The 461373-nt window shown below is 63.3% G+C and carries 428 protein-coding genes, 2 tRNA genes, 1 other RNA gene, 2 pseudogenes and 1 riboswitch (2 of these 434 running past the window's edge); of the genes and pseudogenes, 196 read left to right on the top strand and 237 right to left on the bottom strand.

The features are described from left to right. The 4 genes from H0241_RS07340 to H0241_RS07325 all read left to right on the top strand — a co-directional run. Window positions 1-688, top strand: the 3' portion of a protein-coding gene (locus H0241_RS07340; RefSeq protein WP_181056723.1) for an MBL fold metallo-hydrolase. It extends 47 nt beyond the left edge of the window; 688 of the gene's 735 nt are visible here — the last part of the coding sequence; its start codon lies beyond the left edge, outside the window; the stop codon is at window positions 686-688. Window positions 689-899: 211 nt separating this feature from the next. Next, the gene (locus tag H0241_RS07335; RefSeq protein WP_181056722.1) at window positions 900-2432 is read left to right on the top strand and encodes a DegQ family serine endoprotease; all 1533 of its coding nucleotides are present in this window, start codon (window positions 900-902) and stop codon (window positions 2430-2432) included. Window positions 2433-2565: 133 nt separating this feature from the next. After that, window positions 2566-3177: a molybdopterin-dependent oxidoreductase gene (locus tag H0241_RS07330; RefSeq protein ID WP_181056721.1), complete on the top strand. Its 612-nt coding sequence runs from the start codon at window positions 2566-2568 to the stop codon at window positions 3175-3177. Beyond that, on the top strand, window positions 3174-3914 hold the full coding sequence (locus H0241_RS07325) for an FAD-binding oxidoreductase (protein WP_181056720.1): 741 nt from the start codon (window positions 3174-3176) through the stop codon (window positions 3912-3914). The genes H0241_RS07330 and H0241_RS07325 overlap by 4 nt, the downstream gene beginning before the upstream one ends. Before the next feature lie 90 nt (window positions 3915-4004). On the opposite strand, the gene H0241_RS07320 is transcribed toward H0241_RS07325, so the two are convergent. The 4 genes from H0241_RS07320 to H0241_RS07305 form a co-directional block, all read right to left on the bottom strand. Continuing rightward, window positions 4005-5474 (bottom strand): nucleotidyltransferase family protein, encoded by a 1470-nt coding sequence (locus H0241_RS07320; protein ID WP_181056719.1) that lies wholly within the window; start codon window positions 5472-5474, stop codon window positions 4005-4007. Next, on the bottom strand, window positions 5474-5626 hold the full coding sequence (locus H0241_RS07315; RefSeq protein WP_181056718.1) for a hypothetical protein: 153 nt from the start codon (window positions 5624-5626) through the stop codon (window positions 5474-5476). Before H0241_RS07315 ends, H0241_RS07320 begins: the two co-directional genes overlap by 1 nt. Before the next feature lie 166 nt (window positions 5627-5792). Beyond that, window positions 5793-6893 carry a hybrid-cluster NAD(P)-dependent oxidoreductase gene (locus tag H0241_RS07310; RefSeq protein WP_181056717.1) on the bottom strand — a complete coding sequence of 367 codons (1101 nt, stop codon included), beginning with the start codon at window positions 6891-6893 and terminating at the stop codon, window positions 5793-5795. A gap of 37 nt (window positions 6894-6930) precedes the next feature. Next, window positions 6931-8178 carry an aromatic ring-hydroxylating oxygenase subunit alpha gene (locus tag H0241_RS07305; RefSeq protein ID WP_181056716.1) on the bottom strand — a complete coding sequence of 416 codons (1248 nt, stop codon included), beginning with the start codon at window positions 8176-8178 and terminating at the stop codon, window positions 6931-6933. 117 nt (window positions 8179-8295) lie between these two features. Continuing rightward, window positions 8296-8497: riboswitch (cobalamin riboswitch) on the bottom strand. A 500-nt stretch (window positions 8498-8997) separates the two neighbouring features. Here H0241_RS07305 and H0241_RS07300 point away from each other — a divergent pair. After that, complete coding sequence (locus tag H0241_RS07300) at window positions 8998-9207, top strand: DUF680 domain-containing protein (RefSeq protein ID WP_181056715.1); 210 nt, start codon at window positions 8998-9000, stop codon at window positions 9205-9207. A 121-nt stretch (window positions 9208-9328) separates the two neighbouring features. Next, window positions 9329-9568, top strand: a complete 240-nt coding sequence (locus H0241_RS07295; protein ID WP_181056714.1) for a DUF680 domain-containing protein — start codon at window positions 9329-9331, stop codon at window positions 9566-9568. 75 nt (window positions 9569-9643) lie between these two features. On the opposite strand, the gene H0241_RS07290 is transcribed toward H0241_RS07295, so the two are convergent. The 5 genes from H0241_RS07290 to H0241_RS07270 form a co-directional block, all read right to left on the bottom strand. Continuing rightward, entirely contained in the window at window positions 9644-10756 is a 1113-nt protein-coding gene (locus H0241_RS07290) for an ABC transporter ATP-binding protein (RefSeq protein ID WP_181056713.1), read from the bottom strand. 58 nt (window positions 10757-10814) lie between these two features. Beyond that, window positions 10815-12479 carry a beta-galactosidase BglA gene (gene bglA, locus H0241_RS07285; RefSeq protein WP_181056712.1) on the bottom strand — a complete coding sequence of 555 codons (1665 nt, stop codon included), beginning with the start codon at window positions 12477-12479 and terminating at the stop codon, window positions 10815-10817. A 5-nt stretch (window positions 12480-12484) separates the two neighbouring features. Further along, entirely contained in the window at window positions 12485-13639 is a 1155-nt protein-coding gene (locus tag H0241_RS07280; RefSeq protein WP_181056711.1) for a carbohydrate ABC transporter permease, read from the bottom strand. 1 nt (window position 13640) lies between these two features. After that, on the bottom strand, window positions 13641-14654 hold the full coding sequence (locus H0241_RS07275; protein WP_181056710.1) for a carbohydrate ABC transporter permease: 1014 nt from the start codon (window positions 14652-14654) through the stop codon (window positions 13641-13643). A 220-nt stretch (window positions 14655-14874) separates the two neighbouring features. Beyond that, window positions 14875-16230 carry an ABC transporter substrate-binding protein gene (locus H0241_RS07270; protein WP_181056709.1) on the bottom strand — a complete coding sequence of 452 codons (1356 nt, stop codon included), beginning with the start codon at window positions 16228-16230 and terminating at the stop codon, window positions 14875-14877. Between the two features lie 363 nt (window positions 16231-16593). Here H0241_RS07270 and H0241_RS07265 point away from each other — a divergent pair, with 363 nt between their 5' ends. From H0241_RS07265 to H0241_RS07235, 7 genes and pseudogenes are all read left to right on the top strand, one after another. Beyond that, a complete protein-coding gene (locus H0241_RS07265; protein ID WP_181056708.1) occupies window positions 16594-17616 on the top strand; it encodes a substrate-binding domain-containing protein in 1023 nt (340 codons plus the stop codon). Between the two features lie 266 nt (window positions 17617-17882). After that, the gene (locus H0241_RS07260) at window positions 17883-18545 is read left to right on the top strand and encodes a GntR family transcriptional regulator (RefSeq protein WP_328824637.1); all 663 of its coding nucleotides are present in this window, start codon (window positions 17883-17885) and stop codon (window positions 18543-18545) included. A gap of 91 nt (window positions 18546-18636) precedes the next feature. Continuing rightward, window positions 18637-19167 carry a flavin reductase family protein gene (locus H0241_RS07255; RefSeq protein ID WP_181056706.1) on the top strand — a complete coding sequence of 177 codons (531 nt, stop codon included), beginning with the start codon at window positions 18637-18639 and terminating at the stop codon, window positions 19165-19167. A 31-nt stretch (window positions 19168-19198) separates the two neighbouring features. Beyond that, window positions 19199-20686: a 4-hydroxyphenylacetate 3-hydroxylase family protein gene (locus H0241_RS07250; protein ID WP_181056705.1), complete on the top strand. Its 1488-nt coding sequence runs from the start codon at window positions 19199-19201 to the stop codon at window positions 20684-20686. Next, window positions 20664-21074: a cupin domain-containing protein gene (locus tag H0241_RS07245; RefSeq protein ID WP_235984082.1), complete on the top strand. Its 411-nt coding sequence runs from the start codon at window positions 20664-20666 to the stop codon at window positions 21072-21074. The genes H0241_RS07250 and H0241_RS07245 overlap by 23 nt, the downstream gene beginning before the upstream one ends. 115 nt (window positions 21075-21189) lie before the next feature. Further along, a pseudogene (locus H0241_RS07240) lies at window positions 21190-21402 on the top strand (transcriptional regulator); the annotation flags it as partial. A 128-nt stretch (window positions 21403-21530) separates the two neighbouring features. Then, window positions 21531-22877: an NAD(P)/FAD-dependent oxidoreductase gene (locus H0241_RS07235; RefSeq protein ID WP_181056869.1), complete on the top strand. Its 1347-nt coding sequence runs from the start codon at window positions 21531-21533 to the stop codon at window positions 22875-22877. 3 nt (window positions 22878-22880) lie between these two features. Here the strand turns inward: H0241_RS07235 and H0241_RS07230 are convergent, their stop codons facing one another. Beyond that, window positions 22881-23234 carry a VOC family protein gene (locus tag H0241_RS07230; RefSeq protein ID WP_181056704.1) on the bottom strand — a complete coding sequence of 118 codons (354 nt, stop codon included), beginning with the start codon at window positions 23232-23234 and terminating at the stop codon, window positions 22881-22883. Between the two features lie 120 nt (window positions 23235-23354). Further along, a complete protein-coding gene (locus H0241_RS07225; RefSeq protein ID WP_181056703.1) occupies window positions 23355-24263 on the bottom strand; it encodes a LysR family transcriptional regulator in 909 nt (302 codons plus the stop codon). A gap of 95 nt (window positions 24264-24358) precedes the next feature. Between H0241_RS07225 and H0241_RS07220 the strand changes: the two genes are divergently transcribed. Next, window positions 24359-25177 (top strand): class I SAM-dependent methyltransferase, encoded by an 819-nt coding sequence (locus tag H0241_RS07220; RefSeq protein WP_181056702.1) that lies wholly within the window; start codon window positions 24359-24361, stop codon window positions 25175-25177. 23 nt (window positions 25178-25200) lie between these two features. After that, window positions 25201-25695 carry a hypothetical protein gene (locus H0241_RS07215; RefSeq protein WP_181056701.1) on the top strand — a complete coding sequence of 165 codons (495 nt, stop codon included), beginning with the start codon at window positions 25201-25203 and terminating at the stop codon, window positions 25693-25695. 10 nt (window positions 25696-25705) lie between these two features. Here H0241_RS07215 and H0241_RS07210 read toward each other — a convergent pair whose 3' ends face one another. The 13 genes from H0241_RS07210 to puuE form a co-directional block, all read right to left on the bottom strand. Further along, a complete protein-coding gene (locus H0241_RS07210) occupies window positions 25706-27136 on the bottom strand; it encodes a S8 family serine peptidase (protein WP_181056700.1) in 1431 nt (476 codons plus the stop codon). Further along, window positions 27126-27794 carry an anti-sigma factor gene (locus H0241_RS07205; protein ID WP_181056699.1) on the bottom strand — a complete coding sequence of 223 codons (669 nt, stop codon included), beginning with the start codon at window positions 27792-27794 and terminating at the stop codon, window positions 27126-27128. The genes H0241_RS07210 and H0241_RS07205 overlap by 11 nt, the downstream gene beginning before the upstream one ends. Further along, on the bottom strand, window positions 27791-28357 hold the full coding sequence (locus H0241_RS07200; protein WP_181056698.1) for a sigma-70 family RNA polymerase sigma factor: 567 nt from the start codon (window positions 28355-28357) through the stop codon (window positions 27791-27793). The genes H0241_RS07205 and H0241_RS07200 overlap by 4 nt, the downstream gene beginning before the upstream one ends. Window positions 28358-28652: 295 nt before the next feature. Next, window positions 28653-29492 (bottom strand): alkaline phosphatase family protein, encoded by an 840-nt coding sequence (locus tag H0241_RS07195; protein WP_181056697.1) that lies wholly within the window; start codon window positions 29490-29492, stop codon window positions 28653-28655. 178 nt (window positions 29493-29670) lie between these two features. Continuing rightward, window positions 29671-31323, bottom strand: a complete 1653-nt coding sequence (locus tag H0241_RS07190; RefSeq protein WP_181056696.1) for an ABC transporter ATP-binding protein — start codon at window positions 31321-31323, stop codon at window positions 29671-29673. Beyond that, on the bottom strand, window positions 31323-32147 hold the full coding sequence (locus H0241_RS07185) for an ABC transporter permease (RefSeq protein WP_181056695.1): 825 nt from the start codon (window positions 32145-32147) through the stop codon (window positions 31323-31325). The genes H0241_RS07190 and H0241_RS07185 overlap by 1 nt, the downstream gene beginning before the upstream one ends. A 9-nt stretch (window positions 32148-32156) precedes the next feature. Continuing rightward, window positions 32157-33116, bottom strand: coding sequence for an ABC transporter permease (locus H0241_RS07180; RefSeq protein ID WP_181056694.1), 960 nt, complete (start codon window positions 33114-33116; stop codon window positions 32157-32159). A gap of 15 nt (window positions 33117-33131) precedes the next feature. Next, window positions 33132-34721: an ABC transporter substrate-binding protein gene (locus H0241_RS07175; RefSeq protein WP_181056693.1), complete on the bottom strand. Its 1590-nt coding sequence runs from the start codon at window positions 34719-34721 to the stop codon at window positions 33132-33134. Window positions 34722-34876: 155 nt separating this feature from the next. Further along, window positions 34877-36862, bottom strand: coding sequence for a CocE/NonD family hydrolase (locus H0241_RS07170; protein WP_181056692.1), 1986 nt, complete (start codon window positions 36860-36862; stop codon window positions 34877-34879). A gap of 96 nt (window positions 36863-36958) precedes the next feature. Continuing rightward, on the bottom strand, window positions 36959-37552 hold the full coding sequence (locus H0241_RS07165) for a nucleoside deaminase (protein ID WP_181056691.1): 594 nt from the start codon (window positions 37550-37552) through the stop codon (window positions 36959-36961). Between the two features lie 5 nt (window positions 37553-37557). Then, window positions 37558-38058, bottom strand: coding sequence for an ureidoglycolate lyase (locus H0241_RS07160; RefSeq protein WP_181056690.1), 501 nt, complete (start codon window positions 38056-38058; stop codon window positions 37558-37560). Then, complete coding sequence (locus tag H0241_RS07155; RefSeq protein ID WP_407941726.1) at window positions 38055-38912, bottom strand: bifunctional allantoicase/(S)-ureidoglycine aminohydrolase; 858 nt, start codon at window positions 38910-38912, stop codon at window positions 38055-38057. The genes H0241_RS07160 and H0241_RS07155 overlap by 4 nt, the downstream gene beginning before the upstream one ends. 25 nt (window positions 38913-38937) lie before the next feature. Beyond that, a complete protein-coding gene (gene puuE / locus H0241_RS07150; RefSeq protein WP_181056688.1) occupies window positions 38938-40356 on the bottom strand; it encodes an allantoinase PuuE in 1419 nt (472 codons plus the stop codon). A 182-nt stretch (window positions 40357-40538) separates the two neighbouring features. On the opposite strand from puuE, the gene uraH reads away from it, so the two are divergent. The 5 genes from uraH (at window position 40539) to H0241_RS07125 (ending at window position 46208) form a co-directional block, all read left to right on the top strand. Then, window positions 40539-40913 carry a hydroxyisourate hydrolase gene (gene uraH, locus H0241_RS07145; protein ID WP_181056687.1) on the top strand — a complete coding sequence of 125 codons (375 nt, stop codon included), beginning with the start codon at window positions 40539-40541 and terminating at the stop codon, window positions 40911-40913. A 3-nt stretch (window positions 40914-40916) separates the two neighbouring features. Continuing rightward, window positions 40917-42398, top strand: a complete 1482-nt coding sequence (gene xdhA, locus H0241_RS07140; RefSeq protein WP_181056686.1) for a xanthine dehydrogenase small subunit — start codon at window positions 40917-40919, stop codon at window positions 42396-42398. Next, a complete protein-coding gene (gene xdhB, locus H0241_RS07135) occupies window positions 42398-44758 on the top strand; it encodes a xanthine dehydrogenase molybdopterin binding subunit (protein WP_181056685.1) in 2361 nt (786 codons plus the stop codon). The genes xdhA and xdhB overlap by 1 nt, the downstream gene beginning before the upstream one ends. A 62-nt stretch (window positions 44759-44820) precedes the next feature. Beyond that, complete coding sequence (gene xdhC / locus H0241_RS07130) at window positions 44821-45714, top strand: xanthine dehydrogenase accessory protein XdhC (RefSeq protein ID WP_181056684.1); 894 nt, start codon at window positions 44821-44823, stop codon at window positions 45712-45714. Further along, a complete protein-coding gene (locus tag H0241_RS07125) occupies window positions 45711-46208 on the top strand; it encodes a hypothetical protein (RefSeq protein ID WP_181056683.1) in 498 nt (165 codons plus the stop codon). The genes xdhC and H0241_RS07125 overlap by 4 nt, the downstream gene beginning before the upstream one ends. 63 nt (window positions 46209-46271) lie before the next feature. On the opposite strand, the gene H0241_RS07120 is transcribed toward H0241_RS07125, so the two are convergent. From H0241_RS07120 to H0241_RS07110, 3 genes are all read right to left on the bottom strand, one after another. Continuing rightward, window positions 46272-47522 (bottom strand): LLM class flavin-dependent oxidoreductase, encoded by a 1251-nt coding sequence (locus H0241_RS07120; protein WP_181056682.1) that lies wholly within the window; start codon window positions 47520-47522, stop codon window positions 46272-46274. Beyond that, window positions 47519-48454, bottom strand: a complete 936-nt coding sequence (locus H0241_RS07115; RefSeq protein WP_181056681.1) for an LLM class flavin-dependent oxidoreductase — start codon at window positions 48452-48454, stop codon at window positions 47519-47521. Before H0241_RS07115 ends, H0241_RS07120 begins: the two co-directional genes overlap by 4 nt. A 125-nt stretch (window positions 48455-48579) precedes the next feature. Next, window positions 48580-49500, bottom strand: coding sequence for a LysR family transcriptional regulator (locus tag H0241_RS07110; protein WP_142880180.1), 921 nt, complete (start codon window positions 49498-49500; stop codon window positions 48580-48582). Window positions 49501-49640: 140 nt separating this feature from the next. On the opposite strand from H0241_RS07110, the gene H0241_RS07105 reads away from it, so the two are divergent. The 4 genes from H0241_RS07105 (at window position 49641) to H0241_RS07090 (ending at window position 54178) form a co-directional block, all read left to right on the top strand. Beyond that, on the top strand, window positions 49641-50858 hold the full coding sequence (locus H0241_RS07105; RefSeq protein ID WP_181056680.1) for a urate hydroxylase PuuD: 1218 nt from the start codon (window positions 49641-49643) through the stop codon (window positions 50856-50858). A 2-nt stretch (window positions 50859-50860) separates the two neighbouring features. Then, window positions 50861-52177, top strand: a complete 1317-nt coding sequence (gene guaD, locus H0241_RS07100) for a guanine deaminase (protein ID WP_181056679.1) — start codon at window positions 50861-50863, stop codon at window positions 52175-52177. Between the two features lie 222 nt (window positions 52178-52399). Beyond that, window positions 52400-52906, top strand: a complete 507-nt coding sequence (locus H0241_RS07095; protein WP_181056678.1) for a heme-degrading domain-containing protein — start codon at window positions 52400-52402, stop codon at window positions 52904-52906. A 9-nt stretch (window positions 52907-52915) separates the two neighbouring features. Then, window positions 52916-54178 carry a glycerate kinase type-2 family protein gene (locus tag H0241_RS07090; RefSeq protein WP_181056677.1) on the top strand — a complete coding sequence of 421 codons (1263 nt, stop codon included), beginning with the start codon at window positions 52916-52918 and terminating at the stop codon, window positions 54176-54178. Window positions 54179-54187: 9 nt separating this feature from the next. Here H0241_RS07090 and H0241_RS07085 read toward each other — a convergent pair whose 3' ends face one another. The 3 genes from H0241_RS07085 to H0241_RS07075 all read right to left on the bottom strand — a co-directional run bounded on the left by H0241_RS07085 (window position 54188) and on the right by H0241_RS07075 (window position 57756). Next, window positions 54188-54832, bottom strand: coding sequence for a UdgX family uracil-DNA binding protein (locus H0241_RS07085; protein ID WP_181056676.1), 645 nt, complete (start codon window positions 54830-54832; stop codon window positions 54188-54190). Between the two features lie 93 nt (window positions 54833-54925). Next, window positions 54926-56311, bottom strand: a complete 1386-nt coding sequence (locus H0241_RS07080) for a glutamine synthetase family protein (protein WP_181056675.1) — start codon at window positions 56309-56311, stop codon at window positions 54926-54928. A 62-nt stretch (window positions 56312-56373) separates the two neighbouring features. Next, window positions 56374-57756 carry an aspartate aminotransferase family protein gene (locus H0241_RS07075; protein ID WP_181056674.1) on the bottom strand — a complete coding sequence of 461 codons (1383 nt, stop codon included), beginning with the start codon at window positions 57754-57756 and terminating at the stop codon, window positions 56374-56376. A gap of 157 nt (window positions 57757-57913) precedes the next feature. Between H0241_RS07075 and H0241_RS07070 the strand changes: the two genes are divergently transcribed. Further along, window positions 57914-58366, top strand: coding sequence for a hypothetical protein (locus H0241_RS07070; RefSeq protein WP_181056673.1), 453 nt, complete (start codon window positions 57914-57916; stop codon window positions 58364-58366). Between the two features lies 1 nt (window position 58367). On the opposite strand, the gene H0241_RS07065 is transcribed toward H0241_RS07070, so the two are convergent. Together H0241_RS07065 and H0241_RS07060 are read right to left on the bottom strand one after the other, a co-directional pair. Next, window positions 58368-59342 carry a WD40 repeat domain-containing protein gene (locus tag H0241_RS07065; RefSeq protein WP_181056672.1) on the bottom strand — a complete coding sequence of 325 codons (975 nt, stop codon included), beginning with the start codon at window positions 59340-59342 and terminating at the stop codon, window positions 58368-58370. 247 nt (window positions 59343-59589) lie between these two features. Next, complete coding sequence (locus H0241_RS07060; protein ID WP_181056671.1) at window positions 59590-60648, bottom strand: CobW family GTP-binding protein; 1059 nt, start codon at window positions 60646-60648, stop codon at window positions 59590-59592. 423 nt (window positions 60649-61071) lie between these two features. Here H0241_RS07060 and H0241_RS07055 point away from each other — a divergent pair, with 423 nt between their 5' ends. Beyond that, window positions 61072-61542, top strand: coding sequence for a MarR family winged helix-turn-helix transcriptional regulator (locus H0241_RS07055; RefSeq protein WP_023694717.1), 471 nt, complete (start codon window positions 61072-61074; stop codon window positions 61540-61542). Between the two features lie 15 nt (window positions 61543-61557). Here H0241_RS07055 and H0241_RS07050 read toward each other — a convergent pair whose 3' ends face one another. After that, the gene (locus H0241_RS07050) at window positions 61558-62433 is read right to left on the bottom strand and encodes an AraC family transcriptional regulator (protein ID WP_181056670.1); all 876 of its coding nucleotides are present in this window, start codon (window positions 62431-62433) and stop codon (window positions 61558-61560) included. A gap of 47 nt (window positions 62434-62480) precedes the next feature. Between H0241_RS07050 and H0241_RS07045 the strand changes: the two genes are divergently transcribed. From H0241_RS07045 to H0241_RS07025, 5 genes are all read left to right on the top strand, one after another. Next, on the top strand, window positions 62481-62888 hold the full coding sequence (locus H0241_RS07045; protein WP_181056669.1) for a DUF2000 family protein: 408 nt from the start codon (window positions 62481-62483) through the stop codon (window positions 62886-62888). Window positions 62889-63073: 185 nt separating this feature from the next. Continuing rightward, the gene (locus H0241_RS07040) at window positions 63074-63958 is read left to right on the top strand and encodes a DMT family transporter (protein WP_181056668.1); all 885 of its coding nucleotides are present in this window, start codon (window positions 63074-63076) and stop codon (window positions 63956-63958) included. Window positions 63959-64023: 65 nt separating this feature from the next. Next, window positions 64024-65046: a LacI family DNA-binding transcriptional regulator gene (locus H0241_RS07035; protein ID WP_181056868.1), complete on the top strand. Its 1023-nt coding sequence runs from the start codon at window positions 64024-64026 to the stop codon at window positions 65044-65046. Beyond that, window positions 65043-66026, top strand: a complete 984-nt coding sequence (locus H0241_RS07030; protein ID WP_181056667.1) for a 2-hydroxyacid dehydrogenase — start codon at window positions 65043-65045, stop codon at window positions 66024-66026. The genes H0241_RS07035 and H0241_RS07030 overlap by 4 nt, the downstream gene beginning before the upstream one ends. Window positions 66027-66116: 90 nt before the next feature. Further along, window positions 66117-66527 carry a hypothetical protein gene (locus H0241_RS07025; protein WP_181056666.1) on the top strand — a complete coding sequence of 137 codons (411 nt, stop codon included), beginning with the start codon at window positions 66117-66119 and terminating at the stop codon, window positions 66525-66527. Window positions 66528-66537: 10 nt separating this feature from the next. Here H0241_RS07025 and H0241_RS07020 read toward each other — a convergent pair whose 3' ends face one another. Beyond that, window positions 66538-67311, bottom strand: a complete 774-nt coding sequence (locus tag H0241_RS07020; protein ID WP_181056665.1) for a gamma-glutamyl-gamma-aminobutyrate hydrolase family protein — start codon at window positions 67309-67311, stop codon at window positions 66538-66540. A gap of 295 nt (window positions 67312-67606) precedes the next feature. Here H0241_RS07020 and H0241_RS07015 point away from each other — a divergent pair, with 295 nt between their 5' ends. Beyond that, on the top strand, window positions 67607-68716 hold the full coding sequence (locus H0241_RS07015) for a TRAP transporter substrate-binding protein (RefSeq protein WP_181056664.1): 1110 nt from the start codon (window positions 67607-67609) through the stop codon (window positions 68714-68716). 81 nt (window positions 68717-68797) lie between these two features. On the opposite strand, the gene H0241_RS07010 is transcribed toward H0241_RS07015, so the two are convergent. The 4 genes from H0241_RS07010 to H0241_RS06995 all read right to left on the bottom strand — a co-directional run bounded on the left by H0241_RS07010 (window position 68798) and on the right by H0241_RS06995 (window position 73345). Then, on the bottom strand, window positions 68798-69826 hold the full coding sequence (locus tag H0241_RS07010; protein WP_181056663.1) for a zinc-dependent alcohol dehydrogenase family protein: 1029 nt from the start codon (window positions 69824-69826) through the stop codon (window positions 68798-68800). Between the two features lie 33 nt (window positions 69827-69859). Beyond that, on the bottom strand, window positions 69860-71638 hold the full coding sequence (locus H0241_RS07005) for a TRAP transporter large permease (protein WP_181056662.1): 1779 nt from the start codon (window positions 71636-71638) through the stop codon (window positions 69860-69862). Then, entirely contained in the window at window positions 71635-72240 is a 606-nt protein-coding gene (locus H0241_RS07000) for a TRAP transporter small permease subunit (RefSeq protein WP_181056661.1), read from the bottom strand. The genes H0241_RS07005 and H0241_RS07000 overlap by 4 nt, the downstream gene beginning before the upstream one ends. A 199-nt stretch (window positions 72241-72439) precedes the next feature. Continuing rightward, window positions 72440-73345 (bottom strand): branched-chain amino acid ABC transporter permease, encoded by a 906-nt coding sequence (locus tag H0241_RS06995; protein WP_181056660.1) that lies wholly within the window; start codon window positions 73343-73345, stop codon window positions 72440-72442. Between the two features lie 151 nt (window positions 73346-73496). Between H0241_RS06995 and H0241_RS06990 the strand changes: the two genes are divergently transcribed. From H0241_RS06990 to H0241_RS06930, 13 genes are all read left to right on the top strand, one after another. Next, window positions 73497-74108 (top strand): CGNR zinc finger domain-containing protein, encoded by a 612-nt coding sequence (locus H0241_RS06990; RefSeq protein ID WP_181056659.1) that lies wholly within the window; start codon window positions 73497-73499, stop codon window positions 74106-74108. Next, window positions 74101-74631 carry a hypothetical protein gene (locus H0241_RS06985; protein WP_181056658.1) on the top strand — a complete coding sequence of 177 codons (531 nt, stop codon included), beginning with the start codon at window positions 74101-74103 and terminating at the stop codon, window positions 74629-74631. The genes H0241_RS06990 and H0241_RS06985 overlap by 8 nt, the downstream gene beginning before the upstream one ends. A 221-nt stretch (window positions 74632-74852) precedes the next feature. Then, window positions 74853-78323: an indolepyruvate ferredoxin oxidoreductase family protein gene (locus H0241_RS06980; protein WP_181056657.1), complete on the top strand. Its 3471-nt coding sequence runs from the start codon at window positions 74853-74855 to the stop codon at window positions 78321-78323. Between the two features lie 136 nt (window positions 78324-78459). After that, window positions 78460-80772, top strand: a complete 2313-nt coding sequence (locus H0241_RS06975; protein ID WP_181056867.1) for a putative bifunctional diguanylate cyclase/phosphodiesterase — start codon at window positions 78460-78462, stop codon at window positions 80770-80772. 171 nt (window positions 80773-80943) lie between these two features. Continuing rightward, window positions 80944-81711, top strand: a complete 768-nt coding sequence (locus tag H0241_RS06970; protein ID WP_181056656.1) for an N-acyl amino acid synthase FeeM domain-containing protein — start codon at window positions 80944-80946, stop codon at window positions 81709-81711. A gap of 100 nt (window positions 81712-81811) precedes the next feature. Beyond that, on the top strand, window positions 81812-81961 hold the full coding sequence (locus H0241_RS06965; protein ID WP_181056655.1) for a DUF3096 domain-containing protein: 150 nt from the start codon (window positions 81812-81814) through the stop codon (window positions 81959-81961). Window positions 81962-82149: 188 nt separating this feature from the next. After that, the gene (locus tag H0241_RS06960) at window positions 82150-83121 is read left to right on the top strand and encodes a calcium/sodium antiporter (protein WP_181056654.1); all 972 of its coding nucleotides are present in this window, start codon (window positions 82150-82152) and stop codon (window positions 83119-83121) included. Window positions 83122-83253: 132 nt separating this feature from the next. Continuing rightward, window positions 83254-83478 (top strand): aa3-type cytochrome c oxidase subunit IV, encoded by a 225-nt coding sequence (locus H0241_RS06955; RefSeq protein ID WP_112563740.1) that lies wholly within the window; start codon window positions 83254-83256, stop codon window positions 83476-83478. A gap of 81 nt (window positions 83479-83559) precedes the next feature. Further along, on the top strand, window positions 83560-84837 hold the full coding sequence (locus H0241_RS06950) for a Re/Si-specific NAD(P)(+) transhydrogenase subunit alpha (protein ID WP_181056653.1): 1278 nt from the start codon (window positions 83560-83562) through the stop codon (window positions 84835-84837). Continuing rightward, window positions 84837-85268, top strand: coding sequence for a proton-translocating transhydrogenase family protein (locus H0241_RS06945; protein WP_210284778.1), 432 nt, complete (start codon window positions 84837-84839; stop codon window positions 85266-85268). The genes H0241_RS06950 and H0241_RS06945 overlap by 1 nt, the downstream gene beginning before the upstream one ends. Before the next feature lie 38 nt (window positions 85269-85306). Then, window positions 85307-85825: a hypothetical protein gene (locus tag H0241_RS06940; protein WP_181056651.1), complete on the top strand. Its 519-nt coding sequence runs from the start codon at window positions 85307-85309 to the stop codon at window positions 85823-85825. Window position 85826: 1 nt separating this feature from the next. Beyond that, complete coding sequence (locus tag H0241_RS06935; RefSeq protein WP_181056650.1) at window positions 85827-87224, top strand: NAD(P)(+) transhydrogenase (Re/Si-specific) subunit beta; 1398 nt, start codon at window positions 85827-85829, stop codon at window positions 87222-87224. Between the two features lie 131 nt (window positions 87225-87355). After that, window positions 87356-88810: a hypothetical protein gene (locus tag H0241_RS06930; RefSeq protein ID WP_181056649.1), complete on the top strand. Its 1455-nt coding sequence runs from the start codon at window positions 87356-87358 to the stop codon at window positions 88808-88810. A 37-nt stretch (window positions 88811-88847) separates the two neighbouring features. On the opposite strand, the gene gyrB is transcribed toward H0241_RS06930, so the two are convergent. From gyrB to H0241_RS06900, 6 genes are all read right to left on the bottom strand, one after another. Next, complete coding sequence (gene gyrB, locus H0241_RS06925) at window positions 88848-91319, bottom strand: DNA topoisomerase (ATP-hydrolyzing) subunit B (protein ID WP_181056648.1); 2472 nt, start codon at window positions 91317-91319, stop codon at window positions 88848-88850. A 145-nt stretch (window positions 91320-91464) separates the two neighbouring features. After that, window positions 91465-94095, bottom strand: coding sequence for a caspase family protein (locus H0241_RS06920; protein ID WP_235984078.1), 2631 nt, complete (start codon window positions 94093-94095; stop codon window positions 91465-91467). Between the two features lie 122 nt (window positions 94096-94217). Then, complete coding sequence (locus H0241_RS06915; RefSeq protein ID WP_181056647.1) at window positions 94218-94412, bottom strand: hypothetical protein; 195 nt, start codon at window positions 94410-94412, stop codon at window positions 94218-94220. Window positions 94413-94481: 69 nt separating this feature from the next. Further along, the gene (locus H0241_RS06910; protein ID WP_181056646.1) at window positions 94482-96485 is read right to left on the bottom strand and encodes a caspase family protein; all 2004 of its coding nucleotides are present in this window, start codon (window positions 96483-96485) and stop codon (window positions 94482-94484) included. A gap of 15 nt (window positions 96486-96500) precedes the next feature. Next, the gene (locus tag H0241_RS06905; protein WP_181056645.1) at window positions 96501-97646 is read right to left on the bottom strand and encodes a trypsin-like serine peptidase; all 1146 of its coding nucleotides are present in this window, start codon (window positions 97644-97646) and stop codon (window positions 96501-96503) included. Window positions 97647-97777: 131 nt separating this feature from the next. Next, complete coding sequence (locus H0241_RS06900) at window positions 97778-98347, bottom strand: NADPH-dependent FMN reductase (protein ID WP_181056644.1); 570 nt, start codon at window positions 98345-98347, stop codon at window positions 97778-97780. A 218-nt stretch (window positions 98348-98565) separates the two neighbouring features. Between H0241_RS06900 and H0241_RS06895 the strand changes: the two genes are divergently transcribed. Next, on the top strand, window positions 98566-99936 hold the full coding sequence (locus H0241_RS06895; protein ID WP_181056643.1) for a cytochrome P450: 1371 nt from the start codon (window positions 98566-98568) through the stop codon (window positions 99934-99936). Window positions 99937-99945: 9 nt separating this feature from the next. Here the strand turns inward: H0241_RS06895 and H0241_RS06890 are convergent, their stop codons facing one another. The 7 genes from H0241_RS06890 to H0241_RS06860 form a co-directional block, all read right to left on the bottom strand. Then, the gene (locus H0241_RS06890; protein ID WP_181056642.1) at window positions 99946-100929 is read right to left on the bottom strand and encodes a complex I NDUFA9 subunit family protein; all 984 of its coding nucleotides are present in this window, start codon (window positions 100927-100929) and stop codon (window positions 99946-99948) included. A 163-nt stretch (window positions 100930-101092) separates the two neighbouring features. Then, window positions 101093-101545, bottom strand: a complete 453-nt coding sequence (locus H0241_RS06885) for a DoxX family protein (RefSeq protein WP_181056641.1) — start codon at window positions 101543-101545, stop codon at window positions 101093-101095. A 325-nt stretch (window positions 101546-101870) separates the two neighbouring features. Further along, the gene (locus H0241_RS06880) at window positions 101871-102872 is read right to left on the bottom strand and encodes an Ldh family oxidoreductase (RefSeq protein WP_181056865.1); all 1002 of its coding nucleotides are present in this window, start codon (window positions 102870-102872) and stop codon (window positions 101871-101873) included. Between the two features lie 147 nt (window positions 102873-103019). Then, window positions 103020-103829: an ABC transporter permease gene (locus H0241_RS06875; RefSeq protein WP_181056640.1), complete on the bottom strand. Its 810-nt coding sequence runs from the start codon at window positions 103827-103829 to the stop codon at window positions 103020-103022. Next, window positions 103829-104542 carry an ABC transporter permease gene (locus H0241_RS06870; RefSeq protein ID WP_328824639.1) on the bottom strand — a complete coding sequence of 238 codons (714 nt, stop codon included), beginning with the start codon at window positions 104540-104542 and terminating at the stop codon, window positions 103829-103831. Before H0241_RS06870 ends, H0241_RS06875 begins: the two co-directional genes overlap by 1 nt. A 157-nt stretch (window positions 104543-104699) precedes the next feature. Beyond that, window positions 104700-105497, bottom strand: coding sequence for a transporter substrate-binding domain-containing protein (locus tag H0241_RS06865; RefSeq protein ID WP_181056639.1), 798 nt, complete (start codon window positions 105495-105497; stop codon window positions 104700-104702). 54 nt (window positions 105498-105551) lie between these two features. Continuing rightward, window positions 105552-106367, bottom strand: a complete 816-nt coding sequence (locus H0241_RS06860; protein WP_328824635.1) for an ABC transporter ATP-binding protein — start codon at window positions 106365-106367, stop codon at window positions 105552-105554. 214 nt (window positions 106368-106581) lie between these two features. On the opposite strand from H0241_RS06860, the gene H0241_RS06855 reads away from it, so the two are divergent. From H0241_RS06855 to H0241_RS06840, 4 genes are all read left to right on the top strand, one after another. Next, window positions 106582-107454 (top strand): dimethylarginine dimethylaminohydrolase family protein, encoded by an 873-nt coding sequence (locus tag H0241_RS06855; RefSeq protein WP_181056638.1) that lies wholly within the window; start codon window positions 106582-106584, stop codon window positions 107452-107454. After that, the gene (locus H0241_RS06850) at window positions 107424-108092 is read left to right on the top strand and encodes a TetR family transcriptional regulator C-terminal domain-containing protein (RefSeq protein ID WP_181056637.1); all 669 of its coding nucleotides are present in this window, start codon (window positions 107424-107426) and stop codon (window positions 108090-108092) included. Before H0241_RS06855 ends, H0241_RS06850 begins: the two co-directional genes overlap by 31 nt. Further along, the gene (locus tag H0241_RS06845; protein ID WP_181056636.1) at window positions 108089-109669 is read left to right on the top strand and encodes a 5-guanidino-2-oxopentanoate decarboxylase; all 1581 of its coding nucleotides are present in this window, start codon (window positions 108089-108091) and stop codon (window positions 109667-109669) included. The genes H0241_RS06850 and H0241_RS06845 overlap by 4 nt, the downstream gene beginning before the upstream one ends. A 185-nt stretch (window positions 109670-109854) precedes the next feature. Continuing rightward, complete coding sequence (locus H0241_RS06840) at window positions 109855-110562, top strand: SDR family NAD(P)-dependent oxidoreductase (RefSeq protein ID WP_181056635.1); 708 nt, start codon at window positions 109855-109857, stop codon at window positions 110560-110562. Window positions 110563-110583: 21 nt separating this feature from the next. On the opposite strand, the gene H0241_RS06835 is transcribed toward H0241_RS06840, so the two are convergent. The 5 genes from H0241_RS06835 to aroA form a co-directional block, all read right to left on the bottom strand. Further along, the gene (locus H0241_RS06835; protein ID WP_181056634.1) at window positions 110584-110883 is read right to left on the bottom strand and encodes a hypothetical protein; all 300 of its coding nucleotides are present in this window, start codon (window positions 110881-110883) and stop codon (window positions 110584-110586) included. A 93-nt stretch (window positions 110884-110976) separates the two neighbouring features. Continuing rightward, window positions 110977-111798: an MOSC domain-containing protein gene (locus H0241_RS06830; RefSeq protein ID WP_181056633.1), complete on the bottom strand. Its 822-nt coding sequence runs from the start codon at window positions 111796-111798 to the stop codon at window positions 110977-110979. A 213-nt stretch (window positions 111799-112011) separates the two neighbouring features. Then, window positions 112012-113709, bottom strand: coding sequence for a 30S ribosomal protein S1 (rpsA, locus tag H0241_RS06825; RefSeq protein WP_112563700.1), 1698 nt, complete (start codon window positions 113707-113709; stop codon window positions 112012-112014). A 206-nt stretch (window positions 113710-113915) separates the two neighbouring features. Beyond that, window positions 113916-114566, bottom strand: coding sequence for a (d)CMP kinase (gene cmk, locus H0241_RS06820; RefSeq protein WP_181056862.1), 651 nt, complete (start codon window positions 114564-114566; stop codon window positions 113916-113918). Window positions 114567-114800: 234 nt separating this feature from the next. Then, window positions 114801-116159, bottom strand: a complete 1359-nt coding sequence (gene aroA, locus H0241_RS06815; RefSeq protein WP_181056632.1) for a 3-phosphoshikimate 1-carboxyvinyltransferase — start codon at window positions 116157-116159, stop codon at window positions 114801-114803. Between the two features lie 206 nt (window positions 116160-116365). Between aroA and H0241_RS06810 the strand changes: the two genes are divergently transcribed. From H0241_RS06810 to H0241_RS06800, 4 genes are all read left to right on the top strand, one after another. Continuing rightward, complete coding sequence (locus tag H0241_RS06810) at window positions 116366-116758, top strand: TIGR02300 family protein (protein WP_181056631.1); 393 nt, start codon at window positions 116366-116368, stop codon at window positions 116756-116758. Window positions 116759-116931: 173 nt separating this feature from the next. Then, a tRNA-Ala gene (locus H0241_RS06805) sits at window positions 116932-117007 on the top strand. 122 nt (window positions 117008-117129) lie between these two features. Further along, window positions 117130-117324: a hypothetical protein gene (locus tag H0241_RS36345; protein ID WP_407941725.1), complete on the top strand. Its 195-nt coding sequence runs from the start codon at window positions 117130-117132 to the stop codon at window positions 117322-117324. 79 nt (window positions 117325-117403) lie between these two features. After that, on the top strand, window positions 117404-118201 hold the full coding sequence (locus H0241_RS06800; protein ID WP_181056630.1) for an N-acyl homoserine lactonase family protein: 798 nt from the start codon (window positions 117404-117406) through the stop codon (window positions 118199-118201). 55 nt (window positions 118202-118256) lie between these two features. Here the strand turns inward: H0241_RS06800 and H0241_RS06795 are convergent, their stop codons facing one another. Next, the gene (locus H0241_RS06795; protein WP_181056629.1) at window positions 118257-118484 is read right to left on the bottom strand and encodes a hypothetical protein; all 228 of its coding nucleotides are present in this window, start codon (window positions 118482-118484) and stop codon (window positions 118257-118259) included. A gap of 8 nt (window positions 118485-118492) precedes the next feature. After that, a complete protein-coding gene (locus H0241_RS06790; protein ID WP_181056628.1) occupies window positions 118493-118738 on the bottom strand; it encodes a hypothetical protein in 246 nt (81 codons plus the stop codon). Between H0241_RS06790 and H0241_RS35570 the strand changes: the two genes are divergently transcribed. Then, on the top strand, window positions 118731-119495 hold the full coding sequence (locus H0241_RS35570) for a hypothetical protein (RefSeq protein ID WP_235984057.1): 765 nt from the start codon (window positions 118731-118733) through the stop codon (window positions 119493-119495). The genes H0241_RS06790 and H0241_RS35570 overlap by 8 nt on opposite strands. A 20-nt stretch (window positions 119496-119515) precedes the next feature. Here H0241_RS35570 and msuE read toward each other — a convergent pair whose 3' ends face one another. Then, window positions 119516-120073, bottom strand: coding sequence for an FMN reductase (msuE, locus tag H0241_RS06780; RefSeq protein ID WP_181056627.1), 558 nt, complete (start codon window positions 120071-120073; stop codon window positions 119516-119518). A gap of 59 nt (window positions 120074-120132) precedes the next feature. Here msuE and H0241_RS06775 point away from each other — a divergent pair, with 59 nt between their 5' ends. Together H0241_RS06775 and H0241_RS06770 are read left to right on the top strand one after the other, a co-directional pair. Then, window positions 120133-120357 carry a hypothetical protein gene (locus H0241_RS06775; protein WP_181056626.1) on the top strand — a complete coding sequence of 75 codons (225 nt, stop codon included), beginning with the start codon at window positions 120133-120135 and terminating at the stop codon, window positions 120355-120357. A gap of 52 nt (window positions 120358-120409) precedes the next feature. Continuing rightward, the gene (locus H0241_RS06770; protein WP_181056625.1) at window positions 120410-121429 is read left to right on the top strand and encodes an LLM class flavin-dependent oxidoreductase; all 1020 of its coding nucleotides are present in this window, start codon (window positions 120410-120412) and stop codon (window positions 121427-121429) included. A gap of 45 nt (window positions 121430-121474) precedes the next feature. Here the strand turns inward: H0241_RS06770 and H0241_RS06765 are convergent, their stop codons facing one another. Further along, on the bottom strand, window positions 121475-121882 hold the full coding sequence (locus H0241_RS06765; protein WP_181056860.1) for a MucR family transcriptional regulator: 408 nt from the start codon (window positions 121880-121882) through the stop codon (window positions 121475-121477). 337 nt (window positions 121883-122219) lie between these two features. Between H0241_RS06765 and H0241_RS06760 the strand changes: the two genes are divergently transcribed. Together H0241_RS06760 and H0241_RS06755 are read left to right on the top strand one after the other, a co-directional pair. Beyond that, on the top strand, window positions 122220-123089 hold the full coding sequence (locus H0241_RS06760) for a DUF6502 family protein (protein WP_235984055.1): 870 nt from the start codon (window positions 122220-122222) through the stop codon (window positions 123087-123089). Further along, entirely contained in the window at window positions 123086-124204 is a 1119-nt protein-coding gene (locus tag H0241_RS06755; RefSeq protein WP_181056624.1) for a DUF5666 domain-containing protein, read from the top strand. The genes H0241_RS06760 and H0241_RS06755 overlap by 4 nt, the downstream gene beginning before the upstream one ends. Window positions 124205-124252: 48 nt before the next feature. Here the strand turns inward: H0241_RS06755 and H0241_RS06750 are convergent, their stop codons facing one another. The 5 genes from H0241_RS06750 to H0241_RS06730 all read right to left on the bottom strand — a co-directional run bounded on the left by H0241_RS06750 (window position 124253) and on the right by H0241_RS06730 (window position 130730). Continuing rightward, window positions 124253-125098, bottom strand: a complete 846-nt coding sequence (locus H0241_RS06750) for a fumarylacetoacetate hydrolase family protein (protein ID WP_181056623.1) — start codon at window positions 125096-125098, stop codon at window positions 124253-124255. A gap of 76 nt (window positions 125099-125174) precedes the next feature. After that, the gene (locus H0241_RS06745; protein ID WP_181056622.1) at window positions 125175-125906 is read right to left on the bottom strand and encodes an SDR family oxidoreductase; all 732 of its coding nucleotides are present in this window, start codon (window positions 125904-125906) and stop codon (window positions 125175-125177) included. A gap of 286 nt (window positions 125907-126192) precedes the next feature. Continuing rightward, window positions 126193-128565 carry an aldehyde dehydrogenase family protein gene (locus H0241_RS06740; protein ID WP_181056621.1) on the bottom strand — a complete coding sequence of 791 codons (2373 nt, stop codon included), beginning with the start codon at window positions 128563-128565 and terminating at the stop codon, window positions 126193-126195. Between the two features lie 67 nt (window positions 128566-128632). Continuing rightward, the gene (deoC, locus tag H0241_RS06735) at window positions 128633-129682 is read right to left on the bottom strand and encodes a deoxyribose-phosphate aldolase (RefSeq protein WP_181056620.1); all 1050 of its coding nucleotides are present in this window, start codon (window positions 129680-129682) and stop codon (window positions 128633-128635) included. A 220-nt stretch (window positions 129683-129902) separates the two neighbouring features. Continuing rightward, window positions 129903-130730 (bottom strand): ferredoxin--NADP reductase, encoded by an 828-nt coding sequence (locus H0241_RS06730; protein ID WP_181056619.1) that lies wholly within the window; start codon window positions 130728-130730, stop codon window positions 129903-129905. A 240-nt stretch (window positions 130731-130970) separates the two neighbouring features. Here H0241_RS06730 and H0241_RS06725 point away from each other — a divergent pair, with 240 nt between their 5' ends. Beyond that, window positions 130971-133055, top strand: coding sequence for a hydantoinase/oxoprolinase family protein (locus H0241_RS06725; RefSeq protein WP_181056618.1), 2085 nt, complete (start codon window positions 130971-130973; stop codon window positions 133053-133055). Window position 133056: 1 nt separating this feature from the next. Further along, window positions 133057-134742, top strand: a complete 1686-nt coding sequence (locus tag H0241_RS06720; protein WP_181056617.1) for a hydantoinase B/oxoprolinase family protein — start codon at window positions 133057-133059, stop codon at window positions 134740-134742. Between the two features lie 41 nt (window positions 134743-134783). Here the strand turns inward: H0241_RS06720 and H0241_RS06715 are convergent, their stop codons facing one another. Continuing rightward, on the bottom strand, window positions 134784-135674 hold the full coding sequence (locus H0241_RS06715; protein ID WP_181056616.1) for an SGNH/GDSL hydrolase family protein: 891 nt from the start codon (window positions 135672-135674) through the stop codon (window positions 134784-134786). A 254-nt stretch (window positions 135675-135928) separates the two neighbouring features. Here H0241_RS06715 and H0241_RS06710 point away from each other — a divergent pair, with 254 nt between their 5' ends. Then, on the top strand, window positions 135929-136699 hold the full coding sequence (locus H0241_RS06710) for an ABC transporter substrate-binding protein (RefSeq protein WP_181056615.1): 771 nt from the start codon (window positions 135929-135931) through the stop codon (window positions 136697-136699). 71 nt (window positions 136700-136770) lie between these two features. Next, window positions 136771-137886, top strand: a complete 1116-nt coding sequence (locus H0241_RS06705) for an aminomethyltransferase family protein (RefSeq protein WP_181056614.1) — start codon at window positions 136771-136773, stop codon at window positions 137884-137886. Between the two features lie 84 nt (window positions 137887-137970). On the opposite strand, the gene H0241_RS06700 is transcribed toward H0241_RS06705, so the two are convergent. The 6 genes from H0241_RS06700 to H0241_RS06675 are packed head-to-tail and all read right to left on the bottom strand — an operon-like array spanning window position 137971 to window position 145089. Next, entirely contained in the window at window positions 137971-138432 is a 462-nt protein-coding gene (locus H0241_RS06700) for a MarR family winged helix-turn-helix transcriptional regulator (RefSeq protein WP_181056613.1), read from the bottom strand. After that, on the bottom strand, window positions 138429-139013 hold the full coding sequence (locus H0241_RS06695; RefSeq protein ID WP_023806235.1) for an amino acid synthesis family protein: 585 nt from the start codon (window positions 139011-139013) through the stop codon (window positions 138429-138431). Before H0241_RS06695 ends, H0241_RS06700 begins: the two co-directional genes overlap by 4 nt. Continuing rightward, window positions 139006-139890, bottom strand: a complete 885-nt coding sequence (locus H0241_RS06690) for a UPF0280 family protein (RefSeq protein WP_181056612.1) — start codon at window positions 139888-139890, stop codon at window positions 139006-139008. The genes H0241_RS06695 and H0241_RS06690 overlap by 8 nt, the downstream gene beginning before the upstream one ends. Continuing rightward, a complete protein-coding gene (locus H0241_RS06685; RefSeq protein ID WP_181056611.1) occupies window positions 139890-141431 on the bottom strand; it encodes a 6-hydroxynicotinate reductase in 1542 nt (513 codons plus the stop codon). Before H0241_RS06685 ends, H0241_RS06690 begins: the two co-directional genes overlap by 1 nt. Beyond that, window positions 141428-144214: a molybdopterin-dependent oxidoreductase gene (locus H0241_RS06680; RefSeq protein ID WP_407941729.1), complete on the bottom strand. Its 2787-nt coding sequence runs from the start codon at window positions 144212-144214 to the stop codon at window positions 141428-141430. Before H0241_RS06680 ends, H0241_RS06685 begins: the two co-directional genes overlap by 4 nt. An 11-nt stretch (window positions 144215-144225) precedes the next feature. After that, window positions 144226-145089, bottom strand: coding sequence for an FAD binding domain-containing protein (locus H0241_RS06675; protein ID WP_181056609.1), 864 nt, complete (start codon window positions 145087-145089; stop codon window positions 144226-144228). A 300-nt stretch (window positions 145090-145389) separates the two neighbouring features. Between H0241_RS06675 and pncA the strand changes: the two genes are divergently transcribed. Next, a complete protein-coding gene (pncA, locus tag H0241_RS06670; RefSeq protein ID WP_181056608.1) occupies window positions 145390-146004 on the top strand; it encodes a bifunctional nicotinamidase/pyrazinamidase in 615 nt (204 codons plus the stop codon). A gap of 22 nt (window positions 146005-146026) precedes the next feature. Here the strand turns inward: pncA and H0241_RS06665 are convergent, their stop codons facing one another. After that, complete coding sequence (locus tag H0241_RS06665; protein ID WP_181056607.1) at window positions 146027-146710, bottom strand: hypothetical protein; 684 nt, start codon at window positions 146708-146710, stop codon at window positions 146027-146029. 258 nt (window positions 146711-146968) lie between these two features. Here H0241_RS06665 and H0241_RS06660 point away from each other — a divergent pair, with 258 nt between their 5' ends. Continuing rightward, window positions 146969-148399 (top strand): sodium:proton antiporter, encoded by a 1431-nt coding sequence (locus tag H0241_RS06660; RefSeq protein ID WP_235984054.1) that lies wholly within the window; start codon window positions 146969-146971, stop codon window positions 148397-148399. Window positions 148400-148523: 124 nt separating this feature from the next. Here H0241_RS06660 and H0241_RS06655 read toward each other — a convergent pair whose 3' ends face one another. The 8 genes from H0241_RS06655 to gcvA all read right to left on the bottom strand — a co-directional run bounded on the left by H0241_RS06655 (window position 148524) and on the right by gcvA (window position 157545). Beyond that, the gene (locus H0241_RS06655; RefSeq protein WP_181056606.1) at window positions 148524-149246 is read right to left on the bottom strand and encodes an ABC transporter ATP-binding protein; all 723 of its coding nucleotides are present in this window, start codon (window positions 149244-149246) and stop codon (window positions 148524-148526) included. Then, window positions 149243-149968, bottom strand: a complete 726-nt coding sequence (locus H0241_RS06650; RefSeq protein WP_181056605.1) for an ABC transporter ATP-binding protein — start codon at window positions 149966-149968, stop codon at window positions 149243-149245. The genes H0241_RS06655 and H0241_RS06650 overlap by 4 nt, the downstream gene beginning before the upstream one ends. Continuing rightward, window positions 149965-150927, bottom strand: a complete 963-nt coding sequence (locus H0241_RS06645) for a branched-chain amino acid ABC transporter permease (RefSeq protein ID WP_181056604.1) — start codon at window positions 150925-150927, stop codon at window positions 149965-149967. The genes H0241_RS06650 and H0241_RS06645 overlap by 4 nt, the downstream gene beginning before the upstream one ends. Continuing rightward, on the bottom strand, window positions 150924-151805 hold the full coding sequence (locus H0241_RS06640; protein ID WP_181056603.1) for a branched-chain amino acid ABC transporter permease: 882 nt from the start codon (window positions 151803-151805) through the stop codon (window positions 150924-150926). The genes H0241_RS06645 and H0241_RS06640 overlap by 4 nt, the downstream gene beginning before the upstream one ends. Before the next feature lie 160 nt (window positions 151806-151965). Beyond that, a complete protein-coding gene (locus tag H0241_RS06635; protein ID WP_181056602.1) occupies window positions 151966-153270 on the bottom strand; it encodes an ABC transporter substrate-binding protein in 1305 nt (434 codons plus the stop codon). A gap of 152 nt (window positions 153271-153422) precedes the next feature. Next, window positions 153423-154865, bottom strand: a complete 1443-nt coding sequence (locus H0241_RS06630) for a hypothetical protein (RefSeq protein ID WP_181056857.1) — start codon at window positions 154863-154865, stop codon at window positions 153423-153425. Between the two features lie 233 nt (window positions 154866-155098). After that, a complete protein-coding gene (gene pncB, locus H0241_RS06625; protein ID WP_181056601.1) occupies window positions 155099-156403 on the bottom strand; it encodes a nicotinate phosphoribosyltransferase in 1305 nt (434 codons plus the stop codon). Between the two features lie 173 nt (window positions 156404-156576). After that, window positions 156577-157545, bottom strand: coding sequence for a transcriptional regulator GcvA (gene gcvA, locus H0241_RS06620; protein ID WP_181056600.1), 969 nt, complete (start codon window positions 157543-157545; stop codon window positions 156577-156579). 212 nt (window positions 157546-157757) lie between these two features. Between gcvA and speB the strand changes: the two genes are divergently transcribed. From speB to H0241_RS06580, 8 genes are all read left to right on the top strand, one after another. Beyond that, the gene (gene speB, locus H0241_RS06615) at window positions 157758-158819 is read left to right on the top strand and encodes an agmatinase (RefSeq protein ID WP_181056599.1); all 1062 of its coding nucleotides are present in this window, start codon (window positions 157758-157760) and stop codon (window positions 158817-158819) included. 93 nt (window positions 158820-158912) lie between these two features. Beyond that, on the top strand, window positions 158913-159695 hold the full coding sequence (locus H0241_RS06610; protein ID WP_407941724.1) for a transporter substrate-binding domain-containing protein: 783 nt from the start codon (window positions 158913-158915) through the stop codon (window positions 159693-159695). 6 nt (window positions 159696-159701) lie between these two features. Continuing rightward, the gene (locus H0241_RS06605) at window positions 159702-160358 is read left to right on the top strand and encodes an amino acid ABC transporter permease (RefSeq protein ID WP_181056597.1); all 657 of its coding nucleotides are present in this window, start codon (window positions 159702-159704) and stop codon (window positions 160356-160358) included. Continuing rightward, complete coding sequence (locus H0241_RS06600; RefSeq protein ID WP_181056596.1) at window positions 160355-161002, top strand: amino acid ABC transporter permease; 648 nt, start codon at window positions 160355-160357, stop codon at window positions 161000-161002. The genes H0241_RS06605 and H0241_RS06600 overlap by 4 nt, the downstream gene beginning before the upstream one ends. 68 nt (window positions 161003-161070) lie before the next feature. Then, window positions 161071-162159 (top strand): ABC transporter substrate-binding protein, encoded by a 1089-nt coding sequence (locus H0241_RS06595; RefSeq protein WP_407941723.1) that lies wholly within the window; start codon window positions 161071-161073, stop codon window positions 162157-162159. A gap of 138 nt (window positions 162160-162297) precedes the next feature. Then, a complete protein-coding gene (locus tag H0241_RS06590; RefSeq protein ID WP_181056595.1) occupies window positions 162298-163335 on the top strand; it encodes an ABC transporter ATP-binding protein in 1038 nt (345 codons plus the stop codon). Continuing rightward, window positions 163332-164186 (top strand): ABC transporter permease, encoded by an 855-nt coding sequence (locus H0241_RS06585; protein ID WP_181056594.1) that lies wholly within the window; start codon window positions 163332-163334, stop codon window positions 164184-164186. Before H0241_RS06590 ends, H0241_RS06585 begins: the two co-directional genes overlap by 4 nt. Continuing rightward, entirely contained in the window at window positions 164183-164986 is an 804-nt protein-coding gene (locus tag H0241_RS06580; protein ID WP_181056593.1) for an ABC transporter permease, read from the top strand. The genes H0241_RS06585 and H0241_RS06580 overlap by 4 nt, the downstream gene beginning before the upstream one ends. Window positions 164987-165039: 53 nt before the next feature. Here H0241_RS06580 and H0241_RS06575 read toward each other — a convergent pair. Next, window positions 165040-165243 (bottom strand): annotated as a pseudogene (locus H0241_RS06575) (MATE family efflux transporter); the annotation flags it as partial. Window positions 165244-165676: 433 nt separating this feature from the next. On the opposite strand from H0241_RS06575, the gene H0241_RS06570 reads away from it, so the two are divergent. Both H0241_RS06570 and H0241_RS06565 read left to right on the top strand, forming a co-directional pair. After that, the gene (locus tag H0241_RS06570; protein ID WP_235984052.1) at window positions 165677-166534 is read left to right on the top strand and encodes a glycosyltransferase family 2 protein; all 858 of its coding nucleotides are present in this window, start codon (window positions 165677-165679) and stop codon (window positions 166532-166534) included. Next, a complete protein-coding gene (locus tag H0241_RS06565; RefSeq protein ID WP_181056591.1) occupies window positions 166498-167520 on the top strand; it encodes a glycosyltransferase family 4 protein in 1023 nt (340 codons plus the stop codon). The genes H0241_RS06570 and H0241_RS06565 overlap by 37 nt, the downstream gene beginning before the upstream one ends. Window positions 167521-167804: 284 nt before the next feature. Here H0241_RS06565 and H0241_RS06560 read toward each other — a convergent pair whose 3' ends face one another. From H0241_RS06560 to H0241_RS06535, 6 genes are all read right to left on the bottom strand, one after another. Continuing rightward, entirely contained in the window at window positions 167805-169208 is a 1404-nt protein-coding gene (locus tag H0241_RS06560) for an MATE family efflux transporter (protein WP_181056590.1), read from the bottom strand. A gap of 196 nt (window positions 169209-169404) precedes the next feature. After that, a complete protein-coding gene (locus tag H0241_RS06555; RefSeq protein WP_181056855.1) occupies window positions 169405-170166 on the bottom strand; it encodes an SDR family NAD(P)-dependent oxidoreductase in 762 nt (253 codons plus the stop codon). 11 nt (window positions 170167-170177) lie between these two features. Beyond that, a complete protein-coding gene (locus H0241_RS06550) occupies window positions 170178-170990 on the bottom strand; it encodes an ABC transporter permease (protein WP_181056589.1) in 813 nt (270 codons plus the stop codon). Further along, on the bottom strand, window positions 170990-171853 hold the full coding sequence (locus tag H0241_RS06545; protein WP_235984050.1) for an ABC transporter permease: 864 nt from the start codon (window positions 171851-171853) through the stop codon (window positions 170990-170992). The genes H0241_RS06550 and H0241_RS06545 overlap by 1 nt, the downstream gene beginning before the upstream one ends. Before the next feature lie 62 nt (window positions 171854-171915). Beyond that, entirely contained in the window at window positions 171916-173079 is a 1164-nt protein-coding gene (locus H0241_RS06540; RefSeq protein ID WP_181056587.1) for an ABC transporter substrate-binding protein, read from the bottom strand. Next, window positions 173060-174196, bottom strand: coding sequence for an ABC transporter ATP-binding protein (locus tag H0241_RS06535; protein ID WP_181056586.1), 1137 nt, complete (start codon window positions 174194-174196; stop codon window positions 173060-173062). Before H0241_RS06535 ends, H0241_RS06540 begins: the two co-directional genes overlap by 20 nt. A gap of 113 nt (window positions 174197-174309) precedes the next feature. Here H0241_RS06535 and H0241_RS06530 point away from each other — a divergent pair, with 113 nt between their 5' ends. Next, the gene (locus H0241_RS06530; protein ID WP_235984048.1) at window positions 174310-175116 is read left to right on the top strand and encodes a helix-turn-helix transcriptional regulator; all 807 of its coding nucleotides are present in this window, start codon (window positions 174310-174312) and stop codon (window positions 175114-175116) included. Window positions 175117-175156: 40 nt separating this feature from the next. On the opposite strand, the gene H0241_RS06525 is transcribed toward H0241_RS06530, so the two are convergent. The 10 genes from H0241_RS06525 to H0241_RS06480 form a co-directional block, all read right to left on the bottom strand. Next, complete coding sequence (locus H0241_RS06525; RefSeq protein ID WP_181056584.1) at window positions 175157-176743, bottom strand: FGGY-family carbohydrate kinase; 1587 nt, start codon at window positions 176741-176743, stop codon at window positions 175157-175159. After that, window positions 176740-177423 (bottom strand): HAD family hydrolase, encoded by a 684-nt coding sequence (locus H0241_RS06520; protein ID WP_181056583.1) that lies wholly within the window; start codon window positions 177421-177423, stop codon window positions 176740-176742. The genes H0241_RS06525 and H0241_RS06520 overlap by 4 nt, the downstream gene beginning before the upstream one ends. Window positions 177424-177434: 11 nt before the next feature. Then, a complete protein-coding gene (locus H0241_RS06515; RefSeq protein ID WP_181056582.1) occupies window positions 177435-178913 on the bottom strand; it encodes a mannitol dehydrogenase family protein in 1479 nt (492 codons plus the stop codon). A 174-nt stretch (window positions 178914-179087) separates the two neighbouring features. Beyond that, window positions 179088-179858 carry an L-iditol 2-dehydrogenase gene (locus tag H0241_RS06510; protein ID WP_181056581.1) on the bottom strand — a complete coding sequence of 257 codons (771 nt, stop codon included), beginning with the start codon at window positions 179856-179858 and terminating at the stop codon, window positions 179088-179090. Continuing rightward, on the bottom strand, window positions 179855-180859 hold the full coding sequence (locus H0241_RS06505; protein WP_181056580.1) for an ABC transporter ATP-binding protein: 1005 nt from the start codon (window positions 180857-180859) through the stop codon (window positions 179855-179857). The genes H0241_RS06510 and H0241_RS06505 overlap by 4 nt, the downstream gene beginning before the upstream one ends. Before the next feature lie 50 nt (window positions 180860-180909). Then, complete coding sequence (locus tag H0241_RS06500) at window positions 180910-181734, bottom strand: carbohydrate ABC transporter permease (RefSeq protein WP_181056579.1); 825 nt, start codon at window positions 181732-181734, stop codon at window positions 180910-180912. An 11-nt stretch (window positions 181735-181745) separates the two neighbouring features. Beyond that, on the bottom strand, window positions 181746-182618 hold the full coding sequence (locus H0241_RS06495; protein WP_181056578.1) for a carbohydrate ABC transporter permease: 873 nt from the start codon (window positions 182616-182618) through the stop codon (window positions 181746-181748). A 119-nt stretch (window positions 182619-182737) separates the two neighbouring features. Further along, on the bottom strand, window positions 182738-184048 hold the full coding sequence (locus H0241_RS06490) for an ABC transporter substrate-binding protein (RefSeq protein WP_181056577.1): 1311 nt from the start codon (window positions 184046-184048) through the stop codon (window positions 182738-182740). A 222-nt stretch (window positions 184049-184270) separates the two neighbouring features. Then, on the bottom strand, window positions 184271-184501 hold the full coding sequence (locus H0241_RS06485; RefSeq protein WP_181056576.1) for a hypothetical protein: 231 nt from the start codon (window positions 184499-184501) through the stop codon (window positions 184271-184273). A 170-nt stretch (window positions 184502-184671) separates the two neighbouring features. After that, window positions 184672-185580 carry a LysR substrate-binding domain-containing protein gene (locus H0241_RS06480; RefSeq protein WP_181056575.1) on the bottom strand — a complete coding sequence of 303 codons (909 nt, stop codon included), beginning with the start codon at window positions 185578-185580 and terminating at the stop codon, window positions 184672-184674. Window positions 185581-185690: 110 nt separating this feature from the next. Here H0241_RS06480 and H0241_RS06475 point away from each other — a divergent pair, with 110 nt between their 5' ends. After that, window positions 185691-185876 carry a hypothetical protein gene (locus H0241_RS06475; RefSeq protein ID WP_181056574.1) on the top strand — a complete coding sequence of 62 codons (186 nt, stop codon included), beginning with the start codon at window positions 185691-185693 and terminating at the stop codon, window positions 185874-185876. A 22-nt stretch (window positions 185877-185898) separates the two neighbouring features. Here H0241_RS06475 and H0241_RS06470 read toward each other — a convergent pair whose 3' ends face one another. Beyond that, complete coding sequence (locus tag H0241_RS06470; protein ID WP_181056573.1) at window positions 185899-186855, bottom strand: sugar-binding transcriptional regulator; 957 nt, start codon at window positions 186853-186855, stop codon at window positions 185899-185901. 211 nt (window positions 186856-187066) lie between these two features. Between H0241_RS06470 and H0241_RS06465 the strand changes: the two genes are divergently transcribed. Further along, window positions 187067-187699 (top strand): HAD family hydrolase, encoded by a 633-nt coding sequence (locus tag H0241_RS06465; protein ID WP_181056572.1) that lies wholly within the window; start codon window positions 187067-187069, stop codon window positions 187697-187699. A 3-nt stretch (window positions 187700-187702) separates the two neighbouring features. Here the strand turns inward: H0241_RS06465 and H0241_RS06460 are convergent, their stop codons facing one another. From H0241_RS06460 to ureC, 8 genes are all read right to left on the bottom strand, one after another. Then, window positions 187703-188470, bottom strand: a complete 768-nt coding sequence (locus H0241_RS06460; protein ID WP_181056571.1) for a class II aldolase and adducin N-terminal domain-containing protein — start codon at window positions 188468-188470, stop codon at window positions 187703-187705. 80 nt (window positions 188471-188550) lie between these two features. Then, window positions 188551-189183 carry an urease accessory protein UreG gene (gene ureG, locus H0241_RS06455; protein ID WP_181056570.1) on the bottom strand — a complete coding sequence of 211 codons (633 nt, stop codon included), beginning with the start codon at window positions 189181-189183 and terminating at the stop codon, window positions 188551-188553. After that, window positions 189180-189620: a DUF3995 domain-containing protein gene (locus H0241_RS06450; protein ID WP_023695872.1), complete on the bottom strand. Its 441-nt coding sequence runs from the start codon at window positions 189618-189620 to the stop codon at window positions 189180-189182. The genes ureG and H0241_RS06450 overlap by 4 nt, the downstream gene beginning before the upstream one ends. Beyond that, window positions 189617-190288, bottom strand: a complete 672-nt coding sequence (locus H0241_RS06445) for an urease accessory protein UreF (RefSeq protein ID WP_181056854.1) — start codon at window positions 190286-190288, stop codon at window positions 189617-189619. The genes H0241_RS06450 and H0241_RS06445 overlap by 4 nt, the downstream gene beginning before the upstream one ends. Next, window positions 190281-190880, bottom strand: a complete 600-nt coding sequence (locus tag H0241_RS06440; RefSeq protein WP_181056569.1) for an urease accessory protein UreE — start codon at window positions 190878-190880, stop codon at window positions 190281-190283. Before H0241_RS06440 ends, H0241_RS06445 begins: the two co-directional genes overlap by 8 nt. Next, on the bottom strand, window positions 190877-191482 hold the full coding sequence (locus H0241_RS06435; protein ID WP_181056568.1) for a glutathione S-transferase family protein: 606 nt from the start codon (window positions 191480-191482) through the stop codon (window positions 190877-190879). Before H0241_RS06435 ends, H0241_RS06440 begins: the two co-directional genes overlap by 4 nt. Before the next feature lie 43 nt (window positions 191483-191525). Continuing rightward, a complete protein-coding gene (locus H0241_RS06430) occupies window positions 191526-192119 on the bottom strand; it encodes a hypothetical protein (protein WP_181056567.1) in 594 nt (197 codons plus the stop codon). 92 nt (window positions 192120-192211) lie between these two features. Further along, window positions 192212-193924, bottom strand: coding sequence for an urease subunit alpha (gene ureC, locus H0241_RS06425; protein ID WP_407941722.1), 1713 nt, complete (start codon window positions 193922-193924; stop codon window positions 192212-192214). Between the two features lie 179 nt (window positions 193925-194103). On the opposite strand from ureC, the gene H0241_RS06420 reads away from it, so the two are divergent. Further along, window positions 194104-194466 carry a hypothetical protein gene (locus H0241_RS06420; protein ID WP_181056566.1) on the top strand — a complete coding sequence of 121 codons (363 nt, stop codon included), beginning with the start codon at window positions 194104-194106 and terminating at the stop codon, window positions 194464-194466. A 129-nt stretch (window positions 194467-194595) separates the two neighbouring features. Next, window positions 194596-195081 (top strand): hypothetical protein, encoded by a 486-nt coding sequence (locus H0241_RS06415; RefSeq protein WP_181056565.1) that lies wholly within the window; start codon window positions 194596-194598, stop codon window positions 195079-195081. 26 nt (window positions 195082-195107) lie between these two features. On the opposite strand, the gene H0241_RS06410 is transcribed toward H0241_RS06415, so the two are convergent. From H0241_RS06410 to H0241_RS06390, 5 genes are read right to left on the bottom strand one after another with little or no spacing between them, the layout of a single operon-like run. Continuing rightward, entirely contained in the window at window positions 195108-195413 is a 306-nt protein-coding gene (locus H0241_RS06410) for an urease subunit beta (protein ID WP_181056564.1), read from the bottom strand. Window positions 195414-195422: 9 nt separating this feature from the next. Continuing rightward, window positions 195423-196016 carry a HupE/UreJ family protein gene (locus H0241_RS06405; protein ID WP_181056563.1) on the bottom strand — a complete coding sequence of 198 codons (594 nt, stop codon included), beginning with the start codon at window positions 196014-196016 and terminating at the stop codon, window positions 195423-195425. Window positions 196017-196045: 29 nt separating this feature from the next. Further along, window positions 196046-196300 (bottom strand): DUF1272 domain-containing protein, encoded by a 255-nt coding sequence (locus H0241_RS06400; RefSeq protein WP_181056562.1) that lies wholly within the window; start codon window positions 196298-196300, stop codon window positions 196046-196048. Between the two features lie 10 nt (window positions 196301-196310). Then, complete coding sequence (locus H0241_RS06395; protein WP_023693076.1) at window positions 196311-196613, bottom strand: urease subunit gamma; 303 nt, start codon at window positions 196611-196613, stop codon at window positions 196311-196313. Window positions 196614-196643: 30 nt separating this feature from the next. After that, complete coding sequence (locus H0241_RS06390) at window positions 196644-197486, bottom strand: urease accessory protein UreD (RefSeq protein WP_181056561.1); 843 nt, start codon at window positions 197484-197486, stop codon at window positions 196644-196646. 215 nt (window positions 197487-197701) lie between these two features. On the opposite strand from H0241_RS06390, the gene H0241_RS06385 reads away from it, so the two are divergent. The 3 genes from H0241_RS06385 to H0241_RS06375 all read left to right on the top strand — a co-directional run bounded on the left by H0241_RS06385 (window position 197702) and on the right by H0241_RS06375 (window position 200015). Next, entirely contained in the window at window positions 197702-197956 is a 255-nt protein-coding gene (locus tag H0241_RS06385) for an acyl carrier protein (RefSeq protein ID WP_023671226.1), read from the top strand. Between the two features lie 5 nt (window positions 197957-197961). Next, window positions 197962-199170: a beta-ketoacyl-[acyl-carrier-protein] synthase family protein gene (locus tag H0241_RS06380; RefSeq protein ID WP_181056560.1), complete on the top strand. Its 1209-nt coding sequence runs from the start codon at window positions 197962-197964 to the stop codon at window positions 199168-199170. 140 nt (window positions 199171-199310) lie between these two features. After that, a complete protein-coding gene (locus H0241_RS06375; protein ID WP_181056559.1) occupies window positions 199311-200015 on the top strand; it encodes a glutathione S-transferase family protein in 705 nt (234 codons plus the stop codon). Window positions 200016-200051: 36 nt separating this feature from the next. Here the strand turns inward: H0241_RS06375 and H0241_RS06370 are convergent, their stop codons facing one another. The 4 genes from H0241_RS06370 to H0241_RS06355 all read right to left on the bottom strand — a co-directional run bounded on the left by H0241_RS06370 (window position 200052) and on the right by H0241_RS06355 (window position 204352). Further along, window positions 200052-200393, bottom strand: a complete 342-nt coding sequence (locus H0241_RS06370) for a hypothetical protein (RefSeq protein ID WP_181056558.1) — start codon at window positions 200391-200393, stop codon at window positions 200052-200054. Between the two features lie 148 nt (window positions 200394-200541). Next, a complete protein-coding gene (locus tag H0241_RS06365; RefSeq protein WP_181056557.1) occupies window positions 200542-201162 on the bottom strand; it encodes a nucleoside triphosphate hydrolase in 621 nt (206 codons plus the stop codon). Between the two features lie 182 nt (window positions 201163-201344). Then, window positions 201345-202424 (bottom strand): hypothetical protein, encoded by a 1080-nt coding sequence (locus H0241_RS06360; RefSeq protein WP_181056556.1) that lies wholly within the window; start codon window positions 202422-202424, stop codon window positions 201345-201347. 116 nt (window positions 202425-202540) lie between these two features. Continuing rightward, window positions 202541-204352: a methyl-accepting chemotaxis domain-containing protein gene (locus tag H0241_RS06355; RefSeq protein WP_181056555.1), complete on the bottom strand. Its 1812-nt coding sequence runs from the start codon at window positions 204350-204352 to the stop codon at window positions 202541-202543. 175 nt (window positions 204353-204527) lie between these two features. Between H0241_RS06355 and H0241_RS06350 the strand changes: the two genes are divergently transcribed. After that, window positions 204528-205481: a D-alanyl-D-alanine carboxypeptidase family protein gene (locus tag H0241_RS06350; RefSeq protein ID WP_181056554.1), complete on the top strand. Its 954-nt coding sequence runs from the start codon at window positions 204528-204530 to the stop codon at window positions 205479-205481. Between the two features lie 19 nt (window positions 205482-205500). Here H0241_RS06350 and H0241_RS06345 read toward each other — a convergent pair whose 3' ends face one another. Beyond that, window positions 205501-205950: a universal stress protein gene (locus H0241_RS06345; RefSeq protein WP_181056553.1), complete on the bottom strand. Its 450-nt coding sequence runs from the start codon at window positions 205948-205950 to the stop codon at window positions 205501-205503. A 328-nt stretch (window positions 205951-206278) separates the two neighbouring features. Here H0241_RS06345 and rpe point away from each other — a divergent pair, with 328 nt between their 5' ends. From rpe to H0241_RS06330, 3 genes are all read left to right on the top strand, one after another. Continuing rightward, the gene (rpe, locus tag H0241_RS06340; protein WP_181056552.1) at window positions 206279-206956 is read left to right on the top strand and encodes a ribulose-phosphate 3-epimerase; all 678 of its coding nucleotides are present in this window, start codon (window positions 206279-206281) and stop codon (window positions 206954-206956) included. 471 nt (window positions 206957-207427) lie between these two features. Beyond that, window positions 207428-208159, top strand: a complete 732-nt coding sequence (locus H0241_RS06335; protein WP_181056551.1) for a GntR family transcriptional regulator — start codon at window positions 207428-207430, stop codon at window positions 208157-208159. Between the two features lie 89 nt (window positions 208160-208248). Next, window positions 208249-209760: a malonate--CoA ligase gene (locus H0241_RS06330; RefSeq protein WP_181056550.1), complete on the top strand. Its 1512-nt coding sequence runs from the start codon at window positions 208249-208251 to the stop codon at window positions 209758-209760. Between the two features lie 49 nt (window positions 209761-209809). Here the strand turns inward: H0241_RS06330 and H0241_RS06325 are convergent, their stop codons facing one another. Genes H0241_RS06325 through H0241_RS06300 form a run of 6 tightly spaced genes read right to left on the bottom strand, consistent with a single transcriptional unit; the run spans window position 209810 to window position 216949 of the window. Then, complete coding sequence (locus H0241_RS06325; protein ID WP_181056549.1) at window positions 209810-211867, bottom strand: ABC transporter ATP-binding protein/permease; 2058 nt, start codon at window positions 211865-211867, stop codon at window positions 209810-209812. Between the two features lie 60 nt (window positions 211868-211927). Beyond that, window positions 211928-213040: an NAD(P)/FAD-dependent oxidoreductase gene (locus tag H0241_RS06320; protein ID WP_181056548.1), complete on the bottom strand. Its 1113-nt coding sequence runs from the start codon at window positions 213038-213040 to the stop codon at window positions 211928-211930. Between the two features lie 51 nt (window positions 213041-213091). Continuing rightward, window positions 213092-214267 (bottom strand): N-acetylglucosamine-6-phosphate deacetylase, encoded by a 1176-nt coding sequence (gene nagA / locus H0241_RS06315; RefSeq protein WP_181056547.1) that lies wholly within the window; start codon window positions 214265-214267, stop codon window positions 213092-213094. Beyond that, window positions 214264-215295 carry an SIS domain-containing protein gene (locus tag H0241_RS06310; RefSeq protein ID WP_181056546.1) on the bottom strand — a complete coding sequence of 344 codons (1032 nt, stop codon included), beginning with the start codon at window positions 215293-215295 and terminating at the stop codon, window positions 214264-214266. The genes nagA and H0241_RS06310 overlap by 4 nt, the downstream gene beginning before the upstream one ends. After that, complete coding sequence (locus tag H0241_RS06305; protein ID WP_181056545.1) at window positions 215292-216074, bottom strand: GntR family transcriptional regulator; 783 nt, start codon at window positions 216072-216074, stop codon at window positions 215292-215294. The genes H0241_RS06310 and H0241_RS06305 overlap by 4 nt, the downstream gene beginning before the upstream one ends. Next, entirely contained in the window at window positions 216071-216949 is an 879-nt protein-coding gene (locus tag H0241_RS06300; protein WP_181056544.1) for a BadF/BadG/BcrA/BcrD ATPase family protein, read from the bottom strand. Before H0241_RS06300 ends, H0241_RS06305 begins: the two co-directional genes overlap by 4 nt. Before the next feature lie 199 nt (window positions 216950-217148). Here H0241_RS06300 and H0241_RS06295 point away from each other — a divergent pair, with 199 nt between their 5' ends. The 7 genes from H0241_RS06295 (at window position 217149) to H0241_RS06265 (ending at window position 224338) form a co-directional block, all read left to right on the top strand. Then, a complete protein-coding gene (locus tag H0241_RS06295) occupies window positions 217149-218105 on the top strand; it encodes an N-acetylmuramic acid 6-phosphate etherase (protein ID WP_181056543.1) in 957 nt (318 codons plus the stop codon). A 1-nt stretch (window position 218106) separates the two neighbouring features. After that, the gene (locus H0241_RS06290) at window positions 218107-219366 is read left to right on the top strand and encodes an ABC transporter substrate-binding protein (RefSeq protein WP_181056542.1); all 1260 of its coding nucleotides are present in this window, start codon (window positions 218107-218109) and stop codon (window positions 219364-219366) included. A gap of 229 nt (window positions 219367-219595) precedes the next feature. Continuing rightward, complete coding sequence (locus tag H0241_RS06285; RefSeq protein WP_181056541.1) at window positions 219596-220525, top strand: carbohydrate ABC transporter permease; 930 nt, start codon at window positions 219596-219598, stop codon at window positions 220523-220525. Between the two features lie 227 nt (window positions 220526-220752). Then, window positions 220753-221592 (top strand): carbohydrate ABC transporter permease, encoded by an 840-nt coding sequence (locus tag H0241_RS06280; protein WP_181056540.1) that lies wholly within the window; start codon window positions 220753-220755, stop codon window positions 221590-221592. Further along, on the top strand, window positions 221589-222056 hold the full coding sequence (locus H0241_RS06275) for a DUF4304 domain-containing protein (protein WP_181056539.1): 468 nt from the start codon (window positions 221589-221591) through the stop codon (window positions 222054-222056). The genes H0241_RS06280 and H0241_RS06275 overlap by 4 nt, the downstream gene beginning before the upstream one ends. A gap of 1 nt (window position 222057) precedes the next feature. After that, window positions 222058-223113, top strand: a complete 1056-nt coding sequence (locus H0241_RS06270) for a Gfo/Idh/MocA family protein (protein ID WP_181056538.1) — start codon at window positions 222058-222060, stop codon at window positions 223111-223113. 226 nt (window positions 223114-223339) lie between these two features. Further along, window positions 223340-224338 (top strand): ABC transporter ATP-binding protein, encoded by a 999-nt coding sequence (locus tag H0241_RS06265; RefSeq protein ID WP_181056537.1) that lies wholly within the window; start codon window positions 223340-223342, stop codon window positions 224336-224338. A gap of 24 nt (window positions 224339-224362) precedes the next feature. On the opposite strand, the gene H0241_RS06260 is transcribed toward H0241_RS06265, so the two are convergent. Genes H0241_RS06260 through H0241_RS06240 form a run of 5 tightly spaced genes read right to left on the bottom strand, consistent with a single transcriptional unit; the run spans window position 224363 to window position 229218 of the window. Beyond that, window positions 224363-225256 carry an ROK family protein gene (locus H0241_RS06260; RefSeq protein WP_181056536.1) on the bottom strand — a complete coding sequence of 298 codons (894 nt, stop codon included), beginning with the start codon at window positions 225254-225256 and terminating at the stop codon, window positions 224363-224365. Beyond that, window positions 225253-226056: an alpha/beta fold hydrolase gene (locus H0241_RS06255; protein ID WP_181056535.1), complete on the bottom strand. Its 804-nt coding sequence runs from the start codon at window positions 226054-226056 to the stop codon at window positions 225253-225255. The genes H0241_RS06260 and H0241_RS06255 overlap by 4 nt, the downstream gene beginning before the upstream one ends. Continuing rightward, complete coding sequence (locus H0241_RS06250) at window positions 226053-226889, bottom strand: sugar phosphate isomerase/epimerase family protein (RefSeq protein WP_181056534.1); 837 nt, start codon at window positions 226887-226889, stop codon at window positions 226053-226055. The genes H0241_RS06255 and H0241_RS06250 overlap by 4 nt, the downstream gene beginning before the upstream one ends. Then, a complete protein-coding gene (locus tag H0241_RS06245; RefSeq protein WP_181056533.1) occupies window positions 226889-227968 on the bottom strand; it encodes a Gfo/Idh/MocA family protein in 1080 nt (359 codons plus the stop codon). The genes H0241_RS06250 and H0241_RS06245 overlap by 1 nt, the downstream gene beginning before the upstream one ends. Window positions 227969-227982: 14 nt before the next feature. Further along, window positions 227983-229218 (bottom strand): ROK family transcriptional regulator, encoded by a 1236-nt coding sequence (locus H0241_RS06240; protein ID WP_181056532.1) that lies wholly within the window; start codon window positions 229216-229218, stop codon window positions 227983-227985. Window positions 229219-229358: 140 nt separating this feature from the next. Between H0241_RS06240 and H0241_RS06235 the strand changes: the two genes are divergently transcribed. The 3 genes from H0241_RS06235 (at window position 229359) to H0241_RS06225 (ending at window position 232244) form a co-directional block, all read left to right on the top strand. Further along, entirely contained in the window at window positions 229359-230102 is a 744-nt protein-coding gene (locus H0241_RS06235) for an ATP-binding cassette domain-containing protein (protein WP_181056531.1), read from the top strand. 52 nt (window positions 230103-230154) lie between these two features. Beyond that, a complete protein-coding gene (locus H0241_RS06230; RefSeq protein ID WP_181056852.1) occupies window positions 230155-231135 on the top strand; it encodes an ABC transporter permease in 981 nt (326 codons plus the stop codon). Window positions 231136-231233: 98 nt separating this feature from the next. Further along, window positions 231234-232244 carry a sugar-binding protein gene (locus H0241_RS06225; protein ID WP_181056530.1) on the top strand — a complete coding sequence of 337 codons (1011 nt, stop codon included), beginning with the start codon at window positions 231234-231236 and terminating at the stop codon, window positions 232242-232244. A 90-nt stretch (window positions 232245-232334) separates the two neighbouring features. Here the strand turns inward: H0241_RS06225 and H0241_RS06220 are convergent, their stop codons facing one another. Continuing rightward, window positions 232335-234137: a dipeptide ABC transporter ATP-binding protein gene (locus tag H0241_RS06220; protein ID WP_181056529.1), complete on the bottom strand. Its 1803-nt coding sequence runs from the start codon at window positions 234135-234137 to the stop codon at window positions 232335-232337. A 192-nt stretch (window positions 234138-234329) separates the two neighbouring features. On the opposite strand from H0241_RS06220, the gene H0241_RS06215 reads away from it, so the two are divergent. From H0241_RS06215 to H0241_RS06180, 8 genes are all read left to right on the top strand, one after another. Then, a complete protein-coding gene (locus H0241_RS06215; protein ID WP_181056528.1) occupies window positions 234330-235688 on the top strand; it encodes an LLM class flavin-dependent oxidoreductase in 1359 nt (452 codons plus the stop codon). Between the two features lie 15 nt (window positions 235689-235703). Next, complete coding sequence (locus H0241_RS06210) at window positions 235704-236480, top strand: DUF427 domain-containing protein (RefSeq protein WP_181056527.1); 777 nt, start codon at window positions 235704-235706, stop codon at window positions 236478-236480. A 34-nt stretch (window positions 236481-236514) separates the two neighbouring features. After that, window positions 236515-238158 carry an ABC transporter substrate-binding protein gene (locus H0241_RS06205; RefSeq protein WP_181056526.1) on the top strand — a complete coding sequence of 548 codons (1644 nt, stop codon included), beginning with the start codon at window positions 236515-236517 and terminating at the stop codon, window positions 238156-238158. Between the two features lie 38 nt (window positions 238159-238196). Further along, window positions 238197-239156, top strand: a complete 960-nt coding sequence (locus H0241_RS06200) for an ABC transporter permease (protein WP_181056525.1) — start codon at window positions 238197-238199, stop codon at window positions 239154-239156. An 8-nt stretch (window positions 239157-239164) separates the two neighbouring features. Next, window positions 239165-240034: an ABC transporter permease gene (locus tag H0241_RS06195; RefSeq protein ID WP_235984043.1), complete on the top strand. Its 870-nt coding sequence runs from the start codon at window positions 239165-239167 to the stop codon at window positions 240032-240034. Window positions 240035-240134: 100 nt separating this feature from the next. Beyond that, complete coding sequence (locus H0241_RS06190) at window positions 240135-240620, top strand: hypothetical protein (RefSeq protein ID WP_181056523.1); 486 nt, start codon at window positions 240135-240137, stop codon at window positions 240618-240620. Window positions 240621-240784: 164 nt separating this feature from the next. Beyond that, the gene (locus H0241_RS06185) at window positions 240785-242224 is read left to right on the top strand and encodes an aldehyde dehydrogenase family protein (RefSeq protein ID WP_181056522.1); all 1440 of its coding nucleotides are present in this window, start codon (window positions 240785-240787) and stop codon (window positions 242222-242224) included. A 14-nt stretch (window positions 242225-242238) separates the two neighbouring features. After that, window positions 242239-242820, top strand: coding sequence for a DUF1349 domain-containing protein (locus H0241_RS06180; protein ID WP_181056521.1), 582 nt, complete (start codon window positions 242239-242241; stop codon window positions 242818-242820). A 64-nt stretch (window positions 242821-242884) separates the two neighbouring features. Here H0241_RS06180 and H0241_RS06175 read toward each other — a convergent pair whose 3' ends face one another. After that, window positions 242885-243277: a nuclear transport factor 2 family protein gene (locus H0241_RS06175; RefSeq protein ID WP_181056520.1), complete on the bottom strand. Its 393-nt coding sequence runs from the start codon at window positions 243275-243277 to the stop codon at window positions 242885-242887. Between the two features lie 113 nt (window positions 243278-243390). On the opposite strand from H0241_RS06175, the gene H0241_RS06170 reads away from it, so the two are divergent. Continuing rightward, window positions 243391-244323 carry a LysR family transcriptional regulator gene (locus H0241_RS06170; RefSeq protein ID WP_181056519.1) on the top strand — a complete coding sequence of 311 codons (933 nt, stop codon included), beginning with the start codon at window positions 243391-243393 and terminating at the stop codon, window positions 244321-244323. Here H0241_RS06170 and H0241_RS06165 read toward each other — a convergent pair. Beyond that, a complete protein-coding gene (locus H0241_RS06165; protein ID WP_181056518.1) occupies window positions 244320-245102 on the bottom strand; it encodes a helix-turn-helix transcriptional regulator in 783 nt (260 codons plus the stop codon). The genes H0241_RS06170 and H0241_RS06165 overlap by 4 nt on opposite strands. Before the next feature lie 111 nt (window positions 245103-245213). Here H0241_RS06165 and H0241_RS06160 point away from each other — a divergent pair, with 111 nt between their 5' ends. The 5 genes from H0241_RS06160 (at window position 245214) to H0241_RS06140 (ending at window position 252587) form a co-directional block, all read left to right on the top strand. Beyond that, complete coding sequence (locus tag H0241_RS06160; RefSeq protein ID WP_181056517.1) at window positions 245214-247373, top strand: hydantoinase/oxoprolinase family protein; 2160 nt, start codon at window positions 245214-245216, stop codon at window positions 247371-247373. Window positions 247374-247385: 12 nt separating this feature from the next. Beyond that, entirely contained in the window at window positions 247386-249590 is a 2205-nt protein-coding gene (locus H0241_RS06155) for a hydantoinase B/oxoprolinase family protein (protein WP_181056516.1), read from the top strand. Then, on the top strand, window positions 249587-250072 hold the full coding sequence (locus H0241_RS06150) for an acetone carboxylase subunit gamma (RefSeq protein ID WP_181056515.1): 486 nt from the start codon (window positions 249587-249589) through the stop codon (window positions 250070-250072). The genes H0241_RS06155 and H0241_RS06150 overlap by 4 nt, the downstream gene beginning before the upstream one ends. 96 nt (window positions 250073-250168) lie before the next feature. After that, window positions 250169-250996, top strand: coding sequence for an SDR family NAD(P)-dependent oxidoreductase (locus tag H0241_RS06145; protein ID WP_181056514.1), 828 nt, complete (start codon window positions 250169-250171; stop codon window positions 250994-250996). A 307-nt stretch (window positions 250997-251303) separates the two neighbouring features. Beyond that, on the top strand, window positions 251304-252587 hold the full coding sequence (locus H0241_RS06140) for an O-antigen ligase family protein (RefSeq protein WP_181056851.1): 1284 nt from the start codon (window positions 251304-251306) through the stop codon (window positions 252585-252587). A gap of 6 nt (window positions 252588-252593) precedes the next feature. On the opposite strand, the gene H0241_RS06135 is transcribed toward H0241_RS06140, so the two are convergent. The 3 genes from H0241_RS06135 to H0241_RS06125 form a co-directional block, all read right to left on the bottom strand. Then, complete coding sequence (locus H0241_RS06135; protein ID WP_181056513.1) at window positions 252594-253685, bottom strand: acyltransferase family protein; 1092 nt, start codon at window positions 253683-253685, stop codon at window positions 252594-252596. Between the two features lie 213 nt (window positions 253686-253898). After that, window positions 253899-255122 carry a polysaccharide biosynthesis/export family protein gene (locus H0241_RS06130; protein WP_181056850.1) on the bottom strand — a complete coding sequence of 408 codons (1224 nt, stop codon included), beginning with the start codon at window positions 255120-255122 and terminating at the stop codon, window positions 253899-253901. Window positions 255123-255327: 205 nt separating this feature from the next. Continuing rightward, on the bottom strand, window positions 255328-256005 hold the full coding sequence (locus H0241_RS06125; protein ID WP_181056512.1) for a sugar transferase: 678 nt from the start codon (window positions 256003-256005) through the stop codon (window positions 255328-255330). Between the two features lie 606 nt (window positions 256006-256611). Here H0241_RS06125 and H0241_RS06120 point away from each other — a divergent pair. Then, window positions 256612-256884, top strand: a complete 273-nt coding sequence (locus H0241_RS06120) for an exopolysaccharide production repressor exox (RefSeq protein ID WP_181056511.1) — start codon at window positions 256612-256614, stop codon at window positions 256882-256884. 47 nt (window positions 256885-256931) lie between these two features. Here the strand turns inward: H0241_RS06120 and H0241_RS06115 are convergent, their stop codons facing one another. The 6 genes from H0241_RS06115 to H0241_RS06090 form a co-directional block, all read right to left on the bottom strand. Continuing rightward, complete coding sequence (locus tag H0241_RS06115) at window positions 256932-258767, bottom strand: ABC transporter ATP-binding protein (RefSeq protein ID WP_181056510.1); 1836 nt, start codon at window positions 258765-258767, stop codon at window positions 256932-256934. Window positions 258768-258774: 7 nt separating this feature from the next. Next, window positions 258775-259749, bottom strand: coding sequence for a phosphoenolpyruvate carboxykinase (ATP) (locus H0241_RS06110; protein WP_181056509.1), 975 nt, complete (start codon window positions 259747-259749; stop codon window positions 258775-258777). Then, complete coding sequence (locus tag H0241_RS06105; RefSeq protein ID WP_181056508.1) at window positions 259746-261665, bottom strand: lasso peptide isopeptide bond-forming cyclase; 1920 nt, start codon at window positions 261663-261665, stop codon at window positions 259746-259748. Before H0241_RS06105 ends, H0241_RS06110 begins: the two co-directional genes overlap by 4 nt. A 3-nt stretch (window positions 261666-261668) precedes the next feature. Next, window positions 261669-262043 carry a lasso peptide biosynthesis B2 protein gene (locus tag H0241_RS06100; protein WP_235984041.1) on the bottom strand — a complete coding sequence of 125 codons (375 nt, stop codon included), beginning with the start codon at window positions 262041-262043 and terminating at the stop codon, window positions 261669-261671. 127 nt (window positions 262044-262170) lie between these two features. Further along, complete coding sequence (locus H0241_RS06095) at window positions 262171-262440, bottom strand: PqqD family protein (RefSeq protein ID WP_328824631.1); 270 nt, start codon at window positions 262438-262440, stop codon at window positions 262171-262173. A 181-nt stretch (window positions 262441-262621) separates the two neighbouring features. Continuing rightward, a complete protein-coding gene (locus H0241_RS06090; RefSeq protein ID WP_023684233.1) occupies window positions 262622-262774 on the bottom strand; it encodes a lasso RiPP family leader peptide-containing protein in 153 nt (50 codons plus the stop codon). 498 nt (window positions 262775-263272) lie between these two features. Here H0241_RS06090 and H0241_RS06085 point away from each other — a divergent pair, with 498 nt between their 5' ends. The 8 genes from H0241_RS06085 to H0241_RS06050 all read left to right on the top strand — a co-directional run bounded on the left by H0241_RS06085 (window position 263273) and on the right by H0241_RS06050 (window position 271620). Then, window positions 263273-264400, top strand: coding sequence for a nucleotidyltransferase family protein (locus tag H0241_RS06085; RefSeq protein ID WP_181056505.1), 1128 nt, complete (start codon window positions 263273-263275; stop codon window positions 264398-264400). A 142-nt stretch (window positions 264401-264542) separates the two neighbouring features. Continuing rightward, window positions 264543-265559, top strand: a complete 1017-nt coding sequence (locus H0241_RS06080; protein WP_181056504.1) for a glycosyltransferase family 2 protein — start codon at window positions 264543-264545, stop codon at window positions 265557-265559. Between the two features lie 126 nt (window positions 265560-265685). Further along, window positions 265686-266081 carry a hypothetical protein gene (locus H0241_RS06075; RefSeq protein WP_181056503.1) on the top strand — a complete coding sequence of 132 codons (396 nt, stop codon included), beginning with the start codon at window positions 265686-265688 and terminating at the stop codon, window positions 266079-266081. Window positions 266082-266202: 121 nt separating this feature from the next. Further along, a complete protein-coding gene (exoK, locus tag H0241_RS06070) occupies window positions 266203-267084 on the top strand; it encodes an endo-1,3-1,4-beta-glycanase ExoK (RefSeq protein WP_235984023.1) in 882 nt (293 codons plus the stop codon). A gap of 55 nt (window positions 267085-267139) precedes the next feature. Further along, window positions 267140-268471 carry a UDP-glucose dehydrogenase family protein gene (locus H0241_RS06065; RefSeq protein ID WP_181056502.1) on the top strand — a complete coding sequence of 444 codons (1332 nt, stop codon included), beginning with the start codon at window positions 267140-267142 and terminating at the stop codon, window positions 268469-268471. A gap of 100 nt (window positions 268472-268571) precedes the next feature. Beyond that, window positions 268572-270020: a GMC oxidoreductase gene (locus H0241_RS06060; RefSeq protein WP_181056501.1), complete on the top strand. Its 1449-nt coding sequence runs from the start codon at window positions 268572-268574 to the stop codon at window positions 270018-270020. A gap of 14 nt (window positions 270021-270034) precedes the next feature. Then, the gene (locus H0241_RS06055) at window positions 270035-270484 is read left to right on the top strand and encodes a hypothetical protein (protein ID WP_181056500.1); all 450 of its coding nucleotides are present in this window, start codon (window positions 270035-270037) and stop codon (window positions 270482-270484) included. A 56-nt stretch (window positions 270485-270540) separates the two neighbouring features. After that, complete coding sequence (locus tag H0241_RS06050) at window positions 270541-271620, top strand: glycosyltransferase (RefSeq protein WP_181056499.1); 1080 nt, start codon at window positions 270541-270543, stop codon at window positions 271618-271620. Between the two features lie 19 nt (window positions 271621-271639). Here H0241_RS06050 and H0241_RS06045 read toward each other — a convergent pair whose 3' ends face one another. Beyond that, a complete protein-coding gene (locus tag H0241_RS06045; protein WP_181056498.1) occupies window positions 271640-272662 on the bottom strand; it encodes a phosphoribosyltransferase in 1023 nt (340 codons plus the stop codon). A 36-nt stretch (window positions 272663-272698) separates the two neighbouring features. Next, entirely contained in the window at window positions 272699-274195 is a 1497-nt protein-coding gene (locus H0241_RS06040) for a lipopolysaccharide biosynthesis protein (protein ID WP_181056497.1), read from the bottom strand. 194 nt (window positions 274196-274389) lie between these two features. Between H0241_RS06040 and H0241_RS06035 the strand changes: the two genes are divergently transcribed. The 6 genes from H0241_RS06035 to H0241_RS06010 all read left to right on the top strand — a co-directional run bounded on the left by H0241_RS06035 (window position 274390) and on the right by H0241_RS06010 (window position 282022). Next, window positions 274390-275562, top strand: coding sequence for a glycosyltransferase (locus H0241_RS06035; protein ID WP_181056496.1), 1173 nt, complete (start codon window positions 274390-274392; stop codon window positions 275560-275562). 44 nt (window positions 275563-275606) lie between these two features. Continuing rightward, window positions 275607-276602: a glycosyltransferase family 2 protein gene (locus H0241_RS06030; protein WP_181056495.1), complete on the top strand. Its 996-nt coding sequence runs from the start codon at window positions 275607-275609 to the stop codon at window positions 276600-276602. Then, window positions 276602-277549 (top strand): glycosyltransferase, encoded by a 948-nt coding sequence (locus H0241_RS06025; RefSeq protein WP_407941721.1) that lies wholly within the window; start codon window positions 276602-276604, stop codon window positions 277547-277549. Before H0241_RS06030 ends, H0241_RS06025 begins: the two co-directional genes overlap by 1 nt. Further along, complete coding sequence (locus tag H0241_RS06020; protein WP_328824629.1) at window positions 277539-278489, top strand: glycosyltransferase family 2 protein; 951 nt, start codon at window positions 277539-277541, stop codon at window positions 278487-278489. Before H0241_RS06025 ends, H0241_RS06020 begins: the two co-directional genes overlap by 11 nt. A gap of 66 nt (window positions 278490-278555) precedes the next feature. Continuing rightward, on the top strand, window positions 278556-279452 hold the full coding sequence (gene galU / locus H0241_RS06015; protein WP_181056493.1) for a UTP--glucose-1-phosphate uridylyltransferase GalU: 897 nt from the start codon (window positions 278556-278558) through the stop codon (window positions 279450-279452). A gap of 191 nt (window positions 279453-279643) precedes the next feature. Then, window positions 279644-282022, top strand: coding sequence for a polysaccharide biosynthesis tyrosine autokinase (locus H0241_RS06010; protein ID WP_181056492.1), 2379 nt, complete (start codon window positions 279644-279646; stop codon window positions 282020-282022). Window positions 282023-282055: 33 nt separating this feature from the next. Here H0241_RS06010 and H0241_RS06005 read toward each other — a convergent pair whose 3' ends face one another. From H0241_RS06005 to H0241_RS05990, 4 genes are all read right to left on the bottom strand, one after another. Continuing rightward, window positions 282056-282391: a type 1 glutamine amidotransferase family protein gene (locus H0241_RS06005; protein WP_235984021.1), complete on the bottom strand. Its 336-nt coding sequence runs from the start codon at window positions 282389-282391 to the stop codon at window positions 282056-282058. Between the two features lie 72 nt (window positions 282392-282463). Further along, window positions 282464-283171, bottom strand: coding sequence for a metallophosphoesterase family protein (locus H0241_RS06000; protein WP_235984020.1), 708 nt, complete (start codon window positions 283169-283171; stop codon window positions 282464-282466). 200 nt (window positions 283172-283371) lie between these two features. Continuing rightward, entirely contained in the window at window positions 283372-284451 is a 1080-nt protein-coding gene (locus H0241_RS05995; protein ID WP_181056490.1) for an acyltransferase family protein, read from the bottom strand. Between the two features lie 130 nt (window positions 284452-284581). Continuing rightward, window positions 284582-286489, bottom strand: a complete 1908-nt coding sequence (locus tag H0241_RS05990; protein WP_181056489.1) for a propionyl-CoA synthetase — start codon at window positions 286487-286489, stop codon at window positions 284582-284584. A 170-nt stretch (window positions 286490-286659) separates the two neighbouring features. On the opposite strand from H0241_RS05990, the gene H0241_RS05985 reads away from it, so the two are divergent. From H0241_RS05985 to H0241_RS05970, 4 genes are all read left to right on the top strand, one after another. Further along, window positions 286660-287499, top strand: a complete 840-nt coding sequence (locus H0241_RS05985; RefSeq protein WP_181056488.1) for a DUF2259 domain-containing protein — start codon at window positions 286660-286662, stop codon at window positions 287497-287499. A 536-nt stretch (window positions 287500-288035) separates the two neighbouring features. Further along, entirely contained in the window at window positions 288036-288323 is a 288-nt protein-coding gene (locus tag H0241_RS05980) for a PqqD family protein (protein WP_181056487.1), read from the top strand. Beyond that, window positions 288323-288757, top strand: coding sequence for a lasso peptide biosynthesis B2 protein (locus tag H0241_RS05975; protein WP_181056847.1), 435 nt, complete (start codon window positions 288323-288325; stop codon window positions 288755-288757). The genes H0241_RS05980 and H0241_RS05975 overlap by 1 nt, the downstream gene beginning before the upstream one ends. Then, complete coding sequence (locus tag H0241_RS05970; RefSeq protein WP_181056486.1) at window positions 288754-289743, top strand: phosphoenolpyruvate carboxykinase (ATP); 990 nt, start codon at window positions 288754-288756, stop codon at window positions 289741-289743. Before H0241_RS05975 ends, H0241_RS05970 begins: the two co-directional genes overlap by 4 nt. Window positions 289744-289750: 7 nt before the next feature. Here H0241_RS05970 and H0241_RS05965 read toward each other — a convergent pair whose 3' ends face one another. Together H0241_RS05965 and H0241_RS05960 are read right to left on the bottom strand one after the other, a co-directional pair. Next, entirely contained in the window at window positions 289751-290740 is a 990-nt protein-coding gene (locus H0241_RS05965; RefSeq protein WP_181056485.1) for a methionyl-tRNA formyltransferase, read from the bottom strand. Between the two features lie 7 nt (window positions 290741-290747). Further along, a complete protein-coding gene (locus H0241_RS05960) occupies window positions 290748-291773 on the bottom strand; it encodes a nucleotidyltransferase family protein (RefSeq protein WP_181056484.1) in 1026 nt (341 codons plus the stop codon). Between the two features lie 444 nt (window positions 291774-292217). Here H0241_RS05960 and H0241_RS05955 point away from each other — a divergent pair, with 444 nt between their 5' ends. Continuing rightward, window positions 292218-292322: a putative RiPP precursor gene (locus H0241_RS05955; RefSeq protein ID WP_181056483.1), complete on the top strand. Its 105-nt coding sequence runs from the start codon at window positions 292218-292220 to the stop codon at window positions 292320-292322. 172 nt (window positions 292323-292494) lie between these two features. On the opposite strand, the gene dhaK is transcribed toward H0241_RS05955, so the two are convergent. The 14 genes from dhaK to H0241_RS05885 form a co-directional block, all read right to left on the bottom strand. Continuing rightward, on the bottom strand, window positions 292495-293481 hold the full coding sequence (gene dhaK, locus H0241_RS05950; protein ID WP_181056482.1) for a dihydroxyacetone kinase subunit DhaK: 987 nt from the start codon (window positions 293479-293481) through the stop codon (window positions 292495-292497). Between the two features lie 27 nt (window positions 293482-293508). Beyond that, window positions 293509-293934 carry a hypothetical protein gene (locus tag H0241_RS05945; protein ID WP_181056481.1) on the bottom strand — a complete coding sequence of 142 codons (426 nt, stop codon included), beginning with the start codon at window positions 293932-293934 and terminating at the stop codon, window positions 293509-293511. 11 nt (window positions 293935-293945) lie between these two features. Continuing rightward, window positions 293946-295547 (bottom strand): phosphoenolpyruvate--protein phosphotransferase, encoded by a 1602-nt coding sequence (gene ptsP / locus H0241_RS05940; RefSeq protein ID WP_181056480.1) that lies wholly within the window; start codon window positions 295545-295547, stop codon window positions 293946-293948. Further along, window positions 295531-295833, bottom strand: a complete 303-nt coding sequence (locus H0241_RS05935) for an HPr family phosphocarrier protein (protein WP_181056479.1) — start codon at window positions 295831-295833, stop codon at window positions 295531-295533. Before H0241_RS05935 ends, ptsP begins: the two co-directional genes overlap by 17 nt. Window positions 295834-295854: 21 nt before the next feature. Then, on the bottom strand, window positions 295855-296244 hold the full coding sequence (gene dhaM / locus H0241_RS05930) for a dihydroxyacetone kinase phosphoryl donor subunit DhaM (RefSeq protein ID WP_006206912.1): 390 nt from the start codon (window positions 296242-296244) through the stop codon (window positions 295855-295857). Then, entirely contained in the window at window positions 296241-296843 is a 603-nt protein-coding gene (gene dhaL / locus H0241_RS05925; protein ID WP_181056478.1) for a dihydroxyacetone kinase subunit DhaL, read from the bottom strand. Before dhaL ends, dhaM begins: the two co-directional genes overlap by 4 nt. A 70-nt stretch (window positions 296844-296913) precedes the next feature. Beyond that, window positions 296914-298557, bottom strand: coding sequence for a dihydroxyacetone kinase subunit DhaK (locus H0241_RS05920; protein WP_181056477.1), 1644 nt, complete (start codon window positions 298555-298557; stop codon window positions 296914-296916). 79 nt (window positions 298558-298636) lie between these two features. Then, window positions 298637-299650 (bottom strand): ABC transporter ATP-binding protein, encoded by a 1014-nt coding sequence (locus H0241_RS05915; protein ID WP_181056476.1) that lies wholly within the window; start codon window positions 299648-299650, stop codon window positions 298637-298639. After that, window positions 299643-300755, bottom strand: a complete 1113-nt coding sequence (locus H0241_RS05910; RefSeq protein ID WP_181056475.1) for an ABC transporter ATP-binding protein — start codon at window positions 300753-300755, stop codon at window positions 299643-299645. Before H0241_RS05910 ends, H0241_RS05915 begins: the two co-directional genes overlap by 8 nt. Before the next feature lie 2 nt (window positions 300756-300757). Then, window positions 300758-300964 (bottom strand): hypothetical protein, encoded by a 207-nt coding sequence (locus tag H0241_RS05905; RefSeq protein ID WP_181056474.1) that lies wholly within the window; start codon window positions 300962-300964, stop codon window positions 300758-300760. Further along, window positions 300961-301911: a carbohydrate ABC transporter permease gene (locus H0241_RS05900; RefSeq protein ID WP_112560588.1), complete on the bottom strand. Its 951-nt coding sequence runs from the start codon at window positions 301909-301911 to the stop codon at window positions 300961-300963. The genes H0241_RS05905 and H0241_RS05900 overlap by 4 nt, the downstream gene beginning before the upstream one ends. Then, window positions 301908-302855, bottom strand: coding sequence for a carbohydrate ABC transporter permease (locus tag H0241_RS05895; protein ID WP_031198535.1), 948 nt, complete (start codon window positions 302853-302855; stop codon window positions 301908-301910). Before H0241_RS05895 ends, H0241_RS05900 begins: the two co-directional genes overlap by 4 nt. Window positions 302856-302964: 109 nt before the next feature. Beyond that, window positions 302965-304296 (bottom strand): ABC transporter substrate-binding protein, encoded by a 1332-nt coding sequence (locus tag H0241_RS05890; RefSeq protein ID WP_181056473.1) that lies wholly within the window; start codon window positions 304294-304296, stop codon window positions 302965-302967. 234 nt (window positions 304297-304530) lie between these two features. Further along, window positions 304531-305229: a PIG-L deacetylase family protein gene (locus H0241_RS05885; protein WP_181056472.1), complete on the bottom strand. Its 699-nt coding sequence runs from the start codon at window positions 305227-305229 to the stop codon at window positions 304531-304533. 26 nt (window positions 305230-305255) lie between these two features. Here H0241_RS05885 and H0241_RS05880 point away from each other — a divergent pair, with 26 nt between their 5' ends. The 5 genes from H0241_RS05880 to nhaA all read left to right on the top strand — a co-directional run bounded on the left by H0241_RS05880 (window position 305256) and on the right by nhaA (window position 312288). Next, complete coding sequence (locus H0241_RS05880) at window positions 305256-306146, top strand: DMT family transporter (RefSeq protein ID WP_181056471.1); 891 nt, start codon at window positions 305256-305258, stop codon at window positions 306144-306146. Between the two features lie 47 nt (window positions 306147-306193). Beyond that, window positions 306194-308773, top strand: coding sequence for an ATP-dependent helicase HrpB (hrpB, locus tag H0241_RS05875; RefSeq protein ID WP_181056470.1), 2580 nt, complete (start codon window positions 306194-306196; stop codon window positions 308771-308773). A gap of 89 nt (window positions 308774-308862) precedes the next feature. Beyond that, window positions 308863-310188, top strand: coding sequence for an ActS/PrrB/RegB family redox-sensitive histidine kinase (locus tag H0241_RS05870; RefSeq protein ID WP_181056469.1), 1326 nt, complete (start codon window positions 308863-308865; stop codon window positions 310186-310188). An 86-nt stretch (window positions 310189-310274) separates the two neighbouring features. Then, entirely contained in the window at window positions 310275-310838 is a 564-nt protein-coding gene (locus H0241_RS05865) for an ActR/PrrA/RegA family redox response regulator transcription factor (protein WP_181056468.1), read from the top strand. A gap of 262 nt (window positions 310839-311100) precedes the next feature. Continuing rightward, a complete protein-coding gene (gene nhaA, locus H0241_RS05860; protein WP_181056467.1) occupies window positions 311101-312288 on the top strand; it encodes a Na+/H+ antiporter NhaA in 1188 nt (395 codons plus the stop codon). Here nhaA and H0241_RS05855 read toward each other — a convergent pair. The 6 genes from H0241_RS05855 to H0241_RS05830 all read right to left on the bottom strand — a co-directional run bounded on the left by H0241_RS05855 (window position 312285) and on the right by H0241_RS05830 (window position 315892). Next, window positions 312285-313316, bottom strand: coding sequence for an RNA polymerase subunit sigma-70 (locus H0241_RS05855; protein ID WP_181056466.1), 1032 nt, complete (start codon window positions 313314-313316; stop codon window positions 312285-312287). The genes nhaA and H0241_RS05855 overlap by 4 nt on opposite strands. A 42-nt stretch (window positions 313317-313358) precedes the next feature. Continuing rightward, window positions 313359-314009 carry an SDR family oxidoreductase gene (locus H0241_RS05850; protein WP_328824625.1) on the bottom strand — a complete coding sequence of 217 codons (651 nt, stop codon included), beginning with the start codon at window positions 314007-314009 and terminating at the stop codon, window positions 313359-313361. Between the two features lie 284 nt (window positions 314010-314293). After that, window positions 314294-314794 carry an MmcB family DNA repair protein gene (locus H0241_RS05845; protein WP_181056465.1) on the bottom strand — a complete coding sequence of 167 codons (501 nt, stop codon included), beginning with the start codon at window positions 314792-314794 and terminating at the stop codon, window positions 314294-314296. Window positions 314795-314906: 112 nt separating this feature from the next. Next, complete coding sequence (locus H0241_RS05840; protein WP_181056464.1) at window positions 314907-315206, bottom strand: hypothetical protein; 300 nt, start codon at window positions 315204-315206, stop codon at window positions 314907-314909. Window positions 315207-315254: 48 nt separating this feature from the next. Further along, entirely contained in the window at window positions 315255-315641 is a 387-nt protein-coding gene (locus H0241_RS05835) for a hypothetical protein (protein ID WP_181056463.1), read from the bottom strand. A gap of 62 nt (window positions 315642-315703) precedes the next feature. Further along, window positions 315704-315892, bottom strand: coding sequence for a hypothetical protein (locus tag H0241_RS05830; RefSeq protein WP_181056462.1), 189 nt, complete (start codon window positions 315890-315892; stop codon window positions 315704-315706). A 68-nt stretch (window positions 315893-315960) separates the two neighbouring features. Here H0241_RS05830 and H0241_RS05825 point away from each other — a divergent pair, with 68 nt between their 5' ends. After that, window positions 315961-316173, top strand: coding sequence for a hypothetical protein (locus H0241_RS05825; protein ID WP_181056461.1), 213 nt, complete (start codon window positions 315961-315963; stop codon window positions 316171-316173). 674 nt (window positions 316174-316847) lie between these two features. Here H0241_RS05825 and cueR read toward each other — a convergent pair. Next, window positions 316848-317264: a Cu(I)-responsive transcriptional regulator gene (gene cueR, locus H0241_RS05820; RefSeq protein ID WP_181056460.1), complete on the bottom strand. Its 417-nt coding sequence runs from the start codon at window positions 317262-317264 to the stop codon at window positions 316848-316850. 225 nt (window positions 317265-317489) lie between these two features. On the opposite strand from cueR, the gene H0241_RS05815 reads away from it, so the two are divergent. After that, window positions 317490-318107: a L,D-transpeptidase gene (locus H0241_RS05815; RefSeq protein WP_181056846.1), complete on the top strand. Its 618-nt coding sequence runs from the start codon at window positions 317490-317492 to the stop codon at window positions 318105-318107. A gap of 104 nt (window positions 318108-318211) precedes the next feature. Here the strand turns inward: H0241_RS05815 and H0241_RS05810 are convergent, their stop codons facing one another. From H0241_RS05810 to H0241_RS05785, 6 genes are all read right to left on the bottom strand, one after another. Continuing rightward, window positions 318212-318781 carry a NifU family protein gene (locus tag H0241_RS05810; RefSeq protein ID WP_142867561.1) on the bottom strand — a complete coding sequence of 190 codons (570 nt, stop codon included), beginning with the start codon at window positions 318779-318781 and terminating at the stop codon, window positions 318212-318214. Window positions 318782-318985: 204 nt separating this feature from the next. Beyond that, entirely contained in the window at window positions 318986-319477 is a 492-nt protein-coding gene (locus H0241_RS05805; protein WP_181056459.1) for a universal stress protein, read from the bottom strand. A gap of 268 nt (window positions 319478-319745) precedes the next feature. Next, entirely contained in the window at window positions 319746-320813 is a 1068-nt protein-coding gene (gene trpS / locus H0241_RS05800; RefSeq protein ID WP_181056458.1) for a tryptophan--tRNA ligase, read from the bottom strand. 174 nt (window positions 320814-320987) lie between these two features. Continuing rightward, entirely contained in the window at window positions 320988-322595 is a 1608-nt protein-coding gene (gene murJ, locus H0241_RS05795) for a murein biosynthesis integral membrane protein MurJ (RefSeq protein ID WP_181056457.1), read from the bottom strand. A 40-nt stretch (window positions 322596-322635) separates the two neighbouring features. After that, window positions 322636-325431 carry a [protein-PII] uridylyltransferase gene (locus tag H0241_RS05790; RefSeq protein ID WP_181056456.1) on the bottom strand — a complete coding sequence of 932 codons (2796 nt, stop codon included), beginning with the start codon at window positions 325429-325431 and terminating at the stop codon, window positions 322636-322638. A 33-nt stretch (window positions 325432-325464) separates the two neighbouring features. Then, window positions 325465-326307: a glycosyltransferase family 25 protein gene (locus tag H0241_RS05785; protein ID WP_181056455.1), complete on the bottom strand. Its 843-nt coding sequence runs from the start codon at window positions 326305-326307 to the stop codon at window positions 325465-325467. A 187-nt stretch (window positions 326308-326494) separates the two neighbouring features. Between H0241_RS05785 and H0241_RS05780 the strand changes: the two genes are divergently transcribed. From H0241_RS05780 to H0241_RS05760, 5 genes are all read left to right on the top strand, one after another. Then, the gene (locus H0241_RS05780; protein WP_181056454.1) at window positions 326495-329008 is read left to right on the top strand and encodes a heavy metal translocating P-type ATPase; all 2514 of its coding nucleotides are present in this window, start codon (window positions 326495-326497) and stop codon (window positions 329006-329008) included. A 43-nt stretch (window positions 329009-329051) separates the two neighbouring features. Next, window positions 329052-329444 (top strand): CopM family metallochaperone, encoded by a 393-nt coding sequence (copM, locus tag H0241_RS05775; protein ID WP_181056453.1) that lies wholly within the window; start codon window positions 329052-329054, stop codon window positions 329442-329444. A gap of 122 nt (window positions 329445-329566) precedes the next feature. After that, window positions 329567-330178: a hypothetical protein gene (locus H0241_RS05770; protein WP_181056452.1), complete on the top strand. Its 612-nt coding sequence runs from the start codon at window positions 329567-329569 to the stop codon at window positions 330176-330178. A 267-nt stretch (window positions 330179-330445) separates the two neighbouring features. Then, a complete protein-coding gene (locus tag H0241_RS05765; RefSeq protein WP_181056451.1) occupies window positions 330446-331291 on the top strand; it encodes an aldo/keto reductase in 846 nt (281 codons plus the stop codon). 95 nt (window positions 331292-331386) lie between these two features. Continuing rightward, the gene (locus H0241_RS05760) at window positions 331387-332145 is read left to right on the top strand and encodes an MBL fold metallo-hydrolase (RefSeq protein ID WP_181056450.1); all 759 of its coding nucleotides are present in this window, start codon (window positions 331387-331389) and stop codon (window positions 332143-332145) included. A gap of 4 nt (window positions 332146-332149) precedes the next feature. Here the strand turns inward: H0241_RS05760 and H0241_RS05755 are convergent, their stop codons facing one another. The 3 genes from H0241_RS05755 to mutS all read right to left on the bottom strand — a co-directional run bounded on the left by H0241_RS05755 (window position 332150) and on the right by mutS (window position 336040). Continuing rightward, window positions 332150-332704, bottom strand: coding sequence for a TetR/AcrR family transcriptional regulator (locus H0241_RS05755; RefSeq protein WP_181056449.1), 555 nt, complete (start codon window positions 332702-332704; stop codon window positions 332150-332152). Window positions 332705-332771: 67 nt separating this feature from the next. Beyond that, window positions 332772-333236, bottom strand: coding sequence for a nuclear transport factor 2 family protein (locus H0241_RS05750; RefSeq protein ID WP_181056448.1), 465 nt, complete (start codon window positions 333234-333236; stop codon window positions 332772-332774). 74 nt (window positions 333237-333310) lie between these two features. Beyond that, complete coding sequence (mutS, locus tag H0241_RS05745; RefSeq protein WP_181056447.1) at window positions 333311-336040, bottom strand: DNA mismatch repair protein MutS; 2730 nt, start codon at window positions 336038-336040, stop codon at window positions 333311-333313. A gap of 286 nt (window positions 336041-336326) precedes the next feature. Here mutS and H0241_RS05740 point away from each other — a divergent pair, with 286 nt between their 5' ends. Both H0241_RS05740 and H0241_RS05735 read left to right on the top strand, forming a co-directional pair. Next, a complete protein-coding gene (locus H0241_RS05740) occupies window positions 336327-338606 on the top strand; it encodes an NADP-dependent malic enzyme (protein ID WP_181056446.1) in 2280 nt (759 codons plus the stop codon). A 246-nt stretch (window positions 338607-338852) separates the two neighbouring features. Next, window positions 338853-339926, top strand: coding sequence for a sensor domain-containing diguanylate cyclase (locus tag H0241_RS05735; protein ID WP_181056445.1), 1074 nt, complete (start codon window positions 338853-338855; stop codon window positions 339924-339926). 98 nt (window positions 339927-340024) lie between these two features. On the opposite strand, the gene H0241_RS05730 is transcribed toward H0241_RS05735, so the two are convergent. The 3 genes from H0241_RS05730 to H0241_RS05720 all read right to left on the bottom strand — a co-directional run bounded on the left by H0241_RS05730 (window position 340025) and on the right by H0241_RS05720 (window position 343540). Next, the gene (locus tag H0241_RS05730; RefSeq protein ID WP_181056444.1) at window positions 340025-341194 is read right to left on the bottom strand and encodes a porin; all 1170 of its coding nucleotides are present in this window, start codon (window positions 341192-341194) and stop codon (window positions 340025-340027) included. A 380-nt stretch (window positions 341195-341574) separates the two neighbouring features. After that, window positions 341575-342288, bottom strand: a complete 714-nt coding sequence (locus H0241_RS05725; RefSeq protein ID WP_181056443.1) for an antitoxin Xre/MbcA/ParS-like domain-containing protein — start codon at window positions 342286-342288, stop codon at window positions 341575-341577. Window positions 342289-342547: 259 nt separating this feature from the next. Next, on the bottom strand, window positions 342548-343540 hold the full coding sequence (locus tag H0241_RS05720) for an adenosine kinase (protein ID WP_181056442.1): 993 nt from the start codon (window positions 343538-343540) through the stop codon (window positions 342548-342550). Window positions 343541-343816: 276 nt separating this feature from the next. On the opposite strand from H0241_RS05720, the gene H0241_RS05715 reads away from it, so the two are divergent. Together H0241_RS05715 and H0241_RS05710 are read left to right on the top strand one after the other, a co-directional pair. Next, on the top strand, window positions 343817-344719 hold the full coding sequence (locus H0241_RS05715) for a DMT family transporter (RefSeq protein WP_181056441.1): 903 nt from the start codon (window positions 343817-343819) through the stop codon (window positions 344717-344719). 198 nt (window positions 344720-344917) lie between these two features. Continuing rightward, window positions 344918-345619, top strand: coding sequence for a sulfate transporter family protein (locus tag H0241_RS05710; RefSeq protein ID WP_181056440.1), 702 nt, complete (start codon window positions 344918-344920; stop codon window positions 345617-345619). Between the two features lie 5 nt (window positions 345620-345624). On the opposite strand, the gene H0241_RS05705 is transcribed toward H0241_RS05710, so the two are convergent. The 6 genes from H0241_RS05705 to H0241_RS05680 all read right to left on the bottom strand — a co-directional run bounded on the left by H0241_RS05705 (window position 345625) and on the right by H0241_RS05680 (window position 350426). Next, window positions 345625-346623, bottom strand: coding sequence for a proline racemase family protein (locus H0241_RS05705; protein ID WP_181056439.1), 999 nt, complete (start codon window positions 346621-346623; stop codon window positions 345625-345627). Window positions 346624-346635: 12 nt separating this feature from the next. Then, a complete protein-coding gene (locus tag H0241_RS05700; RefSeq protein ID WP_181056438.1) occupies window positions 346636-347439 on the bottom strand; it encodes an isocitrate lyase/PEP mutase family protein in 804 nt (267 codons plus the stop codon). Between the two features lie 77 nt (window positions 347440-347516). Beyond that, a complete protein-coding gene (locus tag H0241_RS05695) occupies window positions 347517-348248 on the bottom strand; it encodes a hypothetical protein (protein ID WP_235984018.1) in 732 nt (243 codons plus the stop codon). Between the two features lie 203 nt (window positions 348249-348451). Continuing rightward, complete coding sequence (locus tag H0241_RS05690; RefSeq protein ID WP_181056437.1) at window positions 348452-349111, bottom strand: HAD family hydrolase; 660 nt, start codon at window positions 349109-349111, stop codon at window positions 348452-348454. Next, complete coding sequence (dut, locus tag H0241_RS05685) at window positions 349112-349597, bottom strand: dUTP diphosphatase (RefSeq protein ID WP_181056436.1); 486 nt, start codon at window positions 349595-349597, stop codon at window positions 349112-349114. Between the two features lie 358 nt (window positions 349598-349955). Further along, on the bottom strand, window positions 349956-350426 hold the full coding sequence (locus H0241_RS05680; protein ID WP_181056435.1) for an Lrp/AsnC family transcriptional regulator: 471 nt from the start codon (window positions 350424-350426) through the stop codon (window positions 349956-349958). A gap of 115 nt (window positions 350427-350541) precedes the next feature. On the opposite strand from H0241_RS05680, the gene H0241_RS05675 reads away from it, so the two are divergent. The 3 genes from H0241_RS05675 (at window position 350542) to H0241_RS05665 (ending at window position 353298) form a co-directional block, all read left to right on the top strand. Continuing rightward, complete coding sequence (locus tag H0241_RS05675; RefSeq protein ID WP_181056434.1) at window positions 350542-350796, top strand: DUF6356 family protein; 255 nt, start codon at window positions 350542-350544, stop codon at window positions 350794-350796. Between the two features lie 15 nt (window positions 350797-350811). Beyond that, entirely contained in the window at window positions 350812-351606 is a 795-nt protein-coding gene (locus H0241_RS05670; RefSeq protein WP_181056433.1) for a class II glutamine amidotransferase, read from the top strand. Window positions 351607-351924: 318 nt separating this feature from the next. Next, on the top strand, window positions 351925-353298 hold the full coding sequence (locus tag H0241_RS05665) for an amidase (protein ID WP_181056432.1): 1374 nt from the start codon (window positions 351925-351927) through the stop codon (window positions 353296-353298). Here H0241_RS05665 and H0241_RS05660 read toward each other — a convergent pair. After that, entirely contained in the window at window positions 353292-354365 is a 1074-nt protein-coding gene (locus H0241_RS05660; RefSeq protein WP_181056431.1) for an NAD(P)/FAD-dependent oxidoreductase, read from the bottom strand. The two genes, H0241_RS05665 and H0241_RS05660, sit on opposite strands and share 7 nt — an antisense overlap. A gap of 140 nt (window positions 354366-354505) precedes the next feature. Here H0241_RS05660 and H0241_RS05655 point away from each other — a divergent pair, with 140 nt between their 5' ends. After that, the gene (locus H0241_RS05655; protein ID WP_181056430.1) at window positions 354506-356098 is read left to right on the top strand and encodes a peptide chain release factor 3; all 1593 of its coding nucleotides are present in this window, start codon (window positions 354506-354508) and stop codon (window positions 356096-356098) included. An 88-nt stretch (window positions 356099-356186) separates the two neighbouring features. Here the strand turns inward: H0241_RS05655 and H0241_RS05650 are convergent, their stop codons facing one another. From H0241_RS05650 to H0241_RS05640, 3 genes are all read right to left on the bottom strand, one after another. After that, the gene (locus tag H0241_RS05650) at window positions 356187-356657 is read right to left on the bottom strand and encodes a VOC family protein (protein ID WP_181056429.1); all 471 of its coding nucleotides are present in this window, start codon (window positions 356655-356657) and stop codon (window positions 356187-356189) included. Window positions 356658-356695: 38 nt separating this feature from the next. Then, window positions 356696-357223, bottom strand: coding sequence for an SRPBCC family protein (locus H0241_RS05645; protein WP_328824623.1), 528 nt, complete (start codon window positions 357221-357223; stop codon window positions 356696-356698). A gap of 82 nt (window positions 357224-357305) precedes the next feature. Continuing rightward, window positions 357306-357650, bottom strand: a complete 345-nt coding sequence (locus tag H0241_RS05640) for an ArsR/SmtB family transcription factor (protein ID WP_181056428.1) — start codon at window positions 357648-357650, stop codon at window positions 357306-357308. A gap of 199 nt (window positions 357651-357849) precedes the next feature. On the opposite strand from H0241_RS05640, the gene ilvD reads away from it, so the two are divergent. Further along, window positions 357850-359694 carry a dihydroxy-acid dehydratase gene (ilvD, locus tag H0241_RS05635; protein ID WP_181056427.1) on the top strand — a complete coding sequence of 615 codons (1845 nt, stop codon included), beginning with the start codon at window positions 357850-357852 and terminating at the stop codon, window positions 359692-359694. Window positions 359695-359704: 10 nt separating this feature from the next. Here the strand turns inward: ilvD and H0241_RS05630 are convergent, their stop codons facing one another. Beyond that, window positions 359705-360175: a hypothetical protein gene (locus H0241_RS05630; RefSeq protein WP_181056426.1), complete on the bottom strand. Its 471-nt coding sequence runs from the start codon at window positions 360173-360175 to the stop codon at window positions 359705-359707. Window positions 360176-360229: 54 nt separating this feature from the next. Further along, a complete protein-coding gene (locus H0241_RS05625; RefSeq protein ID WP_181056425.1) occupies window positions 360230-361984 on the bottom strand; it encodes an ABC transporter ATP-binding protein in 1755 nt (584 codons plus the stop codon). Between the two features lie 155 nt (window positions 361985-362139). Here H0241_RS05625 and H0241_RS05620 point away from each other — a divergent pair, with 155 nt between their 5' ends. After that, a complete protein-coding gene (locus H0241_RS05620) occupies window positions 362140-363420 on the top strand; it encodes an amidohydrolase family protein (protein WP_181056424.1) in 1281 nt (426 codons plus the stop codon). A gap of 73 nt (window positions 363421-363493) precedes the next feature. After that, a complete protein-coding gene (locus H0241_RS05615) occupies window positions 363494-364417 on the top strand; it encodes a DMT family transporter (protein ID WP_181056423.1) in 924 nt (307 codons plus the stop codon). A gap of 18 nt (window positions 364418-364435) precedes the next feature. Here the strand turns inward: H0241_RS05615 and H0241_RS05610 are convergent, their stop codons facing one another. The 4 genes from H0241_RS05610 to H0241_RS05595 are packed head-to-tail and all read right to left on the bottom strand — an operon-like array spanning window position 364436 to window position 371104. Next, window positions 364436-365344, bottom strand: coding sequence for a phosphotransferase family protein (locus H0241_RS05610; RefSeq protein ID WP_181056422.1), 909 nt, complete (start codon window positions 365342-365344; stop codon window positions 364436-364438). Then, entirely contained in the window at window positions 365341-367758 is a 2418-nt protein-coding gene (locus H0241_RS05605) for a GcvT family protein (RefSeq protein WP_181056421.1), read from the bottom strand. The genes H0241_RS05610 and H0241_RS05605 overlap by 4 nt, the downstream gene beginning before the upstream one ends. Window positions 367759-367769: 11 nt before the next feature. Next, window positions 367770-370223 carry a GcvT family protein gene (locus tag H0241_RS05600; RefSeq protein WP_181056420.1) on the bottom strand — a complete coding sequence of 818 codons (2454 nt, stop codon included), beginning with the start codon at window positions 370221-370223 and terminating at the stop codon, window positions 367770-367772. Continuing rightward, on the bottom strand, window positions 370220-371104 hold the full coding sequence (locus tag H0241_RS05595; protein ID WP_181056419.1) for a phosphotransferase: 885 nt from the start codon (window positions 371102-371104) through the stop codon (window positions 370220-370222). The genes H0241_RS05600 and H0241_RS05595 overlap by 4 nt, the downstream gene beginning before the upstream one ends. Window positions 371105-371528: 424 nt before the next feature. Between H0241_RS05595 and H0241_RS05590 the strand changes: the two genes are divergently transcribed. The 11 genes from H0241_RS05590 to H0241_RS05540 all read left to right on the top strand — a co-directional run bounded on the left by H0241_RS05590 (window position 371529) and on the right by H0241_RS05540 (window position 381730). After that, window positions 371529-372293: a DeoR/GlpR family DNA-binding transcription regulator gene (locus H0241_RS05590; protein WP_181056418.1), complete on the top strand. Its 765-nt coding sequence runs from the start codon at window positions 371529-371531 to the stop codon at window positions 372291-372293. A gap of 42 nt (window positions 372294-372335) precedes the next feature. Continuing rightward, window positions 372336-372596, top strand: coding sequence for a hypothetical protein (locus H0241_RS05585; RefSeq protein ID WP_181056417.1), 261 nt, complete (start codon window positions 372336-372338; stop codon window positions 372594-372596). After that, complete coding sequence (locus tag H0241_RS05580) at window positions 372593-373204, top strand: DedA family protein (RefSeq protein WP_181056416.1); 612 nt, start codon at window positions 372593-372595, stop codon at window positions 373202-373204. Before H0241_RS05585 ends, H0241_RS05580 begins: the two co-directional genes overlap by 4 nt. 79 nt (window positions 373205-373283) lie before the next feature. Next, window positions 373284-374195, top strand: coding sequence for a LysR substrate-binding domain-containing protein (locus tag H0241_RS05575; RefSeq protein ID WP_181056415.1), 912 nt, complete (start codon window positions 373284-373286; stop codon window positions 374193-374195). Window positions 374196-374460: 265 nt separating this feature from the next. After that, window positions 374461-375615, top strand: coding sequence for an ABC transporter substrate-binding protein (locus H0241_RS05570; RefSeq protein WP_181056414.1), 1155 nt, complete (start codon window positions 374461-374463; stop codon window positions 375613-375615). Between the two features lie 173 nt (window positions 375616-375788). Continuing rightward, complete coding sequence (locus H0241_RS05565) at window positions 375789-376787, top strand: ABC transporter ATP-binding protein (RefSeq protein WP_181056413.1); 999 nt, start codon at window positions 375789-375791, stop codon at window positions 376785-376787. 220 nt (window positions 376788-377007) lie between these two features. After that, the gene (locus H0241_RS05560) at window positions 377008-377973 is read left to right on the top strand and encodes an ABC transporter permease (RefSeq protein ID WP_181056412.1); all 966 of its coding nucleotides are present in this window, start codon (window positions 377008-377010) and stop codon (window positions 377971-377973) included. Next, window positions 377963-378778, top strand: coding sequence for an ABC transporter permease (locus H0241_RS05555; RefSeq protein WP_181056411.1), 816 nt, complete (start codon window positions 377963-377965; stop codon window positions 378776-378778). Before H0241_RS05560 ends, H0241_RS05555 begins: the two co-directional genes overlap by 11 nt. A gap of 103 nt (window positions 378779-378881) precedes the next feature. After that, window positions 378882-380309, top strand: a complete 1428-nt coding sequence (locus H0241_RS05550; RefSeq protein ID WP_181056410.1) for a gamma-aminobutyraldehyde dehydrogenase — start codon at window positions 378882-378884, stop codon at window positions 380307-380309. A 47-nt stretch (window positions 380310-380356) separates the two neighbouring features. Beyond that, entirely contained in the window at window positions 380357-380842 is a 486-nt protein-coding gene (locus tag H0241_RS05545) for an ester cyclase (protein WP_181056409.1), read from the top strand. 189 nt (window positions 380843-381031) lie between these two features. Continuing rightward, window positions 381032-381730, top strand: coding sequence for a hypothetical protein (locus H0241_RS05540; protein ID WP_181056408.1), 699 nt, complete (start codon window positions 381032-381034; stop codon window positions 381728-381730). Window positions 381731-381833: 103 nt separating this feature from the next. On the opposite strand, the gene H0241_RS05535 is transcribed toward H0241_RS05540, so the two are convergent. From H0241_RS05535 to H0241_RS05485, 11 genes are all read right to left on the bottom strand, one after another. Continuing rightward, on the bottom strand, window positions 381834-382148 hold the full coding sequence (locus H0241_RS05535; protein ID WP_181056407.1) for a hypothetical protein: 315 nt from the start codon (window positions 382146-382148) through the stop codon (window positions 381834-381836). Window positions 382149-382203: 55 nt separating this feature from the next. Further along, complete coding sequence (locus tag H0241_RS05530) at window positions 382204-382566, bottom strand: nuclear transport factor 2 family protein (protein WP_181056406.1); 363 nt, start codon at window positions 382564-382566, stop codon at window positions 382204-382206. A 77-nt stretch (window positions 382567-382643) separates the two neighbouring features. Next, window positions 382644-383120 carry a carboxymuconolactone decarboxylase family protein gene (locus H0241_RS05525; protein ID WP_181056405.1) on the bottom strand — a complete coding sequence of 159 codons (477 nt, stop codon included), beginning with the start codon at window positions 383118-383120 and terminating at the stop codon, window positions 382644-382646. Window positions 383121-383229: 109 nt separating this feature from the next. Then, window positions 383230-384783: an alpha/beta fold hydrolase gene (locus tag H0241_RS05520; RefSeq protein ID WP_181056404.1), complete on the bottom strand. Its 1554-nt coding sequence runs from the start codon at window positions 384781-384783 to the stop codon at window positions 383230-383232. Window positions 384784-384938: 155 nt separating this feature from the next. Then, window positions 384939-385253 carry a formate dehydrogenase subunit delta gene (locus H0241_RS05515; protein ID WP_181056403.1) on the bottom strand — a complete coding sequence of 105 codons (315 nt, stop codon included), beginning with the start codon at window positions 385251-385253 and terminating at the stop codon, window positions 384939-384941. Continuing rightward, on the bottom strand, window positions 385243-386073 hold the full coding sequence (fdhD, locus tag H0241_RS05510) for a formate dehydrogenase accessory sulfurtransferase FdhD (RefSeq protein ID WP_181056402.1): 831 nt from the start codon (window positions 386071-386073) through the stop codon (window positions 385243-385245). Before fdhD ends, H0241_RS05515 begins: the two co-directional genes overlap by 11 nt. A 2-nt stretch (window positions 386074-386075) precedes the next feature. Next, the gene (fdhF, locus tag H0241_RS05505; protein ID WP_181056401.1) at window positions 386076-388988 is read right to left on the bottom strand and encodes a formate dehydrogenase subunit alpha; all 2913 of its coding nucleotides are present in this window, start codon (window positions 388986-388988) and stop codon (window positions 386076-386078) included. A gap of 10 nt (window positions 388989-388998) precedes the next feature. Next, entirely contained in the window at window positions 388999-390555 is a 1557-nt protein-coding gene (locus H0241_RS05500) for a formate dehydrogenase beta subunit (protein ID WP_181056400.1), read from the bottom strand. Continuing rightward, the gene (locus H0241_RS05495; RefSeq protein ID WP_181056399.1) at window positions 390552-391031 is read right to left on the bottom strand and encodes a formate dehydrogenase subunit gamma; all 480 of its coding nucleotides are present in this window, start codon (window positions 391029-391031) and stop codon (window positions 390552-390554) included. Before H0241_RS05495 ends, H0241_RS05500 begins: the two co-directional genes overlap by 4 nt. Before the next feature lie 134 nt (window positions 391032-391165). Then, on the bottom strand, window positions 391166-392065 hold the full coding sequence (locus H0241_RS05490) for a LysR family transcriptional regulator (protein ID WP_181056398.1): 900 nt from the start codon (window positions 392063-392065) through the stop codon (window positions 391166-391168). Window positions 392066-392125: 60 nt separating this feature from the next. Next, window positions 392126-392503 (bottom strand): VOC family protein, encoded by a 378-nt coding sequence (locus H0241_RS05485; RefSeq protein WP_181056397.1) that lies wholly within the window; start codon window positions 392501-392503, stop codon window positions 392126-392128. A gap of 195 nt (window positions 392504-392698) precedes the next feature. On the opposite strand from H0241_RS05485, the gene H0241_RS05480 reads away from it, so the two are divergent. Then, complete coding sequence (locus tag H0241_RS05480; RefSeq protein ID WP_235984150.1) at window positions 392699-393877, top strand: Mrp/NBP35 family ATP-binding protein; 1179 nt, start codon at window positions 392699-392701, stop codon at window positions 393875-393877. Between the two features lie 190 nt (window positions 393878-394067). On the opposite strand, the gene H0241_RS05475 is transcribed toward H0241_RS05480, so the two are convergent. Continuing rightward, window positions 394068-394517: an SRPBCC family protein gene (locus H0241_RS05475; RefSeq protein ID WP_181056395.1), complete on the bottom strand. Its 450-nt coding sequence runs from the start codon at window positions 394515-394517 to the stop codon at window positions 394068-394070. A 146-nt stretch (window positions 394518-394663) separates the two neighbouring features. Here H0241_RS05475 and H0241_RS05470 point away from each other — a divergent pair, with 146 nt between their 5' ends. Together H0241_RS05470 and H0241_RS05465 are read left to right on the top strand one after the other, a co-directional pair. After that, entirely contained in the window at window positions 394664-396469 is a 1806-nt protein-coding gene (locus tag H0241_RS05470) for an IlvD/Edd family dehydratase (RefSeq protein ID WP_181056394.1), read from the top strand. Window positions 396470-396607: 138 nt separating this feature from the next. Beyond that, window positions 396608-397006 (top strand): hypothetical protein, encoded by a 399-nt coding sequence (locus tag H0241_RS05465; protein ID WP_181056393.1) that lies wholly within the window; start codon window positions 396608-396610, stop codon window positions 397004-397006. A gap of 16 nt (window positions 397007-397022) precedes the next feature. Here H0241_RS05465 and H0241_RS05460 read toward each other — a convergent pair whose 3' ends face one another. Both H0241_RS05460 and pdxR read right to left on the bottom strand, forming a co-directional pair. Beyond that, window positions 397023-398627, bottom strand: coding sequence for a trimethylamine methyltransferase family protein (locus H0241_RS05460; protein WP_181056392.1), 1605 nt, complete (start codon window positions 398625-398627; stop codon window positions 397023-397025). 208 nt (window positions 398628-398835) lie between these two features. Further along, window positions 398836-400329 carry a MocR-like pyridoxine biosynthesis transcription factor PdxR gene (pdxR, locus tag H0241_RS05455; RefSeq protein ID WP_181056391.1) on the bottom strand — a complete coding sequence of 498 codons (1494 nt, stop codon included), beginning with the start codon at window positions 400327-400329 and terminating at the stop codon, window positions 398836-398838. Between the two features lie 400 nt (window positions 400330-400729). Here pdxR and pgi point away from each other — a divergent pair, with 400 nt between their 5' ends. Beyond that, entirely contained in the window at window positions 400730-402373 is a 1644-nt protein-coding gene (pgi, locus tag H0241_RS05450) for a glucose-6-phosphate isomerase (RefSeq protein ID WP_181056844.1), read from the top strand. Then, window positions 402370-403101, top strand: coding sequence for an HAD family hydrolase (locus tag H0241_RS05445; RefSeq protein ID WP_181056390.1), 732 nt, complete (start codon window positions 402370-402372; stop codon window positions 403099-403101). The genes pgi and H0241_RS05445 overlap by 4 nt, the downstream gene beginning before the upstream one ends. A gap of 16 nt (window positions 403102-403117) precedes the next feature. Here H0241_RS05445 and H0241_RS05440 read toward each other — a convergent pair whose 3' ends face one another. Continuing rightward, window positions 403118-403351: a hypothetical protein gene (locus tag H0241_RS05440; protein WP_181056389.1), complete on the bottom strand. Its 234-nt coding sequence runs from the start codon at window positions 403349-403351 to the stop codon at window positions 403118-403120. 449 nt (window positions 403352-403800) lie between these two features. On the opposite strand from H0241_RS05440, the gene H0241_RS05435 reads away from it, so the two are divergent. Further along, complete coding sequence (locus H0241_RS05435) at window positions 403801-405663, top strand: TPR end-of-group domain-containing protein (protein WP_407941719.1); 1863 nt, start codon at window positions 403801-403803, stop codon at window positions 405661-405663. A gap of 122 nt (window positions 405664-405785) precedes the next feature. Here H0241_RS05435 and H0241_RS05430 read toward each other — a convergent pair whose 3' ends face one another. Continuing rightward, a complete protein-coding gene (locus H0241_RS05430) occupies window positions 405786-406442 on the bottom strand; it encodes a class I SAM-dependent methyltransferase (RefSeq protein ID WP_181056843.1) in 657 nt (218 codons plus the stop codon). 74 nt (window positions 406443-406516) lie between these two features. Further along, window positions 406517-408499, bottom strand: a complete 1983-nt coding sequence (locus H0241_RS05425) for a long-chain fatty acid--CoA ligase (RefSeq protein WP_181056387.1) — start codon at window positions 408497-408499, stop codon at window positions 406517-406519. A 478-nt stretch (window positions 408500-408977) separates the two neighbouring features. Here H0241_RS05425 and H0241_RS05420 point away from each other — a divergent pair, with 478 nt between their 5' ends. The 5 genes from H0241_RS05420 to H0241_RS05400 are packed head-to-tail and all read left to right on the top strand — an operon-like array spanning window position 408978 to window position 414217. Next, a complete protein-coding gene (locus tag H0241_RS05420) occupies window positions 408978-410576 on the top strand; it encodes an ABC transporter substrate-binding protein (protein WP_181056386.1) in 1599 nt (532 codons plus the stop codon). Window positions 410577-410623: 47 nt separating this feature from the next. After that, window positions 410624-411631 carry an ABC transporter permease subunit gene (locus tag H0241_RS05415; RefSeq protein ID WP_181056385.1) on the top strand — a complete coding sequence of 336 codons (1008 nt, stop codon included), beginning with the start codon at window positions 410624-410626 and terminating at the stop codon, window positions 411629-411631. A gap of 26 nt (window positions 411632-411657) precedes the next feature. After that, window positions 411658-412542 (top strand): ABC transporter permease subunit, encoded by an 885-nt coding sequence (locus H0241_RS05410; RefSeq protein WP_235984149.1) that lies wholly within the window; start codon window positions 411658-411660, stop codon window positions 412540-412542. Continuing rightward, window positions 412542-413387, top strand: a complete 846-nt coding sequence (locus H0241_RS05405; protein ID WP_181056383.1) for an ABC transporter ATP-binding protein — start codon at window positions 412542-412544, stop codon at window positions 413385-413387. Before H0241_RS05410 ends, H0241_RS05405 begins: the two co-directional genes overlap by 1 nt. Next, on the top strand, window positions 413387-414217 hold the full coding sequence (locus H0241_RS05400; protein ID WP_181056381.1) for a dipeptide ABC transporter ATP-binding protein: 831 nt from the start codon (window positions 413387-413389) through the stop codon (window positions 414215-414217). The genes H0241_RS05405 and H0241_RS05400 overlap by 1 nt, the downstream gene beginning before the upstream one ends. Window positions 414218-414341: 124 nt before the next feature. On the opposite strand, the gene H0241_RS05395 is transcribed toward H0241_RS05400, so the two are convergent. The 5 genes from H0241_RS05395 to H0241_RS05375 all read right to left on the bottom strand — a co-directional run bounded on the left by H0241_RS05395 (window position 414342) and on the right by H0241_RS05375 (window position 420296). Then, complete coding sequence (locus tag H0241_RS05395) at window positions 414342-416138, bottom strand: ABC transporter ATP-binding protein (RefSeq protein ID WP_181056380.1); 1797 nt, start codon at window positions 416136-416138, stop codon at window positions 414342-414344. Next, on the bottom strand, window positions 416138-417184 hold the full coding sequence (locus H0241_RS05390; RefSeq protein ID WP_181056379.1) for a glycosyltransferase family 2 protein: 1047 nt from the start codon (window positions 417182-417184) through the stop codon (window positions 416138-416140). Before H0241_RS05390 ends, H0241_RS05395 begins: the two co-directional genes overlap by 1 nt. Further along, entirely contained in the window at window positions 417181-418293 is a 1113-nt protein-coding gene (locus H0241_RS05385; protein WP_181056378.1) for a glycosyltransferase family 2 protein, read from the bottom strand. Before H0241_RS05385 ends, H0241_RS05390 begins: the two co-directional genes overlap by 4 nt. After that, window positions 418290-419471, bottom strand: coding sequence for an acyltransferase family protein (locus tag H0241_RS05380; protein WP_181056376.1), 1182 nt, complete (start codon window positions 419469-419471; stop codon window positions 418290-418292). Before H0241_RS05380 ends, H0241_RS05385 begins: the two co-directional genes overlap by 4 nt. 749 nt (window positions 419472-420220) lie before the next feature. Further along, window positions 420221-420296 (bottom strand) — tRNA-Thr (locus H0241_RS05375). A gap of 353 nt (window positions 420297-420649) precedes the next feature. Here H0241_RS05375 and H0241_RS05370 point away from each other — a divergent pair. Continuing rightward, window positions 420650-421861 (top strand): hypothetical protein, encoded by a 1212-nt coding sequence (locus H0241_RS05370; protein WP_181056375.1) that lies wholly within the window; start codon window positions 420650-420652, stop codon window positions 421859-421861. A 38-nt stretch (window positions 421862-421899) separates the two neighbouring features. On the opposite strand, the gene H0241_RS05365 is transcribed toward H0241_RS05370, so the two are convergent. Continuing rightward, window positions 421900-423498 carry a cisplatin damage response ATP-dependent DNA ligase gene (locus tag H0241_RS05365; protein ID WP_181056373.1) on the bottom strand — a complete coding sequence of 533 codons (1599 nt, stop codon included), beginning with the start codon at window positions 423496-423498 and terminating at the stop codon, window positions 421900-421902. Between the two features lie 220 nt (window positions 423499-423718). Further along, window positions 423719-424732, bottom strand: a complete 1014-nt coding sequence (locus tag H0241_RS05360; protein ID WP_181056842.1) for a ligase-associated DNA damage response exonuclease — start codon at window positions 424730-424732, stop codon at window positions 423719-423721. A gap of 105 nt (window positions 424733-424837) precedes the next feature. On the opposite strand from H0241_RS05360, the gene H0241_RS05355 reads away from it, so the two are divergent. After that, window positions 424838-425767 carry a methyltransferase domain-containing protein gene (locus H0241_RS05355; RefSeq protein WP_181056371.1) on the top strand — a complete coding sequence of 310 codons (930 nt, stop codon included), beginning with the start codon at window positions 424838-424840 and terminating at the stop codon, window positions 425765-425767. Window positions 425768-425875: 108 nt separating this feature from the next. Next, window positions 425876-426235 carry a hypothetical protein gene (locus tag H0241_RS05350; RefSeq protein ID WP_181056370.1) on the top strand — a complete coding sequence of 120 codons (360 nt, stop codon included), beginning with the start codon at window positions 425876-425878 and terminating at the stop codon, window positions 426233-426235. A 14-nt stretch (window positions 426236-426249) separates the two neighbouring features. On the opposite strand, the gene H0241_RS05345 is transcribed toward H0241_RS05350, so the two are convergent. The 7 genes from H0241_RS05345 to H0241_RS05315 form a co-directional block, all read right to left on the bottom strand. Further along, window positions 426250-427191 (bottom strand): 2-hydroxyacid dehydrogenase, encoded by a 942-nt coding sequence (locus tag H0241_RS05345; RefSeq protein ID WP_181056369.1) that lies wholly within the window; start codon window positions 427189-427191, stop codon window positions 426250-426252. A gap of 19 nt (window positions 427192-427210) precedes the next feature. Next, on the bottom strand, window positions 427211-428839 hold the full coding sequence (locus H0241_RS05340) for an ABC transporter ATP-binding protein (protein WP_181056368.1): 1629 nt from the start codon (window positions 428837-428839) through the stop codon (window positions 427211-427213). Further along, the gene (locus tag H0241_RS05335) at window positions 428836-429975 is read right to left on the bottom strand and encodes an ABC transporter permease (protein ID WP_181056367.1); all 1140 of its coding nucleotides are present in this window, start codon (window positions 429973-429975) and stop codon (window positions 428836-428838) included. The genes H0241_RS05340 and H0241_RS05335 overlap by 4 nt, the downstream gene beginning before the upstream one ends. Then, window positions 429975-431072, bottom strand: coding sequence for a microcin C ABC transporter permease YejB (locus H0241_RS05330; protein WP_181056365.1), 1098 nt, complete (start codon window positions 431070-431072; stop codon window positions 429975-429977). Before H0241_RS05330 ends, H0241_RS05335 begins: the two co-directional genes overlap by 1 nt. Window positions 431073-431102: 30 nt before the next feature. Continuing rightward, complete coding sequence (locus H0241_RS05325; protein ID WP_181056364.1) at window positions 431103-432971, bottom strand: extracellular solute-binding protein; 1869 nt, start codon at window positions 432969-432971, stop codon at window positions 431103-431105. Continuing rightward, on the bottom strand, window positions 432971-434848 hold the full coding sequence (locus H0241_RS05320) for an extracellular solute-binding protein (protein ID WP_181056363.1): 1878 nt from the start codon (window positions 434846-434848) through the stop codon (window positions 432971-432973). The genes H0241_RS05325 and H0241_RS05320 overlap by 1 nt, the downstream gene beginning before the upstream one ends. 152 nt (window positions 434849-435000) lie before the next feature. Beyond that, window positions 435001-435657, bottom strand: a complete 657-nt coding sequence (locus H0241_RS05315; protein WP_181056361.1) for a c-type cytochrome — start codon at window positions 435655-435657, stop codon at window positions 435001-435003. Between the two features lie 191 nt (window positions 435658-435848). Here H0241_RS05315 and H0241_RS05310 point away from each other — a divergent pair, with 191 nt between their 5' ends. Continuing rightward, window positions 435849-436574, top strand: coding sequence for a 3-deoxy-manno-octulosonate cytidylyltransferase (locus H0241_RS05310; protein WP_181056360.1), 726 nt, complete (start codon window positions 435849-435851; stop codon window positions 436572-436574). A 32-nt stretch (window positions 436575-436606) separates the two neighbouring features. Beyond that, complete coding sequence (locus H0241_RS05305) at window positions 436607-437470, top strand: prephenate dehydratase (protein ID WP_181056359.1); 864 nt, start codon at window positions 436607-436609, stop codon at window positions 437468-437470. Window positions 437471-437484: 14 nt separating this feature from the next. On the opposite strand, the gene H0241_RS05300 is transcribed toward H0241_RS05305, so the two are convergent. From H0241_RS05300 to H0241_RS05290, 3 genes are all read right to left on the bottom strand, one after another. Beyond that, window positions 437485-437790 carry a Dabb family protein gene (locus H0241_RS05300; protein WP_181056358.1) on the bottom strand — a complete coding sequence of 102 codons (306 nt, stop codon included), beginning with the start codon at window positions 437788-437790 and terminating at the stop codon, window positions 437485-437487. Between the two features lie 22 nt (window positions 437791-437812). Then, entirely contained in the window at window positions 437813-438754 is a 942-nt protein-coding gene (gene nudC, locus H0241_RS05295; protein ID WP_181056357.1) for an NAD(+) diphosphatase, read from the bottom strand. Between the two features lie 148 nt (window positions 438755-438902). Next, window positions 438903-439322 (bottom strand): HIT domain-containing protein, encoded by a 420-nt coding sequence (locus H0241_RS05290; RefSeq protein ID WP_181056356.1) that lies wholly within the window; start codon window positions 439320-439322, stop codon window positions 438903-438905. Between the two features lie 158 nt (window positions 439323-439480). On the opposite strand from H0241_RS05290, the gene ffs reads away from it, so the two are divergent. From ffs to H0241_RS05225, 13 genes are all read left to right on the top strand, one after another. Further along, an RNA gene (gene ffs, locus H0241_RS05285) (signal recognition particle sRNA small type) lies at window positions 439481-439577 on the top strand. A 105-nt stretch (window positions 439578-439682) separates the two neighbouring features. Then, the gene (locus H0241_RS05280; RefSeq protein ID WP_181056355.1) at window positions 439683-441515 is read left to right on the top strand and encodes a DNA polymerase III subunit gamma/tau; all 1833 of its coding nucleotides are present in this window, start codon (window positions 439683-439685) and stop codon (window positions 441513-441515) included. A 30-nt stretch (window positions 441516-441545) separates the two neighbouring features. Then, window positions 441546-441869, top strand: a complete 324-nt coding sequence (locus H0241_RS05275; protein ID WP_181056354.1) for a YbaB/EbfC family nucleoid-associated protein — start codon at window positions 441546-441548, stop codon at window positions 441867-441869. A gap of 218 nt (window positions 441870-442087) precedes the next feature. Beyond that, window positions 442088-443071 (top strand): cell wall hydrolase, encoded by a 984-nt coding sequence (locus H0241_RS05270; RefSeq protein WP_181056353.1) that lies wholly within the window; start codon window positions 442088-442090, stop codon window positions 443069-443071. A 159-nt stretch (window positions 443072-443230) separates the two neighbouring features. Then, window positions 443231-443836: a recombination mediator RecR gene (gene recR / locus H0241_RS05265; protein WP_181056352.1), complete on the top strand. Its 606-nt coding sequence runs from the start codon at window positions 443231-443233 to the stop codon at window positions 443834-443836. A 197-nt stretch (window positions 443837-444033) separates the two neighbouring features. Continuing rightward, window positions 444034-445308, top strand: coding sequence for a lytic murein transglycosylase (locus tag H0241_RS05260; protein WP_181056351.1), 1275 nt, complete (start codon window positions 444034-444036; stop codon window positions 445306-445308). Window positions 445309-445568: 260 nt separating this feature from the next. Beyond that, window positions 445569-447206 carry an ABC transporter substrate-binding protein gene (locus H0241_RS05255; RefSeq protein ID WP_181056350.1) on the top strand — a complete coding sequence of 546 codons (1638 nt, stop codon included), beginning with the start codon at window positions 445569-445571 and terminating at the stop codon, window positions 447204-447206. 18 nt (window positions 447207-447224) lie between these two features. Beyond that, window positions 447225-448286 (top strand): ABC transporter permease, encoded by a 1062-nt coding sequence (locus tag H0241_RS05250; protein WP_181056349.1) that lies wholly within the window; start codon window positions 447225-447227, stop codon window positions 448284-448286. A 196-nt stretch (window positions 448287-448482) separates the two neighbouring features. Next, window positions 448483-449409 (top strand): nickel transporter permease, encoded by a 927-nt coding sequence (nikC, locus tag H0241_RS05245; RefSeq protein ID WP_181056348.1) that lies wholly within the window; start codon window positions 448483-448485, stop codon window positions 449407-449409. Continuing rightward, complete coding sequence (locus H0241_RS05240; RefSeq protein WP_181056347.1) at window positions 449406-450242, top strand: ABC transporter ATP-binding protein; 837 nt, start codon at window positions 449406-449408, stop codon at window positions 450240-450242. Before nikC ends, H0241_RS05240 begins: the two co-directional genes overlap by 4 nt. Then, window positions 450239-450988, top strand: a complete 750-nt coding sequence (locus H0241_RS05235; RefSeq protein WP_181056346.1) for an ABC transporter ATP-binding protein — start codon at window positions 450239-450241, stop codon at window positions 450986-450988. Before H0241_RS05240 ends, H0241_RS05235 begins: the two co-directional genes overlap by 4 nt. 29 nt (window positions 450989-451017) lie before the next feature. Continuing rightward, window positions 451018-451332: a hypothetical protein gene (locus H0241_RS05230; RefSeq protein WP_181056345.1), complete on the top strand. Its 315-nt coding sequence runs from the start codon at window positions 451018-451020 to the stop codon at window positions 451330-451332. A 107-nt stretch (window positions 451333-451439) separates the two neighbouring features. Further along, window positions 451440-451754, top strand: a complete 315-nt coding sequence (locus tag H0241_RS05225) for a hypothetical protein (RefSeq protein ID WP_181056344.1) — start codon at window positions 451440-451442, stop codon at window positions 451752-451754. Window positions 451755-451766: 12 nt separating this feature from the next. Here H0241_RS05225 and H0241_RS05220 read toward each other — a convergent pair whose 3' ends face one another. Genes H0241_RS05220 through H0241_RS05210 form a run of 3 tightly spaced genes read right to left on the bottom strand, consistent with a single transcriptional unit; the run spans window position 451767 to window position 456987 of the window. After that, window positions 451767-454862 (bottom strand): efflux RND transporter permease subunit, encoded by a 3096-nt coding sequence (locus H0241_RS05220; RefSeq protein ID WP_181056343.1) that lies wholly within the window; start codon window positions 454860-454862, stop codon window positions 451767-451769. Further along, on the bottom strand, window positions 454859-455944 hold the full coding sequence (locus H0241_RS05215) for an efflux RND transporter periplasmic adaptor subunit (protein WP_181056342.1): 1086 nt from the start codon (window positions 455942-455944) through the stop codon (window positions 454859-454861). The genes H0241_RS05220 and H0241_RS05215 overlap by 4 nt, the downstream gene beginning before the upstream one ends. After that, window positions 455941-456987 (bottom strand): efflux RND transporter periplasmic adaptor subunit, encoded by a 1047-nt coding sequence (locus H0241_RS05210; protein ID WP_407941728.1) that lies wholly within the window; start codon window positions 456985-456987, stop codon window positions 455941-455943. Before H0241_RS05210 ends, H0241_RS05215 begins: the two co-directional genes overlap by 4 nt. A 344-nt stretch (window positions 456988-457331) precedes the next feature. On the opposite strand from H0241_RS05210, the gene H0241_RS05205 reads away from it, so the two are divergent. Continuing rightward, a complete protein-coding gene (locus H0241_RS05205) occupies window positions 457332-458609 on the top strand; it encodes a 4-aminobutyrate--2-oxoglutarate transaminase (RefSeq protein ID WP_181056340.1) in 1278 nt (425 codons plus the stop codon). Window positions 458610-458653: 44 nt separating this feature from the next. On the opposite strand, the gene H0241_RS05200 is transcribed toward H0241_RS05205, so the two are convergent. From H0241_RS05200 to H0241_RS05190, 3 genes are read right to left on the bottom strand one after another with little or no spacing between them, the layout of a single operon-like run. Continuing rightward, window positions 458654-458980, bottom strand: coding sequence for a type II toxin-antitoxin system RelE/ParE family toxin (locus H0241_RS05200; RefSeq protein ID WP_181056339.1), 327 nt, complete (start codon window positions 458978-458980; stop codon window positions 458654-458656). A 5-nt stretch (window positions 458981-458985) separates the two neighbouring features. Then, window positions 458986-459216, bottom strand: a complete 231-nt coding sequence (locus H0241_RS05195) for a type II toxin-antitoxin system ParD family antitoxin (protein ID WP_181056338.1) — start codon at window positions 459214-459216, stop codon at window positions 458986-458988. A gap of 37 nt (window positions 459217-459253) precedes the next feature. Continuing rightward, window positions 459254-460507, bottom strand: a complete 1254-nt coding sequence (locus H0241_RS05190) for an NAD(P)/FAD-dependent oxidoreductase (RefSeq protein WP_181056337.1) — start codon at window positions 460505-460507, stop codon at window positions 459254-459256. A gap of 513 nt (window positions 460508-461020) precedes the next feature. Here H0241_RS05190 and H0241_RS05185 point away from each other — a divergent pair. Continuing rightward, window positions 461021-461373, top strand: partial view of an imelysin family protein gene (locus H0241_RS05185; protein ID WP_181056336.1) — the beginning only. 940 nt of this gene lie beyond the right edge of the window; only the first 353 of its 1293 coding nucleotides appear in the window; it begins with the start codon at window positions 461021-461023; the stop codon falls past the right edge of the window.

The raw sequence follows: 461373 nt of genomic DNA, 5'->3' as shown, positions 1-461373 counted from the left end.
TGCCAGTACAACGATGCTGACCGAGCCGTTCGTGCACGATTTCGTGCGCGCCAATATATGGCATTTCAGGGGCCGCGACGCCGACCTGCTGGTCGACACCGGCATGGGCATCTGCCCGCTGGCGCCGCAGATCGACACGCCGGTGGACAAGCCGCTCATCGTCGTGGCCACCCATATCCATCTCGATCATGTCGGCTCGCTGCACGAATTCCCGCTGCGGGCCGGGCCGCGGCACAGCGCCGAACATTTCGAGACCATGAACGAGGCGGTGACCTACGCCTACATGTTCAACAATCTCGACGGCGCCGTCTCGAAATTGCCGGCGCCGGGCTGGACGGCGGCCGACTACAAGATCCCGCCGGCGCCGCTGACGCGCACGCTGGACGAGGGCGACATCGTCGATCTCGGCGACCGGCAGTTCCGCGTGCTGCATCTTCCCGGACATTCGCCGGACTCGATCGCGCTGTTCGATGAGGCCGATGGCCTGTTCTTTGCCGGCGACGCCATCTACGATTCCATGCTGATCGACGACCTGCCGGACTCGTCGCGCCCCGACTATCGCCACACCATGCGCAGGCTGCTCGATCTGCCCGTTCGCCTCGGCCATGGCGGCCATGGGCCGAGCTTCGACGGCAACCGGATGCGCGAGATCGCCACCGCCTATCTCAGGCGGACCGGTGGGGTTTGATCTTGGCCAGGCGCAGCCCCGGATATTAAATCTTCGTAAGATAGCGCAAAAACCCTAAATCGGGCCGATCTCTGCCCTAGATGCAGGGCTGTCGATCCGGTCCGCTGCCATGCCAGGCGAGACGGGCAACCGCGACCGTCGACACGCCGGATGGCTGATTTCCCCGCGAACGGCCACGGCGCCGGATCACCTCTCGCCCGGACAAACGACCATGTCAGACATCCTTCGCAGACATCGCGTCGCGGCCTTGCTGGGCGCTGCGCTGATCATATCCCCCTTCGTCGTGTCTTTCGCCGAAAGTGCCAGCAACGCCGTTGCGACGACCCAGACCCCTGTTGCCGGCATAACGGCGCCCAACGGCTCGTTCGCTCCGATCGTGGCGACCGACAAGCCGGCGGTAGTGACGGTCACCACGGTGATGAAGGCACAGCCGCAAACCATGGGCGAGGAGTCTCCCTTCGACGGCGGCGGCTCGCCTTTCGACGAACAATTCCGCCAGTTTTTTGGTGATCAGGGCATACCCATGCCGAAAACGCCGCCGCAGCAACAGGCACAGCGCACTGAGGCCCTCGGCTCCGGCTTCATCGTCGGCGCCGACGGCACCATCGTGACCAACAACCATGTCGTCGACGGCGCCACGTCGATCAAGGTAACGCTCGACGACGGCACCGAGCTTCCCGCCACGTTGGTCGGCCGAGACGCCAAGAACGACCTCGCGGTGCTCAAGGTCAAGTCCGGCAAGCCTTTGCCGACCGTCAAATGGGGCGATTCCGATAAACTCATGCCGGGCGACCAGATACTCGCCTTCGGCAACCCGTTCGGCATCGGCACCACGGTCACAGCAGGCATCGTTTCGGCACGCGGCCGCGACCTCGACAGCGGGCCTTTCGATGATTTCATCCAGATCGACGCGCCGATCAACCACGGCAATTCCGGCGGCCCGCTGGTCGATGTCAGCGGCAATGTCGTCGGCATCAACACGGCGATCTTTTCACCGAACGGCGGCAGCGTCGGCGTCGGCTTCGCCATTCCGTCGGACCAGGCGCAGAAGGTCGTTGCCAAGCTGATGAAGGGCGGCAACATCGAGTATGGCTATCTCGGCGTCCAGATCCAGCCGGTGACACCGGATGTGGCCGGCGCCGTCGGCCTCGACCATCCCGGCGGCGCGCTGGTTTCCGAGGTCACTGAGGGATCGCCGGCAGCAAAGGCCGGCATCAAGACCGGCGATGTCATCACCAGCTTCGCCGGAGAGCCGATCAAGGATCCCAAGGACCTGTCGCGCGCCGTCGCCGATGTCGCGCCCGGCGCCAAGGAAACGCTCGATGTCTGGCGCGGCGGCAAGACGGTGCAGATCTCCGCCGATGTCGGCCGCAACAGTGACGATGTGAAGACCGCCTCGACCGAGGGCGACAATCAAAAGCCCTCGGCCGGCCAGGCGCTGCGCGTGCCCTCGCTCGGCCTCGGCCTGACCGACCTCACGCCCGATATCCGCGAGGAGTTGAACCTCGCCGCCAACCAGCGTGGCGCCGTGGTCGAGCGCGTCAATCCGGACAAGGCGGGCTCCAATGCCGGCCTGCAGCCAGGCGACGTCATCGTCGCCGTCGACCAGTTGCCGGTGCGCAACGCACGGCAAGCCAACCAGGCGATCGCCGAGGCCGGCAAGTCAGGTCGCAAATCTGTGCTGCTTCTGGTCGACCGCGGCGACGCGCAGATCTTCGTCGCCGTACCTTTCGCCGCCGGCTGAGGCACATGATGCGGCAGGCTCGCCGGGACCGCCGGCAAGCCTGCCGCATCGCTCCGCCAAAATTCCTGTTGCCCGCCGAGATATCTTCGAGAACACTGCGGCAGCTCGGCTCGCAGCAAACGGACAAGTCCCGATGGCCACTCGCGGTTTTTTCTCTAGTCGAAAGCCTCCAACCGAGACCGATGCGCGCATCCCGCCCGGGCAGTATCTGGAACAGGGTTTTCCGGTGCTGTCGGCGGGGCCGACGCCGCGCGTGCGTACCAAGGACTGGTCATTCACTCTCAAGCACGGGCCGCGCCCGATCAAGAAATGGAACTGGGCCGAGTTCAACGCGCTGCCTCTGACCAAGATGACGCGCGACATCCATTGCGTCACCGCCTGGACCAAGTTCGACACGGCATGGCAAGGCGTGCTGGTCGACGACATTCTCGCCGATGCCGGTATCGAAGCGCCGACCGGCTTCCTGCTGGCACACGGGTATGATGGCTACACCACCAACGTACCGGCCAAGGATCTCACCACCGGCAAGGCGATGGTGGCGTTGCTTCATGATGGCAAACCGATCACGCCGGACCATGGCGGCCCGGCGCGGCTTCTGGTGCCGCATCTCTATTTCTGGAAGTCTGCCAAATGGCTGAACGGGCTGCAATTCACCGAACGTGACGAGCCGGGCTTCTGGGAATTGCGCGGCTATCACATCTATGGCGATCCGTGGCGCGAGCAGCGCTACACCAGCGATCCATGAGCGAAGCGCCGCAATCTCCCTGGCAGACGGCGAAAATCACCCGGATCGAAAAGCGCACGCCACGCGTCACTAGTTTCTTCTTCGCGCTGTCGCGGCCTTTTGCCTATCGCGCCGGACAGCATGTCGATGTCAGGCTGACGGCGCCTGACGGCTATCAGGCGCGCCGCTCCTATTCCATCGCCTCGGCGCCGGAGAGCGGCGCCACGATCGAGTTGGCGATCGAAAAACTCGACGATGGCGAGGTCTCGCCCTTCTTCCACGAGGTGGCGGCGGTCGGCGATGAAATCGAACTGCGCGGACCGCTTGGCGGGCATTTCGTCTGGTCCGACAGCGATGGCGGGCCACTGCTTCTGGTCGGCGGCGGTTCCGGCGTGGTGCCGCTGATGGCGATGGTGCGTCACCGGACCTTTCGCAAATCGGCGGTGCCGGTCGCTCTGATGTTTTCGGTGCGGGTCTGGGATGAGGTGATCTTCCGTGACGAGCTGATCGGTCTCGACGACCGTCGCGACGGTTTCGACCTGGTGCTGACGCTGACGCGCGAGGCGACACGGCGTCCGTCCGACTATTCGAGGCGCATCGACACGGCAATGGTGATGCAGGCGCTGGCGCGGCTGCCGCAACCGCCGACGCTCGCCTACGTCTGCGGCTCGAACGCCTTCGTCTCGGCGGCCGCCCAGGCGCTGATCGACGCCGGCATATCAGCGGAAATCATCCGCACCGAGCGCTACGGCGTCTGAGCAGATATGTCTTTGTTTTTACGCAATTCCCAAGGGAAAGCGCTCCGCGCTTTTCCCGGGAAAACCGCCCACACTTCTCCTGGAATTGCTCTAGCGGGTTGGTGAAAAACGTGCCGACAGCAATTGGAACGGCAATGCGCCATATGCGGCGATTTCGGCCTCATTGTCCCAGCTGCGGAACTGGCGCGACGGCCTGGCTTCGAGCATCAGCGCCCGGCCGGCCTCCCCATGGCTCACCCGGCCGCGAAAATGCAGCACCTTTTCCCCACCGGCACGGCTGATCACCAACGAGCGCAGGCGGGCGACATGCAGGCCGCCGGCATTGATCTCCATTTCGATGCGGCGGCGCACCGGCGGAACGACGATCCTGACGGTGACGTCCAGCATCATCTCGCCAGCCATGTTCGGAGACGGCAGAGCCTGCGAAAGCGCAAAGGCCGCCGGCGCCGGCTTTGCCCTGCGCAAGACCGGCTTGCCGCGCCAGACGGTAGCTGCCGGCTGCTGCAGGCGGCCTTTCTTGCGTTTCAGGCGCAGTTGCTTGGCAAAGCCGCGCGACAGCCAGACGAGGCCACCGAAATCGGTGCGTGGCTTGGCTTGCAAGACCGAGGACCAGCGCGACAGGCCGGCGCGATCGGCGCTCGCTACCGTTCGTGCGAGTTCGCCCGGTGGCACCGCAATGCCGATCTCCAGACTGAGATAGGACAGCGCCACCGCCGCAGCGACAGCCAGGTGGCGCCTGGCGACAATGTCGGCGAACACCTCCCAGTCGACCTCGCCACCCTGGATGGCGACCGTGCAGTCGACCAGCCAGTCGCTGTGGGTATGGGCATCGAGGCCGCCATGCGCGATGGCGAGCGTCATGCGGTCGGCAGGTGATGGAACGAGCAGGCGGACGCCGTTGAACTCGGCAAACCGCGCCCGCTGCCAGATCGCCAGATCATCTTCCGCGCTTTGCTGCGATCCGTCATAGGCCTGCTGGTGCAGGTCGATATCGCCGAAATTACCCTTGAAGAAATTCATCGATCGCAAGGACGCCAGCCTGGTGCGCAGGAACTGCGGGCTGACGCCGGTTGCGATCTGCCAGTCGCGCTGCGTCAGCACGTCGAAGGCGGCGAGCATGTCTTGCGGGCGCACCAATATGTCGATGTCGTGCGCCACCCTGCCGCGCTGCGCCGATGCGTTCACCGCGATGCGGCTGGCGCCCTTGATCAGCATGACCGCGCAGCCGGCACCGACCATGGCCTGAAGGGCAGGCTCGGCCTCACGCATCGCCAGCCGCGATTTGGTCCACAGCATCTTTTGCAGGCCGACAAGGCGTGGATGCGCCGGGTGGCCGGCGAGCTTGCGGCCGGACCTGTCCGAGATCGCCGCCAACAGCCGATGTTCGCGGAAGGAGACAGCGTCGATCTCGTTTTCATCGAGCCAACGCGCAGCGTGGCGGGCGGCCGCTTCGTCATCGGGCAGCAACGCGGCCTTTAGCAGCTGGTCGAGGCCGCCTGTGGGCCATGACCAGCCATAGTCCGGAAACCGGCGGCCGATGCGGCGAAGAGCCTTGGCCATCACTCGGTCTTCTTCCCTGCCCGCCTTTGCATGGCCAGCCTTACGACGTCGAGAGAGCGGCGCGGGGCCAGGACCTCGTCGAGCATGGTCGGCACAAAGCCCGCCTCGCGCGCCCGGGCGACAGCGACGATCGCGTAGACCCGCTGCTGCATCGCTCTATCCCCGTCTCGGACGCCCCTGAAGGGATCGCCCCCGGTTCACGGTCTGGCAGGCCCTTCCAAAGGTGCGTCTAGATCAGTTGGCCCTTGCTTGGCAAGACAAAGACCCGCGAGCGCCATGCCTGCGCCTCGTGACCAGTTGCGGCGATGTCGGCGCCGCTCAGGCCTCGATCTCGAGCGCGGATAGCGGTTTCGAGCAGCAGGCAAGAATGAAGCCGTCATCGATCTCGTGGTCGAGGATACCGCCATTGTGGCTCATCTCGACAGCGCCGGAGACCTTCTTCACCTTGCAGGTGCCGCACAGGCCGAACTCGCAGGCGGCGGGTATCCGAACGCCCGAGCTGCGCGCCGTCTGCAGCACGGTCTGGCCGGCGACGCAGTCGGCGTCGACCTCCGAAAGCGAGAAGCGGATCGGCGTCATGGCCTCGACAGGGACAGCCGTACCGTCTTCAGCGGGTGACGCAAACGGCGCTGGGATTTCCTCCACTGCAGGCGCGGCAAAGCTCTCCTGATGGTATTTCGTCATGTCGAAGCCGGCGGCATCCAGCATGCCGCGCACGGCGCGCATGAACGGATCGGGGCCGCAGCAGAAGATCTCGCGTTCGCGGAAGTCCGGCGCCAGCAGCGGCAGCCGGATCGCGTCGATACGGCCCATATGGCCGTACCAGCCCTCGCGGCTCGACCGCTCCTCGATCATGAAGCCGAGCGACAGGCCCGGCATATGGCCGCCGAGCAGTTCGAGCTCCTTGCGGAAGATGATCTCTTCCGCACGCCGCGCACAATTGACGAAGCCGACATCTGTCCATGGCGCGCAGTCGTTCAGCCAGCGCAGCATCGACATCATCGGCGTCACGCCGGAGCCGGCCGAAATAAACAGATATTTGGCCGCCGGATGGCTGTGCAGCGAAAAATCGCCGGCGGGCCCATAAGCCTTGACGTGCGAACCGGGCACCAGATGGTCGAACATCCAGCGCGTGCCGATGCTTCCGGCCTGCGCCTTCACCGTCACCGCGATCGAAAACGGCCGCGACGGCGACGACGACAGCGTGTAGGTGCGCATCAGCGGCCCTTCAGGTGTCGGCAGCTCCAGCGTCAAGAATTGGCCCGGCTTGTAGCGGAACCAGGTCTGGTTGTCGGAGCGAAAGGTGAAAGTCTTGACGTCAGGCGCCTCGTCGGCGACGCCGATTACTTCCAGCACCTGCAGCCTGTCGTTCCACGGCGCCATCTGGTCGAGATGGCGATAGAGGCCAAGATCCGTCATCGCATTCATCCTCTGGTCCTTCTTCGCCTGCTTGAGCTCACGCCACGCTGCGCAGCGCCGGCCGGCCGCCTTCGGCGAGGCGCGGACCGATGAAGGCTGCGTACCATTCGACGAACTGGATCACGCCGCCCTCATGCAGTTCCGAATAAGGGCCTGGCTCATAGGCCGGCGACAGGATGCCGAAGGCATTTTCCTCGACGATGCGGCGGTCCTGGTCGTTGGTCTCGGTCCAGACATGCGTGAGCTCTTCAAGGTTGTAATCGACGCCCTCGACCGCATCCTTGTGCACCAGCCACTTGGTCGTCACCGCGGTTTCGGTGGCGCTGATCGGCAACACGCGGAAGGTCACCGCATGATCGATCAGGATGTGGTTCCAGGTCGTCGGGTAGTGGTAGTGCATCAAGGTGCCGATGCGGTCGGCGGCAACGGTGTCGGACAGGTTTTTCGTCACCGCGCGCTTTCCCGTCATCGTATAGCTGACGGCATCGCGCAGCAGCGGCGCGCGGGTGGCGCGGTACTGCCCGGCCGGGTCGATGCGGAATTTGCTCGGCAGGCCCGCCGCCTCGCATTTCGCCCAGTGCGCCAGCATCTCGGGATCGCTGTCGGCGCCCTGCACTCCGGTCACCGTCGGCGCTTCCGGGAATGTCTTGCAGAGCTCGGGATGGTTGCCTGCGCAGTGATAGCACTCGCGGTTGTTTTCCCAGACCAGCTTCCAGTTGCCCTTCTCGACGATGGTCGATTCGAAAGCGACCTTGGCTTCATTCAGCTGATGCGGCTTGAGGTAGGGCTCGATCATGGCGCGCATCGGCGCGAAGTCGGCGGGTTCTTTCGCCAGGCAGATGAAGATGTAACCGCCGACGCTTTCGCAGGCGACCGGTTTAAGGCCGAACTGGCTCTTGTCGAAACCCTCGGCCATCTGGCGGGCGAACAAGAGCCGGCCATCCAACTCGTAGGTCCACTGATGATAGGGGCAGACGAGCTTTGCCGCCGTGCCTTTCTCGGTGTTGCAGACGCGGCTGCCGCGATGGCGGCAGGAATTGTGAAAGGCGTTGATGTTGCCCTTCTGGTCGCGGACCAGCACCACCGGATAGTCGCCGATCTGCACGGTGATGTAGCTGCCAGGCTTCGGCAGCTCGCAATCATGGCCGATGAACAGCCAGTCGCGATACCAGATCAGCTCCATGTCGAGCTTGAAATAGTCCGGGTCGGTGTAGAAGGGCTGTTCCAGCGAAAAGCCTTGCTTGCGGCCGTTCAAGAGCCTCAGCATATCGTTGCGCGCATCCATAGTTCTGTCCTCGTGGTTTAAGCACTGAACTTGGTGGTGATGGAGGAAGGATCGGCCGCAGGCCGGCAAGCCGCCGGACATGCGCTACCCACCTCTTGACCGCCCACCGCGATCAGTCGAGTTCAAGCATCTCGGGCTGGTTTCCGGGCTCTGGAGTTGTCCTTGCGGACCATCGCGACACCTTCCCAGGCTGTTGCCCAGTGGTCTCCCGTTGCGACTTGAACTCCACCACCGTTGCGGGGGCAGCGCCGGATTCTGACCGGCTTCCCAATTCTCCGCTGCGTCGTCACGAAGCGGCACCTGAGATGCGATCATCTAACCACGGCAGCGATCGTGACATCGGCATGAAAGCGACATCGTATCCATGCGGCGCGACACGCGCGGCATGCGCTTTAGCCGACGACTGAACGGCTGAGATCCTGTCTTGGGGAGCGATCCTCGCCGTTTCGAATCGCTTCGAATCCAGCCTCCTGCGCCGGCAAATAGGTTAACGGTATCGAAAAGTTACTATTAGCGATCTCTAAAATCGAACCGAACGGTTCGTTTCTGTTGACAATGCGTGCAGGACGGTGTGAACGACGGTCCGAAAGCCGACACCAGAGCGAACCACCCGGTTCGACGTAACTGCTTGAAAACAATATAATAAAGCACCATAAAGGAATTCTATGGCACAATTTCAAGGTGCAGAGTCATGGTCCACACGGAACAACTTCGTGATTGGAAACCAGCCTATGGCTTTCCCACATCGAGGCTGTCCGAACGACGCGAAATCCTCCCAGGACACGCCGCTAGACGGGCAGACAAACTGGAGTACTAAAAATGAAAAAGATCATCCTCACTGCCGCCGCCGTTTTGGCCATCACCGGCAGCGCCTTCGCTGGTAGCGACAATTACAGTTCCAATGGTGCGAACCAGCCTGCGGTTACGTCGACCGACAGCGGCCATACTGCCGCGATCGTGAAGTCGGATTCGTCGGCTGGTCAGGCGCCGGCCCCGGGTTCCGACCGTAACCTCTTCGGCAATCGCTAACAGGCGATTTAGGGTCTGATCCCCGAGTTTTTCGGAAAACGATCCAGGCCGATATTGAACAAAACGCAGAGCGGCGGATCACCAGCCGCTTTGCCGCATGATGAAACTCAGGAGACTTGAAATGAAGAAGATTGCTCTTGCTGCCGCTGCGCTTTTGATTGCCGCCGGCAGTGCTTATGCCCGCAACGACAATGTCGGCTCAAGCGCCGTCGACAACCAGGCGACTGTCAACGTCGACAACACCCGGACGTCGTCGGTACCGAACACCGGTTCGCCGGTCTACAAGCTGTTGAACTCGTCGGGCGACGTGCAGAAGTCCGCCCCGCAAGGCAGCAACCGGGACTTGTTCGGCAACCGCTAACAGCCGACGTTTCCAAAAAAGAGCGGCGGGCCAGGCCCGCCGCTCTTTTTTCATGCCGATACGACGAGCCGACTCTCAGGCCGCCTTCACTTCCAGGGGTTTGAGCGAGAAGGAGTGTCCGTCGGCGTCGAAGATGTGAAGGTCGCCGGCATCCGCGGTCAGCCGCAGCTTTGCCCCGCGCTTGACCTCGACATTGCCGGGCAGCTTGGTCACCAGAGGCAGGTCGGCGCGGCCGATATCGACATAGACAAGCTGGACCTCGCCGAGCTGCTCGACATAGTCCACCACCCCCTCGAACAGATATTCCGCGCCGGTGGCGACCGACAGATCCTCCGGCCGAACGCCGAAGCTGACCGCCGCACCCTTGGCGGACGCCGGCGTCGCGATCGGCACCGTCGCCTTGCGGCCGCCGACATGGCTGACGATGGTCGGATCGCCGGTCTTGTCGATCGTCGCCGGCAGGATGTTCATGGCCGGCGAGCCGATGAACTGGGCAACGAACAGATTGCCGGGCTTCTTGTAGAGGTCCATCGGCGTGCCGACCTGCTCGATATGGCCGTCCTTCAGCACGACGATGCGGTCGGCCAACGTCATCGCTTCGACCTGGTCGTGGGTGACGTAGATCATCGTCGTGTTGGGCATCGATTCCTTCAGCTTGGCGATCTCGATGCGGGTGGCGACGCGCAGCGCGGCGTCGAGGTTCGACAGCGGCTCGTCGAACAGGAACACTTTCGGGTTGCGCACGATGGCGCGGCCGATGGCGACGCGCTGGCGCTGGCCGCCCGACATCGCCTTGGGCAGACGGTCGAGATATTTGGTCAGCTGCAGGATCTCCGCTGCCTGCCGTACCCTTTTGTCGATCTCGGCCTTGCTTTCCTTGCCGATCTTCATCGAGAACGCCATGTTGTCGTAGACGGTCATGTGCGGATAGAGCGCGTAGGACTGGAACACCATGGCGATGCCGCGCTTCGAAGGCGGTACATCGTTGACCACCTCGCCGGCGATCTTCAGTTCGCCAAACGTGATTTCCTCAAGCCCGGCGATGGACCTCAGCAAGGTTGACTTGCCGCAGCCCGACGGACCGACAAAGACGATGAACTCGCCCGACGTTATGTCGAGGTCGATGCCGTGGAGAATGTGTAGATTGCCGTATGATTTCTTCACTTGTCTCAGCGTGACATCGGCCATGATTTCCTCCCAGTGATTTCCCTAGAGATTTCCTCAAGAAATTCAGTTTCGTCAAAACTCAGTCGGTACGCCCGAACCAGGCGCCGTAGCCGCCGAGGCGGATGGAGCCAGTGCCGGATTGTCCCGAAAAACCGTGCCCGGCCAAGGGCTGCAGCGCCTGGCCGCCGAGATTGACCTCGGCCGGCCTGCTGGCCAGATTGAAGACGCAGACGATCTGCTCATTGCCCTCACGGCGGGTGAAGGCGACGGTGTCGCCCTCGCTTTCGATGAACTCGATGTCGCCTTTGGCCAGCGCCGGATGCTGGCGGCGGAAGCCGAGAAAGCGCCGATAGTGCTCGAGCAGCGAGGCGGCGTCGCCCTGCTGAACATTGACCGCTTGCGACAAATGCTTGCCGGGCACCGGCAGCCAGGGCTTGGCCGTCGAAAAGCCGGCATTGCTGGCGGTGGCATCCCACACCATCGGCGTGCGGCAGCCGTCGCGGCCCTTGAATTCGGGCCAGAAGCGGATGCCGTACGGGTCCTGCAGATCCTCGAACTTAAGCTCGGCTTCGCCCAACCCAAGTTCCTCGCCCTGATAGAGGCAGACCGAGCCGCGCAGCGACATCAGCAGCGCCGAGATCACCTTGAGATAGGCGGCCGGATCGGTCTCATCGGCGGCCCAGCGCGAAGCCGGGCGCATCACGTCGTGGTTGGAGAAGGCCCAGCATGACCAGCCGTCGCTGGCGACCTTGCCGAAGGCTTCCAGCACCTGGCGCACCTTGGCGGCGCTGATCTTTTCCGGCGCCAGGAAATCGAAGGAATAGCACATGTGGACGCGCTTGCCGCCGGCCGTGTAGGCGGCGACCACTTCCAGCCCGCGCTGCGAATCGCCGACTTCGCCGACGGCGGCGGTCGCCGGATATTCGTCGAGCAGCGCCCGGAACCGTTCGAGGAAGGCAAGGTTCTCCGGGCGGCTCTTGTCGTAGATATGGTCCTGGTAGTTGTAGGGGTTGACGGCTGGTGCGGTCTGGTCGTTGCGCTCTTCCGGCGGCAGCGGCGGATTGTTCTCCAGGCCCTGGCTGTGGAAGTAGAAATTGATGGTGTCGAGGCGGAAGCCGTCGACGCCGCGCTCCAGCCAGAAGCGGGTGACGTCGAGCAGCGCGTCCTGGACTTCCAGATTGTGGAAGTTGAGGTCCGGCTGTTCGGACAGGAAATTGTGCAGATAATATTGCTGGCGGCTGGCGTCCCACTGCCAGGCCGAGCCGCCGAAAATAGACAGCCAGTTGTTGGGCGGCGTGCCGTCGGGCCGGGCGTCGGCCCAGACATACCAGTCGGCCTTCGGATTGCTGCGGTTGGCACGGCTCTCCTTGAACCATGGATGGATGTCGGCGGTGTGCGACAGCACCTCGTCGATCATCACCTTGAGGCCGAGGTGATGGGCCTCCGCCACCAGCGCATCGAAATCGGCAAGCGTGCCGAACATCGGGTCGACGTCGCAATAGTCCGAGACATCGTAGCCGAAATCCTTCATCGGCGACTTGAAGAAGGGCGAAATCCAGATGGCATCGACACCAAGCGAAGCGATGTAGGGCAGCCTGCGGATGATGCCCTTGAGGTCGCCGATGCCATCGCCATTGGAGTCCTGGTAGGAGCGCGGATAGATCTGATAGATCACCGCGCCCCGCCACCAGTCGCGATCGACGGCGAGATCGGGTTTCGAGGTCGCCTTCAAAGCGGATTGCATAAGTCTCAACCTCCTTTGACCGAGCCGGCCAGCAGCCCGCGGACGAAATAGCGCTGCAGCGAGAAGAACACGATCAGCGGCACGATGATGGTCACGAAGGCCGATGTCGTCAGGATCTCCCAGTCGCCGCCGCGCGAACCGAGCAGCGCATTGAGCTTGGCGGTCAGCACGATCTGATCGCCCTCGGTACCGAGGAAAACCATCGCCACCAACAAATCGTTCCACACCCACAGGAACTGGAAGATGGCGAAGGAAGCCAGCACCGGGAACGACAGCGGCAGCACGATCTTGACGAAGATCTCGAAATCGCTGGCGCCGTCGATACGCGCCGATTCCATGATCTCTCGCGGCAGGCCGGCAATGTAGCTGCGCAGGAGGTAGATGGCGAAGGGCAAGCCGAAGCCGGTATGCGCCAGCCAGATGCCGAGATAGGTTTTCGACGGAACGCCGAAGAAAGTGCCGACGCCGTTGTAGAGTTTGAGCAACGGGATCAGCGACATCTGCAGCGGCACGACCAGCAGGCCGATAATGACGGCGATCAGCAGCGCGCGGCCGGGAAAGCGCATCCAGGCCAGTGCATAGGCGGCGAAAGCCGCGATCAGGATCGGGATGACGGTCGCCGGAATGGTAACGGTCAGCGAGTTCATGAACGAGCGGCCGATGCCTTCCGAAAACAGCACGGTGTTGTAATTGTCGGTGGTAAATTTCGGCGGCGCCGACGAGGCATAATAGACGCGCTGGCCACGGTCGCCCTCAAAGGCTTTCGGCGACGACATGACGAAAGTCCCGTCGGCATTGAGCTGCAAGGTGATGCCGTCGCCGAGATCGGCCGTCGTGCCGGCCGGATATTGCGTCGGTGCCGCCGACTTGACGCCGAAGGCGCTGATGTTGCGGGCGGCAGCGTCGCCGAAGATGTTGCCGGCAAGCACGAACTTGCCGTCCTTCTCGACCTGCGCCGAGGCCGGCGGCAACCGGCCGGCTTCGGTCTGGGTGGAGCTGGAGAACGAGTTCCACCATCCCGAGGCGATGATCTGGTCCTTGTCGCGTAGCGACGAGACCAGGATGCCGAGCGTCGGCACGGTCCAGATGGCGACGAAGACGAGCACGGCGATGTGGACGCCGAAACGGCTGGCAAAGGATTTTCCGGTCGCGACGGCCATCTCAATGTCCTCCCGTCTCTTTGTTCGCCTGGCGAATGTTCCAGACCATGATCGGGATGACCGCGATCATGATGATGATGGCGATGGTCGCGCCGCGGCCGAAATCACCGCCGCCGCGGAACATCCAGTCAAACATCAGATTGGCCAGCACCTGACTGTTCCATTGGCCATTGGTCATGGTCAGCACGATGTCGAACACTTTCAGCACCAGGATGGTGATCGTCGTCCACACCACGGCAATCGTGCCCCAGATCTGCGGCACCATGATCTTCCAGAAGATCTGGAACGGATTGGCGCCGTCGATGACGGCGGCTTCGAGTGTCTCTTCAGGGATACCGCGCAGCGCCGAAGACAGGATGACCATGGCAAAGCCGGTCTGGATCCAGATCAGGATGATCATCAGGAAAAAACTGTTCCAGAACGGCAGCGATATCCAGACCTGCGGCTGGCCGCCGAAATACTGGATGATGGCGTTGAGCAGGCCGATCTGCGTCTGGCCCTCGCCGCGATATTCGTAGATGAATTTCCAGATCACGCTGGCGCCGACGAAGGAGATCGCCAGCGGCAGGAAAATCAGGCTCTTGGCGATCGTGCCCCACCAGATCTTGTCGGTGAGCACGGCGATGATCAGCCCGAGGAAGGTGCACGCTGCCGGCACCACCGCCAGCCAGATGATGTTGTTGAGGATCGAGCTGCGGAACTCGCGATCGCCGAACGCCCATTCATAGTTGGCGAAGCCGACAAAGTGCTGGCCACCGCGATCGAGGAAGGACAGCCAGAGCGTCGCCACCACCGGGTAGATCAGATAGACGGTGAGGATGATCATCGCCGGGCCGACGAACAGCCACGGACGCACCAGCCCTTGCCGGCGCAAATTGTCGATGGCCGCCGTGCCGGAAACCCCGCGCGACGGGAATATCAGGTCGACCAGCTTGTTGGCGCCCCAGAAATAGGCGACGCAGCCGCCGACGCCGATGATGATGACAAAAATGGCCGATAGAATCTGAGCAGCCATGGGTCCCTCTCCCTGCGCATGATCGGCCGGGCCTTGAACAGCCCTGGCGATGTGGCAATGCGCCGATTTAAGTTATTCGGAACGAACGAACGCAAATCGGTCCGGCATACGGCGCCGGTCGGATCCGGGCCAACAAGGCCCGGATCCAGTCTGTGGAGGACGTCCTAAAAACTGCAGCCTGAGCGGCTGCTGACTCGCCGCTGATTGCTTGGCCCGCTGATTACTTGATCGCGTCCCAGCTCTTCTGAATGTCGGTGGCGACATCCTGGGCCGACTTGCCGCCGACCAGATCGATCATGCCGGTCCAGAAGGCGCCGGCGCCGATCTTGCCCGGCATCAGGTCCGAGCCGTCGAAGCGGAAGGTCGAGGCGTTGGCCAGGATATCGCCCTGCTTGCGCAGCGCGTCACTGGCATAGGCATCCTTGTTGACCGACTTGAACGGCGTCACGAAGCCGCCCTGAGCCATCCAGATCTCATGCGCCAGCGGCATCTTCAGGAATTCGATGAAGGCGCGAGCGCCCTTCGAATCCTTGGTGATCATGGCGAGCGTACCAGCGCCGAGCACGGGCGTGCCAAGCTCGGGCTTCGAGGCATAGGGCGGGTAGTAGAAGAAGTCGGCGTCCTGACCCACCTTGGTGCCTTCCGGGAAGAAGGTCGGGATGAACGACGCCTGATGGTGCAGGTAGCATTTCGGCGGCACCGAGAAGAGGCCCTTCGGGCTGTCGCGGAAGTCGGTCGCGGCAACCGCCTTGGCGCCGCCGTCGACCATCTTGTCGTCGGTGGCGATCTTGCCGAAGATGTCGATGGCGTTGACCACCGCCGGATCGTTGAACGGAATCTCGTTCTTCACCCACTTGTCGTAGACGTCGGGCGCCTGGGTGCGCAGCATGATGTCTTCGACCCAGTCGGTCGCCGGCCAGCCGGTGGCGCCGCCCGAGCCGAGGCCAATGCACCACGGCGTGCCGCCGTCGGCGATGATCTTCTTCTCGAGATCGGCAAGCTCTTCCTGGGTCTTGGGAACCTTGTAGCCGGCTTCCTCGAAATTGTCCGGCGAATACCAGACCAGCGATTTCACGTCAGCCTTGTAGGGGAAGGCGAAGAAGCCCGGCTTGCCGTCCTTGTCCTTGAAGGTGCCGAGATCGACCCATGACTGGCCGGCGCCGTAATTGTCCTTGACCCATTTGGCGGTGTCGTCGCCCAGTGGCGTCAGCAGGCCCTTGGAGGCCAGGTCCTGGATCAGGCCCGGCTGCGGCAGCACGGCGATGTTGGGCGGGCTGCCGGCCTGGGTGTCGATGACGATCTGCTGTTCGTAATTCTCCGACGAGGAGTATTTGATCTCGGCGCCGGTGGCTTCCTGGAAATATTCGAGAACCGTGCGGATGAGGCCCTCGTCCTCGCCGCGCCATGGCCCGAAGATTGTCAGCGTCTCGCCCTTGAGATCGACCTTTTTCAGCTCTTCGTAGTTGGCCCAGTTGAAGCGCGGGTCCTCGCCCGGCTTGAACTTCAGTTCGGCTTGCGCCGGCAGGGTCAAGGCCAGCGTGGTAAACGCTGCGCCAAGCAGAAGCATCTTCTTCATCGGTATTCCTCCCAGTGGTCACATACACCCGGACGGAACCTCCATTCCGTCCGCCGACGCCGCAGGACTGTGACTCACTCGGAAAGGAACCGCAACCTTTCGAAAGAGTCTTCCAAAGCGCTTTGGTCCTTTTGATCTCGCCATTGAATCCAACGGAAGTCAAGAGGGTAGTAGGCTAATCGATTTAATTTCGTGCTGCAACACTTGATAAAGTGCATTGCAGCATAGTTTTTTGGCGGTGCAGCAGCATATTATGCTTCAAACTGGCCAGACCAGTGCGTATGGTCGATGGCTCGGCGGCGCCCGTCGTGGCGGCCGCGTGGATTCAAAATTAGAAGCGCTTTGAGGCTTGGAGGCCTCCCAGTGAACCTGAAGCAGCTCTCCCATATGCTGGCTCTGTCGCAGACAACGGTAAGCCGTGCGCTCAACGGCTATCCGGAGGTCAACGAGGAAACCCGCCGGCGCGTGGTGGATGCCGCCAAGCGCCACGGCTACCGGCCCAACCCGAGCGCGCGCCGGCTGGCGACCGGCAAGACCGGCATGATCGGCTATGTCCTGCCGACCGGCGCGTCGGTCGACATCGATCCGCATTTCGTCGAATTCCTCTCCGGTCTGGGCGACTATGCCCGCTCGCACGAACTCGACCTCGTTCTGTCGCCGGCAGATGCCGACGACCAGGAGACCACCTATCGCCGCATCGTCGCCAACCGACAGGTCGACGCGGTCTACATATCCTCGCCGCGGCCGGCCGACCGGCGGGTGGCGCTGGTCAACACGCTGGGCATTCCCTTCATCGTCCATGGCCGCAGCGACGGCTTCGATTTCGACTACCCGTTCACCGACATCGACAATGAGGGCGCCTTCCACGAGGCGGCCCGGCTGCTGGTCCAGCTCGGCCACCGGCGCCTCGCGCTCATCAATGGCGACGACCGCGAGACCTTCGCCATCCATCGTGAGCGCGGCATGCGCCGCGCGCTTGCCGCCAGCGGCCTGACGCTCGGCGAGCGCCATGTCTGCTCGGTGACGATGACCGAGGAGAACGGCTATCGCGCCGCCCGGCGCCTGCTCGAACAGAGCGAACCGCCAACCGCAATCGCCTGCTCCAGCCTGATCATGTCGCTCGGCGTCGTACGCGCGGTGCGCGACCTCGGCCTGACCATTCCGGGCGACCTGTCGCTGATTGCTCATGACGACGTCTTCCCATGGCTGAAGCCGGAGAATTTTTCCGTGCCCTTGTCGACGACGCGTTCGTCGATCCGCCTTGCCGGTGCCCGCGTCGCCGAGCGGCTGGCGGCGCGCATTTCTGGCCTGGAAGAGGGCGCCCGCGGCGAGGTCTGGCCGGTCGACCTGGTGGTCAGGGGCTCGGTGGCGGGCGCGCCGGTTTAGACCAAGACCAACAGCAGGTAGCGACCAAAGTTCGACCCAGGCGGCCGTCTGTCGTCCACTACGCGAGTGGCAGCTTTGCGCCAGACATCGCGGATGACCATGGTGCATGGTCGCGGTCGCGCCAATTCTTGACGTTGCGCTCGGCGCAGCCAGATCGAAAATTAGCTTGAAGATATCATAGACAACATGTATACATCCTGTGTATGACAAAACACCTTCAATCGCAACGCCCTGCCTTAGGCCAGCGCGCCGATGCTGCGCAGGACGTGGTCTACCGCTGGCTGAAGCAGCATGTGCTGACCTTGCCCAGCCGCGAGGGCACGTTCCTTACGGAGGCGGAGGTCTGCCGCGAGACAGGAACGTCGCGGACGCCGGTGCGCGAAGCACTATTGCGACTTGAGGCCGATGGCCTCCTGCAGATCGTGCCAAAGAAGGGCGCCTATGTTCCGCCCATCACCGAGGCGGAGATCGATGCGGTCATGCAGGCCCGCAGCTTGGTGGAGGAGTGGTGCGCAGGGCAAGCAACCGCCTTCGGCGACATGCTTGCGGCCGAACTCGACAGGCTGCTCGCCCGACAGGTAGAGGTGCGGAACGATCCCGTTGCATTCATCGAATGCGACCGGGAGTTTCATCGCGCGATCGTACGCGCCGCCGGCAATCCGGTGCTCGCCGACTTCTATGAGAGCCTGCGGGACCGCCAGTTGCGGATGGGCGTGCACGCCATCATGATGTCTGGCGGGCGCGGCGACAGCGTGCTCGCCGAGCATGCCGCGATCGTCGAGGGCATACGCCGCGGGCAGCCCGAGCAGGCGTCGGCAGCCGTCGCTGAGCATCTGGCGCGGACGCTCGTTGCCTTGCGGCTGCCGGTTGCGGGTAGCTGGAGTGCAGGCTTCGGCAGCCGCGGGCAGGTCGGCGGCCACAGGGGATAGAAACCAGTCGACAACGGACAGGGAAGTGCGGCCACGGATTGGGTGAATTGATTTCGACGACATAGCAGATCGGTGCCGAGAGGGGTCGGGCATGAACATCGAGACGGCTTTCGACATGCGCGCGTTCAGGCAGGCGCTTGGACAGTTTCCAACCGGCGTTTGCGTCGTCACCTGTGTGGCCGATGGCGAGCGGCTCGGTATGACGATGAGTTCGTTCAACTCGCTTTCTCTCGATCCACCACTCGTCCTGTTCAGCATCGACCGTCGTTCAGCCGGCTTACCGCTCTGGCAGAAGGCGGCCAGTTACACGGTCAACGTCCTCTCGGAAAACCAGAGGGACATTTCCAACCGCTTCGCCAGGCCGCTTTCCAACAAGTGGGAGGGGATGCGGTTCGAGCAAAGCCGCTCTGGCGCCCCGGAACTGCCCGGCGCGGCGGCGCTGTTCGACTGCGAGCCGTGGGCTACGCACGAAGCCGGCGACCACGTGCTGTTCATCGCCAAGGTGAAGCACTTTCGGTCCTTCGCCGACCGGCAACCGCTCGTTTTCGGCAAGGGCCGCTACGCGTCACTGCAGCCAACGGAGTTCGCGGCGCCGCTTTGGCCGCTCGACATTCACTACTGATTTCTTGGCACTACTGACCTTGGAGGGGAAGATGATCAAGACTGGGGCACAGCACATCGAGATGCTGAGAGATGGCCGGCAAGTCTATATCGATGGCCAGACGGCCGGCGACGTCACCGCGCATCCAGCCTTCCGCCGGACGATCCGGTCGGTCGGCACGCTCTACGACTTCCAGGCGAGGGCGGATAACCGGGCGTTGATGACCTTTGAAGTTCCCGAAAGCGGCGGGCAGCGGGCCAATCGCATCTGGCAGTTGCCGCGCAGCCATGCCGAGCTCGTCGAACGGCGCAAGGCGCTGGAGGCCTGGACGGAGCTTCATTACGGCTTTCTTGGCCGCGCCCCAGACCATGTCGCCTCCTGCATTTCCGGCATGTTCACGGGGATCGACGTCTTCGAGGCCTATGACAAGGCGCGAGCCTCAGCACTTGCCGATTATTACCGCTACGCCCGGGACAACGAACTCTATCTCACCTACGCCATCCTCAATCCGCAGGCCGACCGCTCGAAGTCCGCGGGTGAGCAGCAGGACCGCTTCCTCACCGCCGGCGTCGTCGACCAGGACGCAGCAGGCCTGACGATCCGCGGCGCCAAGATGCTGGCGACCGGCGGCATCATGGCAAACGAGGTGTTCGTCACCTGCATCCAGCCGCTCCGCGAAGGCGACGAGCCCTATGCTGTGTCCTTCGCCGTGCCGATGAATGTCGCCGGCCTGAAGATCCTGTCGCGCAAATCCTACGAGCAGAGCGCCGCCAGCGTCTTCGACAATCCACTCGCCAGCCGCTTTGATGAAAACGACGCGGTGCTCTACTTCGACGACGTAAAAGTTCCCTGGGAACGCATCTTCGTTCATCAGGATATCGCCATGTGCCAGCGGCAGTTCCATGCCACGCCGGCGCATGTCCTCCAGAATTACCAGGCGCAGGTCCGCCTGATGGTGAAGATGCGCTTCCTCGTCGGCATCGCCCGGCGTATCGCCGAGACCAACGGCGTTATCAACTTTCCGCAGGTGCGCGAGACGTTGGGCACGCTGGCTGCGCAGAACACCATGGTCGACGCGCTGGTGCACGCCATGGAGGTGAAGGGCCACATGCACGGCGCCTATTTCGTGCCCGACGCCCATACGCTCTATTCGGCCCAGGTGTTGACGCAGGAACTCTACGCCAAGGTGATACTCGCCTTGCGCGAGCTGGCGGGCGGTGGCCTGATTATGCTGCCGTCCTCCGTCCAGGATTTCGCCGATCCGGAGTTGCGCGGCATTATTGAAAGAACGCAGCAATCGCCGGTCTGTTCGTCGGAAGGCCGTGTGAAGTTCTTCAAGTTGGCCTGGGATGCGGTTGGCTCTGAATTCGCCTCGCGCCATTCGCAGTACGAGCTGTTCTATGCCGGCGCTAGCTTTGTGACAAAGGGGCACAGCTACCGCACGTTCGACTGGGACCGCTGTACACAGCTCGTCGACCACATGCTGGACAGCTATTCGCTGGAAGACGAGGTCGACCATGGCGCGCTCGTTGCGGCTTGAGGTTTCCATGCCGATCCGCAAGGAGCACAAGGAATTCCACACCATCGACATGACGGGCGAGAGCTGGCATGTGCCGCCGGGCTATCCGCCTGGCATCGAGCAGAAGATTCTTGCCGGCCGGCTCGACGAAGCAGGCAAGACGGGACACCGCACGCGACTGCTGCGGTTTGCGCCTGGCGCCTATACGACGGTGCCGTTCGTGCATGAGTACTGGGAAGAGGTCTATCTGGTATCGGGAGATCTCATTGTCGGCGGATATGCGGCGGATGAGCCATTACTGAGTTTTGCCCCCAACACCTACGCCTGCCGGCCGCCTGGCGTCTATCACGGTCCGTTCCGGTCGCATACCGGATGCCTGCTGCTCGAGCTTCACTACTACGAGACTTAGCTTTTCCCGATGAAATCTTCTGCGGATGCTCTCGCTTGCGCCAACGAGCCTTACAACATCCTGGCAATTGAGCGTCTCTGACGTTCCAAAAGTCTGCGCTGGTGAGGAGCGCCGGGTTGTGCGCGCCGTGCGCGACCTCGGCGTGACCATTCCTGGCGACCTGTCGCTGGTGCCGCCGTCGACGGCGCGTTCGTCCATCCGCCTTGCCGGCGCGCCCGTCGGCGAGCGGCTGGCGGCGCGCATTTCCGTCCTGGAAGAGGGCGCCCGCGGCGAGGTGTGGCCGGTCGACCTGGTCGTCAGGGGCTCGGTGGCGGGGGCGCCTGCATAGGCGGCCTTATGAAGGTTCAAAGCTTTGCCGTCGTGGGACAACGGTCTGCCTGCACCTGCCCTTGCTTTGGCTTTTGGAGGGTGGCAACCAGTCAGCCAGAGCCATCGACCAGCCCACAGGTGCGCCACTTGCCTACATTCCCGTTCTCCGAAGCGGATCCAATCCAGCATCCTGGCCCGCCGCCGAAGACTTCGGAGGTGGTGATCGTTGGCGGCGGTGTTATTGGCGTAACGACGGCGCTTTTCCTGGCGCAGCGCAACATTCCGGTGACGCTCTTGGAGAAAGGACGCGTTGCGGCCGAACAGTCCTCGCGAAACTGGGGCTGGATCAGAAAGCAGGGACGCGACGCCGACGAGTTGCCCATTGTCATCGAGGCTATTCACCTGTGGCGGCAACTGGCTGAGGAATGCGGCGAAGATATCGGGCTGAACCAGACAGGCGTGACCTACCTGGCGAGGTCCGACAAGGACATGGCCGGCTTCGAAGCGTTCATGAAGATCGCTGCCATCCATGCGCTCGACACGCGCCTCCTGGACAGTGGCGAAACGGCGAAACTCATCAAAGGCATGTCGCGCAAATTCAAGGGCGCGATGACGACGCCCTCCGACATGCGTGCGGAGCCTTGGCTGGCGGTGCCGGCGCTTGCCCGGCTTGCCGTCCGAAAAGGCGTCAAAATCGTAGAGAATTGCGCAGCGCGAACCCTCAAGATCTCGGCCGGCAGGGTCACAGGGGTGTGGACCGAGGCGGGGTATATCGAGGCCTCTAGCGTATTGGTTGCGGGCGGCGCCTGGTCATCCCTGTTCTTGCGCAGACACGGCGTCTCCATCCCCCAACTCAGCGTCAGGGTAACCGTAGCCGCAACGGAACCCCTGCCTGAAATCTATGCAGGTGCGGCGACTGACGAACGCATCGCTTTCAGGCGCCGGCAGGATGGCGGCTACACGCTCGCCGCGGGCGGTAGCCATCTGCATTACCTGGGACCTGACGCGTTCCGGCACGCCACCAAATATCTTGCCGCCCTCAGGGACAATCCGCTGGGAACACGCTATTTCCCGCTCGCGCCCTCAGGCTACCCCGATGCATGGTCGACGCCGCGCGATTGGGCACCGGATTCCATAAGTCCTTTCGAGAGAATGCGAGTGCTCAACCCGGCCCCTGAGCCGGCCCGTCTGCGTTCGATAGGACGCAATTTCAAACAGCTTTTTCCAAAGTTCGAAACCGTTCGCTTAAAAGTCGGCTGGGGTGGCATGATCGACGCCATGCCCGACGTCGTCCCCGTCGTGGATCAGGTACGGGCAATCGGCGGTCTTTTCGTCGCGACGGGAATGAGTGGTCACGGCTTCGGCATCGGGCCTGGCGTCGGCCGCGTGGTGGCCGACATGATCCAGGGAAATGAGACCGGGCACGACCTCAACCGCTTCCGGCTGTCGCGCTTCCATGATGGGAGCCCTGTTCGGTTAGGCCCGGCCCTCTGACGATCAGTGGAATCTACTTTGAGGAGGTTCCGCCAAGGTGATCAGGTTGCCATCGGGATCGTTAAGCTGTGCAATCTTCCCGAATTCGCCGGCCTTCTCGTCCCCAATCGACAAGCCCGCCCGTGCGAGTTCCTGCCGGGCAACGGACATTTGCGGAACGACAATAGTGCAGCGGCCGTGACCGGCGTTGGTCTCGTCGCGAAAGAGTTGAACGTTGGCCCCAGCAACGTCGCGCCATTGGATGAGATTGTCCATCGGACGATCGTCCGGCCCACGCCCGAACAGGATCGAATAAAACTGTTCAGCCCGTTTCATATCCTTGGTTGTCAGGGCCGCATAAACGCCTTGTATCTGCATTTCGCTCTCCTTCATTTAGAAGAAAAACTCAGCCTCTGGCGGTTTGGTTCCGTCCGTGATCTTCCCCGTCAGACTACTCACTTCTTCGCCGCTTCCGCCGCTTTCTACCCATTCATTGCCTCAACCCGCAGATTTGAGGTGATCGATGAAAGCGCGCAGTTTCGGCAGGACCTGGCGCTTGCCGGGATGATAGAGGAAGACGCCTGGCGTCGCGGCGGCCAAACCCTTCAGCACCGGCTTGAGTTTTCCCTCGGCGATCGAACCTTCAGCGACGGGTCGAGGCGTCTGCGCCAGCCCGACGCCCTGCATAGCGGCCCCCAGCAACGTCGGATAGTCGTGCGCGATCAGCGGGCCTGTGACCATCGCCTCGACCGCCTCGTTGCCGTCGGCGAAAGACCAGGGCGCAATGGCGCCGTTCGAGCGGCGCAAGCGCAAGCAGGCGTGGTGGCGCAAGTCGTCGACACGCTCGGGACAGCCGTGGCGCTCGAGATAGTCGGGGCTGCCGACAACTACAAACGAGAACGATGGCGTAAGTCGCACCGCGACCATGTCGGACGCGATGAACTGGCCCAAGCGAATGCCGGCATCGAAGCCGCCGGTCGCCAGATCGACCATCTCGTCGCTCGCGGCAATCTCCAGTTCGATCTCCGGGTAGGCCCGGCAGAACGACGCGATCATCGGCTCCAGGATCAAGGGCACGACGGAACGGGGCACCGATAGGCGCAGCAGCCCCGTCGGCCGTTGGCCGACGTCGCGCGCGGCCTCGCCGGCCGCGACGATCTCCTCGAAGGCAGGGCCGGCGCGGTCGAGGAAGCGCTGGCCGGCCTCGGTCAGACCGACGCTCCGCGTCGTGCGGGCGAACAGCGCCGCACCCATGCGGGCTTCCAGCGTGCGCACCGCCTGGCTCACCGCGGACGGCGTCACACCGAGATCGGCGGCGGCGCGGCGGAAGTTGCGGCGCCTGGCGACAGCCAGGAACACCTCCACGCCCTCCAGGGCGCCGTGCCGGATTGTGTAGTGCTGCTTCATAGGTTGTTCTGATTACAGCGGATGGTCGAATTATGGAAGCGGGCTTAGGTAAGAGCTGCAAGCTAGGAGACATCTTGCCCAGGAGATATATTGCAATGACCGATGAACTTGATGGCGTGCGCGACCATTATCGCGCGACTGGCCTGACCGAGCGGCTGAAGACGGTACTGGCTGCCCTCGGCCCGGAGGATCAGCTTCTCACGCCCCAGCAATTGGGTGCCGTCGACCAGTTTCACACCCGTGGACTTGCTGCCACCGCCGAGCTTGCCCAATTGGCGGGGATCGCGGCCGGCATGTCGGTTCTGGACGTCGGTTCGGGCGTCGGCGGGCCGGCGCGCTTTCTGGCTGCGACCCATGGCTGCTTGGTTACCGGCGTCGACCTCAGCGAGCCTTTCGTGGATGCCGCGCGCTATCTGACCGAGCGGACGGGACAGAGCGGGCAGCTGTCATTTCAGATTGCCAGCGCGCTGGGGCTACCATTCGATGATGGCCGTTTCGACGTCGTGCTGCTGCAGCATGTGGCGATGAACATTTCCGACCGGGCGCGGCTCTACAGCGAGATCCGGCGCGTGCTGAAGCCTGGCGGCAGGTTTGCCACCTTCGACGTCGTCTCGGTCATTGGTGAGCCGCACTATCCGCTGCCTTGGGCGCGAACGCCGGCGACGAGCTTCCTCCTCACAGCCGAAGCGACGGGCGAGACGATCGAACCGGCCGGCTTCCGCGTGCTGGCATGGCAAGATGACACCGAGACCGCCAAGGCCTGGTTCGCGCAACTGCGCGCATCCGGGCCGCCGCCTTCACCAAATCTCGGCGTGGTGATGGGGCCGGACTTCGCTGAGCTTTCGACCAACCTGGGACGAAATCTCATGCAAGGCCGGCTCGGCGTCCTGACCGCGGTGTTCGAGGCCGTGTGAACCAACTGTTGATGGGAGGCCAAATGTCGACGGAAGTCCTGTTCCAAATTCATCTCGTTCTAGGCTATGTCGCGTGGCTGCTTTGCCTCAGTGCGTACATTCTGCCGTGGCTCAGGTCGATGGACCGGGTCGCGGCGCATCGTGCCATTGCAACTTTACACAGCTTCCGCTTCTTCGGGCTGGTCTTCATCCTTCCGGGTGTCGTAAGTCCCAACTTGCCCGCCGGCTTCGCCGTGTTCGCCGCATACGGCGACTTCGCTACCGGCGTGCTGGCCATGCTGGCGCTTCTCACATTGAGAATAAGGCCGCTCTTCGGGCTGTTCGTCGTCGCCTTCAATCTCGTGGGAACTGTCGACATCGTCGTCGACTATTACCATGCCATACAGGTCGACCTTCCCGCGCACGCGGAGTGGCTGGGCGGCACCTACGCGATCCCGGTCATCTATGTACCGCTGCTGATGATCACGCACATCGTGGCAATCTATTTTCTGGTACGTCCTCGGCAAACCGAGACTTGAGCCAGCGCGGCTACTCCTTCGCAGCTTCCGCCGCCTTGGTGTCCAGCAGCCCATAGCCGAAATCATTGTCGCGCCCTTTCGGGCCGAGATCCCTGGCCGTCTCCGCCAGCGCCTTCCCGATGTCGTCGGCCGAGCGTTCGGGCGCGGCGTGGATCAGGTTGGCGATGGCGCCGCTGACGATCGCGGCGGCAAACGAGGTGCCGGTGACCACGTCCGAGCCGGCGCCGCTTGGCGCCACCATCTCGACGCCGGGCGCGGAGATGAAGACATAGGCGCCGCGATTGGCTTGCTGCATCAGCCCGTCCTTGGCGTCCGTGGCCGTGACCGCGATGACGCCGTCATAGGCGGCGGGGTAACCATATGGCGCCTTCGGCCCGTTGTTGCCGGCCGCCGCAACCAGAATGATGCCCAGCCCGCGCGCATTGCGGCAGGCGGTGGCGAGCAGCTCGTTCTTGGGGCCGACAAAGCTCATATTGATGATGCTGACATTCTGGTCCGCTGCCCAGTCGAGCGCCGACAGGATGACGTCCATGGTCGACCTGCCGTCCTCGAAGGCGCGGGCGTGATAGATCCGGGCGCCGGGCGCCATGCCTTCGAGCGCGCCGACGCCGGCGATCAGCCCGTCGACCGAGGTGCCGTGGTCGCGCTTTTCGATCGGCACGTTGGGCATGGCGTCGAACTGGTCGGCAATGACGCCGGCCAGCGCCGGATTGGTGTCGTCAATGCCGGTGTCGATGACGGCGATGCGCACGTTTTCGCCGCTGGCCTTTTTGTTGTCGAGCTGGATGCGCTCGAAGGCATAATTGACGATGCCGGCCGCCTGCTGCAGCGAATAGAGATGGTTGGGCTCGCGGCGCTGGGTGCGGCCGTCGGCGGCCAGTTGCGCCAGCACGGTGCCGACCGGGCGGCCGTCGGGAATGCCGAAGCGCACCAAAGTGGTGCCGAGCAGCCGCGACTGGCGCTGCGAGCGCACTTCAAGGCCGAAGGAGGCGGCGATCTGCTGGACGGCGCCGGCGTCGCCATCGACAGTCACCAGCACCTCGTCAGGCACGAAATCGCCGGCGACGGCGCGACGCGGTTCAGTCGCGACAAGATCGGTCGGCGAAACGATCGGCCCGCCGGCCGGTGGTCCGGCCTGCGTATCGGCAGGCGGCGCTGACGGCCGTGGCGTCGGCACGGGCGCCGCCGATGCAGGCGGATTGGGAAACAGATCGACGATCAAGGCCGGAAGGACAACGGCGCCCTGGCCACCGCCCGCTCCGCTATTTGCACCACTGTCGTCCTTGGGGCAGTCGGCAGCCGCCGCACCGGCCGCGTCTGTGCAGTCGACTTTTGTGCGGCCGGTATTGGGGTCGTTGGTCTGGGCGGACGCGGGCACGGCGGCGATTGTCATCGCCGCCGCAAGGAATGCCGCAAATCGAAGGACCGCCTTAGCCGCCATCAACCGGTTTCCTTCCCTCGATCACAGTCTCCGCGAAAGGCTGGGCGGCAATAAGGCCGACGAGCTTGGTGTAGTCTGCTCCGGTCTTGGCCGGGATGGCAATGCGGAAGACACCCGAGGCGGTCGGCCCACCGGCGATCTTCAATCCGTTCTGGTCGAGGAAGACGGCGATGTCGGACATCTTCGCGTCCGGCTTGAACTTGACCAGCGCGAACGGCAGTTTAGCCAGATCGTCCTCGGCCCCGGCAATCTCGAAATCATTGCCCTTGCCGCCGGTGTGCACATAGGACTGCACCACCACCAGCGCCAGCAAGACAGCGGCTGCCGCCCAGCCGACGGTGGCCGGCATCGCCGTGAAACGGCCGAGCGCCTGCGCCAGCCAGGAACGGCCCGCCGGCGCGCGCACCGGCCCGGCCTCGGCGTCGAGCGCCTTGGCAAAGCGGCTGAGCGCATCGGCCGGCGGCCGGATCGCCTCGTTGGCGGCAGTCGTGCCGGAGAATTCAGCCTCGGCCTCGCCAAGCGCGGCCATCGCGGCCGGATCGGTGGCCAGCCATTCCTCGACGGCTTCGAGGTCGGAGCCCTCCAGCGAGCCGTTCAGGTAGAACGGCAGCAGCGTTTCCATTTCGTCGCGGCGCGACATCTTGTCAGCGGCACTCATGGCCACCCCCTGTCGTAACCGGCGGCCTTGAGAGCTTCGCCGAGTTTCTTGCGGGCGTAGAACATTCGGGTCTTGACGGTGGCGACCGGGATGTTGAGCACCTCGCCGATCTCTGTCACCGACTGTCCATGGTAATAGGCAAGGTCGATCACTGAGCGGTGTTCTTCCGGCAAGGCATCGACGAAGCGGCGCAAGGCGGCGCCTTTGTCTTCCTTCATGGTGGCGACTTCCGGTGTGTCGGCGCTGTCGGGAACCTGCGCCGCATCGTCGTCGTCGATCCAGTCTTCCTTTTTTTTGCGCAGCATCGACAGCGCCTTGAAGCGGGCGATGCCGAGCAGCCATGTCGAGACTTCCGAGCGCCCTTCGAAGCCGGGCGCCTGGCGCCACAGCTCAAGAAAAACCTCGTTTGCGATATCGTCGGCCATCATTTCCGATCCCGTCTGGCGCACCACAAAGCGGTAGACCCGCGCGTGATGACGCATGAACAGCAGCCGAACAGCGGCACGGTCGCCCTTCGCGACCCGGTCGACAAGCGCGCGATCAGTCTCTGTCGCTGCCGTCATGGCCGGTCGAGCCGCCTGGCTCCTGTCTGCTCTGTCGCCGATCGGTCCAAAAAGGTTCATCCTTCCGCCAAGGAATTTTGGCGAAGCTAACCGAAGAAGGTGAGTGTTGCCAGTGGTGCGCCTTTTTCCCTTCTCCCCTTGTGGGAGAAGGTGGATCGGCGCGCAGCGCCGAGACGGATGAGGGGTGTTCCAGCGAAATGAGGCGTTGGCGTTCCCTGAAACACCCCTCATCCGACCTCGCTTCGCGAGGCCACCTTCTCCCACAAGGGGAGAAGGTAAGGGCTCTGCACTCACATCAATCCAAAAACGGCTTCGCCTTCATCGTCTCCGGCACCGCCACGCCCAGCCGCTTCAGCACCGTCGGGGCCAGCTGCAGCTGGTCGAGCGGCGTGTCGGCCTCCGGCCCTTTGCCTGACCCGAAATAATACAGTGCGAAATCCTGCATTTCGTCGTCGTGGCCGCCATGATGGCCACGGTCGGTCTGGCCGTGATCTGCGGTAACGATCACCTCATAGCCGGCTTGCCGCCAGACTGGCAGGAAGGCGGCCAGCATGCCGTCCATCGCGTAGACGGCATGGTCCATCTCGTGGCAGTCGTGGCCGAAACGGTGGCCCATCGAATCCAGCGTGCAGGTGTGCAGGATGCCGTAATCGATGCCGTGGCGCCTGGTCAGCATGGTCAGCGTCGCAAACAGGTCGACATCGCTCGGTGTCATCTGGTTGCGCAAATTGTAGCCGGTCATGGTGTGGAAGCGGCCATGCGTGATCGGCCCGTCCGGCTCATCGAACTCCATGTCCTCGACCAGGTCGAACGGATAGGAGCGGAAGAATTCCGACCAGTAGGAGTGCGTCACCGCGCCGGTCTTGCCGCCGGCCTTGCTGACCTCGGAGAAGATATCCGGTTGTGTGACAAGGAAGCGGTTCTCGTTTGAGAGAATGCCGTGCACTTGCGGCGAAACCCCGGTGTGGATCGAGGCATAGCAGCAGGCCGAGGTCGACGGCAGCACCGAGCGCATCTTCCATACCTGCGCCTCGCCCGACTGCACCCAGCCCTCGAGATTGCCCATCAGCCGGCGCCAGTTCCGGTAGGGCACGCCATCGAGGACGATGAGGAGAAGCTTGGTCTTGAGCGCCATGGCCGGCTCTATGAAGTTGGCAGTTTGAAATCAGGACGCCGTGTGCCGTTTCGGGCACGCGGCGTTTGTTAGCGTCAGCTGAATGCTAGGCGTTCAGCCGCGCGAGCCGTGTCCGCTCGCGCCGATCTTTTTCGTTCAGCATTGCAGCCGGATGACGGCGGCAGTGTTTATCCCCGGGCTAGTTGCCCGCGCTCGCCATGCGCCGTCCCTTGATCGCCTTCTCCAGCCAGCCGATCTCCATCTCCGGAACGGAGGACAGGAGCAGGTCGGTATAGGCGTCGAAGGGCGGTGTCAGCACCTTGCTCTTGGCGCCATAGCGCACCACCTCGCCGCGATACATCACCGCGATCGAATCGGCGATCGACTTCACGGTCGCCAGGTCATGGGTGATGAACAGATAGGCGACGTTTTCCTCCTTCTGCAGCTCGAGCAGCAGTTTGAGGATGCCGTTTGCCACCAGCGGGTCGAGCGCCGAGGTCACCTCGTCGCAGATGATCAGCTTCGGCTTGGCAGCGAGCGAGCGGGCGATGCAGACGCGCTGCTTCTGGCCGCCGGAGAGCTCGGCCGGGTAGCGGTCGGAAAAGCCCTTGCCCATCTCGATCTTGTCGAGCAGTTCGGCGACGCGCTTGTCACGTTCGCGGCCGCGTATGCCGAAATAGAATTCGAGCGGCCGGCCGATGATGGTGCCGACCGTCTGGCGCGGGTTCATCGCCACGTCGGCCATCTGGTAGATCATCTGCAACTGCCGCAGATCCTCCTTCGGCCGGTCGGCAAGCCGGTTGGCCAGCGGCCGCCCGTCGAAGGTGACGGTTCCCTCTTCGGGTGGCAAAAGCCCGGTGATGGCGCGCGCCAGCGTCGACTTGCCGGAGCCGGACTCGCCGACCACGGCCAGCGTCTGGCCCGGATAGATGTCGACGGAGACGTTCTTCAACACCTTGATATGGCTGCGGCCATAGGCGGCGGTGACGTTCTTGACCGACAGGAACGGGGTCGTGCCGGGCTTCTGCTCGTGGTGCTCGATCTCGTGCACCGACACCAGCGCATTGGTGTATTCCTGGCGTGGTTCCTTGATGATCTGGCGGGTGCCGCCCCATTCGACCAGCCGGCCATGGCGCAGCACCATGATCTCGTCCGACACCTGGGCAACGACGGCAAGGTCGTGGGTGATGTAGAGCGCCGCCACATGGGTATCGCGGATGGCGTCCTTGATCGCCGCCAGCACGTCGATCTGCGTCGTCACGTCGAGCGCCGTGGTCGGTTCGTCGAAAACGATCAGATCGGGTTCGGAACACAGCGCCATCGCCGTCATGACCCGCTGCAGCTGGCCGCCGGAGACCTGGTGCGGGAAGCGTTCGCCGATGGTTTCGGGGTTCGGCAGGCTGAGCTTCTTGAACAGCGCGACGGCGCGTTTTTCGGCCTCGGCCCGTGTCGCCGTGCCGTGCAGCAGCGTGGCTTCCACCACCTGGTCCATAAGCTTGTGCGCCGGGTTGAAGGCGGCAGCCGCCGATTGCGCGACATAGCAGACCTCGCGGCCGCGCAGCTTGCGGAAACCCTCCTTGCCGCCCTTGAGGATATCGCGGCCGTTGAGGATGACCTCGCCGCCGGTGATGCGCACGCCGCCGCGGCCATAGCCCATCGACGACAGGCCGATGGTCGACTTGCCGGCGCCGGACTCGCCGATCAGGCCGAGCACCTTGCCCTTTTCGAGCGTCAGCGACACGTCGTGGACGAGCACGATGTTCTTCGGCGGCTCGCCGGGCGGGTACACCGTTGCCTCGATACGCAGGTTGCGGATGTCGAGCAGCACGGATTTCTTCTGCTGGTCAGCCATCACCCGCGTCCTCCCTTCAGGCTTGTCGTGCGGTTGAGCACCCAGTCGGCGACCAGATTGACCGAAATCGCCAGCATCGCGATCGCCGCTGCCGGAATGAGGGCAGCACCAATACCGAAGACGATGCCATCCTTGTTTTCCTTGACCATGCCGCCCCAGTCGGCATCCGGCGGCTGCACGCCAAGGCCGAGGAAGGACAGCGTCGACAGGAACAGCACGGCATAGATGAAGCGCAGGCCGAGTTCGGAGACCAGCGGCGACAGGGCATTGGGCAGGATCTCGCGGAAGATGATCCAGCCGCTGCCTTCGCCGCGCAATTTGGCGGCCTCGACATAGTCCATGACGTTGATGTCGACGGCCACCGCTCGCGACAGGCGATAGACGCGGGTCGAGTCGAGAATGCCCATCACCAGGATCAGCGTCACCAGATTGGTCGGCAGCACCGAAAGCACGACGAGGCCCATGATCAGCGTCGGGATCGACATCAGGAGATCGACAAGCCGCGACAGCAGCGTGTCGTACCAGCCGCCGAAAACCGCCGCCGAAAAGCCGAGTATGGCGCCGAGCGAGAACGACAGCGCGGTGGCCAGCACGGCGATGAACAGCGTGATGCGGGCGCCGTAGATCATGCGCGACAGCAGGTCACGGCCGAGATTGTCGGTGCCGAGCCAATGTGCGGATGACATCGGTTCCCAGACGTCACCGATGATTTCGCCATTGCCGTGTGGCGCGATGAAGGGCGCGAAGATCGCCGCCAGCACGAACAGTGACGTCAGCACGATGCCGATCAGCGCGGGGATCGGGATGCGTTTGATATCGAGCATACCCGCCCCCTATTTCGGATGTCTGAGACGCGGATTGGCGACGATTGCCGCAATGTCCGCAATGATGTTCAGGCTGATGTAGACGGCGGCAAAGATCAGGCCGACCGCCTGCACGACGGGCACGTCGCGCTTGGTGACGTGGTCGACGAGATATTGCCCCATGCCCGGATAGACGAAGATCACTTCGACCACCACGACGCCGACGATCAGGTAGGCGAGGTTGAGCATGACGACGTTGATGATCGGCGCGATGGCGTTGGGAAAGGCATGCCTGCGAATGACATTGAACGCCGACAGGCCTTTCAGCTCCGCCGTCTCGACATAGGCCGACTGCATGACATTGAGGATCGCAGCGCGCGTCATGCGCATCATGTGGGCAAGCACCACCAGCGTCAGAGCCGTCGCCGGCAACGCGATCGCCTGCATGCGTTCGAGGAACGGCATCCCCTCATAGACGGTGGAGATGCCGGGAAAGATCTGCCACTTCACGGCGAAGAAATAGACGAGCACATAGCCGATGAAGAATTCGGGAAACGACGTCGAGGCGAGCGCCAGCCCCGAGATCAGCTTGTCGACCCAGCCATTGCGATAACGCACCGCGATCAGGCCGAGGATGATCGCCAGCGGCACGGCGACGACCGCCGCCCAGAAAGCGAGGAACAGCGTGTTCCACAACCGTCCGCTGATCGACGTTGCAATATCCTGGCCGCTCGACATCGCGGTGCCGAGATCGCCGGTCACGACGCCGCCGAGCCAGCGGAAATATCTGAGATAGGCCGGGTCGTTGAGACCCAGCTGCTCGCGCAGATTGGCGAGCGATACCGGCGTCGCAGATTGTCCGAGAATGGCTTGTGCAACATCGCCGGGCAGGATCTGGGTGCCGGCGAAGATCAGGACCGAAACGGCCAACAGGAGAACGATGCCCAGCGCAATGCGCTGGGCAATTAGTTTCAGGATGGGTGAGGACATATCCGCAAGGCCGGCTCAGGCTTCGAGCCAGCACTTGGCCAGAGCGTATCCGTTCATCAGCTCCTGATGCGGATCGTCCACCCAACCGGCGACCTTGGCGCCCGTCGCGTCGATGAACTGATTGAACATCGGCAGGATGAGACCGCCTTCGTCGCGGACGAGCATCGCCATGTCTCGATACATAGCTTTGCGCTTGGCCTCGTCGAGCTCGCCGCGTGCCGCCAGCACCATCTTGTCAAAATCCGGACGCAGGAAACGCGTGTCGTTCCACTCGGCCGTCGACAGATAGGCGGTCGAGTACATCTGGTCCTGCGTCGAGCGACCCCCCCAGTAGGAGGCGGAGAAGGGCTGCTTGTTCCAGACTTCCGACCAGTAGCCATCGCCGGGTTCGCGCTTGATCTCCAGCGTGATGCCGGCCTTGGCCGCGCTCTGCTGATAGAGCTGCGCCGCATCGACGGCGCCCGGGAAGGCGACGTCCGATGTGCGCAGCAGGATGGCGCCGTCATGGCCCGACTTCTTGAAGTGGAACTTGGCCTTGTCGGGATCGTATTTGCGCTGCTCGATATCGTCGGAAAACAACGGGTAGGCCGAATTGATCGGGAAATCGTTGCCGAGCGAACCATAGCCGCGCAGGATCTTGTCCAGCATCTCCTCGCGATCGATCGCCAGCTTCAGCGCCATGCGCAGATCGTTGTTGTCGAAGGGCGCCGTGTTGCAGTGCATGATGAAGACGTAGTGGCCGGGGCCGGCGTGGTTGCGGATGGTGACGCCGGGCAGACGCTTGATCAGGTCGACGATCTTCGGCTCGACGCGGTTGATCATGTTCACCTGGCCGCCCTGCAAGGCCGCCGTGCGCGCCGTCGCGTCGTTGATGACGATAACCTCGACCTGGTCAGCATGGCCCATCTTGTCGCCTTGCCAGTAGTTGGCGAAGCGCTCACCGCCATGGCGCACGCCCGGCTCGTTGGTGGTGATCTTGTAGGGGCCGGCCGAGATGCCGGCATCGGCCTTGTCTTTGCCGCCATTGGGCTGGACGATCAAATGATAGTCGCTGAGCAGGTAGGGAAGGTCGGCATTGGCTTCCTTCAGCGTCAGCACGACTTCCTTGCCGCTGGCCTTGATCGTCTCGATGCCCTTCATGTAGCCCAGCGCGCCGGACTTCGACTTCTCGTCCGAATGACGCTCGAGCGTGGCAGCCACGTCCTCGGCGGTCACCGTCTTGCCATTGTGGAACTCGACACCGTCACGGATTTTCAGTGTCCAGGTCTTGGCGTCATCCGACGCACCGATCTCCTCGGCAATGCGGTTCTCGAGTTTGCCTTCCGGAGAAAGCTCGACGATCATTTCGCCCCACATCTTGGCGAAGGCGAACGGCACCTGGGTCATCATCAGTGCCGGATCGAGGCTGTCAGTGGACTGGCCGCCGACCAGACCGGCCTTCAGCGTGCCGCCCTTGACCGGACCTGCCGCGCGCGCAGCGCTTGAGAGCAGTGAGTTGGCGAAGGGCGCGGCCACGCCGAGCGCTGCCGCCCGGCCGAGAAAATCGCGACGGCTCAGCTTGCCGGACGCAACGCGCCGGCTCAGATATTCGAGTTCGTTAGACATTTGAGTTCCTCACTCTGTTGGTTCGACCTTGTGGTCGTTTTTTTGTTTGTTGTTACCAAAGGGATATTGACCGGAAGGCAAAGCCGTAAGCAAGACCGAATGCGACATGCCGTGGCGTAAATCGCACGTCGCAACTGGACCAGTCGGATTTGCGCTCAGAGTAGCGCGCGCGGGATCGTCTCTTCGAAATCGCGCTCGAAAACCAGCGTTCCGCCCTCATAGGCTTCAATTCTGGCGTTGACGATGAAGTTTTGCGCATCGCAGCGCATTTCGGCCGATGTCTCGGTGCGCACCGACCATCCCTTTCGCGACAGGGTCTGCGTCCAGTGGGTTTTGCCCGAGGCCGACAGCGGGTCGTCGGGGTGGATCGCCCACGTCTCGCGGGCAATGCTGCCATTGGCCAGCCCATGCGCGAGGTCGCGCACCGCGCCGAAATCGTCCGTGATCGACAGCGTGACGATGCCGGTCTTCTCGTCGCGACCGACATGGCGCTCGGAATTCGCCGCCCGGACAGTCCCGGTTGCCCAGGGCGTAGCGCCTTCAGGGGCCTGGAATGAGACCTCGTTGCCTTTTGCCAATGGGCGCAACGGCAGCCTCAGCGTCGCCGCCGAAAGGTCGAGCCGCACCGGCTCGGGCGACGGCCAGATCATCGGCCAGTAGGCGTTGGACACTGCGATGCGCAGGCGGTGTCCGGCCGGAACGCGGTAGGCGCATTGGTCGAGGATAACGCGCGCCGAAACGGTCTCGTCGGGCACTAATGCTTCCGGGGATTCGTGCGAGTTGCGATGCGTCAGGTTGAGCACGCCGTAGGAGATCAGCTCCGAGGCGCCGTCGGGATGCACGTCGCACAGCCGTACCGCAATGTTTGCCTGTGGCCGATCCGACGATACCCGGATGAGAAGCTCCGGCGCGCCGACGATGTCGATGGCTTCAGCGAGCGGTGGCTGGTCGAAACAGACCGACAGTGCGTCGTCGGGGCGCTGGTCGCCCGGCAGTTCCGGACCAAAGGTGAAGGGAAAATATTCGCCGCCGGCGAGCCCGCAGCTTTGCGGCGAAGCGACGATCGCGGGCTGGGCGCCGGCAGCGATGAGTTCGATCGCCTCGACCTTGATGTTGGGTGACGGCCATTCCTGTTCGGCGACCCAGCGGCCCGGCCGCGCGGGGTGCCAGCGCGACGGCCGCACACTGTCCATCACATAGGCGCGGTAGTCCGGGTCGGCCTCGACGCCGGTGTCTACGCCCTTCAGCCAGCGGTCCCACCAGCGCAGCGCTTCCTGCAGGAAGCCGATGGCGGGTTTTGGTCCGGCATAGTGCGGGTATTTGTGGATCCACGGCCCGACAATGCCCTTCACCGGCGCCTGGATGTTGGTGACCAGGTGCGAGATCGTGTTGCGGTAGCCGTCATGCCAGCCGCCGATCGACAGCACTGCCGCTTTGACAGCGGAAAAATCCTCGCAGATCGAACCGCGTTTCCAGTAGGCGTCGCGATGCTGATGGCTGAGCCAGAGCGGCAAAAGGAAAGACTGGTTCTCCAGCCGTGTCAGCCACAGATCGCGCCAGCGGTTGTCGCCGGCAATCAGCGGATCCGGTGGCCGCGACGAGTAGGACAGCATGGTCGAAGCCCAGCCGAAATTCTCGGTCAGCAGGCAGCCGCCCTTGTAATGGATGTCGTCGGCATAGCGGTCGACGGTCGAACACAGGCTGATGACAGCCTTCAGCGCCGGCGGCTGTTTGGCCGCCACCTGCAGGCAGTTGAAGCCGCCCCAGGAGATGCCCATCATGCCGACGCTGCCGTTGCACCAAGGCTGGCTTGCCGCCCAGGCGATGACATCGCAGGCATCCTGCAATTCCTGCTCGGAATATTCGTCGTCCATCAGCCCTTCGGAATCGCCATTGCCGCGCATGTCGACGCGGATCGAGGCGTAGCCATGGCCGGCGAAATAGGGATGCGTCAGCTGATCGCGAAAGATGGTGCCGTCGCGCTTGCGGTAGGGCAGATGCTCGAGGATCGCCGGCACCGGATCATCGCCCGCATCCTCCGGCATCCACACCCGCGCCGACAGCCGGCAGCCATCCGGCATGACGATGCCCATGTCGGGGAATTCGACGACCTGGCGGGGAAATTCGGTGACGGTTTTCATGGGCTGGCATAACGCCCCGCCAGCCCGCGACTTTCAATCGCCATTCGCGACTGGAGCAGCGAAAAATGCGACCTGGCCAGTGCCTGCCTCACGACCTCAGTTCAGAGGGATATCGTTCTCGGCCTTGCTGTCCTGATAAGCGCCGGACAGTTCATCGTAGCGCGCCGAGATCTTACCGATGCGCGCCTCCAACCGGCCGCGCTCGGCCTCGGGCAAAGCCCGCACCAGCCTGCGTATGGAAAAACTCTTCCAATAGGCGTTCTCGGCATTGTAGCCGCCGGGGTCGAGGGTGAAGACCTCTTTCAGGATCTTCAGATCGTGCGGGATGGCAAAGCTGTCGCGCGAATCTTCGTGGCTGAAGAGGTAGTAGAAATTGTCGAAGCCGGTCCAGGTGATCGCCGACAGGCAGAGCGAGCAAGGCTCGTGCGTGGCGATGAAGATGGCATCCTTGGTGTCGACACGCGCGGCCCTGGGCATTTCATAAAAACGCTTCAGGCAGTGCACTTCGCCATGCCAGAGCGGGTTTTCCATCTCATTGTTGGTTTCGGCCAGTACCAGGGAATGGTCGCCCTTCCGCAGGATCGCGGCGCCGAACAGCTTGTTGCCATGGGCAACGCCGTCAGCCGTCTTCGGCACAATGTCGTGCTCGATAACGTCGAGCAGGCGGTCGATCAGCGATATGTCGGTCATTTTACTCAATTCTCGTCGGGGAGATGGATCTCGTAGGGGTGCGAAAAATGGAATTCTTCGAGGTTGGAGCCATCGCCGCCACGGTCGACAATGACGAAATCCTGGGCTTCGCCGAGCGGTGTCAGCACGCCGTGCCAGAGATTGCGCGGATAGTTGATGCCTTGGCCGGGCGCGGTGATGAACGCGTGCGGTTCGCCCGGACCATCCTTGCCGTCATGGCAGACGACGATCAGGAACGGCCGCGGCGACTGCGGGATGAAGGCCTGGCTGCCGAACGGATGGCGCTCGACCATGGTCAGCTTCAGCGGCAGTTCGTAAGGCGTGCCACGCACCATCGAGATCAGCACGCGGGCATTCGGTCCCGCGGCGTCAGCCGTGGCGAGATCGTGGTAGCGCTCTGCCTTGCCGCCATTGATCGGGTAGTGGTTGTCGCCGCCCATGTCGATAACATCGCCGAAGCCGGCAAAGCTTTCGCGGGTCAGCTTCTGTGCTGTGATGCGGATCACCGCCCGCGGCCGCCAATGCCCGCCCCGCCGAGCTTGGCGTGCCGGTTGACGTCCTTGTAGAGCAGATAGCGGAATTTGCCGGGGCCGCCGGCGTAGCAGGCCTGCGGGCAGAAGGCGCGCAGCCACATGAAATCACCGGCCTCGACCTCGACCCAGTCCTGGTTGAGACGGTAGACTGCCTTGCCCTCCAGCACATAGAGCCCGTGTTCCATCACATGCGTCTCGGCAAACGGGATGACGGCGCCGGGTTCGAGCGTGACAATGGTGACATGCATGTCATGGCGCATGTCGGCCGGATCGACGAAGCGCGTCGTCGCCCAGCGCCCCTCGGTGCCGGCCATCGGCGTCGGCGCCACTTGCTGGTCGCTGCTGAACAAGGCCTCCGGCGCGTCGATGCCGTCGACGGCCTCATAGGCCTTCCTGATCCAGTGGAAGCGCACGGCATCGCGACCTTCGTTGCGCACCGTCCAGCCGCTGGCCGGCGGCAGGAAGGCGAAGCCGCCGGCTTGAAGCGCGTGTTTCTTGCCGGCCAGCGAAACGGTCAACTCGCCCTCGACCACGAACAGCACGCCCTCGGCGCCGTCGTCCGGCTCCGGCCGGTCGCTGCCACCGCCAGGCAAAACCTCGACTATGTACTGTGAAAATGTCTCGGCAAAGCCCGACAGCGGCCTTGCGATAATCCAGGCCCTGGTCTTGTCCCAGAACGGCAGGGGGCTGGTGACGATGTCCTGCATCACCCCTTTGGGGATGACGGCATAGGCTTCGGTGAAGACCGCACGGCCGGTCAAAAGTTCGTTCTGGCCGGGATGGCCGCCATGCGGGGCATAATAGGTTTTCTGGTCAGTCTTGATCATATCCATTGGGTCCTGACCCTCAGTATTAGAGCGGGAGCATGTCTTTCAGGCGGAGCAGCGCGATGCGCTCGACCTGTTTGCAGGCGGTATCGAGTTCGACGCCACGGCTGTTGCCGATGCGTGCCTCGAACTCGGCGAGGATTTCCTCCTTGGCCTTGCCCCGCACCGCGATGATGAAGGGGAAGCCGAAAGTGGTGACGTAAGCGGCGTTGAGCTTGGAAAACAGCTCGCGCTCCTTGTCGGTCAGCGCATCGAGGCCGGCCGAGGCCTGCTCGCGGGTCGATTCCGCCGTCAGCCGCCGCGCCTTGGCCAGTTTGCCGGCGAGATCGGGATGGGCGTTGAGCACGCCGAGCCGTTCGCTCTCGCTGGCGGCGCGGAAGACGCGGCAGAGCGCATTGTGCAGGCCGCCAGCGCTGTCATGCGCAGGCCCGAGCTCCAGCTCATAGGCGCGCTCGGCAATCCAGGGCGAATGTTCGAACACGCCGCCGAATGTGTGGACGAAGGTCTCGAACTCCATCTTTGACGGCTTGAGCGCCGCCGGCTTGTAGGGATGGGTCTCCTGCCAGTGCCGGGCGATATCGATGCGCCGTGCCAGCCACACCTTATCGTGCGATTTGACATAGTCGACGAAGCGCTTCAGCGCCGCCACCCGGCCGGGACGTCCGACGAGGCGGCAATGCAGGCCGATATTCATCATGCGCGGCCGGCCCGCTTTGCCCTCGGCATAGAGCGTGTCGAAACTGTCCTTGAGGTAAGCAAAGAACTGGTCGCCCGAATTGAAGCCTTGCGGCGTGGCGAAGCGCATGTCGTTGGCGTCGAGCGTGTAGGGGATGACGAGTTGCGTGCCGCCACTGTGCTCGAACCAGTAGGGCAGTTCGTCGTCATAAGTGTCCGACACATAGTCGAAACCGCCTTCTTCGGCGACCAGCCGCACCGTGTTGACCGAGGTGCGGCCGGTGTACCAGCCGGTCGGGCGCTGCCCGGTCACCTCGTAATGCAGTTTGATCGCCGCTTCCAGGTCGCGGCGCTCATCCTCGGCGCTGTGGTCGCGGTAGTCGATCCATTTCAGGCCGTGCGAGGCCATTTCCCAGCCAGCCTCCTGCATCGCCGCGACCTGGTCGGGCGAACGGGCAAGGGCTGTGGCGACGCCGTAGCAGGTCACTGGCACATCGGCCTCGCTGAACAGGCGCAGCAGCCGCCAGAAGCCGGCCCGCGCGCCATATTCGTAGATCGATTCCATATTCCAGTGGCGCTGGCCGATCCAAGGCGCCGCGCCGACGATCTCCGACAGGAAGGCTTCCGAAGCCTTGTCGCCGTGCAGCACGCAGTTCTCGCCGCCTTCCTCGTAGTTGACGACGAATTGGACGGCTACATGCGCACCGCCCGGCCATTTCGGATCCGGCGGATTGGCTCCGTAGCCGCGCATGTCTCTAGAGTAACGCATTGCCCCTCCTGCCGGACGCTGCCGGAAGTTGTCATCAGGATAGTCGAAAGGACTGCCTGCGCATTCCCCCGAAATTTTTGAAAGTGTTTTTGTGCCGCTCCGCTCGACCGGGACTTATGCATCGCCTTTAATTGGCGCACAATTCATTGCTTTGTTCAATTGTACCGAGATGGGAGGCGCCGGTGGCAGAAACGTCGAAAGCCGATGGCGGACGTCTGACGACGCATGTGCTCGACACCGCGACCGGCAAGCCGGCGGCGGGCCTGTCGATCGCGCTTTATCACCTCGACGGCGAGGCTCGGACACATCTGAAGACCGTTGTTACGAATGCCGACGGACGCTGCGATGCGCCGCTGCTGGCAGGCGCGGAATTTCGCACCGGCGAGTACGAACTGATCTTCGCGGCCGGCGACTATCTGCGCGGCCAGGGAACAAACCTGCCGAAACCGGCCTTCCTCGATACCGTGCCGATCCGCTTCGGCATGGCTGCAACAGTGCACTATCATGTGCCACTGCTTATCTCTCCCTATGGCTACTCGACCTACAGGGGGAGCTGAAGCATGGCCAAGATCACCATACGCAACGAGATCCGTTTCATCCTCAATGGCAGGGATGTTGCGCTGCCATCGGTGGCGCCAGACGCGACCTTGCTCGACTGGCTGCGGCTCGACCGCTCGCTGCGCGGCACCAAGGAAGGCTGCGCCGAGGGCGATTGCGGCGCCTGCACCGTGCTGGTCGGCAAACTCTCGGCCGGCAAGCTGGTCTATGAAAGCGTCAATGCCTGCATCCGTTTCCTCGGCTCGCTCGACGGCACCCATGTCGTGACCGTCGAGCATCTGCGCGGCGCGCCCGGCCAGCTGCACCCGGTGCAGCAGGCGATGGTCGATTTCCACGGTTCGCAATGCGGCTTCTGCACGCCGGGCTTTGTCATGTCGCTTTACGGCCTGTGGATGAAGTCGCCGGACCCGTCGAATGCGGCGATCGAAAAGGCTCTGCAAGGCAATCTCTGCCGCTGCACCGGCTACGAGGCGATCATGCGCGCCGCGCGCGCCATCTCCAGCTACGGCAAGGCGGCAAAGGACCCGCTGGCGGCCGAGCGCAAGGCGATCACGGCAAGACTCGAAGCGATGCGTGATGGCTCCCGCGTGGAGATCGGCACGGGCAGGCAGCGGCTGGTGGTGCCGGCCAATGCCGACGATTTCGCTGCCGTGCTGGACAAGGAGCCGGGCACCACGGTCGTCGCCGGTTCGACCGATGTCGGCCTGTGGGTGACCAAGCACATGCGCGATATTTCGCCGGTGGTTTTCATCGGCAATCTCGACGGGCTGTGCGCGATTTCCGAAGACAATGACGTCATCACTATCGGCGCCGGCGTCACCTACACTGACGCCTTCGCGACGCTGGCCAAGCGTATCCCGGCACTGGGGCCGTTGTTCGACCGCATCGGCGGCGAACAGGTGCGCAACATGGGCACGATCGGCGGCAACATCGCCAATGGCTCGCCGATCGGCGACACACCGCCGCCTCTGATCGCACTCGGCGCGCAGCTGACGCTGCGCCGTGGCAAGAAGCGGCGCACCATCGCGCTCGAGGATTTCTTCATCGCCTATGGCAAGCAGGACCGGCAGCCGGGCGAATTCGTCGAGGCCGTGCATGTTCCTGTGCCGGCCAAGGGCACGAAGTTTGCCGTCTACAAGATCACCAAGCGCCGCGACGAGGACATCACTGCGGCCCTCGGCGCCTTTTTCCTCGACCTGGCCAAGGATGGCACGGTGGCTGACATATGCATCGCCTATGGCGGCATGGCAGCGACACCGAAGCGGGCTTTCGGCGTCGAAAAGGCGCTGCTCGGCAAGCCGTGGACGGAGGCGACGGTGGAAACGGCGATGTCTGAATATGCCGGGGATTTCACGCCGTTGACGGACATGCGGGCTTCGGCCGAATACCGGGCGCTGGCGGCCAAGAACCTGCTGCTGCGCTTCTTTGCCGAGACCAGCGGCAGCAAGGCGCCGTTCCAGGTGTCCCGCAACGAGGCAGCCTGATGAACAAGCACGCTTCCCCCAACCTCAAGGCGCAGAAGATTTCCGGCGGCGTTGCCACCGACCAGCGCCATGATTCCGCGCACAAGCATGTCAGCGGCACCGCCGTTTACATCGACGATCTGCCGGAACCGGCAGGCATGCTGCATGGCTGCCTCGGCCTGTCCACGGCGACGCATGCGACGATCACCAAAATGGACCTGTCGGCGGTGCGCGCCGCGCCGGGCGTCGTTGACGTGCTGACGGCCAAGGATGTTCCGGGCGAGAATGATATCTCACCGACCGGCCGCCACGACGAGCCGGTGCTGGCCGACGACAAGGTGCAGTTTTACGGCCAGCCGATCTTCTGCGTCATTGCCAGGACGCGCGAGGAGGCACGCCGCGCCACGCGACTGGCCAAGGTCGAATACAGCCAATTGCCGTTCGTCACCGATATTGGCGACCTCGACCCGCGCAAGGACAAGCTGGTCACGCCGCCGCTGACCTTGAAGCGCGGCGATGCCGCGGCCGCGATCAAAGCGGCGCCGCGCCGGCTGACGGGCAAGATGCGCATTGGCGGCCAGGAGCATTTTTATCTCGAGGGCCATATCGCGGTCGCCATTCCCGGTGAGGACCAGGACGTCACCATTTATTCCTCGACCCAGCATCCGAGCGAAGTGCAGCATATGGTCAGCCATGCGCTGGGCGTGCCGAGCAACGCTATCACGGTGGAAATCCGCCGCATGGGCGGTGGCTTTGGCGGCAAGGAGACGCAAGGCAACCAGTTTGCCGCCCTCGCCGCGATCGCCGCCAAGAAACACCATCGCGCGGTCAAAATCCGGCCCGACCGTGACGACGACATGATTGCCACCGGTAAGCGCCACGACTTCCTTGTCGACTACGAGGTCGGCTTCGACGACGACGGCAACATTCTTGGCGTCGACTTCATGTTCGCAGCGCGCTGCGGCTTTTCCTCGGACCTCTCAGGCCCGGTCACCGACCGCGCGCTGTTCCACTGCGACAACACCTATTTCTGGCCTGCTGTGCATGCGCAGTCGGCGCCGCTCTACACCAACACCGTCTCGAACACAGCCTTTCGTGGCTTCGGCGGACCGCAAGGCATGGTCGGCGCCGAACGCGTCATCGACGAGGTCGCCTTTGCCGTCGGCAAGGACCCGCTCGAGATCCGCAAGCAGAATTTCTATGGCACCAGTGGTGATAAAGAGGGGGGCCGCAACATCACGCCCTACCACCAGACGGTCGAGGACAACATCATCCATCGCATCGTCGCCGAACTGGAGGCGAGCGCGGACTATGCAAGTCGCCGCCGCATCATCGCTGCCTTCAACGCCAACAGCCGCTTCATCAAGCGCGGGCTGGCGCTAACGCCGGTCAAGTTCGGCATCTCGTTCACCGCCACCCACTACAATCAGGCCGGCGCTTTGGTCCATGTCTACACCGACGGTTCGGTGCATCTGAACCATGGCGGCACCGAGATGGGGCAAGGCCTTTACGTCAAGGTGGCGCAGGTGGTGGCGGAGGAGTTCCAGATCGACCTCGACCAGGTCAAGATCACCGCGACGACCACCGGCAAGGTGCCGAACACTTCGGCCACCGCGGCCTCGTCCGGCACCGACCTCAACGGCATGGCGGCGCAGAACGGCGCGCGCCAGATCAAGGACCGGCTGACCGATTTCGCCGCCGAAAAATACCAGGTGCCGCGCGACCAGGTGCTGTTCCTGCCCAACCGGGTGCGCATCGGCAATCAGGAGATCGCCTTCGCCGACCTCATCAAGCAAGCCTATATGGCGCGCATCCAGCTGTCGGCGGCGGGTTTTTACAAGACGCCGAAAATCCACTGGAACCGCGACAAGGGCGAGGGCCGCCCGTTCTACTATTTCGCCTATGGCGCCTCCTGTTCGGAAGTCTCGGTCGACACGCTGACCGGCGAGTATGTGGTCGAGCGCACCGATATCTTGCACGAAACCGGCCGTTCGTTGAACCGCGCCATCGACCTTGGCCAGATCGAGGGCGGCTTCATCCAGGGCATGGGCTGGCTGACGACGGAGGAGCTGTGGTGGGACGACAAGGGCCGGCTGCGCACCCACGCGCCGTCGACCTACAAGATCCCGCTCGCCTCCGACCGGCCGAAGATCTTCAACGTCACGCTGGCCGACTGGCCGGAGGCCAACGAGCCAACGGTGCACCGTTCCAAGGCGGTTGGCGAGCCGCCCTTCCCGCTCGGCATGTCGGTGCTGCATGCGCTGTCGGACGCGGTGGCCAGTGTGGCCGACCATACGATCTGTCCGCGCCTCGATGCGCCGGCGACGCCGGAACGAGTGCTGATGGCGATCGAGAGATTGAGGGCCGCAGGGCGGGCCTGATTGAGCCAGAACGTGCAAATCCGGCCTGAAAACGCTATATTTCCCATTCGGGAAGCTGGAACATGAACTCGAAAGTACAAAGCCTCAGAGCTTTTCTGGCCAGCGCCGGCCGGCTTGCTCTGGTCGAAGTGGCCGGCACCAAAGGCTCGACGCCGCGCGAGAAGGGCGCGTTCATGCTCGTCTCGCAGGCAGCGATTTTCGGCACCATCGGCGGCGGCCAGCTCGAGTACATGGCGATCGACAAGGCCCGGCAGATGCTTTTCTCCCCTCCCAAGGGGAAGGGTACCCGTATCGAGGTCGACGAAGTCTGCGCCACGCTCGACGTTCCGCTCGGGCCGGAGATCGGCCAGTGCTGTGGCGGGCGCGTCGAAGTCTTGATCCGTCTCGTCGATGCCGCGCTTGCAGCCGAACTGGTTACGGCGGCGGAAGCCGAAGAAGCCCATCTGCCGCATGTCTATATCTTCGGCGGCGGCCATGTCGGCCAGGCCCTGGCGTCGACCATCGCGCTGTTGCCCGTGCACGGCGTCGTTATCGAGACGCGAGCCGAAGCCTTGGAAGGCATGCCGGAAACCGTCGAAACCCGGCTGACGCCGATGCCCGAGGCCGAGATACGCAAAGCACCCGCCGGCACCGCCTTCGCCATCCTCACCCACGACCACGCGCTCGATTTCCTGATCGTCGCCGAAGCGCTGAAGCGTGACGACGCGGCCTATGTCGGCATGATCGGCTCGAAGACCAAGAAAGCGACGTTCAGGAACTGGTTCATGAAATCGGCGGATGGCTCAGAAGCAGAGTTTGCCCGCCTCGTCTCGCCGATCGGCGGCGATACCGTAAAAGACAAGCGCCCGCCCGTGATCGCGGCGCTTGCTGCTGCCGAGATCATGACGGCACTGGTCAAGGTTTCATCGTCGGTGAACCTCCACAATGTCTCCAGACATGAAGCGGCGGTCGGTTGAGACAGCTGGTCGTAGGCTTTGTAATTGCCTTGGCAGTTTCTGCGGCCGGGGCAATAGGATCACGAACACGTGCCGGACGAGAGGCCGGGGAGCGGACGCTGCGCGCCACATGGTTTACGCATGCCGCGACCATCTATTTTCTGGTGCTTTTTACGATTGTTGTGATTGCCGGGCGCAATGAGACGCGGAGCGAACAGCTCCCCTGGCTTTACGGATTGCTGATTGGCTTGGGTCTCGGCTCGAGTGGATGGATCTGGTACTTCTATGCGCGCGTTGTCTTCTGGACCGCCGAAGGCGTAGGAATTCGACGGCCATTCATGACGACGCGATTTATCCAGTGGGAAGACGTCGAATGGGCCGGCCGAAAATGGTCGGGAGATTTTCAGTTTCGATCCGGGACAACCAGAATAAGCTATACGTCATACGAGGGCGGGCATGACGAGCTAAACCGGCTTGCCCAGCGCAGATTTCCGAAGTTCGCCAAGAATTTCTGATCCTCTGTGCAATCATCCGCGTCGCGGCCACTTCGCGAACGATGACGTATACAGCTCTCGACCTCAGGCAGGCTGCTTCAGCCCCAGATGCTCGCGCAATGTGCTGCCGTGATATTCTCGACGGAACAGGCCGCGCCGCTGCAGTTCCGGCACCACGAGGTCGCAAAAGGCATCGAGTTCGCCGGGGAAATAAGACGGCATGATATTGAAACCGTCCGCGCCGCCGCCCTCGAACCGTGCCTGTAATTCGTCGGCGACCTGCGCCGGCGTGCCGACGATGCGCCAATGGCCGCGTGCGCCGGCGAAGTGGCGGGCGAGCTGGCGGATCGAAAGCCCATCGCGGCGCGATTGTTCGACAACCAGCGCCTGGCGGCTCTTCATGCCTTCAGTCTCCGGCAGTTCCGGCATCGGCCCGTCGATCGGGTAGCGCCAGAGGTCCGAAATGCTGAGATAGCTGGACAGCAGCGCGACGCCGACATCGTCGGGAATCAGCTCCTGCAATTCCTCATGTTTCTCCTGGGCTTCGGCCTCGGTTGCCGCCACCACGGGCGCGACGCCGGGCATGATCTTGATGTCGTCGGGCTCACGCCCATAGGCCGCCATGCGCCCCTTGAGATCGTGGTAGAAGGCTTTCGCTTCCTCGAAGGTTTGCGCGGCCGTGAACACGACATCGGCGGTGCGGGCGGCGAGGTCGCGGCCGACATCCGAGGCGCCGGCCTGGACCATGACCGGCGCACCCTGCGGCGAGCGCGGCAGGTCGAGCGGGTCGCGTACCGAAAAGCTCTGGCCGTCATGGCCGTGAAAGCTGCCGCCTTGCCAAAGTCCAGTGACCACTTCGGCGAACTCACGCGCCCGCTCATAGCGGTCGGCATGGGGCTTGAGGCCTGTCGCGCCGAAATTGGCGGCTTCGATGGGGCTCGCCGACGTGACCAGATTCCAGCCGGCGCGGCCGCCGCTCAACTGATCGAGCGACAGGAAGGTCCGCGCCAGGCCGTAGGGCTCGTTGTAGCTGGTCGAGGCCGTCGAGACGAGGCCGATGCGGCTGGTCCGGACGGCGAGTGCGGAAAGCAGGCTAATCGGCTCGAAGCCGATCGAGCGCGAGGTCTGGCTGGCGATGCCGACATTGGCTTCGCGCAGGCCGGCGGCGTCCTCGCAAAACACCATGTCGAACTTCGCCGCTTCCGCCGTGCGCGCCAGCCGGATGTAATGGTCGATATCGATGCCCGCCGTGACATGCGCCTTGGGATGGCGCCAGGCGGCGATGTGGTGGCCGGTCGCCCACAGGAAGGCGCCGAGTTTCATCTGGCGGGTCATCGGTCGCCTCCGGCAAGTCCGAGATGCGAGCGCAATGTCGTGCCATCCTGGCGGACAAGGCCTCGCCGTTGCAGATCCGGCAGCACCTGGCCGACGAAACCGTCAATCGCCGAAGGCAGTATTGCGATGTTGAACCCGTCGCAGCTTTGCGAACGGAACGACGCTTCGAGCGTGTCGGCAGCGATATCTGCGCCAACGTTCTGCAGCAGCTTGACCGCATCCGGATCGCGTCCGCAGGCGGCAACGCGGCGCTTGAGATCGTCGTGGCTCGCCTTGGCGTCCTTAACCTCATCCAGCAGGATGACATCGGCGGTGCGGGCGGCGATGTCCAGGTCGGCCTCCGACAGACCGGACAGCACCAGCACCGGCGTGTCCTGCGGCGAGCGCGCGACATTGAGCGGCCCGCGCACGGAGAAAAATGCGCCCTTGTGGTCGAGCAGATGCATCTTGTCGGGGTCATGGAAGCGGCCGCCGGCCTTGTCGAACAGCAGCGCATCCGCATCCCAGCCGTGCCACAAGCCCTGGACGATGCCGATATATTCTTCGGAACGGCGGCGGAAATCGGCGGCGGAAAAACCATCCGGCCGGCTGAAATTGGCGGCGTCGCGCGGCGCCTGCGCCATGGTCGCGTGCCAGCCGGCGCGGCCATGGCTGATGATGTCGAGCGAAGCAAAACGGCGCGCCAGATTGTAGGGCTGGTGGGCGACCGTCGATGCGGCGGCAACGAGGCCGATCCTGCTCGTCACCGTCGCCAGCGCCGCCAGCAACGTGGTCGCCTCGAAAGGGCTCTTCGATCCGGCGCTGTCCGGCGCGGAATCATCGAGGATAATCATGTCCAGCCCGGCAGCTTCCGCCTGCTTGGCAAAGCTAGCGAGGTCGCTGAACGCGAGCGGCTGCCCGGAAGCAATGTTGAGCGAAACGGCGAGATGCATTGTGGTTTGCTCGTCAGTCGGCGCGAGGCGGAGCATGCAAACCTAAGGTCGCCTGCGTGTAAGGCAACCCTTGCGACTGGGCCAACAGCCCATCACGTGCCGGCCAGCCTATTTGCCGGCCAGCCCTATTTGCCGGCCAGAAGGTCCTTGATCAGCCGCTGGCAGCGCTCGGCCATGAAGTCGAGCAGCAGCCGCACCTTCGGGTCCTGCAGCTTCTTGTGCGGATAGACGGCGGCGAACTGCACCGGCGTCGGCGGCGTGCTGGCCAGGATGACCTGCAGCCGCCGGTCGCGAATGAACGGTTCGACCTCGAAGCGCGGCTTGTTGATGATGCCGCGCCCCGACAGCGCCCAGCCGGTCAGCACGTCGCCATCGTCGGTGTCGTAGGGGCCATGCACCTCGAATTTCTGCGGGCCGGACGGCGTCTGCAGCGTCCAGACATATTCGCGCGCTCCGGAATAGCGCAGCATCAGGCAGTCATGCTTCTTGCCGATCAGTTCCTGCGGCTCCATCGGTTCGCCACGCGCTTCGAGATATTTCGGCGCCGCGACCAGCACGCGCTCGCATTCCATGATGCCGCGCATTCGCAAGCTGGAATCCTCGATGATGCCGAGCTTGAAGGCGACGTCGATGCCTTCCTTCATGATATCGATATTGTGATCCGAGAGCCTCAGCCGCACCTCGATGTCAGGGTATTTGTCGTGGAAATCCGGAATGCCCGAGGCCACCAGCCGGCGCCCGAGGCCAAGCGGCGCCGTCACCCGGATGGTGCCGCGCGGCTGGCCTGACAGCGCCGAGACCGCCGCTTCCGCTTCGGTGATCGCTTCCAGCACCTGCTTGGCGCCGGAATAGAAGACATTGCCATGCTCGGTCGGCATCAATTGCCTGGTTGTGCGGTTGAACAGCCGCACGCCGAGATGCTTTTCCAGTTCCTTGATGCGGTTGGAAGCGACCGCGGGCGAAATACGCATGTCGCGACCCGCCGCCGACAGATTGCCAAGCTCGACGACACGGACGAAGACGGCGATGTTGTCGAGATAGGCCATAAGATTTTCGTGGCTCTCAAACGGCTGCGTGGGATCAACCTAGTATTTTCCATTTTTTTTTGAAAGTCATCGTACACCGCGCCTCTTTTCGTTTGCGCCCCACACCGTAAAGTCAGCCGATCGGCAGGGACGATTTCAAAATGATGGATTTCGCGATTTTCTGGGACTGGCTGAGTTTCGCCGTGCGCTGGCTGCACGTCGTCACCGGCATCGCCTGGATCGGCTCGTCCTTCTATTTCGTCGCGCTCGATCTCGGCCTGCGCCAGCGCCCCGGCATGCCCGTCGGCGCCTTCGGCGAGGAATGGCAGGTGCATGGCGGCGGCTTCTACCACATCCAGAAATATCTGGTGGCCCCGGCCGAGATGCCCGAGCATCTGACCTGGTTCAAATGGGAATCCTACGCCACCTGGCTGTCCGGCTTCGCCATGCTGTGCGTGGTCTACTATGCCGGCGCCGACCTGTTCCTGATCGATCCCAACGTGCTGCCCATGTCGGTGCCGGTCGGCATCCTGCTGTCGATGGCCACAATCGGCGTCGGTTGGGTGGTCTATGATCTCCTCTGCCGCTCACCGCTCGGCAAGAGCGACACCGGCCTGATGCTGGTGCTCTACGGCGTGCTGGTGTTCATCGCCTGGGGTCTGACGCATCTGTTCACCGGCCGCGCCGCCTTCCTGCATCTGGGCGCCATCACCGCGACGATCATGTCGGCCAACGTCTTCATGGTGATTATTCCAAACCAGAAGATCGTCGTTGCCGACCTCATCGCCGGCCGCAAGCCCGATCCGAAATACGGCAAGATCGCCAAGCAGCGCTCGCTGCACAACAACTACCTGACGCTGCCCGTGCTGTTCCTGATGCTGTCGAACCACTATCCGCTGGCGTTCGCGACGCAGTTCAACTGGGTCATCGCCTCGCTGGTGTTCATCATCGGCGTCTTGATCCGGCACTATTTCAACACCGTACACAAGCGTGCCGGCAATCCGCATTGGACCTGGATGGCCGCCGCCGTGCTGTTCATGGTCATCATCTGGCTGTCGACGGCGCCGAAAGTGCTGACCGGCGAGCCCAAGGCGTCCGCCGCGGCGGAGGTCTACATCGCCTCGGCGCATTTCCCGGCCGTGCGCGACACCGTGCTTGGCCGCTGCTCGATGTGCCACGCGGCCGAGCCGGTCTATGAAGGCATCTACCATGCGCCGAAGGGCGTGATGCTCGACACCGATGCCGGCATCGCCGAGCATGCCCGCGAAATCTACCTGCAGGCCGGGCGCAGCCACGCCATGCCGCCGGCCAACATCACCCAGATCAGCGAAAAGGAGCGGGCGCTGCTGGTCGCCTGGTTCGAAGGCGCAGGGAAATAAGCATGACCTCCACACTTCTGCGCGGCCGCACGCTGAGCTTTTTGCGCTGGCCCGAAGCAATAGACGACCATACCGCCTGGCGCTACGAGGAGGATGGCGGCTTGTTGATCCGCGACGGCAAGATCGTCGCTGCCGGCGCCTATGCGCAAGTCGAGAAACAGGCCGGCGAGGGCGTAAGGAAAATTGACCACCGGCCGCATCTGCTGCTGCCAGGCTTCATCGACGCGCATGTGCATTTTCCGCAGATGCAGGTCATCGCTTCCTATGGCGCCGAACTGCTCGACTGGCTGAACACCTACACCTTTCCCGAAGAGACCAAGTTCGCCAACGCGCAGCATGGCCGCCGCATCGCGCGGCTGTTCCTGGACGAAATGGTGCGCCACGGCACGACGACGGTCGCCGCCTATTGTTCCGTGCACAAGGCCTCGGCTGAAGCCTTCTTCGCCGAGTCGCATGACCGCAACATGCTCAACATCGCCGGCAAGGTGATGATGGACCGAAATGCGCCGGCAGGCGTGCTCGACACGCCGCAATCCGGCTATGACGATACCAAGGCGCTGATCGCGGAATGGCACGGCAAGGGCCGACAGCTCTATGCGATCACGCCGCGCTTCGCCATTACCTCGTCGCCGGAGCAACTGGAAATGTCCGGCGCGCTCTGCCGCGAGCATCCCGATCTGCACATGCAGACGCATCTGTCGGAAAACCACGCCGAAATCGCGTTCACGCAACAGCTCTATCCGCAGGCGCGCGACTATACCGATGTCTACGAGCAGTACGGGCTGCTTGGCAAAAGGAGCCTGTTCGGCCACTGCATCCATCTCAGCGAACGCGAGGCGGATGCGCTGTCGGACTCAGGCTCGGTGGCGGTGTTCTGCCCGACCTCCAACCTGTTCCTCGGCTCCGGCCTGTTCGACTACCAGCGCTTTCGCCGCCGCGACAAGCCGCTCAGGATCGCCGCTGCGACGGACGTCGGCGGCGGCACCAATTATTCGATGCTGCGCACCATGGACGAAGGCTACAAGGTGATCGCGCTGAATGGCGAGAAGCTGAACCCGCTCCAGTCCTTCTGGCAGCTGACGCGCGGCAATGCCGAGGCGCTGTCGGTGGCGGAGAAGGTCGGCACGCTCGATGAATGCACCGACGCCGACATCACCGTGCTCGACGCCCGCGCCACGCCTGCGATGCGGCTACGGATGGAAACTGTGGAGACGTTGGCCGAAGAGCTGTTCCTGCTGCAGACGCTGGGTGACGATCGCGCGGTGCGCGAGGTCTATGTTGCGGGGCGGCCGGCCAAGAGCGATCTGATCGGGGGGTGAGCCCCCTCACCCGGATTGCCAACCGAATTGCGAAGGGCAATTCGGGACAATCCGACCTCTCCCCGAGGGGAGAAGAAGGTGCGCCGGCGTCGACGCTCGTCTCTTCTCCCCAACGGGGAGAAGGTGGCCGCGAAGCGGCCGGATGAGGGGGCCGCCGCGCCGGGAGCTTGACCGAGCGGAACTTGTCGTACACACGACGTGTGACGATTTCGGAGAAAGAAAATGGCCGCTGCGGACGACATCGCTCTGATCCAGAAACAGGAAGAGACGCTGGTCTTCCCGGCCTTCGACGAGGCTGTCGCCTTCAAGGTCGGCGCGGCGATCCGCGAGCGGGCGCTGACTGACAACCTGCCCATCATCGTCGACATCAGGTTGTGGGATCGGCCGCTGTTCTATGCCGCGATGCCCGGTTCGAACGCCTCCAATCCGGATTGGGCGCGGCGCAAGATCAATGTCGTCAAGCGTTACCTCAAAAGCACTTATCGCCTGGTGCTGGAACAGCAGCGCCCCGACCGTACCTTCAAGATCGGCGAAGGGCTGGACATCGTCGACTATGTGCTGGCCGGCGGCGGCTTTCCCATTACAGTCAAGGGCGCCGGTGTCATTGGCGCGATTACGGTCTCTGGTTTGCCCGAACGTGAGGATCACGGTGTCGTCGTGGCGGCGATATGCGAATGTCTTGGGTTCGAACGGTCCGATTTTGCTTTGCCGCCTGCTTCAGCGGAATAAAGACAAGCGATGGCACTCGACCCCAAATCCTTTCTCATCTCCATGTTCGACGCCGCCGTTGCCGCTGCCGATCCGGAAAGAACCATCCGGGATCATCTGCCGGCGAAGCCCAAAGGCCGCACCATCGTTATCGGCGCCGGCAAAGGCTCGGCGCAAATGGCTGCCGCCTTCGAGAAGGTATGGGACGGCCCGATCGAAGGGCTGGTCGTCACCCGCTATGGCTATGGCGCCAAATGCGAGCGCATCGAGATCATCGAAGCGGCGCATCCGGTGCCGGACGCCGCCGGACTTGAGGCCTCGCGGCGGCTGCTGGAAAAGGTGCAGGGGCTGACGGCTGACGATCTGGTCGTGGCGCTGATCTCCGGCGGCGGCTCGGCGCTGTTGCCATCGCCTGCCGCTGGCCTGACATTGGCCGACGAGATCGCCGTCAACGAGGCGCTGCTCGCTTCCGGCGCGCCGATCGCGGCCATGAACACCATTCGCAAGCATGTCTCGACCATCAAGGGCGGCCGGCTGGCCGCGGCCGCCTGGCCGGCCAAAGTGGTTTCTCTGGTCGTTTCCGATATCCCCGGCGACAATCCGGCCTTGGTCGCCTCCGGCCCGACCGTTCCCGACACCGGCAGCCGCGCCGACGCGCTGGCCTCGATAGCAGCCTATGGCATGAAATTGCCGGACGCCGTCATGGCCCACATCAATTCGTCGGCTGCCGATGCGCCGAACCCTGACGATCCGCGCTTTTCAGGCAATGAGGTGCACCTGATCGCCTCGGCTGGCGTGTCGTTGGAAGCGGCAGCCGCCGAAGCAAAGCGCCAGGGCATGGAAGCCATCATCCTCTCCGATTCCATCGAAGGCGAGGCGCGTGAGGTCGGCGGCGTGCATGCCGCCATTGCGCGCGAAGTGGCTACGCGCAACCGGCCGTTCCAGAAGCCTGTGCTGATCCTGTCCGGCGGCGAAACCACGGTAACGCTTCGGGCGAAAGGCAAGGGCGGTCGTAACAGCGAATTCCTGCTCGCCTTCGCCATCGCCATTGGCGGCGCGGACAATATCCATGCGCTGGCTGCCGACACGGACGGTATAGACGGCTCGGAAGACAATGCCGGCGCTTTTGCCGATGGCTCGACCGTGTCACGCATGCGCGCGGCCGGCGTCGACGCTAAGGCGATGCTGGCGGGGAACAATGCCTGGACGGCGTTCAATGCGATAGGCGACCTGTTCGTTCCCGGCCCGACCGGCACGAATGTCAACGATCTCAGGGCGATCCTGATCCGCTAGGCGAACCGTTCAGGCGGCCATCAGCCGCTTCACCTGTTTCATATCGGCCAGGAACCGTTCCCTTTCGGCCTCTTTCTCCGCCGGCTCATGAATGCGCAGGATGAAGGACGGATGGATGGTGATGAACACCCGAAGCCCATCCTCGCGCACGATTACCTGGCCGCGCATTTTCGTCACGGCAATAGCTTTGCCCAGTAGCGATAGCGCCGCTGTCGCGCCGAGCGCCACTGCAAGGTCCGGCTTGATCAGCTCCAGTTCTTTGCCGACCCACCAGCGGCAGGCCTGGACCTCGCCGGCATTTGGCTTGGAGTGAATGCGGCGCTTGCCACGCGGCTCGAACTTGAAGTGTTTGACCGCGTTGGTGACGTAGGCTTTTTGCCGGTCGACGCCGGCATCGTCCAGTATGGCATCGAACACTTTGCCGGCGGGACCGACAAAAGGTTTGCCGGCGAGATCCTCCTGGTCGCCCGGCTGTTCGCCGACGAAGACCACTTTAGCGTTGTCCGGCCCTTCGCCGAATACGGTCTGTGTCGCATCGCGCCACAGCGGGCAGCGGCGGCAGCCCTTCGCGGCTTCGCGCAGGTTCGCGATGGAGGCACTGTCTTCGCCCGGCACTGGTTCGACGCGCCGCGCGGAAATGCGTCTGGCGGGCATTTTTGCTTCACGTGGAAGGCCTGTGGTCGCCATGATCCTGCCTCGTCCATTCGAGATTGAAATGGATAAGGCCGATGATGGTTCCTGCTGCCATCACACCTCGTGCAGATAGAGGTGGTAGTCGAGCTCGCTCACCGTGCGGGCGACGCGCAGATATTCGGACTGCTTGATCGCCACGAAGGTGCGGTGCAGATCCTCGCCCAGCGCCTCTTTCAGGAAGCTCGATGCCCGCGCCGCCTCGATCGCGGCGCGCCAGTCGACCGGCATGGTCGTGCGCGTTACCGCCGCTTCATAGCCATTGCCGGTGGTCTCCGGACCGGGGTCCAGGCCTTCATCCAGTCCCTTGACGATGCCGGCCAGTACGGTTGCGGCGATCAAGTAGGGATTGGCGTCGACGCCCGACGGCCGGTGTTCGATGCGCCGGTTCCTGGCGTCGCCTGCCGGCACGCGCAGCGCCACGGAGCGGTTGTTGACGCCCCAGGTCGGCGCCACCGGCGCATAGGATTGCGAGACGAAGCGCCGCCACGAATTGGCGTGCGGCGCAAACACCAGCATCGATTCGGCCATGGTCTGGATCAGGCCACCAAGCCCCTGCAGCAGCGGCAGCGACCAGCTTTCGCCGCCGGCCTCGGCAAATACATTTCGGCCGTTTTTGTCCTGCAGCGAAACATGGAAATGCATGCCGGAGCCGGCGTACTTTTCGATCGGCTTGGCCATGAAGCAGGCGGTGACGCCATGGCGGCGCGCCTGCGCCCGCACCAGCCGCTTCAGCATGACCAGATCGTCGGCCGCCCGCATCACGTCCTTGCGGTAGTTCAGCGTCAATTCATACTGGCCGGGCGCATATTCGGAAATCACCGTTTCGGCCGGAATGCCTTGCGCCTTGGCCGCGGCATAGATGTCGGAAAACAGTGGCTCCATGCCATGCAGATGGTCGACCGAATAGACCTCGGTCTTGGCCGAGCGGCGGCCGTCGAGCACGGCGTCCGCCGGCTTCACCTTGCCGTCGGCGTCACGCTCATTGGCGAGCAGGAAAAATTCGAGTTCGAAAGCGCCGGCGGGGTAAAGACCCTTGGCGGCCAATATGTCGACCTGCCTGGCCAGCGCCAGCCGCGGGTCCGACGACATTGGCTGGCCCTCGAGGTGGTACATCGCCATGAGTAGCTGGCCACGCGGCGGGCTTGTGCCGTAGAGCGGCACCAGCGTGCCGGGGATCGGCCATGCCCTGAGGTCGCCGTCGCCAGTCGTCCAGATCAACCCGGTCTCGTGCACATCCTCGCCGGTGATGTCGAGGCCGAGGATCGAGATCGGCATGTGGCGGCCGCCCTCATAGATGCTTTTCAGCTCATGCCGACGCACGATCTTACCGCGGCCGACGCCGTTGGCGTCGGTCAAGACGATGTCGAAAGCTTCGATTTCAGGATGGGCGTCGAGAAAGGCTTGCGCCTCGGCGGGCGTCGAGCCCGAAGGTGAAGTCATGATTACTGTACTCAAGGTTTCCTTGGCGGTCCGTTCGGCAGCCGCCCGTTCAGTCGCTTGTCTCATGCCGTCAGCCTTGCCGCAACCGTGGCGAAGGCGGTGATCAGCCGGTTGACCTGGGCGCCGGTGGTGGCCGGCGAGATCAGCATCATGTTGTGGAAGGGCGCGATCAACACGCCCTGGTTGACCAGCGCGACATGAACAGCGGCTTCGAGCTCCGGCGCGTGTGCCGCTTCCGCCTCCGCGCCATCGCGCAACGGGTCGGGCGCGCAGATGAACTCGACGCGGGCGCCGACGCGGGCAACATGCCAGGGCAGATTGTAGCGGTCGATGACCCCGGTCAGCCCGGCGTCTAGCCGCAGCGCCAGACGGTCCATATGGGCGTAATTCTCTTGCGTCATCACCTCTTCGAGCGTGGCGCGCATCGCCGCGAATTGCAGCGGGTTGGCCGATAGCGTCGTGCCCATGCCGGAATAACCCGGCTCCTTGGTTCTGTTGTAGTCGGCGTAGCGGTTGGCGACCTCGTCGCTCATCCCCCACACGCTCGCCGGCACGCCGCCGGCGATCGGCTTGCCCAAAACAAAGAAGTCCGGGTCCAGTCCGAATTTCCTGGTGTAGCCGCCGGGACCGGTGGAGATGGTGTGCGTTTCGTCGATCAGAAGCAGCGTGCCGGCCGCGCGCGTCAGTTTGCGCAAGGCATCATGGAAACCCTGATCGGGCAGCACCATACAGGAATTGGTCAGCACCGGCTCGGCGATGACGCAGGCCACGTCCTTGTCCTTGAGCGCCGCTTCCAACGCGGCAACATCGTTGAACTCGATGACCTTCGCCGTCTTGGTCAGGTCGCGAAATTCGCCCGCCAGTCCCGGTCGGTTGACCGGTATGCCATCGACCAGCCGCACCATCGTCTCGTCGACCGAGCCGTGATAGCAGCCGTTGAAGACCAGTATTTTTTCGCGCCCCGTCACGGCCCGAGCGACGCGCAACGCGAACCGGTTGGCGTCGGTGGCGGTGGTGGCGATCTGCCAGAACGGCAGGCCGAAGCGCTCTTGCAGCAGCGGCCCGATGGCCAGCGCATCTTCCGAAGGCAGCATATAGGTCAGGCCACTCCCGGCCTGGCGGCGGATGGCGCGCGCCACCGGCGGCGGCGAATGGCCGAACATCGAGCCGGTGTCGCCGAGGCAGAAATCGTCGAGCCTGTTGCCGTCAATGTCGGTGATGGTGGCGCCTTTGGCGCTGTCGACCAGGATCGGGAACGGCGTCGGCCAGTCGTTCATCCAGTGCATCGGCACGCCGCCGAAAAAGCCGGGCAGGCCGTTGCCCACCTTGGCCGCCGATTTCGGCCGCGCCTTGCGGAACGTTTCGGCCTCGCTCTCGCGCAACTTGGCGATGCGGGCAGCGCTGATGCCGCTGATGGACGTCTTTGAACTGTCAGTGCTGTGCATGAAATCCCTCTCGACAGGCACACTAGCCAATTGGCGTCGGCTACCGCAATTGGCCGGGTCGATGCCCTGCATTGGCTCAGCGGCGAGTTCGGCAGGCTTGACCTTGCGGCGCAGTCAGGCGCCAATGCGGTCGGGTTTGTGGTTCTGGGGGGAGAAAATGCGGACGATCATCGGCACTATAGCGCTACTCTTGTCGGCCGATGCGGCTTCGGCATCCGGCGGTATCTGGTGCGACGTCGACGATGCGATGGTGAAATTCGATGTCGGCGCCGGCGTCACCAGAGGCATGGGCGGCCCGACCTTCAATTTTCGCGGCGATCTCGAGATACTCGGCCGGCCTGACGGCGACAGCCTGCGCAAGACCGTCTTCGAGGATTCCGACCTCACGCAATACTGGCTGGACGACAAGGAGTTGCGGCTGAACATCTACCATGAGCATCAGCTCGGAGATAAATTCAACTCTGTCGAACTGACGATCCTGACCAAGACGAGCGACGAGGGCGTCTATGACGGCCAGTACACGCTTGCTGTCTACGACAATGCTGCCGACACGGAACAGGACGGCAAGCCGAAAGAGCTGACCGGCAAGGTGTCGTGTGGGGCCGAATAGGTCAGGCGGAGATGTCGATGACGCCGCAATCGCCAGCGGCACTGCCGAAGGCGACGCGGCGCTCTTCCTTGTCCCACATCATCGCGGTGATCGCGCCCTTGCCCGGGCGGCGCAGCAGCACCTCTTTGGCGTCGGCAAAGCGCACCGCCATGACCATGCCGTCGTCGTAGCCAACGGCCACGACATCCTGGCTCGGATGGCAGGCGACAGATGTCACCATGGCGTTGCCGCGGGTGCCGAGTTCCAGCGGCGCCTTGCCCATCGGGCCATCCTTGCCCGAAAACGGCCAGACGATCGCCGCCGGCGCGCCGGAACTCGCCAGCCACTTGCCCTTCACGCTCCACGACAGGCTTTTGACCTTGCCTGGATAACCCGTCATGCGCATGTGCTTGCCGTCGGCGAGCTTCCAGCCATGCAGCGCATTTTCCTGCATGGTGGTGACGAGGAAGGCGCCGTCGGGCGAAAAGGTGATGCCGGTATGGGCGCCGGCCCAGTCCAGCTCGACCGGCTTGCCCTCGGCGGCAGGGAAATGCAGCGTCGCGCCATTATAGCGGGCGACGCCGAAGCGCATGCCCTTGGGCGAGAAGGCCAGCCCCTCGACCGAACGCGGATGGGCAAACTCTTTGGTCTTGCCGTCGGCGAAGCGCACGAAGGCGGTCTTGCCAGTGGCATAAGCGATGGCGCCTTGCGGCCCGGCGGAAACGCTGGTGATCCACTTCTTGCCGGCGCTCGCCAGCTCGTTGACGGTTCCGCCGGCGGCAACAGCAAAAATCTTGCCGTCTTCGCCGCCGGTGATCAGCCGGTCATTGGCGGCGTCATGGAAGGTGGAGAGCAGGCCATCATTGGCCTGAATTGTCTTGTGGCCATTGTCCAGCCGATGCACAGCGCCATCAGCCAGCGCAAAATGCGGCACATTGTCGAGGAAGACGGCGGCAAGGCAATGGCCGTCGAGGTCGAGGGGGGCAACTGTGGGCATCAGAACCATTCCAATGAGATTTGTCGCCACCCCCGAAAAGTCGCCAGCGCGGCCAGGTGGCGCCAACCTTCTCCCCTTGTGGGAGAAGGTGGATCGGCGCGTAGCGCCGAGACGGATGAGGGGTGTTGGAAGGATCGCCGTCCTGCCAAGCTGGAACACCCCTCATCCGACCTCGCTTCGCGAGGCCACCTTCTCCCACAAGGGGAGCAGGAAGAGCGGGCAGCGCTAGCGCCATAAAGTCCGGAAATCAAGCCGCCTGGCAGGCCTCGAAGCTCTTCTTCAGCCGCTCGGCGTCGAGTTCCCTGCCGATGAAGACCAGCCGGCTTTCATGTTTCTCGCCGTCCTTCCAGGCGCGCTGGTGGTCGCCTTCGATGATCATGTGCACGCCCTGGATGACATAGCGCTCGTCGTCGCCCTTGAGCGCGATAATGCCTTTCAGACGCAGGATATTGGGGCCCTCCATCTGGGTGATCTTCTCGATCCAGGGGAAGAACTTCTTCGGGTCCATCTCGCCACCGCGCAGCGACACCGACTGCACCGTCACGTCGTGAATGTCGGAAGCGTGCGCGTGATCGTGATGATGATGATCGTGGCCACCATGATCGTGGTGATCATGGTCGTGGTCATGGTGGTCGTGATCATGATCATGCGCTTCGAGGAAATGCGGGTCGTTTTCCAGCGCGCGCGACAGGTCGAAGGCGCCGCGGTCGAGCACTTCGGACAGTGCCACGCCGGCGCGCGTGGTGCGGTGGATCCTGGCCGCCGGGTTGATGGCGCGGATGGTCGCTTCGACCTTGGCGAGTTCCTCGGGCGTGACCAGATCGGTTTTGTTGAGCACGACGACATCGGCGAAGGCGATCTGGTCTTCGGCTTCCCTGGAATCCTTGAGCCTGAGCGGCAAATGCTTGGCGTCGACCAGCGCCACCACCGCGTCGAGCTTGGTCTTGGAACGCACGTCGTCGTCCATGAAGAAGGTCTGCGCCACCGGCACCGGGTCGGCGAGACCGGTGGTCTCGACGACGATGGCGTCGAAACGGCCGGGACGGCGCATCAGGCCTTCGACGACACGGATCAGGTCGCCGCGCACCGTGCAGCAGACGCAGCCATTGTTCATTTCGTAGATTTCCTCGTCGGATTCCACGATGAGTTCGTTATCGATGCCGATCTCGCCGAATTCATTGACGATGACGGCGTAACGCTTGCCGTGGTTTTCCGACAGGATGCGGTTGAGCAGGGTCGTCTTGCCGGCGCCGAGATAGCCGGTGAGAACGGTCACGGGGATCTGCGTCGTCTGTGCATCGCTCATGTCTTGCCTCAAAATGACTGGGCCACGAAATTCCGGGCCGCAGGAAGGGATTGTTGGCCTGATATAGGATGTGTGCCGGCCTTTTGCACGAGGCAAACCGCATGGGCGTTTGACCCAGGGGTGACAAGCGGATGGGTGGGCCGGAATATCACCCGTGCGAGGGGTGCGGACCGTCCAATACGTCGCCGGGAACGCTTCTTCGTTGACCCTGTGCAGAGCCGCTCCGCGTTAAACCACTGCAATCGCCTTGGCGGAAACTTGTTTGTCATCTAACTGAAATAAACATCTGGCATCACCACGGTCGGCACCACAAATGCTTGCCGGCAAAGCTGTTTCGAAAGCCGGAATCTTTTTGATCGTCGATTGCCAACCGACCGGCTGCGTCTATGCTGCACGCACCGGTTCGGCCGAAGAGGGATCACCATGGCCAAGGCGGACAAGACTGCAACGATGAGCCGGCTGCATTCGGCGGCAAGGCTGGCAAGGACCGCGCTGGCGGCGCGGCTTCTGGCGCATGGCTTCTATGCCGGCCAGGACCAGATCATGCTGACGCTCGACCGCGAGGACGGCCAGACGCCCGGCAATCTCGCCGGCCGCCTCGGCGTGCGTCCGCCGACCATCACCAAGACCATCAACCGGCTGCAGGCGCAGGGTTTTCTAGAAAAGCGCGCCTCCTCAGCGGATGCGCGCCAGGCGCATATTTTCCTCACCGACACCGGCCGTGAGATCATCCACGCCATCGAGAAATCGGTGAAGAAGACCGAAAAGCAGGCCTTGAAGGGCCTCGACAAGAAAGAGCAGAAGACGCTGTTCAAGCTGCTCGCCCGCATCGAAGCCAATCTGTCGAACGAAGAACTGGTGCTTGTCGACGACGATGCCGACATCGACGATTGATCGGCGCGTTTTGAGCTAGGCCGCCACGGAAGGTCCGCGCACCAGCATCGACCAGCGTCCGGGCGTCAGGCCGAATGCTTTCTTGAAATGTCTGTTGAAATGGCTCTGATCGCTGAAGCCGGCGCCAACAGCGATTTCGGCCAGAGGCTCGCCCACCTCGATCATCCGCCTTGCCCTTTGCAGCCGGCGCATCAACAGGAAACGATGCGGGCTGGTGGAATAGGTTGCGCGGAAATGACGTGACAGTGCATAGCGGTCGAGCCCGGTGATCGCTTCCAGCTCATCGGAACGGACGGGCCGCTCGGCATTCTCCTCGAGATAGTCGCGCGCCAGCGCCGCGGCGCGCCAGGCCGACTTTCCCATCGGCTTTGCCTTCTGTCCGGCATGGCGCCCCAGATGCTGCGCCAGCTCTGCAATGAAATCGGCGACGAACAGGTCGTCCAGTTCCTCGTCGAGCGGCAACAAGGCCGAAAGCAGCGTACCGCGCAAGGCGGCATCGCTCACCACCGCATCCCTGACGAAAGGCAGCGGCGCGCCGTCGAGGCAATCGAGCAGCAGTGACGGCTCCAGATAGAGGATCCGGTAGCGCAAGCCGTCCTCGGTGCCGGCGCCGCCATCGTGCACTTCGTCGGGATGCAGCACGATCACCTGGCCTGGCATGCTGTACTGGATTGCGCCGCGGTAGTGGAAACGCTGCACACCGGACAGCGTCACGCCGATGGCAAGCGTATCGTGGCGGTGCAGATCGAAGGCGTTGCCATGGAAATGCGCCTCGATGCGCTCGATCCCGGTGGTAACAGGCGCCGACACGATGCGGTCCCCAGGTGTGACCGAATCCGCGCACGAACGTTCAAGACCCTGTGCCGCCTCACCGTCTATACCGTGCGCCATCGCCTATCCCTGCCCTTCATGGGCGTGCCCTCGGAGTCCTAATCTTGGTGTTCGATACAAAATTTGCAATCGTGCTGCGGGACGATCTCCCCGTCTGGCAGAAGCTGAACGTCACCGCGTTCGTGACCAGCGGCATCGTCGCGCAATTCCCCGACATTATCGGCGAGCCTTACCGCGACCGCGCCGGCAACCTCTACAATCCGCTGTCTATCCAGCCGGTCATCGTGCTTTCGGCCGATGGACCGACACTCAATGCCATCCACCGCCGGGCGCTGGAGCGCGGGGTGACGACATCGGCCTATGTCGAGGAGATGTTTGCCACCGGCTTTGATGCGGCCAACCGCACCGTGTTCGCCGAATTCGCGCCCGATGACGCCAAGGTCGTCGGCATCGCGCTGCGTGCCGACAAGAAACTCGTCGACAAGATCACCAAAGGCGCCCGCATGCATGCCTAATTCTTAGGCAATGGGCGCGCAGTGCGCTGAGCCTGTCCTCGGCGCCTGTTGTGCCAGTCGCTTTTGGCTTGCCGGGCACAGGCGATTGCCGCAAAGGTTAAGCGTCGATCCTCCCTGCCGGCCTGACCTTGAACGTTCCCGCAAAATCAGACGAAAGCGCAACGCCGCCCGCGGCGATGCTGTTCATGCTTTCCACCTATGTCTTTTTCACCTTTCTCGACACGTCGAGCAAATATCTGGTGCTGGCCGGCGTCTCGGCGCTGATCGTCGCCTGGGCCCGATTCACCGTGCATGTCCTGCTCGTCGGCGTCTTTCTGCGTGGCTGGCGCGAGCCGTCGCGGTTCCGCGCCAACAATCTGCCGGCCCACATCCTGCGCGGCGGACTGCTGTTCGGTTCCACCATGTGCAACGTCATGGCGCTCAAAACCCTGCAACTGGCCGAAACCACCTCGATCTACTTCTTCGGTCCGATGGTGATCACCGCCCTTGCCGGCCCGCTGCTTGGCGAATGGGCCGGCTGGCGGCGCTGGCTGGCGATCCTGTCGGGCTTTGTCGGCGTGCTGGTCATCACAAGGCCGGGCGTCGGTGTCTTTGGCGTCGGCCATCTCTTTGCGCTCGGCTCGATGCTGTCGAACTCCTTTTACGTCATCATGACGCGACGCATGTCGGCCAGCGAAAGCTCGGAGAGCCTGATCCTGTTTTCGGCGCTGGCGCCGGCTCTGCTGCTTCTGCCGATGCTGCCGTTCTCACATCAGTTACCGCAGGATGGCTGGCACTGGTTTATCCTCGCGATGCTGGGCGTGTTCGGCGCCGGCGGCCACTGGCTGCTGGTGCAGGCCTACCGCCTGGCGACGACCACGGCGCTGGCGCCGTATCCGTATTCGCAAATGGTCTGGATGATCCTGTCCGGCTGGATCATCTTCCACCAATTCCCCGACCGCTGGACGCTGGTAGGTGCTGCCATCATCGTCGCCAGCGGCCTCTACATCATCCATCGCGAACACCGTCTGCGCCTGCGCAATCGCACGACTGTCGACGTCGAGGCGGAGGCGCTGGCGAAAAAACTTTGATTTGCTCCGAATCCGATGGCATAACGCCGCATTTAAAAAATTTAAAAAACTCGGGGAGCGAAGGGCTGGCACAGAAGATCAAGCTTTCGACGATCGCGGATGCGCTTGGCGTGTCCACGGCCACGGTCTCGCTTGCATTGCGCGACAGCCCGCTCGTCGCCGGCGCCACGCGCGACCGCATCAAGGAACACGCCCGCGCTATCGGCTATATCTACAACCGCCGCGCCGCCTCTCTGCGCACCTCGCGCTCGGGCATTGTCGGCGTCGTCGTCCATGACATCATGAACCCGTTCTTTGCCGAGATCCTGCGCTCGATCGAAAGCGAGCTCGACCGCAGCCGGCAGACCTTCATCCTGTCCAACCACTACGACCAGCTCGAAAAGCAGCGCACCTTCATCGACACACTGCTGCAGCTCGGCGCCGACGGCGTCATCATGTCTCCGGCCATCGGCACGCCGGCTTCCGACATCGTCATGGCCGAGGAAAACGGGCTGCCGGCGGTGCTGATCGCGCGCACCGTGGAAGGCGCGGACGTTCCGGTGTTTCGCGGCGACGATGCCTATGGCACCGCGCTTGCCACCAATCATTTGATCTCGCTTGGCCACAAGCGCATCGCCATGATCGGCGGCACCGACCAGACCTCGACCGGACGCGACCGCTACCAGGGCTATCTCAACGCCATGGAAGCGGCCGGGCTTGAGGTCAGGCCGTCCTGGCGCATTCCCGGGCCGCGCACCAAGCAGGGCGGATTCGAGGCGGCTGGACAGTTTTTGGCGCTGAAAGACAAGCCAACCGCCGCCTGCTGCTGGAATGATCTGGTTGCCATAGGACTGATGAACGGCATAGCCCGCGCCGGCCTGGTGCCGGGCGCCGACATCTCGGTCACCGGCTATGACGATCTCGAGGAGGCGGCAATCGCAACACCGGCGCTCACCACTGTCTGGAATGGCCAGCGCGAGGTCGGCCGCCGCGCCGCCAGCGCGCTGCTCGACAAGTTGAACGGACAGGCGGTACGGCCGTCGCAGGAACTGATCAAGCCGGAACTGCATGTGCGCCAGTCGACCGGCAAGCCGGTGGAGCGTGCATGACCAAGCCTGAGCAGTTGCACTCCGTCGCCGTTCTGGTGCCGGGGCATTTCAACGACCATGCGGTCGAACGCATCGACCGCACCTTCAGACGGGTCAAGATCGAACGCGCCGATCCGGCGCTGGTCACCGACGAAATGCGCCGTGACGTGCGCGCCATTGCGTCCTTCGCCGGCATCAGTGCGGCGATGATGGATGCCTTGCCCAACCTTGAACTCATCGCCTCGTTCGGCGTCGGCTATGATTCGGTCGATGCCGTTCATGCGGCCAAGAAAAACATCATGGTCACCAACACCCCCGATGTTTTGACCGAAGAGGTCGCCGACACCACGATCGGCCTTTTGCTCAACACCGTGCGTGAACTGTACACCGCCGAGAAATGGCTGCGCGACGGCAGCTGGGTGAAGAAGGGCGACTATCCGCTGAGCCGGCTGACCTTGCGCGGCCGGCATGTCGGCATTTTCGGCATGGGCCGCATCGGCCTCGCCATTGCGCGCAGGCTGGAAGCGTTCGGGCTGCCGGTCGCCTACCACAACCGGCGCAAGGTCGAAGGTCTCGCTCACCAATACCACCCGACGCTGAAAGGCCTTGCCGAAGCGGTCGACACGCTGATTTCCGTGGTGCCGGGCGGTGCTTCCACCGAAAAGGCGGTCAATGCCGAAATCCTGACCGCGCTTGGCGCCAATGGCGTGTTCGTAAACATCGGCCGCGGCAGCACGGTCGATGAGCCGGCTCTTGCGGCGGCGCTTGCCAGTGGCACCATCGCCGCCGCCGGGCTCGATGTCTTTGCCGACGAACCGAACGTGCCCAAGGCCTTGCTCGAAGCGCCCAACACCTCGCTGTTGCCGCATGTCGGTTCGGCTTCGCACCACACACGCCGCGCCATGGCGGATCTCTGCGTCGACAATCTGGTGTCCTGGTTCAGCGAGCGCCGGCCGCTGACCCCGGTGCCCGAGACGGTGAATGTGAAGGCGGCCGGTTAACGCCGGGGCACGACGGCCACATTTATTAACGTCAGCTTAACCCTTCGAAATGATTATTCATCCGGGGCGTATGCGTGGATGAATACCAGAATGAAAACACTTTCCGCATTGATCGCCGCCGCGGCGCTGTTTGGCGGCGTTCAGCTGTTTCACGGTGGCGCTGGCCAAAGCGCCGCCGACGAGGTCACGCCGTCCACCAGCTTCCGGCTGGTCGCCAATGGCGATGAAGGCGACTGCGCGGTGACCCGCGGCGCCGCGATCAACGACGGCCTGTCGCTGCTGACGGTGGCGCCGAATTGCCGCCGGCTGCTGCCTGGCATCGAGCGGGCGAAATTCTGGCGCGAGGGGCAGGACGGCACGGTCGCTTTCAGCGCCGACGGCATCGATCCGATCGTTACCTTCTCGGTCGCCGATGGCGATGGCTACGAATCCTACGCGCCGGCCACGCCGCTGCTGTCGCTGGCGACAACCGACGATCGGGATCGATCCGCCGGCAATTGATCGTCGGGATTTACTCGGCCGCCGCCCGCGCGCCGGCCTTCGCCGCCGCGTGCAGGCGCACGGCATCGCCGAAGGCGCGGAAAATCTTGGCCGAGTTGCTGTCCGACTTGACCCAGTATTCGGGGTGCCACTGCACGCCGACGGCGAAGGCGCGGGCATCCTTCACCGAAACCGCCTCGACCGTGCCGTCGGCGGCCACCGCTTCGACCTGCAGTTTCGAGCCGAGCCGGTCGATCCCCTGGCGGTGCAGCGAGTTGACCTTGATGTCGCCGGGGCCGAACACGCCGGCCAGGCAGCTGCCGGGCTTGATCGAAATGGTCTGGTGAATGGCGAAACGCTCGTCCTGGTTGTCGCTCACCGGCGCGCGGTGGTCGAGCGTGCCCTCGCGCTCCTGGATCTCGGTGCCCAGCGTGCCGCCCAGCGCCACGTTCAACTCCTGGATGCCGCGGCAGATGGCAAGCAGCGGCACGCCGCGCTCGATCGCCTTGCGGATCAACGGCAGCGTGGTGGAATCGCGCGCCGGATCGTAGGGGCCGTTGGCCTCGCTGGCGTCGCCGCCATAGAGCGAGGGATGCACGTTGGACTTTGAGCCGGTGACCATGACGCCGTCGACCGACGACAGCAGTTCGTCGAAATCGAGCCGGTCGCCGAAGGACGGCACCAGCAGCGGGAACACGCCGGCGCCGGCAAGTGCTGCCTCGATATATTGCTGCGGGGCGGCATGCCAGGTGTAGTTGTCGAACTGACGGACGTCGGTCGATATGGCGACGAGCGGCTGGTGCATTTTGGGTCCGGATTCTCTTTGACGCGAAGCGATAACCTATTGTGCCTGCAAAATAGGCGATCCGAAGGCGCTTTTCCATGGCAAGTTTCGTTGTCTCGCATGGGCCACGCTATAAACGTTAGACTATAGTTGCAGGCCGGGCGCCCGCCTCGCGGATTTGTCACCAGTGCCGCCGTCAAATCCCGCTGCCATGCTGGACTCGACCCCTTGCCCGTGTATTGTTTCGGGCAAACCGATACCGGGCGTGAGGAGATGTCCCTGATATCGGTTTGTTGGTCCAATAGGGAGGAACTGCATGGATCGTCGTTCATTCATCCGCAAGGCCGGGGTTACCGGCGTGGGCGCCGCGGCGGCTGCCGCCACGCTAGCCGCGCCGGCAATCGCCCAGTCCAATCCGAAAGTGACGTGGCGGCTGGCATCGTCCTTCCCGAAATCGCTCGATACGATCTATGGCGGCGCGGAAGTCTTCTCGAAAATGCTGTCGGAGGCGACCGACGGCAATTTCCAGGTCCAGGTCTTTGCCTCCGGCGAACTCGTGCCCGGCCTGCAGGCCGCCGACGCCACCACCGCCGGAACCGTCGAGGCCTGCCACACGGTGTCATACTATTATTGGGGCAAGGACCCGACATGGGCGCTGGGTGCGGCGGTGCCGTTCTCGCTCAATGCGCGCGGCATGAATGCCTGGCACTACCATGGCGGCGGTATCGACCTGTTCAACGAGTTTCTCGCCACGCAAGGTCTTTTCGGCCTGCCCGGCGGCAACACCGGCGTGCAGATGGGCGGCTGGTTCCGCAAGGAGATCAACACCGTCGCCGACCTTTCCGGCCTCAAGATGCGTATCGGCGGCTTTGCCGGCAAAGTTGTCTCGAAGCTCGGTGTCGTACCGCAGCAGATCGCCGGTGGCGACATCTATCCGGCGCTGGAAAAAGGCACGATCGACGCCGCCGAATGGGTCGGCCCCTATGACGACGAGAAGCTCGGCTTCTACAAGGTCGCGCCCTACTACTACTATCCCGGCTGGTGGGAAGGCGGCCCGACCGTCCATCTCTTGTTCAACAAGGCGAAATACGAAGAGCTTTCGCCGGCCTACAAGTCGCTGGTGCATACCGCCGCGCAGGCGGCCGACGCCAACATGCTGCAGAAATACGACTATCTCAATCCTGCAGCGGTGAAGCGGCTGGTGGCCGGCGGCGCGAAATTGCGCCCGTTCAGCCAGGACATCATGGCTGCCTGCTTCGAGAAGGCCAATGAGGTCTACACCGAAATGGAAGCCACCAACGCGCCGTTCAAGAAGATCTGGGACTCGATCAAGGGCTTCCGCAAGGAGCACTATCTCTGGGCCCAGGTGGCCGAATACAATTACGACACCTTCATGATGGTCCAGCAGCGCAACGGCAAGCTGTAGGCACACTGGCCACATTCAAAAGAAACCCCGGGCGGCTCGCCCGGGGTTTTTCTTTGCCTGCGTAGCCTGAGGCCGAGCGGCTCAGCTTCGTCCCGGCACCACCAGCACCTTGACCTCGCCTGGCGCTGCCGGGTTGGCGATCACCGAGGGGGCTTCCTCCAGGCCGACCTGTCTTGAGATGAGCTTGTCGATCTCGATTGCCCTGGACGCGACAAGGTCCGCTGCCCGCCTGTGGGTGAAAGGGTTGATGAACGAGCCGAGAACCTTCAGTTCGCGAAACAGCACATCGAACGGTTCGAAGGGCACCTTCACGCCTTGCGGCATCACGCCGACAATCACCACCGTGCCGCCAGGTTTCGCCAGCCGCATCGATTGCTCGACGGTGTCGGAGACACCAGCGCATTCAAGCACCACGTCGACCCCACCGGGCACAAGGCCGGCTGGCCCGGCGATCGCCTCAATCGGGTCGACGGCGCTTGGATCGACCGTCGCGGTTGCACCGAGCTCTTCGGCGAGCGCCCGGCGGGAGGCTTGCCGCGTCGACAGGATGATTGTCGCCGCGCCTGCGAGCCTGGCCAATTGCACGGTAAGCAGGCCGATGACGCCGCCACCAAGCACCACTACCGAAGCGCCGGGCCTGATGCCGGCGAGGTCGACAGCGTGCAGGCAGCAGGCCAGCGGCTCGCAGAAAGCGCCATGCGTTGGTTTGAGGTCCGCAGGCAGGAGGAAAGCCTGGCTCTGCGGCATCACGACAAAGTCGGCGAAGCCGCCGTCGCGATGGATGCCGATGGCCCTGAGATTGCTGCACAAATTGACGCGACCGGCCCGGCAATGGCTGCAGCGCCCGCAGAAGATGTTGGGATCTCCGGTGACGCGGTCGCCCACGGCGATGCCGGAAACCGCTTCTCCAACGGCCTCGACGATGCCGCAGAATTCGTGACCAAGTGTCACCGGCGGGCTCGACGGGAATTCGCCGTGGAGGAGGTGACGGTCGGTGCCGCAAACGCCGCAGGCTTCGATGCGCACGAGAACATCCTGCGGTCCCGCTACGGGCTTGTCGACTTCCCGCAGCCCAACGCTGCCCACCGCTTCCAGGCGCACCGCTCTCATGACGTCCTCACTCAGTTACCGGTACTTTGGGCATCAGTTGAAATTCGGCGGCTGCGACAGGTCGGTTGCAGGCGCCGCCGGCTTGGCGGGCGGCGTCTCGCCGAAGTTCGGTGGTTGCGACAGATCGTTCGAGGGTGGCGCCGCGGGTGACGCGCCGCCATCGGCTGGCGGTGGTGTGCCGAGAGGCGCAAGGCCCGGCATGTCCGGCAACTTGATCTCGATCGTGCCCGGGTCAACGGCCGCACCCTTGTAGCGCATGACCATTTGCGGGAAGGCGATGGTCAGCCCGATCATGATCACCTGGATGCAGACGAAGGGTACCGCGCCCCAATAGATTTGGCCGGTGGTCACCGGCGCGATCTGCTTGCCGGTGAGGCGGTCGAGATAGGGCACGCGGGCGGCGACCGAGCGCAGGTAGAACAGCGCAAAGCCAAAAGGCGGGTGCATGAAGGAGGTCTGCATGTTGACGCCCAAAAGCACGCCGAACCAGATCAGGTCGATGCCGAGCTTGTCGGCGGCCGGCGCCAAAAGCGGCACGATGATGAAGGCGAGCTCGAAGAAATCGAGGAAGAAGGCGAGTACGAAGACCAGGATGTTGACGCCGATCAGGAAGCCGACCTCGCCGCCGGGCAGCGACGTCAACAAATGCTCGACCCAGACGTGGCCGTTGACGCCGTAGAACGTCAGCGAGAATACCCGCGCGCCGATCAGGATGAACAGCACGAAGGACGACAGCCGCGTTGTCGAGGCCAGCGCCTGTTTGACCACGTCGAGCGACAGCCGCCCTTTCATCGCCGCCATCAACAGCGCGCCGACCGCGCCCATGGCGCCGCCTTCGGTCGGGGTGGCGATGCCGAGGAAGATGGTGCCGAGCACCAGGAAGATCAGCGCCAGCGGCGGGATCAGAACGATGATCACCTGCTGCGCCAGCCTGGACATCATGTTGATGTTCAGGCCCTTGTCGGCGATCGCCACGATGTAGATCAGGATCACGCCAACGCTGGCGCCCAGAATATCGGCATTGTCGCCATGCGCCGGCGCGAGATAACGGTAGGCGGCATAGGAGACGGCGACCGCCACCACCAGCGCCGCCAGCAGCGAGAGCACGCCGTGGCCGAGCGTGCGTGCCGCCAGCGGCAGCGCCGGCATCGAGTTCGGCCGGACGATCGACATGATCAGGATGTAGAGCGTGTAAAGGCCGGTCAGAACCAGTCCCGGGATCAGGGCGCCGGCATACATGTCGCCAACTGATTTGCCGAGCTGGTCGGCTAGCACGATCAGCACCAACGATGGCGGGATGATCTGCGCCAATGTGCCGGAGGCGGCGATGACGCCCGACGCCACCCGGCGGTCGTAACCGTAGCGCAGCATGATCGGCAGCGAGATCAGACCCATGGCGATGACCGACGCCGCCACCACGCCGGTCGTCGCCGCCAGCAGCGCGCCGACGAAGATCACGGCATAGGCAAGCCCACCGCGGACTGGCCCGAACAGCTGGCCGATCGTGTCGAGCAGGTCCTCGGCCATGCCGGATCGTTCGAGCACGATGCCCATGAAGGTGAAGAAGGGGATGGCCAGCAGCGTGTCGTTGGACATCACCCTGCTGCCGTAAAAATTGTCGGGCAGGGCGTGCAGCAGCGGCCAGGCGAGGTTGATCGAGCCGCCCGAATAGGGCGACAGCACGACGCCGATGAAGAAGAACATCAGGCCGTTGGCGGCGAGCGAGAAAGCAACGGGATAGCCGATCAGCAGGAAGATGACCAGCGAGGCGAACATGATCGGCGCCATGTTCTGGGCGATGAACTCGATCATGGACGCGTCTCCTGGGCGAGCGCCTTGGCTTCTTCGGCGAGTGCCTTCGCCTCGAGCTCGGCCTGTTCATGCGCCGAGATGAACGGGGTGGGATCGTCCATGTCGCCACGCATGATGGCGATCTTCTTGATGATCTCGGAAATGCCTTGCAGCGCCAGCAGGAAGAAGCCGACGAGCAGGATCGCCTTGGCCGGCCAGATGATCAGGCCGCCGGAATTGTTCGACATCTCGCCGTTGCGGAACGACAGCGACACATAAGGCACGAAATAGATCACCATCAGCGTCACGAACGGCATCAGGAAGAAGAGATGACCGAGCAGGTCGATCCAGTGCTGCACCCGGCGCGACCACATGCCGTAGACGATGTCGATGCGGATATGGTCGTTCTGCTTCAGCGTATAAGCGGCGGCCAGCATGAAGGCGGCGCCGAACAGGTACCACTGCAGTTCCAGCCAGGCGTTGGACGAGGTGTCGAAGACCTTGCGGATGATGGCGTTGGCGGCGCTGACCAGGATTGCCAGCAGGATCAGCCACGATATCCACCTGCCGATGAACTCGTTCACACGGTCAATCGTTCTGGATAGAGCGAGCAGCCCTGCCATGCATTCCTCCCTGATGTCGAAGGCGCGCCGGCTCCCCTTATTTTTCCGCCGCGCCGCTGTGGCCCAACGGTATGCCGCGCGTGGTTCGGCGGGTCAACATGGCATAGGCGCGATCAACGCCGTTGTGACGGGAGGCAGGCGATAAAGTGCCGACCGGCTGCTACGTCATGCAACCAAAGTCTGACACCGGATGCGGCGATCAGGCGATCTTCTGCTGGTCGCGGCCGGGACCGATCAGCACGAGTGCTGCGACCAGGAAAAGATACATCCAGCCATCGCGCCATTCGATCGGGAAATAGCCGGCCCATAACGACTCCGCCATGCCGAAGGCGGCCGCACCGAGCGCCGCCCGCGGTGGCGAGAGATAGCCGCCCACCGCCGTCACGAAGAGGATTTTCAGCCCGTAGACGAGGCCGGAGCCGAAGCTGACATTGCCGTAGTAGAGGCCGGCCATGACGCCGGCCAGCGCGGCGCAGAAACCGCCGAACAGCACCGCATGCCGGAACACCTTGCGCACATCGACACCGCACAAGGCTGCCGCGTGGGGATCGTCGGAGACGGCGCGCCAGCGGCGGCCGAAGCCCGAGCGGGCAAACGCCCATGCGGCGAGGATGATTGCCGCCAGAACTATCGCGCAGTCGATGAGCTGGATCAGCGTCAGCGTCGCCTTGAAACTGGCGTCTTGAGCAAAAACGATGGGTTGCGCCAACATCGGCGGCAGCCACCAGTCATGTGTGTCGGCGGCAATGCGGCTTGCTTCCGACAGCACTAGCAGAATGCCGAGCGTCGTCACCACGATCGCATTGGGCGTCCGGTCGGCCAACGGTTCGAAGACGCTGCGCGACAGTACATGGCTGATCAGCGCGGCATAGAGAAAAGCCGTGACGACGCCGAGCACCACTGCCGCCAGCAAGGTCAGCCACAGCACCTGATAGCTGAAGGCCACGGTCAGGATCATCGTCTGGCCGCAAAAGGCGAACAGCGCGCCATAGGCAAGGTTGGTCCGGTGCAGGATGCCGTTGGTCAGCACGTAGCCGAAGGCGAGCAGCGCATAGAGCGCGCCCGAATGCAGCCCGTTCAGCACCTGCTGGAAGAAATAGAGCATGGACAACCTTCAGAGCATGTCGCCCAAAAGTGCAACGCGGTTTTGGGGCGACGACATGCCTCAACAAAGTCCTGCGGAGGCCGCGCCCGGGTCAAGGTTTGCATTGTGGAATCTAACTTGTCAAACGCGATTTATCGGTTAGGTTTCTGATATGACGGTATCCTGGACCCCGCATCGCTTCACCGGCGGCATTCTTGCGCTCGACACGGCCAACACCGTGGTGCTGCGCAACGATCCGGAAAAAACCTTCGACCGCTTCGCCGATCCGGCCGAGATCGCGCGCTTCGCTGAAGCCGCAAGCGGCTTTCGCGGCACCGAGCTTGGCGGCAGACGGCTGGAGGCGGGCTCGCCGGACAGGATCGCGCCGGTGGTGCTGTCGATCCGCGAGACCACCGACCGGCTGTTTCGCGGCGCCGTGTCGAAAGGTGCGCTTGCCGCCGGCGATCTCGCCCCTTTTCTAAAAGCCTGCGCCAACGGCCTCGATCAGAGCCCGGCTGAGATCGGCGCCCCGGGCAGACCGTTCGGCGATCCGGCGACACCGATCGCCTTTGAGGCGGCGCTCGCGGTTTCAGCCTTGTCGCTGCTGCGCGACGATACGGTTTCCAGGCTCAGGATCTGTCCCAATTGCAGCTGGCTGTTCGTCGACAGAAGCCGCAATTCCAGCCGCCTCTGGTGCGACATGGCGGTGTGCGGCAACCGCCAGAAAGCAAGCCGTCACTATCGCCGCCGCCGCACGGCGGCTCACGAGGTCAAGAATGCCTAGGGGTTTTTTCCGTTCGATCCTTATCGGCGCAGCACTCACTGCCGCCGTTGCGCTCGGCGCCTGCCGCGACACCGGCGGCGATGGCAAGCTGTTCGAGGTTTCCGGCAAGGTCGTCGTCTTCAACTACCGTCTCGCCCGGGCGACCTATGTCGTGACGCTGCGGCCCCTGCAGCCGATGGGCGAGGGCCAGGTTGCGGTCGCCAGCTTTCAGAATCCGGCCGGTGGTCCTCCCCTGGTGGTCGAGCAGAAGGTCTGGCCGAAGCTCGACAAGGTCAGCCTGGAAAGCCCGGCGCTGACCTGTATCGTCAAGGATAAACCCTACGCGATTTCGATCAGCATCAGGGGTCCTGACGGCACGTTCCTGCAGAAGATCGACACCACGCTGATCTCGACGGAGGACCAGTCGATCCTGCCCGACCGGCCGCTGGTGGTCGACCAGCTCTATACGGCCAATCCTGACCTTGCCGGCCACCCCGACGGTAAGCTGCCCGGTGAGCCCAAGCCGGATTGCTCGAAGGGCTGACGCGTCTTTGCCCGGTGCGGCTCAGTAGAAATTTTCGGTCGCCGGACAACCGCCGCGGATAGGTTTCGTGCTGAAACGCAATGGCGGCAGACCGTTCATTGCGCTTTGCCTGGCGCTTTCGATTTCGTTTGACCTGCCTTGCAAGCGGAGAAAGACTGCGCCATCTCACTCCTACGTTGGCTGCGCCGCCCCCGCCGCCGCCTCCGCAGAGGAAATGCCTGATGACGCTGCACGACGTCGCGCTCGACGACAAGTTCGATCTTGGTAAGGAGCGCATCTTCCTGTCTGGCGCGCAGGCGGTCATCCGCATGCTGTTGATGCAGCGCGAGCGCGACCGCCGCGCCGGCCTCAACACGGCCGGCTTCGTTTCCGGCTACCGCGGCTCGCCGCTCGGCGGCCTCGACATGCAGCTGTGGCGGGCGAAGAAGCAGCTGGCGCAGGCCGACATCGTCTTCCAGCCTGGCCTCAACGAGGAGCTTGCCGCCACCGCCTGCTGGGGCTCGCAGCAAACGGAATTGCTGGGCGAGGGCACGCATGACGGGGTGTTTTCGGTCTGGTACGGCAAGGGGCCGGGCGTCGACCGTTCGGGCGATGTCTTCCGCCACGCCAACCTCGCCGGTTCGTCGAAGCATGGCGGTGTGCTCGCTTTGATGGGCGACGACCACATGGCCGAATCCTCGACCAACGCGCATGCCACCGAATTCCTGTTCGTCGACACCATGGTGCCGATCCTCAACCCGGCTGGTGTCCAGGAGATCATCGACTACGGGCTCTACGGCTTTGCCATGTCGCGTTTCGCCGGCACCTGGGCGGCGATCAAATGCGTCAAGGACAACATCGAATCGACCGCCTCCGTCGATGCCGCGCTCGAGCGGCTGAACATCGTCGTGCCGGAGTTCGACATGCCGCCCGGCGGCCTCAACATCCGCCATGAGATCGACATGCTCGGCCAGGAGGAGCGGCTGCATGAGCACAAGCGCGCCGCGGCGTCCGCCTTCATCCACGCCAACGGGCTGAACCGCATCGTCTATTCCGGCGGCCGCAGCCCGAAGCTCGGCATCATCACGCTGGGCAAGAGCTATCTCGACGTCCGACAGGCGCTGGAAGACATCGGCGTCGACGAGGCCGCCGCCAACCGCATCGGCATCCGCCTGTTCAAGGTCGGCTGCCCGTGGCCGCTCGACCTGCAGCATATCTCCGAATTCGCCCGCGGCCTCGACACCATCGTCGTCGTCGAGGAGAAGCGCTCGCTGATCGAGGTGCAGCTGCGCGAAAGCCTCTACGGCACCGCCACCCAGCCGGCCATTGTCGGCAAGAAGGACGAGCGCGGCGACTGGCTGTTTCCGGCCAAGGGCGCGCTCGACCCCAACGAGATCGCCATTGCGCTGGGCGAGCGGATTTTGCGCACCATCGGCCCCTCGGAAGAAATCGCCGCGAAGGTGGCAAAGCTGCGCCAGTTTCAGGCGATGCTTGCCGATACCAGCGATATCGGTTCGCGCACGCCGTTCTTCTGCTCCGGCTGCCCGCACAATTCCTCGACCAAGGTGCCCGACGGCTCGATCGCCGCCGCCGGCATCGGCTGCCATTTCATGGCGCTGTGGATGGATCGCAACACGGTCGGCTTCACCGCCATGGGCGGCGAAGGCGCGCAATGGGTTGGCCAGGCGCCGTTCTCCAAGCGCGAGCACATTTTCCAGAATCTCGGCGACGGCACCTACAACCACTCCGGTACGCTGGCGATCCGCTTCGCGCTGTCGACCGATGCCAACATCACCTACAAGATCCTCTACAATGACGCCGTCGCCATGACCGGCGGCCAGCCGCATGAGGGCGGCCTGACGGTCGACATGATCGCCAGGCAAGTGCGTGCCGAAGGCGTCGACCGCATCGCCATCGTCACCGACGAGCCGGACAAATATGCCGGGAAGGCCGAGTTCCCGGCCAGTGCCACCATCCATCATCGCGACGACCTCGATCTCGTCCAGCGCGAGCTGCGCGACGTCAAAGGCGTCTCGGTGCTGCTCTACGACCAGACCTGCGCGGCCGAAAAGCGCCGCCGCCGCAAGCGCGGCACCTTCCCGGATCCCGACAAGCGGGTGTTCATCAACGAACTGGTCTGCGAGGGCTGCGGCGATTGCGGCGTGCAGTCGAACTGCGTCTCGATCCAGCCGGTCGAGACCGAGTTCGGTCGCAAGCGCAAGATCGACCAGTCGAGCTGCAACAAGGATTTCTCCTGCGTCAACGGCTTTTGCCCCTCCTTCGTCACCGTCCACGGCGCCAAGATCCGCAAGGCTGAAGGCATTGCCGGGCGGACCGATCCGCTCGATGGCGTGCCGGTCCCGGCTGAATTCCCACTCGGCAGCGAGGGCTGGGCGGCGATCATCGACGGCGTCGGCGGCACCGGCGTCGTCACCATCGGCGCGGTGCTCGGCATGGCCGCCCATCTCGAGGACAAGGGCTGCGGCATGATCGACATGGCCGGCCTCGCCCAGAAGGGTGGTTCGGTGTTCACCCATGTCCGCATCGCCCGCACCCCCGACGATATCCATGCCATCCGCGTTTCGGCAGGCAAAGCCGACCTGGTGCTCGGCTGCGACCTCGTCGTGTCCGGCGCCAAGAAAGTGCTTGGCGCGGTGCGCGAAGGCCATACCATCTTCCTCGCCAACACCGCCGAGATCATGCCGGGCGAGTTCGCCCGCTCGGCGGATTTCTCGCTGCCTATCGAACGGCTGAAGAAGGCGATCCGCGCTGCTGCCGGCGACGACAAGGCGCATTTCTTCGACGCGACGCGCACCGCCACGCAATTGTTCGGCAATTCGCTCGGCGCCAACATGTTCATGCTCGGCTTCGCCTTCCAGCATGGCGGGCTGCCGCTCTCGGCCGAAGCCGTTGAAAAAGCTATCGAATTGAACGGCGAAGCGGTGGCGATGAACATCGCTGCGTTCCGCTGGGGCCGGCGCGCCGCGCATCAGCCAGAGTTTGTGCGCGGCCTCATTGCGCAGCCGGGCAAGGTCACGCCGATCGCCGAGACGCTGGACGATGTGATCGCCCGCCGCGTCGCTTTCCTCACCGCCTATCAGAACGCCGCTTATGGCAAGCGCTATGCTGGCAAGCTGACCGTTTTGCGTGCCGCTGAGGCAAAGGCCGTGCCGGGTTCGACCGCGGTCACCGAGGCTGCGGCCAAAAACCTGTTCAAGCTGATGGCGATCAAGGACGAATACGAGGTGGCGCGGCTCTACACCGACGGCTCCTTCGCCACGGAACTGTCAAAACAGTTCCAGAGCTACGAAAAGCTCGAATTTCATCTGGCGCCACCCATCATGGGCAGGCGCGGCACTGACGGCAAGCCGAGGAAATCGAGCTTCGGCCCGTGGATGATGAAGGGTTTTCGCCTGCTGGCGGCGCTGAAAGGCCTGCGCGGCACTGCTTTCGATCTGTTCGGCTACAGCGTCGAGCGGCGCATGGAGCGGCAGCTTCTGGCCCGCTATGAGGCCGATCTGGAGCTTATCGCGGCGGCTCTTGCACCGGGCAGGATCGAGGCCGCAGTCGCGCTAGCCTCGGTGCCGGCGCTCATTCGCGGCTATGGCCATGTCAGGCAGGCCAGCGCCGAAAAGGCCGATGGCGAACGAAAAAGACTTGTCGAGCGACTGGCCAACACGCCAGCGCGGCCTGAACTCCAGGCCGCAGAGTGACGCCTTGTTTACCTGAACAAGAATTTCCCCGGCTTACGGTGGGGTAGCCGACTTGACGACAGACGCCGAAACGGCATCTCTAAACCTTTCTTAAGGCGAATGTGCCATGACTGCGGTTCGTGCGACACCGCAGGCCATGCAAGAAAACAAAGCCGCAGAGATAGGTGAGGACGTCTATGCTGGGTTCGTGCGATCGTTGTTTAACGATCCCGGGATCCTGCTGATTGGCGCGTTTTGCCACGGCCTCATCGGTATTCTCGTTTATTTTACCTCAGGGCATCCGGCCTATCTTGCACTGGCTGCGCTTATGCTTGCGGCCGGCCTTTACCGTTATTACGGCATCCGCAAAGGCCTGCGCATAGGCAGTTTCGAGACCTATGAACAAGCCAAGAAGTGGGAACGCTACTACCTGGTTGGCGGCACCATCCAGGCCTTCTTCATGGGGTTTTTCTGCTTTACCTCGATCTATCTCATTCCCGACGTCTTCGGGGAAAGCGCTGCCATTGCCGTCATAATGGGCTCGACGGTGACCATTGTCGGCCGCAATTACGGCTCCAAGACCATGGTCGCGGTGCAGGCTTTCACGGTCGTCCTGCCGATCGCCGTCGGGCTGATGCTCAAGGGCCATGTCGGCGATTTCATCCTCGGCCTCTACATCGTGCCGTTCATCTTCATCATCACCCGGATGGCCAGCCACGTTCGCACCGTGCTGTTCAACGCCATATCGGAGCGCAAGACGGCGGCCAGGCTCGCCGAGCGCTTCAACCGCGCGCTCAACACCATGTCGCATGGCCTGGTCATGCTCGGTCCCGACGGCAAGGTCGTGGTCGGCAATGCCGAAGCCGCGCATCTGATGTCGCTGCGCTCGCCGGACCAGCTGCTCGGGCGATCGATCCATTCCCTGCTGCTGCGCGGCGTTGCCGGCGGCATGCTGGCGCCGAAGGACTGCCGCTATGTCGAGGCGCAGCTGACGCGCGCGCTGCGTGAAGGCCGTGACCGCAAGGTGCTGGTCTCCTTCTCCAACGGCCAGTACTTCGAGTTCTCTGCCCGCGAGGGCAATCAGGACCTCGGCGTCATTACCTTCGAGGACGTCACCGCCCGCGTCGAGGCCGAAGAAAAGATCCGCTTCATGGCGCGCTACGACAGCCTCACCGGCCTGCCGAACCGCGCCTATTTCCATGAGCTGGTCGGCGAAGCGATGGCGTCGGGCAGCCGCGACCGCCTGTGCGCGCTGGCGGTGATTGATCTCGACGATTTCAAGAGCGTCAACGACACGCTCGGCCATCCCGTCGGCGACGGGCTGATCTACGCCGTTGCCGAACGCCTGGCGGCCGTCGCCGGACAAGGTGTCAATGTCAGCCGCTTCGGCGGCGACGAGTTCATGATCTTCTTCGACCGCGTCGAGGATGAAAGCCATCTGACCGGCTTGCTCGACCAGATTTTCGCCGATCTGCAGGGCGAGGTCGATGTCGCCGGCCACGGCCTGCGCATCCAGGCCAGCGCCGGTGCTGTGCTGTCCAGGGTCGAGGACACCGATGTCGACGCCATGATCGTCAAGGCCGACCTGGCGCTCTACAAGGCCAAGGAACTCGGCAAGAACAACTGGCGGCTGTTCGAGGCCGCGATGGATGCGGCGTTCCGCAACCGCCAGCTGATGAAGGCGGATCTGCGCACCGCCGTTGAAGGCAAGGCGCTGCGGGTGGTCTATCAGCCGATCGTGGCGATGAGCACCATGCGCATCGCCAGCTGCGAGGCGCTGTGCCGCTGGGATCATCCCGATCTCGGGCCGGTTTCGCCCAGCGTCTTCATTCCGCTGGCCGAGGAAATGGGCATCATTTCCGAGATCAGCACTTTCGTGCTCGAGGCGGCCTGCGTCGAATGCGCCAAATGGCCCGGCCAGACCAGCGTCTCGGTCAATCTTTCGGCCAAGGATTTCCGCAACCGCGACGTCGTCCAGAAGGTTGCCGATGCGCTTGCTAAATCGGGGCTCGCCGCCGGCCGCCTCGAGATCGAAGTCACCGAAACCGCCCTGCTCGACGACAAGTCGCTGACACGCCAGTATATCGAGGAAATGAAGCAGCTTGGGGTGCGCATCGCGCTCGACGATTTCGGCACCGGCTATTCAAGCCTGAGCTATCTCCACAAGCTGCCGCTCGACAAGATCAAGATCGATCGTTCGTTCCTGATGGACGTGACCCAGAACAAGCGCTCGCTCGACCTGTTGAAAGGCATTGTCGACCTGACCCGCGTGCTCGGGCTGTCCGTCACCATCGAGGGGGTGGAAACCTTCGAGCAGCTGAAGGTCCTGGTGCATTCGGTGAAGCCGGATCTTGTCCAGGGCTTCCTGTTTGGCGCGGCACTCAGCGCCTCGGGCATCGAAACCATGTCTAATGTGACCTGGCCTTTCGCCGCGGAGCTGCGGCCGGTGGCAAAACTCGCCACGCCCTGACTTTACCGTGATTAATTTGCGCTTGAAAAGCCCGTCTAAAAGGCGTTGTATTGTCTAGGCGTTAACCGTTTGTTAAGGTTAACGTTCAGTAAACGCAGACGATTTAAGTTTCATCTTCTTGTTCCTGCGGTCGTCCGGTATTGTTCTCCTGCGGCGGTACGAGGGGAAGTAATGGACACGCATCAGTCAGGCCTGCCTTCGGGTGCGGCAGTCAAATCCGAGTCGATTTCGTTGTTCGCCCGCAATGTGCTCGACGTCCTGGAGCGCATCGAATACCGGCGCTGCGAAAGCGGCGAGGATCTCGAAGCGGTCTACCGGCTGCGCTACAAGGCTTTTCACACGCACGGGCTGCTTGACACCATCGTCGAACAGAAGCTCGCCGATCACCTTGATGAAGCGCGCAATTGCTACTGTTTCGGCGTCTTCATGGATGGCGAGTTGGTCAGCACCGTTAGGCTCCACCATTTGACCCGCGAGACCCCCGAAGCGCCGATCATGACGGTCTTCGGCGACCGGCTGCTGCTGCGGCTGGCGCGCGGCGAAACCTTCATCGACCCGAGCCGGCTGGCGATCGATCCGCAAATGTCGTCGGCCAACCGGGCCTTGCCCTATGTCACGCTGCGGCTAGCGGTCATCGCCAACACCTTCTTCAACGCCACCAGCTGCATTTCGATGATCCGCGAAGAGCACACGGCGTTCTACCATCGCATCTTCGGCTCGGTGCAGGTTGGCGAGCCGCGCCTCTATCCGCCTTTCACCATGCCGATCTTCTTCTATGAATCGATCTGCGAGCAGAACATGGCGCCGACGCTGCAGCGCTTCCCCTTCTTCCAGTCGACGGCGCTGGAGCGGCGCATGCTGTTTGCCAAGGCGCCGGCCGGCGAGCTGGCGCCGCTGACCATCCTGCCGACCGCCAAATATTTCCGCGAAGCAGCGTAACGCCGGCAAAGCCCACGAAATTTAGCACGTTGGTTCTGGAGCTTTCCCGCCGCTTCGGCGTTCTGGATGACGCCGACGCGTCCATCGAAAGGAAAACGACATGCATATTTCCACACTTACGCTCACCCCGCTGATCTCGCTGATCGCCGGCGTGCTGATCCTGGTGATGCCGCGGCTCCTCAACTACATCGTCGCCCTCTATCTGATCGTCGTCGGACTGCTCGGACTGTTCCCGCATCTGGCCGGCTGAAGCGGACACCGTTTCAAACTCTTCGTGGAATTGCTCAGAGCTAGCCCTAACTCTTTGTTTTGACGAATTTTCCAAGGGAAAGCGCTGCGCGCTTTTCACAGGAAAACCGTTTCAAATTGCTCTAGCATCCTGCTACCGGCCGGGCATTGATTCGAGTGCCTGCTCAACGGGGTGGGCAAGGGGCGCAGATGTATCTTTCCATTCTTGCCGGCCTGTTCCTGCTCATTGTAGGCGGCGAGCTTCTCGTGCGCGGTTCTGTCGGTGTGGCCGCCATGTTCGGCGTCTCGCCGCTGCTGATCGGCCTGACGCTCGTCGGTTTCGGCACCTCCGCTCCCGAACTCGTCACCTCCATCCAGGCCGCTCTTGCCGGCTCGCCCGGAATTGCCATCGGCAACATCGTCGGCTCCAATATCGCCAATTCCCTGCTGATTCTCGGCGTCACCGCCGTCGTTGCGCCAGTCGCCGTGCAGTCGCAGTTGCTCAAGCGCGACGGACTGGTGCTGATTGCGGTTACCGCCCTGTTCATTGTGATCGGCGCTACGGTCCCGCTTGGTCGGCTGGTCGGTCTGGTTTTCGTGGCGATGCTGTGCGCCTATGTCTATCTCGCCTATCGCCAGGAGCGCTCGCCCGCTGTCGACGGTCAAGGCGCGGCCGTTGGCCGGGGTCTTGCGGCGCAGCAGGCCGATCCTGGCTTTGTCCCGCCGGCAAACGAGAAATCGGTGTGGCTGCCGTTGATTCTGGCATTTGCCGGGCTGGGGATGATCCTGTTCGGCAGCGATTTCCTCGTCGATGGCGCCGTGAGGCTCGCTCACAGGTTCGGAATATCGGAAACAGTGGTCGGGCTGACCATCGTGGCGGTCGGCACCTCAATGCCAGAACTGGCCACCTCCGTCGTTGCCTCGCTGCGCGGACAGTCCGAACTCGCCCTCGGCAACGTCCTCGGCTCTTGCCTCTACAACATTCTGGGCATTGGTGGCGCAACGGCGATCGTTTCGCCGATCTCGGTGCCGAGCAGCATCGTCCATTTCGATTTCCCGGTCCTGTTTGTCGTGACCTTGCTGATCCTGGCCTTCGCCTGGAGCGGTCGTAGGATCGAGCGAAACGAGGGCCTCGTGCTGTTGGCCTGCTACGCGGCCTACATCGTCGTCCTGATATGGTAGCAAGGCTGGCTCTCTTCAGCAGTATCATGCTTTTCTTGACGCTCTTGTCGCAGCCGCAAGGGTAATCCTGCCATTGCTCTTGGCCCGGCTTTTCGCTATGTGCCTCAAAGATGTCTTCGAAGGGGTATTCCTATGGCTGATCACACGCCGACCGGTCCTGTCGAACTGGGCGCGAAGATGGACTATGCGGAACACGACCGCACCTATCACGGCTTTCTCGCACTGGCCAAATACGGCTCGCTGTTTTGCGGCGCCCTGCTCCTGGCCATGGCTTTCGGCTTCTTTGCAGGCGGCTTCTTCTCGGCGACCATCCTGTTCGTGCTGATCCTGGCCGTCGGCGCCTTCATTCTCCGATAGACTTTCAGACCCTTCGTCCGACGCCGCCGGACATCCGGCCGGTGACTTGCGCGAACAGGTTCCAGCCGAAAGGATCATGCGGTGGGACAGACGGTTTTCATCCCTCGTGAGCTCGACGCCAACGAGCCGCGTGTTGCCGCCTCGCCGGATACGGTGAAGCGACTTGCGGCGTTGGGGTTCGACGTGATCGTCGAGACCGGCGCCGGCACCAGGTCGCGCATTCCCGACGAGGAATTTGCCAAGACCGGTGCTGTGATAGGCAAGGCTTCGGATGCCGGCAAGGCCGACGTGGTGCTGAAAGTGCGCCGTCCCACCGATGCCGAGTTGAAAGGCTACAAATCGGGCGCGGCGATCATCGCTATCATGGATCCCTACGGCAACGACGCCGCGGTCGCAGCCCTTGCCAAGGCCGGCGTCACCGCCTTCTCGATGGAATTCATGCCGCGCATCACCCGCGCCCAGTCGATGGACGTGTTGTCGTCGCAGGCCAATCTCGCCGGCTACCAGGCGGTGATCGACGGCGCATCGGAATATGACCGGGCGCTGCCGATGATGATGACGGCGGCAGGTACCGTGCCGGCGGCAAAGATCTTCATCATGGGTGTCGGCGTCGCTGGGCTGCAGGCGATCGCCACGGCGCGCCGCCTCGGCGCCGTCGTCACCGCAACCGACGTTCGTCCCGCCGCCAAGGAACAGGTCGCCTCGCTCGGCGCAAAGTTCCTCGCCGTCGAGGACGAGGAGTTCAAGGCGGCCGAGACTGCCGGCGGCTACGCCAAGGAAATGTCGAAAGAATATCAGGCCAAGCAGGCTGCGCTCACCGCAGAGCACATAGCCAAGCAGGATATCGTCATCACCACGGCGCTGATCCCCGGCCGTCCGGCGCCGAAACTGGTGTCGGCGGCGATGGTCGCCTCGATGAAGCCGGGCTCGGTGCTCGTCGACCTTGCCGTCGAGCGCGGCGGCAATGTCGAAGGCGCCGTTCCAGGGCAGGTGGTCACCACGGCCAACAATGTGAAGATCGTCGGACACCTCAATGTGCCCGGCCGCGTCGCCGCGTCGGCTTCTCTGCTTTATGCCCGCAACCTGTTCGCTTTCGTGGAAACACTGGTCGACAAGACGACCAAGACGCTCGCCATCAATCGCGACGACGATCTGGTCAAGGCAACCATGCTGACCGACGGCGGCAAGATTGTGCATCCGGCCTTCGCCAAGGTGGCGGAACAGCCGCATGTCGAACCGCCGGCCATCCCGGCCAAGACCATGGTCGCTGATGCCGCGCCGAAGAAGGCTGCACCGAAAAAGGCGTCCGACAAAGCCACTGCCGGCAAGTCCGCCGCCAAGCCGAAGGGGATCGCGTGATGGATCAGACCTTGCAGAAAGCCCTCGACCAGCTCGACCAGGCAAGTGCCGCCGTCCGGCTGGCGGTGCAGAACCTCGCCAATGCGCCCGGTGGCGCCGATGCGGCGGGTGATGCCGCGCACGCCCTGTCCGGCGGCGCCATCGATCCTTTCGTCTTCCGCTTCGCCATTTTCATTCTGGCGATCTTCGTCGGCTACTACGTCGTCTGGTCGGTGACGCCGGCGCTCCACACGCCGCTGATGGCGGTCACCAACGCCATCTCCTCGGTCATCGTGGTCGGCGCGCTTTTGGCTGTCGGTATCTCGGCCTCCGGCATTGCCACCGGCTTCGGCTTCGTCGCGTTGATGTTGGTCTCGGTCAACATTTTCGGCGGCTTCCTCGTCACCCAGCGCATGCTGGCGATGTACAAGAAGAAAGAGAGCGCCAAGTAGGCGGCCGACACATGGGAGGGATCGCACGGCTCATCGTGGTGGCATTGGCGCTCGCTTTCGCGAGCGGCATAGTTGCCGCGCGCCCGCTGACGGATAGCGAACGCTCGGGCCTTGCCGATACGGTTGCCACGTTTGATGCCGCGATGCGCGGCGCTGACTATGCCGCGGTGTCCAAGACCATTCCGCCAAAGGTTCTCGGCTTTATCGCGAACAAGGGCGGGATGGACGTCGAGAAGTTGCGCGAAGTCGTCATAGAGCAGATGACGAAGGCACTGGCCGAGGTCAAGATCGAGGCGTTCAGCATGGATCTGGCCAATGCCGAGTACCGCGAGCTGCAAACCGGCGAACCCTATGTGTTGATCCCTACCGAGACGATCATTAACGCAGGCGACAAGGGCCGGTTCAAGGCGAAAGCGCAGACGCTGGCGCTTATCGATGAAGGCAAATGGTATCTGCTGCGTGTCAATGAGGACAAGCAGGTCACCATCATGCGTCAGGTTTATCCGCAATTTGTTGGCGTCGAATTCGACAGCGGTTCGGTGGAGGCTTTGAAGTAACATGAACGCCAACTTTGCGTCGTTTCTCTATCTGGTCTCCGGCGTCCTGTTCATCATGGCGCTGCGCGGCCTGTCGCATCCGACCACCAGCCGCCAGGGCAACATGTACGGCATGATCGGCATGGGTATCGCCATCGCCACCACGCTGGCGCTGGCCGTTCCTTCGGCCGGCGGCTTCGGCCTGATCGTGCTTGGCCTGGCCATTGGCGGCGGCGTTGGCGCCGTCACCGCGCGCCGCATCGCCATGACCTCGATGCCGCAGCTGGTCGCCGCCTTCCACTCTCTGGTCGGCCTCGCCGCCGTGATGGTGGCGGCTGCCGCTATCTACGCGCCGGAAAGTTTTGGCATCGGCACCAACGGCGACATCCACGCCCAGGCCCTGATCGAGATGAGCCTTGGCGTTGCCATCGGCGCCATCACCTTCACCGGCTCGGTCATCGCCTTCCTGAAGCTCGACGGCCGCATGTCCGGCAAGCCGATCATGATCGGCGGCCGCCACTTCATCAACGCTGCACTCGGCATCGCGCTGATCGTGCTGATCGTGCTGCTCGTCACCACCGAGGCCAAGCTGGTGTTCTGGCTGATCGTCGCGGCGTCGCTGGTGCTCGGCGTGCTGCTCATCATCCCGATCGGCGGCGCCGACATGCCGGTGGTCGTCTCGATGCTGAACTCCTATTCCGGCTGGGCCGCGGCCGCGCTCGGCTTCACGCTCGGCAATCTGGCGCTGATCATCACCGGCGCACTGGTCGGCTCGTCCGGCGCGATCCTGTCCTACATCATGTGCAAGGGCATGAACCGGTCGTTCATCTCGGTCATCCTCGGCGGCTTTGGCGGCGAGACCGCGGCAGCCGCCGATGACGGCATCGAGCGCACGGTCAAGCAGGGCTCGGCCGACGATGCCGCCTACCTCATGATGAACGCACAGAAGGTCATCATCGTGCCCGGCTACGGCATGGCGGTCGCCCAGGCGCAGCACGCGCTGCGTGAAATGGCCGACAAGTTGAAGGCCAACGGCGTCGATGTGAAATACGCCATCCACCCGGTTGCCGGCCGCATGCCCGGCCACATGAACGTGCTGCTCGCCGAGGCGAATGTTCCATATGACGAAGTGTTCGAACTTGAGGACATCAACTCCGAATTCGCGCAGGCCGACGTCGCTTACGTCATCGGCGCCAATGACGTCACCAATCCTTCGGCCCGTGACGACAAGTCATCGCCGATCTACGGCATGCCGATCCTCGACGTCGACAAGGCGCGCACCTGCCTGTTCGTCAAGCGCTCGCTCGGCTCCGGCTATGCCGGCATCGACAACACGCTGTTCTACAAGGACGGCACCATGATGCTGCTCGGCGACGCCAAGAAGATGACCGAAGAGATCGTCAAGGCGATGGATCACTGAGCCGGCGAGCGCCGCAACCCACAGGAAACGCCCGGCTCCATGTCGGGCTTTTTCTTGGCCAGACGGCGGTTTCAGCGTTACGATGATGCCTTCCCGTCCTGTCGGCGGGATTACCGTCAAGGGAGACGTTGGTGCCCAAAGCTGTCGCATCGCCGGCTTCCAAACAAGCCTCGCACAAGCCCAGCCAGGCGGTTGTGATCGTGCATGGCATGGGCGAGCAGCGGCCGATGGATACGCTGCGCGGCTTTGTTCAGGCGGTCTGGAGCGGTGACCCGACCCGCGCTCCGCCTTATGCCCAGATCCCTGATCCGGCTGCCCCCGGCACCACGATCAACCAGAGCTGGATCACGCCCGACAGCCGGACCAAGTCGCATGAGCTGCGCCGCATCACCACGCCTTACGATGTGGATGGACGCCGCACCGATTTCTACGAACTCTATTGGGCCGATATCACGCAAGGCACGACGCGCGGGCGGCTGGCTGCCTGGGTGACCAACCTGTTGTGGCGCAAACCCGCCGACATTCCGCCCGACGCCCGCAAGCTTTATGTCGCAACGCTTTTGATCGTCATCGTCATTCTCGGCGCGGCGCTGGTGCTGGCGACGTCGGTCTGGCAACACGCCGTCAGCTTGACCACCGGCCTTGTGATCACCGCTCTCGCCTCTTTTGTCATCTGGGCAGTCGACCAGTTCGCCCTTCCCTATTTCGGCGATGTCGCCGCTTATGTGCGCGCCGAAGCGGCGACGGTCGAGAAGCGCGCGTTGATCCGCGACCGCGGCCTGACGCTGCTCAAGACGCTCATGACGGACGACCGCTACGACCGCATCGTGCTGGTCTCGCACAGCCTGGGGTCGATCATCGCTTACGACCTGCTGCAGATCTTGTGGTCCGAGTTCCGGCCACGAAAACTGGAAGCCATCCGTGACAAGGCGAAACTGGAAGCGGTCGAGGCCAGCGACAAGGCAACGCTCGGTTCCGATGGCTCGACGTGGCCCGCGAGCCTTAGGGATCTCGCCGGTTTTCGACGCGGCCAGTGGGCGCTGTACCGGCAGCTTCGGACCAAAGACGCCGACCATCCACTGCCGTGGAAGATCAGCGATTTCGTCACGCTTGGCAGTCCGCTCTCCCACAGCGAGTTTCTGGTGACCTACAATCTCGCCGAATTCCGGCGCGGCCTTGCCGAGCGGCTGTTCTCGGCCTGCCCGCCGATTGCCGACGGCGGCCAGGCGGGCGGTACCGTGCTTTATCAGGAAGGACACAGCCCCGCCGGCAAGGCGCAGCGCGCGATGCATCATGGCGCGGTGTTTGCGGCGACGCGCTGGACCAATGTCTTCGACCGCGGCAATGGCTGGGCGACAGGCGATCCGATTTCGGGACCGATGACGGAAAATTTCGGCCCCGGCGTGGAGAACATCCAGGTCGAGCTGCGCAGCTCGCTCGGCCGCGTCTTTACCCACACGCTTTATTGGTCAACGACGGCAACCGGCGACGAGGTCGCCCCGTCGGCGGAAACCGCGCGACGCTCGCATCTGCAAGTGCTGCGCGACGCTGTCGACCTAGGCCGCAAGCTGGAGCCAAAAGCCTAACCCCCGGAGCTCTGCTCCTGCGGCAAGGCGCTCGGCGTCAAATATCCAGATTGGCCACCGACAGGGCATTGTCCTGGATGAATTCGCGTCGGGGTTCGACCTCGTCGCCCATCAGCCTCGAAAACAGCGAATCCGCATCGGTCGCATCATTGACCTTGACCTGCAGCAGCGAGCGCACATTCGGGTCCAGCGTGGTTTCCCACAGCTGCTCGGCATTCATCTCGCCAAGGCCCTTGTAGCGCTGCATGGTCAGGCCCTTGCGGCCGGTCGCAAACACCGCGTTGAGCAGCGCCAGCGGCCCGGAAATGGTTTCGGCGACATCCTTGCGGCGCAGCACCGGCGGCTCGCCATAGACCTCGGTGAGGCGCGGCGCGTAGCGGTCTAGCTGGCGTGCGTCGGCCGAATTGATCAGCCCGGCGTCAATCTGCGCGAATTCCTTGACGCTGCGCACCGTGCGCTCGAACACATAACCGCCGACGCCTTCATTGGAGGTCGACAGCCGGCCGGTCCAGCCGCGCTCGGTGTCCTCGGCGATGATGTCGAGGCGCTGGGCGACGCGTTCGGCCATGGCGTTGGCGCGGCCGAGGTCGTTCAGCACGTCGGCGTTGAGCGCGCCGGCGATCGCCGCCTGTTCGACCACGCCTCTGTTGTAGCGCGTGTGCAGCCCGTTGATGAGCTGGCGCACCGCTAGCGCATCGTCGATGGAGCCGCGCAGATCCTGTCCGGCCCGCGCTTCGCCGGAGGCAAGCGTGAGCGACGCCTCTTCCAGCCCCGAACCGATCAGGAACTCCTCGAAGGCGCTTTCGTCCTTGATGTATTGCGAGCTCTTGCCGCGCGTCACTTTGTAGAGCGGCGGCTGGGCGATGTAGAGATGGCCGCGCTCGATCAGCTCCGGCATCTGCCGGAAGAAGAAGGTGAGCAGCAAGGTCCTGATATGGGCGCCGTCGACGTCGGCGTCGGTCATCAGGATGATCTTGTGATAGCGCAATTTATCTGCGTTGAACTCGTCCTTGCCGATCGAGGTGCCGAGCGCAGTGATCAGCGTGCCGATCATCTCGGAGCCGAGCATGCGGTCGAAGCGGGCACGCTCGACATTGAGGATCTTGCCGCGCAGCGGCAGGATCGCCTGGTTCTGCCGCGAACGGCCGCCCTTGGCCGAGCCGCCGGCCGAGTCACCCTCGACGATGAAGATTTCGGATTTCGCCGGATCGCGTTCCTGGCAGTCGGCCAGCTTGCCGGGCAGCGAGGTGACGCCGAGCGAGCTCTTGCGGGTGATGTCGCGCGCCTTGCGCGCGGCTTCGCGCGCCGCAGCCGCCTGGATCACCTTGTCGATGACCACCTTGCCCTCGGTCGGGTGTTCTTCCAGCCAGGTGCCGAGCGCCTCGTTGACCAGGCCTTCGACCACAGGGCGAACTTCTGACGAGACCAGCTTGTCCTTGGTCTGCGAGGAGAATTTCGGGTCGGGAACCTTGACCGAAAGCACCGCCGTCAGGCCCTCGCGGCAATCGTCGCCGATCAGCGCCACCTTTTCCTTCTTGGTCAGACCCGACGACTCGCCATAGCCGGTGATCTGGCGCGTCAGCGCGCCGCGGAAGCCGGCCAGATGGGTGCCGCCGTCGCGCTGCGGGATGTTGTTGGTGAAGGCCAGCACGTTCTCGTGGTAGCTGTCGTTCCACCACATTGCGACTTCGACGGTGATGCCGTCGCGCTCGGCCTTGATGGCGATCGGCTTGTCGATCAGCGGTTTCTTGACCCGGTCGAGATATTTGACGAACTCCTCCAGGCCGCCATCATAGTGCAACTCGTGGCGCACGACGTCAGCATGGCGAGCATCGGTCAAAACGATGCGCACACCCGAATTCAGGAAGGCGAGTTCGCGCAACCGGTGCTCCAGCGTGCCGAAATCGAACTCGACCATGGTGAAGGTTTCTGACGACGGAAAGAAGGTGATCTCGGAGCCGCTGCGGCCTTCATAGGTGCCGGGCTGCTTGTCCTGCTCGTAGCTGCCGGTGGCCTTCAGCGGCGCATCGGAATTGCCATGCGTGAAGCTCATTTCAAAAATCTGGCCGTTGCGGCGGATCTTGAGCTTCAGCCAGGCCGACAGCGCATTGACCACCGAGACGCCGACGCCGTGCAGGCCGCCGGACACCTTGTAGGAATTCTGGTCGAATTTGCCGCCGGCATGCAGCTGCGTCATGATCACTTCGGCCGCCGAAATGCCTTCGCCGGTGTGGATATCGGTCGGAATGCCACGGCCATTGTCGATAACGGTGACAGAACCATCGGGATTGAGCGTCACTGTGACGAGGTCGGCATGACCGGCCAGCGCCTCGTCGATGGCGTTGTCGACCACCTCATAAACCATATGATGCAGGCCCGAGCCGTCATCGGTGTCGCCGATATACATGCCCGGCCGCTTGCGGACAGCGTCCAACCCCTTCAAAACCTTGATTGAATCGGCGCCGTATTCGGCTTCGACGCCGTTGGTGTTCTCGGTCTGGTCGCTCATGAAAACCTGTTGTCTAGATGCCGTTTGTACAGCGCGAAAAATCGGCCCCGAATCGCGCCTCTGATATGGCTTAGATATAGGCGCTAAAGGCGGTTTTTCCAAGGTTTGCGGGGATTTCGGGGCCGAATCCCCAGCCGGCAGCCGGCTATTTTTTCCGGGCGTTGGAATGAGCCAGAAGGTTGCGCAGATATTTGATCATGAATTTGTCTCCGGGCGCCAGCCGTCCCGTACGGTCAAGCTCCTGCGTCAGCTTGAGCGCCTTGGTCAGCGCCACCTTCGGATCCCTCGCCACATAGGCATAGGCGACGTAGGCGCGCGCCAGATCGGCTTGCCAGACCGCATTGTCCGGATCGGACTGGGCCAATTTCTGGGCAATGGCGAGGCTGGCTTCGAAGGCCGCCTTGGAACCCTCAAAGTGACGTCGGTCGGTTTCCAGATAGCCGATCTTCTGCAGGGTGATCGACATATCGCGTTGCCAGTTCGAATTGGCGGGATCGAGCTTGGCCAGCCGGTCGGCTATAGCAAGACTATCCTGATAGTTTTGCAGAGCACCGCCGGCATCGCCCTGCTGTCTAAGCACCTCGGCGACCTGTTCGAGACACACCGACAGGTCGCGCTGCCAGTCCGTGTTGCCGGAATCGATGGCGGCAAGGTCGCGCGCAGTGGCCAGCGCCTGCTGGAAGGCGTCCAGCGCGGGCGGCCAATCCTTCTGGTCGCTGTAAGCTTTGCCGATCTTGGCGTAACCGACCGACAGGTCGCGCTTCAAATCGGTGTCGTTTGAGTCGCGGCGCACAAGCGCTTCGGCGATCACCTGGCTCTTGTTGTAGGCGTCGAGCGCACCGGCAGCGTCGCCTCGCTCGCGCAGAACGTCGCCGATCCTGGTGTAGCTGACGGAGACAGCGCGCTGGTGCTTGGGGTCATCGGGGTTGTTCTGCGCCAGCGCCAGCCGAATTCTCAGGCTCTCTTCGAATGCCGTCTGGGCGCCATCCAGCTGGCCGGCGGTGCGGGCAAGGTCGCCGATTTCGTCATAGGTAATGGTCAGGTCGCGCAGCAAATAGACGCTGTTCGGCTCCGCATCGGCCAACTGCTGCTTGATCGACAGGCTTTGCTGATAGGCTTGGGCGGCCGCACCCACATCGCCTTGCGTGGCCAGCACATTGCCGATCTTGTCGTTCGCCATGGCCAGATCGCCGAGCCAGGTCTTTTTGTCTGGAACCCGTGCGGTCAGATCCTGCAGCATGTCCCTGGCCGCCTCATAGTTTTGCAGGGAGGCCGGCAGATTGCCTTGCGCCATCTTGATGTTGGCGAGCTTGATATGGCCGATGGCGAGATCACGTTTGACGCTCGGATCGGTTTCCTGACGCGACCGCTGCTCGAGGTTGGCCAGCAGTGCCGTAAAGGCGCGGCCAGCGGCTTCGACATTGCCGACCGTCGTGTAGAGGATGCCGAGTTCCTCCATCGTGCGGCTCTGGCGGTCGGCCTGTTCCAGGCTGAGCGAAGCCTGCCCGGCCTCACCGTAGAGCGACAGCACGGTTTCATAGTCCTTGATGGCGGTGGGATAGTCGAGCCCGGCACGCGCCGCGCCGCCTGACAGAAACCGCGTCGCGGCCTCGGAAAGGGTGCGGCTGACGAATTTGGATTTCAATGTGTTGCGCGAGACATTGTCGATGTCGGCGGCCTTGGCAAGGATCGCGCGTGCGCCATCGAAGGCGCCGAGCGACAACTGCTCCTCGGCCTGTCGACGCAGCTCCGTCACCGTCGGATCATCGGCGGCCAGGGTCTTCATGTCGTCGCGCACCTTGACGAAGGCGTCGGCGGCCTCGCGCAATTTGGCGTCCAGGCTTGCCCCCGAAAGATGGCTGGTGTCGGTGGTAATCAGCGCGCCATAAAGCGGCGCCAGCGGCATGTCGGCGTCGCTGGCGATCCGCTCGACCGCGCCACGCATTTCCGGCGTCACGTCGGCCATGGCGAGCAGCAGCCGCTCGCGCTCCGGCAATTGCTCCTTGGCGGCCGAGGCGAAGAACAGCTTCGGCAAGCCGTTTTCGACATAGGGCAATTGCTTGCCCCGCGACTGGTCGTAGACCTCCTGCTGCACCAGCGTCAGCACCGAGCGGATTTCGAGCCCGTCGGTGCCGAGATATTTGGTCAGCGCTGCTGTAAAGGGCGAATTCGCGCCGGTGCCGTCGGCCGCTGTCTCACCCGGTGCCGCCGAAAAGGCGAACAGGATGTTTTCCGCCTTGCCGACGCGTCCGAGGCCCGGCTTGACCTGATCCACCATATCCTTGATCAGCGATGTCGCGCTGCGTCCGTCTCCACTGCCGCCTGTGAACGGATCGCTGCGGCAGGCGTCGAGCACGATCAGCCCGACCTTCGCCGTGGCGGCAACCGCGTCGCGCACCTCCTCCAGCGGCAGACTGGTCTTCTCCAGCTGGTCGAGCGAGGAGGCGTCGGCGTCGACCGGCAACAGCCGGTTGTCGCCGGATATCTCGACACCATGGCCGGAAAAATAGACCAGCGCCACATCGGCGCCCTTGGCATCCTCGCGAAAATCATCGAGCGCGCGGCGCATGCGCCTGAGATCGCGGTTGGTTTCGAGAACGACCTCGAAGCCGAGCTTCTTCAGCGCCGCTTCCATTGCCTCGCCGTCATTGACGGGGTTGGCCAGCGGCCGCACCAGCCGGTAGTCGTCATCGGCAATGACCAACGCCACGCGCCGCTCCGCCGCCGCAGTGGCGCTGGTCGCAAGCATCAGCAGCAAGGCAAACAAAAAACGCAAGTCGAACCGCCCCCGGCTCAGTCACCAGGCGACCATTCCACCGGTTTGTGGCGAGGGCAAGTCCGGGCTGAAGCGGGCCGTCTACGCCGCCCGTACCGGCTTCAGCGTTTCGCTTCAGGGAACTATTCGTCCAGCATCAACCTAGCTTCAGGGACATATTCGCTGGGTCGGAAGGCGTCGAGCGGTTTCTTATGTGCCGGCAGGGCCACATCTTCGCGAATCGGCATCACTTTGACCAGCAGCAGCTTGATCGCTTCCGCCGCGCTCTGATGGCCTGAAACACTGCCGTAGCTGGCGATGGCGGCTGGCTTGTACATGTACCCGAAGGCTGCGTCATCCACTGTCAAAGATGGACTGGCGATTGGCTACGTACGGGAATCTAGTGTTCATTCGCCAGTAGGCACGCATATGTTGTCCTTGGCTAGTTGCAAGTAATTGACAAACATAGGATCAAGATTGGGAGACTTCGAGTAATCTATATAGAATCCAGACATTAAATGCTTGGTGTCGTAATAACACGGTTTGAAAAAGGATAATGTTCGCAAAGCATACAAAGAATGACTATAATCTTCTATATTAGATGTTCGTATTATGGATGTAGATATCTTTATTCTTGAATCATAATTCACAGTGTTATTAAAAAGGTCTACAATTTTATTGCTGTTGGGTATTTGATTATAAGTGAGAAGCCCTGCAATTAGCGTGGAAAGACCAATTTCATCTTGCTGATCGTCAGACATGCAGTTTTCATCTAGTATTTCACCAGTATTTTCTAATACTTCGGCGCCAGAAATCTTTGCACGCAAATTGTTGTCTTTCAAGAGCATGGATTTTATCGAATTCAATATGTTGTCGGCGAGAGGTTTGTCATCGCCGGTGTCTACCACCAAATTGTATGGGCCGGCCTTAGAGGATATGGTTAGGTCGACACGTTTGCCGATGATCCTGCGTATGCTTCGCGCATATCCGCGCGCCTTGCCGCAGTCGGATTCGTCAAACAGCAGCACACGCCATTTCCCAAGCACGAGATTTTCAATTGGTCCAATCTTTGGAGCGTCCGGAGGCGGGGCCGGCTCAGCTTTTTTCTGCTTCGTTTCAGGCCTGGCAAAAACCGCCAAACGGACAATATTCGCCATTGTCAAATCATAGTCACGCGGCTGGGCGGCGATATTCAGGAACACTAGCCCGAGATACACTAGAAGTGCCAGAACCAATATCACAATTCCAACCCGCTTCATCAAAGGTCGGGCTGCCTGCTTGTCGGCTTGCGAAATACTATTTTCCGTGACGGCCGGCGTATCCCGTTCGTCACCGGCTCTGGCCCTCTCCTCTTCCCTGCGGGTCGTTGACACACTTTGTTCAATTCTCACCTGATAGGCATCGAGAGCAGCTTTCAATTTCTCCCTGAGCTCAAAATCCCGCTCCTTGCCTAGAGGATCGTCTGTGTTTAACCGGTTGTCGAAGGCGGTTTGAACAAGGCCTGCCTTATAGGTGTCCTTCCCAACCAGAACCCGTGCCAGTTGCTCAATAGCGTAGCTGCGCTCGGCGAGGCTTTGGCTGACCAACTGGTCGAGCAGACGCTGATCCAGCGGCTTGCGCACATTCGGATTGCTGCACAGAACCAGGGTGTCGCTCTGGTTGAATACGGTCAGTTCTGGGGTCGTCTCCACGCTGCCCCGGTTTCTGTGTTCGCGAATATAATCGTGGATCTCTGAGACCGTGATATCCTTGCTGTCGGGGGCTGCGTCCCCCGTCCGGATGGCATCGACAATGAGGCTGGTGTAGATCGACTTTGCGGTCTTGGTTTCCGGATCGATCTCCTCGAATGCGCTTTGCCCCGATTGCGACGCCGCCAGAATGTAGGTGCCGGTGCCGCGAGGCAGGAAATTGCTGCGCACTAGGCCGGCGTCATAAGAGGCGCTGCGCGCGCGCAAGGTTCCGTCTTCGAACACGGCGCCGGCATGACAGCAATCGAGGATCAGCACTTTGCGCCGGGAGGCCGACCGGGACATCTCGTCGAGAATGAACTGAGCTGGCAAAGCGGTGGCGTTCAGCCGCTTGATCTGGGTTTTTTTGACCGCCAGATAGAGCCTGCCGTCATTGTCCCGGACACCGTGTCCGGCGAAATAGAGCAGCAGCAGGTCGTCTTTCTTGGCGTCGGCGAAAAGATTGCTGATGGCCAGCCTGAAGTCCTCGGCGCTGATGTCGAGTTGCGGCGGAGCGACATCGAACCCGCCGATCGCGGGGTCGGACAGCAGCGCGCCAAGTTTCTCGATATCGGTCCTGGGGGCCAGAAGCGGCGTGATGGCCGGATCGACATAAGCACTGTTGCCAACCAGCAGCGCCTTGCGGCTGGGGTGTGCGCCGTCTCCTCTTGCGCCTTGGCTCATGCGTCAGTGCTTTCCTCAGCTCTCCAGATATGACGCAAAGTCCGAAAGTAGAGTGCGGATCGCGGCTACCGAGTGGGCATAATTGCCGATCTTTGGATTGCCGCCGAAATGCAGGCCAATGACGCGCAGCCCGTCTTCCCCGAGGTCGACAATGGCCGAGCCCGAACTGCCGCCAAGTGTCGTGCAGTCATGGCTGAACACCGTTTGCCTGGGATCGGTGTCCAGATGCGCGTGCTCGATTTGCCCTGGCGAATAGCGTTTGACGCCGAACTTGAAGTCGAACATGGCTTTCAACAGGCTGAAGGGTTCCGCGCCCGGGCGCGGTTTTCCCGGAAAGCCTATCGCGTAGGTGTCGCGGCCCTCGATCACGTCGCTCTGTTGGCTTTCCAGGCTGAGCCGTTCTGGAAAGGCGCGGTCGCCGACCTCGCAGCGCAGAACGGCCAGATCGATCTTTCCAAAGTCGATTTTGGCAGGATCGATTGTGGCTGCTGTCGTCAGAACCAGCTCGGCCAGGGCGAATGGTTTTACCGGCACCGCCGCGTTCTCGCCGCCAAAGTCGATGCCCGCCTGTTCCTGCAGACGCCATTTGCCGTTCTCGTCCGCAACGGCGAGGTCCTGCAGCACATGCCGGTTGGTCAGCACCAGGCCGGGGCCGATGGCGAACCCAGTTCCGACATGGTTTCCTCCAAGGTTGATCCGGCCAACGGAACTGCAGACTTTCGAGATCGCACCGGCAAAGGCGGTGGTGGCATCACGCCAGATACCGAGCCGGGCGTCGGCGAAATCCAGGCCGCAATCGGTCAGCGCGAGCGAAGGGCGTTGACCGGTGGCGATGACGATAGCCTCCAGCCCGACGGTCTCGTCCGTGGTCAGGATGGCTGCGTCGCCGTCTTGTCCTAGTTTGCCGAGGCCCCTTTTGCCGTCGGCCAGAACTTTGGTCATGCCTTCGTTCTGGGGCAGGCTTTCCATGCCGGAAGACTCGACGGCAATGGAAAGGGCCTCGGTTGCCAGTCCAGCGATCTCGTCGGCGCGTCCCTGGTCCAGTGCCTTCACATCCGACCGGTCTTGCGGTGCGCGTATCGACCGCTCGGTGAATGTGCCGGCAGCATTGTTGCCAGCACCGAGAATACGTAGAAACCTTTCGGCAGCCCGACCAGTCATTTTGCCCCCCAGCAACATCGAGCTTAATGAGTTGAGGGGAAAATACAATATGTAGCTAGGAGTGCTACGGGATCTTCGGGTTTATTATCGAATATCTCAAGAACCGCGATGTCGCGCCACCTGCCAACACTTTACGCCACCCGCATCGGCTTCAGCGCCTCGCTCCAGCGCGACAGCTCGTCCAGCATGGTCTTGGTTCCACCCTGTACCTGCTCACTAGCCTGGAAGGAGCCGTCGCTCTCCAGCAGTTTCTGATACAGTGGCAGCGCGACACCTTCGGGGACCGGCATGATGCCGACCGAGGTCAGCAGCGGCTTCAGCGCTTGCGCGGCGCGCAGGCCGCCGGAGACGCCGCCATAGCTGAAGATGGCGGCTGGCTTGTATTTCCATTCGCGCAACAGGTAGTCGATGGCATTGACGATCGCCGGCGCGACGAAATAGTTGTACTCCGGCGCCACGAAGACGAAGGCGTCGGCGGCATCGATTGCCTTCGACCAGGCTTTGGTGTGATCGTTCTGGTAGTTGCCGAGCCTCGGGTGGTGCGGTTCGTCCAAAACCGGCAGCTGGAACGCGGCAATGTCGGTCAACACCGGCTCGAACTTGCCGTGCTCGCGGGCAAAACCCTCCAGCCAGTGGGCGAAGACCGGCCCGGCGCGGCCCGGCCGCGTGCTGCCGATGATGATGTTCAGCTGGTGCTTCAAGGCGGGCTCTCCTGGGCGATTGGCAGTATCTGTTGGTGACTGTCACCTACGGCAGAGTGTCCTATTGGACAAGGCGCAAGCGTTTCACAAGCGGTCACAATCCGATGAACACACTGTCCGCCGAAGCATGGCCGCGCCCCCGGCGTTCCGGTCTGCCCTTCGGTCACATGGACGCCCGGATTGCCAGCCACTACATTGAGACATCAGCGGAGTACCTCATGGACACGCAGCCCGTCCCCTTCGTGCCGCCGGCGCCCAAGCCGCGCACGACGCCGCCTTCGACGCTGGAGATGATGCGCATCGTCTACCGCAATCCGCTCGAATTGTGGGGCGAGCATACCTACAACGAACCCTGGATTTCGGCGAATGGCGTCGGCGGGCATCTGATCGTCGCCAACGATCCCAGCCTCATCCGCCACGTGCTGATCGACAACGCCAAGAACTACAAGATGGCGACGGTGCGCCAGATGATCCTGCGCCCGATCCTGCGAGACGGTCTGCTGACCGCCGAGGGCGAGGTGTGGAAGCGTTCGCGCAAGGCGATGGCGCCGGTGTTTACGCCGCGCCATATCTTCGGCTTTGCCGAGCCGATGCTGCGCCGCACGATGCAATTCGTCACCCGCTACGAGAATGGCGGCATGTCCGATATCGCCCATGACATGACGCTGCTTACCTACGATATTCTGGCCGAAACGCTGTTTTCCGGCGAGATTTCGGGCGAGCCCGGCAGTTTCGCGCAGGAGATCGATCGCCTGTTCGAAACCATGGGCCGCGTCGATCCGCTGGATCTGTTGCGCGCGCCCGAATGGCTGCCGCGGCTGACCCGCATCCGCGGCCGCAAGACCATGGCCTATTTCCGCAAGATCGTCACCGACACGGTCAAGATGCGCGAAGAGCGGCTGAAGCGCGACCCCGACACCGCGCCGCAGGATTTCCTGACGCTTTTGCTGCGGGCCGAAGGCCCGGAGGGGCTGACGCGCGCCGAAGTCGAGGACAACATCATCACATTCATCGGCGCCGGCCACGAAACGACCGCACGGGCGCTCGGCTGGACGCTCTACTGCCTCGCCGAAGCGCCGTGGGAGCGCGAAAGGATCGAGCACGAAATCGATGCCGTGCTGGCGCGAGAGCCCGACCCGACGAAATGGCTGGACGCCATGCCGTTCACCCGAGCCGCCTTCGAGGAGGCGCTGCGGCTCTATCCACCGGCGCCGTCGATCAACCGCGAGCCGATCGAGACGGAGACGTGGAACGATCTGGTGCTCCCCAAGCGCGCCGCGGTACTGGTGATGCCTTGGGTCGTGCATCGACACAGAAAACTGTGGGACAGGCCCGACGCCTTCATGCCCGAGCGCTTCCATCCGGGAAACCGCGAGAAGATAGATCGCTTCCAGTATCTGCCGTTCGGCGCCGGTCCGCGCATCTGCATCGGCGCCAGCTTCGCCATGCAGGAAGCGATCATCGCATTGGCCATCATGCTGTCGCGCTTCCGCTTCGATGCGACGGCGGAAACGAAGCCGTGGCCGGTGCAGAAGCTGACGACGCAGCCGCAGGGCGGCCTGCCGATGCAGGTGACCCGCCGCGTTTGACGCGACGCCTTAGTTAGCGATACCTGCGGGCTTGCGCTGGAACTGGCCGGCGGCGCGGAAGCGCCAGAGATAGCTGGGCAGGATGGCGCCGATCGATTGCGGCTGGATGTCGAGGCCGGCAAGGGTCCGGTTGGCCTTGTTGGCCTCCTCCGAGACGATGTTGTGCTCGCGCAGCTGCAGCACCTGGTCCTTGGTCAGCAGCGGATTGGGCAACAGGCCGAGGACCGAGGCCTGCAGATTGGCCACCCACCACGGCACCGGCACCAAGAGCCGCTTGCGCTCGATCACGGTCAGCAGCTCTTCCATGCATTGCTTGAAAGTGAGCACTTGCGGTCCGCCGAGCTCATAGATCTGGCCGCCCTTGATCTTGCCTTCGACCGAACGCGCCACCGCTTCGGCGACGTCGCCGACATAGACGGGCTGGAACTTGGTCTGGCCGCCGCCGATCAGCGGCAGGACGGGCGAATAACGCGCCATGTCGGCGAAGCGGTTGAAGAAGCTGTCCTCCGGTCCGAAATTGATCGACGGACGGAAGATGACGGCGTCAGGGATGGTTTCCAGCACGGCCTTTTCGCCGAGCGCCTTGGTGCGGGCATAGTCGGACTGGGCGTTAAGGTCGGCGCCCAGCGCCGAAATGTGAGTGAGACCTGCGCCGACCGAGCGCGCGGCTTCGGCGACGGCGCGGGAGCCGAACTCATGCACGGTGTTGAATTTCTGCCGGCCGCTCTCATGCAGGATGGCGACCAGATTGATGACGTGGTCGGCGCCCTGCACGGCGCGGTCGACCGACCAGCGCACGCGCACATTGGCCTGCACCGGCTGGATCTGGCCGACATTGCCGAGCGGCTGCAGATGTCCCGCGAGATCGGGCCGGCGCACCGGAACCCGGATACGGTAGCCGCGCTTGGCCAGCGCCCGCACGATGTGGCGGCCGACGAAGCCGGAGCCGCCGAAGACGACCACGAGCTTGGGGATTTGCAGGATTTCGGTCATGGCTGGCTCCGGCGCTCGAAAGCTTGGCTGAAGCCGTTTCATAGTCCGTTTTGGGCCAAAGGCAAAGGGTGACGCGTCGTCGCTGCCACCCCCTTTTCCAGAGCAATTCCAGGAAAAGTGTGAAGCGGTTTTCCGTCCGGAATTGCGGCAGGACAAAGCCTTGTCAGAACGCCTTGCCGATGCGCGCGTCGACCGACTGGCGGTTGCCTCCGCGGATGACGAAGAACAGCAGGATCGTCACCCACAACAGCGATTTTTCGGCGCCCGAAAAGCCCTGGCCGACAGTGATCCAGTGGAACCAGACGGTGACCAGAAGCACGACCATGCCGGCGAAGGCGGCAGGTCGGGTCAGCAGGCCGATGGCGATCAAAATGCCGCCGAAGAATTCGGTGCAGGACAAAAGCAGCGACCAGAACGCGCCGGGATAGAAACCGAGACCCTCGACCATCTCGGCGGCGCCGAAAGGGTTGGTGATCTTCTGCGAGCCGTGGATGGTGAGGAACCCTCCGGCGACGACGCGAAGCAGGGTTTCCACGCCGTCATGCAACGACGAATACAGGCGGCCAAACGCCGGGATGATCAGTCTGCCGCGGGAAGCGTCGGTGGTTACGGACATCGTAGCTCCTGTTGTTGTGATGACCCCTCGCAAACGCCCGATGGTCCGCATCGAGTCAAGTTAACAAAAGTTAACTTTCACCATCATGTTTAGCGCACGGAGCACGAAACGCAGAAAACCCCGCCGAAGCGGGGTTTTCCGGGTGACGCAACGGTCGAGACAGGGCTCGAGGCGGCTGACCTGAGACGGCATACGCCCGGCCGGCCCTAAACGCATCCGACAGAAGACACCGACCGGGCAAACCCGACCCGGCAGCTATGGGTCGCTGCGATCGGCAGAAAGGTTCAGCCAAGGCGCGGAAAAATCTGTTTCGAGCAGGACTGCTTCAGCCCGAATAGCGCTCGGCGAATTCGGAAATGCGCTGCACCACGGCCTTGGGGGCATTGATGCCGCGTGCCTGCGCCTTCTCCGCCGCTTCGGCGCGGGCACGGCCCGGCACGTGCACGCCGAAGCGCCGACGCAGCCGGTCGAGCTGGTCCTTCATGCGCTGCTCGAAATCGGGATCGAGCAGTTTTGGCTCAACGGCGAGCACGAACAGGCCGGTTCCCGGGCTGTCCGGTCCGCCGGTGAACCAGGGCGCGTCGAGCGACCAGTTGGCGCCCGACAGGCCGGCCGCCAGCACTTCGACCATCAGCGCGATGTTGGCGCCGCGCTGGCCACCAAAGGCCAGCATGGCGCCTTTCATGGCGGCCGCCGGATCGGTGGTCGGGTTGCCGCTGACGTCCAGCGCCCAGCCTTCCGGGATCTTCTTGCCGTCCTCGGCTGCCTTGCGGATGTTGACGAAGGCGGTGGCGCTCGACGACTGGTCGATGACCAGCGGCGCGCCATCGGCGGCGGGTGCGGCAAACGACATCGGATTGGTGCAATAGACCGGCTTGACCGAGCCCGAGCCGGCAAGCACCGCCGGCCCATTGGTGGCGGCGAAGGAGACCATTCCCAGCTGCGCCAGGCGCCCGGTGAAATAGCCAAGCGCGCCGCACGTATAGGCATTCTTCTGCGAGAAGATGGCGACGCCGAACAGCTTTGCCGCCTTGGCGAGATCGTCGATGGTGCGGTCGAAGCCGGTATGCGCCAGCCCACCGCGCGCATCGGAGAGATAGACAGCGAGCGCCGGCCTGGTGATCACCGGGTCGGCATTGCCGTCGATGCGGCCGGCTTCCAGCGCTTCGAGGTAATCGATGAAGTGGGTTAGCCCGACGGTCGACAACCCTTCCGCCTCGGCGGCTATGATCGATGCGGTGAGCGACTGCGCCGCCTCTTCATTGGCGCCGGCGCCAAGCGCTGCCATCCGGCAAAGCCCTGTTGCCTGGTCGAGACTGAGTTGCATCATGGCGGTCCTGCGATTGTGGAATCTGAATTTGTGTCAGATGGTCTAGCAGCACACGCGCGGGCGTTGGTGTTGAAAATCGTCCGCGACTGCAAGAAAAGCGGCTGATATCTCCGCGCTTGCGGTGTACCGATCAGCGTGGCGCCTCTAACCGACCTTGTTGGGAATCCGCGCCTCGATCTTGCTGAAGGCAAACACCAGTATGCCGGTGATGATCATGTAGATCAGCGCCAAGAGCAGCAGAGGTTCGTAGGTGAGGTAGGTGTCCTGCCGGACCTTGGACGAGACGGCGAAGATGTCGATGACGCTGATCGTCGCCACCAAAGGTGTCGATTTCAGCTGCAGCACGGTTTCGCCGGTCAGCGTCGGTAGCGCGCGGTAGATGGCTTGCGGCAGCCAGATGCGGCGGAAAATCTTCCAGCGGCTCATGCCGAAGGCGCGGGCGGCTTCGAGTTGACCTTTGGGCACGCCGGCAAAGGCGCCGCGCATCACTTCGCCCTCGTAACCGGCGAACGACAAGGTCAGCGCCAGCACGCCATAGGGCCAGGCCTGCCTGAGATACGGCCACATCCAGGATTCGCGGATCCACGGATATTGCGGAAACAGCGAACCCAGCCCGTAATAGAGCAGCCACAGCTGGATCAGCAGCGGCGTGCCCCTGATGACGGTGCAGAATGTCCTGGCGGGGGCGGAAAACCAGAACGAGCCGGCGGCCTGCGCCAGGCCGAGCGGCACGGCGAGCAGGAAGCCGAGAAAGCAGGTGACGGCCAGGATCCACAGCGAGCGCCAGATGCCGAGCAGTCCCATTTCATAATATTGCGGCAGCCAGTCCCAGCGCATGAAGAAGGCCGCACCGAAAACCAGCGCGAGCGCGATCAGGATCAGCACGATGCGATGCGGCTGCAGCCACAGCGACGTCCGCGCGGCGGCGTTGATGAGGGCCGCTTCACCGGCCATCAGCGCGCCTCCTTGAGTGAAGGCATGCCGCGCCGCGACCAGGCCTCGACGCGTCCGATGAGCAGGTTGGAAACCAGCGACAGGATGAGATAGAGCACGCCCGCGGCGAAAAAGAAGGTGAAATAGGCTTTGGTGACACCCGCCGCCTGTCGCGTCGCCAGCGCCAGCTCGTAGAAACCGACGACCGCCAGAAGGGCTGTGTCCTTGGTGGCGATCAGCCACAGATTGGCGAGGCCCGGTATGGCGAAGGGCAGCATTGCCGGCAGCGTTATGCGCCGCAGCATCAGGCCGGGCGACATCCCATAGGCGCGGGCAGCTTCGATCTGGCCCTGCGGTATCGCCAGGATCGCGCCGCGGATAACCTCGGTCGAATAAGCGCCCTGGACAAAGCCGAGCACGGCGATGCCGGCGGCAAGGCCGCTGATGTCGACGCGCTGGTAGCCCATCGCGGTCAACGCCTGGTTGATGAGGTCCGTCCCGGCATAATAGAGCAGCAGGATCAGCACCAGTTCGGGTACGGCGCGCACAACGGTCGTGTAAACCGCCAGCAGATCGCGCACGACCGGGCCGCCATAAAGCTTGCCAAAGGCGCCACCGGTGCCGATGAGGAGACCGAGGACCGTGGCGCCGAGCGCGATCTCGATCGAATGCAGCAGGCCAAGCAACAGCGTGCCGCCCCAGCCCGGCGGATAGGGCGAAAGAAGTTCGATGATGCCGGCCGCCGAGGCCGAAAGAAGTGCGTCGATCAGCGTCGCCCCCGGATTGCTGGCTCTAACCGCCGACGGCAGCGCCGGCGGCAAGCATGTCTGGGAAAGGTCGGGCAGGGAGGCATGGCGCTGGCGCCATGCATCCTAGCTCATGCGAGGATCGTCAGTTCGACTGCGCACCGCCGCCGCCGTAAATGTCGAAATCGAAGTATTTCTTCGAGATCTCGTCATATTTGCCGTTCGAGCGGATCGCCTTGATGCCGGCGTTGATCTTGCCCTTGAGCTCGGTGTCTTCCTTGCGCACCCCAGCGCCGACGCCCGGTCCGAGCACTTCATCGTCGGGAGCCACCATCCCCTTCAGGTCGCAGCAGGCCTTGCCCTGGTCCGACTTCAGGAATTCGCCGAGCGCGATCGAATCGGCCTGCACCGCGTCGAGACGGCCGGCGGCAAGATCGTTGTTGGCTTCATCCTGGGTCTGGTATTCCTTGATCTCGGAAGCCCCGGTGAAGTGCTTCTTGGCGTAGACGGCATGCACGGTGGACACCTGCACACCAACCACCTTGCCCTTGAGATCGTCCGGCGTGGCGCCGAATTTCTGGTCCTTCGGGCCGATGATGGCGGTCGGCGTGTTGTAGTACTTGTCCGAGAAGTCGATGGTCTTCTCGCGTTCGGCGGTGATCGACATCGAGGAGACGATGAGGTCGATCTTCTTGGTCGTCAGCGCCGGGATGATGCCGTCCCACGCGACAGGCGTGATGACGCAGTCGAGCTTCTCCTCGGCGCAGACGGCGTCGATGAACTCGATTTCCCAGCCGACCCATTTGCCGGAAGCGTCCGGCGAGGTGAAGGGCGGATAGGGCTCGGCGGCTACACCGATCTTGACCGGATCGGCCTTGGCCACGCCCATGGCAGCGACGCCGAGCAGCAGCGCTGCTGCGAATGTTTTCAGAACAGTCTTCATTTTCACGACTCCCAGTTTGTTGTTGGTTCCCGGTTTTCTTCCGTCCCGGCTTTCCTAGCCGATGTTGCGGATGAACTGCTTCAGCCTTTCGGATTTCGGTGCGCCGAAGATCTGCTCCGGCGGCCCCTCTTCCTCGACCAGCCCGTTGCAGAGGTAGACGACATGGGTCGCGACCTCGCGGGCGAACTTCATTTCATGCGTGACCAGCACCATGGTGCGCCCCTCGCGCGCCAGGTCGCCGATCACCTTCAGCACCTCGCCGACCAGTTCCGGGTCGAGCGCCGAGGTCGGCTCGTCGAACAGCATGACACGCGGATTGATGGCGAGCGCGCGGGCAATCGCCGCGCGCTGCTGCTGGCCGCCGGAGAGATATGCCGGATAGACGTCGCGCTTTTCGGCGAGACCGACGCGTGCCAAAAGCTTTTCGGCTTCCCTGATCGCGACGTCGCGCTTGACGCCCAGCACATGCACCGGGACCTCGATGACGTTTTCGATCAGCGTCATGTGGCTCCACAGGTTGAAGTTCTGGAACACCATACCGAGCTTGGAGCGGATGCGTTCGATCTGCCGGCGGTCGGCGGGAATGGTGTGGCCATGGCTGTCGGCCTTGAGTTTGATCTCTTCGCCATTGACGCGGATGATGCCGCTCGTCGGATTTTCCAGGCAGTTGATGCAGCGCAGCAGCGTCGATTTGCCGGAGCCCGAGCCGCCGATGATGGCGATCACCTCGCCGTCACGTGCCGACAGCGAAACGCCCTTCAGCACATGCAGCTGGCCGAATTTCTTGTGCAGGTTCTCGACATGGATGGCTTCGGCGGCGCTGTTCTGCGCCTCGCCGGATCGGACTGCGGCGGCTCCCACCGCGCTCACCGGGCGACCTCTACCACAGAGTCGACCGCAGATCGTCGAACGTCTATCCGGCTAATCAACATACGCTGTAATGCCCACTCCAGACTTCAGCATGGACCCAACAGCGCGAGCCCGTCAATCCCGCTCATTACGGCACTTGCAGCCTTATTGTGCAAGTGTATAAATAGCTTTCGATGAAATTTCTTCCATTTTTTTCACCTGGAAAAGGGCACTGATGAGCGCTTTCGGATCACAGTCCATGGCGGCGCCGTTGCGGCGTGTGCTGATGCGGTCGGCGGCCAATGCCATGCGCGGCGCCGACAGGGCTACCTGGCACTATGGCCCGGGTTTCGACCCGGCGAAAGCGGCGTCGCAGCACGCGGCCCTCGCTGAACTGGTGACGGCTTCCGGCGCCGACATCGAATGGATCGATGACAAGGCCGACGGGCTGTCGGATTCGGTATTCACCCACGACCCGTCGCTGATGACCAACCGCGGCGCGCTGATCCTGTCCATGGGCAAGCCATTGCGCGCCAGCGAGCCATCGCTGCATGAGGAGACCTACACGCGCCTGGGTATTCCTATCCTCGGCCGCGTCGAGGCTCCCGGCCAGGTCGAGGGCGGTGATTGCGTATGGTTGGATGCCCGCACTCTGATAATCGGGCGCGGTGTGCGCTCCAACCAGGAAGGTATCCAGCAGGTTTCCAACCTGCTGACGCCGCTGGGCATTTCCGTCTACGGCTTCGATCTGCCGCTGTGGCAGGGCGAAGAGGCATGCCTGCATCTGATGTCGGTGATCAGCCCGCTGGCCGACGACCTCGCTTTGGTCTATTCGCCGCTGTTGCCCGCGCCGTTCTACCAGTTGCTGAAGGCGCGCGGCATCCGGCTGGTCGAGGGCGACGCCGAAGAGTTCGCAGCGTCCAACGGACTCAGCCTGAACGTGCTGCCAACCAGCCCACACAAGGTCATTGCCGTCGCAGGCTTTCCCAAGACCAGGGCTTCGATGGAGGCAGCCGGCTGCACGGTTCAACTCTTCGAGGCGGATGCGCTCTGCATCGCCTGCGAAGGCGGGCCGACATGCCTGACGCGGCCCATCCTGCGCCAATGAATGAGCGCCGCAAGTTCCGCCGCGAGGGCGAGGAGCGGCGGCGGCAGGATTTGATCGACGCAACCCTGGACAGCGTGGCCGAACATGGGCTGGAGGGCGCCAGCCTGCGCACCATCGCATTGCGCGCGGGCGTCACCGCCGGGCTGATCCGGCACTATTTCCCAGGCAAGGAAGAATTGCTGCAGGAAGCCTACGCGGCGCTGATGGGCCGCATGACCGAGCAGGCGAAAGCGGCATTGGTCATGGAAGGCGCCTCGCCTCGCCAGCGCCTTGCGGCCTTCGTCACCGCCAACCTCAACGCGCCGATCATCGACGCGCGGGTGTTTTCGCTCTGGGCAACCTTCATCGGCCGCGCCGGCGCGGATCCGACGCTGGCTCGCGCCCATCGCGAAGGCTATCTCGGCTTTCGCAACGAGGTGGAAGCAGTCGTGGCCGAAGTGCTCGGCGCCGAACAACGCAGGCCGGACGCAAATGAACTGCGCCACCATGCCATTGCGATCAACGCGATCCTCGACGGGCTCTGGGTGGAAGGCTGCCTGGCTGGCGAGATGTTCTCGCCTGGCGAATTGGCGACGATTGGCGTCAAAGCCATAGAGGCCGAGCTCGGCCTCGCGCCGGAAAAGGGAGAAGACAAGTGACCACCATCGGCGAAGCCCTGATCACCCTGCTCGAAGCGCATGGCGTCGACACCGTCTTCGGCATTCCGGGCGTCCATACGGTCGAGCTCTATCGCGGGCTGGCGCGCTCGAAGATCCACCACGTCACGCCACGCCACGAACAGGGCGCCGGCTTCATGGCCGATGGCTATGCGCGCGCCAGCGGCCGACCGGGGGTCGCCTTCGTCATCACTGGGCCGGGGCTGACCAACACCATCACCGCCATGGGCCAGGCGCGCGCCGATTCGGTGCCGATGCTGGTGATTTCGGGCGTCAATGCGATGCCGACGCTGGGCAAGGGGCTGGGCTTCCTGCACGAGCTGCCGGACCAGCGCGGCATGATGGAAAAGGTGGCGCTGTTTTCGCAGCGCGTCACCGAGGCAAGCGAATTGCCCGGCGCGCTGGCGCAGGCTTTCGCCCTGTTTTCGTCCTCGCGCCCGGGGCCTGTGCATATCGAGATCCCGACCGACGTCATGGTCAAACCGGCCGACGGCATCACTGCTTCGCTTAGCAATGCAGCGCCGCCGACGCCCGATGGCGCGGCCATCGCCGAAGCCGTCAAGCTGATCGCAGCCGCGCGCCGGCCGCTGATCCTGGCCGGCGGCGGCGCCAAGCGCTCCGATGAGCCATTGCAGCGCCTGGCCGAGCGGCTGGGTGCGCCCGTCGTCCAGACCGCCAATGCGCGCGGCCTGCTGCACGCGCATCCGCTTTGCGTGCCCGCAAGCCCGAGCCTGAAAGCGGTGCGGGCGCTGATGGCCGATGCTGACCTGGTCATCGCCGCCGGCACCGAATTCGGCCCGACCGACTATGATGGTTACAGCGACGGTGGCTTTGTGCTGCCGACAAATCTGATCCGCATCGATATCGGCGCCGACCAGCTCGCCCGCCGCCCGGTGAGCGTCGCCATCCAGGCCGATTGCGCGGAGGCGATCGAAGCTTTGCTCGGTGCGATCGGCACTGGTCATGCCGCAGCGAGGGACGCCGAGGGGCGAGCCGCCACGGCTCGAGAGGCGGCTTTTGCCGAATTGAGCCCGGCCTATGCCGCGCAGGTGCATGCAGTGGAAACCATTCGCGACGCCTTGCCAGGCGCCATCATCGTCGGCGATTCCACACAGCCGATCTACGCCGCCAACCTCTATTACGACCATGACCGGCCGGGCGGCTGGTTCAACGCAGCCACCGGCTTCGGTGCGCTCGGCTACGGGCCGCCGGCGGCGATCGGTGCGGCGCTCGCCATGCCCGGCGTGCCGGTGGTCTGCCTCACCGGCGATGGCGGTTTCCAGTTCACCCTGCCGGAACTTGGTGCGGCGCTCGATGCACCGGCGCCGGTCATCTTCGTCGTCTGGAACAACAGGGGCTATCGCGAGATCGAGACCTCGATGCTCGACGTCGGTGTCGAGCCGGTCGGCGTGTCGCCGGCGCCGCCGGATTTCTGCAAGCTGGCCGAGGCCTACGGCATTGCCGCCGAACGGCTTGCCGGCACTGCAGGCCTCGCCGACGCGCTGAAACGCGCACGCGCAACTGGCCTGCCGCACGTCATCGAAATCACCATCGATTGACGCTTTGCCGTCCGCCGTACGTCCACGCGCCGGCAAAGCGGGCGGCCGGCGGCTTCGAGCGATGCAAAGACGCAACACTGCCATGTCGAGATGGCGGTTGAGTGATCGTGCAAAAGGCGCGACGCTCTGCGTCGGGCGCGGCATAACGACAGACATAATCATAAAAAACGACAGGAGCGTCCAGGATGACGGAAACAGTTCAGGGAAAGCATATCGTGGTGACCGGTGGCACCGGGGCACTCGGTGCAGCGGTCGTCGGCAAACTATTGGCCGATGGCGCGACCTGCCATGTGCCCAATGCCCATGCCGCGGCCCCCTCGCATTTTCCCTTCGTGTCGGATGATCGCGTCCGGCTGGCGCATAATGTCGATCTTGCCGATCCCTCCAAGGTCGATGCCTTCTACGCCAGCGTTCCCGATCTGTGGGCCTCCATCCATCTGGCCGGCGGCTTTACCGCAGCGCCGGTGGAGAAAATCGAATCCGCATCCTTTGCCGAAATGATGGACACCAACGCCCGCACTGCCTTCCTGTGCTGCCGCGCCGCGGTGCGCTCCATGCTTGCCTCGGCTACTGCGGGCCGCATCGTCAATGTCACGGCGCGCGCCGGGCTCGACCCGCGCCGCGGCGCCGGCATGGTCGCCTATACCGCCAGCAAGGCCGCTGTCGCAGCCATGACCGTGGCGATGGCGGAGGAGCTGAAGCACAAAGGCATACTGGTCAACGCGGTCGCGCCCTCGACGCTCGATACGCCCGCCAACCGTGCCGACATGCCGGATGCCGATGTCACCAAATGGGTCAGCCTGGAAGCCGCAGCCGAGGCCATCGCCTATCTCGCATCGCCGGCCAATCTGGCGATGAGCGGAACGCTGGTGCCACTTTACGGCCGCGCCTGAAGAAGCGCCGCGCAGGGCGCCTCATTTGCAGACGAGGTTGCCTATCTGCAGCTTGAACTTGCGCGGGCCCGGCATCGGTTCTGCGCTCGCATCGTCGACGATAAACACATCGAGCGTGCAGCCGCCGCCCACCCGGTAGTGGTCGTTTCCGACATGCTCGATCACGTCGATGGGGCCATGATTTTCCAGCTTGCGCGCAACATCGCCACTGTCGGTGATGGCGTCGATCTCGGCCTTGCGCTGCCAGTAGGGAGGTAATGCCGCCGACGCCGCCGCAGCGCCGGCCAGCAGGAATGCTGCGACAAAACCGATGCGAGTCATAGGGCCTCCGACCGACTGGCTTCCAATGGCGGCCATTGCCAACTGGCGAGCGTGGCGGCCGCTGACGCTCTACGGCGTTAGAAGAACCCGCGACTATGTCAGGTTCGAGACGCCCGCCTCCACGACCTCGACTGCATCGCCGATGGCGATCGTGCCGGCGTTGTTGGGAATCGCGTTCTGACCGAAGATGATGCCACCCTTGGCGGAGCGGTGGAGTTTGCCAAGCGTCTGCAACGGCTCGCGCGGGTCCGGCTGCTCGCCGCTGTGCGGATCGCGGGTGGTGATGACACAGCGCGAGCAGGGCTTTGCGATCCGCAGCTCGACAGAGCCGATGCGGATCGTCTTCCAGCTGTCTTCGGGCCATGCGCCTTCTGCGTCGAGGACGATGTTTGGCCGAAACCGCGCCATCTCGATGGGTCTGGCAAGATGGCTGTTCAGATGCTCCAGCGAGCCCGTCGTGGCGATCAGCAGCGGAAAACCGTCGGCAAAGCTGACATAGTCGCCAAGCTGGCCGAATTCCGGATCGACCGGCCGGTTTCGCGGATCGTCGAAATAGACGAGATCGACGGGCCGGCCAAGAATCGTGGAGAGATAAGCGCCGGCGGCCGGATCGCCCGACCGCGCAGCGACCATATCTTTCCAGATCTTGACCTGACGGAGCGCAGAACCTGAGCCTGGAGCGTCAACGGCATGCGAGCCATGCCTGTCATGTTTCAGCAGGATGCCCGCGCCGCGATGCTCGACGTCGATCGTCGTCATTGCCGGTATCTGGCGAATGGTGAGGAATTGTCCGTCCTTGTCGACGACCATCCAGCGGCGGTCCCCGGCCATGCCCATGGTCTCGACGTCAGAGCTCTGCACGGCATGGCCGCGCAGGCTCTTGACCGGATAGCGATAGAGTTCGACGACCTTCATGCGCAATGCTTCTCTGTTGCCCGAAGGGCGTGGCTTCTCGTGTCATTGCCCACATACGCCCGACCCTACAGCCGTGCGTGCGGAGGTGAAGGGGTTGTACCGTATTTGTCTTGTGCCACCCGGCTCTCACCGAGCATGAAAAAACCCGCGAGCCTTGCGGCCCGCGGGTCTCCTTGTTCAGACCGCGCGCGAGGCGCGGCAGGCAGCCAAAACTTAGCTGCCCTGCTTCTTCAGCGCGGCGCCCAGAATGTCGCCCAGCGAAGCGCCGGAGTCGGTCGAGCCGTACTGTGCGACTGCTTCCTTCTCTTCGGCGATTTCCAGCGCCTTGATCGAGACCTGCAGCTTGCGGGTCTTCTTGTCGAAGGCGATGACGCGAGCGTCAACCTTCTGGCCGACGGTGAAGCGCTCGGGGCGCTGCTCGTCGCGGTCACGGCTGAGGTCGGAGCGCTTGATGAAGGTCTCGATGCCGCTGTCGACCAGCCGCACTTCCAGACCGCCATCCTTGACGCCGATGACCTCGCAGGTGACGACCGCGTTCTTGCGCAGTTCGCCTGAAGTCGCCGCTTCGCCGACCGTATCCTTGGCCAGCTGCTTGATGCCGAGCGAGATGCGCTCCTTGTCGATGTCGACGTCGAGCACCTGCGCCTTGACCATGTCGCCGCGATTGTACTCTTCGATGACCTGCTCGCCCGGACGGGTCCAGTCGAGGTCGGAGAGGTGCACCATGCCGTCCACGTCGCCTTCGAGGCCGATGAACAGGCCGAACTCGGTCTTGTTCTTGACCTCGCCCTCGACCTGGCTGCCGACCGGATGGCTCGACGCGAAAGCCTGCCACGGATTCTCGAGCGTCTGCTTGAGACCGAGCGAGATGCGGCGCTTGGCCGGATCGACCTCGAGCACCACCACGTCGACTTCCTGCGTCGTCGACAGGATCTTGCCGGGGTGCACGTTCTTCTTGGTCCACGACATTTCCGAAACGTGGATGAGGCCCTCGATGCCCGGCTCCAACTCGACGAACGCGCCGTAGTCGGTGATGTTGGTGACAGTACCCTTGATCTTCTTGCCGATCGGGAACTTGGTGCCGATCTCGGACCACGGATCGCTCTCGAGCTGCTTCATGCCGAGCGAGATACGGTGGGTTTCCTGGTTGATGCGGATGATCTGCACCTTGACCGTCTGACCGATGTTGAGGATTTCGGTCGGATGGTTGACGCGGCGCCATGCCATGTCGGTGACATGCAGCAGGCCATCGATGCCGCCGAGGTCGACGAACGCACCGTAATCGGTGATGTTCTTGACGACGCCTTCGACAACCTGGCCTTCTTCGAGGTTCTGCACGATTTCCGAACGCTGTTCGGCGCGGCTTTCCTCAAGCACGGTGCGGCGCGACACCACGATGTTGCCGCGGCGGCGATCCATCTTGAGGATCTCGAAGGGCTGCGGGTTGTGCATCAGCGGGGAGACATCGCGGATCGGGCGGATATCGACCTGGCTGCGCGGCAGAAAGGCCACGGCGCCGTCGAGGTCGACAGTGAAGCCGCCCTTGACCTGGTTGAAGATGACGCCTTCGACGCGCTCACCCTTGGTGAACTTCTCTTCGAGCTTGACCCAGCTCTCTTCGCGGCGGGCCTTGTCGCGCGACAGGACGGCTTCGCCCAGCGCGTTCTCGATGCGCTCGACCATGACCTCGACCGTGTCGCCGACCTTGAGCGTCGAGTCCTTGCCCTTGACGCCGAATTCCTTCAGCGGCACGCGGCCTTCGACCTTGAGGCCGACGTCGATGATGGCCATGTCTTTTTCGATCGCCAGGATCGTGCCCTTGACGACCTGACCTTCGCCGGAGTGACCGGTGGTAAATGATTCTTCGAGCAGGCTCGCGAAATCGTCGCGAGTGGGATTTGCAGCTGACATATTTTCTCCTGGAGTGCCCCGCATCTGGAAGCGGGACGGGCGCCGTGGGTTAGCGTTGCGTTAGCCTGCCGGCGTTCCGGGCTACAAAAGCCCTGGGCCGCCTAAGCGGCAATTCCGGCGCATGAAGAATGCTGGCAGGCTGGTTCGTGTCCGATATGGGTATTTTCTTCGCTTCCGGCAATCGGTGGCAGCGGGAAAACCTTCAATCAGACTTTATCTCTCTTGGCCAAGGCGTCGTCGATGATCGCTTTGGCCGCCAGAAACGCGGCCTCTATAGCCATTTCGGAGGTATCAAGCAAGTGTGCGTCGGTGGCGGGCTTCAGCGGCGAGTCGGCCCTGCCCATGTCGCGCTCGTCCCGGCGCACGATATCGGCGAGGATTTCGGAAAAATTGGCGGAGCCGCCGATGCTCTCAATCTCGGCCAGCCGACGCTGCGCGCGCACCTCGGCGCTGGCCGTCACATAGAGTTTGATGTCGGCGTCCGGGCACACGACGGTGCCGATGTCGCGCCCGTCAAGCACGGCACCCGGCGGCGTTTTGGCGAAGTCGCGCTGCTTCTCGACCAGGATGCGCCGCACGGTAGGATAAACCGCGACCTTTGAGGCTGCTTCGCCAACCGCATGCGCCGACAGCACCGCCCGGTCGAGCTTCGCCAGATCGACCTGCCGGGCGGCGGTTTCTGCGGCCGAGACGTTGTCGAGCGGCAGCGCGTGCTGGATCAGCGCATGGGCAACGGCTCGATAGGTGAGGCCGGTGTCGAGCAGGTTGAGGCGATAGTGGTCGGCGAGGCGCCGGGCCAGCGTGCCTTTGCCGGCGCCGGCGGGTCCGTCGATGGCGATGGTGAAGGTCATTGGCAGGCCAATGAAAAGTGCAGGCGTGGCGATCCTTCGCGCCCCCCTCTGTCCTGCCGGACATCTCCCCCACAAGGGGGGAGATTGGCAGGTCTGGCGCTCCGCTCAATTCTGCAACGTTGGCGATTGGCGAAAGCCGCAGTGACAGCTGATCTCCCCCCGTGTGGGGGAGATGTCCGGCAGGACAGAGGGGGGCGCTGTCCCGCCAGCGTTCCAGTTTGGCTCCAAACCATCAACCTTTTACCCGATCTCCGCGCCCAGCCCCGTCATCAATCCCATGAACTCCGGGAAGCTCGTCGCGATCATGGCGGCGTCGTCGATTGTCACCGGCTTTTCCGTCGCCAGGCCCATCACCAGAAAGCTCATGGCGATGCGGTGGTCGAGATGCGTCTGCACGGTGGTGTCCTGGCCATTGGGATGGCCACCCAGCCCTTTACCGCCGGGCTTACCGCGCACCGCAAGCGAAGCCTCGCCTTCGGTGCAGTCGACGCCATTGATCTTCAGACCGTTGGCGACCGCCGACAGCCGGTCGGATTCCTTTACCCGCAATTCTTCCAGCCCCTGCATCAGCGTCTCGCCCTCGGCGAAGCTCGCGGCGACAGCCAGCACCGGGTATTCGTCGATCATCGACGGCGCCCGCTCGGGCGGCACGGTGACGCCCTTCAATTCGGAATAACGCACGCGCAGATCGGCGACATCCTCGCCGCCGGCATTGCGCGGGTTCAAGATGTCGATCTTGCCGCCCATTTCCTGCAGCGTCAGCAAAAGGCCGGTGCGGGTTGGGTTCATCAGCACATTCTCGATGACAATGTCCGAACCCGGCACGATCAGGGCCGCCACCAGCGGGAAGCCGGCCGAGGAGGGGTCGCCGGGCACCGCGATGATCTGTCCCGTCAGCTTGCCCTGGCCTTCGATGAAGATATGACGCACGCCGCGCTCATCGGTCTCGACCGACAGATTGGCGCCAAATCCCCTAAGCATCTTTTCAGTGTGGTCGCGCGTCATCACCGGCTCGATCACGGTGGTGATGCCGGGCGTGTTCAAGCCGGCGAGCAGCACCGCCGACTTCACCTGTGCCGAGGCCATCGGCACGCGGTAGGTGATGGGTGCAGCGTGTTTCGGTCCATGCAGCGTGATCGGCATGCGGTCGCCGGGCGTCGCCTTCAGCACCTGCACGCCCATCTGGCGCAAGGGTTCGAGCACGCGACCCATCGGCCGTCCCGACAGCGAAGCGTCGCCGATGAAGGTCGTCTCCATATCGTAAGTGCCGACAAGGCCCATGGTGAGGCGCGAGCCGGTGCCGGCATTGCCAAAGTCGAGAGGGCCTTCCGGCTGCAGCAGCGCGCCATTGCCGGTGCCGCGGATCACCCATTCGGTGCCGCGCTTCTCGATATGCGCGCCCATCGCCTTCATGGCCGCGGCCGTGCGCATCACATCCTCGCCTTCGAGCAGGCCGGTGACCCGGGTTTCGCCGGAGGCCAGGCCGCCAAACATCATGGAACGGTGTGAAATCGACTTGTCGCCCGGCACGCGGGCGGTGCCGGAAAGGGCTGGGGATTTGCGGGCGGTGGCCGGCTTGGCAGCGGCGGCGTGAGACATGGAATTTCCCTGGACGGAATGCCGGCGCACCGGCGCTTTTCATTTGTTGCGGCGGTCTCGTATCACGGCGGGCACAAATGGTCATCCCCATGGTCGTCACTTGGCGCGAGGCCTTTCAGTACTTGGTTTTGTGACGCCGGCTTTTCGCTTTGACAGCGCGGTAAACTGTGGTTAAGGGGACCACTCTTTTACTGACGAGGCTTGCCGTGGCAAAAAACGAACTTGGCACAAAGCGTGTCGACCCTGAGACGGGCCGAAAATTCTACGACCTGAACAAGGACCCGATCGTCTCGCCCTATACGGGCAAGACATATCCGCGTTCCTACTTTGAGGAAGGCAAGATTGCCGCCATCGAAGAGGAAGAGGAAGTGGCCGAGAAGGAAGTAGACGCCGAGGAAGAAGAAGGCGTTGAAGTCGTCTCGCTTGAAGAGGCCGACGAAGACGTCAAGGCCGGCGACGACCTTCCCGATCTGGGTGACGACGAGGACGATGTGGACCTCGGCGACGACGAGGACGACACCTTCCTTGCCGACGAAGAAGAAGAAGATGACGACGTCGCCGACATGATCGGCGTCGGCGACGACGACGACGAGGTCTGATCGGCCGCGGGCAGCTACGCCCGCAGGCTTTCTTGCGCTGTTTCGAAAAAGCGGTTCTTGCAGGCTTGATATTCAGGGAAGGCGGGGTTAGAAGCCGCCTGCACTAAACGGCGCGGTGTTGAAAATCGCGCCGGACCTCTACGCCGGTAACGGCGCCGGCTGACTGCCGGAGTGGGGCCATAGCTCAGTTGGGAGAGCGCTTGAATGGCATTCAAGAGGTCGTCGGTTCGATTCCGATTGGCTCCACCAGTCACTCTCTAGGTTTCAAGACTTTATTTCGCGAATGTGGTGCACAGCGGTGGACCACAATGCAGGAATCCGTGCCTTGTCGGGGGTATGTCCAGCTCCGCGGTGATGTGTATTGAGTTCGATTGCGCGTCCCGGACGCCGTTCGAACCGATGTTGGTAAGGCCGAAATCAAGATATTCCTTAAGTCCTCCGATTACCGAGAGGTCCGACGGCGTGGCCGTATTGAGCGAGTGAAGATCGACGTGGATTGGGAGCCAGTCGTCGCAGGCTTTCGCTCTTGGAACGCTATTTGTCCGCCGTCCTCGCGGCCGATGTAGTCGGCTGGTTCGCCAATTTGACAAGCTGTATCTGTTCTGTGACGCTCGATGTTGGCTATTGATGTGTGGGGAGCCAATAATGTCCGAGACATATGAAATCCTGGCCGTGAAGTATGCCTTTCATGACAAGCGCACACGAATTGATAACTTCATGCTGCCGGACGATCACACCAATATTGAGCCAATCGACTACTTCATATGGGTCATCCGCAATTCCAACCGAACCATCATCGTCGATACAGGAATGGATCGCGCCGAAGCTGAGGGGCGTGGGCGCAAATTTATTCAGAAGCCGACAGAAGCATTGGCGCAAATCGGAATTGAAGCGCACGCAGTCGATAGCGTGATAATCACCCATATGCATTTCGACCATGCGGGAACGCTTGACGATTTTCCGTCGGCGCATTTTCATCTCCAGGAAGCCGAAATGGCTTTCGCAACCGGCGCATGCATGTGCGATGAGTTCGTGCGGCGCACCTTCAACGTCGAGCATGTCTGCGGCATGGTCCGCCGCGTCTTTTCTGGCCGTGTGCAGTTCCATGACGGCGATGGCGAAGTCGCCCCCGGTGTCAGCGTGCATCGGGCGGGCGGACACTCGCTCGGCTTGCAGTGCGTGCGCGTAGCGACCGACTCTGGTTTTGTGGTGCTTGCCTCGGATGCCACCCATCTCTACGAGAATTTCGAACAGCGGAAGCCGTTCTCCATCACTGTCGATGTTGCGCAGACGCTGCGAAGCTATACGCGGTTGGAACAGCTGGCGACGTCACGGGCGCATATAGTGCCCGGCCACGATCCGTTGGTGTTAGAGCGCTATCCGGCGTGGAAAACCCAGACCCAGGGACGTGTCCATCGACTGGATGTGCCGAGGCTCATCTAGAACAGACAAAGTGGGTTTGACTAATGCCTCTGTTTTGCGGCGACAAAGCACGCAGTCAGAGGTCCGCTATGTCGAATTCAATCGCAAATCCTGCGTCGATCGCACTTCGCGCGATGAGATCGCCAAGTTCCCAATCCGTGAGTTGGCAAAGTGAAAACGTGCTCCTCACGGCGCGGTTCACTTCGGATATCGAAATGGTCGGCGTGCCGACATTGTCGATCAGGTAGCGGACAATCGCCTGGCGAATGTCGGATACGGTAGGCGTCTGCGCGAGCGCGGGCATTTCCGGCACTACGAATGGAGCCGTGGTTCTGCGCCATCGGCTGTTTTTGCGTCGAAGGCGACGGGCACACCGTGAACGATGGATGCGGCCGCCAGCAACGCCTCCAACTCGCGGTCGGTAGCATTGCATGCCGGCATCAGTGTTCGGATGGCGCGGATCGCCTGTGCGATGGAGAGAAACCGGGCCCTGCCTCTGGAGAGGACATAGGCTTCGGCGGCTTTTTCGACCGTGACTGTATGAAAAGTGTTGGTCATCGAGAATTCCTCCCTGAAACTCCGACCAACCCGATTTAGGGCAGAAATTCACGGCCTTTCAAGCGTCCGTCCGATACCGAACAATCACGCGAAGGCGAGGGAGAAATTGCGCTGCTCCTCCTCATGCGTATTGCGTTGCGACGAAATCTCAAACTTTGCAACCATGTTCAAAAATGGTAGATATGCCAAGCATCGCCTACATATAGGCGAACTGTTTGTTTTTGTTAAATTTTTGAACAAGGTTGGTATCCGGTTGGCTCCACCAAACAGTCTTTTTCCGACGCTCGGTTTCGCGGCATTCATGCTTGTTGCCTGCCAGTCGGCGCCTGAACCACCATCCCCGCCGCCAGCGCCGGCACCCCAGCCGATGGCGCCTGCCGCGATCTCTGCCGGAGATGGTGCGGCTGTCCTCGATCCGTCAGTGCGGGTCATGCCCCCAGGCGAGGGCATCCCGGCCAAATATGTCGCATTTTCCGGCATTTGGGGCGGACAGCTGGATGGGATGTATGACGGCAAGCTTGCCGTGCTGACGATTTCGCGCGGCGGCAATGTCACCGCCACCTACGCCTGGGGCGATATCGCCGACAACAAACCGGGCGTGGCCGACGGCGAAGGCAAGATTTTTGGCAACACGTTGAAACTGCGGCGGCTTCCCAATGGCGGGGACGTCAGCGCGGTCATGCAGGCGGACGGAACGCTGGCCGTCACCTATGGGCTTGCCGACCGCACTTATACGGGCACGTTCACCAAGCAGTAGTCGTGGACGACATTCCGCGTTCAGGCAGCAAGGCCGACCCTGTTGGGTGCGCCGGCCACCCGGCATGCCTCAGCGACTGCCTGTCGGGCCCGCGCCAGGACGGCTTCGGACACCAGCACGCCATTGGCGAAATCCTTGTCCGAGGCGTAGATCGCGGTCGGCATGGTCTGCGCCTCGAAGAAGCCGAACAGCGGCCGCAACTGGTGCTCGACGATCAATGAATGACGCTCGCCGCCACCGGTTGCCGCGAGGATGATTGGCTTGCCGCGCAGCGATGATGGGTCGAGCAGGTCGAAGAAGTGCTTGAAAAGCCCGGTATAGCTGCCCTTGAAGGTCGGCGAGCCGACCACCAGCACATCGGCGCCGAGCACCAACTCGACAATGGCGCGGGCCGCCGGGTCGAGATCGGCAAGCTGCCTGGCCGGCGGGAAGGATGGGCCGAGATCCTCGATGTCGAAAACGCTCGAAGCCGCGCCGGCACGGCTCGCCAGCTCGCAGGCGATGTGGCTGACAAACGCATTGGTCTTGGACGGACGGGTCAGGTTGCCCGACAGTCCCACCACCAGCTTTTTCGACATTTCGGGCTCCTTGCACGGTTGGCTATCCGCGTTAAGCCTACTGATTTTGTAGAAATTAAATGAGCGAGAAGATTTCAAAACCGGCCCGTGAAGCGAATGGAGTTTGCGGCACATCGCCTCTGGTTGGTTCATTTGCGCCAAAAGGCGCGGCGCGGCAGATGCTGGCATGGCCGCACAATGGCATCGCTGGCGGTCATGGCCTGATGCGTTGCACACTGATGGGTATCGTCGCGAAACCGTCAAGACCGCTGCCATTGACACTGCGTTGCGTGAGATACGATTGAACCCAGTCGCACGGGCGACGAAGTAGGGACCTGCAAAGAACAGGACGCGCATATGAAAAAGATCGGCTTTCTTTCCTTCGGCCATTGGTCGCCCTCGTCGCAATCGCAGACGCGCTCGGCTGCCGACGCGCTTCTGCAGTCGATTGACCTGGCGGTAGCGGCCGAGGAGCTGGGTGCGGACGGCGCGTATTTTCGCGTCCATCATTTTGCCCGCCAGCTCGCGTCGCCCTATCCGCTTCTGGCCGCTGTCGGCGCCCGCACCAGCCGCATCGAGATCGGCACCGCCGTCATCGACATGCGCTATGAAAATCCGCTCTATATGGCCGAGGATGCGGGTGCTGCCGACCTGATCGCCGGTGGCCGGCTGCAGCTCGGCATCAGCCGCGGCTCGCCGGAGCAGGTGATCGACGGCTGGCGCTATTTCGGCTACGTGCCGCAGGAAGGCCAGAGCGATGCCGACATGGCGCGCAACCATGCCGAGGTTTTCCTCAACGTGCTGCGCGGCGAAGGCTTTGCGCAGCCCAATCCGCGGCCGATGTTTCCCAATCCGCCCGGAATGCTGCGCCTCGAACCGTTCTCAGCCGGCCTGCGCGACAGGATCTGGTGGGGCGCCGCCACGAACGCCACTGCCGAATGGGCGGGCAAGCTCGGCATGAACCTGCAAAGCTCGACGCTGAAATTCGACGAGAGCGGACAGCCGCTTCACATCCAGCAGGCCGAACAGATCCGCGCCTTCCGCGCGGCGTGGAAGGAGGCCGGGCATGCGCGCGAGCCGCGCGTGTCGGTCAGCCGCAGCATCTTCGCGCTGGTCGATGACCGCGACCGTGCCTATTTCGGCGGCAATGACAGCGAGGACCACTTTGGTTACATCGAACCGGAGAAGCGCGCCGTCTTCGGCCGCACCTATGCCGCCGAGCCGGATGTGCTGATCAAGCAGTTGAAGGAGGACGAAGCAATCGCCGAGGCCGACACGCTGCTTCTGACCGTCCCCAATCAGCTCGGCGTCGAGTACAACGCCCACGTCATCGAGGCGATACTGAAGCACGTCGCGCCGGCTCTCGGCTGGCGCTGACGCGGGCGCATCCGGCCATGCCGCGCGCGAGCTATCTTGGCCGATCTATCTGGGCTTCTGGCCGAGCCCCATGGACTTGGCCAGCGTCGAGCGCCTTGTGGAATAGTTTGGCGCCGTCATCGGATAGTCGGGAGGCAGGCTCCACTTCATTCGATATTGATCCGGTGTCAGGCCGTAGTGCACGCTGAGATGCCGCTTCAACGATTTGAACGGCTTGCCGTCCTCGAGGCAGAAGATGAAGTCGGGTGTGATGGATTTCTTGACCGGAACAGCCGCCTTGAGTTCGTTAGCTCGGGCGGCAGGGGACCCATCCGCGAGATGCTTGAGCGAGCTGTAAACCTGACCAATGAAACCAGGCAGGTCGGCTGCGGGGAGAGAGTTGTTGGAAATGTAGGCCGACACAACGCCGGCGGTGACGGACACAATCGGGTCGAGGTCATTCTTTTGCGCCATGGCAACAATCTCTCCGGCAGCAGCAAGGTTCGTATGGGGGATTTTTTCAGGAGTGGAATCGGCAGAGATTGAGTTTCTTTGGGGTTTGCTGCCAAGCCTGCCTAGAACAGGCTTTACATACGTCTTCTTCAAATACCTCTCCTTTGCCGTGGTTGCAGGGCGCCCCTTGTCATGATCCCACAGTTGAATCGAGCATGTGGGAAAAAGTCACACGCGTCAACTCGGGCAAGGGCCTTGGCGCACTCTTGTGGAGACATTTCCCACACGGTAGGTTCGGCGAGCGTCTTTTGAGGGATGGACGATCGATTTCGTGATCAGCAAGTGAAGGACGTGGGCGATGAACAGATCGGGGGGGCAAAATCTGGATGCCACCGGGGTCCAGGGCGCGTTGAACCGGCTGCTTCGTCCGCTGGTGCGGCTGGCGATCCGGTGCGGGGTGACGTTTCCGACCTTTGTCGATCTGCTGCGCCAACTCTACGTCAATGTCACCGAGCATGAATTCGCCCTGCCCGACAAGCAGCAGACGGACAGCAGGGTCAGCCTGCTGACAGGCATTCACAGGAAGGAAGTCAGCCGGCTAAGAGGCGCCGGCGCGCCGGTACGCGTGGTGCCCGAGTCCGTATCGAGAACCAGCGCCATCGTCGCGCGCTGGCTTGCCGATTCGTCCTTTGTCGATGCCAAAGGTGTGCCGTTGCCCTTGCCGCGCGCGAGCGAAGCCGGGGAGGCTTCCTTTGCCGGGCTGGTGGAGTCGGTGACGCGCGATTTGCGGCCGAGGGCCGTCCTCGACGACTGGCTCGACCGCAAGCTCGTTGAGATCGACGAGAAGGACCGTATCGTCCTCCTGGAAAGGGCAATGGTGCCGCGCGAGGATGGCGAGGTCCGGCTCTACTATTTTGCCCGCAATCTCGGCGACCACGCCGCTGCGTCTGTCGAAAACGTCCTTGCCGACGATCCGCCGTTCCTCGAGCGCGCCGTCCATTATGACGGGCTGTCCGAAGAGCTGGCCAGATCGCTGGAGGCGTATAGCCGCAAACTCGCGATCGAAATGCTGCTGCAACTGAACAAACACGCAAACCAGGCTGTCCGGACCGATCCGGGCGGCAACAGCCGGTGGAATTGCGGCGTCTACATCCTCACCACGGACGGGACGTCGCTGGTTGCCGAAGACGTGCCCCAGCGCAAGGACGGCGGCGGAGACGCCGCATGAGCCGGAGCCTGACAAGGCGCGGTCTCCTGATGCTCGGAGCCGCCTTGCCGACGCTGTTGCGCGGCATGGCCGCCGGCGCGGGGGAAGCTTCGAAAGACCAGGGCATTGGCGGCACCGGCTGGACGGCGGGGACCGACAGCGACCAGGGTATTGGCGGCACCGGCATCGTTGGAACCGTCCAGCGTTTCGGCAGTATTTTCGTCAACGGCGTGCGCGTTGGCTATTCCCCTGACGTGCCGGTCTGGATCGACGGCACCCGCACCACCGCAAGCAGCCTGAAGATAGGGCATGTCGTGCGGGTCGCGGTGATGATGGTGGCAGGCCGTACCGTCACCCGCGCAATCCACGTCACCAGCGAAGTGGTCGGCCCCGTTGAACGCGTGACTGCCAGCTCCTTGTGGATCCTGGGGCAACAGGTCGACATTGCTCGCCTCTCCAGGCGGTCCAGGATCAGGCCCGGCGACGTCATCGCTGTCTCCGGTATCCGCCGGCCCGACGGGAAGATCGTCGCAAGCCTGATAGAGGCCAGGCCTGATGAAACGCACTATCTGGTCCGCGGCCTGGCGGTCGCAAAGTCAGGCGCACTGCTGGTCGGACGGCTCAAGGTCGGACCGCAATCGTCGAGGCTTGCAGGCCGGCGCGTCGAAATGGCTCTGGCCAGGACACCGGGCGGATACAAGGTGCTGCATCTGGCGGCGGAAACTCCGATCCCCCACAGCCACGTCGGCGGCGTACTCTACGAGACGTTCGTGCAGCGTCAGGGACGAAGGCTCAAATCGGGCCTGGGCTTTGCGCTTGACGACCAGAACGATGGGCCGAAAGGCATTGTGCGGGCGTTTCTCGACGTCCGCTTCGATCGGGAGGGGCATGTTGTCTCGGCATCTCGACAAGAGAGAGCCGGAAGCCAGTCGCCGGACCAACCCGGCGCACCCGCCCAGCGCGCTAGCAACCCCGATGATGTCCCGGCCAGCCCGGCCACCGGGCCACAGGATGGCGTCAATGCGCCTGACCGAACGGATGGTTCTGGCACACCCATGGGATCACCGGGTGGCCTTGGAGCGCCCGGCCGGATGGGTGGCCTCCGCTCCTCGCCCGCCGGCTCGGTCAAGCCATAGCCGTCGTGCACGCAGACCTAAGAGAGCAGACCCTAAGAGAAGAGGCGGCTAAGCATCCGCCTTAAAGGTCTGCTTCTGCTGGCCAAGCCCCTCGATGCCGAGCTCCACCACGTCGCCGGCCTTCAAGAACACCGGCGGCTTCATCCCGAGGCCGACGCCGGGGGGCGTGCCGGTTGAGATGATGTCGCCTGGGTGCAGCGACATGAACTGGCTGAGGTAGGAGACGAGATAGGCGACGCCGTAGACCATGGTCTTGGTCGAGCCGTTCTGCATGGTCTTGCCGTTGACCGTCAGCCACATTTTGAGGTTCTGCGGGTCGGCCACTTCGTCCTTGGTGACAAGCCACGGGCCGGTCGGGCCGAACGTGTCGCAGCTCTTGCCCTTGGTCCACTGGCCCTGACGCTCGGCCTGGAAGGCGCGCTCGGACACGTCATGGGCGACGGCGTAGCCGGCGACATAGTCCAGCGCCTCGGCCTCGCTGACATACTTTGCTGTCTTGCCGATGACCACGGCGAGCTCGACCTCCCAGTCGGTCTTCTCCGAGCCGCGCGGGATCAGCACGTCGTCGTCCGGGCCGACAATGGCCGAGCTGGCCTTCATGAAGATGATCGGCTCAGGCGGCACGGTGGCGCCGGTTTCGGCGGCGTGGTCGGAATAGTTCAGGCCGATGCAGATGAATTTTCCCGTGCCGGCGACGCAGGCGCCGAGACGGGGCTTGCCGGAAACGACAGGCAGCGACTTCGGGTCGAGCTTCGACAGCATGTCCAGCGAGGTCGGATGAAGCGCGGTGCCGGCAATGTCGGCGACATGGGCGGAGAGATCGCGGATCGTTCCGTCCGCATCGAGCAGGCCGGGGCGTTCGCTCCCTGTCTCGCCATAGCGCAACAACTTCATCGTATTTCTCCTGTTTGAGGGCGACCGGTGCGCGTGATTCCTGGAGCCACCGATCCCCGATAAGGGCTGGAAGCGGTCAGATCGACCAGCCGCCGTCGATATTGTAGGCCTGCCCCGACGTGTAGGTGGCGCCGGCGAGATAGACGGCAAGGTCGGCGATTTCCTCTGGCGTGCCGAGACGGCCCATCGGCTGGCGGGCGATGAAGGCGGCCCGCGCCGCGTCATAGTCGCCCTGCGCATGCATGCGGTCCTGTAGCGACGGGCTTTCGACGGTGCCGGGGCAGATGGCGTTGCAGCGAATGCCCTTGGCGACATAGTCGGCGGCGACCGCCTTGGTGAGCCCGATCACGGCGGCCTTGGTGACGCCATAGGCGAAGCGGTTGGGCACGCCCTTGCCGGCGCCGGCGACGGAAGACATGTTGATGATCGAGCCGTCGCCACGCTCCAGCATGCCGGGCAGCACGGCCCGAATGGTGCGGATCATGGCGCGGACATTGAGGTTGAAGGCGAAATCGAGATCGGCATCCTTCATCTCGAGGATCGAGCCGGAATGGACGAAGCCGGCGCAGTTGAACAGCACATCGACGCGGCCGATTTCGGCAAAGCCCGATGTCACTGCATCGTCATTGAGAACATCGAGCTTGCGGGTCTTGATCCCTGATGTCTTGGCGAGTTCGGCCAGCAGCGCTTCGTTGATGTCGGTGGCATGGACGACGGCACCTGCCTTGGCGAAGGCCAGCGCACTCGCCTTGCCGATGCCTTGCGCCGCCGCCGTGACGACAACGACCTTGCCTGCCAGATCCGCCATGCTTTTCTCCTCGCCCTGTTGGCTCAGTCCGATTTACTGACGGCTGACCAAGGCGTCCTGTACCAGACAGGCGCGACTATGCGGCCTGCACAATCCATCAGTCCACGAATAATATATGTTTTTTCTCGTTAAAGAACACAGGTTCAGGCGTCAAGCCCGAACGCGATCACCTTCACGACAGCCGATGTAATGCACATCGCCTGCTCTGACGCAACGACATGTATGACAACAGGACAATGAGTCACGCTGCCTTGGTTCGTTCAAACACGAAGCGCCTCAGCGACATTCAGTCGCCGTAAGGCACCCAGACGTTCTTCACCTCCACGGCGCGGCGCAGCAGGGCATCGCCGGCGGCTTCATCGGACGCCCAGTCGAGGCTGCGGCCGTTGCCGGTCCAGACGCGCTTGAGATTGCCGATGGAATCGGCCTCCGCCTTGGCGCAGGTGTCGGCATCGGCGAACAGCCAGAGCCCGTCGACATCGTCGTGCTTGGCCAGCACGCCGGCAAGTTCCGCCGTGCGACCGGTGACGATGTTGATGGCGCCGGCAGGGACGTCGGAATATTCGATCACCTGGTAGAGATCGGTGGCGAGCAGCGGGTATTTTTCCGACGGCACGGCGACCACGGTGTTGCCCATGGCAAGCGCTGGGGCGACCAAGGAAATGAATCCGAGCAGCGGCCCGCTGTCCGGTGCCACGATGCCGACGACACCGACCGGCTCGTGCAGCGCCAGCGTGACGGCGCGGGCCGGCGGCTGATGCACCCTGCCTTCGAACTTGTCGGCGAGGCCGGCATAGAGGAAGAGGCGCTCTATGGACTGTTCTACTTCTTCCCGCGCCGCCTTGGCGTTGGCGCCGGTCAGTTCCGTGAGACGGGTGGCGAACTCGCCGGCACGTCCGGACAGATTTTCGGCGAGGTAATAGAGCACCTGGGAACGGTTGTAGGCGGTCGCTTCCGGCCAGGCTTTACAGGCGCGGGCCGCCGCAACGGCGTCACGGATATCCTTGCGGCTGCCGAGGCCGACTTCGCCGGCGAGCTTGCCCTTGGCGGTGGCGACGGCGAGTGAGTAGTTGCCGTCCGGCCGGACCTGCTTGCCGCCGATGAACAGCTTTGCCGTACGATCGATGGCGCCACCATCCGCTTGCTCGACAGGCTGTGCCGAAGACATTGCCGGCTTGATGACAGGGCCAAGCGGCAGTTTTGCCGTGAGATATTCGAGCATGCCCTCGCGCCCGCCTTCGCGACCAAAACCGCTTTCGCGATAGCCGCCGAAGCCGCAGGCAGCGTCGAACATGTTGGTGCCGTTGACCCAGACGACGCCGGCCTTCAATTGCGGCGCGACGTGCAGCGCTAGGTTGATGTTCTCGCTCCACACCGAGGCGGCAAGCCCATAGCGCGTGTTGTTGGCAAGCTCGATCGCTTCCTCGGTGTTGCGGAAGGTCATGGTGGCCAGAACCGGGCCGAACACCTCTTCCTGTGCCAATATGTTAGCCGGCGAAACGCCGGTGGCGAGCGTCGGCAGATGATAGTAGCCGGAAGACGGCAGCGCTGCGTCCGGCTGCCAGCAGACGGCGCCTTGTTTTGCGCCCTCGGCGACCAGACCTTTGACCCGGTCGAGCTGCGTGGCGTCGACCAGCGGGCCGATATCGGTGTTCTTGTCGAGCGGGCTGCCGACGCGCAGCCGGCTCATCCTGACCTTGACCTTGGCGATCAAGGCTTCGGCAATGCCTTCCTGCACCAGAAGCCGCGACCCCGCGCAGCAGACCTGGCCCTGGTTGAACCAGATGCCGTCGACCAGACCTTCGACGGCGCTGTCGAGATCGGCGTCCTCGAAGACGATGAAGGCCGACTTGCCACCGAGTTCCAGCGACAGTTTCTTGCCCGATCCAGCCGTGGCCTTGCGAATGATCTTGCCGACTTCGGAGGAGCCGGTGAAGGCGATCTTCTGGATGCCGGGATGGTTGACGATGGCCACGCCCGCTTCCGGTCCGCCTTGGACGATGTTGACGACGCCTTTCGGCACGCCGGCGCGCTCGCAGATTTCGGCAAACAGAATAGCGGTGAGCGGCGTGAATTCGGCCGGCTTCAGCACCACCGTGCAGCCGGCGGCAAGGGCGGGCGCGATCTTCCAGGCCAGCATCAGCAGCGGGAAATTCCACGGGATGATCTGGCCGACGACGCCGACGCCCTTGTTGCCTGGGAAATCCTTGTCCAGCGCCTGCGCCCAGCCGGCATGGTGGATGAAATGGCGGATGGCGAGCGGCACGTCGATGTCGCGGCTTTCGCGGATCGGCTTGCCGTTGTCGATTGTCTCAAGCACCGCGAACAGGCGCTGATGCCGCTGCATGGCGCGGCCGATGGCGTAGAGCACTTTGGCACGCTGGTAGCCTGAAGATGCCGACCATTTCGGCAGTGCCTTGGTGGCTGCGGCAACCGCGGCGTCGATATCCGCGGCGCCTGCATCCGAGATCTTGCCCAGCAGCTTGCCGGATGACGGCTCGCTGGTGTCGAAGGTCTTGCCGCCCGCAGCGGCTTTCCAGGCACCGTCGATGAACAGCGCCTTGCCGAAGTCGCGCGCGGCGAGCCACGCATCGGCCTCGTTGCGGGCTTCCGGCGCCGGCCCGTATTCCATGGCGTGATAGCGTTCGAGAATGTTCATGTGGTGCCTCCTTCACCCTCCTCCTTGTGGGGAGGGTCGATCGGCAAAGCCGATCGGGGTGGGGGTTTCACGCCATCGCGTGGCGATGATTGGCCGAATAGTGCCCGGTCAGGTGGTGCTCGAGCTGGCGCTCGATATCGGTCAAAAGGCTTGAGGCGCCGAAGCGGAACAGGTCCGGCTCCAGCCATGGCCGTCCGAGTTCTTCCTTCATCAGCACCAGCCAGTCGAGCGAGGCTTTGGCGGTGGAAATGCCTCCGGCCGGCTTGAAGCCGATGAGAAAGCCGGTCTCCTCGAAATAGGCCCTGATGGCGCGAACCATGGCGAGGCCAACGGGCAGCGTGGCGTTGACGCTTTCCTTGCCGGTCGAGGTCTTGATGAAATCGGCGCCCGCCATCATCGCCACCATCGAGGCCAGCATGACATTGCGCAGCGTGGCGAGGTCGCCGGTGCCGAGGATGACCTTCAAATGCGCATCGCCGCAGGCTTCGCGCATCGAGACGATCTCGTTGTAGAGCTCCTGCCATTTGGCGCCGAAGACCAGGCCGCGCGGGATGACGACGTCGATCTCGTCGGCGCCGTCGCGTACCGATGCCTCGATCTCCTGCAGGCGCGTCGACAGCGGCGCGAGGCCGTGCGGGAAGGCGGTGGAGACGGCGGCGACATGGATGCCGGTGCCGCGCACGGCATCGACAGCCGTGGCGACGAAGGGATGATAGACGCAGACCGCCGCCGGGCGGATTTTCTCGCCTTCGATGCCAAGACCCTCGACGATGTCGCGGCGGAACGGGTTGATCGCCTTGGCGCACAGACGGCGCACCCGCTCTTCGGTGTCGTTGGAGTTCAGCGTCGTCAAATCCATGCAGGAGACGGCGCGCAGCAGCCAGGCGGCCTGGTTGTCGGCCTTGATCGAGCGCCTTTTGGTCAGGCTGGCGACGCGGCGCTCCAGCGCCGAGCGGTTGACGGAGCGCACCGATTCCATGAAGCCGAGATCGAGCCGCATGCCGGTGTTGCGGGCAATGCCATGGGTTTGCGGCACGGGCGTGTTGGCGGCGGCACGCGCCGGTAGCGGCGTGATCTTGGATGCGCCGAGATCGGCTTCGCGGATTGTGCTGCTCATCTCCTGCCCTTTCGCTCGACGATTTTACGTCGTGGTGTGTGTCGTTGCTCCCGGACCGCATAGCGGTTTTGGGCGACACACGCCGAAGATAGCCCGTGAATCGATGCTTCACGAGTCCTTCAAGCGGTCATAGCGGAAAAAGGCGGCGAGAGCAGCTGAATTTTGACCGTATGGTCAAAACGTGAATCCGAGAGCGCAGGCGCCGAAGCGCCGGCTGATGTCAGCCGACGAAAGCGCGCTCGACGACGAAAGTCGAGGGATGGCTGAGCGAACCCTCATGGAAGCCGAGGCTTTCGGCCAGTTCCTTGACGTCCTTCAGCATGTGCATCGAGCCGCAGATCATGATGCGGTCGGTCTCCGGATTGAGCTTCTCGATGCCGAGGTCGGCGTAGAACTTGCCGGAGCCGATCAGCGCGGTGATGCGGCCCATGCGCGCCGAGTCTTCGCGGGTCGTCGAGTTATAGAGGGTGACGCGGCCGCCGGTCAGTTCGCCGATCAGCGGGTCGGTCTCGAGCCCCGCCACCAACTCCTGGCCATAGACCAGTTCGGCATTGTCGCGGCAGGTGTGGGTCAGGATGACCTGTTCGAACTTTTCGTAGGTGTCGGGATCGCGCAGCAGGCTGGCGAAGGGCGCAATGCCGGTGCCGGTCGAGATCATGAACAGGCGCTTTGCCGGGGTCAGCGCGTCGACGACCAGCGTGCCGGTCGACTTCTGGCGCATGATGACGGTGTCGCCGACCTGGATCTTCTGCAGCTCGGAGGTCAGCGGGCCGTCCGGCACCTTGATCGAGAAGAATTCAAGCTCTTCGTCCCAGGCCGGGCTGGCCACCGAATAGGCGCGGTATACCGGCTTTTCGGCATTGGGCAGGCCGATCATGACGAACTCGCCGGAGCGGAAGCGCAGCGACTGCGGACGGGTGATGCGGAACGAGAACAGGCGGTCGGTGTAGTGCTTCACCGACACCACCGTTTCGGCATAGACATTGGCCGGAATCGGGAACTGCAGCGGACGGGCTCCGGCCGTGTTGAATGCGGATGTGGTGTTCATCAAATCCAACTCTGTCTTGCCCACTCAACTATGCGGGCGCCAAACCATTTCCTGCGCGCCCGGACCGTTCAGGTCCCGGCGTGCCGTTCACACACATCGAAGCGGTAAGCCTTTGGAAAGCGGTAAGCTCTTGTGTCCGGAATTTATTAGTATACAAACGATATTTGCGTCAAGATACCACGGTAGAACAGCTTTCCAAACTGCGGCACATTCGTAGTCCTGGCATTTCGGGTTTCGACAATGAAAGAGAATTTTTCGGTGCAACAGCCGGATTCCCTCGGTAACGTCGTTGCCGGCATCGATGTCGGCGGAACCTTCACCGACCTCATTTTGATCGACGGCAAGGACGGCGGCAGGGTGCATATCGCCAAGACGCCGACCACGGTCGACAACCAGGCTTTCGGCGTGGTTTCAGCGCTTGGCGCCACCGGCTTTGCCATAGACGGCATCGACCTCATCGTGCATGGCACGACCACCACCACCAATGCGGTTCTGGAACGCCGGCTGGCGAAGACCGGCATGATCACCACGCGCGGTTTTCGCGACGTGATCGAGCTTGGCCGGCGCACACGGCCACAGCCCTATGGCATGACCGGAACGTTCGTTCCGATTATCCCGCGCGATCTCAGGTTGGAAGTGTCGGAGCGCGTCGAGGCCTCGGGCGCGGTACGCACGCCGCTCGACGAGGCCGAGATGCGCGCGGCAGTGAACGTGTTGGTCGACCTCGGTTGCGAATCCCTGGTCATCCATTTCCTGCACTCCTATGCCAACCCCAGGCATGAGCGGCGCGCCGCCGAAATTGCCGCCGAGCTCTGGCCGAACAGCTACATCACCACGGGCCATGCGCTGCTGTCGGAAGCGCGCGAATTCGAACGCGGCGTGACCGCCGCGGTCAACGCCTCGGTGCAGCCGATCCTCGAGCGCTATGTCGAGCGGCTGCGCAAGGAATTGGCCGCCAAAGGCTATGCCCGCGACTTCCTGATCATGAACGGCAATGGCGGCATGATCTCGGCCCGTTTCGTCACCAGGGAATCGGCCAAGACCGTGATGTCGGGCCCGGCGTCCGGTGTCATTGCCGCCGCCTATACGGGCAAGCGTGCCGGCTTCGAGAATCTCGTCACCTACGATATGGGCGGCACCTCGACCGACGTGGCGCTGATCCGCAACGCCGAACCGGCGGTCTCCAACGAGATCGAGATCGAATATGCGATGCCGATCCATGTGCCGATGGTGGCAGTGCACACAGTCGGCGCCGGCGGCGGCTCGATCGCGCGCGTCGATGCGGCCGGCCTGATCCAGATCGGCCCGGAAAGTGCCGGCGCCAATCCCGGCCCGATCTGCTACGGCCGCGGCGGCCTGGAGCCAACCATCACCGACGCCAATCTGGTGCTGGGACGCCTGGCGCCGAAGAAGCTGCTGGCAGTTGAAAACCCGGTCACGGTCGAGCGCGTCACCGGCATTTTCGAGAACAGAATAGGCAAGGCTACCGGCCTTTCCGGCGTCGAGGCGGCGGGCGCAATCCTGCGGCTCGGCAACATGAAGATGGCCGGCGCCATCCGCATGGTCTCGGTGTCGCGCGGCCATGATCCGCGCGATTTCGCGCTGTTCGCCTTCGGCGGCGCCGGGCCGCTGCACGCATCCGCGCTGGCGCGTGAACTCGGCCTGCCCCGTGTGCTGGTGCCGGCGCGTCCGGGCATCACCAATGCGCTTGGCTGCGTCGTCGCCGATCTGCGCCATGACTTCGTCAACACCATCAACCAGCCGGTCGCTGTGCTCGATGAAGCCAGGCTTCGCGAGGTGCTCGAACGCCACCGTAGCGAAGGCGAAGAGCTTATCGGCAAGGAAGCTGTAAAGCCGGAGACGATCCGCGTCACCCATTCCGCCGACATGCAGTTCGTCGGCCAGACCCACATCATCAACGTGGCGCTGCCGTCGTCATCGGTGACGCGGAACGAGTTGCAGGCGCTGTTCGAAAAGGCCTATTTCGCCCGCTTCAAGGTCGAACTGCCGGAAATTCGCGCCAATCTGGTCAATCTCAACACCTCGGTCACCGGCGTGCGGCCGGCGATCGACCTGTCGCGGCTGATCGACCCGGCCGGGCGCGCCAGGACGCTCGACGAGGCGCTGCGCGAGACAAGGCCGGTCTGGTATGCCGGACGCTGGCACGATACGCCGGTGTATGCGCGCGAAAAGCTGCCGCTCGATGCCGTCATCGAAGGGCCGGCGATCCTCGAACAGATGGACGCCACCACCGTGCTTGAACCCGGCGACCGCGCACGCTCGGACGCCGACGGCAACATCATCATCGACATCGGCGAGGCCTGAGATGCAAAAGCTCGACGCCATCACGCTTTCGGTTCTGCAGGCGGCCTTGCAGCAGGTCTGCGACGAGATGGACCTGACCTTTTCACGCGCCGCCTTCTCGCCTGTCATCGCCGAGGCCAATGACCGTTCCGACGGCATCTATTCGGCCGTCGACGGCTCGCTGATCGCACAGGGCAGCCAGGGCCTGCCGGTGTTTGTCGGCGTCATGCAGTATTCGACCAAGACGGTGATCGAGATGATCGCCGACGGCCGTTGCCTAGCGCCGGAGCCGGGTGACATCTACATCGTCAACGACCCCTATCTCGGCGGTACGCATCTGATGGATGTGCGCTTCGCCATGCCGGTCTACCGGGACGGCAAGATATTTTGCTGGCTATCGAATACCGGCCATTGGCCCGATATTGGTGGCTCGGTGCCGGGCGGCTTCTCCGCTTCCGCCACCGCCGTCGAACAGGAAGGCCTGCGGCTGCCACCGGTCAAACTGTTCAAGAAGGGCGTGCTCGATACGGAAATCTACGCCATCATCTGCTCCAACATTCGCGTCGCCGACCAGCGCATCGGCGATATCCGGGCGCAGGCCGCGGCACTGCTGATTGGCCAAGACCGGCTCAATGGAATCCTGGATCGTTACGGTGACGAAACTGTTGTCGAGGCGATCGCCGAACTGCGCCGCCGAGCCGCCGAGCAGATGCGCGCCAACATTGCAGCCATCCCCGACGGCACTTATAGCTCGAAGGCCTTTGTCGACTCGGATGGCGTGGTCAACGAGCCGCTGACCATCGCGCTCGCCGTTGAGAAGCAGGGCGACACGCTGACCTTCGATTTCACAGGTTCATCAAAGCCCTGCGCCGGGCCGATGAACAGTGTGCTGGCGACGACCTTGTCCTCGGTCTACCTCGCCATGCGCCATATTTTCCCTGACGTGCCGATCAGCGCCGGGGCTTTCGAGCCACTGATCGTCAAGCGGCCTGAGGGCACTTTCCTCGATGCGAAATATCCGCGTCCGGTTTCAGGCTGCGCGGCGGAAGTCTCGCAGCGCATCGCCGAGGCGGTGTTCGCGGCGATGGTGCAGGCGCTGCCGGAGAAAGTGACGGCGGCGCCCGCCGGCTCGAGCGGCAATTTCGCGCTCGGCGGCAACGATCCGGCGCGCGGCCGCGACTATGTCATGTACCAGATCTCCGGCGGAGGCTATGGCGGTAATTCAGGCCATGACGGCCTGACCAATGGCTGCTCGACCATCGGCATTTCGAAATCGCCGCCGGTCGAGATCATGGAGCAGGCGTTTCCGGTGCTCTACCGCCACTACGCCTTGCGCGAAGGCTCGGGCGGCGCCGGCAAGCAGCGCGGCGGTTTCGGGCTTGCCTATGAAGTCGAGATATTGCGAGGAGAAGCCCGCGCGTCCTTTGTGATGGACCATGGCCGCTTCGGCCCGCAAGGCGCGCTTGGCGGCAAGGACGGTGCGCCCAATACGGTCACGGTGTTTCGCGGTGGCGAGGCGCACGTACCGCCGCATCTATCCAAGGAGCAGGACATCGCACTGAAGGCCGGTGACCGCGTGCGCGTCGGCACGCCGGGCGGCGGCGGCTATGGCGATCCCTCCCAGCGCGATCCGAAATCGGTCGCCGAGGATGTCCGGCTTGGCTACTACACGACTGAGCAAGCCAGAGACCTTTTCGGGGTGAAATAAACTCGACGGCGCCTTGGCGCCGCCGACAGGTAGCCCAACCATCAAGTCTGCAGCTTTGCCTTCAACGCATCGGCGAATTTCTGCGCGATCTTCTTGAAGCCGGCGGGATCGGGATGCAGCTCGTTGGCCCAGTCGGCCACCTTCAACGTTCCCTGCGTGTCGACCAGATGGAAATTGTTGCGCGGCTCGTCGGCCAGGCGCTTCACCACATCGCGGAACGCCGCCAGCGTGTCGTGAACGATGACCGTGCCCTTGGCCACCGACCAGTTGCAGAAGTCGAGCGACGGTTTCAGCCACGGGCCGACACAGGACGGATGCGAACCGTTCGGGATCGGAAAATCATAGCAATGGCCGAAGATCGGCACGCCGGGCGCCACCCGGTCGCGCAGCGCGAACAGATCGAGGTAGCAGGCCTCGACCATGCCGAGCGCCTTGGTGAAACGGTCCTTGTTCAGCCCGGCGGCATGGCCGTCATTGAAGTCGAGGAAGATGCAGAACTGGTCGCCGGCAATGTCGTTGCCGCCGGCCGAGAACAGGATGGCGTCGGGCTTGCCGTCCAGCCAGTTCGCCTTGTTGCGCAAGGCTGAAATCATCCGTTGCTGCTTGGGCAGCGACATCTCGTCGGTTGCCGCATCGCCATGATGGGCAAGGTTGAGGATGGTCGGCGGCATCGGGCCGATCCGGCGCAGCTGCGCGATCACATCGGTGTCGACGAAGGGAAATCCGTTGCCGGTCAGCGGATAGTCAAACCAGGAATCGCCCTGCGCCAGCATCACCAGCGGACGGTTGGCGACGGCGGCTTCGAGATTGCCGGCACTGTCCCTTGCGGTTTCAAGCCGCTCGATATTGGCTTGGTGGACCTTGATGCGCTTGGCGATGTCGTCGTCGATGCGCCGTTGCGCGGCTTCCTGCACGAATTCCTGCTGGTCCATCGAGGTCCTCCCATGACCGTCACAAGGGCTGAACTGCCTGTCTCCAGTCAGCATCTGCCTGCCCACATCAGCAATATGTAATTTAGATCACAGTCAGGCAGCTGCCGCGCCGTGATCGCCGCAGAGCATGTCGTTTCCGTCTCCGCCGCACATCGCAAAGACCGTAGACTTCTATCTTGCTTTTTGCGCAATTCCGGACGGGAAACCGCCAACACTTTCCCTGGAATTGCTTTAATCAAACGGGGAACCAGAACATGCGTCTTTTCGGTCGTTTCGTGCTTGCCGCTTCCGCCGCTCTGCTGCTTGCCACCGGTGCTGCCTCTGCCGAGAAACTCAGGATCGGCACCGAGGGCGCCTATCCGCCCTTCAACTATGCCAATTCGGACGGCACACTGGGCGGCTTCGACATTGATCTCGGCAAGGCGCTGTGCGCTGAGATGAAGGCCGAGTGCGAGTTCTCCGTGCAGGATTTCGATGGCTCCATTCCGGCGCTGCAGGCCGGCAAGTTCGACGCCATCATCAACATCACCATCACGCCGGAACGGGCTGAGAAGGTCGAGTTCACCCACAAATACTACCAGACGCCGCCAGCCATCGCCGTGCCGAAGGATTCGACCGTTGTCGGCACATCGCCCGACGATCTGAAGGGCAAGGTGCTGGGCGTGCAGAGTGCCACCATCCACCAGAATTTCGCCGAGCAGAAATACGCGGGCTCGACCGTCAAGGCCTATCCGACTGGCGACGACGCCCGCACCGACATGGCCAATGGCCGATTGGACGCGATGATGGACGGCTCGATCATCCTGACCGAATGGCTGAAGAAGCCGGACGGCGCCTGCTGCAAGCTGCTCGGCACGCTGACGGCCGACCCGGCCATTCACGGACCCGGCGTCGGCATCGCCCTGCAGAAGGGTAACAAGGAACTGGCCGACAAGTTCAACGCCGCCATCGACGCGCTGCGCGCCAACGGCAAATACAAGGAAATCAACGACAAATATTTTTCGTTCGACGTGTACGGGGGTTAACCCCCTTCACCGATCCGACCTCGGCAGCGCCGCCCGGCGCTGCCGTTTTTCATGCATGACGGAGAAGTTTCTTGGTTGAGCGGCGCTCCCCTTTCTACAACAGCATTGTCGGCCTGGGCGCCACGATGGGCCGGGTCGGCGGCGAGTTCGTCTCGGCCAAATATTATTCCGGCATTGCCGACGAGCACCTGAACACACGCAAAAATGTCGGCGTGCAGGACCTCAGCACGATGGGCAAGATGGATATCAAGGGGCCGGAAGCCGAGGCGCTGGTCAACCATGTCATCGTCAACGATGCCGCCGCCATGAAGCCGGGACAGGTGCGCTATTCCACGGTCTGCCGCGACGATGGCGGCATCATGGACGACCTCACCGTGTTCCGGCTGGGATCAGAGCATTTCATGCTGGTGACCGGCTCGGTCAACCGGCTGAAAATGCTGCCCTGGCTGCAGCATCATGCGCAGGGGCGCAAAGCCTATGTCACAGACATCACCGCGGCCGTGGCCTTCCCGACCATACAGGGGCCGCGCTCGCGCGAACTGCTGAAGGCGCTGGTGTCGGATGCCGATCTCGACGGGCTGAAGCGCTGGGCGTTCACGACAGGGCGCGTCGGTGAGACCAAGGTGCTGATCTCACGCACAGGGGTGACCGGCGAGCTCGGCTTCGAGCTGTTCGTGCCGGCTGACGAGGCTGCCTCTGTCTGGGACGCGCTGATGCGGGCTGGCGCCGATTTCGGCCTGAAGCCATACGGCGTGCTGGCGATGTTCACGCTCGGGCTGGAAAAGGCCTATCCGGCGCATGGCATCGACATGGACGAGAGCCGCACGCCGTTCCATGTCGGGCTCGATCGCTGGATCAAGTTCGACAAGGGCGATTTCATCGGCCGCGAGGCCCTGCTCAAGGGTCGCGACAAGGGGCTCGACGAGCGCTGGACCGGGCTGATCCTCGACGGTGACAAGCCTGCCGCGACCGATGCCAGGGTTTTCGCCGACGGCGAGGATGCTGGCGTCGTCACCTACAGCGACCACGGCTATTCGCTGGGCAAGGTGCTGGCGACCGCGCATCTGCGGCTGCCGTTCACCGCCATCGGCACCGAACTCAGCATCGACATTGACGGCAAGCCGACACGCGCGGTGGTGGCGCCGATGCCGTTTTTCGATCCGGAAGGCGCGAGGCTGCGCGCCTGAAATTTCTTTGTTTGACGCAATTCCCAAGGGAAAGCGCTACGCGCTTTTCCCGGGAAAACCGCTTCGCACTTTTCCTGGAATTGCTTAGGCGAGTTTCGCCAACAGTCGCATAAAGGTTGCTGCCTCCTTGGCGGTCAGCGGCGCCAGCGTTTCCTGGGTGATGGCGCGTGCCAACGGGATCAGCCGTTCGATGGCCTCGCGGCCTTCCGGTGTCAGATTGACCAGAAGGCGCCGCTTGTCGACCTCATGTTTGGTGAGGTCGACGAGACCTCGCGCTTTCAGCCGGTCGATGACGCCCTTGACCGTCGCCGCATCCATGGCGATCAGCGTGCCGAGCTGGTTCTGCGAGGTCTCGCCGACATCGTGCAGCTTGGCGAGTGCTGCGAATTGCGGCGGCGTCAGATCGCCGATCTGCGATGCAAAGATCGAGACATGGCGCTGATGCGCCTTGCGCAGGATGAAGCCGACCTGCTCCTGCAGGCGGTAATCATTATCGTCAGGCTCTTCGGCCTCGACCAGTTTCAGAAGATTGTCCCCGCCGCTCATCGCAAGCCGTCCCAAGCCTTGATGTCGCCGACGGCCAGGCCACCCATGCGGTCATGCACGCGCGGACCGCAGCTCATGGCGAGGCAAAACAGGATTTCGTCGGCACGTGGCCCGTCGCTGAGGCCGACCTCCATGGCGTCGAAATGGCTGCGGACATAGGCGGCGTTGGTGTGGCCGAGCGGCACGTCGAGCCGTGAGCCGAAGGCGCCGACCTTGGTTGCCGACGGCACGATCGCCTTGGCGTCGCCGAGCCGCTCGCGCATGGCATAGCCGCCAGGAACGTGCCACAGCGCGCCATGTTCGAGCTCACCTGACGAGCCGACGATGGTGCCCTTGCCGTAGGCGTCGATCTGCTTGATGTCGCCACCCAATGCAGCAATGAGCTTGTCCGTGAGCAGCAGGCCAAGCGGCTTCAGATCGTCCATGGCGCTCTGCAGTTCTTCCACGTAACGGCCGGCGAACGGGTTCTTCACCAGCGCCACGGCCGCGGCGCGGCGGCGCGGCGCGGCTGCGACCGGCCCGCCATCGTGAAAGATCTCTTCGGTCAGAACCGCGATCTTGCGGATCGGAAACTCAGGCATGGGCAACTTCCTTCCCTGGACTTTTGTTGGGCGCGGCAAGCGCCATGGAACCACTGATGCGGGTCTCTCCGCCAAGAAACAGCGCCGATGCGGCAATCAGGCCGCGCCGGCGAAAATCTTCGGCGACAGCAAGGCCGTTGTCCAGCGCCCGCTCCACGTCGCCACGTGCAAGCGTGCCGACGGCTTGTGTCACCAACCGCGCGCCGAGGTCGCTGTCGGGCGACAGCTCCTGTGCGGGAATGCGCTTGATGGCGGGATTGCCGGGCAGGTCGACGGCGTTGGCAATGAGCGTCGCCGCCGCATCGGCCTCGGCGCCGCTGCGCGCCAGCACTGTGACGGCGTCGGCAATGCCCAGCGAAAACGAGCGGCCGCGCCAGCCACTGGTGGCGACGCCGCGCACACCGTCTGCTGAGCGAATGGTGATGCGGTCGGCCATGCCGTTGCCGGTGCCGGCGATCGCCAGGTTCATCGACTGGCCCTTGCCGATATGAAGCGCGCTGTCGCCGCCATTGTTGACATAGGCGCGATCGAGCTTGCGGCCGGCAAGCAGTGCGGCGAGCATTTCGTCGGCTACCGATCCCGCAACGGCAGCCATCGGTGTTATGAAGCATTCCGCCAAAGGCATGATCGCTGCTTCCATGCGCCGCGCCGTCGGGCCGGCAAAGGTGCGGGGCGCCAGGAAAAATGCCGGGAGCCGCAATTCGGGAAGCTCCTCGACCAACTCTATCAGGATCGTCTGGAAGCGCGCGACAACCTGGTCGTAGGCGGCACGACACTCCTCCGCCTCGCCGAAGGCTTCGACGATCAGGTCGATCGGCCCGTGGTTGAGGTGCAGCCGCTTGCCGTCCTGCAGCCAGTTGACCTGCGGGCCTTGCATCAGCCGGCCCCGGTGGAGCCGGCGCGGTGCAATTGCGCCAGCGGCGGCCAGGGATTGTGTGCCTCGGCACCGGTGCCACGGCGGGGATTGAGGTATTCGCCGCCCTTGGTAACAATATCCTCGACGCTGCGGATCTCGGCCTCGTAGCCGCCCAGCCTGACATAGTCGTCGCGGCGCAGCGTGAATTCGATCGGCGCTACCAATGCCGGGGTCGGCACATAGCCGAAGGCGCCTTCCGGCACGCGGGTGACGTCGACCATCAGCGTGATGCCGCCGCCCGGCCAGACATAGACCGGTGCGCCGCCGACCGTCACATAAGTCTTCAGGCCTTGCACCGAGCGGGTGAGATTGACAGGGTTTTCGGTGACGCCGGCGCGCAGCGATCCGCCGGCGCCGCCGATAAACAGCACGGTGCAGAGCGCTGGCTCGCAATTGTCCTCGATCAGGCCGACCGATTTCTGCAGCCGCTCCGGGAACGGTTTTTCCACAGGCTTCAGATCGTCATCCAGTTCGTAATAGGCGAACTGCTCGCCGGTGGTCGAAACCATCAGCAGCGACAGGCCCGGGCGCGCGCCCTTCTTGGCGTTCCACTCGCCGAGGATCGACAGCGGGTCGGAAATCGAGGTGCCGCCCCAGCCGAGGCCGGGCTCGGAGACCTTGAAATAGCGGCCTGGCGTCGAGCGGCGGCCGATGATCTTGATGCCGGTATCCTGCCAGCCCAGCACCTTGCCGGCCTGATGCTCCGAGACAACGCCGGTAATGTGATCGTCGACCACCACCACCTCGTCGACGAGGCCGCGCCATTGCGTGGCGAACATGCCGATGGTGGCCGAACCGCAGCCGACGCGCATGCGGTGTTCCTGCTTGCCGTCGATGGCAGGTGGTTTGCCGGCTTCGACGATGATGGTGGCGCCGCCGTCGATGGTCAGTTCCACCGGCTTGCGGTTGCACAGATTGAGCATCGCGTCACAGGTTGCCCGTCCTTCGGCCTTGGAGCCGCCGGTCAGATGATGCACGCCACCCAGCGACAGCATCTGCGAGCCATATTCGCCTGTGGTGACGTGGCCGATCGCCTCGCCTTGCGAGCGCACGATTGCCGTCTCCGGGCCGAGATGGCGGTCGGTGTCGATCTTCACCTTGACGCCGCAATAGGAGAAGATGCCCTCGGTGACCACCGTCACCAGCTCGACGCCCTCGACCTCCTGGCTGACGATAAAGGGCGCCGGCTTGTAGTCGGGATAGGTGGTGCCGGCGCCGATGGCCGTGACGAAGCGGCGGCCGGTGTTGACCAGTTCGCCATCCCATTGCTCACCTTCAGCGGTGAAAGGCACGACGGCGCCGCCAGTCTCGGCCGCGTGGTCGAGAATGGTCAAAGGGTCCATGCGCACGATGCTGCCGCCGACGTTGCCGTAGCGATCGCAGGCGCCGGTGCGGCCATCGGCGATGTAGCACATGACCGGACAGGCATCGCAGCGGATCTTCTCCGCCACCAGCTTCTCGCCGGGATCATGGGTTTCGAAGCGTTCGGCAAGCTCGCTCATGCGCGTGCCTCCTTGTCGCGAATCGCGGCGCGGATGCGCGTCGGCGTCGCCGGGACCTTGGTGATGAGAACGCCGGTGGCGTGGCGAATGGCATTGAGGATCGCGGGTGCGGTCGGGATCAGCACATGCTCACCCAAGCCCTTGGCGCCGAACGGCCCTTCCGGATCGGGAACCTCGATCAATATGTGCTCGATCGGCGGTACGTCGCCGATGGTCGGGATGAGATAGTCGTGCAAATTCTCGGTGCGACCGGGGATGTACTCCTCCATCAGCGCCATGCCGATGCCTTGCGCGATGCCACCCTCGATCTGACCTTCGACCAGCAGCGGGTTGATAGCCTTGCCGACATCGTGCGCGGCGGTGATTTTCAACAGCTTCACTGTGCCGAGCTTGAGATCGACTTCGAGTTCGGCGATCTGCGCGCCATAGCCATAGACGGCGTAAGGCTTGCCCTGGCCCTTGGCGTCGAGTGGCAGCGTCGGCGGATCATAGGTTTCCTCGGCGCGGAAGACGAAGCCGTCGCTATCCATATCAAGTGCGGCGAGATCGATGCGGCGAGTGGCTTCACCCTCGCGGATGACGATCGCCGGACCGTCCAATTGCAGAGATGCCTTCTCCGAGACATTGGCAAAACGCAGGATTTTTTCGCGCAGCGCGCGGCCGGCCTTTTCCGCAGCCTTGCCCGTCACAAAAGTCTGGCGCGAGGCCGATGTTTTGCCGGCGTCGGGGCTGATCGCGGTGTCGGCGCTCTTCAGCCGGAATCTTTCCAGCGGCAGGCCGAGCGCGTCGGCGCAGATCTGGGTGATGACGGTGTTGGAGCCCTGGCCGATATCGACGGCACCCTGATGCAAGATGACCTCGCCCGCTGGCGCAATACCAACCCTTATGGTCGACGGATTGGGCAGCGAAGTGTTGCCGCAGCCATACCAGCAGGACGCGACGCCAACGCCGCGCTTTTTGCTCGTATTGGAGGAATTGAATGTATCTGCGTCAGCCGTCGCGCGAGCCCAATGTGGCCGCAAAGAGTCGAGGCACTCGAAAATACCGACGCCCGACTCCAGCCTCTGCCCGGTAACCGTTTCGGAACCGTTCCGAAGGCAGTTTTTCAAGCGGAAATCGAGCCGATCCATGCCCAGTTTGCCAGCGAGCTCGTCATAGAGCGTCTCCTGCATGATCGTCGCCTGCGGCACGCCGAAGCCACGGAAGGCGCCGGAGATCGGCCCGTGCGTGTGGATGGCGCGGCCTTCGGCGCGGTAGTTCGGTGTCGCATAGGGGCCGGAGGCATGCACCGGCACACGGTTGGCGACGGTCGGGCCCCAGCTGGCATAGGCGCCGGTGTTGAAATCGCCTGTGAAGACCATACCGGTGACGCGACCCACGGCATCGGCGCCGATGGTTGCCTTCATCTCGGAGGGATGGCGCTTGGTGGTCGACATCATGGATTCGTTGCGGGTGTAGGCCAGTGCTGCCGGCCGGCCCGTCTTCAGCGCCACAAGGCCGATAAGAGGCTGCAGCGAGACGTCGAGTTTCGAGCCGAAGCCGCCGCCGGTCGCGGTCGGCACGATGCGCACCTTGTCGACGGCAAGGCCGAGCACCTTGGCCGTGTCGTCGCGGTCCATATAAGGTGCCTGCGTGCAGGCAACGACGACCAGCGTGTCGCCATCCATATAGGCATGGCCGGCTTCCGGCTCGATATAGGCGTGCTCGACATAGGAGGTGTCGATGGCACCGGTCGCGGTGAAGGCAGCGCCGGCAAGAGCCGCTTCCGGGTCGCCGCGTTCGACAAAGCCTTTGGTCAACAAATTGTCGGGGCGGTTGGCGTGGATCAGCGCCGCACCGTCGGCCTGCGCGTCGCCGGGCAGCAGAAAATGCGGCAATTCGGTCCAGCGGACCGGGAAATCCTGGAGGTCGAGATCGAGCATCGTCTCACGCTCACCGGCGACCAGCGCGACAGCCTCGCCGCGCAAACGCGCAAAACCTTCGGCCAGCGCCGGCTGGTCGGCGAACGGCCCAATGACACCGAAACAGTTTTTTCCCGGAATGTCGGCGGCGGTGAAGACACCGGCGATGCCGGGGTGCTTCTTCGCCCAGCCGTCGAGATCACCGAAGGCGAAGCTGGCGTGATAATGCGGCGAACGAACCACCAGCACGGCCAGCGCATCGGCGGGGAAGGAATCGCCGCCGAACTTCTCGCCGCCGGTGACTTTTGGCACGCCGTCGAGCCGAACCGGCGACGAGCCGATCGCATGTCCCGATTGCGGCATGCGGAAATCCAGGCCGGCTGCCTGCAAGGAGGCATCCATCACCGCCGCGACGATCTTCCTGTAGCCGGTGCAGCGGCAGAGGATACCGCCCAGCGCATCCTGCACCTCGACCTCTGTCGGGTTCGGCTTTGTCTCCAGCAGTGCCGTTGCCGCGACCAGCAGCGCCGGCGTGCAGATACCGCATTGCGCCGCACCATGCGCCAGGAAAGATGCCTGCAGCGCCGACAGAAGGCCATTGGCGAGGCCTTCGACGGTCGTTACCGATGTCCCGGCTGCGGAGGCCGCAGGCATCAGGCAGGCGCAGACGGCGTCGCCGTCGACCAGCACCGTGCAGGCGCCGCAGTCACCGGCGTCGCAACCGACCTTGGTCCCGGTCAGCTGCAATTCGTCGCGCAGCACCTGCGACAGCCGGCGCAGCGGCGGCACATTGACCGAAACGGCGGCGCCATTGACGGCGAAAGCGATGTCCGCGCGCTCGAGGCCGAAGCTCGGCAAGAGGTCGGGCAGCGCTTCGATCATCTCGGACTGGCTCATGCCGCCACCATCCTGTTGTCGTTGGTCAATCCGCAGGCTCCCAGCACGGCGCGGGCGACGAGCTCGCGCGCCGCATCGAGCCGGTATTCGGCTGTGCCACGCACATCGGCGATCGGCGACAGCTCGGCCATCGGCGCAGACAAGACTGCGTCGGCGAGTGTCGAGAGGGCAGGCTTGCCGCGCAGCACAGCTTCGACACCGGAGAGCCGGCTGGCGACAGCTGAACAGGAGCCAACGGAAACGGCCGCTTCCGTGACTATGCCCTTGTCGATGACAAGGCGCGCCGCCACCATGGCGATAGAGATGACGAGGTAGCGCCGCGCGCCTAGCTTGACGAAAGCGGAGGTACCGGCGGCCGCATGCTTGGGGACGCGGACGGCGGTGACCATTTCGCCGGGCAGCAAAGCCGTGCGGCGGTTACCGAGAATGAAATCCTGCAGCGCCAGGTAGCGCGTCGTCGCCGCCGAGCGCAGCTCGACTTCGGCGTCCAGCACCAGCAGGCCCGGCACGCCGTCGGCAGCCGGCGAGGCGTTGCAGAGATTGCCGGCGATGGAGGCGACATTCTGGATCTGCAGGGAGCCGACCTCGCGCGCGGCCTGCTTCAGCGCATCGAACGCCGCCGGCAGGGGATGGCGAACCAGATCGGTCCAGGTGGTGCGGGCGCCCAAAACCCAATGGCTCTCGGTCTCGGCGATGCCGCGCAGGCAAACCAGGCCATTGATGTCGAGAACATTGTCGCGGAAGGGCTTGGCGCCTTGCGCTGGATAGAAATCGGTGCCGCCGGCAAGCACGCGCCAAGCGCCCTCGCCAAGCAGAGCAAGCGCCTCGTCCAGCGTGGTGGGTTTCGCGTAACGGATCACGCCTTACCTTCCAAGAAAATTTGCCTTCCCAAAAAAGGGCCTTCCATTGGGGCCTTGCCAAAAGTGGGGTCTTCCCAAAAACCCCGCCAGTATTCGATCTGGCCAAATTCATTCGTATGCAAATGATATCAAGCTGGCAGAAATTGTCAAAGCCGGAGTTTGTGGGAACCCGGCCGCCACGCATTTGTTACGCTTGTAGAGGTTGACGCAGGCCGCCATCTGGTCAAGTTTCTGCATCCGGTCGCATCCGCGGCGTTTTACACTCGATCCCCGCTCGAGACGAAGAAGAGGAGAGGCGCCATGGCCGACGAAGCGCTTGTTGTCATCGACCTGCAAAACGACTTCTGCCCCGGCGGCGCGCTGGCGGTTGCCGGCGGCGACGAGATCGTGCCGCTGGTCAACGATTTGATCCGGCACGCCGAGCATGTCGTGCTGACGCAGGACTGGCACCCGGCCGGACATTCGAGCTTTGCCTCCAGCCATCCGGGCGCGCAGCCTTTCAGCGCGATCGACATGCCCTATGGGCCGCAGACGCTGTGGCCGGACCATTGCATCCAGGGCAGTCTAGGCTCGGACTTCCATTCCGGGCTCGCCTGGACCAAGGCCGAGCTGGTGATCCGCAAGGGGTTTCGCCCTGATATCGACAGCTATTCGGCCTTCTTCGAGAACGACCACAAGACGCCGACCGGACTTGCCGGCTACCTCAAGGAGCGCGGTATCGACACTGTTACCCTGGTCGGCCTGGCGACCGATTTCTGCGTCGCCTTCTCGGCGCTCGATGCGGTGAAGCAAGGCTTCAAGACGACGGTGCGGCTCGACGCCTGCCGCGGCATCGATCTCAACGGCTCTGTCGAAGCGATGCTGAAGCGAATGCGTGAGGCCGGGGTGATGCTCGAAGATCAAACTTCGGACTGATGGCTACCCAAATCCTGTCGAGCTATTCGACCTTGACCAGCAACAGCCCGTAATACAGGCCGTTGCCCTGGATCGAAGAGTTCGAATTGCTTTGCACGGAGCCGCCGAACGATGCCTTCAGGGATTCGATTACCAGGCTCTTCACTTCCGCGGACGCGCCGCGCTTGAAGTTGGCGGTATAGACCACGTCGGCCCTGATCGCCCCCTTGGTCTGATAGGCGATCGATTTCTTCTTGAAGCTCTCGACAAGGTCGGCGCAGACAGGTCCGAGCTGCGACCGGATGGTGGCGAGGTCGTCGAAGGCCAGTTGCTCGATCTTCACATTGCTGAACTTCATGGTCACGGATTCGACATTGCTCACACCGGCACTGATGCCGAGATCGGCCAGCGCCGTGGCGTCGAGCTTGAAGGTGCCGTTGAACTCGCGTGATGCTTCCGACGAGGCCGCCGTGTCGATGATCGGTGGCGGCGCATTGGTGAAATCGGGGCGGCAGAGGTAGGTCAGCTTCAGCGGCGAGGCAAAGCCGGAACCCTTGACCGATGTCACCAGCGAGCCCGGGCCATAGGCCGTCGACGGCAAGGCGACGGCTTCGTAGCCGAGCTTTTGTATGGCCGCGGTCGGCGATGGCGACGGCGCTATCGGATCCGGCGTGGTGCAGCCCGCCAACGCGACTGCCCCAAGGACAGCGGCAACTCTCCTGAACATGTGACGCCCCCAGAATTCCCTGAAGTAATGAAGCACGGCAGGAAAAATCATGCAATGCGATTTACTTGGGCAGGGAAGACATGCCGAAACAAAGTCGCCCACAGTGTCTTTACCGCTACATGGGCTGGTGTCGCGACGAAGCTTGTTTCGGCCTCGATCCGCTCCGCGCACCGACCGGCCGAAGCGACCGGGGTTGCGCCGCGCGGCTGGAGCGGCCATTGATCCCTTGCACCGCGCAATCAGACCAGCAGAGGTTCCATGCGACCACCGACAGGCAAGACTGCCCTCCTTGCCAGCCTGTTTCTCCTGGCAACAATAGTGGGCGCTTCGGCGGCCGAAGAGCACGGCCTGCCGGGTGCTGCTATGTCGTTGTGGTGGGGGCTGCCGTTTGCCGGCCTGCTGTTGTCGATCGCCACTGGACCGCTGCTGTTCCACCATGTCTGGGAGCATCACTACGGCAAGATCGCAGCCGTATGGGCGGCGCTGGCGGTGGTGCCGCTGGCGATCGCTTTCGGCATGTCTTTGGCGAGCGAGGCGGTGCTGCACACGCTGCTCACCGAATACATGTCGTTCATTATCCTGCTGTTCGCGCTCTATACCATTTCCGGCGGCATCCTTGTCGCCGGCAACATCCACGGCACGCCGCTGGTCAATGCCGGGCTGCTGCTCGTCGGGGCGATGCTGGCTTCAGTGATCGGCACCACCGGCGCCTCGATGATCCTGATCCGGCCGATGCTGCGCGCCAATGACAACCGGCCGTTCAACGCCCATGTCGTCATCTTCTTCATTTTTCTGGTCTCCAACATTGGCGGCTCGCTGACGCCGCTCGGCGACCCGCCATTGTTCGTCGGCTTCCTGCGCGGCGTCGACTTTTTCTGGACAACCACGAACCTCTGGCGCGAGACGCTGTTCACGGGCGGCCTAGTACTGCTTGTCTTCCTGGCCATCGACATCGTGCTGCATCGCCGCGAAGGCAGCGCGCCGAAGATCAAGGATCCGACGCCGGATACGAAGGTGCGCATTCGCGGCCTGGCCAATCTGCCGCTGCTGGCCGGCGTCATCGGCGCTATCCTGCTCTCGGCAGCATGGAAGCCGGGCGTGAGCTTTTCCGTCCTGGGCATCAGCCTCGAACTGCAAAACCTGGTGCGCGACGCCATCATCCTGGCGCTGGCCTTTCTGTCGCTTGTTGTCTCCTACAAGAGCCATCGCGAGGCGAATGGCTTCACCTGGGGCCCGATCGCGGAGGTGGCAAAACTGTTTGCCGGTATCTTCATCTGCATCGTGCCGGTCATCGCCATCCTGCGCGCCGGCCATGATGGCGCACTGGCGCCCTTGGTCGCGCTGGTCACTTCGCCCACCGGTCAGCCCAACGATCTCGCCTATTTCTGGCTGACCGGCGGGCTGTCGTCCTTCCTCGACAATGCACCGACCTATCTGGTGTTCTTCGAACTGGCCGGCGGCGATGCGCAACGTCTGATGACCGAGTTCGCCTCGACGCTGGCCGCAGTCTCCGCCGGCGCCGTGTTCATGGGCGCCAACACCTATATCGGCAACGCGCCCAACTTCATGGTCTACGCCATCGCAAGGCATCGCGGCGTGAAGATGCCGGGCTTCTTCGGCTATATGGCGTGGTCGGGCGCGGTGCTGGTCCCGATATTTTTGATTGCCGGCTTTTTGTTTTTCGGGTGAGCAGGGCGCTGAGCCCTACCTCCCCCTTGTGGCGAGGTCGGACCGCAGGTCCGGGTGGGGGTCGGCGCCGCACCCCCACCCGGCTGCTTCGCAGCCACCCTCCCCACAAGGGGGAGGGTAGTCCTTATCCTACCCCCACATAGCGCCTGACAGCCGACGGATCGGCGCGCAGTTGCTCGACATCTACAGTTTCGCGGTTGCGGCCATTTTCGATGAAGCAGACGCGGTCGGCGACCGACAGCACGGCGTCGACCCGCTGCTCGACCAGGATCGTCGAGACGCCAAGCTCTCGCAGCTTCACCACGGTCTCACGGATCTTGGCGATCATCGACGGCATCAGGCCTTCGGTCGGCTCATCGAGCAACAGAACCTGCGGCTCGAGACACAGCGCACGGGCCATGGCCAGCATCTGCTGCTCGCCGCCGGAAAGCGTGCCGGAGCGTTGTCTCAACCGCTGGCGCAGCAATGGAAAAAGGTCGAGGACATTTTCCCGCACGGCCTTGCCCTTGCCGCGCGCCATCAGGCCAATCTCGATGTTTTCGGCCACCGTCATTTCGGCGAACAGCCGCCGGCCTTGCGGCACATAGGCGACGCCGGTCTTCGGCACCTCATGCGCCGGCAGCCCGGTCAATTCCTTGCCTTCGAGCCTGATCGAACCGGCACTTGCGGGAACCAGGCCCATGATCGCCTTCAGAGTTGTCGTCTTGCCGGCGCCGTTGCGGCCGAACAGGCACAGCACTTCGCCCTTGTTCAGCACCAGGTCGAGGCCATAGAGCACCTGGACTTCGCCGTAGAAACAGTCGAGCCCGGAGATGGTCAGCGCCTCGGTCATCGGGGCTTCGGTCATGGCGCCGTCCCCAGATAGGCTTCCTGCACCTGGGTGTTGGCGCGGATCTGTTCGGGTGTGCCTTCGGCCAGGATCCTGCCGGCATTGAAGACGGTGATGCGGTCGGCCAGTTGCATGACGACCGGCATGTTGTGCTCGATCAAAAGCAAGGTGGCGCTTTTGGCGATCTCGCGCACCAGTTCGATGAAATTGTCGATCTCGCTGTCGGCCAGCCCTTGCGTCGGCTCGTCGAGGATCAAAAGGCGCGGCTTCAGCGCCAGGCCCATCGCCACCTCCAGCAGGCGCTGATGGCCGTAGGAGAGCTGGCCGGCCGGCATATGGGCGCGGTCGGCAAGGCCGGTGCGTTCCAGAGCCGCCATGACGCCGGTGCGCACCGCGCCTTTCGACCGCCCATCGGTCAGCGTGCGCTGCACCGGCAGCGCGACATTGTCGTAGGCCGAGAGATTGGCAAAGACGCTGGTGATCTGGAAGGTGTAGGCGATGCCCTGGCGCACCCTGAGATAGGCCGGCTGGCTGGTGATGTCGGCGCCGTCGAAGACGATCATGCCCGAGGACGGCTGGATGCGGCCGCTGATCAGGCTGACGAAGGTGGTCTTCCCGGCGCCATTGGGGCCGATGACGGCGCGGATTTCGCCCGGCATCAGCTGAAAGTCGACACCGTCGACAGCGCGCAGGCCGCCGAAATTACGCGCCAGGTTCTTTGTCGTCAGCAACGGCATCATGGCAGCCACCCCAGCCAGCGCTGGCGGATGGTGCCCAGAATGCCTTTGGGGAAAAACAGCACCAGAAGGATGAGCGCGATGCCGACAATCAGCAGATAGGCCGAGGTGTAGCCGCTGGCGATGTCGATGACATAATACATGAAGACCGTGCCGATCAGGCCACCGAGCGTCGTGGCCGCGCCGCCGAGCAGCACCCAAAGCAGCGGCAGGATGGAATACTGCACCGAAGCAAAGCTCGAACCGACATAGCCGAACAACAGCGCATAGGCCGCACCCGACGCCGCGCAGATGGTGCCGGAGACAACGACGGCGATGAGTTTGTTGGAGAAGGTGTCGTAGCCGAGCATTTTCGTGCGCTCCTCGTTTTCGCGCACGGCGACCAGCACGCGGCCGTAGCGGGAGCGGACGATGGCGAGCGTGATGAGCAGCACGATCGAGAACAACGCCAGCGCGCTCATGTAGCGCACGGTCGGGTTGGTGAGATCGAGCGATGTCGCGCCGAAGCTCAGAACCCGCGCCGGCTGCGGCACCACCAGGCCTTGGTCGCCACCGGTCCAGGCGGCGAAATAGAGGATGACGAGATAAAACACCTGCGCGAACATCATGGTGACGATCATGAAGGCGACGCCAGTGGTGCGCAGCGCCAGCAGGCCGATCACCAGCGCCAGCAACGCGCCGCAGGCGATGCCGGCGAGGAAGGCCAAAGGCACGTTCCAGCCGAGATGGATGACGGCGAGGCCTGCACCGTAGAGGCCGGCAGCAAAGAACATGGCGTGGCCGAGGCTAAGCAGGCCGACATAGCCGAACAGCATGTTGTAGCCCATGGCGAACACCGCCAGCACCATGATGCGGGCGAGCAGGCCGTGATGATAGTCGGGCAGGACGAAGCTCAGCGCAAAGAGCAGCGCGATGACGCCGAGATGCAACGCATAGGCTTTTGCCGGCGAAGCTTCGCTCATCGCGACGCCGTCCCGAACAGGCCTTGCGGACGGAACACCAGCACCATGGCCACCAGCAGCGTGGCGATGATCTTGGCCAGAGTCGGCGAGAAGAACACCGAGATGATGCCGTCGGACAGGCCGATCAGCACGGCGGCGACGACCGTGCCGCGCAGCGAGCCGAGCCCGCCGATGATCACGACGATGAAGGATAACAGCAGCGGATCTTGCCCCATCAGGTAATGCGCCTGGCTGATTGGTACGATGAGCACTGCGGCAATGGCCGCCAGCATGGCGCCGAGCGCAAAGACGCCGGCATAGACGCGGTCGACCGGAATACCGAAGGCCTGCGCCGTCTCGCTGTCATATTGGGTGGCGCGCATGATGAGGCCGATCTTCGTGCGCGTCAGCACCAGCCAGGTGGCGACGAGCAGAAGCGCCGAGGCGGCGATGATCGACAGCTTGTAGCCGGAATAGCCGAACCAGGGCAGTAGGATACGGTAGCTGAAGGGCGGCTCCACCGGGCGCGCTTCCGGGCCATAGAAGCTCAGCGCCAGCTGCTGGATGATGTAGAGCATGCCGATGGTGGCGACGATGGTGGCTTCCGGATTGTAATTGAGCCGGCGCAGCACCAGCCGCTCGGCAAGCAGTGCAATGGCGCCGACAATCAGCGGCGCCAGCACAAGAGCCGCGAGGAAGCCGACCGTGGGATGGCCCGGGATCGCCGTCGAGATGGCCCAGGCCAGCACCGCGCCGAGCATGAAGAACTCGCCATGGGCGACATTGACGACGCGCATGACGCCGAACACCAGCGACAGGCCTAGTGCGGTCAGCGCCAGCACGGCTGAGGTGACGAGGCCTTCGAGGGCGGCGAGGAGGAGATGGGGTCCAAAATGCATTCAGGGCGCCCTTACCCTCCCCCTCGTGGGGAGGGTGACCGCGGAGCGGTCGGGTGGGGGGTGGGGCACGGGCCGTAGTGACCCCCACCCCGTCTCATGGGCTTCGCGACGTGCGAAGCCCATTCGCCGACCCTCCCCACAAGGGGGGAGGGTGAGGCGCCTAAAGCGCCTGCGTCGTGTAATCCCCTTCGGCCTCGTACAGCCCATCCTCGATCTTGGTCTTGTGGACGACCGTCAGCTTGCCGCCTTCGACCTTGGAGATGTTCTGGATGCCAAAACACTGGTGGATCTTGCCGTTGAAGGTCTTCGGCCCCTGCGGATGCTCCGGTCCTTCGGCGAATTCGGTCAGCGCCTCGGTCGCCTCGACCAGCTTGGCGCGGTCTTCCGGGCCCTTGTAGCCGGCGTCTTCCATCGCCTTCTTGACGACATAGAGCGTTTCCCAGCAGCCGAACATGTGCGAGGCGGTTGAGACGTCCTTGGGATCGCCGACGGCGGCGCCATTGTCGTCGATGCCAACGGCAGCGCGATAGGCTTTTTGCGCGGCGGAATCATCGGCTTGCGCATAGCGCGGCGAACCTTCCCAGAAATGGCTGCCGTCCAAAAACTCGAGGCCGGGGCTGTTGATGTCGGTGGCCTCGAGTGAATCCATGAAGCCGAACAGTTGCGGCCGGTTGGAGCCGTAGAACTCGCCGAGTTCCTTGACGAAGGTAAGCACGGCCGGGCCGACCATGACGTGGTAGATCACTTCGGTTTCGGCCGGAATCTGCGGAAAATATTTGGTGAACGAGGATTCCGTCGGCGGGATGGCGATCTGGGCGATGACCTCGGCGCCTTGCGCCTTCAGCGCCGGCGGCAGGTAGTCGCGGTGGTCGTAGCCGAAGGCGAAATCGGGGAAGATCTGCGTAACCTTCTTGCCGGCATTGGCGGCGATCCACGGCGCCATCGACTGGATCTGGCTCTTCACGTCGGTGATGCCGGGCTGGAAGACGTAGCGGTTCAGCTTGGTCGAGGCGACGTGGTGGCCTTCGCTGACGACGAAATAGGGGATCTTGTTTTCGCCGGCGGCGGGCGCCGAGCCGATGACGACATGCGAGAACAGTGTGCCGAACACGATGTCGGTCTTGTGCTGGGTGGCGAACTTGCCGACCACTTCGGCGCCGCGGCCGGGATCGGTGCCGTCATCCTCGATCACCAGTTCGACCGGACGGCCGTTGATGCCGCCGGCATCGTTGATCGCCTTGACCGCGGCCGCACTGGTCTTCTCGTACCAGCGGCCATAGGCGGCGCCGATGCCGGTGCGGTGCGACTGGAAGCCGATCTTGATCGGCGCGGAGCTCTGCGCCTGGCTGTAGCGGACGAAGCCCGGCGCGAGCGTCAGGCCGGCGCACGCGGCGAGACCCTTCAGCGCGGTACGGCGAGAAAGCGTGGATTTGGAGAGATCGAAAAACCCATTCTTGTCAGTCACGGCAGTTCCCCTGTTTTTGAGTTTTGACTGTCTGTAACGAGGCAAGGCCACTCCCTTGCAGGAGGGGCAGAAATCGCATGTATACAAACTAAATCATCAAAGCCTCGACCTGGCAAGCGAGCTTTCCGCAAAGGCATGCCGGTCGTCTTTTGTCATCCGGCCGTCGGCGTGGCAAGCAACCAGAGGCCGAAGATCGTGTAGGCGATCATCAGCACGGTGAGCGGCAGCTGGCTGAGTGCGGCGCGCGATGGAACCGGGTGCAGTCGCCAGGCCAGACCATGGGCGACGAGCACCGCCAGCATATGGCCGGCGATGATGATGCAGGCCTGCACATTCCACAGCCACCATGCGGAGTCGGCGCCGGCGACGATGCCGGCTTCGATTTGCATGTCGGCGGTGCCGAACAAGTTCCAGCCCAGCGCGAACGGGTCGGACAAAGCGGCCATCGCATACTGGCCGTCGACCAGAAGCGCCGTCAGATAGTGGGCGACATGATAGGCAAGCGCGATCGGCGCGATCGACCAGACCAGCAGCCCGGCAGCCTCGCCGAGGGAATGCCGGCTGCCGGCAAGGCGCTGGCCGAGGATGACGGCCAGCAGGAACGCCGCCGCCAGCAGCACGAAGGTCAGCACCAGACCGAAGCTGCCGATGCCGATCAGCGCCGTGCGGCCGGGATATTCCAGCGGATTGATGCCGAACAGGCCGAGCCAGAAGAAGGTCTTCGACAGACCGTCGAAGGACACCGACGACAGCGCCAGCAGCAGGAAAGCGATGCCGCTGGCCGGCAGAGGCCCGGCCGCGAGCAGTTTTGCGCCGGCCCAGCAAAGGTTGAGCCGGCCTTCTTCGTCGCGTTTGACAGGAGCAAAACGCGCCACCATGGCGAAGAACACCGTCAGGAATTCGCCGCGCCAGCTCCAGTTGGGATAGCCGAAGGCGAGCACGGCAATGAAGGTGAACAGCCAATAGAGGCCAGCAGCGTATGCCAGACGCGCGGGATCGTCGGGCGCCGGGTCGATCAGTTCGAACCAGGCAAAGGCGAAGAACAGGATGACAGCCGGCCAGCAGCCTAGCCATTGCGGCAAACGCGGCTCCTGCGCCTCGGCATCGCGCTGGCCAATCAGGCGGGTGACGATGCGCCATGGGCCGTACCACGGGTTCAGCCAGGACCAGAGATCGCCGAGCAGGCCTTGTGCTATGGCGAGACCCACCCAGAGCAGCGTCCAGATGGTGAGGGGCAGTGGGTTGGAGAGCGGGTCGCGGCTGCCGAACAGGCCGGCGGCGATGAGGGTTGCGAAGCCGGCAAAAGAGATGAGGCTGACGATTGTGCGGGGCTTGTCGGCGAGTGTGAAGAGCGGCAGGCGGCGACGCCAGAAGCGGTCGAGGGCGTCGGGCGGCAGCAGGGCCAGGATGAGGAAGCTGACGGCAACCGCGAGCGCTCCGCCGGCGATGTAGTAGCCGGTGGGGAGGAGGAGGACGTGGCCACGGTCGGAGGCGTGGGCGAAGGCAGAGGTGGGGAGGAGTGTGAGGGCGATGGTGAGGAGGGCTGACCGGCGACGGCAGCGCTGTACGGCGCCCCCCTCTGTCCTGCCTCGGATAGCTTGGCGCCCTTCCTCTCCCCCGTCGATCGGGGGAGAGGTGTCGAGCGCAGCTCGACGGAGTGGGGGTCGACCCTGGCGCGGGTCAAGGCGATGCTTGCGCGTGGTCCTCTTTCCCATGTGCGTTGCGGCGGTTGCCAAGTGGTTCCCCCACTCCGTCGCCGCTTCGCGGCGCCACCTCTCCCCCCTCCGGAGGGAGAGGAAAGGAGCCTCTGCTGGGGAGAACCCCACCCTCAAACCTTGACCAACTGCTCCACCCGGTCCTTCGCCCCGAAAATCCTGAGATAGCGCTCGATCTCTTTCTTGTCGCCCGTCGCCTTGGCTGGATTGTCCGACAGCTTCACCGCCGGCCTGCCATTGGCCTCCGTCACCTTGCAGACCAGCGATATCGCATCGAGGCTGTTGGTTTCGGTCGGCGCGCAGCCTTCGAAATCGTTGGTGAGGTTGGTGCCCCAGCCGAAGGACATGCGCACCTTGCCCTTGAAGTGCTGGTAGGTCTCCTCGATGGTCTCGACTTCGAGCCCGTCGGAGAAGATCAGCAGCTTCTGCCTGGGGTCCTTGCCCTTCTCGCGCCACCAGTCGATGATTTTTTCGCCGCCTTCGATCGGCGGCGCGCTGTCGGGGCGAAAGCCGGTCCAGTCGGCAACCCAGTCGGGTGCGTCGCGCAGGAAGGATGCGGTACCGAAAGCGTCGGGCAGCACGATCAACAGGTTGCCGCCATAGTAGCGCTGCCAGTCCTGCAGCACCTTGTAGGGCGACTGCTTCAGTTCCTTTTCAGTCTTGGCGAGGGCGGCAAACACCATCGGCAGTTCGTGTGCGTTGGTGCCCAGCGCCTCGAGGTCGTTGTCCATGGCCAGCAGCACGTTGGAGGTGCCGGTGAAGGCCTCGCCGATGCCTTCCTTGAGCGCCTCGACACACCAGCGCTGCCACAGGAACGAGTGCCGGCGGCGGGTGCCAAAATCGGAAATGCGGATGCCGGGCAACGCCTTCAGCCGCTCGGTCTTGGCCCACATCTTGGCCTTGGCGCGGGCATAGAGAACGTCGAGCGCGAACGGGCCGTAGGCGCGCATGGCTGCGCGGGACCTGAGTTCATTGATGATGGCCAGCGCCGGGATTTCCCACAGCGTGGTATACATCCACGGGCCACTGAAGGAGAGCTCGTACTGGCCGTCACGCTTGGACAGCTCATAGTCGGGCAGCCGGAAACCTTCCAGCCAGGCGAGGAATTCCGGCTCGAAGATCTGCTTGCGGCCGTAGAAATTGTTACCGCCGAGCCAGATCATCTCCTTCTTGGAGAAGCGCAGCGTGCGGGCATGGTCGAGCTGTTCGCGCAACTCGCCTTCGTCGATCTCGTCGGCAAGCCGCACCGATGTGGTGCGGTTGATCAGCGAGAAGGTGGTGTCGACCTTGGGATACATGCCCCAGATCATCTGCAGCATCAGCAGCTTGTAGAAATCGGTGTCGAGCAGGCTGCGGACGATCGGGTCCAGCTTCCAGGTGTGGTTGTAGACGCGCCGCGCTATATCGGTTCTTGCCATGTCCTGCCGTCGCCTTCGCTGCTTGCGGTCGCTTTTCCAACGCATCTCCGGACGGAAAACCGCTGCGCACTTTTCCTGGAGCTGCTTGGCAAACCCCTAATAGCATTCAATTTTTGAAAGCGCTTCCCGCTTTCCGGGCTGGCCCGACAAAAAGCAGCTGCTCCGGTCCAGCCTCAACTCTTGGCGCCGACCACCCGCAGCGCCGGGCGCTTCCTGCGAATGCCGATGCGACCGGCCACCGGCGCGTCGGCACGGCTGTCGGCCTGTTCCTTCTCGGCAAACAGCCAGTCGATGAACAATTGCACGATCGGCGCCGAGCGCATTTCGTTGCGACAGACAACGTAGAAATCGTCGACCGCCGGCACCGACAGGCTGAACGGCGCCACCAGCAGGCCCCTGGCGAGCAGCATGCTGGCGGTGACGGAATCGCCAAGCGCCACGCCATGGCCATGCACCGCGGCCTCGATGGCAGTGCGCGCGTCGCCGAGATGGTGTCGCCGGCCACGCTCGAGGTCGAGCCCGTCGGCGGCGGCCAGCCAGGTGTGCCACTCGCGGCCGTCATCGCCATGCAGGATGACATGGTCGGCAAGATCCCGGCAGATGCGGATCGGCCGGTTGTTGATCAGCGTCGGGCTGACCACCGGGAACAATTCGAGGCCCGACCATTTCCGCATCCAGCAGTCGGTCCAGCTGCCGTCGCCATAGAGCACGCAGACGTCGACCTGCGGCGCGCGGATGTCCTTGGGGTCGTTGGACGGGATCAGCGTCAGCCTGATATCGGGATATTGCGCCATGAAGCTGCCGAGCCGCGGCGTCATCCACAGAAGCAGCAGCGCCGGCACGCAGGAGACCGACAGCGTACCGGCGCTGGCCGGCCTGGTCATGCGCTGGGTGGCGGCGGCAATGCCGTCAAAGGCGGTCGACACCGCCGGCAACAGCTCGGCGCCATGCGGTGTGAGCTTTACCCGCTGCCCGGTGCGCTCGAACAGTTTTACGCCGAGTGACTGCTCGAGCGCCTTGATCTGATGGCTGATGGCGCCATGGGTGACATTGAGCTCACTCGCCGCCTTGGTCAGCGAGGCGTGACGCGCCGTCGCCTCGAAGGCGCGCAGGGGATTTAAGGGGGGCAGACGCTTGGCCATTGGGCAACGGATACTCTGTGAGATTTTCTCACAATCTGTACCCTAACAATATCAATTGATTTTTCAATGCGGCTGCCGGACACTTTGTCCCAGAACAGCATCAATGACGTGAGATCTGCAGGCAGCCAGCGGGATAGCGACCCGGCCGGATGACGGTCAGTTCGCAGATGTCGCCACGGCCGCATGCGCCGGCCCGGCAGGAGGAGACCGACATGGGTTATGATCGCGGCAAACTCGACGCGTTGCGCCGCAAATATGGCGAGAGCCATGGCGGCGAGATGTTCGACCCGAAGTTCCGCAAGGTCGCCGACAAGATATTCTCCAAGAGCGGCACCAGGCTGGCGCCCTATTCCGGCATCCCGACTTTCCTCGCTGCGCCCTACCGCGAAATCGCTGCCGACAATCCGGATTTCGGCGATTTGCAGGTGGCGATTATCGGCGTGCCGATGGATCTCGGCGTCACCAACCGGCCCGGCTCGCGCTTCGGGCCGAGGGCGCTGCGCGCCATCGAGCGCATCGGCCCCTACAACCACGTGCTGGAGTGCGCGCCGACGCATGAGCTTCGGGTCGCCGACATCGGCGATACGCCGTTCCGCAGCCGCTACCGGCTGGAGATCAGCCATGAAGACATCGAGCGCCGCACCAACCAGATCGTCGACGCCGGCGTGCTGCCGTTGTCGGTCGGCGGCGACCACTCGATCAGCCATCCGATCCTGAAGGCGGTCGGCAGACAAGCGCCGGTCGGCATGATCCACATCGACGCCCATTGCGACACCAGCGGGCTGTTCGACATGACCAAATTCCACCATGGCGGCCCGTTCCGCAACGCGGTGCTGGACGGCGTCCTCGACCCGACCCGCACCATCCAGATCGGCATCAGAGGCTCGGCCGAATATCTGTGGGAGTTTACCTACGAATCCGGCATGACGGTGGTGCATGCCGAAGAGGTGACTGGCCTCGGCATCCCCGCCATCATCGAGAAGGCGCGCAAGATCGTCGGCGATGGCCCGACCTACATCTCCTTCGACGTCGACAGTGTCGATCCGGCCTTCGCGCCGGGCACCGGCACGCCGGAGATCGGCGGCCTGACGACGCGCGAAGTGCTCGAACTGCTGCGCGGCCTGAAAGGCCTCAACATTGTCGGCGGCGACGTCGTCGAGGTGGCGCCGCAATATGACGCCACCACCAACACCGCCCATGTCGGCGCGCAGGTCCTGTTCGAAATCCTGAGCCTGATGGTGTTCAGCCCGGCCATTACGGGCAAGGGGGCCTGACGGACTTCACATGCAAAGGCGGCCGCCGCGCTGGAGCCGGCGGCCGTTTCAAAACAAACAAGCTTCCAGAAGGGAACCACAATGAATTTTCACATGAAATCAACCGTCGCCGCCGCGCTGATGCTCGCCGGCCTCGGCCTTACCGCGCAGGCGCATGCCGACGCCGTCGACGACATCACCAAGGCCGGCGCCATCAATGTCGGCATCTTCTCCGACTTCCCGCCCTTCTCCTCGGCCAGCGCCGATATGAGCATCAAGGGCTATGACGTCGACGTCGCCCAGGCGATCGCCGATTCCTTGAAGGTGAAACTCAATCTGGTCAGCGTCACCGGCCAGAACCGCATCCCGTATCTCACCGACAAGCGCGTCGATATTTTGATGAGCGTCGGCTACTCCAAGGAGCGCGAGGAGGTGATCGACTTCGCCGCCGCTTATGCGCCCTATTACATCGCCGTCATCGGTCCGGCAGCACTTTCGGTCAAAGGCAAGGAAGACCTCGCCGACAAGTCGATCGCCGTCAATCGCGGCACCCTTGAGGACACCTCGCTGACTGAAGCGGCGCCGGCATCGGCCGACATCAAGCGCTTCGACAACTACAACTCCGTCATCCAGGCCTTCATCTCCGGTCAGACCCAGCTGATGGTGGTCGGCAACGACGTCGGCGCCCAGGTGCTGGCCAAGCAGGACGCGCTGAAGCCGGAGCAGAAGTTCCAGCTTTTGACCTCACCCTCCCATATCGGCCTCAACAAGAAAGAGGACCGTCTGAAGGCGGCGGTCAATGATGCGGTCGCCAAGATGCTGGCCGACGGCAAGCTCGACGAGAGCTCGAAGGCCTGGCTGAAGACGCCGCTCAACCCCGACAACCTCAAGGATTGAGTTGCCGTGGCCTTTGGCTGGCTTGCAGGCGCCCTGGGCGACATCGCGCGTGGCGCGCTCACGACGATCCTGTTGATCGTCGTGACCACGCTCGTGGGTACGCTGCTCAGCATCCTCGGCGCTGCCGGCCGGCGCAACGGCCCGGTAGTCGTGAAGCGCGCCATCGCGGTCTATGTCGAGGTGATGCGCAACACGCCGTTCCTGGTGCAGCTGTTCTTCATCTTCTTCGGGCTGCCCAGCCTCGGCATAAGGCTCGATCCGATCCTGGCCGCCATGCTGGCAATGACGCTCAACATGGCGGCCTACACCATTGAAATCGTCGGCGCCGGTCTCGATGCCGTGCCCGGCGGGCAGACGGAAGCCGCTCTTTCACTGGGGCTTCGGCCACGCCAGGTGTTCATCAAGATCGTGCTGCCGCAGGCGCTGAAGGTGATCTACCCCGCGCTGACCAGCCAGATCGTCATCATGATGCTGGAATCGGCCGTGGTGTCGCAGATCGCGGTGCGCGAGCTGACCTACGAGGCCGACATGCTGCAGGCGCGCACCTTCCGTTCCTTCGAGACCTATTTTGTCGTGACCTTGGTCTATCTCGCTTTGTCGATGGCATTGCGCCGGGGACTGGTCACAGGTGGGCGCCGCGTCTTGGGGGCTGGCGTGTCATGATCGAATTCACCTTCTGGGACATCGTTCGCAACCTCTTGCTCGCCGCGCGCTGGACGGTGCTGTTGTCGCTGGCAGCCTTCGTCGGCGGCGCGCTGGTCGGCCTGATCGTGCTGTTTTTCCGCATCGCGGAAAATAAATGGAGCCGGCGCATCGCTTCCGGCTACATAGCGCTGTTCCAGGGCACGCCGCTGTTGATGCAGCTGTTCCTGATGTTCTTCGGCCTGCCGATGCTCGGCCTGCGCATCGAGCCGTGGACGGCCGCGGTGCTCGGTCTCACCTTCTTCGCCAGCGCCTATCTTGCCGAGATCTGGCGCAGCGGCGTCGACGCGCTGCCGCGCGGGCAATGGGACGCCGGCGCCAGCCTTGGCCTGCACCGGCTGCAGGAGCTGAGGCTCGTCATCCTGCCGCAGGCCTTCTCGATCACAAGGGCGCCGATCGTCGGCTTCCTGGTGCAATTGATCAAATCGACGGCGCTGACCTCGATCATCGGCTTCGAGGAACTGGTCAGGACCTCCAACGCCATCAACAACGCCACCTTCGAACCGTTCAAGGTTTACGGGCTGGTGGCGCTGATCTTCTTCGTCATGTGCTTTCCACTGACGCAATACGCCCGTACGCTCGAACAACGAGCGGCGGCCCACTGACGCCAGGCGGCGGACAGTGTGTGAAGGGAACCTGCCGGCATAGCCGGCATCAACTGAGGAGAAATCGGATGAACAGACTGATCGGAAAATCCCTGACACGGCGCGGCGTGCTTGGCGCGGGCCTCGCCATATCAGGCGTGCTCGCCATGCCGTCGATCCTGAGGGCGCAGGACAAGTCGCTGAAGGTCGGCGTCTATGGCGGCTACTTCAAGAAATCCTTCGACGAGCACGTCTTCCCCGACTTCACCAAGGCAACCGGCATTGCCGTGGAATCGGTCGCCGAGCCGACCGGCGAGGCCTGGCTGGTGCAGCTGGAGCAAGCGGCCAAGGCCGGTCAGGCGCCGGCCGACCTTTCGATGATGTCGCAGACCTCGACGCTGAAGGGCCAGTCGACGGAATTGTGGACGCCGCTCGATACGTCGAAGTTCAAGCACTATGGCGACCTGCTGCCGCGCTTCATCAACAAATACCCGGATGGCCGCGTCGCCGGCATCGGCGCCGTCGCCTGGTGGATCACGTTGGTCAGCAACACCGACGTCTACAAGGATGCGCCGACATCGTGGGCGGCCCTGTGGGACAAGGCCAACGAGGACAAGCTTGGCCTTTTGGCGCTTGCCTCCAACTCGTTCCTGCTCGAAGTGACAGCCAAGACTTTCATGGGCGGCACCAACGCGCTCGACACCGAAGAGGGGCTGAACAAGGCGTTCGAGAAACTTGCCGAGGTCAAGCCGAATGTCCGCCTCTGGTATCGCGACGAAGCGCAGTTCGAACAAGCGCTGAAGTCGGGCGAGATCCCGATGGGCCAATACTATCACGATGTGACCGGGCTGGCGGTCGCCGACGGCTTCCACGTCCGCTCGACCTTCCCGAAGGAAGGCGGCATCCAGGATTCCGGCAATTGGGTGCTGTCGCGCGCCTCGACCAAGGTCGACGAGGCGCATGTCTTCATCGACTATATGAGCCAGCCGTCTATGCAGGGCGTGATGTCGCGCAAGGTCGGCACCACGCCGACGCTGAAGAAAGAAGTGCTCGACCTCAAGCCGGAAGAGTTCGCCGCAGTGTCGTCGGACATCGATCCGATCATCCCGCGTTACGACCTCTATACGTCGAAGGCCGACTGGATCAACCAGAAGTGGACCGAGCTGATCGTCGGGTGAGCGCCTAAGAGCTCGCCTGACCTCGCATAATGCCTCTCCCCTGACAGGGAGAGGCCGCCGATCGCCGAATTCCCTTTCGCATCGCGGAGCGGGGAAGCAGTGCCATTCGCAATATCCTCCGGTTTACAGGATCAACTCATGTCCGGACTAGACATCAACGCCATCACCAAGATGTTCGGCAATTTCGCCGCCGTCGACAATGTCCAGCTCAACGTGCCGCATGGCACGTTCGTGTGCCTGCTAGGCCCGTCCGGCTGCGGCAAGACCACGCTGCTGCGCATGATCGCCGGCTTGGAAGAGCCGACCAGCGGCGCCATCGTGCTCGACGGCGAGGACATCACCCCGCTGCCGACGCACAAGCGCAATCTCGGCATGGTGTTCCAGTCGCTGGCGCTGTTTCCGCATCTCTCCGTCGGTGACAACATCGCCTATGCGCTGCGCATTCGCGGCGCCTCGAAGGACGGGCAGAAGAAGCGCGTCGACGAATTGCTGAGCCTGATCCATCTGACCGGCTTTGCCGACCGTCCGGTGGCGAAACTGTCGGGCGGCCAGCGCCAGCGCGTGGCGATTGCCCGCGCGCTTGCGCTGTCGCCGAAACTGTTCCTGCTCGACGAGCCACTGTCGGCGCTCGACGCCAAACTGCGCGAGGCCATGCAGGTGGAACTGCGCCAGCTGCAGCAGCGGCTCGGCATCACCACCATCGTCGTCACTCACGACCAGCGCGAAGCCATGACCATGGCCGACCTCGTCGTCGTCATGGGCCATGGCAAGATCCTGCAGGCGGCGCCGCCGATCGAAATCTACCGCAAGCCGGCCGACGCCTTCGTCGCCGACTTCATCGGCATCACCAATCTGCTGCCGGCCGAAATCGACAGCACCGGGCGTACCACCATCCTCGGCACCGCCATTCCAGGCCTTGCCATGCCGGCGGGCCAGACCAAGGCGTCTGTCTCTGTGCGTCCCGAGGATGTGCATCTGGGCAGCCCCGGCGGCTTGGCCATCACCGGCGAGGTGAGTTTCGTGCGCGATCTCGGCGGCACCATCGAGACCTTCGTCGACGTCGGCGGCACCAGCATCATCGCGGTGACGACGCCACGCGAACGGCATGACGTGCCGGTCGGCGCCAAGGTCGGCGTCACGCTGCCACCGGCCAGCTGCGTGGTGCTCGGCGCATGAGACGCGAAGCCCCGAAATCGGTAGCCGACTACACGCCGCTGTTCTTTCCGGCGCTGATGCTGATCGTATTCTTCGTCGTGCCGTTCTCGACGATGATCGCGGTCAGCTTCTTCAAGCGCAATCCGTCCGGTTTCTACACGCCGGACTTCGTCTTCGACAATTACGCCCGCTTCCTGTCGGTGTTCTTCGGTGGCGTGCTCGGCTTTTCGCTGATGCTGGCGGTGCTGGTCGCCGTCTGCTGCGTGGCCATCGCCTTTCCCTTCACCTACCTTTTGACCCGGCGGCCGCGTCGGGTGCAGACACTGTGGCTGGTCGGCCTCTTGTCGGTGCTGTCGCTGTCGGAGGTCATTATCGGCTTTGCCTGGTCGACACTGTTTTCGCGCACCGCCGGGATCACCAATCTGTTCGTGGCGATCGGGCTGATGGACAAGCCAGTGGCGCTGCTGCCGACCTTTGGCGCGGTGCTGACCGGCATGGTCTACCAGGCGTTGCCCTACACCATCCTGGTGCTTTACCCCGCTTTGGTCCGCTTCGATCCGACATTGCTCGAAGCGGCGCGCACGCTCGGCGCTTCGCCAATCCGGGCCTTCTTCAATGTCGTCGCGCCGGCGCTGCGCAACACCATCGTGGCGACGCTGATCATGGTCTTCGTCTTTGCGCTCGGCTCCTATCTTTTGCCGCAGATTCTGGGACGGCCGCAACACTGGACGCTGTCCGTGCTGATCACCGACCAGGCGATCTACCAGTCCAACATGCCGTTTGGAGCCGCGATGGCGGTATTCCTGGTACTGATCTCGCTGGCGCTGGTCGGACTGACGCTGCTCGTCGGACGCCGGGAGAACGCACTATGACCGCGACCTTGCTGCGCCGTGTCTATTTCACCATTGTCGCTTTGTTCCTGGCGGCGCCGCTCATTGTCGTCGCCGGCGTGTCGGTGAATTCGCGCCAGGAGCTCTCCTTCCCGCCGGTCGGCTTCTCGCTCGCCTGGTACGCCCAGATCTTCACCGACCCGGAATGGCGGCTGGCGCTGATCCATTCGGTGACGCTCGCCGTCTGTTCGGCCGCGATTGCCGTTGCGGTCGCGCTGCCGCTGGCCTGGTTCCTGTGGCGACGCATTGCGCCATGGGCGAACATTTTCCAGGTGCTGGGGTTGGCGCCCTTCATCCTGCCGCCGGTCATCACCGCGCTCGGCTTTCTCAGCTTCTGGGCGACGGTCGGGCTGTTCGGCCAGTTCTTCACCGCCATCGTCAGCCACGCCATCTTCTTCGTGACGCTGCCGCTGGTGACGCTGTCGCTGGGCTTTGCCTCGATCGACCGCTCGCTGGTCGAGGCCGCCGCGACCATGGGCGCCGACGACCGCACGGTGCTGAAGACGGTGGTGCTGCCGCTGATCCTGCCTTACCTCGTCTCGGGCTATGCCTTCGCCTTCGTGCTGTCGCTCAACGAATACATCGTCGCCTATATGACGATCGGCTTCACCACAGAAACGCTGCCGATCAAGATCTTCAACGCGCTGCGCTACGGCTACACGCCGACCATGGCCGCGGTGTCGGTGTTCTTCGTTGCGGTGGCGGCACTGGTGTTCGGCGCGATCGCCAGGTTCGGCGATATCCGCAGGCTGCTCGGCGCGATGTCGTCGGAGGGGAATTGAGCGAACTGGCAAAACGAAGTGGCCGCCGGAATTGTCCGGTCGCCGTTTCGTTTTCAATGGCCGAAGACAAGCGGTGGCGCTATGCGGTCGCGCCTGAGCCAGCGGGCCAGGAGCAGCGCCGCCACCACGGCCAGACCCGAGGCGAGGCCGATCCAGATGCCGACACCGTCGAGGCCGAAATGGAAGGCGAGCAGCACGCCGAGCGGCAGGCCGATGCCCCAATAGCCGATCGCGGCATAGATCATCGGCACCTTGGTGCGCGCACGTCGGGCATCGTACTATGGCGACCGCAAGCAGCATGCTGCCGCGGTCGCGGCGATCTCAGAACTCGCCGCCGATACGAGCGCTGAGGCCGTGCGACTGCCCTGCGTGGTGATCTGGCCGGCATAGTCCGGCGGCATGCGCTCTCCTCGCGACGCGAAGCTCATCGACCCGGCCCGCGGATACGAGCTGACTTCTTCAACACTATCCGCCATAAGCGGCCGTTTTGCCTGTCTCCGAATACGGATATCCCTCAGACTTGCGATCGCGACGGGAACCGATATGAGCGTGTTGGACTCCAGGTGATGGCCTTGGCAGGTCCGCTCTGAGTCTTTTAGACTTGTCATTTCGGCCAAGTTCATTAACTGCGCCATATCAGTTGACCGGCCAGCATGGCATCCGGAAGCACACAACGAAGGATTGAGGGACTTGGTCGATCTCAACAGCCACATTGCGCATGCTGCGCGTGATCGAAACTCCCCACGAGTCGTCGCGGTCCTTACAACACGGAACGAAGAACGGTTCGTCGCCGGATGTCTCGAGAACCTCTTTCGTCAAGGCGTGCAGGTCTACATTTGCGACAATCAGTCGACGGACCGAACGCTTGAGATTGCCCAGAGCTACCGCGGGGCCGGATTGATAGGATTCGAAAGCATCCCGCATAGCGGCTGGTATTGCTGGGAGCAGCTTCTTCGTCGCAAAGAGGAACTTTTTCAGTCTCTCGAAGCAGACTGGTTCATGCATGTTGACGCTGACGAGATCCACCTTCCGCCGACTTCGTACTCATCGTTGGTCTCCGCCATTGCGGCAGCCGACGCACTCGGCTTCAATGCGATCGAGTCTTCCGAGTTCACGTTCATTCCTACGAGGGAAGCCCTCGATCACGACAATCCCAATTATCAACACACGCTGCGCACCTACTACCCGTTCCGGCCGTGCTCCCCACACTGCGTCCGTGCGTACAAGAAACAGGACGGCCCCATGGAGATTGCGTGGTCAGGCGGCCATCGCATACGCTTCGAGGGTCCGGTGAGGCTCTCCCCCGAGCGTTTTCGCATGAAGCATTATCTGTTCCTGAGCGCAGAGCACGCCGCGCGCAAGTATGCTGGCCGCCGGTACCTGAGCGAGGAGGTCGATGGTCGTGGTTGGCACGGATGGCGACCCCGCTTGCGACCAGAGGATATCCAGCTGCCGGATACTACCCAGGTGCGCACCACTGCGACGGACGACGATCTGGACGAGGTCAATCCATGGTTGGCGCACTGGCTTGCGCGGTACGCCACGTGAGCGATGTACACCTCCCCCGCATCCTGGCGATTGCGGACCGACCCGGTTGGGCGATCGATCGCAAGACCCAAAATCTCCAGCGCGTTCTGAAAGGAAGGTTCGAGATCGTCGAACGATTTCAGCATGATGTGACTGAGGCCGACGTGAACGCGGCGGACATCGTGCTCATATTCTATTGGTTTCAGATCTCGAAGCTGCCCCTGCCGGAATCGGCCCTCGCCCGGCGGTCTGACAGGCTGCTCATCGGGGTCTGCAGCCACAGAGAGCTGGAGGGCGAATTCCGAGAGCCCGGGCTCGCTACCCTGCATCGGCTGGCGCGCGCTGTCTTTGTTAACAATCGGAAGCTCGAGCACGAATACGGTCCTCTACTGCGTGTTCCGGTCCACTACACGCCCAATGGAGTCGACACGACATTCTTTTGTCCCGCACAAGAGCCACAACCCTATTCCGGCGAGCTTCGCGTCGGATGGGCGGGAAGTCTCAGCAACCATGGTCCGGCCCATCGCGGCTTCCACGACGTCATCGAGCCCGCGGTCGCTGCCGTGCCGGACGTGCGACTACTGACTGCGGTTCGGGAGCAATACTGGCGTAACCATGACGAGATGCTCGACTTCTATCGGGATCTCGACGTTTATGTCTGCGCCAGTCGCAGCGAAGGCACTCCCAATCCTTGCTTGGAGGCGGCGGCTTGCGGCGTCCCTTTGGTGACGACCCCTGTGGGAAACATGCCCCAGCTGATTCGCGATGGCGACAACGGGCTGTTCTTCGATGGAACTGCGGAGGGGCTTGCGAACAAGCTCGCCCTGTTGCGGGACACGCCATCGCTCCGGTCGCGGATGGCCGTCCGCATGATCGAGACGATCCGAGAGTGGGATTGGGGCGTGCAGGCGGAAAACTACGCGCGCATGTTTACCTCGTTGCTTGCCGTAGGCGGAGCCGCCGGGCCTGTGAGACGCGCGGCTTCAGACGTGTCCGGCCAAACCTGACCTTTGTAGCGCCACACGAGATTTCCCGGACCCTTGCTCTTCCATACCTCGCTACGACCGAGTTCACTGTAGAAGGGCCGCAGATGCAAGCGCAGGCCAGACAGGTCTACGAAGCGGTCGATCGAGCGCACAAGATGGTCGGTCGGAACATGACGCTCGCTGGAATCAGGACTCCACACCAAGGCGCCGCGCCTAACCCTAGCGGACGTTTCTTGGGATATGAAGGCGCCGACTAATTAGCGCTGGGACTGACGGCCACCTGGCAACCTGCAGCCGTTTTGCTTTCAATGCCCGAAAACGAGCGGTGGCGCCAGGCGGTCGCGCCGCAGCCAGCGAGCCAGGAGCAGCACCGCCACCACCGCCAGCCCGGAGGCCAGGCCAATCCAGATGCCGACGCCGTGCAGGCCGAAATGGAAGGCGAGCAGCACGCCGAGCGGCAGGCCGATGCCCCAGTAGCCGATGGCGGCATAGATCATCGGCACCTTGGTGTCGTGCAGGCCACGCAGCATGCCGGCGGCAACGGCCTGCGCGCCGTCGAAAATCTGAAACAGCGCGGCAAAGGCCAGGAATGACACGGCAAGCGCGATCACCCTGGCATTGACCGGATCGGTCATATCGATGAAGGCGCTGATCAGCGCATGTGGCCACAGCACCATCACCAGACCCATCAGCGCCATGAACGAGACGCCGATGACGAAGGCGGTCCAGCCGGCGCGCGAAACGCCTGCCGGGTTGCCGGCGCCATGGGCAAGGCCGACGCGCACCGTCACGGCCTGGTTGAGGCCGAGCGGCACCATGAAGGAGATCGAGGCGATCTGGATGGCGATGGCGTGCGCTGCCAGCGAATCCGCATCGATCAGGCCCATCAGGAGCGCGGCTGCGTTGAAGATGGTCACCTCGAAGGCAAGGATGCCGGCGATCGGTAGGCCAAGCCGCAACAGGCCCTTGAAGCGCGGCCAGTCGGAACGCCAGAAACGGCCGAACAGCCGGTAGCGGCGGAACTTCTTCTCCAGCATTACCACCGCCGCCATGCCAACGAACATCAGCATGCTCGACAGCGTTGTGGCCAGGCCGGAGCCGGCGATACCCATTGCTGGAACACCGAGATTTCCGAACATGAAAACCCAGTTGAAGAGCACGTTGCAGGCGACGGCAACGAAGACGATGACCAGCGCCCAGCCGGGGCGCTCCATCGCCGAGATGAAGGAGCGCAGCACGATGTAGCCGTAGAAAGGCAGCACCGCCCATTCGAGCCAACGCAGATAGATACCGGCTTGATGGGCGAGCGCCGGCTCCTGTCCCATGGCCAGCAGAATGGCTTCGCCATGCCAGAGGACGATCCAGATCGGGATCGAGATCAGGATCGCCAGCCACAGGCCCTGGCGCACGGTGCGGCGCAGGTCGCGCACCGAATAACGGCGGCGGCCAAGCTCGGTCGCCATCATGGGCGAGGTTGCAAGCATCAGGCCGAGGCCGAAGATCAGCGGCATGAAATAGAGATTGGCGCCAAGTGCGCCGCTGGCCAGCGTGTCCGCGCCCAGACGCCCCATCATCATGACGTCGGTGGCGGTCATCGCCGTCTGGCCGAGATTGGTCAGCACCATCGGCCAGGCCAGCGCCAGTGTCGCCCTGATTTCCTGACGCCAAAGATTTTCCGGCGCATGAGCGCCGGCTTCGATCGCAGACATTGTCCTGCTCTTTCCGATTGCGGCGCGTCGGCAACGAGGCCGGAAGCCGCACTTCCAAACGGCAAAACCTTCGGTTTCGCGGCGTTTGCGTCGTTCTATTGGACGAAATGCGACATGATGGCAAGGGAGGACGGGCAGGCAGCGATTGAGCCAGAAGGCAAATTCCGCCTTCTCGCTTGGGCAGAGAAGCCCTTGCTCAGCCGATGCTCTCGCCACCGTCGATGACCAGCGCCTGGCCGGTCATGAAGGATGAGCGGTCGGAGACGAGGAACAGGATCGCTTCGGCGATCTCTTCGGCGCTCGCCCAGCGCCCCATCGGGATCTTGGTGCGGACATAGGTTTCGATCGCTTCGCGTCCGCCCATCTGGGCGATGAACGGCTCGTTGAATGGCGTGTCGACCCAGCCGGGGCAGAGCGCGTTGACGCGGACATTGTGCCGGGCATAGTCGAGCGACATCTGCCTGGTCATCGCCACCACCGCATGTTTGGAGGTGGCATAGGCGATCATTTCGCGGTCGTAGAACACGCCCGAATTCGAGGCCGTGTTGAGGATGACGCCGCCGCCTTGCGTGACCATCGCCGGCATGACCAGACGGGCCGCCAGGAACTGCGCCCGCACATTGATGCGCCAGGACGCATCCATGCCATCGACTTCGACCTCGGTCAGCGCCCCGCCGACCTGGATGCCGGCGTGATTGTGCAGGATGTCGATGCGGCCATATTTGCCGAGTGTGCCCGTGATGAGCTGCCCGACCGCCGCGTCGTCAGAGACGTCGGTGACAATCGCCTCGGCGCGCCCACCCGTAGCGCGGATGTCCGCCGCTGTCGACTCGCCGCTGGCCTGATCCCGGTCGGCGATAACCACCAGCGCGCCTTCCCTGGCCATGATCATGGCGCCGGCACGACCGATGCCGGAGCCAGCGCCCGTCACCACGGCGATGCGGTCTGTGAGGATCATGATCTCGGCTTTCAGTTTGACGGCTTGCGCTGGCGCAACTGCCATTGGGCAAGCACCACGAGCAGGACCGAGGCGACGAGCACGATGGTGGCGATGGCATTGATTTCCGGTGTGACGCCGCGCCGGATCGAGGCGAAGACATAGATCGGCAGTGTCGTCTGCGCGCCGGCGACGAAGAAGGCGACGATGAAATCGTCGAAGGAGAAGGTGAAGGCAAGCAGGAAGCCGGCGACCACCGCCGGCATGATCTGCGGCAGGACAATCGAACGGAACGTCGTCAGCGGCGTGGCGTAGAGATCGCTCGAAGCCTCGACCAGATTACGGTCGAGGCTGGCGAGACGCGTGCCGACGATCATCGTCACCAGCGCCATCGAGAACAGGCCATGGGCGGCGATGATCGATCCATAGCCCAGCGACAGGCGCGGCGGCTGGTCGTCAGGCCAGATCGAGGCGAGGAACGGGTTGAGCACGCCAAACAGCTGGACCAGCGCAACCAGCGTCGAGATGCCGATGACGACGCCGGGAACGACGATCGCGGCACCCATCAGCGCGTCGAAGACGGCCCGGGTTCTGAGCCCGACACGCGACAGGCCGAGTGCCGCCGCCGTGCCGCACACCGCCGCCAGAAGCGCGCTGGTGGTGGCGATGAACAGGCTGTTCTTCAGCGCCTCGACCAGGAACGGGTTCGACAGCGCCGTGCCGTACCACTGCACCGAAAAACCGGTGAATTCACTGGCGTGACGACCGGCGTTGAACGAGAACAGCACGACCAGCGCGATCGGCAGATAGAGGAAGGCGAAGACGGCGGTGACGAAGGCGCGCATCAGATCAGATCCACCCTGCGAGCGCCCGATACCCGTGTCGAAATGCGGTTTGCCGCGATCAGAACCACCACCGAAACGGCCACCAGCGTGATGGCGATGGCCGATCCGAACGGCCAGTTGCGCGACTGCAGGAACAGATCGACCAGCGCGTTGCCGATGAAGAACACCTTGCCGCCGCCAAGCAGCGTCGGGATCAGGTATTCGCCAAGCAGCAAGATCATGACCAGCGAGAAGCCGGTCATCACGCCCGGCAGCGACAGCTTCAGGGTCACGCCCAGAAAGGTCGAGAACGGCGTCGCGCCGAGATCGGCGGAGGCCTCCAGCAGCCGCCGGTCGAGCCGCTCGAGACTGACATAGATCGGCAGGATCATCAGCGGCAGATAGCCGTAGACGATGCCGAGCAGGACGGCGCCCGGTGTGTTGATCAGCCTGACATCCTCGATGCCGACAAATGCCAGCAGCGCCGGGATGCCGCGTCCGCCCAGAATGTACATCCAGGCATAGGTGCGCATCAAAAGGCTGGTCCAAAACGGAATGACGACGAGCGCAAGCAGGATCAGCCGCCAGCGCTGCGGCGCCTTTAGGGCGAGGTAGTAGGCGACCGGGTAGGCGACGAGCAGACAGGCGAGCGCTCCCACCGGCGCCAGCATCATCGTGTTCCAGAAGGCGGTCGCCCTTGCCGGCAGGTTGGCATATTGCGCCAGCGTGAAGGCGGCCTGGTAGCCGCCCTCCGGCGCCCGCTCGCCGACACTGAACACGGCAATGGCGATGAACGGCAGCACCAGGAACACCACCAGCCACGCTGTGGCCGGAGCGAGCAGCAGCGCCGTCAGAAGATTATGCCGAAATCTGTTGCCGTGCATGAAAACCGCCCCGAGGCCGGCGGACATAGGCCCGCCGGTTTTCCGTTTGCGTCAGGCCAGCCTCAAGCCGACTTGAAGCGCGCCATCAGCTCGGCGCGGCCGGGATCGGTCAGCGTCGCCGCCGCGCCGAATTCCAGCGGCGTCAACAGGTCGGCCGCAGGATAGAGGATCGGATTGTCCAGCACTTCCTTGGGCAGCAGCTTGTTGACGCGCGCATCGGTCGAGGGCGCGCCATTGGCCAGATGCTCCTTCACCGCGACCTCAGGGGTCATCAGATAGTTGAGCAAGGCATAGCCGGCCGGCTTGTTCGGCGCGTCCTTCGGGATGGCGTAGAAATCGGTCCAGATCTCGCCGCCCTCCTTGCCCAGCACATAGGCGATCTCTGGGATATCGCGGTGCAATTGTGCGCCGTCATTCGTCCAGCACATGGTCATCCAGGCGTCGCCCGCCCGCATGCCCGGCTGATAGTCGGACGAGACCGCGAACAGATGCGGCTTGACCTTCAGCAGCAGTTCCTCGGCCTTGGCCAGTTCATCCTGCTTCAGCGAGTTGAAGGAATAGCCATAATATTTCAGCGCGTTGCCGATGGTGGTCAGCTGATAGTCGTGCACCATGGTGCGTCCATCGCCCTCAGTCATGGCGACGTCCCAGAATTCCTTCCAGCTGGTCATCGGCTTGGCCAGCTTCTTTGTGTTGACGGCAAAACCGGTCGTGCCCCAGTTCTTCGGCACCGCGTAGGTCGTGCCGTCGATCGTGCCTTCCCCAGTGAAGCGCGGGTCTTCCTGGGAGCCGTCGAAATTCGGCAGCTTGGCCATGTCGAGCGGATCGATGATGCCGAGCTTCTTGTAGGTCGAGATCGTGTAATTGGTCGGCACGAACAGGCTCCAGCCCGAGGCGCCTGCCTGCAGCTTGGCCAGCATTTCCTCGTTTGAGCCGAACACGTTGACCTCGACGGCGACGCCGGTGTCCTTCTTGAAATTCTCGAAGGTCTGCGGGTCATGATAGTTCGGCCAGGTGGCGATCGACATGCGGTCGCCAAGGTTTTCGGCGGCAAAGGCGGGCGTTGGCATGATGCCGATCTCGCGCGCCATCACCGCGGTCGCGATGCCAAGGCCGGTGAGGCCGAGGAAGTCGCGGCGGCCGATCGAGCCGCGCTTCAAACGCATCAGTTGGTCGACGAAGTTCTCAGGGCTTATCGGCAGTCCGTCACGATATGATTTCGACATTTTTTGCTACCCTCTGGTTGGTCCCGTTGTTCTTGGTCTCCTGAAACGCCAGCGGCGTTCCGGAGGCAAAGCCGATGGCGACGGGTTCACCCGGCTTGAAGAGATTGCCATGGCCGATCACATGGTCGGCCTTGGCCAGCAGCGTTCCGATGCCTTGGACCTCGATGGCGTATTCCGCGGTCGAGCCCAAAAAGATCCGGTTGCGGACGATGCCCTTGAACGGGCTGCCTTCCGTGGCGCCGAGGCTCAGCGATTCAGGGCGCAGGCTGACCGAAACGGTCTCGCCCTTCTGCAAGGCGGTTCGCTTGCGCGCGGCAATGACGGTTCCGTCGGCGAGCGCCACATTCACCAGATCGCCTGTATGCCCGGCGACCTTGCCGCTCAACAGATTGGTCTTGCCGACGAAATCGGCGACGAACAGGTCGGCCGGCTCGTCATAGATTTCACTTGGCTGGCCGAGTTGGACGATACGCCCGCCGTTCATGACGCAGACGAAATCGCTCATCGACAGCGCTTCCTCCTGGTCGTGGGTGACCAGCACGAAGGTGATGCCGATCTCACGCTGCAGGTTCTGCAACTCGATCTGCATGTCGGTGCGCAGCTTCTTGTCGAGCGCGGCCAGCGGCTCATCAAGCAGCAGCACCGCCGGCTTGTTGACCAGCGCGCGCGCCAGTGCGACGCGCTGCTGCTGGCCGCCGGAGAGTTCGTGGATCTTGCGGCCGCCATAGCCGGCGAGCCGCACCATTTCGAGCGCCTCGCCGGCGCGGCGGCCGATTTCCTGCGACGACAGGCGCGGCCGTGCCTGGCGCAGCCCGTAGGATACATTGGCTTCCACATCGAGGTGCGGAAACAGCGCATATTGCTGGAACACCATGTTGACCGGCCGGCGATAGGGCGGCGTGCCGGCCATGTCCCGGCCGCGGATGAACACCTGGCCTTCGCTCGGCTGCTCGAAGCCGCCGATCATGCGCAGGCATGTCGTCTTGCCGCAGCCGGACGGTCCGAGAAGGGCGACAAAGGCCGACGGAGGGACGGTCAGATCGATGCCGCTGACAGCGGTCACCGCGCCATAGCGCTTGGTGACGCCGCGAAACTCGATGTCGGGCACTGCGGTCAAAGTGCGGGCTCCAGCAACAGGGCTATGTCAGGACGCTACCAGAGCCAATGCCGGCTAGTATATACCTCTCAGGTGGTATATCTGATCTATTTTCTCGTTTAAGGGGGTATGATTTGAGTGCGTCCCGCAGCGACGAATACAGCCAACTCGCCGCGCTTGTCGCGGCAACGCGAGAGACCAGCGGCGACCTGTTCGGCCAGGCAATGGTCTGCTGGCTGAGGCAGCATGTCAGCTTCGACCACTGCGTGATCTTCGGTTATCGCGGTGCCTCGCGACCGCCGCTGCTGTTCGAAACCTTCTCGCCTGCCGAGAGCCATGTCTTCGTCACGCTCTATCAAGAAGGGCCTTATCTGCTCGACCCGTTTCATCACGCCGCGTTGGAACGCAAGGAGGGATTCTGGCGCATGCGCGAACTGGCGCCCGACCGCTTCTATGCCAGCGAGTATTTTCGCACCTACTACAGCCAGACAAGGCTGGCCGAGGAGGTCGGCTTCTTCGTGCCATTGCCCGGCAAGGACGCGCTGGTGCTGTCGCTGATGCGATTGCATGCCTCGGGACCTTTCGGCACCGCCGATGCCAGGCTGCTGCGCGACATGGCGCCGGCGGTGATCGGTTTCGCCCGGTTGCGCTGGCCAGCTCTTGCGGCCGACGAGCCGGACGAAGCCGAGCACGAGACGATCGCCGCGGTCAACGAGTTCGACCGCGCCCACATCTGGGAGAGCCTGTCGCTGACCCCGCGCGAAAAGCATGTCGTCGATCTGGTGCTGCAGGGGCATTCCACCGAGTCGATCGCGAGGGCCATGCGCATCGTGCCGGGAACCGTGAAGGTTCACCGCCGCAACATCCATCGCAAGCTCGGCATCAAATCCCAGGCCGGACTGTTCGCCCGTTTCATCGAGATCATCGAGAGCCGGCGTTGAAATCGCGAAGGCTTGTGAACTGGGCTTCCTTCGTCCCGCTTTAGCGGATAGCGTCGAGCGCCTGCCGCTGTCGGTGCATCTCGAGAAAAATCTTGTAGTCGCGGTCGAAGCGGCCGGACGCGGCCGGGTTCGAGGCGCGCGTTCTGCCGCCTTGCTGCATGGCGACGCAGGCGGCGTTCAAATCGGGAAACAGCCCGGCGGCAGTGGCGGCGACCATGCCGGTGCCGAGCAAAACCGCTTCGTCGGCCAGCGGCTCGATCACCGCGCAGCCGGTGGCGTCGGCATAGAGCTCCATCAGCAGCGGGTTCTTGGTGTGGCCGCCGGTGACATGCAGCGTGTCGATCAAATAGCCATTCTCGTTCAGCGCCTCCAGCACATGGCGCACCCCAAGCGCGATGCCGACGGCGGTGCGCCAATAGAGCTTGCACAGGCTGTCGAAGGAGGAATCCAGCGTCAGCCCGCTGACCACGCCGACGGCGTGCGGGTCGGCAAGCGGCGAACGGTTGCCGTGGAAATCCGGCAGCACATGCAGCCTGGCGGCGAGCTTGTCGCCCTCGGTGGCGCGCAGTTCAGCGACGCGCCTAGCGATTTTGGCATGCATGGCCGCATCCGGCTCGCCGCCAGCGCCATGCCAACGGATGATGTGGTCGAGCAGCGCGCCGGTGGCCGACTGGCCGCCTTCCGACAGCCACAGTTTTGGAAGTGCAGCACCGTAGTATGGGCCCCAGACGCCGGCGAAAGGCTGCGGGTCGGGTGACATCGCCATGACACAGCTCGATGTACCGGCAATCAGCGCCAGATGGCGGCCGATATCCTGCTCGTCGCCGGCAAAGCCGCCGAGCACGCCAAGCGCGCCGGCATAGGCGTCGATGACGCCGGCGCCGACCCGGCATTTTTCCGTCAAACCAAGCTCGGCGGCCGCTTCCGGCGTGAGCGTGCCGATGTCGGCGCCGACGGCACTCGCCTTCTCCGGCAGGTTGCCGTGCTCGAACAGATCGCTTAGCCCGACCGTCTCGAAGAAGTCGCGCCGCCAGCCGGTGTCTTCATGTGCCAGATAGGTCCATTTGGCGGTCAGTGTGCATTGCGAACGCGCCAGCGATCCTGTTGCCTTCCAGGTCAGGAAGTCGGTGAGGTCGAATAGATAGCCGGCTTCATGCCATGTTCCGGGCAGATTGCGCTTCAGCCACATCAGCTTCGGCGTCGCCATTTCCGGCGACATGACGCCGCCGATATAATCGAGCACGGCGTGGCCGCTTGCCGTGCACTCGTCGGCTTCGGCGATGGCGCGATGGTCGAGCCAGACGATGGTGTCCCAGCGCCGTTCGCCGGTCACCGAGACGCTGAGCTGGCCGCCATCCCTGTTCAGCACCACCAGCGAGCAGGTGGCGTCGAACGAGATGCCGACAATATCTTGTGTCGCGACACCAGCCTTTTCGCGCGCCGCCCGCACGGCAATGCACACTGCCGACCAGATATCCTGCGAATTGTGCTCGGCGTGATCGGCCTTCGGCCGGTTCATGACGATCGGATGCTCGGCGCGGCCGAGCAAGGTGCCGGTGGTGTCGAGAATGCCCGCGCGGGCGCTCCCGGTGCCGACATCGACCGCGCAAACGAAGCTTTTCGTCAAGATGCTTTTACTCTCGCTCCCAGGCCTGCAATCAGATCGGGCAATTGCAGCATGTCAGCGAATATAAAGTCCGGTTCACTCGACGCAAGCCGCGCTTTCAAGGCCGGGTTGCCGGCGTGCGAACCGCCGGTGAAGGCAAAGACGCGCATGCCGGCCGCGCGGGCCGCGGCGATGCCCGCCGGGCTGTCCTCGACGACGATGCAATTGCGCGGATGGGCCCGCATCGAGGCGGCGGCATGCAGAAAAAGGTCCGGCGCCGGCTTGCCGCGCGCGACCATGGCGGCGCTGAACAAATGCGGTTCGAGCAGGTGGAGAAGGCCGGTGACGTCGAGCACGTAGCGGATGCGGTCGAGCGTGCCGGAGGAGGCGACGCAGCAGGGCACGCCCAGCTTCGGCAGGACGTCCTTGATGCCGGGTATCGGCTTCAGCTCCTCGCGGAATTTGCGCATCAATTCGACGCGCATGTCGGTCAGATGCCGATCGGTGATGTCTACGCGGAAGTCGCGGCCGAGGATTTCGCGCACGCTCTTCATGCTTTTGCCGAGGAAATGCTCGTAGGCGGTATCCTCGCTGACCGAGCCACCGGCTGCAGAAATCATGCCGAGCAGGGCCGAGACGGAGAGCGCCTCGCTGTCGACCAGCACGCCGTCACAGTCGAAGATGACCAGTTCGGGCGTCATTGCGGCTCGCGTCAGAGCTTGCCGGCGATGTAACGCGTCAGCGTCGCGCGCGTGCCATTCGCCCATAAGACGTTGAGCGCATGGGCAAAGGCCTCGGCGAACGGTGCCGAGCGGCCGACATCGCCATAGATGTCCTCCATCGCCAGCCAGGCGCCGGGCTTGTCCTTCGCCGCCTTGGCGGTTGCCTGCAGCCGGTCCCAGCTCGGGTCGTTGGCTTCGATGATGGCGCCGCCGTCGGTCGTGCCGAAACAGTAGCGGCACCACAGCGCCGACTCGAGCGCGAGACCTGCAACGCTCTTTCCCGCTTTCAGCCGGTCGGCGATGGTCGGGATGATGAATTTCGGCTGCCGGTTGGAGCCGTCGAGGCAAAGCCGCCGGATGGTGTCGCCGATCTTCGGGTTGGAGAAGCGGTGCTCGATCAGCTGATAGTAGTCTTCAAGCACGGTGTCCGGGACCGGCGGCACGGTCGGAATGATCTCGTCATGTTCGAGCTTGGCGAGGAAGCCGCGCACCAGCGGCTCCTGCATCGCCTCATGGACGAAATGGATATCCATCAATCCGGCCGGATAGGCGATGGTGGCATGGCCGCCATTGAGGATGCGGATCTTCATCAGCTCATAGGGGGCGACATCCCTTACGAACTGGACGCCGACCTTTTCCAGCGGCGGCCGGCCGTCGGTGAAATGATCCTCCAGCACCCATTGCTTGAACGGTTCGCAGAACACCGGCCAGTTGTCCTCAAGGCCGAATTCCGTCGCCAGAATGCCGCGCTCGCGATCGGAGGTGGCCGGCGTGATGCGGTCGACCATGCCGTTCGGAAAGGCGACGTTGTCGCTCACCCAATTCGCCAGATCCTCGTCGATCAGTCGGGCCATCCCAATGACGCCATCCGAGGTGACATGGCCGTTATGAGGAATGTTGTCGCAGGACATGACGGTGAACGGCACGATGCCGTCGGCGCGGCGGCGCATCAGCCCGGCGAGGATGAGGCCGAACACCGTCTTCGGCGTCGTGCCGGCCTGCGCATCGGCGACGATGTCGGGATGGGTCGGGTTGAACTTGCCAGAGGCCGGATCGATGAAATAGCCGCCTTCGGTGATGGTCAGCGAGACGATCTTGATTGCCGGATCGGCAAGCTGGTCGATGATGGCATCCGCATCGCCGGGCGTCAGGAAATCGATCATGACGCCGGTGACGCGGGCGCTCATATGGTCGGAATCCTGCTCGACCACGGTGGTCAGCCAGTCCTGCTCCTGCAGCTTGGAACGGCCGATTTTCTCGCCCTCGAAGACGCCGGCGCCGATCAGCGCCCAGTCGTGGCCGATGCCCGCATTGAAGAGGTCGTCGAGATAGACGGCCTGGTGCGAGCGATGGAAATTGCCGACGCCGAAATGGACGATGCCGGCCTTGAGCCTGGCGCGGTCGTATTTCGGACCGGCAACCTTGGCGGGGAGCTTGGCGAGGATGGAGGAAGAGAGTTTCACGGTCATCTGCTTTACCCTTTTGCCGGTGCTTACCGTTGCCGGCCTGACAATTCCGCCCTCAGCCCTTCAGGCGGGAGTGCGTGGGCGGCACGTGCCTTTGGCATTCATGCCGCCCCGCCCCGCGACGCCGTTCTCCCCGGAGGAAAGGGATACGGGCGCCTCCCCCTCAACTCATCCGCGTCAACTCATCCATTGGCCGCCATCGACATTGTAGGTCTGGGCGACGATGTATTCAGCGTCATCGCTGGCCAGGAACACGGCCATGCCGGTCAGGTCCTCCGGCTTGCCCATGCGGCCGTAAGGTACGCCCTCACCGACCAGTCGCTTCTTCTCGCCCTTCGGCCGGTTCTCGTATTTGGCGAACAGCGCATCGACCTCATCCCACATATCGCTGTCGACGACGCCCGGAGCGATGCCATTGACGTTGATGCGGTGCTTGATCAGGTCGAGCCCTGCCGACTGGGTCAGCGAGATGACCGCAGCCTTGGTGGCGCAGTAGACGGCGACCAGCGGCTCGCCGCGCCGTCCGGCCTGGCTGGCGATGTTGATGATCCTGCCGCCCTTGCCCCTTGCGATCATCGAACGGGCCGCGGCCTGCAGCATGAACAAAGTGCCGGCGACGTTTACCGAAAACAGTTTGTCGTAGCTCGCCTTGGATATCTCGACGATCGGCGCCAGGTCGAACAAAGCGGCGTTGTTGATCAGTATGTCGAGGCCGCCGGTCTTTTTCTCGACAGCACCCACCGCGGATTCGATCGAGGCAAGATTGGTGACGTCCAGCTTCACGGCATAGGCGCCGCCGCCAATCTGCGAGGCCGTCTTTTCCGCGGCCTCCAGATTGATGTCGCCGATCGCGACCACAGCACCTTCGCGCGTATAGGCTTCGGCAAAAGCCCTGCCGATGCCGCGTGCGGATCCGGTGATCAGCGCCGATTTGCCTTTCAGCCTCACTGCGTCAGCGCCTTTCCGTCGGGGCCGAAGCGATGCATCCGAACCTTGTCGGGCGTGAGGTAAATGGTGTCGCCGTGACGGACGGGCATTTCGCCATCGGCGCGCACGGTCCGCGACCCGACGCCGTCAGCCTGGACGTGCAGGAAGGTGTCGGATCCCAAATGTTCGGCGACGCCGACGGTGGCTTTCCAGTCGCCCGCCGTGGTCGAGATGTTCATGTGCTCGGGACGGATGCCGATGGTCTTGGCGTTGTATTTGGCGGCCGGCGCGCCTTCGATCAGGTTCATCTTCGGCGAACCGATGAAGCCCGCCACGAACAGGTTCTTCGGCGACTTGTAGAGCTCCATCGGCGAGCCGACCTGTTCGATGTTGCCGGCGTTAAGCACGACGATCTTGTCGGCCATGGTCATGGCTTCGATCTGATCGTGGGTGACGTAGATCATCGTCGTCTTGAGCTGATGATGCAGCTCGCTGATTTCCAGCCGCATGGTGCCGCGCAGTGCGGCATCGAGGTTGGACAGCGGCTCGTCGAACAGGAAGGCCGAGGGCTGGCGCACGATGGCGCGGCCGATGGCAACGCGCTGGCGCTGGCCGCCGGAGAGCTGGCCTGGCCGGCGCTCGAGATAGTTGGTGAGGTTCAGCACCCGCGCCGCGTCCTTCACCTTCTTGTCGATCGTCGCCACATCCTCGCCCGCCATCTTCAATGGGAAGCCGATGTTCTTGGCCACCGTCATATGCGGGTAGAGTGCATAGGACTGGAACACCATGGCCAGTTTGCGCTTGGCCGGCGCCTCGCCGGTGACGTCACGGCCATCGATGTTGATGGTGCCGCCGCTGGTGTCCTCGAGACCGGCGATGAGGCGCAGCAGCGTGGACTTGCCGCAACCCGACGGGCCGACGAAGACGACGAACTCGCCATTCTCGATGACCAGGTCGAGACCCGGAATGATGATCGTCGATCCGAAATGCTTGGAGACGTTCTTGAGCGTGATGTTTCCCATGGTTTCCTCCCCGAGGGGTTATGTCTGCCGGTTGCTTCAGGCAATTTCGGTTACTTCACGGCTCCGAATGTCAGACCGCGCACAAGTTGCTTCTGGCTGAACCAGCCCATGATCAGGATGGGGGCGATCGCCAGCGTCGAGGCCGCCGAAAGCTTGGCCCAGAACAGGCCTTGCGGGCTTGAGAACGAGCTGATGAAAGCCGTCAGCGGCGCCGCCTCGGTGGTGGTGAGACGAATGGTCCAGAACGCTTCGTTCCATGCCAGGATGATGTTGAGGAGCATGGTCGAAGCGATGCCGGGCACCGCCATCGGGGTCAGCACATAGACGATCTCGCCCCACAGCGTGGCGCCGTCCATGCGCGCTGCTTCCAGGATTTCGCCAGGGATTTCGCGGAAGTAGGTGTAGAGCATCCAGATCACGATCGGCAGGTTGATCAGCATCAGCATGACCATCAGGCCGATGCGGCTGTCGAGCAGTCCGGCATCGCGGAAGATCAGGTAGATCGGGAACAGCACGGCAACCGCCGGCATCATCTTGGTCGAGAGCATCCACATCAGGATGTCCTTGGTCCACTTGCCCGGCGAAAAAGCCATCGACCAGGCGGCCGGAACCGCGACGATCAGGGCCAGGATGGTCGAGCCGACCGAGAGCAGCACGGAGTTGAAGAAGAACTTGAAGTAGCCGCTCTGCGCCTGAACCTCGGTATAGCTCTCGAACGTCCCTGACGGGATCAGCGCGAAGCCCTGGATCGCCTCCTGCTCCGACTTGAACGAGGTGATGATCGTATAGAGGATCGGAAAGAAGATCAGCAGAGCGACGATCCAGGCGGCGCCGGTCGCGATGACCTTGTGTTGGGTGGTGACTGCACGTGCCATCGTATCCTCCCTTACTTGTCCAGGTTCTTGCCGACCGCGCGCATGGCGAAGAAGGCGACGATGTTGGCGAGAATGACGGCGATGACACCGCCGGCGGATGCCTGGCCGATTTTGAACTCCAGCAATGCCTTCTGGTAGACGAGGAAGGGCAGGTTGGTGGAGGCGTAGCCGGGGCCGCCATTGGTGGTGACCAGGATCTCGGCATAGACCGACAGCAGGAAGATGGTCTGGATCAGAATGACGACGGTGATGGCGCGCGACATGTGCGGCAGCGTCAGATAGATGAAACGGCTGACGAAGCCGGCGCCGTCCATCTCGGCGGCTTCCTTCTGCTCACCGTCGAGCGACTGCAGCGCGGTCAAAAGGATCAGCGTGGCGAAGGGTAGCCATTGCCAGGCGACGATAATGATGATCGCCGTCATCGGATGCTGCCCGAACCAGTCGATCGGTTGAGCCCCAAAGAAGCGCGCAATGTCGGCAAAGACGCCGTATTGCGGGTGCATGATCATGTTCTTCCAGACCAGTGCCGCCACCGGCGGCATGACGAAGAACGGCGAGATGACGAGGATGCGCACAATCCCCTGGCCCCACATCGGCTGGTCGATCAGCAGCGCCAGCAGGATGCCGCCGATCACGGTGATCAGCAGCACGCTGCCCACCAGGACAAGCGTGTTGAGGATCGACTGCAGGAATGCCGGGTTGGAATAGAACAGCGCGTAGTTGGAGAAGCCGACGAACCCGTCGCGGACCGGATTGAGCGGATTGTACTGCTGGAAGGAGAACCACAGGGTGATGACCAGCGGCACGATCATCCAGACGAACAGCAGCACCACGGATGGCGCCATCATGAAACGGGCAAGCGAACGGGTCTGCTGAGTAGCCATGACGGTCACCCTTCAAGGTCAGCCAAATTTTCAAGTGTGTGAAAGGGGCCGCCCGAACTGGGATTCGGGCGGCCGTTGCCGGCCAGGAAGGCGGCCGGCAGTCGGCACCGGGAGGAGCCTTACTTGATATAACCGCCTTCGGTCATTGCCGCGGTGGCAGCGTCCTGGGCCTGCTTCAGGGCATCGTCGACGCTCGACTGGCCGGCGAGCGCCGCCGAGAAGAGCTGGCCGACGGTGGTGCCGAGACCTTGGAACTCAGGGATGGCGACGAACTGGACGCCGACATAGGGCACCGGCTTGACGGTCGGATGCGTCGGGTCGGCGGCGTTGATCGAGTCCAGCGTCATCTTGGCGAACGGAGCCGCCTTCTGGTACTCGGCATTGGCGTAGAGCGAGGTGCGCGTGCCAGGAGGAGCGCTGGCCCAGCCTAGCTTGGAAGCGACGAGCTCGGAGTAATGCTTGCTGGTTGCCCAGGAGACGAACTTCTCGGCCGCGTCTGCCTTCTGCGTGCCGGCGGGAACAGCCAGCGACCAGGCCCACAGCCAGTTGCCGCGCTTGCCGAGACCGTTGTCAGGAGCAAGCGCATAGGCGACCTTGTCGGCGACCTTCGAGCTCTTCGGGTCGGAGACCATCGATGCGGCGACGGTGGCATCGATCCACATGCCGCACTTGCCCTGCTGGAACAGCGCCAGGTTTTCGTTGAAGCCGTTGGACGAGGCGCCCTCGGGGCCGTCGGCCTTCATCAGGTCGACGTAGAACTGCAGCGTGCTCTTCCATTCGGGCTGGTCGAACTGCGGCTTCCAGTTCTCGTCGAACCAGCGTGCGCCGAAGGAGTTCGACATGGCGGTGAGGAAGGCCATGTTCTCGCCCCAGCCGGCTTTGCCGCGCAGGCAGACGCCGTTCACGCCATTGGCGCGGTCGGTCATCTTGTCGGCGGCTTGCTTGATGAAGTCCCAGGTCGGCGCGTCGGGCATGGTGAGCCCTGCCTTCTCCATCAGATCCTTGCGGTACATGACGAAGGAACTTTCGCCGTAGAAGGGCGCGGCATACAGCTTGCCGTCGACCGACAGGCCGCCGGCGATGGCCGGCAGGATGTCCTTGGCGTCATAATCGTCGCCGAGCTTGTCGAGCGGCAGCAGCCAGCTCTGGTTGGCCCAGATCGGAACTTCATAGGTGCCGATGGTCATCACGTCATACTGGCCACCCTTGGTGGCGATGTCGGTGGTGACGCGCTCGCGCAGCACGTTCTCTTCGAGCGTGACCCAGTTGAGCGTGATGTCGGGGTTCGCCTTGGTGAAGTCGTCCGTCAGCGTCTGCATGCGGACCATATCGGCATTGTTGACGGTGGCGATGGTGATGGATTCGGCGTGAGCGGCGAACGCAAGAGCGCTGGCCGACAACAGGCCCAGTGTGAGCGTGCGAAGTTTCATCAAATTCCTCCCATAAACCAAGATGAGCATTTGCCTTGGTGATGAGCAATTACTCACTCGGTGTTAATTATGTCAAGCCGGATTCGATGCTGCAGCGCAGCACGCGCGGACGCTGGGCGACGTCGAGCGGAAGAGAATATTGGTAGTGGCCCGTCGTGGCGCGAACATCAGGGTGATGCCAGCCATCGCAACCCTTCAACCATGGAGCTACAGGCCGAGCCCTCAGCCGTGGGCCGGGTAGCTTCCGACGGAATATTCGAAAACCCTGCCATCGCGGGTTTGCTTGGCTCTGGTCAGCGTTTCCGTCACCCGGATCCAGTTGGATTCGTCCTTGCGCAGCCTAACGTCGCGGCCGATTGCCTTTATGGCAGCTTGAAACGGCGTCAATGCTTCAACCGTGTGCGTCACACGCACGGTGTTGTTGTCCATTTCTTCGACGCGATAGACTTTCATCAGCCCGCTGATCGGTCCTGTTTTCAATCTGCAGACGATTGATCAGCGTCGACTGAGTCGCCACAAGTGCGGGCGAAGCCCGGCGGATGATATCGACAGTGTTTTTCTCAAGCTTGGTTAACCGGGCGACCCGACCGTACTTGTCGATCCTGGAAAACGCGAACTGCGCCTTAAGCGCAGGCGATCTCGGCCAGGATCCAGTCGCGGAAGGCCTTTATCTTCGGCACGTTGCGGCGCGCCGTCGGATAGACCAGCCAATAGGCGTGCCCATCGTCGCCGACCAGGTCGAAGGGCTGGATGAGGCGGCCGGCGGCGAGCTCGGTCTTGAACAGCGCCGTGGTCAGGATCGCCACGCCATGGCCGGCGATTGCCGCATTCGCCTCATAGGCCTGCGCGCCCATGCTGGTGCCGGTGCGGCTGGCAAGTTCATCCGCCGGCACGCCGGCAAGGGCGAACCATTCCCGCCACCAGATGTCGGTGGGATCGAGAATGGGCAGTTTGAACAGATCGGCCGGCTCGTGGACGCCACCGATAGTGGCAGCGAGTGCCGGGCTCAGCACCGGGGTAAAATCTGCCTTGAACAAAAGATGGGTTTCCACGCCCGGCCATTTGCCGCTGCCGGAGCGGATGGCGATGTCCATATCCTCGCGGGCGAAATCGATAACCCTGTTCGATGTATCGACACGCACCGCCAGCGATGGATGCGAGAGCTGGAAGGAGCCGAGATGCTGCGCCAGCCAATTCGAGGCGAAGGTCAGCAGCGTCGACACGCAAAGCACGCCATCGGCGCCCCCACGCGCGGCGGAATAGGCGCTGCTGAGCAGGCTAAACGCCTCGCTGACGGCGGGCGCCAGCCGCTGGCCGGGTTCGGTCAGCACGATCTGGCGCGGCTGGCGCAGGAACAGCGGCGAGCCGATGCGCTCTTCCAGGAGCTTGATCTGGTAGCTGGCGGCGGCCTGGGTCATGCCCAGCTCCTCCGCGGCCTTGGTGAAGGAGAGATGCCGCGCGACGGCCTCGAACACCCTGATGGCCTGCAGCGGCGGCAGTTGAGCAAGCTGTGGTGCCTTGAGTTCGGGCATAAGCCCTCCTTATGGGTCATGATCGACGTTTGATTGGAAGCAGGAGCCGATCAGACCGATATTTGGTGCCGACGATCAATCCAGGTCAAGCATAGCGGAGGCTGAAGATCATGACCACGGTACAGCAAAAGCTCCATTCGAGCCCGGCACAGAGCTGGTTTTCCGTGCTGACGCACGAATTTTCCCAGCTTTTGAGCCGTCGGCGTGGTTATGTCGACGTCAGGGACTTGTCGCCGCATTTGCAGCGCGACATGGGTTTCCTCGATGGCAACGACGTTTGCGGGCGGCATAAATAGCCGTGCCGATTTTATCGCCAGTTCAGGCGTCGAGCAGGGCAGTGGCGGTTCGCTCGTCGGTGATGAGGCCATTGACCAGCCGCCGGTTCACCGCGGCCAGAATGCCCGGCAATTTGCGCTCGCCCATGGCGAGCGCAATGACCAGCGACTTTTCGCGTGACGGCAAAGCGGCCGACGACACCCGGTCGTTGGTGATGCCCTCGATCATGCGGCCTTCCCGGTCGAACACCCAGCCGACGATCTCGGCAACGCCGCCGGCCTTTTGCAGCGCCTTCAATTCACTTTCCGAGATGAAGCCGTCCTCGTAGAGCGGTGCCTTCGGGCCGAGATCGCCGATGCCGACAAAGGTGACGTCGGCCTCGGCCGCCAGCGCCAGCGTCGGCTGGATCATCGGCTGGGCAAGCAGCATTTCGCGCTCTTCGGGCGACGAGGCGATGACCGGCAGCGGCATCGGGAACGAGCGCGCCTTGACCCTGTCGGCCATGGTGAAGATGACGTTGTAGAAGGCGGCCGAACCGTCGGGCGAGATGTTGCCGGTCAAGGACACGACCTTATGCTGCTGGCATTCCATCGGCGGCAACTGCTCGATCGCCGCTTTCAGCGTGCGCCCGGTACCGATGGCCATGACGATCGGCGTCGGCGACCGCAGCCGCCGCTCGATCTCGGCCGCGGCCGCCTCGGCAATGCCGATCGTGGTCGAAGACGAGGTCGGATCGCTCGGCACCACTTCGACCAGATCGAGGGCGAAGCGCGATCTCAGCCGCGCGGCAAGGTCGAGGCAATTGGCGATCGGGTGGTCGACGCGCACCTTGATCAGCCCTTCCGACACCGCCAACGACACCAGGCGCTGCGCCGTCTGCCGGGAAATGCCGAGCGTGGCGGCGATCTGGTCCTGCGTGTTGCCGGCAACATAGTAAAGCCAGCCGGCGCGCGCCGCCTCGTCCAGCCTGTTGCTGCCGCCGTCCTGCCGCGAATTCAAGGTCTGCCTCCCAAGCCGCCCCCTTTGGGCGAAGCGCTATAGTCTTGCAGGGAATGAGCTGGTGCGCAATTGTCTATGCGAAGGGCAATTGCTTGCGGCGTCGGCCTGACGGCAACGAGGCAATCGTCTTAGCCAAAATCGCCAGCGAACCGGTTCGGCGGTTTATCTCCCGGTGCAAACGCTTTAAGGGGATCGGCAAAAGGAGCCTCGCATGACGCCGAAAGCGGTTTTCTGGGATATGGACGGCACGCTGGTCGACAGCGAGCCGCTGCATGAGGCTGCCTTGGTGGCGGCGTTGCGCAGCGTCGGCATCGCGCCGCCGGTCGACCTGCATGAGCGGGTGCTGGGCGTCGCCGCCGGCCCGGTCTACGACATGCTGCGCAGCGAGTTCGGCCTCGACCTGCCCTTCGACGACTGGATCGTGCGCAAATACGACCACTACATGCCGATGGCCGAGACGCTGAAGCCACGCCCCGGCGCGATCGAGGTGTTCAACGCATTGCGCGCGCTTGGCGTGCAGCAAGCGGTGGTGTCCAATTCCGACCGGGTGATCGTCGACGCAAACTTGAGCGCGGTCGGCCTGATCTACCCCGGCATGCGCACGATCAGCCGCAACGACGTGCGCGAAGGCAAGCCGCATCCCGAGCCCTTCCTGCGCGCCGCATGGCTGGCCGGCGTCGATCCCTCAGATGCGGTGGCGGTCGACGACAGCGTCACCGGCGCCACATCCGGCCTGGCCGCGGGGATGCGGACGATCTTCTGGCCGGAAGCGCCGATGGAAGGACCGCCGGGCGCTGTCGTGATCAACAGTGCCGAAGAGTTGCGCAAAGAGCTCGGGCTCTAGAGATCAGCTCCGGTAAACCGGCTCGTCTTCATCGAGGATCGCCTTGAGCTCGGCAAGATGGCGCTCGGCCTGGCCGGGATAGTCGTCCATTTCGCTGGCGGCCTTTTCGGCAATGGCGTCGGAGAGCGTGCGCAACGGACGACCCGTCCACAGCGCCTTGATGTAGGTCTCGGCGGCGCGCTCGAAATAGAACATGCGGTTGAAGGCGTCGGCGACGGTATCGCCGATGACCATCACGCCGTGATTGCCCATCACCATGACCTTGACCTTGGGATCGGTGAGCAGTTGTGAGCAGCGCTCGCCCTCTTCCTCGAAGGCCAGTCCGCCATAGTAGGCGTCGACAACGTGGCGGTTGAAGAACATGGCCGAGTTCTGGTCGATCGGCGGCAGGGTCGAGTCGGCCAGCGAGGCCAGCACAGTGGCGTGGATGGAATGCACATGCATGGCGCAGCGTGCATGTGGCACGTTGCGATGGATGGCGCCATGCAGCCCCCAGGCCGTCGGATCGGGCGCATTGGGGCCGGTCAGCGTGTCCGGATCGTTGGCGTCGATCAGCAAAAGGTCGCTCGCCTTGATGCGCGAGAAATGCACCTGGTTGGGATTCATCAGGAATTTGGTGCCGTCCTCATTGACGGACAGCGAGAAATGATTGGCCACCGCCTCATGCATGTTGAGCCGCGCCGTCCAGCGGAAGGCGGCGGCGAGATCGACGCGCTCCTCGTAGTAGGGCAGGTTGGTCAGCGTTTCCTTCTGCAGGCGGGCGATGCTCATCTGAAAACCTCCGTTTTCGAGAGAATGCCGCGCCCGACCTTGGCCAGCAACCGCAAACTGGTGGGTCAGGCTGTCCTGCGTCAGGCGGCCGAGCGTGCCGACTGCAGCCCGCCATGCTCGACGATGAAGTCGATCACCTCCTGCAGGCCCTTGCCGCGAGACAGGTCGGTGAAGCCGAATGGGCGCTTGCCGCGCATGCGGGCGGCGTCGCTCTCCATGACATTGAGGTTGACGTTTACATAGGGCGCCAGATCGCTCTTGTTGATGACGAGGAAATCGGAACGGGTGATCGCCGGTCCGCCCTTGCGCGGGATTTCCTCGCCCTGGCAAACCGAGATGACATAAAGCGTCAGGTCTGCAAGGTCGGGCGAGAAGGTGGCGGCAAGATTGTCACCGCCGGATTCGATGAAGACGATGTCGAGATCCGGAAATTTCCTGTTCAGCCCGGCGATCGCCTGCAAATTGATCGAAGCGTCTTCCCGTATGGCAGTGTGCGGGCAGCCACCGGTTTCGACGCCGACGATGCGATCTTCGGGCAACGCCTGCAGGCGGGCCAGCATCATGGCGTCTTCCTTGGTGTAGATGTCGTTGGTGACGACGGCGATGGAAAAGTCGTCGCGCAGCGCCTTGCAGAGCTTTTCCGTCAGCGTCGTCTTGCCGGAGCCGACCGGGCCGCCGATGCCGATGCGAAGAGGGCCATTGGCCTGGGTCATGCCGAAAACTCCGTGATGGCGAGGATTGCGAAGCTGAGCCCGATGAGCAGGCAGAGCGGCGAATAGAAGCTGGTATCGAGCCGCGCAAAAGGTTGCTCCGGCGCCAGTCTCCGCCACCAGGGCGTGAAGCCGGCAATGCCGCGGCCGAGAAACACCAGCCCGATTAGCAGCGCTGTCGCGGCAAGGCCTTCCCTCGGAAAGGGCGAGGCAAAGACGCCCGCGAGTGCCAGGGGCCACAGGGTCGCGAGGCACAGGCACGCGGCAACGGCAAAACAGGCAAACGGCGTCGGCATCTCGTCGACGCCGCGAAAGCCGACAACGGCGTGGGCGCAGGAGGCGCCGTCTTTGCCCGGCCAGATGCCGCCAAGGCCCCAATAGACATGCAGCGCCGTGATCAGCAGCAGGACAGCCGAGAGGGCGAAGGCGAGTGTGGTCATGAGCGGAACAGCCTGGAATATTGTGTCTCGTGCTTCATCGCCATGATGTCGGAGATGAAGGCACAGCCGCCGAGATCGTCAAGCGTCAAGCCGGCGGCACGCGCCGCGGTCGCCAGCGCCAGCGGCTCGAAGCCGGCGAGCAGGGCCGTCGCCCCGCTTTGGCCGACGACGCCTAGTCGTATGGCGGCCTGGACGAGGTTGGAGAAGAAGGCCTGCAGGAAGGCGGACAGCGCATCCTGAAGCGCGATGCCGTTGCCGCCGGCAACCGCGCCGACGGCGACACAGTAGGCGCATTCGGCCGGCAAACGGTCCAGCACGGGATTCGGCCATGCCGCTGCCGCTTGCAGGAAGGCGGCGCCTTGCAGCATCGTCTCGGTGTGGCGCTCCTGCGAGCCGGCCAGCGCTTCGGCGAGATCGGCAATCTCGGCGAGATCGCCGCCGTCACGGGCGCGGCGCCAGCTTTCAGCGAAGAGCACGGCATCATTCCAGCCAGATCCCATCTCGAACAGCGTTTCGAGCCAGCCGGCGAGACTTTCGCTGTCGGCCACCAACCCGTCATGCACGGCGCGTTCGAGGCCGTGGCTGTAGGAGAAGCCGCCGACCGGAAAGGCCGGCGACAGCCACGCCATCAGCCGCAGCAAGGCGATGCCGGATGGCTGCTCAATCATGATCGTGATGATGCCCGTCATGGGAATGGCTGTGCGAATGGGAATGCGATTCGCTGTGTGAGTGAGAATGCGCCTCGGCATGGCTGTGTGCACGCGCTTCGGCATGCGCATGGCCGTGATCGTGGCCGCCGGAATAGGCGCCGCGCACCGGTTTGAACGGCTCGGAGACGTCACGCACCGTGGCGCCGAGTCCTTCCAGCATCGCCTTGATGACATGGTCGCGCAAAATCAGGATGCGGCCGGGCTCGATCGCCGCCGCAAGATGGCGATTGCCGATATGCCAGGCAAGCTTGGTCAGATGCACAGCGTCGTGGGCGCGGATATCGTAGACCTCTTCGGCTGCCGCGATGATCTCGATATGGCCGCCGTCCTCCAGCACCAGCCGGTCGCCATCGTTCAGGGTCACGGGTTCAGGCAGGTCGACCAGCACCTTGCTGCCATCGGCAAGCTCGATGGCACGCCGGCGCAGATGCCGCTCGTCATGGGGCAGAATGGCGCGGCCGGATGGCGGTGTAGTTCCTGCGTTGCCGGCAGGCAGCACCGAGACGGCGCGCGGAAATTTGGTGAAGTCGGTGTTCAGGTTGAGTTTCATTTCATCGCTCCACCATTAACCTGCGCCCGCGCCCGGGCCGGCCGCGACAGCAGGCGGTCGAAATAGGCGTTGACGCGCTCGGATTCGATCGGGAATTTTCCGGCACGGGCCCAGTTGCCCATGTCGCCCAACAGCACGTCGACGGCGGAAAACCGGTCGCCCAGTGCAAACAGCCGGTCGCCCAATCGACGGTCCAGCGCCTTGGTCTCGGAGGCGAAATCGTAGACGGCAGCGGGGCCGACATCGACCCGCACTTCCTTCGGCAGCAGGAAGCGGTGGCGCAATTTGTTCCACAGCGGCGCCTCGAGCTCCGACTGCGCGAAATGCATCCAGGAATCCATTTCGGCGCGCCCGGCGAGGCCAGGATTGGCGCCCATGCCTTTGTCGGCATGCTTGTCGGCGAGATAGACGCAGATTGCGGCCGAATCCGTCACCGTCAGCTCGCCGTCGATCAGCACCGGCACCTTGCCCGACGGGTTGAGCGCATAGGCCTCCGGCGAGCGCAGCTTCACCTCGACGAATTCATAGGGCTGCCCGAGTTCCTCGAGCATCCACAGAACACGGCTGACCCGGGAGCCACGCGATCCGATGGCCTTGTACATGGTTGAACTCTCTTTCCCTTAGACCGTAGACCATCGCGCTCGCTCAGACGATGGTGTCGAAGAGCCGCAGGATGAACGATACTTGGTAGATCAGCGTGCCGACGACGAAGGCGATGTGAAAGCGGCGGTCGCGCACCAATATGGCGGCGATGCACAGCGCCACGAAGACCGGCGTGCGGAACAGATATTCATTGCCGTAACGGGCGAAATGCTCCGGGCCTTTCAGCAGCGTGTCGACGACGTCGAGCAGGTAGGTGGTCGCCAGCAGGCCGAAAAACCACCCGCGGCGCGAATAGAAAAAATCCTCATAGCTGGTGTAGTCGAGCATCGAATCCGGAAACAGCAGCGCGCACAGCAGGAACAGCGTGATGGCGTAGAAGATGAGGAACAGGTACTTGCCGAAGGTCCAGGTCTCGATGGCATAGAGGCCGAACTCCCACCACCAGAAATGCACCAGCAGCAACAGCATGGAGGCGACCCAGGCGAGGTGCACGGGGTAGAGCTTGTACTGGCCGGGATGCTGGACGATGCGGGCGAGCCCCGACAAAAGGCGCGTGACGCCGAGCCCGATCACCATGCCCATGACGATGCGGATATGCGGGAAGATGTCGTGGGCGGAGACGATCTCGGTGGCCATGACCAGTTACGCGGTTTCGTTGAGCCGCATATTGCGGCGGCACCAACCGGGTCGCAACGGACTTTGGCGGATCGATCCAATCGCCCCTAGCATCAAAACAGAAAATACCGCTGCGCCATCGGCAGCACGGTTGCCGGCTCGCAGGTGAGCAGTTCGCCATCGGCGCGCACATCGTAGGTCTCCGGGTCGACCTCGACATGCGGCGTGGCGTCGTTCAGCACCATCGAATGCTTGCCGATGCCGCCGCGGGTGTTTTCGACGGCGACGAACTGCTTGTCGACGCCAAGCCTGCCATGCAGGCCTGACTCCAGCGCTGCCTTCGAGACGAAGGTCACCGACGAGTTGGTCCTCGCCTTGCCATAGGCGCCGAACATCGGCCGGTAGTGCATCGGCTGCGGCGTCGGGATCGAGGCGTTGGGGTCGCCCATCGGGGCTGCGGCAATCATGCCGCCGATCAGCACCATGTCGGGTTTCACACCGAAGAAGGCCGGGTTCCACAGGACCAGGTCGGCGCGTTTTCCCACCGCGATCGAGCCGATATCCCTGGACAGGCCATGCGCAATGGCCGGGTTGATGGTGTATTTGGCGATGTAGCGGCGGACGCGGAAATTGTCATTGTTGCCCGTCTCCTGCGGCAGCGAACCGCGCTGGCGCTTCATCTTGTCGGCGGTCTGCCAGGTGCGGATCGCCACCTCGCCGACACGGCCCATGGCCTGGCTGTCGGACGAGATGATCGAGAAGGCGCCAATGTCGTGCAGGATATCTTCCGCCGCGATGGTCTCCTTGCGGATGCGGCTTTCGGCAAAGGCGATGTCCTCGGGGATCGACGGCGACAGATGATGGCAAACCATCAGCATGTCGAGATGCTCGGCCAGCGTGTTGACGGTGTAAGGCCGCGTCGGGTTGGTCGAGGACGGGATGACGTTGGGCAGGCCGCAAACCTTGATGATATCGGGCGCATGGCCGCCGCCGGCGCCTTCGGTGTGGAAGGCGTGGATGGTGCGGCCCTTGATGGCTGCCACGGTGTTTTCGACAAAGCCCGATTCGTTCAGCGTGTCGGTGTGGATCATCACCTGGACGTCGTAATCGTCGGCGACCGACAGGCAGCAGTCGATGGCCGCCGGCGTCGTGCCCCAATCCTCATGCAGCTTCAGCGAGCAGGCGCCACCCAGCACCATTTCCTCGAGCGCTGCCGGCAGCGAGGCATTGCCCTTGCCGGACAGGCCGATGTTCATCGGAAAAGCGTCGAAGGACTGGATCATGCGCGCCATGTGCCACGGGCCGGGCGTGCAGGTGGTGGCCAGCGTGCCATGTGCCGGACCGGTGCCGCCGCCGAGCATGGTGGTGATGCCCGACATCAGCGCTTCGTCGATCTGCTGCGGGCAGATGAAGTGGATATGCGCGTCGAAGCCGCCGGCGGTGAGGATCTTGCCCTCGCCGGCGATGATTTCCGTGCCGGGTCCGATGATGATGGTGACGCCATCCTGTGTGTCCGGATTGCCGGCCTTGCCGATGGCCGCGATGCGGCCGTCCCTGAGGCCGATATCGGCCTTGAAGATGCCGGCTGAAGCGTCGATCACCAGCGCGTTGGTGATGACGGTGTCGACCGCACCCTGGGCGCGGGACACCTGGCTCTGGCCCATACCGTCGCGGATGACCTTGCCGCCACCGAATTTCACTTCCTCGCCATGGATGGTGAGATCCTTTTCGACCTCGATGAACAGCTCGGTGTCGGCAAGCCGCACCTTGTCGCCGACGGTCGGACCGTACATCTGCGCATAGGCGGCGCGGGTGATTCTAGCCATCAGTCAATGCTCCCCAAACGCAGTCCGGTCGCAGCCGAACTCCACATCGTCGCCATCCAATGGTCATACAATGACCCGCTCGGCGACACCTTCTGATCCCATTTGGCCGTTGAGGTGTGCGTGCCACCCCAAACCGCCCGTTTGCCAAACCCTTGGCCAAATCGATGGAAGGAAAATCCATGCGCAAAATCATCGTTCTTGCAGCCGCCGCCACGCTGGCCTCCGCGACCGTAGCCGGCGCCCAGCAGCAGCCCACGCCGCAACCGAAGCCGGCGGCGCCCAGCGCTCAGCCGGCGGCGCCGGCGATCCAGAAGGTCAACATCGTCGATATCAGCGAATTGCCCCAGGCCACCCAGACGCAGGTCAATCAGGTGATCGCCCAGCGTGGCGATGCCGGCCTGCAGAAATTGCGCTCTTCGATCGACGCGACGCCGCAGATCAAGTCGGCGCTCGAAGCCAAGGGGCTCACCTCGGCACAGGTGGTCGCCGCCAGCATGACCACCGATGGTGCGCTGACGCTGGTCACCAAGAAGGCGAGCTGACGACAGCGCCCGGCGGGCCGGTATCCGGTCCGCCGGCCCTATTGCTGAGGGAACCTTCGCCGGACGGGAGTCGTTTGGCTTCTTTGGCGCCGAACTGCGTTGCGCAGAAAAGTCTCCAGGGAGCGAGCGATGCCGACCATTCCCTTTGCCGACACCAGATGGCTCCACGCCATAGCCGCTTGCGCATTCCTCGCCGCCTTCGATGCGCACGCCGCGCAAACCGTTGAAAGCCAGGAGACCGTGAACCGGATCGTCGGTTCCAATGTTCGACAGGAAGAGGCGCGGACGGAGACGCAGACCAAGAAGATCATCTCCGCGATCGAGCGGACGCGTGAGAACATCGGCACCGTGCGCAAGACATCCAAGCTCGACAGCGTCGATATCGTCTTCCTCACCGATGCGGCGCGCAGCGAGGGCGGTCCGCCGCCGGCTGTCGAGAACAAGGTCAAGGAGCACCAGGACGACATCACGGAATTGCGCGAGGAGATCGAGGCCAACGCCTTGCTGTTCAACGCGATCGATTCCAGGCGCGTGCTTGCCGAGGACGTTCTGGCCGTCGAATTCGACGATCCCGGAAAGCTCGTGATCTATGCGGCGGCCAAGCCGCCGGGTTGAACCGGAGACGCTCGACGCCGTCGATCTCACAGTTTGCCCATGATTTTCTGCTGAAAACCATAGACCTCGCGTTTTCCCCCGAGCGGCACCAGCGTGACGTCACGCTGCTGTCCCGGCTCGAAGCGCATCGCCGTGCCGGCGGCAATATCGAGACGCATGCCGCGCGCCTTGTCGCGATCGAATTTCAGCCCCTCATTGGTTTCGAAGAAATGGTAGTGGCTGCCGACCTGGATCGGCCGGTCGCCGCTGTTGGCGACTTTGAGCGTCACGGTCGGCAGACCCTTGTTGAGCTCGATGTCGCCGCTTGCGGTGATGACTTCGCCGGGGATCATTTCAGGCCCTCACAGAACGCCGAAGACCAGGCCGACGCCGACCGCAGCACACGCCGCACCGGCGGCGCGGGCAAGGCCGCGAAAGCGCAGGCCGACACCGAGGCCCGCCGCGATGCCTATGGCATGGAGAAGCGCGGTGGCAGCGGCAAAGCCTGCCATATAGTCAAGCCCGCCGGCATTTTCCGGCACTTCGGTGCCGTGGGCATGGCCATGGAACAGTGCGAACAGGCCGATGATGGCGACACCGGCCGAGACCGGCAGGTCGACCGCCAACGCCACCAGCAGACCAAGCGCCACGACGGAGGCCAAAATACCCGGTTCGACGAAAGGCACCGGCATATGCAGCATGCCGAGCGCGCCGCCGACCAGCATGACGCCGACAAAGGCCAGCGGCCAGGCCCAGATCGCCTTGCCGCCCTTGAGCGCGGCCCACAGGCCGACGGCGACCATGACAGTCATATGGTCGAGACCGGACAGCGGATGCGCAAAGCCCACCACGAAGGACGAGGTGGTGCCGATGCCGACATGGGCATAGGCGGGCATGGCCGCCGCCAGCAGCAGGATCGCGGCTAGCGTGGTGCGTTTGGTCGAAGCGGAGATCATCGGTCCTACCTTCCAATTCGGGATAACAATCACGCGGCCTTGCGGGGGCCGCAGCCTTCGGCCTTGAGCACGCGGCTGGTCGAGGCCGGATATTTCTTCAGCTTCTCTGCCGGCCGGATCGGTCGGGCCGAAAAATTGCCGCCGCAGTTCGGGCAGACGCCGCCCAGGACGTTTTCCACACAGACGGCGCAGAAGGTGCATTCAAAGGTGCAGATCAGCGCATCAGTCGCTTCCGGCGGCAGGTCCTTGTCGCAGCATTCGCAATTCGGTCGCAGCTCAAGCATGTTTTTCTCCTCACCGGATCGGTTCGTGCACGGTCACCAGCTTGGTGCCGTCGGGAAACGTCGCTTCGACCTGCACGTCGTGGATCATCTCGGCGATGCCTTCCATCACCTGCGCACGGGTGACGACATGGGCGCCGGCCTCCATCAGTTCGGCGACCGGGCGGCCGTCGCGAGCGCCCTCGACGACGAAATCTGTGATCAGCGCGATCGCTTCGGGGTGATTGAGCTTGACGCCGCGTTCCAGCCGCTTGCGCGCAACGATCGCCGCCATGGCGATGAGCAGCTTGTCCTTTTCACGCGGCGTAAGGTTCATGCACTTTCCCGGATTTGGCCTGGATTTGGCTCAGAGTGACCATAATTTGGGCAGACCGGCCCGCCCGTTGAGCAGTTCGACGAGCGGAACCAGCCGCTTGCGCAGCTGGTAGCCGTCCTCGGCAAACAGCCTCGCAAGAAGCTTGCCAGATTTCTTCACGCTCCAGGCGCTGGCATCGCCCTCAGCGCCGATGATGTCGCGGGCCGGCTCGAGCAAGGCTTCGGCCCGCGGCGAAACCATCAGCAGCGTCGCCACCGCAATGGCGCCGCCGGCAACCGCCGGGCGGCCAAGGGCAGCCGCAATGGCCGGTCCGATGCGGAAATCCTCGGCATGAATGAGCGCACCGTCCTGGCGGACCCGCCAACGGTCGTGGAAATGGCCGTGCGCGGCCTGTTCGCCCATGGCCAGGCGGCCAAAGACCGTGGCCTCGAGCAGCAATGCCCCGGCGCCTGCGGCAAGCTCGACGTCGAGCGTGCGGGCAAAGGCCGAGCGGTCGAAGACGATGGTTTCCTGCGGCAGCCAGGCAATACGGCCGTTCGCGCCAACGCTGAGCTTTACCCGCACTTCGGCACGGTCGCTTTCGGCGCGATAGATCTTTTCGCAGGCCTGGGTGGTAATGGAAGCCGAGGCACCTGGCCCGACATCGATTTCCCAGCCAAGCCGATCGCCGCCAGTCAGCCCGCCCGCGGTGTTGATGAGCACGGCTTCAAGCGGATCGGCCGCAACGGCCGGCATGCGGATCTTTGCCGATCCATCCTGATAGAGGCGCGAAAGCCTGGTGCGGCCGGCACTGACGCCGCATGCAAGCCGAGCCGCACCAGCGACGCGCTGGGCCGGCAGCGCTGCGGTCGAGCCATGTTGCAACGTATCCATCGCCCCAACGTTAAGCACTCCGGCCGCTTTGTCGATATGGTGCTTGTTGATATAGCTTGTTGCTTGACAGCGTTTCCGTTTCTATAGAGGGAGCCTCTTTGGAACGGTCAATGCCGCGCTTGGCGGGGTTTTGAAGGCGACGGCGATTTTCAGTCCACGCAACAAGGGCGCCAACCGATCGGCACCCGAAATGAAAAAATTGGGGAAGGAATCGAATGGCTGACGAGCTGGCAACGGAAATCATCGCCAAGATCAGGGCACATGCGGAGCCCGGCGGCGAAGAGATCACCACCAATACGGAATTGACCGCGCTTGGCATCCATTCCCTGGAACTGACCGAGATCATCTTCGATCTCGAGGAGCAGTACGGCATCGAGATCGAGATGAACACGGTCGATGCCTGGAGCAATCTGAAGAATGTCGGCGATATGGTTGAGGCTGTTCGCGCGCTGATCGCGAAAAAAGCTTGAGCTGAATGCAAAAGCGCGTCGTCATTACCGGCATCGGCGGCATATGCGGGCTCGGCACCAATGCGCCTGCGATCTGGAACGAAATGCGCGCCGGACGTTCGGCGATCGGCCAGATCGACAACCCGCTGCTGCATGATTTGAAGGTCAAGGTCGGCTGCGAGATCAAGGCGATGCCCGAGCATGGCATCGGCCACAAGCAGACCGTGTCGATGGACCGCTTCAGCCTGTTGGCGACGATCGCGGCGCGCGAGGCCATGCAGCACGCCGGCCTGACGTCGAACGAAGCCACCACCTACCGGATGGGCACGGTGGTCGGCGTCGGCGTCTGCGGCTGGGAAGCGATCGAGGAAAACTATCGCGCCATCCTGATCGACGGCAAGAACCGGGCCGGCATCTTCACCGTGCCGAAAGTGATGCCAAGCGCGGCATCGGGCCATGTCAGCATGGCGCTCGGCCTGCGCGGGCCGGTGTTCGGCGTCACCTCGGCCTGCTCGTCGTCCAATCACGCTTTTGCCTCGGCGGTCGACCAGATCCGGCTTGGCCGCGCCGACGTCATGGTCGCTGGCGGCACCGATGCGCCGCTGGTCTGGGGCATTCTGAAGGGTTGGGAAGCGCTGCGGGTGCTGGCGCCCGACACTTGCCGGCCGTTCTCGGCCGACCGCCAGGGCCTGTCGCTGGGCGAAGGCGCCGGCATGGCGGTTCTGGAAACCTACGAGCACGCCATGGCGCGCGGGGCAACCGTTCTGGCCGAGATTGCCGGCGCCGGCCTTTCCGCCGACGCCTCCGACATCGTCGCACCGACTGTCGAAGGACCTACAGCGGCGATGCGCGCCTGCCTGGCCGACGCGGGGCTCAACCCCGAGGACGTCGACTATCTCAACGCCCACGGCACCGGCACCAAGGCCAACGACCAGATCGAGACGGCGGCGATCAAGCGCGTCTTTGGCGACCATGCCTACAAGCTCTCGGTGTCGTCGACCAAGTCCATGCACGCCCATTGCCTCGGCGCCTCGGGCGGCCTGGAGATGATCGCCTGCGTGATGGCGATCCGCGAAGGCATCGTGCCGCCGACGGCCAATTTCCGGCAGGCCGACCCCGATTGCGATCTCGACGTCACGCCCAATGTGGCGCGCGAGCGCAAGGTGCGGGCCGCGATCAGCAACGGTTTTGCCTTTGGCGGCACCAATGCCGTGGTGGCATTCAAGGCGGTCTGACCAGAAGCCGCCGGCCCTGAATCGCTGGTGAAGACGGTGTGTGCACCGCCGGCCGGTTGATCGGCAAAGACGTCGCGGATACTCCTTCGCAACCCGCCAAACGGCACGATGCCGCGCCAAATTCCCGACCGGAGCTTTCGATGACCGACCTGTCCGCTTTTCCGATCACCAAGCGTTGGCCGGCCAGCCATCCCGATCGCCTGCAGCTCTATTCGGCGACAACGCCGAACGGTGTGAAAGTGTCGATCGCGCTGGAAGAACTCGGCCTGCCCTACGAGGCGCATCTGGTGGACATCGGCAAGGACCAGAGCTGGACGCCGGAATTCCTGTCGCTGAACCCGAACGGCAAGATACCTGCGATTGTCGATCCCGACGGACCGGGCGGCAAGCCGTTTGGCCTGTTCGAATCAGGCGCCATCCTGCTCTACCTCACCGATAAAACCGGCAAGCTGATCCCGGCCGATCCGGCGCGGCGCTATGAAACCATCCAGTGGGTGTTCTTCCAGATGGCAGCGATCGGCCCGATCTTCGGACAGGTCGGCTTTTTCAACAAATTCGCCGGACGCGAGATCGCCGACAAGCGGCCGCTGGATCGCTACCGCAACGAATCGCGGCGGCTGATCGGCGTGATCGAGACAAGGCTGAAGGGCCGCCGCTGGATCATGGATGACGATTTCACCATCGCCGACATTTCGATGCTGGGCTGGGTACGCAATCTGATCGGCTTCTACGAAGCGCGCGAACTCGTCGGCTTCGACGATTTCCCCACCGTCGCGGCATGGCTGGAACGCGGCCTGGCGCGGCCTGCGGTGCAACGCGGCCTCACCATCCCCGCCAAGGGCTGAAGCCGGTCGACTTAAGGCCGCCCGAAAGCAGTTGGACTACTTTGCCTTGGCTTTGGCCTTGGAGCCGCCTCTGCCCATGACAGACGCAGCGAGCGAGGCCGCGCCCCTGGCCGTGGCGACAACCGCGCCGGCGGCGACATTGGCGACCGTACGCATGGTGCCTGCCGAACTGCCTGCCGGCTTCCTGGCCTTGGCCGGTTTTGCCGCCACCTTTGCTGTTGCAGTCGGCACCACCTTTTTCGGCGCCGCCTTGCCGAAAGCCGGCTTTGCATCCCTGGAGCGCGCGGCGATTGCGGGGCCGGCGCCTGCCTTTGCCTGCGTGGCTTTGGCTGACGTGGCCTTGGATTTGGCTGCGGGTTTTCTTGCCTTGGTTGCCATCGGACGAAATCCCTCTGTGGCTAAATTGCCTTAGGGCACGATGCCGAAAAGTGTGAAGCGGTTTTCGGACGACATCATGCTCTGCTTATTTGATCCAGAGCGATAACGACCTGAAAGTCTTAAGGTTCCCGTTCGGAATTGCTGAGAATTAAGCGGGATCGCCCACAACCAGGTCGGCGGAACGCCGACGGCCAAGCACGCGGTCGATGTTGGGCATGTCGTTGGAGGCGATCCAGGCGCGGGCGTCTTCGTCGGAGCGGCCATGCTCGTGCCAGCGCACCAAAAGGCGGCGCTCGAGTTCGCTACGCGGCACATCGACAAAGATGGTGAAGTCGAACAACGGTGCCAGCCGCGCCCACGGTTCCTCGTCGAGCAACAGGTAATTGCCCTCGACCAGGATGAATTTGGTCTCGGCGGCGACAATGGCGGCTGCGGCGCGCGACAATTCCATGCTGCGATCGAAGACCGGAATGGCGATGTCGGGTTCGCCCGAACGGATGCGCTTCAACAGCGTTTCAAAACCGGCGAAATCGAAGGTTTCGGGCGCGCCTTTTCTTGGCCGCAGACCGCGCTGGTTGAGCACGATGTCGTCATAGTGAAATCCGTCCATCGGCACGACTTCCGAGGCGCCCTCCGGCAACAGATCATGCAGGCCGGCCGACAGCGTCGACTTGCCGGAGCCGGGCGGCCCGGCAATGGCGACGATGAAGCGCTTCGCCTTGCCGGCGCGCTTGAAGATGGTGGCGGCGAGGTGGGCGATTTCGGACATGAGAGCCTTTTTGGCAGCCGGACGGTTTCAGCCCGCATCTTGGCGGCTGTTGGTGGAAATTTCAAACCGGGATTTGCGCCGCCTGGGGGAAGGCCAATTGCTGAGGCCAGCGCTGCCCCTCATTGCCCTGCCGGGCTTTCTCCCCGTAAACGGGGAGAAAGAGGCTGTCGCAACCCTGCTGCTCAGACGCGCAGGAAATCGCTGTCGAAGGCGACGTCGCGGGTCGAACCGTCGGCTCCGGTGAGACGCATGTGACCCGACGCCGTAGCGAGATCGCGCGGCGGCTCGCCATCCGCCTGCGGCAGCGCGCCGATCACATGGCGGAAGGAGACTTCGCCGCCGAGCGTGAAAGCAGTTGCCACGCCTTCGCGCTTCAACCAGTTGTCGCCGATCGACGCGGCGTGGCCGACGGCGGCGCGGCCATCCTCGATGCCGAGCACGCCGCGATGGCGGCCGCTCCACGGCGCGTAATCGCGGCCGCCATTGCTGAACCACAGCATGGTGACCGGCAGCTCCGTCGGGTTCTTCAACACCAGCACCAGATCCTGCTCGGCCCGCCGCGCCAGGGCGGTCCAGCCCGGACCGCCATGATCGGCCTCGACCATGGTGATGAAGTCCTCGCGCTGATCTTCCATCCGGTAGTCGGTGAGATCGAGCGTGCCGCCGCCGGTGGCCGGAAAGCGTGCCAGATCGGCGGTGCGCGCGGGATAGGCAAGCCGGAAGCGGCCGCGGGCCGGATCGGGCTCCAGCGATGTGTCCAGCGTCGCGGCAAAGCGCTTGGGCGAAAAGGCCAGCCGGCCGCCATCGCGCATCGCCGTCATCGGATGATGGGCGGCGGACACCGCACCCGAGCCGCCGGAAAAGACATGCTCCTGATAGAGGAAGGGATGACTGTTACGAAGCGTGAATATCTTGTCGACCGTGGCGCCCATGACCGTGCGGCGCAACCGGAACACAGCCCGCCAGCCGTCTGATGTTGCCTCATTGGAGACGACATCCCAGCCGCTGTTGGCCGGCCAGCCATGCAGCGGCGCGGCCTCGATATCGCTGGCCGAAAACGGCGCGCAGAGGAAATCGCCCGACAGCCGCACCGTGCCTTCAGGCAGGTCCGGCGACAGCGTTTCGCCGGCATCGACCCATGGCGCGCGGTGCAGCGGCTTCAGCTGCCGGCCATCGCTGTCGACCGTCACGTCGGCGATATGGCCGACCGTGAGGTCGAGCGTGACCGAGATGCCTTTTGCCTTGATCGTGACCGTATCCACCCGCGCACCTGCTGATTCTGATGGCAGCGAACAAACCCGCTCCGCGATAGATGCGCAAGCACAGCTTCCGGCATTTTGCATCAGACCAGTTCCACCCTCCGCCGGGAGCGCGGGTGCTACTGCCGCTTGTATTCTCTGACCGGCGACTTGGTGCCGTCGGTGTAGGTGACCTGCACCGCCATTGAGGTCACGCTGTCGGCAACCTTGAAATAAGGCTGGTAGTCATAAGGGATGGCGTAGGGATCCTTCTTGTCGCAAGGCGGCATCTTGATCTCCTTGTCGAGCGCCGTGCCGTTCAGGCTGTAGCGCACCTCCTTGATGCCGCAACGGTACGACAGCATCTGCGAGAAATAGACGAGGCCGTGATTGCCGCTGGCATCGAAGGCGATCCACGACGTCCAGAACTGGTCGAGAATCTGCTTGTTGCCCTGCTGGAGCGCGGCTTCCGGATCGAAACTTATGTTGAACGGCCCGGTCTCGCGGCCCCTGAGATCGAGATATTTTACCCCGATGGTGGTAGCCGTGGTGCTGTCGGGCAATTCGAAGCTCGGATTGGGCATCGGCTTGCCTGTGCGCTGGTCGTTCATTGCCATCAGCCCGGTGTCGGTGAACGGACCGGATTCACCCAGGCGCCAGGAAATGCCCGTCGCCGCCTCGGGCAGCGAGATGGAGATCGTCCAGCCGGCATTGGAGCGCATCGGCGTCAGCGACGGGGCAAAGCGGCTGGGGTCAAGCACGTCGCCAAGGGCTGTCAGCCGGCTGCGGCTGCGGTCGAGCCAGTCGGCGAGCTGCGTCTGGTCGACGAAATATTTGAGCAGCCCGCCATCCTTTTCATAGGAGACGAACTTGGTCAGCGCCTCAGCCTCGCTGCGCTTGTCGGACAGCGACTGGACGCCGAGGCGATCTTCGGAGAACTCCTGCGCGAGCAGATAATAGGCCGACGCAAAATCCGGATTGGCCGCGATGAAGGCATTGAGCTTGTCGAGGCGCTGAGCATCGTCGAACTGCAGGATATGGACCAGCTTGATCGACAATGCCTTGGCCTTGTCGGCAAGCTGGCCGAACACTTCGCGGGCGCCGGCCTTGCCGTCCTGCACGCGCAGCAGCGTGGCAAAGCGCGTGTAGGGATCGACGGCGTCGACGTCGAAGCCGGCAAAGGCGAGATAGGAGCGCCGGGCGTTCAGCATGTCGCCGGACAGCTCGTAGACGCGGGCATTGTGGTAGAATTCGTCGGGCCGCTTCGGCTCGGCGATCGCTCCACCTTGCGCAGCCAATGCAGCAAAACCCTTGGCGATGGTGTCGATCGAGGCAGCGATCTGCTCGGTCGTCACCTGCAGCTTGTCGGCCTGCTCGGCCTGTTTCTGCTGACCGGCAGCGAGCGTTTCGGTGGTCTGCTTGACCTGATCGACGGTCTTTTGCGTCTGCGCGCCCTGCTCGGTCTGCTGCTGCTGGTTCGACGCAATCTCCTCTGCCTTTTTCGCCACCGCGTCGGTCGACTGCTTGACCTGGTCGACCGTCTGCTGGGTCTCAGTCACCGTCTGCTCGATTTTGGCCACCCTGGCCGAGACGATGCCCATCTGCTGCTGCAGTTGCGCGATGGCCGGCACCAGGCCGGCGATGATCCCGTTCTGCGAATTGGTCTGTTGCTGAAGGCCGTAGACGCCGCCGGCAACCGCCGCAGCAGTGGTCGCAAAGATCAGCGCCGGCAAAGCCTTGGCGGCCAGCACCAGCCGCAGAACAATGGCGATGGCGATGATGGCGGCAGCAACCGAGGCGACCAGCGCGATATAGGCGGCGAACGGCGCCAGCGGATTGAGGATGTCGGAGGCCGCCCCGCCGATGAAAGCGACGCTGCCGGCCCATTTGCCGGTGCGGCTGAGCGAAGCCCTGATAAGAGATGGCGCAACCGCGCCGATGTCACCGGTCATTGTCAAATCCCCCACGCAATTGCCGCCTCTATAGCAGCAGCGCGACCCCGCAGGCAAAACAGGACAGGAAACAGGCGTTTTCGGGGAGAGGAAAACCAGCCTTGTGCGTTAACCAAATGGACGCGGCCAATGGGTTAGGCTAGGTTCCGGCCCTCTCAGCAACGCCGGACTTACCTTGCCCGACTTCCATTTCCCCTCCCTCATCCAGAGATTTGTCGCAGCCTTGCTGCTGTTCGTCTTCGTTGCCGGCTGCAGCACTGCGCCGCCGCCCGACAGCGTACTGGCGGTGCCCGCGCCACAGCAAAAATATGCGGCGATCGTCGTCGATGCCGCCAGCGGCAAGACGCTGTTCGAGGTCAGTTCGACGGCGCGACGCTATCCGGCGTCGCTGACCAAGATGATGACGCTCTATCTGCTGTTCGAGGCGCTGGAAAGCGGCCGCGTCAGCAAGGAAACGCAGATCCCGGTTTCCGACAACGCCGCAAGGCAGCCGCCGACGAAGTTGCGCTTCCGGCGTGGCGAAACGATCGACGTCGATTCGGCCATCCGCGCGATGGTGGTGAAATCGGCCAATGACGTGGCGGTGGCGGTCGGCGAATATCTCGGCGGCTCAGAGGAGCAGTTCGCCGCCATGATGACCGCCAAGGCGCGCCAGCTCGGCATGACCAGCACCAATTTTCAAAACGCCTGCGGCCTGCCTGACGACGGCCAGGTGACGAGCGCGCGCGACATGGCGGTGCTGGGTATGGCGCTGCGTAACCGCTTCCCGCAGCACTTCCACTATTTCTCCGAAAGCGACTTCATGTTCCGCGGCCGGCTGGTGCGCGGCCACAATGACATGCTTGGCCGGGTACGCGGCGTCGACGGCATCAAGACCGGCTACATCAGGGCCTCCGGCTACAACATCGTAACCTCCTACAATGCTGACGGCCGGCATCTGATCGTGGTGGTGATGGGGGCCGACAGCGCCAGGCAACGCAACGACCATGTCGAAGCGCTGATCCAGCGCAGCCTGTCGCCAACGATGGCCGACACGAAGACGCGGCTGATGTTTGCCCGGCAGCAGCAACCGGGTTCGCCGCTTCCCGCCTTGCCAGGTTCGGCGCTTCCCGGGGTACCAGCTCAATAAACGGCCGGCGCGATCGACCCTAGCGCACCACCAGAACCGGTGTCTCCGTCAGCGACAGCACTTCGGCGGTCTGGCTGCCGAGCAGCAGGCGGCCGAGGCCCCGGCGACCATGCGAGGCCATGACGATCAGATCGCAGGCTTCCGTGCGGGCGACATCGAGGATGCCCTCGGCGGGCGTCTTGTTTTCGATGTGCAACGTCTTTGCCGGCACGCCGAGTTCGTCGGCCGAGGCCTTGCAGCGGTCGAGCACGTCGGTGGCATAGCGGCGGGCATTTTCCTCATAATTGACCAGTTCGTCGCCGGCCGCGAACCCGGCGACAGCGCCACCCCAGGCCAGGACCGGGAACGGCTCGGAGACATTGACGAAGGTGACGGTGGCCGCAAGGCTGTTGGCCAGCGTCAGCCCGTGAGCAACGCCCTTGCCGGCGAGTTCCGATCCGTCGGTGGCGATGAGAATATGCTTGTACATGGTGGTAACCCCTGTTCTGGGCCATCCATTGCCCTGGTGGCCTGGCGAAGCGCTTCGTGGCGACACCGTCAGCTCTCTTCTGGATATAAGCGCCCCATCAGCCTGGCCACAGGGTCACGATGGGGCCAGCCGGCGATGACCATGGCGCCAGCGGGCACGCTGCCTGCGGGCGCCGGACCTGCTCGATCACAAGAATCGCGCACCGGCAGGCGAAGCATCCGAGGGGCCGCTGCCGGCGCAGCAAATAGCGACTTTCCCTTTTCGGGATCATGGTCTAGGCAATCGTCAGATAGCGCCCGCAAACAGGGCGCCCAAAAAGGGCTGCATCATGAGCAGGAAGACCCTGATCGCGCCATCGGTGCTGGCGTCGGATTTCTCGAAGCTCGGCGACGAGGTCGAGGCGGTGGCCGCAGCCGGCGCCGACTGGATCCATCTCGATGTCATGGACGGGCATTTCGTGCCCAACATCACCTTCGGCCCGCCAGTGATCAAGGCCATCCGCAACCGCACCAAGGCCTTCTTCGACTGCCATCTGATGATTGCGCCGGCCGATCCCTATCTGGCCGCCTTTGCCGACGCCGGCTGTGACGGCATGACCGTGCATGCGGAGGCCGGACCGCATCTCGACCGTTCGCTGCAGACCATCAAGGGTCTCGGCAAGAGGGCTGGCGTGTCGCTCAATCCGGCGACACCGGAAAGCGCGATCGAATATGTGCTCGACCGGCTCGACCTGATCCTGATCATGACCGTCAATCCGGGCTTTGGCGGCCAGGCCTTCATCCCGGCCATGATCGACAAGGTCAAGCGGGTCAAGGCGCTGATCGGCAACCGGCCGATCCGCATCGAGATTGACGGCGGCGTGTCGCCGGAGACAGCTCCCCTGGTCACATCAGCCGGCGCCGACGTGCTGGTGGCGGGCGCCGCCATCTTCAAGGGCGGCAGCGTTGAAGCCTACCGGGCCAATATCGAAGCCATCCGAACCGCGGCCGACCGGGCTGCCGGCTGACATCGGCCTCAAGACAAATGCCGACGGTTCTGATCTCTTGGACTGGTCTCTCGGCCTGATCTTTGCGCCAGTCGACAGGTCGGACCATCACGGCGGGCGACACGATCACCACATCTGACACTACATTAGGCAGCCAAAATCTAGTTGACGAATGTCGGAAGTATCCTCGTCGCGGGAGCGGCCAGTTCGGCAACCTGACGCGCGTTAAGAAAAAATTACCCGTACTCCTGACCTTACAACCATGTCGCGAAGACGCGAGCCGCACCATGGGGCAAAGTTTCTTCACAAGAACAAGTTTTTCACGATATTCGTTACTTCCCCCGAGTAAGATGTGCAAACCTTCCTCTTTAAGTCGAATATCGTGATCTTCCCCTTGAGCCATGGATGCCTCGAGGCATATAGTACAAGTACGGGCGAATCGTTTGCTTCGCGAGCGGGCTGGCGGAGCATGGGAGAGCGATAGGAGCCATATTGACCTACGGATCTGCCGATATGAGCGAAAGCGCGGGGGCCAAGAGCACGCTCGCCAGTACGGTCTATCAACAGCTTCGCGACGATCTCCTGCGCGGCGTGTTTGAAAGTGAAAGCAAGCTGCGTGTCGAATGGGTGGTTTCCCGTTACGGCGCCGGTGCCTCACCGGTTCGCGAGGCTCTTAACCGGCTTGCTTCGGAAGGCCTGCTCGGCCGCCACGACCAGCGCGGTTTCTTCATCATGCCGGTCAGTGCCCCGGACCTCGAGGAATTGACGCGCACCCGCTGCTGGCTGGAAGAGCGGGCACTGCGTGAATCCATTGCCAACCGCACCGGTGAATGGGAAGAGCAGCTGGTGCTGGCCTTGCACCGCCTGGCGCGCGCACAGCGCCGTTTGCCGGAGGATCCGTCCTCGAACAATCCGGAATGGGAAAGGCTGCATCGCGCTTTCCATCGGGCACTGATCGCGGGCTGCCGGTCGCATTGGCTGACCGGCTTTTGCGATCAGCTTTCCGATCAGGCCTCGCGCTACCGGCTGATCTCCCAAGAGGGGGCCGAGCGCGACGAAATCGGCGAGCATCGCCTGATCGCCGAGCGCGCCGTGGATGGCGATGCCGATGGCGCCGTCGAAGCCTTGCTCAACCACTACCGTCTGACGGCAGCTATGTGCATGGAGCGCTTCAACGAAAGTGGCGATCACCGGGTCGGCAAGGCGCTCCGCGGCCGCAGATAGCATCACTTCCGTTTCGATCCGAAATCCGCTTGCTGCGGTTTTCCCAAAAGCGGTTGTTTTTTTTCGAGGCCATGCGCTAGGGAAGACGCATGAGCAATCACCTGTTCGACGCCTTTCGCGACAGCATATCAGCGCCCGAGCGCACCCTGATGGAGACCGATGACGGACGCTCGATCCGCTATGGCGACATGCTGGCGCGGTCGGCGCAATTAGCACAGGCGCTGAAGCATTTCGGTGTCGAGCCGGGCGACCGCGTCGCGGTGCAGGTTGAAAAAAGCCCCGATTGCATTTTCCTTTACCTCGCCTGCCTTCGCGCCGGCGCGGTCTTCCTGCCGCTCAACACCGCCTACACGCTGACGGAGCTCGGCTATTTCTTCGGCGATGCCGAGCCGCGGCTGGTCGTCTGTGACCCGGCGCGGGCAGGCGACATCGCCCCGTTGGCGCAGGCGTCAGGCGCCGTCACCGCCACGCTTGGCCGCAATGGCGAAGGCTCGCTGACCGATTATGGCGCGCAGCAGCCGCCGAATTTCGACGATGTGGCGCGCGGGCCCGACGATCTGGCGGCGATCCTCTACACATCGGGCACCACCGGCCGCTCGAAGGGCGCCATGCTCAGCCACGAAAACCTGGCCTCCAATGCGCGCGTGCTGGTCGAGCAATGGCGCTTCACTGGGGAAGACGTGCTGATCCACGCGCTGCCGATCTTCCACACGCACGGCCTGTTCGTCGCCACCAACGTCACCCTGATGGCCGGCGCCTCAATGTTGTTCGAGCAGAAATTCGACGCGAGCCGTATCGTCTCGCTGTTGCCGCGCGCCACGGTGCTGATGGGCGTGCCGACCTTCTATACCAGGCTGTTGCAGCAGGAGGGACTGGACGCCCAGGCTGCGAAAAACATCCGCCTGTTCATTTCCGGCTCGGCGCCGCTGCTTGCCGAAACGCACAAGGCCTGGCGCGAACTGACCGGCCACGCGATCCTCGAGCGCTACGGCATGACCGAGACCAACATGAACACGTCGAACCCCTATGAGGGCGAGCGCCGGGCCGGCACGGTCGGTTTCCCGCTGCCCGGCGTTTCGCTGCGCGTCGCCGATCCGGACAGCGGTGCTGCCCTTGCCCGGGGCGAGGCCGGCATGATCGAGGTCAAGGGGCCGAATGTCTTTTGCGGCTATTGGCGCATGCCGGAGAAAACCAAAGCGGAATTCCGCAGCGACGGCTTCTTCATCACTGGCGATCTCGGCATCATCGACGCCGATGGCTATGTCCACATTGTCGGCCGCGGCAAGGACCTGATCATATCGGGCGGCTACAACATCTACCCGAAGGAGATCGAGAGCGAGATCGACGCGCTTGCCGGCGTCTCGGAAAGTGCGGTCATCGGCATTGCCCATCCCGATTTCGGCGAAGGCGTTACCGCTGTCGTGGTGCGGGCGTCGGCGTCGCAGATTACCGGCGCCGAGATTGTTGGCGCCATTGCCGGCCGGCTGGCGAAATACAAGCACCCGAAGCAGGTGATCTTCGTCGATGAATTGCCGCGCAACACGATGGGCAAGGTGCAGAAGAACCTGTTGCGCGACACCTACAAAGGCCTCTACGGCTGATCGGAAGCCGGCTAAATAGGTCATCTGTTCGCGGTTCGGCCGTGTCGCCTTACTTGCGAGGCCGCTCGATCCGCGTGCCGGAACCCCACAGAGCGCGATTAAGCAAGCTGCGTTTGCGCTTGCGCGGAATGAGGTCGACATCGCTGACGAGTTTGGCGCCGCCCTCACGCCGCTCCAGGGTGATCTTGCGGCTATGGAAGGCTTCCAGCTCCGCGCGGTGCGCCACGCTGATGATGGTGACATCAGGCAGTTCGCGGATCACCGTCACCATCATCGTGTCCTGGCTCTTCTCGTCGAGCGCCGAGGTCGCTTCATCCAGCACCACGATATCGGGGCGATGCAGCAGCAGGCGCGCGAAGGCGAGGCGTTGCTTCTCGCCACCCGACAGCGTCTGGTCCCATGGTGCGTCTTCCCTGATCCTGTCGGTGAGATAGCCGAGCCCCACCTTGTTGAGGGCAGCCTTGATCTGCTTGATCGTCCACTTGTCCGCCGCCGCGGGATAGGCGACCGCGCGGCGAAGCGTGCCGGTGGGGATGTAGGGGCGTTGCGGCAGCATGAACAGGCGCCTGTCGGCGTGGAAATTGACGTTGCCGCCGCCCCATGGCCATAGGCCCGCAACGGCCCGCACCAGCGTCGACTTGCCTGAACCAGATTCGCCGGCCACCAGCACCCGCTCGCCCGGCTCGATCTCAACCTTTGTTTCCTTGACCACGGAGGTGCCGTCGTCGAGTGTCACGGAAAGATTGTCGAGGCTGAGGATGGCGCCGTCTTCGGTTTCGCCCCGGTTGATGCGTCCGAGCGCATCGCTCTGCTCGGCGCGCTCGAGCCCGTCGAGCGACATCATCAGCGAGGCAATGCGCCGCGCGGAGGCGTTCCAGTCGGCGAGACGCGGATAGTTGTCGACCAGCCAGCCGAACGCGCCTTGCACGATGCCAAAGGCAGACGCCGCCTGCATCACCTCGCCAAGCGTCATCGAGCCTTCGAGGAATTTTGGCGAGCACAGCAGGATCGGCACGACCGGCGCAAACAGGCTCGATCCCTGCGACACCGCCGCCGTGCGCATGTGCTGTCCGGTTAGCAGCGCCCACTGCCTCAGAACATGGCCGAAATTCCTGTCGATGCCGCCGCGCTCCTCCTCCTCGCCGCCCAGCAAGGCGATGCTCTCGCCGTTTTCGCGCACGCGCGTCAGCGTGTAGCGCAGTTCGGCCTCCGCCTGGTTCTTCCGCTCGGAGAGTTGGACGAAATTGCGGCCGATGACCACCATCGAGGTCGAGGTGATGGCGGCATAGATGATCGCAGTGATGACCAGGAAGCCGGGAACGGTGATGCTCTCGCCGCCGATCGTCAGGGTGAGCGCGCCGCCGATGGTCCACAGCACGACAATGAAGGTCGAGGCCGACAGGAACGCGTTGAGGACGCCGGCGATGAAATCGACCGGCGACTCGGTGGCGATGCGCAGATCCTCGGTCATGCGGGCCTCGGGGTTCTGGTGGTCGCCGCCCACGAGGTTCAGCTGGTAGTAGCGGCCGTTTGCCAGCCAGCGCGCGACGACCCCGGTCGTCAGCCAGGAACGCCAGCGGCGCTGGATCGTCATGCGCAGGTAGACCTGCGCGACGACAAGGCTGCCGCTGCAGATCACCAGCGGCACGAATACGGCGCTGAGGAAATAGACTGTGCGGGCGTTGCGCTGCTCGAGGGCATCGAACATCGAGCGGTTCCAGACATTGATGCCATACTGGAAACCGATGTTGATGCAGATCAGCAGCAGCACTCCGATCGTGAATGGCCAGGCGAGCCGGTCGCCGCGCCGGCTCCAGTAGCCGCGCGCGCTGATCCAGAAACGCCGCAGCAGGTATTTCTTGCGTGCCTGCTCGGCCTCTTCGGGCGTCAGCTGCGGATCGGGTTCGATAGCTTCCGGCGGCGGCCCCGCCTGGCCGTCGACCTCCGGCGCCGCGTCGGCGCGCGTTGGCTTCTTTTCGCGCGGCTTCTCCTCGCCCGTTCGTCGGTCGCGCGGCTTTTGTCGTGACGGCTTTTCCCGGCGCGACTTCGGGGCATCGCTCGGTCTGATGCCGTCGGTCGGTTTCGATTTGGGTTTCGCCTCGGACATACGCCCCGACAACGGCCTCAAAATCAAAAGGTTTCATGGCTTGAGATGGCACCAGCCCCGTCATTCCAGGCTGAGCAGCTCCACGACATGGTCAGCGATCGCCAGGCTTGCCGTCAGGCCGGGGCTCTCGATGCCGAACAGATTGACGATCGGCCCAGCGCCATGGTCGGCCGGGCCCTGGATGATGAAATCGGCGACTGGTTGGCCCGGACCGGACAGTTTTGGCCTGACACCGGCATAGGCTGGTTGCAGGGCGCCGTCCGCTAGGCCGGGCCAGTAGCGCCGGATTTCGTCATAGAAGGCAACGCCTCGAGCCGGATCAACGGTATAGTCAATGTGGTCGATCCATTCGACGTCCGGGCCAAAGCGTGCGCTCCCAGACATGTCGAGGGTCAGGTGCACGCCGAGGCCGCCATGGACCGGCACCGGATAGATCAGCCGCGAAAAGGGCGAGCTGCCGGACAGCGCGAAATAGTTGCCCCGCGCCAGCCATCGGGGCGGAACAAGGTCTTGCGGAAAACCTTCGATGCGGCCGGTCAAGGCCTGGGCATCGAGGCCGGCGGCGTTGACGAAGGCGCCGGCTTTCAGCGCGAAACGCTCGCCATCGGCATCGCGCGTATCGATCCGGATTCCGTCGGCTTCGATGGTTGCGTCGGAGACCGTGGTGTGCATGGCGAAGGAGGCGCCGGCCCCTTCCGCGTCGCCGCGCAGCGACAGCATCAGCGCTTGGCTGTCGACGACGCCGGTCGACGGCGACAACAACGCGCCGGCGCAGGTCAGTGCGGGTTCCAGGCTTTCAACCTCTTCGCGTGTCAAAAGCACGAGATCGCCAACCCCGCAGATCCGCGCATTGGCCTGGATCGCCTGCAGCCTGTCCAACTGGTCGGGTTCGACGGCAACGATCAGCTTGCCGGTGCGGCGGTGGGCGACGCCGTGCTCGCGGCAATAGGCATAGAGCAACTCGCGTCCCTCGACGCACAGCCGGGCCTTCAGGCTGCCTGGCGCATAGTGGAGCCCGGCATGGATGACTTCCGAATTGCGCGAACTGGTGCCCGTGCCGATGGCATTGGCCTTCTCGACCACCAGCACCTCGCGGCCAGACAGCGCCAGCGCGCGAGCAATGGCGAGGCCGACCACACCCGCCCCGGCAACAACGCAATCGACATCATGCATGGGCGGGACTCAATCGCGGTTCACCGTTTCGGAGAAACGGCGAACCTGGAATTAGCGCGGACTTCCCCCGCGTGCAAAAACCCTGTCGCCGCCGATCCACACGCCGTTGACGTCGAGATCGTCCGACAGAGCGACGATATCGGCTGCGGTGCCGTTGGCGAAGCGGCCGAGCCGGTGCGCCTGGCCGACCGCTTGCGCCGGATAGAGCGAGGCCATGCGCAGCGCTTCCGACAGGTCCAGCCCGACGACCCGGTGCACATAGCGGACGGCCGAGATCATATCGAGATCGGCACCGGCCAGCGTGCCGTCGGCAAGCCGCAGGCTGCCGTCCTTGCGATAGATGATGCGGCCGTTGAGGGTGAACGAGGTCATGTCGGTACCGATCGTCGCCATGGCGTCGGTGACCAGCACGATCCTGCCCGGTCCCTGCTTGGCGCGCAGCGCGATTGCCATGGTGGCGGGATCGACATGGATGCCGTCGGCGATGATGCCGGCCGAGAGGCCGCCAATGTCGATGGCCGCACCGGCCAGTCCCGGCTCGCGGTTGCCGATCTGGCTCATGGCGTTGAACAGGTGCGTGACCACGCTGGCGCCGGCGTCGGCAAAGGCTCTGGCCGTGGCGTAACCGGAGTCGGAATGGCCGAGGCTGACAATCACGCCAGCCTTGGCCAAGGCCGCGACGCGGGCAGGCTCGACGGATTCAGGCGCAATCGTCGTCAGCAGCACCGGCAGGTTTTTCCGCGCCGCGATCAGGGCCGCCTCATCCGCATCCGTCATTGGCCGGATCAGCGCCGGATCATGCGCGCCCTTGCGGGCGATCGAGAGATGCGGCCCTTCGAGATGCAGGCCCAGAAATCCCGGCAGCTTCTGCCGTGCCGCCTCGGTGCCGGCGGTAATGGCCGCGGCGGTGATCTCAGGCGTGTCGGTGATCAGCGTCACCAGAAGCGCCGTGGTGCCGAATGGCGCATGCGCCCGGCAGATGGTTGCGAGCGAGGCGACATCGGGATGGTCGTTGAGCATGACGCCGCCGCCGCCATTGACCTGCAGGTCGACGAAGCCCGGCGCAAGCATGCCGCCGCCGGTGTCGATGCGGACAACCCCGGACGGAATGGCGCCGTCGGAGACAATGGCCTCGACCAAACCGCCATGCACAATAAGGGCGGCATTGTCGTGCCAGTCGTCGCCGTCGAAAATGCGGGCGCCAGTCAGGGCAAAACGGTCGCTCATACGGTTTCCGTCACCTTGCGCAGATTGCGCGGCACATCGGGATCGAGGCCGCGATGGCGGGCGAAGGCCTCGACGAAACCGTAGAAGGACACGATCAGCGTCAGCGGGTCGGTCAAGGGATGACCGGTGGCGACATGCGGCAGCCGTGCGGCGCTCTTGGCTTTGTCCGAGGTTACAAAAACGGTGGCGCCCTTGCCGGCAAGGTTGTCGGCGGCCTCGGCCACGGACGGCTCGGAGGCATCGCGGGCGGCCAGCGCCAGCACCGGGAAGCCCGGCCCGACCAGCGCCAGCGGGCCGTGCATGACTTCGGCGGCACTATAGGCCTCGGCATGCATGCCGCAGGTCTCCTTGAATTTCAGTGCTGCCTCGTTGGCCATCGCCGCGGACGGGCCGCGGCCAAGGATGAACAGCGACTGCGGCGTCTCCAATGCACCGGCCAATGCCATCCAGTCGCAGGCGATCGCCTTGCTGAAATGTTCGGGCAGGCGGGCAAGGGCGGCCAGCAGCTTGTCGTCGCCGGTGCAATGCGCCATCAGCGCGAGGCCGGCGACCGCCGAATTGACGAAGGTTTTCGTCGCCGCGACGCTGCGTTCAGGCCCGGCCAGGATGTCGATCGCAAAATCCGAGGCGCGCGCCAGCGGCGAATCGGCGGTGTTGGTGATCGCAACGGTGAGCGATCCGCCGGCCCGCGCCGTTTCGGCCATGGTAACGATGTCGGGGCTCTTGCCCGACTGCGAGATGGCGAGGCAAGCCGAACCGGCAAGCTTGAGCTTGGCGCCGTAGATCGAGGCGATGGACGGGCCGACCGACGCGACGGCGAGACCGGCGGTCAACTCGACGGCATATTTCATGAAGGTGGCCGCATGGTCGGACGAGCCGCGCGCGACGGTGACGATGAAGCTCGGATCGCGCTCGCGAATGCCGCGCCCGGCTTCGGTCAGCACCGCCGCCGAGCCGTCGAGCAGGCGCGCGACGGCTTCCGGAATCTCGTCGATCTCGCGCCGCATATGAGTGGTGTTGGGGATCATGGTCGGCCCTCTTCGCTCGGCCCTGTCAGCCGCAGTTCGGCGACGAAATCATAGGCGTCGCCCCGGTAGATGGAGCGGGTGAATTCGATCACCTTGCCGCTCGCCAGATAGGAAATGCGTTCGATGTGCAGGCCGGCAACACCCGGCGGCACTTCAAGCAGTCGCGCATCGGCATCGCCGAGATTGGCGGCGGAAATGCGTTGCACCGCCCGCACCGGCCGGTTGCCGGTCAATTCCAGCGCCGCGTAGAGAGAGGAGCCTATCCCCGCCGGATCGGGCAGCGCGCTGGCCGACAGCGAGGCGCGCTCGATCGCCAGCGGCGTGTCGTTAGCGATGCGCAGGCGCGACACGCGCGCCACCAATTCGCTGGAGGACAGGCCGAGCACCATCATCTCGTCGGGCGAGGGCGCGTAAAGGCCGCGGTCGAGCCAGGCCGAACGCACCGCCATGCCGCGCCGGGCCATGTCTTCGGTGAAAGAAGTGAGCCGCGACAGCGACTGCTCGACACGCTCCATGCGCGGCGCGACGAAAGTGCCGGAACCGTGGCGCTGCACAAGGATGCCGCCCTTGACCAGATCCTGCACCGCCTTGCGCACGGTGACGCGCGAGATATCCGCCTTGGTCGCGATGTCGCGTTCGGAGGGCAGGGCATCACCCGGCCCGATCAGGCCGCGATTGACGGCGTCCTCGATGCTTTTCCTGAGCTGCAGATAGAGCGGCGCACCGCTCTGCGACGATTGCTTCAGGGTGGCGAAGATCTGGTCGGCGGCGTCGCTCATCGCGCCGCCTCCGCTTTGGCGAAGATACGGGCCGCCATCTGCACGGCGCCGCCCAGCGCATCGTCGAGCGGTGCTTTCAGCAATGCCTGGTAGCGCGGGGAAAGGCGCGGCGCATAAAGCGGCGCCAGCCCGCCGAGCAGGCAGAGCGGGGCATCGTGCGAAAGGTCGAGCGCGCCAAGCGACGCCTCGACATCGACGACCGCCTTGTCGACGATCCAGTTGGCGACGCTGTCGCCCTTTTGGGCATGCTCGAACACTTTGGGCGCGAAGCCGCCGAAATCGCCGGGCTTGGCGTTGGTGGTGAATTCGACCACGTCTTCGGGATTGTTACGGAAGGTGGCCATCATGCTGTCGGTCAAGGGCGAGCCCGGTCGGACGCCGTCATGGGCAAGCAGCGTCTGTTCCAGGAGATCGCGGCCGATGCGGGCGCCGCTGCCCTGGTCGCCGACCTGGAAACCCCAGCCGCCAATGGCGCGCGATGTGCCGCCCTTGCGCGCCATATAGGCGGTGCCGGTGCCGAGGATGGCCATGGCGCCATCGCCCGAACCAACAGCGCCTTCGAGCGCGATCTCGGCGTCGGTCTCGACGCGGCTGATGCTGAACGGCAGGATTGCCTCGAGCTGCTGCCGGTAGGTGCCGACATTGGCGCCGGCCAGGCCGAGAATGGCGGGTGTCTGCGGGATCAGATCCGGGTCTTGCCCGGCGGCGATGAAGGCCTGCCTTGCCGCCTCGACGATATGTGTCCTGGCGCCGGTGAGATCGGTGCGGATGTTTGCAGCGCCACTTTTGGCAAGGCCAATGACAGCGCCATCGCCTGTCGCAAGGGCTGCCCTGCAGCTGGTGCCGCCGCCATCGATACCGAGCACGAAATTCACGCGATTTCTCCTCCGGACGGATAATACCAATAAAATACCAATAGCCAAGGATTAATTTCCGTTTCAAAAAGATTAAGGCGTATTTTATTGAAAAACCTAGGAGATTCGCCGGCTCAGCGATTTCCGCCGCTCAAATCCGTTAATGCGTGTGGACAAGTGGTATTTTTTTGGTATTGTTTCCCTCATCGGAGGGACAGGGATGGCCGAACCGCGCACCGAAGCGCTTCACAGGAATGCCGAGGGACTGGATATCCAGGCCCCGGACACCATCCTTTCTTCTTTGGTCAATGCACAGATCGAGGCCGCCAAGGCCGTCCGCGACGCCATTCCCGCCATCGCTGCCGCAGCCGAGATCATTGCCGGCCGGCTGAATGGCGGCGGCAAGCTTGCCTATGCGGCGGCCGGTAGCTCCGGCCTGATGGCGCTGGCCGACGCGCTGGAATTGCCCGGCACGTTCGGCATCAAGCGCGAGCGCATCGTCATCCTGATTGCCGGCGGCGACGAGGCCTTCAAGACGCTGGCCGGCGGGCCGGAAGACGACACCGACGAAGCCTCGGCGGCTGTTGCCGGCGCCGGCATCGGCAAGAGCGACTGCCTGATCGCGATTTCGGCCAGCGGCTCGACACCCTATGCGGTCCAGGCGCTGAAGGATGCGCGCGGCCGGGGTGCGGCGACCATCGCCATCGCCAACAACAGGGACACGCCGCTGCTCAATCTGGCCGATGTCGCCATCCTGCTGGAAACGCCGCCGGAGGTGATTGCCGGCTCGACGCGCATGGGCGCCGGCACTGCCCAGAAGATCGCGCTCAACATGCTGTCGACGCTGACCGCCATCCATCTCGGCCACGTCCATGACGGCTACATGGTCAATCTCACCGCCGACAACATCAAGCTGCGCGACCGCGCGGCACGCATCGTCGCCGCCATCAGCGGCCACGACAGGCAAGATGCCGCGCGCCTGCTCGAAGCGAGCGACGGCGTGGTCAAAACCGCCATTCTGCTCGCCGCCGGCGCCGCCAACGCCGATGTGGCCGAGAAGATACTGGAAGGGACCGGCCAGAAGCTCAGGCCAGCACTTTCCGCGATCGAGGGGAACAAGGGCGCGAAGGCCCCTGTTCTCAAAACCGAACCTGAAAAAGGTCAACAGGGAGACTAGCATGACAACGAAACTACTGACGGCACTGCTGCTCGGCACCAGCATTCTCGGCACCGCCGGGTTGGCTCACGCCGATGACGTAACGCTCAACATCGAAAGCTGGCGCGGCGACGACCTTGCCATCTGGAAGGACAAGCTGATCCCAGCCTTCGAAGCCAAGAACCCGGGCATCAAGGTGGTGTTCGCACCGTCGGCTCCGACCGAGTATGACGCGGCACTCGGCGCCAAGCTTGCCGCCGGCTCGGCTGGCGACCTGATCACCTGCCGCCCGTTCGACAAGTCGCTCGAACTGTTCAAGAAGGGCAACCTCGCCGATCTCGCGGCACTGCCCGGCATGGAGAACTTCTCGCCGGTCGCCAAGGCCGCCTGGCAGACCGACGACGGCAAGTCGAGCTTCTGCGTGCCGATGGCCTCGGTCATCCACGGCTTCATCTACAACAAGGACGCCTTCGACAAGCTCGGCATCAAGGTGCCGACGACGCGTGACGAGTTCTTCGCCGCGCTCGACAAGATCAAGGCCGACGGCACCTACATCCCGATGGCGATGGGCACCAAGGACCTCTGGGAAGCCGCGACCATGGGCTACCAGAACATCGGCCCCAACTACTGGAAAGGCGAAGACGGCCGCGCAGCCCTCATCAAGGGCGAGCAGAAGCTGACCGACGCCGACTGGGTCGCGCCCTATGCCGAACTGGCAAAATGGAAGCCCTATCTCGGCGACGGCTTCGAAGCCCAGACCTACCCGGACAGCCAGAACCTGTTCACCCTCGGCCGCGCCGCCATCTACCCGGCCGGCTCGTGGGAAATCGGCCTGTTCAACACCCAGGCGCAGTTCAAGATGGGCGCCTTCCCGCCGCCGGTCGAGAAGGCCGGCGACACCTGCTACATCTCCGACCATACCGATATCGGCATGGGCCTGAATGCGGCGTCGAAGAATGCCGATGCGGCCAAGACCTTCCTGTCCTGGGTCGCCTCGCCGGACTTCGCCACCATCTACGCCAACGCCCTGCCGGGCTTCTTCAGCCTGAACTCCAGCCCGGTGAAGATGGAAGACCCGCTGGCGCAGGAGTTCGTCTCCTGGCGCGACAAGTGCAAGTCGACGATCCGCTCGACCTACCAGATCTTGTCGCGCGGCACGCCGAACCTGGAAAACGAGACCTGGGTTGAATCGGCCAACGTCATCAACGGCACCGATACGCCGGAAGCTGCCGCCAAGAAGCTGCAGACCGGCCTCGACAGCTGGTACAAGCCGGGCAAGTAAGAGCTCAGAGACAGACCGGCCGGGCGCGTGCCCGGCCGGCCTTCAATCTACAGATTGCGATTGTCGGCACTGCCTCTCGGCCTTACCCTCTTGTCTGTGGGGAAAGGCTAGCTGACCAGTCGCAGGCCTTCGTCCTGCCCATGCCGGGCAAGGACATCGGGGCCGTGCATCGAGGCATCATCTGGCATCGACACCCTTTTGGAACCGAGAGACGGCGGGGACCGCACTCATGGCCGCAGAAACACGACCGAAACGACCGTTCCGCTGGCATATCGGCATCTTCCTGGCGCCGGCGCTGCTGGTCTATACGGCGATCATGATCCTGCCGCTGGCCGGCACGCTGCAGCTGTCGCTGTTTCGCAACATCGAGCAGCATCAGGTGTTCGTCGGCTTCGAAAATTTCCGCACCTTGTTCGGCGACCCCAACTGGTCGGTCAATTTCTGGAACGCGCTGAGGAACAATGTCTGGTTCTTCATCATCCATATGCTGGTGCAGAACCCGATCGGCGTCATGCTGGCGGCCTTGCTGTCCAGCCCGAGGCTGAGATTCGCCGCCTTCTACCGCACGGCGATCTTCGTGCCGACGATCCTGTCCTTCGTCATTGTCGGCTTCGCCTGGAAGTTGATCCTGTCGCCGCTGTGGGGCGTGGCGCCGCATCTGATGGACCTAGTCGGCCTGAAAAGCTTCTTCACGCCATGGCTCGGCAAGGAACAATACGCGCTGACCGCGCTCAGCCTGATCTCGGTGTGGCAGTTCATCGGCATCCCGATGATGCTGATCTATGCTGCCCTGCTGTCGATCCCCGAAGAGGTGATCGAAGCCGCCGAATGCGACGGCATCACCGGCATGTCGCAGTTCTGGAAGATCAAGCTGCCGCTGATCCTGCCGTCGATCGGCATCATCTCGATCCTGACCTTCGTCGGCAATTTCAACGCCTTCGACCTGATCTACACCGCGCAAGGCGCGCTCGCCGGGCCGAACTATTCGACCGATATTCTGGGCACCTTCCTCTACCGCGCCTTCTTCGGCTTCCAGCTGCAGGTCGGTGACCCAAATATGGGCGCGGCGATCGCCACGATGATGTTCCTGATCATCCTCGGCGGCGTCTGCGTCTACCTGTTCCTCGTCCAGACGCGCCTGCGTCGCTACCAGTTCTGAGGGGGCGAGATGTCGAGCTTGAACACCCCCCTCTGCCTTGCCAGGCATCTCCCCCTCAAGGGGGGAGGTCAGATGTCATCGCTGCTTTCGCCAATCACCAACGTTGCAAGGCGGACGGCAAGGGCAACGCTGCCAATCTCCCCCCTTGAGGGGGAGATGTCCGGCAGGACAGAGGGGGGTGCCTTGGCACCATTGCTTGGAAATACAGCTCGTCAGGAGACCATCCAATGAGCACCGCAACCCGTTCGCTGCCCCGCACCATCGGCGCCCACGCGATCCTGTTGACCTACACAGTGATCGCGCTGTTTCCGGTGATCCTGGTCATCATGAACTCGTTCAAATCGCGCGCCGGCATCTTCAGCGAGCCGCTGACGCCTCCGACGCCAAAGACCTTCGACCTGATCGGCTACACCACCGTGATCGGCCAGGGCGACTTCATCCACTATTTCCAGAACAGCCTCGTCGTTACCGTCGCCTCGCTGTTCTTCGTGCTTCTGTTTGGCGCCATGGCGGCGTTCGCGCTGTCGGAATACCGCTTCCGCGGCAACACGCTGATGGGGCTCTATCTGGCGCTGGGCATCATGATCCCGATCCGGCTCGGCACCGTCGCCATCCTGCAATTGATGGTGGCGAGCGGACTGGTCAACACGTTGACGGCGCTGATCCTGGTCTACACCGCGCAAGGCCTGCCGCTGGCCGTCTTCATCCTGTCGGAATTCATGAAGCAGGTGTCCGACGATTTGAAGAACGCCGGCCGCATCGACGGCCTGTCGGAATACACCATCTTCTTCCGGCTGGTGCTGCCGCTGGTGCGGCCCTCGATGGCGACAGTCGCCGTCTTCACCATGATCCCGATCTGGAACGATCTGTGGTTTCCGCTGATCCTGGCGCCGTCGGAGGAAACCAAGACGGTGACGCTCGGCGCGCAGCTGTTCCTCGGTCAGTTCGTCACCAACTGGAACGCCATCCTGGCGGCACTGTCGCTGGCGATCATGCCGGTGCTGATCCTCTACGTCATCTTCTCGCGGCAGCTGATCCGCGGCATTACCTCCGGAGCCGTGAAGTGAGCGGGGGGCAAGAGGCTATCGTACAGGCTCTCGTAGAGACCGCGAGCCGCTATGGATTCCGGGGCGTTCGTGCCAAAAACTTCTATCGCGAGCGGCCGGAAACGATCTGCGTGCTGAACCTTCAGAAGTCTTCCTGGGGGCCGCAGTTCTATCTGAACGCCGCAGTGTGGTTTACGCGGCTTGGACCGGAGCGCCGGCCGAAGGAATACAATTGCCACATCATCTGGCGAGTCAATTCTCTAATGACGAGCGAGCAATCCAAGGCATTCGAAGAGGCCCTCAATCTGGACCATTCGATCCCGGATGACCGGAGATCTTCTCTGATCAAAGAGGGTGTCGATACATATGGCTTCGGGCTTCTGGCCCGTTGCGAAAGCGAAGAGGCCGCCCTGCAGATCGCCAGTGAGAATGGGCCGAACGTCAGGGTGGCTCTCGCGGCCCGCAGTCAAGAAAAGGCGAATTGAAATGGCTCAACCTCTTCGCGTCGTCGTCGCCGGCCTCGGCAATATGGGCCGCAGCCATGCGCTGGCCTATCATAACAATCCGGGCTTCGAGATCGCGGCGCTGATCAACCGCTCCGACGTGCCGCTGCCCAATGGGCTGTCGGGCTATGGTATCCGCCGCTCCTTCGACGATGCATTGCGCGACGAAAAGCCGGACGTTGCCTGCATCGCCACTTATTCCGACAGCCACGCTGACTATGCGGTGAAGGCGTTCGAGGCCGGCTGCCATGTCTTCGTCGAAAAGCCGCTGGCAACGACGGTCGCCGACGCCAAGCGCGTTGTTGCTGCAGCCAAAGCCAACGGCAGGAAATTGGTGATCGGCTACATCCTGCGCCATCACCCCTCCTGGGTCCGGTTGATCGCCGAGGCGCGCAAGCTCGGCGGCCCTTACGTGTTCCGCATGAACCTCAACCAGCAATCGTCAGGCCCTACCTGGCAGACGCACAAGCAGCTGATGCAGACGACCTCGCCGATCGTCGATTGCGGCGTGCACTATCTCGACGTGATGCTGCAGATCACCGACGCCAAGCCGGTCGAGGTGCGTGGCATGGGGCTGCGGCTGACCGAAGAGGTCGCGCCGACCATGTACAATTACGGCCATCTGCAGGTGCTGTTCGATGACGGTTCGGTCGGCTGGTACGAGGCTGCCTGGGGACCGATGATTTCCGAAACCGCCTTCTTCGTGAAGGACGTGATCTCGCCCAATGGCTGCGTGTCGATCGTGATGAAGGAAGGTGTGAAGTCCGACGACATCGACACCCACACCAAGACCTCGACCATCCGCCTGCACAGCGCGGCAACCGGGGCGGACGGCAAGTTCGCCAGGCCGGACGAGATGCTGTCGATGGAAGGCGAACCCGGCCATCAGGACCTCTGCGACCTCGAACAGGCCTTTGTGCTGAAGGCGATCCGGGAAGACATCGACCTGACCCGCCACATGGACGACGCAGTGAAGTCGCTCGCCGTCTGCCTTGCCGCCGATGAGAGCGTGCGCAGCGGAAAGGCGGTGCGTCTGTGACATATGGATTATTTTCGAGGGTCGCGGCCGGCACTGCCCCCCTCTGGCCTGCCGGCCATCTCCCCCTCAAGGGGGGAGATCAGCTGTCGCGTCTGCTTTCGCCAATCACCGACTTTGCAGGAAGAATGCCTTGGTCGAAGCCGCTAATCTCCCCCCTTGAGGGGGAGATGGCCGGCAGGCCAGAGGGGGGTGCCTTGGCGCCTACTCATCAATTTGGAGGACTGCCGTGGGCTCGCTGGTAATCGAGAATGTGAAGAAGGCCTTCGGGCCGGTCGAGGTGCTGAAGGGCATCAACCTCGAAGTGACCGACGGCGAATTCGTCGTCTTCGTCGGCCCGTCGGGCTGCGGCAAGTCGACCTTGCTCAGGGTCATTGCCGGGCTGGAGGATTCGACCTCGGGCCGGGTGGTGATCGACGGCGCCGATGTGTCCGCCACGCCACCGGCAAAACGCGGCATCGCCATGGTGTTCCAGACCTACGCGCTCTATCCGCATTTGACGGTGAAGAACAATATGGGTCTTGGCCTGAAGCAGGCCGGCACGCCCGCCCCGGAGATCGAGCGCCGCATCGGCATCGCCTCGTCGATGCTGTCGTTGGAGCCTTATCTCGAGCGGCGGCCGGCCGAACTGTCGGGCGGCCAGCGCCAGCGCGTCGCCATCGGCCGCGCCGTTGTGCGCGAGCCAAAGCTGTTTCTGTTCGACGAGCCGCTGTCGAACCTCGATGCCGCCCTGCGCGTCAACACGCGACTGGAGATCGCGCAGCTGCACCGCCGGCTGAAGGCGACGATGATCTACGTCACCCACGACCAGGTCGAGGCGATGACGTTGGCCGACAAGATCGTTGTGCTTAATGCCGGCAAGATCGAGCAGATCGGCGGACCGATGGAGCTCTACAATTCGCCGGCAAATGAATTTGTCGCCGGCTTCATCGGCTCGCCGAAGATGAACTTCATCGATGGCGCACGGCTGGGCGAGACGGCCAAGACCATCGGCGTGCGGCCGGAGCATCTGACCGTGGATCCAAAGTCCGGCGCCTGGAAGGGAACGGTGGTGCACGCCGAACATCTCGGCGCCGACACCAACCTCTATCTCGACTGCGAGAAGGCCGGACTGATCACCGTGCGTATTTTCGGCGTCTACGACGCGGAGCCGGGCGCGACGCTTTATGCGACGCCGGAGCCGGGGAAGACATACCGATTTGGGGCGGACGGCAAGACGATCAAGTAGTCCTCCGCCGACAGACCAGAGCGATCATACCGCGCCGAGCAGTACCGCGCCGTGAATGGCCGCCTGCCAGCCCAGGGCCGCCCAGCGTATGTCCAGAGGCTGGACAAGAAGCGAATGCGGCAGGCTCTCCGCGATGCGCTGTTTGAGCGTCTGGCGGGGATAGGACTTCATGTCGACGATCCCGCCGCCGATCAGGATCGTCTGCGGGGAAAACAAAGCGGCTGCCGTTGCGATGGTCACCGCCTGCTGCCAGACGATCTCATCGAGCCATTCGCGCAGCGACGGCGGCTGCCCGGTCGCCGAAAACAACTCGGCCACCGGGATATCGTAATCCGTCGCCAGTTCGACGAGCGTTGCCCCCGAGGCATAGGTCTCGACCCGGTTTGGTGGTCCGCTTTCGTCGGGCCGATAGATCGGCATATGGCCGATTTCGAGCGCCCAGCCGCCACCCCTGAAAATGCCGTCCTTGCCGAGATAGGCCGCACCGATGCCCGTGCCGAGATAGACCGCCAGCACTTCCTTTTGCCGCTTTACCGCGCCGGCAACGCTTTCGCCCAGCAATTGCAGCACGACGTCGCGCTCCAGTCGGACAGGGATGCCAAGTCTTGATGCCAGTTCTGTACCCAGTCGGATGCCGTTCAGTTCGGGAATGTTGGCGGTGTGCAGCACCGTGTCGAAATCGCGGTCTATGAAACCCGGCACGGTTGCAACGACGCGCGCAGGTTGGAGGCCAGCATCGCGGCAGGCCGCGGTGACGGCGTCGGCCAACCCCGCCACCGGTGCTCCCTGGCGCAGCTGCGCGGTCGGGTAGGTGCGGGCGAAATCCACCGGGATGCCGTGGTCGGCAAAGCCAACCTTGACCGACGTGCCGCCGATCTCGACCACGGCGATTGTGTCATCCGTCGTTTTGTCGGTCATGCGAGCGATTCCAGAAATTCCGAAAGACAGGCGCGAAATTCCCGCCGGTAGGCGGCGCGATCCTGCGATTTGGCGGTGATGGTGCAAAGCCGGGCCGACGGGATGAGCCCGGCCAGCGCCTGCGCGTCGCCCAGTCGATGGACGAGGTCATGGTCATGGCCGATGACCAGGGTCGGCACGGCAATGGCGCGGATGTCGCTCTCGCTGACGCCGGGGCCATCGCCGGCGATTGCCACCAGCAGCTTGCCGAATAGAACCGGGTCCGGGCGATTGAAGAAGCCTTGCAGGCTGCTGAGATTGTCCGGCGCCAGCCTGGCCAGTTCGGCGGCAACAGGGCTTTCATCGAACAGACGCCTGGCATGCTCGGGCGAATGGCGCATCAAGAGATCGCCGACCACGGCATAGGGCCTCATATTGGCCGGCGCCGCCTTGGACACCCAGGCAGGACGGGCGAGCACCAGCGCGCGCACACGAGCCGGCTTATGCACCGACAGGCGCAGTGCCAGCGCCGCGCCCATCGAGATGCCACCGACGACGGCCGGGCCGATGGCGAGATCGTCGGCCAGTGCTTCGATGTCTTCAGCAAACGTCGCGATCGAAAGCCGATCGACAGGCCCGTAGCCGGATCCGCCCTGCCCACGGCATTCGAGCGTCACGCGCCGCGTCACCGGCAGGTCCGGAAACACATCGGCGACTTGTGCCTCATCGCCGCCCAGCCCATGCTGGAAGATGACGGGAAGGCCGGCGCCGACGTCCCGATAGGCAAGGTCGACGCCGTCGCGGCGAAAAGTCTTTTTCACGTGTCGTCGCTCGCTTCCAGCACGCTGCGCAGAAAGGCGCCGACGCCGGGCGCCTCGACCTCCGTCAGGCCATGGGTGATCAAGGGGCCGTCGAAGCCAGCGGCTTTCAGGCGGCCGATGAAATGCGGGAAGTCGACAACGCCCTGTCCGGCGGCGGCAAAACTGCCGTCGGCATTGCGGTCCTTGGCATGGGCCATGCCGATCTCGGCGGCCAGCAAGCCGACGGCCTCGTCGATCAGGCGATGGCGCTCTGCACTGTCAGTCACTTCGAACAAATTGGCCGGGTCGAGCACGATGCGCAGGCGCTTGCTGTTCATCTCGTCGAGTAGGCGTCGTGCAGCCCGTGCGCTGGAGACGACATTGGCCAGTTCCGGCTCGATACCAAGCTCGATGTCGAAGCGCTCGGCAATCGCGATCGCCGCTTCCATCTCTATGCGGAGATCGGTCCAGGCCGCCTCGCCGGCATTGTCGGGATGCCAGCGCCACTGATCCTGCGCATCCCGGGTGCCCGTGCACAACGTGATCAGCCGCGTGCCCATGCCAGCGCATGACGCAGCCAGCACTTCGAGCCGGGCGAGCCCCTGATCGCGAACCGTGCGATCGGGGTGGATCATGTTGTAGGTCCCAGACACGGCCGCGATCGAAACGCCGGTCTTGCCGCTCGCCACGGCGACCGATCGGGCCGTGCCGGGCTCGATACTGTCCGGCATGGACGGCAGGCCGAGGCACGCCATGTTGAACTGCGCCGCCGCGTAGCCGGCATCCGCCACCGCGCGCAGCACCGGCAAGGCCTCGGTGGCGGCGAAGGTCTTGGCGAAGATACCAAGCTGCATCACACCACCCCATCGACGTCGGCGAGGCGGACGGCACAGCCGCCGGCAGCCGCGGAGCGCGCTATGGCCGCCATTCCCCTGACCGATGCGATGCCGTCGTCGATGCCGGCGCCGACCATGGGCACGCCATTCAGCACGACATCGGCAAAGCCTTCGAGCTGGCGGCGATAGAAGTGGCCGTCCGCGCCAAGCGTGCGATGCCAGCTGCCATCGGCCTCGCGGAAAATGTCGACCTCACTGCTCTTGTAGTACCAGGGGTTATAGGTCTTCGCGAGAACGCTGCCGTTCTGGCCGTAGATCTGGAACCCTTCGTGCCAGTCCATGCGCACGGCGACCGTCAGGTCGAGATGGCCGACCGAACCGTCGGCGAAGATGGTGGTGACGAACCAGCAATAGGCGCCGTAGCGCTCGGTAAGCCGGGCCTCGACGGCCTCGATCGGCCCGTGCAGATGGCGCGCCGTGTCGATGAGATGGCTGCCGTGGGCCAGCATGTAGTACTGGCGCAGGTTTGCCTTGGGATTGACCGAAGGCTTGCGCGCCTTGGCGCTGGTGATGATGAGCGGCTGCACCGCGTCGGTCATCGGGTAGCGATGGGTGCTGTCGCAATACCAGCCCTTGAACGCCAGCCGCTCGCCCATCTCGTCATCGACGAAGGCCTTTGCCGCCTGGATGCCGGGATCGAAGCGCTTCATATGGCCGACCTGAAGCACCTTGCCGCTCTTGTCGAGCGCGGCTCGCAAGCCTTCGACCTCCTCGACCGAAACACCCAGCGGCTTTTCGCAAAGCACGTGCTTGCCGGCATCGAGCGCCAGTTCCGCGGCCTTGACGTGAAACGTGTCCGACGTCGCGATGATGACGGCGTCGAGATCGGGATCGGCCAGCATCTGGCCATAGTCGGCATAGGATTTTTCGGGCGCGAAAGTGGCGGCCATCCTGTCGCGCAGATCGTCGGCGACATCGCAGATCGCATAGAGATCGGCATTGCGCGCCTTGGTGCAGGATTCGAAATGTGCCGCCTGCGCAATCGGGCCGCAGCCGAGCACGCCGACACGCAGCCGCTTTTCGTCTTTGCGAGGCATGAATTCTCTCCTGATTAGCGCGCGGCGAGGCCGCGAAGTTGAAATTTCGGATCGCCCGACAAGGACGCCTGATGCAGCAGGCAGGCAGCGCCCAGTGCGGGACCGTCGGCGCCGACGCGCGACAGTTCGACCGTGGGAACGGGATAACCTTCAGCCAGGAAGTCCGACAGGAAAGCTTCCACCTGTTCGGCGACAAAAGGATAGACGGCATTGACCGAGCCGGAGAGAATGATGCGTTCCGGCTGTAAGGTGCAAGCGAGCGTCGCCAGGCCGCGGCCGAACCACAGCGCCCAGTCGCGCGCGGTGGCGACGGCTGTCGGATCGCCGGCGGCCAGCGCTGCGACAAACTCATCCACGCCGGCGCGCCGTCCGCTTATGTGCAAATAGCGAGCCAGCAAAGCATCCTTGCCGACATAGGATTCCAGCCGGCCCGGGCGTTTCGCGTCGAAGACGAAACCTTCGTCGCCGATGCGCAGATGCCCGATCTCGCCGGCGCCGCCGAGCCGGCCGCGATGCAGCCTGCCGGCATTGATGATGCCGCCGCCAACGCCGTTTTCGATCAGGATGACCAGAGCATCCTCATCGTCCTTTCCCGGCTGCGCCCTATATGTCTCGGCCACCGCGACGGCATTGGCATCGTTCTCCAGCAGGATCGGAAAATCGTCGCCAAAGGCGTTGCCCAGAAGCTCGGCGAGATTGACCCCGTGCCAGCCAAGGATGGTGGCATGGTATGAAACGCCGTCGGCGGCGGGGAAGCCGGGCACCGCGACATTGAGCCCGTAGGGGCGCGTGCCCTCAGGCAATTGCGAGCGGATCTCGGCGACGAGCTCCTCGATGATGGCGACCGCGGCTTCGGGCGTGCTGCCGGGGCCGGCAAACGCTCTCGAGGCGCTGGCACGCTGCGCGCCGGCAAGGTCGACGGCGACAGTCGCGATCCAGTTGACGCCGATATAGGCGCCAAGGAAGAAGCCGCCATTGCCTTCGATCTCGACCAGGATTCCGGGGCGGCCGACCCGGCCCTCGCCGTCTTGCTCATCATCCGCTCCATCCGACCGCTCGCGCGCCAGACCGGCTTCCGTCAGCCCCAGCACGAGGGCGCCGGTGGTCGACCGGGTCAGACCGAGATCACGCGCCAGCGCTGCCCGGCTCAACGCGCCGGCACGAAACAGCGCCGCAAGGGCCCGCGTTTCATTCGGCCGAAGATCGGTCGATACCAGCACGTCTTCCTCCGTGATTTGTTTGATTGGCATACTAATTTACTTTCTATGCGGTTTGAAAGAGCCAAAAATAAGGTGCGCTGCAACAAAATATTTGGCATTCCGAGCCTATTGACCCAAGTTTCAAACGATGATTTGTATCGAAAACTTACAAATTGGCATGGGAGGATGCGATGCCGGTTCTAGCGCGTCTCGAACATATCGTGAAGGATTTCGGTGCTGTTCGCGCGCTGGACAATGTCTCGCTCGACATAAATGAGGGCGAGGTTCTGGGCCTGATGGGCGACAATGGCGCCGGCAAATCGACGCTGGTCAAAACCATCGCAGGCAATTTCCAGCCGACGTCCGGCACCTATGTCCTGGAAGGCAAGCCGGTGCAGTTGTCGGGGCCCGCTGATGCACGCAGGCACGGCATCGAGGTCGTCTACCAGGACCTGGCGATTTGCGACAATCTGACCGCGTCGGCCAATGTCTTCCTCGGCCGCGAAATCATGAAGAGCCTTGGGCCGCTAAAGGTGCTCGACCACAAGAGCATGAACCAGCGCTCGGCCGAGATCTTTCGCGAGCTGAAGTCGGAGACGCGGCCCGCCGATCTGGTCGTGCGCATGTCGGGCGGCCAGCGGCAGGCGGTGGCCATCGCCAGGACCCGGCTGGCCAAATCCAAGATCGTGCTGATGGACGAGCCGACCGCGGCGATCAGCGTCAGGCAGGTCGCCGAGGTGCTGGCCCTGATCCGCCGCATGAAGGACCAGGGGCTTTCGGTCATCCTGATCAGCCACCGCATGCCCGACGTGTTCGAGGTCTGCGACCGTGTGGTGGTGATGCGCCGCGGCCGCAAGGTCGCCGACAAGCGGATCGCGCAATCCAGCCCCGAGGAAGTGACCGGCCTGATCACCGGCGCCATCCAGACCGCCTGAAACAGCCTCGCCACGGAGCCATGCCATGAGCGCCCCCGACGACCATCCCGGAATGGAGATCGACCTTCTGAAAGGGTCGAGCCGTACGCTGTTGAACCGCGTGCTTCTGGCGCAGGAAACCTGGATCGCGCTCGCCATCCTGGTGCTCGGTCTCGTCGTGTCGATGATCGCACCGAAATTCGCGACTTCAGGCAACCTGCTCAACATTTTCCAGAACGCCTGCTTCATCGGCATCATGGCCATCGGCATGACGCCGGTGATCATCAGCGGCGGCATCGACATTTCGGTCGGTTCGATCCTGGGCATGTGCGGTGTCACCCTGGGCATCGTGCTCAACGCCGACATGCCGCTGGTGGTCGGCATCGCGGCGACGCTGGCAATGGGTGTGCTGTGCGGCACCGTCAACGGCGCGATCATCGCCTACGTCAAGCTGCCGCCCTTCATCGTCACCCTGGCGACGCTTTCGATCGGCCGCAGCCTGGCGCTGGTGCTGACCAACAACCAGGTATTCTACGAATTCGGCCGCGCAAGCGAGTCAATCGTTGCGCTCGGTGGCGGCTATACATTCGGCCTGCCCAATGTGGTCTACGCCCTGGTCGTCGGCGTCATCGTCCTGCATTTCCTGCTGACAATGTCGCGTTGGGGCCGCTATCTCTTCGCCATTGGCGGCAACGAACCGGCGGCGCGGCTGTCGGGCATCCCGGTCGATCTGATCAAGATCTCGGCCTATGCGTTCAGCGGCTTCATGGTTGCTGTGACTGCCATTTTCCTCGTCGGCTGGCTGGGCGCGGTGACCAACTCCATCGGCACCGGCTACGAGCTGCAGGTCATCGCGTCGACCGTCATCGGCGGCGCGTCGCTAACCGGCGGCTTCGGCTCGGCGCTTGGCGCTGGCATCGGCGCCATCCTCGTCGAAACCATTCGCAACGCGCTGCTTCTGGCAGGCGTCAATCCGTTCTGGCAGGGCACGTTTGTCGGGTGCTTCATCCTTGCAGCCGTCCTCCTGGAAAGAATCCGCTCTGTGCGACGCTAAGAGCATGATCCCGAAAAGTGGAAACCGGTTTTCGGAAAAGATCATGCTCCAACAAAAACCGAGCGGACACGTCACGGCGAACCCAAATGGAGGAAACAATGTCGCTGTCGAAAACGCTTAAAACCACGCTCTCTCTCGCCTGTCTTGCAATCGGCATGACGGCCGTCCAGGCCAATGCCGAGGAGCGCGAATTCGCGCTCGTCTTCAAGGTCCTCAACAACGCCTTCAGCCCGCCGATCCAGGCCGGTTGCGAAGCCGCCGCCAAGAAGCTCGGCGACGTCAAATGCACCTATATCGGGCCGACGGAATATGACGAGGCCAAGGAAGTGCAGTTGGCGCAGGACATGGTCACGCGCGGCGTTGCCGGCCTCGGCATTTCGGCCGGCAATCCGAAAGCCATGGCGCGCATCATGAAGATGGCCAAGGAAAAGGGCATTCCAGTCGTCACCTATGACACCGACGTACTGCCGGAAGATGCCGGTCTGCGCTCGACCTATATCGGCACCGACAATTACGAGTTCGGCGTGGCGCTGGCGCAGAAGGTGCTCGCCCACAAGAAGAACGGCACCGTCTGCATCCAGTCCGGCGCGCCGGCTTCCGAAAACCTCAAGGCGCGCGTGCAGGGCATCCGCGACACGCTGGCCGGCGTCACCAAGGACAAGGGCGTCGAGACGCTGACCGGACAGAATGGCTGGACCGAGCCGGCGGGCTGCCCGGTCTACAACAATGACGACATCACGCTTGCCGCCCAGCAGGTGCGCGACGTCATGACCAACAATCCCGAACTCAGCGCCTTCGTCGCGGTCGGCGGTTGGGCGCAATATGCGCCGGAAGCCTACAAGCAGGCGATGACGCCGCTCAAGGCACGTCTCGACAGCAAGGATCTGGTGGTCGTGTTCGGCGACAATTTCGGTCCGCAGCTGCCGCTGCTCGCCGCCGGCCTCAGCCACTACAATATCGGCCAGCGCCCCTATGACATGGGCTTCGAGACCATCATGGCGTTGGACAAGCTGAGCAAAGGCGGCACGGTCGAACCGTTCATCAAGACCGGCACCGAGATCTGCACACCGGAAGACGCTCTCACCACCTGCGGCAAGGTCGCCAACTGATCAGGCCCCCCAAGCCTGTCCTCCGGCCGCATCGGCCGGGGGACATCTCTTCGAGGGCAGGCTTGTCGGTTGGCCCGGCCCGCTTCGCAATCAGAGATCGCTTGCGTCTCTCCAGCAGGCGATCAGATGACCGTCGCCGGCCTGCCTGACCGGCGGTTGCGCCTTTCGGCAGTCGGGCAGGGCCATTGGACAGCGGCTGGCGAAGGCGCATCCGGAGGTCTCGGTGTCCTGCGCCGCGACGTCGAGCTGAGCCGGAGCCTTCGGCACCGTCTCATCCGAGGACGCGGCCAGAAGCAGTTTCGTATAGGGATGGTTGGGACCGCGAAAAATCTGCTCTGACGAACCGGTCTCGACTAGCCGGCCGCGATAGAGCACGCCAATACTGTCGGCCATGTAGCGCACCACCCTGAGGTCGTGGCTGATGAACAGGTAGGTGGTGTCCTTGTCGCGCTGCAGGTCGTTGAGCAGATTGAGCACGGTCGCCTGCACGGAGACGTCGAGCGCTGAGGTCGGCTCGTCCAGCACCACCAGTTTCGGCACACCGGCGAAGGCCCGGGCAATGGCTGCGCGCTGGCGCTGGCCGCCGGATAGCGATCGCGGCTTCTGGTCGACGGTCGCGGCAGCCAGGCGCACCGAGGCCAAAAGGTCGCCGACGCGCTGCCTCACCTCACCGCGACCAAGGCCGGCCAGCCGCCGCAGCGGGCGGCCGAGGATCCTGCCGATCCGCTGGCGCGGATTGAGCGTACGGTCGGGTGACTGGAAGACCATTTGCACGTCGCGCCGTTCGCTCGCACTTCTCTTTTCGACGCGCGCCGCAACCGCGCGGCCGAACAGTTCGACCGATCCGGCATCCGGCGTCTGCAGGCCGGTAACGATCCTGGCCAGCGTCGATTTGCCGGACCCGGACTCGCCGATCAGCCCGAATGTCTCGCCCTGGCCAATCTGCAACTCTATGTCGTGCAGCACGGCCTGAGCGCCGAAGGCATGGCTGATGCCTTTGCAGGCGACGGCGATCGGACGCGCGGCTTGCGGCTGATCGCTGTGGACAGGCGCCGACGGGCCGGTTACGTGCGTCTCGGCCAGCCTGCCGTCGCGCTTGGTGAAGTTGAGTGCCGGGATCGAGGCGATCAGCGCCTTGGTGTAGGTGTGAACAGGGTTCTCGAAGACGTCGTTCGCGATGCCGCTTTCGACCACCGTCCCCGACTGCATGACGGCCACCCGGTCGCAGGCGCGGCGGATCATGTTGATGTCGTGGCTGACCAGCAAAACGCTGGTTTTGTGGTCGCGCCGCAAATCCTGCAGGATGGCGATGATCTCGGACTGGACGCTGGCGTCCAGTGCGGTCGTCGGCTCATCCAGCACCAGCAGCGACGGGTCGAGCGCAATGGCAATGGCGATGTTGGCGCGCTGCTGCATGCCGCCGGACAGTTCATGCGGATAAAGATCGAGCACCCGTTCCGGATTGCTCACCCTGACGCGGCCGAGCAGTTCGGCGGCACGCCCGCGCGCCTCGTCCGGCCGAACCGGGCGGTGCCGCATGATCGTCTCGGTGATCTGGCGGCCAATCGTCATGGCTGGATTGAGTGCGGCGCCCGGATGCTGATAGACGGCCGCGATGCGATCGCCCAATAGCCGGCGAAGCTGCTCGGGCGAGAGATCACGGATCTCCCGGCCCTGGAACTCGAGCGCCGACGCGGCGACCTGGGCGTTGCGCGGCAGATAGCGCAGAACAGCGAGCGCCACCGAGCTCTTGCCCGATCCGGACTCGCCGACAAGGCCGAGCGCCTCGCCTTCGCCGATATGCAGCGACACGCCGTTGACGGCCGGATGCGATGCCCGGCGCCCATCATAGGCGACGGTGAGCTGTTCTACCTTCAGAACCGATGACGACATGGGGCCCTTGAAACCACTTTCTTCCAGCGCCGCCATCGAGGGCAATCGCTTCCGCTTACGCAACACATAATCTCTATAAAATTACTCGAATTAAGCTGGAGCGCAATCTACCTTTTATCGCTCAGGAGAGATTGTCGCGGCCTTTTCAGGCAGCGCGACGGTCCTTCGGAGCAGATCTGGAAGGAGGCCGCCATGGCACGAGACCACATGATCCTCAGCGCATTTTTCTTCAACCCGCAGGGCGATCATCGCATGTCATGGCGCCATCCCCGGGCGCCGGGCCGCGAAGTGCTGGACTTCGATTTTTACCGAGATCTCGTCCAGGCAGCCGAGCGCGCCAGGATCGATACGATCTTCGTCGCCGATCATGTCGCGATCTGGGATTCGGTGCAAAGCGGCGTCGCGCACTACGCCAATGCCCGCCTGGAACCGCTGACGCTGCTGTCGGCACTTGCCGGCGTGACCAAACATATCGGCCTGATCACCACCGCATCGAGCTCCTACAGCGAGCCTTACAATGTCGCGCGCATGTTCGCCTCGCTCGACCATATCAGCAAGGGCAGGGCGTCGTGGAACGTCGTGACGTCGGCCATGGACGAGGAGGCGCGCAATTTCGGCCGCGACGGCAATATCGAGCATGCCTTCCGCTACGACCGCGCCACCGAATTCCTCGATATCGTCAAGGCGCTTTGGGACAGCTGGGAAGACGAGGCGTTGCTCATCGACAAGGCAACGGGCTATTTCGCCGACCCCGACAAGGTCCACGCGATCAACCACAAAGGCCAGCATTTTAGGGTACGCGGACCGCTCAATGTCTCGCGCCCGCCGCAAGGCCATCCGCTGATCGTCCAGGCCGGCTCTTCCGAAGACGGCAAGAATTTCGCCACTGCCCATGCCGACGCGCATTTCGCCATCTACAGCACCAGGGAAGACGGCATCAAATACCGGCAGGACATCAACGAGCGCCTCGCCCGTTATGGCCGCAAGCCCGAGAGCTTCAAGATCCTGCCGGGAATCCTGCCGATCGTCGCGACCTCCGAAGCGGAAGGACGCGAGCGACAGGAATATCTGCAGAGCTTGCTTCCCGATCGCGTCGGCATCGATCTTCTGTCGAGCTGGAGCGGCGTGGACCTCTCGGTCTATCCGCCGGACGGCCCGCTTCCGCCGCTGCCGGACGAGAGCACGTTCAATGGCGGCCGCACCTCACTCAACCGGGTCAAGGAGTGGTCGAAGCAGAATCTCAGCCTGCGCGAGATCGCCCGCAGGCTCGCCAACAGCGGTTCGGTGCCGACGGTCGTCGGCACGCCCACGCAGATCGCCGACCAGTTGCAGGACTGGTTTGTCTCAGGCGCCGCCGACGGCTTCAACCTGATGTTCCCGCTGCTGCCTGAGGACTGGGTGAATTTTGCCGAGCAAGTCGTGCCGGAGCTGCAGCGCCGCGGCGTATTCCCCACCGAATATGCGCCGGGAACGCTGCGCGACCGCTTCGGCCTGGCGCGGCCGGCCAACCGCTTCGCCGAACAGCGCGACAATGTGCGCGCCGTTTCCTGACTTGGAGCAACTGATATGACAGCAGCGCCAAAACTCCAGCCCCGCGAAGCCACGGCTCCGCAGCTCATCAATGTCCTGCACAGCCCCAAGCGCATCAGGGTCAAGTTCGCCGGCCGCACCATCGCCGACAGCCGCAATGTCCTGGTGCTGCGCTCCAACCATTTCCTGCCGATCTATTTCTTCCCGGCCTCGTCGGTGGACCGTTCGCTGCTGAAGCCCTCCGAGCATCGCCAGCCGCATCCGGTCGGTGGTGAAACCACCTATTGGGATCTGGAGACAGGATCGAAAGCGTCGCCCAATGCGGCCTGGTCATTTGTCGCGCCGCCGGATGAAAACCTGGCGCCGCTGGCCGGACGTATCGCCTTCACCTGGAAGGCGGTCGACCAATGGTTCGAGGAGGAGGAAGAGGTCTTCGTCCACGCGCGGGACCCATACGCCCGCATCGATGTGCTGCAGAGCTCAAGCCACGTCCAGATCTGGTTCGACGGTGAGCTGATCGCCGACAGCCATCGACCGGTGCTGCTGTTCGAGACGCATCTGCCAACGCGTTTCTATTTGCACCCCGACGATGTCAGGCTGGACCGGTTGGTCGCCTCGGACACCACGACGCGCTGTCCCTACAAGGGCATCGCTTCTTACTGGTCAGGCCTGCGCGCCGACGGCTCGGTAAGTCCTGATATCGCTTGGAGCTACCGCGATCCCATTGCCGAAATGCCCAAGATCAAGGGCCTCATCGCCTTCTACCCGCAAGCCGTCGACCGCATTCATCTCGACGGCGAACCCGTCGCCTAGAACATCAACCGTCATTTCAGACAGGGGTTTCAAAATGAGCAAACGCAACGACATCGATACGCTTCGCAATCTGTCCGGCGACATCTGGAATGTCGCCGTCGACGAACACCAGGCCGGCTTTCTCAAACGCCGCGATCTCCTGAAATACGCGGCCTTGATCGGCCTTACCGGCTTTGCCGCTTCGCACGGGCTTGTCGGTTCCGGCGTGGCGCGCGCTGCCGGCGCTGGCGGCACGGTCCGTGTTGGGCTCGGACAGCCGACCAAAGCGATCGATCCCGTCTCGATCACCGATCCGGCCAGCATCGGCGTCATCAGCCAGGTCGGCGAATATCTCATCCTCGACGATCCCAAGGACGGGTTGCAGCCCAAGCTCGCTTTGTCCTGGGAAGCCGACGAGACCGCCAGCCGCTGGACCTTCAAATTGCGCCCGGGCGTGAAATTCCACGACGGCCGCACCGTCACCGCCAAGGACGTGGTGGCGAGCTTCGAACGGCTGGTCGATCCGGCCAGCGGATCGTCGGCTTTGTCGGCTTACAAAGGCATCCTGTCCAAGGGTGGCGCCAAGGTTGTCGACGACGAAACCATCGCCTTCGATCTCGATGGCCCCAACAGCAACTTCCCCTTCTATGTCTCGTCCGACGTCTACAATGCCGTCATCCTGCCGGCCGACTATGCCGGTGATTTCGAGAAGAATTTTAACGGCACCGGCCCGTTCAAGCTCGAATCCTTCCGCCCCAAGCAAGGTGCCAGCTTCGTGCGCAATCCCGACTATTGGGGCGACAAGGCGCTGCCCGACCGCGTCGAGATCAAGTTCTTCGACGACGAGCAGGCGCAGGTGCTGGCGCTGCAGGCCGGCCAGCTCGACGTCATCCCGAGCACGACCCGGCTTGAACTGGCGATCGAGGGCAATCCCAACTTCAAGCTCCTGAGCGTGCAGGCGAGCTCGCATGACGAGGTGCATCTGCGGACCGACCAGGCGCCGTTCACCGACAAGCGCATCCGCCGCGCGCTGGCGCTCACCATCGACCGCGAGGCGGTGGTCAAGGGATTGCTCAAGGGCCGCGCCATTGTCGGCAACGACACGCCATTCGCGCCGATCTTCCCGTCGGCCGATCCGTCGGTGCCGCAGCGCAAGCAGGACATCGCCGAGGCCAAGCGCCTGCTTGGCGAAGCCGGCGTGCCGAACGGCTTCCCGGTGACGCTGACCACCGAGCGCGCCTATGACATTCCCGACTATGCCGTGATCATCCAGAACTTCGCCAGGAAGGCCGGCATCGACATCAAGCTCAACGTTCTGCCGCAGGACGCCTATTACGGCTCGGCGAAGTTCGGCAGCTCGCCATGGCTTGATTCCAATCTCGGCATCACCGATTTCGGCCATCGCGGCACGCCCGACATCTTCCTCAACGCAACGCTGAAGAGTTCGGGTGCCTGGAACGCGGCGCATTTCAACAACCCGGCCTATGACGGCCTGCTGCTCGAGTACGGCAAGGCCCGCGACCTCCAGGCGCAACGCCTTGCCGCCGGCAGGATCCAGACCCTGCTGCTCGACGAGACGCCGCTGATCATCAGCTACTTCTCGCAATACAGCCGCATCGTCTCGTCGAAGGTCGAGGGCGTCCGCTTCACGGCGATCTCGCATCTGCTGCTCGACCGCGTCACCTTCGCCCAGGCATGACCCGTGAAACGTCCAGCCATGCAGGGGACCGGAATCCGATGCTGACCGGCCGCACTTTGTCGGCGCGGGCAGCCACGCTTCTGCTCACGCTGTGGCTGGTCAGCATGCTGGTGTTCTTCGCCGGGCAGGTTCTGCCCGGCGATGTCGGCCGCCTCATGCTCGGGCCGTTCGCCGACGCCGAGGCGGTCGCCGCGCTCAACAAGCAGCTGGGCGCCGACCAGCCGGTGCTCGTCCAGTACTGGCACTGGTTCAGCAATGCGCTGTCAGGCGATTTCGGCACCTCGCTGTCGCTGCGCTTGCCGGTGGCGCCGTTCGTGCTGGAAAGCCTCAAGCGCTCGGCTGCCCTTGCCGGTGTTATCCTCGTCTTTCTGCTGCCGCTCGGCATCGGCACCGGCATCGTTGCCGGGCTCAACCAGGGCCGCTTTATCGACCGGCTGATTGTGCTCGCCGGCGTGTCCTTCGGCATTGTCCCGGATTTCGTCTCCGGGCTGCTGCTGCTCATCGTGTTCGGCCTGTGGCTGAACTGGTTCCCGATCACCGGCGCTGCTCCCGATGGCGCCGGGCTGTGGGTCAGTGGCTACTACCTGATCCTGCCGGCGCTGCCGCTGGTGCTGAACCTCGCCGGCTACATCGCCCGCATGACGCGGGCCGGCGTGATCGAGGCGCTGGCAGCCGACTATACGCGCACCGCCGTCCTGAAAGGACTTGAACGGCGCGAAATCCTGATCCGCCACGTGCTGCGCAATGCGCTGACGCCGACCATCGCCGTGTTGGCGACCCAGACCGGTTACATGCTCGGTGGGTTGGTGGTGATCGAGGCACTGTTCGGCATCCAGGGCCTCGGCAACCTTGTCCTCAACGCCGCCAAGTCGCGCGACTTCCCGATGCTCGAAGCCGGCGTGCTGGTGATGGCGACGATCTTCGTGCTGTCGGCCGCGGCGGGCGATCTCGTCCAGGCGCTGCTCGATCCGCGGCAACGCCGCCATGTGTCGCCATGATGGAACTGATGGAATTGCCGCGACGCGGTGCTCTGGGCTGGCGGGCCGCGAGCCGCATTCGCGAGACCGTTTCGCAACTGCCGCCTTCGGTCATCGTCGGCTCGTTACTCCTGCTGTTCTGGGTCGGCTGCGCCGTCTTCGGCAGCCTGTTTGTGCCCTACGACCCCTATGCCGAGGATTTCCTTGTCATGCTGGCGCCGCCCGACGCCGCGCACTGGTTCGGCACCGACCAGCTCGGCCGCGACGTGCTGTCGCGCATCGTCGTCGGCTCGCGCGACATCCTGCTGGTGGCGCCGGCAGCAACCTTGCTCGGCGTTGCCGCCGGCAGCGTGCTTGGCCTCGTGCTCGGCTATTTCGACGGGCTGGTCGATGCCATCGGCGCACGGCTGCTCGACACGCTGATGGCCTTTCCCTTCATCGTCCTTGTCACCATGACGCTGGTCGCGCTTGGACCGTCGAACCTGACAGTCATCCTGGTGATCGGCATCGCCTATGCGCCGCTGGTGGCAAGGACGGTGCGCGCGGCCGTGCGCGAGCAGCGCAAGCGCGACTATGTCAGCGCCGCCCGGCTCGGCGGCGAGAGCGCCCTTGCCATCATGTTCCTGGAGATCCTGCCCAATGTCAGGGAAACCATCCTCATCGAGTTGGTTACAAGGCTCGGCTACGCCTTCTTTTCGATCGCGACGCTGAGCTTCCTCGGCCTCGGCATCCAGCCGCCCTCCGCCGATTGGGGATTGGCCGTCGCCGACGGCTACGGCTTCCTGACCGGCGGCAAATGGTGGGTGGTGATCTTCAACTCCGCCGCCATCGTTTCGCTGGTCATGGCAACCAACCTGATCGCGCAAGGCATGGGCGCCTTCGAAAACAGCGATCGGTGAAGAGCGGAACGCTCAGCAAAGCTGACGCGCAATCCTGGACCGTGCGCTAAAATCGTTCCCTGTGATTCGGCCCGGATCGGGCCCCAAAACAAGGAATGGCATGAGCAAGGCTCTCTCCACATTCGCATTGGTCGCGGTGTTCACCGCATTGCTCATGGCGCTCAGCCTGGCGGTGGCCAGGCACGGCTATCCCTATGGCGCGATCGGCGTGAGGCGGCTGGACGGCATTGCCGATGCCGGCTCGTTCCTGCCGCTCGCCGCCGTCTACTTCTTCAGCGCCATGCTGATGATGATCCTGCCCATTCGAGCCGCCGGCATCGTCTTGACCCATGCTGCGGACGCGCTGTTCTGGGCCGTGATCGCCTTGTTCGCGACCATTGTCGGCTGCCTCGTCGCTCGCTGGGCTTTTGGCCAGAGCAGCGTGCTGTGGGCGCTGGTGAACTGGCGTTTCCTGTTTGCCGCGGCAATCGTCGGCTGCCATTTCACTATGAATGAGCTGCGCCGCAACATCCTGCTCAGAAGCCTGTTCTTCGTCATCTTCGCCGCGGCGACGCTGGCCTGCCTGTTCTGGACTTTTCCGACCTGACAAAGGCCCGCTTCAATTTGTCGGCGCAGTCGCGGCTTTCGCAGTCGCGCGCCATCGGCTATCCAGTCCGCAGCCAATCTCTGCCCTCACAGTGTCGTCATTTGTCTGATAAATGATTCAGGCATACGGCACCGCCAGCGAACCATGACAAGGAAGACCGCGATATGACACTGTTCCGCAAGAATCTGATCGATGGCGAGTGGGTGGGCGAGGCCGGCTCGCGCAACATCAACCCGTCCGATACCGGCGATGTGGTTGGCGAATATGCCTCGGCGGGCGCCGAACAGGCAAAGCAGGCCATTGCGGCGGCCAAGGCCGCTTTCCCGGCCTGGTCGCGCTCGGCGCCGCTGGTTCGCCATGCCGTGCTGAAAAAGGCCTCGGACGAGATCATGGCGCGCAAGGACGAGATCGGCCGATCGCTGTCGCGCGAAGAGGGCAAGACGCTGGCCGAGGGAATTGGCGAGACCATCCGCGCCGCCCAGATCTTCGATTTCTTCGCCGGCGAGACGCTTCGGCTCTCGGGCGAGCTGGTGCCCAGCGTGCGCCCGGGCGTCGGCGTCGAGATCACTCGCGAAGCCGTCGGCGTCGTCGGCATCATCACGCCATGGAATTTCCCGATCGCCATTCCGACCTGGAAGATCGCGCCGGCGCTCGCCCACGGCAACACCATCGTCTTCAAGCCGGCCGAACTGGTGCCTGAAAGCGCCTGGACCATCGTCGACATCCTGCACCGCGCCGGGCTGCCGAAAGGCGTGCTCAATCTGGTGATGGGTAAAGGCTCGGTGGCCGGCCAGGCCATGCTCGACAGCCCCGACCTCAACGCCATTACCTTCACCGGCTCGGTCGGCACCGGAAAACGCGTCGCGGCGGCAAGTGTGGAGCACATGCGCAAATTCCAGCTCGAAATGGGCGGCAAGAACCCGCTCGTCGTGCTCGACGACGCCGATCTCGCCATAGCTGTCGATTGCGCGATCAACGGCGCCTATTTCTCGACCGGCCAGCGCTGCACGGCCTCGTCGCGCCTGGTGGTGACCGAAGGCATTCATGACCGCTTCGTCGCCGCGCTCAAGGAGCGCCTGGAAAAACTCGTCATCGGCGATGCGCTCGACGCCAAGACCCAGATCGGGCCGGTCGTCGATGCGAGCCAATTGAAGCAGGACGAGGACTACATCGCCATCGGCAGCACTGAAGGCGCCAACCTCGCCTTCGGCGGCGAGCGGCTCGACCGCGAAACGCCTGGCTTCTACCTCCGGCCGGCGCTGTTCACCGAGAGCACCAACGCCATGCGCATTTCGCGCGAGGAAATCTTTGGCCCGGTCGCCAATGTCATCCGCGTCAAGGACTATGACGAGGCACTTGCCGTCGCCAACGACACGCCCTTCGGCCTGACCTCCGGCATCTGCACGTCGAGCCTCAAGCACGCCACGCATTTCCGGCGCAATTCCGAAGCCGGCATGGTGATGGTCAATCTGCCGACGGCCGGCGTCGATTTCCACGTCCCGTTCGGTGGCCGCAAGGGCTCGAGCTACGGCCCGCGCGAACAGGGCCGCTATGCCGCGGAGTTCTACACAACGGTGAAGACAGCCTATACATTTGCCGGCTAATCGATGGCGCATCGATGACTTCGCCGAAAGAGGACCTGACCTGGCTCAACCCGCCGCCGCACCATGCTTTCGGTGACGACACGGTGCATGTGCGCACCGGCAAGGAAACCGACTTCTGGCGCGAAACCTTTTACGGTTTCTGGCGCGACAATGGCCATTTCCTCTACCGGCCGGTCGATGGCGACTTCAGCGCCGAGGTTACCGTCAAGGGCGATTACAAGGTGCTCTACGACCAGGCCGGGCTGATGCTGCGGCTGAGCGAAACGCACTGGATCAAGGCCGGCATCGAATACACCGACGGGCTGGCGTACTTTTCCGTCGTCGTGACCAACGACACCTCGGACTGGTCGCTGCTCAGCATCCCCAACGATCCCGACGGTGTCCGCATCCGCCTGACCCGCCATGCCGAGGCCATCCGCATCCAGTATCTGGATGCGGCCGATGGCCACTGGAAGCCGGTGCGGCTGGCCTATTTCCCGATCTCGAAGTCGGTCGATGTCGGCATGATGTGCTGTTCGCCGCAGCGCGAAGGGTTTGAAGTCACCTTTTCCGATTTTACCATCGGTCCGCCGATTTCCCGGCAATTGCACGACTGACAGCCGCCCGCCCGATGCGGAGTGGCCATGTGTCGCTAAGGTCAAGCCAGACCCGTTGGATCGATCAGCGAAGTGGTTCGGCGCAAAACACCTTCTGGACGATTAGCCAGCGGCCGTCGAGGAAGAGGCACGACAAAAGGTCGGTCACCTCACGCGGCGGGATTCGTAGGCTAAGCTTGAGGAGCGCCATGTCGCGCACTAGGTTGATCGAGAGAATCTGGTCCTTGCGCTCGGCACCGGTTCCTCGCGGCGACTTCAACGTCCGAACGGTGTCCAGCCAGGCGGCAACGGGGGTAACGACGACCGTGTCGTTTTCGCCCCTTCGCGTAACAAAAGCCGCCTCGTGGAAGATGGAAGCGAACTTGCCGGCGTCCATATCATGGGCGGCGTCGAAGTAGGTTTGAGCCAGAGCGGCCAACCCATCTATCTCAGGCAATTGGATGTCTGGCGTGGTCATGATGGCTTCCCTTCAGGTCTGGCAATGCGCTTGCTATAAGGGGTTCGCAGGCAGCGTTTAACCGGCGCGCCCTTACCGGCCTTGTTAGCTGAGCTACTCAATCACGGGTGATCATGGACCCTGTCCGTCCGTCTGCCGGCGACTTCAACCAGCTCCGCGCCTTTGTGGCCGTGGCTGGCTCGCTCAATTTCAGTCGCGCTGCGGAGAAGCTCGGTGTGTCGTCTTCGGCCCTGAGCCAGATGGTCCGCGGGCTCGAGGAGCGCGTCGGCGTCAGCCTGTTCAATCGGACCACCCGAAGCGTCTCCCTGACCGAGGCGGGCGCCAAACTTTTCGCCCGCGTGAAGCCCGCCGTCGATCAGCTCGGCGAGGCTTTGGACGAAACAAGCGAAGGCCGGGCCCACCCCGCCGGGACAGTGCGGATGCACTGCTTTCACAATGCCGCCAGCCTTTACCTGACGCCCATATTACGGGCGTTCAGCGACGCCTATCCGCAGGTGGTCCTGGACGTCACGCTCGACGACACTGTGGTGAACATCGTAGCCGAGGGCTATGACGTTGCTATCCGGCTCGGAGAGGTCATCGACAAGGATCTGATCGCGGTGAAACTCGGTCCCGACCTGCGCCAGACCGCGGTCGCGTCACCTGACTATCTCGCGCGACGCGGGACGCCTGCTCACCCACGCGACCTGCTCGCCCACAGCTGCATCGGCTGGCGATGGCCTGGCCAGGCGACTCCGTACAAGTGGGAGTTCATGGCGGACGGCAAGTGGTTCGAGGTCGCCGTGGAAGGTCCTGTGATCTCCAGCCAGAAGGACTTTGGCGTGCAGGCAGCGGTCGACGGGCTGGGCATCGCCTTCGCGAGCGAACAGCTGATCGAGGGGCATATCGCCGAAGGGCGCCTCGTCCCGGTGCTCGAGGCCTGGTCGGCGCCCTTTCCAGGCTACTATTTGTGTTATCCGGCACAGCGGCAGATGGCGCCGGCGCTCCGCGCCCTCATCGATACCATTCGCCGGGGAACGCGTCCGTCAGAGGCGACGAGCTCCTAACTATCCGCCCGGTGCTGGAAGAACTGCAGGAACAGCTCGCGCTCGGTGGTGATGTCGAGCTTGTCGTAGATGCGGCGGCGGTGGTTCTTCACCGTGCCAACGGTGATGCCGAGACGCTCGGCGATATTCGCCGTAGGGTGACCGGCGAGGATGAGCTGGACAAGTTCTCGCTCGCGCAGCGACAGTTCCGGCCACAGGCTGGTCGGGATGGTTGGCTCCTGCCGGGGTGAGGCGCCGGGGCCGGTCGGCGCCGAAGTGCGGGAGAATTCTGTCCCACGCGCCTTGGTGTCCAGCGCATGCAGCGCCTCGAACACCGGCAAGCGCTCATCCAGCAGGGCGATCTCGCTATCCTTGAATGAGGCGGTCGAACGGTCGAGGAATATGCCGAGGCACCAATCGCCGCCATCGGCCAACATGATCCCGACCTCGTCGCAGATTTCCGACTGCGCCAGGAAGCCGGCTATGTACTGGCCGCGCTTGGCCTCGTCGTCGGCAAGCCGCTTCAGCGGCAGGATGCCGAGCCTCCGCTCGCGCCGCCATGAGGCATAGAACGGGTCGAAGACGTAGTAATTGTCGAGATAGCGCCGGACCATTTCGTCCGAGAACCGCCGGTGCTTGATAAACTCGGGCGTCTGCGTCGCCGAATAACGCGTTACTGTCACCAGATCGTGCTCGATGTCGGCGCCGATCAGGTCGATCAGGCAGTCGACATGCCCGTCCGTGCCGGTGGCGGCAATCGCCCTGGCCAGCGGCGCCCAGATGTTGCTGCCCATGCGCATGCCCTTTTCTCGGCGATCCCGGTCAAAGCGTCATTGTGTCTTTTGGCATATGGCGCAAGGCCGCCCAATGAATCTAGCCTAGCCCCATCCTAGACCAATCCTGAGGCGACCGTGACCCAACCCAACCTCACCAGCCCCATCGTCGGCAATCCCATCGTCATCGGCATCGACGCCGGCGGCACCATGACCGACACGATCCTTGTCGATCAGGACGGCCACTTCAAGATCGGCAAGTCGGCAACCACGCCCAAGAACGAGGCCGAAGGTTTCTTGGCCTCGGCCGAGGACGCGGCGGATGCCTGGGGCATCTCGCTGGAATCGCTCTTTTCCGGCGTCAACGTCGTGCTCTATTCCGGCACCGGTATGCTCAACACGCTGTTGTCGCGCACGGGCCGCCGGCTCGGCCTGATCACCACCAAGGGTCTGGAAGACATGATCCTGATGGGCCGCGGCCTGCAGGCCTGGGCCGACTATTCCTATGCCGACCGGCTGCATGCGGTCACCCATCACCATCCCGATCCGCTGGTGCCGCGCCGCCGCACCCATGGCGTCACCGAGCGCATCGACCAGTTCGGCGACATCGTGCTGCCGCTCTACGAGCATGAGGTCTCGGCTGCCGCGAAAAAACTGATCGCCGACAAGGTCGAGGCGATCTGCATCATGACCATCTTCTCGCACGTCAATCCGGTGCACGAGAAGCGCATTGCCGAGATCTGCCGCGAGGAAGTGCAGAAGGCCGGCGCCGACATTCTCGTCTACACCAGCCACGAAGTCCGCCCGGTCATCCGCGAACAGTCGCGGCTGAACTCGGTGTTGATCGAAGCCTACGCCACCTCGCGCGGCCGCAAGCAGCTTAGGGGTATCGAGGACGTCTCGAAGAAATACGGCTTCAAATACGGCGTGCAGACTTTGCTGTCTTTCGGCGGCCTGACTTCGATCAACCATCCGCGCCTGCACGAAACCATGATTTCCGGTCCGATCGGCGGCATTCTCGGTGCAGCCTATGTCGGCAAGCTGATCGGCAACGACTCGCTGATCTGCTCGGACATGGGCGGCACCTCCTTCGACATGGGCGTGATTTCACGCGGCCAGACCCGGATCGAGAACGAGCCGCTGATGGACCGTTTCAAGCTCAACGTGCCGACGCTGCATCTCGACACGATCGGCGCCGGTGCCGGCATGATCCTCAAGGTCGACCCGCTGACCAAGAAGGTCTCGCTTGGACCGGAAAGCGCCGGCTCGGATCCCGGCCCGATCTGCTTTGCCAAGGGCGGCACCGAACCCACCATCGCCGATTGCGACGCCATCCTCGGCCGCCTGAATCCGTATTACTTCCTTGGCGGCAAGGTCGTCTTGCAGGTCGAGAAGGCGCGCAAGGCCTTCGAGGAAAAATGCTCCAACATCCTTGGCGTCGGTGTCGAGGAGGCGGCCGAAGGCATGATCGACATGCTGGAGGCCGACGCCAACAACGCGCTGCGCCGCGTCATCTCCGGCCAGGGCATCCACCCCTCCGAATTCACCCTGCTATCCTATGGCGGTTCGGGTCCGCTGCATCTGGCCGGCTGCTCCAGGGGCATCGGCTTCAAGGACATCATCACCTTCCAGTTCGCCGCCGCCTTCTCGGCCTTCGGCTGCACCACCGCCGATTTCATGCGCCGCCATTCGGTGTCGACGCAACACGACATCGGCGCGCGGGCAAGCGATGACGAACTGCTCGCCTTCGGCAAGAAGGTCACCAATGTCTGGAACGACCTGACCAAGGCAGCGGTCGACGAGATGATCACCGATGGGCATGCCCGCGACAAGATTAAGACCGTGCCTTTCCTGATGATGCGCTACACCGGCCAGCTCGAGGACGTCGAAGTCATGGCGCCGCTTGCCGAGGTCAATTCGGCTGACGACATGCGTAAGGTTATCGACGAGTTCGAGGCGGTCTACGCCAAGGTCAACCACCGCGTGTCGCGCTATGGCGAGGCCGGCTTCACCATCACCGAACTTGGGCTGATTGCCACCGCCGACAAGGTCAAGCCGGTGCTGCTCAAGCGCCCGCTCGGCAAGTCGGATCCGACTGCCGCACACAAGGGCGTGCGCGAGGCTTACATTGGCGGGCGCTGGCACAAGGCCAATCTCTACGAGATGGATCTTCTGCAGCCCGGCCATGAGGTTATCGGCCCGGCCATCATCGAACATCCCGCCACCACGCTCGTCGTTCATCCGCAGGACCGTGTCCATGTCGATGAGTGGACGCTGCTGCACTACACCCACGCTTGAGAGGGCACCGCCATGTTGGACAAACCTGCCTCAGTGCTGCGCCTTCGCGAACGACTGCTCGATTCCGAGCGGCTGATGGAAGAGACCGGCTGCTATGACGGCATCACCGAACTTACCCTGCGCAACGAGGATCCGCTGAAATTCGAGACGCTGCACACCAAGCTGCGCGCCTATTGCGTCTCGGCCCGCGAAATGGCCCGCCGCATCTCGGCCTCGCCCGGCGTGCGCGAGGTCGGCGAAATGGTGGTAGCGATCTATACGCCCGAAGGTGACGCCATCGCGCTCTCCAACGGCATCATGGTGCATGTCCATACGATGAGCCGCTTCATCAAGTGGATGATCAAGAACAATTACGAGGAAAACCCGAAGATCCGTGAAGGCGATATCTTCGCCAACAACGATGCCTTCATCGGCACCGTGCAGGTGCCCGACGTCATGGACGTGGTGCCGATCTTCCATGAAGGCACGCTGGTTGGCTGGGCCGGTGCCGTCTGCCACGAACTGGAAGCCGGCGGCATTACCCCTGGCGGTGACGTCTGCCTCGCACAGGAGCGCTTCACCGAAGGCCTGTTCGTCTGCGCCGAGAAGATCGGCGAGAATGACGAGATTCGCCGCGACTACGTCATCCGCTGCGAGCGCAATCTGCGCATGCCGATCTACTGGGTTCTCGACGAGAAGGCCAAGGTCGCCTCCTGCATCGACATGCGCGAAAGCGTCAAGCAGCTGATCTCCGAGATCGGCCTCGACTACTGGATGAAGGTGTCGAAGGAGTTCATTGAGGAAGGCCGCCGCGCCCAGCTCGCCCGCACCCGCCAGCTCACCGTGCCCGGCATCTATCGCGGCCACACCTTCTATGGCCACGTCACGGCGGGCAAGCCGGGCTTCCAGCTGCTCGGCGATCCCGATTGGCTCTACAACATTCCGATCGAGATGGAGATCACCACCGACGGCAAGATCACCATGGATTTCGAGGGCACGCAGCCCTGGGGCTACCATTCGATGAACTGCACGCCGGCCGGCATGGATGGCGGCATGTTTGTGACGCTGACCCAGCACATGAATTTCGAAGGCCTGGTCAATGACGGCGCCTGGATGGCGACCGAGCTGAAACTGCCGCATGGCACCTGGACCAACCCCGACAATGAGATGGTGGCGACCGCCACCTCATGGGCGCTGCTGCTGCCGGCCTATGGCGTCTTCCAGCGGCTCTTGTCGCGCGGCTTCGTGGCTCGCGGTTTCGTCGAGGAAGCCTTCGTCGGCCAGGTCAACAGCCCGATGATCGAGATGGGCGGTGAAAGCCAGTACGGCACGCCGTTCGGCATGGCGCATTTCGAATGCGCCGCCGCCGGCTCCGGCGCGTTGGCCATCGCCGATGGTCTCGACACCGCCTATGTCGGCTGGAATCCGGAATCCGACATGGGCAACATCGAGGTCTGGGAACAGTCGATGCCGATGGTCTATATCGGCCGCTCGATCGTCCCCAATTCGGGCGGCGCCGGCAAATATCGCGGCGGCTGTTCCTTCGTCTCGACCTGGCTGATCAACAAGACCTCGCATCTGCGGCTCCACACTTCGGAGCATTCCTCGCGCGTGTTCGACAATTCTGGCATGTGCGGCGGCTATCCCGCGCCGACCTGCCAGAAGCATCGCGCCGTGCGCAACTCCAACATCCATGAACTGGCGGCAAATGGCGAACCGCTGGCGCATGCACCGGGCATCGACCCTGATGTCTCCGACTACGAGAAGAACATCGGCGGCGACCATGTTTTGGTCGAAGGCCCCTACATCACCTCGCCGCACAAGTCCGGCGATATCTTCAGCCATTCCTACAATGGCGGCGGTGGTTACGGCGACGTGCTGGAGCGCGATCCGATCAAGACGGCATGGGATGTCGAGAACGGCTACCTCACCCGCGAAGCGGCGATCCAGGTTTTCGGTATCGTGCTGAAGGACGATGCCGAGGGTTATCCGGTTGCCGATATCGATGCCACGGTTGAACGCCGTGCGGCAATGCGCAAGCAGCGACTGGCCAAGGCGATCCCGGTTTCGGACTGGATCGCCGCTGAGCGCGGCCGGGTCGAGAAGGCCGACTTCGCCCCTGAGGTGAAGAAAATGTATGCCAGCGCGATCAAGCTGTCGTCTCGCTTCACCAAGGATTTTAGCGATTTCTGGACCGTCGACGCCAAATCGATCTTCATGCCGGGAGCAAAGCCATGACCTCATACAGCAAGGAAGTCCTCGGCGATCTGGCCGCCGGCAAGCTGCCCTGGCCGCAGACAAGACGCATCATGAGCGCCTACAAGGATGATGACCGCTTCTTCAAGATGGTCGCCGTCTATCAGGATCGTGTCGCCTGGGCGGATCCGATCCTGCTGCCAGTCTCGGATCACCTCTTCATCTGCCAGAGCGGCGACGAGCGCATCACCCGTTGCGAATGCGGCCACTCCTTCGGCGACTATCGCAAGAACTGGAAGCTCAAGGCGGCGATCATCGTGCGCAACACCGAGGAAGCGCTGCGCGAAATCTATCCCAACAGCGATATCCCCGATCCGCAATGGATGGAAATTCGGGAATTCATCTGCCCGGAATGCGGCACCATGCACGAGGTTGAAGCGGCGGCGCCGGGCTATCCCATCGTGCATGACTTCGAGCCCGATCTTGAAGGTTTCTACCGCGAGTGGTTGGGCAAACCCCTCTAGCGATGTCGTGGTCAGCGCTGCAGGCAAGGTAGCGCTCGTCCCCGGGCTGGGTCTAAGACTATCGCATCAAACGTCGGCATCGGAGCCCCATTGCTCATGACAGACCTTTCCGGCCGCAGCGCCATCGTCACCGGCGGGTTTTCCGGTATGGGTTTTGCCATTGCGACGGCCCTGGCGCAGGCAGGCGCCAATGTCGCCGTGGGCTCCTACATCGCGCCTGCCGGCGCCGACAGATCTGACGCCGCCTACTATCCCGGCGCCGATGAGATCGAGCGTGTGCGCTCAGTCCTGTCGGCTCATGGCACCAGGGTCCACGCGGCGCATCTCGATGTCCGCGATAGCGACATCACCAACCGGTTTGCGGCAGACGCAGAAGGCGCCATCGGCCCAGCAGACATCCTGGTCAACGCCGCCGGCACCACCGCCGAGCAGCCGGTCTGCGGCCATTCCGACGCGCTGTGGGACAAGATCGTCGACACCAATCTGACCGGAGCGTTCCGCGCCACGCGCGCGGTCCTGCCGGGCATGATCGAGCGCGGTTGGGGCCGCATCGTCAACATCGGCTCGACCGCGGCTTCCGTCGGCTGGAAAGACAACCCGGCCTATTGTGCCTCGAAGGCCGGCCTGCTCGGCCTGACCCGCTGTGTGGCGCTGGAAGGCGCCGCGCACGGTGTAACCTGTGTCATGATCAGCCCGACCTGGGTCGAGACCGAACTGATGCGCCGCAACGTGGCGCAGGTGGTCGAACGCGAGGGCAAGGGCCGCACGGCCGAGGAAGCGATGGCCGAGATCGCCAAAGGCAATCCGCAGCAGCGCATGCTCCAGCCGCAGGAGATCGCGGCTCTGGCCGTCTTCCTGTGTTCGGACCTGGCCAAGGGCATCACCATGGAAAACATCCAGGTCACCGGCGGGGCGCTGTGGTAGCGGCCAAGCTCTGATTTTGCGCGAAGCCGCATTCGCGCCATCTGGCCGTTGCATGGTCGTTTTGGCCGGTTCGCCTACCCCGTGACAACTTTGCCATTGAGTGACAGGCGATACAGGTTATATTGCACTGCACAATGGATGCTCCGGATTGGGCTCCAGCAAAGGCAGGTTCCGGTGTGCATGCGGCCACCGGCGGGCATGACGTCCGAGGCCTGACGCGGAAAAGCCGGTTCATGGGCGCTTATGCGCGGCTGAAAGGCGGCGTGCCCAGTTGAAAGGCGGCAAGCATGAGAAATCCGGTACGGATATGAAGATCCCGAAATCCATTCTGATCGATCCGGACAACAACAAGGCCTATGCGGCCTTTGCCGTCGCCGTGTCGGTTTTTGCCTTCGCCTATTCCACCAATTTCGGCCAGATCCTGATCCTCGCCTACTATCTGGTGTGGTTGCCGTTGCTGTTCGTCGACTACCGGCGCTTCGCGCGAGATGTTTCCAGCGCCTGGCTGCCGCTGCTCTTTGCGGCCTATGTCTGCCTTTCGCTGTTCTGGTCGCAAGCGGCCGGCACCAGCGCGCGGGCGGGCCTGCAATATTTCTCCCACATCCTGTGCGCCTACATCGCCGCGCGCACCATCAGCACGCGCACGCTGGTGCTCGGCTCGCTGATCGGCATCTTTATCGTGCTGCTTTATTCGCTGAAAGTCGGCGCCTATGCGCTCGACACCATTGACGGCACCACCAACTTCGTCGGCGCCTTCGGCTCCAAGAACCAGATCGGCTTCTTCGCCTCGCTCGGCATCTTCTTCTGCCTCGCTTTTCTGGTCTTTTACCGGCGCAACTGGTTGAGCTTCATCTGGACCGCTCCGATCATCCTGCTGTCGGTCTACATGCTGGCGATCGCCCATTCGGCGACATCGGTTGCTTCGCTGCCGGCAGTGATCGGCGTCGTTGCCTTGCTCACCATGAGCAAGGTTCTGTCGCGCCGCTACCGCCGCGTGCTGTTCGTTGTCGGCGCTACCGCGCTGGTCGGGGGTGTGGTGGCTGCGCTGAACCTTGGCCTGCTCGATGTCGTGCTCGGCATCTTCGGCAAGGATTCGACGCTGACCGGCCGCACCTATCTCTGGGAACAGGGCTGGGAAGCCGCACAGCAGCGTCCGCTGCTCGGCTATGGCTATGCCGCCTACTGGATACAGGGTTTTGCCGATCCGGAACGGCTCTGGGCGGAGTTCTACATCTCGACCCGCACCGGCTTCCATTTCCACAACACCTATATCGAGACGCTGGTCGAGCTCGGCTTCGTCGGCGTGACCATGCTGGCGCTGATCATCCTGCGCTCCTTCTACGGCCATGTCTCGAAAGTGGTGTTCGGCGACTGGAGCGCCGATTCGGTGGTGCTTGCCGGCGCGGTCGGCCTGATGCTGATCCGCTCCTTCTTCGAGGTCGAGATCCTCGGCCCTTATTTCATGGCCTCGTTCATCGTCTATTACGGTCTGTTCAAGCTGCGCCCGGTGCCGGTTGCCAGGGCAAGGCGGGCCTATGCTCCGGTGCAGGACGACAAGGCCGCCAACGGCGGCATGCCGGCGCGCGTCTGAGACTTATCAGGCGACGGCCCGCTTGCGCTGCATCAGCCGCTGCAGGAAGCGCCGCAGCGGCTCGTCATAGAGGCGCGTGGCGATGTCGGCGATGACGATGACTGCGACCGCCATGACGATGCCGAACCAGGGATGATGCGCGAACGGATCGATCGCCGCGGCCTTGCCGGCGCCGGCGATGATCATCAGCATCGGCGTGTGGATGATGTAGATCGGGTAAGAAATCCGCCCCAGCCAACCATAGAAGACTGACAGGCGCGGCGCCGTCGGCGCTATGGCGCCCGCCACCACCAGGGCCGGGAAGACCAACACGATGCAGGCGAGATCGTAGGCGACGCGCGCGCCGCCGGCCGGCGCGATGGCGAAGACGATGAGCGTCAGCGCGATCGCGACCTCTACCCACCAGCCGCGCCGCAGGAAGCCGAGCCCGCCTTGATAGCGCGCCATGGACCGGCAAAGCAGCACGCCGAGAAAGAACGAGAAACAGACGCGTGGCAGGCCGCTGATGATGGTCGAGCCGGTCATGCCGAAATCGAGCGTGCCGGCCACGATCGAGGCAACCACCAGCAGCACAAGGCTGACGGCGATGAGAACTGTCAGCACGCGTTTCGTCAGCAGGAAGAAGACGGCGACATAGGCGATGTTGACGATCAGCTCGAAGAACAGCGACCACGACGCCGGATTGAGCGGAAAAATCGTGTGATAGGCATCGCTGACCAGCGGGATGAAGAACATGCCCGTCGTCAGCATGGTGCCGATCTCGGAGATCGGCATGTATTCCGCCGGGATGAGCCGGTTCTTGACCACGAGGTAGAAGAAGCCGAGTAACGTACCCGCGAGGTAAAGCGGGTAGAGGCGGATCAGGCGGATCGCCACGAACGTGCCGAAGCCCATGCCGTTTTCGATCTTGCGATCATAGGCATGCGCGATGACGAAGCCGCTGAGCAGGAAGAACAGGTCGACCGCGAGATAGCTCGACGGCAGCACCTTGCCGTCAGCCAGGAACGGCGAGAAGTGGTAGAGCATCACGCTGATCGCCGCCACGCCGCGGATGGCGTCGAGATTGAGGTAGATGTGGCGCGGGGCGGCGGGCTGCATTGTATGCCTTCAAGCGGTCGAAACGGTCAAAGCAATTTCCAGGAAAAGTGTGTGCGGTTTCCCGTCCGGAATTGCTTAAAAACAAAGAACTGGATCGGTTCGCCGTTTTCTTGAAACGGTGAAACGATCCAGCCCGCCCGCGCCCTGGCGCGAACGAGCCGAAAATTGTTCCTCCCGCCTCCGTCGTTCCAGTCTAGCCGAGCGAGACAGGAACTACTGGCTGGCCATCGGCGCCAGCTTCACCTTGATGACGTCGCCCGGCAGCACCGGCGTATCTTCCTTGGCGTCGATCTCGCTGGTCTTGCCGTCGGTAACGCGCACCAGTGAATAGATGAGGGTCGGCTCTTCACTGTTGTTGGTGATGGCGGCGGTCGTGGCCGGGTCCGATGCCTGGGCCATCAGGCCCTTCTGCATGTTGACCCTGAGTGCCGCCTCGTTGAGGTCGGCTTCGACCTGCTGCCGGTCGGCGGCAAGGCTTGAACTCAACGTGTTCTGGGCGTCGATGGCGTCCTGCGTCGCCTTGCTGACCGACTGCTTGGCGGTGAGGATCGCTGTCTCATAGTCCAGGATCTTGCCTTGCAGGTCGGTAACCGATTGCTGCGAGGAAAGCAGGCGTGCGTTGGCGATCAGGCCCTTCTGCGCCAGCGGACCGATGCTGTCCGCCTGCTGTTGTGCCAGCTCGACCTGCTTCTGCTGGTTGACGATCTTTTTCTGCAGCGCGTCGATTTCCCCCTGCAGCACACCTTTCAGATCATCGAGCGCCTGCAGCTTCAGCTTCAGCGCTTTCTGGTCGGAGGTCAGGATCTGCATTTCGTCGGCGACGATGGTTGGCAAGCGCGGATCGCCCTCGACCTCCTTCGGCGCTTCGAAACTCACCTGGCCGGCGAGATCGGCGTCGATGCGGGCGCGCCTGACGATCAGCCGGACGCGCTGGTCGTCATAAATGTCGAAATTGCCCTTGGCGGTCACCAGGTCCTTGCCGAGCTGCGAGCCAAAGTCGGAATTGCGCCTTATACCGCCGGCGATGCTGATCGCCTTCAGCACGGTCAGCTCAGGCACATAGGGGAATTGGCCAGGCGTCTGGATCTCGCCGGAGATATAGAACGGCCGGAACTGCACCATTTCCACCGAGGCTTCCGGCTTGTCTGACAAGGCGAGCTTGCGCTGCAGGGCGACGCTGATGGCGGCCGCAATCTCCGACGTGGTCTTGCCGGCGGCCGGCAATTCGCCGACGAACGGCACCGACAAATTGCCGGCCGGGCCGACCGAATATTCGCCGTTCACCGCCGACCAGTCACGGAATGTGCCTTCGACGGTCTGCCATTCGGCGACGCGGATGTTGAGCTTGTCCTGCGAGCCGAGCCGGTATTCGTCGGCCATGGCCGGAACCGTGAGCGACAGTGCGAGGCACGTGGCGACGAGCCGTGCGGGCCGCATCGGGCCGGCAACGCGAAAATAGGCTGATATGTCTGTTTTCAACTGAACGTTTCCGATCCGTTTTGGCCCCATCCGCCCGATAGGCCTGCTGCCGAATGCTGATTGAGCACCGCGGCTGCAATGCAAGGCCGGCCCATCGCCGAATGGCTTTGGGCCGGATTGGCTTCGGGCCGGACCGGCCCGATTGCTGACCAGTTCCGGTCGGTCAGTAGGAACCGCGCGACATCCACACCGCAGGTACGGTCTTGAGGATGATGCGAACGTCTTCGAACAGCGACCAGTTCTCGACATAGTGGCGGTCGAACGCGACGCGGCTGTCATAGGAGACATCGTTGCGTCCGCTGACCTGCCAGAGCCCGGTCAGGCCCGGCCGCGACTTCAAATAGTAAACCGCGGCGCTGCCATAGATTTCAAGCTCGTCGCGCACCACGGGACGAGGCCCGACAAGGCTCATGTCACCCTGCAGGATGTTGATGATCTGCGGCAGCTCGTCGAGGCTGAGCTTGCGGAGAACGGCGCCGACGCGGGTGACGCGCGGATCGTTCTTCAGCTTGCGGGTCGCGATCCATTCGGCGTTGGCTTCCGGATTGGCCGCGAGATAAGCGGTCAGCACGCGTTCGCCGTCTTCGACCATGGTGCGGAACTTGAGGCAGGGGAAAATCCGCCCGCCGCGTCCGATTCGCTTGTGTCCGTAGAAGATCGAGCCACCGTCGGAAAGCTTGACCAGAAGAGCCACCATCAGGAACAGTGGGCTGAGCGCCACCAGGCCGAAAAGTGAACCGAAAATATCGAAACTGCGCTTCAGCAGCCCGCCGATCGGTGGCGGAAAATCAACGCCGACCTGCGAAAATGCCGCATTGGCCGACTTGGCAACGTCCCTCATGCAAAGCTCCATACGTTGAACGGATGGTTTATGGCACGATACCAAAAAAATGCTGCAGCGCAACACACAATTTCCCATACGAGTGAAATAGTCACGTCATGAATTGACTAAATAATAAACGCGCCCTGCCCAAATTTTGCCCTTTATGGCAAGTTTGTGACGAATAATTAGCAACGTCAGGAAATGTAATGCCTTTTTCCGGCCAATTTTGGGCGAATCGTCCTTAACCGCAGAGGGAATGGCTTTAACTGATTTTCGAATCACTTGTTTTGCCAAATTATTCAAATAAAATACTAATCAACATTGTAGATTCTACTGAAGTAGGAATCGTTTGACGAGTTAGGCCACCACCCATGCGTGTGCATCGCAGCATGGCAGAGTCGAACGCGTTGGCAGACTGAAAATTATCGCAGGTTGCCCTTGCCGTCAGTTTCGCGCCTTAATAGAGTCGCAAATTATTCCTGTTAGAGTCTGGATGGGTTGGGAAGGCCGGAAGCAACCGGCCGAAAAAGAGCAGCTGAATAAGCTCGCATGGCGAATGGGGAGATACTCGGGTGGGTAAGTCATCGCTTTTGCATGCTCGGGCCGGTTGACGGGCCGCCGAACATGTCGTTACCAAAATTCGTCATTGGAATGGTCTTCGCCCTCGCGATCGTGGTCGCGTGGTCCTATGTCGACGGCGCAACGTTCACCACAACGGTGCTTCGCGTCATCGGCTGCGCTGTCCTCATCCAGATCGGCTATTTCCTGCTGGTCTATGTGATGATCGCCAGGAGCGCGCCGACATCGGCCGACCGGGCTCGCGACGCCGAAAGAAGCCTCGGCGCCGACAAGGCGGCTGAAGGCGAGAAGCTCTCGGCCAGGCGCAGCGTGCATTGAATGGTCCGAGGCCGCGACGTCGGCCTCGGATCATCTTGCAGTCGGACTCAGCTTGCTTCGGCCGGCTCCGGTTCCGATTGCTCGCCTGAAAGCATTTTCGACAGGCGGCTGCCGGCCTTCGCTTTCAACCTCTGATATTGCCCGACTTCGACGATCCGTCCGTTTTCGACTGCAACCACCCAGTCGGCGAAGGCGATCATCGATGGCCTATGCGCAATGGTCAGGATGGTCATCGATCCGCGCAACCCGTCTATCGATTTGGCGATCAGAGACTGGTTCTGCCAGTCGAGCGCGCTGGTCGCCTCGTCGAGAATGAGTAGCAAGGGCTTGCGCAGCAGCGCACGCGCCAGCGCAATGCGCTGGCGTTCGCCGCCTGAAAGCCGCACACCACGATCGCCGACCACCGTGTCGAGCCGCAGCTCCAGTCTTTCGACGAAGTCGGCGCCATGCGCCGCGCGAAGTGCAGTCCACAGCTCCGCGTCACTGGCTTGCGGCGCGGCAAGCCGCAAATTGGCGGCGATCGTGTCGTGCAGCAGGAACACATCCTGCGGCACATAGGCCACCTGGTCGCGCCAGTGCCGCCGGTTGGCAGCAGTGATTTCGACGCCGTCGGCCAGGATCTTGCCTTCGCTGGGTTCCAGCAGGCCAAGCAGCATGTCGGCAAGCGTGCTCTTGCCCGAGCCTGACGGGCCGATCAACGCCGTCACCTTGCCGGCGGGAAGACCGAAGGTGACGTCGCTCACCATAGGCTTGCCGCCGGCCTCATAGGCAAAGGAGACGTTGCGGATGTTGAGCCCGATATCGAGCGTCAGCTTGGCCGCGGATTCGAGATTCGCCGGTTCGCGCTCGGCATCGAAACGCGCCTGCATGTCGCGCATCGAGGCATAGGCGGGCAGGTTGATCAGCACCTGCTGCGCCTGCATCTGCATATCCATGAAGCGCGGCGCAATGCGCATGAACACAAGAAGCAGCACGACGATCTCGGCCAGAGAAAGATGAAAGCGGACCAGAGCGACATAGATGAACAGGCTGAGGCCGATGACGCTGGCGACCTGGAACAAAGCGGTGCCGATGGTGCTGTTGCGCACATAGTTGATGTTGTCGGCCTTCATCTTTTCCAGCGTCGCGCGAAGCTGCGCATAGTAGGTCGCCTCGACATTCAGGCTCTTGGCCACCTTGATGCCGCCGAGGAACTCCGAGACCGTGCGGTATTGCTCCTGACGATTGGTGGTCAAAACCCGGCCGAAGGCGCTGGCCCGCGCGCGAAACGGCTGCAGGGCCAGGAACGTGACGATGCCGACGACGATGGCGAACGCCGTCATGACGGGCGAAATGAACAGCGAAACCACGAGATAGCCAGCCAGAAGCACGGCGATCTGCACCAGCATCAGCAGCGAGAAGGCCGCCGACTGCACGCGGTCGATGTCGCCGGTCAGCGCGTGGTCGAGGTCGGAGCTGCGCATGCGCGCAAAAATCCCCCAGCGTGCTTTGCCGATGCTCTCGAACAGGTTCATGCGCAGGCGGTTGATGAAATCGAGCAGCAACCTGGCCATGTAGACGGATTTGTAGCGATTGAACGCCGCCTGCAGCGCGACAAGCCCGACCAGCAGACACAGCACTGTGGTCAATTGCAGCGTCCCATCCGGCGCCAGCCAGCGCACGAAGTCGTTGTTCGGCAGCTTGACCGCGAAATTCTGCTCGGGGCGCCCAACCAGATGCAGCAGCGGCACCAGTAGCAGGATCGAGATGCCTTCGGTCAGGCTTCCCAGGATCAGAAACAGCAATGCCGTCAGCGTCCTGCGCCCGCCGATCCGGGCCATGGCCGCGCCAAGTCCGGCGACATCTAGGTAAAACGACAGTTGCAGGATCTTCGACACCGACATGCTCGGCTCACCGCGGCCCGTTGTCGGCCGCCAGATCGTTTTCGATCAGGGCGACGGCTTCGCCGATACGGTCGAGCCCGGTCGGCACTTCGAGGCGGCAGACGCCGATCTGGTTGGCCAGGGCCGCGCACTGGCGAAGATGCGTCGCGGCAAAATCGCCGACCAGGGCCGGGCGGCCGAAACGCGTCACATAGGAGAATTTGATGATTGCCGGCAGGGCGGCCACGCTCGGCAGCGGTGTAATCGCTGCCTTGTCGCTGCGCTCGAGGATATAGATCCGGGTCGCCCGCACCGCACCGCCTGAGAACCCGCCGTGAAGGCGATGCTGCATCTTGTCGATCGCCGGATGCACCTGCGGGCGTATTTCCGCCTGGATCGGGATAGCGGCGGCGGCATCGGCGGCGAGCTTCAACTGCGGAAAGCCCGGAACGATCATCGGTTGGCTGGCGAGATCGAGCGCCACGACATCATCGGTCAGCAAGCGATGGCCGTCACGGAGCATTGCGCTCGCCGTCGTCGATTTGCCGGCGCCCTTGTCGCCCATGAAGACGGCGCTTTTGCCGCCGACGGCAATGGCGCTGGCATGCAGGATCAGCAGGCCGCGCTGATGCAGGAGCAGCGCGATGACCGGACCGAGCAGTGGAAACGCCAGCAGCGCATCGTCCACATCAGGTGCCGGCTCCACCTTGATGCGGCAAGCGTCGGTGATCAGGAAGGCGCCGACCGTCTGCCATGCCAGATATTGCTGCCGAGGCTCGAAGCGGAAAGCAGTTCCGGTCTCGGGCGAGGGTTTTGGCAGATCGATCGCGCCGACGGTGATCAGCACATCGACAGCAGCCGGCGCGCTCGGCTCCAGCTCGGGCAATTCGATCTGCGAAGCGATCGTCAGGCCATAAGCCTTGTAGAAGCGCTGCGCGCGAGCCTTGGGTTGACCGGCATCGGGGTTCGAATCGGCGGCGAGTGGCATGTTGGCCGGCATCATGCGTGGCTCCCGCGCAGTTGCACTTGCCTTAGCCACAGCGACAGCGCGATCGAGCGCCAGACATACTGGACATCGGGCAAGGTGGCCGCCTCCGGTTGCCGCGAGATCCGGCCATAGGCGGCGGTCACTTCGGGCAGGTTGACGTAAGGTGCGATCAGGGCCGCATCCGCCACCAGCACCTTGTCGAGGAGATCGCGATGATTGCCGAGCATGCCTTTGACCAGGTTGGAGGTGAAATCGATCTTGTCGCGCCGCCACTGCACCGCCGGCGGCAAAATTCCTTCCATGGCCCGGCGCAGCACCGAGCGGCCAAAACCCTGGTTCAGCTTTTCCGCGCCGGGGAGCGCCAGGCAGAACTCGACCAGCGGCTTGTCCCAGAAGGGGTAGCGCGGCTCGACGCCGAAATTGGCGGCGGCCTTGTCGAGAACCTCGAAAGCGTGCGGCACCATGCCGTTCGACAGCAGCCAGCGATGGGTCAAGGTCTCGCTGGCGCTGACCGCGGGCGGCATATAGCCGGCCCGGCGAAACCGCTCGACGAGGTCCGTGCGCATCGCCAGATCGGGATTGATCAGCCCGCGCCAGCTCGTCGCCGGCCGCCCAGTGGGACGGCGCCGCAATTTGTTGATCGCGCGGTTTGCCAGCCGTTTGATTTTGGCGAGGCGCCAGGCCGGCCCGTAAAGGGTGAGGAACTGATAGTACAGGCCGAGCATGCCGTCGCCATAGGTGTTGGAAGCGCTGCGCAGTTCCCGCCACAGCTCCATCCATCTGCCGGCATCGGCGAGTTCATGCAGATGGCCGTGGCCCTGCGAAACTACCTCGTCGCCGCCATGACCGTCGAGCAGCACCTTCATGCCCTTGGCGCCGGCGGTCCTGTAGATATCGCGGGTCAGCGACAGGCCAGGCGCCAGGAACGTTTCTTCCTGCTCTTCCAGAATGCGTTCGAACTCGGCGAAGGGCGCGTAGTTGCCAACGCTGATGAGGGTGCCGTCGACCTTCTGCTGCGCAAGCACCGCCTCGATGAAGGGGCGCTCGTCCATTGGCGAGCCCTTTTCGAACACCAGCGAAAAGGTCGGCAACCTCGGCTTTCGCTGCGCAGCATTCTGCAAGCCAGCCACGCAGGCGATCGAAGAGGAATCGAGCCCTCCGCTCAGCATCGCACCGACCGCCGGCGTGCCGCGCATGCGGTTGCGCACCGATTGCGAAAACAGATGGCGGAACTCTTCGGCCGCGTCCGACCGCATCGGCCTTTGCGACGGCTCGATCTGCCAGTAGCGGCGCAGCACCACCTGGTTGCCGGTCACCGTCAGGCTGTGGCGCGCCGGCAGGCGAAAGATATCGGCATAGGCTGTCGATTGCGGATCGTCCGGCAGCCCGGCGAGAAATCCGGAAATCTGGTGTTCGCTGATGCGCATGTCGACGCCGCCGACATCGAGGATCGGTCCGATCTCCGAGGCAAAGACAAAGCGCCGGTCGCTCGAATGGTAGTAGAAGGGTTTGACGCCAAAATGGTCGCGCACGCAAAACAGCTGTTGGCGCTCGCCATCCCAGATGGCAAAGGCAAAATCGCCTTGCAGATGTTTGGGGCAGGCTTCGCCCCAGCGCAGATAGGCGCGCATTAGAAGCACGGCGTCGGCAACCGAACTGTCCCGGATGCCGAGCCTGGCCAGCAATTCGTCGCGATTGTCGAGCCGACAGTCGGCGGTGATCGCGAGCTTGCCGCCGGCCATGGTCAGCGGGCCGGGGCCGGCCTCATCGGTGGTGTTGAGCCAGGCGTGGCCAAGAACGACGCTTGCGTCCATCCACCACGAACTGCCGTCAGGCGCGCGATGCTGCATGCGGGCAAGCATGCGTTGGATGTCGGCCGCAGCGGCGGGCTTGCCTTCCTGCCTGAGCAGAATTCCGGCGACGCCGCTCATCGGTCACTGGCCGTGGTCGACGAGATGGGTAAACCTGCCGAGCGAGCCGCCAAGCACGATGTGGTCGCCGCTGACCAGCCAGGCATGCGCCTTCAACTCGGTGCCGGTGTCGCGCTCGATGCCGATGCGGATCTTCGAAGCGCTGCCCTGGCGGGCAAGCAGATATTGGCCCGAAAGCGCCTGGGTAAGGCAGGTGGCACCGGGCACCAGCCGGGCCGCGGCGGCAACGCCCCAGGCGACACGTCTGAGATCGCCGATGCCGGCCGGCTCGTGCGCGTCGAGCCGCGTCACCATGCGGCGCATTTTGTTGTAGGAAAGCAGGGTAAGACCCAACCGCACCGCGACGACCACCGCGAGGCAGTGGGCGAGAAAGAGCATCTCCGGCCCGCTCAGCGAGAGAACCCTGGAGCAATTCCAGGGAAAGTGTGTGCGGTTTTCCCGTCCGGAATTGCGTGAAAACAAAGAGATAGAGCGGTTCGCCGTTTCTGTGAAACGGTGAAACGCTCTAGACAAGTTCCTCATCGTGGAGCCTCGCAAGCCCGGCGTCCGCCAGGCCTTTCAACAATCCGTCAACATCGGCCCTGCAGCGTTCGGGCTCGACATTGTAGCGCTCGAGCACGGCGCTGCGGATTTCCGCTATCGGCTTCGGCTCCTGGATCAGTTCCCAGATATAGGCCCCGACGCTGTTCAGGCTGTAATAGATGTTGGACTGCATATCGAGCAGCGCCAAGCCGTTGCCGAATTCGCAGGCCACGGCATCCTTGCTCGCGCTCACCCGATCACGCTCCGAGGGGTTCCAGTCCATCCTAAACCTCGCTCACACACTGCTTACAACACCAACGCTTCGGCAATTCCAAACAAGGCGCGAGAGCCGGGGTTTAAGCCCCGACTCTCCTTAGTGCCCTTAGTGCGCTCTGTTTCAGAGTCCGGACTTTGTCACCCCAACGAGAAGAGTCTCAGGAGAAGGTGAGTTCGCCGACCGGCGTATGTGCCGGAAACGAGGCGTCGAGTGCCGTGGTGCCGCTACCGCCTTGCGTGATGGTCTCGATCGAGCCGTGGACCGTCAGGCTTGGGGTTTCGTACTCATGCTTTTCAACATTCTGTTCCATTTTACTCTCCACTTATGGACTGGAAGCGGCCTGTCGATTGCCGGCAGCGACCTATTGCTGCACCGCAATAGCTGCATGGCAGCATTTATGAGTCAAGCCTGATTTACCCGCCGTTAATCAATTCTCGGTTGCGGCTGCCTTCAATGGTGATCAAAACGCTTGCATCTGCACTTTAACCGCGCATCCCGGAAGAATTCAACACGGTCTCCGTGGTGCTTGATTAAGCAACTGATTTAATTATACTAAATTTTTCACCTGGTATGCCTGCCTTTTAGGCGCGGCCACATTCGCAAAAAATTGCTGCAGGCGTGCCGGCGACAGGCCCGATTCCGGCAGCGTCTTGCGCTCCGTTGCGCGATTGTGTTGTTAACCGTCCAGGTTGCAGGACAATTGCCGCCGAAGGAAAAACTGGACGCGGCAGATGATTTTGGCGATGCTTTGCTTCGCACGTGCAATATAACGCGCCTCACGAAATTTTTTGCGGAGATGCTGCAGCATATGGCCTTGCAGGAAGGGACCTTCGAGAGGTTGCGCGCCGCCGGCTGCGCCGACGAAGTGGCCTATGTGCAGGCGTGCCTGCGGCTATTCTTCAATTCGGAGGCGAGCGCCAGCACCGCGCCTGCGCCGGCCATCTCCGTTGCCAATGTTTGCGACATCGCCAGGCTGAACAAGGTCGCAACCTTCGTCCTGAAGGCCTTGTTGCGCCCACCGGCAGGCGAGACGCCGCCGGGGCTGCTCGAGTGGCTCGACACCTATCGCCGGCGCACCATTGCGATGAACTCGTCCGGCATTATGGATTCAATGGCCATCGACAAGGCGCTGCGCGACAGGCGGATCGATTTCGTCTTCCTGAAGGGACCGTTCCAACAGCAGCTGCTCTATGGCGACCACTTCATGAAGCCGTCTGGCGATGTCGACATCTTGGTGTCGCCGGCCGGTTTCTTCAAAGCCCGTGATGCGCTGCGCTCGATCGGCTACGAGGTCGCGGGCAAGTCCCGCTCCGTCTGGTGGGTGCGCTTTCTGGGCGAGCAGCACATGGTTCGCCGTCAGGGCCTAAAATCGTCCACTGTCGATCTCCATTATCGGCTGCAGCAGCCGGGATCGCCGAGCCCGCGCGACACGGACGGGTTCCTGCGCCGCAAGCGCTCGCTTGCGATCGCCGGCTCCAGCGTGCCGTTCATCTCGGCTTCCGACACTTTGCTGTTGTCCTGCATCAGTGTCGCCAAGGCGTTGTTCAACCGCGAACCTTGCGCGGGCTATGTCTGCGATATCAGGGCCGCCGCCAGCCGCCTGAGCGAGGCCGAGCAGCAGAATGTGCTCGACTACGCGGCCGAGCAGGGGCTGGCCGACACGTTGCTGCTGGGCCTGCGCGCCGCCGACGTGCTGCTTGGCGGCGCCGGCACGCTGCTCTCGGATCGGGCCACCAGGATCCTGTCACGCATCGGCAATGAAGACCTGTTCCACATGGTCATCGCGCCGTGGCTGTCGTCGCTGAAGTGGCCGCAACGGCGCACCGTTTTGTGGGAACTGTGCGGTCGCGAACCTGTCCGCTACCTGACCGAGGCTGGCTGGGCCGCGTCCGCCGATCTCAGCCGGCGGATTTTCGAACGGCCGGAAAGCCAGTGACGATGGCTATCGCGGAACGGCAGCAGGCAGAGACGGTTCCGTCCCGGTTGGGTGGCGACGGATCATGGGAGGATGGGTTGGGCTCCGGACAGGCCAAGGGCGGGGAAGTCAGCAACCATCTGTGCAATCGAAAGGCATCCCCATGACAGTACCCCAGGTCTGCGTGATCATCGCGGCCCGCAACGCGGCCCGGACTATTCCCGCGGCCATCGCCTCGGCGCTGCGCGAGCCGGAGGTGGCGGAAGTCGTCGTCGTCGACGATGCCTCCACCGACGACACCGCAAAAGTCGCCACTGCCGCCGATGATGGCAGCGGCCGGCTTTCGGTCATCCGCCTTGACGTCAATCGTGGACCGTCCTTTGCCCGCAATGCCGCCATTGCCGGGTCGAAATCGCCCTTCATCAGCATTCTCGACGCCGACGATTTCTTCCTTGAGGGCCGGTTCCGCCAGCTGTTTGCCAGCGCCGATTGGGATTTCGCCGCCGACAACATCATGCTGATCCGAGACGATACGGCGACCGATGTCTCCAAGATCGTCGCCCCGACCTTTTCGGCTGACCCGGAATTCCTCGATTTCGAGCGTTTCATCGAGGGCAACATTTCAAGGCGGCGCGTCCAGCGCGGCGAACTCGGCTTCCTCAAGCCGGTCATATCAAGGGCTTTTCTCGACAGGCATGGGCTGCGCTATGACGAAAATCTGCGCCTGGGCGAAGACTATGAACTCTATGCCCGCGCCTTTGCCCGCGGTGCGCGCTTCAAGGTCATCCGGTCCTGCGGCTATGGCGCAATCGTGCGCGCCGATTCGCTGAGCGGCCGGCACAAGACGCAGGACCTGAAGCGTCTGGCCGATGCCGATCTGGCGCTACTGAAGATCGATAGTCTGCCCGAGGGGTCAAAGGCCGTGCTGCGCAAGCACGAGCGGCATGTGCGCGACAAATACCGGCTGCGCAATTTCCTCGACGTGAAGGCCGAGCGCGGCATGGCTTCGGCCGCCGCCTATGCGCTGGCCAGCCAGTCGAACCTCATTCCCATCGTTCGCGGTGTGGCCTCGGACAAGCTGGATGCGTTGTTTCGCCACGCCGGTCTGTCCCCACGGCAGCAGCCGGTGCCGCCCTTGCGCTTCCTCATGGCTGGCACCAGCACGGCGACGGAAAAGTAGAGTACACTAGCCTCGGACAACCGCCGTGAGGCTGAAAAAATTACCTTTCTGAAACTCGGAGGTTGCCTACGCGCTCCGACGATGGCACTGTATGTTGCGGTGCAGCAATTTTGGAAGGCCAACCGAATGGCTTCGATTTTCGGCTTCAGGTCGAGAGACCCGGCCCGGGACAAACAGACCGATCTGGCACGCTTCGATCGTCTGGCAAAGCTGCTGGATCAGATCACAGCCGAGATCGCGGCCGAGAAAACCGGGCTGGAGAATCGCTATCGGTCGAAATCCACCAACGCGGCCTTCCTCGTCGAGTCGATGGAGAATGGCTCGTCGTCGGCGAGCAAGCAGTTTGAGGTCGGCGAGTTGACGAAATCGATCCTGAATTGCGAACACCGCATCGCCGAATTGGTGCGCCAGACCAGCCGGATGAAGGAACTGCGTCATTCACTCGACGCGATCGTCGACGAGAATGGCAAGGGTTCTGATTCGCAGGCCGAACACGTCAAATCCGCAGGCCGCTTCGGCTGAAGCCGTCATACGAGGCACAAACAAGAAAGTTCGAGGGGACGGAGGATCGGGATCGGCCCGTTGGGATGTGGGCCAGTCGGTGACTTTGGGTTGGGGCGGAACAGCACAAAGGTGAATTGATATGAACGCAGATCCGAAGACGACCCCCAGCGTGGCAGTCGATGCCATGATTTCGGCGCAGCCAAATCGGCAAATGCGTCTTCTCTCCGTTGGCGCGCTTCTGCTGGCGGCGGCCGCAGCTCTTTTCGGCGCCGCGCAGCCCGCGCGCGCCCAGGACGCTTCCCCGGAGATGCAAAGCGCCCCGTCCTTCGTCGACGATTTCAAAAGTTTCGATCGCTCGCGCTGGTATGTCTCCGACGGCTGGTCGAACGGCAATCACCAGAACTGCACTTGGTCGAAGAGCCTGGTCAAACTTTCCGACAACATGCTGACGCTCGGCTTCGAAAAGCGCAAGCTGAAGGACCGCGAGTTCGCCTGCGCCGAGATCCAGACCAAGCAGCGCTTTGGCTACGGAACCTATGAGGCGCGGATGAAGACCGACACCGGCTCGGGCCTCAACGCCGCGTTCTTCACCTATATCGGCCCGGCCGACAAACAGCCCTGGTACGAGATCGACTTCGAGGTCCTGACCAAGGACACCTCAAAGGTCCAGGTCAACAGCTATATCGCCGGCAAGCCCAAGAACGAGAAGCTGGCCGAAGTCGAAGGCGGCACCGACAAGGGCTTCAACGACTACGCCTTCATCTGGGAAAAGGACCGGCTGCGCTGGTACGTCAACGGCAAGCTGGTCCAGGAAGTCACCGATCCCGAGCAATTGCCGACCCATTCGCAGAAGATATTCTTCAGCCTCTGGGGCAGTGACACGCTGAAAAACTGGATGGGCGCCTTTTCGGATCCCGGCCGCCAGGTGTCGATGCAGGTGCAGCGCGTCGCCTTCACCGCGCTCGGCCAGCCGTGCCAGTTTCCGGAATCGCTGGCATGTAGTGTAAGCAGCATAAAGTAGATCTGAACCGGCTCGGCCATATCAGGCCAAAGGGCGTGAACAGGAATTAACCCGAATGAATTTGACGGTCTTTGGAATTGGCTATGTCGGTCTCGTGCAGGCCGCGGTGCTGGCGGAAGTCGGGCACCAGGTGGTGTGCGTCGATGTCGACGAAAAGAAAGTCGAGCGGCTCAACCAGGGCCTGGTGCCGATTTTCGAGCCGGGACTGGAGGCCCTGGTCAAGGAGAACCACGCCGCCGGCCGCATCAAGTTCACCACCGACGCCGCGGCCGGCGTCAAGCATGGCGAGATCCAGATGATCGCGGTCGGCACGCCGCCCGGCGAGGACGGCTCAGCCGACCTCAAATACGTGCTGGCGGTGGCCGAGACCATCGGCCGCGAGATGGACTCGCCCAAGATCGTCGTCGGCAAGTCGACCGTGCCGGTCGGCACCTGCGAAAAGGTCAAGGCCAAAATCGCCGAGACGCTGAAGGCGCGCGGACGCGAGGACCTGGCTTTCGACGTGGCCTCCAATCCGGAATTCCTCAAGGAAGGCTCCGCCGTCGCCGACTGCATGAAGCCGGACCGCATCATCGTCGGCACCAACAGCGAGGACACCGAGGCGGTGATGCGCGAGCTCTACGCGCCGTTCAACCGCAACCACGAGAAGATGATCGTGATGGACGTGCGCAGCGCCGAATTCACCAAATACGCCGCCAACTGCATGCTGGCGACCAAGATCTCCTTCATGAACGAGATGGCCAATCTGGCCGAGGAACTCGGTGCCGACATCGAGGAGGTGCGCAAGGGTATCGGCTCGGATCCGCGCATCGGCTACCACTTCATCTATCCCGGCCTCGGCTATGGTGGCTCGTGCTTCCCCAAGGACGTGCGCGCGTTGATCAAGACCGCCGAGGGGGTCAAGTTCGACGCCAAGCTGCTGCGTGCCGTCGAGGAGCGCAACAACGCGCAGAAGTCGGTGCTGTTTGACAAGGTGAACCGCTACTTCAAGGGCAACCTCAAGGGCAAGACTTTCGCGCTCTGGGGCCTCGCCTTCAAGCCCAACACCGACGACATGCGCGAGGCGCCGGCACGCGTCCTGATGGAAGCGCTGTGGCAGGCCGGCGCCAAGGTGCAGGCCTATGATCCCGAGGCGATGCAGGAATGCCAGGCCATCTATGGCCTGCGCGACGATCTGCTTTTGTGCGGCACCAAGGAGGCGGCGCTACGCGGCGCCGACGCGTTGCTGATCGCCACCGAGTGGAAGAGTTTCCGCGCCCCGTCCTTCGACGCGGTAAAGGATGCGCTGACCACGCCGGTCATCTTCGACGGCCGCAACCTCTACGATCCCAAGGTCATCGCCCGCCACGGCATCGAGTATTTCTCGATCGGCAGGATGGCGGCGTGAAGACAGGCAGCGAAAACAGATTGACCGACCGGTTGGGCCTCGACGAGCGACAACGAGGCCACCGGTTGAATGCGCCAGTCGTGAAAGAAGGCAGGATCTGATGGTGCTGGACGTCAAGCCCGAGCAAATCGCCAACGAGCATTTCGATCTCGTCGCGATCGGCTCCGGTTTCGGATCGGCCTTCTTCCTGCATGCCTTCGCCCAGCGGCGCAAGGCGCGCATCCTGGTGCTGGAGTGGGGCCGCCACAACACGCATGAATGGCAGCTCCAGCAGAATGCCAACACCGACATCGATGACGAGACGACCTACAAGACCGACAATGCCGACAAGCCGTGGAACTACACGATCGGGCTCGGCGGCGGCACCAATTGCTGGTTTGCGCAGACGCCACGATTCCACCCCAACGACTTCCGCCTGAAAAGCCTCTACGGCATCGGCAATGACTGGCCGATCTCCTATGACGAGCTCGAGCCTTTCTACTGCGAGGCGGAGGAGGTCATGTCGATCTCGGGCGATCCCGACATGGCGACGATGCTGCCGCGCTCAAAGCCGTTTCCGCAGCCGCCGCATCGCATGTCGACGCCGGACCGGATGATGAAGGCGGCGCAGCCGGGCCAGCATTTCGTCATGCCGACCGCCCGCGCCCGGGTGCCGACGTCGCAGCGCACATCGTGCTGCGCCAATCTGCGTTGCTGGCTCTGTCCGGCCGATGCGAAATTCACCGTCAACAATGGCCTCATGCACGTCTTCGAGCATCCCGACGTTTCGGTCTGCCTCGGCGCGGAAGTGCGGCGGCTCGATCATGTCGGTGGTTCCGTGCGTTCGGTGACGTTCATGCATGACGGCAAGGAGTACACGGTCAGCGGCGACCTGTTCGTGCTCGGCGCCAATGCCATCCAGAGCCCGGCGATCATGCTGCGCTCCGGGCTGGGCGGTGAATTCGTCGGCCTCGGCCTGCATGAATCCTATGGCTGGAACTTCGAGGTCTATCTCGACGGCATCGACAATTTCGACGGCTCCACCATCACCACCGGATTGAACTTCGGCCTCTATGACGGGCCGCACAGGGCGGAGCACGGGGCGGCGCTCGTCTATTTCGAAAACCGCTGGCAGCACGGCATGCGGGCGGAGAAGGGACGGCTGCGGCAGACATTGCCGATCGTCATGGTGACGGAGAACCTGCTCGACCCGGAAAATCTCGTCGTCCTCGACAAGGACGAGAATGCCTTCGTCTCTTTCAAGGGGGCGTCCGACTACGCCGTCAAGGGTATGGCGAAAGCGCTGGACAAGCTGCCGGCGCTGCTCGGCCCCCTGCCGGTGGAAAGGATCTTCGACCGTGGCATCCGGCCGACCGAATCGCATGTCCAGGGCACGTTGCGAATGGGCACGGGTCCGGCCGATTCGGTGATCGACCGCGACATGATCCACCACCAGGTGAGGAACCTGGTCGTCGTCGGCACCAGCTCTTATCCGAGCTGTTCCTGTGTCAATCCGAGCCTGACAGCGGCAGCGCTCTCCTTGCGTGCGGCAAGCCGGATAGCGGCATGAAAGGAGCTGCCGGAATGACGAAGATATCACGACGTGCAGCACTGGCCTTCGTCGCCGGCGGGGTTGCCTCGACCGGCATCGCCTATGCCGCCGTGTCCTCCTTCTCGGACGAGGATCTGGTCCTGATCACGCTCGAAAAATACCTCGGCAAATTGAACATACGCGTAGAACATCTGCAGCAGTTCGTGCTGGAATTTCAAAACCGCAATCCCTGGATATCCCCGGGCGGAAACCTGGGCGACGCCATCACCCTGCTCGAGACGGCGAGACTAGGTGAGGCGCGCCAGCTGCTGCCGCGGGAGAAAAGGCGCTATCTCAGGCATTTCGACCGCGTCGTGCTGGCTGAATTCCACATGCTGACCGACTATGCCTGGCGCAGCTCGCCGAACGACCCGATCCGCTTCACCGGGTGGCAGTCATGCACCAATCCATTCGCCAATCTGGAGCCGCCAAAGGTCGCGTAAGCCCGGCAACAGCGGCGTCTGTCGCCATCCAGAATAACGACAAGGAGCCTAGTCCGATGAAAGTGCTTTTTGCAGGCGGCAGCGGCTATCCGCCCGAATTCAGCGGCGGCGTCCAGTCCAGCACGCACCATCTGGCCGAGCAGTTGCTCGAACATGGCCACGAAGCCTCGGTGCTGGCCGCGCTGTTCGGCGATGGCATGTTCGGCCTCAAGGCGCGCGCCAAGATGAAGCTCCTGCGGCAGCGCGGCGCCATCGATTCCCACCTCGGCTATCCCGTGGTGCGGGCCTGGTATCCCTGGGAGGCGGCCGGCTTTGCCGTCAAGAAGCTCAAGCCGGATGTCGCCGTGGTCCAGTGCCACAACTCGGTTCCGATCGGCAAGGCGCTGCAGGTCGAGGGTGTGCCGCTGGTCGTCTATCTCAGGAATGTCGAATTCCACGAACTGGCCGGCGACCTGCGCGAACTGGATTCGGCGCTTTACATCGCCAATTCCGAATTCACTGCGCGCACCTACAAGGAAAAATTCGGCATCGATGCCACCGTCATTCCGCCGATGATCAACCCGGCGCATTATGCGACGCCGACGACCGGCGAATTCGTCACGCTGATCAATCCCTATGAGGAAAAAGGCTTCGACCTTGCGGTGCGCATTGCCGGCGCCTGCCCCGAAATTTCGTTCCTGTTCGTTGAAAGCTGGAAGCTGGAAGACGACCATCGCGCCCGCATCGAGGCGACCATCGCGCCGCTCGGCAACGTCACGCTGGAGAGCCGCACCAGCGACATGAAGACCGTTTATGGCCGCACAAAGATCCTGCTGGCCCCCTCAAAGTGGGAAGAGGCCTGGGGCCGTGTGGCGTCGGAGGCCCATTGCAGCGGCATTCCCGTGGTCGGTTCGCGCCGCGGCGGCCTGCCCGAAGCAATCGGCTCCGGCGGCGTGGTGCTGGACTATGACGCGCCGCTCGCCGACTGGGCAGCGGCGGTCAGGCGGCTGTGGAACGACGCTGAGGAATACACGCGGATATCAGCGGCAGCGCGGACCTTCTCGGAGCGGCCGGCGCTCAACCCCGAAGCCCAGTTCGCGACCTTCTTCTCGCTGATCGACCGGGCGGCGCAACAGAGGCCGCGCCGAGCCGCGTAGCACGCTGTGTCGACGGACTTTAAGCTGGCCGCTTGACCCGGTTCTTCAACGTCTCGTAGCCGCGCTCGCCCAGCAGCGTGCGCGCCGCCTTCTTGACCACAGACTTGCGCCCCTCGGGCGAATTGATCTGGCGCAGCCTGGCCGGCAGGTTGCGCGCCGCCTGCTCCAGCGCTGGCAGCGACAGCGCGTCGGGGAAGCTGACGATGTTGGTTTCGACACACAGCACCGGCTTGCCCGACAGCTTGGCGATCTTGAGCGCCTGCTCATGCTCGCTCTCGATGAACAGGATGGCATTCGACTTGCGGTAGAACTCGGCCTTGAAGCTGCCATGCGCGCCGAGCCTTTGCCGCTCCGCCTTGCTCGGCAGGTCGAGCATGATCAGGTGGTCGTATTTGATCTCGTGTTTGGCGAGCCAGGCTTCGGTCAGCTTGCGGTATTTTTCCAGCCGGCTGGTGACCAGCCAACCGATCTTGCGGGTCGGCCCGAGCAGCGTCCGCGCCTCGGCCAGGAATTTCTCGTAGATCGGCCCGTCGTCGTTTTCTTCCTCGGTCGGGTCGAGACAGAGCACGCCGTCAATGTCGACGCAGCACTGTTCCAGGAAGATGTGGTGCATGAAGTTCCACTGGAACATCCGGGGATGCGGCACGACCTCCAGCACGATGTCGGTCTCCTGATGCTCGGGCTGCAGGCCAAAGACCGCAGCGTAGACGAAATCGCCCTGGATACCGGCGGCAGCGATCTTGGTACGGGCGTCGCGTATCGCATTGCCGCCGGCGATGCTGTCGTCGATCACCAGGATCTTGCGCATGTCGCCATGCTGCCGGTCGAGCGCGGCGCGCCGCTTGGTGATGCCCGACGTGTAGATCCTGCCGGCGAGAAAGCTGTCGAGATCGGTCATCGGGATGTTGGCCGTCAGGCTGACCAGCGTCGCCGCGAGAATGCCGCTGCGGGGAACGCCCACCACCAGGTCGATGTCGCGCGGCAACCGGTGCAAATTGCGCAGGATGGCGTCGTTCATGTCGGAGATTGATCGGTAATTCATGCTCTTAGCCCTTAAATCGGCGCGCGACCGGCATGGTCACTTCGCCTCGCTGGGTGCCGGGGCAAAACCCCGTGCGGGTATCAATTTCACCGCCTCCCGGAGCGCCTCACGGCCGGCGCCGAACAAAAGCGAGACGAGAATGGTGATGGCGTAGGCGAGCATGGCCCCGGCAGCCAGCGCGATGACCGGCTGTGCCGGTAGCAGCGGCTTGGCGAACCACACGGCGGCCAGCGCCAGATGCGCGCCAAGCACGAAAGGTGCTGCCGCGTACAGGACATGGCGCGCCTGCAACGGACCGCTTTTGCCGACATAGAGCCACAGGAACGGCGTCCGCAGATATTCGCTGACCGCGTAGGCGACCGCGACGCCGAACGCGCCATAGGGCAGGCCGATGGCGAAGGCGATCACCGATGTCACCGCCGTGACGATGCCCCAGCGCATGAAGTCGCCGGAGCGGCCCTGGCTGACGAACAGCCATCCCGCCGGATTGTTGAGCGGCTGCAACAGCCCGGCAAAGCCGAGCGCCAGGAAGATCGAGGCGCTTGCACGCCACTGTTCGCCAAGCACGAACGGAATGAGCACGTCGGACATGGCGGTGGCGAAGGCAACGCCCGGCAGTGCCACCAAGAGGATCAGCGGCATGACGCGCAGGTAGGCGCTGCGATAGCGGTCCGGCTCGTCCTTCAGCCTGGACAGTGCCGGCACCATCACTTTCGACAGCGGATTGGTGATCTGGCTCAGCGGAAACAACAGCAATTTGTAGGCGCGGTCATAGAGGCCGAGCTGGGCTTCGCCCCAATATTTGCCGATCAGCACATTGTCGAGGTTGCGGGCAAAGAAATTGGCGAAGTTGAAGCCGGTAATGCCGGCGCCGAAATTGATCAGCGCCCTTATGCCGTCGACCTTGCGCGGCAGGCCGGGGCGCCATTGCGAGCTTGCCCAGTAGCAAAGCGTCGGCAGCACGGCACCTGTGAGCGTACCGGCAAACAGCGCCCAATAGGAGCGGTCGATGAAGGTCCAGGCGATTGAGACGGCGAGCCCAATGACGGCGCTTGCCACATCGATTGCCGCCAGCCGGGCAAACTGCATGCGGCGTGTCAACAGCGCCAGATGCTGGGCGCCGAGACCATAGGCCATGATCTGCAGCCCGAACGCGGCCACCAGGCCCGTCACCCGCGGTTCGCCATAGAATGCGGCAACCAGCGGCGCTGCACCCACAAGCACGCAGGCCAGCACCGCACTGACGGCGACATTGACCCAGAAGAGGTAGTTGACCTCTTCGTGCCGGATGCCGGTCTTCTGGATCGTCGCCTGGGTCAGGCCGAAATCCTGAAACAGCGCGATGAAGGCAAGCACTGGCGCGCACATCGCCACCACGCCGAAATCCTGCGGCGACAGAAGCCGCGACAGCACGACAACGGAGACGATCTGCGTTGCGACCCGGACGCTTTGCGCCATGGCGGTAACGACAGCGCCGCGTCCGACCGATTTGCGCAGTGAGCCCTCGGGCGGATCGAATGCACTGGTTTCCAAATTCAGGATTCCTGATTTTACGCCGGTCCGACATCGTCATGACCGGCGCCCGCCGCCATCAACAAACTACAGCAATACGTTTTTGCAGTGCAACAAAAAACGTGCACCCATTGCTACGCCGCACCAAAAATGTTGCGATGCAGCAAAAGCTGGGTTAGCATTCCCGTGGGTGGGCCAACAGCGGTCGAGTTTTCATGCTGCATGTCTTGTACCTTGTGCACGACGTCTCCGACCCGGCAGTGCGCCGGCGGATCATAATGCTCAGGGCAGGCGGCGCGCGGGTCACATTGGCCGGCTTCCGTCGGACCACAAATGCTGTTCCCGACGTCGAGGGGCTGCAGCCGATCGACCTTGGCGCGACGCGTGACGGCCGATTCGGCCAGCGTCTGGCGGCGGTCGCCAAGGCGGCGCTGTCGATCGGCTCGAAGCTTGCGGCAATGCCGAAGCCCGACCTCATCATCGCGCGTAATCTGGAAATGCTGGCGCTGGCGAGGCGCGCCAAGGCCGCCTTTCGCGGCGGCGTGCCGATCGTCTACGAATGCCTCGACATCCACCGCCTGGTGCTGCGCAACGACTTGCTGGGCAAGGCACTGCGCACCGCCGAACGCTATCTCGCCCGCGACGTGAAGCTTCTGGTGACCAGCTCGCCAGCCTTCATCGCCAACTATTTCAAGCCGTTCGGACAAGTCGCGGCGCCGGTGGAACTGGTCGAAAACAAATATTTCGAAACTGCGCCAATGACCGTGGACGACCGGCTGAAGGCCGAAAACCCTGCAGCACCGCCATGGCGCATCGGCTGGTTCGGCGCGCTGCGCTGCCGCCGCTCGCTGGAGCTGCTGGCCGACTTCACCCGCCGCCAGGGCGGGCGCTTCGAAGTCGTCCTAAGGGGCCGTCCGGCATTGTCGGAATTCCCGGATTTCCACGCTTTTGTCGAAGCCGAGCCCTATCTCTCCTTCCGCGGCCCCTACCGCAACCCGGAAGACATGGCGGCAATCTACGGTGAAGTGCATTTTTCCTGGGCCATCGACTTCTTCGAGGAAGGGCAGAATTCGGAATGGCTGCTGCCCAACCGTCTTTATGAGGGCTGCCGCTTCGGCGCCGTGCCGATCTCGATGGGCAACACCGAGACCGGGCGATTCCTGAACCAGCAGGACATCGGCGTCCTGCTCTCGGATGCCACGCCCGAGATGCTGGAAACCACGCTCGGCCGCATGGACCAGGAGCGCTTTGGCAAGGCCAAGGCGCGCGTGCTGGCCCGCAATCCAAGGACGTGGAGCTACGACCGCAGCGACTGTCGCGCCTTTGTCGACAGACTGCGGGGACTGGCGGTTTCACCCGGCCCCTTCGTCACCGAGGCACTGGCGTAGGGATGGCTGGTGATGGGAAAAGTGCACAGCATGGGAAGACACCGATGACGCAAACCGGAGCGCTTCCGCCAAGCCTGATCGTCATTCCCTGCCTCAACGAGGCGGCGCATATCGGTGCGCTGCTCGACCAGCTCAGGCCAGCCTCGCTAAGGCTCGACGCCCGCATCGTCGTTGCCGATGGCGGCAGCACCGACGGTACTTTGGCCATTGTCGAGGCGATTGCCGCTCAGGATCCCCAAATCATCCTCCTGCACAACCCAAAGCGCATCCAGAGTGCGGCGATCAACCTCGCCGTCGCCAGCTTCGGCGCCGGCGCTGAGTATCTGATCCGCATCGACGCCCATGGCGGCTATCCCGCCGATTACTGCGACCGGCTGGTCGACGAGGCGCTGGCTACCGGTGCCGATTCGGTCGTCGTCTCGATGCTGACCAGCGGCAGCGGCGCGGTGCAGAAAGCGGTGGCGGCGGCGCAGAATTCCAAGCTCGGCACCGGCGGCTCCAAGCACAGGCACCTCTCGGCCGGCGAATGGGTCGACCATGGCCATCACGCGCTGATCCGGATTTCGGCCTTCACCGCGGTCGGCGGCTATGACGAGACCTTCAGTCACAATGAGGATGCCGAGCTCGACTACCGGCTGCGCCAGGCCGGTTACCGCATCTGGATGAGCGGCAAGACGCAGATGGTCTACTATCCGCGCTCATCGCTGAAAGGCCTCTATTTCCAGTATCTCGGCTATGGCCGCGGCCGCGCCAAGAATGTGCTCAAGCACCGCATGATCCCGAAGGTACGGCAGATGATCCCGCTGCTGGTGGCGCCGGTGGTCCTTCTCGCGGCTTTCTCCTTCATCCACTGGCTGGCGGCGGTGCCGCTGCTGGTCTGGGCCTCGGTGTGTCTCGGCTATGGCGTGTGGACCGCGATTGCCCAGCGCAATCCCAACAATGTGCTGGCCGGCATTTCGGCGATGGTCATGCATCTCGGCTGGTCGGTCGGGTTTTGGCTGCAGCTGCTCGGGGCGCGATCGCAGCGCAAGGTGGCGTGATGAGCATGGCCAGGGATCGCCGCATCGACATCTGTGTCTGCACGTTCCGACGGCCGGAACTGGCCGATACGCTGCGCTCGCTCGCTGCCATGAACATGCCTGCCGGCTTCGGCATCGGCGTCATCGTCGCCGACAATGACGACGAGCCGACTGCACAGGCGCTGGTGACCGAACTGGCGCGGGAGTTGAAGCTGCTGGTCCGCTACCGACATGCCCCGGCGCGCAACATCTCGGTCGCCCGCAACGCCTGTCTTGACGCCAGCACGGCGGATTTTGTCGCCTTCATCGATGACGATGAAACCGCCTCCGCGCAATGGCTGGCCGAACTGGTCGCTGCGGCGCAGACAAGCGGCGCCGAGGCCGTGCTTGGTCCGGTGCGAGCGCTCTATCGCCCGGATGCGCCGGACTGGATGCGCGAGGGCGATTTCCATTCGACCTTGCCGGTCTGGGTGCAGGGCGAAATCCGCACCGGCTACACCTGCAACGTGCTTCTCAGAATGGGTGCCGGCAGCCTGCGCGACCGGCGTTTCAGCCTGGCGCGCGGCCAGAGCGGCGGCGAGGACACCGAATTCTTCGATCGCATGGTTAAGGAAGGCGGCCGCATCGCCTTTGCGCCGCAGGCCTGGGTCGAGGAAGTCGTGCCGCGTTCGCGAGCAGCGTTCGACTGGCTGCGCCGTCGCCGCTTCCGCTTCGGCCAGACGCACGGCCACCTCATCGGTCAAAATGCCGGTATTGTCAGACGCACGAAGGATGTCGGCCTTGCCTCGGCCAAGGCCGCCTACTGTTTCGGCATGGCGGCGCTGACCGTGATCAGCCCGGTCCGCCGCAACCGCAACGTGTTGCGCGGCATCATGCATGTCGGCGTCGTCAGCGGCCTGGTCGGTATCAGCGAGATTCGCCAATACGGCCTGCCTTCTCCACAGCAAGGAGGCAAGCGTGCAGCCTGACGTCTCCTTTGTCATCGCCGCCTACAATGCCGCGGCCACGCTCGACCGGGCGATCGTCAGCGCCATCGCCCAGCGCGATGTCAGCGTCGAGATCATCGTCGTCGACGACCAGTCGCGCGACAACACGCTCGACGTCGCAAGAGCCTATCCCGAAGATGTCGTCAAAGTGATTGCGCTGCCGGCAAATCGCGGCCCTGGCGGCGCCCGGAATGCCGGCGTTGAGCTGGCCTCCGGCCGCTGGGTCGCGGTGCTCGATTCCGACGATGCCGTCCTTCCCGGGCGGCTTGCCGCCATGATTGCGCGGGCGGAGAAAGCGGGCGCTGTCATAGCCGTCGACAATCTCCAGGTGATACGCGAGGACGGCGTTGCCGAAGCGACGATGTTTCCCGCCGAATATCTGGAAGGCCTGCGCGAGATCACACTCGCCGACTACATCGCCGGCAACATCGTTTTCGAATCCACATTCAATCTTGGCTATCTCAAGCCGATCTTCCAGCGCCGCTTCCTGACCGAAAACGGGCTCCGCTATGATGAAAATCTGAGCATCGGCGAGGATTATCTCCTGCTCGCCAATGCGCTGGCCAAGGGCGGCAAATGCGTGGTCGAGCCGACGACCGGCTATATCTACCACATCCGCACAGGCTCGATCTCGCGTGTGCTCGAGCTTCACCATGTCGAGGCGATGCGCAAGGCCGATGCAGTCTTCGCCGAGACCAATTCCATGGACGCGGCTGCCGCGGCCGCCTTCGCCAGGCGCGCCCGCAGCCTGCGCAAGGCGGCATCGTTCCTGTCGCTGGTCCAGCACATCAAGGCGCGTTCGCCGTTGAAGGCGATACGCACCGCGCTAAGTGATCCGGCGGCAGTCAGGCATATGTCGATGCCGATCGCCGTCCGGCTCAGAAGGGTTGCGGCACAGTTTGCCGTGGGGACGGGGAGATGAAGCATGCAGGCCAAATTTAACAGCCGGCGATAGTTGGAAAATCGTTTCTCTCAGAAGGAATACCAGATGCAGAAAGTCAGGAAGGCAGTCATCCCGGTGGCGGGGCTTGGAACACGGTTCCTGCCGGCGACCAAATCGATGCCGAAGGAAATGCTGCCCGTGGTCGACCGGCCCGTCGTCCAATATGCGGTGGACGAGGCCTTCGAAGCCGGCATCGAGCACATTGTGTTCGTCACCGGCCGCAACAAGGCTGTCATCGAGGACTATTTCGACCTGCATCCTGAATTGATCGGAACGCTGGAACAGACCGGCAAGAAGACCCAGCTCGAGGCGCTCGAAAGCATGCTGCCTGTGGCCGGCGCCACCAGCTTCATCCGCCAGCAGTCGCCGCAAGGTCTCGGCCATGCGGTGTGGTGCGCGCGCGAGGTCATCGGCGACGAGCCGTTTGCCCTGCTGCTCCCCGACATGGTGTCCTTCGGCGGCCGCGGCTGCCTCGCCGAGACCATGGATCTCTACCGGCAGACCGGCGGCAACGTCATCGCCGTCGAGCGCTGCGATCCGTCCGAGACCAGCAAATACGGCATTGTCGGCCGTGGCGCTGAGGCCGGCAGCGGTTTCGAGGTGACGGCCATGGTCGAAAAGCCGGCGCCGGCCAACGCACCGTCGAACTATTACATCAACGGCCGTTACATCCTGCAGCCCGAGATATTCTCGCTGCTGGGCAACCAGCAGCGCGGCGCCGGCAACGAAATCCAGCTCACCGACGCCATGGTCCGCCTGGCGAAAAGCCAGTCCTTCTTTGCCCAGCCTTTCAACGGCCGCATGTTCGACTGCGGCTCCAAGGAAGGCTTCATCGAGGCCACCATCGCCTTCGCGCTGGCGCGCGACGACATGAAGGGGCCGGTGCTTGAAATGCTTCAGGCGTTCGTGCGGTCGCATGAGCGTCAGGAAGTGGCCGCATAATGTCCATGTTTCGAGGGCATATGCGTTTGGACGATGGCGCAGCCCATGCCTGCGCGCCTGGCCGTTCAGGTCCGGCGCCAGATGGCATGAGGCTTGCGTTGCATGCTTTGCCCCCGATCTCCGCAGCTTCGGACGAGGTGGGGCCTGACCCCGTCTCGCTCCGGCGCCTGTAACCTAGAATTGGACCGAAGATGAACTATGCCAGCTTTCCTCTCGACAAGAGGATGCCATTGCCCAACACCGATCAGGAAAAGGGTGAAGACTTCATCGACGTCGAGCGCTTGCTTGGCATGGCGGCGCGTCAGGTCAAGGTGGTGGCGGTCTGCGCCATCATCGGCCTGTTCCTGGGCGTGCTTTATCTTCAGACCACGCCCAAGCAATACATGTCGGTTGCCAGCGTGCTGATCGATGAAGGCCTGAACAAGGTCGTCGACGATATCTCGGCTGCGTCCGTCACCATGCAGACCGATGCCGCCCTTCTCAGCCAGATCGAAATCATCACCTCGGCGCGGCTGGCCTCGGTGGTGGTCGACAAGTTGAAGCTCGACCAGAACGAAGAGTTCATGAACCCGCCGCAATCGGCCCTAGCCAAGGGCATCGGCTTCGTGCGCGGTGTGGTCGGCTATTTCCGTAGCAGTTCCGCCGACCAGATTCCCGGCATGGAAAACGTCGATGAGGCGACACGCCAGGCCATGATGCAGACGGCGCGCCACGACTACGCCGTGCTCAAGCTGCAGAGCGAGGTGCTGGCGCAGCGCAACGGCCGCAGCTATGTGCTTGCCATCGGTTACCAGTCGTCGAATCCGGCGCTCGCCACCGCCATCACTAAGGCTTATGCCGACGCCTATCTCGCCGACCAGCTCAACGCCAGCTTCGACGCCACCGAGCGCGCGGCGGTCTGGCTGCAGGGCCGGCTGACCGAGCTTCGGCAGAACTCGCAGGCGGCCGCTCTGGCGGTCGAAAAATTCCGCTCTGAACATGGACTGGCCGCCAACAGCGATGGCCAGCTGATCAGCGACAAGCAGATCGCCGACCTTACCGCTCAGCTGATCGTTGCACAGGCCGATACGGCGCGCGCCAGCGCCCGCTATCAGCAATACAAGACCATCGTGGACAGCGGTTCGGACAACGCCTTCAACGATTCCGCCATATCGAGCGACCAGCCGGCGAGTTCCGTCATTGCAACGCTCAAGACCCGCTATCTCACCGTCGCCAAGCGGCTGCAGGATGTGACGGCCAATTTCGGCGCCGAACATCCGCAAGCGGTGGCGCTGGCTAAGGAGAAGGCCGATCTGTCGACGCAGATTTTCGGCGAGTTGAAGCAGCTGACTGAAAGCTACCGCAACGAATATGAAGTCGCTCTGTCGCGCGAGACGTCGCTGAGGCAGAAGATCGCCGACGCGGCCGGCAAGAGCTCCGTCGACAACCAGAGCCAAGTCAAGCTGCGCGAGCTCGACCAACAGGCGCAGGCGCTGACCACGCTCTACCAGACCTTCCTCGGTCGCTATGAGGAAGCCTCGCAGCAGCAGTCCTTCCCGGTCGGCAAGGTCCGCATCATCTCGGATGCCTCAGCGCCGCTTTCCGCCTCCAGCCCGCGCACCTCCAGGGTTCTGGCGCTGTCGCTGGTGCTTGGCGTGCTGCTCGGCGCCGGCTTTGGTGGCCTGAACGAGTTCAACGAACGGTTCTTCAGGACCGGCGAGGACATTCGCGATCGCGTCGGCCTCAAATTCCTCGGCTATTTGCCGACGATCGGCGGCAGGCTCGGCAAGGACGGCGACGATGATGCGGCGGATGCCAAAAGCACTAACACATTGTCGGCGGCCGAAAAACGGGCGCGCATGCGGGTCAGCGTCGATGCTCCGGCATCGATGTTCTCGGAGACGCTGCGCAACGCCAAGATCGCCTTCGATGTCGTCATGGAAGGTCAAGGCAGCCGGGTCATCGGCGTGGTCTCGGTCCTGCCTGGCGAGGGCAAGTCGACGGTCGCGGCCAATCTGGCCGGGCTGCTGGCCGCCAACGGCTCGAAAACCCTTCTGATCGACGCCGATCTGCGCAATCCGGGCCTCAGCCGTAACCTCGGCATGGAGGCCGAGCAAGGGCTGATGGAAGCCGTGGTCAACGGCCAGACTTGGCAGTCAGTCGGCAAGGTCGACCGGCAGACCAAGCTGGCGATCATCCCGGCCGTGCTGCGCGGGCAATTCTCGCACACCAGCGAGCTGCTTTCGTCGGCCGGCATGCGGCGCTTTATCGACAACGCCAAGGAGACGTTCGAGTACATCGTCGTCGACCTGCCGCCGCTCGGCCCCGTGGTCGACGCCAAAGCCTTCGCGCCGCTGGTCGACGGTTTCGTACTGGTTGCCGAATGGGGCCGCACGCCGCGCGCCATGGTGCGCTCGCTGCTGGAGCAGGAACCCTACGTCGCCAACAAGGTCGTCGGCGCCGTGCTCAACAAGGTCGACCTGAAGAAGCTGGCGAAATACGGCTCGCTCGGCGGCTCGGAAAAGTTCTTCGACCGCTATTCGACCTATTATCTCGAGAAGTCCGACCTGCGCGCCAAGACGGCTGCCTAGAGTCGGCGCAGAACGACTTCAAGCAGGCCAGTGTTAGACGCTGGCCTGCTTTGACGCCTTTGCTTGTGGAATGGGACAGCTTGCCGGCGCCGGCGGTATCGCGCTGCTGACCGGCGGGTTCGGATAGTACTGCGTCGTCTGTTGAACCGCCTGCGCGGCAACCGTTCCCTTCAACAGCTGGATAAGCATCAGCGCTTCGTCCAGTCCCGACGAAATCCCGCCGCCTGTCAGGCGGTTGCGGTCGAGGATGAAACGCGGATTGCCCTCGGCGACGATGACTTTGGGAAAGCGCTCGGCAAAGCAGGGAACGAAGGCCCAATGCGTGGTCGCATGATATCCGTCCAGCAATCCTGCGGCGGCAAGCAGCATGGCGCCTTCGCACACCGAACACACCATCGGCGTGGAAGCATGCGATAGCGAATCGCCAGTCGTTTTCTGCGCTCAGGAAAAGATCAGCTTGCCGAATTTGTCGGCGATCCTGACGGCGGTCAGCCGGCCGCTGTGAAAGGCGCCGGTGTCGATGTCGAGCCTTCGCCCGTCGAGCCTGGGGATGTCGACCGGCGTGTGCCCGTGCACCACAAAGCGGTCGAGCAGATGGGCGGCGTCGAAGAACTCGTCGCGGATGTTGAGCAGGTCCTGCTCATCCTGCGCCACGAGGTCGATGCCCGGCCTGATGCCGGCATGGACGAAGACGAATTTGTCCGAACAGAGCAACACCGGCAGGCTGCGCAGGAAGTCGATATGGCTGGCCGGGATGACCTCCTTCACACGCCGGTCGACCTCGTCGCTCGAGGGATAGATGCTTGCAAGCCGCGCCGGATCGACGCCATAGGAAAACAGCGTTTCGCGGCCGCCGACCGCCAACCAGCGGTCCCGCGACAGATAGCCGTCGAGATAGTTGAGCATCGCGACTTCGTGGTTTCCCGCCAGGCAGACGCGCAGGAAGCCCTCTGGCGGCAGCGCCAGCAGATGATCGATCACGCGCGCCGATTGCGGCCCGCGGTCGATATAGTCGCCGAGCATGACGATGATCTTGCGCCCGCTGAATTGCCGCGCGTCGAGCGCTATCTTCTCTTCCAGCGACTTGAGTTCCTTGTAGCAGCCATGCACGTCGCCGACCGCATAGACGACCGTGTCCTCCATATCCATTTCCAGGCGCTCGCGCGGCGTCGGCCGAGGGGGTCTGGATCGCTGAAACAAGGCCACTGGGCTCGATGCCTGCCGAAAATCGGGTTTCGTTTTCACGCTACGCCGTCGTGGCGCACCGCAGAACCGTGGATACAGGGCAGGCGTTGGAAATTCCATAACGGCGACCGACTGCTTTCGCGGCCGTCCACTCAGCTTGGCGATCAGGCGGCCTTGAGGCGGTAGCGGAAGACGGTGTGGTCGAGCAGCAGCCGGATGCGCGGCTCGGCCTCGATCGCCACCAGCCAGCTCGCGGCAATCATCGTCGCCCCGGCAACGGCGATCGAAAGCAGGTAGGGCACGCCGGCGCGCATCATAGCGCCGATCATCGCCGCGCCGACGACGTCATGGATCAGGTAGAGCGGATAGGTCATCAGGCCGATGCGGCGCCAGCCGGACCAGGACAAATCGAGCCGCAACGACCATGCCATCAGCGCTATCGCCGCGAGGAAGATGACGATCGGCGTCGCATAGGGCATCGCCGCCTCGACCTTGATGGCGTGCACGTCCACGGAACTCATGATCTGCAGCGCGCCGCCCAGCAGGAACAATGCAGAGAAGCCGAGCCGAACTGGGGTCACAGCCTTGAACCGCATCAGCCACAACAGGACGCCGAGCGCAAAGAAGGCGCCATGATGCACCAGCGTCAGTTGTAGCCAGCGCGTTTCTGCGAGGTTGGAAAGATCGAGCGGATAGTACAGGCACCAGAACAGCGTGCTGACCAGTCCGATGACAACAGCCACGGTCTCCATCAGATCGAAGCGGCCGAGTCGCAGCAAGGTCCAGACGATGGTGTAGAAGGCGATCTCGATGCCGAGCGTCCAGTAGACGCTGTCCACCCACGGTTCGAAGGGAACGAACAGTCCGGTCCGCACGAGCCGGACCACCGCGTCTGTCGGCCAGCTGAGGCCGAGATAAAGCAGCACGACAGCGGTGATCGGCGCGCAGACCCAGACCGCTGGCGCCAGCCGCTTCACCCTTGCCTCGAAGAACCGCAACGGCGTCGACTTCTCGGCGCTGAAGGCGATGACGAAGCCGCTGATGACGAAGAAGATTTGAACGCCGACCCAGCCGGAACCGACAAAGGCCATTTCAGGATGGGGCGGAATGCCGCCGGTGGCGCGGGCCGAAATGCCGCCGGGAAACGCCCACACCCAGAAGCCATAGTGATAGAACATCACCATGACGGCGGCGAGAAAACGCAATATGTCGACACCGCCGAATGTCGTCTTGTGCTGAGTCATGCCGTACCTTCGGAATGACCCCCCGCGCAAATTCTAAAGTCTGTTGCTGCATTGCACAACAGGCGATTGCAGTGCGGGATGATTTTGCCGCGACGCCTCTATGTCGCGTCGGGATCGGCAACGCAAGCGGTCAGACCCCGATGCCGCGGGCTTTGAGCGCCGCGGTGATCTCGTCGAAGATGACGGGATCGTCGATGGTCGCCGGCATCGTCCACTCTTCCTTGTCGGCGATCTTCTGCATCGTGCCGCGCAGGATCTTGCCGGAGCGTGTCTTGGGCAGGCGCTTGATCGTCACCACCGTCTTGAAGGCGGCGACCGGGCCGATCCGTTCGCGCACCAGGGAAACCACCTCGCCTTCGATGGCGCTAGTGTCCCGCGCGACGCCGGCATTGAGCACGACGAAGCCGAGCGGGACCTGGCCCTTCATCTGATCGGCGATGCCGATGACGGCGCATTCGGCGACGTCGGGATGCGCCGAAAGCACCTCTTCCATGGCGCCGGTCGACAACCGGTGGCCGGCGACATTGATGATGTCGTCGGTGCGCGCCATGACATAGAGGTAGCCGTCCTCGTCGACCATACCGGCATCCGCCGTCTTGTAGAAGCCGGGGAACTCCTCGAGATAGGCCTGCCGGAACCGGTCGTCGGCATTCCACAGCGTCGGCAGGCAGCCGGCCGGCAGCGGCAGTTTCACCACCACATTGCCAAGCGTGCCGCGCGGCACTTCGTGGCCGGCATCGTCGAGTACGCGGATGTCGTAGCCCGGCATCGGCACGCCCGGCGAGCCGTATTTCACCGGCAGCAGGCCGAGGCCCGCCGGGTTGATGGTCATCGGCGAGCCGGTCTCGGTCTGCCACCAATGGTCGACCACCGGCACATTGAGTTTCTGCTCCGCCCATTTGATGGTTTCGGGGTCGGCGCGTTCGCCGGCGAGGAACAGAGTGCGGAATTTGGACAGGTCGTATTTCGGCACGAATTCGCCCTTGGGGTCCTGCCCCTTGATGGCGCGGAAGGCGGTCGGCGCCGTGAACAGGGCCACCACGCCGTGTTCGGCGATCACCCGCCAGTAGGTGCCGGCGTCGGGCGTGCCGATCGGCTTGCCCTCGAACAGCACGCTTGTCGCGCCATGCAGCAGCGGCCCGTAGACGATGTAGGAATGGCCGACCACCCAGCCGACATCGGATGCCGCCCAGAACACCTCGCCCGGCTTGACGCCGAACTCGTTTTCCATCGTCCATTTGAGCGCGACCATATGGCCGCCATTGTCACGCACGATGCCTTTCGGCTGGCCGGTCGTGCCGGAAGTGTAGATGATGTAGAGCGGATCGGTGGCGAGCACCGGAACACAGTCGACATTGGCGCCCGCCGCCCGCTCGCGCGCAACCGCGTCGGCAAAATCGATGTCGTAATGCCCCTTCAGATCGCAGCGCAGCTGGTCGCGCTGCAGGATGAGGCACGCGTCCGGCTTGTGGCGGGACATCTCGATCGCCTTGTCGAGCAGCGGCTTGTAGGCAACGACGCGTCCAGGCTCCAGACCGCAGGACGCGGAAATGATCAGCTTCGGCTTGGCATCGTCGATGCGGGTGGCAAGCTCGTGCGAGGCAAAGCCGCCGAACACGACCGAATGCACAGCGCCTATGCGGGCACAGGCCAGCATGGCGATCGCCGCTTCGGCCACCATCGGCATGTAGATGATGACGCGGTCGCCCTTGACGATGCCGCGGTTCTTCAGCACCGATGTCAACGCCACCACTTCGCGCTTCAGCTCGGCATAGGTGAATTTCTTGACCGTGCCGGTGATGGCGCTGTCATATATCAGCGCGACCTGGTCGGCGCGACCGCCGGCGACATGGCGGTCGAGAGCGTTGAAGCAGGTGTTGCAGGTGGCGCCGTTGAACCAGCGCCCGTAAACGCCTGCCTTGGTATCGAATACGCTGGTCCATGGCGAATACCAGTCGATCGCCTCGGCGGCATCAGCCCAGAACTGTTCCGGGTCGCGTTTCCAGCCGTCATAGACCTCGTGGTAGCGTGACGCCATTCATCCCTCCCGGGAAAATTCCCTATCTTGCAATAGCCTAAGCGGGTTTTCCCGGCCATGTCTTCCCCCAAATGCCATCTCTTTCCCAAAATTTGGCGGATAGTCGATCTCGCCTTGGCCGCAAATCGCAGGCACGATTGCCCGGGTTTGAAATCGGGGCAGGGCGCGCGATGATGGTGGGATACGGGGTTGGGTCTGCCGTCGGGGCAGCGCTGCTGCTGACCGTCGTTTCCGCCGCGCAGGCCGGTGATGCCGCGGCCAGGCGCATCATCGGCTTCTCGCCCGACGGCAATTATTTCGCCTTCGAGCAATATGGCAAGATAGACGCCGCCGTTTCCGGTTGGTCTGAGATCGATATCATCGACACGAGAACCGACGAGTTCGTCGGCGGCAAGCCGATCCTTGTCCTCGACGAATCGGAAGAGGCGACCACGACGGTGGAGCAGGCACGAGCGCGGGCGGCAAAGCAGGCGGCGTCCATCCTGGCCAAATATGCCATCGCCGCACGCGGTGAGCGCACGGCCTTTGACAGGTTCACCTTCCCGGACGACACGGTCGAGTATAACGACATCTTCCGCCTCGAGCAGGCCGGACAGAAATGGCTGTCGCCATTTTATGATGAAACAGGGATCTCGACCATTCAGCTCGACGAGATCCTGGCCGACAGCAAGACGGATTGCTCGGCAAGCTTCGACGATACAAAGCCGGACGATCAGCAAGGCGACAAGGCACTTCAAGGTGACAAGTCACTTCAAGGGGACAAGACGGGCAAGGCGCTCGGCTTCCGCCTGTCGCTGCAGGGGCAGGACGGCAAACCGTTCAAGGTCCTGCACGAGGACAAGACTGTGCCCGGCTCGCGCAACTGCCCGACCTCCTACAGCCTGTCGGAATCCTACAAATACACCCCGCCCGGCAAACCGGCCGTGCTGGCCGTGCTGGTGCAGCGCTTCAGCCAGGGTTTTGAGGGACGCGACCGCCGCTTCATCGCCGTGACCGGCCAAGCACGCTGAGCCACAGCCTGCCTTGCAGGGTGCAAGCTCATGCGCCCCACAGGGGCTCGTGTCGGATATCAGTACTTAAAGCGGCAAGGCCGCCAGCATCAAGCCGACGCCACCCGCAATCAATATGGCGGCTGCCAATGCCTTCCGATGGCGTTCGAACGCCGTCGGAGCCCGCTCCCAATTGTAACGCATACCCAATGCTCTCCCAAGACCCCGGCGACTCCATAGCTTACTTAAGGTAAGAAAAGCAACACCTTGACCCTGTCCGACAGCCGGCTTGACGGTTTTCGGCGGTGATTTTCAGGCGCGATCACCGACTATTTCTGGGGCGGATTCCTGCTCTCACCCTGCAACGGCGTGGAAGTTACCACAACCCAGGATTGGATGTCTCCACCGTGTTTTGGTTGGGAGTGTCGTAGAGGTGTTGCCGTTGCCGGATTGCCACAGATCGGCCAGACCGGGCTGTTCTCCCTCCCATCCGCGCAATGGACAGCGCCGCATTGCCGCGCTATCTCCTCACCAGGAAAATGGTCTGGAGGGGCTCCATGGCCCAAATCGCTTCTGAAATGGTTCTGCGGCTGGCGGACGACGCCTCGGTCCAGCATGTCGGCGACGGTGCCGTCGTGCTTTTGGCGCGCAGCGGCCAGCTTTACACCTGCAACGGCACCACCGAAGCCTTTCTCGACAAGGTCGACGGCGCCCGCAGCCTCGACCAGATCGTCGTCCTGCTTTCCGACGAGTTCGAGGTCGACAAGGACACGCTCGACCAGGACATGGCGGCGCTGGCCGCCGAACTGGTGAGCGAAGGCATTCTCGCCGACCCGGCTGCGTGATGGCGGACGGCATTCTCCTGCGCACCCTGTTTCGCGTCCACCTGTGGACAAGTGCGCGGCTGATGCCGGTCCTGATCGGCCGCCGCAGCTTCGAATCGGTGTTGAAATGGGCCCCGCTCAGCGCGCCTACCCCTTATCGCGGCCTGTCGTCCGCCTACATCGTTTCTGCCGTCAATCGCACCGTCCGGCACCCCTGGCTGATGCGCGACCGCAGATGCCTGCGCGAGGGCCTGCTGGCTCACCGCTTCCTGCGCTTTGCCGGCTTCGATCCCGATCTGCGCTTCGGCGTCGATCCGCAGTCGATGCAGGCGCCGCGCATGTCCGCCCATTGCTGGGTTTGCCTCGACGGCCGGCCGGTGGTCAGCGACAGCCTCCCCGGCATGGTGCAGATCTATCGCCATCATGCCGATGCTGGAAAGGCGCACGCGGCTTGAGCGATTCGGCGGCCACTTTCTGCTATGACCTCAAGGGCCAGGTCATCAGCATATCCGCCTCGCGGGCCGATCTCTGGCCGAGCTTCGACCTCATGCTCGGCACGCTGCGTATGGCCGAACCCGTCGAGCCCGGTTTCCGCGTCAACATCGTCGAGACGTCGGCGCTGCAGGAATTGCCTGCCGGAAAACTCGCTTTCGACGGCGAGGTGCCGGAGGACGGCCATTGCCGGCTGATCGACGGTGGCGGCATCGTTCACCTGATCTTTCCCGGCCTGCAGACCGCCTCGATCAATGCCGATGAGGGCTGGGCTGAAATCTACGTTCATCCCGACGCCAAGGTAAAATGGACGTTGCTGATGATGGTGCTGGATGCCGCGCTCGATGCAGGTGGTCAGCACATGCTCCACACCGCCGGCCTGACGTTGCCCGGCCGCGAGGTGCTTGTGCTGATCCACGCGCCGAGCGGCACCGGCAAATCGACAACGTCGCTGGCGCTGGCATCGCAAGGCTTCGGCCTGTGCTCGGACGACGTCATGATCCTCAAGCTTGCGTCCGGCGGCGGCATCACGGCCTGGGGTTTGCCGCGCAAGGTGAAGGTCCACCGCCACACGGCGGCAATGCTGCCTTTCGTGGCCCCCTGCCTCGGCGACAAATGGGACGCCAATGGCGAGCAGGCCGTCTCGCTGGAGCGCCTGGCCGAGATCATCCGCATCGAGGAGACGGCCGACAGGCCGGTTGCGGCGCTGCTTCATCTCGCCCGCTCGCCGGACGCGCAAACCCGGCTCGTGCCGATGGCCAGGACCGACGCCATGGTGGCGCTCGCCGCCGACAATGTCAGGACCGGCATGACCGGCCTTTTGCCGGCGCAGAAGCGCCGCATGGCAACCATCGCGATGCTGGTCAAAGCCGTTCCGACGTTTACTCTGGAAGTCGGCGCGAACCCGACCGAGGCGTCAACATTGATCCGTGCCGCACTGGCCGACTGAGCCACACTCAATCTTCAGATCCAAATTTTCGTATCGGAAGCGCCGGCCTTCGCTGCCCCACGGACCCGAGCTTTCGCTCCAGTTGCATAAGCAGTCGGGTTAGCCGGTTGTAGGCCAGGTGGACAACGCGCCGATCTGCGCAGTCAAATGCCACAACTCCCCATCGTTGCATCGGCGCCTTGCCGGTCACGGGTCGGGGCCGCAGGATAGGCTGCGCCAGTCGAACCGGTTTTCCGTTTACCAGCACGTTGACCGCAACGCTGGGCCCTATGATGCGGCATAGTCGGGCGACATGCGCGCTCGACGATTCACCGCCAACGATCAGCGGGCTTCGCTGCAGTTGCGCCCAAACATACTCGCCGCTGGGCTGGGGCATGCCGGTTAGCCGGCCGCGGCAATGCTCGGGTGCGGCGTCCACCACCAGCCTGGCCATTGCTCTGGCTATAGCCGCCGAGACTGTCGCTGCCGAATGCCAATCCTCGATGGGCAACGCAACCTGCGCCAGAATATCACCCTGGTCGAATGCCGGCGTCATCTTGTGAAGGGTCACTCCGCCGTGGATTTCGTGGTTGCCGTCGATGACCAGCCTGTGAATCGGATGAGGGCCGCGATAGTGCGGCAGCAGCGCCGGATGAAGGTTCAATCCGCCGTTTGGAAACAGTGTCAGCACCGCCTGCGGGATTAGCCCACGAAAACCGAAGCAGATCAGGAGATCGGCCTCGAGCCCAGCTAGCTTCTGCCCCAGCTCTGCCCAATCATAGGGCGGAGCGAATTCGATCAGGGGTGGGTGTCCGTGGCCAAGATAGCGCTTTAAAATCGGCCGACGGCGCTGGTGCCGGCGCCAGGTGCTGAAGCTCGACTGCTTGCCCGGCAGCGGGCCGGGCACGACAACGGCTGCGATGCGATGACCTTTCTCAGCCCAGGCAGCCAGCATCGGTGCGGTGAGAGAGGAGATTTCGCTGACAAAGACAGCTGAGAGCGACGCTTCCGGGTCCAATGCCTGCTCAGGCCGCATGGGGCTTGGATCGGGCAAGCCGCTGGACCCAGCGGAAGGCGTCGCGGCGCAGGCGCGAATGCATCTTGTCCCTGGAATTGACGCCGAGCAGCGTATCGCCGGTGATGAGCCATTTGGCCAAACGTATCGAGATGTCGGGCTTGATGCGCTCAGCAAGTTCGATCGCGCGCGGTGCATTAAACAGCTGCCCCGTCACATTGAGAACCGTCGCCAGTTCGAGCTCGATGCCGCTCATGCGCGCCGCCTCGAACAACCGGTCCTCATCCACGGATGAGCGCAGCGCGCGTACGCCTTGCAGCACGTCGACGCAAAGCTGCAGCCGGTGGAACTTGTGGCCGCCCGCGGCGTGCACGATGGCGATGGTCAGCAGCGCGGCCGGCGTGTCGGCCTCGCCGCCATCGATGGTCTGCAATTCGCGAAAGCCCAGCGACAACCGCCGCCGCATACCGGAATCATGCACCAGGTTGCCGTGCAGTTCGATCAGCAGGCTGGTATTCTCCTTCTCCAGCCATTTGAACTCCTGCAGATCCTGCGACTGCGCTTCGCCGCTCCACAGCTCGAAGCCGCATCCGGCAATCACCGTGTTGGCCTCGGCGATGCTGGCCGGCTCAACCAGGATGTCGATGTCGGTGAACGGCCGGTCGGCGGCGTGGCGGTAAAGTTTGCGCGCGAAGACCGGACCCTTGACGATGCGGGCCGGAACGCCTTTCGCCGCCAATGCCTTCATGATGCGATCACCATGATACTGCAGCAGCATCGATTGGCCGGTTGCCAGCGTCGACTGGTCGCGCAGTTCCGACAATTTCTGCTGCAAGGCTGCGTCCGCCGGCAATTGGGCGTCGCCGATTTCCCTGAGCTTGCGCAGCATGATCGGCAGCACGCCGTGGAACTCGGCATTGGCGAGCAGCGCCAGCAAGCTTTTGGCAGCAACGTCACTGCCAACGGCAGCCGGCGCCTCCGGATCGGCGAAGGTCAGCAGCAGTTTTTCATCGGCAGGTGCAAGAGATGGCAGCATCAAACCCGGATGACGTTCGCCCACAAGAGCAATTCCAGGAAAAGCGTGTAGCGGTTTCCCACCGGAATTGCGTCAAACAAGCAACCAAGAGCGGGCCGCCGGTTCAGTGAAACGGCGAACTGCTCTGAAAGGAGCGTATGTTGCAGAAAAGCATGCATGAAGCCAGCGCGTGGTGGCAGGAACCGGCTCACGAATTGACTTTCCACGGTTTCCGTCCATTCTTTTGCGCTGGACTCAAAGGGTGTTTGGAAATGACCAAGAAAGAATATGAGGCGCCTGTGCTGCGCAAGGCGGGAAAATTGTCCAGCCTGGTGGCCGGTGGGCCGTCAAAGGGGCTTTAGGACGTCTGCGACGTCGTTTGGCTGAAGCCGGAGTGCCGGCCAGGCAGGCCGCATGACCGGTTGCGCGCGTGACTGCTGGACTTGCCGACAAAGGGGGAATGCGATGACCAAGAAGCGATATGAGACGCCGGTGCTGCGCAAGGCGGGAAAACTATCCAGCGTCACGGCGGTCATCGCTCCGTCGGGTCCGACGGGTCCGTCGGGCTGACCGCCAGGGCTGCCATGGAGCAGGGGGAATGCGATGACCAAGAAAACATATGAGACGCCAGTGCTGCGCAAGGCGGGCAAACTGTCCAGCGTCACGGCGGACACGGTTCCGTCGACCCGATAGACTGACGGCTAGGTCGCCTGTCAGCGTCTCGGCACACAAAGTCTTCCCGCTAGACCCCCCAGCGTAGCGCGGCCGTGTGCACCGGTGCGTCCCACAATGACGTCGCCTCATCATCCAGCATGGCCAGAGTGATCGAGCAGCCGGCCATGTCAAGCGACGTCACATAGGACCCGACCAGCGAGCGGGTCACCATCACGCCGTGCTTTTCGAAGATTGTGCGAGCGCTGTTGTACATCAGATAAAGCTCCATCAGCGGCGTGCCGCCGAAGCCGTTGATGAACAGCAGCGCCGGGCCTTTCGCCCTGTCGCCCAGATCGCCCAGAATCGCGGTGCAGATCTCTTCGGCGATGACATCGGCGCTTTTTAACGTATCGCGACGCCGGCCGGGCTCGCCGTGAATGCCGACCCCGAATTCCATCTCGCCGTCCCCAATGTCGAAGGTCGGCCTGCCGGCTGCCGGCACGGTGCAGCTGGTCAGCGCCACACCCATCGAACGCGTCGCACCGTTGACCCGATCGCCGAGCGCCTTGAGATCCGCCAGTGCCATGCCTTGTTCGGCGGCGGCGCCGACGATCTTCTCCACCACCAGCGTGCCGGCAACGCCGCGCCGGCCGGTTGTGTAGGACGAGTTCTCGACCGCGACGTCGTCATTGATCACCATTTGCAGGACGCCGTCGGTCATCTCGGCCGCCATGTCGAAATTCATCACATCGCCCTCATAGTTCTTGACGATGAACAGGCAGCCGGCGCCGGTATCGACGGCCGCCGCAGCCGCCAGCATCTGGTCCGGCGTCGGCGAGGTGAAAACCTGGCCGGGGCAGGCAGCGTCCAGCATGCCGTGGCCGACAAAGCCGGCGTGCAGCGGCTCGTGACCCGAGCCGCCGCCCGAGATCAGCGCCACTTTCCCCGGCTTCAGCACCTTGCGGCGGATGAATTTGTGCTCGTCACCCAGCACCAGAATGTCGGCATGGGCGGCAACGAAACCATCGAGGCTTTCGGTCAGCACCGTGTCGACTGAATTCATAAATTTCTTCATGTGTCCTCCCGACACGGCACGCGACAATCAGCCACCACTCCTGCCGGTGATGCTGGTGATCTTCTGGATGAATTCGTTGATCGCGCGGTCGAGCGCCGCATTCTGCCTGTCGTCACCGAAATCGGGCACGATCAGCGAGACATGCCGCGTTTTGCGCATGCCCGCCGCGATAGACATCTTGCCTGGATGCGCCAGATGGTAGGCGGCGAGGAAATGATCGCGCTCGGCCGGGCTGAAGTGGCAGACCGAGAAAATAGCCGGCAAATGTTTTGACGGGATCGGGATCGAATAGGCCGGGCTGGAGATCTGCGTGACGAAGCTGCGGTGCTTGCCCAGCGCATCGGCAAGACGCTGGCGCATGCCCGACGGGCGCTGGTCGATGACCTGCGACAGGATCGTCTTGTAGGCGCGGATCGCTTCTTCGGAGCCGGGTTCTGGTGTCTTGTCGACCATCTCAGCCACACCTAGACCGCAACATCTGAGATGGCCGCTTTGGCCATGGCGAGTTGGGCAGGGGCCACCGAGAGATCGCGCAGGCCGGCCTCGAGCAGCGCCGGTATTGAGGCCGGGTCGCCGCCAGCATCGCCGCACAGGCTGACCGGGATTTTGGCTCGCAAGCCGAACGCGGTCACCGCAGCGATCAGCCGCAGCACGGCCGGATGGCGCACCGAATTGAGGTGCGCCACCGCGGCGTTGTCGCGGGCGGCGGCCATCACATATTGGGTCAAATCGTTGGAGCCGATCGAGAAGAAGGCGACATCGGCAAACGCATCCGGCGCGATCGCCACAGACGGCACCTCCACCATGATGCCGAGCGGCGGCATTTTCTGCGCGATGCCACGCGCGATGAGGCCAGCCTGCTCCTCGGCGAAAAGAGCGGCGGCACGTTGGTACTCCTCCGTGACGGCGATCATTGGAAACATGACCTTCAGATTGCCGTGCACGGCGGCGCGCAGCAACGCCCGGATTTGCACACGAAACACGTCCGGCCTTGCCAGCGACAGCCTGATGCCGCGCAGTCCGAGGAACGGGTTGCTCTCCTCGACGGTGAAGCCCGGCACCGGCTTGTCGCCGCCGGCATCGACAGTGCGTATGGTCACCGGCTTCTCGCCTGCCCATTCCAGCACCTTACGGTAAGCGCGGTACTGCGTCTCCTCATCCGGCGGCGCCTTGCCGAACAGGAATTCGGTGCGCATCAGCCCAACGCCGTCGCAGGTTGCGATGTCGATGCCGTCGACCTCCGACGGATCGGCGATGTTGACCTGCACGCGCACCGTCGTGCCAGCCCGAGTTACCGCCGGTTTCGCCAGATAGGCTTCGGCCTTGTCCCGGCGTGCCGCAAACGAAGACGACGACCGGCGGAAGGTTTCGATCTCGGCCTTGGACGGCGCCAATACAATGCCGCCATGCTCGGCATCGAGCAGCGCCAGGCCATTGGGATTAGCCGGCGAAGAGCCAAGCCCCACCACCCCAAGTCCCACGATCATAGGCACACCGCGCGAGCGCGCCAGCATGGCGACGTGGCTGGCGGTGCTGCCGGCCCTCAGCGCGATGCCGCCACCGGCGCTCCAGTCGGTCTCGAGAAAGCGTGTCGGCGCAATGTCCTCGCCATAGAGAATGGCGCCGGCAGGTGCGGCGCTCTCCTGCTCCTCCGTCAGCGCGCGCAGCACACGGTCGCGGATATCGCGCATGTCGGCAGCGCGCGCCCGGAAGTAGTCCTGGTCGGATGTTTCATAGCCGGCGATCTCGGCGTCCAATGCCTGCCGCCAGGCCATGTCGGCCGGCACGCCCGACGGGATCGCCACAAAGGCCGGTCCGGTCAGGGCATCGTCCTCAAGCATGGCGAGCTGGAATTCGAGAATGCCGGCGGCCTCGTCATCGGCGGTTTCGATCAGGGTCGCGAGCCGGTCACTCGCGCTGGCGATAGCTGCTTTCAGTGCGGCCTTCTCCTCGCCGGCCGTCGCCTTGCCTGTGTAGCGCGCCGGGCCGCGGTCGAGATTGAACAGCGGCCCTTCGGCATAGCCGGCCGAGGCCGAAATGCCTTGCAGCCTAAGCGGTTCGGGCATGGCCCGCGCCCTCGTCGAAATCACGCCGCACCAGCTCGGCCAGCGCGCCGACCGCCTCAGTGGCGGCTTCGCCGCTGGCTCTGATATGCAGCATGGTGCCTTTCGGCGCTCTGGTCGCCATCACCTTGACGATGCTCTTGGCGTCGAACCACGGGCCGTTGGCGGCAAGCGCGATTTCCACCTCGGCGGCAAAGCTCTTGGCAAGCTTGGTGAACTTCACTGAAGGGCGCGCGTGCAGACCCACCTCGTGGGTAATCAGGACGGTGGCTTCGGCAAATGCGGACATGCGCTCAAAATTCCCGTTCACTCACGACGGCGACAATTCATGCGCCGTCGCCACCACTTCCTTCAGCGAGGCGCCGCCGGACGCCTCCGTCGCGGCCATCACCGCGCCTTCGACAATCGGCGCGTTGCAGACGATAATCTTCTGCGCCCGCGGCTCGCCGATCATTTCCACCGCCATCTCCGAGTTGGTCTCGGCGCCGCCGAGATCGACGAGGATGGCGACACCCGCCTCCGACCACGCCTTTTCGATGGCGCCCATGATCGCCTCGACGCTGGTGCCGAGCCCGCCATGGCCGTTTCCGCCGCACCATGCAAGCGGCACTTCGTCGCCCACCATCTGCCGCACCATATCGGCCGTGCCTTCAGCGACCAGTGGCGAATGCGAGACGATGACGATACCGACATTGCTCATGGCTGACCTTCCAGCGTTTCGCCGATCGTCCGCACCAGCAGCGCGACCGAGCGCCCACCGGCATCCATGTGACCGATGGAACGGTCGCCAAGGAACGAGGCGCGTCCGCGCAGAGCCTTCATAGGCACGGTGGCATCCGCTGCACGATCGGCGATATCGGCGATTTCCGCCGCCGACTTTCCCGCCACCAGCGCCTCGTATGCCGGCTGCAGCACATCAAGCATGGTCTTTTGCCCGACTTGTGATTTGCCGCGCGCGCCCACGGCTTCGATTGCCTTGCCGAAGGCCGCCGTCAGGTTGGCGCGATCCGGCGTGGCCGAAATCTCCTTGCCCAGCGCCAGGAACAGCGTGCCGAACAGCGGTCCGGAAGCGCCGCCCACCGTCATCACCAGCTTGGTGCCGATCGCCTTCAGGGCCTCGGGCAGCGGCTTTGCCGAAAACGCCTGGGCCTCGGCCCGCACGGCCTCGAAGCCGCGCTTCATGTTCAGCCCGTGGTCGCCGTCGCCGATCGCCTGGTCCAGCGCCGTCAGCTCTTCCGCGTGAGCGGCAATCGTATCCGCGGCGGCCGTGATCAGCCTGGCAAGGTCCAACGCCGCCATATCCCAATTCCCGGTTTCGGTCCTGCCGGCAGTATCGAAAGAATTTTCATTCGACAACTGAAGCATGCCATCAGGCCGTTGCATGCAGCGCGGCGGCGGCCGCGAACACTTCGGCCACGGCATGGGCGCCGGGGTCGACCACGCCCTGCAATTTGGTGCCGACATAGGCGGAGCGTCCGGCCTTCGCCTTCTCCATGGCCGCCGTCGCTTCGGCACCGTGCCGGGCGGCTGTCGCCGCCGCCTCCAGGCTTCTGGCATCAAGCGCTTTCAGCGCCGGCTCCAGGGCATCGACCATGGTGCGGTCGCCGATCCTTGCGCCGCCGTAGAAGGTCATGCGGTCAAGGCCGGCAAGCAGCGCCCTGGACACGGCCGCGCCAGTATTCGAAGCCTGCGCCGCCGCAGTGAAGAAGATCGACAGCAGCACACCTGAGGAGCCGCCCATGGCGACCCCCAGACTATCGCCCACCGCCGCAAGCGTCGCGGCCGGGTCGGCAAGCGGCAGCGTGTCGAGCTTTTCCAGCACGCTGCGCGCGCCGTTCGCCACCGTAGAGCCGGTATCGCCATCGCCCGCCTTGGCGTCCAGCCCGTTCAATGTCTCTTCGAGTGCAATCAGCCGGTCGCAGATCGTGACGACAAGCCGTCTGGTGTTTGCATTTTCGCTGGGCTTGCGCGTCGAGCTTTGTCCGGCTGCCTTCGCCATCGGCACAATGGCCGGAGCTGCAACCGGCTTTGCCGGCATCCAGGCATGCGGGCCGACGGGCGCCAGCAAGGCCGCCTCGCGCACGGCATCGAGCTTGATCAGCGACAGCGAGAAGCCGTTCATGTTGAGCGCCGTCATCAGCGGCCCGGGGCCGATCGCAAGCTTCACCGTCTTGGCGAGCGGCGAGGCTAGCACCGCATTGGCAACCAGCGACATTTCGAGCGGCGGCACCGAGCCGAGATTGTTGATCAGGAGAGCGTGGCTGGCCTCCGGGTCGAGCCGTGCGGCAAGCCGCTCCGCCATGATCGCGACAAGCTTGTCGGCGCTTTGCACCGCGATCCGCTCGACGCCCGGCTCGCCGTGGATGCCGAGGCCGAGTTCGCCGTCGTTTTCGCCGAACCTGTCTTCATGCGGTTGGCCGGGGATGGAGCAGGAGGACAGCGACATGCCGAGCGAGACGATGTCCTTTGCCGCCGCGCGAGCCGCTGTCGCAATGGACGTCAGATCGCTTCCGGTTTCTGACAAATGGCCGGCGATCTTGTGCACAAACAAGGTGCCGGCGACGCCGCGCGGCTGGTTGATATATGGCAAGGCGATATCGTCGGCGACGATCGCCATTTCGACGCGAAACCCCTCGGCGCGCGCCTTCTCGGCAGCCAGGCCGAAATTGAGCCGGTCGCCGGTGTAATTCTTGACGATCAGCAAGCAGCCGGCCGGGCCGGTCACTGCGCGGATCGCGGCCAGCACCGCCTCGACGCTCGGCGAGGCAAAGATCTCGCCCGAGACCGCCGCCGTCAGCATGCCCTTGCCGACGAAGCCGGCATGCGAAGGTTCGTGCCCGGCGCCGCCGCCGGAAACGACGGCAACTTTGGCCTTGTCCCAGTCGGCGCGCAGCACAACCTTGATCTCGGGATAACCATCGAGGCGCGCCAGATCGCCGGAACCGATGGTCCGCAACAGGCCGTCCAGCGCCTCGGTGACGATCGTTTCCCTGCGGTTGAAAAAGTGCTTCATCGAATTCGTCCTGTATTCGTCAATCAGCAGCCGGTGCCGAGCCCTTGGCGAGACACCGAAAACCTCGCATCAGCCCCATTCACATCAGTCTTTGCCCATCGGCGCCGAAATAGAGCGGTGAGCGGTAGCGGATCACCACTTTGTCACCCTCGGCCAGATCCGTGTCGGGGTCGGTCAGCGTCACCAGTTTCTTCGGGCCGACCGTCACATGCAGATGGTTCTGGTCGCCGAGATGCTCGACCCAGTCGACGACACCATCGGCGTGGCCGTTTGCGGCCCTCTCGATCGACAGGTGCTCGGTACGCGCGCCAACCGTCTTGGTTCCCGCCGGCGCGCCGCCATCGGGCAGCAGCCCGGCAGGGAGCAAGTTGATCGCCGGCTGGCCGAGCCTAGCTGCGACATGAAGATTTGCCGGCTCCGAATAGATGGTGCGCGGCGTGCCGATCTGCACCAGCACGCCATCGGCGAGAATGCCGATGCGGTCGGCCATGGTCATCGCCTCGATCTGGTCATGGGTGACGTAGAGCATGGTGGCGCCAAGCTCGGCCTGGATGCGCTTGAGTTCGAGCCTGAGATCGGCGCGCAGCTTGGCGTCCAGCGACGACAGCGGCTCGTCCATCAAATAGATCGACGGCTTGCGCACCAGGGCGCGGCCGATGGCGACGCGCTGCATCTCACCGCCCGACAGCTTGGTCGAGCGGTTGGCGAGCTTGTGGTGGATGCGCACCATCTTCGCCACCTCTTCGACGCGGCGGCGGATCTGGTCCTCCGGTATTTTTCGCGCCGGCGAGCGCAGCGGAAAGGCGAGGTTGTCGTAGACCGACAGATGCGGATAGAGCGAATATTGCTGGAACACGAAAGCGGTGTCGCGCTCGGCCGGCGACAGCGTGGTCGCATTGTGCCCGCCAATATGGATCGTGCCGCTGTCGGGCCGCTCCAGCCCGGCGATCAACCGCAGCGTCGTCGTCTTGCCGGCGCCGGTCGGCCCAAGCAGCACGACGAACTCGCCATCCTTGATCTGGAGGTCGAGATTGCTGACGGCGGCGTGCTCGCCATAAGTCTTGGTCACGCCTTTGATGTGTACGTCAGCCATGCTGCGCTCTCCCTTGAGAGGCCGTATCGTGGATCGCGGTGCGCACGGCGCGGCCCGATCCCTTGTCGAACAGCGACAGCCGCGCGCTGTTCAGGGTCAGGCCGACATGATCGCCGGCAGCGAGCCGGATCTCGGCCGGCACCCGCGCCTTGATGATGCCATCGGCCGTCTCCACCGCCACGATCTGCGTGGTGCCGAGATACTCGGTGCCGTAGATGGCGCCACGCAGTTTCGACGCATCGTCGAAGCGAATGTGCTCGGGCCGGATGCCAAGCGCCATGTCGGCCGGCGCGATATCCTCGCGCACCTCCGGCACCGCCACCTTGGCGCCCTGCACGACGATCTCCTTGGCGCCCTTCGCCAGCCCGCCGCTGAAGCCGAGAAAATTCATCGGCGGCGAGCCGATGAAGTCGGCAACGAACATGGTCGCGGGACGATCATAGATTTCGCGTGGGCTGCCGAACTGTTCGATGACGCCATGGTTCATGACAGCGATCTTGTCGGCCATCGACATCGCTTCCATCTGGTCGTGGGTGACATAGACGGTGGTGGCGTGGATGCGGTTGTGCAGCTCGCGCAGCTCATGCACCATCAAATCGCGGAACTCGGTATCGAGCGTGCCGAGCGGCTCGTCCATCAGGAAGCATTTTGGCCGCCGCACGATGGCGCGGCCGAGCGCCACGCGCTGGCGGTCGCCGCCGGCAAGCCCTGAGACCGATTTGTTGAGCAGATGGTCGATGCGCAGCAGCTTTGCTGTCTCTTCGACCCGCTCACGGATCTCGGCCGACGGCATGCCTTGCGCCAAAAGCGGAAAGCCGATGTTCTTGCGCACATTCATGTGCGGATAGAGGGCGAATAGCTGGAACACGAAGGCGATGTCGCGTTCTCGCGCCCGGCGCATGGTGACGTCCTCGCCGCCGAGCAGGATCTGGCCACCGGTCGGCAGTTCCAGCCCGGCGATCATGCGCAATGTCGTCGTCTTGCCGCAGCCCGAGGGACCAAGCATGACGAAGAACTCGCCATCCTCGACAACGAAGCTGGAATCCTGCACCGCGACGAAATCGCCGAAGGCCTTTCTCAAATGTTGGACGCGGATTTCAGCCATGACTATTCCGGGAATTTCGAGACGATGATGAACATCACCGTGCCGGCGAGCATGGTGATGAAGGAGTAGGTGTAGAGCGACAGCGCGAAGGGCTGGAACAGCATCAGGAAACCGATGGCGATGATCGCGGTCGCGATGTTTTCCAACAGGCCGCGCCTAGCCCAGCGCGGCCAGCGCGATTTGCGTTTGGTGGGCTGGCTGAGGCTCATTTGCGCACCGCGCCGAAAGTGATGCCGCGCAGCAATTGTTTGCGAAGCAGGATGGTGAAAACCAGGATCGGCACCAGGAAGATCGTCGTTCCGGCCGCCACCGCCGGCCAGTCCTGGCCGCCTTCGCCGATAATGGTCGGGATGAAGGGCGGCGCAGTCTGTGCAGTGCCCGAGGTGAGCAGGGCTGCGAACGCATATTCGTTCCAGGCGAAGATCAGGCAGAAGATGGCGGTCGCGGCGATGCCGGTGGTGGCCTGCGGCAGCACGGTGCGCCAGAAGGCCTGCAGCCTGGTGTAGCCGTCGATCATCGCCGCTTCTTCATACTCGCGCGGGATCTCGTCGATGAAGCCCTTGAGCAGCCACACCGCCAGCGAGACGTTGACCGCCGTGTAGAGCAGGATCATGCCGAGCGCGGTGTCGGACAGGCCAAGCTCGCGGTACATCAGGTAGATCGGAATAGCGACGGCGATCGGCGGCATGAAGCGCGTCGACAGGATGAAGAAAAGCAGGTCATCCGCCAGCGGCACCTTGAAGCGCGAGAAACCATAGGCTGACAGCGTGCCGAGGAAGACAGCGCAGAACGTCGAGCCGAAGGCGATGATCAGCGAATTGACGAAGCGCGGCAGGAAGTTCGACGGGCCGGCAATCACCATGTTGCGCTTGCGCACCGTCTCGTCGCAGAAGCCGGTCGCCGGCCCCAGCGAGTTGATGTATTCCGGCGTCTGCCGCGTCCGCGTCGTGAACAGGTTGCAATAGCCTTCGATGCTCGGCTGGAAGACGATCTTCGGCGGATAGGCGATCGAATCCGGCGGCGTCTTGAAGCTGGTGGCAAAAATCCACAGCAATGGCACGATCGAGATCAGCGCGTAGGCGACGATGATCGTGCCGGCGATGCCTTTTGCTGTTCCCGACGGGGCAACGACGGAGTGGGCGGTGGTCAGGCTCATCTCTGCTTCACCTTGTTGAGCGCCTTGACGTAGATGTTGGCCAGCCCGAACACGGCGACGAACAGGATGATGGCGAAGGCCGAGGAATAGCCGGTGCGCCAGCTCTCGAAAGCCTGCCGTTTCAGCGTGATCGACGCGACCTCGGTGGTCGAGCCCGGCCCGCCGCCGGTCAACAGGTTGACCATGTCGAACATCTTGAAGTTCTCGATGCCGCGAAACAGCACCGCCAGCATGATGAAGGGCAGCGCCATCGGCAGCGTGATCGACCAGAACTGCCGCCAGTTGGAGGCGCGGTCGACCTCGGCCGCCTCATAGATGTATTCAGGGATGGAGCGCAGGCCGGCGAGGCAGATCAGCATCACGTAGGGCGTCCACATCCAGGTGTCGACGATGATGATCGACCACGGCGCCAGTGACACGTTTGACAGCATCTGGATATCGGTCGGCGGGATGCGGGTGACGAACGAGATGGCGTAGGCGAACAGGCCGATCTGCGGCTCGTAGAGGAAGCGCCAGAAATTGCCGACCACCGCCGGCGACAGCATCATCGGCACCAGGATGATGGTCGTCCAGAAGGCGTGGCCGCGGAACTTGCGATCGATCAGCCATGCCAGCGTGAAGCCGATCAGGGTCTGCAGCAGGATCGTCCAGAACACGAAATGCGCGGTCGTCTGCATGGCGATCCAGATGTCCTGGTCGCCGAGGATGCGTTGGTAATTGGCAAAACCGAGATTCTTCACTACCTCGTTCGGGCGGTTTGCCCGGAAGTTGGTGAAGGACAGATAGATCGCCCAGAACAGCGGGAAGATGTTGATGGCCAAGAGCAACAGGATCGTCGGCGAAATGAACAGCCAGGCGAGGCCCTTGTCGCTGATGCCCCGGACCTTGCGGGCCAACGGCTCCGGGGTCGCCCGGGCAACGTTCTCCGCAGTCCGATTGAGCATGGTGAGTCCTGCTTCGGTCACGTGGGTCGTCTCTGTCATGAATTTATCTGAACTGCGTCCCGTGCCAAGGGCGGCACGGGACGCGTCGATGTAGCTCGGGAGGAGCCGGTTACATCTTGCCGTCGTCTTGGAACACTTGCGTCCAGTCCTTGACCAGGCCGTCAAGCGCATCCTTGGCCGAACCCTGGCCGGCGACGACATAGTCGTGGAAGCGCTTCTGCGAAGCCTGCAGCAGCGGTGCGTAGCTGGGCTCGGCCCAGAAGTCCTTCACGATCGCCATCGAGTCGAGGAAGGTCTGCGCGTAGGGCTGGCTGGCCGGGAAGGCCGGGTCCTTCACCACCGCGTTCAGGCAGGAATAGCCGCCCAGCGACCACCACTTGGCCTGCACATCCTTGTTGGCGAACCACTTGATGTATTTCAGCGCCGATTCCTGCTTGTCGGAATAGGACACGACCGAAATACCCTGGCCGCCGAGCTGGGCGAACTGCTCGCCGTCCGGACCCTTGGGATTGACGAAGTAGCCGATCTTGTCGCCGCCGACATTCTCGTCCTTCTGCAGGCCGGGCCAGGTGAAGGCGAAGTTCATATGCATGGCCACCTGGCCGGATTTGAAGGCGTCGACGCCTTCGCCCATGTAGCTGTTCGACGCGCCGGGCGGGGTGCAGCAATCATAGAGCGCCTTGTAGAATTCCAACCCCTTCACCGATTTCTCGGAATTGACGAAGCCTTCCATCTCGTAGGGCTTCTTGGGGTTTTCGTACTGGAAGCCGAAGCTGTAGAGCACGTCCATGGCACCCATGGTGATGCCTTCCGAGCCGCGCTCGGTATAGATCGAGGCGCCATAGACGGTCTTGCCGTCGATCTCGCGCTTCTGGAAGAACTCCGCGATCTGCTTCAGCTGGTCGAAGGTGGTCGGCGGGCCGAGATCCCAACCGTACTTTTCCTTGAATTCCTTCTGCAGTTCCGGCTTGGAGAACCAGTCCTTGCGGTAGGTCCAGCCGACGACGTCGCCCATGGCAGGCAGCGCCCAGTAGTTCGGCGTGTTCTTCGGCCATTCGGAATAGCCGACGACGGTTGCCGGCACGAAGTCGTCCATGCTGATCTTCTCCTTGTCGAAGAAGTCGTTCAGCTTGACGTAGTGGCCGTTCTCGGCCGAGCCGCCGATCCACTGGCTGTCGCCGATGATCAGGTCGCAAAGCTTGCCATGCGAGTTGAGCTCGTTGAGGAAGCGGTCGGCATAGTTGGTCCACGGCACGAATTCGAATTTCATGCCGATGCCGGTTTCCTTGGTAAAGTCCTTGGACAGTTCGACAAGCGCGTTGGCAGGATCCCAGGCGGCCCAGCACAGCGTCAGGTCTTCAGCGTGCGCAACGTTCGAGACGGCTGTCGACGCAGTAATCGCCGAGGCCAGTCCCAACGCCAGTTTCAAGCTCGATTTCATGCCTTCCTCCCATTTGCGAAACGCGCCCGGATGGCGGTTTCAAGAGCCCTTCAACCCTCGCTCCTCCGAGGGCCCAAACATGGCGGCGCGGTGCGTCGCAGATGTTTAGTAATTTGTTTAGTGATGCAATTTTTACTAAACAAGGCAAGCGAATTCGTTGCTGCGTTGCAGCATCACGAAACGAGGATTGAAATCGTTGGGAAATGATTGCCGAAGGGTTCGCTCGGAAGTTGTTTAGCTGGCGTCTCTTACAACGTTGGTCTGTGGTGTCACCGGCCGGACAGGCGGCGCCGGCGGCAGCAATGCGCGGATATCGGCGAAGGGAAATGTCGGCTCGAAGCGGAAGGCCTCGGCCAGTGAACCGGGGACGCTGTTGCACTGCCCGGCGCGAAACTCATTCTGGACACGCGCTCGGTCGACATATTGTTCCGGCATCTGCGACCGGTGCGCGCGGATCGCCTGCGTTTTGACATCGCGGTATGCGGAAATGTCGACGTAATGCGTCGGCGAAAATCCAGTGCCGCCCATCGTATCGGCATGCAGCACCGGCACAGAGAAGGAAGCCGCGATGCGCATGCCGTCCGACAGCGCGCGGTGGTCGGCGTGATAGTCGTTGGCCGCATGCGTGATAACCAGATTTGCTCCGGTTTCGCGTATCAGCGTTTTCAGCGAACCGATCAGCGCCGCATCGGCCACCAGTTCGCCGTCGGGAAAGTCGAGGAATCGTGGGGTCGCGCCGAGCAACGCCGCAGCGGCCGTCGCTTCCTCGCGCCGGACACGAGCCAAAACGCTCGGGTCGCCCTTGCCGCCCTTGGCGCCATCCGTGGCTATGGCGAAAGTCAGGTCTGCGCCTTGCGCCGCATAGGCGGCCAGCGTACCGAACATGAATATCTCGATGTCGTCCGGATGCGCCCCGAGCGCCAATACCTTCACCGCACTCTCCCCGGAAATGGAAAAACGTGACGAACGGAATCCTGCTCGCCCTCATCGCCTATGCAAGCTATTCGTGCAGCGATGCCGTTATCAAGAGCCTTGGCGCACAGTTCACCGTCTTCGAGATCGCCTTCTTCGTGACGCTGTTTGCCGGCGGCTTCCTGTTTTTCAGCCGGCCGGCCGATGAGCGCTGGCGTGGTTTCTGGCGCACGAAGCGGCCATGGGCGGTGCACGCCCGCGCCTGGGCCGGCATGGCATCGGGCTTGCTCAGCGTCTATGCCTTCACCACCATTCCGCTGGCCGAGACCTATGCGCTGATCTTCCTGGCGCCGCTCTGCGTTACGATTCTGTCGACGCTGGTGCTCAAGGAGAAGGTCGGACCCTGGCGCTGGCTGGCGGTGTTTGCCGGCTTTGCCGGCGTCATGCTGGTGGTGCGGCCGGGTTTTCGCGAATTGCATCTCGGCCACCTCGCCGCCTTCACCGTTGCCTTCCTGGCCGCCACCAACATCATCCTGACCCGATCGCTGGCGCAGCAGGAAAAGCGCACCACCATGCTGGGCGTGCTGGTCGGCTATGGCCTGGTGTTCAACGGCATAGGCGTCGCCGTCACATCGTTTACCCTTCCCAACGCGATGCAACTGCTGTGGCTGGTGATGGCGGGCGCGTTCGCAGCTTGCGGACAGTTGCTGCAACTCCTGGCCGCCAAATACGCGCCCGCCAACCGCATCGCGCCGACACATTATTCGCAGATCGTGTGGGCAGTGATTCTCGGCGCGCTGTTCTTCCAGGAATATCCCGACTGGCTGTCCCTGGTCGGCCTCGCCGTGGTTGGCGCTTCCGGCCTGCTGACCATGGTGCGCGAGGAAGTGCGGTTGGGTACGGTGCGCTGGAACCCGCTTTCGCGGACAAGACTGTGAGCGAGCGGCGGTTGCACGGCAAGGGCGGCCGCTGATATGCGGACGCGATGACGACAAGACCCTTGCCGGAGCTTCCGGTGTCCGCCGTACTGCCGGCTCTGAGCGAGGCGCTCGGCGTTGGCAACAGCGCCGTGCTGGTGGCGCCGCCCGGCGCCGGCAAGACGACTCTGGTGCCGCTGGCGCTGCTCGACGCGCCCTGGCTGGGCGCCGGCAAGATCGTCCTGCTCGAACCGCGCCGGCTCGCCGCCCGCGCCGCCGCCCGTCGCATGGCCGAATTGCTTGGCGAGGAGCCGGGTGAGACCGTCGGCTACGCCATGCGCATGGAAAACCGCACCTCGGCCCGGACAAAAATCCTGGTCGTCACCGAAGGCGTGCTGGCGCGCATGATCCTCGACGATCCCGAACTGCCCGGCATCTCGGCAGTCATTTTCGATGAGTTCCACGAACGCTCGCTCGACGGAGATTTTGGTCTCGCGCTGGCGCTGGATGTGCAAAGCGCGCTACGGCCGGACCTGCGGCTGCTGGTGATGTCGGCGACGCTCGACGGCGCGCGCGTTGCGAAACTCCTGTCCGGCGCCCCGGTGATCGAAAGCCAAGGCCGCGCCTTTCCCGTCGACATCCGTTACGACGAACGGCCAGCCGGCATCCCCATCGAAGACGCCATGGCCAAGGCGATCCGTTCCGCCCTTGCCGAGGAGAGCGGCAGCGTGCTCGCTTTCCTGCCCGGCCAGCGCGAGATCGAGCGCACCGCCGAGCGGCTGCAGGGCCGCCTCGGCGCCGACACCGACATCGTGCCGCTCTATGGCCAGCTCGACAACAGGGCGCAGGACGCCGCCATCAAGCCGGCGCCGCCGGGTCGCCGCAAGGTGGTGCTGGCGACGTCGATCGCCGAGACCTCGATCACCATCGACGGCGTGCGCGTCGTCATCGATTCCGGCCTGTCGCGCCTGCCGCGCTACGAGCCGGCGAGCGGCCTGACCCGGCTGGAGACTGTGCGTGTTTCCAGGGCATCGGCCGACCAGCGCGCCGGCCGCGCCGGCCGCACGCAAGCCGGCGTCGCCATCCGCCTGTGGCGGGCCGAACAGACGGCGGCACTTCCCGCCTTCACCCCGCCCGAAATCCTTGAAGCCGATCTGTCCGGCCTGCTGCTCGACTGCGCAGCTTTCGGCGTCGCCGATCCAGCGAGCCTCTCCTTCCTCGATCCGCCGCCCACCCCGGCGCTCAACGAAGCGCGGGCGCTGCTCAGTGCGCTGCACGCCATCGACGCCGCCGGACGGCTGACCGAGGCGGGTGGCGCGATGCGCAAGCTGGCGCTGCCGGTAAGGCTGGCGCACATGGTCGCTGAAGCCGCAGGTACCGGCCACGCGCTCGAAGCGGCGACGCTCGCCGTGCTGCTCACCGAGCGAGGCCTCGGCGGTGACGGCGCCGACCTCGAACGGCGTCTGATGCGGTTTCGCAGCGAGAAATCGCCGCGTGCTGTGGCGGCAAGGCAGCTTGCCGAGCGGCTGGCGAAGCAGGCCTCTTCACCCTCCCCCTTGTGGGGAGGGTCGATCCGCGAAGCGGAGCGGGGTGGGGGTAGGCCGAGCGCGGCACCCCCACCCCGTCTCCCCCGCCTTGCTGCGCAAGGCATGCTCGCCGACCCTCCCCACAAGGGGGAGGGTAAGAACGCCGGTCTTTTGCTCATCCATGCCTGGCCGGACCGCGTCGCCAAGGCGCGTGGCGAGCGCGGGCGTTTCGTGCTGGCCAATGGCTCCGGCGCCATGCTCGACGCCGCCGACCCGCTGGCGGGCGAGGCCTGGCTGGTCGTCGCCGATCTGCAGGGCAAGGCGCAGAATGCCCGCATTACCGCGGCGGCAGCGGTCGACGAGGCCGACATCCGCGCAGCGCTCTCCGACAGGATCGAGACCCGCCGCGAGGTGAGCTTCGACCGCGAGCGGCGCGCGGTGCGGGTGCGCGAGACGGCCAGGCTTGGCGCCATCACTTTGTCCGAGCGCATGCTGCCGGCGCCGACCGGCACTGACGCTGACCGTGCCATATTGGAAGCCTTGCGCGAACACGGGCTGTCGCTGCTGGAGTGGGGCAAGGACGGGGAGACGCTGCGGCAGCGCCTTGGCTGGTTGCATCGCGGCCTGGGCGCGCCTTGGCCCGATGTTTCGGACGCGGCCCTGCTCGAACGCCTCGACGACTGGCTGCTGGCGTTCCTGCCCGGCAAGGCGTCCTTCGCATCGATCGATCCTGGCGCGCTGTCTTCAGGACTGATGGCGCTGGTGCCGCATGAATTGCAGCGCAAGATCGGCACACTGGCGCCGACCCATTTCGATGCGCCGTCCGGCAGCCACGTGCCGATCCGCTATGACGGCGAATGGCCGGTGCTGGCTATCCGCGTGCAGGAACTGTTCGGCCTCGACCGCCATCCCGCTATCGCCAACGGCACCGTGCCGCTGACGCTGGAGCTGTTGTCGCCGGCGCATCGGCCGATCCAGACGACGCGCGACCTGCCCGGCTTCTGGCGCGGCTCCTGGGCCGAGGTGCGCACCGACATGCGCGGCCGCTATCCCCGCCATGTCTGGCCGGAAAATCCGCTGCTCGCCGCCGCCACGGCGCGAGCAAAACCGCGGGGGACCTAGACCATGATCCCGAAAAGTGGAAACCGGTTTTCGGAAAAGATCATGGTCAAACAGTAGCGCTCGTCCTTTCCCGGTTATAATCCTTGGCCATGATCAACATTCTGCACGCGCCAGACTTCCAGCAAAGCCAGCGGCTGCGCCTCAACACACTGATCCGGCTGCGCTGGCTGGCCATTGTCGGCCAGAGTCTGACCGTGCTGGTCGTCGCCTATGGGTTGAAATTCCCGCTGCCGGTCAGCCTCTGCTTCGCACTGATCGCCTGCTCGGCCTGGCTGAACCTGGTGCTGACCTTCCGCTATCCGGCAGCGCACCGGCTGACCCCGTTCCCGGCCTTCTTCATCCTGACCTTCGACAGCCTGCAGCTTGCCGGCCTGCTCTACATGACCGGCGGTCTCACCAATCCGTTTTCGCTGCTGATGACCGTGCCTGTGGTCGTCTCGGCGACATCGTTGCCACTGCGGCTGACCGCCATTCTCGGCGGGCTGGTGATAGTGGGGGCAAGCTTGCTGGTGTTCTTCCATCTGCCGCTGCCCTGGTATGAGGGCGCGCCGCTGCCCATGCCATTCATCTATGTCGCTGGCATATGGATGGCGGTGTTCTCGTCGATCGCCTTTACCGCCATCTACGCCTTCCGCGTCGCCGAGGAGGCCCGCCTGCTCGCCAACGCGCTTGCCGCCACCGAACTGGTGCTGCAGCGCGAACAGCATCTGTCGGCGCTGGATGGCCTCGCCGCCGCCGCCGCGCATGAGCTCGGCACGCCGCTCGCCACCATCGCGCTTGTCTCCAAGGAGATGGAAAAGGCGCTAGGTGACGATCCGAAACATGGCGAGGATGTGAAGCTGTTGCGGTCGCAGAGCGAGCGCTGCCGTGAAATCCTGAAGCGCCTGACCAGCCTGTCCTCCGAGGGTGAGGCGCATCTGTCGCGCCTGCCTCTGACCTCGCTGGTCGAGGAGGTGACGGCGCCGCACCGCGATTTCGGCATCTCGATCAAGCTGCGGCCGGGCGAGCGCATCGGCCCTGAACCGGTCGGCCGGCGCAATCCTGGCGTCATTTACGGCCTCGGCAATCTGGTCGAGAACGCCGTCGACTTCGCTCGCACGACGGTCACCGTGCGCTGGAGCTGGGACGAGCTCGACGTCACCTTCTCGATCATCGATGACGGGCCGGGCTTTCCGCCCGAAATCATCGACCGCATCGGTGAGCCCTATATGTCGACGCGCCAGGGCAACGAAGCCGGTGGCGGCCTCGGTCTTGGGCTCTTCATCGCCAAGACCTTGCTCGAACGCTCCGGCGCCACGCTCGATTTTCGCAATTCGAGCGGGCTGGGCGAGGGCGCCATCGTGCAGATATCGTGGCCGCGCACCGTGTTCCTCAACCCGGAATCGGTGGGGATCTCGATGTTCGACACCGCCTGAAGCCTTGGGAGCAGCCGGCAAAATTGGACAATGGCGTTCAGGAACTATATCTGCGTAAAATTAAGGCAGCAGGATTTTTTGAGACAATGACTGGCGAAGAAACAATCGGTGCAATGGTTGAAGGCGAGGACACCTCGCTGCTGATCGTCGACGACGACAAGCCGTTCCTGACGCGGCTGGCCCGCGCCATGGAAACCAGGGGTTTTTTGGTCGAGACTGCCGAGAGCGTCGAGGAGGCGGTGGCCAAGGCGCGCGCCCATCCGCCGGCCTATGCCGTGGTCGACATGCGGCTCGGCGACGGCAACGGCCTCGACGTCGTCGCCGCCATTCGCGAGAAGCGCGACGACGCCCGCACCGTCATCCTCACCGGCTATGGCAACATCGCCACCGCGGTGACGGCGGTGAAACTCGGCGCCATCGACTATCTGTCCAAGCCCGCCGATGCCGACGATGTGTTTGCAGCCCTGACCCGGACCGCCGGCGAGCGCGCCGCCCCGCCCGAAAACCCGATGTCGGCCGACCGCGTGCGCTGGGAACACATCCAGCGCGTCTACGAAATGTGCGACCGCAACGTCTCCGAAACGGCCCGCCGGCTGAACATGCACCGCCGCACGCTGCAGCGCATACTGGCCAAGCGCGCGCCGCGTTAGGACTTCCAACCGTCGAAGTCAGCGCCGCCCCTCATCGCCCTGCCGGGCACTTCTCCCCGTATAGTGACGGGGAGAAGGAGGCTGGCCGCAACGCTGGCGATTGGCGAAATCCTGGGCGAAAGCGCCCCTCGCCCCGTTTACGGGGAGAGGATGCCGGCAGGCAGGTGAGGGGCGGCGCCAACGCTTCGCAAGTGTGACGCTTGCCCTGCCGTCGAGCTTTGCGCATCATCGCAAACAACGCCGAGCCGGCAACGGAGGACACATGCGCGACGAGCGGCCGAAATCCATCCTTCGCGAATTCCTCGACGGCGAGGCTGCGGGCGGCATCATCCTGATGGTGGCGGCGGCCCTTGCGCTGATCGTTGCCAATTCGCCGCTGGCCGAAACCTATTTCGCGGCACTCCACGCGTATCTCGGCCCGCTCAGCCTCTCGCACTGGATCAATGACGGGCTGATGGCGGTGTTCTTCCTGCTGGTCGGCCTCGAGATCAAGCGCGAGATGCTCGATGGCCAGCTCTCGACCTGGCCGCGCCGCGTGCTGCCGGGCGTCGCCGCCGCCGGCGGCATGCTGGTTCCCGCGCTGGTCTATGTCGCCATCAACCGAAACAATTCCGCCGCGCTCTCGGGTTGGGCGATTCCGACCGCCACCGACATCGCCTTTGCGCTCGGCGTACTGTCGCTGCTCGGCAACCGCGTGCCGGCTTCGCTGAAGATATTCCTCACCGCGCTCGCCATCATCGACGATCTCGGCGCCGTCATTATCATCGCCATCTTCTACACGAGCGGCCTGTCGCTGGCCTATCTCGGCGCCGCCTTCGCCGTCATCGCGGTGCTCATCGGGCTCAACCGCATGCGGGTGACGACGCTGACGCCCTATCTCGTGCTCGGCGCCATCCTGTGGGTGCTGGTGCTGAAATCGGGTGTGCATGCGACGCTGGCCGGCGTTGCGCTGGCGCTGACCATCCCGCTCAAGGTCTCTCCCGGCAGCGGCCACGATCTCGATCATTCGCCGCTGCACCGGCTGGAGCACGGCCTGCACAAGATCGTTCCCTTCTTCGTCATCCCGATCTTCGGCTTTGCCAATGCCGGCGTGTCGCTGGCCGGCCTCAGCGCCGCCGCCCTGGTCGAGCCGCTGACGCTCGGCGTCGCCGCCGGGCTCGTGCTGGGCAAGCTGGTCGGCGTCTTCGGCTCGTCCGCGCTGGCGATCCGCCTCGGCTTCGCCGACTTGCCGGTCAATGCCGGCTGGCTGCACATGATCGGCATTTCGCTGCTCTGCGGCATCGGCTTCACCATGAGCCTGTTCATCGGCCTTCTCGCCTTCGCCAGCGACGTGGCACTGCAGGACGCCGTCAAGGTCGGCATCCTCGCGGGCTCGCTGATCGCCGCACTGCTGGGTGCCGTTGTGCTGTTGATGGCGCCGGCGGCGGGTGAGGCTACCGACGAGGATTAAGGCCAGACAGGCGGCAGGCCGAAGGCCTTGAACAAGTCCTGGCCGAGCGAACCGACATAGACCGTCAGCAAGGCGATCCTGTCATCGGCAGGCTCGATGACATGCAGGGATTGGGCTCGCCACACGGGATCCTGGTGGCGGCGCGCGTAGACCGCAACCGCGGGCTGGCCGTTGGCGCCGGTGGCGACCGCATGGTAGCCGGCGAAATTGCCCCAGACGGTCTCGAAGAAACCCCGGATCGCCTCGCGTCCCTGGTACCAGTCCCGCCATGGCGGCATGTGATAGGTGGCATCCTCGCGCAGCAGTTCGATCAGACCGTCGAGACTGGCAGCCTGCCAGGCCCGCATGTAGCGTTCGAGCAGCTGGGCCTCCTGGCGGCTGGGCTGCGATCGATGCAGGGGACGTCCCTGCTTGTATCGCGCGCCAAGCGTTGCGCGGGCCCGCTGCAGGGCGCTGTTGATCGAAGCGGTCGACCCGCCCAGCAATTGTGCCGTCTCGAGCGCCGACCACCCCAGCACGTCGCACAGCAAAAGGGCGGCCCGCTGCCTGGGCGGCAGAAGCTGGATCGCGGCGACGAAGGCCAGTTGCACGGCCTCGCGCGTTTCGTAGCGCGCTTCCGGACCGGGCTCGCCGTCAACGAGGTCCGGAAGCTCCGCGTCAGGATAAGGCTCCAGCCAGGTGAGCTCTGGCGCCGGCCCGCCTGTGGCCGGCCCGCGCGAGGGCGGACGCTCGGGCTGTTGGAGAATGCGATGCATCGCCGACCTCGCCTTGAGCGCATTCAGACAGCTGTTGGTGGCGATCGTGTAGAGCCAGCCGCGCAGCGAGCCTCGCGCGTCGAATTGCGACCGCCCGCGCCAGGCCCGCAAAAGCGTATCCTGGGCAAGGTCGTCCGCCTCGTGCAGCGAACCCATCATCCGGTAGCAATGGAGCTTGAGCTCGCGGCGGTGGGCAGCCGTGAGACGCTCGAAGGCCGGCCGATCGAGGATCGGTCGGCCCAGTGGCTCAACAGGGCCAGGAGCATCCGTCATAGGCAGCCTGTGGTGCTGAAATCGCCTTGCATCCTGAGCGCCTCAGGCCGCTGCCGCAAGCCCGCTGCCGCTGACGGTGAAGGAGCTGCCTTCCGATTTGCCGGTGGCGAGCGCGACCACCGCGCGGCCGACATCGGCCGGCGTCTGCAGGTCGGTCATGCTCGCGAGGACGTCTGCAGGCCGGATGCCCAAATAAGCCGCAAAACCATCGAGCCCGGCATCGCCTATGCCGGTCCCTGGCATGATGCGAGCCGGTGCCAGCGCCATAAAGCGCAGGTCCAGTCCAAGCCGATCCGATTCCTTTTGGCAATGACCGGCCAGGAACATCTGCATGCGTTTTGCGCCCGCATACCCGCCGGCGAACGGCGGTCCGCCGCTCAAGGCTGCGCCACTGGAGATCAGCACAACCCGGCTCCCCGGCTTGAGCGGATTGTTGAGCGCGGCCTTGCAGAACAGGAATGCCGCCTTGACGTCAGTTTCCCAGTTTGCGGAGAAGACCTCCCAGCTCTGTTCCTGCAAAGGCGCGGAGGGGGCAAGGGCGCCGGCGCAGATCACCAGCACATCCGGCGCAAGTGTGTCGAACACCACTTCCGGCGTGGCCTCCTTTGTCGCGTCGACCGCGAGAGTCTTCACGCCTTGTTTCTCCCAGGAAAGCTCCTTCAGCGCCGCTGCGCCACGGGCAACGGCAAGCACTGTCGCGCCCTCGCCGAGCGCAGCCTCGACGATTGAGCGGCCGACACCCGGCTGCCTCCGACGACGACGACATTCTGACCTTGTAACGATCGCATGGATCACCTCGCTCTACGGCCACTGGACCATCCAGCGCCTATTGATCAGGACAGCGCAGGGGAGTGGAAATCATCGGTGCAGGATAAAAAATCTTCGCGGCTATCGGCAGCGCCCGCGCAAAAAAACTTGACCGGGCGAAATCGACAGGCGGCGACACAGCGGCGTTGCGGCGCACATTTGCGCCGGGCTTACTCGCTCTCCCCTTCCAGCGCTGGCACCGCCACGCCCGCAAGCTCCGCCGCCAGCAGCCGCGCCGCACCGGCGCGTGCAATGCGCAGCATCAGCGCCTTGCGCGTCGCCGCCGCCATGCGGTGCTCCGGCGCGTCGCGCAGGATCTCGGCGCCGTAGCCGTCGGAAAGGATGAAGCCGCATTCCTCGGGGAAGATCTCCGCTGGCACGCCGGGATGGGTGGCGAAGAAGAAGCGGTCGGAATGCAGCCGGTAGTCAGGCCATTTGCGGTCGACGCGAAAATCCTCGATCGACGATTTGATCTCGATGATCCAGATGTCGCCCTGCCGCGTCAGCGCGACAAGATCGGCGCGCCGGCCGGTGGCCAGCGACAGTTCGGGCAGCACATGCATGCCCATTTGCATCAACAGCCGCTGCACACCACGCCGCACCAGCATGGCGCGTTCGGACTGGCGGCCGTCGATCAGGGGATTGAGGGGAATCGGCGAAATGATCGGCATGGCAGTCACCATGCCAGATTTTGTTCACGGTTTGAACCTGTTTTTGAAGGGCGATTATGTACTTTGCGAACACAAGCCATAAAAGGCGACATTGTACTTCGCAAACCCAGTGCTAGACCTTGTGGATTAGCATCGCTGCGAACTCATCCGGGTTTTTCGGCGTGATCGCTAGGAACCGGGGCCACCACCGCTTTTCGACTAAGACCCACCTTCGAGGCAAACGATTGCCCATGCTGACGGTATTACAAGGATGCGAGCCTAGATTCAAGATAGCGGCGAAATTGAAACGACCTTCGATGACGTGGGCGGCGACGATATTCGTCGTTTTCAGCCGATAGATCGGCAGCAACCGAAAGAGTCGAATCTCAAAGCATTCGGGCGTCGCATAGAATTCCCAGAGCAGACCCCACATTCTCAGGTCCTTTTGGAGGGCGATTATATACTTCACAGACCTACTCGATCACCACAGTGACTCAAACAGTCCTTGAGAGATCGTCTCCTCGTAGCAATTGTCGGAAAAGCCAGGATAATCGAGGCGGAGCCTATCGACCGTCTCCGCATAAGTAAGCCGCCTCTCACGTATATCATCGCCGGCTTGGTAGGCGTTTCTGAAAAGCGCGATCACACGGTGAGTTGCGTCATCGATTTCGCCCTCCGAAAAGCGATATCTTAGGACATCCCAATCAATCGGAGGCGGCTGTTCAGCGATTGGCCCAAACTGACGACGATAATTGTTGTAGTGGTAAATCGCGAATGTCGCATCTAGCAGGCCAGCGCTGAGTGCTTCTGCTTCAGCCTTTGCTCGGACGGAAGCTCGACGTTTTTCGATTTCTTCTTTGTTGATCATTCGCGCCATTCCCCGCTCCACACCGGAGAATGCGGTTCTTGCCCGGTCCGAGTCCAGATGGGCTAGTTCACCCGACTCGTTCCGTTCCACTGGATGAACGCCGCCTTCTTGCCGGTGATTTTCTCTATCGATTTCAACAGCGGCTTATGGATGTCACGTAGCGCGCGGTAGTGCTCGCTGTGGTACGGCCAGCCAGGAGCGGACCGACGATGCTCTGTGCAGCGCTTCGTCCTCGACAGGCCGGCAATCATTCGGAGCTTTCTCTATTAGTTAGTGAGGACTAATATGCTGACTTCTCCGGGTGGAGAGGGCCGCGTGCATGTCGGATCGAGATGCTTCAGCTCCGGCTACAATCGTGCCAACCACGATGCCGATCCCCATTTGCCTTGGCGTCACCCCTGAAGGGCTTTGGGTGGAAGCATTCCAAACCGATGAGGATGTCCGCCATTATTGGCGAGGTTATGCTCTTGGGGGCGCGGCATGCGCCGTTTTGCTGATCATCGAGCTTCTGGCAATTCACCTGCTGCTCTGAGCTGGCCCGCCCTTCCAAAAGGCGGGCCGTTCGCGTTATGAATGAGGTTCCTACTAGGGAAGGGGGGAACTATGCTTTCGCGAGGAGTTGTAGTTGATATAGTCGTCACGGTTGCAGCGGGCATCGCTACTATCGTGTGCGTGCTCTTGTCTCAAAGGTACAAGTTCACGCCATCATCTCTTATCCGCTTGTTTGTCATGGTAATGTTTGCGTCGATTTTGCTGGAAATGCAGGTGGCAGTCGCTCTCGGAGTCTATGTTCCAACCCGTTAGTTCATCGGCCTTGTCCCGTTCCAGCGATGATTGCACACTGGTACGGGGTATATATGGTCTGACCAGAACGTTGATCCCAGCGTCAGCGCCTCATTAGGCGATTATCCAGTTGGCAAACCCGGGTGACGGCTTGATCCAGCGCCTTCCGCGATCGCACCATATTTGGTCTGGGTGCAGTCTGGTACTGATCCGCGGCGGCCCTATGTCGTGCAAATCAACTTCCGTTCTTAACTATAAGACGGCAGGACTAAAGTCTTGTGCCGTGAACGCAAAGGTCTGATGTAACCGCTTTGGTTCTGTTCTTGTCCATTGGACGTTCCGTAGTTTAGCCAAACGAGATATTAGACCTATGGCGAAGTTTTCGCGCGCGTCCGACGCCCAGTCTATTCCGGCGCCAGCCTTTCAAGCCGTGGCCGGCCTGTCTGCGGCCAGCGCCGAGCCCGCAATATCATCCAGGATCGGGCAGTCCGGTCTGTCGTCACCATGGCAGGCGTGGATCAGCTTCTGCAAGGTCGTGCGCATCGACTGCAGCTCGCGCACTTTCTCCTCGATGGCGCTGACATGGGCGGCGGCGATCTCGCGCACATCGTGGCTGGCGCGGCTGCGGTCCCGGTAGAGCGCCATCAACTGTCTGCAATCATCGATGGAAAAACCGAGGTTGCGGGCACGGCGCAGGAAGGCCAGCCGGTGGATGTCGTCGCCCGAATAATCGCGATAGCCATTGCCGGCGCGCGCCGGCGCGATCAGGCCGATCTCTTCATAGTAGCGGATGGTCTTGGCCGGCAGGCCGGACCGCGCCGCGGCATCGCCAACATTCATAGTGGTTCCTCTATTTCGGGCTATCCGACAGGACCGCCCATTGTTTTTCCTTCACAATCTCGTGACCCCTGTTGCCGAAATGCCATAGTTGACGGCTTACCGGCACGTAAGCTCTTGCATATAGGCATCGCGCGCTTGGCAAGCAAAGCAAATGCCAGCATGAATGATTTCAGGAAAAGCGGCCGTAACGTGCCGCTCGATCTGGGCGGGGCATCGGACCAATTCATGCGCATGAAGTCATTTGCAATCGTCGCTGCACTTGCGTTGTCGACCGCGATCTCGGGTTGCAGCACGATCGGCTCACAGCTCTTCACCAACAACTACGGTTCGGTGAATGATGCAGGCTACCAATTGCCGCGCATTCCGATCGAGAAGGTGCCGCTGAAATACCACCGGCAGGAGGTGAACTACGACACCTCGGAAAAGCCGGGCACCATCATCGTCGATACCCAGAACAAGTTTCTCTACTTCGTCGAAGGCGACGGCCGGGCGATCCGCTATGGCATCGGCGTCGGTCGCGAAGGTTTTGAATGGCACGGCACCGCCCACATCGCGCTGAAGCGCGAATGGCCGACCTGGACGCCGCCGCGGCAGATGATCCAGCGCCAGCCGGAACTGGCCAAGTTCGCCGGCGGCATGGAGCCCGGCCTGAAGAACCCGCTCGGCGCGCGCGCCATGTACCTGTTCAACAAGGGCGGCGACATGGGCTACCGCCTGCATGGCAGCCCGGAATGGAATTCGATCGGCAAGGCGATGTCGTCGGGCTGCATCCGGCTGATGAACCAGGACATCATCGACCTCTACGACCGCGCGTCGGTCGGCGCCAAGGTCATTGTTATGTGATTACCCTTCGTACGCGGACCGTCTAGGCAACAACTGACGTCCCAAACAGAAAACCGGGCAATTCGGCCCGGTTTTTTGTTATCTGCGTGAAGGTGTCGAGGCGCTTAGGAAACCTGCTCGACCTGCTGAACTTCCGGCACGAAGTGGCGGAGCAGGTTCTGGATGCCGTGCTTCAGCGTCGCTGTCGAAGACGGGCAGCCGGCGCAGGCGCCCTTCATGTGCAGGAACACGGTGCCGTTCTCGAAGCCGCGGAAGGTGATGTCGCCGCCATCCTGGGCAACCGCTGGGCGCACCCTGGTGTCGAGCAGTTCCTTGATGGTTATGACCAGTTCCTCGTCGGCCTTGTCGTAGAATTCGCCGGTCTGGCTGGTCTCGGCGGCGGGGCCGGCATTGACCATGACGGGCGCGCCCGACATGAAATGCTCCATGATGGCGCCAAGGATGGCCGGCTTCAGATGCTGCCAGTCGGGGCCGTCCTTGGTCACGGTGACGAAGTCATAGCCGAAGAACACGCCGGTGACGCCGGGAATCTCGAACAGCCGGCCGGCCAGCGGCGAGGCGCTCGCGGCACTGTCGGCGTCGCGGAAATCGGCGGTGCCTTCGACAAGCACTTCCTTGCCGGGCAGGAACTTCAGCGTTGCCGGGTTCGGCGTCGATTCGGTCTGGATGAACATGGCCGTCTCCGTGCCCAAGGTGAGCAGCTAGTTTGGAATAATTCTAAGTAGGCTCAATCGGCTCTACATTCAAGCGAAACGCATCGCTCAAACGGCGGGCTGGCGGAATGTTTTTGCTGGCTGGGGACCTTTGTCCCGGGCGGGCTCTAAATCCAGGAGCATGAGATTGTCCAAAAACCGCGTCACACTTTTCGGCATTATGCTCTAGGCAAGGCTGTCGATTTCCTCGTCCGACAGATTCTGCGGCACCACTGTGACCGGAATAGGGAAGGCGGCGCCCTTGCCGGCCACCGCGCCGACCAGCGGTCCGGGACCTTCCTTGCCGGCGCCTGCCGCCAGCACCAGGATGGCGATGTCCTGGTCTTCCTCGATAAGCTTGTGGATTTCCTCGGTCGGCTTGCCTTCGCGCACCACCATTTCGGGCTCTATGCCGAGCTTCTGGCGCACCTTGTTGGCATGGCCGTCGAGCGCCGCGCGCGCCGTGGCGTTAGCCTCCTCGCGCATGATCTTCTCGACGCCCAGCCAGTGCTGGAAATCGTCCGGTGTGATGATGTAGAGCAACACCAGCGTGCCGCTGGTGCTCTGTGCCCGCTTCGAGGCGTAGGCGACGGCGCGTTCGCACTCCGGCGTGTCGTCGATGATCGCCAGGAATTTCCTGCGATGGCCGGCTTCGCGACTGAGGCGTTTGGAGACCATGTCTATCTACCTAGTGTCGTGATTTCGAAGTTCGCCTGACTTCGATATCGCGCTATGAGCGAACTTCGAAATCAAAACGACACTGGAAATCAATAGGTTGCTCGTATCGCTGATTTTGAAATTCGCCAGAGTTGGATATCGAGGGCAGTGCGAATTTCAAAAATCAGCGATACGAGTGTCAATTCGGCCGCAATCTGCCACCTCGACAGACCGGCGGCAAGCCGCCGGCCTTATGCCAGTGTGGTGCAGTGCACTGTGACGGCTGGGCTCAGCCCTGCAGCAGGCCGATAATGTCGCGCACGGTTTTCATCGTGGTTTCGGCCAGCACGCCGGCGCGCTCCCCGCCATCCTTCAGCACCGCATCGACATAGGCGCGGTCGCCCTCGATGCGGCGCATCTCGCCGGCGATCGGCGCCAGTTTTTCCACGGCAAGATCGGCCAGTGCCGGCTTGAACACGGAAAACTGCTGGCCGCCGAACTCTTTCAGCACGTCGGCCTTCGACATCTCGGCCAGCCCGGCATAGATGCCGACCAGGTTTTCCGCTTCCGGGCGGCTTTGCAGTCCGTCGACCTCGCTCGGCAACGCTTCCGGATCGGTCTTGGCCTTGCGGATCTTCTTCGAGATGGTGTCGGCATCGTCGGTCAGGTTGATGCGCGACAGGTCGGACGGGTCCGACTTCGACATTTTCTTCGAACCGTCGCGCAGGCTCATGATGCGCGCCGCCGGACCACCTATCACCGGTTCGGTGATCGGGAAAAAGCCGTTCACCGTCTCTTCGCCCACCTGCATCTCGACGCCGACGCCAAGGCTGGCGATGCGGCTCGAAAAGTCGTTGTTGAATTTCTGCGCGATGTCGCGGGTCAGTTCCAGATGCTGCTTCTGGTCCTCGCCCACCGGCACATGAGTAGCGCGGTAGAGCAGGATGTCGGCGGCCATCAAAGAGGGATAGGCGAGCAGTCCCAGCGAGGCGTTCTCGCGGTCCTTGCCGGCCTTGTCCTTGAACTGCGTCATCTTGTTCATCCAGCCGATGCGCGCCACGCAGTTGAAGATCCAGGCGAGCTCGGCATGCTGCATCACCCGCGACTGGTTGAAGACGATGTGCTTCTTCGGGTCGATGCCGGAGGCGAGGAAGGCGGCGGTGATCGAGCGGGTCTGGTCGGCGAGGTCGTCGTGGACGAGCTGCGCCGTCAGCGAGTGCAGGTCGACGACGCAATAGATGCAGTCGGACGTATCCTGCAGGGCGACGAATTTCTTGATGGCGCCGAGATAGTTGCCGAGATGCAGATTGCCGGTCGGCTGGACGCCGGAAAAGACGAGCTGTTTGAAGGCGGTCATGGGTTCCTCATGGCTTGTGGAGGGCCGTACTAAGCGTGATTCCGAAAAGTTGCAGACTTTTCGGAGCCAATCACGCGGCTGGAAACCACGCGCGGCGAAAGTCTTGCGACGGCGCGCTTATGGACGAAGGGGCGGACGGGATCAAGACCGGCGTTGCCCGTTAACTCGCCCGCACTATTCGTCCAGATCGACCTTTGGCGCTGGCGCCGCTGCCTTGCCCGACCCGCGCTTGACGTTGCGCCGGATCATGCCGAAATCGGCGCCGCCGGTGGCAAACGCGGTGACGAAATAGAGAGCCGCGCCGCCGGCCACCAGCGCCAGCAGCGTCGTCGCCTTGATCACCAGTGGCGAGCCAGGGCCGAGCCGGACGGCCAGCCAGTGCTCGGCGAAATAGAGCGCCGCCGCCATTACCGCCGCCGACAGCACCAGGCGCGGAATGCGTTTCAGCAGCGGCAGGTCGCGGCCCCAATGGCCGCGCCGGATCAAGACCGCAAGCAGCATCACCGCATTGACCCAGCCGGCGACGGCCGAGGCCACCGCAATGCCGGGCGCGCCCATCCTGGGAAACAGCGTCAGCGCAGTCGCGACGTTCACGCCGACCGAGATGGCGGCGAACATCATCGGCGTGCGCGTATCCTCTCGGGCAAAATAGCCGGGCGTGAAGGCCTTGATCAGCACGAAGGCTGGCAGGCCAAGGCCGAAGATCGCCAGGATCGCGGCCACCGTCGGTGTCGAGCCGTTGGCGGCAAAGGCACCGCGCTCATAGACCAGCCGCACGATCGGTTCCGCCATCACCCACAGGGCGGCGGCGGCCGGCAAGGTCATGAACAGCGTGAACTCGACCGAGCGGTTCTGCAGATTGGCCGCCTCGACCAGATTGCCCGACTTCAGCGCACGCGACAGTTCCGGCAACAGCACGATCGCCACCGCGACGCCGACGACGCCGAGCGGCAGCTGGTAGATGCGGTCGGCGTATGCCAGTGAGGACACGGCACTGTCCTGCGCCGACGCGATCGCCGTGCCGATCAGCTGGTTGATCTGGGTGATGCCGCCGGTGATCGCCGCCGGCAGCGCCAGGATCAGCAGCCGCTTGACGTTGGGCGTCATCTTCGGCCGGCGAAAACCGATGGCGATGCCGGCATTGCGCACCGCAACCCAGACGATGGCGAGTTGCACGATGCCCGCCGCCAGCACGCCCCAGGACAGGCTGAAACCGACTTCACGCGCATCCATGCCACAGTACCAGGCATAACCGAGCACACTGATCAGGATGATGTTGAGGAAAGCCGGTGCGACGGCGGCGGCGAAATAGCGGCGCAGCGAATTCAGCATGCCGGCCATCATGGCCGCGAGCGACATGCAGATGAGATACGGGAACATGATCGTCGCAAGCAGGACGGTCGTCTCGAATTTGCCCGGCGTGTCGGCAAAGCCCGGCGCCACCAGGTAGCGCACGATCAGCGGCATCGCCAGTTCCATGACGATGGTCAGCGCCAGCAGCGCCGAAAACAGCACGCCGAACACTTCTTCCGAAAAACGCTTGGCGCCGTCGGTGCCGTGGGTCTCGATCTCCTTGGCAAACAGCGGCACGAAGGCGGCGTTGAAGGCGCCTTCCGCAAACAGCCGGCGAAACGTGTTGGGAAACTGGAAGGCGGCGTTGAAGGCGTCGGCCACAGGTCCGGTGCCGAGGGCTGCCGCCATCAGCATCTCGCGGCCAAAGCCGAGCGCGCGGCTCATCAGCGTGCCGGACGCAACTGTGGCGAATTTCTTGACGAGGCTCATGCGCGCGGAGATTGCCTGGGTGATTGGGACAAAGTGATGGTCACTCGGCGGCCGCCTTGGCCTTGCCGCCACGCTCGGGGGCAACGCCCTCAAGTGCTGCGATCAGCCTGGTGTGAATGGCGGCGGTGCGCGCCGGGTTGTCGATCTTCTGCCCGGTCAGGTCGGTGACATAGAAGGTGTCGATCACCTTCTCGCCGAAAGTGGTGATGTGGGCCGAGGCGATATCGAGCGACAGGTCGGACAGCGCGCTGGTGATCTCCGACAACAGGCCCGGCCGGTCCAGCCCTTCGACCTCGATCACCGAGAAGCGGTTCGACAGCGTGTTGCGGATTTCGGCGCGCGGCGGAATTTTGAACACCTTGGCGCCGCGCCGCGGCCTGGTGCGCTTTTCGATCATCTCCGGCAGCCAGCTCTTGCCCGACAGCACATCCTCGATCAGCCGCCCGACGCGCTCGGCGCGGCGGCGCTCGTCCTCGTCGCGGTCGAACTCCCTGGAGATCAGGATGATGTCCAGGGCGCGGCCGTCGGATGTGGTGAAGATCTGTGCGTCGACAATGTTGCCGCCGGCGCCCGCACAGGCCCCGGCAATCACCGAAAGCAGACGCGGATGGTCCTGCGCCAGCACGGTGATTTCGGTCACCGCCTCGAACTGGTGGGTCCTGACCACGGTGGCGAGTTTCTTGCCCGCCGCGTCCGCTTCGCGGATGAATTCGGCATGGCGCAGCTGGTCGGCAAGGTCGACGGTCAAGAGGTAATTCTCATAATGCAGGCCGACATAGCGCTTGCGCGCCTTGTCCGGCCAGTCGGCAAGCGCCTCGGCCAGCCGCTCGCGTGACGCCGCCGTCCGCTTGGCGCGCGACACCTCCGAGAACCCGCCGGTCAACAGCAGCTCCGTCTCGTAGTAGAGCGTGCGCAGCAACTGGCCCTTCCAGCCGTTCCACACGCCCGGCCCGACACCCCTGATGTCGCAGACGGTGAGGATCAGGAGCATCTTCAGCCGTTCGACCGACTGCACGATCGAGGCGAAATCCTCGATCGTCTTGCGGTCGTTGAGGTCGCGGGTCTGCGCCGTCATCGACATGACGAGATGGTTCTCGACCAGCCAGGCGACGGTCTCGGTGTCGGCGGCCGACAAGCCCATATGCGGGCAGATACGCCGCGCGATCCTTGCGCCGGCCTCGGAGTGATCCTCCGGCCTGCCCTTGGCGATGTCATGCAAGAGCACTGCGACATAGAGCGCCTCGCGGCTCTTCTTCAGCCCCGGCATCAGCGTGTGCGACAGCGGATGCACCTTTTCGCCGTCGCCGCGCTCGATCTCGGCCAAGACGCCGATGCAGCGGATCAGGTGCTCGTCCACCGTATAGTGGTGGTACATCGAGAACTGCATCATGGCGACGATCTTGCCGAAGTCGGGGATCAGCTTGCCGAGCAGCCCTGCCTCGTTCATGCGCCGCAGATTAAGCTCGGCATTGCGGTCCGAAGTCAGGATGTCGAGGAACAGCCGGTTGGCCTCCTTGTCGCGCCGCAACGACTTGTTGACCAGACCGAGCGAACGGGTGAGCAGCTTCAGCGCATCGGGATGAAATTCCAGCCCGTGCTTGTCGGCGAACCAGAACAGCCTGAGCAGGTTGACCGGGTCGCGCTCGAACACCGTGTCGTCGGCGACGTTGATGCGATGGTTGTCGACGATGAAATCGGACGTGCCGGCCAGCTTGCGCTTGCGGCGCTGGAAGGTGAGGAAGATGCGGTTGAAGCCCGGCACGTGCTTGGCCTGCTCTTCCTCCAGCGCGGCGCAGAAGATGCGGGTGAGATCGCCGACATCCTTTGCGACGAGAAAATAGTGCTTCATGAAGCGTTCGACCGCCGACAGGCCGGGATGGGTGGTGTAACCGAGACGCTCGGCGATTTCGCGCTGGATGTCGAAATGCAACCGCTCCTCGGGCTTGCCGGTGAGGAAATGCATGTGGCAGCGCACCGCCCACAGGAAGTCTTCGGCCTTCTGGAACTCGCGGTACTCGGCCTCGGTGAAGACACCTTTCTCGACCAGTTCCTCGCCGGTGCGCACGCGATAAAAGTATTTGGCGATCCAGAACAGCGTCTGCAGGTCGCGCAGGCCGCCCTTGCCGTCCTTGACGTTGGGCTCGACCAGATAACGGCTTTCGCCAGCCTTGGCATGGCGCTCGTCGCGCTCGGCGAGCTTGGCCTGCACATATTCCGGTCCGGTGGTGCGCACCACTTCATGGTCGAAGCGGGTCAGCAATTCGTCAAAAAGCTTCTGCTCACCCCACAGGAACCGGGCTTCGAGGATCGAGGTTCGGATGGTGATGTCGCTGCGCGACAGCCTTAGGCACTCGTCGATGTTGCGGGTGGCGTGGCCGACCTTCAGGCCAAGGTCCCACAGCATATAGAGCATGTATTCGACGATCTGCTCGCCCCACGGCGTCTGCTTGTAGGGCAACAGGAACAACAGATCGATGTCCGAGCCTGGCGCCAGCGTGCCGCGGCCGTAGCCGCCGACCGCGACGACGGCCATGCGCTCGGCGGTCGACGGGTTTTTCACGCGATAGACATGGGTCGCGGCGAAGTCGTAAAGGGCGCGGATGATCTCGTCCATGAGATGCGACAGCCGGGCGGCACAGGCCGCGCCGCTGCCATCGTCCATCAGCATGCGCTCGGCGATCTTGCGGCCCTCGGTCAGCCGTCCCTTCAGCAGCTTGAGCGCGCCGACGCGCGCGCCGGGTTCGGCGCCGTTGCCGGCCGAGGTCAGCGCCGTCATCTCGCGGCGCAGCGCCTCGCTGTCGATCAGCTCGTCGAGTTTGAGGGAGATTTTTGCCATAAGTTGCCGATTGGCCTCGCCTTTCGGCGGCGTCTATAGCGCGTTTTCACGGCGCTGTGTATGGGGCCGACGGATGCGCCGGCCGCGATACTCGAACGGGATGATTTTCTCCCGGCGTAAGCGGAAGAGATCGGCGATTTGCCTCGCTAGTCGCCTTGTCTCGATCCCTACCTTGGCCGCAATCGGCTTGTCGCGCTTCTTGCCCCTCCCGCTTGCCACCCATTCCTCTGTGCGCTCCTGCTTGAGCAGGCTCGGCAATTGCACTGGTCCGCCGCCAAGGAACTGAGCCTGCAAGCACAAAGCCGGCACAAGCTGGTAAATGACGTGGCGGGACGAGGTCGCAAAACGCGGATTGAACACGAGATGATCGACGGGAATGGCGATCTCATTCGTCGCCTCGATGAGGTCTCGGGCGGCCTGTCTCGACAGGATGTACCCGGCCGTGCCGATATGGACGGCGTGCAGCCTGCTCGCGGAAAAACCGTGACCACAGGCAACCTGCTTGCGTGAAATCACGGTTCGATTGAAGAACGTTTCCAGTTTGACGATGTCGGCATCGGCGGGGATCCAGTCCGCACCGGCAAGCAACGGGCCAGCCTTGTCGGCGAAGACGATGTCGTCCTCGAAGATGGCGCCATAGGCATCCTCGCCTGCCGCGATGATCGACCAGCATTGTTTGTGGCTGAGCAGGCAGGCGATCTCGCCGTCGGCCATACGCAAATGCTTCTTGCCCTGTGGCAGTGCGGCCAGATTCGGCCGGTCGCGTGCGTCGACGGCGGCGACCCGTTCAAAGGCGACGCAGATACGGGCGAACTCGGCCGTCACATGGGCGAGGCGGTCGCGGGACCGATCGAGATTGATAACCAGGCATTTCATTTGAGTGGGATCGATGCAGTGGGTGCGGGTGGTCGCGTCCATAACATAGGAAAGAAATTGCGTAAGGGATTTTTCCCTCGATGCCGCCCGATGGCGGCCATGATCGAAAAGTCGAAATCGCCCCTTGACCTTCCAGTTACTGGAAGCACTACCTCCGCACCCAGACAGACATGAAGGCATTTTTTCGATGGCGCATTCCGAGCATCACCACCACGCGCACGCGGCCGATGGCAGCTGCTGTACGGCAAAGGCCGCTGCGCCGGCCGCCGAAGCCGTGGTGCGCGATCCCGTCTGCGGCATGCGCGTCGATCCGGCCGCCGGGAAACCGACGGCCGAGCGTGGTGGCCGTCTCTTTCACTTCTGCAGTGAGGGATGCCGCACGAAATTCGCCGCCGATCCGGAAAAATACCTGACCGCCATCGACCCGGTCTGCGGCATGAGCGTCGACCGCGCCGCCGCGAAGCATTTTTTCCGCCACGAAGGCCAAGGCTTCTATTTCTGCTCGGCCGGTTGCCAGGCGAAGTTCGAGGCCGAACCGCAAAAATATCTCGGCGACAGGCCGACGCCGCAGCCAATGCCGAAAGGCACGCAATACACCTGCCCGATGCATCCCGAGGTGATCCGCGACAAGCCCGGCTCCTGCCCGATCTGCGGCATGGCGCTGGAGCCGATGGGTGTTCCCACTGGCGATGAGGGCCCGAACCCCGAATTGATCGACTTCACCAGGCGCTTCTGGGTCAGTGCGGTGCTGTCCATACCGCTGCTGATAGTTGCCATGGCGCCGATGCTCGGCCTGACCTTCCAGGCCTTTGTCGACGAGCGCACGATGGTCTGGCTGGAACTGGCGCTGGCCAGTCCGGTCGTGCTGTGGGCGGCATTCCCGTTCTTCCATCGCGGCTGGGATTCGCTGGTCAACCGCAGCCCCAATATGTGGACGTTGATCTCGCTGGGTGTGGGTGCAGCCTATCTCTACAGCGTCGTCGCCACACTGTTTCCGGACATCTTTCCGCATCAGTTCCGCAGCCATGGCGGCACTGTTCCAGTCTATTTCGAGGCGGCTTCCGTCATCGTCGCGCTGGTGTTCCTTGGTCAGGTCCTCGAATTGCGGGCGCGCGAAAAGACCGGGTCGGCCATCCGTGCGCTGCTCGACCTGGCGCCAAAGACGGCACGGCTGATCGGTGACGACGGCTCCGAGACCGACGTGCCGCTCGATGCGGTCAAGACCGGCGACCGGCTGCGCATCCGTCCGGGCGATGCCGTGCCGGTCGACGGTATCGTGCTGGAAGGCCGCTCTTCCGTCGACGAATCGATGATTTCGGGCGAGCCGCTGCCGGTCGAAAAGACGCAAGGCGATGCCTTGACCGGCGGCACGCTCAACAAAAACGGGTCGCTGATCATGCGCGCCGACAAGGTCGGCGCCGAGACCACGCTGGCGCGCATCGTCGAACTGGTGGCCAAGGCGCAGCGTTCGCGCGCGCCGATTCAAGGGTTGGCCGACCGTGTCTCCTTCTACTTCGTGCCCGCCGTCGTGCTGGTCGCGCTTGCTGCCTTTGCCGCCTGGGCGGTGTTCGGCCCCGAGCCCAGCCTGATCTTCGCCATCGTCTCGGCAGTCTCGGTGCTGATCATCGCTTGTCCCTGCGCGCTCGGACTGGCGACGCCGATGTCGATCATGACCGCCACCGGACGCGGGGCGCACGCCGGCGTGCTGATCAAGGAAGCGGCCGCGCTCGAGCGCTTCGCTTCGGTCGACACGTTGATCGTCGACAAGACGGGCACCTTGACCGAAGGCAAGCCTCGCCTGACCGACGTCGTCGCTGACGAAGGTTTTTCGGAGAATGAATTGTTGGCGCTCGCCGCCGGCTTGGAAAAAGGCTCGGAACATCCGCTGGCCGAGGCCATTGTGGGCGGCGCCGGCGAGCGCGGCCTGACACTCAGTGAGGCCAGCGGCTTCGAAGCCGTCACCGGCAAGGGCGTCTCCGGCACAGTGTCAGGCAGGAAGATCGCGCTCGGCAATGCCGCCATGATGGCCGATCTCGGCATCGATACCGCTTCCCTGTCTAGCCGCGCCGAGGCGCTGCAGGCCGAAGGCAAGACCGCGATGTTCGTTGCCTTGGACAAAAGGCTGGCCGGCATCGTCGCTGTCGCCGATCCGGTCAAGGCAACCACGGCAGAGGCGATCAGGGCGCTGCACGACAGAGGCTTGCGGATCATCATGGCGACCGGCGACAATGAGCGCACCGCGCGCGCCATCGCCAGAAGCCTCGGCATCGATGAGGTGCGCGCCGGCCTGCTGCCGGAACAAAAGGCAGCCCTGGTCGAGGAATTGCGCGCCAAGGGCGCCGGCGTCGCCATGGCCGGTGACGGCGTCAACGACGCACCGGCCTTGGCCAGCGCTGATGTCGGCATCGCCATGGGCACCGGCGCCGATGTCGCGGTCGAGAGCGCCGGCATCACTTTGGTCAAGGGTGATCTCAACGGCATCGTCAGGGCGCGAACGCTTGCCCAGGCGGCGATCCGCAACATCCGCCAGAACCTGTTCTTCGCCTTCCTCTACAATGTGCTTGGCGTGCCGGTCGCCGCCGGGGTGCTCTATCCGCTGACCGGCACGTTGTTGTCGCCGATGCTGGCGGCGGCGGCGATGAGCCTGTCTTCGGTTTCGGTCATTGCCAATGCATTGCGGCTGCGGACGTTGAAACTCTGAGCGAAGCCCCCAAATACGAATTTCAATCAACAGGAGATCATGGATGACCTTGGCTAAAAAGATCGTGCTTTTGCTGATGGCGGCGGGAATGCTGCTGGCCGTTTTCCTGGAAAGCGTTCCAGCGCAATCCGAAGAAATGAAACATGACATGGGCGCGATGGCGACAGACGCGACCAGTCCGTCGACCGCAGGCTACAAGGCGGCGATGGACAAGATGCATGCCGACATGATGGCCTCGCAATATACCGGCAATGCCGACGTCGATTTCGTGCGCGGCATGATCCCGCATCATCAGGGCGCGATCGACATGGCCAAGGTGGAACTCGCCAACGGCAAGGATCCTGAAATCCGCAAGCTGGCCGAAGGCGTGATCGCCGCCCAGGAAGCCGAGATCAAGCAGATGCAGGACTGGCTCGCCGCTCATCCGGCGAAGTAAGGGCATCGGCGAACGGCCGTGGCGGAATATCCTTTCCGGATGTCTCCCGCCGCCTACGGTGCCGGTGGCAGAAATGCGGCAAGAGGGGCTGGATGATAGATAGGTGTTAGGCAGTTGCCATCTTGCCCGTGATCCTGGCCTTCAAGCTTGCCACCGCGCCGGTTCTTATCCTTTGCCTTACGCTGCTGAGCCGCAAATACGGCCCCGCCATAGGCGGAATGCTTATGGGCGTTCCGCTGATAACGGGACCGATCTCGGTCTTTACGGCCTTGGAGCATGGCGCTTCGTTTGCACAGCACGCGGCAGTGGCGAACTTCGTCGGCCAGGTCTCGACCTGCATCTTCTGTTTTACCTATGCGCTGCTGGCGAAGCGGCTCAATGTGGCCCTGACCGTCCTATGTAGCGTAGGAGCTTTCTTTGCGGCGACATTGATCTGGAATGAATTCGAGTGGACCGTCACATCCGGATTGGGGCTGGTTCTGATAACAATCTTGCTCCTTATGGCCCTATTGAAGCCTGTGAACATTGACGCCGCTGCAAAGATCACGATCCGTTTTGATCTCACTCTGCGGATGTTGGTATCAGCGGCCTTCGTGCTTCTGATCACATTCTTGACAGGGCATTTCGGTGCAAAGCTAAGCGGTCTTCTTGCGCCATTTCCGGTCTTCGTTCTGATTCTGAGCGTTTTTACGCACCATCAGATGGGGACCGGGGGCCGCATCAAATCTTGTTAGAGGCGTGATCACTGGCTCGTTTTCGTTTGCCGCGTTCTTCGCAGTGGTGGCAGTCTGGCTGGACAACCTTGGCATTGCTGTCACCTATTCAGCGGCTGCGCTCGCGAGTGTGATGGTAAGTGGATTGGTCTATCTGATCCTCCACCGTTCAACCGCATCTGCCGCATAGTGGGGTTTGTCGAACAATCGCCCGGCGAAGGCGAGGAAGCTTCAGTCTGGATTTTCGGCCATGGCTGTGCTGCGATCTAACTTCACACGGAGCTGGCCATGTCATCTAAAATCAGAACCACCACGCTGCCTTCGGGCGAGCCCGTCCAGGTGCTGGGCCAGGGCACATGGAAGATGGGCGAGGATATCCGTCGCCGCGCCGGTGAGATCAACGCGCTGAAGCTTGGGTTCGATCTTGGCATGACGCTGATCGACACAGCCGAAATGTATGCCAGCGGCGGCGCCGAGGAGGTGGTGGCCGAGGCCATTGCCGGACGCCGCGACGACCTCTTTCTTGTCTCCAAGGTGCTGCCGTCCAATGCCTCGCGCGCCGGCGTGGCGCGGGCCTGCGAAAACAGCCTGAAGCGCCTGCGCACCGACCGCATCGATCTCTATCTCCTGCACTGGCCGGGCAGCGTGCCTCTGTCTGAAACCGTCGAGGCTTTCGAGGCATTGAAGAAGGCCGGCAAGATCCGCCATTGGGGCGTCAGCAATTTCGACACCGATGAGATGGAGGAACTGACCGGCCTGCGCTCGGGCGGCAATGTCCAGACCAACCAGGTGCTCTACAATCTGTCGCGGCGCGGTCCTGAATTCGACCTCGCACCGTGGAGCCGGCAGCGCGGCATCCCGATCATGGCCTATTCGCCGGTCGAGCAGGGCGCGCTGGCGCGCAATACCAGGCTCGACGTCATTGCCGCCCGCCACAACGCCACGGCAGCACAGATAGCTTTGGCCTGGGTGGTGGCGCAGCCGGGCGTCATCGCCATCCCAAAGGCCAGCAGCCAGGAGCATGTCCGCCAGAATGTCGCCGCGCTCGATATCAAGCTGACCAGTGAAGACTTCGCCGATCTCGACCGCGCCTTTCCGCCGCCGACGCGCAAGCGCGGGCTGGAGATGATCTAGATTCCGAAAGCCGGGAACCGGGTTCGGAAGAATAGCGGGTGAACATTAGAACGAATTTCGGCCGGGCATCATCATACGGGGTATAGAATCGGAGCATGACGGTCACGTCATTGCGCGACGGCTATGTCGACATGCCAGTCCGACGACTACGCCAGCCCGGAGATCGGGCATTCGGCGATGACCTGCCATCTCAGGTATCGCTCGTTGACGGCGCGCTCAGGCTGTCGGTCAACACCTTTGCCATCGATGACGGCGACGACATCACGCTGATCGACACAGGCGCTTCGAACGCCTGGCACCCGACAATGGGGCACCTGCCCGAGGCGCTGCGCGAGGCGAAGATCGCCATCGAGCGGATTCGGACCGTTGCCTTCACCCACACCCATCTCGACCATATCCACGGGCTCATCCTTGCCGATGGTCGGGATGGCTTCCCGCAACTCACTCGCCTGCTTGTCCCGCGAGCTGAGCTAGGCATGTTTCGCGAGGAGACGAGGCTGGAACGCTTCCACAACCACGCCCAGCCTCTCGACGCCGGGCAGCGCGTCAGCGCGCATATCGAGACGATTGCCACCCCTGGCCATGAAGTCGGCCACACCTGCTTTCGCGTCATGAGCGGAGGCGAAACATTGTTGATCTGGGGCGACATCGTGCATGTGCCGTCGCTTCAATTCGATCAGCCGGAGATCACGTGGGAGTTCGACGCCGACCAGGATCAGGCGAGGACAAGCCGGCTGCAAATACTGGCGATCGCAGCCGGTAACGCCTGCTACGTCGCGGGAGCGCATCTCGATTCACCGGGCGTCGGTAGGGTTTTTCGAACCGAAACGGCCTTCCGCTTCGAATCCTTATAGCACTCTAGCCGAGCGCCACTCGTGCTCGCTGCAGCGCGCGTGAAAACACGGCGGTGTCGTCGAAGGCGCGTGCCAGCGTGAGCGCGCCCTGGATGGCGCCGACCGTCTCTTCGGCAAGTTCTCCCGCCTTGGCCGGACTGTGTCCGGTGCGGGTCAGCGCTTCGGCAAGATGCGCCACCCAGCGGCCGAAATAGCTTCTGATCGCCTTGGCGAAGAGGTCGCGGGACTCGTCCAGCGCGAAGGCGCCGATCAGGCACACCCGGCGACCGGAGCGGAAATAGCTATCGGTCGCCTCCAGCATGCGCCCGATGCCGGCATGCGGGTTAGCCCTGTCCTGCAACGGCACGAAGACATTCTGCTCGAACCAGCCGTCAATATGGGCGATGACGGCCGCCGCCATCTCTTCCTTTCCACCGGGGAAGAAGTGATAGAGGCTGCCCTTGCCTAAGCCGGTCGCCGCGCCGATCAGCGCCAGGCTCGCCCCTTCATAGCCGTGCTCGCGGAAAACCTCGCCGATGATGGCGAGCAGGTCGGCTCGATTCGGCGCGATCCTGCGCATGCGCTTAGTCTTTCCCTTTGAGCATGATCTTTGCCAAAAGGCGCGACACAGTTCTAGGGATCATGCTCTAGAGCCCGAGTTCGGTAAGGCCGGGATGATCGTCGGGCCGGCGGCCGAGCGGCCAGTGATATTTGCGCTCAGCCTCAGTGATCGGCAGGTCGTTGATGCTGGCGACGCGCCGGCGCATCAGCCCGGCCGCGTCGAACTCCCAGTTCTCGTTGCCATAGGAGCGGAACCAGTGGCCGCTGTCGTCGCGCCATTCATAGGCAAAGCGCACCGCGATGCGGTTCTCGTTCCAGGTCCAGACCTCCTTGATCAGCCGGTAATCAAGCTCACGCGCCCATTTGCGCTTGAGGAAGCCGACGATCTCGCTTCTGCCGGCGACGAATTCAGCGCGGTTGCGCCAGGTGCTGTCCTCGGTATAGGCGAGCGAAACCCGTTCCGGGTCGCGGCTGTTCCAGGCATCTTCGGCCAGCCGCGCCTTTTGCGCGGCGGTCTCGGCGGTGAAGGGCGGCAGCGGCGGACGGCTCATCAAAATTCTCCCATCGACAAAGGCGATGGTGAGTATTGTACCAATCGGTACAATCGGGTCAAGGCTGAATCGGGCTACGGCTTTCCAGCCAGCCCCTTCAGCCTGTAGAGCGCTTCCAGGGCTTCGCGCGGCGTCATCTCGTCGGGGTTGATCTCGCCGATTGCAGCACCCAGAGCATCGCTCTTCGCCGGCTTGGGCGCTTCCCGCCTCGCCGCCACCGAAAACAGCGGCAGATCGTCGACCAACCGGTTGGCCTTGCCTGAGACTTCACCTTCCTCGAGCTGGTGCAGCACCTCTTTGGCGCGGCCGACCACCGCTTCCGGCAGTCCAGCGAGGCGAGCCACCTGGACGCCATAGGAACGGTCGGCGGCACCCTTGCCGACTTCGTGCAGGAAGACGACGTCGCCTTCCCATTCCTTGACCCGCATGGTGACATTGTGCAGGCGCGGCAGTTTGCCGGACAGCGCCGTCATCTCGTGGAAGTGAGTGGCGAAGATCGCCCGGCAGCGGTTCTTTTCGTGCAGGTACTCGACGGCCGCCCAGGCAATCGACAGGCCGTCGAACGTGGCGGTGCCGCGGCCGATCTCGTCCAGGATCACCAGCGCCCGCTCACCAGCCTGGTTGAGGATTGCCGCCGTCTCGACCATCTCGACCATGAAGGTCGAGCGGCCACGCGCCAGATCGTCCGAGGCGCCGACGCGCGAGAACAGCCGGTCGACGACGCCGATATGGGCTGACGTTGCCGGCACGAAGGAGCCGGTCTGGGCGAGGATGGCGATCAGTGCATTCTGCCGCAGGAAGGTCGACTTGCCGCCCATATTGGGACCGGTCAGAAGCCAGATCGCACCTGCCTTGGCGCCGCCTTGCGGCGACAGATCGCAATCATTGGCCACGAACGGCCCTTCGCCCGAGCGCCGCAGTGCCTGTTCCACCACCGGATGGCGTCCGCCCGCTATGTCGAAGGCAAGGCTGGAATCGACCAGCGGCCGGCACCAGGCTTCGCTCTCCGACAACAGCGCGAGTGCTGCCGACACGTCGAGCACGGCGAGCGCATCGGCGCCGGCGCGGATCTTCTGCGCCTCGCCGACAGCTTCAGCCGTCAGCGTGTCGAAAGCGGCAAGCTCGATGCTCAGCGCCCGGTCGGCGGCATTGGCGATCTTGGTCTCGAGTTCGGCAAGCTCGGTCGTGGTGAAGCGCATGGCGTTGGCCATGGTCTGGCGATGGATGAAGCGCGCCTTGGCGCCGTCGCTGCTGGTCATGATCGAATGGTGGTTGGCGGTCACCTCGATGTAATAACCCAGCACATTGTTGTGCCGGATTTTTAGCGAGCGGATGCCGGTCTCCTCAATCAGCGAGCGCTCCAGCCCGGCTATGACCTTGCGAGACTCATCGCGCAACGCCCGCATCTCGTCGAGCTCGGGGTGGTAGCCGCCGCGCACGAAGCCGCCGTCACGCCTGAGCAATGGCAGCTCGTCGCCGAGTGCTTGCGTCAAATGTTGGGCGAGTGCTTCAGGCAACGCTTGAATAGCAGCAAGGGCTTCCGCCAATTCATGCGGCAAGGTGGTGGTCGCGAAGATTTCGGCTATCGCGCCCGCCGCCTCGAAACCGGCGCGCAGCGCGCCGAGGTCGCGTGGCCCGCCACGGTTGAGCGCCAGCCGCGACAGCGCACGCGGCATATCGGCGACGCTCTTCAGGCTTGACCGTACCGCCTGGCAGAGCCGAGTCTCGGCGCGGAAGAACGACACCGAATCAAGCCTGGCGCCGACCGCCGCCGGGTCGGTCAGTGGCGCCATCAGCCGATCGGCAAGCAGCCTTGCGCCGCCGCCGGTCACCGTGCGGTCGACCGCCTTGAACAGCGAGCCGTCGCGGCTGCCGGACAGCGTGCGTAGCAGTTCCAGATTGCCGCGCGTCGCCGGGTCGATGAACAGCGTCGATCCCTGCTCCTCGCGTTCGGGACGTGACAAAGGCGGCCGCTCGGCCTTCTGCGTCTTTTCGACGTAAGCGATCGCGCCGGAGATCGCCGACAATTCGGCGCGCGAGAAGGCGCCGAAACTGTCCGGCGTCGCCACCTCGAAAAAACGTGCGATCCTGCCCGCGGCCGAGGCCGAATCGAACAGCGATGGCGGCTGCGGACTGGCGACGCGGCCGATGACGTCGAACACCGGCTTCAACTCGGGATCGTAAAACACCGGCTCGGCGACGATCAGCTCGCGCGGATCGACGCGAAACACATCGGCCAGCAGGCGGTCGGCTGTGGTCTCGGCAACGCGAAAAACGCCGGTCGAGATTTCGATCCAGGCCAGCGCAAAGGTATGGTCGCTGCTGCCGCCCTTCACCCGTCCCAGCGCCATCAGGAAACTCGATTCCGACGGCGCCAGCAATTTGTCCTCGGTGATGGTGCCGGGTGTTACCAGCCGCACCACATCGCGGCGCACCACCGATTTGCCGCCGCGCTTCCTGGCTTCCGCCGGATCCTCGATCTGCTCGCAGACGGCAACGCGAAAACCCTGGCCGATCAGTTTCTGCAGATAGTCGTCGGCCGCATGCACCGGCACGCCGCACATAGGAATGTCATGGCCCTGATGCTTGCCGCGTTTGGTGAGCACGATGCCCAGCGCCCGGCTCGCCTTCTCGGCATCGTCGAAGAACAGCTCGTAGAAATCGCCCATGCGGTAGAACAGCAGCGAATCCGGGTTCGCCGCCTTGATCTCGATATACTGCTCCATCATCGGCGTGACGCTGCCGGCGGGCGCCGACGGTGTCACCTCGGGGGCGTCGGTTTCTGCTGAAGTGTGCATGTTCATGCCGGCACGCTAGCAGATGTGGGTGCGGGGTTTAATGCCGGCGGCTCGAAAAGCAGGGGACGACCGGGCCTCAGTGACGGCTTGCGGCAAGTCTGTGCCGCGGTCGGCTTTTACCGTGCCTTCGTCAGCGGGGGTACCGCTTGATCTGCCCCGACACCGAGAGATTTCGCTGCATGCATGAAGATCGCTTGGCGGTTTACAGCGGTGGCGTGTAGCCTTAATCCGGAAGGTCAAGAACACACACCCGTCTCAAGGGTGCGGCACCGGCGAGGAAATCAAGAGCATCATGGCCAAGAAAACCGAAAACAGCGGCCCGTCCGTCAGCGCCCAGGAGGCGCTGGAATTTCACGCCATGGGCCGCCCCGGCAAGCTGGAGGTCGTCGCCACCAAGCCGATGGCGACGCAGCGCGATTTGAGCCTCGCCTATTCGCCGGGCGTTGCGGTTCCCGTTCTGGCCATCGCCGAGGACCCCAGCCGCGCCTTCGACTACACGACACGCGGCAACATGGTCGCCGTCATTTCCAACGGCACCGCCATTCTCGGCCTCGGCAATCTCGGCGCGCTCGCCTCCAAGCCGGTGATGGAGGGCAAGGCGGTGCTGTTCAAGCGCTTCGCCGATGTCGATTCCATCGATCTCGAGGTCGACACCGAGGATGCCGACGAGTTCATCAATTGCGTGCGCTTCCTCGGGCCGTCCTTCGGTGGCATCAATCTTGAGGATATCAAGGCGCCGGAGTGCTTCATCATCGAGCAGCGCCTGCGCGAACTGATGGACATCCCGGTCTTCCACGACGACCAGCACGGCACCGCCATCATCTCCGCCGCCGGCCTGATCAACGCGCTGGAGGTCACCGGCCGCGACATGAAGACCACCAGGATGGTCTGCAATGGCGCCGGTGCTGCCGGCATCGCCTGTATCGAACTGATGAAGGCGATGGGTTTTGCCCCCGAGAACATCATCCTGTGCGATACCAAGGGCGTGGTCTATCAAGGCCGCACCGAGGGTATGAACCAGTGGAAGTCGGCGCATGCGGTCAAGACCGACACGCGCAGCCTGGCCGAGGCGCTTGATGGCGCCGATGTCTTCCTCGGCCTGTCGGCCAAGGGCGCGCTGACCACCAAGATGGTGCAGTCGATGGCCAAGAACCCGATCATCTTCGCCATGGCCAATCCCGACCCGGAAATCACGCCGGAAGAAGTGGCCGAGATCCGTACCGACGCCATCATGGCGACCGGGCGGTCTGATTATCCCAATCAGGTCAACAATGTGCTCGGCTTCCCCTACATCTTCCGCGGCGCGCTGGATGTCAGGGCCACCACCATCAATGACGACATGAAGATCGCTGCCGCCCGTGCGCTGGCCGAACTGGCGCGCAAGGACGTGCCTGACGACGTCGCCGCCGCCTATCAGGGCAATCGGCCGAAATTCGGCCCCAACTACATCATCCCGGTGCCGTTCGATCCGCGCCTGATCTCGGCCATCCCGCTCGCGGTGGCCAAGGCGGCGATGGAGTCCGGCGTCGCCCGCAAGCCGATCCTCGATCTCGACCGCTACGCGCAGGAGCTGTCCGCCCGCCGCGACCCGATCGCCTCGACCTTGCAGCGCATCTACGATCGAGTCCGCCGCCAGCCCAAGCGCATCGTCTTCGCCGAGGGCGAGGAAGAGCAGGTGATGCGCGCCGCTGTCTCCTATGTGAACCAGAAGCTCGGCACGGCAATCCTGCTCGGCCGCGACGACGTCATCAAGGAGAACGCCAGGCACGCCGGCATCGACTTGAACAAGCAAGGCATCGAGATCATCAATGCCCGGCTGTCGCGCCGAAACGGCATCTACACCGACTTTCTCTACGAGCGCATGCAGCGCAAGGGCTTCCTGTTTCGCGACTGCCAGCGCCTGATCAACAACGACCGCAACCATTTTGCCGCCTGCATGGTGGCGCTGGGCGACGCCGACGGCATCGTCACCGGTGTCACCCGTAACTATTCCACCGCGCTCGACGACATCCGCCGCATCATCGACGCCAAGCCCGGCCACCGCGTCATCGGCGTGTCGATCGTCCTGGCGCGGGGTAAAACGGTCCTCGTCGCCGACACCGCCGTGCACGACATGCCCAATGCCGAGCAGATTGCCGACATCGCCGAAGAAGCCGCAGGCTTCGCCCGCCGCATGGGTTACGAGCCGCGGCTAGCCATGCTTGCCTATTCCACCTTCGGCCATCCGCAGGGCGAACGCTCCGAGCGGGTGCAGGAAGCAGTGCGCATCCTGGACAAACGCCGGGTCGATTTCGAGTATGATGGCGAGATGGCCGCCGACGTCGCGCTCAATGCGCGGGCCATGGCGCAATATCCGTTCATCAGGCTCACCGGCCCGGCCAATGTGCTGATCATGCCGGCATTCCACTCGGCCTCGATCTCGACCAAGATGCTGCAGGAACTCGGCGGCTCCACCGTCATCGGCCCGCTGCTGGTCGGCCTGAACAAACCGGTGCAGATCGTCTCGCTCAACGCCAAGGATTCCGACATCGTCAACATGGCTGCGATCGCGGCCTACACGGCGGGGACTTGAGGAAAACCGTTCGAAACTAATATTCAGCTATCACAAGGGACCAAAGTGCCGAACGAAAAGGCAATCACTCCAATGGCCCGGATTCGGGGTTCGGCCGTGGGAGCAGTCATAGGAGCCACGTGGCCCGTCCGCGTTGAATTTCAGCCCATAAGAGATTGATAATATTCAGCTGATATAGGAAGCCTCTTGCCGACTTGCCGTAACGGCATCTGCGGCGCGCTCAGACCGCGAACTGGGGGTGCGGGCATGAAGCATCATGGGGTTTCGATATCCGGGGTCGGCCAGGGGGTCTACCACGACGAGCGGCTGGATGCGCTGCTCAGCATCACCGGCCGCATGGATGGTTATCTGTACCGTTGCCGTAACGATGCGTCCTATACCATGCTCTACATCAGCGACGGCATTTTCACTGTCAGCGGCTATCGGCCGAGTGACTTCATCCACAATGCGGTACGCGACTACGTCTCGGCCATCCACCCGGATGACCTCGCGGTTGTCTATAACGCCGTCGATCGGGCGATCGAGGCGCGCTGCAACTGGAATGTCGACTACCGCATCGTGCCCCAGGTCGGCGAACCGCTCTGGGTCCGCGAGATCGGCGGTGGCGTCTGGGATGACGCCGGCGAGCTCGAATTCCTAGAGGGTTTCGTCGTTGACATCAGCGACCGCAAGGTCGTCGAAGACCTCAATGCCCAGCTGCTGCTCGACCTCAAGGCCGCCAACGAGGAGCTGTCGGCGCAAAAGCGCGAGATCGAGCTGGCCAAGCAACAGAGCGATCATTCGGCCAACCACGATCTGCTGACCGACCTGCCGAACCGGCGCGCCTTCCACAACGAACTCAAATCGGTGATCGACCGTTGCGCCGGCACCGGCGATGCAGCCGGTCTTCTGTTCATCGACCTCGACCGGTTCAAGCAGGTCAACGACACGCTCGGCCACGAGGCTGGCGATGCGCTGCTGCAGCGCGTATCGGACAAGCTGCGCACCATCCTGCGCAGCGCCGATTTCGTGGCGCGGCTCGGCGGTGACGAGTTTGCCTTCCTGTTTTCGGGGAACGCGGAGCAGGCCAGGGAGAAGGCCGTGCGCGTGGCGGAGCGCGTGCTGGAGCGGCTGCGCATCAAGGTTCCCGCTCCGGGTGGCGACATCCATGTCGGCTGCACCGTCGGCGTTGCGATCTATCCGACGGAGGCTGCCGATCCGGACGCGCTGGTCGCGCTCGCCGACCGGCTCATGTACATCGGCAAGAAAAACGGTCGTGACCGGCTGGTCACCACCGACGCTTTGGGGTCCGAAGCCGGCGAGCTTCGCCAGTCCGCCTGAGCGAAGCGCTCATCGCGACGACACAGCAACGCCCGGTGCTCGAATGAAAAAGGCCCGCAGCGTGCGCTGCGGGCCTTTTTCAAGATGGATCGGATCGATCAGAACGAGCGCTGGAAGCGGAGGATGCCGCCAAGGCTGCTCTTCTTGTTGGCCTTGGTCCAGTTGTTGAAGTCAGCGTCGCCGAATTTTCCGGCATTGAGGTAATCGACTTCAGCCGTGACGGTAAAGCCAGGCACGACGGTATAGGCAACGTTAGCGGCGACGCCGAGGTTCTTCCAGTCGTCGTAAGAGACCTGGGCGTTGAACGCAGTCTTTTCGTTGAACTTGTAGGTGCCGCCACCCCAGATTGCCCAGTTGCCACCCCACTGCTTGTAGAAGCCGCGACCGCTGGCGTCGATGGCGTTGCCAGCATTGTCGGTGAGGTTGTCGTCCGTACCGTAGCCGCCCATCACGAAGAGCGAGAACTCCTTGCTGACATTGACGTCCAAACGGACCTTGCCCGCCACTTCCTCGTAGTTGCTGTCATAGGCGACGACGCCCGTGACCGCACCCCAGTCGCCCTTGTACTTCACGCCGCCGACGACATGCGGAACATAGCTGTCAATGGTGCCAACCGCGCCAGCGCCTTCTTCGAGAGAGACCACAGCGGAGAAGCCGTTGCCTGCGTCGAAGTAGTACTGAACGACGTTGCTCTCCTGCCCACCGTAGGGAACAAGCGTATCCTGGATAACGCTGCCGGCGTAGCCGATGAACGTATCGAAAGCCGTGTCGTCCTTACCGACGCGCAGGCCACCGAGCTGAATCCAAGCATAGCGCAGCGACAGCGACTTGTTACGACCCTGCCAGTCGTTCGCATTGGAAGCCGCTTGGTTGAGATAGTCGCCGCTGCTGTTGCCGAAATTGAAGCGGGTCTCGGTGAAGGTCTTCAAGGTGCCGAGTTCGGTTTCCTGGCCGGTCCAGGTCCTCAGCGTGAAGCGGGCGTTCTTGTAGAAGGTGTCCTGGCTGTCGCCGTCCTGATGGTCCGGTACGTTATTGACACCATCGAACGAGCCGACATCGCCGACACCGGCGTCATAGCGGATGTAGCCGCCGATGCGCAGGCAGGTTTCGGTGCCGGGGATGTAGAAATAGCCAGCGCCGTAGACATCGCAGATCTTGACGTATTCGGCCGGTTCCGGCTCGGCGACGACGACCGCGTCGGCGGCGCGCGCGCCCGAGACCGCGATCAGGGCCGCGGCGGAGCCGAGAAGAAGGCTCTTGATGTTCATTTTCTTGAATCTCCAGTCAAAGGTTCAAAATCAGGTCGGACATGACTCTAAGGCCTGCCGATACACCCCATACTGAAAGCCGCGCATCGCGCCGTGCTCTCGCCTTCGACATGGCCTAAGCAGCGGCGGCGATCAACAGAGATTGTGTCTGAAACGCAGCTTTTGGACTCTTCGAAAAGTATTGTTGCGCAATTATCACGTCATATATTTGACAATATGGCACAAATGGCACAAGCTGTACATAAGAGACGGGGATATATGAGGATATATGGCAAATAACGCGGTTCGAATTCGATTATGACTGTTTTGTGAAATCTATTTACCTGGCTTAGTAGTGCCAAAGGCACGAACAGCCGATCGTTCTCGATCGAGGTGGAAAATCAGGTCGTCGCAAATCCGCGTGCGGCCAGAACGACTTCCTGCACCATGTCGTGCTTAAGCATCTCGATCGGAACGCGGCCGCCAAGTTCCGGCGCGGCGCGGTTTAGCCAGAACCAGGCAAGCCTTGGATTTGCGATCGCCGACAGCACATCGTTGATCCCGGCAGCCGGCCTGCCGTCGACGAACTGCGCCAGCGGGAAGACATGCTTGCGGCCGCCCTTGCGCAGCGCAATGACCTCGTTGCGCCTTTGCCAACGATGCAGCGTCGAGCGCGGGATGCGGAACTTCTCCTCCAGATAGGTCGACCCGGCGACCTCGCCGGCCCAGTCCTCGATCAGCATCGACTGAAGCATCCGCTCCCTGGGCAGGAGAGAGGCGGGCTTGTCTGAATCGTCTGCGGGAGCCGGCTCGTTAACCACGGCAACATTGCGGGTCGTCGTGCCTTGGCGCGTCGCCTTTTCCGCCATCGACTGGACGAATTCGGTGGCGAGCGCAGTCCATTCGCCTCTGAAGGTCTCGATGGCGAGCCGCTGTGTCTGCGAAAGGAAGGTCAGGGCGGCGGCGACGCTGCCGGCAATGGCACCGGCCGAAGCCAATGCCTGCGGGTCCATGGCCATGCCGTGCTGGACCAGAGCCTGCTGCACCGCCTCGGCCACGAGGCCTGCCAGGGCCTCCTGCGAGATTCCGTCCGTCGGGTTCTGAAATCTGGTCATACATCTGTCTTGCTGGCCACGCACGCTCCTCCCAGGCTGTGGCCGGTTCGTTGAACGGCTATAGCGGAGAGCTGAAAGCGCAGCGGCAACAGACGCAGCGACCCGAGAGGTAGCTGTCTTGCATTTGGACACCCCAACTGACTTCCGGCGTCCCGAATGTCAGCCGCGGAACGCCCTACTTTGCGTGTAGGTGTGCTCCATGACAGGCGCACGACAGATGGCGTCGTTTGACGCCTCGTCAGGGGTGACGCAAGCGGGACTACAGCAGCCCTGCCAGTTGGGCAGCGCTGCGCAGGTTCTGCCGCGGTCGCGGCCCGAGCTGCTGGATCACCAGCCCGGCGGCCAGCGAGCCGAGATCGCCGCAATCCTTCAGGCTGCGTCCCGTCGTGTAGCCGTAGAGGAAGCCGGCGGCATAGAGGTCGCCGGCGCCGGTGGTGTCGACCAGTTCGCGGATCGTCGTCGCTTGAATGGTGACGGTCTCGTCACCGCGCACGATCACCGAGCCCTTTTCAGAGCGGGTGACGGCGGCAATCTTGCAGTCCTTGCGGATAGCCTCCAGCGCCTCGTCGAAGGATTTGGTCTGGTAGAGCGACTTGATCTCGTGGCTGTTGGCAAAGACGATGTCGACAGTGCCGGAGCGCATCAGCTCGAGGAATTCGTCGCGGTAGCGGTCGACGCAAAACGAATCCGACAGCGTCATCGACACTTCGCGTCCGGACTCGTGTGCGAGCTTCGCCGTCTGCCGGATCGCCTCCTTGGCGCGCGGCGGGTCCCACAGATAGCCCTCGAAATAGGTCACCTTGGCGCCGGATGCCTTGTCGGCCTCGACGTCTTCCGGGCCGAGTTCGACGCAGGCGCCGAGATAGGTGTTCATCGAACGCTCGCCGTCGGGGGTGACGAAGATCATCGAGCGCGCCGTCGGCGGCTGGCCTTCGAGCGGCTTGGTGTCGAAGGCAACGCCCTGGGCATGGATGTCGTGGGCATAGATATCGCCGAGCGGATCGTTCGAAACCTTGCCGAAGAAGGCGGCGCGGCCGCCGAAGCTGGCGACGCCCGCCGCCGTGTTGCCGGCGCTGCCGCCGGACGCTTCGATCGCCGGGCCCATGCGGCTGTAGAGCAGCTCGGCGCGCTTGGTGTCGATGAGGTTCATCGCACCCTTGATGATGCCGTTGGTTTCGAGAAAAGCGTCGTCGCACTGGGCGATGATGTCGACAATGGCATTGCCGATGCAAAGCACGTCATAATCCGGCATCAATGTCTCCGCCTTGGAACCTGCCGGCTTTCTGCCACGCCGGCCGGGCGCGGGTCTAGCGAGTCGGAGCCGCTTTGCCTACCCCGAAAATCGGCATCGCCTTCCGCCAAGCCGGCTTCTTGTCGGCTGCGATGCTTGGGGCTGCTGCAGCCATCGCATCGAACTGGCCCATATCGGGCGCGACGATGACGGCTATGGTTGCATCGCGATCGAAACATTTCCGCCTCGCCGTGAGCTAGAAGCGGGTCCGATCAATTGTGAAAGTGCGAACGAGCAATGCCCGCAAAGCCCGACATGACCACCGAACTGGCCCTGCTCGGCGTGCTGGCTGTGCTGTGGGGTGCGTCCTACTCCTTCATCAAGGTCGGCGTCGAGACGATCCCGCCGGTGACCTTCATCGCAGGGCGGACTTTGATCGCCGGCGGCATCCTGCTGGCGTTCATCCGCTGGCGCGGCCTCGCCATGCCGCGGGATGCGGTGACCTGGCGCCGGTTCATGTTCCAGGCCTGCCTGAACAGCGTCGTGCCGTTCACGCTCATTGCCGCCGCCGAACGCTCCATCGATGCCGGCCTTGCCACCATCCTCAACGCGACCTCGCCGATCTTCACCTTTCTGCTGACGGCGCTGATCACCCGCCACGAGCCGGTGACGCTGCGCAAGGTGTTCGGCGTCGGCGCGGGCATTGCGGGCATTTGCCTGATCGTCGGCACCCAAGCGCTTGGCGGGCTCGGCCATCAATTGTGGGCGCAGCTTGCCGTTGTCGCTGCCACCGTCTGCTATGCCGGTGCCGCCATTTTCGGCCGCGGCTTTCGGGGACTCGACCCGATGCTGCCGGCCGCCGGCTCGATGCTGTGCGGCGCGGTCATTCTCGTCCCCTTGAGCCTGGTTTTCGACCGCCCCTGGACGCTGTCGCCGTCGACGGCTTCGATGCTGGCCTTGCTGGCCTTGTCGGTGTTTTCGACGGCGCTGGCCTTCTGCATCTTCTTCCGCCTCATTCACACGCTGGGTTCGGTCGGCACCACCTCGCAGGCCTATCTGCGCGTGCCGATCGGCGTCGGCATCGGTGTCCTGTTCCTCGGCGAAAGCCTTGGACCGACGGCGTTCTGGGGCATGGGCTGCGTCGTCGCAGGCGTCGCGGCGATGACCATTCCCGCCCGCTCGCGCGTGCTGGCGCGCTAGAGCGGCTCACCGTTCACGGAAACGGTGAACCGCTCTATCTCATTGTTTTGACGCAATTCCGGACGGAAAACCGTTCACACTTTTCCTGGAATTGCTCCAGTTCCGTCCGGAATTGCGTCCGCTCCAGGAGGCTTGCGACTGGCCGGGTCTCCGCCTATGTCGGAGATATCAGTTTGTTCCCCCGGGGGTGGAAACGCCGTGATCTCCAACGCTGCCCGCGCCGCCTTCAGCCGGCTGTTCTCTCCCGAATTCCGCTTGGTTTTCCTGAAGACGCTGGGCTTGACCGTGCTGGCGCTGGTTGCTCTGTGGTTCGCCCTGACCGGTCTTGTCGATTGGCTGGCACTGCCATGGGTTCACTCGCTGTTGCCCGGCCTGCCATCCTGGGCCGGATGGCTGAGTGGCATCATCGCGGCAATCGCTCTTGCCTTCGGGATGGCGCTGCTGATCGCACCGGTTACGGCGATCATCGCCGGCCTCTTCCTCGATGATGTCGCCGAAGTGGTCGAGCGCACCGACTATCCCGCCGATCCGGTCGGACGCGCCATGCCGGCGCTACGCTCGCTGGTGCTGTCGGTGAAATTCTTCGGCGTCGTCATCCTGGGCAACATCGTCGCCCTGCTGCTTCTGCTGGTTCCGGGCGTCAACATCGCCGCCTTCTTCATCGTCAACGGCTATCTGCTCGGGCGCGAATTCTTCGAATTCGCCGCCATGCGCTTTCGCCCGGAGGACGAGGCAAGGGCGTTGCGCAGGAAATATGCCGGCACTGTGTTCCTGGCCGGCCTGCTCATCGCCGCCTTCCTCGCCGTACCGCTGCTCAACCTTTTGACGCCGCTCTTCGCCGCCGCCATGATGGTCCATCTGCACAAGGCGATCGGCGCGCGGGAGAGCGCCAGGAGATAGGCCTTTCAACGCAGAAGAAAACCGCGTCCCAATTCGTCATCCGGCTCGACGGTGAACTCTGCCCGGCCCGAATAGTAGGCGCGGCCACCGACGCGGGCGATGATCGCATCATGCGCGCCAGCCATGGTCGTGCGCGCCACCGCGCCGGAGAAGCGCGAGCCGGCGATGCTTTCGAAAGTCCGCTCCTGACCAAGGTCGATCCCGCCCTTGGCATACATCGCCGCCAGCCGCGCGGTGACACCGGAGCCGGTCGGCGAACGGTCGACCTCGGCATCGGCAAAGACGCAGATGTTCTTCGTCGCCTCGCCGGAAAATCCATCCCGTCCGTCAGTCAGGATGGTGCCGTAAAGAAAAGCGAGATCGGCATGGTCGGGATGTGAAAGCGGGAACTCCGCCTTCAGCCGCTCGGTCAGCGCGGTTGCCGCGTCGACGAAATCGCGCACGCGGCTGCGGCCGAATTCCAGGCCGAACTGATGGCAGTCGGCCAGCGCATAGAAGGCGCCGCCATAGGCAATGTCGAAGGCAATCTTGCCGTATCCCGTCAATTCGATCTGTTGGTCGCGGGCAAACAGGAACGCCGGCACGCTCTCGAACGACACCGAGCCCGCTTTACCGTCCCTGACCTCCACCGAAGCGACAACCAGACCGCACAGCGCCTCGATGTTGACGGTTGTTATTGGCTCCTGTTTCGCCACCAGACCTTCGTCAACGGCATAGCGGCCAAGCGCGATGATGGCGTGGCCGCACATGGTCGAATAGCCCTCATTGTGCATGAACAGCACGGCGAGGTCGGCGCCCGGCAGATCGGGCTCCACCAGCAGCGCGCCATACATGTCGTAATGGCCGCGCGGCTCGAAGATCAGCAGCTTGCGCAAATGGTCGAGATGGTCGCGCACATAGGCGCGCTTCTCCAGGATCGTACCCTTGGGGATCTCAGGATAACCGCCGGTGACGATCCTGAGCGGCTCGCCGCCGGTGTGCATGTCGACGACGGTGAGTGTCATGCGCTGGACCCCTTAGGCTGAGGATTTGGAAAACAGCGCCTGCAGCTTGCCGAACGGCATGGCGGCGCGGGTGAAGCCGAACGTGCCGTCCTGCTGGATTTCGCGCGCCGCCGTCTCCAGCATGCCGAAGGCGAAATTGGTCAGCCACGGGCCGAGCGAGATGCGCTTGACCCCGGCCATGGCGAGGTCGGCGATGGTGAAACCCGGCAGCGCCATGACATTGACCGGCCTGCTCACCGCCGAGCAGACTTTCTGGATCGTTTCGACATCGTTGAGGCCAGGTGCATAGAGGACGTCCGCACCGGCCTTCTCGAAGGCCTGCAGCCGCTTTATCGTGTCGTCGAGGTCCGGCTTGCCCCACAGGAAATTCTCGGCCCGTGCGGTGAAGACGAAATCGTGCTTGAGCGCCCGCGCCGCCTCCGCTGCCGCGGCGACGCGCTCGACGGCATGCGCAAAATCGTAGATCGGCTTGTCCGGATCGCCGGTATGGTCCTCGATCGAGCAGCCGGCGAGACCTGCCGCTTCGGCCGCAAAAACCGTCTCGGCGGCACTCGTCGCACTGTCGCCCTTGCCCTTCTCGAGATCGGCCGAGACCGGCAGGCTGGTTGCCGCCGTCAGCTCGCGGCAATGGTGGATCATCGCCTCGAACGTCACAGCGCCATCGGGCAGGCCGCGCGAAAAGGCAAAGCCGGCGCTGGTTGTCGCCAGCGCCTTGAAGCCGAAGGACGCCAGAAGCTTGGTCGTGCCGACGTCCCATGGATTGGGCATGACGAACGTCGAGGCGTGCAGGTCGCGAAAGATCTTGCCCTTGTCCATGGTGCTTCCCTTCATGTGCGGAAATGTCTGCGGATTCTATCGTGCCGATTTGCACCGGGCAAACGAATGCGGTTGGCTCAGAAGCGTTTGGCGTTCTCTCCTGCCAATTTGTCCAGCGCGTCGGAATCCTTGACGTAATGCGACGCCTTCTCGTCCCAGTGATAGGTGACGGAAATCGCGTGAGATTCAGGCTTGGGCGGTTGCTCGTCGCAACTTTCACCGCTCGGCACTGTGGCATCGGTCACAGTCACCTTGATCGCAGCATAAGGCCGGTCGTCAGCGATCGTCTGGAAAGCCACATCCTGCTTGCGGCTGTAGGCGCAGAGGTTCTCGTCGAACGTGTAGATCATGTCGATCAGTTCGAACTTGTCGTCGCGCACCATGATCAGCGGCGTGATCACATAGCCCTGGCTTGAATTGAAATGCGTGCTCATGGTGACGAGGACATCGTCGCCGGCGCTGACGGGAAGTTTGCCCGGCTCGCGGAAATAGGTACTGCGGTCGACCGCTACATTGACGGCGTCGAGTAGCTTAGGCTTTTCGGTGATGTCGTACAGCGCGAGCACCGCATAGCCCTCGGCGCTATCGGGCGAGTCGCCGAGATCGTAAAGCATCGCCAGCCGGTCCTTGTCGCCGGCCTTGACGGCTAGAACGCCGGCGTTGGAGAGGCCCGATGTATCGGGTGGCGAACCGCCGCCATCCGGTCCCTCGATATGGCGCATCTCGATCGGCAACCCGCCCTTGTAGAAGCCGTCACCGTCGCCCGCGAGGTCGGGAATGACCATCCTGGCGAGGTCGAGATAGGTCACATCCGTGTGGCCGCGGATGGTGCTGCCGAACTCCGGAAAAGCTGACGGCCTGTGCGCCGGCTGAGGTCCACAGCCACGGCAGCAGCACGAGCGCTAGGGCGAGGCGAAACGGAATGGATCTCATAAGCGGGGGCCGCCTCTGGCTGTAGAGCGCGCGGAAGCTAGCACGGACGATTGGTCTGTGCAGCCCGTATGAAATCAGGTCAGAGGATCGGCACCAGCCCTGCCAGTTCGCGCATGTCGTCGAACAATATGCCGCCGGCGTCGGTCAGCCCATCGCGGTCGGAATAGGGGTCGCCATGATAGGAGTAGACGCGCATGCCGGCAGCAATGCCGGCCTGTGTTCCGGCAACGCTGTCTTCGATGACGATGCAGTCGGCGGGCGCAAAACCCATGGTCTTTGCCGCATGCAGGAACAGGTCCGGAAAAGGCTTGCCGCGGCTGACCATGGTTGCGGAAAACATCGCATGCTCGAACAACGGCAGCAGCCCGGTCTGACCGAGCGTGATGTGCATCTTCGAAATGCGTGCCGACGTGGCGACGCAATAGGCGATGCCGGCCGCGCGCACGGCTTCAATGAAGTCGCGAACATAAGGGATCGCTTCGACGCCGTGCGAGAACAAATCCGGCAGGCCGGCGTTCCAGCGATCGACGAAATCGGCGCCGAGCCGGACGTCGGTCGCCGCTTCGATCTCCTTCTGCACCGAAACCATGCTGCGGCCGGAGAAATGCTTGCGGCAATATTCGAAGGTGGTGGGATAGCCCGCCGCGCTCAGCCACTCGGCGAGCCGCCGGTTGGCAAGGTTCTCGGTGTCGACGAGAATCCCGTCGCAGTCGAAGATAACCAGTTTGGGTATTCTCATTCAGGCGGTGCCGGTCGATCCGAACCCGCCGGAGCCGCGCGTCGTTGCGCCGGCCAGGCTGCGCTCCTCGACCGTCGCCTGCGTCACCGTGGCAAAGACGATCTGGGCAATGCGCATGCCGCGCGTCACCGCGAAATCCTCGTCGCCAAGATTGACCAGCAGCACCTTGACCTCGCCGCGATAATCGCTGTCGACCGTGCCTGGGGAATTGAGGACGGTCAGCCCGTGTTTGAAGGCAAGGCCGGAGCGTGGCCGCACCTGGCCTTCCATCCCCTCGGGTATCTCCAGGATCAGCCCGGTCGGCACCAAGGCGCGTTTTCCCGGCAGGATCAGCAGCGGCCGGTCATCCGGCACTGCGGCGCGCAAATCCATGCCGGCGGCGCCGGTGCTTTCATAGGCGGGGAGGGGAAGTCCTTCACCATGCGGCAACCTGACGAAGCCGACAGTGGGACCAATGACGGAGGAATTTTGGAGGGCTGCGCGCATAAAATCGATCCTATCGGCGCGAACGGCGATTCGGTCAACTCGCCCGCCCCGCTATCAACGCCTTTCTTTGCGGCGTCACGATGACCCTGCCGCCCAACGTGCGTGCTTTGCGATTGGCGAAGGCACAACCAGGTTCGTCATCCACGGGCGAAGCAAGGAGCGAAGCGACGCGGCGCAGACCGAGGATCCATGCCGGGGCACATGAGCGTTGCAACGGTGCAGGATTCTGCGCCGCTGCTCTCCACGGCCAAGGTCGCGGCATGGATCCCAGGGTCTCCGCGACGGAGCTTCGCTCCTGCGCCGCCCAGGGATGACGAAGCTGAGAGGCCGCGGCCAATCTCGAACGCAGCGATACTGCCTAGCGCAGTTCCACGGGCACGACCGTCGTTTCCTTGATCTCTTCCATGACGAAGGAGGCCGAGACGTCCGACAGCGCCACCTTGGCGATCAGCCGCTGGTAGAGCCGATCATAGGCTTTCACATCGGCGACGCGGGCGCGCAGCACATAGTCGAGGTCGCCGGACATGCGGTAGACCCCGGTGATCTCGGGAAAGCCGGTCACCGCCGCCCGAAACTTCTGCAGCCAGTCCGGATCGTGGTTGGAGGTGCGGATCAGGATAAACACCGAAAGCCCGAGCCCGAGCTTGTCGGCATCGACCAGCGCCACCCGGCCGGTGATGACGCCGTCCTCCTCCAGCCGCTTCACACGGCGCCAGCAGGCGTTGCGCGACAGCGACACTTTTTCGGAGAGCTGGTCGACCGACAGCGTGCCGTCGCGTTGCAGTTCGGCCAGCAATCTTCGGTCGATTTCATCGAATTCAAGCGCCATGTTGGGATGAATGTCTCGAACCACAGCGTTAGACAAGGACAATTTGAGACCGATGAACCTTTTCCCCGTGGCAGGATACCCAGCATCGGGGCTTATCCCGGCAGGAGGGATCACCATGACGACACGGCTTGCAGGGCTTTTCACCTCTCACCCGGCCAAGGTGGGCGAGACCTATTTCAGCCATATGGCTTTTGCCGCGTGGTTCTGCTCGCGCCTGTCGATGGCAGCGGGTGCAGCACTCGTTCACGCTTTCTTGCCATTTCTCTTCGAGACTACCGCAAGCCGAATCGTTCGCGAACTCTATGAGCGGACGCACAACAGAGGCTCACACGCGACCGAGGAGCCGTCGGCTCTTATGGATCGCGCCTAAGGAACGGTCAAAGCGATGTGCCGTTGGGCGGCCTATCTTGGTGAAGCGGTCTTCCTCGAAGACATCGTCACCGCGCCCTGTCACTCGCTGATTGCCCAGAGCCATTGCGCCCAGGAAGCCAAGTCGCCGACCAATGGCGACGGCTTCGGTCTCGCCTGGTATGGCGACCGGCCCGAGCCCGGCCTCTACCGCGACATTCTTCCGGCCTGGTCGGACCCCAATCTGAAAAGCCTGTGCCGGCAGATCAAATCCGGCCTGTTTCTCGCCCATGTGAGGGCATCGACCGGCGGTGCCACCAGCCGCATGAACTGCCATCCGTTCATCTCCGGCAACTGGTCGTTCATGCACAACGGCCAGATCGGCGGCTTCGAAAAAATCCGTCGTGCGCTGGAGAATTCGCTCTCCGACGCCGTCTTCGACCAGCGCGAAGGCACCACCGATTCCGAGCTGTTTTTCCTGCTTATGATCGACGAGGGTCTCACCGGCGACCCGCAAGGGGCAGTGTCGCGCGCCACCGCCCGCGTCATCGAGGCATCGCGCCGCGCCGGTCTGGAGCCGGCCTTGAAACTCACCGCTGCCTTTTCGGATGGTCGGGCGTTGTATGCCGTGCGCTATGCGAGCGACGCCCACGCGCCGACGCTCTACACTTCGGTTCGCAATGGCGGCCGTTGCATCGTTTCCGAACCCTTCGACCGCGAAGGCGGCGACTGGCAAGCCATCCCGCCGGCGAGTTTTGTTACCATTACTGGTGATGGCATGACGATTCGGCCGTTTGCGCCGGTTACGGCGCAGCTGGCGCTGGTCGGCTGAAGCATAAATCTTCAGGCTGCATTCCTTCGCGCCCCCCCTCTGTCCTGCCGGACATCTCCCCCACGAGGGGGGAGATTGGACGTCGCGCCGGCTTTCGCCAATCGCCGACGTGGAAAGAATGGCGCCGTCGGCAACGCTGCCAATCTCCCCACCCGTGGGGGAGATGTCCGGCAGGACAGAGGGGGGCGCCGTAGAGCGCCGGCTTCGATCGACCTAGCAAGCGCAATTCCGATCAAGCGCTCTCTGTCCTAGAAATGCTGAACTCACTTCAAGCCGCGCCTGCCATTTGGCGAAGGCGTCGCTGCCGGAGCATTCGTCATGGACCCCGTCTTCTCCTCGACCACCGACCTCGCCGCCGCAATCGCGGCGCGAAAAATCTCCGCCGCCGAAGCACTTGACGCGCATCTCGCCCAGATCGACCGGCACAACGAAGCGGTCAACGCAGTCGTCAATCTCGATCGGGAAGGCGCCTGCGAGCGCGCAAAAAAGGCCGACGCGGCGCAGGCGCGCGGCGATGCGCTCGGCCCACTGCATGGCGTGCCTTTCACTTTGAAGGACATGCACGAAACCGCAGGCGTGAAGACCACCGTCGGCTTCCCGCCATTCGCCGACTATGTGGCAAAAGCGGACAGCCCGGTCGTTGCCCGATTAAAGGCTGCCGGCGGCATTCTGATTGGCAAGACCAATGTCGCGACCATGCTGGGCGACTGGCAGTCGGACAATCCGCTGTTCGGCCATTCCAGCAATCCGTGGAATCTTGCGCGCACATCGGGTGGCTCCAGCGGCGGCGCCGCAGCAGCGGTGGCAACCGGCATGACGCCCTTCGATGTAGGCACCGACATGCAGGCTTCGATCCGCCTGCCGGCCAGCTTCTGCGGCGTCTATGGCTTGAAGCCGACCGAACACCGCGTCTCCCTGGCCGGCGCCTTTCCCGACCCCGCCGGCGTCGCGCGCAGCGTGCGGCTGATGTCCTGCCTCGGCCCGCTGGCTCGGTCCGTGGATGATCTGGCGCTGATCTACAAAATCATCGCCGGCCCGGATGGTGCCGACACTGACCTTGCACCGGTGCCGGTCGAGGCAGTGCCGAAAATCGACCTCAAATCGCTGCGCATCGCCGCCGCACCATCCTTTGCCGGCTTTCCAGTGGCTGGCGACATAGCTGCCGCTGTCGACTCTCTGGCGAAGCAGCTTCAGGCGGCAGGTTCGACCGTCGAGCCGGCAAAGCTGCCGAAGCTCGATCTTCATGACGATCTGGAGCAAGGCGGTGTGTTGATCGGCATGATGCTGGAGGCTGCGCAACCCGAACCGCCCGAAAACCCGACGCCGGTGTCGCGCTGGTTCGAGGCGCTCGCCCGTCGCGACAGCTCAATCCTCGCCTGGGACAGTTTCTTCGAAACCTGCGATGCCTTGCTGTGCCCGGTCGCCATGACCACGGCCTTCCCGCATTGCGAACCCGGCACGCCGATCGAGGTCGATGGCCAGGAGCAAAGCTACTGGATGCTGCCGGCCTATGGCGCGGTCTTCAACTATTCCGGCCACCCGGCGCTGTCCATACCCTTCGGACAGGACCGCGATGGTCTGCCCATCGGCCTGCAACTGGTCGGCGCGCGCTGGTCGGAGGCACGGCTGCTCGGTATCGCCAAGGCGATCGAAGCGCTGACCGGCGGCTTCAAGCGTCCGCCGGATTATTGAGCGAAGCGCTCCAGCCCATAGGGCGCCAGCAGCGGGTCGCGCTCGCCGTCGAGGATTTCGCGGGTGGCGAACAGTCCAACCGCCGGCGCCAGCGTGATGCCGGAATGCATGACCGCGATATAGAGACCGTCCATGCCTTCGGCGCGGCTGATAATCGGAAAGCCATCGATCGGCGTCGGCCTGTAGCCGACGGTGTGGAAATCAAGCTCCAGCCCGTCGGCGGCGCGCAAGGCTGCCTTCGCTGCCGCGAACAAGTCCCGCGCCGTGGCGTCGGGGTTGTCGCCGGGATCGCCGCCGGCGAAATCCGAGCCGGCGATGACGCGGCCCTCGGCGGTCTGGCGCATGTGCAGCTTTTCGGCGTGAACGAGCCCGTTGAGCAGCTTCTTGTATGGCCGCGAATGGACAATCAGGCCGGGCGGCGTCTCGATCGGCAGCTTGACACCGGCGGTAGCGGCAATATCGGTCGCCCCGACACCGGCTGCGATCACCACCTCATCGGCGGCAATCGTCTCACCCGAAACGATCACGCCGTTCACCTTGCCGTTGACCAGAGCGAGCCTGTCGACTGTGCCCGCAACCAGTCTCGCGCCACGCCGTTCGGCATCCGCCAGCAGCGCCTTGGCTGCCGCAACCGGTTCGGCCACGCCTTCTCCCGCGACATAAACCGCGAATTCAGGCGGCTCGACTAGATTGGGCTCGATCTGCGCCGCCCGCTTTGCGTCGACGCGCTCGATGCCGTAGCCCCATGAAGAATGTTCGGCCGCGTAGGCCTCGAGCCTGTCGGCCGGCAGATCCCAGCAAAGGCCGCCGCACCAGGCGAGCGGCAGTTCAGGCAATTCGTTTGCCAGCCGTTTCCATTCGGCCATGGCGCGGGTGCGCAGCCGGAAATAGATTTCCGGATTGCCCCAGCTCGCGTTGATCCAGGCAAAGGAATTGGGCGTGGAGATGCCGCCGGCGCCACTCTCCGAAACCACCGTCACCCTCACGCCGGCCTTCGTCAGGTGCCAGGCGATCGAGGCGCCAATAATGCCGGCGCCGATGACGATAATTTCTTTCGCGCTGCTCATACCGGACCTCTCAGAATGGGCTTCCCTGATGCCACCGCAGCGGGTCAAGCTCAAGGGCGGTCAGGGTCTACTGGCCCGAAACTGTCGACAGGCCGGGAAAGCGCTGCTAGAAGCCCGCGCCACAGACAGGATTCCACAAATTGGCAGAAGACATCGAACAGGCGGTATCGCGCCGCCGCACTTTCGCGATCATCGCGCACCCCGACGCCGGCAAAACCACGCTCACCGAAAAGCTGCTGCTGTTCGGCGGCGCCATCCAGCTTGCCGGCGAGGTCAAGGCCAAGAAGGACCGCATCCAGACCCGGTCCGACTGGATGAAGATCGAGCGCGAGCGCGGCATTTCGGTTGTCACCTCGGTGATGACCTTCGAGTATGAAGACAATGTCTTCAACCTGCTCGACACGCCCGGCCACGAAGATTTCGCCGACGATACCTACCGCACCCTGTCTGCGGTGGACTCGGCCGTCATGGTCATCGACGCCGCCAAGGGCATCGAGCCGCGCACGCTAAAACTGTTCGAAGTCTGCCGGCTGCGCGACATCCCGATCATCACCTTCATCAACAAGATGGACCGTGAAAGCCGCGACCCCTTCGAAATCCTCGACGAGATCGAGCAGAAGCTGGCGCTGGACACCGCGCCCATCACCTGGCCGATCGGCCGCGGCAAGACGTTTTCCGGCACCTATCACCTGGCGCTGAACGCTGTGCGCAAGGGCGACGCGGAGAAAGACCGCACACCGGTCAACGGTCCCGATTCCAACCGCGTCGCCGGCCTTTTGCCGGAAAACGAGCGCGAAGCCTTCATCGAGGAGCTGGAACTCGCGCGCGAAGCCTGCCGTCCGCTCGACATCGATTCCTTCCGCGAGGGCCACCTGACGCCGGTGTATTTCGGCTCGGCGCTGCGCAATTACGGTGTGCGCGACCTGATCGAGGCGCTCGGCGCCTTCGGCCCGCCGCCGCGCGCACAGGAGGCCGACACCCGCAAGGTCGAAGCGACCGAGGAGAAGATGACCTCCTTCGTCTTCAAGATCCAGGCCAACATGGACCCCAACCACCGCGACCGCATCGCTTTCGTGCGCGTCTGCTCGGGCAAGCTCGAGCGCGGCATGAAGGCCAAGCTGGTGCGCACCGGCAAGCCGATGAGCCTGTCGGCGCCGCAATTCTTCTTTGCCCGCACCCGCGTCACCGCTGACGAGGCGTTTGCCGGCGATGTCGTCGGCATTCCCAACCACGGCACGCTGCGCATCGGCGATACGCTGACCGAGGGCGAAGAAATCCTGTTCCGCGGCGTGCCGAATTTTGCTCCGGAAATCCTGCGCCGCGTCCGTCTCGGTGACGCGATGAAGGCCAAGAAACTCAAGGAAGCGCTGCACCAGATGGCCGAGGAAGGCGTCGTGCAGCTGTTTTCGCCGGAAGATGGCTCACCGGCCATTGTCGGCGTCGTCGGCGCCCTGCAGCTTGACGTGCTCAAGGAACGGCTGAATTTCGAATACACGCTGCCGGTCGAATTCGAGATGTCGCGCTTTTCGGTCTGCCGCTGGATCTCCGCCGACGACAAGGCCGAGACGCTTCGCTTCATCGAGGCGCATCGCGGCGACATTGCGCGTGACCTCGACAACGACCCGGTGTTTCTGGCTCAGCACGCTTTCTCGCTGAACTACGAAGCCGAACGCTGGAAAGCCATCCGCTTCGCCACGATCAAGGACTACCAGGTCCGCGACAAAGCAGCGTAAGGCGCTGCTTTTTTTCCTTCTCCCCGTTCACGGGGAGAAGGTGCCCGAAGGGCGGATGAGGGGCGGCGCCGACGCTGAAGGCTTCAACTCAGCCTTTGGCCGCCGCTTCGATCTTCGCAATATCGATCTTGCTCATCTGCATCATTGCCGACATCACTCGGCCGGCCTTGGCCCGGTCCGGATCCATAAGCAGGCGCGGCAGCTGCTCCGGCACCACCTGCCAGGAGACGCCGAATTTGTCCTTCAGCCAGCTGCATTGCGACGGTTCGCCGCCACCTTCGATGAGCTTATCCCAGAAATAGTCGACCTCTTCCTGCGTCTTGCAGTCGATCGACTGTGACATCGCCTCGTTGAACTTGAATTGTGGTCCGCCGTTGAGCGCTTGAAACTGCACACCGTCGAGTTCGAACGTGGTCACCAGCGCTTTGCCTGCATCTGCGTGACCCTCAGGCCAGCGCAGCACGCTCAGCACCTTCGAATTCTTGAAGATGGAGACGTAGAAATTCATCGCCTCTTCGGCCTGGTCGTCGAACCACAGGCAGGTGGTGATCTTTTGCATGTCGTGCTCCTCGTTTTCTCTTGGGGATGATGGAAGGGTCAGGCGGCGCCCTTTGCCGCGTCCTGAAGGGAAGCGAGATAGGAATCGAGCTGGGCGTAGCTCTCAGCCATGCCGCTGGTCATGCCGGTGCCGAGCGCGCCGTCACGCGCCGCCTGCGAGGCGTAAAGCACCGTTTGCGTCAGCAGGGTCTTTCCGGTCTGCTCGGCAAAGGTCACCGTTCCGACGGTCTCGCCACCGGTCCAGTCCTCATCGAACAGTTCGCTGGCGACGATCCGGCTTGGCCGCACGATCTCGCGATAGGCGCCGCTCATGCCCATGCTGCGACCGTCGCGGTGCTGCCAGACATAGCGGGTGGCACCGCCCACTCTGAGGTCGATTTCGCAGACCGCCAGCCGCCAGCCGTCGGGGCCGTGCAGCCAGCCTTTCAAAAGCTCCGGCACGGTCCAGCAGTCGAACACCATCGGCCGCGGCGCGTCGAAGATGCGGGTGATCTGGACTTCACGGTCGCTCGGCGTGGTTACGGTCAATGTCGCAACGGTCGAGCCGGGCAAGGTGATGGTGCTCACGATGGTCCTCCTGCGCTTGTCTGTTTGCCCAAGGACGTCCGGCCAACTGACGATCCGACACGGGCTTCTGATTTTCTTTCGGCTATTGGTCTGCCTCGCCGGGAGCCTTTTCGGCCTGCATGGCGCCCAGCAGCGCGTCGAGGCGCTGAAAATTGCCTTCCCAGATATTTCGGTAGCGCTCCAGCCAGTCATTGGCTTCGGCCAGCGGCCTCGCCTCCAGCCGGCAGGGCCGGCGCTGCGCGTCGCGGCCGCGCGAAATCAGCCCCGCGGCTTCCAGCACTTTCAGATGCTTGGAGATCGACGGCTGGCTCATCGCGAACGGTTCGGCCAGTTCCATCACTGAGGCTTCCCCCTGGATGAGCCGGGCAAGGATGGCGCGCCGGGTCGGATCGGCAAGCGCGGCAAAAGTGGCGTCCAGCTGGTTCATTTCATGTCCATAGCCAATGAGGTATATACCCATTTGGCTATATACAGATGAATGAACCTCGTCAACTGGCTTGCGCCCCGCGTTCTGGCGCATTGCAAAAATCTGGCCAGACCATACTTGCCGGTCTATAAACCCTGCGATCCAAATTCAGCGCCGCCACGCTCCGCACTGGGCGCAGCCAGCCAGCTAAGGAATATCCATGCCTGCCTATCGTTCCCGCACCACTACCCATGGCCGCAACATGGCCGGCGCTCGCGGCCTGTGGCGCGCCACCGGCATGAAGGATTCGGATTTCGGCAAGCCGATCATCGCTGTGGTCAACTCCTTCACCCAGTTCGTGCCCGGCCATGTCCATCTGAAGGATCTCGGCCAGCTGGTCGCGCGCGAGATCGAGAAGGCCGGCGGCGTGGCGAAAGAGTTCAACACCATTGCCGTCGATGACGGCATCGCCATGGGCCATGATGGCATGCTCTATTCGCTGCCGTCGCGCGAGCTTATCGCCGATTCCGTCGAATACATGGTCAATGCGCATTGCGCCGACGCCATGGTCTGCATCTCCAATTGCGACAAGATCACCCCTGGCATGCTGATGGCTTCGCTGCGCCTCAACATCCCGAGCGTCTTTGTCTCCGGCGGTCCGATGGAAGCCGGCAAGGTGGTGCTGGCCGGCAAGACGCAGGCGCTCGACCTGGTCGACGCCATGGTGGCGGCCGCCGACGACAAGATTTCCGATGAGGACGTCAAGGTCATCGAGCGTTCGGCCTGCCCGACCTGCGGCTCCTGCTCGGGCATGTTCACCGCCAATTCGATGAATTGTTTGACCGAGGCGCTTGGCCTTTCGCTGCCGGGCAACGGCTCGACGCTGGCTACGCATGCCGACCGCAAGCGGCTGTTCGTCGAGGCCGGCCATCTGATCGTCGATCTCGCCCAGCGCTATTACGAACAGGACGATGAGGCGGCACTGCCGCGCAGCATCGCTTCGAAGGGCGCCTTCGAGAATGCCATGACGCTCGACATCGCCATGGGCGGCTCGACCAACACCGTGCTGCATATCCTGGCTGCCGCCCATGAAGGTGAAGTCGACTTCACCATGGAAGACATCGACCGGCTGTCGCGCCGGGTGCCCGTGCTCTGCAAGGTGGCGCCGGCCAAGTCCGACGTGCATATGGAAGACGTCCACCGCGCCGGCGGCATCATGGCCATCCTCGGCCAGCTCGACAATGCCGGGCTGCTCAACCGCGACCTGCCGACGGTGCATACAGCAAGCCTTGGCGAAGCGCTCGACCATTGGGATATTTCCCGGACAACAAGCCAGAACGTGCGCGACTTCTTCCTCGCCGCCCCGGGCGGCGTGCCGACGCAGGTCGCGTTCAGCCAGGACCGCCGCTGGGACGAGCTCGATCTCGACCGTGAGAAAGGCGTCATCCGCTCGGCTGAGACGCCGTTCTCGAAGGACGGTGGGCTCGCGGTGCTGAAGGGCAATCTGGCGCTCGACGGCTGCATCGTGAAGACCGCGGGCGTCGACGAGTCGATCCTGAAATTCACCGGCCCGGCGCGGGTGTTCGAAAGCCAGGACGCTTCGGTGAAGGCGATCCTGTCCAACGAGATCAAGGCCGGCGATGTCGTCGTCATCCGCTATGAAGGACCGCGCGGCGGCCCCGGCATGCAGGAAATGCTCTATCCGACCAGCTATTTGAAGTCGAAAGGGCTGGGCAAAGCCTGCGCGCTGGTCACCGACGGCCGCTTCTCCGGCGGCACCTCCGGCCTGTCGATCGGCCATGCCTCGCCGGAGGCCGCGGAAGGCGGCACGATCGGACTGGTGCAGGAAGGCGATACGATCGAGATCGACATTCCCAACCGCACCATCCGTCTGGCGGTCAGCGATGCCGAACTCGATGCCCGGCGTGCTGCGATGGAAGCGAAGGGCGGTTTGGCCTGGAAGCCCGAGGAAAAGCGCAAGCGCAAGGTGACGACCGCGCTGCGCGCCTACGCCGCCTTCGCCACCAGCGCCGACAAGGGCGCGGTGAGGCATGTGCCGGAGTGATCCTGCCCGGCTAGTGGTACTGGCCGTACCAAGGCGATTTCGGATCGGGAAGATAGGGCCAATCCGCACGGGTTGGCAGCGATCGCTTTGCGTCTTCCGCCTGTGATGGTGTCAAGAAGATGCCGAACAGGTCGTTTCCACCGTTGAGCGCGTAGTATCGCACGCCCGAATGGGTGAGTTGGTCATTGATGATTTTGAAGAAGACATAAGTGGCCGTGCCCCAGCTTTTGTCTTCGCTGCCCACACTATCCGGGGCGTATATCACGAACTCCTGGCCAGCCGCGCGCACGGCGTATCGTGACGCGTAGGTGTCTACGCTCTCCTCGATTGCGATTGGGTTTTTCACATATTGCCGAAGCTCGGGCAAAACTTCTTGGTAGGTCTTTGCGATTCCTTGTTCGGCGAGGTTCTCCGCGTCGAGGTGATGCGCCTTGTCGTAGTCGAGGGCCATAGCAGGAGATTGCACGGCAAAGGTGCCCAACAAGACGGATCGTAGAAAGGACATGAGCCGAGCAGCGCGCATAATCGCACTCCGTTATGGCATCAACTGATATTCATACAGCTTCTGGTACAGCCCGCCCTGGTTGAGCAGCGTGCGGTGCGCGCCGCTTTCCACCACCTTGCCGGCTTCCAGCACCACGATCGTGTCGGCCTGGTGCACGGTCGACAGGCGGTGAGCAATGACGATCGTGGTGCGTCCGACCGTCAGTTGCTGCAATGCATCGCGAAACAGCGCCTCGGATTCGGCGTCGAGCGCGCTGGTTGCCTCATCGAGCAGCAGGATCTCTGCGTTGCGCAGCATGGCACGCGCGATCGAGATGCGCTGGCGCTGGCCGCCTGACAGCAGCGCGCCGTTTTCGCCGACCTCCGTCTCATAGCCCTTGGTCATGGCGCTGATGAACTCATGCGCATTAGCGGCCTTGGCGGCGGCGATCACCTCGTTGTCGGTCGCGTTCTGGCGGCCGAGACGGATATTGTGCATCACCGTGCCGGCAAACAGGAACGTGTCCTGGCTGACATAGGCGATCTTTTCCCGCACCGAGGTAAGCGTGGCGTCGGCAATGTCCTGGCCATCGAACATCACTTTGCCGATCTGCGGATCGTACATGCGCATTATCAGGTTGAGGATGGTCGATTTGCCGCTGCCCGAGGGCCCGACCAGCGCTGTCATCTGGCCGGCCGCAAGCGTCAGGTCCAGCCCTTCGAACACTGGCGGGCTTTCCGGGTAGGCGAAGCTGACATTGTCGAAATGGATCTCGCCCGGCCCTGCCTGCAGCGGCTTGGCATCCGGCTTCTCGGCCAGCGTCAGCGGCCTGTCGGCAAGCTGGAACATCATGCGCACGCCGACAATGCCGGTTTCCAGCGAGATGCGCACGCGCGCCAGGCGCTTGGCCGGTTCGTAGGCCAAAAGCAGCGCTGCAATGAAGGCCATGATGTTGCCCGGCATCTGGCCTCCACCCAGAACCAGAAACCCGCTGACCAGTACGGAGCCGGAAATTGCCAGCCCGGCGAGCGTTTCCATCACCGGGCTGGTGGCGGCTTCCAGCGTCGCGATGTTGTTGGCGCGGTTCTCCACGTCCGACACGGCCTTGTACATGCGCTTTCGCATCGCGCCTTCGAGGCCGAAGGATTTCACCACGCGCACGCCCACCGCCGTTTCCTGCATCACCTGCACGATCTGGCCGAGCGATCGGAATTCCTGCGCGGCGATCTTGCGCACGCGCTTCAGGATGTGGTTGACGCCGTAGATGGCTATCGGCCCGATGACGAAGCAGATTAGCGACAGCGCCGGCTGCTGCCAGATCATCACCCCGAGCAGGACAATCATCGTCACCAGATCGCGCACATAGGATGTGACGACGAGGTCGAGCACACTGCGCGCTGCCTGCGCATTGTTGGTCATGCGCGTGATCAGCTCCGACGATGAGGTCGAATGATAGAACTCGATGCCTTGCGCCAGGATGCGGTCGTAGATCTTGCGTTGCCGGTCGGCGATGATGCTGTTGCCGACGCGGCTCATGAAATAGGCCTGGACGAAGTTGGCAATGCCCTTCAGGACGAAGATCGCCGCGACCCCTCCGGCAATCAGGTTGACGCGGTCGAGCCTCTTGTAGATCACGAACTCATTGGTGATCTCGCGCAGAATCCAGGCGCTGGCTCCTGTCATGGCGGCCACCACCAGCATCGACGCGATCGCGGCGGCGTAGCCAAACTTGTGCTCGTGGAAGGATTCCCTGACCAGCCTCGCGATGAGGCGCTGGTTTTCCGTCGAACGGAAGAAGCGAAACAATGGTTGATCCCATGCCTGACTGAGACGAATTTCGGATTCGCCACGGGGGCGACTGGCGGCTTATAGAGCGAGTTGCCGCCGGATGGAACCTTTGGAAAAGCGGGGTACCCTTCGCGCGACAATAGGGCGCTCAATCTGCAGGGAGATGACGAAAGATGGATTTCGACCTTGTTGTGCGCGGCGGAACACTGCCCGACGGTACCGTCGCCGACCTCGGCATTGTCGGCGAGACGATCGTCGCCATCGAGCCCGAACTGCATGTCACCGCCGGCACCGCAATCGACGCCTACGGCAATTTGATCTCGCCGCCCTTCGTCGACCCGCATTTTCACATGGACGCCACGCTGTCCTACGGCATTCCGCGCATCAACGCCTCGGGCACGCTGCTCGAAGGCATTTCGCTGTGGGGTGAACTGAAGCCGCTGCTGACGCATGAGGCGGTGCGCGAGCGGGCGCTCGCCTATTGCGACTGGGCGGTCTCGATGGGCCTGCTCGCCATCCGCACCCATGTCGACGTCTGCGACGACCGGCTGCTCGCGGTCGAGGCGCTGCTCGACGTCAAGAAGACGGTCGCGCCCTATATCGACCTGCAACTGGTCGCTTTCCCGCAAGACGGCTTCTACCGCTCGCCGACGGCGCGGCAGAACACGCTGCGCGCGCTCGACATGGGCGTCGACATCGTCGGCGGCATTCCGCATTTCGAACGCACCATGGCCGACGGCACGCGCTCGGTCACCGAACTCTGTGAAATCGCGGCCAAGCGCGGGCTGATGGTCGATCTGCATTGCGACGAGACCGACGATCCGCTGTCACGCCACATCGAGCAGCTTGCCTATGAGACGCAGCGCCTTGGCCTGCAGGGCAAGGCGGCCGGTTCGCACCTTACCTCCATGCATTCGATGGACAATTACTACGTCTCCAAGCTGCTGCCGCTGATTGCCGAGGCCGGAGTGTCGGCGATCCCCAATCCGCTGATCAACATCATGCTGCAGGGCCGCCACGACACGTTCCCCAAGCGCCGTGGCATGACCCGGGTGAAGGAGATGCTGGCGCTCGGCATCCGTGTCGGCTGGGGCCAGGATTGCGTGCTCGACCCCTGGTATTCGCTGGGTACCGCCGACATGCTAGACGTCGCCTTCATGGGGCTTCACGTCGCCCAGATGTCGAGCCCGGCCGACATGGCGCGCTGCTTCGACATGGTCACCAATGTCAACGCTGCCATCATGGGGCTCGATCATCTCGGCCTTGCCGTGGGCAAGCGCGCCAGCTTTGTCATTCTCGACGCCGGCAATCCGGTCGAAGCCTTGCGCCTGCGCGCCGAACGGCTGTGCGTCGTCGCCAGGGGCAAGGTGGTGGCCGAGCGCGCGAAGCAGGAGACGCGGCTGTCGATTGCCGGCCGACCGCGCGAGGTCAACCGGCGGCACAAAACTGCGTAGATACGGCCGGTTTCCGCCGCTGGTCTTACCGATTTGCCTCGTCAAAGCGGCGACTTGGAGCTAGGGAGCCGGCATGGCCCAGTCGCTTGCTCGCAACTTTACGATCAGGAACGTGCTTTTGGCCGGCATCTTGTTGATGCTGGCCGGCGACTTCATGTTCGCGCTGAACGACGCCATGGGCAAATGGCTGGTCGCCAGTTTCTCGGTCGGCCAGGTGGTGTTTATCCGCTCGATCGGCGCCTTCATCGTGCTTGGCCCGATGATCGCCAACCAGGGCGCTGGCAGACTGTTCCGGATGGAGCGGCCAGTCCTCCAGTCTCTGCGCGTGCTGGCGACGACGGTCGACACGGCGCTGTTCTACGCCGCCGTCGTCTATCTGCCGCTTGCCGACGTGATGAGCTTCTACATGGCCGGGCCGATCTATGTAGCGGCGCTGTCGCATTTCCTGCTCGGCGAAAAGGTCGGCTGGCGCCGCTGGGCAGCCATCCTGGTCGGCTTCTGCGGCGTGCTGATCATACTGAAGCCGTCCTCGGCGGCCTTCTCGCAGTCCTCGCTGTTCGCGCTGGTCGGCAGCATCGCGTTTGCCTTTGCCATCATCCTCAGCCGTCGCCTGCGCGGCACCAGCGACACCACGCTGGTCACCTGGCAGACCATCGGCACGTTGCTGGTCGGCGCCGTGATGACCATCGGTGCCTGGCGCACGCCGTCAGCGCTCGATTTCGGCGCCATGCTTTTGCTCGGCATCGTCTCCTGCGCCGCTCATTTGATGATCACCCGGGCGCTGAAACTGGCGCCGGCCTCGACGCTGGCGCCGCTGCATTACAGCCTGCTTCTGTGGGCGGTGATCTTCGGCCTGGCCTTCTTCGGTGACGTGCCGGGACCGCGCATCCTGATCGGCTCGGCCATCGTCGTGCTCGCCGGCCTGTTCATCTTCCACCGCCAGAAGGTGGTCGAGACCGTGGTGCCGCCTGAGAACGTACCGAAGGGCGTGAATTGAGGGGGTCGGGGCCGCTAGCTAGCCCTTTCGCACCGCCGCCAGATGGCGTGAAAACTCAGGCGTCTCCATCAGCGCCTTGCAGCGGGCGAAACGGCCGTCGGCATAGGCACGGAAATCCTCGACCGGGTTGTTGTTGGCAAGCTGGATCAGCCCCCAAAGCGTCCACAACAGATCGCACATCGCCTTGTAGATGACGATGCGGCCGCGTTCGGCCGGCTTTGCCTCGCCGCCGAAATAGGCGCGCATCATCTCTTCCTCTTGCGCCGCATCGAACCTGCCTTCGACCGAGAGGTCGCCGAGATCCCAGAGCGGGTCGTTCATCCCGGAATATTCCCAGTCGACGATCCACATCCGCTCGCCGGTATCGAGAAAATTCTCGCACAGCGGGTCGCAATGGCAGGCGGCAAGCGGCAACTTATGGGCGGCAAGGGCGGTACGCACGGCTTCGGATTCGCGCACCACATCGTGGTAGCCAGGCGGCAAGGCGACATCCTTGGTCGATAAAACCTTGAGATAGTCGTCAATCATCGCAAACAGTTCGAAGCGGAAAGGGAACACCGCGCCAGACGAATGCAGCTTGCGGAAGGCCTCGCCCGCGCGCGCCGGACTGCCGGCGCGCAGCTTGAATTTTTCAGGCGACATCGTCTCGGCGCCGGCGACGAAGCGGCTCGCCATCACGCCGGTCGCGGCATCGACATGCAGCACTTCCGGACTGACGCCGGCCTTGGCCGCCTCGCTTGCCGCCACCGCTTCATTGGCGCGGTTGATATACTCCTCGGTGCCTTTTCCGGGGATGCGCAGGCAGATGTCTCCGGCCCGGAAGACCAGATTGGTCATCCCGCCCAGCCGCTCGATCTTGCCGTCGAAATCCTTCAGCGACGGGATATCGGCCATGGCCTTTCGGGCAAGCGCGAGGTCGTCACTCATGCGCGCAGCCTTTCCATCTTGGGATCATAGAGCGTACGCGGCCCGCGCGTCGCTTTGTAGGTCTTGCCGAAGGCCTCGATCTCGAATGTCGTCTCAATGGCCAATTCCACAGGGAGATAGCCGAAGGCAATGGTCTTGCCGAGCGTATAGCCATAGCCGGTCGACGAGGTCGAACCGACGACCTTGCCACCAAACAGGATCGCCTCGCCGCCGTGGAACGGCGCAAAGCCGTCGACGGTGAAGGAGCACAGCTTACGCGTCACGCCCTGTGCCTTGATCCGCGCCAGCGCCTCGCGGCCGATGAAATCGCCCTTGTCCAGCGCCACCGCAAAGCCGAGCCCGGCTTCGTAAGGATTGTAGTCGGGCGTGATATCGCCGGACCAGTAGAGATAGCCCTTCTCCATGCGGCAGGCGTCGATGGCGCGGTAGCCCGCATCGGCAATGCCATGCGGCTCGCCCGCCTCGCGCAATGTCTCGTAGACATGCACCGCGTATTCCTGCGGCACGTAGAGCTCGTAGCCGAGCTCGCCGACATAGCCGACGCGGACAGCCAGCACGGTGGCGTTGCCGACCTCGATGTTGCGCGCCGCAAGGAAAGGCAGGGCGTCGTTGGAAAGGTCGTCATCGCTGACCGATTGCAGGATGTCGCGGGCACGGGGGCCGCACAGATTGATCACAGCGTACTGGTTGGTGACATCGCGCAGTGAGACATCGGACGGCAGATGCCCCGACAGCCAATGCCGGTCATGCACGCCGAAGCTGGAGCCGGTAACCAGCAGGAAGCGGTCGTCGCCGACATGAACGATGGTGACATCGGCTTCGATGCCGCCCTTTTCGTTGCAAAGCTGGGTGTAGACGGCGCGGCCGGCTGCGCCGGAAAGATCGTTGGCGGCGATGCGCTGCAAGGCCGCCTGTGCGCCCTTGCCGGCAATCTCGAATTTCGAGAACGAGGTCTGGTCGATGAGGGCGGCGCGTTCGCGGATGGCCCGCACCTCATGGCCGACGGCATCGAACCAGCCGGGCTTGTCCTCGAAGCTACCCAGCTCGATCGATTTGCCGTCGTCGACCGAGAACCAGTTCGGCCGCTCCCAGCCGAATTTGGAGCCGAAAACAGCGCCATTGTCGCGCAGTATTTCATGCAGCGGTGAAAGCCGCAGGCCTCGCCCGGCATGCGATTCCTCGGCCGGCCAATGGATCTTGTAATAGGCGCCATAAGCCTCGATGGCGCGCGCTTCCAGATACCTGCCTTGCGCCTGCACCGCGCCGAAGCGGCGCACGTCGAAAGGCCACAGATCCATGCCGGCATCCCCATGCAGGATCATGTTGGACAAAGCCAGCCCGGCGCCGCCGGACGCCGCGATGCCGGCGGTGAAGCCGCAGGCGACGAAGAAATTGTCGAGTTCCGGCGCCAGCCCCATGATCGGCTCGCCGTCGAAGGAGACCGGGATCGGTCCGTTGATGACGGTCTGGATGCCGATCTCGTTGAGCACCGGCAGCCGCTCGGCGGCCGGCAGCGCGAACAGCTCCAGGCGATCCATGTTGGGCGGGAAGAGTTCGCGGCCGAAATCGAGCGGCGGCATGCCGCGCCAGCAGCCCTTGGTTCCGTCTTCCCAGCCGCCAATGGCAAAGCTGCCGGTGTCCGGTTTGAGATAGAAATTATGGTCGGGGTCGCGCAGCGTGGTCAGGTTCGGGTCGAGCTTGAGCGTCTTTTCGGTGAGAAAATACTGGTGCTCGACGACGCCCGCCGCCAGCGGCACGCCGGCCATCTTGCCGACGCGCCTGGCCCACAGGCCAGCGCAATTGGCGAGGATGTCACAGGAAATCGAACCGCCATTGGTGATGACGCCAACCGCATGCCGCCTTTCGATGACGATGTCTTCGACGCTCACGCCCTCTTCGATGCGGGCGCCGTTCTGCCGTGCACCCTTGGCATAGGCCATGGTCAGCGAATAGGGGTCGATATAGCCGTCGCCGGGAATGTAGGCGGCGCCCTCGATGCCGTCCCTGAGGATGTAGGGGAAATGCCTGGCGGCTTCATCGGCCGACAGCGAATGGCATTCGACACCAAAGCTCTTGGCCTGCGTCATCGACCGGCGGATTTCGCTCCAGCGCGCAGCGCTGCTGGCAAGCCGCAGCGAGCCGACTTTCTTCCAGGAGATCGCCTGTCCGGTCTCGGCCTCCAGCCGGTCGAAGACGGCGACCGAATTCTGCATCAGCCGCGTCAGGTTGCGTTTGCCCCTGAGCTGTCCGACCAGCCCGGCCGCATGCCAGGTGCAGCCATGGGTGAGCAGCGATTTCTCGACCAGCAGCACATCCTTGGCGCCGTCGCGGGCGAGGTGGTAGGCAACCGACGTGCCGACGGCGCCGCCGCCGATGATCAGTATGTGGACGTGGCGATCCGCACGGAAACTCATCGCTGCACCCGCTACGCCTTGATCTTGCTCATCGCCGGATCGTACATCGGCTCGAGATGGATCTTTGCCGGCGTCCGCTCCATCGCCACCACCAGCTCATAGTCGCCGGAGCTGAGAAAGTCGTCGCTGATGCCATCGGCATTGCGCACATAGCCATAGCCGATGTTCTTGCCCAGCGTGTAGCCATAGCCGCCGCTGGTGAGATACCCGACCGGCTCGCCATTGCGCAAAATCGTCTCGCGTCCGACAAGCACGATATCGGGATCGTCGACGGTAAAGCCGGCAAAGCGTTTCTTCAGTTCGGCGCCGCTGATCTTTTCGAGTGCCCGGCGGCCGACGAAATCCGTGTTCTTCCTCAGCTTCACCGCCCAGCCGAGACCCGCCTCCTGCGGCGTGTCGTTGGGCGTGATGTCGGAACCCCAGGCGCGATAACCCTTCTCCAGCCGCAGCGATTCCAGCGCCCGGTAGCCGATCGGTCGGATGCCGTGCGGCCCGCCTGACGCCATCAGCGCATCGAAGATTTCGCCGGTGGCGGCGATCGGCACGTGCAGCTCCCAGCCGAGCTCGCCGACATAGGTGACGCGCAACGCCCGCACCATGTGACCGGCAATCGCGATCTCTCTGATATGGCCGAACGGGAAGCCTGTGTTCGAGACATCGGCATCGGTCACGGCAGCGAGCACGTTGCGGGCCCGTGGCCCCATCAACGACAGCGTTCCAAAATCCTCGGTGACGTCCTTCAGTGTCACGTCGAGTTCCTTGCCGACATGGTCGCCAATCCAGGAGAGATCATGCGTGCGGAAGCCGGTGCCGGTGACGATGTAGAATTTGTCGTCGGCGAGCCTCGCCACCGTCAGATCGGCCTCGATGCCGCCGCGCGTGTTGAGAAGCTGTGTATAGGTCAGCCGGCCCACTGGCTTGGCGACATCGTTGGCGCAGATCCAGTCCAACGCCTTCGCCGCGTCAGCGCCCGTCATCTCGTATTTGGCAAACGAGGACTGGTCGAAGATGCCGACCTTTTCGCGCACATGCCGGTGCTCGTCGCCGACGGCTGAGAACCAGTTCTGCCGGCCCATCGAATAGATGTCTTCGGGCTTGGTGCCCTCCGGCGCAAACCAGTTCGGCCGCTCCCAGCCAAGCTTGGAGCCAAACACGGCGCGGTGCTCTTTCAGCCGGTCGTAGAGCGGCGAGACGATACGCGGCCGGCCCGAGACGTACTCCTCATGCGGAAAACCGATCGTGTAGTGCTTGCCATAGGCTTCCAGCGTACGGTCGCTGACCCATTGCCGGTCGCGATGCAAATTGGAAAAGCGCCTGATGTCGACCACCCAGAGGTCGAGCGGCGCTTCTCCGTCGACCACCCATTGCGCCAGCACCCAGCCGGCGCCGCCGCCCGATGCGATGCCGAAGGCGTTGAAGCCGGCGCCGACGAACATGTTGGCGCATTCGGGCGCCACGCCGAGGATGAAATTGCCGTCCGGCGTGAAACTCTCCGGCCCGTTGATCATCTGCTTGACGCCGACAGTTTCGAGCGCCGGCACCCGTGCGATCGCCTGGCTCATATGCTGCTCGAAATGATCGTAGTCGTCGTCGAACAGGCGGAACTCCCAATCGTCCGGCACATCGCCGCCGGGCATGCCGGTCGCCCAGACCTGCGGGTTCGGCTCATAGCCACCCATCACCAGCCCGCCGACCTCTTCCTTGAAATAGGTGCGCCGGTCGGGGTCGCGGATGGTCGGCGCGTCAGTCGCCAGGCCGTCGATCTTCTCGGTGATGATGTACTGGTGCTTGACCGGCTGCAGCGGCACGGAAATGCCGGCCATGACACCGACCTGGCGCGCCCATTGCCCGGCGCAGTTCACCACCTTGTCGCAGGCAATGTCGCCCTTGTTGGTCTTCACCGCGGTGATGCGCCCGTCCCTCGTGTCGAAGCCGGTAACGCGGACATCCTCGAACAGCTTGGCGCCATGCATGCGCGCGCCCTTGGCCAGCGACTGCGTGATGTCTGAGGGGCTGGCCTGGCCGTCGGTCGGCAGCCACGAGGCGCCGACGAGGTCGCTGGTCTCCAGCAGCGGCCACATCTTTTTGACTTCGGCCGGCGACAGCAACTGCATGTCCATGCCGAAGCTCCTGGCTGTTGTCGCCAGTCTTTTGTATTCGGTCCACCGGTCGGCATTGGTGGCAAGCCTGAGGCAGCCGGTCATCTTCCAGCCGGTGGCGAGCCCGGTTTCGGCCTCCAGCCCTTTGTAGAGCTCGACCGAATATTTGAGAACCCGGGTGGTCGAGGCGGACGATCGCAATTGGCCGACCAGCCCGGCTGCATGCCAGGTCGAGCCGGAGGTCAGCTTGCCCTGCTCCAGCAGGACGACATCGGCCTTGTGGTCGCGCGCCAGATGATAGGCCGTCGAACAGCCGATAATGCCACCGCCGATGACGACGATGCCGGCATGGGTGGGCAAGGTCATGGCTTTGTCCCGTATTTCGTGCGGTAATTGTCCAGCGCCGCGTCGAGCCGCGTCAGGTTCTCTGCGGTGTAGGCGATGTAGTCGATGCCGGGCGCGTCGAGATAAAGCTCGGAAACCATGCTCCACATCGCCTCGCGCAGCAGCGACGCGCATTGCATGGCGGCGTGCGAACGGCGGATCGCCTCATCCGGCTCGCGCATGAAGTAGGCCGTCAGGAAAGCGAAAGACTCCGCGTCGCTCATCTCGGCGTTCGAGGCGACGCCGGCCAGGTCGAACATCGCCGTGTTGAAGCCGGCATATTCGAAGTCGATCAGCCATAACCTATTACCATCGTCGAGAATATTTGCCGGCAAAAGATCATTGTGGCCGAAGACGATCGGCAGCAGCTTCTGCGCCCGTTCCAACTCGTCGGCCAGCGCCAGCAACCTTGGCAACTCATCGCGCTTGCGGCTGCCACCTTCGTTCAGTGTGCGCGCATAGTCGCGGATGACATGGAAGACCCAGAACATGAAGCCGGCGCCGGAGATGTGATTGGGCATCTCGCGATGGAACCCGCGCATAAGTGCTGCGACGCGGCCGATATTGGCGCGCACGTCTTCGGCGGCATAGGTCTTCGCGCCGAGAAATTCCGTGACCATGATGCCGGGTTCGGAATAACGAACCGCCGGCGCGAAGCCCGCTTCATGCGCCGCCCGCGACGTCATCACCTCGCGATCGCGGAAGACGTGGTGGAACGGATAGTCCTGGCCGAAGCGCACGACGTGCCGTCCGGCGGCATCCTTGACCAGATAGTTTGCGTTGCTGAGACCGCCCGGCAGCGGCGCAATGTCGACGCTGCCGTTCCAGCAGGGCAGGGCTCGGATGCGATCTTCAGCAGTCACCGGGCCACCCCTGATTTGTCGGAGCTTGGACAAGGCGCCATGCGCCGCGCAAAGAGGGTTGGGGAGCGCAAAAAATCTCGTCGGTGCGGGACGCCGGGACTCTCCTGTCCCGCGCCGCACCGACGAGCCCCTTGGCCAGGTGTTGATACCCGGTCTCCGCCCCCGCGGATTTGAAAAGTCCTTGCGCCAGATCAATCCCAGACGGTCTGGCCAGACGGTCCGGTCCGTGAAATTGCGGCTCTGCCATCACCCTCCCGTGGCAGTTCCGAAGCCTGTCACGCCATTAATCTCATGCCAGTGCCGCCCGACTGTCAATCAAATGTTGTGACTTTTTTTGGGTGTTTTGCCCGAAACCGCCTGCAATTCCTTTAAAAACGTCTGTATTGCCCTAAAACCGGGCAGGTCACAGAATTCGGGAGGCCACATGATCCATTCGAAACGGCACGGCGAAATCCTCCGCCTCCTGAAGGAAGAGGGCACCGTCACCATCGCTAGCCTGGCCGACCGGTTGGGGGTCTCGCTTGAAACCGTGCGCCGTGATGTCAAGCCGCTGACCGGCAACGGCTCGGTGCTGAAGATGCATGGCGCCATCGGTCTGCCGTCGATGACCGGTGAGGCGCCGTTCGAGCGGCGCATGCGCGACAATGCCGAGGCCAAGCGGCTGATTGCCCGCATGGTCGCCGCCACCATCCGCGACGGCGAGTCGGTGATGCTGGACACCGGCACCACGACCTCTTTCCTCGCCCGCGAACTGCTTGGCCACCGCCGGCTGACGGTGGTCACCAACTCGTCCGACATCGCCCGCACGCTGGCCACCGTCAACGGCAACAAGGTCTATATGGCGGGCGGCGAGCTGCGCAGCGATTCCGGTGCGGCCTTCGGCGCCTCGGCGATCGACTTCGTCAGCCGTTTCTCGGTCAGTCACGCGGTGATTTCCATCGGCGCCGTCGATGCCGCCGCGGGTCTTTCCGACTATGATCTGGAAGAGGCGGAGTTCGCCCGCATGGTGCTGTCGCGCGGCCAGCGCTCGCTGGTCATTACCGACCACACGAAGTTCGGTCGCCAGGGACTGGTTCAGGTCTGCGGCTTCGACGGTTTTTCCGAACTGGCCACCGATCAGCCGCCTCCGCGCGACATTGCTTCAGCACTCGCCGAGGCGGGAGCGCGCCTCAGCATCGCGGTGGCCTAGCGCAATTCCAGTGGACCAGTTCTAGCTAAACACCAGAGACTGGTGCGCCGCGATCCCCGCCGTGCCGCCGCCCGATACCGCGAAGGCGATGTTGTGCATCATGTGTTCGACGCCCTTCGGCCGGACGCAGCACTCTACCAATACACATTGGGCAGCCGTTGCCCTTTCGACCAGGCATTGCTCGACAGGCTCGACCTGGAAGCGATCCGGCTTGGCCGCACCTTTCGCAACTTTCCGCCGGCGACGGTGTATAAGGTATCCCGGATCAAGAACCTCAAAACCTATGACTGGCGCTTCGCATGACTGATCCGTTGTCGGCGATCCTGGGCTTCGGCCTGCTCGGCGTCGCTTGCCTCGCCTTTACCGAAAAGATCCTGCCGCTGCCGCCCTCGCATGTGCTGCTGCTGTTCCTCGGCATGACCGCTGCCCCGGATCTCCCGACGCTGGCGATCCTGCTCCTGGTGACGACGCTGTCCGCCATCACAGGCTGCCTTGTCTGGTATTGTGTAGGTCGTCGGATTGGGTTGGATCGTGCCGACAGGCTGGTCGAGCGTTTCGGCAAATATGTCTGCCTGCGCTATGCGACCTACAGCAGGCTTGGCCAGGCCTATCGCCGCCATCATGTCCGGGTATCCTTGCTGGCGCAGTTCATCCCGACGGTGCGCAACTACCTGCCGATCGCGGCCGGCGCGCTCCGCCTGCCGCTCTTGCCCTTCGCTGCGGCGACGCTTCTCGGTGCCACTTTGTGGAATACCGGCTTTCTCATCACCGGCTATCTCATGCGCGGCAGCGGCCGGGATTCCTATGCCGTCGGCTTTCGTATCATCGTTATCGTCTTGGCGCTGGAGATGGCGTTCATGCTCGCGCTACGCTACGGTCCTGCCTGGCGGCGGCGCCTCGGGTTCGGTTGACAGGAGGCGCCGCAAGCCGCCACGGGATAAGCTCTGCCTTCGGCTTTCCTTCGCTGCCGCGCCGGTGTTTAGTCCCGCCATGGCCTTCACCATCCGCCAGCTACAGTTCTTCATTGCCGTCGCCGAGCAAGGCACAGTGTCGGGCGCGGCACAGAACCTCTCCATCTCGCAATCCTCGGTCACCGAGGCGATCAAGGAACTGGAGAGCGATCTCGGCGTCGAATTGTTCGAACGCCATCCGCGTGGCCTCAACATCACCCACAAAGGCCACCAGTTCCTGCGCCATGCGACCAAGATCCTGGCCGACGTCTCCGATGCGCGTCGCGCTTTCTCTGACGACCAGGTGGTGGCTGGCGGACGCCTGCAGCTCGGTGTCACCTCGCTGGTCGCCGGCTATGTGCTGTCCGATCTTCTGGCGCGCTACCGCCGCGCCTATCCTGGCGTTGATGTCTCGGCCATCGAAGACAATGGCGACTATCTCGAGCACCTGCTGATCGGCGGCAAGCTCGACATCGCCGTCATGGTCACCTCCAACTTGCGCGACCGCACCGCATTGCAGTCGGAAATCCTCGAGGTCTCGGCCTACCGGCTGTGGGTGCCGCTCAGCCACAAACTGGCCAGCGCCGACATTATCGGCATTGGCGACATTGCCGGCGAGCCGCTGATCATGCTCACCGTCGACGAGATCGAGGAAAGCACCGGCAAGCTCCTGGCCGCGATCGGCGCCAAGCCCTATGTCGCCTTCCGCACCCGCTCGGTCGAAGCGGTGCGCAGCCTTGTCGCCACCGGTGCGGGCGTGGCGCTGCTGCCCGACCTCGTCTACCGGCCTTGGTCGCTGGAAGGCGACCGCATCGAATCGCGCGATATCTCAGGCACTTTGCCGGTGGTCCAGGTCGGCATGGTCTGGCGCCGCGGCTCCGGCCTGCCGCAGGCGGCGCGCGACTTCATCGGCCTTGCCCAGTCGCAGCGTACGGTACGCCAGCAGCGGTGATAGCCTTTGTTTTGATGCATGTCGTTCTCTCAAAACCGGGGCCACTTTTGAGCGACATGCATTAGGTATCTATCTATCGGAAAAACCGATATCGTGTTTCTGATAAATGAATTTGCGAAACCGGAATTTTCCAAGCACTTTCATTTCAGGGACCGAACCGCCGTAGAGCGGTAAGCGTCCATCGGACGAACTGACGCTTTTCAGCCTGCGGCTGACCGCAGCGAAGACCGGCTTCGCAGTCAGGCGCCAAAATGGGAGATTGACGATGAATTCATTTCTGAAGACGTGCACGGCTTTGACGGTCGCGCTGACCTTTTCCGGTCAGGCCGTCGCCCAGGTCAAGGAACTTGGCAAGGGCGAAGGCGAGGTCAGCATCGTTGCCTGGCCCGGCTATATCGAGCGCGGCGAAACCGACAAGGGCTATGACTGGGTGAGCTCCTTCGAGAAGGAGAGCGGCTGCAAGGTCAACGTCAAAACCGCCAACACCTCCGACGAGATGGTCTCACTGATGAATGAGGGTGGCTTCGATCTGGTCACCGCCTCGGGTGACGCCTCGCTGCGCCTCGTCGCCGGCAAGCGCGTGCAGCCGATCAACACCGATCTCATCCCGAGCTGGAAGAGCGTCGACGACCGGCTGAAGGATGCGCCCTGGTTCACCGTCGACAAGGTGCATTATGGCGTTCCCTATCAGTGGGGCCCGAACGTCCTGATGTACAACACCGATGTCTTCAAGGAAGCGCCCAAGAGCTGGAACATCGTCTTCGAGGAAATGAACCTGCCCGACGGCAAGTCGAACAAGGGCCGCGTCCAGGCCTATGACGGCCCGATCCACATTGCCGATGCCGCCAACTATCTGATGTTCCACAAGCCGGAACTCGGCATCAAGGACCCCTACGAACTCAACGAAGACCAGTACAAGGCCGCGCTCGAATTGCTGCGCGTCCAGCGCACGCTGGTCGGCCGCTACTGGCATGACGCCGCCATCCAGGTCGACGACTTCCAGAACGAAGGCGTCGTCGCTTCCGGTTCGTGGCCCTACCAGGTCAACACGCTGGTCGCTGCCAAGAAGCCGGTCGCCTCGACCGTGCCGGAAGAAGGCGTCACCGGCTGGGCCGACACCACCATGATGGAGGCCGACGCCGCGCACCCGAACTGCGCCTATATGTGGCTCGAGCATTCGCTGTCGCCCAAGGTCCAGGGCGACGTCTCGGCCTGGTTCGGCTCGCTTCCCGTCGTGCCCGCCGCCTGCAAGGGCAATGAATTGCTCGGCGAGGAAGGCTGCAAGACCAACGGCTACGACAACTTCGACAAGATCAAGTTCTGGAAGACCCCGGTCTCCAAATGCGCCACCCAGAACGACCAGTGCGTGCCCTACTACCGCTGGGTGTCGGACTATATCGGCGTCATCGGCGGGCGTTGATCTCCCTTACCCTCCCCCTTGTGGGGAGGGTAGACGACGCAGCGTCGGGGTGGGGCAGCGCGCGAGCGTTGGCGCTAATCACCCCCACCCGCGGCTTCGCCGCGACCTCCCCACAAGGGAGGTAGGGCGTCGCGCGACATCAACACATCAAACAGGCAACAGACTGGCAGCCCATGACCTCGGCCGTTTCCTTCCAGAAAGTCTCTCGCCATTTCGGCAGCGTGCGCGCCGTCGATGCGGTCGATCTCGATATCGTGCCGGGCGAGTTCTTCGCCATGCTCGGTCCGTCGGGGTCCGGCAAGACGACGTGCCTGCGCCTGATCGCCGGCTTCGAGCAGCCGACCTCGGGCTCGATCTCGATCTTCGGCGAGCGCGCCGAGGGCGTGCCGCCCTATCGCCGCAACGTCAACACCGTGTTCCAGGACTATGCGCTGTTCCCGCATTTCAATGTGCTGGACAATGTCGCCTACGGGCTGATGGTCAAGGGCGTCGCCAAGTCGCAGCGGCAGAAGGCGGCGGAAGAGGCGCTGTCATTGGTGCGGCTTCCCGGCTACGGCGCCCGCCGTCCCGGCCAGCTCTCCGGCGGCCAGCGCCAGCGCGTCGCGCTTGCCCGTGCGCTGGTCAACCAGCCCAAGGTGCTGCTGCTCGACGAGCCGCTCGGCGCGCTCGACCTCAAACTGCGCGAGAATATGCAGGAAGAGCTGAAGTCGCTGCAGAAGGCGCTCGGCATCACCTTCGTCTTTGTCACCCATGACCAGGGCGAAGCGCTGTCGATGGCCGACCGCGTCGCCGTCTTCAATGACGGCAAGATCATGCAGATCGGCACGCCGGAAGACATCTACCAGCGGCCGAAGACCCGCTTCGTCGCCGATTTCGTCGGCTCCTCCAACGTGCTGCCGCCGGATTTCGTCCAGCGCTATTCCGGCCAGCACCGCTGGGGCAGCTTGCGTCCTGAATCCATCCGGATCGGCCGCGCAGCCAAAGGCGAAGGCGTTGCCGCGCGCCTGGTCGGAACCAACTATCTCGGCGCCACCACAAGGCTGGCGCTCGATGCCGATGGGCTCAGGCTGCACGCCATCGTGCCGGCCGGCACGAAACTGCCGGCGGAAGGCGAAGCGGTGGTGCTCACCTTCAACCGCGAGCACCTGCATCTGATGGATGAGCCGGCATGATCACGGTTGGCGCGAAGCACCCCCCTCTGTCCTGCCGGACATCTCCCCCTCAAGGGGGGAGATTGGCTGTCACCACTGGCTTCACCAATCTCCAACGTTCCGGAATTGGCGGGGCAGAGAAACTGCTGATCTCCCCCCTTGAGGGGGAGATGTCCGGAAGGACAGAGGGGGGTGTGACGGAACGCGGCCTCTCAAAAAATCAACAACAAGCGGTGGCGCCATGACAATCGCCGCGCTCAACTCAACCTCTGCCTCCGCCATTCTGCCCGGCAGTGGTGGCATACGCGGTGCGCTCTCCGACCTGTTCTGGCGCCGGCCACAATTGCTGCTGTTTCTCATGCTGCTGCCGCCGGTTTTGTGGCTGGGCGTCGTCTATATCGGATCGCTGTTCGCGCTGCTGGCGCAGAGCTTTTTCTCGATAGATGAGTTCTCCGGCCTCATCAACCATGAGTTCACGCTGAAGACTTACGGCGACCTGTTCCAGGCGGCCAATCTCGACATCATCCTGCGCACGGTGACGATGGCGGTGCTGGTCACGCTGGCATCCGCTGTCATCGCCTTCCCCATCGCCTATTATGCGGCGCGTTATGCGCGCGGCCGCTGGAAGGCGCTGTTTTATCTCGGCGTCATGCTGCCGCTGTGGTCGAGCTACCTGGTCAAGATCTATGCCTGGAAGCTGATCCTCGCCAAGGAAGGCATTCTGACCTGGCTGCTCGCCAAATTGCATCTGCTCTGGGTGCTCGATGGCTGGCTTTCGCTGCCGGTCGTTGGAGGCAACTCACTGTCGGTTTCCGCCACCGGCACCTTCATCGCTTTCGTCTATGTCTGGCTGCCCTTCATGATCTTGCCGGTGCAGGCGGCATTGGAACGCGTTCCCGGCAATCTGGTCGAGGCTTCCTCCGATCTCGGCGCGTCGCCGGGCCAGACCTTCCGCAACGTGCTGTTTCCGCTGGCGTTGCCCGGCATCGTCGCCGGCTCGATCTTCACCTTCTCGCTGACGCTGGGCGACTACATCATCCCGCAGATCATCGGCACATCCAGGCTGTTCATCGGCCAGGCCGTCTATTCGCAGCAAGGCACTGCCGGCAACATCCCGCTCGCCGCCGCCTTCACCGTCGTGCCCATCGTCATCATGGGTTTCTATCTCTGGGGCGCCAAGCGCATGGGGGCGTTCGATGCGCTCTGACGGTTCGCAATCCGCGCCGCTCGGCCTCAAGATCGCAGCCGCTTGCGGTCTGCTCTTCCTGCACCTGCCGATCCTGCTGATCTTCGTCTACGCCTTCACCACGGAAGAGAAGAGCTTCGTCTGGCCGCCGCCAGGGCTGACCACGCAATGGTTCGCCGTCACCTGGAACCGGCCGGACGTCTGGCAGGCGCTGTCGCTGTCGGTCCGCGTTGCCGCCATCTCGACGGCTATTGCCTTGATCCTGGGCACGCTCTGCGCCGCCGCGGTCTCGCGGACAAAATTCTTCGGCCGCGAGACCATCTCGCTGCTCGTCATCCTGCCGATCGCGCTGCCCGGCATCATCACCGGCATCGCCCTGCGCTCGGCCTTTTCGCTCGCCGACATACCGTTCTCGTTCTGGACGATCGTGCTCGGCCACGCCACCTTCTGCGTGGTCGTCGTCTACAACAACGCCGTTGCCCGTTTCCGCCGCTCCTCGGGCTCGATGATCGAGGCCTCGATGGACCTCGGCGCCGACGGCTTCCAGACCTTCCGGCATGTCGTGCTGCCCAACATCGCGACCGCTCTGCTTGCCGGCGGCATGCTCGCCTTCGCGCTGTCCTTCGACGAGGTCATCGTCACCACCTTCACCGCCGGCCAGCAGCAGACTGTGCCGATCTGGATGCTGGAGGAACTGATCCGTCCGCGCCAGCGCCCGGTCACCAATGTCGTGGCCATGGTCGTGGTTCTGGTGACGCTGCTGCCCATCCTGTTTGCCTATTACCTGACCCGCGACGGCGACCAGATCGTCGGCAGTGGAAAATGAAACAAGCGAATAGGGAGTAGCGAGTAGCGAATGGGGAAAGATCGACGACCAACCCTACTCGCTATTCGCTACTCGCTACTCGCTCCTGACAAGGGAGAAATCCATGGACACCCAGATGCTGATCGGCTCGATCTTCGACAAGGGCACCGAGACCGAGGAGCCGATCCTCAATCCAAAGACCGGGGCGACCATTCTCAACCTGCCGGAAGCAAGCCCGGCGCAGATCGAGGCAGCTGTCGCGGCGGCGGAAAAGGCGTTCGTCACGTGGTCGCGCACCACGCCGGCGCAGCGCTCGGGCTATCTTCTCAAGATCGCCGACCGCATCGAGGCCGAGGCCAAGGAGTTCGCCGCGCTCGAGGCGCTGAACTGCGGCAAGCCGATCAATGCGGTGCTCAATGACGAAATTCCGGCGATCGTCGACTGCTACCGCTTTTTTGCTGGCGCGGTCCGTTCCATGCCCGGCGTGGTCGCCGGCGAATATCTGCCCGGTCACACCTCGATGGTGCGGCGCGACCCGATCGGCATCGTCGCCTCGATCGCGCCCTGGAACTATCCGCTGATGATGATGGCCTGGAAGCTGGCGCCGGCGATTGCCGGCGGCAACACCGTCGTCTTCAAGCCGTCGGAGCAGACGCCCCTGACGGCGCTGAAGCTGGCCAGGGTCCTCGCCGATGTGCTGCCCGAAGGTGTCGTCAACGTCGTGCTCGGCCGCGGCGACAGCGTCGGCAACGCGCTGATAAACCACGCCAAGGTCAACATGATCTCGATCACCGGCGACGTCGCCACCGGCAAGAAGGTGCTGCAGGCCGCCGCCAAGTCGGTCAAGCGCACGCATCTCGAACTCGGCGGCAAGGCTCCGGTCATCGTCTTCGACGACGCCGACCTCGGTGCCGTGGTCAACGGGCTGCGCGCTTTCGGTTATTACAATGCCGGCCAGGACTGCACGGCCGCCTGCCGCATCTATGCCGGCAAGAAGATCTACGACAAGCTCGTTGCCGATCTCTCTTCAGCCGTCTCTACCATCAAATACAACCAGCCAGACGACACCGAGAACGAAATCGGCCCGCTGATCTCGCGTCGCCAACGCGACCGCGTCTCGAGCTTCGTCGAGCGTGCCTCGGAATTGAAGCACATCGAGATCACCACCGGCGGCAAGCCGGGCGAAGGCTCCGGCTTCTACTACCAGCCGACTGTCGTTGCCGGCGCGCTCCAGGAAGACGAGATCGTGCGCCGCGAAGTGTTCGGCCCGGTCGTCTCGATCACCCGTTTCTCCGAGGTCGACGAGGCGGTGAACTGGGCCAATGACAGCGACTATGGCCTGGCGTCATCGGTGTGGACCAAGGATGTCTCGCGCGCCATGGCGACAGCTGCTCGCCTGCAATACGGCTGCACCTGGATCAATACCCACTTCATGCTGACCAACGAGATGCCGCATGGCGGCCTGAAACAATCCGGCTACGGCAAGGATATGTCTCTCTATGCGCTGGAGGATTACACGGCCGTGCGCCACGTCATGGTGGCCCACGGCTAGCGTTTGAACGTGCAAAGCAAGCATTTAATATCAGGGAGGAGAAAACCATGCATCGCCGCCAGTTTCTGACATCCGCAGCCATCGCCGCTACATTGCTGGCCACAGCGCCGTCCTTTGCCGCCGATACCGCGCAATCGGTGGTCGAAGCCTATCTCGCCGCCTGGAACGCCCATGATTCGGCCAAGGCCGCCGGCTATTTCGCTGACGACGTCACCTACTACGACGCCTCGGTCGGCACGCCGGTCAAGGGCAAGGAAGCCGCCAAGACCGGTGTTATCGACAATTTCCTGAAGGCTGTTCCCGACGCCGTCTGGACGATGAAGGGCGCACCGGTGGTCGAGGGCGACCGAGTCTCGTTCGAATGGGAGTTTTCCGGCACCAACACCGGCTCCTGGGCCGACGGCACGGCTGCCACCGGCAAGAAGTTTTCCTTCACCGGTGCCTCGATGTTCTCGATCAAGGACGGCAAGATCACCACCCAGAGCGACTACTACGATGCGCTTGGCTTCTACAAACAGCTGGGCCTGATGTAGTCAGCCCTCGTCGAGTCTTGAACAAAGGCATGGCGGCGGTCCGCCATGCCTAAAGTATTCATCGTCCAGGTCGGCATCTGTTAAGCCTGTTGAACTTTCGCGGCTCGGCGACAGTTCACAATTTACTGAATATTCAACCGGAACGAGCAGCCTCCTTGCCGGAAAACCGCGCGGCGAGGGGGTTTGCGCATGAACACGGCCAAGATCAAGCTGGTACTCATTGGCGGCTTCTGCATGCTGATCGCTGTGTTCGGCGGCAAGGACATTATCAAGAAAAGCGGCTGGCCCGAGGCGCCAGCCGAAATCCTTGCGGTCGCTGTCGAATGCGACATGGAATCGACCGCCCACAAGATCGTCTACAAGACCGTCAGCACCGCTACGATCCCCTGCGAGCTGGTTGACGCGTTCAAGACGGTGCACGCCGACAAAGAGTGGAAGGTGACCCAGAAATTCACCGGCACCTTGCGCGTCGGCACCGGCGCCGATGCCGTCGAGGCCACGATGGAGCTGAACAAGAGCGGCGACCGCGAACCGCAGGTCGGCGACAAACTCACCGTCGTCCAGAACCCCGCCAAACCCACCCAGATCGAACGCACGGGCATGACCGGCACGCGCCTGACCATCGTCATTGGCGCCGGACTGCTCGGCGCGCTGCTCCTCTATTTTGCCTTCCGGCCGCGCAGGCAGGCATTGGCCTCCGCGACGGCTGGGACCACTGGCGGCGATGCCGGCGCGGACCAGCGCGCCCGCCAGGCCGACGCCCTGATAGCGGCGGCTCTGGCCAAACAGGCCACGCTGCCCAATCAGCCGGCGCGTACCGCGCCGGCCGGATTGGCCAGGGAAGGCCGCTTCGCCGGGCAGCGATCGAATTTCGGCCGCCGCAACTGACGGCCGAAATTCACGGCGCTCTCTTTGTTCTTTCGCAATTCCCAAGGGAAAGCGCTACGCGCTTTTCCCGGGAAAACCGCTCACACTTTTCCTGGAATTGCTCCTACTCCACGATGCGGTAGATGTTCCAAAGGCTGGTGCCCGACACGACGTAGGGCTCCATCTCCTTGCCCCATTTGGCGTGCGCATCGATCTTGCCGATCTTGGCGAAGAACGCCTCCAACTGGGCCAGGCTCTCGACCTGGTGATGCGACTCGACCGTCGCCTCCCGCGCGCCGATCGAGCCGGTCATGATCTGGAACTCGAGATCGGCGATGCCGACCTGAGAGCCGATCTCGCGTTCCCATTTCTTGAGCAGGTCGAGCACGGTCTGCTTGTGTCCGAACTTGGCGTCGATCTGCCATCTGGCGCTGAACATTTTTGTGTCCTCCAGTTTTGCGGCCCAAACCGCGGTTGATCTCTTCGCGGTTGACCTACTCGTCCCAGGCCTGCACGACGGTCTGTCGCGCAATCCGTCCGTTCTTCAGCTCCAGCATCGCCGCGCAGAACACTTTCGTGCCGTCCGGATAGGCGCAGGCCTGGGTGAAGGCGAGATTGTCGCCATCGGCGATGGTGGTGTCGACCTTGTGGGTCATTGCCCGGCTGCAGATGTCGTCCCAGAACGTGCTGATCGCCGCCCGGCCGCGGATCTCGCGCGGCTTGCTCGGCGGGTTGTTGCGATCGATCACCCGCACCAGCGCATCGTCGGCATAGAAGCTCGCAAGCATCCTGCCGTCCCGTCCTTCGATCGCTTTCTTGATCGCCGCGCCGTCCACGCTTTGCGTCATGGTCAGCATTTTTTCCTCCATGGCCCGTCGATCGGGCGGTTGATGATCACAAGCACTGCCCGGCGTTCATCGCCGGGCAGGGTCTTTCACTGCGACTTGGCTTTGATGGCCGCGAACACGCCGTCGGTCTGCTGTTTGAAGGTCGCGAAATCGACGTGGCTGCCGTTGAGCATCGTCGACCAATGGCGCACGATGGCCGCCATCGCGATCGCCTCCTTGATCTCCTCATCGGTCGCGCCATTGAGCTTGGCCGCCTCGGTGTGGAAATAGATGCAGTACTGGCAGGGAATCTGCGAGGCGACGGCCAGCCCCATCAGTTCCTTGGTCTTGCCGTCGAGCGCGGTCTTGGGCGTGCAGCTCAACCCGCCCTTGATCTCGGCCCAGGCGCCGGCAACCGCGACATCGGGCAGCGTCTTGAACATGTCCGGCACCGAGCCGAGCGTCGCCTCGATGTCCTTGTAGGCGGCGGCCGCCATGGCGTCCTCGGCCTTGGCAGGAAGGATCGTGAAGAGCGCGCCAACGCCTGCCGCGATCACCAGCAACTTCAATGTCGACTTCATCATGTCATCCTCCGTTCGCGGTGCCTTCCCGGCGGCATCCGCCTGGGCTGCATGGAGAGAATTGGTAGCGCCTGCGCGCCCTTGGCCGCTTCGCCCGAAAGCGCCATGGCTCCTATGGCCCGTCCGGGCCAGTATGTCTGGCGGAAAACGCCGCTGCCGCCGCCCGCGACGGCAGGTCGAGCTTCAGCAATATGTTGGCGACATGACGCTTGACGGTATGTTCGCTGAGCCTCAGCTCGGCAGCGATTGCGGCATTGCTCTTGCCGTCGGCGATCAGGCTCACCACCTCGCTTTCGCGCGCCGTTAGTTGAGCCGGCTCGGCAGGCTTGGCCTTGGGACGGCAGGCCGGTTCCAGATGCTGTTCCGAAATCATTTGGACCAACGCCAGCGGCTCGTCCAGCTCATCCACCGTGACACGCCCGGCATCGATGAAATGCAGGCCGGAACCCGCCGCCAGATCGGCGACCAGCCGCGACGCCAGAATATCGCCGCGCCCGGCATGGGCGGCGATCTGCATCGTCACCCGTGCCATCAGCCCCACCGGTGGCCCGCGCATTTCGACCTCGCCGACATGCGCGCCCTGGGCGCTTGCAATGCCCATACGCTGCGCCGCATCGCGCAGCGCCGCCGCGCAGCGTATGGCCCGCGCCGGCCCGTCGAAGCGTGAGATCATCAATTCGCCGTGGATGCCGGCGACGCGTCCGCCATGACGGCCGACCAGCTGCCGCCAGCTCTCCTGGAAGCACTCGCTGCGTTCGCTCCACATGCGGTCGCCCACCCGCGCCGTGTCGTAGATGCGTGTCGCCAGAAGAGCGGCAAGCACGCGCTCCGCTTCGGCCAAGGCACGCTCGCCGGTCAGGAATTCCTCGATCAGGTCTGCCACCCGGTCGACATCGCCGGTCCAGATCGGGTGATCGCGGCCGGGGATTTCGACCAGTCGCGCATTCGCGATCTTTTTCGCCAGGAAGCGGCTGGCGTCGGGATCCACGCGCACATCGTTGCGGCGATGGATGAGCAGGGTCGGTGCGCCGATCGCCGAAAGCACCCCGCGCACGTCGACCCCAGCATTCATCCGGGCAAGGGCGGCCGCTGCCGTCGGGCTCGCCGACAGCCGTTCGAAGCGCGCCCACCACTGGGTGAAATGCGCGTCATCGACGCGGCCCGGCGCGAAGTTGGGCAGAGTGGCGCCGGTGCCCCAGGCCGTGCCGGCGGTCGCGATGAAGGTCTTGAGGCGTTCGGGCGGCATGACCCATTTGTGGAAATGCGCATAGCCGCCATAAAGCACCAACGCCCGTGTCCGCTCCGGATAGGTGGCGGCGAACAGCATTGCCAGCGGCGCGCCTTCCGAGGCGCCGAGCAGCGCCGCACGGCCACTGCCGGTGGCATCCATCACCGCGCGCACGTCGTCCATGCGGGTTTCGAGGTTGGGCAGATGGCGTGGGTCGACGCGGTCGGACAGGCCGGTGCCGCGCTTGTCGAACAGGATCAGCCGCGAGAACGCCGAGAGCCGTTTCAACAGCCTGGTATAACCCTCGTCTTCCCAATGCAGATCGAGGTTGGAAATGAAGCCGGGCACGAAAACCAGGTCGAACGATCCCTGGCCGACCACCTGATAGGCGATCCGCACGTCGCCGCTGAGGGCATATCGCGTCTCGATCGGCCTCACGACTGCATCCCGCCCGGCCAGACGACTTCTGATCGTCGACCATAGCAGACACCTGCCGGGTGCGGCAGTCAAACTTTAGAAGACAGGAATATAGCCCCGACGCGAACCGCGTTCGCCCCGGTTATTTCTGGCGCCCGACTATTTCTGGCGATCGGCTATTTCTGGGGAGCGGCGCTCTCTGCACCCGTGGGTTCGACGTAGCCGATGCTCATATCGGCCTGCTCCTCGGTCTTCGGCCGCTTGATCCTGGCCGAGGCCACAACGACAAGCTCATCAAAGTCTTCGCTGCCGCTATCCAGCATCTCGAAGAACTGCCGCCGCATCCTGGGCTCCCAGAACTTGTTGATGTGTTCGGCTACACCCACCACGCCTTCCTCGCGCGGCCTGGAATGGAAGAAAGCGGCGATCTGATTGGCCATGCGCACCAGCTTTTCCCTGGTGCTCGTGATGTGCTCTTCGTCATGCGACATGCTGGGCAACTCCCAAGACCACCCGTTCCGGGTGGGTGAAAACATCGAAATCGTCGCCGCGCACCAGCGCCACCAGCGTCATTCCTGCCTCTTCCGCTGTGCGGATGGCAAGCGCGGTCGGCGCCGACACGGCCATGATGAAAGCCGAGCCGATGGCCGCCGTCTTCTGCACCATCTCGACCGAGACGCGTGAGGTAACGACCACGGCGCCCGAGGCACCGTTAATGCCGGCCTTCGCCAGCGCGCCGGCCAGCTTGTCCAGCGCATTGTGGCGGCCGACATCCTCGCGCGCCATGACGATGCCCTTGCCCGGGATGTAGAAGCCCGCGGCATGCACGGCGCCGGTTTCTGAATGCAGCGGCTGCACCTTCGACAACAGCCTGACCGAGCGAACAATGTCGTCGGCCTCAAGCGTAAGTTTTGACGCACCAACCTTGTCGACCGAGCGCATAGCTTCCTCGATGGATTCGATGCCGCACAGCCCGCAGCCAACCGGCCCGGCCAAGCGCCTGCGTCGCGCCTCGAAGCGCGTATTGGCCTGATCCTTCAGCCGGATCTGGATGTCGATCCCGGCGCCATGGTCCTCGACCTCGATCGCCTCGATCTCGTCAGGCAACGCGATGATGCCTTCCGTCAGCGAGAAGCCGAGCGCGAAATCCTCGAAATCGGCCGGGCTCGCCATCATCACCGCATGGGTGGTGCCGGCAAAAGAGAACGCCACCGGCGTCTCTTCCGGCACCATGCGGTTAGCCGCCGCAGTGCCGCTGGCACGGTGCGCCAGCCGCGATATCTGCGTCGTTGCTTTGCGGCGCGCGGCCAAGTCTACTCCGCCGCCTGTAGCGGAGCGATGCGGCGGCTGTTGCGCGCCTGCTCGTCATAGTCGCGCTGCCAGTCCGAAGGCCCGTTGGAGGCGCCGACCTGCACTGCCGTCACCTTGTACTCCGGACAATTGGTCGCCCAGTCCGAGAAGTCGGTGGTGATGACGTTGGCCTGCGTGTCCGGATGATGGAAGGTGGTGTAGACCACACCCGGCGACACCCGGTCGGTAATCAGCGCACGCAGCGTCGTCTCGCCCGAACGGCTGGTCAGCCGCACCCAGTCGCCATCGCGCAGGCCGCGGTTCTCGGCATCGTGCGGATGGATTTCCAGCCGGTCTTCCGAGTGCCACATGACGTTTTCGGTACGCCTTGTCTGTGCACCGACATTGTACTGGCTCAGGATACGGCCGGTTGTCAGCAGCAACGGGAAACGCGGCCCGGTCCGCTCGTCGGTCGCCACATATTCGGTGCGGATGAACTTGCCCTTGCCGCGCACGAAGCTGTCGATATGCATGATCGGCGTGCCGAGCGGGGCCTTCTCGTTGCAGGGCCATTGCACCGATCCGACACGGTCGAGCAGATCGAAGGAGACGCCGGCGAAGCTTGGCGTCGTCTTGGCGATCTCGTCCATGATCTCGGAGGGATGCTGGTAGTTCCAGTCAAGCCCGATCGCACGGGCAAGCTCCTGCGTCGCTTCCCAGTCGGCGTAGCGCGCCTTCGGCTCCAGCACCTTGCGCACCATGTTGATGCGGCGCTCGGCATTGGTGAAGGTGCCGTCCTTCTCCAGGAAGGTCGAGCCCGGCAGGAAGACATGCGCGTAGTTCGCTGTCTCGTTGAGGAACAGGTCGTGCACGACCACGCATTCCATCGCCGCCAGGCCGGCCGCGACATGCTTGGTATCAGGGTCGGACTGCAGGATGTCCTCGCCCTGGATGTAGATGCCTTTGAAGGAGCCGTCGACAGCGGCATCCAGCATGTTGGGGATGCGCAGGCCCGGTTCGTCGTCGAGCTTCACGCCCCACAAAGTCTCATAGATGTCGCGCACCGCCTCGCCGGAGATGTGGCGGTAGCCCGGCAGTTCATGCGGGAACGAGCCCATGTCGCACGAGCCCTGCACATTGTTCTGGCCACGCAGCGGGTTCACGCCGACGCCCGGGCGGCCGATATTGCCGGTCGCCATGGCAAGGTTGGCGATAGCCATAACCGTGGTCGAGCCCTGGCTGTGTTCGGTGACGCCGAGGCCGTAATAAATCGCGCCGTTGCCGCCCTTGGCATAGAGCCGCGCAGCACCCCGGATCAGCTCCGGGTCGACGCCGGAAAGCTTGCCGACGGTCTCGGGGCTGTTCTCCGGCAAAGCGACGAAGGAGGCCCAGTCCTGGAACTCCGTCCAGTCGCAGCGTTCGCGGATGAAGGCTTCGTCGAAAAGCCCTTCGGTGACGATGACATGCGCGAGCGACGTCAGCACCGCTACGTTGGTGCCGGGCTTCAGCGGCAGGTGGTAGTTGGCCTCGACGTGCGCCGACTTGACCATTTCGGTACGGCGCGGATCGAGCACGATCAGCTTGGCGCCCTGGCGCAGCCGCTTCTTCAGCCGTGAAGCAAACACAGGATGGGCGGAAACCGGATTGGCGCCGATGATGACGGCGACATCGGTGAACTCGACGGAATCGAAATCCTGGGTGCCGGCCGAGGTGCCATAGGTCTGGCCGAGGCCGTAGCCGGTCGGCGAGTGGCAGACGCGGGCGCAGGTGTCGACATTGTTGTTGCGGAAGCCCTGGCGCACCAGTTTCTGGACCAGATAGGTCTCCTCGTTTGTGCAGCGCGAGGACGTGATACCGCCGATCGAGGTGCGGCCGTATTGATATTGGATACGGCGGAATTCCTTGGCTGTATAGGCGATCGCCTCTTCCCAACTCACCTCGCGCCAGGGATCGCTGACCTTTTCCCGGATCATCGGCGACAGGATGCGGTCCTTGTGGGTCGCGTAGCCATAGGCGAAACGGCCCTTCACGCAGGAGTGGCCGTGGTTCGCCTTGCCGTCCTTGTAGGGCATCATGCGAATGACTTCGTCGCCCTTCACTTCGGCCTTGAAAGAACAGCCGACGCCGCAATAGGCACAGGTGGTGACGGCGGAGCGCTCGGGCATGCCTTTCTCAAGCACGGTCTTTTCACGCAGCGCATCGGTCGGGCAGGCCTGCACACAGGCGCCGCATGACACGCATTCGGAGGCGATGAAATCCTCATGCATGCCGGCGACCATGCGCGATTCGAAACCGCGGCCCTCGATCGTCAGCGCGAAGGTGCCTTGCACCTCCTCGCAGGCCCGCACGCAGCGCGAGCAGACGATACATTGCGCCGGATCATAGGTGAAATAAGGGTTGGACTCATCGCGGGCGATGTAGTCGACCGCCAGCGAGCCATGGCCCGGCGCCACGCCGTTTTCCTGCTTGACGTGATTGCGGCCCTCGATGCCGAAACGGTTCTCGGTCAGGCCGACCGACTTCGCCACAACGTCGAACTCGCTGGCGCCGGTGCCGGCCTTCTCGTTCCAGCCGGTCGGATGGTCGGAGACGTAAAGCTCCATGACACCGCGGCGGATGGCGTCGAGCCGCTCGGATTGCGTGCGCACCACCATGCCTTCGCCGACCGGCGTCGTGCAGGATGCCGGCGTACCGCCGCGCCCTTCGATCTCGACCAGGCAGACGCGGCAGGAACCGAACGAGTCCAGCATGTCCGTGGCGCAGAGTTTTGGGATCTCGACCCCGCCTTCCATCGCCGCGCGCATGATCGACGTACCCTCCGGCACGCTGATACTGCGGCCGTCGACGATCAGCGTGACCTGCTTTTGCGCCTTCGATTCCGGGGTTCCGTAGTCGAGTTCTTCGATGAGTGTCGGGAAGTCGGCCTTGATATTCATCTGCCAGCTCCTATTCAGCAGCCACGCGCGCCGGAGCGGGCTTGAAATCTTCGGGGAAATGGGTGATCGAACTCATCACCGGGTAGGGCGTGAAGCCGCCCAGCGCGCAGAGCGATCCGAACTTCATCGTGTTGCAGAGATCGGTGACCAGAGCCAGGTTCTTTTCCGGCTCGATGCCGGCGGCAAGCCTGTCGATGGTCTCCACCCCGCGTGTCGAGCCGATGCGGCAGGGCGTGCACTTGCCGCAGCTTTCGATGGCGCAGAACTCCATGGCGAAGCGCGCCTGCTTCAGCATGTCGGCGGTATCGTCGAACACGGTGATGCCGGCATGACCGATCAGCCCGTCGCGCTTCGCGAACTCTTCGTAATCGAACGGCGTGTCGAACAGGCCGCGCGGGAAATAGGCGCCGAGCGGGCCGCCGACCTGCACCGCCTTAACCGGGCGACCGGTGGCCGTACCGCCGCCGATATCGTCGACGATTTCGCCCAGCGTCATGCCGAAGGCCGCCTCGAACAGGCCGCCGAACTTGACGTTGCCGGCGATCTGGATCGGGATCGTGCCGCGCGAGCGGCCCATGCCGAAATCCTTGTAGAAGGCCGCACCCTTGTCCATGATGATCGGCACGGAAGCCAGCGAGATGACATTGTTGATCACCGTCGGCTTGCCGAACAATCCCTGGATCGCCGGCAGCGGTGGCTTGGCGCGCACCACGCCGCGCTTGCCTTCAAGGCTGTTCAGCAGCGAAGTTTCCTCACCGCAGACATAGGCGCCGGCGCCGACCCGGATTTCCATGTCGAAGGCGTTGGGCGAACCCAGCACGTTGACGCCGAGCACGCCCGCCTTGCGGGCGACCTCGACAGCCTTGTTCATGACAGCCACCGCATGCGGATATTCCGAGCGGATATAGACGAAGCCCTTGGTCGCGCCGGTGGCGATGCCGGCAATCGTCATGCCTTCGATGAGCACGAAGGGGTCGCCCTCCATGATCATGCGGTCGGCGAAGGTGGCGCTGTCGCCTTCGTCGGCGTTGCAGACGATGTACTTGCGCTCACCGGCGGTATCAAGCACCGTCTTCCACTTGATGCCAGTCGGGAAGCCAGCCCCGCCACGACCGCGCAAGCCCGATTCCGTGACCTGCTTGACGATGTCGAGCGGCGCCATAGCCACCGCGTTCTGCAGGCCCTTCAGTCCGCCCAGTGACTTGTAGGCGTCGAGCGACAGCGGGTCGTTGATGCCGCAACGCGCGAAGGTCAGGCGCGTCTGCTTGGCCAGGAATGGGATCTTGTCCGGTGCACCCAGCCAGCGCTTGTGATGGCCGCCGGTGAGAAAGCCGCTGTCGAAGAGGCTCTTGACGTCTGAGGGCTTGACCGGCCCGTAAGCGACGCGGCCCTTTTCAGTCGCGACCTCGACCATGGGCTCGAGGAAATAGGCGCCGCGCGAGCCGTTGCGCACGATCTTGGCCTCGATGCCGCGTTCGGCGAGCTCCGCGCGAACCGCCTTGGCGACCTTTTCGGCGCCGAGCGCCAGCGCGCCGGAGTCACCTGGAATGTAGATGCGCGGGATCATGAGCGTACCTCCGCGACGATCTCTTCGATCTTCTCGTCATCGAGCCGCCCGATCACCTCACCATCCAGCATCGCCGACGGCGAACAGGCGCAAAGCCCGAGGCAATAGACCGGCTCCAGTGTAACCGATCCGTCGCGGGTGGTCTCGTGAAAACCGATGCCGAGCAATTGCTTGATCTTGGCGGCGACGGCATCCGAACCCATCGACTGGCAGGCTTCCGCCTGGCAGAGCTTGAGCACGTGCCGGCCGGCCGGCTTGGCGCGGAAATCATGGTAGAAGGTGACGACGCCGTGCACTTCGGCCCGCGACAGGTTCAGCCCATCGGCAATGACCGGCAGCACGTCGTGCGGCACATGGCCGAACTCTTCCTGGATGCCGTGGAGGATCGGCAGCAATGGACCTTCGAGGTCCTTCAACTCCTGGACGATCGCCGCTATGCGCGATGCGATCTCGGTACTTGCAGGCTGCATCGTCATGCAGCGCCCTCCCTGGTCGATAGCTTCTATCGCTAAGTCTTTACAAAATCAGAGGAAACCTCTGGAATCAATAAAGCTGATCCGTTGTTTGATAGAAATTTTCTATCAAGCTCGCCCAACCCGCACTGTCTAGCTCAACGACGGGTGTGAAAATCGTCTGCCAGCGCCATCGCCTCGTCCAGCAGCGCCTGGACCAGCGGCGTATGCGGCTCGCGCGGCGTCGCCACCAGCCCGACGGTGTGGCTGGCGTCCGGCTCGACGATCGGAATGGCCCGGATCGGCTCGGAAAAACCGAATGTTTCCGCGAGGTTGAGCGGCATGATCGACGACCACTTGCCAGTACGGATATGCGAGAACAGCACAATCATCGAGTTGGATTCGAGGGTCGGTCGTACCTGCACGCCGGCCTCCGCCAGGTGCTGGTCGATGATGCGGCGGTTTTGCATGTCCGGCGTCAAAAGGCAGAGCGGCAATTGGCTGATTTCCGCCCATGTCACTTTGTCGCGGTCGGAATAGGGGTTTCCGACCGCCGTGATCAGCTGGTAGCGCTCGTCATAAAGCGGCACGCTGGTCACCCGCCCCAACGGCTCGTTGTCGAGATAGGTAATGCCGGCATCGATGTCGAAATTGCCGAGCAGCGACAGCACCTCGATCGAGGTCCGCGACAGCACCGAGAAGGTGACGCCCGGATGCTTTTCGCGAAACGGCGTCGTCAGCCGCGCCACCATGGCCAAAGCCGTGGGGATGGCGGCGATACGGATGCGCCCGGATAGGCCGTGGCGCGCCGCCCGCATCTCCTCGCGCATGGTGCGGCTGTCGCCGACGATGCGGCGCGCCCACGCCAGCACCTGTTCGCCTTCCGGCGTCAGCCCCTGGAAGCGTGAGCCGCGCAGCACCAGCATCACGCCGAGCTGGCCCTCAAGCTGCTTTATCCCGGCCGACAGCGTCGGCTGGGTCACGCCACACACTTCCGCGGCCCGACCGAAATGCTCTTCCTTGGCCAGAGCGATGAAGAATTCCAGCTTGTCGATCATGCACGCAAGCTATCTGGCGCTGCTTGCTTGCGCCAGATCATGCCCGCGCCGCCTGGCCGCCTATTTGTCCACCAGGTTCAGGATGTTGCCGTCCGGGTCCTTGAACCAGGCGACCTTCATGCCGTAGCCGACATGGATATCGCCTTCGAGCGAAAGGCCGGGCATCTCATAGTGCTCGAAGGCGACGCCTTTCGATTTCAGCGATTTGACGACGCTGCCGATCTCATCGCCAACCGTCCAGGTCACCGCCGTCGCCTTGTTGGTTCCGGCGAATTCGGAATGATAGACGTTGATGACGGTGTCGCCGCTTTTGTAGACGACCAGTTCGTCACCCATGTCGTCCACCTGCTTGAGGCCCAGCGTCCCTTCGTAGAAGGCTTTTGCCTTCGCCAGGTCTTTCACCGCCAGGTTTGCCGTTGCATTGCTGTTTGCGAGCATGATCCGTCTCCTTCCCTTGATGTCGTGCTCCTGCTGCTCCTTCAGATAGGTCGCGCCGGATAGTTGGCGACCGTCGATCAGGCAAATCCGACAGCTTCGGTCGTTTTCCGGGGCACACCGGGCCGGCCGTTGCTCCACGGCTTGGTTCTGTCTGGAAACTGCACTATCTCAGGCGCAAGCTTGCATAAGGAAGACCTGATGTCCGTTACCAAGGAAATCGTCACCGAGCGTCTGAAGACGGTCAATGGGCCGGACTTCACCGGCAATATCGTCGACCTCGGCATGGTTTCGGAGATTTTCATCGCCGATTCAAAAGTGTTTTTCTCGATCACCGTTCCCGCCGCCCGTGCGCAGGAGATGGAACCGCTGCGCGCCGCCGCCGAGCGTGTTGTCAAGGCGATTCCCGGTGTCGCCGGCGCAGTCGTGGCGCTGACGGCGGAAAAGAAGGGCGGTGGCATGGAGGCGCCGGTTCCGGCGCGTCCCGTACCCAGACCGGCACCGCCGGCTCCGCCAGCCGCGCCGCGTCCCGCACCGCACGCCCCGGCCTCGCAAAGCTCGGGCAAGCGTGGCGTGCCGGGCATCGAGGCGATCATCGCGGTGGCCTCCGGCAAGGGCGGCGTCGGCAAGTCGACCACCGCCGTCAACATCGCGCTCGGCCTCGCCGCCAATGGTCTGCGCGTCGGCGTGCTAGATGCCGACATTTACGGGCCGTCCATGCCAAGGCTGCTCAATATCCATGGCCGGCCGCAGACGGTTGACGGCAAGATCTTGAAACCGATGGAGAATTACGGCCTCAAGGTGATGTCGATGGGCTTCCTCGTCGACGAGGAAACGCCGATGATCTGGCGCGGCCCGATGGTGATGTCGGCGCTGACGCAGATGCTGCGGGAGGTCGAATGGGGCCGGCTCGACGTGCTCGTCGTCGACATGCCGCCCGGCACCGGCGATGCCCAGCTGACCATGGCCCAGCAAGTGCCGCTGGCCGGCGCCGTCATCGTCTCGACGCCGCAAGACCTGGCCCTGATCGACGCCCGCAAGGGCTTGAACATGTTCAAGAAGGTCGACGTGCCGCTGCTCGGCATCGTCGAGAACATGAGCTATTTCGTCGCTCCCGATACCGGCAAGCGGTACGACATCTTTGGCCATGGCGGGGCGCGGCGCGAGGCAGAGCGCCTCGGCGTGACCTTCCTCGGCGAGGTGCCGCTGGAAATGGGCATTCGCGAAAGCTCGGATGAAGGCTCACCGGTGGTGGCGTCGAAGCCCGATAGCCCCGAGGCGAAGATCTATCGCGACATTGCTTCGAAGGTCTGGGATCGGGTCAACGAAGAACGCGGCGCGGCGGAAGCGGCGGTGCCGAGCATCGTGTTCGAATAGCGCGGATATCCCTCCCCTTGAGGGTCCCTCAAGGGGAGGGTGGCCCGAAGGGCCGGGTGGGGTCCGCCGTGACGCGCTCGGCGCTATTTCTTCACCGATTGAAGCAGCTCAACTCAGGTTGAGGCAGCTGAGGCGACCCCACCCGCCGCGCTTCGCGCGGCACCCTCCCCTCAAGGGGGGAGGGGAACGCTCAGCCGCCCACCTTCTCGCCAAACGTCGAAAAAAATTGCCCGGCCAGTTTCTTCGAGGTCGATTCGATCAGCCTGCTGCCGAGCTGGGCGATCTTGCCGCCGACATCGGCCTTGGCCGCGTATTTGAGCACCGTCGCATGCGGCCCGTCCGCCGTCAGCGTGACATCGGCGCCACCCTTGGCGAAGCCGGCAATGCCGCCCTTGCCTTCGCCCTGAATGGTGTAGGCGTGCGGCGGCTTGAGGTTCTTCAGCGTCACTTCGCCGTTGAACGTCGCCTTGATCGGCCCGATCTTCAGCACCACGGTCGCGGCCATTTCGGTCGGCGATTTCATCTCCAGGCTTTGGCAACCGGGAATGCTTTCCCTCAGAATGCCCGGATCGTTCAGCGCTTCCCACACTTTCTGCAGGGATGCGGCAATGCGTTCCTCGCCTTCGATCACCAAAGCCATCAAAACCTCCCGCACCAGACTGTTTAAAGGCCTAACGCACGGTCTGGTCTCTGTCTATCGCACCAAAGTCCGGTTGCGACGGTGCGCCCTCTTGCCTGCTTCCGCGCGTTGCCATATCGATTTGTCTTACAAATACGGAGACCACGATGGCAGGCGCCCCCACCAGGAAGAAGAAATTTCGCTCGCAGGAGTGGTTCGACAATCCCGACAATCCGGGCATGACCGCGCTCTATCTCGAGCGCTACCTGAACTACGGCCTGACGCGGGCCGAGCTGATGTCGGGCAAGCCGCTGATCGGCATCGCCCAGACCGGTTCCGATCTGTCGCCCTGCAACCGCCACCATATCGAGCTCGCCAAGCGCGTGCGCGAAGGCATCGTCTCGATGGGCGGCATTCCCTTCGAATTTCCCTGCCATCCGATCCAGGAGACCGGCAAGCGCCCGACCGCAGCGCTTGACCGCAACCTCGCCTATCTGAGCCTCGTAGAAGTGCTCTACGGCTATCCGCTCGACGGCGTCGTGCTCACCATCGGTTGCGACAAGACCACGCCCGCGCTTTTGATGGCGGCGGCCACGGTCAACATTCCGGCTATCGCCCTGTCGGTCGGCCCGATGCTCAATGGCTGGCACAAGGGCAAGCGCACCGGATCGGGCACCATCGTCTGGGAATCGCGCCAGCGGCTCTCGGCCGGCGAGATCGACTATGACGAGTTCATGGACATTGTCGCCTCCTCGGCACCGTCCACCGGCTACTGCAACACCATGGGCACCGCCACCACGATGAATTCGCTGGCCGAGGCGCTAGGCATGCAATTGCCGGGTTCGGCGGCCATTCCGGCGCCCTACCGCGAGCGCGGCCAGATCTCCTATGAGACCGGCAAGCGCATCGTCGAGATGGTGCATGAGGATTTGAAGCCGTCCGACATCATGACCCGCAAGGCCTTCGAGAACGCCATTGTCGTCAATTCGGCCATTGGCGGCTCGACCAATGCGCCGATCCATCTCAACGCCATTGCCCGCCATCTCGGCGTGCCGCTCACCAATGACGACTGGCAGGCGATAGGCCTCCATGTGCCGCTCATCGTCAATCTGCAGCCGTCGGGCGAATATCTCGGCGAGGACTACCATCACGCCGGCGGTGTGCCGGCGGTGGTGGCCGAGCTGATGAAGGCCAAGCTGCTGCCCTATCCCGAAGCGATGACCGTCAACGGCAAGACGATCGGCGACAATTGCAAGGCGGTGGTCAACGAGAACACCGACGTCATCCGCACCGTCGCCGAGCCGCTGAAGGCCAACGCCGGCTTCATCAACCTCAGCGGCAATCTGTTCGATTCCGCGATCATGAAGATGAGCGGCATCTCGCCGGAGTTCCGCGAGCGCTATCTGTCCAATCCGAAGGACCCGGAAGCCTTCGAGGGCAACGCCATGGTCTTCGACGGGCCGGAGGATTATCACGCCCGCATCGACGATCCGGCGCAAGGCATCGACGAGCATACCATCCTGTTCATGCGCGGCGCCGGTCCCATCGGCTATCCCGGCGGCGCCGAGGTCGTCAACATGCAGCCGCCGGCCTACCTCATCAAGAAGGGCATCCACGCGCTGGCCTGCATCGGCGATGGCCGCCAGTCGGGCACATCGGGCTCGCCCTCGATCCTCAACGCCTCGCCGGAAGCCGCAATAGGCGGTGGCCTTGCGCTGCTCAGGACTGGCGACCGCGTTCGCATCGACCTGAAGAAGGGTACGGCCAATATCCTCGTCAGTGACGAAGAGATCGCCACGCGGCGCGCGGCGATGCAGGGCAATGGCGGCTATCACTATCCGCAGCACCAGACGCCGTGGCAGGAGATCCAGCGCGGCATGGTTGACCAGTTCTCCGAAGGAATGGTGCTGAAGCCGGCGGTGAAATACCAGGACGTCGCCCACACCAGCGGCGTGCCAAGGGACAATCACTGAGCGCCACATGGCTCGGTGAAATCAAAGGCGGCTTGCCATTGGGCAGGCCGCCTTTTCTCTTGGCGGCGCTCTTGTATCGGTTGGGTCGGACCTACAGATACGTCATCTCGCGGCGTCCTGCACAGAGATGAGACCATCATGACGAAACGGCGCTCTTCCCTCGGTTTTCTCGGCATGTTCGGCCGCTCGGGCGACCTCAGGGAACTCGACAATGCGCTGCGCGATGCTGACCTTCACCCGGCCCTCGTGCCGGAGGGCGTCAAGCTCACCATCGTCAATCTGATGAAGGACCATTGGCCGGACGAGCCGCCGGCGGACGCCTATCGGTCCGTGGCGCAACTGTTCGGCTATTGCATCGCAGGCCCACAAACGTTCGAGCAGGCCAACGGCCCGGAGCGACGGCTGGACGCAGAGCGCCGCATCGAGGCAGCGCTTGAGACCGGTGACAGCCTCGATGCGCAGATCGTGCTGATGGCGCTGCACGGCAAGCTGATCAGCGCCGAGGTCGTCGAGCGTTTTGGGCTAAGCGCGGACTGATTTCGTAAGCTGAGACTTACCCGCCCATGCCGCTACGCGGCAGCTTGATCATCTCGCCGAAGCGGGCGCGCAATTTGTCGTCGAGCAGCTTCGGCACATGGCGGGGGAAGCGCTCGGCAAGCACGCGCTTCTTCTCGATGATCGCCCGCTGCAAGATGTCGGGCCTGCCCTTCTCGTTCCATTCCTTGGGCGAAAAGCGGTCGCCGACGGCCGGATAAAAATACTCTGTCTGCATCAGCCGCAGCGTCTGCTCGTTGCCGAGATAATGGCCCGGGCCGTTCATGCAGACCTCGGTGATGGTGTCGATCGACAGCGCTTCGTCGGTCACCTCGATGCCGCGCACGCAGCGCAGGCAGTGACCCAGCATGTCGTTGTCGATGATCAGGCTCTCCAGGCAGAAGCCGAGCAGCGAGGCATGCATGCCGGCCGATTCATAGACCAGGTTGAGGCCGGCAAGACCGGCCATCACGTCGGTGATGCCCTTTTCATAGCCGGACTGGATGTCGGGCAGTTTCGAATCTGTCATGCCGGCGGCCGAGCCGCCCGGCAGGTCATAGAATTGCGCCATCTGTGCGCAGGCCGAAGTCAGCACCGCCTGCTCGGCCGAACCGCCCGACATGGCGCCGGTCCGGAGGTCGGAGACGAATGGCCAGGTGCCGAAGATCGCCGGGTGTCCCGGCTTGATGGCGTTGACATAGACGAGACCGACCAGCACTTCGGCGACCGCTTGCACGACGGCGCCGGCAATCGCCGCCGGGGCGGTGGCGCCGGCCTGACCGGCCGATAGCAGAAGGATCGGAATGCCACCGTCGACACAGGCCTCGAGCACGCCGCAGGCGTCCTCGGCGAATTTCATCGGTGGCACGACGAAGCAGTTGGAGTTCGACACGAACGGCCGTGCGCGAAAGTTTTCCTCGCCGCCGGCGATCGCATAGAGCATTTCCAGCGCCGGCTGCACGTTCTCGCGCACCGTGAACGAAGTGCCGACATGCTTCGACGTCCCCATCACGCAGGCGTAGAGCGTGTTGAAGTCCATTTCGAGCGGATCCGGAATGTCGCGCGGCACCATCGGCCGCTGGAAGAAATGGATGTTGTCGAGCCCTTCGACGAGGCGGGCGGCGTCGTAAATGTCCTGCACCAGCGACTCGCGGTATTCGCGCTTTTCGACATCGACCAGATGCACAGCGGCACCCGCGGTGCCGTAATGCACGCGTTTGCCCTGGATCAGCATGTCATGCCTTGGATCCTGGCCGTGCAGCGTAAAATTCCGCGCTGCCTTCTTGATGGTGTCCATTACCAGGCCGCGCGGGAAGCGGATGCGGCCGTCATCGGCATAGATAGCACCGGCTTTCGTCAGCGCCTCGATGCAGGAGGGAATGGCATTGGCGAAGCCGACGGTCTCCAGCAGCGTCAGCACTGCTTCATGGATGCGCTCCTGGTCGTTTTGCTTGAGCGGGCCGTAGCTGCCGCCTTCGAGGCCGGCCCGCACCGGCCTGATGTCGTCGGCCAATGGCGCCGCCCGCATGGCGCGGCGCGCTTCGCGCCCGCCGGATCGCCGCGATCGCTGGTCGGCTGCGGCATCTTTAAGGGCCGCATCCTGCTTCTCAAGAGCCACTGACATGGGAGGCACTCCACCTTTAGCTTGCGAAACCGGACGCGGTGATTGGTCCACCGTCGGCCTGCTTCGTCCCCTTTGTCAGCCGACTATGCCGCCGGCATTGGCACAGCCTATGGGCCAGCGGGCCCCGTCGCATATGCCAAGGCGCTAAAGAGCGATGCTAGGGAAGATGCCGGTGGCCGGGGCTGTTCAACGCCCCGGCACTGGGAGATCAGGCAGCTGCCGGCCTGCGTCCGGCCGCGGTCGCGAGTTCGCGGATGCCCGGCTCGATATGCTGCAGGGCGATAGAGGAAATGCCCAAGCGCATGAAACGCGACGGCTTTTCGGTGCGGTCGAAGAAGCGGTCGCCGGGCTCGATGATGACGCTGCGCGACGCCGCGGCCTCGGCCAAACCCCGCGCATCCGTACCGCGCGGCCCCTCGAGCCAGAGCGATGTGCCGCCGGCTGAATCGGTCGAGCGCCATTCCGGCAGGAATGCGGAAATCGCATGGACCAGACGCTTACGGCGCTCGTCGAAGGCCGACGACAGCCGCCGCACCAGCGCCTCGTGGTGGCCGAGCGACAGGAACAGCGCGACTGCGCGCTGGTTGTTGGCCGGCGGATGCCGCAGCATGAAGCGGCGCAGCGCCCTGAGCTCAGAGATTAGTCCAGCCGAAGCCACGATGTAGCCAAGCCGCAGGCCTGGAGCCAGCGTCTTCGACATCGAGCCGACATAGATGACGCGGCCGGAACGATCCAGGCTCTTCAGCGCCTGCTGCGGCGCCTCGTCGAGGAGCTGGCTGTCATAGCCGTCCTCGATGATGATCTGGTTGTGGCGGTTGGCGCGCGCCAGAAGATCCTGCCGGCGCTCCGCCGACAGCGGCACCATGGTCGGGCAATGGTGGCTGGGCGTCACGAAGACAAAGCCGGAATCATTGGGAATGGAAGAGGTTACGATGCCGGACTGGTCGACCGGAACCGGCTGGATGTCGGCGCCCGCAAGCCGGAAGATCGAGCGTGCGTCGGGATAGCCCGGGTCTTCCATCGCCACCTTCGAGCCCTTGGTCATCAGCAGCGTCGCCAGCATATAGAGCGCGTTCTGCGCGCCGAGCGTCACAATGATCTCGTCCGGATTGGCGAAAATGCCGCGCCGCGGCAAGAGCCGCGCCTGGATCTGCTCGATCAGCAATGGATCGTCGCGGTCGACCATATCGGAGGCCCAGTTGCGGATCTCGAGCACCGCCAGCGCCATGCGGTTGCACTCGCGCCATTCGGCGGTCGGGAACAGCGCCGGGTCGAACTGGCCGTAGACGAAGGGGTAGGACGACTTGATCCAGTTGTCGTGCTTGGCCGGCGGCGGCATGTCGCTGGCGGCGATCTGCCGGCGCGCCTTCCAGTCGATCTCGTTCTGCTGGTCCGGCGCCTTCTGGTGCGGTTTGGCGGGGGTGGCCAGCACATCCGGATTGACGAAATGCCCGCGCCGTTCGCGCGCCACCAGGAAACCCTGGTCGACCAGTTGCTGGAACGCCAGCACCACGGTGCCGCGCGCGACGCCGAGCTTTTCGGCCAGGATGCGGCAGGACGGAAGCGGCATCGAAGCGGCGATCTGCCGGTCGAGGATGGCGGCGACGATCGCCTGGCGGATCTGCGCCTGCAGGGTCTGGCCCGATTCCGCCGAAATCCGGAACAGGCCGGACCATATGGCCGTGTCGTTACGCTGTGGCATGGAAGATGTTCCTCGATGGCCAAGCTTTTTTGCTTGGCTGGACCAGCGGAAGGTAACCGTGGCACAAGGGGTTGCGCCAATCAATTTTTCTGATCGCTGGGATTTATGCCAGTGATCTATGCCGGGGTGATGCGCAGCATCATCCCCACGCCTGCGTGACGCGAAGCGTCGTCGCGCAGCATTATCCCCGGGTGACGCTTGCGTCATCCCGCCAGCGTGACGCGCAGCGTCATCGCTTCCCAGTGCGCCCGCGACCCCACTTTGTCGTGCCACCAGTTTGCCGCACTGCGTCATCCCCACGCATTGAAACAGATGAAATTCGGCTCAATAACTCCAGCGCGACACGCGCCGGAAACATCCGGTCTGATAAGATGTCGTGAAAAAGCGTCAGGAGCCGGCATTGGATCACTCGTCCTTCGACAAACAGCTTGTCGCCTTGCGTGCTGCGCGCGCAGCGGCATCGGGCACGATGCGCGAGGCTTTTGCCGCCGACCCCAAGCGCTTCGAGACATTTTCGGCCAGTGACGGCGACCTTCTGCTCGACTGGTCGAAATGCGCAGTCGACCAGCGCACGATGGAGCTGCTCGAAAAGCTCGCCGGCGCCGCCGACCTCGAGGGACGCCGCGCGGCGATGTTTTCCGGCAAGAAGATCAACATCACCGAGGACCGCGCCGTGCTGCACACGGCGCTGCGCAACCTCTCTGGCAAGGGCGTCACCGTCGACGGTCAGGACGTCAAGGCGGATGTGCTTGCCGTGCTCGATGCCATGGGCGCTTTTGCGGATGCCATTCGCTCCGGCAAGGCCGCCGGCGCCACCGGCAAGAAGATCACCGATATCGTCAACATCGGCATTGGCGGCTCCGATCTCGGCCCAGCCATGGCGACGCTGGCGCTGGCGCCCTATCATGACGGCCCGCGCGCGCATTACGTCTCCAACATCGACGGCGCCCATATCCACGACACGCTGAAGGAGCTCTCGGCGGAAACCACGCTGTTCATCATCGCCTCGAAGACCTTCACCACGGTCGAGACGATGACCAATGCCGAGACAGCGCGCAAATGGGTGCAGAAGGCGCTCGGCAAGGAAGCCGTCGGCAAGCATTTCGCCGCCGTCTCGACCGCGCTCGACCTGGTTGCGAAATTTGGGATTGAGGCCGATCGCGTGTTCGGCTTCTGGGACTGGGTCGGCGGCCGCTATTCGCTGTGGGGCGCCATCGGCCTGCCGGTGATGATCGCCATTGGCCCACGGAACTTCCGCGCCTTCCTCGACGGCGCGCATGAGATGGACGAGCATTTCCGCACCGCCCCCCTGCGGAAGAACCTGCCGGCGCTTTTGGGACTGGTCGGCTGGTGGCATCGCGTGATCTGCGGTTATCCGGCGCGTGCCGTCATCCCCTATGACCAGCGCCTGTCCAGGCTGCCAGCCTACCTGCAGCAACTCGACATGGAATCGAACGGCAAGGGCGTCACCCTCGACGGCACGCCGGTGACGACGCCGACCGGGCCGCTGGTCTGGGGCGAACCCGGCACCAATGGCCAGCACGCCTTCTTCCAGCTGCTGCATCAAGGCACCGATTTCATTCCGGTCGAATTCCTCGCCGCCGCCGTCGGCCATGAGCCTGATCTGAAGCACCAGCACGATCTGCTGCTCGCCAATTGCCTGGCTCAGTCGGAAGCGTTGATGAAGGGCCGCACGCTGGAAGAAGCGCGCGCGCAGATGTTGGCCAAGGGCATGAAGCCGGCCGATGTCGACAAGATCGCTCCGCACCGCGTCTTCTCCGGCAATCGTCCGTCGGTGACGATCCTCTACCGCAAGCTCGACCCGCGCACCTTCGGACGGCTGATCGCGCTCTACGAGCACCGCGTCTTCGTCGAAGGCATTCTGTTCAACATCAACTCCTTCGATCAATGGGGCGTGGAGCTTGGCAAGGAGCTGGCGACGGGCCTGCTGCCTGTCGTGGAAGGCAAGGAGAGCGCCGCCAAGCGCGACGCGTCGACCGCCGGGCTGGTTGCGCGCATCCAGCAGCTGCGGGGTGCGGCATGAAAAACCCGGCCGACATCAAGGGCATCTTGTTCGACAAGGACGGCACGCTTGTCGATTTCAACGCGACCTGGCTCAGCATTGCCGATTTCATGGCCATGGACGCCGCCGAGGGCGACCGCTGGAAGGCCGACAGGCTGCTTTCGGCGGCAGGCTTCGATTTTGTCGCCAAGCGCTTCAAACCGGATTCGATCTTTGCCTCGGGCACCAACATGGATGTCGTCGAGCTGTGGTTCCCGCGCCTGTCCGACGAGGACCAGATGCTGGCCGTCGCCCGCTTCAACGAGATCACCTCGGTGCAGGGCTCGTCGATGGCGGTGGCGCTGCCGGGCATCGTCGGTGCGCTGACGGCGCTGCACAAACGCGCCTACCGGCTCGGCGTCGCCACCAATGATTCGACCGCCGGTGCTGAGAAGACCATGGTGACGCTCGGCGTCGCCCAGCTCTTCGACGCCGCCTATGGCTATGACGCGGTGGCCAATCCGAAACCGGCGCCGGACACGATCCTCGCCTTCTGCGACCTGACCGGGCTGAGGCCCGCCGAGATCGCCATGGTCGGCGATAACCGTCACGATCTGGAGATGGCGCGCGCCGGTGGCTGCGGACTGGCGATCGGCGTGCTCTCCGGCACAGGCACCCGTGAATCGCTAACGGCGATCGCCGATGTCGTTCTAGATTCTGTTGCCGACTTGCCGGACTTTCTGTCGGCGCGGGTCAAGGAGACGGTCTGACGGGGAAGGCCTGGGGTTACGGGCTCACAGGTGCCATAGCGTACCCAAACTCAAGTGCTGAAAACTCACTGCCGCGCAACCGATCGGTAAAGGCTGCAACGGCAGAGGCGTCACTGTCGGGCGGAAATACGACGAAGAGTTCCCATCCTTCCGGCGCGTCCATCTGTTTGCTCGGAAAGCCGCTCTTCGTGGCAAAGGCCTGCAATCGGTCCAAGTCAGCTTGCGGCCCCGTGGCGATAATGCCGATCATTTGTTGAGTGGCTGGTGAGGCGTTGACGGGAGGCGGGGCCATGCCCGCAATGGTAGGTGTCGAGCAAGCGCCTAGAGCGAGTGCTGCGGCCAAGAGGGGCAGGGGATGCGTCCGACAATATGCATTGGCAAAGTGTGCACTGGCCCTCTAATGTCTGCAATGGGTGGCGGGTTCAACCGATCGCTGCAACGCACTCAGCGAACTTCTCCGCCGGGGTCTTATCGAGCAAGGTCTTTCCGGGGCGTCGTTGAGCTGCCGCGCGATGGCGCTGAGCTTTGCCTGGCTGTGCAGGGATAGAGCCGGATCGCGGCATGAACGGGCATTCGAGGTGTGGTTTATCCGTTTGCCTTTGTGCGGAAGCCGGTATTCTTCCTCTGGTCGGCGAAAAACTGCTTGCGACGCGGGGAAACTGCTAAGGTATGCGTCTGAAACATGCGGGGCAACCGAGTATGGAACGCCGCCTGACAGCAATACTGGCCGCCGACGTGGTCGGCTATTCCAGGCTGATGGGGCTTGACGAAGCCGGCACGCTGTCGGCGCTCAAGACGCATCGGCGCGAGATGGCCGACGGCAAGATCGCCGAACACCAGGGCCGCATCGTCAAACTCACCGGCGACGGCATGCTTGTCGAGTTCCCGAGCGTGGTGAACGCAGTGGCGTGCGCCGCCGACATCCAGCGCCGGATGCGCGAGCGCAATGTCGATGTGCCGGAGGAGCGCCGCATCGAGTTCCGCATCGGCGTCCATCTCGGCGATATCATTTTCGAGGACAGCGACATCTACGGCGACGGCGTCAACATCGCGGCGCGTATCGAGAGCATCGCCAGGCCAGGCGGTGTAGCCGTCTCTGGCTCGGTCCGCGACAATGTCGGCAACCGGCTCGATCTCTCCTTCGAGGACACCGGCGAGCAGACCCTCAAGAACATTGACCGGCCGGTCCGTGTCTACAACGTCGACCTCTTCGCCGGCGCTCCGCCATCGCGCGCGACGAACGGCGTAGCGTCGGCCAGGCCAGCGCCGGCGAAGGAAAAGCCGTCGATCGCCGTGCTGCCGTTTAACAACATGAGCGGCGATCCGGAGCAGGAGTATTTCTCCGACGGTATCACCGAGGACATCATCACCGATCTGTCAAAGATTTCCGGCCTGTCGGTGATCGCCCGCAATTCAGTTTTCACCTACAAGGGCAAGTCTGTCGACGTGCAGGAGGTCAGCCGGCGCTTCAATGTCGCAACGGTGCTTGAAGGCAGCGTCCGCAAGGCCGGCCAGCGCGTGCGCATCACCGCGCAGTTGATCGACGGCAAGGACGGCACGCATCTGTGGGCCGATCGTTATGACCGCGACCTGACGGACATCTTCGCGATTCAGGACGAGATCACCCACACCATTGTCGACCAGCTCAAGGTGAGGCTGCTGCCGGAGGAAAAGAAGGCGATCACGCAGGCGCCGACCGAGAGTGTCGAGGCTTACACCTACTATCTGAGAGGGCGCGAGTTCTTCCACCGTGGGTCGAAGTCGTATTATGTGCTAGCCAAGCGCATGTTTGCGAAGGCGATCGAACTTGATCCGCTCTACGCTCGTGCCTATGCCGGCGTTGCCGATTGCGATTCGTTTCTCTTCCTTCATTATGACGAGAAGGTCTCCGTCGAGGGCATTTTGGCGAACAGTGCCAAAGCGCTGGACCTCGAGAGCGGTCTTGCCGAAGCCCACGCCTCACGTGGCCTTGCCCTCTCGATCAACCAGCGCTACGCCGAAGCAGAGCGTGAATTCGAGCTGGCGATCGCCAACAATCCGAACCTTTTCGAAGCGCACTATTTCTACGCCCGCACTTTCCTGGTGCAGGGAAAGCCCGAGCAGGCCGTTCGATATTACGAGCGTGCAGCCGAGATCAAGCCGGAAGACTTTCAATCCGTCAACTTCCTCCAAGCGGCATACCGATCCTTGGGGCGGCCAGAACAGGTGAAGGACGCGGCTCGCAGAACCGTGGAGCGCGCCGAGCGCGAACTGGCGCGCAACCCGGAGAATCCACGACCTGCCTATTTGGGAGCGAATGCGCTCGCCGTCCTTGGCAACATTGAACGTGCAAGGGATTGGGCCTCGCGGGCGCTCGCCATCGATCCCGACGATATTCTGACCCAATACAATATCGCTTGCCTCTACTGTCTGTTCGGCGAATTCGATGGCGCGCTGGATCTCCTGGAGCGCCTGCTTCCGCACGCCAATCAAGATACAAAAGCATGGACTCGGCAAGACTCTGACTTCGAGCCGCTGCACAGCCTTCCGCGCTGGCAGACGGTGCTGGAGCTTGCGAGATAGCAATGGAACGCCGGCTTACCGCCATCCTTGCCGCCGGCGTGGTCGGCTACTCCAGGCTTATGGGGCTTGACGAGGCCGGCATGCTGTCGGCGCTCTGACTGGAATCGGTCGAACCCGCTCATTCAGCGCCAGCGCTCTCCCGCCTCAAACGAAAACACCCCGCTCGGCTTGGTCTCGGCGCCCTTCGCGTCGCCGAAATCCGGCACCTGATACTCCGCCAGCAACCGCAGCCGGGACAGCGGCAGGTCGTTGCGACGGGGATCGCCGACCAGCACGTCGATGCCGGCCGCCAGACAGCGGTCGAGGAATGGGATAACCCGCAGAGCGACCTCCCGGCCGTAGAACACGTCGCCGGCAAGCACGAGGTCGACCGCCGGCGGCGGGCCCGTGATGATGTCCTGGTCGACAATGGTGATCTCGGCGCCATTCGCCGCGGCATTGAGGCCTATGGCGGCAACGCCGTTGCGGTCGATCTCGGCGGCGATCACTGTGCTGGCGCCGGCCTTGGCGGCGGCGATGCCGACGAGGCCGGAGCCGGCGCCGAGGTCGAGTACGCGGCGGCCGGCGACGCTTTGCGGATGGTCGAGTATATAGCGCGCAAGCACCGCGCCGCCGGCCCAAGCATAGGCCCAGTAGGGTGGCTGTGGCTCAGGCTCGTTGGCCTCGGTGCCGTCTTCCGGCCCATGGTCCTGCCACTCGACAAGCCGCCTTAGGCCGCTGCCTGGATGAGCCGTGTAGAGCAGGATTTCGGGAAGAGCTGGAACAGGCGCAAGGCGCATGTTCGCCTTGATGAACGTCGCCGCGTCGGAACGCGGATTGTTGTCTGCATCGCGACTGCGCTCGTCGTTCAAATCTATTCCCGCAGCGCCCGGCGCAAAATCTTGCCGACCGGCGTCTTTGGCAGTTCGGTCCGGAACTCGATGTATTTCGGCCGCTTGTAACCGGTCAGGTTTTCGCGGCAATAGGCGGTCAGCGCCTCGACGGTCAGCGCCGGATCCTTCTTGACCACGAACAGCTTCGGCACTTCGCCCGAATGCTCGTCCGGCACGCCGATTGCCGCCACTTCGAGCACACCCGGATGCTGCGCGACGACTTCCTCGAGTTCGTTCGGATAGACGTTGAAGCCGGAGACCAGGATCATGTCCTTCTTGCGGTCGACGATCTTGGTGTAGCCGCGCTCGTCCATGAAGCCCATGTCGCCGGATTTGAAGAAGCCGTCCTTGGTCATCACCTTGGCGGTCTCGTCCGGCCGGTTCCAGTAGCCGGCCATCACCTGCGGCCCGCGGATGCAAATCTCGCCGACCTCGCCCAGCGGCAGATTGTTGCCGTCATCGTCGCGGATGACGATCTCGGTCGAAGGCAGCGGCAGGCCGATCGTGCCGGTGAAATTGCTGTCGCTGAACCTGTTGGCGGTGGCCACCGGCGAGGTCTCCGACAACCCGTAGCCCTCGGTGATCGAGTTGCCGGTCAACGCCTTCCAGCGCTCGGCAACCCCCTTCTGCACCGCCATACCGCCGCCCAGCGTCATGATCAGCGGTTTGAAGTCGAGCTTGCGGAAATCCTCATTGTTGAGCAGTGCGTTGAACAGCGTGTTGAGACCCGGGAAGATGTGCATCGGGTACTTCTGCAGCTCCTTGACGAAGCCGGGAATGTCGCGCGGATTGGGAACCAGAACGTTCTGGGCGCCCTGCTGCATGCCCATCAGCGCGTTCACCGTCAGCGCGAAGATATGGTAGAGCGGCAGCGCGCAAATGAAGTTGAGATGCGCCGGTTTCGGCTTGATCGTGTAGGCGTCCTGCAGCCACAGCGTGTTCTGCGCGACATTGGACAACACATTGGAGTGCAGCAGCACAGCACCTTTGGAAATTCCCGTGGTGCCGCCTGTATATTGCAGGAAGGCGACGTCGTTGGCTTCCATCTTGGCCGGTTTGAAGGCGATGCCGGCGCCGGCCTTCACGGCCGCATTGAACTTGACATGGCCGGGCAGCGACCAGGCCGGCACCATCTTCTTCACCCGCCGCACGACGAGGTTGACGATCGTGCCCTTGAGGCCGCCGAGCATGTCGCCCATCGCCGCAATCACCACATGCTTGACCGCCGTCCTGGCGATCACCGCGTCCAGGGTGCTGGCGAAATTCTCGAGAATGACGATCGCCTGCGCGCCGGAATCCTTGAGCTGGTGTTCGAGCTCGCGCGGCGTGTAGAGCGGATTGATGTTCACCACGATATAGCCTGCGCGAAGCACGGCCATCATCGCCACCGGATATTGCAGCACATTCGGCATCATCAGCGCCACGCGTGCGCCCTTCTGCAGGCCCTTCGACTGCAGATAGGCGCCGAAGGCAGCCGATTGCCGCTCAAGTTCGGCGTAGGAGATCGACTTGCCCATGCACACGAATGCCGGCTGGCCGGAAAACTGCTTGCAGGCGCCGACCAGGAAGTCGCCGATCGAACTGTAGGGCAGGGTGCCGATCTCGGCCGGCACGACTTTCGAATAGCTTTTGAGCCACGGCTTTTCCGGCAGGCCTGCGGCAAGCGCCGTCAGCGTCTTCGGCAGTTTTTTGGCCGGGCTCGGCGCCGGCTTTGCCGCCGCCGTTTTCGCTGCAGCGCTGGCGGCGGGCTTTGCAACAGGTGCTGTCCTCGCGGCCGCGGGCTTGGTCGCAGGTTTCGCTGCCGGCTTGGCGCTTGCCTTCGCCGGCGCGATGGTTGCCTTTGGCTTGGCGGCGGGAGCGGTTTTGACCGAAGGCGCTTTCGGTTTGGCGGCAGCGGCGGCCGGCTTTGAAGCAGACCCTGCTTTTGCTTTCGCCGGGGCCGTTGTCTTTGTTGCTTTTGCCACCTCTAGCCTCCCTCAGTCGTTCGTTGCATGCTCCATGCTGCACCGCCTCTATATAGTGAGGCGTCCTCCGCTGCAGCGATGTCGCGGATTCCCGGGAAATCCGGCGTGTCATCTATCTATTGCGACTATCGGCGGCCGTGCAAGTCTTGCCCCAACGGCAGGACGGCAAAGATTTGCCGTCAAAATCTGTCCTGCGCTGTTGCCTGCGGCACCTGCTTGTCGCGACGGGCGTGAGCGGCCCCAGGCCTGCGGATCATTGTTCCAGCGATACCGGCGATCAATGAAAAAATGCGGTCGTTAACAATCCCGTGATTAGCAGATTTTGCTATTTCTTTCTGAAATCGAGCAAAAGCCGAGAAATATTTTCTGCTTACGGTGGGGTAGGCAAACAGGGAGTTCCAAAGCCGGAAAAACGGTGCTTATATGCGCGCTTCGCGAGCCTGATAGAGGGGCTTGGAAGAACATCAGGGAGTGCTCAATGAAAAAGAAACTGACTTTTGCAGCCGCGTTGCTGGCTGCAAGCGTCCTCGGCGGCGTGGCCAATGCCAAGACGCTGGTCTATTGCTCGGAGGCCTCGCCAGCCAACTTCGACCCGGGCACCACGACGGGCGGCAACGACTTCGATGCCTCGTCGCGTACCGTTTATTCGCGCCTGGTCGAGTTCAAGCATGGCGGCACCGAAGTTGTGCCCGGCCTCGCCGACAAATGGGAGATTTCGGACGACGGCCTGGTCTATACTTTCCACCTGCATCCGGGTGTGAAGTTCCAGACCACGGATTTCTTCAAGCCGACGCGTGATTTCAATGCTGACGACGTCGTCTTTTCCTTCGATCGCCAGTTCAACAAGGAAAACCCCTGGAACGGCGAAAAGTACCTGCCGAACCTGACCTGGGACTACTACACCGGCATGGACATGCCGAAATACGTCGCCAAGTGGGAAAAGGTCGATGACCTCACCGTGAAGCTGACGCTGACCGAGCCGAACGCGCCGATGCTGGCCAATCTCGGCATGGACTTCGCCTCGATCGTGTCGAAGGAATATGCCGACCAGCTGGAAAAAGACGGCAAGATGGCCGACTTCTCGACCAAGCCGATCGGCACCGGCCCGTTCCAGTTCGTCGACTACCAGCTGGATTCGGTGATCCGTTATGCGGCCAATCCCGATTACTTCAAGGGCAAGGAAAAGATCGACGATCTCGTCTTCGCCATCACGCCGGACGCCACCGCCCGCATCCAGAAGGTGCTCGCCGGCGAATGCGATATCGCGCCCTATCCGAATCCTGCCGACATCGGCATGATCAAGGCCAACAACGACGTGACCTTGATGGATCAGGCCGGCCTGAACATCGGTTATATGAGCTACAACACCACCATCCCGCCGCTCGACAAGCCTGAGGTGCGCCATGCGCTCAACCAGGCGATCGATCGGGAATCGCTCATCAAGTCGCTGTTCCAGGACGCCGGCGCCACTCCGGCGGTAAACCTGATCCCGCCGACCATGTGGTCGTGGGACAAGGACGTGAAGTCCGACGCCTATGATCCGGAAGCGGCCAAGAAGGTGCTGGCCGATGCCGGGTTGAAGGAGATCCAGCTCTGGGCCTCCGATCGCGTTCGTCCCTACAACCCGAACTTCGCGCGCGCCGCTGAACTGATCCAGGCCGACTGGGCCAAGGTCGGCGTCAAGGCGGAGATCGTCAACTACGAGTGGACGAAGTACCGCGAGGAAGGCAAGAAGAAGGACCGTCCCGGCGCATTCCAGATCGGCTGGACCGGTGACAATGGCGATCCGGACAACTTCTTCGCCACGCTGTTCGCCTGCTCGGCCATCGGCGTGTCGAACTACTCCAGCTGGTGCGACAAGGACTTCGAGGACCTGATCCAGAAGGCCAAGAAGACCAGCGACCAGGCCGAACGCACCAAGCTCTACGAAGAGGCGCAGGTTGTCTTCCAGAAACAGGCTCCGGCCTTCCTCCTGGCACACAGCCAGGTCTACGCAGTCGTGCGCAAGAATGTCAGCGGCTTCATGATGGACCCGCTCGGCATTCATCGCTTCGACGGCGTCGACAAGGCCGAATAGAACTGTTAGGCGGGCGGCGCGCAATCAGGCGCCGCCCCCTTTTCAAGATGCTCCGATATCTCCTCAACAAAATCGTCTTGGTGCTCCCGACGCTGATCGGCATCACCATCTGTGCCTTCGCTTTCGTCAGGCTGCTGCCCGGCGATCCCATCCTTGCCATGGCCGGCGAGCATGGTGTGTCGCCCGCGCGCTACGAAGAACTGAAGGAACAGTTCGGCTACAATCTGCCGATCTGGCAGCAATATGCGCATTATGTCCGCGATGCCGCGACCGGTAATTTCGGCGTCTCGATCTCTTCCAAGCGTCCGGTCATCGAAGATTTTATGACGCTCTTCCCGGCAACCATCGAGCTCTCTGTTTTCGCCTTGATCTTCGCCATGGTGCTGGGCATCCCGGCCGGCATCTTTGCCGCGGTCAAACGCGGCTCGTGGTTTGACCAGGGACTGATGGGCACCGCCCTTGTCGGCTATTCCATGCCGATCTTCTGGTGGGGTCTGCTGCTGATCATCTTTTTCTCCGGCTATCTCGGCTGGACCCCGGTTTCAGGCCGCATCGGCCTGCAGTTCTTCTTCAAGCCGATCACCGGCTTCATGACCATCGACACCCTGCTCTACGGCAAATGGGATGCCTTCCGCTCGGCATTGAGCCATCTGGTGCTGCCGGCGGTCGTGCTCGGCACCATCCCGCTGGCGGTCATCGCGCGCCAGACGCGCTCGGCCATGCTCGAAGTGCTGGGCGAGGACTATGTGCGGACCGCCCGCGCCAAGGGTCTTTCCTCGACCCGCGTCATCGGCGTGCACGCGCTGCGCAATGCGCTGATCCCGGTGGTCACCACCATCGGCCTGCAGGTCGGCGCGCTGCTCGCCGGCGCCATCCTCACCGAAACCATCTTTGCCTGGCCGGGTATCGGCAAGTGGATGGTCGATTCCATCTTCAAGCGCGACTATGTCGTCGTGCAGTCAGGCTTGCTCTTGATCGCCCTTATCGTCATGGCCGTGAACCTGATCGTCGACGTGCTCTATGCCGTCATCAACCCGCGCATCAGGGCGGCGTGATGAGCCAGTCCACCGAAATCGCCCCGATGGCCGCCGGCAACCCTGACCGCCTGACCGGCTTCAGGACCTTCTGGCACTATTTCTCGGTAAACCGCGGCGCCGTCATCGGCCTGTTCGTCTTCATCCTGCTGGTGCTGGCCGCACTCTTTGCGCCGCTGCTGGCGCCTTATGCGCCCGACATCCAGGACAAGACCGCTTTCTTGCGGCCGCCGGCCTGGCAGGCAGGCGGCAGCGCCGAGTATCTGCTCGGTACCGACGCGGTCGGGCGCGACATGCTCTCGCGCCTGCTCTATGGCGCGCGCTTCTCGCTGCTCATCGGCGCCGTCGTCGTCACCCTGGCGCTTACCGGCGGCATCACGCTCGGCCTGCTGGCCGGCTACTTCCGCGGCTGGGTCGACGTCGCGATCATGCGCGTCATGGATTTGATCCTGGCCTTCCCGTCGCTGCTTTTGGCGCTGGTTCTGGTCACCATCCTCGGCCCCGGCCTGTTCAATGCCATGCTGGCCATCGCGCTTGTCCTGCAGCCCCACTTTGCGCGCCTGGTGCGCGCCGCTGTCATGGCCGAAAAGGGCCGCGAATATGTGATCGCCGCCAAGGTTGCGGGCGCTGGGCATATCCGGCTGATGCTGCGCACCATCCTGCCCAACTGCCTCGCGCCGCTGATCGTTCAGGGCACGCTGTCCTTCTCCAACGCCATCCTCGAGGCGGCCGCCCTCGGCTTCCTCGGCCTTGGTGCGCAGCCGCCGACACCGGAATGGGGAACCATGCTCGCTTCGGCACGGGAATTCATCCTGCGTGCCTGGTGGGTGGTGACCTTCCCTGGTCTGGCCATCCTCATCACCGTGCTTGCCATCAACCTGGTTGGCGACGGTCTGCGCGATGCGCTCGATCCGAAGCTGAGGAGGTCGTGATGGCGCTGCTCGACATCCGCAATCTCGTCGTCGAGTTCCAGACCGCATCCGGCCCGTTCCGCGCCGTCGACGGCGTCTCGCTGCATGTCAACGAGCGTGAAGTGCTGGCCATCGTCGGCGAATCCGGCTCCGGCAAGTCGGTGTCGATGCTGGCTGTGATGGGCCTGTTGCCGTGGACGGCGACGGTCACTGCCGACGAGATGAGCTTCAATGGCCGTGACCTTCTGAAGATGACCCCGGCCGAGCGCCGCAAGATTGTCGGCAAGGACATGTCGATGATCTTCCAGGAGCCGATGGCCAGCCTCAACCCCTGCTTCACCGTCGGCTTCCAGATCGAGGAAGTGCTGCGCTTCCATATGGGCATGGATAAAGCCCAGCGTCGGGAGCGGGCCATCGAGCTGCTGACGCAGGTCGGCATTGCCGAGCCGGCCGAACGGCTGAACTCGTTCCCGCACCAGATGTCGGGCGGCCAGTGCCAGCGCGTCATGATCGCCATCGCCATCGCCTGCAATCCAAAGCTTCTGATCGCCGACGAGCCGACCACCGCGCTCGACGTCACCATCCAGAAGCAGATCCTCGATCTGCTGGTGTCGCTGCAGGTCAAATACGGCATGGGCCTGATCATGATTACCCACAATATGGGCGTCGTGGCTGAGACCGCCGACCGCGTCATCGTCCAGTACAAGGGCCGCAAGATGGAAGAGGCCGACGTGCTGTCGCTGTTTGAATCGCCAAAGAGCAACTACACCCGTGCGCTTTTGTCGGCGCTGCCGGAAAATGCTGTCGGCGACCGATTGCCGACCGTCTCCGACATGTTGTTCGAACCTGCCGCCGGAGTCGCCTGATGAGCATCAAGGTCGTCGAAGGCAAGAACATCAAGCGCGACTATCATGTCGGCGGTGGCCTGTTTCGCGGCGCGCGCACCGTGCATGCGGTCAAGGGCGTCTCGTTCAGCGTCGACAAGGGCAAGACGCTGGCCATCGTCGGTGAAAGCGGTTGCGGCAAGTCCACGCTGGCGCGCATCATCACGCTGATCGATCCGGCGACGTCGGGTGAGCTGTTCATCGACGGCAACAAGGTCGACATCGCCAGGAATGGCCTGACCAAGGAGATGCGCCGCAAGGTGCAGATCGTTTTCCAGAACCCTTACGGATCGCTCAATCCGCGCCAGAAGATCGGCGATGTGCTGGGCGAGCCGCTGCTCATCAACACCGACAAGCCGGCCGAAGAACGGCGCGACCTGGCCATGAAGATGCTGAAGAAGGTCGGCCTCGGGACCGAACACTACAATCGCTACCCGCATATGTTCTCGGGCGGCCAGCGCCAGCGCATCGCGATCGCCCGCGCGCTGATGCTCAACCCAAGCCTGCTGGTGCTCGACGAGCCGGTCTCCGCGCTCGATCTGTCGGTGCAGGCGCAGGTGCTCAATCTGCTCGCCGACCTGCAGGACGAATTCCAGCTGACCTATGTCTTCATCAGCCACGATCTGTCTGTCGTGCGCTACATCGCCGACGATGTGATGGTGATGTATTTCGGCGAAGCCGTCGAATACGGCGCGCGCGAGGAGGTCTTTGCCGACCCCAAGCACAGCTACACGAGGACGCTGTTCGCCGCGACGCCGCGCGCCGACGTAGCCTCGATCAAGGCCAGGTTGGCCAAGAAAAAGGCCGCCTGACCTCTCCCTGGCAATTGCTTTTGCAAAATCGGAAATGCGTCGCGGCGGTGGTTTGCCGGCAGGATTGATCGCAATCCGCGAGCTGCCGCGCGCAAGTCCGCGTCGCAGATTCGGGTGCGCCCCATCACTCACCCGCTCCGTGCTGGTAAAGCTCGTCCATGCTGAGCTTTGCCAGCGTTGCGAAGGCGGCCTGTTTCTTCACCCGACCGCGGCTCAAGATCACCACGTCGTCGCAGAACGAGATGGTGCTGTGGTGATGGCTGATGACAATGGTGGTGCGGCGGCCGGCCCGCGACTTCAGCGTCTCGACAATAGCGGCTTCCGACAACCCATCCACCGCACTGGTGGCTTCGTCGAGGATGAGGATATCGGGATCGCGCACCAGCGCCCGCGCCAGCGCGATCCTTTGCCTTTGTCCGGCTGACAGGTTGATGCCCCGGTATCCGACCAGTGTCGCATAACCCCGCGGCAGGTGCTCGATGAATTCATGTGCCTCGGCCAACCTTGCGGCGCGCATGGCGTCGCTGGCCGACGCCGCGTCGTGGCCGTAGACAATGTTTTCAAAAATGGTGCCGTCGACCAATTCCAGCTCCTGGCTGGCCAGCGCAATGTTCCGCAGCCACTGGCTTGGGTCGATTTCACCGAGCGGTGCCCCATCGACGAGGATCCTGCCGCTGTCGGGTTTGACGAAGCGGCACAGGAGATTGACGATGGTCGTCTTGCCGGCGCCCGAGCGGCCGATCAGCGCCGTCGAGCGGCCGCTGCGGATGTCGAACACCGCCTGATGCAGCACCGCCTCGCGCGTGTCGGGGCCGGACAGGGGACCGGAATAGGCGAAGCTCACATCATCGAAGCTGATCCCTTGGCGCAAGCCGTCGAACGGCAGGCTGCCCTGCGGCGCCTCGGGCTTGTCGGAAGGATCGAGCAGCCATTGCACCTCCTCCAGCGAGCCGCTCATGCCTTGCAGCTGACTCCACGACATCTGCAAGGCCCGCATATGCGGCTGCAGCCGGTAGAGCAGGATGAGGAAGGCGACGGTCAGCGGGAAGCTCACATTTGCCAGCCAGGCTCCGATCACCACCGCCAGGAACAGCATCGCGTGCAACACCTCGGTCAGTGGCGGCAAGACGCCCTGGCGGATTGAAAGCACGAAAGCCGCCCGCCGCACCCCGTCGGACGCTTTGGCGAAAACCGCCTTTTCGTGGTTCTCCTGCCCGAAGATGCGGATCAGGCGCCCAGCATGCACCAGATGCAGCATCTGCGACGCGAGTGCGCTGTTGCGCGAGACGACGCTGCGGCTCGGCGCCTTCAGATTGGACGACAAAACCCCGTGCGCCAGCTGGACAAGCGCCAGCCCCAGCGTCACCAGCAGCGTCATCTGCCAGGACAGGAGAAGGAGGAAGGCGAGCAGGATGACGGCGGCCGAGGCACTGACGATCGCGCCGAGCAGGGCCTGGATAGCGTCGGACGCTCGCCAGGATTCGTTGGAGATGATGTTGAGCAGCCGTCCGGGGCTTTGCTGCAGGAAAAAGGGGTAGCCGACCCTGAGCAACTGCTCCGACAGTGCGCTGCGGATCGAATAACCTGCCTTGCCGTAGATGAAGCTGGTCAGCAGCGTGTTGGCGAAGGCAAAGACATTCTTCAGCACGATCGAACCGAGGATCGCGGCCGAAATGGCGATCAGCCGCTCGCGCTCGCCGAGGTCCGCTCCAGCCTGCTGGAGGAGGGCGGAGAAACCGGCCATGCCCGACGTTTCGCCATGCCCCATAATGATGCCGAGCAGCGGAATGATGAGGCCGATGCCGAGGCCTTCCAGCGCGGCGCCCGCAAGCCCGAGCCCCACCACGACGGGAACGAGCCGCAACAGCCTGCCCCCAAGCGCGCGGCGCAGCATTGGCAGGGCTGATGGAATCAGTGACATTATCGCGCTCTGGCCTCCGCATTGGCTTCGCTGGCTTGCCGGTCCTGGCGTGGCGGCAGCCGTTTTGGCCATCCCATCATGACGAGCAACGCAAATCTGGCGGCACCTGCCAGATTCATGACGACAATAGGCCAGTGCGACAGATCGAGGTCGCGGTCGAAGCGAGGACGGCCCGCCAGTTCCTTGAACGCGGCCCGCGCTGACCAATAGACATGGCGAAGCAGCCAAGGGGCGTGGCGGACATGTTTCAGGCACAGCGCACCATTACCGAGGCTATAGTCGCGGTGCAGCCTGTCGATCGATTTGCGGTCTCGCCGCCCGTGATGATGCAGGACCGTCATGTCGGGCACATACTCGACCGGCATGCCAAGCAGCATTGCCCGCACGAGATAATCCGTATCCTCAGCCGAGCGTAGCGGGCCGCCAGCGCCGAAGCGTTCGTCGAACGGCCCGATGCGGGCCGCGACGTCGCGGTGCATGGTCATGTTGCAGCCGAGCACGAAGCCGCCCGGGTGGACCGCTGGGGTCAGCCGCTCGCGTGCCTCGCAGCGCTTGATGGTGAAGGGCAGGTCCCGGGCATCGCCGAGCTCGACTCGGCCGCCGCGGATCAGCCACTTCTCGCCGCTCCGGTAGTGCCGCTCGAGGTCGAGGAGATAGTCGCGATCGAGCTTGCAGTCATCGTCGATGAAGACCAGCACGCGGCCTCGCGCTCGCGCCAATCCGGCATTGCGGGCAGCGGCCAGTCCGGGGCGAGTCTCCGAGACGGCTGTGACTGGGATGTCTGATGTTTCGGCGATACCGGCCAGCCGCTTTGACGTGCCGTCCCGTGAACCATTGTCGACCACCACCAACTCAGCCGCGAAGGCGGCGTGCGCCCGGCATGCAGCCTGGATTGACGCTATGCAGGCCTCCAGTACAGCGGCGCGGTCGCGCGTGCAGACGATGAAGCTGACCTCGGGCGACGGCCGCTCCGATCGGGGAGATGCCGGGACAGGCGCACTCGCAGACGGGTGATCGCGCAGGAGCGGGTGGGGCCTGTCGGTCATACCAGTCCCCGCTGATAACGCGCCAGCACCGCTTCGGCAGGCGTGGTTTTGAAGAAGTACGCCACCGCGTCCGCCCGCTTTCCGGCCGCTATCGAGGCCAGGCTGAGCCAGGGCGCCCAGACGCCGGGACGCAGCGCATATTGTTCGCGGCGCCGGATGAAGTTCCACCTCGCCGTCCGCGTGAGCAATTCGTGCGTCAGCGGCGGCTCTCTTTCGTCGCTGACGAGCTGGTAGAGGAAATAGAACAGGTTCAGCGCGCCGGCCTCGAAGCTTGGCCGTGTGCCGGCCGGCAGCGCCGAAATCCGCTCTTCCAGCGCACGGATGAAATCGGCTGCGCGCGCAACTGTGTCGAACGAGACGGCTTCGCCGATGTCGCGCAGATCCGCGGTGGCTTCCGCGAGCCCCTCACGCTCGAGATTTTCGGCCACGATCCGCAAATGCGTCCTGCGCATTTCCTTGGCATGCCGCATGGTCACGCTTCCCGCATGGATGCGATAGACGAGCAGGTTCTCGGGCAACATGGTCGCCGGGAAACGGCCAGCAAGCCGCCTGAAGAGATCGAAATCCTCGGCGTGCCTGTAGTTTGGATCGTAATAAAGATCGTCGGTCCCTATGACCTTCCTGTTGTAGACCACCGTCGGATGCATGAATATCGTAAAGAACATCGACAATATGTCGAGCCGGCCGAGCCGGAACACCGGGTCGAGCCTGCCCTTGGCGATACGGCCGTGAAGCAAGGTATCGACGCAGGCGCCGCAGAAGCCGAGCTCGGGCTGCCGCTCGAACAGTGCCACCTGGCGCGAGAGGCGCCAGGGATAGGCGACATCGTCCGCATCCATTCGCGCAACCAGCTCGCCCTGGGCCAGTCGGAGCCCTTCATTGAGGGTGGCGACGAGGCCGCGGTTTTCACGTGAGATGACAGAAACGCGATTGTCGGCCCGGCGGTATCGTTCGAGGATCTCGAGTGAATTGTCGGTCGACCCGTCATCGATAGCGATGACCTCCAGGCGATCGTAGTCTTGCCGCAGAATGCTCCCCAGCGCAGCGGCGAGATAAGGCTCGGCATTGTAGACCGGCAGCAGGACGGAGACGAGCGGCGCGGCGGTCATCTCTGCGCATCCGTTCGCTGGAGATCGAGCGCGGCGCGGCCATCGGGGGATCCACTGGGATAGGCGTCCGCCGCCCTGCCGAGCCAGCCGGCATCGCCGGCGCGTGCCTGGGAGCGGTGGCGCGCGACATAGGGGAAGCGGCGCTTGAGGCCGTTGAGCGGCTTTTCGAAAACCGTCCACGAGATCGAAGCGACGGCGATCGTGGCGGCGCTCGCGACCATGAATCGCCCTGGCCCCTGCTCCGAGACATTGAGCGGAATCCAGGGCTGTGACTTGACGGCGAGCGACAGAAGGATCGGATGGTAGAGATAGACGCTGTAGCTGATGCGGCCCAGTGACAGCAGCGGCGGCAGTTCGAAAACCCTGCCGAGGGCGCCGCCAAGGCCGGCTGAACAGGCGGCGACAACGGCCACCAGCGGCACCAGGGGCAGGATCTGCAGCAGCGCCCAGCGGGCCCATTCCAGCATGGGATCGGCCGGCGCCGGGACAAGCCACTCAATCGCCAGGAAGATGGCCGCAAGGGCTGGCCAGCCTAGCCGCATCCATTGCGGCAGGGCGGCGCCTCTGGTCCGCCGGCAGGCAAGCAGAGCACCCAACGCCAGCGCATCCATCGATGCCGGCGGCAGCAGGTCGCGCGCCAGCGCCGGGGTGGCGGTGATCGGCCAGTAGAAGCGATAGGCCAGCGACAACAGGATGACGCCGATAGTGATCGCTTCCACGCGCCGGCGCGGTGCAAGAAGCACGACCAGCGGCCAGGCGATGTAGAACTGCTCCTCGATGCTCAGGCTCCAGAAATGGCAGAGTAGCCAGGGCGTCCATTCGTTGCGCAGCGCGTACCAGAAATTCGACAGGTAAAGCGCATGCCAGACGAGCGATCCGCTGGACTGTTCCAGATCGGTCAGCCAGACGAACCCGAGCACGGCGAAATAGGGCGGGAATATGCGCAGCGCGCGCCTGATGTAGAAGGATCTCAATGCAGGGCCGGCTTCGAATTCGGCCGCGGCGCGGGCTTCGAGCAGCAGTCGGGTGATCAGGAAGCCGCTCAGCACGAAGAACAGCCGCACGCCGATATGGCCCCAAAAGGAGGACCCGTTGGGTGCCAGGAAATGAGAATAGAGAACCATCGTGACAGCGATGGCGCGAAGCGCGTCCAGCTGATTGTCGCGCGCGACCGCCATCAGCCATTTCCGCCGGTCTGATATCTCCGACGAAGCCGGCGGCCCGCCGTTCCGTGCCACAGGTCGACGCCTGCAAGCGTTGAGAATGCGCCGACAACATCAAACCCGCGCCTTGTGCGCGAGGCAGCCTCGAAATCGGTACTGGCCAGCGAAAAACTCAAGCTGGTCAACTTGGCGGAATCCTCCACGGCGTACGTCCCGGTACTGAATCCCCCAGGAAATGGTGTAGCCGGGCAATGGTGCAGTGCAACACAAAATATCTACCGAACTGTAATATTTATGTGAGTGAGCGTTAAAAGTGGATATGATTTGCAAATGCGTCGCGTCGCTGACGGTTTTTCACGTGCGCGCCATGCTATCGGATAAGTTGTATCGTATCGGAAAAACCTTGTTTAATTACTAGCTGCAAATCTCTAGTGTCTGATGTAATCAGCAACTAACAAGGTTACTTAGTAAGATAGGTGTTGTATTTCATGATTGAATTTTATATTGTAGAATAATCGGAAAAATCGAAACTATCAATTTTGCGCAATGCAGCATGATCGATGGTCAAGCGTCTGACGACGCAATCCTTCCCGATGGCGCGGTCAATGCCGATACTGGAACCGACAACCGGAGACATCCGCACCTGTGGCGGCGGCCATATGGCGCATGTCGACGCGGCGGGCAGGAAGTACCGGCGTTTGCGTAGGGGGTGACGTGTATTGGCCTTGCACCGGCCCGTCGCGCGCTTGCGTCGGATGGGGAACTGGTGCCGCTTAGGTGACTCGAACACCTGACCCCATCATTACGAATGATGTGCTCTACCAACTGAGCTAAAGCGGCCCGGGAAGCGCGGGGCCTCCAAGATCGGCTGGGTGATAGACTCAACCGGCCGCTAATTCAAGATGGGCAACCGCGATTTCAAGGCGAGACCCGGCAATTTGTCCCGACGTTTCCCGTTGGCGCGGAATGACCCGCCGTGCGGTTTCGTTGTTGGGCCGCGCAAGGTTGTCTCGGCCGATTGCGCTCAAATTGCCCCGGACGTCGGTGAAACAGGTTGATTTCATTGTCAAAAAGTACCGAAATGGGCTTTAGCCGGGCCTGCAAGGCAGAATGCGGACGCTCGCCCGTTGATTGATTGGTCGCCTGCGGCTAACGATCATGGCAATGTGAGCGAACAGACAGGGGAAATTCGCTTGGACGCGATCGAAAAAGCGATCCGCAACGCCTTCGAGAAAGGCAATGCCGAGGACCGGGCGTTTCGCGAGAGGGTCTATAGGTCGGCCTTCGCGGCGCTTGACCGCGTCCTTCAGGCCAATCCCGGCGTGACGGTGGAAGCCGCCATCAAACGCCGCAAGTCGGTGCAGGAAAAGATCGCCGAGATCGAATCCGAATTCCTGCCGGCAGTCCCCGATGTCGCCGCGCAGACGCAAGACGCTGCGCAGACGCAAGACGCTGTGCAGACGCAAGATACCGTGCAAGCGCTAGGCGCCGCCGAAGCGCCTGCGGTCGATGCCCCGACAAGCGTCGTGGCCGGCCCATCGCCGGCGATCATCGTAGACGGTCCGGTGCGGCCCGACGCATCCGACGCGCCGCGCTCACGCGTCCTGCCGGTCGTCCCCGACATTATGCCCGACGCCACGCTTCCCCGCGCCCCGGCTATCGATATAGCCGATTCCGCGCCGGCCGAGGCCGCGACGGAAGTGGCGCCTGACCGCGACGAACGGCGGATAAGGGGCCGCCGCCTTCCGCTGACGGCGATCTTCTTCGGCGTCACTTTGCTCGCAGCCGCCGGCATCGGCCTGTATTTCGCCGTCCAGACCGGCGTCTTCAAGACGCCGGCGCAACTCGACACGGCCCCGCCCGAGGCGCCGCCGACGGTCGACGATGACGATTTCACGCCGCCGGCCGATACAAACGCGCCGCAGCAGCCCGGCGCGCCGCTACAGCCAGGTGCGGCCGAACAGACGCGTGACTGGATCAACGTGTTTGCGCCCACCGATCCGACGCATGTGGCGACGCCCTCCGACGCCAAGGCCGATGTCGTGCAAGACGATACAGGTTCCTTCCTGCGCATCCGCTCCGGCGCTTCCGGCTCGGCCATCAGCTTCGATGTCGGGCAGGGTGTGCTCGAGAAGCTTGCCGGCAAGCATGCCGTGTTCGATATCGTCGCCCGCGCCGAGGACGGCAAGGACACGCAGATTTCCGTCGACTGCAACTTCGGCGACCTCGGCGACTGCGGCCGCAAGCGCTATGCCGTTGGACAGCAGCGCAACGAATATTTGTTCGACGTGAAGTTCCCCGACAAGCCCCCGGGTGCGGCCGGCAGCATCGCCATCAACTCCGACTTCGACAAGCAGGGCAAGGCGGTCGACATCTACGAGATCCGCGTCTCGATCGAACCGTGAGCCCGGCCTGGGTTGGCACTGTCGGTTCTGAATTACGCCTAGCGATCGAGAAGTTCCTGTAGCGTTTCGATGCGGTCGGCTTCGGCTGTCGGCTTGTCCCAGCGCAGCCGTGAAATACGGGGAAATCGCATCGCGACGCCGGATTTGTGCCGGGTCGAGCGGTTGAGACCTTCGAACGCCACCTCGAGCACCAGGCCCTGCTTGCGGTCGGCGCGCACCGAGCGCACCGGGCCGAAACGCTCGACCGTATTGTCCCTGACATATTTGTCGATCTGCTTCAGCTCCTCGTCGGTGAAACCGAAATAGGCCTTGCCGACCGGCACCAGTTCCTCCGCGCCTTCGGGCCCAGACCAGACGCCGAACGTGTAGTCCGAGTAGAAGCTGGAGCGCTTGCCATGGCCGCGCTGCGCATACATCAGCACCGCATCGACCGTGTGCGGATCGCGTTTCCATTTGAACCACGGGCCTTTCGGCCGTCCCGCGAGATAGGGTGAATCCCAGCGTTTCAGCATCACGCCTTCGATGATCGGATGCGGCGGCGCCCGCCGCAATTCCTCCAGCGCCGGCCAATCGGCGAAATCGACCAGTGGCGAGAGATCGAAGCGGCTGGGGTCGAGCGTTCTGATGAAGGCCTCGAGACGAATTCGTCGCTCGCGAAAGGGCAATGCGCGCAAATCCTCGCCGCCGATCTGCAGTACATCGTAGCAGCGCATGAAGGCCGGGTACTGCTGCTGTATCTTCGGCGTCACGCTCTTGCGGTTCAGCCGCTGCTGTAGGTCCGAAAACGTACCGGTCGCCGCGGGCTCGCCGACCAGCAACTCGCCGTCGAGCGCGGCGGAAAAATTCATCGCCTGGGCGAGATCGGGAAAGGCGCCGGATACATCATCGCCAGTGCGCGAATAGAGCCGGCGGACGCCGCCTTCGCATACCGCCTGGACGCGGATGCCATCCCATTTCCATTCCGCCGCATAGTCGGCCGGATCGAGCTTTTCGAGATCGCCGTCACCGACCGGGTTCGACAGCATCACCGGGCTGAACAGGGCAAGCGCCGTCCGCTCGGGCTTTCCGGCTTTGCCCTCCAGCCAGGCGAACAGCGAGATGTAAGGTGGCGTCAGCCCGTGCCACAGCTCTTCGATCTCGGCGACGTCGACTTTGCCGAAATCGGCCAGCGCCTGTTTGGCCAGTCGCGCCGAAACGCCGATGCGCAAGCCGCCGGTGACCAGCTTGATGATGGCAAAGCGCGCCGAAATGCCGGCGCTGTCGAGCAGCCCGGCCAGCACCTTCGGCCCGTCGGAGCGGCTTGCCGTCTGCAGCTTCGCCACGACATCGCCAAGCGTCGGCTGCCGGTTGGGGATATGTCCCGGCGTCTGCGGCCAGACCAACGAGACGGTTTCGGCGAGATCGCCGACATAGTCGTAGGAATAGCCGAACAGCACCGGGTCCATGCGCTCGGTGACCAGCGTACGCAGCATAGCCGGCTTGACCGCCGCGATGTTGAGATCGCCAGTGATCGCGGCCAGCGCCAGGCCGCGATCGGGGTCCTCGACAGTGCGAAAGTAGTCGACCAGCAGCGTCAGCTTGCCGTTGCGCGATGGCGTCAGCACCAGGCGGTCCAGGAGTTCGGCGAAGCGGTTCATGGGTGGGCCACACGTCGTGATTGGCGCTTCGGCACACCCCCCTCGGTCCTGCCGGACATCTCCCCCGCAAGGGGGGAGATTGGCAGCTTTGAACTCGCCGCCTGTCTTGCGACGTTGGTGGCTGGCGAAAGCCGAGGCGACATCCGATCTCCCCCCTTGCGGGGGAGATGGCCGGCAGGCCAGAGGGGGGTGTGAAGGATCGCGGCGCTGGCAATTCCCATCAATCGCCCTCGTCCTCATAGCCGACCAGATGCAGCGGCCGCGCCGCGATGCCTTCGAGTTCGCACCAACGCACCAGCGCTTCCTCGCGGCCATGCGTCACCCAGATTTCACCGGCGCCGGTTTCCTTGATGGTGGCGGTCAGTTCGTCCCAGTCGGCGTGGTCGGAGATGATCAGTGGCAGTTCGACGCCGCCTTGCTTGGCGCGCTGGCGAATGCGCATCCAGCCCGACGCAAAGCACGAGATTGGATCGGGAAAGCGGCGCGCCCAGCGGTCGGCAAACGCCGATGGTGGGCCGACGACGATTGCCCCAGTGAAATCCTGCTTGCCGCCGCTGTCGACGGTTGCCGGCTCCAGCTGGCCGAGGTCGATGCCCTGGCGGCTCTGGTAATATTCGCTGAGCTTGGCCAGCGCGCCGTGGATATAGATAGGCTTGTCGTAGCCGGCATCGCGCAGCAGCCGCATCACCCGCTGCGCCTTGCCCAGCGCATAGGCGCCGACCAGATGCGACCGCTCGGGAAACTGCGCCGCTGATCTAAGCAGGCGAGCGATTTCTTCCGTGTCGGGCGGATGGCGGAATACCGGCAGGCCGAAGGTCGCTTCGGTGATGAACACGTCGCATTGGACCGGCTCGAACGGAGCGCAGGTTGCGTCCTTCTGGCGCTTGTAGTCGCCGGAAGCGACGATGCGTTTGCCCTTGTGCTTGACCGCGATCTGCGCCGAGCCCAGCACATGGCCGGCCGGATGAAAGGTGACGGTGACATCGTTCAGCGCCATCGCCTCGCCGAGTATCGCGGCCTGCGTTGTCCCCGCAAAGTCCTCGCCATAGCGCAGCCCCATGATGTCGAGCGTCTGCTGGGTCGCCAGCACCGAGCGGTGGCCGGAGCGGGCATGATCGGAATGGCCATGCGTGATCAGAGCCCGGTTGACCGGCCGCACCGGGTCGATGAAGAAATCGCCGGGCGGGCAATAAAGGCCTTCGGGCCGGGGGTGAAGCAGGTCGCTGGCGCGCATCCCGTCAAGATAGTGGCTAATTGCGGCGCGGGAAGCCTGTTGCAAGAGACTGCTGACTCGTCCTACAGCCAGCCACCGGCCGCATCAGCCGGCGGACCCATCGCCATGCAACCGCTGAAAACCTCGTCCGGCGACCTGACCACCGACCGCCGCGCCGACTATGCCGAGATGTTGTTCGGCTCGGGCGACCCAGCGGCAGCAGCGGAACTGCTTCTCGGCGCGCTGGAGTTGGCGCCGCAATGGGCGGCGGGCTGGTTTCGCCTCGGCGAGATGCAGGAAACGACCGCGCGTCTCGACCTGGCGGCGCAGGCCTGGGCAATGGCGCTGAAACTCGATCCGGCGGATCGCCTGGGTGCTGCGCTGAAGCTGCAACTGATCGGCAAGGGGCCGGCTGCCGCGGCTCCGCCCAGTGCTTTCGTCGAAACGCTGTTCGACCACTATGCCGAAAGCTTCGAGGGCGAGCTGGTCGATAAACTCGGCTACCGGCTGCCAGAGTTTCTCGATCGCGTCATTCGAACGGCAAGGCCGGGTCGCTTTTCGCTGGCTCTCGACCTCGGCTGCGGCACCGGCCTGATGGGCGAAAGACTGCGGCCGATCGCCGACCGGCTGGAGGGTTACGACATCTCCGCCGCCATGCTGAAAAAGGCCCGCGCCAAGGGCGTCTACGACCTGCTCGCCAAGGCCGACCTGCAGCATTTCGCCTATGCCGGCCCGAAAGCCGATCTGGTGCTGGCCGCCGACGTGTTCATCTATGTCGGTGCACTCGATGGCGTGGTGAAGACCGTCGCCGGCATTCTGGCCGGCAATGGCCTGTTTGCCTTTTCCGTCGAGACGCCGGCTGAAGGCGAGGCGGCCGGCGAAGCCGGCTTTGCGCTACGGCCGTCGCGCCGCTACGCCCATTCTCAAGCCTATGTCGAACAGGTGCTTACCGCCAACGGCCTGTCGGTCCTGTCCATGCAGCCGATCATCATCCGCTGGGATCGCCGCCAGCCGGTCGATGGGCTGGCCGTGCTGGCGAAGCTGTCGTCCGGCTGATGTCTCGTCCTGTTCGAAAATGTGACTGGGATTTTTGCGGCTGGCGCGGCATCAGATAGGATATATGCCGAGAAAAGATCCGATCGGTTTGGCATTGAGGAGGAACAGATGCGCTGGAACATGATGGTCTTGGCATCTTGCCTGGCGATGACCGGCTGCATGGGCAGTTCGATGTCAGAACGGCAGGACCAGGACGTGCAATCGTCACTGCAGTATGACAACGTGCCTTGCGACCAGTTGCTGGCGCAGCGCAACGGGCTGGCGCAGCAATATCATCTATCGACGGACGCCAAGCCGAGCTTCTCCAATCCGGCGATGGGCTTCGGCCCGTTCACGCCGGATATGCGCTCCAAAAGCAAGCGCGACACCGACCTGGCAAGCGGCAAGATCGACGCCATGAACCGCTCGATAGAACGTCGCGACTGCGGCAAGCCCAACAAGCAGAAGAAGTTCGCTCTGCCGAGCTGAGCCCAGCGGAGTCCTTAGTACCCGGCCTTGCGGTCCACCAGGTTGTCGAGCTTTTCGCCGCGCTCGAAAGCATCCATCTGCCGAAGCATGCCCGGCGCCAGGTGGACAGGGTCGGAGGTTGCCGCCGCATGCGGCGTCACGAACACCTTCGGATGGCCCCAAAGCGGGCTGGTCTTCGGCAGCGGCTCAACCTCGAACACGTCGAGGCTCGCCTCCTTCAGCGTGCCGTCATCCAGCGCGCGCAAAATGTCGGCGTCCTTCTGCAACCGGCCGCGCCCGGCATTGATCAGTACCGAGCCGCCGAGGCCATTGCGCTTGCGCAATTCCTTCAGCACGCCGTGGTTGATGATGCCGTGTGTGTCCGGCGTCAGCGGTAACAGCACCACCAATATGTCGGTGGCGTTGAGGAACGGGATCAGCCCGGCCTCTCCGGCATAGGTCGAAACACCTTTCATGGCCTTGTCGCTGCGCGACCAGCCATTGACGGCAAAGCCAAGCGACAAGAGCACCGACGCCGCCGCGCGGCCGAGATTGCCGAGCCCCATAATGCCGACCGAGATGTCGCCGGCCGGCCGTTGCGGCGGTTCGTGCCAGATCTTCTTCGGCTGCTGCGCCCGGTAGAGCATGCCTTGACGATGATGGTCGAGCACCCGCCAGACGACATATTCGGTCATGTACTGGGTAAGGTTATCAGCGACCACCTTGACGATCGGCACATCGGGCAGGCCGGGGTCGGCGAAGATGTGGTCGACACCGGCGCCGATCGAGAAGATGGCGCGCAGATTGGGCAGAGACTTCAGGAGGTTCGGCTTCTGCTTCCACACCACCGCATAGGTGATCGATGGGTCAGAGGCGCCGTCAGGCTCCAGCACCACCTCACGCTCGGCTGACAGCAGCTCGCGCCAGCGCTGCGGATGAAAGCCGGTGACGGCAAGCAGGATTTTGCCTTTTTCCATTTGCGGATTGTATTCCCTGTTATTCGCTGACGATACCGACCGGCGCCGTCTCGATTCTGAACGCGGCCGAGATCAGCGCCTTGGTATAATCAGTCTGCGGCCGCTCGAAAATCTGTTCGGAAGGACCGGCTTCGACGATCTTGCCATTGCGCATGACGATGACGTCGTTGGCAAGGGCGCGAATGACTTTCAGATCGTGGCTGATGAACAGATAGGCAAGGTCGTGCTTGGCCTGCAGGTTGCGCAGTAGGTCGACCACTTGCGCCTGTACACTCATGTCGAGCGCCGAGGTCGGCTCATCCAGCATGACGAAGCGCGGATTGAGCACCATGGCGCGCGCAATGGCGACGCGCTGGCGCTGGCCGCCGGAGAATTCATGCGGGTAGCGGTTCCTGGTTGCGGGATCGAGCCCGACCTCTTTCAGGACGGCGACCACCTTGTCGTCGCGCTGGTCGGGCGACAGCTTCGGCTCGTGGATCTTCAGACCTTCCTCGATGATCTCGGACACCGACATGCGCGGGCTGAGTGAGCCGAACGGATCCTGGAAGACGATCTGCAACTCGCGCCGCAGCGGCCGCATGGCGTTGAAGGTCAGCTGGTTGATGTCGCTGCCGTTGAACTGAATGGTGCCGGTCGACGAGATCATCCGCGCCAGCGCCAGGCCGAGCGTCGTCTTGCCCGAACCGGACTCGCCGACGACGCCGAGTGTTTGGCCGGCGCGCACGGTGACGTCGATGCCGTCGACCGCCTTCACATTGTCGACGGTGGTGCGGAAGAAACCCTTCTTGATCGGAAACCAGACTTTGATGTCCTTGCCGGTCATCACAGGTTTGGCGGTGGCGTTTGCGGCCGGCGGCTTGCCTTTCGGCTCGGCGGCCAGAAGGTGCTTGGTATAGGCGTGCTGCGGGTTGGCGAAGATCTCCTTGGTCGGCCCGGTCTCGACGATCTTGCCCTTGGTCATCACGCAGACGCGGTCGGCGATCTTGCGGACGATGCCGAGATCATGGGTGATGAACAGCATCGACATGCCCTTGCGGCTCTTCAGCCCCGCCAGCAGTTCGAGGATCTGCGCCTGCACGGTGACGTCGAGCGCCGTCGTCGGTTCGTCGGCGATCAGCAGTTCCGGTTCGTTGGCCAGCGCCATGGCGATCATGACGCGCTGGCGCTGGCCGCCGGACAGCTGGTGCGGAAAGGCGTCGAGCCGCTTTTCCGGCTCGCGTATGCCGACCTCGTTGAGCAGCGCCAGTGTGCGCGCCTTGGCCTGGCGGTCGCCCATGCCCTGGTGCAGCGCCAGGATCTCGACGATCTGCTGCTCGATCGTATGCAGCGGATTGAGTGAGGTCATCGGCTCCTGGAAGATCATGGTGATCTTGTTGCCGCGCACGCTGCGCAGCTGCTTTTCGTTCATGGCCAGCAGGTCGGCGCCCTGGAACAGGACCTTGCCCGAGGGGTGGCTGGCCGTCGGGTAGGGCAACAGCTTCAGCACCGACAGCGCTGACACCGACTTGCCGGAGCCGGATTCGCCGACCAGTGCCACCGTCTCGCCCTTCGCAAGGTCGAAAGAAATGTGGTCGACCGCAATCGACTGGTTGCCGCCTTGCGTGAAGGCAACGCTGAGATCGCGGACGGAGAGCAGGGGTTCGCTCATCGGAACGCCTTGCGCGGATCGAACGCGTCGCGCGTGGCTTCGCCGATGAACACCAGCAGCGACAGCATCAGCGAGATGACGACGAAGCCGGATATGCCAAGCCAGGGAGCGTTGAGATTGCTTTGCGCCTGTTTGAGCAACTCGCCGAGCGAAGCGGTGCCTGGCGGCAGGCCGAAGCCGAGATAGTCGAGTGAGGTCAGCGTCGAGATCGAGGCGCTGACCAGGAAAGGCATGAAGGTCAGCGTCGCCACCATGGCGTTGGGCAGAAGATGGCGCAGCATGATGGTGCGGTTGGACACGCCAAGCGCGCGGGCCGCATTGACATATTCGAAGTTGCGCGCGCGCAGGAATTCGGCGCGCACCACGCTGACCAGCGACGTCCAGGAGAACAGCAGCATCAGCCCAAGCAGGATGAAGAAGCCCGGCGGCAAGATGGCGGCGACGATGAGCAGCAGATAGAGCAGCGGTATCGCCGACCAGATTTCGATGAAGCGCTGAAACAGAAGGTCGGTCCAGCCGCCGAAATAGCCTTGCAGCGCGCCGGCCGCGACGCCGATCACCGACGAGCCCGCGGTCAGGATCAGTCCGAACAGCACGGAAATCCTGAACCCGTAGATGATGCGCGCCAGCACGTCGCGCGCCTGGTCGTCGGTACCCAGCCAGTTCCAGTTGCCGACAATGCAATCAGGATCGGCGGCGCCCTGCGGATACTGGCTGCATCGCTTCTGCGCGTCGTATTCCCATGACGGTTTTGCCGGAGCTGCGTCGGGGATCGCATTGTTGACGGTGCGGTAGGAATAGCGGATCGGCGGCCAAATCATCCAGCCATTGGCGTTGATCTCGTCGCGGATGACCGGGTCGCGATAGTCGGTGACGGCGTAGAAACCGCCGAATTTTTCTTCGGGGTAGGCGACCGCCACTGGGAACAGGATCTCGCCCTTGTAGTAGGCGACGATCGGCCTGTCGTTGGCGATCAGTTCGGCAAACAGCGACAGCACGAACAGAGCGAGGAATATCCACAACGACCAGTAGCCGCGCCGGTTGGCCTTGAAGTTCTGCCAACGCCGCCTGTTGAGCGGCGACAGCCAGGGCCGCGCGATCCTTGTCGGTGCCGTCTCGGCTGCGGCCTGCGTCATCAGACGTCTCTCCGCTCGAAATCGATGCGCGGATCGACCCATGTGTAGATCAGGTCGGACAGCAGCGTCACGAACAGGCCAAGCAGCGAGAATATATAGAGGTTGGCGAACACGACCGGATAATCACGCGCCAACACCGACCTGAAGCCGAGCAGCCCGAGACCATCGAGGGAAAAAATGTTCTCGATCAAAAGCGAGCCGGTGAAGAAGGCCGAGATGAAGGCGGCGGGAAAACCGGCAATGACGATCAGCATGGCGTTGCGGAACACATGTCCGTAAAGCACCCGCCACTCCGACAGACCCTTGGCGCGGGCCGTCACCACATACTGTTTGCGGATCTCTTCCAGGAAGGAGTTCTTGGTCAGCAACGTCGTCGTGGCAAAGGCCGACAGCACCAGCGCCGTCAGCGGCAAGGTCATGTGCCAGAAATAGTCGACGATCTTGTCCGGCCACGACAACTGGTCCCAATTGTCGGAGACGATGCCGCGCAACGGGAACCAGTCCCAGAACGAGCCGCCCGCGAAAAGCACCATCAGCAATATGCCGAACAGGAAGGCCGGTATGGCATAGCCCACGATGATCACGCCGCTGGTCCAGACGTCGAAGGCGGAGCCGTCCTTGACCGCCTTGCGGATGCCGAGCGGGATCGAGATCAGATAGGACAAAAGCGTGATCCACAATCCGAGCGAGATCGATACCGGCATTTTCTCCAGGATCAGGTTCAGCACCGAGATGTCACGGAAATAGCTGTCGCCGAAATCGAAGCGCGCGTAGTTCCACAGCATCATGCCGAAGCGTTCGAGAGGTGGCTTGTCGAAGCCGAACTGCTTTTCCAGCTTCTTGATGAACTCGGGATCGAGTCCTTGCGCGCCGCGGTATTTCGAGCCGACGTCGCCGGCCACATCGAAATTGCCGCCACCTCCTGCATCGCCGCCGCCGCTGCCGAGGCGGTCGCTGCCGCCCTGGTTGGTCAGGCTGGCGATGACCTGCTCGACCGGTCCGCCCGGTGCGAATTGAGTGACGACGAAAGCGACCGCCATGATGCCGAACAGGGTCGGGATCATCAGCAGAATGCGGCGCAGTATGTAGGCGCCCATCAGGCCGCCAATCCTGCACGAACGGTCATATCAGGCTTTGCCAATTTTTGCCGCCTTGCCCTTGTCGACCCACCACAGCGCTTCGACCGGAAAGTCGAAATCGGGTTTCCGCTCGGGAAAACCGAACATGTCCCAATAGGCGCTTCGGTGATTCGCCAGGAACCAACTTGGAATCCAATCGCGTCGTGCACGCAAGACCCGGTCGAGCGCGCGCATGGCAATTGTCAGGCTTTCGCGATCCTCGGCGGCGCCCGCGGCGTCGACCAGGGCGTCGATGGCCGGGCTCGATGTTCCCGGCAGATTGCGTGTGCCGGACAGGGTAGCTGTTCGCGAGTGGAAAAAGGTTTCGAGGTCGTCACGGGTTGGTGTCGCCGGAAACCGGGCCGCAACCGAGATAAGATCGTAGTCGAACAAATTCTGCCGCAGCTGATACTGCGCCGCATCGACCAGCCGGATCGAGGCATCGATGCCGACCGCCTTCATGTTTTCGACCCAGGGCGAATAAACCTGTTCGAAGACTTCGTCGTCGACAAGGATCTCCGCCGACAGCCGACCGCCCTTGTCGTTCACGACGAAATTGCCGGAGCGTTTCCAACCGGCGTCAGCCAGGAGCTTGGCCGCTTTGCCAAGCAGTTGCCGGTCGCGGCCGGAGCCGTTCGACACGGCTTGGGTCACGGCTTCACCAAAAGCCTCGGCAGGTATCTGGTCGCGCAGCGGTTCGAGAAGAGCCAATTCCCCCGGCGATGGCACGCCTTCGGCGCGAAAATCGGATTGCTCGAAGCAGGATTGCGAGCGCTCATAGGAACCGTAAAAGAAATTGCGCCGCGTCCATTCGAAGTCGAAGCACAGACCGATCGCCTGCCGCACGCGCGGGTCGCGGAATTGCTCGCGCCGCTGGTTGACGGCGGTGGCCTGCATGGAGGGCATCGTTTCGGCCGGGAATTCGTGTTTCACCACCTTGCCGGCAATGAAAGCGGGGAAGTCGTAACCCGTCGCCCAAATGCGAGAGACGGCTTCTTCCTTGTAGAGGATCTCTCCCTTCTTGAACGCCTCGAAGGAAGCGTTGCGATCCTGGTAGAACTCGACGCGGATGCGAGCGAAATTGTTTTGGCCACGATTGACCGGCAGGTCGTTGCCCCAATAGTCGGCCACACGCTCATATTCGATCCAGGCCCCTGCCGACCAGCGGCCGACCTTGTAGGCGGCTGACCCCAGCGGCGGGTTCATCTGCGAGGAATCGAACGGGTTGGCTGTGTAGAAAGCCTTTGACAGGATCGGGAACGCGACCACGTTGAGGATGGTGCGGCTTGTCTGCTTGCCGGAGAAGTTGAGCTGCACCGTGTGGGCATCCACGGCGATCGCGTCATCCAGATGCGTCAACGGCAGCGAATAATCCGGGTGTCCCTTGTCCTTGAGCAGCTTGAAGGTAAAGGCGGCGTCCTCAGCCGTCAGCGGCGTGCCGTCATGGAAACGGGCCTGCGGGCGCAGCGAGAAGGTGAAACCGTTGCGGTCGTCGGAAATCGTCACCCCGTCGGCGATCAGCCCGTAGACGGCGTCAGGCTCGTCAAATGCTCTCACCATCAGTGAGTCGAAGCACATCTCCATGCGTTGCGGCGAATCGCCTTTGGGAACGAACGAATTCAGCGTGTTGAAGGTCAGCGGCGTCTGGTTGGAGCCCCAGGTGCGTGGCAGGAAATTGAAAGTGCCACCTTGCGGCGCATCGACATTGACATAGTCGAGATGGGTGAAGTCGGGTTTGTATTTGAGATCGCCGAAAGCGGACAATCCATGCAGTTTCTCGCCGGTCGGGCTGGCGGCGAAAGCCTTGCCGGGCAACAGCGCAGCGGCGGTCGCTGCAGCGCCGAGCGCCAGGAAATCGCGGCGAGGGAGCACCGCCATCAATTGCTGCCCTTGTACTTGGCGGCTAGCGCCTTTTCCTTGTCCGCATCGATCCACCAGGAATCGATGTCGGCGCCGCGGTAGCCTGGCTGCTTTTCCGGGATGCCGAACTTGTTCCAGTAGGCCAGCCACACCACGGCACGGTAGTATTGCGGCACGACATAGTAATTCCACAGCAACACGCGATCGAGCGCATGGGTGGTGGCGACGAGGTCATCGCGGTCCGTGGCAAAAATGATGCGGTCGACAAGGGCATCGACGACCGGGTTCTTGATGCCGGAATAGTTGCGCGATGCCGGTGTGTCGGCGGCCTTGGAGCTCCAGAAGTCGCGCTGCTCGTTGCCGGGCGATTCCGACTGCTGAAGCTGTCCTGTGATGACGTCGTAATCGAAATTTCTGACGCGGTTGGTGTACTGGCTCGGGTCGACGATGCGCAATGTCGCATCGACGCCGATCTTGCGCAGATTGGCGATCCAGGGGCTGGAGATGACCTGGTCGGTTTCACCCGAGCCGAGGATTTCAAACTTGAATGGCTCGCCGGTCTTGGCGTTGACCATCTTGCCGCCCTTGATCACCCAGCCGGCCTGGGCGAACAGGTCGACCGCCTGCTTCAGATATTTGCGCTCGGCCTGCGGCGAATCGTAGACCGGCAGCTTGAATTCCTGCGTGAACAGCTCCGGTGGCAGCCTGTCGCGGTACTTCTCCAGGATTTCCAGTTCCTTGCCTTGCGGCAGGCCGCTTGAGGCCAGTTCCGTGCCCTGGAAATAGCTGTGGGTGCGGGTGTTGAAGCCGAAGAACAGCGTGCGGTTCATCGATTCGAAATCGAAGGGGTAGGTGAGCGCGGCCCTGACCAGCCGATCGGCAAACAGCTTATGTCTCTGGTTGAGCATGAAGGCCTGCATCGGCTCGGGCGACGTGGTCTTGAACTCCTGCTTGATCACGTCGCCAGCCTTGATCGCCGCGAAATCGTAAAACGTCGCCCAGCGCTTCGAGCTGTTTTCCGGCTTGATGTCGTCGAGGCCGCCCTTCTTGAACGCCTCCCAGGAGGCGTTGTCGTCAAGAATGTAGGTGAAATGCTGGGTGTCGAAATTCTCGCGACCGATCTTCACCGCCAGCTTGGCGCCCCAATAGTCGGGCACGCGCTGCCAGACGATTTCCGACCCCGCTTTGAAGCTGGCGATCTTGTAGGCAGCCGAGCCCAGTGGCGGTTCCAGAGTCCCCTTGGTGATGTCGCGCTTCTTGCCGTTGGCGTCGGTGCCCTCCCACCAATGCTTGGGCAGCACCACAAGGTCGCCGAGAATTTTCGGCAGTTCGCGATTGCCCTTCTGGTCGAAATGAAACTCGACCTCGCGATCCGAGATGGCAACCGCGTCGGTGACGTTTTCGAAATAGCGGCTGTACATCGGGCTGTTGGCCTTCAGCACCTGGAACGACCAAATCACGTCGTCGGTGGTTATCGGCTGCCCGTCATGCCATTTCGCGCGCGGGTCGAGCCGGTAGGTGGCCGAGGAATAGTCGGTCGGGTACTTGTAGGCATCGGCGATGAGCGGGTGGCTGACGCTGCCTTCGTCAGTCGCCTGGTCCATCAGCGTGTCGTAGAGCAGGCCGCCGCCAAATGGCTGCAGGCCGGCCGCCGGCGAGCCCTGCACGATGTAGGGATTGAAGCTGTCGAATGTGCCGGAAACCACCGAATTGTAGGTTCCGCCCTTCGGCGCGTCCGGGTTCACATAATCGTAGCGCTGGAAATTCTCGCCGTATTTCGAAGGGCCGATCAGCGAAGAGGTGGTGTGCCATTCATCCGCATCGGCCGCCTGCAACCCGGCAGCGACAACGACTGCTGCCAGCATGGACCTCAGAAGCGTTCGGCCAACCGTCATGCGTTCTCCTCTTCGCGATGCCCGGCAATCCTAGATGATTTGACGCCGGTGAAAACCGCCATGCGCCGGCTTTGTCGCCGCATATGCGATTTTCCTAACAAAAAAGCCGGGCTGAACCCGGCTTTTCTGAGGTCATCGAGATGACAATTTGGTTATTTGGCAGGCGCTGCCGGAGCCGCAGGCGCCGCACCTTCAGCAGGTTTTGCCGGAGCGGCGCCCTCAGCGGGCTTGGCCGGCGCCGTGGCATCTGCTGCCGCACCTGGAGCCGGCAGCGGCTTCGGGCTGTCCGACAGCGTGCGCAGATAGGCGATGACGTTGGCGCGGTCCTCGTCCTTCGGCAGGCCGGCAAAGCCCATCGCCGTACCCTTCACGAACTTCTTCGGCGAGGTGATGAAGTGGTTGATGTTGTCGTACGTCCACTTCTCGGTGCCGCCCTTGGAAAAATCCTTCATGCCGGCTGAATAAGCAAAGCCCTCATGCGCGGCCACCGGGCGGTCGATAAGATCCCACAGATCGGGGCCGACCTTGTTCGGGCCACCCTTTTCGCCGGAATGGCAAGCCTGGCATTTCTTGAACACGGCTGCACCCTGCTCGACATTGGCCGTGGCCAGCAGGTCGGCAATCGGCTTGGCTTCAACGGCAGGTCCGGCAGCGCCGCCTTCGGCTGGCTCGGTCGCCTCGATGGCGAAGCCCGGCTTTTCCGGCGCCGGCGAGGCGAACAGCGCGTCAGACACAAGACCGACCGAGAAAACGACGAAACAGGTTCCGAGCAATCCGGCGAGCAGCTTGTTGACTTCGTTGGAATCCATGCGCCCCTTGCTCCCTTTTCCGGCGGACCGATCGTCCACTCCGTCCGTCGGTATCCTGACCCGCCCCGTCGAGCCGGTCAAATCGGGCGGAAACTAGGTCTTTTGCTCCAGCGTTGCAACACCTATAAGGGCGCTTCCAGTGAGACCTTTTGCCACTTTTCCCATCGTCTTTTCAAACGCCAGCAGCCCCAATGTCCACGCTCATCCTGATCCCGGCCCGCATGGCCTCGACGCGCCTGCCGGGCAAGCCACTGGCCGCCATAGCCGGCGCGCCGATGATCGTGCATGTCGCCCGCCGCGCCGCCGAGGCCGGGCTCGGCCGGGTGGTAGTGGCAACCGACACGCAAAGCGTGGCCAAGGCGGTGCGTGCGCACGGTTTCGAAGCGGTGATGACGCGCATCGACCATGAATCCGGCTCAGACCGCATTTTCGAGGCGTTGACCGCGCTCGATCCCGGCCACAAGGTCGAGACCATCGTCAACGTCCAGGGCGACCTGCCGACCATCGATCCGGAGATTATCGGGGCAGCGCTGCGGCCGTTCGAGAACGCCGCAGTCGACATTGCCACGCTCGGCGTCGAGATCGTCCGTGACGAGGAAAAGACCAACCCCAATGTCGTCAAGATCGTTGGTTCACCAATCTCGACGACTCGGCTCAGGGCGCTTTATTTCACCCGCGCCACCGCGCCCTGGGGCGAGGGGCCGCTCTATCACCATGTCGGCCTCTACGCCTATCGGCGCACCGCACTCGAGCGTTTCGTCGCGCTAAAACCGTCGCCGCTGGAGCGGCGCGAGCGGCTGGAGCAGCTGCGGGCGCTGGAGGCCGGCATGCGCATCGACGCCGAGATCGTCCAGTCGCTGCCGCTTGGTGTCGACACGCCGGAAGACCTCGAACGCGCCAGGCAAATTCTTTCCTGAGACCACAAATCCTTTCAACCTGAGATATCGGCATGCCTGAAAAGACCAACAGAATATCCTTCCAGGGCGAGCCGGGCGCCAATTCCGACACCGCCAGCCGCAACATGTTCCCTTCGATGGAACCGTTGCCGTGCCCGACCTTCGAGGATGCCTTCAACGCGGTCGAGACCAACAAGGCCGACCTCGCCATGATCCCGATCGAAAACACCATCGCCGGCCGTGTCGCCGACATCCACCATCTGTTGCCGGAATCGAAGCTGCACATCGTCGGCGAGTATTTCCTGCCGATCCACTTCCAGCTGATGGTGCTGCCGGGCGTCAAGCGCGAAGAGATCAAGACCGTGCACAGCCATATCCATGCGCTGGGCCAGTGCCGCAAATACATCCGCAAGAATGGCTGGAAGCCGGTGATTGCCGGCGACACGGCGGGTTCGGCCAAGCTGGTGTCGGAGCTCAAGGACCGCACCATGGCCTCGCTCGCGCCGGCTCTCGCCGCGGAACTCTACGGGCTCGACATCATCGAGAGGAACGTCGAGGACACTGACAGCAACGTCACCCGCTTCGTCGTCCTGACCAAGGACAAGCGATTGGCCGAACGGCCCTCGGCCGACACCAAGATGATGACGACCTTCATGTTCCGCGTCCGCAACGTGCCGGCTGCGCTCTACAAGGCGATGGGCGGCTTCGCTACCAACGGCATCAACATGACCAAGCTGGAGAGCTATCAGCTCGGCGCCTTCACGGCGACGCTGTTTTACGCCGACATCGAGGGCCATCCCGATGATCCGCTGGTCAAGCTGGCGCTCGACGAACTGCGCTTCTTCTCGCGCGAAGTGCGGATACTCGGCGTCTATCCGGCCAGCGAGTCGCGCGAGCAGTGGAAAGTCGCCGACTAGGCTATCGACGCCGCCTAGACGAGCAGGGTCAGCGGCACGTAGTCGATTTCCATGAAGGTTTCGACTTCCGGGATCCAGCGGTCGCGGACGAAGGCAACGTGGTCGGGATGCTCATTGTATCTCGTGTAGGCAGCCTGATCGGCGAACTCCATCGAGAAGCCGAAATGGTAGTCGTTCTTGGGGCTGACCTGCCGTAGCGGCTCGAACTGGGTGACGCCCTTGATCGCGCTGAGAATGCGCTTGGCGTCGGAGAGGAACCTCTTCTCCTCCAGCGAGTACTGCGGGTGCTTCAGGGTGAAAACCACGGTGTGGCGGATCATTTCTTGCTCCCGTTATCCCTACTTACTCGCTGTCGACCCAGGCGCGGATCAAATGATGTGCGATCGCGCCTTTCGGCGGCGTGACCAGATTGTCCTTGTGCGTTCTCTCCAGCATAGAGCGCACCTCGTCGCGGAAAAACCAGCGGCAATCTTCCAGCTCGTTGAGATCGGCCTGGATGCCCTCGTTGAGCGGTTCGCCGAAACAGCCGATCATCAGCGAATAGGGGAACGGCCATGGCTGGCTGGCATGGTAGACGACGCGGCCAAGCCGGATGCCGGCTTCCTCAAGCGTTTCGCGGCGCACCGCCGCCTCGATCGTTTCGCCCGGCTCGATGAAGCCCGCCAGCGCTGAGTACATGCCGGGGCCGAAATGCCGGCCACGGCCGAGCAGACATTTTTCCCGGGTCGCCGTCAGCATGATCGCCACCGGATCGGTGCGCGGAAAATGCTCGGTACCGCAGTTCGGGCAGTGCCGCTTGTAGCCGCCCGCGCGCATTTGCGATTCATGGCCGCATTTGCTGCAAAAGCGATGGCTGGCATGCCAGGCGAGCAGGGCGGCCCCTTGCGCCAGCGCGCCCGCCGCGGCTTCGTCGATCAGCCCTTGCATATAGACCGAGCGATAGTCGATGGCCTTGATGGTCTCCGGCAACTGCTCCGGCTCAATGCCAACCGGCACCGCCAGAACCGGGCCCCTTTCGGAAAAACCAAGCAGCACACCCTGTGCGAGCGATGGCTGCAGCTTCTGGCTTTCAGCCAAGTCGAACCAGGGGTCAAAGCGGCCGTCGTTCAATTTCAGGTACAGCCGGCCACCATGCATCGGCAACAGCCGTGCCGAGGGATCGGCCAGCGCCTTTTCGACGGAATCGTTGGCGCGGGTCTCGGATTGTCGGTCGATCGTGTTGCCGGCGAAACCGACGAACTGACTCGGTTCGCGCAAGGGCGCGTCAAACAGGCGAAAGGTCATGGAAGCTCAAAACGCTAGAGCATGATGCCGAAAAGTGTGAAGCGGTTTTCGGACGACATCATGCTCTCTTTCTTTGATTAGAGGCGGATTCAGATTTCAGGTCGAACAGACCTGAAATCATCCGGCTCTGGGATGGACACGGTGCGCGTTATAGCGCTGCCTTTATCTGTTGCGCAAACTGGCGAAGGTCGAAGCGCTCATAGGGCTCGCGCATGCCATGCCCCCAGACCGGGCCCGGCCAGCCCGGATCGCCTTCCGAGCGGGCAATGACATGGACATGCAATTGCCGCACGATGTTGCCGAGCGCGCCGGTGTTTATCTTGGTGCAGCCTGTGGTTCTTTTCAGCGCCTGCGCCACCATATTGGTCTCGAAGGTCAGCATCGCCTGGTCGAGCGGCGTCAGGTCGTGGATTTCATCGATGCCCGGCCGCTGCGGCACCAGGATGAGCCATGGCCAGCGGCGGTCGTTCATCACGCGCAATTCGCACAGGCCGAGCCACATCAGCTGCTCGCTGTCCGCCTCCAGTCTGGAGTCGAGCGTGAATCCGGCCTTGAGGCCCGGCAGCATTGGCGTTTCCCTAGCGTTTCTTGCATTATTTCCCAAACTCATGAACGCTAGAGCGGCTGCACGGGGGCTGCAAGCGATTCATTGAGGGGTGGAGCTCAAGGGCGTCCGATTCTCATGCACCCTTGCATTTCATCGCTGAATTGCCGATATGGAACGCGGGAGGTTGGTGGTGGACGATCCACTCGCCAACCGGGTCAGGTCCGGAAGGAAGCAGCCCTAACGAGCCCGGAACGGGTCATTGTTCCAGCCTCCCACCTCATCGGCCCCTCTCGCGACATTGACGACGCATTGCAGCGCGGGCGAGACTATTAGCAGGAATCGGCCAGCCTCGGACGCGGCCTTTTGGAGCTTTACGGGCGAATGAGCGAAGCCGGAAATGCGGGCCCAGAAAACCTGGATAAGCAAAAGGCCGCCGCCTATCGTGTGCTGGCGCGCAAGTACCGTCCGTCGAATTTCTCCGAACTGATCGGCCAGGAGCCGATGGTCCGCACGCTGACCAACGCTTTCTCCACCGGCCGCATCGCCCAGGCCTGGATGCTGACCGGCGTGCGCGGCGTCGGCAAGACGACCACGGCGCGCATCCTGGCGCGGGCGCTCAACTACAAGACGCCGACGGTCGACCAGCCATCGGTCGACCTTGCCATTTTGGGCGAGCATTGCCAGGCGATCATGGAAGGCCGCCACGTCGACGTCATCGAGATGGACGCGGCATCGCATACCGGCATCGACGACATCAGGGACATCATCGAGCGCGTGCGCTACGCCCCGGTGTCGGCGCGCTACAAGGTCTACATCATCGACGAAGTGCATATGCTCTCCACCCAAGCCTTCAACGGCCTGCTGAAGACGCTGGAAGAGCCGCCGCCGCACGTCAAATTCATCTTCGCCACTACCGAAATCCGCAAGGTGCCGATCACCGTCCTGTCGCGCTGCCAGCGCTTCGACCTCAGGCGCATCGATGCCGGCGCACTGGTTGCGCATCTGTCGTCCATTGCCGGCAAGGAAGGCATTTCGGTCGACGACGACGCGCTGGCGATGATCGCGCGCGCCGCCGAAGGGTCGGCCCGCGATTCGCTCTCCATCCTCGACCAGGCCATCGCCCATGGCGGCGGCGCCGTCAGCGCCGAGGCGGTGCGCGCCATGTTGGGTCTGGCCGATCGCGCTCGCATCGTCGACCTGTTCGAACATGTGATGAAGGGCGATGTAGCGGCGGCTTTGGCTGAATTCCGCAATCAGTACGACACCGGCGCCGATCCGGCCGCGGTGCTGACTGATCTTGCTGAATTCAACCACCTCGTCACCCGGTTGCGCTTCGTGCCGACGGCAGCCGACGACGCCTCGCTGTCCGAGGACGAACGCCGGCGCGGCGCCGAATTCGCCAGCACGTTGTCGGTCAAGGTGCTGTCGCGGACCTGGCAGATGCTGTTGAAAGGCATTCCCGAGGTGCAGTCGTCCAATCGACCGGTCAGTGCCGGCGAGATGGTGCTTATCCGCCTGGCGCATGCCGCCGACCTGCCGACGCTGGACGAGGCGCTGAAATCACTGGAGAGCGGTGCCCCCGCGTCGAGTGGCGCACCGCGCCCGAACGGCGCGCCGGCCAACTCCGGCCCGGCGACCCCAGGCAATGGCGGCGCAAGCGCCGTGGCGCAGTCGCGCATGCCGAATTCCGGCGGCAGCGGTGCGCAGACGATGCGGCTGGTCGAGCCCGAACCGCTGCCGGCTAGCTTCGTTGCAGCACCCGAGCCGGTGGTCGAAACGCCGCCAGTGCCGGTCAAATCGCTGGCCGATATCGTCGCCCTTGCCGACCAGCAGCGCGACATGGCCTTCAAGGTGCAGGTCAAGCGCTGCGTGCGCCTGGTGCGCATCGAGCCCGGCCGCATCGACGTCAGCCTGACAGATGACGCGCCCAAGATGCTGCTCAACGAACTGACCGCCAAGCTGCGCGCCTGGACCGGCCGCAACTGGCTGGTGTCACTGTCGAAGGAAGAGGGCGGCCAGACGCTGGCCGAGATGGAATCGACCAAGCGCGAGACCGCTTTCTCCGATGCCAGAAGCGATCCGGCGGTGGCCGCCATCCTGGCGCGCTTTCCCGGCGCCAAGATCATTGACGTGCGCATTCCCGACGCGCCGGAAGTCGACACGGACAAGGCTGAAGTGCCGGTCGAGCCGCCGGGCGACGACGACGAAAACTGACCACAGCACGAATCGGCAAAGGACCCGACCATGAAAGATCTTCTCGGCCTGATGGGCAAGGCGAAGGAAATGCAGGCCAAGTTCCAGGCCATGCAGGACGAGATCGCCACGCTTGAAGCAAGCGGGCAGGCCGGCGGCGGCCTGGTCAACGTCACGCTCACCGGCAAGTTCGAGATGAAGTCGCTGAAGATCGATCCGTCGCTGTTCAAGGAGCACGAGGTCGAGATCCTCGAAGACCTGCTGCTTGCCGCCCACAATGACGCCAAAAATAAGGTCGAGCAGATTATGCAGGAGAAGACCAAGGCGCTGACGGCAGGCTTGCCGATCCCGCCCGGAATGAAATTGCCGTTCTGAGCCGGCTCCCACCAGTTAATTGATTATGAACGGAAATCGGCTGTAGGGGCTATTGTTAACACTTTCCCCGGCTTTGCTCACGGGGACATATCTGGGCATTTATAAAGTTTTACCTATGCTGCACGAATGCTAATCCTTTAGCCATCTTTTTGCCCGAAAGAGTCTCATTCTTGCCACATCCTGGGACGGGTTGGCATCTGGAAAATGAGGCACTTTTGTTGATCGCTACGCGATGGAAGACGCCGCTGTTGCTCGGCATCATCTTCTCCCCGCTGTTGCTGGCGGGTTGCAGCCAGACCACATCTTCGCACGGCATGTCGGTCGCCAGCCTGACCGACGCCATCACGCCCAGCTTCCTCTCGACGCGCTCCTACGGCCACACGCCAAAGGAGAAGGAATGTCTTGAGCGGGCGATGTTCTTCGAGTCCAACCGCTCAAGCCGCGACGGCATGATTGCCGTCGGCACGGTGGTGATGAACCGTCTGCGCTCCGGCAATCATGGCAGCACCATCTGCGAGGTGGTGGGCGAACCGGGCCAGTTCGCGCCCGGCGTGATGACGCGGCCGATGAATTCCAAGGCCATGCCCGACGTCGAGGAAGCCGCCGACGCCGTGCTCAAGGGTGAGCGCAAGGCCAAGCTGAAGAACACGATGTACTTCCACACCGCCGGCTTGCGGTTCCCATACAAGAACATGCACTACACCATGGTTGCCGGCGGTAATGCCTTCTATGAGAAGCGCGGCCGCAACTGGCAGCCGCTGCCGGATGAACCCACGACCATGGTCGCTTCGGCAACGCCGCGCGCGCCGGTGCCTGAAGCGCCGGTACAGGTGGCTTACGCCGAGCCGGTGGTGAAGACGATCGTCCGTGCCGATCCTGCCAAGCAGGCCGCGGCAGTTCGCGCGGCCAAAGCAAACCGCGCCCCGGCCGAGCAGACCCCCGCCGAGCAAACCTATGTGACGGCTGCCGTGGCCCCAGCGAAGGGCGGCCGCGTCGCGGTAAAGCAGACCGAAGTGGCGATGCAGGAGCCGATGGCCGAGCCCGATGCCTCGCGCTTCGGCGGCACCCTCAACGCCCGCTACATCACCTCGGTGCCGAACGGGACACAGGAAGCGTCGATGGGCTTCCAGTCGACACCTGAGAACACCGACGCCATTGGCGCGATGATCGCCGACCAGACCCGGCCGGCATCAGCCTACTAAGGCCTACAGCATTTTCAGAGCCCGCCATGGCAGCATGGCGGGCTCTGTGCGTATGCGGCATGTTTCAAAGCGCGCGGAAAAATCCAGCTTGTCGTTTGGACGCAATTCCGGACGGAAAACCGCTTCGCACTTTTCCTGGAATTGCTCTAGATCAGTGCGATGTCCAAGCGAATCGCCGGTCCCGAGATCGAACGCCTGATCCAGCTCCTGGCCAAGGTGCCGGGGCTCGGCCCGCGTTCGGCCAGGCGCGCGGCACTCCATCTGATCAAGAAGAAGGAGCAGCTTTTGTCGCCGCTCGCCGCCGCGATGGGCGAGGCGGCGGACAAGGTGCGCATCTGCACGACCTGCGGCAATGTCGATACGTCCGACCCCTGCATGATCTGCACCGATCCGCGCCGCGACGCCTCCACCCTGATCGTCGTCGAGGATGTCTCTGATCTCTGGGCGCTGGAGCGGGCCGCGGCGATGAACGTGCGCTACCACGTGCTCGGCGGCACGCTGTCGCCGCTCGACGGCATCGGTCCTGAACAACTCAACATCCGCTCGCTGGTCGACCGCGTCGCAGGCGGCGAGGTCAAGGAAGTGATCCTCGCCGTGAATGCCACCGTCGAGGGCCAGACGACTGCGCATTACCTGACCGACCAGCTCTCGGGTTTCGAAGTCAAGGTGACCAGGCTCGCGCACGGCGTGCCGGTCGGTGGCGAGCTTGATTATCTCGATGAGGGAACGCTCGCCGCCGCGCTGCGCTCGCGGACGGCGTTTTGACGCAATTGGCGGGGAGGGTGTGCAACATGATTGCTACGTCCCTTCGAAGGTTGTCACTCCGCACCGCCCCCCTCTGTCCTGCCGGACATCTCCCCCTCAAGGGGGGAGATCAGCAATTTCACGGACGGCATTCTCTTTTCAACGTTGGCAGTTGGCGAAACCCGAGCCGACAGCCAATCTCCCCCCTTGAGGGGGAGATGTCCGGCAGGACAGAGGGGGGCGCGACAGAACGCAACCTTCGCATATTCGGTTTTGCACTCCTTCTGATCGCACTGATCAGCCTCCCCATCACTCCCGCCTCCGCCGCCAAAATCGACGACCAATTCCGCGCCTGGCTGCAGACCGACCTTTGGCCCGAAGCCCAGGCCAAAGGCATCTCCAAATCCACCTTCGACGCCGCGTTCAATGGCGTGAAGCCGAACCTCAAATTGCCCGACCTCGTCCTGCCTGGCGAAAAGCCCAAAACCCCGCAAAAGCAGCATCAGGCCGAGTTCGGCTCCCCCGGCGCCTATTTCGCCGAAAAGACGGTGCGCGCCGTCACATCAGGCGGGCGCACGCGCGAGGCGGCCAACGCCAGGACGCTGGCGGCCATCGAGAAACGCTACGGCGTGCCGGGTGAGGTGCTGCTGGCGATCTGGGGTCGCGAGACAGGCTTCGGCGCTGCGAAGATGCCCTACGATGCTTTCGAGGTGCTCGGCACCAAAGCGTTCATGTCGACCAAGAAGGACTTCTTCCGCACCGAAGTGTTGGCGGCGCTCGAAATCGTCGAGCGTGGGCTGGCGCCGGTCGGCGCCATGAAATCGTCCTGGGCCGGCGCGCTCGGCCAGCCGCAATTCATGCCGACATCGTTCCTGAAGCATGCCGTCGATTTCGATGGTGATGGACGCCCCGACATCTGGAATTCGACCCCGGACGTGCTGGCCTCGATCGCCAACTATCTCCTCCATTATGGCTGGGTGAAGGGGCGCGGCTGGGGTTTTGAGGTGACGGTGCCGCAAACCGTCTCCTGTTCGCTCGAGGGCCCCGACCAGGGCAAGAAGATCTCAGCCTGGGCGGCGATGGGCATCAGCCGTGTCGGCGGCAAAGCCTTTCCGGCCAGCGAACTGAAGGCGGAAGGTTTTCTCTTGATGCCGGCCGGGCGCAGCGGCCCGGCCTTCATCGCCACGCCCAATTTTTATGTGTTGAAGCAATACAACACCAGCGACCTCTATGCCCTGTTCATCGGCCATGGCGCCGACCGCATCGCCCATGGCGACGCTGACTTCGCCGGCAGTTGGGGTCCGGTCGGCGGGCTGCACCGCTCCGACATCGCCGCCTTGCAGCGGGTGCTGGAAGCCAAGGGCTACGACGTCGGCAGCGCCGACGGCCTGCCCGGCTTCAAGACCCGCCGCTCGATCGGCGACTGGCAGGCCAAAAACGGCCGCGCCGCCACCTGCTTTCCCGACGCCGATCTGGTCGCCGCGATCAAGTAGCACTGACAACGGCAGATTGTTCCCCGTCGTGGCTGCAATTGGCCGGCCATGCTTCGACGACCGTCGCTCATTCCGCTCCAATATGCCGGCTCATAAATGCCCGTTGCCGGTTGGAGGGCTGCCGGATAGGGTGTTGACCAACTGGACAAAAACCAACACGGTAAGGGGTCGAACGATCGTCCCACGACCGCGAAAAGGAGCGCTGCAGCCCTGAGCCGGGAACTCGGGGTCAACAATCAACAAAACAGGGAACAATCACCATGATGCTGGAAAAGTTTGCTCTACGCTCTCGCGCCTTGCTCGCGGGCGCGGCGTTGTCGGCCTTGCTCGTAGCGCCGGCCTTTGCCGTGACGCCCGCCGACACGCTGGTCGAAGGTTTTGCCATCGACGACATCATCTCCATGGATCCGGGCGAGGCGTTCGAACTGTCGACCGCCGAGGTCACCGGCAACACCTATGATTTGCTGGTCCGCCTCGATCTCAGCGACACCTCCAAGGTCAAGGGCGATCTCGCCGAAAGCTGGACCGTCTCCGACGATGGCCTGGTCTACACGTTCAAGCTCAAGCCCGGCCTGAAATTCGCCTCCGGCAATCCGATCACGGCGGCCGATGTCGCTTATTCCTTCGAGCGCGCCGTCAAGCTGGACAAGAGCCCGGCCTTCATCATCGGCCAGTTCGGCATCAGCGGCGACAACGTCACCGACAAGGCCAAGGCGGTCGACGATGCGACCTTCCAATTCACCGTCGACAAGGCCTACGCGCCGAGCTTCGTCTTGAACTGCCTCTCGGCAACGGTTGCTTCCGTGGTCGACGCCAAATTGGTCAAGGAACATGTCTCTGCGGTGACGCCCAGCGCCGACTACAAATATGACAATGATTTCGGCAACGCCTGGCTGAAGACCGGCTATGCCGGCTCCGGCGTCTACAAGCTGCGCGAGTGGCGGGCCAACGAGGTCGTCGTTATGGAGCGCAACGACAATTACTTTGGCGAGAAAGCCAAGCTTGCCCGCGTCATCTACCGCAACATGAAGGAAAGCTCGGCCCAGCGCCTGGCGCTTGAGGCTGGCGACATCGACGTTGCCCGTAATCTCGAGCCGAACGATCTCGACGCCATCGCCAAGAACGCCGATATAACGACCACCGCTGCGCCGAAGGGGACGGTCTACTACATCAGCCTCAACCAGAAGAACCCGAACCTGGCCAAGCCCGAGGTACGCCAGGCGTTCAAATATCTGGTCGACTACGATGCGCTGAGCACGACCATCCTCAAGGGTATTGGCGAGATCCACCAGTCCTTCCTGCCCAAGGGTGACCTCGGCGCCGTGGACGACAATCCCTTCAAGCTCGACGTCGCCAAGGCCAAGGAATTGCTGGCCAAGGCCGGTCTTCCCGATGGCTTCAGCGTGACCATGGACGTACGCACCGGCCAACCGACGACGGGCATGGCGGAATCCATCCAGCAGACGTTGGGTCAGGCCGGCATCAAGCTGGAGATTATTCCTGGCGACGGCAAGCAGACGCTGACCAAATATCGCGCCCGCAATCACGACATCTATATCGGCAATTGGGGCCAGGATTATTTCGATCCGAATTCCAATGCCCAGACCTTTGCCTCGAACCCCGACAATTCGGATGCCGGCAAGTCGCACACGCTCGCCTGGCGCAACTCCTGGGACATTCCGGAGCTGACCAAGGAAACGGAAGCGGCTCTGCTCGAGAAGGATTCCGGCAAACGCGCCGACATGTACAAGGATCTGCAGCAGAAGATCCTCGACACCAGCCCCTTCGTGATCATTCACCAGCAGCTCGAAGTGGCCGGCCTGCGCAAGAACCTCAAGGGCTTCGCGCTCGGCCCGAGCTTCGATAGCAACTTCGTCGGCCCGGTCTCGAAAGAGTAATGCCCACGGGCGCGCCGTATGAGCGCGATTGAAAACCAAAGCGGGCGCGGCAGCGCCCGCGCCGTCGCTATTGCATCGGCGATCGGCCGCTTCCTGGTCATCGCGATCACGACCTATCTTGGCCTGCTCGCGGTGACCTTCTTCATCGGCCGCGTCATCCCGATCGACCCGGTGCTGGCTGTGCTGGGTGACAGGGCGCCTCTCAATGTCGTCGAGCGCACGCGCCGCGAGATGGGGCTCGACCTGCCGCTCATCGAGCAATTCTATATCTACGTGAAGAATGCCCTGAATGGGAATTTCGGCACTTCGGTGCTGACCACCAATCCGGTCATGACCGACATCCGTCGTGCCTTTCCGGCAACCATCGAACTCGCGACTTTGGGCACTCTGATCGGCTCGGTCATCGGCGTGCCGCTCGGCGTGCTGGCTGCGGTTAAACGCGGCAGCGTCATCGATCAGATAGTGCGTGTCATTGGCCTGATCGGCTATTCGGTGCCGATCTTCTGGATCGGACTTTTGGGACTCGTGCTGTTCTACGCCAAACTGCAATGGGTGGCTTTCCCGGCGCGGCTCGATGTCGTCTACGAGTACACCTTCACGCCGATCACCGGCTTCTACCTTCTCGATGCCGCAATGCAGGGGCAATGGGATGTCTTTTACGACGCCTACCGCCACATCATCCTGCCGGCAGGATTGCTCGGCTATTTCTCGCTGGCTTACATCAGCCGGATGACGCGCTCCTTCATGCTGAACGAGCTGTCGCAGGAGTACATCGTCGCCGCGCGCGCCAAGGGCCTGTCGGAAACACGCATCATCTGGGGTCATGCGCTGCGCAACGCGGCGGTGCCGATGGTCACGGTGATCGCGCTTTCTTATGCCGGGCTGCTCGAAGGTTCGGTGCTGACCGAGACCGTGTTCTCCTGGCCCGGCATCGGCCTCTACATCACGAATTCGCTGCAGAATGCCGACATGAACGCCGTGCTTGGCGGCACCATCGTCATCGGCTCGGTGTTCATCGGCATCAATCTTCTGTCCGACCTGCTCTACCGCGTGCTCGATCCGAGGACGAAGGTTCGATGAGCAGAGCTATCCTACTTTCGGGCTCGGTTGCGGCCAATCACCCCCACTCCGGCCCTTCGGGCCACCTCTCCCCCTGCCCGGGGGAGAGGAAAACCCGGTCGCACGCTTGGCGCCTTTCCTCTCCCCCGTCGAACGGGGGAGAGGTGGTCTGCGAAGCAGACCGGAGTGGGGGTCGACGGCTTCAAGAGGCACCGTCATGACCGCCTCCGACGCCCGCCCTCTCTCCAGACGAGACTGGCTGCTCAGCGATCGGCCGGCCTCGCGCATGCAGGCAAGGCTCGGCCGTGCCTATGTCGCCTGGCGGCGCTTCTCTGCCAACCGGCTGGCATTTCTCGGCCTGCTCATCATCATCGCGCTGCTGGTGGTGGCCGCCTTCGCCGATGTGCTGGCGCCCTATTCGCCGACCATCGGCGACCTGAAGAATGCGCGGCTTTTGGCGCCAAGTGCCGCGCACTGGTTCGGCACCGACGATCTCGGCCGCGATATCTATTCGCGCATTCTTTTTGGCTCGCGCTGGACGCTTTATGTCGTCATTCTCGTCGCCGTCATCGCAGCCCCCATCGGCCTTTTGGTCGGCACCGTCGCCGGCTATGCCGGCGGCTGGACCGATGCCATTCTGATGCGCATCACCGATATCTTCCTCGCCTTCCCCAAGCTGATCCTGGCGCTGGCCTTTGTCGCAGCGCTTGGACCCGGCATCGAGAATGCGGTGCTCGCCATCGCCATCACCTCCTGGCCGCCTTACGCCCGAATTGCCCGCGCCGAAACGATGACCGTGCGCAACTCCGATTACATCAAGGCGGTGCAATTGATGGGCGCCTCGCCGTTCCGCATCGTGCTGCGCCACATCATGCCGCTCTGCATCTCCTCGCTGATCATCCGGGTGACGCTCGACATGGCCGGCATCATCCTGACCGCCGCCGGCCTCGGCTTCCTCGGCCTCGGTGCGCAGCCGCCGCTGCCGGAATGGGGCACGATGATCGCATCGGGTCGCCGCTTCGTGCTCGATCAATGGTGGGTGGCCGGCGCGCCGGGCTTCGCCATCCTCATCGTCAGCCTCGGCTTCAACCTGCTCGGCGACGGTCTGCGCGACGCATTGGACCCACGGAGTGGCGACCAATGAGCGGCACCCTTCTCGATGTCGACGATCTGCGCGTCGATTTCCCCACCCGCACCGGCCTGATCCAGGCGGTGCGCGGCGTCTCTTTCTCGCTTGGCCGTGAGCGTCTGGGCATTGTCGGCGAAAGCGGCTCCGGCAAGTCGCAGACCGGCCGCGCCATCATGGGGCTGACGCCGCCACAGGCCCGAGTGTCGGCGAAGAAGCTTGCCCTCGACGGCATCGACCTTCTGGCCATGCCGGCCCGGCAGCGCCGGGCGCTGCGCGGCAAACGCATCGCCATGATCCTGCAGGATCCGAAATATTCGCTCGATCCGGTGATGAGCATCGGCCGCCAGATCGTCGAGACGCTGCGCACCCATGAGAAGGTCTCCAAGGCCGAGGCGCGCGAGCGGGCGCTGGCCATGCTGGAAGCGGTGCAGATCCGCGACCCCGCCCGCGTCTTCGACCTGCATCCGCATGAGGTCTCCGGCGGCATGGGCCAGCGCGCCATGATCGCCATGATGCTGATCGCCGGCCCGGAGCTGATGATCGCCGACGAGCCGACCTCGGCACTCGACGTTACCGTGCAGCTCGATGTGCTGGGCATTCTCGACCGGCTGGTCAGCGAGCGCGGCATGGGCCTGATCTTCATCTCGCACGATCTGCGCCTGGTCGCCTCCTTCTGCGACCGCGTCATCGTCATGTATGCCGGCAAGGTGGTCGAGCAGCTCAAGGCCTCGGAACTGCGCGACGCCCAGCATCCCTACACACGCGGCCTGCTCAACTGCATGCCCAGGATCGGCTACGAGCGCCACCCGCTGCCGGTGCTCGACCGCAAGCCGGAGTGGGCGGCATGACGCCAGCCATTTCCATCGACGGGCTGGAGGTGGCGTTCGACCGCTTTCGCGCGCTGAAGGGTGTCAGTCTCGAGGTGAAGTCCGGCGAATCCTTCGGCCTGGTCGGCGAGAGCGGCTCCGGCAAGTCGACGCTGCTGAAAGCCATTGCCGGCCTGGTGCCGGCCAAATCCGGCAGCATCACCGTCAACGGCAAGACATTGGGCGCGCGCCGCGACAAGGCCTTCTACCGCGAGGTGCAGATGGTCTTCCAGGATCCCTATGGGTCGCTGCATCCGCGCCAGACAGTCGACCGCCTGCTGCAGGAGCCGCTCGCCATCCACGGCTTTGCCGACGGCGAACAGCGCATCCAGCGCGCGCTGGACGAGGTCGGTCTCGGCAACGGCTTCCGTTTCCGCTACGCACATCAATTGTCCGGCGGCCAGCGCCAGCGCGTGGCGATTGCCCGGGCGTTGATCCTCGAGCCGTCAATCCTGCTGCTCGACGAGCCGACCTCGGCGCTCGATGCCTCGGTGCAGGCCGAAGTGCTCAATCTGCTCGAAGAGGTCCGGCGGCGGCGCAAGCTGACCTTCCTGATGGTCAGCCACGACCTCGCCATCATCACCCACATGTGCGAACGGCTGATGGTGATGCAGAATGGCGAAGCGGTGGAAAATCTCACCGCGAGCCAGCTGATCGGACACCGCGTGGAGAAGGATTACACGCGCAATCTGTTGAGGGCGAGCGAGGGGTTTGTGCGGACGGCTTGAATTCGTTTGGACTGTTTTGGGGGAATGTCATGGGCGAGTGGAAGTTTTCAGATCCGCCCAATGTCGCGGTGTTCGTTGATAGGGGCATCTTCCGTCGGGATGATTGGATCGCATATGTGTCTCATGACGATGACGACGGCAGCTGGCAATTTCACAACAACGAGTCCGGACCAGTCGAAGAGGGCGACATAATGATCGTCAGCCTGCAGAATGTGGTTCAGCGAGATGAGAGCATCCTGGAATTGGCCGACCTACCGGAAGGCTGGCACGCCTGGCGCAGCTCAAAATCGTCGCCATGGCAGCGCGCCAAGTCGCGGCCTGTGGGCTTCAACGACAACGACTGATCCAGCAAAGCCTACGCCGGACCCCGCGTCGGGTTTGTGCGAACCGTCTGCGTTTACTAGAATTTCCCTCTCACTGCACGCAGAACCGTTGGTTTAAGGGGAATCCCATGGATGAATGGAAGTTCGAAGACCCACCCAATGTCGCTGTGATTTCTGATCGAAGTATATTTTCAAGCGGCGATTGGGTCGCTTACGTTTCGCATGAGGATGACGACGGTAGTTGGCTGTTCTACAGCAGCGACAATCGGGATTGGGATGAACGCGACGTAATGCTGGTGGGCTTGCAAGAGGTGGTTCAGCAGGACGAAAGCATCCAGGAATTAGCCGACTTACCGGAAGGCTGGCATGCTTGGCGCAACTCGAAATCGTCACCGTGGCAGCGCGCCAAGTCGCGGCCGGTAGCCTTCAACGACAACGAATGACCCGGCAACGTCCTAAGTCGGCCTCTCCACTGTTTCGCCACTCCCCAAAATGGACGTCCCATCCCTGTCCTTCGGCTCCTTGATCCGGAACCATGTCACGTAAAGCGCCGGCAGAAACAGCAGCGTGATCGCCGTGCCGGCGATGATGCCGCCCATCATGGCGTAGGCCATCGGCCCCCAGAACACTTCGCGCGCGATCGGGATCAGCGCCAGGCTGGCGGCAGCAGCCGTCAGCGCGATCGGCCGCATGCGGTGCTCTGTCGCCTCGATCACCGCCGCCCAGCGGTCCTTGCCCTCGGCGACCAGATCCTCGATCTGCACGATCAGGATGACCGAATTGCGGATCAGGATGCCGATCAGCGCCAGCACGCCGAGAATGGCGACGAAGCCGAGCGGCGCGCCGCTGGGCACCAGGGCCGCGACGACGCCAATCAGGCCGAGCGGCGCCACCGCCACCACCAGGAACAGGCGCTGGAAGCTCTGCAGCTGGATCATCAGGATGGTCGCCATCACGAACAGCATCAACGGCACGACGGCGGCGATCGGTCCCTGGCTTTTGGCGCTTTCCTCGACAGAGCCGGCGGTGGCGACCGAATAGCCCGGCGGCAACTTGGCGATGAAGGCGTCGACCGACGGCTTCAGCTCGTTGACGACGGTTGCCGGCAGCACGTCGCCAACCAGGCCGGCGCGCACGGTGATCGTCGGGATGCGATTGCGCCGCCATACTGTCGGCTGCTCGAGGTCGTAGCGGAAGTTGGCGACCGCCGCGAGCGGGATCGCCTCGCCGTTCGCGGTCGGCAGCTGCAAGTTCTGCAGCGTGCCGATCGAGCCGCGTTCGGCCTCGCGTGAGCGGGCGATGACGTTGATCAGGTAGGTGGCGTCGCGAACCTGGGTAATGGTGGCGCCGCCGACCGTGCTGTTCAGTGCGCTGGCGATGTCGGAGGAGGTGATGCCGAGCTGGCGCGCCTTGTCCTGCAGCACGTCGACCCGAAGCACACGTTGCGGTTCGTTCCAGTCGAAGGTCGGCGCCGCCAGCTTCGGATTAACCGCAATCAGGCCGGAAAATTGCTGCGCCAGGTCGCGCACCTTTTGGATGTCTGGTCCGCCGACGCGGTACTGCACCGGGCGCCCGACCGGCGGCCCGAGTTCGAGCGGCTTGACGAAGGCATCGGTGCCGACGAATTCCTCGCGCAGCAGTTTCTCCAGTTGCGGCTTCAGCCGGTTGCGTGCCTCGATGCTCTTGGTGACGATGACGGTCTGGCCGAAATAGGGATTGGCCGGCTGCACGTCGAAGGCGAGCAGGAAGCGCACCGCGCCCTGGCCGATATAAGAGCTGAAATGATCAATGTCGGGATTGCCGGCAAGCGCGCGGCCTTCGAAACGCTCGATCTGGTCGCGGGTTTCGGTCACCGACGAGTTCTGCGGCAGGTTCCAGTCGACGATCAGTTCCGGCCGGTCAGACGGCGGAAAGAACTGTTGTTGGACAAGGCCGAAGCCGGCTATCGAGCCGGCAAACAACAAGACCGTGACGAAGATGGTCAGCCAGTGATGGCGCACCGAGCCGACCAGCACACGCCGGAACAGGCTGGTGAAGCGTCCCGGTTGCTCGTGCTTTTGCTTCATCGTCGCCGGCAGGATGGTGACGCCGAGCAGCGGCGCAAACAACACCGCCACGATCCATGACACCAGAAGCGAGACCGCGATGACGACGAACAGCGTAAACGTATATTCGCCGGCGGCGCTGTTGTTGAGGCCGATCGGTATGAAGCCGGCGACCGTCACCAGCGTGCCGGTCAGCATCGGGAAGGCCGTCGAGGTGTAGACGTAGGTCGCCGCCTTGCGCAGATTGTCGCCGACCTCCAGCCGCGCCACCATCATCTCGACCGCGATCATGGCGTCGTCGACCAGCAGCCCGAGTGCGATGATCAGCGCGCCCAGCGAAATGCGCTGCAGCGAGATGCCGAGATAGGCCATGACCGTGAAGGTGATGGCCAGCACCAGCGGGATAGACAGCGCCACGACGAAGCCGGCGCGCATGCCGAGGCTGATGAACGACACGGCGAGTACGATGGCGACCGCCTCGGCCAGCGCCCGGGTGAAGCCCGAAACCGCTTCCTCGACGATCACCGGCTGGTCGGCGACAAGATGCACACCGACGCCGACCGGCAGGTCGGCCAGCACCTCGTCCATTTTCTTCTCGAGGGCCGCGCCGAATTCGAGCAGATTGGCGTTGGGCTTCATGCCGATGGCAAGCCCGATCGCGTCCTGGCCGTTGAAGCGGAACAGGGCCGTTGGCGGGTCGGCATAGCCGCGCCGGATCGTTGCCACATCGCTCAGCCGGAAGAAGCGGTCGTTGACGCGCAGATTGATGCCACGCAGGCTCTCCTCGGAGGTGAACTGGCCGCCAACGCGCACGCTGACGCGCTCGGGGCCGGATTCGACGACGCCTGACGGGGTGATGGCGTTCTGCGCCTGCAGGCTCGCCACGATCGCCTGCTGGTTGAGGCCGAGGGCGGCGATCTGGCGGGTCGAGAATTCGAGATAGATGGCTTCGTCCTGGGCGCCGACCAGATCGACCTTGCCGGCGTTGGGCACGGCCAGGATCGCGGTCCTGACGTCCTCGACATAGTCGCGCAGCTGGCGAGGCGTCAGCCCGTCCGAAGTAAAGGCGTAGATATTGCCGTAGACGTCGCCGAAGCGATCGTTGAAGAACGGCCCCTGCACGCCTTGCGGAAATTGCGCCCAGATGTCGTTGACCATGTTGCGCACCTGGGTCCAGTTCGGCACGACATCGCGCGCCTTGGTGGTGTCCTTCAGGTTGACGAAGATGACGGTCTTGCCCGCCGTGGTGACCGAGCGGGTGAAGTCGAGACTGTCGAGTTCCTGGAGCTTCTTCTCGATCCGGTCGGTGACCTGCCGCACCGTCTCGTTGACTGAGGCGCCCGGCCAGTTGGCCTGGATAACCATGGTCTTGATGGTGAAGTTCGGATCTTCCTCGCGGCCGAGATTAAGGTAGGCGAAGATGCCGGCGACGACGAAGACCAGCATGAAGTACCAGACCAGCGAGCGATGGTTGAGCGCCCAGTCGGAGAGGTTGAACCCCTTCATGACGCCCCTCCTTGCGGGATCTTGACCTTCTGGCCCTCCACCAGGCTGTGGACACCGGCGGTGACGACGCGCATCCCCGCTTCGAGCCCTTCGGCGACGATGAAGCTGGCGCCGCTCTTCGAAGCGATCTTGACGTCGCGCGTCGAGACGCTCGATGTCTGCTCGTCGACGATCCAGACCTTGTCGCTTCCATTCTTCTGCAGCAGCGCCGACAGCGGCAGCTCGATCGTCGGAGAGACCTTTGCCACGCGTGTCGCCGTCACCGTCGAGCCGAGCCGGAAGGCTTGCGGCGGATCGGTGAGCGTCAGCCGGACTCGGCGGCTGCGCGTCGAGGCGTCGGCCTGCGGCGCGATCTCGCGCAAAGTCGCCTTGGTCTGGATGGACGGCAACGATTGCAGAATGACCTCGAACGGCGTGCCGACGGCGAGGTCGCCGGTCAGTTGGTCGGGAATGTCGACGACCGCTTCGCGTAGATCCGAGCGCGCTACGGTGACAATGGTCTGGCCGGCCGAAACCGTCTGTCCGACTTCGGCGCCGGTGGCGGTGACGACGCCGTCGAAGTCCGAGAACAGCCTGGCATAACCGAGCTGCTCCTGCGATTTGGCAAGGGCGGCCTTGGCCCGTTCGACGCCGGCTTCCGCCGCTTGCCTCGCCTGTTGCGCCGCGTCGAACACGGCCTGCGAGGTGTTGGCGGCGGCAAGCAATTGGCGCTGGCGGTCCTCGCTGGCGGCGGCGTTGGTGAATTGCGCCTCGGCATTGGAGAGTTCGGCCTTGGCCGCCTGGACCGCAAGTTCCAGCGCCGTCGGGTCGAGCGTGGCGATCGTCGTGCCCTTGCTGACGATATCGCCGACCTTGACGTCGCGCGAGACGACGCGGCCGAGCAGGCGGAAGGCCAGGTCGGCGCTGACCTGCGGCTCGATGGAACCGGCAAAGCCGAAGGTCTGCGTTGTCTGCGGCTCGATCACCATCGACAGCACCGGCCGGACGATCTCGGGCGGCTTTTCATCCGATTTCGAGCAGGCAGCGAGCGCTGCTATTGCAAACAGGGCAGGCACGAGAAGCAGGATGCGCGGCCATCTCATTGTCCGGCTCCCGAAATCTCGACCGTCTGTCCCGGGCTGAGCAACTGGCCACCGGCGGTGACGACGCTTTGGCCGGCCTCCAGGCCCTTGTCGACGACGACCACGCCGGAATCGAAGGCCAGCACATTGACCAGGGCTGTCGCCACCGCCTTGGTCGAGGGATCGACCACCCAGACGGCCGGCTTGCCCTCGATCGAGGTCAGCGCCTGCCAGGGCAGGATGACCGCTTTCGCCGGTATGGCGTTGACCGAGCCGATGACGGTGGCGCCGAGCGGCATGCCGGTCGGCGTGTCGGCAATGCCGACCTTGACCCGGACCGACCCCGACGCCGGATCGACCGCCGGCGAGACTTCGCGCACCTTGCCTATCGCCTTCACCTGCGGGTCGGCCAACAGCGTGATCGCCACCGAGGGCGATGGCGCCGTCTTGGCGACCAGCGTTTCCTGGACGTTGAACACCGCGTCGCGGTCGCCGTCCTCGGCGACGGTGAAGACGGTTTGCGCCGCCTGCACCACTTGCCCGGCTTCGACCTGGCGGGCGGTGATGACGCCGGCGGCACCGGCCTTCAGCTCGGTGAAGGACAGGTTCTCCCTCGCATTGGAGAGCGCGCTTTGTGCCTGATCGACACTGCCTTGCGCCACCTTCTGCGCCTGGTCGGCCGCATCATAGTCGCGCCTGGTGGTAAAGCCCTGGGCAAGCAGCGTCTTTTGCCGTTCGAAGGCGGCCGCGGCCTGGGTCAGTTGCGCTTGTGCGGCGTCGAGATCGGCCTGCGCCGAGCGCAAATCGGATTCCTGTTCCTGCGGATCGATGCGGGCGAGCACGGCATCCTTGTCGACATGCTGGCCGACATCGACAAGCCGTTCGGCGACGCGGCCGCCGACGCGGAACGACAGATTGTTCAGCGTGCGTGCCGCGATCACGCCGGTCAGCGAGGTCCTCGGCGCATAGTCGGCCATCGCCACCGTCTCGGTGCGCACCATGATCGGCAGTTTCTTGGCAGCCGCCTCCTGCTTCTGGCAGCCGGCCAGAACGAGCGGCGCCATCGCACAGACGAAAAGGATCGGGGAAACCGAAAATAGGCCGGAGGCCCGGGGCTGCGGGGCGGACGATGTCGCGTTCCTGCTCATGGGGTCCCTCACCGATCCGGGACGCTCATGACGGGGCGAGCTGTCACAGACGTCAGGAGGATAATCGATCCCAAGGAAAAGGAAACCTGTCTCGTACGTGTATCGGCCGGCTGTTAAGACCGGCCCGTCGAAGTGCCGCGCACCGACCGCAGGCCCAATCGCCTGATGACGGTGCCGACTTGAGGAAAACGTGAAATAAGGTCAGAAGAGGCCTTGGCATTCATCAAACGAGAACGGGCGTCGGCCCGATGAGGGACGAAATGAAGAACGCAGCCATTTCCGAACGCAAGAACCAGTCGATTTCGCGCGGCGTCGGCATGACGACGCAGATCTACGCCGACCGCGCGGAAAATTCTGAGATCTGGGACGTCGAGGGCCGCCGCTACATCGATTTCTCCTCGGGCATCGCCGTCGTCAACACCGGCCATCGCCACCCCAAGGTGATCGAGGCGGTCAAGGCGCAGCTCGACCGCTTCACCCACACCTGCCACCAGGTCGTGCCCTATGAGAGCTATGTCAGGCTGGCCGAACGGCTGAACGCTATGCTGCCCGGCAAGTTCGAGAAGAAGACGATTTTCGTCACCACCGGCGCCGAGGCGGTGGAGAACGCAATCAAGATCGCCCGCAACGCCACTGGCCGCCAGGCCGTCATCGCCTTTGCCGGCGGCTTCCATGGCCGCACCTTCATGGGCATGGCGCTGACCGGCAAGGTCGTGCCCTACAAGGTCGGCTTCGGCGCCATGCCGGGCGACGTCTACCATGCGCCGTTCCCGGTGCCGCTGCATGGCGTCTCCGTCGCGGATTCACTTGCCGCACTCGACAGACTGTTCAAGGCCGATGTCGATCCGGCCCGTGTCGCTGCCATCATCATCGAGCCGGTCCAGGGCGAGGGCGGTTTCTACGACGCGCCGCGCGAATTCCTGACGGCGCTGCGCAAGCTCTGCGACCAGCACGGCATGCTGTTGATCGCCGATGAGGTGCAGACCGGCTTTGCCCGCACCGGCAAGATGTTTGCCATGGATCACCACGAGGTGGCTGCCGACATCACCACCATGGCCAAGAGCCTGGCGGGCGGCTTCCCGCTGGCGGCGGTAACCGGCCGCGCCGAGATCATGGACGCGCCCGGCCCCGGCGGGCTCGGCGGCACCTATGGCGGCAGCCCGATCGGTGTCGCCGCAGCACACGCCGTGCTCGACGTCATCGAGGACGAGAAGCTGTGCGACCGAGCCAATACACTTGGCGCGCGACTGAAGCAGCGGCTGCAGTCGATCCGTGACGATGTGCCCGAGATTGTCGACATAAGGGGCCTCGGCTTCATGAATGCGGTCGAGTTCAACGACGTCAAGAAGGGCCTGCCGTCGGCCGAGATCGCCAATGCGATCCGGCTGAAGGCGCTCGACAAGGGCCTGATCCTGCTGACCTGCGGCGTCTATGGCAACGTCATCCGTTTCCTGGCACCGATCACCATCCAGGACAACGTCATGAACGAGGCGCTCGACATTCTGGAAAGCTCGATCCGCGAAGTCTGCGCCGCCTGAAGGGCAACGCCTTATTTCTCCTGACGGCTACGCAGAACGTGCCGTCAGGGGCTTGGATTCTGTAGCCAGGCTGGAATGTCCATCTTGGCGTGCAGAACCCGCCACACATCGATATGGTCGTTCTGTTCGATATAGAAAATTAGGTATGGGTAGCGTTTGAATTGAACGCTGCGCAGACCGGGCAATCCAATTTCGTAGCCATATCTCAGAGAGCCCGATGCCGGATGGCTGGCGATCAGTCTGTACGCATTCTGAAGGTCCTCGACATAGCCCAACGCCACGTGCGAACCGACTTCGCGTGCATGATAATCGACAGAGTGCTCGATATCTCGCAAAGCAAGTGTTCGAGGAACAATTGCCTTTGTGGTCACCTAACTTATTGGCCTAGCGCTCGTTTTCGCAGCGCTGCGAAATAGTCATCGTCAACGGGAGTGCTTGGCGTGGATGACGCGCCTTCAAGGAGCAAACCGCGCAGCAGTTGACGATCTTGATCGTGGCGGATCAATTCACGCACATATTCGCTGCTCGTGCCATAGCCGCGATCCGTCACTTGCCGATCGACAAAATGCTTCAAGCTCTCGGGCAGGGAGATGTTCATGGTGCTCATACAGGCATTTTATGGCGTATGGCAAAAATTGGCAATCCTAGGCACTCGCCCTGGCGAGCTCCATACTCTGGAACGCGGCCAGTGCCGCCTTCAAACCATCAGGTCCCTCAGCAACCGTCTGCGGCGTCGGCGAAAACCCGGCGCCGAGCATTTTTCGGCCGAGCATATGGTCGCCAGGCCGGTTGACCGATTCGATGCCGAGCAGCCGGCTCCCGGCATAGTGGTAGATCGAGAACTTGTTCTCAGCCAGATCGCCCAGCACGACATGGCTGTCGCCGCCCGAGGTCAGCCCGACCATCTGCAGTTTCATATCGCCGATGTCCGACCAGAACCAAGGCACGGCCGAATAGCTGTCGACATGGCCGGTGATCGTGCGCGCGGCAAGCCGCGCCTGGTCGGTGGCGTTCTGCACCGATTCCAGCCGCACGTCGCCGCCGGTCGACCAGTGACGGTAGGAGGCGGCGTCGCCGATGGCGAGGATGTCCGGCGCTGACGTGCGCATCTGCTGGTCGACACGGACGCCATTGGCGACGGTCAGCCCGGCAGCTTGCGCCAGTTCGATATTCGGCACTGCGCCAATGCCGACGATGATCATGCGCGCTGGCAGCCTTTCGCCGGTGGAGGTGATGGCAGCGCAGACATGGCCGTTTTCGCCTTCCAGCCTTGCAATGGTGGTGCCGGTGAGGATGCGCACGCCAATCGTTTCCAGCCGCTGGCGGACATGGCTCGCCACCACCGGGGCCACGGCGCGGCCGAGCAAGCGGTCGACGGCCTCGACCACTGTAACTTTGCGGCCGGCCGCTCTAAGTGTCGCCGCGATCTCCAGCCCGATGAAACCGCCACCGAGGATGACGATATCGTCGCTCTGCGCGCTGAGCTCGCGGATCAGCCGCGCATCGGCGATCGAGCGCAGCGACAGCACGCCTGGGAGGTCAGCGCCCGGAAGCGGCAGAAGCCGCGGTCGCGACCCCGTGGCGAGGATCAGCCGGTCGAAGGCAAGCGCGCCGCCGCCCGCTATCTCCAGCCTGCGGCCTGCCGGATCGATGCGATCGATTCGAATGCCCGGCCTGAAGTCGATGGCGCTGCCGGTATAAAAGGCCTCGCCGCGCAAGGGCTGCGGTTTTGCCTCGGCATCCTTGATGAAGGTCTTCGACAGCGGCGGCTTGTGGTAGGGCAGCTCGTTTTCGTCGCCGATCAGCACGACGGGTCCGTCATAGCCTTCCTCGCGCAGGCTGGCGGACGCTTGCACGCCCGCATGACCCGCACCGACAATGACGACACCGTTCTTCATCGCAACCCGAATTCCTGTTTCAAATCTAGAGCATGGTGCCGAAAAGTGCGAAGCGGTCTTCTCGGGCAAACGGACTCCGCTTGTCCAGACATCATGCTTTGATTGTGAGCCGTTCCGCCAGATGGCGATTGTCTGCCGCCGTCGCAAGAGGCCCGGTCCGGGTCGCACCCGGAATGGTGGTCTGTCAATCGCCCCGTCTCGCGACGGTCCCCGCACGGTACGATTTAAAGTTGATAGTCCTAGTTTAGAATAATTCTAAACTGTTGTTTCAATTGAATTTTCTGGGATTCACCAGTTGACTTCCGGCCCCGCCATCGTTTTATGGAGGCTCGCGCGTCAGCGCATTCCTTTGATGTTTGGGCCTTGAACCCGTTCGATTGGAGGCATTTGGTGTCTTTCTTCCGTGAGCCGCGCAGCGGCGCGGCATCTGTTGTGTCCTATGGCATGCCTATGTCCTGGCACCGCTTGGCACGCGCGCCTTTTACCGAATTCCCTTTGAACTGGAGAATGATGATGACAGCACGATATGGCGGCAGGCTGGCTGCGATCGGTGCCACGGCTATGTTGACGGCGGCGGTTTTCATACTGCCGGCCAAGGCGGCGGAGACCGATGCCAAGGCGGTCATCAAGACCTATTCCGACATCGCGCTGGCCAAATATGAGGATTCACTGACCACCGCGCAGGCGCTCGACAAGGCTGTCGACGCGCTGCTCGCCAATCCGTCGGCAGACACGCTCAACGCCGCCCGCGATGCCTGGAAGGCGTCGCGCGTGCCTTACCAGCAGACCGAGGTCTATCGCTTCGGCAACACGATCGTCGACGACTGGGAAGGCAAGGTGAACTCCTGGCCGCTGGACGAAGGCCT

Source organism: Mesorhizobium neociceri (assembly GCF_013520985.1).
In the GTDB taxonomy this organism is placed as follows: domain Bacteria; phylum Pseudomonadota; class Alphaproteobacteria; order Rhizobiales; family Rhizobiaceae; genus Mesorhizobium; species Mesorhizobium neociceri.
This window is presented reverse-complemented; position numbering and strand designations above follow the sequence as displayed.

Coding starts and splice junctions, on each gene's coding strand:
- H0241_RS06955 (WP_112563740.1), top strand. CDS start 83,254: ATGGCTGATCACACGCCGACCGGTCCTGTCGAACTGGGCGCGAAGATG.
- H0241_RS06990 (WP_181056659.1), top strand. CDS start 73,497: ATGACGGTATCCTGGACCCCGCATCGCTTCACCGGCGGCATTCTTGCG.
- H0241_RS05620 (WP_181056424.1), top strand. CDS start 362,140: ATGGATTTCGACCTTGTTGTGCGCGGCGGAACACTGCCCGACGGTACC.
- H0241_RS06175 (WP_181056520.1), bottom strand. CDS start 243,277: ATGACCACGCCAGACATCCAATTGCCTGAGATAGATGGGTTGGCCGCT.
- H0241_RS05535 (WP_181056407.1), bottom strand. CDS start 382,148: ATGTTCAGCGCCAGATGGCAGATCGACGCCAAGTTCGGACACAAGCAG.
- H0241_RS06745 (WP_181056622.1), bottom strand. CDS start 125,906: ATGGCGGATCTGGCAGGCAAGGTCGTTGTCGTCACGGCGGCGGCGCAA.
- H0241_RS05280 (WP_181056355.1), top strand. CDS start 439,683: ATGAGCGAAGCCGGAAATGCGGGCCCAGAAAACCTGGATAAGCAAAAG.
- H0241_RS05435 (WP_407941719.1), top strand. CDS start 403,801: ATGGAACGCCGCCTGACAGCAATACTGGCCGCCGACGTGGTCGGCTAT.
- H0241_RS07050 (WP_181056670.1), bottom strand. CDS start 62,433: ATGGCGCACGGTATAGACGGTGAGGCGGCACAGGGTCTTGAACGTTCG.
- H0241_RS07175 (WP_181056693.1), bottom strand. CDS start 34,721: ATGTCTAACGAACTCGAATATCTGAGCCGGCGCGTTGCGTCCGGCAAG.
- H0241_RS06375 (WP_181056559.1), top strand. CDS start 199,311: ATGACCGACCTGTCCGCTTTTCCGATCACCAAGCGTTGGCCGGCCAGC.
- H0241_RS05805 (WP_181056459.1), bottom strand. CDS start 319,477: ATGGTCTCCAAACGCCTCAGTCGCGAAGCCGGCCATCGCAGGAAATTC.
- H0241_RS07115 (WP_181056681.1), bottom strand. CDS start 48,454: ATGCATCTCGCCGTTTCGCTCAACATTGCTTCCGGGCAGCCGCTCGCG.
- H0241_RS07040 (WP_181056668.1), top strand. CDS start 63,074: ATGCTTTCCACCTATGTCTTTTTCACCTTTCTCGACACGTCGAGCAAA.
- H0241_RS06715 (WP_181056616.1), bottom strand. CDS start 135,674: ATGGACCAGCAGGAATTCGTGCAGGAAGCCGCGCAACGGCGCATCGAC.
- H0241_RS06655 (WP_181056606.1), bottom strand. CDS start 149,246: ATGACCGAAGCCCCGATGACCGAGGCGCTGACCATCTCCGGGCTCGAC.
- H0241_RS06440 (WP_181056569.1), bottom strand. CDS start 190,880: ATGAAACTCAACCTGAACACCGACTTCACCAAATTTCCGCGCGCCGTC.
- H0241_RS06800 (WP_181056630.1), top strand. CDS start 117,404: ATGTCCGAGACATATGAAATCCTGGCCGTGAAGTATGCCTTTCATGAC.
- H0241_RS05340 (WP_181056368.1), bottom strand. CDS start 428,839: ATGAGCGAACCCCTGCTCTCCGTCCGCGATCTCAGCGTTGCCTTCACG.
- H0241_RS06030 (WP_181056495.1), top strand. CDS start 275,607: ATGACGCAAACCGGAGCGCTTCCGCCAAGCCTGATCGTCATTCCCTGC.
- H0241_RS06505 (WP_181056580.1), bottom strand. CDS start 180,859: ATGGGAAACATCACGCTCAAGAACGTCTCCAAGCATTTCGGATCGACG.
- H0241_RS05400 (WP_181056381.1), top strand. CDS start 413,387: ATGAGCATCAAGGTCGTCGAAGGCAAGAACATCAAGCGCGACTATCAT.
- H0241_RS05570 (WP_181056414.1), top strand. CDS start 374,461: ATGAATTCATTTCTGAAGACGTGCACGGCTTTGACGGTCGCGCTGACC.
- H0241_RS05830 (WP_181056462.1), bottom strand. CDS start 315,892: ATGATTGCCGGCCTGTCGAGGACGAAGCGCTGCACAGAGCATCGTCGG.
- H0241_RS05315 (WP_181056361.1), bottom strand. CDS start 435,657: ATGGATTCCAACGAAGTCAACAAGCTGCTCGCCGGATTGCTCGGAACC.
- H0241_RS07170 (WP_181056692.1), bottom strand. CDS start 36,862: ATGAAAACCGTCACCGAATTTCCCCGCCAGGTCGTCGAATTCCCCGAC.
- H0241_RS06010 (WP_181056492.1), top strand. CDS start 279,644: ATGAACTATGCCAGCTTTCCTCTCGACAAGAGGATGCCATTGCCCAAC.
- H0241_RS06740 (WP_181056621.1), bottom strand. CDS start 128,565: ATGAACATTCTCGAACGCTATCACGCCATGGAATACGGGCCGGCGCCG.
- H0241_RS05715 (WP_181056441.1), top strand. CDS start 343,817: ATGCCCGCAAAGCCCGACATGACCACCGAACTGGCCCTGCTCGGCGTG.
- H0241_RS07245 (WP_235984082.1), top strand. CDS start 20,664: ATGGCGCGCTCGTTGCGGCTTGAGGTTTCCATGCCGATCCGCAAGGAG.
- H0241_RS06180 (WP_181056521.1), top strand. CDS start 242,239: ATGACTTCGCCGAAAGAGGACCTGACCTGGCTCAACCCGCCGCCGCAC.
- H0241_RS05385 (WP_181056378.1), bottom strand. CDS start 418,293: ATGACCGCCGCGCCGCTCGTCTCCGTCCTGCTGCCGGTCTACAATGCC.
- H0241_RS05420 (WP_181056386.1), top strand. CDS start 408,978: ATGAAAAAGAAACTGACTTTTGCAGCCGCGTTGCTGGCTGCAAGCGTC.
- H0241_RS05350 (WP_181056370.1), top strand. CDS start 425,876: ATGCGCTGGAACATGATGGTCTTGGCATCTTGCCTGGCGATGACCGGC.
- H0241_RS05785 (WP_181056455.1), bottom strand. CDS start 326,307: ATGAAATGCCTGGTTATCAATCTCGATCGGTCCCGCGACCGCCTCGCC.
- H0241_RS06100 (WP_235984041.1), bottom strand. CDS start 262,043: ATGCTCTTTCTCGCCCACTGCCTCGCGGTGGTCGTCGCGGTGCGGTTG.
- H0241_RS07065 (WP_181056672.1), bottom strand. CDS start 59,342: ATGCCCACAGTTGCCCCCCTCGACCTCGACGGCCATTGCCTTGCCGCC.
- H0241_RS06975 (WP_181056867.1), top strand. CDS start 78,460: ATGCAAGAAAACAAAGCCGCAGAGATAGGTGAGGACGTCTATGCTGGG.
- H0241_RS05600 (WP_181056420.1), bottom strand. CDS start 370,223: ATGACCTTGCCCACCCATGCCGGCATCGTCGTCATCGGCGGTGGCATT.
- trpS (WP_181056458.1), bottom strand. CDS start 320,813: ATGACCGCCTTCAAACAGCTCGTCTTTTCCGGCGTCCAGCCGACCGGC.
- H0241_RS05955 (WP_181056483.1), top strand. CDS start 292,218: ATGACCAAGAAGCGATATGAGACGCCGGTGCTGCGCAAGGCGGGAAAA.
- H0241_RS07205 (WP_181056699.1), bottom strand. CDS start 27,794: ATGAGTGCCGCTGACAAGATGTCGCGCCGCGACGAAATGGAAACGCTG.
- H0241_RS06140 (WP_181056851.1), top strand. CDS start 251,304: ATGAAGATCCCGAAATCCATTCTGATCGATCCGGACAACAACAAGGCC.
- H0241_RS05395 (WP_181056380.1), bottom strand. CDS start 416,138: ATGTCACTGATTCCATCAGCCCTGCCAATGCTGCGCCGCGCGCTTGGG.
- H0241_RS07110 (WP_142880180.1), bottom strand. CDS start 49,500: ATGGCCTATCTCGACAACATCGCCGTCTTCGTCCGTGTCGTCGAGCTT.
- H0241_RS05845 (WP_181056465.1), bottom strand. CDS start 314,794: ATGCCGATCATTTCGCCGATTCCCCTCAATCCCCTGATCGACGGCCGC.
- H0241_RS06150 (WP_181056515.1), top strand. CDS start 249,587: ATGACCTCATACAGCAAGGAAGTCCTCGGCGATCTGGCCGCCGGCAAG.
- H0241_RS07165 (WP_181056691.1), bottom strand. CDS start 37,552: ATGACCGACATATCGCTGATCGACCGCCTGCTCGACGTTATCGAGCAC.
- H0241_RS07325 (WP_181056720.1), top strand. CDS start 3,174: ATGAGCGAAGCGCCGCAATCTCCCTGGCAGACGGCGAAAATCACCCGG.
- H0241_RS05895 (WP_031198535.1), bottom strand. CDS start 302,855: ATGCTCAATCGGACTGCGGAGAACGTTGCCCGGGCGACCCCGGAGCCG.
- H0241_RS05985 (WP_181056488.1), top strand. CDS start 286,660: ATGATGGTGGGATACGGGGTTGGGTCTGCCGTCGGGGCAGCGCTGCTG.
- H0241_RS06660 (WP_235984054.1), top strand. CDS start 146,969: ATGCGACCACCGACAGGCAAGACTGCCCTCCTTGCCAGCCTGTTTCTC.
- H0241_RS07220 (WP_181056702.1), top strand. CDS start 24,359: ATGACCGATGAACTTGATGGCGTGCGCGACCATTATCGCGCGACTGGC.
- ureC (WP_407941722.1), bottom strand. CDS start 193,924: ATGGCTAGAATCACCCGCGCCGCCTATGCGCAGATGTACGGTCCGACC.
- H0241_RS06295 (WP_181056543.1), top strand. CDS start 217,149: ATGGCCGAACCGCGCACCGAAGCGCTTCACAGGAATGCCGAGGGACTG.
- H0241_RS06760 (WP_235984055.1), top strand. CDS start 122,220: ATGAACAGATCGGGGGGGCAAAATCTGGATGCCACCGGGGTCCAGGGC.
- H0241_RS06580 (WP_181056593.1), top strand. CDS start 164,183: ATGACCGCGACCTTGCTGCGCCGTGTCTATTTCACCATTGTCGCTTTG.
- H0241_RS05360 (WP_181056842.1), bottom strand. CDS start 424,732: ATGCGCGCCAGCGACCTGCTTCACCCCCGGCCCGAAGGCCTTTATTGC.
- H0241_RS06210 (WP_181056527.1), top strand. CDS start 235,704: ATGACAGCAGCGCCAAAACTCCAGCCCCGCGAAGCCACGGCTCCGCAG.
- hrpB (WP_181056470.1), top strand. CDS start 306,194: ATGACGACAAGACCCTTGCCGGAGCTTCCGGTGTCCGCCGTACTGCCG.
- H0241_RS06600 (WP_181056596.1), top strand. CDS start 160,355: ATGATCGAATTCACCTTCTGGGACATCGTTCGCAACCTCTTGCTCGCC.
- H0241_RS07075 (WP_181056674.1), bottom strand. CDS start 57,756: ATGCACAGCACTGACAGTTCAAAGACGTCCATCAGCGGCATCAGCGCT.
- H0241_RS07195 (WP_181056697.1), bottom strand. CDS start 29,492: ATGGCGCTCAAGACCAAGCTTCTCCTCATCGTCCTCGATGGCGTGCCC.
- dhaK (WP_181056482.1), bottom strand. CDS start 293,481: ATGAAGAAATTTATGAATTCAGTCGACACGGTGCTGACCGAAAGCCTC.
- H0241_RS06935 (WP_181056650.1), top strand. CDS start 85,827: ATGAACGCCAACTTTGCGTCGTTTCTCTATCTGGTCTCCGGCGTCCTG.
- H0241_RS06380 (WP_181056560.1), top strand. CDS start 197,962: ATGCAAAAGCGCGTCGTCATTACCGGCATCGGCGGCATATGCGGGCTC.
- H0241_RS05815 (WP_181056846.1), top strand. CDS start 317,490: ATGCGCATGAAGTCATTTGCAATCGTCGCTGCACTTGCGTTGTCGACC.
- H0241_RS07335 (WP_181056722.1), top strand. CDS start 900: ATGTCAGACATCCTTCGCAGACATCGCGTCGCGGCCTTGCTGGGCGCT.
- H0241_RS06540 (WP_181056587.1), bottom strand. CDS start 173,079: ATGTCGAAATCATATCGTGACGGACTGCCGATAAGCCCTGAGAACTTC.
- H0241_RS06835 (WP_181056634.1), bottom strand. CDS start 110,883: ATGACTCGCATCGGTTTTGTCGCAGCATTCCTGCTGGCCGGCGCTGCG.
- fdhF (WP_181056401.1), bottom strand. CDS start 388,988: ATGAATATCAAGGCCGACTTCCCGACACTCATCGAAGAACTCGACTAC.
- H0241_RS07010 (WP_181056663.1), bottom strand. CDS start 69,826: ATGAGAGCGGTGCGCCTGGAAGCGGTGGGCAGCGTTGGGCTGCGGGAA.
- H0241_RS06365 (WP_181056557.1), bottom strand. CDS start 201,162: ATGTCCGAAATCGCCCACCTCGCCGCCACCATCTTCAAGCGCGCCGGC.
- H0241_RS06085 (WP_181056505.1), top strand. CDS start 263,273: ATGGCCTTGCAGGAAGGGACCTTCGAGAGGTTGCGCGCCGCCGGCTGC.
- H0241_RS06310 (WP_181056546.1), bottom strand. CDS start 215,295: ATGATCCCCAACACCACTCATATGCGGCGCGAGATCGACGAGATTCCG.
- H0241_RS05870 (WP_181056469.1), top strand. CDS start 308,863: ATGATCAACATTCTGCACGCGCCAGACTTCCAGCAAAGCCAGCGGCTG.
- H0241_RS06120 (WP_181056511.1), top strand. CDS start 256,612: ATGTCGTTACCAAAATTCGTCATTGGAATGGTCTTCGCCCTCGCGATC.
- H0241_RS06765 (WP_181056860.1), bottom strand. CDS start 121,882: ATGGCGCAAAAGAATGACCTCGACCCGATTGTGTCCGTCACCGCCGGC.
- H0241_RS06865 (WP_181056639.1), bottom strand. CDS start 105,497: ATGAAGACTGTTCTGAAAACATTCGCAGCAGCGCTGCTGCTCGGCGTC.
- H0241_RS07025 (WP_181056666.1), top strand. CDS start 66,117: ATGAAAACACTTTCCGCATTGATCGCCGCCGCGGCGCTGTTTGGCGGC.
- H0241_RS05525 (WP_181056405.1), bottom strand. CDS start 383,120: ATGATGAAGTCGACATTGAAGTTGCTGGTGATCGCGGCAGGCGTTGGC.
- H0241_RS06145 (WP_181056514.1), top strand. CDS start 250,169: ATGACAGACCTTTCCGGCCGCAGCGCCATCGTCACCGGCGGGTTTTCC.
- H0241_RS06945 (WP_210284778.1), top strand. CDS start 84,837: ATGGATCAGACCTTGCAGAAAGCCCTCGACCAGCTCGACCAGGCAAGT.
- H0241_RS07015 (WP_181056664.1), top strand. CDS start 67,607: ATGGATCGTCGTTCATTCATCCGCAAGGCCGGGGTTACCGGCGTGGGC.
- H0241_RS05905 (WP_181056474.1), bottom strand. CDS start 300,964: ATGAGCCTCAGCCAGCCCACCAAACGCAAATCGCGCTGGCCGCGCTGG.
- H0241_RS07070 (WP_181056673.1), top strand. CDS start 57,914: ATGCGGACGATCATCGGCACTATAGCGCTACTCTTGTCGGCCGATGCG.
- H0241_RS06750 (WP_181056623.1), bottom strand. CDS start 125,098: ATGAAGTTGTTGCGCTATGGCGAGACAGGGAGCGAACGCCCCGGCCTG.
- H0241_RS06875 (WP_181056640.1), bottom strand. CDS start 103,829: ATGGCCGGTGAAGCGGCCCTCATCAACGCCGCCGCGCGGACGTCGCTG.
- H0241_RS06165 (WP_181056518.1), bottom strand. CDS start 245,102: ATGCGCATGGGCAGCAACATCTGGGCGCCGCTGGCCAGGGCGATTGCC.
- H0241_RS07320 (WP_181056719.1), bottom strand. CDS start 5,474: ATGGCCAAGGCTCTTCGCCGCATCGGCCGCCGGTTTCCGGACTATGGC.
- ureG (WP_181056570.1), bottom strand. CDS start 189,183: ATGACCCAGGCCAATGGCCCTCTTCGCATCGGCATCGGCGGCCCGGTC.
- H0241_RS06485 (WP_181056576.1), bottom strand. CDS start 184,501: ATGAAAGTCTATCGCGTCGAAGAAATGGACAACAACACCGTGCGTGTG.
- H0241_RS05755 (WP_181056449.1), bottom strand. CDS start 332,704: ATGCGCAGGATCGCGCCGAATCGAGCCGACCTGCTCGCCATCATCGGC.
- copM (WP_181056453.1), top strand. CDS start 329,052: ATGACCTTGGCTAAAAAGATCGTGCTTTTGCTGATGGCGGCGGGAATG.
- H0241_RS06960 (WP_181056654.1), top strand. CDS start 82,150: ATGTATCTTTCCATTCTTGCCGGCCTGTTCCTGCTCATTGTAGGCGGC.
- H0241_RS05235 (WP_181056346.1), top strand. CDS start 450,239: ATGACGCCAGCCATTTCCATCGACGGGCTGGAGGTGGCGTTCGACCGC.
- H0241_RS06285 (WP_181056541.1), top strand. CDS start 219,596: ATGGCCGCAGAAACACGACCGAAACGACCGTTCCGCTGGCATATCGGC.
- H0241_RS06730 (WP_181056619.1), bottom strand. CDS start 130,730: ATGAACACCACATCCGCATTCAACACGGCCGGAGCCCGTCCGCTGCAG.
- H0241_RS06850 (WP_181056637.1), top strand. CDS start 107,424: ATGCCTGACGCGGCCCATCCTGCGCCAATGAATGAGCGCCGCAAGTTC.
- H0241_RS05380 (WP_181056376.1), bottom strand. CDS start 419,471: ATGGCGGTCGCGCGCGACAATCAGCTGGACGCGCTTCGCGCCATCGCT.
- H0241_RS06240 (WP_181056532.1), bottom strand. CDS start 229,218: ATGCCAATCAAACAAATCACGGAGGAAGACGTGCTGGTATCGACCGAT.
- H0241_RS06230 (WP_181056852.1), top strand. CDS start 230,155: ATGGAGATCGACCTTCTGAAAGGGTCGAGCCGTACGCTGTTGAACCGC.
- nikC (WP_181056348.1), top strand. CDS start 448,483: ATGACCGCCTCCGACGCCCGCCCTCTCTCCAGACGAGACTGGCTGCTC.
- H0241_RS06130 (WP_181056850.1), bottom strand. CDS start 255,122: ATGCGGCCCGCACGGCTCGTCGCCACGTGCCTCGCACTGTCGCTCACG.
- H0241_RS05705 (WP_181056439.1), bottom strand. CDS start 346,623: ATGACACTCACCGTCGTCGACATGCACACCGGCGGCGAGCCGCTCAGG.
- galU (WP_181056493.1), top strand. CDS start 278,556: ATGCAGAAAGTCAGGAAGGCAGTCATCCCGGTGGCGGGGCTTGGAACA.
- H0241_RS05920 (WP_181056477.1), bottom strand. CDS start 298,557: ATGAAGCACTTTTTCAACCGCAGGGAAACGATCGTCACCGAGGCGCTG.
- H0241_RS05500 (WP_181056400.1), bottom strand. CDS start 390,555: ATGATCCCGCGCATCTACATTCCAGGTGACTCCGGCGCGCTGGCGCTC.
- H0241_RS07255 (WP_181056706.1), top strand. CDS start 18,637: ATGAACATCGAGACGGCTTTCGACATGCGCGCGTTCAGGCAGGCGCTT.
- H0241_RS07020 (WP_181056665.1), bottom strand. CDS start 67,311: ATGCACCAGCCGCTCGTCGCCATATCGACCGACGTCCGTCAGTTCGAC.
- H0241_RS06890 (WP_181056642.1), bottom strand. CDS start 100,929: ATGACCGAAATCCTGCAAATCCCCAAGCTCGTGGTCGTCTTCGGCGGC.
- H0241_RS06680 (WP_407941729.1), bottom strand. CDS start 144,214: ATGATCGAAGCGCTGCCCGACCTCTTGCCGAGCTTCGGCCTCGAGCGC.
- H0241_RS06430 (WP_181056567.1), bottom strand. CDS start 192,119: ATGGCCACCGAGATCGTCTCCGCCCACGACATCTTCCCGCATATCCGC.
- H0241_RS06775 (WP_181056626.1), top strand. CDS start 120,133: ATGAGCGAGAAGATTTCAAAACCGGCCCGTGAAGCGAATGGAGTTTGC.
- gyrB (WP_181056648.1), bottom strand. CDS start 91,319: ATGAGCGACCAGACCGAGAACACCAACGGCGTCGAAGCCGAATACGGC.
- H0241_RS05220 (WP_181056343.1), bottom strand. CDS start 454,862: ATGAAGGGGTTCAACCTCTCCGACTGGGCGCTCAACCATCGCTCGCTG.
- H0241_RS05290 (WP_181056356.1), bottom strand. CDS start 439,322: ATGCTGCCGGGCCTCAAGGCCGGATTCACGCTCGACTCCAGACTGGAG.
- rpsA (WP_112563700.1), bottom strand. CDS start 113,709: ATGTCAGCTGCAAATCCCACTCGCGACGATTTCGCGAGCCTGCTCGAA.
- msuE (WP_181056627.1), bottom strand. CDS start 120,073: ATGTCGAAAAAGCTGGTGGTGGGACTGTCGGGCAACCTGACCCGTCCG.
- H0241_RS06075 (WP_181056503.1), top strand. CDS start 265,686: ATGGCTTCGATTTTCGGCTTCAGGTCGAGAGACCCGGCCCGGGACAAA.
- H0241_RS07055 (WP_023694717.1), top strand. CDS start 61,072: ATGGCCAAGGCGGACAAGACTGCAACGATGAGCCGGCTGCATTCGGCG.
- H0241_RS06370 (WP_181056558.1), bottom strand. CDS start 200,393: ATGGCAACCAAGGCAAGAAAACCCGCAGCCAAATCCAAGGCCACGTCA.
- H0241_RS06415 (WP_181056565.1), top strand. CDS start 194,596: ATGCCGACCATTCCCTTTGCCGACACCAGATGGCTCCACGCCATAGCC.
- H0241_RS05405 (WP_181056383.1), top strand. CDS start 412,542: ATGGCGCTGCTCGACATCCGCAATCTCGTCGTCGAGTTCCAGACCGCA.
- H0241_RS06400 (WP_181056562.1), bottom strand. CDS start 196,300: ATGCTTGAGCTGCGACCGAATTGCGAATGCTGCGACAAGGACCTGCCG.
- H0241_RS05565 (WP_181056413.1), top strand. CDS start 375,789: ATGACCTCGGCCGTTTCCTTCCAGAAAGTCTCTCGCCATTTCGGCAGC.
- H0241_RS06050 (WP_181056499.1), top strand. CDS start 270,541: ATGAAAGTGCTTTTTGCAGGCGGCAGCGGCTATCCGCCCGAATTCAGC.
- H0241_RS05495 (WP_181056399.1), bottom strand. CDS start 391,031: ATGACGATGCAGCCTGCAAGTACCGAGATCGCATCGCGCATAGCGGCG.
- H0241_RS06830 (WP_181056633.1), bottom strand. CDS start 111,798: ATGAAGGTCGTCGAACTCTATCGCTATCCGGTCAAGAGCCTGCGCGGC.
- H0241_RS05470 (WP_181056394.1), top strand. CDS start 394,664: ATGGCAGGCGCCCCCACCAGGAAGAAGAAATTTCGCTCGCAGGAGTGG.
- H0241_RS06090 (WP_023684233.1), bottom strand. CDS start 262,774: ATGGAACAGAATGTTGAAAAGCATGAGTACGAAACCCCAAGCCTGACG.
- ilvD (WP_181056427.1), top strand. CDS start 357,850: ATGCCTGCCTATCGTTCCCGCACCACTACCCATGGCCGCAACATGGCC.
- H0241_RS06795 (WP_181056629.1), bottom strand. CDS start 118,484: ATGCCCGCGCTCGCGCAGACGCCTACCGTATCCGACATTCGCCAGGCG.
- H0241_RS05980 (WP_181056487.1), top strand. CDS start 288,036: ATGGCCCAAATCGCTTCTGAAATGGTTCTGCGGCTGGCGGACGACGCC.
- H0241_RS05760 (WP_181056450.1), top strand. CDS start 331,387: ATGACGGTCACGTCATTGCGCGACGGCTATGTCGACATGCCAGTCCGA.
- H0241_RS05210 (WP_407941728.1), bottom strand. CDS start 456,987: ATGGCGCCGCTCGTTCTGGCCGGCTGCCAGAAGCAGGAGGCGGCTGCC.
- H0241_RS07275 (WP_181056710.1), bottom strand. CDS start 14,654: ATGGCTGCTCAGATTCTATCGGCCATTTTTGTCATCATCATCGGCGTC.
- H0241_RS05650 (WP_181056429.1), bottom strand. CDS start 356,657: ATGCAAAAGATCACCACCTGCCTGTGGTTCGACGACCAGGCCGAAGAG.
- H0241_RS05300 (WP_181056358.1), bottom strand. CDS start 437,790: ATGATCCGCCACACCGTGGTTTTCACCCTGAAGCACCCGCAGTACTCG.
- H0241_RS06465 (WP_181056572.1), top strand. CDS start 187,067: ATGACGCCGAAAGCGGTTTTCTGGGATATGGACGGCACGCTGGTCGAC.
- H0241_RS07180 (WP_181056694.1), bottom strand. CDS start 33,116: ATGTCCTCACCCATCCTGAAACTAATTGCCCAGCGCATTGCGCTGGGC.
- H0241_RS05700 (WP_181056438.1), bottom strand. CDS start 347,439: ATGGACAAGGGCAAGATCTTTCGCGACCTGCACGCCTCGACGTTCGTC.
- H0241_RS06495 (WP_181056578.1), bottom strand. CDS start 182,618: ATGGCTACTCAGCAGACCCGTTCGCTTGCCCGTTTCATGATGGCGCCA.
- H0241_RS05325 (WP_181056364.1), bottom strand. CDS start 432,971: ATGGCGGTGCTCCCTCGCCGCGATTTCCTGGCGCTCGGCGCTGCAGCG.
- H0241_RS06910 (WP_181056646.1), bottom strand. CDS start 96,485: ATGAGCCAAGGCGCAAGAGGAGACGGCGCACACCCCAGCCGCAAGGCG.
- H0241_RS05465 (WP_181056393.1), top strand. CDS start 396,608: ATGACGAAACGGCGCTCTTCCCTCGGTTTTCTCGGCATGTTCGGCCGC.
- H0241_RS05475 (WP_181056395.1), bottom strand. CDS start 394,517: ATGGCTTTGGTGATCGAAGGCGAGGAACGCATTGCCGCATCCCTGCAG.
- H0241_RS05440 (WP_181056389.1), bottom strand. CDS start 403,351: ATGATCGGCATTATCGCCACGGGGCCGCAAGCTGACTTGGACCGATTG.
- H0241_RS07155 (WP_407941726.1), bottom strand. CDS start 38,912: ATGATCAAGACTGACCAGAAAACCTATTATGCCCCGCATGGCGGCCAT.
- H0241_RS05305 (WP_181056359.1), top strand. CDS start 436,607: ATGCCTGAAAAGACCAACAGAATATCCTTCCAGGGCGAGCCGGGCGCC.
- H0241_RS05590 (WP_181056418.1), top strand. CDS start 371,529: ATGATCCATTCGAAACGGCACGGCGAAATCCTCCGCCTCCTGAAGGAA.
- H0241_RS06245 (WP_181056533.1), bottom strand. CDS start 227,968: ATGCCTCGCAAAGACGAAAAGCGGCTGCGTGTCGGCGTGCTCGGCTGC.
- dhaM (WP_006206912.1), bottom strand. CDS start 296,244: ATGAGCAATGTCGGTATCGTCATCGTCTCGCATTCGCCACTGGTCGCT.
- H0241_RS06385 (WP_023671226.1), top strand. CDS start 197,702: ATGGCTGACGAGCTGGCAACGGAAATCATCGCCAAGATCAGGGCACAT.
- H0241_RS05540 (WP_181056408.1), top strand. CDS start 381,032: ATGAACACGGCCAAGATCAAGCTGGTACTCATTGGCGGCTTCTGCATG.
- H0241_RS06155 (WP_181056516.1), top strand. CDS start 247,386: ATGTTGGACAAACCTGCCTCAGTGCTGCGCCTTCGCGAACGACTGCTC.
- H0241_RS07225 (WP_181056703.1), bottom strand. CDS start 24,263: ATGAAGCAGCACTACACAATCCGGCACGGCGCCCTGGAGGGCGTGGAG.
- H0241_RS07185 (WP_181056695.1), bottom strand. CDS start 32,147: ATGCTCGATATCAAACGCATCCCGATCCCCGCGCTGATCGGCATCGTG.
- mutS (WP_181056447.1), bottom strand. CDS start 336,040: ATGAACATGCACACTTCAGCAGAAACCGACGCCCCCGAGGTGACACCG.
- H0241_RS07080 (WP_181056675.1), bottom strand. CDS start 56,311: ATGACTTCACCTTCGGGCTCGACGCCCGCCGAGGCGCAAGCCTTTCTC.
- H0241_RS06555 (WP_181056855.1), bottom strand. CDS start 170,166: ATGATCCTCACAGACCGCATCGCCGTGGTGACGGGCGCTGGCTCCGGC.
- H0241_RS06995 (WP_181056660.1), bottom strand. CDS start 73,345: ATGCTCTATTTCTTCCAGCAGGTGCTGAACGGGCTGCATTCGGGCGCG.
- H0241_RS06665 (WP_181056607.1), bottom strand. CDS start 146,710: ATGTTCAGGAGAGTTGCCGCTGTCCTTGGGGCAGTCGCGTTGGCGGGC.
- dhaL (WP_181056478.1), bottom strand. CDS start 296,843: ATGGCGGCGTTGGACCTTGCCAGGCTGATCACGGCCGCCGCGGATACG.
- H0241_RS06185 (WP_181056522.1), top strand. CDS start 240,785: ATGACACTGTTCCGCAAGAATCTGATCGATGGCGAGTGGGTGGGCGAG.
- H0241_RS05680 (WP_181056435.1), bottom strand. CDS start 350,426: ATGGCGCTTGAATTCGATGAAATCGACCGAAGATTGCTGGCCGAACTG.
- H0241_RS05240 (WP_181056347.1), top strand. CDS start 449,406: ATGAGCGGCACCCTTCTCGATGTCGACGATCTGCGCGTCGATTTCCCC.
- H0241_RS07295 (WP_181056714.1), top strand. CDS start 9,329: ATGAAGAAGATTGCTCTTGCTGCCGCTGCGCTTTTGATTGCCGCCGGC.
- H0241_RS06840 (WP_181056635.1), top strand. CDS start 109,855: ATGACGGAAACAGTTCAGGGAAAGCATATCGTGGTGACCGGTGGCACC.
- H0241_RS06970 (WP_181056656.1), top strand. CDS start 80,944: ATGGACACGCATCAGTCAGGCCTGCCTTCGGGTGCGGCAGTCAAATCC.
- gcvA (WP_181056600.1), bottom strand. CDS start 157,545: ATGGCCAAGCGTCTGCCCCCCTTAAATCCCCTGCGCGCCTTCGAGGCG.
- H0241_RS05990 (WP_181056489.1), bottom strand. CDS start 286,489: ATGGCGTCACGCTACCACGAGGTCTATGACGGCTGGAAACGCGACCCG.
- H0241_RS06885 (WP_181056641.1), bottom strand. CDS start 101,545: ATGTCCGTAACCACCGACGCTTCCCGCGGCAGACTGATCATCCCGGCG.
- H0241_RS05840 (WP_181056464.1), bottom strand. CDS start 315,206: ATGTGGGGTCTGCTCTGGGAATTCTATGCGACGCCCGAATGCTTTGAG.
- H0241_RS06550 (WP_181056589.1), bottom strand. CDS start 170,990: ATGCGCGCCTTCGTCACCGCCGTCTTCGCCTTCCTCTATCTGCCGATC.
- H0241_RS06640 (WP_181056603.1), bottom strand. CDS start 151,805: ATGCATTTTGGACCCCATCTCCTCCTCGCCGCCCTCGAAGGCCTCGTC.
- H0241_RS07200 (WP_181056698.1), bottom strand. CDS start 28,357: ATGACGGCAGCGACAGAGACTGATCGCGCGCTTGTCGACCGGGTCGCG.
- H0241_RS06480 (WP_181056575.1), bottom strand. CDS start 185,580: ATGCCCGAACTCAAGGCACCACAGCTTGCTCAACTGCCGCCGCTGCAG.
- H0241_RS06755 (WP_181056624.1), top strand. CDS start 123,086: ATGAGCCGGAGCCTGACAAGGCGCGGTCTCCTGATGCTCGGAGCCGCC.
- H0241_RS06565 (WP_181056591.1), top strand. CDS start 166,498: ATGGTTGGCGCACTGGCTTGCGCGGTACGCCACGTGAGCGATGTACAC.
- H0241_RS06685 (WP_181056611.1), bottom strand. CDS start 141,431: ATGAGCGAGCTTGCCGAACGCTTCGAAACCCATGATCCCGGCGAGAAG.
- H0241_RS05485 (WP_181056397.1), bottom strand. CDS start 392,503: ATGCTCGCAAACAGCAATGCAACGGCAAACCTGGCGGTGAAAGACCTG.
- H0241_RS05765 (WP_181056451.1), top strand. CDS start 330,446: ATGTCATCTAAAATCAGAACCACCACGCTGCCTTCGGGCGAGCCCGTC.
- H0241_RS05460 (WP_181056392.1), bottom strand. CDS start 398,627: ATGTCAGTGGCTCTTGAGAAGCAGGATGCGGCCCTTAAAGATGCCGCA.
- H0241_RS06035 (WP_181056496.1), top strand. CDS start 274,390: ATGCTGCATGTCTTGTACCTTGTGCACGACGTCTCCGACCCGGCAGTG.
- H0241_RS06355 (WP_181056555.1), bottom strand. CDS start 204,352: ATGACCGGTGACATCGGCGCGGTTGCGCCATCTCTTATCAGGGCTTCG.
- H0241_RS06270 (WP_181056538.1), top strand. CDS start 222,058: ATGGCTCAACCTCTTCGCGTCGTCGTCGCCGGCCTCGGCAATATGGGC.
- H0241_RS05900 (WP_112560588.1), bottom strand. CDS start 301,911: ATGAGCCTGACCACCGCCCACTCCGTCGTTGCCCCGTCGGGAACAGCA.
- H0241_RS06650 (WP_181056605.1), bottom strand. CDS start 149,968: ATGATGCCGTTGCTGACGACAAAGAACCTGGCGCGTAATTTCGGCGGC.
- H0241_RS05575 (WP_181056415.1), top strand. CDS start 373,284: ATGGCCTTCACCATCCGCCAGCTACAGTTCTTCATTGCCGTCGCCGAG.
- H0241_RS05515 (WP_181056403.1), bottom strand. CDS start 385,253: ATGTCGCATGACGAAGAGCACATCACGAGCACCAGGGAAAAGCTGGTG.
- H0241_RS06500 (WP_181056579.1), bottom strand. CDS start 181,734: ATGGCACGTGCAGTCACCACCCAACACAAGGTCATCGCGACCGGCGCC.
- H0241_RS07095 (WP_181056678.1), top strand. CDS start 52,400: ATGGCCGCTGCGGACGACATCGCTCTGATCCAGAAACAGGAAGAGACG.
- H0241_RS06590 (WP_181056595.1), top strand. CDS start 162,298: ATGTCCGGACTAGACATCAACGCCATCACCAAGATGTTCGGCAATTTC.
- H0241_RS05230 (WP_181056345.1), top strand. CDS start 451,018: ATGGGCGAGTGGAAGTTTTCAGATCCGCCCAATGTCGCGGTGTTCGTT.
- H0241_RS06700 (WP_181056613.1), bottom strand. CDS start 138,432: ATGAGCGGCGGGGACAATCTTCTGAAACTGGTCGAGGCCGAAGAGCCT.
- H0241_RS05365 (WP_181056373.1), bottom strand. CDS start 423,498: ATGAACCGCTTCGCCGAACTCCTGGACCGCCTGGTGCTGACGCCATCG.
- ptsP (WP_181056480.1), bottom strand. CDS start 295,547: ATGCCCGAACCGCTTAGGCTGCAAGGCATTTCGGCCTCGGCCGGCTAT.
- H0241_RS06720 (WP_181056617.1), top strand. CDS start 133,057: ATGCAAAAGCTCGACGCCATCACGCTTTCGGTTCTGCAGGCGGCCTTG.
- rpe (WP_181056552.1), top strand. CDS start 206,279: ATGAGCAGGAAGACCCTGATCGCGCCATCGGTGCTGGCGTCGGATTTC.
- H0241_RS06235 (WP_181056531.1), top strand. CDS start 229,359: ATGCCGGTTCTAGCGCGTCTCGAACATATCGTGAAGGATTTCGGTGCT.
- H0241_RS06690 (WP_181056612.1), bottom strand. CDS start 139,890: ATGCAAGGCCCGCAGGTCAACTGGCTGCAGGACGGCAAGCGGCTGCAC.
- H0241_RS05560 (WP_181056412.1), top strand. CDS start 377,008: ATGACAATCGCCGCGCTCAACTCAACCTCTGCCTCCGCCATTCTGCCC.
- H0241_RS07330 (WP_181056721.1), top strand. CDS start 2,566: ATGGCCACTCGCGGTTTTTTCTCTAGTCGAAAGCCTCCAACCGAGACC.
- H0241_RS06905 (WP_181056645.1), bottom strand. CDS start 97,646: ATGACTGGTCGGGCTGCCGAAAGGTTTCTACGTATTCTCGGTGCTGGC.
- H0241_RS05550 (WP_181056410.1), top strand. CDS start 378,882: ATGGACACCCAGATGCTGATCGGCTCGATCTTCGACAAGGGCACCGAG.
- H0241_RS05345 (WP_181056369.1), bottom strand. CDS start 427,191: ATGGAAAAAGGCAAAATCCTGCTTGCCGTCACCGGCTTTCATCCGCAG.
- H0241_RS06710 (WP_181056615.1), top strand. CDS start 135,929: ATGCGTCTTTTCGGTCGTTTCGTGCTTGCCGCTTCCGCCGCTCTGCTG.
- H0241_RS05610 (WP_181056422.1), bottom strand. CDS start 365,344: ATGAGTGACGACCTCGCGCTTGCCCGAAAGGCCATGGCCGATATCCCG.
- H0241_RS06965 (WP_181056655.1), top strand. CDS start 81,812: ATGCATATTTCCACACTTACGCTCACCCCGCTGATCTCGCTGATCGCC.
- H0241_RS06115 (WP_181056510.1), bottom strand. CDS start 258,767: ATGTCGGTGTCGAAGATCCTGCAACTGTCGTTTTACCTAGATGTCGCC.
- H0241_RS06205 (WP_181056526.1), top strand. CDS start 236,515: ATGAGCAAACGCAACGACATCGATACGCTTCGCAATCTGTCCGGCGAC.
- pdxR (WP_181056391.1), bottom strand. CDS start 400,329: ATGCCACAGCGTAACGACACGGCCATATGGTCCGGCCTGTTCCGGATT.
- exoK (WP_235984023.1), top strand. CDS start 266,203: ATGAACGCAGATCCGAAGACGACCCCCAGCGTGGCAGTCGATGCCATG.
- H0241_RS06435 (WP_181056568.1), bottom strand. CDS start 191,482: ATGTACAAGGCCATCGGATCGCGTGGCTCCCGGGTCAGCCGTGTTCTG.
- H0241_RS06490 (WP_181056577.1), bottom strand. CDS start 184,048: ATGAAACTTCGCACGCTCACACTGGGCCTGTTGTCGGCCAGCGCTCTT.
- H0241_RS06405 (WP_181056563.1), bottom strand. CDS start 196,016: ATGATCTCCGCTTCGACCAAACGCACCACGCTAGCCGCGATCCTGCTG.
- H0241_RS07270 (WP_181056709.1), bottom strand. CDS start 16,230: ATGAAGAAGATGCTTCTGCTTGGCGCAGCGTTTACCACGCTGGCCTTG.
- H0241_RS06595 (WP_407941723.1), top strand. CDS start 161,071: ATGAACAGACTGATCGGAAAATCCCTGACACGGCGCGGCGTGCTTGGC.
- H0241_RS06520 (WP_181056583.1), bottom strand. CDS start 177,423: ATGACGCCCGAACTGGTCATCTTCGACTGTGACGGCGTGCTGGTCGAC.
- H0241_RS05910 (WP_181056475.1), bottom strand. CDS start 300,755: ATGGCTGAAATCCGCGTCCAACATTTGAGAAAGGCCTTCGGCGATTTC.
- H0241_RS05310 (WP_181056360.1), top strand. CDS start 435,849: ATGTCCACGCTCATCCTGATCCCGGCCCGCATGGCCTCGACGCGCCTG.
- recR (WP_181056352.1), top strand. CDS start 443,231: ATGTCCAAGCGAATCGCCGGTCCCGAGATCGAACGCCTGATCCAGCTC.
- H0241_RS05750 (WP_181056448.1), bottom strand. CDS start 333,236: ATGAGCCGTCCGCCGCTGCCGCCCTTCACCGCCGAGACCGCCGCGCAA.
- H0241_RS06460 (WP_181056571.1), bottom strand. CDS start 188,470: ATGAGCATCGCCCGCCTGCAGAAGGAAACGCTGACCAACCTGCCCTAC.
- H0241_RS06065 (WP_181056502.1), top strand. CDS start 267,140: ATGAATTTGACGGTCTTTGGAATTGGCTATGTCGGTCTCGTGCAGGCC.
- H0241_RS06585 (WP_181056594.1), top strand. CDS start 163,332: ATGAGACGCGAAGCCCCGAAATCGGTAGCCGACTACACGCCGCTGTTC.
- xdhC (WP_181056684.1), top strand. CDS start 44,821: ATGAACTCGAAAGTACAAAGCCTCAGAGCTTTTCTGGCCAGCGCCGGC.
- H0241_RS07060 (WP_181056671.1), bottom strand. CDS start 60,648: ATGAGCGATGCACAGACGACGCAGATCCCCGTGACCGTTCTCACCGGC.
- H0241_RS07300 (WP_181056715.1), top strand. CDS start 8,998: ATGAAAAAGATCATCCTCACTGCCGCCGCCGTTTTGGCCATCACCGGC.
- aroA (WP_181056632.1), bottom strand. CDS start 116,159: ATGTCTCACGCCGCCGCTGCCAAGCCGGCCACCGCCCGCAAATCCCCA.
- H0241_RS06195 (WP_235984043.1), top strand. CDS start 239,165: ATGGAATTGCCGCGACGCGGTGCTCTGGGCTGGCGGGCCGCGAGCCGC.
- H0241_RS06985 (WP_181056658.1), top strand. CDS start 74,101: ATGCCTAGGGGTTTTTTCCGTTCGATCCTTATCGGCGCAGCACTCACT.
- H0241_RS05415 (WP_181056385.1), top strand. CDS start 410,624: ATGCTCCGATATCTCCTCAACAAAATCGTCTTGGTGCTCCCGACGCTG.
- H0241_RS06025 (WP_407941721.1), top strand. CDS start 276,602: ATGAGCATGGCCAGGGATCGCCGCATCGACATCTGTGTCTGCACGTTC.
- bglA (WP_181056712.1), bottom strand. CDS start 12,479: ATGCAATCCGCTTTGAAGGCGACCTCGAAACCCGATCTCGCCGTCGAT.
- H0241_RS07105 (WP_181056680.1), top strand. CDS start 49,641: ATGATGGATTTCGCGATTTTCTGGGACTGGCTGAGTTTCGCCGTGCGC.
- H0241_RS05190 (WP_181056337.1), bottom strand. CDS start 460,507: ATGAAGAACGGTGTCGTCATTGTCGGTGCGGGTCATGCGGGCGTGCAA.
- H0241_RS07215 (WP_181056701.1), top strand. CDS start 25,201: ATGTCGACGGAAGTCCTGTTCCAAATTCATCTCGTTCTAGGCTATGTC.
- H0241_RS06280 (WP_181056540.1), top strand. CDS start 220,753: ATGAGCACCGCAACCCGTTCGCTGCCCCGCACCATCGGCGCCCACGCG.
- H0241_RS05225 (WP_181056344.1), top strand. CDS start 451,440: ATGGATGAATGGAAGTTCGAAGACCCACCCAATGTCGCTGTGATTTCT.
- pncA (WP_181056608.1), top strand. CDS start 145,390: ATGGCCGACGAAGCGCTTGTTGTCATCGACCTGCAAAACGACTTCTGC.
- H0241_RS05605 (WP_181056421.1), bottom strand. CDS start 367,758: ATGAGTTTCCGTGCGGATCGCCACGTCCACATACTGATCATCGGCGGC.
- H0241_RS06005 (WP_235984021.1), bottom strand. CDS start 282,391: ATGCTGCTTGCCGCCGCAGGATTGCTGGACGGATATCATGCGACCACG.
- H0241_RS06215 (WP_181056528.1), top strand. CDS start 234,330: ATGGCACGAGACCACATGATCCTCAGCGCATTTTTCTTCAACCCGCAG.
- H0241_RS06395 (WP_023693076.1), bottom strand. CDS start 196,613: ATGAACCTTACGCCGCGTGAAAAGGACAAGCTGCTCATCGCCATGGCG.
- H0241_RS06060 (WP_181056501.1), top strand. CDS start 268,572: ATGGTGCTGGACGTCAAGCCCGAGCAAATCGCCAACGAGCATTTCGAT.
- H0241_RS07120 (WP_181056682.1), bottom strand. CDS start 47,522: ATGACCCGCCAGATGAAACTCGGCGCCTTCCTGTGGGCGACCGGCCAC.
- H0241_RS06645 (WP_181056604.1), bottom strand. CDS start 150,927: ATGAGCGAAGCTTCGCCGGCAAAAGCCTATGCGTTGCATCTCGGCGTC.
- H0241_RS06220 (WP_181056529.1), bottom strand. CDS start 234,137: ATGTCGTCATCGGTTCTGAAGGTAGAACAGCTCACCGTCGCCTATGAT.
- H0241_RS07280 (WP_181056711.1), bottom strand. CDS start 13,639: ATGGCCGTCGCGACCGGAAAATCCTTTGCCAGCCGTTTCGGCGTCCAC.
- H0241_RS05335 (WP_181056367.1), bottom strand. CDS start 429,975: ATGACGCAGGCCGCAGCCGAGACGGCACCGACAAGGATCGCGCGGCCC.
- H0241_RS06790 (WP_181056628.1), bottom strand. CDS start 118,738: ATGACCAACACTTTTCATACAGTCACGGTCGAAAAAGCCGCCGAAGCC.
- H0241_RS06080 (WP_181056504.1), top strand. CDS start 264,543: ATGACAGTACCCCAGGTCTGCGTGATCATCGCGGCCCGCAACGCGGCC.
- H0241_RS05720 (WP_181056442.1), bottom strand. CDS start 343,540: ATGCCGGATTATGACGTGCTTTGCATCGGCAATGCCATTGTCGACATC.
- H0241_RS05355 (WP_181056371.1), top strand. CDS start 424,838: ATGCAACCGCTGAAAACCTCGTCCGGCGACCTGACCACCGACCGCCGC.
- H0241_RS05975 (WP_181056847.1), top strand. CDS start 288,323: ATGGCGGACGGCATTCTCCTGCGCACCCTGTTTCGCGTCCACCTGTGG.
- H0241_RS06915 (WP_181056647.1), bottom strand. CDS start 94,412: ATGTACAAGCCAGCCGCCATCGCCAGCTACGGCAGTGTTTCAGGCCAT.
- H0241_RS06475 (WP_181056574.1), top strand. CDS start 185,691: ATGACCACGGTACAGCAAAAGCTCCATTCGAGCCCGGCACAGAGCTGG.
- H0241_RS05390 (WP_181056379.1), bottom strand. CDS start 417,184: ATGACCGACAGGCCCCACCCGCTCCTGCGCGATCACCCGTCTGCGAGT.
- H0241_RS05890 (WP_181056473.1), bottom strand. CDS start 304,296: ATGAAATCGAGCTTGAAACTGGCGTTGGGACTGGCCTCGGCGATTACT.
- speB (WP_181056599.1), top strand. CDS start 157,758: ATGGGTTATGATCGCGGCAAACTCGACGCGTTGCGCCGCAAATATGGC.
- H0241_RS07090 (WP_181056677.1), top strand. CDS start 52,916: ATGGCACTCGACCCCAAATCCTTTCTCATCTCCATGTTCGACGCCGCC.
- H0241_RS05740 (WP_181056446.1), top strand. CDS start 336,327: ATGGCCAAGAAAACCGAAAACAGCGGCCCGTCCGTCAGCGCCCAGGAG.
- H0241_RS05995 (WP_181056490.1), bottom strand. CDS start 284,451: ATGACTCAGCACAAGACGACATTCGGCGGTGTCGACATATTGCGTTTT.
- H0241_RS06000 (WP_235984020.1), bottom strand. CDS start 283,171: ATGGATATGGAGGACACGGTCGTCTATGCGGTCGGCGACGTGCATGGC.
- H0241_RS05790 (WP_181056456.1), bottom strand. CDS start 325,431: ATGGCAAAAATCTCCCTCAAACTCGACGAGCTGATCGACAGCGAGGCG.
- puuE (WP_181056688.1), bottom strand. CDS start 40,356: ATGCGTTACTCTAGAGACATGCGCGGCTACGGAGCCAATCCGCCGGAT.
- H0241_RS06545 (WP_235984050.1), bottom strand. CDS start 171,853: ATGCACGGCAACAGATTTCGGCATAATCTTCTGACGGCGCTGCTGCTC.
- H0241_RS05275 (WP_181056354.1), top strand. CDS start 441,546: ATGAAAGATCTTCTCGGCCTGATGGGCAAGGCGAAGGAAATGCAGGCC.
- H0241_RS06055 (WP_181056500.1), top strand. CDS start 270,035: ATGACGAAGATATCACGACGTGCAGCACTGGCCTTCGTCGCCGGCGGG.
- H0241_RS05250 (WP_181056349.1), top strand. CDS start 447,225: ATGAGCGCGATTGAAAACCAAAGCGGGCGCGGCAGCGCCCGCGCCGTC.
- H0241_RS05690 (WP_181056437.1), bottom strand. CDS start 349,111: ATGAGAATACCCAAACTGGTTATCTTCGACTGCGACGGGATTCTCGTC.
- guaD (WP_181056679.1), top strand. CDS start 50,861: ATGACCTCCACACTTCTGCGCGGCCGCACGCTGAGCTTTTTGCGCTGG.
- H0241_RS05445 (WP_181056390.1), top strand. CDS start 402,370: ATGAAAAACCCGGCCGACATCAAGGGCATCTTGTTCGACAAGGACGGC.
- H0241_RS07290 (WP_181056713.1), bottom strand. CDS start 10,756: ATGGCCGATGTCACGCTGAGACAAGTGAAGAAATCATACGGCAATCTA.
- H0241_RS07190 (WP_181056696.1), bottom strand. CDS start 31,323: ATGGCTGACCAGCAGAAGAAATCCGTGCTGCTCGACATCCGCAACCTG.
- H0241_RS06410 (WP_181056564.1), bottom strand. CDS start 195,413: ATGATCCCCGGCGAAGTCATCACCGCAAGCGGCGACATCGAGCTCAAC.
- H0241_RS05735 (WP_181056445.1), top strand. CDS start 338,853: ATGAAGCATCATGGGGTTTCGATATCCGGGGTCGGCCAGGGGGTCTAC.
- H0241_RS06330 (WP_181056550.1), top strand. CDS start 208,249: ATGAGCAATCACCTGTTCGACGCCTTTCGCGACAGCATATCAGCGCCC.
- H0241_RS06305 (WP_181056545.1), bottom strand. CDS start 216,074: ATGAGCGACGCCGCCGACCAGATCTTCGCCACCCTGAAGCAATCGTCG.
- H0241_RS06420 (WP_181056566.1), top strand. CDS start 194,104: ATGCGCAAAATCATCGTTCTTGCAGCCGCCGCCACGCTGGCCTCCGCG.
- H0241_RS05205 (WP_181056340.1), top strand. CDS start 457,332: ATGAAGAACGCAGCCATTTCCGAACGCAAGAACCAGTCGATTTCGCGC.
- H0241_RS06515 (WP_181056582.1), bottom strand. CDS start 178,913: ATGACCGTGAAACTCTCTTCCTCCATCCTCGCCAAGCTCCCCGCCAAG.
- H0241_RS05195 (WP_181056338.1), bottom strand. CDS start 459,216: ATGAGCACCATGAACATCTCCCTGCCCGAGAGCTTGAAGCATTTTGTC.
- H0241_RS07005 (WP_181056662.1), bottom strand. CDS start 71,638: ATGATCGAGTTCATCGCCCAGAACATGGCGCCGATCATGTTCGCCTCG.
- H0241_RS06170 (WP_181056519.1), top strand. CDS start 243,391: ATGGACCCTGTCCGTCCGTCTGCCGGCGACTTCAACCAGCTCCGCGCC.
- H0241_RS07305 (WP_181056716.1), bottom strand. CDS start 8,178: ATGGATGCGCGCAACGATATGCTGAGGCTCTTGAACGGCCGCAAGCAA.
- H0241_RS07085 (WP_181056676.1), bottom strand. CDS start 54,832: ATGCCCGCCAGACGCATTTCCGCGCGGCGCGTCGAACCAGTGCCGGGC.
- H0241_RS06325 (WP_181056549.1), bottom strand. CDS start 211,867: ATGTCCGAGGCGAAACCCAAATCGAAACCGACCGACGGCATCAGACCG.
- H0241_RS06980 (WP_181056657.1), top strand. CDS start 74,853: ATGACGCTGCACGACGTCGCGCTCGACGACAAGTTCGATCTTGGTAAG.
- H0241_RS05835 (WP_181056463.1), bottom strand. CDS start 315,641: ATGATCAACAAAGAAGAAATCGAAAAACGTCGAGCTTCCGTCCGAGCA.
- H0241_RS05665 (WP_181056432.1), top strand. CDS start 351,925: ATGGACCCCGTCTTCTCCTCGACCACCGACCTCGCCGCCGCAATCGCG.
- H0241_RS05545 (WP_181056409.1), top strand. CDS start 380,357: ATGCATCGCCGCCAGTTTCTGACATCCGCAGCCATCGCCGCTACATTG.
- H0241_RS06290 (WP_181056542.1), top strand. CDS start 218,107: ATGACAACGAAACTACTGACGGCACTGCTGCTCGGCACCAGCATTCTC.
- H0241_RS05960 (WP_181056484.1), bottom strand. CDS start 291,773: ATGCTGCCATCTCTTGCACCTGCCGATGAAAAACTGCTGCTGACCTTC.
- nudC (WP_181056357.1), bottom strand. CDS start 438,754: ATGACCTTTCGCCTGTTTGACGCGCCCTTGCGCGAACCGAGTCAGTTC.
- deoC (WP_181056620.1), bottom strand. CDS start 129,682: ATGAGCAGCACAATCCGCGAAGCCGATCTCGGCGCATCCAAGATCACG.
- H0241_RS06345 (WP_181056553.1), bottom strand. CDS start 205,950: ATGTACAAGCATATTCTCATCGCCACCGACGGATCGGAACTCGCCGGC.
- nhaA (WP_181056467.1), top strand. CDS start 311,101: ATGCGCGACGAGCGGCCGAAATCCATCCTTCGCGAATTCCTCGACGGC.
- H0241_RS07230 (WP_181056704.1), bottom strand. CDS start 23,234: ATGCAGATACAAGGCGTTTATGCGGCCCTGACAACCAAGGATATGAAA.
- H0241_RS07000 (WP_181056661.1), bottom strand. CDS start 72,240: ATGGCAGGGCTGCTCGCTCTATCCAGAACGATTGACCGTGTGAACGAG.
- H0241_RS05640 (WP_181056428.1), bottom strand. CDS start 357,650: ATGAACCAGCTGGACGCCACTTTTGCCGCGCTTGCCGATCCGACCCGG.
- xdhB (WP_181056685.1), top strand. CDS start 42,398: ATGAACAAGCACGCTTCCCCCAACCTCAAGGCGCAGAAGATTTCCGGC.
- H0241_RS05730 (WP_181056444.1), bottom strand. CDS start 341,194: ATGAACATCAAGAGCCTTCTTCTCGGCTCCGCCGCGGCCCTGATCGCG.
- murJ (WP_181056457.1), bottom strand. CDS start 322,595: ATGAGCCTCGTCAAGAAATTCGCCACAGTTGCGTCCGGCACGCTGATG.
- H0241_RS05615 (WP_181056423.1), top strand. CDS start 363,494: ATGGCCCAGTCGCTTGCTCGCAACTTTACGATCAGGAACGTGCTTTTG.
- H0241_RS06260 (WP_181056536.1), bottom strand. CDS start 225,256: ATGACCGACAAAACGACGGATGACACAATCGCCGTGGTCGAGATCGGC.
- H0241_RS06895 (WP_181056643.1), top strand. CDS start 98,566: ATGGACACGCAGCCCGTCCCCTTCGTGCCGCCGGCGCCCAAGCCGCGC.
- H0241_RS05430 (WP_181056843.1), bottom strand. CDS start 406,442: ATGCGCCTTGCGCCTGTTCCAGCTCTTCCCGAAATCCTGCTCTACACG.
- H0241_RS06770 (WP_181056625.1), top strand. CDS start 120,410: ATGAAAAAGATCGGCTTTCTTTCCTTCGGCCATTGGTCGCCCTCGTCG.
- cueR (WP_181056460.1), bottom strand. CDS start 317,264: ATGAATGTTGGCGATGCCGCGGCGCGGTCCGGCCTGCCGGCCAAGACC.
- H0241_RS07210 (WP_181056700.1), bottom strand. CDS start 27,136: ATGGCGGCTAAGGCGGTCCTTCGATTTGCGGCATTCCTTGCGGCGGCG.
- H0241_RS06390 (WP_181056561.1), bottom strand. CDS start 197,486: ATGGATACGTTGCAACATGGCTCGACCGCAGCGCTGCCGGCCCAGCGC.
- H0241_RS05555 (WP_181056411.1), top strand. CDS start 377,963: ATGCGCTCTGACGGTTCGCAATCCGCGCCGCTCGGCCTCAAGATCGCA.
- H0241_RS06250 (WP_181056534.1), bottom strand. CDS start 226,889: ATGCAGCTTGGTATCTTCGCCAAGACCTTCGCCGCCACCGAGGCCTTG.
- H0241_RS05670 (WP_181056433.1), top strand. CDS start 350,812: ATGTGCCGTTGGGCGGCCTATCTTGGTGAAGCGGTCTTCCTCGAAGAC.
- H0241_RS05855 (WP_181056466.1), bottom strand. CDS start 313,316: ATGACGGATGCTCCTGGCCCTGTTGAGCCACTGGGCCGACCGATCCTC.
- H0241_RS05810 (WP_142867561.1), bottom strand. CDS start 318,781: ATGTTCATCCAGACCGAATCGACGCCGAACCCGGCAACGCTGAAGTTC.
- H0241_RS06725 (WP_181056618.1), top strand. CDS start 130,971: ATGAAAGAGAATTTTTCGGTGCAACAGCCGGATTCCCTCGGTAACGTC.
- H0241_RS05915 (WP_181056476.1), bottom strand. CDS start 299,650: ATGGCTGACGTACACATCAAAGGCGTGACCAAGACTTATGGCGAGCAC.
- H0241_RS05530 (WP_181056406.1), bottom strand. CDS start 382,566: ATGCTGACCATGACGCAAAGCGTGGACGGCGCGGCGATCAAGAAAGCG.
- H0241_RS05260 (WP_181056351.1), top strand. CDS start 444,034: ATGTCCGGCAGGACAGAGGGGGGCGCGACAGAACGCAACCTTCGCATA.
- H0241_RS05215 (WP_181056342.1), bottom strand. CDS start 455,944: ATGAGATGGCCGCGCATCCTGCTTCTCGTGCCTGCCCTGTTTGCAATA.
- H0241_RS05255 (WP_181056350.1), top strand. CDS start 445,569: ATGATGCTGGAAAAGTTTGCTCTACGCTCTCGCGCCTTGCTCGCGGGC.
- H0241_RS06855 (WP_181056638.1), top strand. CDS start 106,582: ATGAGCGCTTTCGGATCACAGTCCATGGCGGCGCCGTTGCGGCGTGTG.
- H0241_RS06610 (WP_407941724.1), top strand. CDS start 158,913: ATGAAATCAACCGTCGCCGCCGCGCTGATGCTCGCCGGCCTCGGCCTT.
- H0241_RS06695 (WP_023806235.1), bottom strand. CDS start 139,013: ATGCCTGAGTTTCCGATCCGCAAGATCGCGGTTCTGACCGAAGAGATC.
- H0241_RS05490 (WP_181056398.1), bottom strand. CDS start 392,065: ATGATCGACAAGCTGGAATTCTTCATCGCTCTGGCCAAGGAAGAGCAT.
- H0241_RS06105 (WP_181056508.1), bottom strand. CDS start 261,665: ATGAGCGGCGTCGCCGGAATTCTGCTCAGGCAGGAAGGCAAGCCCGCC.
- H0241_RS07030 (WP_181056667.1), top strand. CDS start 65,043: ATGACCAAGCCTGAGCAGTTGCACTCCGTCGCCGTTCTGGTGCCGGGG.
- H0241_RS06045 (WP_181056498.1), bottom strand. CDS start 272,662: ATGAATTACCGATCAATCTCCGACATGAACGACGCCATCCTGCGCAAT.
- H0241_RS05945 (WP_181056481.1), bottom strand. CDS start 293,934: ATGGTCGACAAGACACCAGAACCCGGCTCCGAAGAAGCGATCCGCGCC.
- H0241_RS05330 (WP_181056365.1), bottom strand. CDS start 431,072: ATGGGCGCCTACATACTGCGCCGCATTCTGCTGATGATCCCGACCCTG.
- H0241_RS06125 (WP_181056512.1), bottom strand. CDS start 256,005: ATGAGGGACGTTGCCAAGTCGGCCAATGCGGCATTTTCGCAGGTCGGC.
- H0241_RS05865 (WP_181056468.1), top strand. CDS start 310,275: ATGACTGGCGAAGAAACAATCGGTGCAATGGTTGAAGGCGAGGACACC.
- H0241_RS05660 (WP_181056431.1), bottom strand. CDS start 354,365: ATGAGCAGCGCGAAAGAAATTATCGTCATCGGCGCCGGCATTATTGGC.
- H0241_RS06445 (WP_181056854.1), bottom strand. CDS start 190,288: ATGATTGAGCAGCCATCCGGCATCGCCTTGCTGCGGCTGATGGCGTGG.
- H0241_RS05320 (WP_181056363.1), bottom strand. CDS start 434,848: ATGACGGTTGGCCGAACGCTTCTGAGGTCCATGCTGGCAGCAGTCGTT.
- H0241_RS05675 (WP_181056434.1), top strand. CDS start 350,542: ATGACGACACGGCTTGCAGGGCTTTTCACCTCTCACCCGGCCAAGGTG.
- H0241_RS06320 (WP_181056548.1), bottom strand. CDS start 213,040: ATGCATGATGTCGATTGCGTTGTTGCCGGGGCGGGTGTGGTCGGCCTC.
- H0241_RS06200 (WP_181056525.1), top strand. CDS start 238,197: ATGCTGACCGGCCGCACTTTGTCGGCGCGGGCAGCCACGCTTCTGCTC.
- xdhA (WP_181056686.1), top strand. CDS start 40,917: ATGGCCAAGATCACCATACGCAACGAGATCCGTTTCATCCTCAATGGC.
- H0241_RS06225 (WP_181056530.1), top strand. CDS start 231,234: ATGTCGCTGTCGAAAACGCTTAAAACCACGCTCTCTCTCGCCTGTCTT.
- H0241_RS05725 (WP_181056443.1), bottom strand. CDS start 342,288: ATGACCAGATTTCAGAACCCGACGGACGGAATCTCGCAGGAGGCCCTG.
- H0241_RS05580 (WP_181056416.1), top strand. CDS start 372,593: ATGACTGATCCGTTGTCGGCGATCCTGGGCTTCGGCCTGCTCGGCGTC.
- H0241_RS06135 (WP_181056513.1), bottom strand. CDS start 253,685: ATGCAGCCCGCCGCCCCGCGCCACATCTACCTCAATCTCGACGCCATC.
- dut (WP_181056436.1), bottom strand. CDS start 349,597: ATGCGCGCAGCCCTCCAAAATTCCTCCGTCATTGGTCCCACTGTCGGC.
- pncB (WP_181056601.1), bottom strand. CDS start 156,403: ATGGCAAGAACCGATATAGCGCGGCGCGTCTACAACCACACCTGGAAG.
- nagA (WP_181056547.1), bottom strand. CDS start 214,267: ATGAGCGACCGTTTTGCCCTGACTGGCGCCCGCATTTTCGACGGCGAC.
- H0241_RS05780 (WP_181056454.1), top strand. CDS start 326,495: ATGGCGCATTCCGAGCATCACCACCACGCGCACGCGGCCGATGGCAGC.
- H0241_RS05825 (WP_181056461.1), top strand. CDS start 315,961: ATGTCGGATCGAGATGCTTCAGCTCCGGCTACAATCGTGCCAACCACG.
- H0241_RS06450 (WP_023695872.1), bottom strand. CDS start 189,620: ATGACCACACTCGCCTTCGCCCTCTCGGCTGTCCTGCTGCTGATCACG.
- H0241_RS06190 (WP_181056523.1), top strand. CDS start 240,135: ATGAGCAAGGCTCTCTCCACATTCGCATTGGTCGCGGTGTTCACCGCA.
- H0241_RS05935 (WP_181056479.1), bottom strand. CDS start 295,833: ATGTCCGCATTTGCCGAAGCCACCGTCCTGATTACCCACGAGGTGGGT.
- H0241_RS07315 (WP_181056718.1), bottom strand. CDS start 5,626: ATGCAGCAGCGGGTCTACGCGATCGTCGCTGTCGCCCGGGCGCGCGAG.
- H0241_RS07250 (WP_181056705.1), top strand. CDS start 19,199: ATGATCAAGACTGGGGCACAGCACATCGAGATGCTGAGAGATGGCCGG.
- H0241_RS06560 (WP_181056590.1), bottom strand. CDS start 169,208: ATGTCTGCGATCGAAGCCGGCGCTCATGCGCCGGAAAATCTTTGGCGT.
- H0241_RS05410 (WP_235984149.1), top strand. CDS start 411,658: ATGGCCGCCGGCAACCCTGACCGCCTGACCGGCTTCAGGACCTTCTGG.
- H0241_RS06110 (WP_181056509.1), bottom strand. CDS start 259,749: ATGATGCCGGCCAACATGCCACTCGCCGCCGATTCGAACCCCGATGCC.
- H0241_RS07310 (WP_181056717.1), bottom strand. CDS start 6,893: ATGACGGATCTTGGCCTCTATCGCCATCTCGACCAGATGGCGCCGTGG.
- H0241_RS06880 (WP_181056865.1), bottom strand. CDS start 102,872: ATGCAACTCAGTCTCGACCAGGCAACAGGGCTTTGCCGGATGGCAGCG.